The sequence below is a fragment of the Bacteroides sp. GM023 genome (assembly GCF_014750685.1).
Lineage (GTDB): Bacteria > Bacteroidota > Bacteroidia > Bacteroidales > Bacteroidaceae > Bacteroides.
On record NZ_JAAXGE010000006.1, the window covers coordinates 115,344 to 469,989 of the forward strand.

Annotated in this window: 266 protein-coding genes, 4 tRNA genes, 1 rRNA gene and 3 pseudogenes (1 of these 274 running past the window's edge); 120 read left to right on the forward strand and 154 right to left on the reverse strand. The window is 43.4% G+C overall.

The genetic code is table 11. From position 1 onward, the window contains the following. The 3 genes from HC965_RS14195 to HC965_RS14205 form a co-directional block, all read right to left on the reverse strand. On the reverse strand, positions 1 to 965 hold the 5' portion of the coding sequence (locus HC965_RS14195; RefSeq protein ID WP_191032082.1) for a pectinesterase family protein. Its footprint begins 775 nt before the window's first position; the window shows 965 of its 1,740 coding nt (coding positions 1-965); it begins with the start codon at positions 963 to 965; the stop codon falls past the left edge of the window. Between the two features lie 533 nt (positions 966 to 1,498). Then, positions 1,499 to 2,470 (reverse strand): pectinesterase family protein, encoded by a 972-nt coding sequence (locus tag HC965_RS14200; RefSeq protein ID WP_191032083.1) that lies wholly within the window; start codon positions 2,468 to 2,470, stop codon positions 1,499 to 1,501. A gap of 9 nt (positions 2,471 to 2,479) precedes the next feature. Beyond that, positions 2,480 to 3,679 carry a glycoside hydrolase family 88 protein gene (locus HC965_RS14205; RefSeq protein ID WP_191032084.1) on the reverse strand — a complete coding sequence of 400 codons (1,200 nt, stop codon included), beginning with the start codon at positions 3,677 to 3,679 and terminating at the stop codon, positions 2,480 to 2,482. A 302-nt stretch (positions 3,680 to 3,981) separates the two neighbouring features. On the opposite strand from HC965_RS14205, the gene HC965_RS14210 reads away from it, so the two are divergent. The 3 genes from HC965_RS14210 (at position 3,982) to HC965_RS14220 (ending at position 8,065) form a co-directional block, all read left to right on the forward strand. Beyond that, the gene (locus tag HC965_RS14210; protein WP_191032085.1) at positions 3,982 to 5,385 is read left to right on the forward strand and encodes a PTS galactitol transporter subunit IIC; all 1,404 of its coding nucleotides are present in this window, start codon (positions 3,982 to 3,984) and stop codon (positions 5,383 to 5,385) included. Between the two features lie 35 nt (positions 5,386 to 5,420). Beyond that, positions 5,421 to 6,341, forward strand: coding sequence for a 5-dehydro-4-deoxy-D-glucuronate isomerase (gene kduI, locus HC965_RS14215; RefSeq protein ID WP_191032086.1), 921 nt, complete (start codon positions 5,421 to 5,423; stop codon positions 6,339 to 6,341). A gap of 278 nt (positions 6,342 to 6,619) precedes the next feature. Continuing rightward, a complete protein-coding gene (locus tag HC965_RS14220; RefSeq protein ID WP_191032087.1) occupies positions 6,620 to 8,065 on the forward strand; it encodes an MFS transporter in 1,446 nt (481 codons plus the stop codon). A 399-nt stretch (positions 8,066 to 8,464) separates the two neighbouring features. Here the strand turns inward: HC965_RS14220 and HC965_RS26870 are convergent. From HC965_RS26870 to HC965_RS14245, 6 genes and pseudogenes are all read right to left on the reverse strand, one after another. Beyond that, a pseudogene (locus HC965_RS26870) lies at positions 8,465 to 9,076 on the reverse strand (DEAD/DEAH box helicase); the annotation flags it as partial. A gap of 101 nt (positions 9,077 to 9,177) precedes the next feature. Further along, a pseudogene (locus HC965_RS14225) lies at positions 9,178 to 12,037 on the reverse strand (AAA domain-containing protein); the annotation flags it as partial. Beyond that, complete coding sequence (gene tatC, locus HC965_RS14230) at positions 12,012 to 12,836, reverse strand: twin-arginine translocase subunit TatC (RefSeq protein WP_191032089.1); 825 nt, start codon at positions 12,834 to 12,836, stop codon at positions 12,012 to 12,014. The gene tatC and the pseudogene HC965_RS14225, both read right to left, overlap by 26 nt. 11 nt (positions 12,837 to 12,847) lie before the next feature. Then, positions 12,848 to 13,066: a twin-arginine translocase TatA/TatE family subunit gene (locus HC965_RS14235; RefSeq protein ID WP_007751163.1), complete on the reverse strand. Its 219-nt coding sequence runs from the start codon at positions 13,064 to 13,066 to the stop codon at positions 12,848 to 12,850. Between the two features lie 152 nt (positions 13,067 to 13,218). Beyond that, a complete protein-coding gene (locus HC965_RS14240) occupies positions 13,219 to 15,759 on the reverse strand; it encodes a bifunctional UDP-N-acetylmuramoyl-tripeptide:D-alanyl-D-alanine ligase/alanine racemase (RefSeq protein WP_191032090.1) in 2,541 nt (846 codons plus the stop codon). Next, the gene (locus tag HC965_RS14245; RefSeq protein WP_191032091.1) at positions 15,735 to 16,724 is read right to left on the reverse strand and encodes a GSCFA domain-containing protein; all 990 of its coding nucleotides are present in this window, start codon (positions 16,722 to 16,724) and stop codon (positions 15,735 to 15,737) included. Before HC965_RS14245 ends, HC965_RS14240 begins: the two co-directional genes overlap by 25 nt. Before the next feature lie 81 nt (positions 16,725 to 16,805). Here HC965_RS14245 and dxs point away from each other — a divergent pair, with 81 nt between their 5' ends. From dxs to HC965_RS14315, 14 genes are all read left to right on the forward strand, one after another. Continuing rightward, complete coding sequence (gene dxs / locus HC965_RS14250) at positions 16,806 to 18,710, forward strand: 1-deoxy-D-xylulose-5-phosphate synthase (RefSeq protein ID WP_191032092.1); 1,905 nt, start codon at positions 16,806 to 16,808, stop codon at positions 18,708 to 18,710. 1 nt (position 18,711) lies between these two features. Then, positions 18,712 to 20,052, forward strand: a complete 1,341-nt coding sequence (trkA, locus tag HC965_RS14255) for a Trk system potassium transporter TrkA (protein ID WP_167962435.1) — start codon at positions 18,712 to 18,714, stop codon at positions 20,050 to 20,052. A 23-nt stretch (positions 20,053 to 20,075) separates the two neighbouring features. Continuing rightward, complete coding sequence (locus HC965_RS14260) at positions 20,076 to 21,527, forward strand: TrkH family potassium uptake protein (RefSeq protein ID WP_191032093.1); 1,452 nt, start codon at positions 20,076 to 20,078, stop codon at positions 21,525 to 21,527. A gap of 110 nt (positions 21,528 to 21,637) precedes the next feature. Further along, a complete protein-coding gene (locus tag HC965_RS14265) occupies positions 21,638 to 22,015 on the forward strand; it encodes a hypothetical protein (protein ID WP_191032094.1) in 378 nt (125 codons plus the stop codon). A gap of 116 nt (positions 22,016 to 22,131) precedes the next feature. Continuing rightward, positions 22,132 to 22,482 carry an NADH-quinone oxidoreductase subunit A gene (locus tag HC965_RS14270; protein WP_191032095.1) on the forward strand — a complete coding sequence of 117 codons (351 nt, stop codon included), beginning with the start codon at positions 22,132 to 22,134 and terminating at the stop codon, positions 22,480 to 22,482. Continuing rightward, the gene (locus HC965_RS14275; protein WP_191032096.1) at positions 22,473 to 23,075 is read left to right on the forward strand and encodes an NADH-quinone oxidoreductase subunit B; all 603 of its coding nucleotides are present in this window, start codon (positions 22,473 to 22,475) and stop codon (positions 23,073 to 23,075) included. The genes HC965_RS14270 and HC965_RS14275 overlap by 10 nt, the downstream gene beginning before the upstream one ends. A 27-nt stretch (positions 23,076 to 23,102) precedes the next feature. Beyond that, positions 23,103 to 24,695, forward strand: a complete 1,593-nt coding sequence (locus HC965_RS14280) for an NADH-quinone oxidoreductase subunit D (RefSeq protein ID WP_191032097.1) — start codon at positions 23,103 to 23,105, stop codon at positions 24,693 to 24,695. Between the two features lie 26 nt (positions 24,696 to 24,721). Beyond that, complete coding sequence (gene nuoH, locus HC965_RS14285) at positions 24,722 to 25,798, forward strand: NADH-quinone oxidoreductase subunit NuoH (RefSeq protein ID WP_191032098.1); 1,077 nt, start codon at positions 24,722 to 24,724, stop codon at positions 25,796 to 25,798. Positions 25,799 to 25,810: 12 nt separating this feature from the next. Further along, entirely contained in the window at positions 25,811 to 26,299 is a 489-nt protein-coding gene (locus HC965_RS14290) for a 4Fe-4S binding protein (protein WP_191032099.1), read from the forward strand. Between the two features lie 2 nt (positions 26,300 to 26,301). After that, on the forward strand, positions 26,302 to 26,814 hold the full coding sequence (locus tag HC965_RS14295; RefSeq protein ID WP_024986401.1) for an NADH-quinone oxidoreductase subunit J: 513 nt from the start codon (positions 26,302 to 26,304) through the stop codon (positions 26,812 to 26,814). 36 nt (positions 26,815 to 26,850) lie between these two features. Further along, complete coding sequence (gene nuoK, locus HC965_RS14300; protein ID WP_007764713.1) at positions 26,851 to 27,159, forward strand: NADH-quinone oxidoreductase subunit NuoK; 309 nt, start codon at positions 26,851 to 26,853, stop codon at positions 27,157 to 27,159. Between the two features lie 101 nt (positions 27,160 to 27,260). Further along, entirely contained in the window at positions 27,261 to 29,150 is a 1,890-nt protein-coding gene (nuoL, locus tag HC965_RS14305; protein WP_191032100.1) for an NADH-quinone oxidoreductase subunit L, read from the forward strand. Positions 29,151 to 29,188: 38 nt separating this feature from the next. Further along, positions 29,189 to 30,673 carry a NuoM family protein gene (locus HC965_RS14310; RefSeq protein ID WP_191032101.1) on the forward strand — a complete coding sequence of 495 codons (1,485 nt, stop codon included), beginning with the start codon at positions 29,189 to 29,191 and terminating at the stop codon, positions 30,671 to 30,673. A gap of 37 nt (positions 30,674 to 30,710) precedes the next feature. Further along, positions 30,711 to 32,150: an NADH-quinone oxidoreductase subunit N gene (locus HC965_RS14315; RefSeq protein WP_191032102.1), complete on the forward strand. Its 1,440-nt coding sequence runs from the start codon at positions 30,711 to 30,713 to the stop codon at positions 32,148 to 32,150. 112 nt (positions 32,151 to 32,262) lie between these two features. On the opposite strand, the gene HC965_RS14320 is transcribed toward HC965_RS14315, so the two are convergent. The 15 genes from HC965_RS14320 to HC965_RS14390 form a co-directional block, all read right to left on the reverse strand. After that, positions 32,263 to 35,073, reverse strand: a complete 2,811-nt coding sequence (locus HC965_RS14320) for an ATP-binding protein (protein ID WP_191032103.1) — start codon at positions 35,071 to 35,073, stop codon at positions 32,263 to 32,265. Positions 35,074 to 35,262: 189 nt separating this feature from the next. Continuing rightward, positions 35,263 to 36,471 carry a hypothetical protein gene (locus HC965_RS14325; RefSeq protein ID WP_191032104.1) on the reverse strand — a complete coding sequence of 403 codons (1,209 nt, stop codon included), beginning with the start codon at positions 36,469 to 36,471 and terminating at the stop codon, positions 35,263 to 35,265. Between the two features lie 43 nt (positions 36,472 to 36,514). Continuing rightward, positions 36,515 to 39,226 carry a TonB-dependent receptor gene (locus HC965_RS14330; RefSeq protein ID WP_191032105.1) on the reverse strand — a complete coding sequence of 904 codons (2,712 nt, stop codon included), beginning with the start codon at positions 39,224 to 39,226 and terminating at the stop codon, positions 36,515 to 36,517. 337 nt (positions 39,227 to 39,563) lie between these two features. Then, positions 39,564 to 40,460, reverse strand: a complete 897-nt coding sequence (locus tag HC965_RS14335; RefSeq protein ID WP_191032106.1) for an AraC family transcriptional regulator — start codon at positions 40,458 to 40,460, stop codon at positions 39,564 to 39,566. A gap of 36 nt (positions 40,461 to 40,496) precedes the next feature. Next, positions 40,497 to 41,837, reverse strand: a complete 1,341-nt coding sequence (locus HC965_RS14340) for a mechanosensitive ion channel family protein (protein ID WP_191032107.1) — start codon at positions 41,835 to 41,837, stop codon at positions 40,497 to 40,499. Positions 41,838 to 41,867: 30 nt separating this feature from the next. Continuing rightward, entirely contained in the window at positions 41,868 to 42,869 is a 1,002-nt protein-coding gene (locus HC965_RS14345) for a DUF4435 domain-containing protein (protein ID WP_191032108.1), read from the reverse strand. A 55-nt stretch (positions 42,870 to 42,924) separates the two neighbouring features. Next, positions 42,925 to 43,776, reverse strand: a complete 852-nt coding sequence (locus HC965_RS14350; protein ID WP_191032109.1) for an AAA family ATPase — start codon at positions 43,774 to 43,776, stop codon at positions 42,925 to 42,927. Between the two features lie 201 nt (positions 43,777 to 43,977). Beyond that, positions 43,978 to 44,829: a hypothetical protein gene (locus HC965_RS14355; RefSeq protein ID WP_191032110.1), complete on the reverse strand. Its 852-nt coding sequence runs from the start codon at positions 44,827 to 44,829 to the stop codon at positions 43,978 to 43,980. A 40-nt stretch (positions 44,830 to 44,869) separates the two neighbouring features. Next, the gene (locus HC965_RS14360; RefSeq protein WP_223854897.1) at positions 44,870 to 46,243 is read right to left on the reverse strand and encodes a hypothetical protein; all 1,374 of its coding nucleotides are present in this window, start codon (positions 46,241 to 46,243) and stop codon (positions 44,870 to 44,872) included. A gap of 14 nt (positions 46,244 to 46,257) precedes the next feature. Beyond that, complete coding sequence (locus HC965_RS14365) at positions 46,258 to 47,259, reverse strand: hypothetical protein (protein ID WP_191032111.1); 1,002 nt, start codon at positions 47,257 to 47,259, stop codon at positions 46,258 to 46,260. Positions 47,260 to 47,284: 25 nt separating this feature from the next. Continuing rightward, positions 47,285 to 48,049: a hypothetical protein gene (locus HC965_RS14370; protein ID WP_191032112.1), complete on the reverse strand. Its 765-nt coding sequence runs from the start codon at positions 48,047 to 48,049 to the stop codon at positions 47,285 to 47,287. Further along, positions 48,046 to 49,050: a hypothetical protein gene (locus tag HC965_RS14375; RefSeq protein WP_191032113.1), complete on the reverse strand. Its 1,005-nt coding sequence runs from the start codon at positions 49,048 to 49,050 to the stop codon at positions 48,046 to 48,048. The genes HC965_RS14370 and HC965_RS14375 overlap by 4 nt, the downstream gene beginning before the upstream one ends. After that, positions 49,050 to 49,952, reverse strand: coding sequence for an Ig-like domain-containing protein (locus tag HC965_RS14380; protein WP_191032114.1), 903 nt, complete (start codon positions 49,950 to 49,952; stop codon positions 49,050 to 49,052). The genes HC965_RS14375 and HC965_RS14380 overlap by 1 nt, the downstream gene beginning before the upstream one ends. Positions 49,953 to 49,959: 7 nt before the next feature. Then, a complete protein-coding gene (locus HC965_RS14385; RefSeq protein ID WP_191032115.1) occupies positions 49,960 to 53,037 on the reverse strand; it encodes a tubulin-like doman-containing protein in 3,078 nt (1,025 codons plus the stop codon). A gap of 38 nt (positions 53,038 to 53,075) precedes the next feature. Then, on the reverse strand, positions 53,076 to 53,708 hold the full coding sequence (locus HC965_RS14390) for a hypothetical protein (protein ID WP_223854898.1): 633 nt from the start codon (positions 53,706 to 53,708) through the stop codon (positions 53,076 to 53,078). Between the two features lie 273 nt (positions 53,709 to 53,981). On the opposite strand from HC965_RS14390, the gene HC965_RS14395 reads away from it, so the two are divergent. Further along, complete coding sequence (locus HC965_RS14395; RefSeq protein ID WP_191032116.1) at positions 53,982 to 54,899, forward strand: DMT family transporter; 918 nt, start codon at positions 53,982 to 53,984, stop codon at positions 54,897 to 54,899. A 115-nt stretch (positions 54,900 to 55,014) separates the two neighbouring features. On the opposite strand, the gene HC965_RS14400 is transcribed toward HC965_RS14395, so the two are convergent. The 6 genes from HC965_RS14400 to HC965_RS14425 all read right to left on the reverse strand — a co-directional run bounded on the left by HC965_RS14400 (position 55,015) and on the right by HC965_RS14425 (position 68,569). Further along, positions 55,015 to 59,037 carry a glycoside hydrolase family 2 TIM barrel-domain containing protein gene (locus HC965_RS14400; protein ID WP_191032117.1) on the reverse strand — a complete coding sequence of 1,341 codons (4,023 nt, stop codon included), beginning with the start codon at positions 59,035 to 59,037 and terminating at the stop codon, positions 55,015 to 55,017. Positions 59,038 to 59,226: 189 nt separating this feature from the next. Then, on the reverse strand, positions 59,227 to 60,318 hold the full coding sequence (gene meaB, locus HC965_RS14405) for a methylmalonyl Co-A mutase-associated GTPase MeaB (protein WP_191032118.1): 1,092 nt from the start codon (positions 60,316 to 60,318) through the stop codon (positions 59,227 to 59,229). A 12-nt stretch (positions 60,319 to 60,330) separates the two neighbouring features. Then, positions 60,331 to 61,398: a DUF1573 domain-containing protein gene (locus HC965_RS14410; RefSeq protein WP_191032119.1), complete on the reverse strand. Its 1,068-nt coding sequence runs from the start codon at positions 61,396 to 61,398 to the stop codon at positions 60,331 to 60,333. A gap of 108 nt (positions 61,399 to 61,506) precedes the next feature. Next, positions 61,507 to 67,254, reverse strand: a complete 5,748-nt coding sequence (locus HC965_RS14415) for an alpha-2-macroglobulin (protein ID WP_191032120.1) — start codon at positions 67,252 to 67,254, stop codon at positions 61,507 to 61,509. Positions 67,255 to 67,583: 329 nt separating this feature from the next. Continuing rightward, positions 67,584 to 67,742 (reverse strand): hypothetical protein, encoded by a 159-nt coding sequence (locus tag HC965_RS14420; RefSeq protein ID WP_191032121.1) that lies wholly within the window; start codon positions 67,740 to 67,742, stop codon positions 67,584 to 67,586. Positions 67,743 to 68,350: 608 nt separating this feature from the next. Continuing rightward, positions 68,351 to 68,569, reverse strand: coding sequence for a hypothetical protein (locus tag HC965_RS14425; RefSeq protein ID WP_191032122.1), 219 nt, complete (start codon positions 68,567 to 68,569; stop codon positions 68,351 to 68,353). 148 nt (positions 68,570 to 68,717) lie between these two features. On the opposite strand from HC965_RS14425, the gene HC965_RS14430 reads away from it, so the two are divergent. Further along, the gene (locus HC965_RS14430; RefSeq protein WP_191032123.1) at positions 68,718 to 69,152 is read left to right on the forward strand and encodes a hypothetical protein; all 435 of its coding nucleotides are present in this window, start codon (positions 68,718 to 68,720) and stop codon (positions 69,150 to 69,152) included. Positions 69,153 to 69,826: 674 nt separating this feature from the next. Here HC965_RS14430 and HC965_RS14435 read toward each other — a convergent pair. The 3 genes from HC965_RS14435 to HC965_RS14445 all read right to left on the reverse strand — a co-directional run bounded on the left by HC965_RS14435 (position 69,827) and on the right by HC965_RS14445 (position 73,132). Next, positions 69,827 to 71,284 (reverse strand): aminoacyl-histidine dipeptidase, encoded by a 1,458-nt coding sequence (locus HC965_RS14435; RefSeq protein ID WP_191032124.1) that lies wholly within the window; start codon positions 71,282 to 71,284, stop codon positions 69,827 to 69,829. A 93-nt stretch (positions 71,285 to 71,377) separates the two neighbouring features. After that, entirely contained in the window at positions 71,378 to 72,040 is a 663-nt protein-coding gene (locus HC965_RS14440; protein WP_191032125.1) for a DUF1349 domain-containing protein, read from the reverse strand. A 105-nt stretch (positions 72,041 to 72,145) separates the two neighbouring features. After that, positions 72,146 to 73,132, reverse strand: a complete 987-nt coding sequence (locus HC965_RS14445) for a lysylphosphatidylglycerol synthase transmembrane domain-containing protein (protein WP_191032126.1) — start codon at positions 73,130 to 73,132, stop codon at positions 72,146 to 72,148. 115 nt (positions 73,133 to 73,247) lie between these two features. Between HC965_RS14445 and rsmA the strand changes: the two genes are divergently transcribed. From rsmA to HC965_RS14470, 5 genes are all read left to right on the forward strand, one after another. Then, complete coding sequence (gene rsmA / locus HC965_RS14450; protein WP_191032127.1) at positions 73,248 to 74,048, forward strand: 16S rRNA (adenine(1518)-N(6)/adenine(1519)-N(6))-dimethyltransferase RsmA; 801 nt, start codon at positions 73,248 to 73,250, stop codon at positions 74,046 to 74,048. 71 nt (positions 74,049 to 74,119) lie between these two features. Continuing rightward, positions 74,120 to 75,460 (forward strand): magnesium transporter, encoded by a 1,341-nt coding sequence (mgtE, locus tag HC965_RS14455; protein ID WP_191032128.1) that lies wholly within the window; start codon positions 74,120 to 74,122, stop codon positions 75,458 to 75,460. 85 nt (positions 75,461 to 75,545) lie between these two features. Continuing rightward, a complete protein-coding gene (locus HC965_RS14460) occupies positions 75,546 to 77,399 on the forward strand; it encodes a DUF349 domain-containing protein (protein WP_191032129.1) in 1,854 nt (617 codons plus the stop codon). 214 nt (positions 77,400 to 77,613) lie between these two features. Beyond that, positions 77,614 to 77,826: a type II toxin-antitoxin system HicA family toxin gene (locus HC965_RS14465; protein ID WP_191032130.1), complete on the forward strand. Its 213-nt coding sequence runs from the start codon at positions 77,614 to 77,616 to the stop codon at positions 77,824 to 77,826. 14 nt (positions 77,827 to 77,840) lie between these two features. Continuing rightward, on the forward strand, positions 77,841 to 78,239 hold the full coding sequence (locus HC965_RS14470; protein WP_191032131.1) for a type II toxin-antitoxin system HicB family antitoxin: 399 nt from the start codon (positions 77,841 to 77,843) through the stop codon (positions 78,237 to 78,239). A gap of 221 nt (positions 78,240 to 78,460) precedes the next feature. Here HC965_RS14470 and HC965_RS14475 read toward each other — a convergent pair. Further along, positions 78,461 to 78,531 (reverse strand) — tRNA-Gln (locus tag HC965_RS14475). A gap of 262 nt (positions 78,532 to 78,793) precedes the next feature. Here HC965_RS14475 and rsfS point away from each other — a divergent pair. From rsfS to HC965_RS14490, 3 genes are read left to right on the forward strand one after another with little or no spacing between them, the layout of a single operon-like run. Beyond that, the gene (rsfS, locus tag HC965_RS14480) at positions 78,794 to 79,153 is read left to right on the forward strand and encodes a ribosome silencing factor (RefSeq protein ID WP_167962365.1); all 360 of its coding nucleotides are present in this window, start codon (positions 78,794 to 78,796) and stop codon (positions 79,151 to 79,153) included. Between the two features lie 9 nt (positions 79,154 to 79,162). Continuing rightward, positions 79,163 to 81,298, forward strand: coding sequence for an ATP-dependent zinc metalloprotease FtsH (gene ftsH / locus HC965_RS14485; RefSeq protein WP_191032132.1), 2,136 nt, complete (start codon positions 79,163 to 79,165; stop codon positions 81,296 to 81,298). A 35-nt stretch (positions 81,299 to 81,333) separates the two neighbouring features. Beyond that, a complete protein-coding gene (locus HC965_RS14490; RefSeq protein ID WP_191032133.1) occupies positions 81,334 to 82,176 on the forward strand; it encodes a phosphatidate cytidylyltransferase in 843 nt (280 codons plus the stop codon). Positions 82,177 to 82,283: 107 nt separating this feature from the next. Here HC965_RS14490 and HC965_RS14495 read toward each other — a convergent pair whose 3' ends face one another. The 3 genes from HC965_RS14495 to surE all read right to left on the reverse strand — a co-directional run bounded on the left by HC965_RS14495 (position 82,284) and on the right by surE (position 85,116). After that, entirely contained in the window at positions 82,284 to 83,054 is a 771-nt protein-coding gene (locus tag HC965_RS14495; RefSeq protein ID WP_191032134.1) for a NigD-like protein, read from the reverse strand. Between the two features lie 93 nt (positions 83,055 to 83,147). Continuing rightward, positions 83,148 to 84,284 carry a lipid-A-disaccharide synthase gene (gene lpxB, locus HC965_RS14500; protein WP_191032135.1) on the reverse strand — a complete coding sequence of 379 codons (1,137 nt, stop codon included), beginning with the start codon at positions 84,282 to 84,284 and terminating at the stop codon, positions 83,148 to 83,150. Positions 84,285 to 84,336: 52 nt separating this feature from the next. Further along, on the reverse strand, positions 84,337 to 85,116 hold the full coding sequence (gene surE, locus HC965_RS14505) for a 5'/3'-nucleotidase SurE (RefSeq protein WP_191032136.1): 780 nt from the start codon (positions 85,114 to 85,116) through the stop codon (positions 84,337 to 84,339). A 354-nt stretch (positions 85,117 to 85,470) separates the two neighbouring features. Here surE and HC965_RS14510 point away from each other — a divergent pair, with 354 nt between their 5' ends. The 5 genes from HC965_RS14510 (at position 85,471) to HC965_RS14530 (ending at position 91,674) form a co-directional block, all read left to right on the forward strand. Continuing rightward, positions 85,471 to 86,235: a ParA family protein gene (locus HC965_RS14510; RefSeq protein ID WP_022138067.1), complete on the forward strand. Its 765-nt coding sequence runs from the start codon at positions 85,471 to 85,473 to the stop codon at positions 86,233 to 86,235. Positions 86,236 to 86,246: 11 nt separating this feature from the next. Next, positions 86,247 to 87,137 carry a ParB/RepB/Spo0J family partition protein gene (locus HC965_RS14515; RefSeq protein ID WP_167962353.1) on the forward strand — a complete coding sequence of 297 codons (891 nt, stop codon included), beginning with the start codon at positions 86,247 to 86,249 and terminating at the stop codon, positions 87,135 to 87,137. Further along, positions 87,138 to 88,025 (forward strand): DUF5683 domain-containing protein, encoded by an 888-nt coding sequence (locus tag HC965_RS14520; RefSeq protein WP_191032137.1) that lies wholly within the window; start codon positions 87,138 to 87,140, stop codon positions 88,023 to 88,025. Between the two features lie 34 nt (positions 88,026 to 88,059). After that, the gene (locus HC965_RS14525; protein ID WP_191032138.1) at positions 88,060 to 89,355 is read left to right on the forward strand and encodes a lytic transglycosylase domain-containing protein; all 1,296 of its coding nucleotides are present in this window, start codon (positions 88,060 to 88,062) and stop codon (positions 89,353 to 89,355) included. Positions 89,356 to 89,427: 72 nt separating this feature from the next. Continuing rightward, complete coding sequence (locus tag HC965_RS14530) at positions 89,428 to 91,674, forward strand: bifunctional (p)ppGpp synthetase/guanosine-3',5'-bis(diphosphate) 3'-pyrophosphohydrolase (RefSeq protein WP_191032139.1); 2,247 nt, start codon at positions 89,428 to 89,430, stop codon at positions 91,672 to 91,674. A gap of 89 nt (positions 91,675 to 91,763) precedes the next feature. On the opposite strand, the gene HC965_RS14535 is transcribed toward HC965_RS14530, so the two are convergent. Then, complete coding sequence (locus tag HC965_RS14535) at positions 91,764 to 92,108, reverse strand: MerR family transcriptional regulator (RefSeq protein ID WP_044657075.1); 345 nt, start codon at positions 92,106 to 92,108, stop codon at positions 91,764 to 91,766. Positions 92,109 to 92,131: 23 nt separating this feature from the next. Then, entirely contained in the window at positions 92,132 to 93,100 is a 969-nt protein-coding gene (locus HC965_RS14540) for a M23 family metallopeptidase (RefSeq protein WP_191032140.1), read from the reverse strand. 106 nt (positions 93,101 to 93,206) lie between these two features. On the opposite strand from HC965_RS14540, the gene alaS reads away from it, so the two are divergent. The 8 genes from alaS (at position 93,207) to HC965_RS14580 (ending at position 106,682) form a co-directional block, all read left to right on the forward strand. Next, positions 93,207 to 95,825, forward strand: coding sequence for an alanine--tRNA ligase (alaS, locus tag HC965_RS14545; RefSeq protein WP_191032141.1), 2,619 nt, complete (start codon positions 93,207 to 93,209; stop codon positions 95,823 to 95,825). A 174-nt stretch (positions 95,826 to 95,999) separates the two neighbouring features. Next, a complete protein-coding gene (locus HC965_RS14550) occupies positions 96,000 to 98,237 on the forward strand; it encodes a GH92 family glycosyl hydrolase (protein WP_191032313.1) in 2,238 nt (745 codons plus the stop codon). 29 nt (positions 98,238 to 98,266) lie between these two features. Continuing rightward, positions 98,267 to 98,824 (forward strand): RNA polymerase sigma-70 factor, encoded by a 558-nt coding sequence (locus tag HC965_RS14555; protein ID WP_191032142.1) that lies wholly within the window; start codon positions 98,267 to 98,269, stop codon positions 98,822 to 98,824. 34 nt (positions 98,825 to 98,858) lie between these two features. Next, complete coding sequence (locus tag HC965_RS14560) at positions 98,859 to 99,866, forward strand: FecR family protein (protein WP_191032143.1); 1,008 nt, start codon at positions 98,859 to 98,861, stop codon at positions 99,864 to 99,866. 42 nt (positions 99,867 to 99,908) lie between these two features. Beyond that, positions 99,909 to 102,188 (forward strand): GH92 family glycosyl hydrolase, encoded by a 2,280-nt coding sequence (locus HC965_RS14565; protein ID WP_191032144.1) that lies wholly within the window; start codon positions 99,909 to 99,911, stop codon positions 102,186 to 102,188. Beyond that, on the forward strand, positions 102,185 to 104,455 hold the full coding sequence (locus HC965_RS14570; RefSeq protein ID WP_191032145.1) for a GH92 family glycosyl hydrolase: 2,271 nt from the start codon (positions 102,185 to 102,187) through the stop codon (positions 104,453 to 104,455). The genes HC965_RS14565 and HC965_RS14570 overlap by 4 nt, the downstream gene beginning before the upstream one ends. A 188-nt stretch (positions 104,456 to 104,643) precedes the next feature. Further along, positions 104,644 to 106,221: an ATP-binding protein gene (locus tag HC965_RS14575; protein WP_191032314.1), complete on the forward strand. Its 1,578-nt coding sequence runs from the start codon at positions 104,644 to 104,646 to the stop codon at positions 106,219 to 106,221. 26 nt (positions 106,222 to 106,247) lie between these two features. Beyond that, complete coding sequence (locus HC965_RS14580) at positions 106,248 to 106,682, forward strand: DUF6078 family protein (RefSeq protein ID WP_191032146.1); 435 nt, start codon at positions 106,248 to 106,250, stop codon at positions 106,680 to 106,682. Positions 106,683 to 107,292: 610 nt separating this feature from the next. Here HC965_RS14580 and HC965_RS14585 read toward each other — a convergent pair. From HC965_RS14585 to HC965_RS14600, 4 genes are read right to left on the reverse strand one after another with little or no spacing between them, the layout of a single operon-like run. Next, positions 107,293 to 108,636 carry a DUF4989 domain-containing protein gene (locus HC965_RS14585; RefSeq protein WP_191032147.1) on the reverse strand — a complete coding sequence of 448 codons (1,344 nt, stop codon included), beginning with the start codon at positions 108,634 to 108,636 and terminating at the stop codon, positions 107,293 to 107,295. Positions 108,637 to 108,657: 21 nt separating this feature from the next. Beyond that, positions 108,658 to 110,088 (reverse strand): BT_3987 domain-containing protein, encoded by a 1,431-nt coding sequence (locus HC965_RS14590; protein WP_191032148.1) that lies wholly within the window; start codon positions 110,086 to 110,088, stop codon positions 108,658 to 108,660. A gap of 25 nt (positions 110,089 to 110,113) precedes the next feature. After that, a complete protein-coding gene (locus tag HC965_RS14595; protein WP_191032149.1) occupies positions 110,114 to 111,301 on the reverse strand; it encodes a DUF1735 and LamG domain-containing protein in 1,188 nt (395 codons plus the stop codon). 9 nt (positions 111,302 to 111,310) lie between these two features. Next, positions 111,311 to 112,315: a glycoside hydrolase family 18 gene (locus HC965_RS14600; protein WP_191032150.1), complete on the reverse strand. Its 1,005-nt coding sequence runs from the start codon at positions 112,313 to 112,315 to the stop codon at positions 111,311 to 111,313. A 350-nt stretch (positions 112,316 to 112,665) separates the two neighbouring features. On the opposite strand from HC965_RS14600, the gene HC965_RS14605 reads away from it, so the two are divergent. From HC965_RS14605 to HC965_RS14630, 6 genes are all read left to right on the forward strand, one after another. Beyond that, positions 112,666 to 116,058, forward strand: coding sequence for a TonB-dependent receptor (locus tag HC965_RS14605; protein WP_191032151.1), 3,393 nt, complete (start codon positions 112,666 to 112,668; stop codon positions 116,056 to 116,058). Positions 116,059 to 116,071: 13 nt separating this feature from the next. Further along, entirely contained in the window at positions 116,072 to 117,661 is a 1,590-nt protein-coding gene (locus tag HC965_RS14610; RefSeq protein WP_191032152.1) for a SusD/RagB family nutrient-binding outer membrane lipoprotein, read from the forward strand. A gap of 149 nt (positions 117,662 to 117,810) precedes the next feature. Further along, the gene (locus HC965_RS14615; RefSeq protein ID WP_191032153.1) at positions 117,811 to 118,935 is read left to right on the forward strand and encodes a glycoside hydrolase family 18; all 1,125 of its coding nucleotides are present in this window, start codon (positions 117,811 to 117,813) and stop codon (positions 118,933 to 118,935) included. Positions 118,936 to 118,944: 9 nt separating this feature from the next. Then, complete coding sequence (locus tag HC965_RS14620; RefSeq protein ID WP_191032154.1) at positions 118,945 to 120,117, forward strand: DUF1735 and LamG domain-containing protein; 1,173 nt, start codon at positions 118,945 to 118,947, stop codon at positions 120,115 to 120,117. Positions 120,118 to 120,160: 43 nt separating this feature from the next. Beyond that, positions 120,161 to 121,588, forward strand: a complete 1,428-nt coding sequence (locus HC965_RS14625; RefSeq protein ID WP_191032155.1) for a BT_3987 domain-containing protein — start codon at positions 120,161 to 120,163, stop codon at positions 121,586 to 121,588. 46 nt (positions 121,589 to 121,634) lie between these two features. Then, positions 121,635 to 123,128, forward strand: a complete 1,494-nt coding sequence (locus tag HC965_RS14630; protein ID WP_191032156.1) for a BACON domain-containing protein — start codon at positions 121,635 to 121,637, stop codon at positions 123,126 to 123,128. A gap of 163 nt (positions 123,129 to 123,291) precedes the next feature. Here HC965_RS14630 and HC965_RS26700 read toward each other — a convergent pair. Next, a pseudogene (locus HC965_RS26700) lies at positions 123,292 to 123,456 on the reverse strand (ATPase); the annotation flags it as partial. A gap of 132 nt (positions 123,457 to 123,588) precedes the next feature. Beyond that, entirely contained in the window at positions 123,589 to 125,007 is a 1,419-nt protein-coding gene (locus HC965_RS14635) for an ATP-dependent RecD-like DNA helicase (RefSeq protein WP_191032157.1), read from the reverse strand. 95 nt (positions 125,008 to 125,102) lie between these two features. Here HC965_RS14635 and HC965_RS14640 point away from each other — a divergent pair, with 95 nt between their 5' ends. Genes HC965_RS14640 through HC965_RS14650 form a run of 3 tightly spaced genes read left to right on the forward strand, consistent with a single transcriptional unit; the run spans position 125,103 to position 127,083 of the window. Next, on the forward strand, positions 125,103 to 125,789 hold the full coding sequence (locus HC965_RS14640) for a hypothetical protein (protein WP_191032158.1): 687 nt from the start codon (positions 125,103 to 125,105) through the stop codon (positions 125,787 to 125,789). Then, entirely contained in the window at positions 125,789 to 126,559 is a 771-nt protein-coding gene (locus tag HC965_RS14645) for a DUF3822 family protein (RefSeq protein WP_191032159.1), read from the forward strand. Before HC965_RS14640 ends, HC965_RS14645 begins: the two co-directional genes overlap by 1 nt. Continuing rightward, positions 126,550 to 127,083: an RsmD family RNA methyltransferase gene (locus tag HC965_RS14650; RefSeq protein ID WP_191032160.1), complete on the forward strand. Its 534-nt coding sequence runs from the start codon at positions 126,550 to 126,552 to the stop codon at positions 127,081 to 127,083. The genes HC965_RS14645 and HC965_RS14650 overlap by 10 nt, the downstream gene beginning before the upstream one ends. Positions 127,084 to 127,098: 15 nt before the next feature. Here the strand turns inward: HC965_RS14650 and cls are convergent, their stop codons facing one another. The 3 genes from cls to HC965_RS14665 form a co-directional block, all read right to left on the reverse strand. Further along, positions 127,099 to 128,538 carry a cardiolipin synthase gene (gene cls / locus HC965_RS14655; RefSeq protein WP_191032161.1) on the reverse strand — a complete coding sequence of 480 codons (1,440 nt, stop codon included), beginning with the start codon at positions 128,536 to 128,538 and terminating at the stop codon, positions 127,099 to 127,101. Positions 128,539 to 128,664: 126 nt separating this feature from the next. Beyond that, entirely contained in the window at positions 128,665 to 131,589 is a 2,925-nt protein-coding gene (locus tag HC965_RS14660; RefSeq protein ID WP_191032162.1) for a TonB-dependent receptor, read from the reverse strand. 83 nt (positions 131,590 to 131,672) lie between these two features. Next, positions 131,673 to 132,077: a hypothetical protein gene (locus HC965_RS14665; protein WP_191032163.1), complete on the reverse strand. Its 405-nt coding sequence runs from the start codon at positions 132,075 to 132,077 to the stop codon at positions 131,673 to 131,675. Between the two features lie 80 nt (positions 132,078 to 132,157). Here HC965_RS14665 and aroB point away from each other — a divergent pair, with 80 nt between their 5' ends. After that, positions 132,158 to 133,219 carry a 3-dehydroquinate synthase gene (aroB, locus tag HC965_RS14670; RefSeq protein ID WP_191032164.1) on the forward strand — a complete coding sequence of 354 codons (1,062 nt, stop codon included), beginning with the start codon at positions 132,158 to 132,160 and terminating at the stop codon, positions 133,217 to 133,219. A 119-nt stretch (positions 133,220 to 133,338) separates the two neighbouring features. Here the strand turns inward: aroB and HC965_RS14675 are convergent, their stop codons facing one another. Beyond that, on the reverse strand, positions 133,339 to 134,205 hold the full coding sequence (locus HC965_RS14675) for an AraC family transcriptional regulator (protein WP_191032165.1): 867 nt from the start codon (positions 134,203 to 134,205) through the stop codon (positions 133,339 to 133,341). 302 nt (positions 134,206 to 134,507) lie between these two features. On the opposite strand from HC965_RS14675, the gene HC965_RS14680 reads away from it, so the two are divergent. The 3 genes from HC965_RS14680 to HC965_RS14690 all read left to right on the forward strand — a co-directional run bounded on the left by HC965_RS14680 (position 134,508) and on the right by HC965_RS14690 (position 136,446). Then, a tRNA-Pro gene (locus HC965_RS14680) sits at positions 134,508 to 134,581 on the forward strand. Positions 134,582 to 134,681: 100 nt separating this feature from the next. After that, the gene (gene queA, locus HC965_RS14685; RefSeq protein ID WP_191032166.1) at positions 134,682 to 135,902 is read left to right on the forward strand and encodes a tRNA preQ1(34) S-adenosylmethionine ribosyltransferase-isomerase QueA; all 1,221 of its coding nucleotides are present in this window, start codon (positions 134,682 to 134,684) and stop codon (positions 135,900 to 135,902) included. A gap of 25 nt (positions 135,903 to 135,927) precedes the next feature. Then, positions 135,928 to 136,446 (forward strand): NUDIX domain-containing protein, encoded by a 519-nt coding sequence (locus tag HC965_RS14690; RefSeq protein WP_191032315.1) that lies wholly within the window; start codon positions 135,928 to 135,930, stop codon positions 136,444 to 136,446. Here HC965_RS14690 and HC965_RS14695 read toward each other — a convergent pair. After that, positions 136,424 to 136,966: a glutathione peroxidase gene (locus tag HC965_RS14695; protein WP_191032167.1), complete on the reverse strand. Its 543-nt coding sequence runs from the start codon at positions 136,964 to 136,966 to the stop codon at positions 136,424 to 136,426. The genes HC965_RS14690 and HC965_RS14695 overlap by 23 nt on opposite strands. Positions 136,967 to 137,177: 211 nt before the next feature. On the opposite strand from HC965_RS14695, the gene HC965_RS14700 reads away from it, so the two are divergent. Genes HC965_RS14700 through HC965_RS14715 form a run of 4 tightly spaced genes read left to right on the forward strand, consistent with a single transcriptional unit; the run spans position 137,178 to position 144,421 of the window. Next, entirely contained in the window at positions 137,178 to 141,551 is a 4,374-nt protein-coding gene (locus HC965_RS14700) for a CusA/CzcA family heavy metal efflux RND transporter (protein ID WP_191032168.1), read from the forward strand. Positions 141,552 to 141,565: 14 nt separating this feature from the next. Continuing rightward, positions 141,566 to 142,516 carry an efflux RND transporter periplasmic adaptor subunit gene (locus HC965_RS14705; protein ID WP_191032169.1) on the forward strand — a complete coding sequence of 317 codons (951 nt, stop codon included), beginning with the start codon at positions 141,566 to 141,568 and terminating at the stop codon, positions 142,514 to 142,516. A 21-nt stretch (positions 142,517 to 142,537) separates the two neighbouring features. Continuing rightward, entirely contained in the window at positions 142,538 to 143,605 is a 1,068-nt protein-coding gene (locus HC965_RS14710; protein ID WP_191032170.1) for a sensor histidine kinase, read from the forward strand. 18 nt (positions 143,606 to 143,623) lie between these two features. Next, the gene (locus HC965_RS14715) at positions 143,624 to 144,421 is read left to right on the forward strand and encodes a LytTR family DNA-binding domain-containing protein (RefSeq protein ID WP_191032171.1); all 798 of its coding nucleotides are present in this window, start codon (positions 143,624 to 143,626) and stop codon (positions 144,419 to 144,421) included. A 117-nt stretch (positions 144,422 to 144,538) separates the two neighbouring features. Here the strand turns inward: HC965_RS14715 and HC965_RS14720 are convergent, their stop codons facing one another. From HC965_RS14720 to HC965_RS14800, 17 genes are all read right to left on the reverse strand, one after another. Continuing rightward, positions 144,539 to 146,866, reverse strand: a complete 2,328-nt coding sequence (locus HC965_RS14720) for a GH92 family glycosyl hydrolase (RefSeq protein WP_191032172.1) — start codon at positions 146,864 to 146,866, stop codon at positions 144,539 to 144,541. Positions 146,867 to 146,880: 14 nt separating this feature from the next. Further along, on the reverse strand, positions 146,881 to 147,675 hold the full coding sequence (locus tag HC965_RS14725; RefSeq protein WP_191032173.1) for a basic secretory family protein: 795 nt from the start codon (positions 147,673 to 147,675) through the stop codon (positions 146,881 to 146,883). A gap of 9 nt (positions 147,676 to 147,684) precedes the next feature. After that, positions 147,685 to 150,033: a GH92 family glycosyl hydrolase gene (locus HC965_RS14730; protein WP_191032174.1), complete on the reverse strand. Its 2,349-nt coding sequence runs from the start codon at positions 150,031 to 150,033 to the stop codon at positions 147,685 to 147,687. Between the two features lie 6 nt (positions 150,034 to 150,039). Then, entirely contained in the window at positions 150,040 to 152,331 is a 2,292-nt protein-coding gene (locus tag HC965_RS14735) for a GH92 family glycosyl hydrolase (protein ID WP_191032175.1), read from the reverse strand. A 76-nt stretch (positions 152,332 to 152,407) separates the two neighbouring features. Further along, positions 152,408 to 153,646, reverse strand: a complete 1,239-nt coding sequence (locus tag HC965_RS14740) for a DUF4302 domain-containing protein (protein ID WP_191032176.1) — start codon at positions 153,644 to 153,646, stop codon at positions 152,408 to 152,410. Positions 153,647 to 153,687: 41 nt separating this feature from the next. Further along, complete coding sequence (locus HC965_RS14745) at positions 153,688 to 155,172, reverse strand: C2 family cysteine protease (RefSeq protein WP_191032177.1); 1,485 nt, start codon at positions 155,170 to 155,172, stop codon at positions 153,688 to 153,690. A gap of 36 nt (positions 155,173 to 155,208) precedes the next feature. Next, positions 155,209 to 157,170, reverse strand: a complete 1,962-nt coding sequence (locus tag HC965_RS14750; RefSeq protein ID WP_191032178.1) for a RagB/SusD family nutrient uptake outer membrane protein — start codon at positions 157,168 to 157,170, stop codon at positions 155,209 to 155,211. An 18-nt stretch (positions 157,171 to 157,188) separates the two neighbouring features. Further along, positions 157,189 to 160,377 carry a TonB-dependent receptor gene (locus HC965_RS14755; RefSeq protein ID WP_191032179.1) on the reverse strand — a complete coding sequence of 1,063 codons (3,189 nt, stop codon included), beginning with the start codon at positions 160,375 to 160,377 and terminating at the stop codon, positions 157,189 to 157,191. A gap of 241 nt (positions 160,378 to 160,618) precedes the next feature. Then, positions 160,619 to 164,578, reverse strand: coding sequence for a helix-turn-helix domain-containing protein (locus tag HC965_RS14760; RefSeq protein WP_191032180.1), 3,960 nt, complete (start codon positions 164,576 to 164,578; stop codon positions 160,619 to 160,621). A gap of 323 nt (positions 164,579 to 164,901) precedes the next feature. Further along, entirely contained in the window at positions 164,902 to 166,290 is a 1,389-nt protein-coding gene (gene glmM / locus HC965_RS14765) for a phosphoglucosamine mutase (protein WP_191032181.1), read from the reverse strand. Positions 166,291 to 166,329: 39 nt separating this feature from the next. Next, a complete protein-coding gene (locus tag HC965_RS14770; RefSeq protein ID WP_191032182.1) occupies positions 166,330 to 167,001 on the reverse strand; it encodes a DUF4827 domain-containing protein in 672 nt (223 codons plus the stop codon). A 118-nt stretch (positions 167,002 to 167,119) separates the two neighbouring features. Continuing rightward, complete coding sequence (locus HC965_RS14775; protein WP_191032183.1) at positions 167,120 to 168,157, reverse strand: bifunctional oligoribonuclease/PAP phosphatase NrnA; 1,038 nt, start codon at positions 168,155 to 168,157, stop codon at positions 167,120 to 167,122. Between the two features lie 46 nt (positions 168,158 to 168,203). Continuing rightward, entirely contained in the window at positions 168,204 to 170,327 is a 2,124-nt protein-coding gene (locus tag HC965_RS14780) for a ComEC/Rec2 family competence protein (protein ID WP_191032184.1), read from the reverse strand. Between the two features lie 135 nt (positions 170,328 to 170,462). After that, complete coding sequence (gene rpe, locus HC965_RS14785; RefSeq protein WP_191032185.1) at positions 170,463 to 171,113, reverse strand: ribulose-phosphate 3-epimerase; 651 nt, start codon at positions 171,111 to 171,113, stop codon at positions 170,463 to 170,465. A gap of 142 nt (positions 171,114 to 171,255) precedes the next feature. Then, positions 171,256 to 172,224 carry a methionyl-tRNA formyltransferase gene (fmt, locus tag HC965_RS14790; protein WP_191032186.1) on the reverse strand — a complete coding sequence of 323 codons (969 nt, stop codon included), beginning with the start codon at positions 172,222 to 172,224 and terminating at the stop codon, positions 171,256 to 171,258. Positions 172,225 to 172,271: 47 nt separating this feature from the next. After that, positions 172,272 to 174,065 (reverse strand): chloride channel protein, encoded by a 1,794-nt coding sequence (locus HC965_RS14795; RefSeq protein WP_191032187.1) that lies wholly within the window; start codon positions 174,063 to 174,065, stop codon positions 172,272 to 172,274. Beyond that, entirely contained in the window at positions 174,066 to 174,629 is a 564-nt protein-coding gene (locus HC965_RS14800; protein ID WP_191032188.1) for an L-threonylcarbamoyladenylate synthase, read from the reverse strand. A gap of 78 nt (positions 174,630 to 174,707) precedes the next feature. Here HC965_RS14800 and HC965_RS14805 point away from each other — a divergent pair, with 78 nt between their 5' ends. From HC965_RS14805 to HC965_RS14925, 25 genes are all read left to right on the forward strand, one after another. Beyond that, a complete protein-coding gene (locus tag HC965_RS14805; protein WP_191032189.1) occupies positions 174,708 to 175,139 on the forward strand; it encodes a thioesterase family protein in 432 nt (143 codons plus the stop codon). Positions 175,140 to 175,279: 140 nt separating this feature from the next. Continuing rightward, the gene (hutH, locus tag HC965_RS14810) at positions 175,280 to 176,803 is read left to right on the forward strand and encodes a histidine ammonia-lyase (protein WP_191032190.1); all 1,524 of its coding nucleotides are present in this window, start codon (positions 175,280 to 175,282) and stop codon (positions 176,801 to 176,803) included. 1 nt (position 176,804) lies between these two features. Continuing rightward, positions 176,805 to 177,533, forward strand: coding sequence for a 3-oxoacyl-ACP reductase FabG (gene fabG / locus HC965_RS14815; protein WP_191032191.1), 729 nt, complete (start codon positions 176,805 to 176,807; stop codon positions 177,531 to 177,533). Between the two features lie 25 nt (positions 177,534 to 177,558). Continuing rightward, positions 177,559 to 178,782 carry a beta-ketoacyl synthase gene (locus tag HC965_RS14820; protein ID WP_191032192.1) on the forward strand — a complete coding sequence of 408 codons (1,224 nt, stop codon included), beginning with the start codon at positions 177,559 to 177,561 and terminating at the stop codon, positions 178,780 to 178,782. Between the two features lie 19 nt (positions 178,783 to 178,801). After that, positions 178,802 to 179,053 carry an acyl carrier protein gene (locus HC965_RS14825; RefSeq protein WP_004305450.1) on the forward strand — a complete coding sequence of 84 codons (252 nt, stop codon included), beginning with the start codon at positions 178,802 to 178,804 and terminating at the stop codon, positions 179,051 to 179,053. Between the two features lie 2 nt (positions 179,054 to 179,055). Then, positions 179,056 to 179,991, forward strand: coding sequence for an acyltransferase (locus tag HC965_RS14830; protein WP_191032193.1), 936 nt, complete (start codon positions 179,056 to 179,058; stop codon positions 179,989 to 179,991). Then, the gene (locus tag HC965_RS14835) at positions 179,978 to 181,048 is read left to right on the forward strand and encodes a methyltransferase (protein WP_191032194.1); all 1,071 of its coding nucleotides are present in this window, start codon (positions 179,978 to 179,980) and stop codon (positions 181,046 to 181,048) included. The genes HC965_RS14830 and HC965_RS14835 overlap by 14 nt, the downstream gene beginning before the upstream one ends. Then, positions 181,045 to 181,479 (forward strand): hydroxymyristoyl-ACP dehydratase, encoded by a 435-nt coding sequence (locus HC965_RS14840; RefSeq protein ID WP_191032195.1) that lies wholly within the window; start codon positions 181,045 to 181,047, stop codon positions 181,477 to 181,479. The genes HC965_RS14835 and HC965_RS14840 overlap by 4 nt, the downstream gene beginning before the upstream one ends. Further along, entirely contained in the window at positions 181,476 to 181,919 is a 444-nt protein-coding gene (locus tag HC965_RS14845) for a thioesterase family protein (protein WP_191032196.1), read from the forward strand. The genes HC965_RS14840 and HC965_RS14845 overlap by 4 nt, the downstream gene beginning before the upstream one ends. Beyond that, entirely contained in the window at positions 181,904 to 183,676 is a 1,773-nt protein-coding gene (locus HC965_RS14850; RefSeq protein WP_191032197.1) for a beta-ketoacyl synthase N-terminal-like domain-containing protein, read from the forward strand. The genes HC965_RS14845 and HC965_RS14850 overlap by 16 nt, the downstream gene beginning before the upstream one ends. After that, positions 183,669 to 183,950 (forward strand): phosphopantetheine-binding protein, encoded by a 282-nt coding sequence (locus HC965_RS14855; RefSeq protein ID WP_191032198.1) that lies wholly within the window; start codon positions 183,669 to 183,671, stop codon positions 183,948 to 183,950. Before HC965_RS14850 ends, HC965_RS14855 begins: the two co-directional genes overlap by 8 nt. 3 nt (positions 183,951 to 183,953) lie before the next feature. Next, positions 183,954 to 185,180 carry a beta-ketoacyl synthase gene (locus HC965_RS14860; protein ID WP_191032199.1) on the forward strand — a complete coding sequence of 409 codons (1,227 nt, stop codon included), beginning with the start codon at positions 183,954 to 183,956 and terminating at the stop codon, positions 185,178 to 185,180. A gap of 12 nt (positions 185,181 to 185,192) precedes the next feature. After that, positions 185,193 to 186,143 (forward strand): beta-ketoacyl synthase chain length factor, encoded by a 951-nt coding sequence (locus HC965_RS14865; protein ID WP_191032200.1) that lies wholly within the window; start codon positions 185,193 to 185,195, stop codon positions 186,141 to 186,143. Then, the gene (locus HC965_RS14870) at positions 186,140 to 186,820 is read left to right on the forward strand and encodes a polysaccharide deacetylase family protein (RefSeq protein WP_191032201.1); all 681 of its coding nucleotides are present in this window, start codon (positions 186,140 to 186,142) and stop codon (positions 186,818 to 186,820) included. The genes HC965_RS14865 and HC965_RS14870 overlap by 4 nt, the downstream gene beginning before the upstream one ends. A gap of 11 nt (positions 186,821 to 186,831) precedes the next feature. Beyond that, positions 186,832 to 187,467: an outer membrane lipoprotein carrier protein LolA gene (locus tag HC965_RS14875; RefSeq protein WP_191032202.1), complete on the forward strand. Its 636-nt coding sequence runs from the start codon at positions 186,832 to 186,834 to the stop codon at positions 187,465 to 187,467. Then, positions 187,442 to 188,002: a hypothetical protein gene (locus HC965_RS14880; protein ID WP_191032203.1), complete on the forward strand. Its 561-nt coding sequence runs from the start codon at positions 187,442 to 187,444 to the stop codon at positions 188,000 to 188,002. Before HC965_RS14875 ends, HC965_RS14880 begins: the two co-directional genes overlap by 26 nt. 3 nt (positions 188,003 to 188,005) lie before the next feature. Continuing rightward, positions 188,006 to 188,380: a hydroxymyristoyl-ACP dehydratase gene (locus tag HC965_RS14885; protein ID WP_191032204.1), complete on the forward strand. Its 375-nt coding sequence runs from the start codon at positions 188,006 to 188,008 to the stop codon at positions 188,378 to 188,380. Continuing rightward, entirely contained in the window at positions 188,377 to 189,570 is a 1,194-nt protein-coding gene (locus tag HC965_RS14890; RefSeq protein WP_191032205.1) for a DUF2062 domain-containing protein, read from the forward strand. The genes HC965_RS14885 and HC965_RS14890 overlap by 4 nt, the downstream gene beginning before the upstream one ends. Then, a complete protein-coding gene (locus tag HC965_RS14895) occupies positions 189,567 to 193,424 on the forward strand; it encodes a 1-acyl-sn-glycerol-3-phosphate acyltransferase (RefSeq protein ID WP_191032206.1) in 3,858 nt (1,285 codons plus the stop codon). The genes HC965_RS14890 and HC965_RS14895 overlap by 4 nt, the downstream gene beginning before the upstream one ends. A gap of 1 nt (position 193,425) precedes the next feature. Beyond that, positions 193,426 to 194,916 carry an NAD(P)/FAD-dependent oxidoreductase gene (locus HC965_RS14900; protein ID WP_191032207.1) on the forward strand — a complete coding sequence of 497 codons (1,491 nt, stop codon included), beginning with the start codon at positions 193,426 to 193,428 and terminating at the stop codon, positions 194,914 to 194,916. Further along, on the forward strand, positions 194,909 to 196,606 hold the full coding sequence (locus HC965_RS14905; protein ID WP_191032208.1) for a C45 family peptidase: 1,698 nt from the start codon (positions 194,909 to 194,911) through the stop codon (positions 196,604 to 196,606). The genes HC965_RS14900 and HC965_RS14905 overlap by 8 nt, the downstream gene beginning before the upstream one ends. Next, complete coding sequence (locus HC965_RS14910) at positions 196,590 to 197,885, forward strand: phenylacetate--CoA ligase family protein (RefSeq protein ID WP_191032209.1); 1,296 nt, start codon at positions 196,590 to 196,592, stop codon at positions 197,883 to 197,885. Before HC965_RS14905 ends, HC965_RS14910 begins: the two co-directional genes overlap by 17 nt. A gap of 61 nt (positions 197,886 to 197,946) precedes the next feature. Further along, positions 197,947 to 198,516 carry a hypothetical protein gene (locus HC965_RS14915; protein ID WP_191032210.1) on the forward strand — a complete coding sequence of 190 codons (570 nt, stop codon included), beginning with the start codon at positions 197,947 to 197,949 and terminating at the stop codon, positions 198,514 to 198,516. Positions 198,517 to 198,534: 18 nt separating this feature from the next. Then, a complete protein-coding gene (locus HC965_RS14920; RefSeq protein WP_191032211.1) occupies positions 198,535 to 199,275 on the forward strand; it encodes a hypothetical protein in 741 nt (246 codons plus the stop codon). 45 nt (positions 199,276 to 199,320) lie between these two features. Further along, positions 199,321 to 199,932, forward strand: coding sequence for a hypothetical protein (locus tag HC965_RS14925; protein ID WP_191032212.1), 612 nt, complete (start codon positions 199,321 to 199,323; stop codon positions 199,930 to 199,932). Positions 199,933 to 200,052: 120 nt separating this feature from the next. On the opposite strand, the gene HC965_RS14930 is transcribed toward HC965_RS14925, so the two are convergent. The 8 genes from HC965_RS14930 to HC965_RS14965 form a co-directional block, all read right to left on the reverse strand. Continuing rightward, a complete protein-coding gene (locus HC965_RS14930) occupies positions 200,053 to 201,456 on the reverse strand; it encodes an alkaline phosphatase (RefSeq protein ID WP_223854900.1) in 1,404 nt (467 codons plus the stop codon). 70 nt (positions 201,457 to 201,526) lie between these two features. After that, on the reverse strand, positions 201,527 to 202,381 hold the full coding sequence (locus HC965_RS14935) for a phosphodiester glycosidase family protein (protein ID WP_191032317.1): 855 nt from the start codon (positions 202,379 to 202,381) through the stop codon (positions 201,527 to 201,529). Positions 202,382 to 202,433: 52 nt separating this feature from the next. Beyond that, positions 202,434 to 203,861 carry a BACON domain-containing protein gene (locus HC965_RS14940; RefSeq protein WP_191032213.1) on the reverse strand — a complete coding sequence of 476 codons (1,428 nt, stop codon included), beginning with the start codon at positions 203,859 to 203,861 and terminating at the stop codon, positions 202,434 to 202,436. A 27-nt stretch (positions 203,862 to 203,888) separates the two neighbouring features. Continuing rightward, positions 203,889 to 204,821, reverse strand: a complete 933-nt coding sequence (locus HC965_RS14945; protein ID WP_223854901.1) for a phosphodiester glycosidase family protein — start codon at positions 204,819 to 204,821, stop codon at positions 203,889 to 203,891. Between the two features lie 37 nt (positions 204,822 to 204,858). Further along, complete coding sequence (locus HC965_RS14950) at positions 204,859 to 206,127, reverse strand: RagB/SusD family nutrient uptake outer membrane protein (protein ID WP_191032215.1); 1,269 nt, start codon at positions 206,125 to 206,127, stop codon at positions 204,859 to 204,861. Positions 206,128 to 206,142: 15 nt separating this feature from the next. Further along, positions 206,143 to 209,355, reverse strand: coding sequence for a TonB-dependent receptor (locus HC965_RS14955; protein WP_191032318.1), 3,213 nt, complete (start codon positions 209,353 to 209,355; stop codon positions 206,143 to 206,145). 334 nt (positions 209,356 to 209,689) lie between these two features. Further along, positions 209,690 to 210,625, reverse strand: coding sequence for a FecR family protein (locus HC965_RS14960; RefSeq protein WP_191032216.1), 936 nt, complete (start codon positions 210,623 to 210,625; stop codon positions 209,690 to 209,692). A 201-nt stretch (positions 210,626 to 210,826) separates the two neighbouring features. After that, positions 210,827 to 211,390 (reverse strand): RNA polymerase sigma-70 factor, encoded by a 564-nt coding sequence (locus tag HC965_RS14965; RefSeq protein ID WP_223854903.1) that lies wholly within the window; start codon positions 211,388 to 211,390, stop codon positions 210,827 to 210,829. 281 nt (positions 211,391 to 211,671) lie between these two features. On the opposite strand from HC965_RS14965, the gene recJ reads away from it, so the two are divergent. The 8 genes from recJ to HC965_RS15005 all read left to right on the forward strand — a co-directional run bounded on the left by recJ (position 211,672) and on the right by HC965_RS15005 (position 222,055). Then, a complete protein-coding gene (gene recJ / locus HC965_RS14970) occupies positions 211,672 to 213,390 on the forward strand; it encodes a single-stranded-DNA-specific exonuclease RecJ (protein WP_191032217.1) in 1,719 nt (572 codons plus the stop codon). Then, on the forward strand, positions 213,383 to 215,290 hold the full coding sequence (locus HC965_RS14975) for an ATP-dependent DNA helicase RecQ (RefSeq protein WP_191032218.1): 1,908 nt from the start codon (positions 213,383 to 213,385) through the stop codon (positions 215,288 to 215,290). The genes recJ and HC965_RS14975 overlap by 8 nt, the downstream gene beginning before the upstream one ends. A gap of 38 nt (positions 215,291 to 215,328) precedes the next feature. Further along, a complete protein-coding gene (locus tag HC965_RS14980; protein ID WP_191032219.1) occupies positions 215,329 to 216,291 on the forward strand; it encodes a tetratricopeptide repeat protein in 963 nt (320 codons plus the stop codon). A 35-nt stretch (positions 216,292 to 216,326) separates the two neighbouring features. Next, positions 216,327 to 217,748: an alpha/beta fold hydrolase gene (locus HC965_RS14985; protein WP_191032220.1), complete on the forward strand. Its 1,422-nt coding sequence runs from the start codon at positions 216,327 to 216,329 to the stop codon at positions 217,746 to 217,748. A gap of 339 nt (positions 217,749 to 218,087) precedes the next feature. Beyond that, positions 218,088 to 218,936, forward strand: a complete 849-nt coding sequence (locus tag HC965_RS14990) for a prephenate dehydratase (protein ID WP_191032221.1) — start codon at positions 218,088 to 218,090, stop codon at positions 218,934 to 218,936. Further along, entirely contained in the window at positions 218,911 to 220,089 is a 1,179-nt protein-coding gene (locus tag HC965_RS14995; protein WP_191032222.1) for a pyridoxal phosphate-dependent aminotransferase, read from the forward strand. The genes HC965_RS14990 and HC965_RS14995 overlap by 26 nt, the downstream gene beginning before the upstream one ends. A 93-nt stretch (positions 220,090 to 220,182) precedes the next feature. Next, entirely contained in the window at positions 220,183 to 221,244 is a 1,062-nt protein-coding gene (locus HC965_RS15000) for a bifunctional 3-deoxy-7-phosphoheptulonate synthase/chorismate mutase type II (protein ID WP_191032223.1), read from the forward strand. A gap of 37 nt (positions 221,245 to 221,281) precedes the next feature. After that, on the forward strand, positions 221,282 to 222,055 hold the full coding sequence (locus HC965_RS15005; protein ID WP_073347560.1) for a prephenate dehydrogenase/arogenate dehydrogenase family protein: 774 nt from the start codon (positions 221,282 to 221,284) through the stop codon (positions 222,053 to 222,055). Between the two features lie 61 nt (positions 222,056 to 222,116). On the opposite strand, the gene HC965_RS15010 is transcribed toward HC965_RS15005, so the two are convergent. Beyond that, the gene (locus tag HC965_RS15010) at positions 222,117 to 223,925 is read right to left on the reverse strand and encodes a BACON domain-containing protein (RefSeq protein WP_191032224.1); all 1,809 of its coding nucleotides are present in this window, start codon (positions 223,923 to 223,925) and stop codon (positions 222,117 to 222,119) included. 185 nt (positions 223,926 to 224,110) lie between these two features. Here HC965_RS15010 and dnaG point away from each other — a divergent pair, with 185 nt between their 5' ends. After that, entirely contained in the window at positions 224,111 to 226,192 is a 2,082-nt protein-coding gene (gene dnaG, locus HC965_RS15015; protein WP_191032225.1) for a DNA primase, read from the forward strand. Between the two features lie 21 nt (positions 226,193 to 226,213). On the opposite strand, the gene folE is transcribed toward dnaG, so the two are convergent. The 14 genes from folE to HC965_RS15085 form a co-directional block, all read right to left on the reverse strand. Then, positions 226,214 to 226,804 (reverse strand): GTP cyclohydrolase I FolE, encoded by a 591-nt coding sequence (folE, locus tag HC965_RS15020; RefSeq protein ID WP_191032226.1) that lies wholly within the window; start codon positions 226,802 to 226,804, stop codon positions 226,214 to 226,216. Positions 226,805 to 226,811: 7 nt separating this feature from the next. Then, complete coding sequence (locus tag HC965_RS15025) at positions 226,812 to 227,261, reverse strand: SPOR domain-containing protein (protein ID WP_191032227.1); 450 nt, start codon at positions 227,259 to 227,261, stop codon at positions 226,812 to 226,814. Between the two features lie 102 nt (positions 227,262 to 227,363). Then, complete coding sequence (tpiA, locus tag HC965_RS15030) at positions 227,364 to 228,119, reverse strand: triose-phosphate isomerase (RefSeq protein ID WP_191032228.1); 756 nt, start codon at positions 228,117 to 228,119, stop codon at positions 227,364 to 227,366. 68 nt (positions 228,120 to 228,187) lie between these two features. Further along, entirely contained in the window at positions 228,188 to 229,591 is a 1,404-nt protein-coding gene (locus HC965_RS15035; RefSeq protein WP_191032229.1) for a BT_3928 family protein, read from the reverse strand. Beyond that, positions 229,581 to 230,123 (reverse strand): DUF1599 domain-containing protein, encoded by a 543-nt coding sequence (locus HC965_RS15040; protein WP_191032230.1) that lies wholly within the window; start codon positions 230,121 to 230,123, stop codon positions 229,581 to 229,583. Before HC965_RS15040 ends, HC965_RS15035 begins: the two co-directional genes overlap by 11 nt. A 123-nt stretch (positions 230,124 to 230,246) precedes the next feature. Further along, the gene (locus HC965_RS15045) at positions 230,247 to 231,119 is read right to left on the reverse strand and encodes a peptidoglycan DD-metalloendopeptidase family protein (protein WP_191032231.1); all 873 of its coding nucleotides are present in this window, start codon (positions 231,117 to 231,119) and stop codon (positions 230,247 to 230,249) included. A gap of 19 nt (positions 231,120 to 231,138) precedes the next feature. After that, a complete protein-coding gene (ndk, locus tag HC965_RS15050; protein ID WP_044653644.1) occupies positions 231,139 to 231,603 on the reverse strand; it encodes a nucleoside-diphosphate kinase in 465 nt (154 codons plus the stop codon). Positions 231,604 to 231,826: 223 nt separating this feature from the next. Next, positions 231,827 to 233,923, reverse strand: coding sequence for an ATP-dependent DNA helicase RecG (gene recG, locus HC965_RS15055; RefSeq protein WP_191032232.1), 2,097 nt, complete (start codon positions 233,921 to 233,923; stop codon positions 231,827 to 231,829). Then, on the reverse strand, positions 233,924 to 234,583 hold the full coding sequence (locus tag HC965_RS15060; protein ID WP_191032233.1) for a 2-C-methyl-D-erythritol 4-phosphate cytidylyltransferase: 660 nt from the start codon (positions 234,581 to 234,583) through the stop codon (positions 233,924 to 233,926). A gap of 7 nt (positions 234,584 to 234,590) precedes the next feature. Then, positions 234,591 to 235,142, reverse strand: a complete 552-nt coding sequence (locus HC965_RS15065) for a DJ-1 family glyoxalase III (protein ID WP_167962169.1) — start codon at positions 235,140 to 235,142, stop codon at positions 234,591 to 234,593. A 30-nt stretch (positions 235,143 to 235,172) separates the two neighbouring features. Continuing rightward, positions 235,173 to 236,045, reverse strand: coding sequence for a cell envelope integrity protein TolA (locus HC965_RS15070; RefSeq protein WP_191032234.1), 873 nt, complete (start codon positions 236,043 to 236,045; stop codon positions 235,173 to 235,175). A gap of 5 nt (positions 236,046 to 236,050) precedes the next feature. Continuing rightward, positions 236,051 to 236,467, reverse strand: coding sequence for a biopolymer transporter ExbD (locus tag HC965_RS15075; RefSeq protein ID WP_191032235.1), 417 nt, complete (start codon positions 236,465 to 236,467; stop codon positions 236,051 to 236,053). A gap of 78 nt (positions 236,468 to 236,545) precedes the next feature. After that, a complete protein-coding gene (locus HC965_RS15080) occupies positions 236,546 to 237,259 on the reverse strand; it encodes a MotA/TolQ/ExbB proton channel family protein (RefSeq protein ID WP_022137725.1) in 714 nt (237 codons plus the stop codon). Further along, a complete protein-coding gene (locus HC965_RS15085) occupies positions 237,259 to 237,972 on the reverse strand; it encodes a pyridoxine 5'-phosphate synthase (protein WP_191032236.1) in 714 nt (237 codons plus the stop codon). Before HC965_RS15085 ends, HC965_RS15080 begins: the two co-directional genes overlap by 1 nt. 248 nt (positions 237,973 to 238,220) lie before the next feature. Here HC965_RS15085 and HC965_RS15090 point away from each other — a divergent pair, with 248 nt between their 5' ends. Beyond that, positions 238,221 to 239,900, forward strand: coding sequence for a leucine-rich repeat domain-containing protein (locus tag HC965_RS15090; RefSeq protein WP_191032237.1), 1,680 nt, complete (start codon positions 238,221 to 238,223; stop codon positions 239,898 to 239,900). Positions 239,901 to 240,041: 141 nt separating this feature from the next. Next, complete coding sequence (locus HC965_RS15095; RefSeq protein ID WP_191032238.1) at positions 240,042 to 240,911, forward strand: NAD kinase; 870 nt, start codon at positions 240,042 to 240,044, stop codon at positions 240,909 to 240,911. A 129-nt stretch (positions 240,912 to 241,040) separates the two neighbouring features. Here the strand turns inward: HC965_RS15095 and HC965_RS15100 are convergent, their stop codons facing one another. The 3 genes from HC965_RS15100 to HC965_RS15110 all read right to left on the reverse strand — a co-directional run bounded on the left by HC965_RS15100 (position 241,041) and on the right by HC965_RS15110 (position 243,495). After that, on the reverse strand, positions 241,041 to 241,961 hold the full coding sequence (locus tag HC965_RS15100) for a hypothetical protein (RefSeq protein ID WP_191032239.1): 921 nt from the start codon (positions 241,959 to 241,961) through the stop codon (positions 241,041 to 241,043). Between the two features lie 14 nt (positions 241,962 to 241,975). Next, on the reverse strand, positions 241,976 to 242,533 hold the full coding sequence (locus HC965_RS15105) for a DUF5034 domain-containing protein (RefSeq protein ID WP_223854904.1): 558 nt from the start codon (positions 242,531 to 242,533) through the stop codon (positions 241,976 to 241,978). A gap of 89 nt (positions 242,534 to 242,622) precedes the next feature. Next, positions 242,623 to 243,495, reverse strand: a complete 873-nt coding sequence (locus HC965_RS15110; protein ID WP_191032240.1) for a hypothetical protein — start codon at positions 243,493 to 243,495, stop codon at positions 242,623 to 242,625. A 554-nt stretch (positions 243,496 to 244,049) separates the two neighbouring features. On the opposite strand from HC965_RS15110, the gene mdh reads away from it, so the two are divergent. From mdh to HC965_RS15135, 5 genes are all read left to right on the forward strand, one after another. Next, positions 244,050 to 244,991, forward strand: a complete 942-nt coding sequence (gene mdh, locus HC965_RS15115) for a malate dehydrogenase (protein ID WP_167962060.1) — start codon at positions 244,050 to 244,052, stop codon at positions 244,989 to 244,991. A 282-nt stretch (positions 244,992 to 245,273) separates the two neighbouring features. Beyond that, positions 245,274 to 246,728, forward strand: coding sequence for a TolC family protein (locus tag HC965_RS15120; RefSeq protein WP_191032241.1), 1,455 nt, complete (start codon positions 245,274 to 245,276; stop codon positions 246,726 to 246,728). An 11-nt stretch (positions 246,729 to 246,739) separates the two neighbouring features. Beyond that, a complete protein-coding gene (locus HC965_RS15125) occupies positions 246,740 to 247,732 on the forward strand; it encodes an HlyD family secretion protein (RefSeq protein ID WP_191032242.1) in 993 nt (330 codons plus the stop codon). A 2-nt stretch (positions 247,733 to 247,734) separates the two neighbouring features. Next, positions 247,735 to 248,916: an ABC transporter permease gene (locus HC965_RS15130; protein ID WP_022136492.1), complete on the forward strand. Its 1,182-nt coding sequence runs from the start codon at positions 247,735 to 247,737 to the stop codon at positions 248,914 to 248,916. Further along, on the forward strand, positions 248,917 to 250,176 hold the full coding sequence (locus tag HC965_RS15135; RefSeq protein ID WP_191032243.1) for an ABC transporter permease: 1,260 nt from the start codon (positions 248,917 to 248,919) through the stop codon (positions 250,174 to 250,176). Positions 250,177 to 250,333: 157 nt separating this feature from the next. Here the strand turns inward: HC965_RS15135 and HC965_RS15140 are convergent, their stop codons facing one another. After that, on the reverse strand, positions 250,334 to 250,921 hold the full coding sequence (locus HC965_RS15140) for a porin family protein (protein ID WP_191032244.1): 588 nt from the start codon (positions 250,919 to 250,921) through the stop codon (positions 250,334 to 250,336). 399 nt (positions 250,922 to 251,320) lie between these two features. Here HC965_RS15140 and HC965_RS15145 point away from each other — a divergent pair, with 399 nt between their 5' ends. The 3 genes from HC965_RS15145 (at position 251,321) to HC965_RS15155 (ending at position 255,607) form a co-directional block, all read left to right on the forward strand. Next, positions 251,321 to 251,686: a BlaI/MecI/CopY family transcriptional regulator gene (locus HC965_RS15145; protein WP_191032245.1), complete on the forward strand. Its 366-nt coding sequence runs from the start codon at positions 251,321 to 251,323 to the stop codon at positions 251,684 to 251,686. 18 nt (positions 251,687 to 251,704) lie between these two features. Continuing rightward, positions 251,705 to 253,525, forward strand: coding sequence for a M56 family metallopeptidase (locus tag HC965_RS15150; protein ID WP_191032246.1), 1,821 nt, complete (start codon positions 251,705 to 251,707; stop codon positions 253,523 to 253,525). A gap of 186 nt (positions 253,526 to 253,711) precedes the next feature. Then, on the forward strand, positions 253,712 to 255,607 hold the full coding sequence (locus HC965_RS15155) for a TlpA disulfide reductase family protein (RefSeq protein WP_191032247.1): 1,896 nt from the start codon (positions 253,712 to 253,714) through the stop codon (positions 255,605 to 255,607). 109 nt (positions 255,608 to 255,716) lie between these two features. On the opposite strand, the gene HC965_RS15160 is transcribed toward HC965_RS15155, so the two are convergent. From HC965_RS15160 to mnmA, 8 genes are all read right to left on the reverse strand, one after another. Continuing rightward, positions 255,717 to 256,817 (reverse strand): Mrp/NBP35 family ATP-binding protein, encoded by a 1,101-nt coding sequence (locus tag HC965_RS15160; RefSeq protein WP_022136498.1) that lies wholly within the window; start codon positions 256,815 to 256,817, stop codon positions 255,717 to 255,719. Positions 256,818 to 256,907: 90 nt separating this feature from the next. Beyond that, the gene (trmB, locus tag HC965_RS15165) at positions 256,908 to 257,666 is read right to left on the reverse strand and encodes a tRNA (guanosine(46)-N7)-methyltransferase TrmB (protein ID WP_191032248.1); all 759 of its coding nucleotides are present in this window, start codon (positions 257,664 to 257,666) and stop codon (positions 256,908 to 256,910) included. A 112-nt stretch (positions 257,667 to 257,778) separates the two neighbouring features. Beyond that, on the reverse strand, positions 257,779 to 258,402 hold the full coding sequence (locus tag HC965_RS15170) for a DUF975 family protein (RefSeq protein WP_191032249.1): 624 nt from the start codon (positions 258,400 to 258,402) through the stop codon (positions 257,779 to 257,781). Positions 258,403 to 258,447: 45 nt separating this feature from the next. Then, complete coding sequence (locus tag HC965_RS15175; RefSeq protein WP_370539984.1) at positions 258,448 to 259,479, reverse strand: branched-chain amino acid aminotransferase; 1,032 nt, start codon at positions 259,477 to 259,479, stop codon at positions 258,448 to 258,450. A gap of 41 nt (positions 259,480 to 259,520) precedes the next feature. Further along, on the reverse strand, positions 259,521 to 259,730 hold the full coding sequence (xseB, locus tag HC965_RS15180) for an exodeoxyribonuclease VII small subunit (RefSeq protein ID WP_191032251.1): 210 nt from the start codon (positions 259,728 to 259,730) through the stop codon (positions 259,521 to 259,523). Positions 259,731 to 259,793: 63 nt separating this feature from the next. Then, positions 259,794 to 261,080, reverse strand: a complete 1,287-nt coding sequence (xseA, locus tag HC965_RS15185; RefSeq protein WP_370539983.1) for an exodeoxyribonuclease VII large subunit — start codon at positions 261,078 to 261,080, stop codon at positions 259,794 to 259,796. Between the two features lie 12 nt (positions 261,081 to 261,092). Next, on the reverse strand, positions 261,093 to 262,460 hold the full coding sequence (locus HC965_RS15190) for a S8 family serine peptidase (RefSeq protein ID WP_191032253.1): 1,368 nt from the start codon (positions 262,458 to 262,460) through the stop codon (positions 261,093 to 261,095). Positions 262,461 to 262,484: 24 nt separating this feature from the next. Beyond that, entirely contained in the window at positions 262,485 to 263,570 is a 1,086-nt protein-coding gene (gene mnmA / locus HC965_RS15195; protein ID WP_191032254.1) for a tRNA 2-thiouridine(34) synthase MnmA, read from the reverse strand. 110 nt (positions 263,571 to 263,680) lie between these two features. On the opposite strand from mnmA, the gene HC965_RS15200 reads away from it, so the two are divergent. After that, a complete protein-coding gene (locus HC965_RS15200; protein WP_191032255.1) occupies positions 263,681 to 264,544 on the forward strand; it encodes a hypothetical protein in 864 nt (287 codons plus the stop codon). Here HC965_RS15200 and HC965_RS15205 read toward each other — a convergent pair. The 4 genes from HC965_RS15205 to HC965_RS15220 form a co-directional block, all read right to left on the reverse strand. Further along, complete coding sequence (locus HC965_RS15205; RefSeq protein WP_191032256.1) at positions 264,534 to 265,541, reverse strand: metallophosphoesterase family protein; 1,008 nt, start codon at positions 265,539 to 265,541, stop codon at positions 264,534 to 264,536. The two genes, HC965_RS15200 and HC965_RS15205, sit on opposite strands and share 11 nt — an antisense overlap. A gap of 19 nt (positions 265,542 to 265,560) precedes the next feature. Further along, positions 265,561 to 266,043: a 2-C-methyl-D-erythritol 2,4-cyclodiphosphate synthase gene (gene ispF, locus HC965_RS15210; RefSeq protein WP_191032257.1), complete on the reverse strand. Its 483-nt coding sequence runs from the start codon at positions 266,041 to 266,043 to the stop codon at positions 265,561 to 265,563. 66 nt (positions 266,044 to 266,109) lie between these two features. Beyond that, complete coding sequence (locus HC965_RS15215; protein WP_191032258.1) at positions 266,110 to 266,724, reverse strand: fumarylacetoacetate hydrolase family protein; 615 nt, start codon at positions 266,722 to 266,724, stop codon at positions 266,110 to 266,112. Continuing rightward, entirely contained in the window at positions 266,724 to 267,374 is a 651-nt protein-coding gene (locus HC965_RS15220; protein ID WP_191032259.1) for a redox-sensing transcriptional repressor Rex, read from the reverse strand. Before HC965_RS15220 ends, HC965_RS15215 begins: the two co-directional genes overlap by 1 nt. A gap of 165 nt (positions 267,375 to 267,539) precedes the next feature. Between HC965_RS15220 and HC965_RS15225 the strand changes: the two genes are divergently transcribed. After that, positions 267,540 to 267,890 (forward strand): translation initiation factor, encoded by a 351-nt coding sequence (locus HC965_RS15225; protein WP_191032260.1) that lies wholly within the window; start codon positions 267,540 to 267,542, stop codon positions 267,888 to 267,890. Positions 267,891 to 267,961: 71 nt separating this feature from the next. On the opposite strand, the gene tsf is transcribed toward HC965_RS15225, so the two are convergent. The 20 genes from tsf to HC965_RS15325 form a co-directional block, all read right to left on the reverse strand. Continuing rightward, complete coding sequence (gene tsf, locus HC965_RS15230; protein ID WP_191032261.1) at positions 267,962 to 268,954, reverse strand: translation elongation factor Ts; 993 nt, start codon at positions 268,952 to 268,954, stop codon at positions 267,962 to 267,964. Positions 268,955 to 269,077: 123 nt separating this feature from the next. Continuing rightward, a complete protein-coding gene (gene rpsB, locus HC965_RS15235; protein ID WP_044656424.1) occupies positions 269,078 to 269,914 on the reverse strand; it encodes a 30S ribosomal protein S2 in 837 nt (278 codons plus the stop codon). Between the two features lie 121 nt (positions 269,915 to 270,035). Beyond that, positions 270,036 to 270,422: a 30S ribosomal protein S9 gene (gene rpsI / locus HC965_RS15240; RefSeq protein WP_077155340.1), complete on the reverse strand. Its 387-nt coding sequence runs from the start codon at positions 270,420 to 270,422 to the stop codon at positions 270,036 to 270,038. Positions 270,423 to 270,428: 6 nt separating this feature from the next. Continuing rightward, the gene (gene rplM / locus HC965_RS15245) at positions 270,429 to 270,890 is read right to left on the reverse strand and encodes a 50S ribosomal protein L13 (protein ID WP_191032262.1); all 462 of its coding nucleotides are present in this window, start codon (positions 270,888 to 270,890) and stop codon (positions 270,429 to 270,431) included. A gap of 203 nt (positions 270,891 to 271,093) precedes the next feature. Continuing rightward, a complete protein-coding gene (locus tag HC965_RS15250; protein ID WP_191032263.1) occupies positions 271,094 to 272,788 on the reverse strand; it encodes a RagB/SusD family nutrient uptake outer membrane protein in 1,695 nt (564 codons plus the stop codon). A 20-nt stretch (positions 272,789 to 272,808) separates the two neighbouring features. Further along, positions 272,809 to 276,021 (reverse strand): TonB-dependent receptor, encoded by a 3,213-nt coding sequence (locus tag HC965_RS15255; protein WP_191032264.1) that lies wholly within the window; start codon positions 276,019 to 276,021, stop codon positions 272,809 to 272,811. Between the two features lie 47 nt (positions 276,022 to 276,068). Then, positions 276,069 to 278,618 carry a DUF4962 domain-containing protein gene (locus HC965_RS15260; RefSeq protein ID WP_191032265.1) on the reverse strand — a complete coding sequence of 850 codons (2,550 nt, stop codon included), beginning with the start codon at positions 278,616 to 278,618 and terminating at the stop codon, positions 276,069 to 276,071. A gap of 132 nt (positions 278,619 to 278,750) precedes the next feature. Beyond that, a complete protein-coding gene (locus tag HC965_RS15265) occupies positions 278,751 to 280,307 on the reverse strand; it encodes a hypothetical protein (protein ID WP_191032266.1) in 1,557 nt (518 codons plus the stop codon). A 47-nt stretch (positions 280,308 to 280,354) separates the two neighbouring features. Beyond that, on the reverse strand, positions 280,355 to 281,365 hold the full coding sequence (locus HC965_RS15270) for a DUF6562 domain-containing protein (RefSeq protein WP_191032267.1): 1,011 nt from the start codon (positions 281,363 to 281,365) through the stop codon (positions 280,355 to 280,357). 36 nt (positions 281,366 to 281,401) lie between these two features. Then, a complete protein-coding gene (locus HC965_RS15275) occupies positions 281,402 to 282,139 on the reverse strand; it encodes a DUF3575 domain-containing protein (RefSeq protein ID WP_191032268.1) in 738 nt (245 codons plus the stop codon). Between the two features lie 26 nt (positions 282,140 to 282,165). Next, complete coding sequence (locus tag HC965_RS15280) at positions 282,166 to 284,769, reverse strand: DUF4962 domain-containing protein (RefSeq protein WP_191032269.1); 2,604 nt, start codon at positions 284,767 to 284,769, stop codon at positions 282,166 to 282,168. Positions 284,770 to 285,193: 424 nt separating this feature from the next. Next, positions 285,194 to 289,297: a hybrid sensor histidine kinase/response regulator transcription factor gene (locus HC965_RS15285; protein WP_191032270.1), complete on the reverse strand. Its 4,104-nt coding sequence runs from the start codon at positions 289,295 to 289,297 to the stop codon at positions 285,194 to 285,196. Between the two features lie 111 nt (positions 289,298 to 289,408). After that, on the reverse strand, positions 289,409 to 290,611 hold the full coding sequence (locus HC965_RS15290) for a glycoside hydrolase family 88 protein (protein ID WP_191032271.1): 1,203 nt from the start codon (positions 290,609 to 290,611) through the stop codon (positions 289,409 to 289,411). A 241-nt stretch (positions 290,612 to 290,852) separates the two neighbouring features. Beyond that, entirely contained in the window at positions 290,853 to 291,344 is a 492-nt protein-coding gene (locus HC965_RS15295; protein ID WP_191032272.1) for a DUF4488 domain-containing protein, read from the reverse strand. 139 nt (positions 291,345 to 291,483) lie between these two features. Further along, the gene (asnS, locus tag HC965_RS15300; protein ID WP_191032273.1) at positions 291,484 to 292,887 is read right to left on the reverse strand and encodes an asparagine--tRNA ligase; all 1,404 of its coding nucleotides are present in this window, start codon (positions 292,885 to 292,887) and stop codon (positions 291,484 to 291,486) included. A gap of 105 nt (positions 292,888 to 292,992) precedes the next feature. After that, positions 292,993 to 294,477, reverse strand: coding sequence for a pseudouridine synthase (locus tag HC965_RS15305; RefSeq protein WP_191032274.1), 1,485 nt, complete (start codon positions 294,475 to 294,477; stop codon positions 292,993 to 292,995). Positions 294,478 to 294,552: 75 nt separating this feature from the next. Then, entirely contained in the window at positions 294,553 to 295,899 is a 1,347-nt protein-coding gene (gene purB, locus HC965_RS15310) for an adenylosuccinate lyase (protein WP_191032275.1), read from the reverse strand. A gap of 256 nt (positions 295,900 to 296,155) precedes the next feature. Continuing rightward, positions 296,156 to 296,965: a bifunctional 2-polyprenyl-6-hydroxyphenol methylase/3-demethylubiquinol 3-O-methyltransferase UbiG gene (locus HC965_RS15315; RefSeq protein WP_191032276.1), complete on the reverse strand. Its 810-nt coding sequence runs from the start codon at positions 296,963 to 296,965 to the stop codon at positions 296,156 to 296,158. A 174-nt stretch (positions 296,966 to 297,139) separates the two neighbouring features. After that, positions 297,140 to 297,214 (reverse strand) — tRNA-Val (locus tag HC965_RS15320). 35 nt (positions 297,215 to 297,249) lie between these two features. Next, positions 297,250 to 297,324, reverse strand: a tRNA-Val gene (locus HC965_RS15325). Between the two features lie 233 nt (positions 297,325 to 297,557). Between HC965_RS15325 and HC965_RS15330 the strand changes: the two genes are divergently transcribed. Next, complete coding sequence (locus HC965_RS15330) at positions 297,558 to 299,867, forward strand: outer membrane beta-barrel protein (RefSeq protein ID WP_191032277.1); 2,310 nt, start codon at positions 297,558 to 297,560, stop codon at positions 299,865 to 299,867. Between the two features lie 23 nt (positions 299,868 to 299,890). On the opposite strand, the gene HC965_RS15335 is transcribed toward HC965_RS15330, so the two are convergent. Further along, positions 299,891 to 300,445, reverse strand: a complete 555-nt coding sequence (locus HC965_RS15335; RefSeq protein WP_191032278.1) for a sugar O-acetyltransferase — start codon at positions 300,443 to 300,445, stop codon at positions 299,891 to 299,893. 3 nt (positions 300,446 to 300,448) lie between these two features. Further along, positions 300,449 to 301,222 (reverse strand): peroxide stress protein YaaA, encoded by a 774-nt coding sequence (yaaA, locus tag HC965_RS15340; RefSeq protein WP_191032279.1) that lies wholly within the window; start codon positions 301,220 to 301,222, stop codon positions 300,449 to 300,451. A 137-nt stretch (positions 301,223 to 301,359) separates the two neighbouring features. On the opposite strand from yaaA, the gene HC965_RS15345 reads away from it, so the two are divergent. Beyond that, positions 301,360 to 303,342, forward strand: a complete 1,983-nt coding sequence (locus tag HC965_RS15345) for a family 20 glycosylhydrolase (protein ID WP_191032280.1) — start codon at positions 301,360 to 301,362, stop codon at positions 303,340 to 303,342. 511 nt (positions 303,343 to 303,853) lie between these two features. Here HC965_RS15345 and carB read toward each other — a convergent pair. Next, positions 303,854 to 307,075, reverse strand: coding sequence for a carbamoyl-phosphate synthase (glutamine-hydrolyzing) large subunit (gene carB / locus HC965_RS15350; RefSeq protein WP_191032281.1), 3,222 nt, complete (start codon positions 307,073 to 307,075; stop codon positions 303,854 to 303,856). Between the two features lie 347 nt (positions 307,076 to 307,422). On the opposite strand from carB, the gene trpS reads away from it, so the two are divergent. From trpS to HC965_RS15370, 4 genes are all read left to right on the forward strand, one after another. Beyond that, entirely contained in the window at positions 307,423 to 308,517 is a 1,095-nt protein-coding gene (trpS, locus tag HC965_RS15355) for a tryptophan--tRNA ligase (RefSeq protein WP_191032282.1), read from the forward strand. A 258-nt stretch (positions 308,518 to 308,775) separates the two neighbouring features. Next, on the forward strand, positions 308,776 to 311,163 hold the full coding sequence (locus tag HC965_RS15360) for a TonB-dependent receptor (RefSeq protein ID WP_191032283.1): 2,388 nt from the start codon (positions 308,776 to 308,778) through the stop codon (positions 311,161 to 311,163). 25 nt (positions 311,164 to 311,188) lie between these two features. Continuing rightward, a complete protein-coding gene (locus HC965_RS15365) occupies positions 311,189 to 312,424 on the forward strand; it encodes a DUF4374 domain-containing protein (RefSeq protein ID WP_223854905.1) in 1,236 nt (411 codons plus the stop codon). A gap of 106 nt (positions 312,425 to 312,530) precedes the next feature. Beyond that, on the forward strand, positions 312,531 to 313,673 hold the full coding sequence (locus HC965_RS15370; protein ID WP_223854906.1) for a PepSY domain-containing protein: 1,143 nt from the start codon (positions 312,531 to 312,533) through the stop codon (positions 313,671 to 313,673). On the opposite strand, the gene HC965_RS15375 is transcribed toward HC965_RS15370, so the two are convergent. After that, positions 313,630 to 316,125, reverse strand: coding sequence for a DUF2339 domain-containing protein (locus tag HC965_RS15375; RefSeq protein ID WP_191032284.1), 2,496 nt, complete (start codon positions 316,123 to 316,125; stop codon positions 313,630 to 313,632). The two genes, HC965_RS15370 and HC965_RS15375, sit on opposite strands and share 44 nt — an antisense overlap. Before the next feature lie 281 nt (positions 316,126 to 316,406). Between HC965_RS15375 and HC965_RS15380 the strand changes: the two genes are divergently transcribed. Genes HC965_RS15380 through HC965_RS15390 form a run of 3 tightly spaced genes read left to right on the forward strand, consistent with a single transcriptional unit; the run spans position 316,407 to position 318,090 of the window. After that, a complete protein-coding gene (locus HC965_RS15380) occupies positions 316,407 to 317,486 on the forward strand; it encodes a hypothetical protein (protein WP_191032285.1) in 1,080 nt (359 codons plus the stop codon). A gap of 9 nt (positions 317,487 to 317,495) precedes the next feature. Then, positions 317,496 to 317,927 (forward strand): hypothetical protein, encoded by a 432-nt coding sequence (locus HC965_RS15385; protein ID WP_191032286.1) that lies wholly within the window; start codon positions 317,496 to 317,498, stop codon positions 317,925 to 317,927. 25 nt (positions 317,928 to 317,952) lie between these two features. Beyond that, positions 317,953 to 318,090: a hypothetical protein gene (locus HC965_RS15390; RefSeq protein ID WP_191032287.1), complete on the forward strand. Its 138-nt coding sequence runs from the start codon at positions 317,953 to 317,955 to the stop codon at positions 318,088 to 318,090. A 78-nt stretch (positions 318,091 to 318,168) separates the two neighbouring features. Here the strand turns inward: HC965_RS15390 and HC965_RS15395 are convergent, their stop codons facing one another. The 8 genes from HC965_RS15395 to guaB all read right to left on the reverse strand — a co-directional run bounded on the left by HC965_RS15395 (position 318,169) and on the right by guaB (position 328,900). Then, positions 318,169 to 319,353, reverse strand: a complete 1,185-nt coding sequence (locus HC965_RS15395) for an OmpA family protein (protein ID WP_191032288.1) — start codon at positions 319,351 to 319,353, stop codon at positions 318,169 to 318,171. A 103-nt stretch (positions 319,354 to 319,456) separates the two neighbouring features. Next, positions 319,457 to 321,358 carry a DNA mismatch repair endonuclease MutL gene (mutL, locus tag HC965_RS15400; RefSeq protein WP_191032289.1) on the reverse strand — a complete coding sequence of 634 codons (1,902 nt, stop codon included), beginning with the start codon at positions 321,356 to 321,358 and terminating at the stop codon, positions 319,457 to 319,459. A gap of 15 nt (positions 321,359 to 321,373) precedes the next feature. Further along, entirely contained in the window at positions 321,374 to 321,673 is a 300-nt protein-coding gene (locus tag HC965_RS15405; RefSeq protein ID WP_191032290.1) for a hypothetical protein, read from the reverse strand. Position 321,674: 1 nt separating this feature from the next. Further along, the gene (locus tag HC965_RS15410; RefSeq protein WP_191032291.1) at positions 321,675 to 323,459 is read right to left on the reverse strand and encodes an OstA-like protein; all 1,785 of its coding nucleotides are present in this window, start codon (positions 323,457 to 323,459) and stop codon (positions 321,675 to 321,677) included. A 21-nt stretch (positions 323,460 to 323,480) separates the two neighbouring features. Then, entirely contained in the window at positions 323,481 to 324,863 is a 1,383-nt protein-coding gene (locus HC965_RS15415) for a peptidylprolyl isomerase (protein WP_191032292.1), read from the reverse strand. Between the two features lie 9 nt (positions 324,864 to 324,872). Continuing rightward, positions 324,873 to 325,718 (reverse strand): peptidyl-prolyl cis-trans isomerase, encoded by an 846-nt coding sequence (locus HC965_RS15420; protein ID WP_191032293.1) that lies wholly within the window; start codon positions 325,716 to 325,718, stop codon positions 324,873 to 324,875. Between the two features lie 54 nt (positions 325,719 to 325,772). Then, on the reverse strand, positions 325,773 to 327,317 hold the full coding sequence (locus HC965_RS15425; protein WP_191032323.1) for a peptidylprolyl isomerase: 1,545 nt from the start codon (positions 327,315 to 327,317) through the stop codon (positions 325,773 to 325,775). A gap of 104 nt (positions 327,318 to 327,421) precedes the next feature. Next, on the reverse strand, positions 327,422 to 328,900 hold the full coding sequence (guaB, locus tag HC965_RS15430; protein WP_191032294.1) for an IMP dehydrogenase: 1,479 nt from the start codon (positions 328,898 to 328,900) through the stop codon (positions 327,422 to 327,424). 174 nt (positions 328,901 to 329,074) lie between these two features. Between guaB and HC965_RS15435 the strand changes: the two genes are divergently transcribed. Then, positions 329,075 to 330,865: a site-specific integrase gene (locus HC965_RS15435; protein WP_008764122.1), complete on the forward strand. Its 1,791-nt coding sequence runs from the start codon at positions 329,075 to 329,077 to the stop codon at positions 330,863 to 330,865. A gap of 449 nt (positions 330,866 to 331,314) precedes the next feature. Next, a complete protein-coding gene (locus tag HC965_RS15440) occupies positions 331,315 to 332,196 on the forward strand; it encodes a hypothetical protein (protein ID WP_191032295.1) in 882 nt (293 codons plus the stop codon). A gap of 79 nt (positions 332,197 to 332,275) precedes the next feature. On the opposite strand, the gene HC965_RS15445 is transcribed toward HC965_RS15440, so the two are convergent. Beyond that, positions 332,276 to 334,120 (reverse strand): DEAD/DEAH box helicase family protein, encoded by a 1,845-nt coding sequence (locus tag HC965_RS15445; protein ID WP_191032296.1) that lies wholly within the window; start codon positions 334,118 to 334,120, stop codon positions 332,276 to 332,278. Between the two features lie 920 nt (positions 334,121 to 335,040). Between HC965_RS15445 and HC965_RS15450 the strand changes: the two genes are divergently transcribed. The 4 genes from HC965_RS15450 to HC965_RS15465 all read left to right on the forward strand — a co-directional run bounded on the left by HC965_RS15450 (position 335,041) and on the right by HC965_RS15465 (position 338,272). Next, positions 335,041 to 336,057 (forward strand): DUF3871 family protein, encoded by a 1,017-nt coding sequence (locus tag HC965_RS15450; protein ID WP_005681910.1) that lies wholly within the window; start codon positions 335,041 to 335,043, stop codon positions 336,055 to 336,057. A gap of 244 nt (positions 336,058 to 336,301) precedes the next feature. Then, entirely contained in the window at positions 336,302 to 336,574 is a 273-nt protein-coding gene (locus HC965_RS15455; RefSeq protein ID WP_118407508.1) for a hypothetical protein, read from the forward strand. A gap of 157 nt (positions 336,575 to 336,731) precedes the next feature. Next, positions 336,732 to 337,319, forward strand: a complete 588-nt coding sequence (locus HC965_RS15460) for a tyrosine-type recombinase/integrase (protein WP_191032297.1) — start codon at positions 336,732 to 336,734, stop codon at positions 337,317 to 337,319. A gap of 593 nt (positions 337,320 to 337,912) precedes the next feature. Continuing rightward, complete coding sequence (locus tag HC965_RS15465) at positions 337,913 to 338,272, forward strand: lipocalin family protein (protein ID WP_009041075.1); 360 nt, start codon at positions 337,913 to 337,915, stop codon at positions 338,270 to 338,272. A gap of 76 nt (positions 338,273 to 338,348) precedes the next feature. Here the strand turns inward: HC965_RS15465 and HC965_RS15470 are convergent, their stop codons facing one another. The 7 genes from HC965_RS15470 to tig all read right to left on the reverse strand — a co-directional run bounded on the left by HC965_RS15470 (position 338,349) and on the right by tig (position 346,815). Beyond that, entirely contained in the window at positions 338,349 to 339,014 is a 666-nt protein-coding gene (locus HC965_RS15470; protein ID WP_147396446.1) for a hypothetical protein, read from the reverse strand. A gap of 26 nt (positions 339,015 to 339,040) precedes the next feature. Next, the gene (locus HC965_RS15475; protein ID WP_118408807.1) at positions 339,041 to 339,484 is read right to left on the reverse strand and encodes a DUF488 family protein; all 444 of its coding nucleotides are present in this window, start codon (positions 339,482 to 339,484) and stop codon (positions 339,041 to 339,043) included. Beyond that, positions 339,481 to 340,107: a DUF488 family protein gene (locus HC965_RS15480; protein ID WP_118408809.1), complete on the reverse strand. Its 627-nt coding sequence runs from the start codon at positions 340,105 to 340,107 to the stop codon at positions 339,481 to 339,483. Before HC965_RS15480 ends, HC965_RS15475 begins: the two co-directional genes overlap by 4 nt. Positions 340,108 to 341,058: 951 nt before the next feature. After that, on the reverse strand, positions 341,059 to 343,239 hold the full coding sequence (recQ, locus tag HC965_RS15485; RefSeq protein ID WP_191032298.1) for a DNA helicase RecQ: 2,181 nt from the start codon (positions 343,237 to 343,239) through the stop codon (positions 341,059 to 341,061). Positions 343,240 to 343,407: 168 nt separating this feature from the next. Then, on the reverse strand, positions 343,408 to 344,652 hold the full coding sequence (gene clpX, locus HC965_RS15490) for an ATP-dependent Clp protease ATP-binding subunit ClpX (RefSeq protein WP_191032299.1): 1,245 nt from the start codon (positions 344,650 to 344,652) through the stop codon (positions 343,408 to 343,410). A gap of 2 nt (positions 344,653 to 344,654) precedes the next feature. Further along, on the reverse strand, positions 344,655 to 345,317 hold the full coding sequence (clpP, locus tag HC965_RS15495) for an ATP-dependent Clp endopeptidase proteolytic subunit ClpP (protein ID WP_004297164.1): 663 nt from the start codon (positions 345,315 to 345,317) through the stop codon (positions 344,655 to 344,657). A gap of 142 nt (positions 345,318 to 345,459) precedes the next feature. Continuing rightward, positions 345,460 to 346,815, reverse strand: coding sequence for a trigger factor (gene tig, locus HC965_RS15500; RefSeq protein ID WP_191032300.1), 1,356 nt, complete (start codon positions 346,813 to 346,815; stop codon positions 345,460 to 345,462). A 397-nt stretch (positions 346,816 to 347,212) separates the two neighbouring features. Here tig and HC965_RS15505 point away from each other — a divergent pair, with 397 nt between their 5' ends. Further along, positions 347,213 to 347,458: an RNA-binding protein gene (locus HC965_RS15505; protein WP_004297160.1), complete on the forward strand. Its 246-nt coding sequence runs from the start codon at positions 347,213 to 347,215 to the stop codon at positions 347,456 to 347,458. A gap of 108 nt (positions 347,459 to 347,566) precedes the next feature. On the opposite strand, the gene HC965_RS15510 is transcribed toward HC965_RS15505, so the two are convergent. Further along, positions 347,567 to 348,337: an ABC transporter ATP-binding protein gene (locus HC965_RS15510; RefSeq protein WP_191032301.1), complete on the reverse strand. Its 771-nt coding sequence runs from the start codon at positions 348,335 to 348,337 to the stop codon at positions 347,567 to 347,569. Then, on the reverse strand, positions 348,334 to 349,077 hold the full coding sequence (locus tag HC965_RS15515; RefSeq protein ID WP_167961932.1) for an ABC transporter permease: 744 nt from the start codon (positions 349,075 to 349,077) through the stop codon (positions 348,334 to 348,336). Before HC965_RS15515 ends, HC965_RS15510 begins: the two co-directional genes overlap by 4 nt. Positions 349,078 to 349,152: 75 nt before the next feature. Between HC965_RS15515 and lptB the strand changes: the two genes are divergently transcribed. Continuing rightward, the gene (gene lptB / locus HC965_RS15520) at positions 349,153 to 349,914 is read left to right on the forward strand and encodes an LPS export ABC transporter ATP-binding protein (protein ID WP_191032302.1); all 762 of its coding nucleotides are present in this window, start codon (positions 349,153 to 349,155) and stop codon (positions 349,912 to 349,914) included. Positions 349,915 to 349,981: 67 nt separating this feature from the next. Here lptB and der read toward each other — a convergent pair whose 3' ends face one another. From der to rrf, 6 genes are all read right to left on the reverse strand, one after another. Beyond that, complete coding sequence (gene der, locus HC965_RS15525) at positions 349,982 to 351,295, reverse strand: ribosome biogenesis GTPase Der (RefSeq protein ID WP_191032303.1); 1,314 nt, start codon at positions 351,293 to 351,295, stop codon at positions 349,982 to 349,984. Positions 351,296 to 351,343: 48 nt separating this feature from the next. Continuing rightward, positions 351,344 to 352,225 carry a GTPase Era gene (era, locus tag HC965_RS15530; RefSeq protein ID WP_073347496.1) on the reverse strand — a complete coding sequence of 294 codons (882 nt, stop codon included), beginning with the start codon at positions 352,223 to 352,225 and terminating at the stop codon, positions 351,344 to 351,346. 86 nt (positions 352,226 to 352,311) lie between these two features. After that, positions 352,312 to 353,319, reverse strand: a complete 1,008-nt coding sequence (locus tag HC965_RS15535; protein WP_191032304.1) for a beta-ketoacyl-ACP synthase III — start codon at positions 353,317 to 353,319, stop codon at positions 352,312 to 352,314. Between the two features lie 86 nt (positions 353,320 to 353,405). Further along, on the reverse strand, positions 353,406 to 353,591 hold the full coding sequence (rpmF, locus tag HC965_RS15540) for a 50S ribosomal protein L32 (protein WP_004296852.1): 186 nt from the start codon (positions 353,589 to 353,591) through the stop codon (positions 353,406 to 353,408). A gap of 12 nt (positions 353,592 to 353,603) precedes the next feature. Continuing rightward, a complete protein-coding gene (locus HC965_RS15545) occupies positions 353,604 to 354,182 on the reverse strand; it encodes a DUF177 domain-containing protein (protein ID WP_191032305.1) in 579 nt (192 codons plus the stop codon). A 205-nt stretch (positions 354,183 to 354,387) separates the two neighbouring features. Next, a 5S ribosomal RNA gene (gene rrf / locus HC965_RS15550) occupies positions 354,388 to 354,498 on the reverse strand. Positions 354,499 to 354,646 lie beyond the last annotated feature (148 nt).

Sequence of the window (354,646 nt, forward strand, 5' to 3'; positions counted from 1 at the left end):
GGGATGATTATCTTTTCTTTGTAAGTGCCTTTGCGGACGAGAATTGTGGTACGGATATTTTTACGGAAGTCGGGAACGGCATTTATGGCTTCCTGCACGGTGAAGAAATCACCGCTACCGTCTTGCGCCACTACATAATCGGATTGACGGATATATTTTGCCAGTTCGGGGATTGCCTTGCCTATGACATCAACAGCCAGGCCTGCGATGGTTCGTGCTCCATAGATATTCAAGTGAGTGTTGTCTTCGCGACCTTTCGGAAAGGCCGGAACTTGATTGGGTTCGACAAACATAAAAAGTTTTTTCGATTCTACAGGGCCAAGTTCCTGCACCAGGTCATGAGTGATTTTATTCATGTCGATGAAAGTCACTCCCAGTTCTTTGGCTACATTGCGGGGAGAATCCAGGTAGGCTCCATGTGTATCGAATAAGACGGTTCCTTCTTTGGGTTGTCCTTTTTCTCCGGGTGTGCGGCGGACATCTTTGGTGATGGAAGCATCTTTCGGTTGAACGAAGTTGCGGCGGACGATGGAATTGAATAATACAGGGATGCCGCCTTTTGCACGGGTTTCGTTTACATAACGACGGAGATTCTCATCGAAAGTAGTTCCCGGGACTGTGTGACGGGTGGAGTCTGCTTTTTCATCATTATGACCGAACTGGATAAAGACATAGTCGCCTTTCTTCACTTTGGAGATGACTTTTTCCCAACGTCCTTCAGAAATAAAGCTTTTTGAGCTACGTCCATTGGCAGCATGATTGTCTATCTTTATGTCCTCAGAGAAGAAACCGGGAAGTACCATCCCCCATCCTCTTTCGGGATTTCCACCGTCGATTTTCTTGTTGGCCATAGTCGAATCGCCTATCATAAAGATAGTTATGACAGATTTGTCTGCACGGAATGCAGAGAAAAGAATCAGAGCTGCCGCTAGTAGCAACAACGTTTTATTTCTTTGTGTTTTCATATTCACTTACTTTTATTATACTACTCTCCTATATATAAAAAATCATTTTTATCTTTCACCTATCACCGCAGGTAGTCAAATCACTTATTCATAAGATGTTATGCGGTGAAGGATAGCAAAAAACAACCTATCACCCATCTATCACCTATCACCGTTGATAAACTCGGTATAAAACCGATATGAAACCGTTATAAACAAGGATAATAGGCTATATTCCTATTAGCAACAATATGTTTATCGGCTCTTCACCAAATGTATGCCTAGTCGGAACAGAGTGTTTACCTGCTTGAAACAAAGTGTTCAATTACGGGAAACAAAGTGTTTCAAGCCTTGGAACTAAAAGTTTCAAGCGGCTGAAACTAAAGTTTCCCACCGGGGAAACAACTGTTTCTCACCGGGGAAACAATAGTTTCACTACGGGGAAACTACAGTTTCAAGGCGGGAAACTAATCGTAACAAGCCGGCAAAGAATTATTCGCCTTATTTATCACGTTTATTCACCTTCCTTGTCGCATTTATTGCACCTGCTTATCTTACTTATAAGGATACCAGTTGCTACTTTCTTTGAAGATATTCTCCGGTGTATATTTTGTAACTTCTTTCTTTGTTAGCTGTTTTGCCCATGCTACACGTCCCGATGTATCAGCACCAGTGCCTATATTTCCAAATTCTGCATAACGGGCTGTCTTTTCATTCTCCGGATTCTTCCAATTATGCCATCCTTCGGGACGGATATGGTCGCCAAACTCACAATTAATAAAGACCGTAGCGGCGTAAGGACGCCAGGGACGCCCCAAATATACTTTTTTCACTCCCGGAGCAGCGGTCAGTTTGCAGTTCTTAAAGACATAGCCGAATTCTTCATTTTGTGGAGTTGAAGCGGCGGTGATGTATGAATCACGTTTGCTATGCAGTTCGCAGTATTCAAAAAGTGCGGTAGAAGGACCGAAAATAAAGTCGGTAGTACCTTCTATATAGCAGTTGGTGAATAAAAGGCGGGCGCCTTCCGAACCTGTATAGATAGTATCCTGATTGCCGAGAAAACGGCAGTTTACAAACATCAGGCGGTCGCCTTCGGTGTGAAGGGCTACTGCCTGTCCCAAAGGAGCGGCATTGTTCTCAATCGTCAGGTCTTTGAAAGTGATGTCATTGCCTTCCACCTTTACGGTATAGGTGCGGAATGTTCCCATTTTGTTGATATTGGCATGGTCATCGTAGGTGATAATCGTCTTTTCAGCATCTTCGCCCACCAACTGTACGTTCTTCACCCAAGAGGGAATCACCAGTTTTTCTTTGTACGTGCCATTCTTTATATAGATAGTCACCGTGTAGTCCATAAAAGCGCGGACAGCTTCCACTGCTTCCTGAATATTGCGATAATCTCCTGTCCCGTCTCGTGTGACGACTAACGTGTCTTTGCGTTGCTGTTGTTGCGAAAAGACCGATGTTCCTCCTGCACTCAACAGAAGAAACATCATCATTCCTTTAAAAATAGTCCTTTTCATCGGTAGAAATTACTTTTGTAAGCGTTCGTATTCCAAGCTCGCCATGATAAAAGGCCCCACTGCTTTGGGGTCATTATTACGAATCGTTTCGTTGATATAATAATCATAATCACCCGAACGGTAAACTTTTCCGCCCAGTCCGGCTACGGCACAGGCTTTAGTGATGGTAACCAATCCGTCTTTATCCACTTCGATAAAGTTCTCCAGGAAACCTTTGTACCCTTTCAGTGCCACATCGAGATACGATTTATCAATATATCCCAGGCGCACTGCCTTGAATAAGGAATAAATAAACATGGCAGAACAGGATGATTCGAGATAATTACCTTTCTCGCCACTCTTATCAAGCACCTGATACCATCCGCCCGTCTTCGGGTCTTGCAGTTTCTTCACCTGTACGGCTACATTGTCCAGGATAGCGAGCAGAGAATCTCTTCCGGTTTCATGCTTCGGAATAAATTCCAGTGCGTCTACCAATGCCATAGCATACCATCCCATAGCGCGTCCCCAACTGTGTTTGGACTGTCCGGTCACCGGGTCTGCCCAGCGTTCAGTGCGGCTCACGTCGGCTGCATGACGGTAAAGACCGTTTTTCGGGTCGTATGTATGACGGGCACTAGTGACAAACTGATTGATTACATCCGCATAGTCCTGCGGAAGATTATTGCGGAACGCATATTCCGCATAGAAAGGAGCACCCATATAAAGTCCGTCCAGCCACATCTGATGCGGATAAATCTTCTTGTGCCAGAAACCTCCGTCCTCATTGCGGGGCTGTCCTTCAAACTGGCTGTAAAGCAAATCAAGGGCTTTCTTATATTTAGGATTCTTCGTCTGCTCGTAGATACGGAAAAGAATCTTTCCCGAATTGATGCGGTCGAGACTGTAATCTGTTAATTTATAAGCGGTAATCGAACCGTCTTCGTGTACCATTGTATCTGCGTACGCGATGGCATAATCGCGAATTTTCTTGTCGCCATACGTATCATAAACGTCGAGCATGGCTCCCAGTTCCAGTCCGTGGCAATAATCCCACTTCAATTTCGGTTGAAAATCAAGTTGCCAGGATTCGGGATAGCGGTTCATTTCCGATTCGGTCATTCGTACAGACCAGGGCAGCTTACTGTTTACCTGCTGTGAGGATGCCGGAAGGGCGATTGTCACCAATAGAGCCAATATAAAAAAATCATAAAAGAGAGTTCGTCTCATGGTTTGTTATTTTAAGGATTAAACATACGAGTCTTTCACGGTACGAAAGTAGTGTTTTTCCTCCAAAGCCAGTGGGATTTTTTAATCAAGTAGGTGCATTTTTTGTTTTTCGTGCACGGAAACGACTAATTTTGTGCACGCAAACGTCAAAAATGTCCATTTTTGATGCAATATCTGATAAATTAATACTTTCGTCTTGGAAGAAAGCGGAAAAGGTCGTACTTTTGGCACGGTTTACAACTAATACCCTCTGGGGGAAACACAGTAACTTATCATTTAAAACAGAGAAAAAATAGAACAGAATGGAAGAAGTATTCAAGTACATTATCGGTCTTGGAGCGGCAGTGATGATGCCGGTCATTTTCACAATTTTAGGAGTATGTATCGGTATTAAATTTGCTAAAGCGCTGAAAAGCGGTTTATTAGTTGGTGTCGGTTTCGTCGGTTTATCGGTAGTCACAGCGTTGCTTACCAGTAGCCTGGGCCCTGCACTGAGTAAGATGGTAGAAATCTACGGATTGGAACTGGGTATTTTCGACATGGGTTGGCCTTCTGCGGCAGCGGTAGCCTACAACACATCGGTTGGTGCTTTTATCATCCCGGTTTGCCTGGGTGTCAACCTGATTATGTTGCTTACCAAGACTACGCGTACCGTTAATATCGACCTTTGGAACTACTGGCACTTCGCATTTATCGGAGCCATCGTTTACTTCGCTTCCGACAGTATCCTTTGGGGATTCTTCGCTGCTATCATCTGCTACATCATTACATTGGTAATGGCCGATATGACTGCTCCCGCTTTCCAAAAGTTCTATGATAAAATGGACGGTATCTCTATTCCTCAACCGTTCTGCCAAAGTTTTGTTCCGTTCGCTATTGTTATCAATAAATTGCTCGATATGATTCCGGGATTCGATAAGCTGAATATCGACTCTGAAGGTATGAAGAAGAAATTCGGTCTGATGGGTGAACCGTTGTTCCTGGGTATCGTGATTGGTTGCGGTATCGGAGCACTGGGTTGCGGCAGTTGGAAAGAAGTGGTAGACAGCATCCCGAGTATCTTGGGACTGGGTATCAAGATGGGTGCGGTTATGGAGTTGATTCCCCGTATCACCAGTCTTTTCATCGAAGGTTTGAAACCTATCTCTGACGCTACCCGCGAACTTATCGCTAAAAAATATAAGAACAACACAGGTTTGAGCATCGGTATGAGCCCCGCACTGGTAATCGGTCACCCGACTACGCTGGTAGTTTCCCTGCTTTTGATTCCTGTTACTATTTTCCTCGCAGTCATCCTTCCGGGCAACCGTTTCTTACCGCTGGCTTCTCTGGCAGGTATGTTCTACCTGTTCCCGATGATTCTGCCTATCACAAAAGGTAATGTAGTGAAATCATTCATCATCGGCCTGGTGGCATTAATCGTGGGTCTGTACTTCGTGACAGAGCTGGCAGGATTCTTCACCATGGCTGCGAAAGACGTATATGCCGCTACGGGCGACCCGACGGTGAACATTCCCGCAGGTTTCGAAGGTGGCGCGCTCGACTTTGCTTCCAGTCTTTTCTGCTGGGGTATCTTCCACCTGACTTACAGTGTGAAAATTATCGGCCCTGCCATCCTTGTAGTGCTCGCGCTCGGAATGGCTATCTACAACCGTATCCGCATGACTAGAAATGATGCCAAAGCTGCATTGAACGAAGAGAAATAATCAATAATAATATAAATCCAATAAATATTTGAAAGATGAAAAAATTAGCAATTGCAATGATGTTGGGTATCGCAGCTATGTCTGCATCGGCCCAGGTGAATTACAAGATGCAAGTGGCTTGCAGTCCGCAAGACGTGAAAACGTATGACACAAACCGCCTGCGTAGTAGCTTCCTGATGGAAAAAGTAATGGCTCCGAACGAGATTAACCTTACTTATTCTATGTATGACCGCCTAATCTTCGGTGGTGCTGTTCCCGCAACGAAGGAACTGGTACTGGAAACGATCGACCCGCTGAAGGCTAAGTTCTTCCTGGAACGTCGCGAACTGGGTGTTATCAACATTGGTGGCGAAGGTATCGTAACTGTTGACGGCAAAGAATACACACTGAAATTCAAAGATGCACTGTACGTAGGTAGAGGCAAGCAGAAAGTGACTTTCAAGAGCAAAGATTCAAGCAATCCTGCCAAATTCTATATCAACTCGGCTACTGCTCACAAGGAATACAAAACTCAGTTGATTACTATCGACGGACGCAAAGGTTCTCTGAAAGCTAACTCTTTCGCTGCCGGTAAGATGGAAGAAAGCAACGACCGCGTTATCAACCAGTTGATTGTGAACAACGTACTTGAAGAAGGTCCTTGCCAACTGCAGATGGGATTGACCGAACTGAAACCGGGTAGCGTATGGAACACAATGCCGGCTCATACTCACAGCCGCCGTGTGGAAGCTTATTTCTACTTCAACGTGCCGGAAGGCAACGCTATCTGCCACTTCATGGGTGAACCACAGGAAGAACGTATCGTTTGGATGCAGAACGAACAGGCTATCATGTCACCGGAATGGTCTATCCACGCCGCTGCCGGAACAAGCAACTATATGTTCATCTGGGGTATGGCTGGTGAAAACCTCGACTATGGAGATATGGACAAGCTCAAATATACAGAAATGCGCTAATCGTTGCGCAGCGCTGTATCACATATAAGAAATCCGAGAAACTTCACTCTTTCCCCCGACCGGGGGGAAGGGGTGAAGTTTTCCGGATTTTATTGCTTTTCAACACAACCCCCAACGTTACAGTCTATATGTGCCATGAGACGATTATTATACTTTTTGAAACAGACAGCATATATAATGTAACGAATAATACATGAATTCGACCAATTTTTACAAATAAAATCCAGTCGAAATCCCGACCTTTGTCAACGAATCAAAATCTATTTAAATCCATTATCATGAATGCATTTCAAAAAACAGGCGAGAAAATGACAAACTACAGATGGACCATCTGTGCTATGCTATTCTTTGCTACTACAGTTAACTACCTCGACCGCCAGGTTCTTTCCCTGACCTGGGACGAGTTTATCAAACCGGAATTTCACTGGAACGAAGTTCACTACGGTACGATTACTTCCGTATTTTCTATTGTATATGCAATATGTATGTTGTTCGCCGGTCGCTTTATCGACTGGATGGGCACAAAGAAGGGTTATCTCTGGGCAATCGGTGTATGGTCGGCAGGTGCTTGTATGCACGCACTTTGCGGTATCGTGACTGAACAGTATGTAGGTCTGCACAGCGCAGCCGAACTGATGGCTGCTACGGGTGACGTAGTAGTGGTGCTGGCTACCGTAAGTATGTACTGTTTCCTTGCCGCACGTTGTATCCTGGCTCTCGGTGAAGCGGGTAACTTCCCGGCTGCTATCAAAGTAACGGCTGAATACTTCCCCAAGAAAGACCGTGCTTACGCTACTTCTATCTTCAACGCCGGTGCTTCCATCGGTGCCTTGATTGCTCCGGTTTCTATTCCGTTGATTGCGAAAGCATGGGGATGGGAAATGGCATTTATCGTTATCGGTGCGCTCGGTTTTATCTGGATGGGCATGTGGGTGTTCATGTACGATGCTCCGTCGAAGAGCAAGCACGTCAACAAGGCCGAATTGGATTATATCGAACAAGATAAATATGAAGAAGGTGCTTCTCCTGTAGTTGAAGAGAAAGATGAAAAGAAAATGCCTTTCCTTCAATGTTTCACTTACAAGCAGACATGGGCTTTTGCCGCCGGTAAGTTTATGACTGACGGTGTATGGTGGTTCTTCCTGTTCTGGACTCCGTCTTACCTGAATACTCAATTTGACATCAAGACTTCCGACGGATTGGGTATGGCACTGATTTTCACGCTGTATGCTGTGACGATGCTGTCTATCTATGGTGGTAAACTTCCGACTATCTTTATCAATAAGACGGGTATGAACCCGTATGCTGCACGTATGAAGGCGATGTTGATTTTCGCGTTCTTCCCGTTGGTGGTGCTCTTGGCACAGCCGTTGGGTACGTTCTCTCCATGGTTCCCTGTTATCCTGATTGGTATCGGTGGTGCTGCCCACCAGTCATGGTCGGCCAATATCTTCTCTACCGTAGGTGATATGTTCCCGAAAAGCGCGATTGCAACTATTACAGGTATCGGCGGTATGGCCGGTGGTGTAGGCTCAATGTTGATGCAGTTTGGCGCAGGTCTTCTGTTTGTTCACGCTGACGAAACGCATATGACATTCATGGGATTTGAAGGCAAACCTGCCGGATATTTCATCATGTTCTGTATCTGCGCCGTGGCTTACTTGGTTGGTTGGGTTATCATGAAGGCATTGGTACCGAAGTACAGACCTATCGTACTGGATTAATCAATCCCGAACTATAATAAAAAAGAACAGGAAGATGTCCGATGACGGATTATCTTCCTGTTCTTTTTTACAACAAATCTTTTCAAATGAAAAGAAAGAAATAAAAAAGCCTCTTCTCACGAAGAAGGCTTTTTAGGTTTACTTATTCTGCATCATCATCCTGCAATATTTTTAACCGAAACACTAAAAAACAGTGTTCTTGCATTCCTATAATGAAGGATAGTAAACGTTAAGATGAAAAAAAGGGAAGTCTCACGACTTCCACAATTCTTCTAACCTTAAATCTAAATCTCTATGAAAAAAACGTGTTGCAAATATAGGCGTTTGTTCAACATATAGGTGTTAATGAATTGCATAAAGAGAGAATAAAAACTAACTTCTGCAAAATGATGCAATTTTTCAAGGACGTTCTATTAAATTTAATAAACTTTTGTAGATAGGATTTCGTTTTAAGAGTCCCGGAACACCAGTAATGAACATTTGTTTCCGTGCGCGTGTCAAGGCGACATTCAATTTTCTGTCAATCAAAACACCCGCTTCTTCTGTCAAATTCGACAGGAATTTTAATTGATAGGGATGGTTGACGCAGAAGGAGTAGATAATTACGTCGCGTTCGCTTCCCTGAAAACGTTCGACAGTATCAATCAGTATCCGGTTGAGTGCCGGAATACCTAATGTTTCTATTTCTTTTTTGATAAGGGCTATCTGGCTACGGTAAGGAGTTATGACTCCCAATGTACGGGATTCATCAAAATGCTTCTGATTACTTTCATAAATCCGGGCGGCCAGTTCGGCGACAATCCGGGCTTCCGAAGAGTTCACTTTTGCAGAGACTCCCACTCTCTCCGATATGGAAGGATAGAAAGCTACGCGGGAGATAAGTTCGGAATCTTCCAACTGGTGAGGTAATCCGACAGGAATCAGGCGTCCGCCATAGAAAGCACGATTGGCAAATAAGGCTACTTCGGGATGCATACGGCCTTGACGGCAGAGCATATCGTAAGAGCGATTAGCGGCAGATGATGTGTTATCAGCGATAACAGATGATGAACTGGCAACGATAGCAGACGATGAATTGACAGCGATAATAGATGATGAACTATCGGCAGAACAATTCCGGTAAAGACGTTCAAAGAGCGAGTCTTTCAGATTTGTCAGCCCAATAGAGAGCAACGCTTCATCATAAATAGCGGATTGCTCCGTGTTTTGCAACACGACGGCAGGGAGTTGTTTATGGTCGCCAATCAGAATAAATTTATCAATGGCATTTCTATCATCCTCGCCACGGGCACAAAGGATACCTAACAATTGCGGCTCGAGTATTTGCGTGGCCTCATCTATGATGGCTACATTGAAATGTTTCAGACGGAAAAGTTCCGGTTTTCCGGAAATCGCGGCAACTGTTCCTACAATGATACGGCAGTTTCGGATACGTTCGTATACTTCCGAACGACGATTGCAGGACGATAGTTCGTTTTCTATCAAATGGTCACGGTAACTCTCGTCACATGATAATTCACTTCCGACACGGATAAAATCAACAGCGGGACGAATGGAAGCCAGCGACTTACATATTTCATCAACTGCCCGATTAGTGTATGAAAGCAACAAAATCTGCGCTTCTTTATCAGCATGAAAAGTCTCTACCATCTTCTTCAGGGCACAGGAAGTCTTGCCCGTCCCCGGAGGGCCAACGAGAAGAAAATAATCTTGCGCGGCTTTCGCTTTCAGTGCAACACGGGCGAAGTCGTCTTCCGCTTGTGAAATAAGGGTATCTAATGATTCGTCAAATTTCGGCGGACGTTGTGACAGCAACAGGTCACGACGTTCCTGTGTGGCAGAAAGATAAGCGTACAATCCCTGATACATGGAACGGAATGTCGTGTCCATCGTATCGTGCTCTATGGCATAAAGGCTTTCGGTAGGAAGCACGGAAGGATTCTGCTGTGTAGAACGCAGACGGATACCAATTTCATTATCTGTCAGATGCTCGATATTCCCTTTGAATACCATTTTGTTGGTTACATTATCCGTCTCACTGTTGCGTTCATACAGGATAATAGCATCGCCCTGACGGAAATTGGGAAGTACATTTTGTATCCCATTGTCTATATTTTCTTCTTGCGGAGATTGTTGCGAAGATGCTTTCGAAGTTTCCTTCGGAGATACTTTTGAAAATACTTCCAGAGATACTTTCGGAAATGTCTTCAGAGATTCCAATCGAGACTCACATTCTTCAGAACGAACCAATAATAAATGAGCTTTATGTTCGTCGGCAGCATGGTTTTCCTTGATTCGTAAATCATAGATAATTTCTCCTGCTTCGCACTTTTCCGCCAGTGTGGAAAGCCATAAAGAAGCAGCCCCTGTACGCCCTTCATAGTCTACATCACCGGATTTAGAGGTATAGAGTTCCTTAGTCAGGAAATTATATACAGCATAGAAATATTTCTTTTCCAGTGGCGAAAGAGCTCTCAGTTTCTCTTGGAAGTTGTCGATAGACGGACGCAGATAGGTTTCCCAAAAGCGACCTTTCAGTCCACGTTCATTCAGGGTGGTAGCGTTTATTTCTGATAGTTTCTCTTCGGTATATTCCAGGCTGTTCCGTAATTGGATACCGTATTCATTGGCAACAATCCGGTTTCGCAAATCAATTACCCGACGTACCATTGCCCAGGAAGGACGAGACGGATACAAAAGCGGGTAACGGGTATAGAGCAGATAGGCTTTCACTTTCCGGTGGTCCATCCCCATTGAGTATTGGAGGACGGCTTGATAGAGAAGCATCTGCACTTTATTATTTTCCTTGGGTTCCACTTTGCCACGGATGGCGTATTCATCCGCTTTGCCGGATTTCATTTCTATAAAGGATGACATATCCCGCTGCATATAGTCGAGACGTCCTTGCAATCCAAGTGCTTCGCAGATATAAGAAGGTTCGAGCACAGCGTCTGTCTTGTCGAGTTTGTATCCGGCGGCATGAAAAGTATCATTCACAGTTTCACGGATATGCTCAAAGTGCAGTTTGCAGTCGTCGAAGAACTGGCGTTCTTTCTCCCTGTCCCGCAAATCGGGGCAGGCTGCCAATTCGATAGGATAACGCCGGAAGGCTTTTTGCATACAAGTCCGGTAGTCGATATCTTCTTCGTCCTGTGCATGAATCCATTCATCCAGGAAAAGGTTGGCTATATTTCCCAGTAACAAAGGGCGGGCGTTTTCAATCGGCTGGAGACGGGACAGGTAATAATTTGCCGGATGATGTCCGTAGTCGCGGAAACACTCGGCAAGGGAACTGATGTCAATCAGATAGTCCGGCTCGAGAACAATAAATGAAGGTGTCAACACTCCTTCATTATCAATAGCTACATCCAGGAGATTCACTTGGGCGTGACGCCAAAGTAGCTTGCACGTTTCTGCAAATTCTTCATTAATCTGAGGGATATTGTAGCGGACAAGCAGAGATTTCTCCGAGACTTCATCCAACGGGGTGACATACAGATATTGTTCGTCGGCATATTGAAAGCAAACACGCATCCGTTGTACCCGTTCACGGGCAGGTGGCGCAATTATGTAGGTAGCGTCCGCACGTGGCAGCAAGCGATAGAGTGTATCCGGTATATCTTCGTCCGAGAGTTTACGGACTAGGAAAGCCAGTGTTTTGGCATCCCGCAGCAGGTTCTCCCTGGTCGGTTCGAGACGACGGTTCAGTATTTGATTGGAAGTCAGGCGGAAAGTATGCAGCCTGTTCTGCTCGCCTGCCGAAAGGTCTATCTTTGCGGCGATAAAGCTGATACGGGCGGAAAGGTCAGTCATTTGCAGACTTTCGTTCTGCATTTGTGAACGGCAAATGCGTTCCAGCAAGTCACGCATTTGCTTGTATCCTACGGCAAGCCGGGCATCTTCCGCCCGGCAAACGGCTAAAAGTAATTCATAAGATTCTATCGCTTCACTCTTCTGACAAGGCAATTTCATCTTCTATTTCTTCTTCTGTTTTCTTCTTGTCCTTTATCATCAGGATACTCATTTCATAGAGTAGATAAAGTGGAATAGCTACGACGCTCAATGTGAACGGGTCGCCTGTCGGAGTGATGATGGCAGCAGCTATCACGATAACAACAACCGCATGGCGACGGTATTTCCGTAAGAAGGACTTGTTGACTACTCCCATCAATGAAAGCAACCATGTCACTAATGGTAATTCAAAAGCCAGTCCCATGCATAGAATCAGCATCATGAAATTGTCAATATAGGAATTGAGTGACAGGATGTTCTCCACTTCCGAACTTAACTGATAAGTGGACAGGAAACGGAGAGTCAACGGATAAACCATGAAATAACCCAGCAAGACACCGATAAAGAACATCACCGTCCCGATGGTTAATGCCTTGCGCACTCCTTTCCTTTCGCTGGGATAAAGGGCAGGGCCGATAAAACGCCATATTTCAAAGAAAATATAGGGCATGGCAGTCACTACCGACATCCAAAAGGCTGTCGACATATGGATAAAGAAGGGAGCGGCCAGGTTAATATTGACCAGCTTCACATAAAATTCTTGTGTGAAAAAGTCGTCGGTCAGGTCGAATGTCTGCCCGATATGACGTAATAAATCGTAGAATATGAAATCATTGTGGCAGGGTGCCAGGATCACATGATCGAAAAGATAGGGCATCGCAATAAAGTAACCTATCGCTAATACAAACCAAACTCCGATCACCCGAAAAAGTACCTTGCGCAGTTCATCCAAATGATCCCAAAAGGTCATTTCTGCCATCCGTACTTGTTTTACTTACTTGAGTCTGCCGGTTTGTCCAGGTCTTCTTTTGCCTTATTTATTTCTTCCTTTGCATCGTTCACTCCATCTTTGAAGCTCTTCACTCCCTTACCTAAGCCGCGCATCAGTTCAGGAATTTTCTTTCCACCAAAGAGCAGGAGAATAACTAAAGCTATAATAATCCATTCGGAACCACTAGGCAGGAAACCTAATAATAATAAGTTTGTCATAAGTTTATTTGATAAAGAGGTTTTTATTAGTTGGTGCAAATATAAAGAAAAACGGTAAACTATGAACGGTAACAGTGAATAAATTATGTAATTCCAACATCATTCATCGTTTGCAGTTCATGGTTTACCGTCTGCTTTCGGCTATCTATATCTTATTCCTGATAATATACCCGTTTCACCCGTGTCGAAATACTTGTAAGGACTTCGTAAGGAATGGTATCCAGTTTGTCGGACAGGACCGTTATCGGCAGGTCGTCACCGAAGATGATAGCCTGGTCGCCTTCACGACAGTCGATGTCCGTTACGTCTATCATGCAGACGTCCATACAGATATTGCCCACATAAAGCGCTTTCTTTCCGTTTACGAGGCAGTAGGCGTTTCCCCGTCCCAAATGGCGGTTCAGCCCGTCGGCATAACCGATAGGAATAGCGGCGATACGTGAAGGACGTACCAAATGTCCCATCCGGCTATACCCTACCGTATCTTCTTCGGGCACATCCCGAATCTGAAGTATCGTTGTCTTGAGGGTACTTACATTATGGATAATCGAATTATCTATCGGGCTGACTCCGTAAAGTCCGATTCCCAACCGCACCATATCAAACTGTGCTCCGGGGAAACGTTCGATTCCTGCTGTATTGCAGATATGACGCAAAATCTTGTGGGAGAAAGCAGCCTGTAATTCCTGCGAACCTTTTTCAAACAGGTCTATCTGCTGACGGGTAAAGGCGTCGAACTGGGGAGAATCGCTTCCCACAAAATGGGAGAATACCGAACGGGGAATAACCGCGCTCTGATTCTTCAGGCGACGGATAAGCAACGGTATATCTTCGATGGCAAAACCCAGGCGGTGCATACCAGTATCCAGTTTTACGTGAATCGGGAAGTTAGTGATTCCTTCTTTCTTGGCAGCTTTGATAAGTGCGTCGAGCAGATGGAAATTGTAGACTTCCGGTTCCAGTTTATAATCGAACATGGTTTTGAATGCCGTAAGTTCCGGGTCCATAATCATGATAGAGGAAGTGATGCCCGCTTTGCGTAGTTCGGAACCTTCGTCGGCAACGGCTACTGCGAGGTAATCAACATGATGTTCCTGTAAGGTCTTGGCTATCTCATACGAACCGGCTCCGTAGGCAGAAGCCTTCACCATACAAATCATTTTCGTTTCAGGATGGCGGAGCATGGAACGATAGTGGTTCAGGTTGTCTACCATAGCATGCAGGTTTACTTCCAGGATAGTTTCATGCACTTTCAATTCCAAGGCTTCGGATATCCTGTCGAAGTTGAACACACGCGAACCTTTTATCAGAATGACTTCCGAATGAAGGGATTTAAGTATGTTCGACGCGAGAAGAGCATCGGTATTGGGGAAGAAATAACGTTCAATGTCATCATCAAACCGGGCGGCACACGAAGAAATCTCCGGGCCTACGCCAATCAGTTTATTGATGCCCCGGCTTTGCACCAGTTGGGCTACACGGCGGTAGAGCGTGGCTGTACTTTGTCCGGTTTCCAGTATATCGGACAGGATAAGCGTCCGGTTCAGTCCTTTCTTTTCAGAACGGCGGACAAGAAAGTCAAGAGCTATATCCAGGGATGCCAAGTCCGAGTTATAGCTGTCGTTTATCAATATACTGTTGTTCTTTCCTTCTTTTACTTCCAGGCGCATGGCAATCGGTTCGAGGCGTGCCATCCGTTCGGTAATTTGGTCGGCGGGAGTCATCAGGTAGAGACAGGCTGCCAGGCAGTTCAACACGTTTTCTATGGAAGCATCGTCAATAAAAGGAATGCAGAAGTTATTATCCATATCCAGATAACGGTAGGAAATAACCGTGTGGTCTTCTTTCTTCGTTATGCGGCTGATATGCAGCGGACGTTCGATATCGGTACGGCTCCAGGCAATCTCACGGGCTGTCAGCATTGATTTTGCCACGCAATTGCTGATTAGTTCGTTATCGCCGTTGTAAATCACGACATCGCAGTCTTTGAAAAGAGTCAGTTTCTCCATGCACTTCTCCTGCAAGGAAAAGAAGTTTTCCTGGTGGGCGCCGCCGATATTGGTCAGGATACCGATGGTAGGCTTTATCATTCGTTTCAAAGCGCCCATCTCTCCCATTTCGGAGATACCGGCTTCGAAGATTCCCAGTTCGGCTTCTTCGTTGAGTTGCCACACTGATAGCGGAACGCCGATTTGAGAATTATAGCTGCGCGGAGAACGGACAATGCGACGGTCCGGACTAAGTAACTGGTGCAACCATTCTTTCACAATGGTCTTTCCGTTACTGCCGGTAATGCCGACAACAGGTATCTTAAAATTCTCACGGTGTACTTCAGCCAGTTTCTGCAAGGCTTTCAAGGGATTGGGGACGACGAGGAAGTTGAGAGTTGAGAGTTGAGAGTTGAGAGTTGGCTGCGCACCATCATGCTGCACAGATTTCTCAATTCTCAATTCTCCATTCTCAATTCGTTCAAAGTCCTCTTCGGAGACTACAAAATTGCGCACTCCCCGATCGTATAAATCGGGAATATAGCGTGCACCACTATTTCGTTTGGTAGCTAAAGCGAAAAAAAGAGTTTCTTCGGGAAAACTCAAGGAACGGCTGTCTGTTAACAGCCAATCAATAGTCGTTTCATATTCGCCCACACGGCGGGCACCAATACTTTTGGCTATGGATTCAATCGCATATGACATAGTTCTGTTTCTTTTTGAAAATCTAAGTACGGGTATTTTCCGATAAGTCGTTCTATTTTTAACACTATTTGTCCTAAAAAGCGTTGATACGCCTCTGAAGCGGGGTGAAAGGGCTTATGAGCCAAGTCCCGACGGATGTCTTCGACCTCTGTCATAACCTGCTTTGTGTCAGCGGAAAAGAAGGTCTCTGAGAAGCGTTCCCACAAGTAGCGGATAGCCAATGGGGACGGATGCAGCATATCGTCCGCATAAAAGCGATAATCACGCAATTCGTCCAGTACTATTTCATAAGAAGGAAAATAAAACAAGTGCTGCGGGAAGAGTTGTTGTAAACGGTCGATAGCTAGTAACAGAGTGGATTTGCTTAACTGGTTGGCATGCATCCCGTCGCGAATGTGGCGGATGGGGCTTACCGTAAACAGAATCTTCAGGTTCGGATTGCGGGCTGCCAGACTGGTAATCAGTGAGGTGTATTCGTCTACTATCTCATCTACCGGAAGAATTCTGCGGTTAAAGCTGTTCTCGGGTAGTTTATGGCAATTGGAAACAACCTTTCCCGTTTCTTTTTGTTCATAGACATAAGCTGTTCCGAAAGTCAGCATCAGCCAGTCCAGCTTCAGCAAAGTTTGATGGGCTTGCTGAAGTCGCTCGTTGATATGCTGCAAGGTTTCTTCCGGGGTGGATGCGGAAAAGAAGCCATGATGCATAGGGCTATGCCATAGCCCCCGATAAGCAAACAGGTCTTTCTCCATGTATTCTTTTTTCGTTGCAATCTCCCGCAAAGCGGATGAGATAGATAAAGGATTATAGAGAATACCGAAAGGATTCAGTTCCAACTGGAATTTGGCATCCGACAACAAGGCTCCTATATTTTCGGCGAAACAAGACCCCATCAAAAGTATATGGTCTGTATGGCGGATTGGCGGAAGCCCGGCGGGCAATTCCACAGATGTTTGAAAGTTCATATGATTTTCCATCACTTTATTACATTTCGTATGCAAAAGTATACTTTCTTTTCGTACTTTTGCACTAAATTTCCTAGAATCATGAATAGTGAACCGATATATAACTTGCTAAACTCCATTAATTACCCCGAAGACCTACGAAAGCTAAGCGTAGAACAACTGCCGGAAGTATGCGATGAACTAAGGCAAGACATTATTAAAGAACTCTGCTGCAACCCGGGGCATTTTGCCGCCAGTCTTGGGACAGTGGAACTGACTGTAGCCCTGCACTACATCTACAATACGCCTTATGACCGTATTGTATGGGATGTGGGACATCAGGCTTACGGCCATAAAATTCTGACAGGACGTCGTGAAGCTTTTTCTACCAACCGGAAGTTTGGTGGAATCCGCCCTTTCCCATCACCGGAAGAGAGCGAATATGATACTTTCACGTGCGGACACGCTTCAAACTCTATCTCCGCCGCTCTCGGTATGGCCGTTGCCGCCGCGCAAAAAGGAGATTCCAAACGCCATGTGGTAGCCATCATCGGTGATGGTTCTATGAGTGGCGGACTGGCTTTCGAAGGACTGAATAACGCATCCGTCACTCCGAACAACCTGCTTATTATCCTGAATGATAACGATATGGCCATCGACCGCAGTGTCGGCGGCATGAAGCAGTATCTTTTCAATCTGACGACTTCCAACCGTTACAACCAGCTACGTTTCAGAATGTCACGCGTGCTGTTCAAGCTCGGTATCCTGAACGAGGACCGCCGCAAGGCACTGATACGTTTCGGCAACAGTCTGAAGTCAATGGCTGCACAGCAACAGAATATTTTCGAGGGGATGAATATCCGTTATTTCGGTCCGATAGACGGGCACGATATAAGGAATCTCGCCCGGGTATTGCATGATATTAAAGATTTGCAGGGACCCAAAATCCTGCATTTGCACACTATAAAAGGAAAAGGATTCGCTCCGGCGGAAGAACATGCCACCGAATGGCATGCTCCGGGGAAGTTCGACCCCGTCACCGGTGAGCGTTTTATTGCCAACACGGAAGGAATGCCACCTCTTTTTCAGGATGTATTCGGAAATACATTGGTAGAGTTGGCTGAAGCCAATCCGAAGATTGTCGGTGTGACTCCTGCCATGCCCAGTGGCTGTTCGATGAATATACTGATGGAGAAAATGCCGAAACGGGCATTTGATGTCGGTATTGCCGAGGGGCATGCCGTTACTTTCTCCGGCGGTATGGCAAAGGACGGGTTGATACCGTTCTGCAATATTTATTCTTCTTTCTTGCAGCGGGCGCATGATAATATTATCCATGACGTAGCGATACAGAATCTTCCTGTGGTATTGTGTCTCGACCGTGCCGGACTGGTTGGCGAGGATGGCCCTACACATCACGGAGCTTTCGATATGGCTTGCCTGCGTCCGATACCCAATCTGACTATTTCTTCGCCAATGGACGAACACGAGTTACGTCGATTGATGTACACGGCACAGTTGCCGGATAAGGGTCCGTTCGTTATCCGTTATCCGAGGGGACGTGGAGTTCTGGTGGACTGGGAATGTCCGCTGGAAGAGATTCCGGTAGGGAAAGGAAGGAAGTTGAAGGATGGCGAAGACCTTGCGGTGATTACAATCGGCCCGATAGGAAATACGGCTGCCCGTGCCATTGCCAAGGCGGAAGCCGAGCTTGGCAAATCCATCGGCCATTACGATTTGCGTTTCCTGAAACCGCTGGATGAAGAGTTGCTGCACGAAGTAGCCCGCAAATTCGAGCGTATCCTTACCATTGAAGATGGTATCATCAGAGGGGGTATGGGTAGCGCTGTCCTTGAATTTATGGCGGACAATGAATACAAGCCGACCGTGAAGCGTATCGGCATCCCCAATATATTTGTGGAACATGGTTCGGTGAATGAGCTTTATCATGTCTGCGGCATGGACGAGGAAGGTATTCTGACTAAAATAAAAGAATTTATCAATTGACATGAAGATTATTATTGCCGGTGCCGGCAACGTAGGCACCCATTTGGCCAAACTGTTATCGCGCGAAAAGCAAGATATTATCCTGATGGATGATGACGAAGATAAACTGAGTGCCCTTAGCGCTAACTTCGACTTGCTGACAGTGACCGCCTCTCCTTCTTCTATCTCCGGTTTAAAAGAGGTAGGTGTCAAAGAAGCCGACTTGTTTATCGCAGTCACCCCGGACGAAAGCCGTAACATGACCGCCTGTATGCTGGCTACCAACCTCGGAGCTAAAAAGACGGTGGCACGTATCGACAACTACGAATATCTTCTGCCCAAGAATAAAGAGTTCTTCCAAAAGTTGGGAGTGGACTCACTGATTTATCCGGAAATGTTGGCTGCCAAAGAAATCGTATCTTCCATGCGCATGAGTTGGGTACGCCAATGGTGGGAATTCTGCGGCGGCGCTCTCGTACTGATTGGTACGAAGATGCGCGAAAAAGCAGAGATTCTGAATATCCCTCTTTATGAACTGGGTGCACCGGATATCCCTTATCACGTAGTAGCCATCAAACGCGGTACGGAAACGATTATCCCGCGTGGAGACGATGTGATTAAATTGCATGATATTGTTTACTTCACTACCACCCGTAAATATATTCCTTATATACGTAAGATTGCCGGCAAGGAAGATTATGCCGACGTGCGCAACGTGATGATTATGGGCGGAAGCCGCATCGCCGTCCGTACCGCACAATACGTGCCTGACTATATGCAGGTGAAAATCGTAGATAACGACATCAACCGCTGTAACCGCTTGACAGAATTATTGGATGACAAAACAATGATTATCAACGGTGACGGCCGCGACATGGACCTTCTTATCGAAGAAGGACTGAAGAATACCGAAGCCTTCGTTGCCCTGACCGGAAATTCCGAAACGAATATCCTGGCTTGTCTTGCCGCCAAACGCATGGGCGTGGAAAAGACAGTGGCGGAAGTGGAGAATATAGACTATATCGGCATGGCAGAAAGTCTTGACATCGGTACCGTTATCAATAAGAAGATGATTGCCGCCAGCCATATTTATCAAATGATGCTGGACGCTGACGTTTCCAATGTGAAATGTCTTACATTTGCCAATGCGGATGTTGCAGAGTTTACTGTGCCTGCCGGAGCAAAAATAACCAAACATCTAATCAAAGACCTGGGACTCCCGAAAGGAACTACCATCGGTGGTATGATTCGCAACGGAGAAGGAATACTGGTTACCGGTGATACGCTGATTCAGCCGGGCGACCATGTAGTGGTATTCTGCTTGAGTATGATGATTAAGAAAATCGAGAAATTCTTTAATTAGGTATTAAGTATCAGGTATTATTTATGATTAATTCAAAGATGATATTCCGGATTTTGGGCTTTCTGCTGCTCATAGAAACAGTTATGTTGCTATGTTGTAGCGTTGTCTCTCTTTTCTACAAAGAGGATGATTTGCAAAGCTTCCTGATTTCATCAGCTATCACAGCCAGTATCGGTTTTATATTGCTCGCCATCGGCAAAGGTGCGGTGAAATCACTTAACCGCCGTGACGGATATGTCATTGTCAGTGCAGCATGGGTTACGTTCTCCCTCTTCGGAATGTTACCTTATTATATAGGAGGATATATCCCAAGTGTCACCGACGCATTCTTTGAAACCATGTCCGGTTTCAGCAGTACGGGTGCCACTATCCTGAATAATATCGAATCAATGCCCCACGGAATACTCTTTTGGCGTGCCATGACACAATGGATAGGCGGTTTGGGTATTGTATTCTTTACCATTGCCGTTCTGCCTATCTTCGGTGTAGGCGGTATCCAGGTATTTGCCGCAGAAGCCAGTGGCCCTACTCACGACAAAGTACACCCCCGTATTGGCATTACCGCCAAATGGATTTGGGGAATCTATGCCGGCATGACGGGAACATTGATTGTACTGTTAGTATTCGGTGGTATGGGAATATTCGACAGTATATGCCACGCCTTCACAACGACCAGTACCGGCGGCTTCTCTACCAAACAGGCTAGTATTGAGTATTACCACTCTCCTTATATAGATTATGTTATCTCTATCTTCATGTTTCTGTCAGGTATCAACTTCACGCTGCTGCTGTTAATGTTTAATGGTAAGATAAAGAAGTTTATCCACGACGCGGAACTGAAGTTTTATTTTATTTGTGTTTCCTTCTTCACGATATTTATTGCTGCCTGGCTCCACCTGACTTCTACGATGGGTGTGGAAGAAGCATTCCGCAAATCACTCTTCCAAGTGATTTCATTGCAGACTTCCACGGGATTTGCCACAGCCGACTATATGCTTTGGCCTTCCATTCTTTGGGGCTGCCTTCTCATTGTAATGATTATCGGAGCTTGTGCAGGCAGTACAACAGGTGGTATCAAGTGTATCCGCATGGTTATCCTGTTCAAAGTAGTAAAAAATGAATTCAAACATATCCTGCATCCTAATGCCATACTTCCAGTACGGGTAAACAAGCAGGTTATCTCCCCTTCCATCCAATCGACAGTACTGGCCTTCACCTTTTTGTATACGGTCATTGCCCTTATCAGCATACTTGTCATGATGGGTCTTGGAGTCGGTTTCCTGGAATCAGTGGGGACAGTTATCTCAAGTATGGGTAATATGGGACCGGGACTTGGTACCTGCGGCCCTGCTTTTTCATGGAGTGAGTTACCCGACGCTGCCAAATGGCTGCTTTCTTTCTTGATGCTTTTAGGACGTTTGGAATTATTTACAGTGCTATTGCTCTTTACTTCTGACTTTTGGAAGAAAAACTAAGTAAAGAGTTGATATAAATCAAGTCGAGTGCTAAAAAACCTTTTTTGCCACCCGGACTTTGCAAAAAGTATAAATATAAGTCCTATATTTGCAGCCGTTAAAAGAGAAAGATGAAACAAAGCTTAAAATTCGGACTACTTTTAGTACTGACTTTGCTTATTCATTGTGCCACAGATGGAACAATGGAAAATATTTGCAAAGTTTCCTTGCCGACTTATCGGCAAGAGAAGTGCTATGTATCCCAGGACCATCCGGTACACAATGCTTTGGAACGTCTTTATAACTTCTATTCTACCCAATCCTGCGACATGAGTCATACGGAAGTTGCACATGTTCCGGCAGATAAGAGTATGCTATTGCTGATAGCTTATTTCTGCGAACATTACAAACTTCAAAGTCCGCCCGATTCTGCGTCGCCCCGAACTCCTACTTATTTCTACGATCCTATCTCCTATTATATATATGGGTTAAGAAAGATTGTGGTTTAGACAACAGTACAGTCGACTTTTTTGCTCGTCATTTATATTACAGTTGGTTTTCCCCCAGAGGGTGGATAAGCTAGTTGTTGATTTCTATAATATTCAATCTAAACAGCTATTGAATTATGAATTTTACATTTTTAGTTGTTGTTTTACTGACAGCACTTGCTTTTGTCGGTGTAGTGATAGCCCTTTCGCGTGCTATTTCACCCCGTTCGTACAATGTGCAAAAGTTTGAAGCTTACGAATGTGGTATCCCGACACGTGGTAAATCATGGATGCAGTTCCGTGTAGGTTACTACCTGTTTGCTATCCTGTTCCTGATGTTCGACGTTGAGACAGCTTTTCTGTTTCCGTGGGCGGTGGTCATGCGTGAAATGGGGCCGCAGGGACTTATCAGTGTTCTCTTCTTCTTTATTATTCTAGTTCTGGGCCTTGCTTATGCCTGGAGGAAAGGAGCTTTGGAATGGAAATAACCAAAAAGCCAAAAATAAAATCAATTCCGTATGAGGAGTTCATCGACAATGAATCATTGGAAAAGTTGGTCAGGGAACTCAATGCCGGAGGGGCAAACGTCGCTCTCGGAGTTCTCGATGACTTTATCAACTGGGGACGCAGCAATTCGCTGTGGCCGCTTACTTTCGCTACCAGTTGTTGCGGTATCGAATTTATGGCACTGGGTGCCGCGCGTTATGACATGGCCCGCTTTGGGTTTGAAGTAGCCCGTGCCAGTCCGCGCCAGGCCGATATGATTATGGTATGCGGAACAATCACTAACAAAATGGCTCCGGTATTGAAGCGGCTTTACGACCAAATGCCCGACCCGAAATATGTGGTTGCCGTAGGTGGATGCGCTGTCAGCGGTGGTCCTTTCAAGAAGTCCTACCACGTAGTGAACGGAGTGGACAAGATTCTTCCGGTAGATGTGTATATTCCCGGATGTCCGCCGCGTCCCGAGGCTTTCTATTATGGCATGATGCAGTTACAACGCAAAGTGAAGATAGAGAAGTTCTTTGGTGGAGTGAACAGAAAAGAGAAGAAACCGGATTATATAAAAGATGAAGAATGATTCTACATTCTTAATTAATAAGGATTTATGCAAGAAATACAATTTATAGCCCCTGCAGCATTACACGACGAGATGCTGCGCTTGCGAAATGAAAAGCAGATGGACTTTCTCGAAAGCCTCACCGGTATGGACTGGGGAGTGGCGGATGAGAAAGACGCTCCGGAGAAACTCCGCGGTTTAGGCGTAGTCTATCATCTGGAATCTACTATCACGGGCGAACGGATAGCACTGAAAACTGCGACAATCAACCGTGACCTGCCGGAAATACCGTCTGTCAGCGATATATGGAAGATAGCTGACTTCTACGAACGCGAAGTTTTCGATTATTATGGTATCACCTTTATCGGTCATCCCGATATGCGTCGTCTGTATTTGCGTAACGACTGGATAGGTTATCCGATGCGCAAAGACAACGACCCAGAGAAAGATAATCCGCTCTGCATGACCAATGAGGAAACATTCGATACAACTCAGGAAATTGAGTTGAACCCGGACGGAACAATCAAAAACAAAGAAACCAAACTCTTCGGAGAAGAAGAATATGTAGTCAATATCGGTCCGCAACACCCTGCAACTCACGGTGTAATGCGTTTCCGTGTTTCTCTTGAAGGTGAAATCATCCGTAAGATTGATGCGAACTGTGGATATATCCACCGTGGTATCGAGAAAATGAATGAAAGTCTTACCTATCCGCAGACACTGGCTCTGACAGACCGTCTTGATTATTTGGGTGCACATCAGAACCGTCATGCATTATGTATGTGTATCGAGAAGGCGATGGGTATCGAAGTCAGCGAACGCGTGCAGTATATCCGTACGATTATGGATGAATTGCAACGTATCGACTCTCACTTGTTGTTTTTCTCTGCTCTTGCCATGGACTTGGGGGCATTGACGGCTTTCTTCTACGGATTCCGTGACCGTGAGAAGATTCTCGATATTTTCGAAGAAACATGCGGTGGACGTTTGATTATGAACTACAACACGATTGGCGGCGTACAGGCTGACCTTCATCCTAACTTCGTCAAACGGGTAAAAGAGTTCATTCCGTATATGAGAGGAATTATCCACGAATATCACGATATATTTACAGGCAACGTCATTGCTCAAAGTCGTATGAAAGGTGTGGGTGTGCTAAGTCGTGAAGATGCCATCTCTTTCGGCTGTACCGGTGGTACAGGCCGTGCTTCGGGTTGGGCTTGCGACGTGCGCAAGCGAATCCCTTATGGTGTATATGACAAAGTGGATTTCAAAGAAATCGTTTATACGGAAGGTGACTGCTTTGCCCGTTACCTCGTGCGTATGGATGAAATCATGGAAAGTATGAACATCATTGAGCAATTAATAGACAATATCCCCGAAGGGCCGTATCAGGAGAAGATGAAGCCCATCATCCGTGTTCCCGAAGGCAGTTATTATGCTGCTGTGGAAGGAAGCCGTGGTGAGTTCGGTGTTTTCCTCGAAAGCCAGGGTGACAAGATGCCTTATCGTCTGCACTACCGCGCTACGGGATTGCCGCTTGTTGCCGCAGTCGACACCATCTGCCGCGGAGCGAAGATTGCCGACTTGATTGCTATCGGCGGAACACTGGACTATGTGGTTCCTGATATTGACAGATAAGTATTAATTATTAGGTCTTAAAATATATGTTCGACTTTAGTATAGTAACAAACTGGATACATGAGCTACTCCTCTCCGTTATGCCGGAAGGATTGGCCATCTTTATAGAATGTGTGGCTGTCGGCGTGTGCATCGTTGCATTGTATGCCATCCTCGCCATCATCTTAATCTACATGGAACGTAAGGTTTGCGGTTTCTTCCAGTGCCGTCTCGGCCCGAACCGTGTTGGTAAATGGGGTTCTATCCAAGTGGTATGCGACGTGCTCAAAATGATGACCAAGGAAATCTTCATGCCGAAAGGCGCTGACCGTTTCCTCTACAACCTGGCTCCGTTCATGGTGATTATCGCCTCGTTCCTCACGTTCGCTTGTATTCCTTTTAATAAGGGAGCGGCGATTTTGGATTTCAATGTAGGTGTATTCTTCCTACTGGCAGCTTCCAGCATCGGAGTGGTTGGTATTTTGCTTGCCGGTTGGGGTAGTAACAATAAGTTTTCTCTGATTGGTGCCATGCGAAGTGGTGCGCAGATTATCAGTTATGAGCTTTCTGTCGGTATGAGCATCATGACGATGGTGGTACTGATGGGAACCATGCAGTTCTCTGAAATCGTGGAAGGACAAGCCAATGGCTGGTTTATCTTCAAGGGACATATCCCTGCCGTGATTGCCTTCATCATCTACCTGATTGCCGGAAACGCTGAATGTAACCGTGGCCCGTTCGACCTTCCCGAAGCGGAAAGTGAGCTGACTGCCGGATACCACACCGAATATTCCGGTATGGGTTTCGGTTTCTTCTACCTGGCAGAATATCTGAACTTGTTTATCGTAGCGAGTGTTGCCGCTACTATCTTCCTGGGAGGATGGATGCCGCTGCACATCGTTGGCTTGGATGGATTCAATGCCGTAATGGATTATATCCCCGGCTTCATCTGGTTCTTCGGTAAAGCATTCTTTGTGGTATTCCTGCTGATGTGGATTAAATGGACTTTCCCACGCCTGCGTATCGACCAGATTCTGAACTTGGAATGGAAATACCTGGTTCCTATTTCTATGGTAAATCTATTATTAATGGCATGTTGCGTAGCCTTCGGCTTCCATTTTTGATAAATAAGGATTATGGAATATAAAGATAAAGAATATACATATTTAGGTGGGTTGGTTCATGCCATCAGCACCTTGGCGACGGGGATGAAAACCAGCATTAAGGTTTACTTCCGCAAGAAAGTGACCGAGCAATATCCCGAGAACCGGAAAGAACTGAAAATGTTCGACCGATTCCGCGGAACGCTGAATATGCCCCACAATGAGAATAATGAACATCGCTGCGTAGCCTGCGGATTGTGTCAGATAGCTTGTCCGAACGACACAATCACAGTGACCAGCGAAACTATCGAAACAGAAGACGGCAAGAAGAAGAAAATCCTGGCGACCTACGAATATGACTTGGGCGCCTGTATGTTCTGCCAGCTTTGTGTGAATGCTTGTCCGCACGATGCGATTACGTTCGACCAAAACTTCGAACATGCCGTATTCGACAGAACGAAGCTCGTCCTGAAACTGAATCACGACGGTAGTAAAGTAATAGAAAAGAAAAAAGAAGTTTAGATATGGGATCAACACTTGAAACAGTAGTATTCTACTTTTTGGCAGCATTTATTATTGCTATGTCCATCATGACGGTGACTACCCAACGCATTGTCCGCTCGGCTACCTACCTGCTCTTCGTGCTTTTCGGCACGGCCGGCATCTATTTCTTGCTGGGTTATACCTTTTTGGGTTCTGTCCAAATCATGGTTTACGCCGGTGGTATCGTCGTGCTTTATGTATTCTCCATCCTGCTGACCAGTGGAGAGGGCGACCGAGCCGAGAAACTAAAACGAAGCAGGTTCCTGGCAGGACTCTTTACGATGGTTGCCGGCTTGGCAATTATCCTGTTTATCACGCTGAAACATAACTTTATGCAGACAGCCAATCTTGCCCCGCAGGAGATAAACATCCATGCCATCGGACACGCCTTGCTTAGTAGTGACAAATACGGCTATGTATTACCTTTCGAAGCTGTCAGTATCTTATTGCTGGCTTGTATCATCGGTGGTATCATGATTGCCCGAAAGAGATAAGAACGAAAGTATTAACTATCAAACATTGAATTGAATATGATACACATGGAATATTACCTGGTAGTCTCTACCATCATGATGTTTGCAGGAATCTATGGATTCTTTACCCGCCGTAACACGCTGGCTATCCTGATTTCCGTAGAGTTAATGCTGAACGCCACGGACATCAACTTCGCCGTGTTCAACCGTTTTCTCTTCCCGGGAGGAATGGAAGGCTATTTCTTTGCCCTGTTTTCCATCGCCATCTCGGCTGCGGAAACTGCCATAGCCATCGCCATCATGATTAATATCTACCGTAATCTCCGAAGCATCCAGGTACGCAACCTCGACGACCTCAAATGGTAAAAGCGAGGCGGTGGCAAGGTGCCACTTCCAGGTTTCCATTCGGATGGACGGATTTATGATAAGTATAAGTAATAATAATATAAGTAATTAAAATAAACTGTATGGAACTAACAATTCTAATACTCCTTCTTCCTTTCTTCTCCTTCCTTATACTGGGAATAGGAGGAAAATGGATGTCGCATCGGACGGCGGGTATCATCGGTACTTTGGTGCTGGGAACAGTAGCGATGCTGTCCTATGTGACTGCTTTCCAATATTTCTCCGCCCCGCGGCTGGAAGACGGAACATTTGCCACACTGATACCTTATAATTTCACGTGGCTTCCTTTTACAGAGACATTACACTTCGACTTGGGCATCCTGCTCGACCCTATATCTGTGATGATGTTGATTGTCATCTCCACCGTGTCACTGATGGTACATATCTACTCCTTCGGCTACATGAAAGGCGAGACTGGTTTTCAACGTTATTATGCTTTCCTTTCCCTGTTTACAATGTCTATGCTGGGACTGGTAGTAGCTACAAATATCTTCCAGATGTATCTCTTCTGGGAGTTGGTGGGTGTAAGTTCTTATTTATTAATCGGATTCTACTATACAAAACCTGCGGCAGTATCCGCTTCCAAGAAAGCATTTATTGTCACTCGTTTTGCTGACTTAGGTTTCCTTATCGGTATCCTGATTTATGGATATTATGGCGGAACGTTCGGTTTCACTCCCGATACGGTATCACTGGTCAGCGGTGGAGCTGCCATGCTTCCATTAGCTCTCGGATTAATGTTCGTGGGTGGTGCCGGTAAGAGTGCGATGTTCCCGTTACACATTTGGTTGCCCGATGCAATGGAAGGTCCTACTCCGGTCAGTGCATTGATTCATGCGGCTACGATGGTAGTTGCCGGAGTTTATTTAGTGGCACGTATGTTCCCGCTTTTCATCGCTTATGCTCCGAATACATTGCATATGGTTGCTTGGGTAGGTGCATTTACGGCTTTCTATGCAGCAAGCGTAGCTTGTGTGCAATCGGACATCAAGCGTGTACTCGCTTTCTCCACTATTTCGCAGATTGGTTTTATGATGGTAGCTTTGGGCGTTTGTACTTCAATGAATCCACACGAAGGGGGATTGGGATATATGGCATCTATGTTCCACCTTTTCACACACGCCATGTTTAAAGCATTGCTCTTCCTGGGTGCAGGTAGCATTATCCATGCAGTACACTCCAATGAAATGTCGGCTATGGGCGGATTACGCAAATATATGCCTATCACTCACTGGACATTCCTGATTGCCTGTCTTGCCATTGCGGGTATTCCCCCATTCTCCGGTTTCTTCTCGAAAGATGAGATTTTGGCAGCTTGCTTCCAATACAGTCCTGTAATGGGTTGGGTGATGACGGTAATTGCTGCTATGACTGCTTTCTATATGTTCCGTCTTTATTATGGTATCTTTTGGGGCAAGGAAAACAAAGAGTTGCATGCACATCATACACCTCATGAGAGTCCGTTAGCTATGACTTTCCCGTTGATGTTCCTGGCAGCCGTTACTTGTGGAGCCGGATTTATTCCTTTCGGGCACTTTATCAGTTCGAATGGTGAATCTTATTCCATTCATCTCGACCCGTCAGTAGCTATCACAAGCGTTGTTATTGCCATTATTTCTATTGCGATCGCGACCTGGATGTATAAGAATGCCAAACAGCCTGTTGCCGATTCACTGGCTAAACAGTTCAAGGGATTGCACAAGGCTGCTTATAATCGTTTCTATATTGATGATATATACCAGTTCATTACGCATAAGATTATCTTCCGCTGCATCTCCACCCCTATCGCCTGGTGGGACCGTCATGTAGTAGATGGATTCTTCAACTTCCTGGCATGGGCTACCAATACTACAAGCGACGAAATCCGTGGTTTGCAGAGCGGTCAGGTACAGCAATATGCGTATGTGTTCCTCTGCGGTGCGTTGGCGCTTATCTTGCTGCTGATTCTCTAAATAGTAAATAGTAAATCTTTAAATAGTAAATAATAAAGATGAATTTCTTATCAATATTCGTACTTATCCCCTTATTGATGCTGGCCGGACTTTGGGCAGCACGAGGAATCAAAGCCATCCGGGGGGTTATGGTTACTGGCGCATCGGCACTTCTGATTGCCTCTGTCGTACTTACATTCATGTATTTGGGAGAGCGTAGTGCCGGCAACACAGCAGAAATGCTATTCCGTGCAGATACCCTTTGGTATGCACCTCTTCATATCTCATACTCGGTAGGCGTCGACGGAATCTCGGTAGCCATGCTATTACTGTCCGCCATCATCGTATTCACCGGAACATTTGCTTCCTGGCGTTTGCAACCGCTGACTAAAGAATATTTCCTTTGGTTCACCCTGTTGTCGATGGGAGTATTCGGGTTCTTTATCTCCGTGGACTTATTCACCATGTTTATGTTCTACGAAATAGCGCTGATACCTATGTACCTGCTGATCGGCGTATGGGGTTCGGGACGCAAAGAATATGCAGCCATGAAACTGACGCTAATGCTGATGGGCGGTTCCGCCTTTCTGCTGATCGGTATCCTCGGAATCTATTTCGGTTCGGGAGCTACCACCATGAACTTGCTTGAAATCGCGCAACTGCACAATATACCTTTTGCACAACAATGTATTTGGTTCCCGCTGACTTTCCTCGGCTTTGGTGTGTTGGGTGCTCTTTTCCCGTTCCATACCTGGAGTCCCGACGGTCACGCTTCCGCCCCGACAGCCGTATCCATGCTTCATGCCGGAGTATTGATGAAACTAGGTGGTTACGGATGTTTCCGTATCGCCATGTACCTGATGCCGGAAGCAGCTAACGAACTTTCCTGGATATTCCTGATACTGACAGGTATCTCTGTTGTCTACGGAGCTTTCTCCGCTTGCGTACAGACAGACTTGAAATACATCAACGCCTATTCTTCTGTATCCCACTGCGGACTGGTTCTTTTCGCTATCCTGATGCTCAATCAGACAGCAGCGACGGGAGCTATCCTTCAGATGCTTTCACACGGATTGATGACAGCCTTGTTCTTTGCCCTAATTGGTATGATTTACGGACGTACTCACACCCGTGACGTTCGCGAGCTTGCCGGTCTGATGAAAGTGATGCCATTCCTCAGCGTATGTTATGTCATTGCCGGTCTTGCCAACCTCGGTCTGCCGGGATTAAGCGGTTTCATTGCCGAGATGACTATCTTCGTCGGTTCTTTCCAGAACAACGATGTATTCCACCGTACACTGACCATCATCGCCTGCTCTTCGATTGTGATAACAGCAGTCTATATCCTGCGCCTGGTAGGTAAGATTCTATACGGAACCTGCACCAACAAGCACCACCTCACACTGACTGATGCAACCTGGGACGAACGTGTAGCTGTCATCTGCCTCATCGTTTGTGTAGCCGGACTGGGTATGGCTCCCTTCTGGGTCAGCCACATGATTGGTGAAAGTGTATTGCCGGTTGTCTCACAACTGATACCCTAAATAGTAAATTGTAAATCGTTAAATAGTAAATTACAATATGGATTATTCACAATTTCTACATATGCGAGAAGAGCTGTCGCTCGTAGTTGTTCTGCTGCTACTGTTCTTAGCTGACCTCTTCATGAGCCCGGATGCACACAAAAATGACGGGAAAGCACGACTGAACACAATGTTGCCCGTCATTCTAATGGCAATTCATACGGCTATCAACCTGGTTCCGGGCACTGCCTGCGACATATTCGGAGGTATGTACCACTATGTACCCATGCACACGGTTGTTAAATCAATCCTGAATGTAGGTACGTTGATTGTCTTCCTGATGGCACACGAATGGATGAAACGCGAAGATACTTCTTTCAAACAAGGAGAATTTTATGTACTTACACTCTCTACCCTGTTTGGTATGTATCTCATGATTTCCGCCGGACACTTCCTGATGTTCTTCATCGGACTGGAAACGGCATCTATCCCGATGGCTACCTTGATCGCCTTTGACAAATACCGCCACAACTCTGCTGAAGCAGGAGCTAAGTACATTCTTACCGCCCTCTTCTCCAGCGCACTGTTACTGTTCGGTCTGTCTATGATCTACGGCTCTGCCGGAACACTGTATTTCGAAGACCTCCCCGCCCATATCGACGGAAATCCGTTGCAGATTATGGCATTCGTATTCTTCTTCACGGGAATGGCATTCAAGTTGTCACTCGTTCCATTCCACCTATGGACGGCAGACGTTTACGAAGGCGCTCCGAGTGCAGTCACCGCTTATCTGAGCGTTGTGTCCAAAGGTTCGGCAGCTTTCGTTCTGATGGCTATCCTTATCAAAGTATTCGCGCCGATGATAAACGACTGGCAAGAAGTACTTTACTGGGTAACAATCGCGTCTATTACCATTGCCAATATATTCGCTATCCGCCAGCAGAACCTGAAACGCCTGATGGCCTTCTCCAGTATCTCACAAGCCGGATATATCATGCTCGGCGTGATTGGCGGTACGGCACAGGGAATGACAGCATTAGTATATTATATACTTGTATATGCGGCAGCCAATCTCGGAGTATTTGCCGTAATTACCATTGTAGCGCTACGCAGCCAGAAGTTCACACTCGAAGATTATGCAGGACTTTATAAGACGAATCCAAAACTTGCTTTCCTGATGACAATATCCTTGTTCTCACTGGCAGGTATCCCGCCGTTTGCCGGATTCTTCTCCAAGTTTTTTATCTTTATGGCTGCTTTCGATGCAGGTTTCCATCTGCTGGTATTCATTGCGTTGGTAAACACAGTGATTTCGCTGTACTACTATCTGCTGATTGTAAAAGCAATGTATATCACTCCTTCCGATAACCCGATTCCCGCTTTCCGCAGCGACCGCTGCACAAAATGGGGACTCGCACTTTGTACGCTGGGTATCATCGGACTGGGTATCGCAAGTATTGTATATCAGTCTATCGACAAATTATCATTCGGAATCTAAGCAGATACATCTGAAAGGTAGACACCTCTCAATAAAAAAAATGGTCTTGATTAACGTCGGTATAAACCGGCAATGAATCAAGACCATTTTTATTTTTATATATCCTCGTGCCTTACACAAGCGCTTCTTCCATCACAATCACACCGGGAATTGTAAACCAGAACCGGGAGCCTTTTCCCACTTCAGAGTCCACACCGATTTGTCCACCCAATTGTTCCACGATACTTTGGCAGATGGAAAGTCCCAATCCCGTGCCATGCACAAAAGAGTTGAGTTTCACAAAACGTTCAAAGATATGCGGCAATTGCTCTTTCTCTATTCCTATACCCGTGTCCTGAACATAAAATTCCAGTTCTTCCCCTTTCAGTCTATATCCCACACGGATACTTCCTTCGGAAGTGAACTTAATCGCATTATTGACAAAATTGGAAATGACCTGATGGATACGGTTACGGTCACTGATAATATGGCAAACCGGAAGATGCGGGTCGAGTACCAACTGCACATTCTCCTTCATCATCTTCATCTGCATGGAACGGACAATGTCTTCACACAACAGATTCACATCCACATCGCTATTCGTAAACTCGAACGTACCCGCTTCTATCTTGGACAAGTCGAGTATATCCGAAATCAACTGGAGCAACAAATCATTATTCTCCCGCACGATTTTAATATATTCCTGCCGTTCCTCTATATCCTCGGTTTCCACCAGCAAGTCGGAAAAGCCGACAATCGCATTCAGCGGAGTACGAATCTCATGGCTCATGTTGGCAAGGAAAGCACTTTTCAGACGGTCCATCATTTCCGCTTTATCGCGTGCCTGAATCAGTTCGGCTTCAGTCTCCTTCAGTTCCGTAATATCATAATTGATACCGATAATCTCTATTTCGTTGTTCTCCGGCTCATAAGCAGTAACCATCACATTGCTGCTTACCCACTTCCACTCATTCTTCGTGCCGGGACGGAGAATACGCATTTCCCCCTGGAAATGTCGCCTTTTCCCTTGTCTGACTCCGTCATAAAAGTCCAGCATACGCTGACGGTCATCAGGATGCATTTTGCCATACACTCCCACAACCTCGCTCAAAGGAATATCCTCTTCCTCTCCCAAGTTCTTATACCACTGCTTAATGGCATATCCTTTCCGGCTCAGAAGATTCAATTTGGCATAACCCACCTTCGCATAATCGGAAATCATCAGGAAGAAATTCTCAAAATCACGGATACGATTGATAGCGTCGAGACGTTCCGTATTATCAATGCTAATCAGGATATACCCGTTGAAGTTGCCTTCTTTATCATATAGTTTGGTGACCTTTGAGTACAGGTCAATAATATTGGCACGGTTCGTATGATAATACTTGCCCACATGTTCGAAACAATAATTGATACGGAAGTCGACCAAGTCCTCATTATGTACCCGGTCACGTATCTCCTGCGGAACATTCGGATTCTCAAAGAAATTGACTCCAATCACCTCCGATTTGTCAGCAACGCCAAATATCTCCAGGTCTTTATTATTCAAATCGAGCAAATAACCGTCCTTATCGTATATTTCTACTCCGGCCGGGATATTGGCAAAGATATTCTTAAAGAGTTTTTCACTGCGGTCTAATGCCATATTCGCCTTTACCGTTTCAGTAGAATCAAGGAAGAGCCCAATCACTTCATCCTCTTCCGGAGAATAAAGAATCCAGTGAGTATAAAGCCCCGTTCGGGGAAAGTATTCATCCTTTTCCAAGTATGAATGACTATTCAGAACATCCAGTAAGAAATCCAGTTTCTGGTCGTAATCAGTATGCAATTCAGAAGCCGGATGACCGATATATTGTTCAAGAGGATGACCGAAGAATCTGCTGCTGGCATTGTTGGCATCCGTCAACCGGTAATCATAAGGCTGTTGATTTTCATCACGAAGAATCGACAGACGTACATACCCCATCGGCATATAACTGAAAAGATTATTCATAAAGGCCTGCTCACGGATTACCTTATCCTTCGCTTTTCGCAGTTCGATGCAAATACTGATAATATTGGCCAGCGAAGAAAACCACTGGTAATCCTCATTGCTCCATTCATGGTAAGATTCCACCAAGTCTACACCCATATAGCCCCAAACGTGGTCGCCTGCCATCAAAGGAGTCACCATCAACGACTTGATTCCTTGTGCTGCAAGAATATCATATTCCTCCCCAGTCCCCTCGGGCAGCTGCTTCAACGAATCCAAGATGATAGGTTTGCCGGATAATATCTGCTGGCTCCACCATTTCGACTGATAAGTAGGAATATTCTGCAAACTCTCTTTTTCTTCTGATACTCCTTCAGAAGTAGCTTCATAGGTACAACTATGATGAGTACAAGTTTCATCATACTCAAAAATATAAACGCGTCCATTGCCGCGATACAGATTTAATATATCTTTCAGGATTTCCGTTATGCAGGACTCCACTTCCTCATCCCGCAGAAAACGGAGTAAAGACTGGGAAATATAGTTTTGGCGACGAAGCAGATTGTTTACACGTGTCAGTGCGTTCCTTTGCTCCACATCTTTGGGAGCCTCCACCCGCTGAATGATTCCAAAAGACTTGTCTCCGCCTCCACTTCCCGTACCTTTCTCACGAAAAGCCAGACGGGTGTGAAGCCAAACTTCACCATACTTGGAAGTAATAATAGGAAATGTCTGTTCATAAAAGTCCTTATGAATGGAAGAATTTGCCCAAAACTCCTGCGCAATTTGCTCCCGATAATCCTCACGTATCAAATTGAGAAAATCCAAAGAAGAAATGGTATCGCCTTCTAATCCCAAGAGGTCACAAAGATAATCCGAACATAGGTAGTATCCTGCTGTTATATCCGCTTCCCACCATCCGATTTGAGCCAGGGAAGACATTTTACGATATCGCTCGTAGTCTGTTTGCATATTTTTATCAGTGTACAATGTATAGGTCGACAAATATACTAAAAAGGAAAACACTGATACCATAAAGACATAAATATTACCTATAAAAAAGAACATAAAAGAATAAAAACAGAACATGAGGGAATCTACTTAGCGTAAATCCCCTCATAAATTTGAGCAAAATAACAAACCTCTAATCTATGCTCTATATCAGAAAGCTGATAAGCTATATCCTGTCCAGGAGAACAAAGAGGCATCCGCACCTGTATTTCCTGCCGCTTCTTCGAATATGTTCAGCGTACCGTTCAGCTTAGTTCTGAATTGCAATGAGTTGGTGATGCTGATACTGGAATTCGCATCTCCTACGCCTTTGCTGTCGTTCATATCAATCAGGTCGATTGTACCGCCATTGCCTTTGACCAATGCATTTTTGATAGTTGCTTTTGCACCGCGACGAATCTTAATCACGTCCTGCATACGGTCTACATTGTCCGTGGTATTGGCAGCGTTGTTCACAATCGTCATATTCTCGACTATAAAGTTAGACTGACGCAAGTGGTCGGGATAAAGACCGTCCAGGTTACCGTCGGCTTCGATGCCGCGAGGGTCTGCTTCCGTACTGGTGTAACCGCTTTCCCATACCCCATAGCAGTTCTTCAATGTACCTGAATATCCTTGTGTGAAGTCGAACATATCATCATCCGGGTTTACAGCCAGCAGATTGGTTACATTCACTGTTCCGCCGAAGAATTCGATAGCGTCGTCGGCACTTTCGAGCACGTAGATGTTTTCAATCTTTGTGCCGTTACCTACGCCGTTCAGTGTCAATCCGTTGTGTTCGATGTCTGCGGTAGAGCGGGCACCGGCATAGCAGATTTGTACGTAAGTCAATGAACCGGAATTGTCATTGTCTACACTTCCGCCGTATTTATAGTTGTTGTCTATTTCAGTCAGACCCGTATCGCTCTTGTCCGCACTCGCACCGGAGATAGGAGCTTTACCGTTGATAATGATTCCACCCCAGTAGCCGGATTTAGGACTTGTGGTATTGGCAGTAAAGACGACAGGTTTTTCAGCCGTTCCGTCGGCATAAAGCTTACCGCCTTGTGCCACCAGGAGATAGCTGCTGAAACCTTCGCGGGCTTTAATCGTAGTTCCGGCAGGGATATTCAGGCGACCGCCGTTTTCTATGATTACAGTCCCGTTCAGGATATATTCTTTAGATTCCAAGGTCTGTTCTCCGGTCAGTGTTCCCGACAGGATATTCTCCCCTACTACGATAGAACTACCTGTTCCGTTACCGTTTCCACCATTTCCATTTTCACCACCGTTGCCATCACTATCACTACTACATGCAGTCAGTGTAAGCGCAGTTGCCATTGCGGCACATGTCATAAAGTTCACAAACAATCTTTTCATTTTGCTTTCATAATTAGTTAATAATCTTATTTCTTTACCCGGTTCAGAATGTGCACGACACTCCCAGGCTTATATTTATTCCTTTTTTGTAGTCGCCCAGCGTTACTTTCTCTCCGCTCTCGTTGGCTTTGCGGCTCAACTTATACGAAGGATTCAGCAGGTTGCGGGCTTTCAGGTTGAGCGAGAGGAATTTGTTCAGTTTGGCTTGGGATACAAAGTCGAGGGTTACGATGCCCTGCTCCATGATGTCCTGATAGCCTTGCGTACCTATCGTATAGATTTTATCGCTCACGTAGTTGAGCACCAATGTGTTGATAAAGCTGCGTTCGCCTTTCGTGAACGTATGGGAGAGGTCGAAGTTAGCAATCCAGGGGGCGGCTCCTTCCAGTTGTGAACCGGTAGTCACCGTGGCCAAAGGCATTTTCGCATTCGTATAGATATAAGAGCCGTTCAGTCCGAAGGAAAGTTTATTCATGCCGTTCGCAGCATTGCTCAACGGGCGGACAAACAGATTCTTACGTATTTCCACTTCCACTCCGGCTACGGTTGCTTCGTCCGCTATATTCTCATAAGAGAGGTATCCGCCGGCGCTTGCCACTTCGATACGTGAAATTGGGTTCTTGATAAGTTTATAGAAAGCGGTCAGCGAAATCAATTCGGTCGGACTGGGGTTGAAGTCCCATTTCAAGTCGAGGTTGTAGTTATCCGAAGGTTTCAGATTGGGGTTACCCTGACTATTGAAGTTCACGCCGACATAGCGATAGGGAGAGATTTCCTTTGCCTGTGGCAGCGTATAAGTCTTGCTTGCTCCTAAACGCAGGGAGTGTTTATCGTTCAGATTGTATTTGAGATTCAAGCTGGGCAGGAAGTAGTCTTTCTGAATCTTGTTGCTTCCTTTAGAACCGCCCCGGTTTACATTATAGTCTACTTCCATGTCTACCTTGTCATATTTCATTCCCAGATTTACAATCCAGCGGGGATTTAATTGGTAGGTAGCTTCCGCATAGGCGGAATGGATATTCTTCGTTACTGTATATTCATCCAAGTTCTTCTGTATCTCGAACCAATCCGAAGAAAGATTCTCCTGATTGTAATAATCGTCGAGCGAGAAGTCGTCTAAAGAAGGGAAACTAGAAACGTGTCCTACGGTGAGGTTGTATTCCGTTGCTTTGAAGTTATCGTCTACGAACCGGCCTGTATAGCCAAGACGGATATTCGAGATTTCTTCTACATTATCTTTCAACCGGTAGACAAGTCCGGCTCTTACATTCAGGTCGTTTTCATCCAAAGCGGAGAAATATCGTTGTTGGGAGTTACCTCTGAGCAAGGTGTATCCGTTTTCTGCTTTTGTCAGGTTGTTGATGCGACGATCGGGTTCGTAGCCTTTCACTATATTATAGGAAGCGCCGGCATCCAGGCTGATTGATTTAGTCAGTCCCCAGTTGGTCATTAGCTGATTGACAATCAGCATATTGTCATTCGTTTGTTGGCGGCGGGTGAATCCCAGGTTCTCGTAGTCGTCACTGAAGATGGAGTTCTTACCGTTGTAGTCGCCTACCGACTGGGTATTGGCGTGTATCATCATAAAGTTATAGCTGACATGATGGCGGTTCTGCATATCGTAGTCCACATTGGCAAGTGCCAGTTGGCTGATATTCTCCGTTGATTTCTTTCCATTCATATCTTTGTAGATGGTGCCGCCGGTGGTCGTATTGCGTATGATTTCGTCGGTGTACTGATAATCCGTCGTATGTCCGGCAGTCAGGAAGAAAGAAAGCGGGTTCTTGTCCTTGCCCACATAGAAGCGTTTTCCACCGGAGATGCTGTAACTTCTGTTGATTTGAAGATGCTGCTCGGAAGGGTTCAGCTTGTTCTTGAAGCCCCATGAGGTTTCGTCGGCAGGTTCGGTGCGGTCGGCAAAACCCATGAAGTTGACCCCGTCCATTTTAAGGAAGTCGGATGATACGGTCTGCGTATTCAGTCCGCCGGAAAGACCGAAGCCGAAGTTTCCGCTGCCTATCAGTTCTTTGGATACGATGTCGATGGTCGCTCCGCCGACATCACTGCTGCCGCCTGCGCTGAATGCTTTATTCACGCCTACGGACTGGATAATATCCGTGCCGAAAAAGTCGAGGGAGATGTTCTTGTATTCCGGGTCTTCGGAAGGGAGTGCGAAACCGTTGAAGGTAGTCGCGTTGTAGCGGTCGCCCAGTCCACGGACAAAGACGTTCTTCACGCCGTCCTGTTTGGATACTCCGGAGACTTTTGTCACAGCACCTTCCGCGTCCGAGACACCTTTGCGGGAAAGTTCCTTGACACTGACGGATTGTACGGCAATGACCGCCTTCTGCTGCTCAAGCAAGAGCATATTTTCGTTCTCGCGGTTCTTCTTCGCTACGACTACTACGTCTGCCAGTTCTTGCGCGTCGGTTTCCAGTTCCAGGTTCAGCATCACCAGTTTCCCGTTTTCTACACGGACTTTGCGGCGTACTTCTTTATATCCTATATATTTGATTTCAACATCATAGATTCCTTCCAAAAGTCCGCGGTCGTTCAGTTCGAAATTACCGTCCATATCGGTCACTGCACCGGTTTGAGTTCCTATCAGTCGTATGGTAGCTCCTATCAGAGGCTCCTTGGACAGCTTGTCTTTCACAGCTCCTTTAATCTTGATATTGGCAGCCAATGCGGGAAGCACACACAACAGGCAAAAGAAGGCTGCCACTGTAAATCGGATTAGAAATAGTTTTTTCATCTAACTTTGCTATACGTTTTAATTACGTCGGCAAAGGTAGAGGACGGGGATTACAATGTTAAGACGAAGGAAATACAATCGATTGAAAGAATGGTTGCATTCTTGTTACGGACCAAAGCTTTATTTGTCCCATTCGGTTCCTTATTTGTTCCATTTAGTTTCAAGCCTTGGAACTATTTGTTTCATGCCTTGAAACAAAGTGTTTCACTACGGGAAACAAAGTGTTTCTCGGTGCGAAACAAAGTGTTTCAACGGTTGAAACAAACGTTGAAACTACAGGAACGGCAGGAAGCCCTTATGACACCTTATAAATATAGGAGCATGGTCCTGGATTTCACTAGATAAGTTTCTTTTTCTTCCGGTAGTTCTCGCGGAACTCTTTAGGAGAACAGGACTTCTTCTTTTTGAATATACGGTTGAAATTGGAAAGGTTGTTGAATCCGCACTCGTAACAGATTTCTGCAATGGACATCGTGGAGTCCACCAACAACCGGGAAGCAAACCCGAGACGAATGTCAATGATATAATCGGAAAGGTTCCTGCCTGTGCGCAACTTGAAGAACCGGCTGAACGATACATCTGTCATTCCGACCATATCTGCCAACTGCCCCAGGCGAATCTCTTCCTGATAATGCAGATTGATATATTCCTGTACTTTCTGCACCCGGCGGCTGTCCGAATGAACGTCTATCTTGGCAAAAGACGAACTGGACAAAGTACGGGCTTCTTCTTCGAAAAGAGAAAGCTCATAGAGAATCGTCATAAACTTGATGACTGCATAGAATCCCTGCTTCTCGGAAGCCAACGTATCCAGCAACGGATATATTTTGAGTATGGCGGACATTGGGAAAGCCAGTCCTTTCTGCGCCCTGTCCAGCATCCGGCGGATGGAGTCGAACTGGTTCTTATTGATAAAGCTCTTAAAGAAAAGGTCGGAAGAGAACTGAATCGTTATCTCCCGTATTTCCTTAGAGCGGCATTCGTTCTGTTCCCAGACGTGTTCCAAGTCCTTGCCCGTTATCAAAACCAAATCGTAGTCGCCTATCATTTCGGATGAATCTCCTACCACCCGCCTTACTCCTGCCGCCTTCTCCGTGAAGTTCAATTCAAACTCGGAATGGTTGTGGATGGGATAAGTGAATTCAGTCTTATAGCGTTCCGCAATGTAAAAACAATCTTTGTCGGACAAAGGAGTAATCTCGCGGATGATTTGGTTAGGTAACGGTGTATTCATAATATATCGGTAGTTTATGTGATTCTATTGTGTTGATTAGTTTTCTATTTTTACGCCAATCCGCTGTAAGTCCGCACCCGACAGGTTTTGGAATACGCGCAAGTCGAATTCAGGGATAATGGCAAGCACATGGTCGAAGACGTCTGCCTGTATGCCTTCATAGGCAACCCACGCTTTATTGGCGGAAAAGAAATAAAGTTCCAACGGGATACCGGTTTCGGTAGGCTGGAGCTGGCGTACCATACAAGTCAAATCCTGATTGACAGTAGGCAGGCTTTTCAGATAATTAGTCAGATAGGCGCGGAAAACTCCCAAGTTGGTTTGCCGGCGGCCGTTTACTAACACTGAGTTATCAATATCATGTTCTTTATTATAATCTTCCACCACTTTCTCCGTTTCGTCCACGTAGTCTTTCAAAATTCGTATCTTGCGGTACTTAGCCAGCATTTCAGGTGTGCAGAAATGCACGCTGGTCATGTCTATATTGATGGAACGTTTCACACGACGGCCACCGGATTCCTGCATCCCTTGCCAGTTTTGGAAAGAGTCGCTGACCAGCAGGTAAGGGGGAAGGGTGGTGATGGTATTGTCGAAGTTGCGCACTTTGACCGTATTCAATGAAACTTCTATCACTGTTCCGTCCGCACCATATTTCGGCATCGTAATCCAGTCTCCTACTTTCAACATATTATTGGCGGAAAGCTGGATGCCGGAAACAAAGCCCATGATACTGTCTTTGAAAACCAACATCAGGACGGCGGCGGAAGCACCAAGTCCGGTCAGCAATACCGCAGGATTCTGCTTTATCAGGATACTGATGATAATGATAGCTCCTACAAAGAAGAGAATGCCTTGCGCTGTTTGCAAAAGTCCTTTCAGAGGTTTGTCTCTATATTGCTCGCGGGCGCTGTACACCAGGTAGATGGCAGTAAACAGAGCACTCACAAAGCGCAGGAATACAGCAAGTATGTAAATCATACAGAGCCGGCGAAGGAAGTCGAGCAGGGCGGAATCCGCATGGTCGGGGAATGCAATAGGAATGGCAATGTAGATTAATATCGGTGCGACCATCCGGCTGACGTTCGCCATCACTTTGTCATTAAATACAATATCGTCCCAGGTGGCTTTCGTTTGTTTCACCAGCCGGGCTACCGTACGCAAGATAATCTTGCGGCAAATCAGGTTAGCCAACAGGGCTACACCGATGATAATCAGTAATATGATAAAATTATCAATCTTATCCGCCCAAACTTCATCCACTCCCATTGACAACAAGGCATGGTTCACTTCCTGCATCATTGCGTTACCCGCATCTTGCGTCTCACCATTTACCAATGTAACAGGCGCTACTTCAATCACTTCTTTTACTTCATCCATAAGCAGTTTCTCTCTTTTTCTTTTTAGTTTTTATTTCCCTTTTTCTAAATATTCATGTATATCTTGTCTCAGCCAGTCGTAGTGGAACAGCCGTTTGTAGGCTACATTCTTCTTCAGCATGATTTCCACATTCACCTGACTGTTCTGATAACAAGTTAATTCGTTCTTGAATTGTTCATTATGTTCGGCCAATCGTTTGATTTCCTGTTCACGCTCCCGGCGCAGCACTGTACAGACGGGAGTCAGAAGTTTCATTACCACGTTGTCCATGACGTGGTGTCCCTGCATATACAGGTAGGTGGTTTCGGGCATCAAGCCCAGTTCCTTCAGTTCAGTACGCAGGGCATTCACCTGGTTGATGCTGCGGGAGAAACGTTTTTTCAACTCCGACAGCTTTTCGTTGACGCGCTGTTGCAATGCTTCCAGACTCTTTTCCGGATGCTTGAGACTTATCTCACGCAGGGCGGTATAGGAGTGGAAGTCGTACATTGGGAAGGTGTATGTATCCCGTTGGCGGTAGAACCACACGTTCCACAGGAAAAGAGGATATACTATTTCGGAATACCGCTTCAGGTAGGCATTGAAATCAAGGATGAAGCGGTCGTTCAATGTGGCTTGTACACATACTTCATGCAGGCTTTCGGCAAAGCAATGGTAGTTTTCAATAGCATACGTGTAGGTTTGGAAGATGTATTTGTTCCGGTTGATTTTGCGGGAGGTGTTGGTTACTCCCTGCAACAGGAAATCATAGTCGCTGTCTACGCAGGCTATCAGGCTTCTTCCCAGTTCGGCTGTATTGAGGGTGTTCATAAGTACCATCTTTTTCCCTTTTGCGAGGGAGTTGGCCGAGGGAAGCATCACCTGGAAATAGTGTTCGTCATCTTCAAACTCTTCAAGCAGGGTACGCCAAAAAGCGATGTCGTCATAGCTTTCTACGTAAGCTATGATACGCCGCCGGGCTTTCTTCGAGTAGAGCTTGTGGGCTGCGTTGAAGTATGAAGAAGTCAGGTTATCTCGTAGTGAAGTTGCCATGCAGGTAGTGATTAACGGGTGAGTAGCTGGTGATTAACGGTTTAGTCATTAGTAGTTAATGAACGGGGGACACTTTAAATCCGTCCGCTTCCGTTGATATATCACTTACTTCCGTCACGGCATCCAGCCAGCCTTCCATGATGACGGCGGGCGAATGGGTGGTCAGTATAATCTGTACGTTCGGATTCAGTTCACGTATCATGGCAATCAGTTTCTGTTGCCATTCGATGTGCAGGGAGGCTTCCGGTTCGTCCATAAAGAGTACGCAGTGGTCATTGTCCTGCACGAGTACGGTGAGCAGGATGACGAGCATTTGCTTTTCGCCGGAAGAGAGTTTGTAGGGGAACAGCAGTTCACCGTCCTGATAGAAGGCAATGTCGTTGCGTTTGCGGTCTATCTTCTTGCGGGTGTAGCTGAAAAGTTCGTCAATCATATCCTGGAAACGACGTTTGGCTATGGACAGGGTGGCAGCTTTACGGCGTTCTTCTTCGTTAGTGCTGGAAAGCATTTCAATCATTTTGTTGCCGATGTTGACTTGATAGTCGAGGTAGCGGCGTTGCAGGAGATAGAGTTGCCAGTCCAGTTCGGACTTTACGTTCTTATCCGCCATGCGGGCGGTGAAGTCGCCCATAATCAGGGGGCGGTCGTAGCTCCGGATAACGTCGTAGCGGATATAGGTTGCTTCGGGATTGTCGAAGAAAAGGCACACGCCGTTCTTTTCGTCACTTTTCATTTCGCCGGAAAGTTCTTCGAGGTATCCTACCGAACGGTTCAGAATGGTGGTCTTCCCCACTCCGTTGATGCCGGAAAGGATGTTCACATCGGGACGTAAATCCCATCCTATATTAAAGCGTTCCCATAGTCCATGAATTTCGATACGACGGATATAATTAGCCTGTTGTTCCATAATATTCAGTATTAATCAAGGCAAATATAAATAAATCATATGACAATCAAGTCACATTTACAGCAGTTTTCAGTAAAGGTAACAAATAAAAAGAATGACGCACGTAATATGGATTTCTTATTTTATCCATATTACTGCGCCATTCGTATTGTTTTCGTTGTTCTTTATGAGAGGGTCATAAGAACAATTCTCCGGTTCGGATTAGCTCAATAAGTTCATTTCCTCTTCGTCTGACGGTTCGGCTTGTCCTTCCGGCAGGTCGGCAACTCCGAAGTTTTTATAGTCGGTCAGCTTGTTGCCGGCGTCTTTTTCTTCGTCTGTCTTTTCTACGACTTGGTTTTCTGTGCCTTCGGCGGCTTCCTGTATATCTTCGTTGACGAAGATATATTTGCCATACCATTTATCAAAGGTGCTGTTGTCGATACCCAGTTCAGCAATCAGATGTTCGCGGACAGCAACGTCCAGGTTTTCAGGCTGGATGGCTACTTTCTTCGCGTTGCCATACTTACGCATAGTGTTCTGACATTCTTTCTTGATAGCAGGAATTTCTTTCAGTCCCATACCAATCACGTGAGGACCCAAATCCTTCACGGGTTTGAAATATTTGATTGCTTTCAGTCCCAGGTTGGGGAGAGACAAAGCGGCAGTGGCTGTTTTCAGACTGAGGGTAGTAGCGTCAAGAACAATATTTGTTCCTGCCATAATACCTTGTGCTACTTGCCAGCGTCCCATACCGTAGCTCAGGAACTGATTGTTGACAGAGTCAACCATACATTTAAAGAGATAATTCTTGCCGTTTACGGTAAAAGCGGCTTCCTGATACTTGTAATGCGACAGACTGTCTTTGTAGGTCGTTATCTTGTGATACAAGGTATCGCAAGAGAGAAGATAGTTGTCTATGTTCTCATCACCTGAGGGTTCCGGCAGTTCCCATACAACTTCTTTCTTTTCCTTTTTCTTCTTCTCTTTTTTCTGAGCGCTTAATGAATTAGGAAATACAAAGGCCAATCCAAGGATAGCTACGAAAGCTAATAACAGATGTTTGTTTTTCATTGTAACAATGTTTTAAATGTTTAATTATAGAAGATTTTGATTAGAAATTGATTTCAGTTGTCGTGCTGTCTATTGCGTAAGACTTTTTGTCTCCATAGAAATAGAGATAAGGTGGCGGCGTGGTCTTGAATACCAAACGGAAGGTTCCATCACCACGCGTAGTTCCGAGGGGTTTATCGTCACTGTCTGTCTTCGGTTTGTCAGAGGTATAAGAAGCATAGATGGGTATTCCACCACCATTCGGGTGCTTTCCTGTGATTTCCTGATATTTCACGGCGACAGTCGTTACTTTATTGTTCATCGGGTGGTCTTTCAGTTTGGTTTCCAGTGCTTCTTCACGTTGTGCATATACGGTTGCGCCGGGAGCGTATTCGAGGACTTTCTTGTAGCTACGGATAGCGCCACGGTAGTAGATGAATACGCTGTCGGCCGTAAAACCTTCTTTGCGTTCCACTCTTGCACCTTGTCTTTCAAATTTCTCGGCGTAGTGCAGGAATCTGCGGGCGGAGTTCATTCTGCCCAGTTGGGATTCGAGTTCACTTCTACGGTCTACCGGACAGTCTATATGGCTGCGCGCATCCTGATAGGCATTGGCAGCTGCAAAGAAGTCGGATTCTTTCTCTTTGGCCTGCGCCCTGGCAAGCATATCTTCAAAGGAGGCTTCTTTTTCAACAACCTTTATATTGCTGACAACCGTATAGCTATATGACTTTTTATATTGCAAGTCTCCGCCAAGGTCGACTTCAATCTCATTGGTAAAGTTCGACTTGATTTTGAATACCGGATGTTTGATAAAGGTTGGTGTCTTCTTTTCTTCGTCCAGTGAAAATGCGATGCTGTATGCGTTCATCACGCCGCCTTCATTGCTCACTGCGGCAGTCATGTTGCATCCGTCTACGGGAACGGCTTTTCCTTCTACGAAACAGGGTTTGCCGTTACACTCGATAGTGAGTTTCTTCATATCCGACAGGAAGGTAACCTTTGCTGCTTTGGATTCGGGGAAAAGTCCGTCGTTGTTCTTTTCGGCTGTAATGGTGAAGTTTTCGTTGAAGGTTCCCAAGAAGCCTTTGCCTTTCCGCAAAATGAGCATGAACTCTTTCTGCCCGCCAGGTAATCTGACGAGAAAGGTGGATTTCATAAAATCTTCATCGTAATCTTCGGGGAAATTATAGTCGATGGTATAAGAGTAACTTCCGTCGTCATTGTTCGTTCTCACTCCTCTTTCTTCACCCATGTTGTGCGACATTTCCATCTTGTCGCTGTTGGAGTGAACGACTATTTTTACCCGGTTGGGGCTGACGGCGAGGGATGTGTCTTCTTTAGGCTCAACAAAAGATACTCTTTGTGCATTTGCCTTCACACCTATCACCAGTGCAAAGCCCAGCAATAATAAAAAACGATATAATTGTTTCATTTGTCTGATTAAGTTTATAAGTCAATTACAAAATCGCCGGGAGTGAAGATTTCTTCCTGAGCGATTTCTTCTGTGTGGTTCTCATTCATCCAACGAGGTTGCCAGGTACGTACATGAATCTGCACCTGATTCTTGTCGCGGAAATCCCACAACATGAACAGATAGCCGTCGTCGTTGTATCCGCTACTGTTGGCATAAAGTTGGTGTACGGTTACTCCATAGAAGCCTTCCATCTTCGGGTTAGGGTGTTTCACTACCTTCACATCGTCGAAACGGACGTTAATCCACTTGTTTGCGGCAAAGCTTTTCTTCAGGTTGTTGATGTATTCCTGCTTACCCTGCTTCTTGTAAGTCACTTTATTATAGGTAATTCCTGCGCCGTCGGTTTTCTTGACTTTGGTCACCGTTCCGGTGATAATCAATGCATCTTCGCTGAAGATGTTTTTCAAAAAGGTGGTATCCTTCTCGTTGTAAGCTGTACGGAACTGCTCTACGTAGGAAAGGATTTCCTGGCGGCGGGCGATCTCGGTCACTGTCTTTCCCTTCTTCATCACATTCTGATAGACCGTGGTGCTGAGGGTAAAGTTGAAGCGCGTGATACTTCCGTTAGCGTCGTAGTTAATCACTGCTTCCTGATATTCATCGTCCAGTGTATCGCCTATCGGCTTTATCATCAGAGGTATCTGACGAATCTGATAGCCGTTTCCGTTGCGGATACATGACTGCACCACTTCGGAATCATCGCAGTAAAAGTGTGTATTCTCCCACAAAGCACTCAGTCCCCGTTCGGCCGAATCGGTCAGTCCCAACGGTGCCAGGTTCAACGCTCTGTTTTCTTTGAATGCCTTGTTTATTTCTGTCAACAGCGCGCCGGTGTTTCTTTCCATCTTGGCTTTCAAACCGTCATTATACAAACCGTCGACAATTTCCAGGCTCACAGCATCCTGGGCTTGCACGGATAGTGTCGTCAGTGTACAAACCGCTACCAGTGCCCAACTCAAAATTATACTTTTCATCTTCTTCTCTTTCTACTTATGTTTGTTACTTTAGAATGAACCAGTAGGCTCCGCAACCGCTGAAAGTCACTATGTCCGTAGCTTCTTTCGTCTGAACATTGTTCAGCTCTTTGCCGTCTTTCTTCACCACTCCTTTCACTTCGCCCGTGCGGGTATAGAATAACAGATAGCATTGCTCGGCCACAGTGTCCGGAGCGTATACGCCATACGAGATTCTGTCCTGCTCTTTGAGCGACGCGAAAACCTGTTTCATATCCGTCATGTTTTGTGCTGCCAGTATTTGATTCAAGCTTTCCTGTTCGGGATTGATTTTCTCTACAGTCGAAACCATCTTTTCGTCTTTCGAGGATTTCTTCACAAGTTCTATTTTTATCGGTTCCGATATTTCAGACAAGGGTTGTAAATCGGCTCCTTTCTCTTCTTCACTCAGCATGATTTGACCTTCACCGTAGATGAGGACAATCTCATTCTTCTTCACGTATACGAATGCACGTGTTCTCACCCCGCGCTTCATATCCATCCGCTGGGTACATGTATTTATATCTTGTAAAACGACTTGTTTTACTTCGCCACCTTTTCGCTTGCCGGCTACCCAGTCGTTGATTTCACTCACCAGCAATTCTTTAGCCTGCTGGATGGCCTCGGCTTCGGTAGGCATGGTGGCCTCAGCGGAGAGGTACGACTGCGAGCGCTTTATCTTGTTGATTTGCGCTTTTGTTTCGGCTTCACTCTGTGCCATCAGGCTGCAATATGCTCCGCAAAACAATAACAAAGTAATTATCTTTCTCATTTTACTTTAATTTGCCTTTTTGGGGTAGTGTTTACCCAATTAAGTTCTTCAAATAGTGATGATATGTTATGCGTAGGGACAAATAGGGTGATGTCGCCCTCTATCTTTCCTTTTCCTTCGCTAAGAAGGGAATAGGGGATTTCCACGCTCATCACATGATTATACTTCAACACAGTATTCACCGCAAAGACGTAAGCCTTCACCACGTTGGTTTCCAAAGCTTCGATACCGACATAAAGAGCGCATCCCTGATTTCTCATATAAGCTATCAATGAATGAACGGGCAGTTCCGTCTGTTCTCTTTTCAGTCCGTACTGGCGCACGGTCAGGTTTACGGGGGCGTTGCAGGAAGTATCTTCACTCAGGAAAAGATTGAATACGCTTTCAGCCGGGTGATTCATGCTGAATACCGGACGCAGCGCGCGGTTCTTTTCTTCAAAGTAAAGGTTTCCGTTGATTTCCTCTATGTAATAGGTATCGCCTACTCTTACATAATAGTCTCCTGACAGCTTTTTCAGTTCCTTTCGGTCGGGTTGGGAAGCGGAGGGTTTGTAGCTATAAGAAGCCAGTCCTTTCACAAATCCGTCTTCCAGTTCTTTCAGGTTCTTTCCGGTCAGCAGTTGGCATGACGCAGGGAAAGAGAGCTCAATCAGAAGGAAGGATTCATTCGCCAACGACACGATATAACGGTTTTCTTTTTCGGAGAAGTTCATGGAGGTCTGTTCGTTGATGAGGTTCAGCAGGTCGAATCCGCCTTGCCGAATCTGCACATTGTCGCGCTCCATCTTCGATTTGCGCTCGGCAACGGACATTCCTTGCAATTCCGTCAGATAGCGTTCGGTGAAATCGTAAGCTGCCGTGGCAAAAGGAACATCGGAAGATATGGAAACTACCGTTTGGCGGAGTTTCCCGTTTCCCCATTTTCCAGTTTGCTGTCCCCACATGGTGAGTGGGAACAGCAAAAGAACTGCATAGACTATTTGAGTAGCCGGATTCCTCATTACGGGATGATTACTTCTTTGTTTCCATCGCTCTTATACCACGTACCGGTAGTGAGATGACCGTCTTCAAAGATACCAACCACTTTTTCACCTGCTTTTGCTTCACGCTTCTTCACGTCGCGCGGCTCTATGATATGGGTTGTTTTAAATGTCAGCACACCGCTTTCGTCGTTCATCAAGCCATTTTTCATACGGCCTTTGTAGACTGCATAACCCAGGTCTTTCGTTACGATGCCGCTGGTTGCGCTACCGTCTGTTACGGTGGTGGTGCCAGTGCTACCGCCGTCGGATACTGTCACTTCTATCTCGGCTTTCGTCTGTGAACGGTCTGCCACAGCTGTGATAGTAGCTTTACCTGCTGCAACGGCTGTCACGATACCATTTGGAGATACTGTTGCCACAGCTTCGTTTCCTGATTTCCAGGTAACGGTTTCATTTGCATTGCCGGGGTTACAGTCTATATTCAACTGTTTGGTTTCGCTTTTCTTCAGTTTCATGTCTTGTGCAGTTTCCATAAACGTCATGTCTGTCACGTTTACTTCTTCTACTTCCATGCCGTCATCGTCGGTTGCTCCATCTACTTGTTCAATGCCACCTGTTGTGTCGTCAACCTGTTGTTCTTCGGTTTTGTCACCGCCACTAAGGGCGATTCCGATACCCGCGCCACCAAGTACCACCACAGCAGCAATAATACCGCCAATCATTTTCATATTCGGGCCTTCCTTTGGTGGCGGAACCATACGCAGTGGCTCTTTACATTCGTCGCACACGAAATCTTGTCCACCTCTTACTTTTTGTACTTCTTTACTTTCACATTTAGGACAAGGGGCTCCTTCGCCGCCTTTGTCACGATTCGTGCAGATACCATATTTATATCTGTCGCGTTCACTTGCTCTTGCCATAATTATTTTATTTCTTATTGATTAATTCCAATGCTTTCTTTGCTTCAGCGCTATATTGCTGATATTTGGGTGATGTAGGGCTGGAGCACTCCTTACTAACGTAATCACGCATCACTACTTTCACTCCTTCTACCATAGCGGCACGGTCACTCATCTTCAAGTCAGGGTTCTTCAGCATGTCGTCCACCTTCTCTTTGATAGTATCCAGGACTTCTTCCGTCAGTTCTTCACTTGTCAGTATCTCGGTGAATTGAGGTGAAATAAGTGTTACCATTTCAGCTCCCCATTCATCGGCAGTCACCGTGCACCAGCCTTTTTCTTCGCGTTCGTTCTCGCGTACTGCAAGAATGTCATTAGCAGCAGCTACGAAGAAATAAGGGATGAAGTCTTTCGGTGCAATCTTCTTTTCACCCATCAAATCCGGTAGTTCTGTACCGTCTCCCTCGCAATGAAGCAGGATACGGGCTTCTTTAGCAGCCAGTTCGTTTTTGTTGTTCACCATATCATTGTATGCACGGTCATAAGACGGCAACCAGGCAATGGCGCGCATCGGGAAACAGTAGCGGATAGAAATCACAGTGATTTCATTCATGCGCTCATCCGAAGTGTTGAAGTTGATGGTACTTCCCGGCGTAGCATTTCCAAAAGCACCTTGCAAAGCAGCTTTCAGCTTATTGGAAAATGCTTTGAGAGAGTCGTTTCCTTCATCGGTAGGCATAGAAATCAAAATCGTCTTGCGATTGATTGATTCGGGATGAGACACCGGATTCTCATTGTTGTTCAATGCTTTCGAAAGCTGTCCGTCATCCAGTTTCAGGAACGTACCGCTCTGATTAATAACGGAAGAAGCGAAATTACGGATGTCAGTATCAGTCAACAACACCTTCTGTAATTGCTGAAGAACGTTCAAGCCCAAAATCTTATCGTTTTGGTAATCCTGGTCGTGTTTTTCACGTATCTTCGGACTCAGTTCAGCATCGAATACATCGAAGATAGTATCTTCGGAAGTCGTAGCGGCCAACTCATTGAAGTGGGCATAGGAACGATTTCCCGCAATAGCTTTACGGATATTTCCCGCCCAGGTTTCCTGTTGGTTCTTATCCAAAACCAATGTCTGCTCAAGTTTGAACATCTTATCATCTTCGCTGACTTCTACGATAGCGCTTGACAAGTCTGCAATACCTTTCGTATTCTTGTTACGGTCGGAAATACGTTTTTCAGCAGCATCCATCGACACCAGCAACACACCGATAAACTGGCTGACTTCCGCGCTGAACTGTTCGAATGCAGCACGTAGTTTACCCAACAGCTTGCCTTCAAATTCATAAGCTACACGCTGGGTACGCAGTGTATAAAGGTCCTTCATTATCATTTGATGGTCGGAATACAGGCGGGGCGAACGTCCGGTAGCACGTTGCAACAGTGACAAGTGGTTGTAGTCATAGTTGTTAGCATCGGCATCTTCCTCGTTTACCTTTATTTTATCATCTACTCCGGCAATGTCATTTTCTATTTTTTCCTTCCGGTTCTTGATGTAAGTCAGCACTGCGTCGCAGATATTCAGCAGGTCTTCCAGTGAAAGAGAACCTTCGTACCATTTGGTGTACAGATTCTTTTCTATACGTTCGATGATATATTGCGCCTGTTCTTTCAATAGCAGGTCATTGCCTTTGTCCTGATAGTAAGCCTCTACTCCCTGTTTATTACGGAAAGCACTCTTATACGTATCCGAGCAGATACTTTCGAGGAATCTCAATGGTTCCGGGTCTACTGCCTTGGCATCGTCATAAGAATAACTGTTCGTTATATCATTCCAAAAGTTCTCTATCTTACTGCAATATTTGTCCGTATCGAAAATCTTTTCTTCCAGCATCAGATGGCTATCATCCAACATCCAATCGCGCAGATTCTTATCATTGATATACAGTTCACGGTAGTCTTTACGAACAGATTCCTGTACGAATCCGAAATCATCCTTAAAGTTATTATATTGCATCTGCCACAGAATCTTCTCTCCTACAGTGTAAGTGATATGTTCCAAGATTCGTTTTTCAGGGTAGATGATACGTTTGATACCGAAGGTATTGATAGCCTTTGTGCGGGCACGTTCCTTATCTGTACCTTTTGATTTTTCGCTGTATTCCACACAGAAGTCATTAATATTCTCCAAGCTGAAAGAACGCAGAAGGTCATCGGTCGTACCATGCTTTTCTTCTAGGAAGAGACGGAAGTAAACCGTATCTGCCAATAGTTGAGGTAATTCTGTAAAGGAGTTGACTACTACCCCATTCTCATTCACATTAGAGTAAAGCATCAATCCGAACTGTTTGTTAGGAGTGACGTCCAACTCTATATGTTCGTCACCACGGATAACGTCCGATGGCAGGAAACGTCCGATATTCAGCGCACTTAGCTCTTTCAACGCCGCATACCCATTCTGATGATAGCGTCCCGCCTGACATCCTGAAGGAATATCCAATTCAGGAACCATGGCATATACCATGATATTAGCATGTTTGTAAGTCTCTTGTGCACGCGTCTGTGCAATCACGTCGATGATAGCTCCCGAACCCGTACCACCGGCCAAACCGGTAAAAATATGAATATTAACTTCGTCTTTGTTGGTAATGGACTTCACTTTATTGTATTGTCCCTTCAAAGCCGAAAGATACTTATTGCAATTAGCAGCAAAAAGGATACGGCCTGCACGACGCTTCTGTCCCGCAGCCTGCCCAACTTCACCCAACGTATTCTTCATGGAAGCACCATTCTTCACAATGCCTTTCAATCCGGGATAATTGGAAACATTATCGAGTATTTGCTTTAAATCTACAGATTTGATGTCCACAAACTCGCTTTCTGTGAACGAAGCGTCTTTTCCCATCACACGGAACGATGGGTCGCCCGGTGTCATCATCTCACGCGTAGAGTCTACATACACAAAACCGATAGACAAATTATCGCGTTCTTCATCATTTGGGAACTCCTGATAAAGACGTTTGCGAATGGCTTTCAGTACTTTGCCACCTGTACCGCCTATACCCACCAAGATGTGGTTAGGACTTTTCGGGTCTAATGTTTCCATAATATCATTTAGTATTTATAATTGTTTTTATTCTTCTCTTATCTCCTCCGCGGACGATGCGACCTACCCGCAGGAGCAGAGGTTCGGTTACGGACAGATGCGCGGCTTCGCCCTTGTTGTTGCCGGCTGCGTCCATTTCCAGTCATACCCGGCAAAGCAGCCACGACCAAACATACAACCACCCCGCCTAATGCCCAGGCTGCACGTCGCCACATAAATCCATTGATTATTTTATTAACGAGAGAAAGTGCCGAAGTCTTCTTGTCCGTCACTTCATCCAATTTCGTTCCTACTTTATCGAGATAAGGTTTTAAAACAGGATAATTGGTTTCAATAGTGCTCCAGTCCGCCTTGCCGCTAACGGTATTGCTCAACACCGTAATGTCTGCCATTACCCCTTTTACCTTTGCGGCACCAATAATTGCTGTAAACTGGAAAGAGAGAAAGAAGAGGAGAAAAGCGCCTATTATTCCTGTCAACCATTTGGGAGTGCCCATTAGTCCATTTATCAAATACATGACGAGTATAGCAACTATAATTCCCGCCAGTATTCCCCAAAAAAGCGTAGCAATGAAGCCCAGTATCCCCATAGGTGTTTTCCGGTTTATAAATTCCCCTGATTCAACCCTTACTATTAGATATAAGAAAAGCGTAGGAATCTGTTTTATCATTCATCTTTTCCCTTTGCCAAAAACTAATGAGAACCAAAAAAGTCAAAGACAACTGTTAAAAACGCTTTTCAAAAAACTCCGCCACCCCTTCTGTCAATGGCAATATGTTGCAAAAGTAATTATTTTATTAAAAGCATCAAATTTTCAAAGAGTTTTTTAATCATTTATCAAAAGCTTGTGAATTTTAGTACGAGAATAAAAGCTACCTTTGCAATCATTTTCTCATTTCGAATGTTATTCTTATAAGAAAATAATAAACTAATTACTATCAACATGGACAATAGCAAGAACCTGCACGGTCATCTATTTGCACTTACAGCTAACATTATGTGGGGATTGATGGCTCCTATAGGGAAATTAGCTCTCCAAGAGTTTTCCGCTCTTTCCGTTACAACATTTCGTATGGTGGGGGCAGCGGCCGCTTTTTGGATACTTTCTATGTTTTGCAAACAGGAATATGTGAATCACCGGGATATGCTGAAAATATTCTTCGCTTCATTATTCGCTTTAGTATTCAATCAGGGAGTATTTATTTTCGGACTGTCGATGACTTCACCTATCGACGCTTCGATTGTTACAACGACTTTACCGATTGTGACTATGATTGTAGCTGCCATCTATCTGAAAGAACCGGTTACGAATAAGAAAGTACTGGGGATTTTTGTAGGTGCTATGGGGGCACTCTTTCTTATCATAAGCAGCCAGGCGGGAAGTAATGGCAACGGAAGTCTGATTGGCGACTTGCTTTGCTTGGTTGCACAAATCAGTTTCTCTATTTACTTAACTGTATTTAAGGGATTATCCCAACAATATTCAGTGGTGACTATCAATAAGTGGATGTTCGTTTATGCTTCAATATGCTATATACCGTTCTCTTATTCCGATATTTCCACCATACAGTGGGCTTCTATTTCCACGACTGCCATTGTACAGGTGCTTTATGTGGTGTTGGGTGGTAGCTTCCTCGCATACCTCTGCATTATGACTGCACAGAAACTCCTTCGTCCTACTGTTGTCAGTATGTACAATTATATGCAGCCGATTGTAGCTACTATTGCTGCTATTATCATGGGAATCGGAAGTTTCGGTTGGCAGAAAGGAGTGGCTATCGCACTTGTATTCCTAGGAGTATATATTGTGACTAAAAGTAAGTCGAAAGCAGATTTCGAGAAATTAGGGAAAGAATTATAAAGTCTGAGAGCCCGTCAGAACTCTCTTTTTAATGAAATCACCCACGCTACATTTATCTTGAAAGTAGTGTGGGTGATTTTTATTTATAAGAGGATAAATGGCTGTGAATAGCCTTTTAGTTTGCCAAAATCGTAAGTTCTGCCCCCGATGCAAAGTCTTGCCCGTTCTGTGAACTTAACGCAGTGAAACGGATATAGCGTGCTTTGACAGGTTTGTCGAACAATACTCTCTTTTCTTTTGAGTTGTTGGCAAAGGCTCCTTTCTTAACGGGCGTTCCCCATTCTTTTCCGTCCATACTGACTTGAATGGAGTAGTCTTTAATATTACCGTTATTTCCGTTCTGACGTGGCAGGTAAGTGAATCCTTTGATTTCCTTCACCTCTCCTGCATCCAAATCTACCCAATGCGGATACTTGGCTACCGTAACAGAATACATGGTATGCCAAATGGTATTCGGATCATTGTCCGTCAGGTTGGAAGCATCACCATCACCCGATTCCTGACTGCTGGCATATATCACTTCCGTACGGATACTTTCTATCTTTTCGAATGTCATCGTAGCGTTCACTCTCGAGTCATGTTCATACCATGCCTTTACAGTACCCCCGTCACGCATCGGAATAGGAGTTGTGTACTTGTTCGCCTTCTTGTCTCCGTTCAGTGAATAAAGAATCACAGCATCCTTCTTTGCTGATTTCAATTCTACCCGACCGGCACGGTCACGTATTATGGAAAGAGGAATTTCACCGGCAGGAGCGACATTGGCAATGACAGTCAATTTCTCCTTATTCGCAGGACGGATAATGAAGCCCATATTATGCTGGTCTGCCAATACACGGTCATGTACGAGCGGGCCACCCTGACCGCAACTGTTTCCACCCAATCCGGTAACTGCACAATCCAAATGGAGATAAGTATCACTTGCTTTCGGTAGCTGATAAGGATGTGAAGCCAAAATCAGGTCGAGAGCAGAATACTGAAGGGCAGAAGCAGACAGACGGTCGGTAGCAATGAAGATAGCACCTTTACCGGCTTGATTGGTCAATGCACACCAACGGACATCTTCATGGTTACCCATATCTTGTGGTTTCGGGAAGTTCACAAACTCTCCGGCTACGGTATTGGTATATTGCTCGATGAGTTGTCCGGTCTTACGGTCGGCATAGTTATCTATCGGGCCACGGCCATAATACGTAAAGTCTGCATATTGCTGCGGCATTTTCACCACATATCCCAAACGGGGCAGAACGAGGCTCGAACGATTGGAAGTGATGCTTGCCTGCAACTCTATAGAACCATCCTGATAGACAGTCCATATCTGATTGGTAGTAAATTTAAAGTCGTTATTATCAAACTTGCGGTCTGTCAGTTCCTCTATGCTGTTTTTGCCGGAACTTGTGCCGCCTTTGATGCGTGCACCATTCGGAGCTTGAGATTCTACCGTATAGCTCACCATAAAGGTATTATCTTTTCCGACTACTGTCACCTCCTTCACTGTGTGAACCAAGTTGTGCAAGCCATGTTCAAACCAAGGCTGATAGAACCAGTTATCATTGTTTGTGAAAGCACGGAGAGCATCCAGTTTCGGACCATTTCCGTCTGTTATTACTTTTTCGCCGCCATAAGTCAGGTTATAGATGCTTCCTGTCTGCGAATCAAAATTCACTTCGAAGCCTGTTCCTGTTATCTGAACATTCCTAGTTTTAGGGTCAATAAGACTTTTCAGTTCTTCCGAACCAACAGCCACTTCGCTTATTAACGGACGGTCGGTAGCCGCTTTGACTTGAATCTGTTCTTCCGCCATCACAAAATCCTTAGCAGCCCAAGGCATCTTGTCCTTCAGGACAAACTGTACTTTTACAAAGTATTCGGCATCCTTTTTAAGAGTTTGGTTATAAGGCAACGTAACCTGCATACGTTGACGGGGTGCTACATTTATATCCATCGGCTGACTGGTTTGCACAGGTTTTCCATCCTCATATAATGCGTATATCAATTGATAATCATCCGCCAAGTTCTTGAAATAATACTTATTGAAGACTTCGAATACACCTTTTTCAAGGTTAACCGCTTTTACGTCTATATTCTGATATACTTTCTTCACCTCATAATATTGTGGCTTCGGTTCCAAATCACCGAATACAATTCCGTTCATTACAAACTGCCCGTCATTAGGAGTATCCCCAAAGTCACCGCCATAAGCCAAGTAACGAGTGCCCGTCTTCGGGTCATAATTATACATAGACTGGTCTACCCAGTCCCAAATAGCGCCACCACAGAAGAAATTGGTAGACTCCATCGCATCCCAGTAATCCACGAGATTACCGCAGGCATTACCCATCGAATGGGCATATTCCGAAATATGGAACGGATACTTGATATCATATTTTCCCTTCACCGCACCGCGTACCCAGCCGATAGACGGATACTGGTTAGAACCCATATCCACAATATCATTATTACGTTCATACTGCACAGGACGGGATAAATCAAACTTCTTCAACGCATCATAAGCAGCTACAAAGTTCTTACCCGGCCCGGCTTCGTTACCCAGCGACCAAATAACAATAGACGGATTATTCACATTAGCGTGTACCATCTCCATCACACGGGCTACGTGCGCCTTCTTCCATTCCACCGGATGAGAAAGGGAAGCAGCGCCATAATAATACTCATGTGATTCGATATTCGCCTCATCTTCCAGGTAAATACCGTACTTATTACACAAGAAATACCAGTAAGGGTCATCCGGATAATGTGAATTACGCACATGATTGATATTCGCACGCTTCATCAACATTATTTCATTCTCCATCATTTCACGGGTGATGGCATGTCCCACTGCCGGATTGGATTCATGACGGTTTACCCCTTTCAGCTTGACCGTTTTTCCATTGATATAGTAATAACGTCCCGCAAGTCCAAATTCATCTGCCGATGCGGGCGTATCTTTGATTTCCACCTTACGGAATCCCACAATCGTAGAAACCATCTCAATCGTCTTGTTCTTCTTATCCTTCAACTCGGCTACCAACGTATAGCGATACGGAAACTCTGCCGACCATTTATTCGGAGCCTTTACGTTAAAGACCGTCTGAATCCTACCCGTTTCGTTCGGTTCAATCTTCTCTATCACAGGAGACAAGACACCATCCACCAACGTATTCTCGTCAGAGTAGAGCTTATTGGCATACAAAGAATAATACACTTTATAATTCTTGGCCGCTTTCTTATCCAAGTTACGAATATCGGCATTGATAGTCAAAGAACCGTCCGTATAAGCCGCGTCCAAATCGGGAGTAGCCACCAGGTCACGGAAGTGAACCTTAGGAACCGAATACAGAGCTACCGTACGGAATATGCCCGGCAAACGGAACATATCCTGCGCTTCGAGGAACGAACCGTCCGAGCTGCGATATACTTCGGCAGCCACCGTGTTCTTACCCTTTTGCAGATACGGGGTGATATTAAAATTAGCAGTATTGCGTGAGTTCTTGGAGAAACCCACATACTTGCCGTTAATCCACAGATAGAAGAAAGAATCCACCCCATCGAAACTGATAAAGATTTCCCGTCCGTCCCAATCCTGCGGTATATCAAAATCGCGGCGGAACGAACCTACTTCGTTGCGGTCTTTGTAGGTAGTCCAGTTGGCAGGCGGCGTGCGCATCACTCCCCCACGCCAGTCGTCCACCTTCACACTATGCTGGAAGATAACCGGTTGATTGACATAAATAGGCGTTCCATACTTCTGGCTTCCGTCTTTCTGAATACCATAAATATTCCAACTGGACGGCACCGGGATTACATCCCACGACGTAACATCAAAATCAGTCTGATAAAAATCTTTCGGACGGGCATCGGGAGTGGGCGCCCAATGGAATTTCCAGTCACCATCCAGCGATTGCCAGAACTTACTGTTCTCGGGCAACACTTTACGCGCATTTTCCAAATTTTGGAATGAAAAGAAATAAGCATGCGGCTGTTCCTTATTCAATGCCAGATTTTCGGGAGATTCCCACTCATTTCCTGCCGGAGCACTCACCGAAGCATACGTGAAGCCCTCTAATGGTTGGCCTGCAAAACTTTGCGCTGTCAGGGTGCAGCACAAAAGACCGGTTAACAAGGTTTTGTTCATAAGGTATTTAAGTCGATAAAAATTATTCATGTCATGTACTTATATCTCTGCCTTTCGCTTTATAGTAAATACACGCAAAAAGCATAGAGTCCTACATGAGAATAAGATTTTTAACGTATTTTCTCTAGTTTAAAGATAAAAAGGTTTTTCCGGCAAGAGCTTTCAGGCACTAATTCGTACCAACCACTCTTACTTCAAATCTTCAAAATAAGTATCGAGCAAACTCTTGGCAGCGATAAACGAAGTCAAGTTACCACTCAACACCTGGCGTTCCTTTTCCTGAAGCATCGCTTCAATCTTCGGATTGTGATAGAAACTGTCGCGCAACCTCTCATTGATGCTTTCATACATCCAGTATTTGCTCTGCTCGTTACGACGATATTCAAAATAACCGTTCGCCTTCACGAAGTCCATATATGCGTAGACCATGTCCCACACTTCCTTGACACCTAAATTATAAAAGCCGGAATACGTCAGCACCTGCGGCGTCCATCCCGATTCGGGTGCAGGAAACAGATGCAGTGCACTGCGGAATTGCGTAGCCGCCAACTTGGCACGTTCCAAATTATCGCCATCCGCCTTGTTAATCACAATGCCATCCGCCATTTCCATAATACCGCGCTTGATACCCTGCAATTCATCCCCCGTTCCCGACAGTTGAATCAACAGGAAGAAATCGACCATAGAATGAACAGCCGTTTCGCTCTGTCCCACTCCGACGGTTTCCACAAAAATCTTATCGAATCCCGCAGCCTCACAAAGAATAATCGTCTCACGCGTCTTGCGTGCCACGCCGCCCAGCGAACCCGCCGACGGGCTAGGGCGTATAAATGACTTAGGATGTACAGAAAGCTGCTCCATGCGGGTCTTATCTCCCAGGATACTCCCTTTACTGCGCTCACTACTCGGGTCGATAGCCAATACAGCCAGCTTCCCCCCTTTTTCGAGCACATGCAAGCCGAACACATCAATCGAAGTACTCTTTCCCGCACCGGGAACACCACTGATACCCACCCGGATAGAATCTCCCGAATAAGGCAGGCACTTCTCTATCACTTCCTGGGCAACAGCCTGATGTTCAGGCTTCACGCTTTCTACCAATGTCACGGCCTGACTCAATATAGTGACATCGCCTTTTGTAATACCCTCTACAAACTCAGCTACCGAAAGTTGACGTTTCTTAGGTTTCCGTTTCAAGTAAGGATTCACAGACGAAGGTTGCTCGATGCCTTTGTTGACAACGAGACCTTTATATTCTCCACTATTTTCAGGATGTTCCATGACAAATAAGATTTAGCGTTTGATATTGATTTCGACTTTCGGGCGCATCGGGTCGTTCGTTATCATCAAAATACGTAAATGATGTTTCTTATTACCCACATCACGCTTGCGAATAGTCACTTTCAATTTCGTCATTCCATCCGGCGGAAGCACCGTTTTCTTCAGGCTTACCCCTACCGATGAATTGAATACCTGCAATTTGCTGATAACCAACGGAGTCTTGCCTGCGTTAGCAATCAATATTTCATAGCTTGCCTTATTCTTCTTGATTAACGGCACACTAAGGTCAATATCCGTTTCCGAGATACGTATGGCAGGAGCATTCAGCGAATCAGTAGCCGTCATACGTGAGAAATCGGGAAGAAGGATGGCCGAAACAGGGATTTCATTTTCTTCGCTCACCTTATCGCCTGAGAAGCGGGAAAGATAAACAGAAGTTTGCGTCAAACCGTAATCTTTCAACTGGCTGGCATCCAACGTCAGCTTGACAGTTCCCTTCTTGCCTTTCAGCAGGACTTTCGGTTCGGCTTCCATTTTAAGATAAGGGGGCAGATGCATCAATACCGGTTCATACGGACGGTCGGACAAGTTAGCTATATTGAAAGTGAATGAAGGCTGCTGGCCATGATATACATCAGGGAAAGCAAACTCGTCACGGTCCAGACGTATATTTCCGATAGTATAGGGAAGTATTTTTGTATAATCCTTAATTTCCTGCACTACCTCACCGGTAAACTTCAGATAAACCAGGTTTGGAGTAGCATTGCTGTATATGCCGACCGATTTTTCAAAACGTCCCAACGCCTTCGCGTCAAAGGAAGCTTTCACTGTTCCCTTCGCTCCCGGAGCAATCGGTTCCTTCGTCCAGTCGGCTACGGAGCAGGCACAGGAAGTAGTGACATTGGTAAGAACCAATGGCTGGTTACCCGTATTAGTGATTGTATATTCCACTGTCACCGGGCGTTTCCACTCTATTTGTCCAAAGTTATGCGTCTCTTTATTCGAAGAGATACGAGGTTGGGCAACGGCTGCCAAAGCGACAGAAAGCAGAAAAAATATAGATAGTAAACTACGTTTCATGCGATACATTTTATTTTGGTGCACAAATGTAGCTGTTTTAGATGAGATATCGTATGGATTGAAAGGATTATTAACGGTGAACGTTGACCGTTCACCGTTAATAAATAATTATTTCACTTCTACCGTCATCGAAGCAGAATGCGAAGCATATTCCGGTGCATAAGCACATTGCATGGTTGCCAGCCCTGTTTCGTAAGTACCTGAGCGGCTCACACGGTAGCTGTATTCCAACACATATACCCCTTTTACAAGATGGTCGAAGAAGAAATTGGTGGAAGCATCCTTGATATCCACATAGTAGCCGATACCGTTGTTCCAGCGATAGCCGGAGATGCTGCCGATAGGTTCGAAGCAAGCGCCGCGCTGGTCTTTCAACTGTACAAAGTCCATCGGACGGTCTGCACGGATACTCAAGCGTGAAACGACCTTATCGCCCACCTGAAGCACTGTCTTCGACGTAATCGGTTGCAGTTGCGGAGTATTATCGACCATGCGTTCCACATACAACTGTTTCTGTACATTCAACTCACCGCCTTGTTGTTTCACATCACGAATGGGCGATTCATATTCCGCATACACAGCTCCCCAGGCAATGCCCGGATTTCTCTTTTCCACTTCAATCTTGCGGGCATCCACCACATCTTTCTGCGTGAACGAACGCTTGATATATCCCAATCCCGGAACGGTAGTCTTGCTTGGCGTAACCGTTTCCAACACTTCATTGGCAATCACAATGCGTACATCGCCCTGATTATCGAGCAGATTGGTACCTTTCATCAGCAACGCATATACAGCGTCTGCCGTAGCTACCGGAGAATCCCATTGCTGCGTCTGCTTCTGCTTCAACAGCCAAAGTTTCATCTCTTCCACCGTATCGTTATTGCCGCCAATCAGTTCCAACGCTTCCATCACATCTACATGAGCCTGCATCTGCATTCCGCCCCATGCGTAAGGATTCGCGTTGAAAGCGAAGAACATACCTTGTTCATCCGTTTTCGTCAGATGTTCTTTCAGCGAAGCGACAAACTCTTGCGCTTCCTTCTTATGTCCCGCCTTATCAAGCACGATGGCCGCAATAGCCTTGGTATTCATCGAAGCCGACGGAAGCAACTCTTTCACCTTGGAGAGATAATAAGCATACGCTGCTTTATTGGCCGCAGGAACCTGCTCGCCTGAAATAGCGATGATATACAAATATTGCAGGATACTGCCCGATACTCCTGTGAACTTCGTCCCCTTTTTCAGCTCTTTCAGAATATTCTTATATTCTTCCAAAGCCGACTGATGCAGATAGGTCAACGCCTTCGTCTGCAAAGTGAGCGCAGTTCCGCTCAACTTCTCACCAGTCAACAGCGCAAGACGGGCATTCAATTCCGCGATATAAGCGGTAACATAATTACTACCGTTCATTCCCTTATACCATGACCACGCACCGCTTGAATTTTGCAATTCCTGCAATCTTGTCAAGGCAGCGATATTATTGCTGCGGATATTATTCAAATCGAACAACGTGGCAATCCGCTCTTTTTGCTGTTCTTCGGTCTGTGCTTCAAGCACCCACGGAGATTCGGACAACAAGATATTCTTTACTTCCTGATTCTTTTGCAAGTTGCTCAGGAACGTTTCCTTTGTACCACCCTGAAGTTTCCAGCTATCGAATACCGCCTTGATGCGTGGCTGACTGTTCATTATAAATGAAGCCAGTGTATTCGCATAATAAGCAGTAGCCCAGGAAATAGCATTATTATTCACCGGAAGGCTCAAAGAAGGTAATGCCTGAATAGCATACCAAGCAGGATTTCCGGTAAATTCAATCGTCAATTTACGGTCTGTTGCCGTTTTGCTATGTTGGTTGAACAGGCTGTCGAGGGAGAACGTACGGGTTTCTTCTCCACGTACAGGCATCGGAAGTGTCTCTACCAAATGCTCCTTATCACTCAGCACCGGAAGAAGCTGTTGTTCTCCGTCGCTGAACGTGCCGCTATCGGCTATCATCCGGCAACCCAGTACTTCGTATTTATCACTTACGGTAAACATGAAATTCACACCCACCGTCTTTCCGGCAGCTATCGAGAATTTCTGCTTTTGTGTGCTGATAACCTTTTCCGTTATCGGGTCGAACAGAGTCATGCTGACTGTTCCTGCTTGCGGCTTGCCTGTCATATTAGAGATAGAAGCAGCAATCGAAGTCTTATCACCCACACGTACGAAGCGCGGCAGATTAGGAGTCAACATAAATTCCTTGCTCGTAGTGGCTTCACCGTCCAATGTACCCATCAACATTCCCTTTGTATGAGAATATCCGCGGAAGTTCCAACGTGTCAGGCTTTCGGGCATGGTGAAGGAGAAGGAGATTTCTCCCTGCTCGTTCGTACGAAGCTGCGGATAGAAGAATGCTGTTTCGGCAAGATTCGTACGCAGGTCGGCAGGCGCTTCGGGAAGAATCTCTTCTTCTTCCACGTCTGCCTTTTCCTGTGATTTCCCTAGCATTCCAGTCTGTCCCCAACCGGCAGTAAACTCAACGTCATTCGCTGTATCGGCAGCCATAGCAGGTGCAAATTTTGCTTGCTTTGCACTCCGGCTAGCCATTCCACGTATCATTATTCCCGGAGCTGACGCACCATATATACCATTTATTGCCGATTCATCCATTACAGCAAGTATTTCATCTACATCAAAATTCGGTCCTATGACAAATCGGTCATACATCATCAGCGGCACTTTAAGCGCCTTATTATTCCACCAATAATTAAATGAATTATTTCCGGCATACCCGCTCATCCAATTGGAATAAGGAAGTATCTGATTATAATAAACCTGGAAATTCTGACGACGGTTCCATATCTTATCCAACGAAGCATCATACATCGTTGCCAACATTTCCGCATTGGCAACTTGTCCCTGCGGCGTCTTAATCGTCAATTTCCATTCTTCCTTCTGTCCCGGACGCAATTTATCACGGAACACTTCCCACTTCATCGCCAGCGTCTTGTCCGGCAACCGCTTCTTCACCTGAACTTGTTCCTGATAAACTTGTCCGTCTCTTACCATGCAGAAGTTCACAAAGATGCCGTCGCCATAACTTTCCTGATACGGATAGGTAAAGCGCATAATCGTATCAGACAAATTCAGTGCCTTGCTTTCCAACAGCTTATCACCGCAGAACACGTTCATCATCACATAAGCATCCTTTTCCGAAGTTCCGAAACAGAACACCGCCGGATGCGCAGCATCAAATTCTGTATTCGGTGCATAGAACCATACGGTAGACTGCACAGGCGGATGTTTATCTTCCCGTGAGAAAAGAACCGTGTTAGCCTCTGCCGTCACTTCCTTTCCCTGATTATCTTTCACCGATGCTTTCAGCACATAAGCTCCCGACGGAATATTCTTCCAGTCAAGCGTCATTTCCTCATTGGAAGTAAATGCTCCCGTAGCTACCGGAGTTTCACTCGATACCTTGAAATCCTTTTCATTCGCAGGATACAACGCATAGTTTCCTTTCACTTCCACAGGTTCTCCGTTCAGATTTTGCGCCTTAAACACAATACTGAACGGCTTATCCTTACAAGTTTTTTCCTTCAATTCCGTCTGCAAGACCAACGAACGACTGCCCGCCGAAATCACATCCGTAGACGATTGTGTCTCACCCGCCACATTGGTAACAGTGGCTTCAACGGAATAACGGTAATAGACTTTATCATTATTCTTATAAGCGTCGCTCTCTTCCAGGCGAACCGGAATTGTAAATTCCCCATTCTCGTCGGCAGTCACTTCACCGGAAGCAATCTGCGTAGATTCAGAGATTCGCCAAAAACTGTAAGTAGAACGCTTTACCGTATATTTCACCGGAAGGTCTTGAAGTAACACGCCGCTATAAGATTGTATCTTACCCTTCACCTGCACTTCATCTCCGAGTTTATAACTTTCCGTTTGTTTCTCAAAAGTGATGTCGAATGTCGGACGTTTATAATCTTCCACACGAATACTTGTCCTGCCCTCTCCCGCCGTCAAAGAAAACATACCGTTCAGGCAAGCCGAAGGCAATGCAAAATCAGCGGTAAATGAACCAAATTCATTGGTACGTACCGATTTTTGCCCCACTTCCTGATTGTTTGCATCCAACAAAACCACCGTGTAGTTCTTGTTCGGAAGCACATTGGCAGTATCCGATTTTTGCGTATAAGCAATACCTTTCACATATACTGTCTGACCGGGACGATACAAGGAACGGTCGGTCAGCAGTGTCATGCTTTCAGTCGCCTTATTTTCATCACCGTAATATCCGAAACTTCCGCCGTAAATGCCTTGTTTCGGCATAGCTGTATCCGTCCCTTTCGATGCTTTCAGAAAGCGGTATTCGGATTTCCAGGGGAATACGACTTTACCATTTTCTCCGGTCGTGAACTCCTGCAACACTTTTTCGTCATTACTATACAACGTAACTTTCGCATTCGGTATAGGATGCCCGGTCTGTCCGTCCAGCGTTGCCACTTCATATTGTTTTTCAGGCAGACGGCACGTCAGCACTTTGAAACGTGTCACGTCAAAGAAGCTCTCGCTATCCCTCTTGGCACGAATATCGGGCACGATGCGCATCACATAAGAGCCTAAGTCGGGAGATTTGAAAGTGAATACCGTATCTTGCGAGCGGTAGTCCTTCGGACGAAAAACCGAATAATGTTGTTCTTTGACCAGTTTTTTCGCCTGATACAACCGCACGGTGAAACCATCCAGATTCTTATGTGAAACATTCAACTTTATTTCTTCATTTGGGAAAGCCTGTCTTGCCGCCGCGACATTTAAGTAAGGTGCCAAAACATCCTCGCGAAGATTCTTCAGCGCATTTATCCTGCGATAATTCGGATAAAGGCGAATTGCTTCATCACAAAGTTGCAAGGCATTGACTTGCTGTTGTTTTTGAATGGCATAGCGGGCTTGCGCCAAATAGACTTCAGCAGTGACGGGTTCTGACGCAAACTTACTTTTCAGTGTATTCAACGCAGTCAGAAACGTATCTTCCGCCAATCCCAAAAGTCCTTCCTGTGCTTGGAAAGGTACGATACTTCTATCTGCATTGCGTCTCCATTCCAAATAATTGAGCGCAGTCAGTATATACCCTTCTTTCAGGTCGGCAACTTTATAAGCGGCAATCATGCTTCCGTAGATATTTATTATATCCTGCTTCACAGGGGAAGGCGTGGTAGCATTGAAACCGTTGTCGCGCGCCAGTCTTTCTATCTTATTCAGCGCCTTTATGGCACGGAAAGCCAGCAGATTATACATATCATGGTGATAGTATTCACTTGCTTCGCCCAGTTCTACAAAAGGAATATAAGTACGCGAGGAAGTTTTGAGCAGCAGTACCGAGTCCGCCAAGGCTTCTTTTACATTTGTCCGTACTTTCTCAACGAACATATTTGCTGTCCATTCACGCATATCGGCGGAAGGGTTTTCCCCTACGATTTCTGTTCTTTGCCGGAGTTGCCACTGATTTTGGGCAGCGTAGTCAGCATAGATTCCTGCTATCAAAGAGTGTAATATAGCACGGTCCATGGGTTTGTCCGTCTGCTTTGCCCATTGTTCCAAGCCTTTCAGACCGACATAAAAACTATCAGGTGTCAGTGCTTCCTGATTCTTCATCCGCCACATGTATGCTTTTAGCATCTGTGCGGAATTTTTCTCTTTCTCTCCCTTCTGATAAATCTCATCAGTCAGTTTTATTACCGTTTTAGGCAAGCTCTTCTTTTCCGCCTGCTCTACATCTTTCCATAATTTGTCGAAAGTTTGTGCTTGCGCTGCCGGAATCACTCCCAGCCATAACAGCACCATCATACAAATCTGTCTTACTTTCATAATCACTCTAGTTTAAGTTTGATAGTTGTCACATACTATAAACAACAAAGTAAGGAAATAAAGTTTAAAGATTTGTACTTTTTAGCTTAAAAAACTCTTTTCAGCATTTATTGATTCGACTCTGTATGATACAAAATCTGCTTCTTTTCAACTTACATAAGAATAAAATAAAAATAAAAAACTGTCACCTGTCACAGATTACCACTTAATGCGCTGGCTATAAAGCAGTAATGACGTGACAGCAAGGGGTGACAGCACTGTGACAACAAAAATGCCGTCACACTCTCTCTCCCACAAAAAAACAGAAGATAAGCAAAGTTAAAATTCTATCAATCGCCAATATATTTCCTGGCATCCCAAGTTACTAACTTTATATCTCCTGCATCTATGATTCGTTGCGTGCCTTGAAACAAATTGTCCCCCCACTTGGAACTACCAGTTCCATTACGCGAAACTCTAGTTTCACCGGTTTGAAACTGGAGTTTCATAGGCTTGAAACTTTAGTTTCATCAGCTTGGAACTATTTGTTTCAAGGCGTTGGAACTAGAGTTTCACACCGATGAAACTATGGTTCCAAGGAATGGAAGCAATATAGAGTGCCTGACTTGACTTCCTTAGGGGATATATTTAATATGACAGTAAGATATAGTGGTTTTCCGATAGCGAAATAGAAGGATATTGTACTAGCAAGGCATAACAGTATTGCAATAGCAAAAGATAGTGTCTTAAGATAGCAAAATATAATGCCATTAAGATAGCAGAACATAGTGTTGTTAGGATAGCAAAACATAGCGTTATTGTGACAGCAATCCTTCTGTCACAGTGCCGTCACCCCTTGCTGTCACGTCATTACTATTTTACAATCAGTGCATTAAGTGGTAATCTGTGACAGATGACAGCAAATTATCAAATATAAAACCTTGTGTAGTAAGTTTCGTCCAATATGAATTTATACAAAACTTCTTGCATTTCTTTCCTTATTTCCAATATATTTCAAATAAATCATTTATCTTTGTCATACGCTTTCCGCTCATCAGCGTGATGAATAGGCAGAAAGCGGTTTTTATTTCTTAATGAAGTAAAAGTGTATTATCCTTCATTCTCTAAAATAGCAAATCTTAGCAAAGAAGGATGATACGGCAGATACTTCACGTGAACGGCTGTATATCAACATATCCGTAAGAGATGTGTTATATATAAACGATTGACGTGAATGTCTGTCGATATCATTATCTTTTGCGAAGGTATTGCTAGCCTTGAGGATGGATAATGGTGCGACAGCATTCACGTCTTTCTTGTATCCGGTCGGTTTCATAAGCCGCAATATTCCCTAAATTGTCCCCACTCATCGGACGACAAGAAGTGTGAATGCTCGTTGTACTAATATAAATGAATAAAGCATTGATAGACAATTAGATGCATTATTCACCCTTATTGTATAACACATAAAAAAGCAAACATTTATGGCACAATGGATTACCATAGAAGAAACAGCCGAGAAGTACGGATTTGAAAAAGAATACGTTTGGATTCTGATAGAAATGAGAGAAATCACCGTATGCTACGAAAGACCCGGCGTCGACATCATAGACGACGGAAGTGTTCAGGACTTTATAAACCGGAACAAACACGGGCTTACATTAATGTATATTGAGAAGCTGGAGCGATTTTGTATAGACAAATCGAAACTTTGCTCCATATATATGTCACTTTTGGGCAAACAAGACAAGGAAATCGGAATGTATGAAGAAACAAAAAGTCAATGCGACGTACTACAAAAGAAATGCTTGGAACAGTACAAGTGGATACGTAAATTAGAACAAGAACTGTCACTGGAACAGACAAACTGCCGCAAGTGTTGGCTGCGAAGAATCTGTTTGAAGATTTGGAGATATTGAAATTGTTAGTCTACCAGAGATATGATAGATATAAAAAAAGTGGGGATATCGTTTTCAATAACGTATCCCCACTATAAACTTAGTTAATGCACTTTTTCTCATTTCTCAATTCTGTACCCCCATGCAAGCATTTCGTTACGACCTACTTCACTGAGGATTTTTCTTACTAAAGAACTCATTTTCTTTGCCATAATCTTTAAACCTTTAAAATTACTAATTCCTGAAAACTAAAAACTAAAACTTTTCTTCGGGGTTCGTATTAATAGTCGAATATCCCCAAACATGTACGTCGGCTTCGCCGAGCTTTCTAAACAATCTTTTTAACCTTTTCATGTTGTTATCCTTTCGTTTACATGTTATATAACACAAAAATAGGGCCTTTGTTTATAGGTTGTATCTAAAAAAGGCGGAATTTTATGTTTTATAGCATATTAATTGACTTGCATCAATTAATTTAATTATTAAGAAACTATTTCGTAACATAAGTGACAGTAAACCGACAACAAAGTGGCAGGGAATAAGATAACAAAGTGGCAGTAAATAAGACAAAAAGGCACGGAAGAAATATCATCCGTGCCTTTTTCTATACGATACCTATTATATAGATACCTATTATATAATAGAAAAGAATAAGCTATATAATAGGAAAGAATACGTTATATAATACGTTTTTTTTATTTCATTGGAGTCTGCTCCAAAGTAGCTACGAGGAAGTCATAGAACTTCTGTACGGTAGGAATCAACGCTCTTTCGTCCGGCGAGTGCGGAGAACGCAATGTCGGGCCGAAGGAAATCATATCCAATCCCGGAATGATAGCACCAATAATACCACATTCCAAACCTGCATGAATCACTTTCACTGCGGGTTCTACTCCAAACTGCTGTTTATAAGATGCTTTCATCGCATGCAGAATCGGTGAATTAACATCGGGCTGCCAACCGGAATAGCCGCCTGTCATCTCCACCTTCATTCCTGCCATAGAGAAGCAAGACTCAAGACTGGTAGTCAGATACTCCTTCATGCTATCAGAAGAGCTGCGAGCCAAAATCTTAATAGCCGCTTTGCCTTCACCAATCGTTATGATAGCAAGATTGGAAGAAGTTTCCACTGTATCAGGCACAGTAGGAATCATACGCGTCACGCCATTCTGACAAGCAAAGATAGCATCAATCAGATTATCCTGAATTTCTTCGGGCACTTGACCTGCCGGAAGTTCCACACGTTCTGCCGTAAAGCTAATCGGAGTTTCGATAGCCGAATATTCTTCATTGAACAGGTCTTCGCAGTATTTCACCAAGCCCAGCAATTCTTCTTCGTTCTCAGCAGGGATAGTAACGATGGCGTGCGCTTCACGTGGAATGGCATTTCGCATATTGCCACCTTCCCAGCTAGCCAAACGAGCTTCATAACTGGCAACGGCTTCACGGATAAAGCGAACCAGCAATTTATTGGCATTGGCACGGCCTTCATTGATTTCCAATCCGGAATGTCCGCCACGCAAGCCTTTCAGGGTTACTTGTACAGCGATGTCACCTGCTTCGGGAGCTACCTCCTTATATTCTAATGTAGCAGTGACGTCCATACCTCCGGCACAACCGATATACAATTCACCTTCGTCTTCCGAGTCAAGGTTCAGAAGAATTTCCCCATTCAATGTACCCGGCTTCAATCCAAAAGCACCGAACATTCCGGTTTCTTCGTCTTTGGTAATGAGGGCTTCCAATGGACCATGTTTCAGGTCTTTGGCTTCCAGTACGGCCATGATGGCAGCTACGCCAAGTCCGTTGTCAGCGCCCAGGGTAGTACCTTTCGCTTTCACCCAGTCGCCATCTATATACGTTTCAATCGGGTCTTTTTCAAAATCGTGCACGGTATCGTTGTTCTTTTGAGGAACCATATCCATATGCGCCTGAAGAATTACACCTTTCCGGTTTTCCATGCCCGGAGTTGCGGGTTTGCGGATAATCACGTTGCCTGCTTCGTCAACAAAAGATTCCAGTCCCAAGCCTTTTCCGAAATTAATCAGGAAGTCAGTCACTTTTTCCATGTGTCCTGACGGACGGGGAATTTGAGTCAACGAATAAAAATGCTTCCACACGTTCTGTGGAGCTAAAGAAAGAATTGTACTCATAACAAATATTTTAAAACTGTTTTAAATCTAATAATTAAACAGTGGCAAGTTATGGAAAAGTTTTCAGATGGCAAAGGACGTTAGCAAAAACATTCACTCCAAAGACAACATTCGCATATCGTCCAAGGCTTTCGGCTGATATTTTATCTCGCTGAATATTCCCGTAAAGCCGTCTCCGCGAGAGCCGTGTGCCGCAAAACCGACTTTGACTTTTCCTTTCGTCTCCAGATTGAAATTTCTCACCATCAACCAGTTTTTATTATCAGAGGAATAGAAGAATGAGTATTCCGAACCATGCTTCACCACCGCCATGTATGCGTAATCGCCTGTCGGCATGGAGTTGCAGTCATCGGAAAAAGTACGGGTGACGACGGAAACGATTGTCGGCTGGAGATTGACCGAGTTCTCATAGCATAACTTCGCCCAAACATCATCGTCCTGATAGATTACGAGGGCTGCCACGTCATAAATTGATTTCAACTTGCCCGCAACCCGTGCGCTCATGGTAAAATCAGCTTCCGGCTCAAAGAGGATAAGCGGGGCGTTCGTCACTTTCGATTTGCCGGAAGGGCTATTGAAAAGGTTCGTCTTTCCGGCGGCGGTGATACTGATACGGTCTTTTTCTATTTGATAATCGACGGGGCGGTTATGGATAATCAGGTTGTGCGGGATGGTGGAAATACGTTTGTCGATATTCTGCGCTAATGCAGGGATAGCCAAAAGAAAGGACAAAATAAGGTAGATGACTCTTTTCATAAATGTATCGTATTAGTTTCGGACAAAAATAGATACATTTGTCGGTTTTTCTTTGTAATATCGTACTAATTAAATAGAAAAGAATACACACTTTTAGCTAAAATATCATTCCCGATGTCTATTGGTAAACGGCAAAGCTGCAAAGCCATAGATGCCCAGTAAAACGACCAAAAGGGTTTGGATACCGTGTACAATCAAGGCAAAAATTCCGGCATCTGTCACGTTTACTCCATAAAGCATCATCATAGAAATGACGGCGAAGTGCCACGGCCCTGCTCCGTTGGGAGTAGGTACAATTACGGCGAATGTACCACCTACAAACATGACCAATGCTGCTAGTATGCCTAGGTGGGCGGTGAAAGCAAAGCAATAGAACGTAAAATAGAAATGGAAAAAGTAGCATGCCCAAATAGCTAGTGTATAGAATATAAAGAGGGGGATATTGCGCACGCTTTTCAACGACATGATGCCTTCCCAAATATTAAGTACAAAACCTTTCACTTTTTCATAGAAAAACAATGTCTTTCGCAAATAATAGAGGAGTACTCCCACTCCGATAAAACAAAACAGGACAATGTAGAACCAAACGGACGTCAGAAGATGCAGAAGGGAAGGTATCTTCGTTCCGGTCTGCTGAAGGAAAGTGACAAATACCGGCATTTGCAGCAATACGGTAACGCCTGTTATCAGAAGGATTGTCAATGTATCGACCAGTCGTTCGGTCACGACTGTGCCCAGTGATTTGGCAAATGATACATTGTCATATTTGGCTAATATACCACAGCGGCTCACTTCGCCGATTCTAGGGATAACCAGGCTGGCGGCATAGGAAACAAAGATAGCGTTCACACAATCGCTTCTTTTCGGAAAAGCGTCCAGCGGCTCCAGCGTCTGCCGCCATCGCCAGCCACGAAACACTTGGGCAAGGACTCCGAACAATAGTGAGAAAAGCATCCACCACCAGTTTGTGCCGTGCATCAATACATCGCCCACCTTTGTAAAATCAAAGTCGCGATATACCCAAAACAAGATAAAGCCGCCCAAAACAATCGGTAACACTAGTTTTAGCGTCTTTTTTAATAGTTTCTCCATTCTTTATTCTTCGATTAGCTGCGCTGGCACATCATTTATTTTTTTAAATAGTGGCACGTTCTTCATTTAAAAGAATTACCTTTGTCGGCTGCAAAAGTAATTATTTAGTTGGTAAATGAAATTAGTAAAGCCTAAAAAGTTTCTCGGACAGCACTTTCTGAAAGATTTGAAAGTTGCGCAGGATATTGCCGATACCGTCGACACTTTCCCCGAATTGCCTATTCTCGAAGTGGGGCCGGGCATGGGAGTATTGACCCAGTTTTTGGTAAAAAAAGACCGGTTGGTGAAAGTCGTAGAAGTTGATTATGAATCGGTTGCCTATCTCCGCGAAGCCTATCCGTCACTGGAAGACCATATCATTGAGGACGACTTTCTGAAGATGAATCTCAACCGGTTGTTTGACGGCAAGCCTTTCGTTCTGACCGGTAATTACCCGTATAATATCTCCAGCCAGATTTTTTTCAAGATGCTGGACAATAAGGATATTATACCCTGCTGCACAGGTATGATTCAGAAGGAAGTGGCCGAACGTATCGCAGCCGGACCGGGCAGCAAGACGTATGGCATCCTTAGCGTACTGATACAGGCATGGTACAAAGTGGAATATCTGTTCACGGTGAGCGAACATGTATTCAACCCGCCCCCCAAAGTGAAAAGCGCCGTTATCCGCATGACGCGCAACGAGACGAAAGAGCTGGGATGCGACCCGAAGCTATTCAAGCAAGTGGTGAAAACTACTTTCAACCAACGCCGCAAAACATTGCGCAACTCCATCAAGCCGATTTTAGGAAAAGACTGTCCGCTGACAGAGGACATATTATTCAATAAACGCCCGGAACAACTATCGGTAGAAGAATTTATCGACCTGACCAACAAAGTGGAACAAGCATTAAAGGCGGCCGGAAACAACGGATAGTTAGTTGGCAAGCGAAAGTGAGCAGAGAACTGGATTTTGTAATCGTAAATCGTAATTTGTAACAGACAACAATGAACGAGGAATACATTGACAACGTAAAGCATCTTATCGAACAGAAAGAGGGAGATAAGGTAAAAGAACTTCTCATCGACCTTCATCCGGCCGACATCGCTGAATTATGTAACGACCTGAACCCGGAAGAAGCCAAGGCAGTCTACCGTCTTCTCGATAACGAGGTAGCCGCCGACGTACTGGTCGAGATGGACGAGGACGCCCGTAAGGAACTTCTCGAAATGCTTCCTTCGGAGACTATCGCCAAGCGTTTCGTCGACTACATGGATACGGACGACGCCGTAGACCTGATGCGTGAACTTGACGAGGACAAACAGGAAGAGGTTCTTTCACACATTGAAGATATCGAACAGGCGGGAGATATTGTCGACTTGTTGAAGTATGACGAGAATACTGCCGGTGGTTTGATGGGTACGGAAATGGTACTTGTCAATGAGAACTGGAGTATGCCCGAATGTCTGAAAGAGATGCGCCAACAGGCGGAAGAACTGGACGAAATCTATTATGTGTATGTCATCGACGATGACGAACGTCTGCGGGGTATTTTTCCACTGAAGAAGATGATTACTTCTCCGTCTGTATCGAAAGTGAAACATGTGATGCAGAAAGACCCGACTTCCGTACATGTGGATACGCCTATCGACGAAGTGGTGCAGGCGATTGAGAAATATGACTTGGTGGCGATTCCCGTTGTCGACAGTATCGGCAGGCTTGTCGGGCAAATCACCGTCGACGACGTCATGGACGAGGTTCGTGAACAGTCGGAACGTGACTACCAGTTGGCTTCCGGTCTTTCGCAGGACGTAGAAACTGACGATAACGTGCTCAAACAGACAACGGCACGTCTTCCGTGGCTGCTTATCGGTATGATTGGCGGAATCGGGAACTCCATGATATTAGGTAATTTCGACTCTACTTTTGCGGCTCATCCCGAGATGGCATTGTATATCCCACTCATCGGCGGTACGGGTGGAAATGTCGGTACACAATCTTCGGCCATTATCGTGCAGGGATTGGCTAACAGTTCGCTGGACGCTAAAGACACTTTCAAACAAATCACAAAGGAAGCGGTGGTGGCTTTAATCAATGCCACTATTATTTCGCTGTTGGTATATACTTACAACTTTATCCGGTTCGGAGCGACGGCTACGGTCACTTATTCCGTATCTATCAGCTTGTTTGCCGTGGTGATGTTTGCTTCCATTTTCGGAACACTGGTACCGATGACGCTTGAGAAATTTAAAATCGACCCTGCCATCGCGACAGGCCCCTTTATAGCCATTACAAATGACATCATCGGTATGATGTTGTACATGGGAATTACGGTTTTATTGTCATAAAAACAAGATAAACAAAAAAAAATAAGCAAAATAGTATGAAGTAATCGTTTTATTTCATTAATTTGTGACCCAAAACTAATATACAATGATGGACGCTCATGACACTAATCAACCCTTGAACCAAGGGGAATTAGAAGAAGAAAAGAAAACAGCCGAGGTTTCTGAACCTATTACAGAGACTCCGACTGAAGAAGTTACTGCCGAAGTTCAACCTGAAGCAGCTCCTAAACCTGCCACGAAGGAAGATGTACTAAACCTGTTGAAAGAGCTTGCGCAAGATGCTGAGAATGCGAACAAGCAGGAAATTGACAATCTGAAACAATCATTCTACAAGTTACATAATGCCGAACTGGAAGCTGCCAAAAAGGAGTTTACAGACAACGGTGGCGCGGTTGAGGACTTTGTTCCGCAAGAAGACCCGACAGAAGAAGAGTTCAAGCGTCTGATGGGAGTCATCAAAGACAGGCGAAGCAAACTGGTTGCCGAGCAGGAACGACAGAAGGAGGAGAATCTGCAAGTTAAACTTTCCATTATCGAAGAACTGAAGGAGTTGGTGGAATCCGGAGACGATGCCAACAAGTCCTATACGGAATTCAAAAAGCTGCAACAGCAATGGAATGAGACGAAGTTGGTTCCGCAAGGCAAAGTGAATGAACTTTGGAAGAATTACCAATTATATGTAGAGAAGTTCTACGATTTGTTGAAACTGAATAACGAATTCCGTGAATATGACTTCAAGAAGAACCTGGAAATAAAGACGCATCTCTGCGAAGCTGCCGAAAAGCTGGCTGACGAGGAAGATGTGGTTTCTGCTTTCCACCAGCTTCAGAAGCTACATCAGGAATTCCGTGACACGGGTCCGGTAACGAAAGAGTTGCGCGATGAAATCTGGAACCGATTCAAGGCTGCGTCTACGGCTGTCAACCGCCGTCACCAACAGCACTTTGAGTCCTTGAAGGAAGTGGAGCAGCATAACTTAGACCAAAAGACCGTTATCTGCGAAATCGTAGAAGCGATAGAGTATGCCGATCTGAAAACATTCTCTGCCTGGGAAAACAAGACGCAGGAAGTGATTGCTTTGCAGAACAAATGGAAGACCATCGGTTTTGCTCCGCAAAAGATGAATGTGAAGATTTTCGAACGTTTCCGCCATGCCTGCGATGATTTCTTCAAGAAAAAGGGAGAATTCTTCAAGAGCCTGAAAGAGGGAATGAACGAGAACCTGGAAAAGAAGAAAGCGCTCTGCGAACAAGCGGAAGCCTTGAAAGACAGCACCGACTGGAAAACGACTGCCGACGCGTTGACCAAACTCCAAAGAGAATGGAAAACGATTGGTCCGGTATCCAAGAAACACTCGGACGCTGTTTGGAAACGTTTCATCTCTGCTTGCGACTATTTCTTTGAACAGAAAAACAAAGCTACTTCTTCCCAACGTTCTGTTGAGATAGAGAACATGGAGAAAAAGAAGGCATTGATTGAAAAGCTATCTGCCATCGACGAAAACATGGATACGGAAGAAGCCAACACACTCGTTCGGGATTTAATGAAAGAGTGGAATTCTATCGGTCATGTACCTTTCAAAGAAAAAGACAGACTGTACAAACAGTATCACACGGTCATCGACCAACTGTTTGACCGTTTCAACATCAACGCTTCCAACAAGAAGTTGAGCAACTTCCGTTCAAATATCAGCAACATACAAGGCAGCGGCTCACAATCCCTGTACAGAGAACGTGAAAAGTTAATGCGTGCCTATGAGAATATGAAGAATGAGCTTCAGACGTATGAAAACAATCTGGGCTTCCTTACTTCTACTTCTAAGAAAGGCAGCAGCCTGCTGACGGAATTGAACCGCAAGGTGGATAAGTTGAAAGCTGACTTGGAATTGGTACTGCAGAAAATCAAGGTGATTGATGAATCTATAAAGGCGGAAGAATAATCTTTCGGGCGATTTTAGAAAATATTAAAAACTAGTCTTACGTTCATTGAGCGATAAGACTAGTTTTTTATTATTATCAAATAAGAATCGCATTATACATCCATCACACATCTTTTTCTTCACAAGACAGAACAATAGAAATATTTCCATTGTTTTATTCCTATTAATAGAAATATTTCCTATCTTTGTACTCACCAAACGAATCAAACAGAAAATGAAATATACAGAATTTCATAGAAAAATAACAAAAAACAACTGGGTATTCAGCCATGCATCAGGTAGTCATTATTTCTATAAGAAGGAAATAAAAAACAAAGAAGGAAAGGTTATCGAAGTTATCTGTTCACCACCAGTACCTTATCACGGAGCAAAGGAAATGCCCGAGCCCTTGAAAAGAGCAATTACAAGAGATATGAATCTAGTTTAAGGAAAGGAATTTATATGGAAAAACTAATTATTAACATCGGAGCAAGCAAAGACCACTTTGGCGCATATGCCGAAAATGCAAGCGGCATCTATGCAGCCGGCAATACTGTAGCAGAAGCCAAGAAGGATGTATTGGAAGCTATACGGTTGATTAAAGAGAACCTTCCTGAATCTCAATGGCCGGATATTATCAAAGGAGAATACACTATTGAATGGAAGTACGACACACAATCTTTATTGCAGCATTACAGCGGTATCTTCACCAATGCAGCATTGGAAAGAATGACAGGAATTAACCAAAAGCAATTATGGAACTACGCCAACGGGATTTCAAAGCCCCGTGAAAATGTGCGTCGTAAAATAGAAAAAGCTTTGCATTCCTTAGGAGAAGAGTTACTGACTCTATCCCTTTAATTTGCAAGACGACTTTTCTACTAAAATTTCTATTGCCAAGGAAGACTTCACAGCAGTATAACATTCAGATAAATAACAACCAGAAAAGAATGATAGCTAATTTTCCAGTAAAGTCACCGAATTAGCGTCAAACTTTTTTCGGATGGCATTTGTCAAAGCACAAAAAACCCGCTAAAATTGCATTTTTAGCGGGTTTTTGTCAGTAAAAAGCTGGTGGTTTGTTGGGCTACCTGGATTCGAACCAGGAATGACAGGACCAGAATCTGTAGTGTTACCATTACACCATAGCCCAATGATTTTCGTTTGCGGGTGCAAAGATACAAATAATCTGGAAATTCAAAACATTTCTGCTGTTTTTTTTGCTAAAATCCTCAAATTAGCTTTCTATTGGCAAGTATCTCCACTAAAAAACACAAAAATTGGGGTATAACTTTCTTGTATCCAATAAATCAGCGTATATTTGTCAAAAATATCACGTTTATAATCAGAAACAAAGGACAGTCTTTTTTTGTTATAAACTAAAAGAACATGAATTATTAATTTCAATTGTAAGAATGAACGATACTAAAGTATTAATTGAAAAAATAAAAGAAGGAATTCAAGAGAAAAAAGGTAAAAACATAATTATTGCCGATTTAACCAGTATAGAAGATACCATCTGTAAATATTTCGTTATCTGTCAGGGAAACTCTCCCAGCCAAGTTAGTGCCATCGTAGATTCAATCAGAGAATTTACACGCAAAGGTGCTGACACCAAGCCTTTTGCGATTGACGGACTTCGGAATGCAGAATGGGTTGCCATGGACTATTCTGATGTATTGGTACATGTCTTTCTGCCGGAAGTCAGAGGTTTCTACAACCTTGAACACCTTTGGGCAGATGCCAAACTTACTCAAATCCCTGATTTAGACTAATTTACGATTATGGACAATAATAATAGCAATAATAACAATGGCAATAAACCTAACAATAAGGTTAATTTGCCGAAGTTCAATCTGAACTGGATGTATATGATTATTGCCCTGATGCTTCTCGGCCTCTGGTGGGGCAGTGATTCAAAGGGTGCTGGAAGCAAAGCTGTTACTTACAGCGAGTTACAGGATTACGTCAAAAATGGATATATCAGCAAGGTGTTGGGCTATGAAGATAAGTCCATCGAAGCGTATCTGAAACCTACCGCCGTAGGTGCCGTGTTCGGCGCAGACTCTACGAAGGTAGGACGCAACCCTATCATTACGAGTAGAGCGCCATCTACCGATAAGCTGGAAGAATTCTTGCAGGCTGAAAAAGAAGCCGGTCACTTTGACGGTACATCGGATTATCCGCCTAAGTCGGATATATTCCCTGCCATCCTGATTCAGATACTTCCTCTTGTATTGCTGGTTGCCTTATGGATATTCTTCATGCGCCGCATGAGTGGTGGTGGCAGCGGTGGCCCCGGCGGTGTGTTCAACGTAGGAAAATCAAAAGCACAACTTTTCGAAAAAGGTGGTTCTATCAAAATCACATTCAAGGATGTGGCAGGTTTGGCAGAAGCCAAGCAGGAAGTGGAAGAAATTGTAGAGTTCCTGAAAGAACCGCAGAAATATACAGACCTGGGTGGTAAAATCCCTAAGGGTGCATTGCTGGTAGGCCCTCCGGGAACCGGTAAAACGTTGCTTGCCAAGGCTGTTGCCGGTGAAGCGAATGTGCCTTTCTTCTCTTTGGCGGGTTCTGACTTCGTGGAAATGTTCGTGGGTGTAGGTGCATCCCGTGTCCGCGACTTGTTCAAGCAGGCAAAGGAAAAGGCTCCCTGTATCGTCTTTATTGACGAGATTGATGCCGTGGGACGTGCTCGTGGCAAGAATCCTGCAATGGGTGGAAATGATGAACGCGAGAACACGTTGAACCAGTTGCTGACAGAGATGGACGGTTTCGGTTCCAACAGTGGTGTTATCATCCTGGCAGCTACCAACCGTGTAGACGTATTGGATAAGGCGTTGCTTCGTGCCGGACGTTTCGACCGGCAGATACATGTAGACCTGCCCGACCTGAACGAACGTAAAGAAGTATTCGGCGTACATTTGCGCCCGATTAAGATAGATGATACAGTAGACGTAGATTTGCTGTCACGCCAAACTCCGGGATTCTCCGGTGCGGATATTGCCAATGTCTGCAATGAGGCGGCATTGATTGCAGCCCGTCACGGTAAGAAATTCGTAGGCAAACAGGATTTCCTTGATGCCGTAGACCGTATCATTGGTGGTTTGGAAAAGAAAACCAAAATTACGACGGAAGCAGAAAGACGTTCTATCGCGCTGCATGAAGCGGGTCACGCTTCTATCTCCTGGTTGTTGGAATATGCTAATCCGCTGATTAAGGTAACAATCGTTCCTCGCGGACGTGCGCTAGGCGCTGCCTGGTATCTTCCGGAAGAGCGTCAGATTACGACTAAGGAACAGATGCTTGACGAGATGTGTGCAACTCTTGGCGGACGCGCAGCCGAAGATTTATTTGTCGGCCGTATCTCTACGGGTGCCATGAACGACTTGGAGAGAGTAACGAAACAGGCCTATGGCATGATTGCTTATTTAGGTATGAGCGACAAGTTGCCGAACCTGTGTTATTATAATAATGAAGAATATTCTTTCAACCGTCCATATAGCGAAAAGACTGCCGAACTCATCGACGAAGAAGTCAAGAAGATGGTGAACGAGCAGTATGAACGTGCCAAGCAAATTTTGGCTGAACATAAAGAAGGTCACAACGAACTGACGCAGTTGTTGATTGACAAAGAAGTTATCTTTGCGGAAGACGTTGAACGCATCTTCGGAAAACGTCCGTGGGCGTCCCGCTCGGAAGAAATCATGGCTGCGAAAGAAAGTCAGGATGCTGCTAAGGCTGAAAGGGAGTTAGCTGAAAGGCTGAAAGGAGAAGAAAAAGAAATCAAAGAAGAGGAAGCTGAAAATACCGCAGAAGAAAAAGCTGCTACAACGGAAACGAAAGTAACCGCAGAAGGAACGAAAGTGACCGTAGAGAGAAATACATCTACGGAAGCAGAAACGAATGAGGAAAAATAAGCTGCCAAAATCCAACTAATTAAAACACGCTGATTTTGATTAACAATTTTATAAAACGAGCTATTACGGGTGTACTCTTCGTTGCCATCCTGGTGGGGTGCATCCTTTACGATTCATTCAGCTTTGGTATTCTGTTCACTATCATCAGTGCGCTGACTATTTATGAGTTCGGGCAGTTGGTTAATCTGAGGGCAGAAGGAGTTAAGATTAACAAGACAATCACAATGCTGGGCGGAGCCTATTTATTCCTTGCAATAATGGGATTCTGCATTGACGCAGCCGATTCGAAGATTTTCATTCCGTATGTACTATTACTACTCTATATGATGATTAGTGAATTGTATCTGAAGAAAGAGAATCCGGTACTCAACTGGGCTTTTTCTATGCTTAGTCAAATGTACATCGGTCTACCTTTTGCCATGTTGAATGTGTTGGCATTCAATTATGACCCGACATACAGCAGTGTTGCTTACAATCCGATTTTACCATTATCCATCTTCATATTCCTTTGGCTGAACGACACAGGTGCATATTGCATCGGTTCGCTTATCGGCAAACACAGACTGTTTGAACGTATTTCACCAAAGAAGTCTTGGGAAGGTTCTATCGGCGGCGGAGTGGTAGCTATCGGTGTTTCTTTTGTACTGGCTCACTATTTCCCGTTCATGTCCATGTGGGAATGGGCAGGATTGGCATTAGTAGTTGTCATATTCGGTACATGGGGTGACTTGACGGAATCACAGCTCAAACGCCAGCTTCACGTTAAGGATTCGGGAACAATTCTTCCTGGACATGGCGGAATGCTCGATCGGTTTGACAGCGCTTTGATGGCTATTCCGGCGGCAGTAGTTTACTTGTACGCATTGACTTGGATTTAATCCGGTTCTTCTTTAAGAAGAATAGAACTGCAATAAAAAAATAAAGGTCGGGAACTTCATTGGAAGTATCCCGACCTTTTTCACACACAGTAAATCATAGTCAGAGGTTATCGGATTGAAGAAGTAGAATGTACATCCTTCGCTTTTTCCGGTACACCCACCGGATGTTCGAAGTCAAGTACGATAACTTTCCCTTCTCCATTTTCTTTTGAGTTTATTGTAACCTTAAAGCCTTTCATCGGTGTTGTCTCACCTTCTTTCGGTGTCGGATAGAATTTCTCCAAATTATAGGAAACTCGTCCCCAACCCCAATAACCGGTCTTATCATCATACGTATTATAACGCAGTTCCAAGTGTACATAACCGTCTTCTGCCACTTTTAGTGGCGTCGGTTCTTCCACACCAATCAGGTTTTGTACAAGGCTGATACGATGTTTCTCAGAACGGGGAATATTCTGGCGGAAGATAACATTCAGGAACTTTCCACCCAACCACATATCGCCTTGATAAATCACGATAGGGTCATTCCCGAATTCTTCGGACTCTTCTTCAGTTTTCATCTCTTCCACTTCTTTGGTCAACACATCCTGAACGCCTTCCATCTTTACCTGTACACCACCTTCGACATCAACCAAAGGATTAAAGAACGCAACTACACGCTCACCATCCACAGGTTTATACCAGGGAATAGAAGTGCTGACCGGGTCAATTGTTCCCCAACGGTCACCTTCCAAATAATATCCGCCACCACCAGTTGTATGAACTGTCGCCCAGTCCCAACTGAAATCTCCTATCGAATAACCGTCATCATCACATGACTGCAACATCGGCACTAATGCCAGCAATAAAATACCTAAAAACCACTTAATTTTTTTCATATCGTTTTTCCTTTCTTTTTTAACCTTCTGTACTATAAATAAAAAAGCCGTGCAAATATTGCATCGGCTTTACGTTTATTCAGAAAAAGAAAGTTATTTTTTCAACAAGGCCAGCATTTCACGTGCTGCATGACGGGGAGCGCCGGCAGGTCCCAACCGCTCCGCCATATACTCGTATTCTTTAAGCATCTGCTTTCTATACTTCTCATTTTCAAGTATATTCTTCAATTCCTGCTGCATATTCTTCACGGTCATCGTATCCGCTACCAGCTCTTTCACTACTTCTCGGTCGGCAATCAGATTGACCAATGAGATAAATCTCACCGTCAGAATATGGCGCCGCAAGAATGAAATAACTTTCCCGATAGGAGTATGATAACAAACCACTTGGGGAACGCGAAACAAAGCCGTCTCAAGAGTAGCTGTACCCGAAGTGACCAAAGCCGCATCCGCGTGCTGCAAAAGCCGATATGTCTGGTCAAAAATGATTTTCACTTTCGCATCGCCCATGTATTGCTTATAGTATTCGGGAGCAATGGCAGGAGCTCCAGCCAAAACAAGTTGATAATCAGGAAAAGCGGATGCCGCCTTCAACATATCCGGCAGATTATCCTTTACCTCCTGCTTCCGGCTTCCTGCCAAAAGGGCGATTATCGGTTTATCTTCCAGTTGGTTCTCTGCTACAAATGCTTCAAAGTCTTTCGGATGTGCTTCCTGATAGGCAGTAACCTCATCTACCGTAGGATTGCCTACATAATGAATGGGGTACTGGTGTTTTCCTTCGAAAAATTCCACTTCGAAAGGAAGGATAGAGAAAAGCTCATCCACATCACGTTTTATATTCTTGATACGGTATTCTTTCCATGCCCATATCTTCGGAGAAATATAATAGTAAACCGGAATCTGCGTCTTGGCATGCACAAATTTGGCAATATCGAGGTTGAATCCCGGATAGTCCACCAGGATTACTACATCAGGATTCCAGGAAACGATATCTTCCTTGCAACGTTTCATGTTTGCAAAGATGGTGCGTAGATGGAGCAACACTGGAATAAATCCCATATAGGCCAGTTCCTTATAATGCTTTACCATCGTTCCGCCGACAGCAGCCATCAGGTCGCCCCCGAAAAAACGAAAATCAGCCTGCGGGTCTTCCGCTTTCAGGGCAGCCATCAGATGGGATGCGTGCAAGTCGCCGGATGCTTCGCCGACAATCAGATAATACTTCATATTTAATAGATTACTGATTATGAAGAATGAGGAATGAGGAAAAGAATGTCATTCATTTCCCATTATCATTTATCCATTTGTTCAATTCGCCGATAAAGTCATAAGCCGTCACATCAACGGTAGTCGGAGTGATAGCCACATAGCCATTTGCCAGCGCCCAGTGGTCGTTCTTCTCATTTTCAGGTTCGTGGTCTGTAAATTCACCCGCCAGCCAAAAATAATTCGGGTCGGTCAGACGGGGGCAGGCAGTCCATTCGTTGCTCCAGTGTCCTTTTGCTTGTTCACAGACCTTTATTCCTTTTATATCAGTTGTATTCGGGAAGTTCACATTAAGACAAGTCAGAGGGGGAAGTCCTTTCTCCAGTATCATCGCGGCAATGCTGCGGATATAAGGGCCGGCAGCATCAAAATCGGCATCCTGCGCATGATCGCACAAAGAGAAGCCTATGGAAGGAATTCCATTCAGACAGCCCTCAATCACCACTCCCATCGTACCGGAATAATGCACATTTGAAGCCGAATTATCTCCGTGGTTGATACCGCCGACTACCAAATCCGGCATTCTGTCGAGTACTGTGTTTCGTGCCAGTTTGATACAGTCGGTCGGTGTACCCGTACATTTATAGACCGTCAATCCTACTTCTTTCTTGACCAGTTGATAATGAACAGGCTGCGTCACCGTCAGCGCACAACCGCTACCCGAACGCGGGGAATCAGGCGCCATTACTACAATATCCCCCAAAGGGCGAAGAAACTTCACCAGTTCATTAATGCCTTTAGCCATCACGCCATCGTCATTCGATACGAGTATCAACGGCTTTTCATTTTCCATATATTCAATCCTTTCCTTTTTAATATTCGCACAAAAGTAGCAAAAAGAAGCCGTACCGCCAAACCCTCTTTCCATCATATGAAAAGTATCTTCCCACCCCCACTCTCACCCGTTTACAAATCTTAATCTTCTGCAAGCGAGCAAAAAAAGAAATAAATATCCAATATAAATATGTATATTTGCAAGCTCACAAAGAGAAAAGTAGATGGGGAACCTGTCTTGGTTTTGTAACCGTTTCGTCCGACAGTTATTAACAAAACAGGTGACTTATCAACAGAAATTGCAAAGTTTCTCTTTTTTCGTAGGCGCTCTAAGGATTTATCACTTATTTCGCTGCCAATAAATTTAGAGAATATGGGAAAAATTATTGCTTTGGCCAATCAAAAAGGCGGTGTAGGAAAGACTACGACTACGATTAACCTCGCAGCCTCACTTGCTACACTCGAAAAGAAGGTACTCGTGATAGATGCCGACCCGCAAGCGAATGCCTCTTCCGGACTGGGAGTAGACATCAAGCAGTCGGAATGCACTATCTATGAATGCATTATTGACAGAGCCAACGTACAGGACGCTATCCTCGACACAGAAATTGATTCTTTAAAAGTAATCTCTTCGCACATCAATCTTGTAGGAGCAGAGATTGAAATGCTGAACCTCCCAAACCGCGAAAAGATTCTGAAAGAAGTGCTCACACCCTTGAAGAAAGAATATGACTATATTCTGATAGACTGTTCTCCTTCATTAGGACTTATTACGATTAATGCCCTGACAGCGGCGGACTCGGTGATTATCCCCGTGCAAGCCGAATATTTCGCTCTCGAGGGTATCAGCAAACTGCTGAACACCATCAAAATCATCAAATCGAAACTGAATCCGGCTCTTGAAATCGAAGGATTCCTGCTCACGATGTACGACTCACGTCTGCGCCAGGCCAACCAAATCTACGATGAAGTGAAACGACACTTCCAGGAACTGGTATTCAACACGGTCGTTCAACGGAATGTCAAATTGAGCGAGGCTCCCAGCTACGGTATCCCGACCATCCTTTACGATGCGGACTCTACCGGCGCCAAGAACCACCTGGCTCTTGCTAAAGAGATTATCAACCGAAATAAATAAAAGAAGAAGATATGGCAACACCAAAAAGAAATGCATTAGGACGCGGACTTGACGCCTTGCTCTCAATGGATGACGTGAAAACCGAAGGCTCTTCTTCCATTAATGAAATAGAGTTGGCGAAGATTGCCGTCAATCCCAACCAGCCGCGCCGTGAGTTTGACGAAACGGCTTTGCAGGAACTGGCTGACTCGATTGCCGAAATCGGCATTATCCAACCTATCACTTTGCGTAAAGTCTCGGACGATGAATATCAGATTATCGCCGGGGAACGCCGTTACCGTGCTTCGCAAAAAGCGGGACTGAAAACAATCCCTGCTTACATCCGCACCGCCGACGACGAGAACATGATGGAAATGGCGCTGATTGAAAATATACAGCGTGAAGACCTGAATGCCGTAGAAATCGCACTTGCCTACCAGCATCTGCTTGACCAGTACGAACTGACACAGGAACGCTTGAGCGAGCGTATCGGCAAAAACCGCACGACAATCGCCAACTATCTGCGCCTGCTGAAACTGCCGGCTCCTATACAGATGGCATTGCAAAACAAACAGTTGGACATGGGACATGCACGTGCGCTCATTTCACTGGGCGACCCTAAACTACAAGTTAAAATATTCGAAGAGATACAAGAGCACGGATATTCCGTCCGTAAGGTAGAAGAAATTGTTAAATCATTAAGCGAAGGAGAAGCCGTGAAAAGCGGTACGCGGAAAATAACTCCGAAACGTGCCAAACTTCCGGAAGAATTCAACTTACTGAAGCAACAGCTCACAGGCTTTTTCAATACCAAGGTACAACTCACTTGCTCCGAAAAGGGGAAAGGAAAAATCAGTATTCCTTTCGGCAACGAAGAGGAACTGGAACGTATCATGGAAATCTTCGATACGTTAAAGAAGTAAATGACTAGAATAAGTAAGAAATATCAGTTACCCGTCATCGCCCTGCTTCTCTGTTTTCTACAGGTGGCAGGGATTGATGTGTATGCACAATCCACTGTCACTCCGGTGCAGAAAGACACAACTATCATGCAGCGGGAAGCGCCGAAAGCCCGTGCCAGAAGGCATCGTGAACCGACGGCACAGGATTCGCTGAAGAAAGATTCCATCCGGATTATACCGTCCAAGGAACTTCCTTCCGTTGATAGCCTGTCGGCTGCCAAGATACAGATAGCGGACAGCCTGGACGCAGTGAACAAGAAGGAGTTGAAAAAGATAGAACAGCCTGCATCTATCATTGTCAAGACAGACACAGTTCCGCCACCCACACAGGATATTAACAAGAAGATATTTATCCCAAACCCGACCAAAGCGACCTGGCTGGCAGTCGTATTTCCCGGTGGTGGACAGATTTACAACCGTAAATACTGGAAGTTACCTATTATATATGGTGGATTTGCCGGTTGTGCGTATGCATTGAGCTGGAATGGCAAGATGTATAAAGACTACTCACAAGCTTATCTGGACATCATGGACAGCAACCCGAACACCAAAAGTTACGAAGACTTGCTGCCGCCCAACGCTACTTACAACGAGGAGCAGTTGAAAAATACATTAAAACGAAGAAAAGATATGTTCCGGCGTTATCGGGACCTTAGTATATTTGCATTTATCGGAGTTTATCTTATCTCTATCATCGACGCATATGTGGATGCAGAGTTGTCCAACTTCGATATAACTCCCGACTTGAGTATGAAAGTAGAACCGGCTGTTATCGACAATAACAATCAGTTCCGCTCGAATAGTTTTAAGAACAAGTCGGTTGGCTTGCAATGCGTATTACGATTTTAAAAAACACAATTTAGATTGATCTTATTATTGAAGCATGAAGAAATTAGTAAACTATTGTTCGATTATTTTCCTTTTACTGGTAGCAACGTCTCAAGTAAAGGCGCAAAGTGTAGATGTAGTGATTCGTGAAAATGGAACTGAACGCAAAGAAAGCATCGACCTGCCTAAAAGTATGACATATCCTCTTGACAGTCTGTTGAATGACTGGAAAGCTAAGAACTATATTGATTTAGGCAAAGATTGCAGCACAGCGGATATCAATCCTCTGTTCAGTGATTCTGTGTACATCGACCGTTTGTCACGCATCCCGGCTGTCATGGAAATGCCTTACAATGATATTATTCGCAAATTCATTGATATGTATGCAGGGCGTCTGCGCAATCAGGTTTCGTTCATGTTGAGTGCCTGCAACTTCTATATGCCTATTTTTGAAGAAGCGTTGGACGCATACGGGCTTCCGTTGGAGCTGAGATACCTTCCTATTATCGAGTCTGCACTGAATCCTTCAGCCGTATCCCGTGCGGGAGCTTCCGGCTTATGGCAGTTTATGATTGGTACAGGAAAAATCTACGGGCTGGAATCCAACAGCCTGGTTGATGACCGCCGCGACCCGATTAAGGCGACTTGGGCTGCTGCCCGTTACCTCAAAGAGATGTATGCCATCTACGGAGACTGGAATCTTGTGATTGCTGCTTATAACTGCGGCCCGGGCACTATCAACAAAGCGATCCGCCGTGCCAACGGTGAAACAGATTATTGGAAAATCTACAATTATCTGCCTAAAGAAACACGTGGATACGTACCTGCCTTTATCGCAGCCAACTACGTGATGACTTACTATTGCGACCATAATATCTGCCCGATGGAAACAAACATCCCGGCAAGTACGGATACAGTGCAAATCAACAAGAACCTGCACTTCGAACAGATTGCCGACCTTTGCAATGTTCCGTTGGATCAGGTCAAGAGTTTGAATCCGCAATATAAGAAGTATATGATTCCGGGAGACAGCAAGCCTTACACACTCCGTTTGCCTATCGAAGCAATCAGCACTTTTATCGACCGACAGGATACGATTTATGCGCACCGTGCCGACGAGTTGTTCCGCAACCGTAAGACAGTGGCTGTGAAAGACATTACGCCTGCAACACGCAAAGCGACAACGGCTGTTGCCGGTAAAGGCAAACCGACCTATCATACAATAAAAAGTGGTGACACTTTGTCATCTATTGCCGGAAGATACGGTGTCAGTGTTAAGGATATACAGCGGTGGAACGGAATGTCCAATACAAAAATTTCCGCAGGAAAACGATTGAAAATATACAAATAACCGGTTTCCCGCTTGCACCGTTCGGAAATTTGCTTATTTTTGCAAAACTAAGCAAGTGAAAGGATAACAATTATGGATAATCTGCCCCCCAAAGAAATAGCTGACGAAGAGATGATCAATCAGGCGTTCCACGAACTACTGAATGATTATCTCAGCACAAAACATCGCAAGAAAGTCGAAATCATAACGAAGGCTTTCAACTTCGCCAATCAAGCGCATAAAGGTATCAAACGTCGTTCCGGCGAACCTTATATTATGCACCCGATTGCCGTCGCGAGTATCGTATGCAATGAAATCGGTCTTGGTTCCACTTCTATCTGTGCAGCTTTACTGCATGATGTAGTGGAAGACACTGACTATACGGTAGAAGACATCGAGAATATCTTTGGTCCGAAGATTGCCCAAATTGTAGACGGACTGACTAAAATATCCGGTGGTATCTTCGGCGACCGTGCTTCGGCACAGGCGGAGAACTTCAAGAAGTTACTGCTCACGATGTCCAACGACATCCGGGTAATCCTTATCAAGATAGCCGACCGTTTGCACAACATGCGCACCCTTGGTTCCATGTTGCCCAACAAACAATACAAGATTGCTGGAGAAACTCTTTATATCTATGCTCCATTGGCCAATCGCCTGGGACTCTACAAGATTAAGACTGAACTTGAGAACCTGAGTTTCAAATATGAACATCCCGAAGAATATGCGGAAATAGAAGAGAAACTGAATGCCACAGCCGCCGAACGCGACAAGGTTTTCAATGACTTCACAGCCCCTATCCGTACACAGCTCGATAAGATGGGATTGAAATACCGGATACTTGCCCGTGTAAAATCAATCTATTCCATTTGGAACAAGATGCAGACCAAGCATGTTCCTTTCGAAGAAATCTTTGACTTGCTGGCTGTCCGAATCATCTTCGAACCACGCAACGAAGAAGAAGAACTCAACGATTGTTTCGATATTTACGTTTCTATCTCCAAGATATACAAGCCTCATCCCGACCGTCTGCGCGACTGGGTCAGCCATCCAAAAGCAAATGGTTACCAGGCGTTGCACGTCACTTTGATGGGTAACAACGGACAATGGATTGAAGTCCAAATCCGTAGCGAACGGATGAACGACGTTGCCGAACAAGGCTTTGCCGCTCACTGGAAATATAAAGAAGGTGGCGGTAGCGAGGACGAAGGCGAACTGGAAAAATGGCTGAAAACAATCAAGGAAATATTGGATGACCCGCAACCGGATGCCATCGACTTCTTGGATACCATCAAGCTTAATTTATTTGCATCCGAAATATTTGTATTCACACCGAAAGGGGAATTGAAGACTATGCCGCAGAACTCTACGGCGCTCGACTTTGCTTTCTCCCTGCACACGGATATCGGCAGCCATTGTATTGGTGCCAAAGTGAATCATAAGTTAGTGCCACTAAGCCATAAGTTACAAAGTGGCGACCAAGTGGAAATATTGACTTCGAAATCGCAACGTGTGCAACCGCAATGGGAAGTATTTGCAACCACCGCCCGTGCCCGTGCCAAGATAGCGGCGATTCTCCGCAAAGAACGTAAGGCTAATCAGAAAATCGGAGAAGAGATTCTTAGCGAGTTCCTGAAGAAGGAAGAAATCCGTCCGGATGATTCCGTTACTGAAAAGTTACGCAAATTTCACAATGCAAAGAACGAAGAAGAATTGTTGGCTGCTATCGGCAGCAAAGCAATTGTTCTGGGCGAAGCGGATAAGAACGAACTGAAAGAAAAGCAAACCAGCAACTGGAAGAAATATCTTACTTTCTCCTTCGGCAACAGCAATAAAGAAAAGCCGCAGGAAGAGAAAGAGCCGCAGGAAAAAGAAAAAATCAACCCGAAGCAAGTGCTCAAGTTGACGGAAGAAAGCCTGCAAAAGAAATATATCATGGCAGAATGTTGCCACCCGATTCCCGGTGATGATGTACTGGGCTATGTGGATGAAAACGACCGGATTATTATTCACAAACGCCAATGTCCCGTCGCAGCCAAACTGAAGAGCAGTTATGGCAACCGTATATTGGCTACGGAATGGGATACGCACAAAGAGCTTTCTTTCCTCGTATATATATATATAAAAGGTATAGACAGCATGGGACTTCTGAACGAAGTGACCCAGGTCATTTCAAGGCAACTCAATGTAAATATCCGCAAGTTGACCATCGAAACCGAAGATGGTATCTTTGAAGGAAAAATACAGTTATGGGTGCATGATGTGGATGACGTGAAAACAATCTGCAATAATCTGAAAAAGATTCAGAATATCAAGCAGGTGAGTCGTGTAGAAGAATAAATATTAACGATAAAGATAAAAACGATGAACGGTGAACAAGTAGCGCATGATACTGCATACTTGTTCACCGTTCGTCGTTTTATCTTATATTATTCTCTTCCGTCCAATTCCCGTTTGATAGCTAAAAGTTCGTCTTTTATCGCTTTCAGTTTATTCACGATTTCATAATTACGAATTGTAGCTTCCTTATTATCTTTCAGACGCTGGCGGGCACCGGGCAGTGTCATTCCTTTTTCTTTCACCAAGTGATAGATAAGCCCGATTGTCTCCACATCTTCCTTGCGATACTGACGTATCCCTCTCCCAATCGTCCTGGGAGAGATTTGCGGAAACTCCTTTTCCCAAAAACGAAGCAAAGATGGATTGACTCCGAACATATCGGCCACCTCTCCAATCGAATAATATAGTTTCAGTTCTTTATCCGTATTAAGCATAGCGTCTCCTCTTTATTATAAGATTAATCGAATACCTTACCGTGGTTGGCAGCCAACTGAATCATCTTCTCGTAATCCTCCGCACTCAAATCCATGAAATAGTAATTGACCGGATTCACGACCTTTCCTTTCACATGAACTTCATAGTGGAGATGCGGTCCCGTACTCTTTCCCGTACTACCTACCTTCCCAATAATCTCACCACGCACCACTTTCTTTCCGACTTTTGTATTGAATCCCTGCAAGTGTGCATAACGAGTCATATAACCGAAGCCGTGGTCGATTTCAATCGTATTGCCATATCCGGTTTCCCATCCTACTTTGACTACCGTTCCATTTCCGGTAGCATAAACGTCTGTCCCCGGATGGGCAGAGAAGTCCATCCCCGCATGGAATTTCGTCGTACCGTAAATCGGGTCAATACGTGTACCATAACCGGATGCTGTCTGACGAAGGTCTTTATTTGAAATAGGCTGGATGGCCGGAATACATTTCAACATTTCATCGTGATTCTTACAAATATCTATCACGTCGTCGAAAGATTTGGACTGGATATACAAACGTTTTGAAAGCACGTCCAGCTTTTGAGTGGTATTCACAACCAGCTTCGAGTTCGCCAAATCCATAAGTTCCTCATAACGGTTCGTCCCCCCATAACCAGCCTGGCGGATAGCTGGAGAAACCGGGTCTGCCTGAAGAATAACCCGATATAAGTTATCATCACGTTGCTGGATATCCTGAAGCACTCCCATAGCATCGTCCAAGCGACGTGAAAGCACGTTATACTGTGCCAAAAGGCGGCTGTTCTCGATTCTTAATTCCTTCTCCGACGGAGAGCCGAAGATAAGGAGCAATATGATGAAACACCCCGCTCCCAGCCCCATACCATAGAAAAGCCGGCGCAGAATACTAAGCGCACGCTGCCGTACGGTAGGGTAAATTCGATCATATGTCTGGGTCTGTGGATTATAGATGTAGTATACTTTGCGCATCTTTTTGGAAATATTTCGCTTGTTAATACGGCAAAAGTAATAAAAACAAGCTATCTTTGCACAGTTTTTTGAGAATATTAACCTCAACGATAGATATATAGAAGATATGTTGACTGCAAAAGAAATCAGAGATTCATTCAAGAATTTCTTTGAGTCGAAAGGACACCACATCGTTCCATCGGCTCCAATGGTGATAAAAGACGACCCTACCCTGATGTTTACAAACGCGGGTATGAACCAGTTTAAAGATATTATTTTGGGTAACCACCCGGCGAAATACCAAAGAGTAGCGGACTCACAGAAATGTTTGCGCGTAAGCGGAAAGCACAATGACCTGGAAGAAGTAGGACACGACACATACCACCACACCATGTTCGAAATGCTCGGCAACTGGTCGTTTGGCGATTACTTCAAGAAAGAAGCAATCAATTGGGCATGGGAGTATCTCGTAGATGTACTGAAACTGAATCCGGAATACCTCTATGCAACCGTATTCGAAGGAAGTCCCGAAGAAGGATTGAGCCGTGACGACGAAGCTGCTTCTTATTGGGAACAGTTCCTTCCGAAAGACCATATCATCAATGGTAACAAGCACGATAACTTTTGGGAAATGGGCGATACGGGCCCTTGCGGACCTTGTTCCGAAATCCATATCGACCTTCGTCCGGCAGAAGAACGTGCGAAAATCTCCGGTCGTGACCTCGTAAACCATGACCATCCGCAGGTGATTGAAATTTGGAACCTTGTGTTCATGCAATACAACCGTAAAGCAGACGGTTCTCTCGAGCCGCTTCCTGCCAAAGTGATTGATACCGGTATGGGATTCGAACGTCTTTGCATGGCTTTGCAAGGCAAGATTTCCAATTACGATACAGACGTGTTCCAGCCGATGCTGAAAGCTATCGCAGCCATGTCGAACACGGAATACGGAAAAGACAAGCAGCAGGATATCGCCATGCGCGTTATTGCCGACCATATCCGTACGATTGCTTTCTCTATCACAGACGGTCAATTGCCGTCCAACGCTAAAGCGGGTTATGTAATCCGCCGTATCCTTCGCCGTGCCGTTCGTTACGGATATACGTTCCTTGGACAGAAACAGGCGTTCATGTACAAACTGCTTCCTGTGCTTATCGACAACATGGGAGATGCTTACCCTGAACTGATTGCACAAAAGACACTGATTGAAAAAGTAATCAAGGAAGAAGAAGAATCATTCCTTCGCACACTGGAGACAGGTATCCGCTTGTTGGACAAGACAATGGAAGATACGAAAGCAGCAGGAAAGACAGAAATCAGCGGTAAAGATGCCTTTACCTTATATGATACATTCGGTTTCCCGCTCGACCTGACAGAATTGATTCTCCGCGAAAACGAGATGACTGTCAATATCGAGGAATTCAACGAAGAAATGCAGCAGCAGAAACAGCGTGCCCGCAATGCTGCCGCTATCGAAACAGGCGACTGGATTGTTCTGAAAGAAGGAACAACCGAATTTGTTGGTTACGACTATACAGAATACGAGGCTTCCATCCTCCGCTATCGTCAAATCAAACAGAAGAATCAGACATTGTATCAGATTGTACTTGACTACACTCCGTTCTATGCGGAAAGTGGTGGTCAGGTAGGTGATACCGGTGTACTGGTAAGCGAGTTCGAGACGATTGACGTAATCGACACCAAGAAAGAAAACAACCTTCCGATACATATTACCAAAAAGTTACCCGAACATCCGGAAGCTCCGATGATGGCTTGTGTAGACACCGACAAACGTGCTGCCTGCGCAGCCAATCACTCGGCAACTCACTTGCTGGATGCTGCCCTGCGTGAAGTTTTGGGTGAACATATCGAGCAGAAAGGTTCGTTGGTTACACCGGATTCATTACGTTTCGACTTCTCTCACTTCCAAAAAGTGACTGACGAGGAGCTTCGTAAAGTAGAACATATCGTTAACGCAAGAATCCGTGCTAATATTCCTTTGAAAGAATATCGCAATATTCCTATCGAGGAAGCTAAAGAATTGGGTGCTATCGCTCTTTTCGGTGAAAAGTACGGTGACAAGGTACGCGTTATCCAGTTCGGTTCTTCTATCGAATTCTGTGGTGGTACGCACGTAGCTGCAACCGGAAATATCGGTATGGTGAAAATCATGTCGGAAAGTTCTGTCGCTGCCGGCGTTCGTCGTATCGAAGCATATACCGGAGCACGCGTAGAGGAATTGTTGGACACTATTCAGGATACACTTAGTGACTTGAAAGCTCTCTTCAACAATGCTCCCGACCTGAGTATTGCCATCCGCAAATATCTCGATGAAAATGCAGGCTTGAAGAAGCAGGTAGAAGACTTCATGAAAGAAAAAGAAGCCAGTCTGAAAGAAAGACTGTTGAAGAATATACAGGAAATTCATGGCGTCAAAGTTATCAAGTTCTGTTCTCCGCTACCGGCAGAAGTAGTGAAGAATATCGCTTTCCAACTTCGTGGCGAGATTACAGAAAACCTGTTCTTCGTGGCAGGAAGCACAGACAATGGCAAACCGATGCTGACAGTTATGCTGAGCGACAACTTAGTTGCAACCGGTCTGAAAGCAGGTAACCTGGTGAAAGAAGCCGCCAAACTGATTCAAGGTGGCGGCGGCGGCCAACCTCACTTCGCTACTGCCGGCGGCAAGAATGCTGACGGACTACCGGCAGCCGTTGAAAAAGTACTGGAACTCGCAGGAATCTAAGAGTAAATAAATAAAAGAATAGCGTGTCTTAAAGTCGAAAATACTTTAAGACACGCTTTTTTATATGCCAATCCAGGCAGTATGTCACATTTTTTTCTACCTTTGCAAACAGATTAATTATTTTTCTTATCCTTCAAATAAATAAAATAAGTAATCACTAATACCGAAAGAATGATGAGAACACCTGCTTATCTATGCCTGCTGTTAACCTGCATGCTGATTTCCTGTACCCCTACGCAAGAAAAACACGAAACAGATTACACATCGTATGTAAATCCATTTATCGGAACCGACTTCACCGGAAACACTTATCCCGGCGCCCAAGCTCCCTTCGGCATGGTGCAACTTAGTCCCGACAACGGGCTTCCCGGCTGGGACCGCATCTCCGGTTATTTCTATCCGGACAGTACGATTGCCGGATTCAGCCATACTCATCTCTCCGGTACCGGAGCAGGAGATTTGTACGACATTTCCTTTATGCCTGTCACTCTGCCTTATAAAGAAGCGGAAGCACCGCTGGGCATCCACTCCAAATTCTCCCACGAGGATGAAAGTGCTTTTGCCGGCTATTACCAGGTACGTCTGACAGATTACAATATCAACGTCGAATTGACTGCAACGGAGCGTTGCGGTATCCAACGCTACACTTTCCCGGAAGCACAAGCCGCCATCTTCTTAAACCTGAAGAAAGCCATGAACTGGGATTTCACCAATGACTCTTACATCGAAGCAATTGACTCCGTCACTATCCAGGGCTACCGTTTCTCTGACGGATGGGCACGCGACCAGCATATCTACTTCCGTACCCGCTTCTCCAAGCCTTTTGAGAAAATGGAATTGGATACTACTGCCATTATCAAAGACAATAAACGTATCGGTACAGCCGTTATCGCCCGCTTCGACTTCAACACCAAAGAAGGGGAACAAATACTTGTAAACACCGCCATCTCCGGTACAAGCATGGAAGGTGCAGGCAAGAACCTGCAAGCCGAAGTTCCCGAAAACGACTTCGACAAATACCTGGCTGAAACAAAAGCAAACTGGAACCGCCAACTCGGAAAAATCGAAATAAAAGGCGACAATGAGGATGATAAAGTCAACTTCTATACCGCTCTCTATCATTCCATGATTGCTCCTACCATTTACAGCGACGTAGACGGAGCTTACTACGGCCCCGACAAGAAAGTACATCAAGCTGACGGCTGGGTAAATTATAGTACTTTCTCCCTGTGGGATACATATCGTGCCGCCCATCCTCTCTTCACTTACACCGAACCGGAACGTGTCAACGACATGGTGAAATCCTTCATCGCCTTCTACGAACAGAACGGACGCCTGCCCGTATGGAATTTCTACGGAAGCGAAACTGACATGATGATTGGTTATCATGCCGTTCCTGTCATCGTAGACGCTTATCTGAAAGGCATCGGCGACTTTGACGCAGAAAAGGCATTAAACGCTTGTGTAGCCACTGCCAACCTGGATAATTATCGCGGCATCGGACTTTACAAGGAACTGGGCTATATCCCTTACAACGTGACAGACCACTACAACGCTGAGAACTGGTCATTATCCAAAACACTGGAATATGCCTTTGACGATTACTGCATTGCCGAAATGGCAAAGAAGATGGGCAAGCAAGACATCGCAGACGCGTTCTACAAACGTGCCCAAAACTATAAGAATGTCTATAACCCCGAAACTTCTTTCATGCAGCCACGGGATGACAAGGGAAACTTTATCAAAGATTTCAAGGCGGACGACTATACACCGCATATTTGTGAAAGCAACGGATGGCAGTATTTCTGGTCGGTGCAGCATGATGTTGACGGACTGATAGACCTTGTAGGCGGTAAAGACAGATTTGCCGAGAAGCTGGACAGCATGTTCACTTATCATCCGGCAGCAGACGCAGAACTTCCGCTTTTCAGTACGGGAATGATTGGCCAATACGCACATGGCAATGAACCGAGCCATCATGTTATCTATCTGTACAACTCGATAGGATTCAATGACCGGACTCAATATTACGTGGCAAAAGTAATGAACGAGCTTTATAAGAACGAGCCTGCTGGTCTTTGCGGAAACGAAGACTGCGGACAAATGTCGGCATGGTACGTATTCAGTGCAATGGGTTTCTATCCGGTTAATCCGGTCAGCGGAAAGTACGAAATAGGTACTCCCCTATTCCCCGAAATGCAGTTGCATCTGGCTAATGGCAAGACTTTCACCATACTCGCGCCTAATGTAAATAAGAAGAATATCTATATACAATCAATCAAAGTAAACGGTCAGCCATACGACAAAACGTATATCACCCATGAACAAATCATGAGTGGAGCTACCGTAGAATTTGAAATGGGCAATACCCCAAAAACAATCGGAGTCCTATTTGAGGAGAAGAAACCTTGAGTGAACCTGAACTAATATCGACTGAGAGAATGAATGAAAACTTCGATGTAACCTACAAAGCATTATTTCGCAAGTACTATCCCAGCTTGATTTTCTATGCTACCCGTCTGGTAGGAGAAGAAGAAGCGGAAGACGTGGTACAGGATGTTTTTGTGGAGCTATGGAGACGGAAGGACAATATAGAGATAGGCGACCAAATTCAAGCCTTCCTCTATCGTGCCGTCTACACCCGTGCCCTCAACGTTCTGAAACATCGCAATGTGGAAGACGGCTACTGTGCTGCCATGGAGGAAATCAACCAAAGGCGTGCAGAGTTCTACCAACCGGACAACAACGAAGTTATCCGGCGGATTGAAGACAGGGAACTCCGCAAAGAAATCTACGACGCGATTAATGAATTGCCGGATAAATGCAAAGAAGTATTCAAGCTAAGCTATCTGCACGAAATGAAAAACAAGGAGATAGCTGATGTCCTCGGTGTCTCGCTCCGTACGGTAGAAGCTCATATGTATAAGGCTCTGAAGTACTTGCGTAGTCGTCTCGACCCGCTTTGGATAATTCTTTTCTTATTTTTATGGAGGGATTGATAAGTGTTTTTGCGTTCTGAATTGTATTATTAATATGAAGGAAAAGAAAATGAGTAATCTGAGTGAAGATATAATCAACAAATATCTGACAGGACAATGTTCCGAAGAAGAACTTATCGAAGTAAATACTTGGATGAAGGAATCGGAAGAGAATGCCCGCCAGTTATTTCGTATGGAAGAAATTTATCATTTGGGTAAATTCGACCAATATGCCGACGGTCAACGGATGATTCGTGCGGAAAAACGGCTTTATAAGAAGCTGGACGAAGAGAAAGGAAAACAAAATAAGGTACTGCGTATGCATCGCTGGATGAGATATGCGGCTGCCATTGCCGTGATATTGGTGATTGGTGGCGGAGCCGGATACTGGTTCTACCACAATGGAAACGACCAGCAATTGATGGTTGCAGTTGCCAACGAAGGTATTGTGAAGGAAGTCGTTCTGCCGGACGGCACTAAAGTCTGGCTGAATAACTCGGCGACTTTAAAATATCCGCGTGAGTTTTCCGAGAAAGAACGCAATGTACACTTGGAAGGAGAAGCTTACTTTGAAGTAACGAAGAACCGGCACAAGCCGTTTACCGTGCAAAGTGACGCCATGCGCATACGCGTACTGGGAACGACATTCAATTTCAAGTGCGACAAACGTTGTCGGATAGCCGAAGCGACATTGATTGAAGGCGAAATCGAAGTGAAAGGCAACAAGGAAGAAGGACAAATCATCCTTGCTCCCGGACAACGTGCGGAGTTGAACAAGAACAACGGACGATTGACTGTGAAGCAAGTGGATGCCAAGATGGATGCCGTATGGCATAACAACCTGATTCCTTTCCAAAAAGCAGATATATTCACCATCACCAAAGCTCTGGAACGTTTCTATGACGTGAAGATTATCTTGTCTCCCGACATCCGGTCGGACAAGACTTACTCCGGCGTACTGAAACGGAAGTCGGACATCGAATCTGTGTTGAAATCATTGCAAAACTCTATACCTATTGATTATAAAATTGTCGGAAGTAACATCTTTATTTCTCCCAAATAAGAAATAAAAGACAATCCGGTGAAACTAAAAGCTATTAATACCATGAAATTGAAAACATTCCTAATAGTAGGATGTTTAGGAGGATTATTCACACTTAGCTCCTGCACAGCCCCCACTAATGTAAAAGACTATAGTGCTTACGTCAACCCCTTCATCGGAACCGGTGGACATGGACACACTTTTCCCGGAGCAGTAGTGCCTCACGGCATGATTCAGCCTAGTCCCGATACACGGATTGACGGTTGGGATGCCTGTTCAGGTTATTATTATGCAGACTCCACAATCAACGGTTTCTCCCATACACACGTCAGCGGCACAGGTTGTTGCGACTACGGGGATGTGCTGTTCATGCCCACTGTCGGTAAACAACAATATCTGACGACCGATCCGCAAAGTCAGACACTGGCCTATGCTTCTTCTTTCTCTCACGAAAATGAGACGGCAGAACCGGGGTATTATTCAGTTTTCCTGGATACTTATCAGGTAAAAGCTGAAATATCGGCTACGAAACGTGGGGCTATCCACCGTTATACTTTCCCCGAAAGTACCGAATCCGGTTTTGTCATTGATTTGGATTACAGTCTGCAACGACAGACTAATTCGGAGATGGAAATCGAAGTTATCAGTGACACGGAAATCTGCGGACATAAGAAAACTACGTATTGGGCTTTCGATCAATATATTAATTTCTACGCCAAATTCTCTAAACCGTTCTCTTATACATTGATTACGGATTCCATTACTATGGATGACGGCAAACGGCTTCCCGTTTGTAAAGCGCTATTGCATTTCAATACGAAGAAGGACGAACAAGTACTGGTCAAAGTAGGTGTTTCTGCCGTCGACATAGCGGGTGCACGCAAGAATGTCGAATCAGAAATCTCCGGATGGGATTTCGATAAAGTACGCAAAGACGCACGCCTGGCATGGAATCAATATCTGTCGAAAATTGATATTACGACTTCCGACAAGGAAGATAAAACCATCTTCTACTCCGCTCTCTATCACACGGGAATCAGCCCGAATCTGTTCAGCGATGCGGACGGACGTTATTTGGGAATGGATCTCGAAGTGCATCAGGGAGATACTGTCAATCCTATATATACGGTATTCTCATTGTGGGACACCTTCCGTGCATTACATCCGTTAATGACGATTATCGACCCCGATCTGAATAATCAATTTATCAATTCACTGATAAAGAAACACCAGGAAGGCGGAATATACCCGATGTGGGATTTGGCTTCCAACTATACCGGTACTATGATTGGTTATCATGCTGTCCCCGTCATAGTGGACGCTTATATGAAAGGATACCGCAACTTCGACGCTAAAGAAGCCTACAAAGGCTGTCTGCGCGCAGCCGAATATGATACTACCGGCATTAAATGCCCGGACTTGGTATTGCCTCATCTCATGCCGAAAGCAAAATACTACAAGAATGCCATCGGCTATATCCCTTGCGACCGTGAAAATGAATCGGTAGCCAAAGCCTTGGAGTATGCATATGACGACTGGTGTATCTCTATTTTCGCAGAGGCAATGAATGATTTTGAATCTAAGGCAAAGTACGAACGTTTTGCCAAAGCATATGAATTCTACTTCGACAAATCAACCCGTTTTATGCGTGGGCTTGACTCGAAAGGTGAATGGCGTACGCCGTTCAATCCACGTGCATCGACTCATCGCAGTGATGATTACTGCGAAGGAACGGCCTGGCAATGGACTTGGTTTGTACCTCACGATGTAGAAGGACTGGTCAATCTGATGGGTGGCGAAGACGCATTCGTTCAGAAACTCGATTCTTTATTTGAGGCTGATTCATCGCTCGAAGGTGAAACGACCTCATCGGATATCAGCGGGCTTATCGGTCAATATGCACATGGCAACGAGCCAAGCCATCATGTGATTCATCTGTACAACTACGTGAATCGTCCGTGGAGAACCCAAGAATTGGTAGACAGTGTTTACCGCAGTCAGTATGCCAACAGTGTGGACGGACTATCCGGCAACGAGGATTGTGGCCAGATGTCTGCATGGTACATACTCAACTCTATGGGATTCTATCAGGTATGTCCCGGAAAACCGGTATATTCTATCGGACGTCCCGCTTTCGACAAAGCTGTTATCAACCTCCCCGAAGGGAAGACATTCAGTATTGTAGTAAAGAATAACTCTAAAAAGAATAAATATATTGAAAGTATATCACTGAACGGCAAGTCTTTGGATACTCCATTCTTTAATCATCAAGACTTGGCGAACGGTGGAACAATGGAAATCAGAATGACCGACAAACCTAATTACAAAACACATAAACCATGAAAAGAATAGTATTAATAGCTTGTGTGCTTGGTTGCACACTCTTTGCCAAAGCCAAAGACTGGACACAATATGTCAACCCGCTAATGGGTTCGCAGTCTACCTTCGAGTTATCAACAGGTAATACTTATCCGGCTATCGCCCGCCCTTGGGGAATGAACTTCTGGACTCCCCAAACAGGAAAAATGGGAGACGGATGGCAATATACTTATACAGCCAATAAGATTCGTGGTTTCAAGCAAACGCATCAACCCAGTCCGTGGATTAATGATTACGGACAGTTCTCTATCATGCCGATAGTTGGCAAACCGGTATTTGATGAAGAAAAGCGTGCCAGTTGGTTTGCGCATAAAGGGGAGGTTGCCACTCCTTATTACTATAAAGTATATCTTGCCGAGCACGATGTAGTCACAGAAATGGCACCGACGGAACGTGCCGTTCTCTTCCGCTTCACTTTCCCCGAAAACGAACATTCTTATGTCGTGGTGGATGCTTTCGACAAAGGTTCGTATGTCAAAGTGATTCCCGAAGAAAATAAGATTATCGGTTATACCACCCGCAATAGCGGCGGAGTTCCCGAAAACTTCAAGAACTACTTCATCATTGAATTTGACAAACCCTTCACTTACAAAGCTACGGTAGCCAACGGCAACCTGCAAGAGAACGTTGCCGAACAGACTACCGACCATGCCGGAGCCATTATCGGTTTCCAGACACGCAAAGGCGAACAGGTACATGCCCGAATCGCTTCTTCTTTCATCAGCTTTGAACAAGCGGCTGTCAATATGAAAGAACTGGGTAAAGACAATATCGAGCAACTGGCTAAGAAGGGGAAAGAAGCCTGGAATCAGGTATTAGGAAAGATAGAAGTAGAAGGTGGCAATCTCGACCAATACCGTACATTCTATTCCTGTCTGTATCGTTCGTTGCTTTTCCCGCGCAAGTTCTACGAACTGGACGCTGCCGGGCAACCGGTTCATTACAGCCCGTACAACGGTCAGGTTCTGCCGGGATATATGTACACCGATACAGGTTTCTGGGATACTTTCCGTTGCCTGTTCCCGTTATTGAACCTGATGTACCCGTCGGTCAACAAGGAAATGCAGGAAGGACTTATCAATACATATAAAGAAAGCGGATTCTTCCCTGAATGGGCAAGTCCGGGACACAGAGGTTGCATGGTCGGCAATAACTCCGCTTCTATCCTGGTAGACGCTTATATGAAAGGCGTGAAAGTGGACGATGTAAAGACTTTGTATGAAGGATTGATTCACGGCACGGAGAATGTACACCCCGAAGTCTCTTCAACAGGACGCTTGGGACATGAATATTACAACAAACTGGGCTATGTCCCCTATGATGTAAAAATCAACGAGAACGCCGCCCGTACACTGGAATATGCATACAACGACTGGTGCATCTACAAACTCGCCAAAGAACTGAAACGCCCGAAAAAGGAAATCAACCTCTTTGCCAAACGTGCCATGAACTACAAGAATCTTTTCGACAAAGAATCCAAACTGATGCGCGGCCGCAACGAAGACGGTACTTTCCAGTCACCATTCTCTCCGTTGAAATGGGGGGACGCTTTCACGGAAGGAAACAGTTGGCACTACACCTGGTCTGTATTCCACGACCCGCAAGGGCTTATCGACCTGATGGGTGGGAAAGACATGTTCATCACAATGATGGACTCCGTATTTGCCGTACCGCCAGTTTTTGACGACAGCTACTACGGACAGGTGATTCACGAAATCCGTGAAATGACCGTTATGAACATGGGTAACTATGCACATGGCAACCAGCCTATCCAACACATGATTTACTTGTATGACTATGCCGGTCAGCCTTGGAAAGCCCAATACTGGCTGCGTCAGGTTATGGACAGAATGTACACTCCGGGGCCGGACGGTTATTGCGGCGACGAAGACAACGGACAGACTTCCGCCTGGTATGTATTTTCGGCACTGGGATTCTACCCTGTTTGCCCGGGAACGGATGAGTATATCGTAGGCGCCCCATTATTCAAGAAAGCAACTCTTCATTTTGAGAACAGCAACAGTTTAGTGATTGATGCTCCGAACAACAGCAAAAAGAACTTCTATGTCAACTCGTTGAATGTCAACGGAACTGATTACACCAAGAATTATCTTCGCCACGAAGACTTATTCAAAGGTGGCACTATCAAGGTAGATATGGGTAACCGACCGAATAAGGACAGAGGAACGAAAGAAGAGGATATGCCTTATTCTTTTTCCAAAGAGCAATAATCCTTTCTCAATAAATACATAGTTAAAACATTGCCGGAATCCATCTCATTTCTCGCTGAGGTGGTTTCCGGCAATTTCAGTCTACCTCCTGTTTATTGCGGACATCATCTACATAAAAATTCCTCAATTATCTTCTGTGACAGAATATTCTTCGTATCTTTGTTTTAGTTTCTATTATAAAAGCAGAGATTATGAGCAAACTTTATCCTATCGGTATCCAAAACTTTGAAAGCCTCCGAAAAGATGGCTACTACTATGTAGACAAAACGGAGATAATCTACAATCTAGCAAAAACCGGACGTTATTACTTCCTCAGCCGTCCCCGTCGTTTTGGCAAAAGCTTGTTAATTTCCACCCTCGAAGCTTACTTTCAAGGAAAAAAGGAACTCTTTACCGGACTGGCAATGGAGAAACTGGAAAAAGACTGGATTACCTATCCCATCCTGCATTTAGATTTAAACACCGAAAACTACAGTATCCCCCAAAACCTGGAACTGAAGTTAGAACGTGCCCTATCCGCTTGGGAACAGCTCTATGGAAGCGACCCCGCCGAAAAATCATTAGCGTCACGATTTGAAGGAATCATTCAACGGGCATACGAAAAGACGGGCCAACGTGTAGTTATCCTCGTTGACGAATATGACAAGCCCATGCTTCAGGCTATCGGCGACGAGGCGTTGCAAACGGCTTACCGCAATACGCTGAAAGGTTTCTACGGAGCACTGAAAAGCAAAGACGGCTGCATCCGTTTCGGGATATTGACGGGAGTGACCAAATTCAGCAAGGTCAGCGTATTCAGCGACCTGAACAATCTGGACGACATATCAATGTGGAACGAATATATCGAAATCTGCGGCATCAGTGATCGGGAACTGGAGATAAACTTCAAGGATGACCTGCACGAACTGGCGGATGCAAACGGAATGACCTACGAAGCTACCCGCGAGAAAGTAAAACAATATTATGACGGTTATCACTTCACGCACAACTCCATCGGCATGTACAACCCTTTCAGCCTGCTCCATACATTCAAGCGGAAAGAGTTCGGCAGCTACTGGTTTGCTACGGGTACGCCCACGTATCTCGTCACCCTGCTGCAAAATCACAACTACGACCTTACCCATATCACTCACGAAGAAACATCGGTCGATGTATTGGACGGAATAGACAGTGCGGATACCGATCCCATCCCAGTAATTTATCAAAGCGGTTATCTGACCATAAAGGGTTACGATGCCCGTTTCGGGACTTACCGTCTTGGTTTTCCGAACCGTGAAGTAGAGGAAGGGTTCGTCAGGTTCCTTCTCCCATTCTACGCGAATGTAAGGACAAGCAGGTCTGCATTCGAAATAGGAAAGTTCGTGAAAGAAATAGAGCAGGGAGACTACGACAGTTTCTTCCGCCGTTTGCAAAGTTTCTTTGCCGATACCCCTTATGAAACGATTACCGGTCACACCGACAATAAAGAACGTGAACTGGAGCTGCACTATCAGAATGTACTCTTCATCGTCTTCAAACTGATGGGATTCTACACAAAAGTGGAATATCACACAAACGAAGGGCGTATCGACCTCGTATTGCAAACAGACCAATATATCTACATTATGGAATTCAAGCTGAACGGCACTGCGGAAGAGGCTCTGCAACAAATTAAAGAAAAACATTATGCCCTCCCATTCGAAACTGATTCTCGAAAGTTACTTCGGATAGGAGTAAACTTCTCCAGCAAAACAAGAAATATTGAGAAGTGGCTGGCGGAAGAATAACATATTTAATTAAACAACCTATAATCATGGAAGAAAAAATAGACTTCGAAAAAGTCCCTTACCAGTATCCGATGTGTCTCAACCGACAATGCCTCAAAGCAAGCACCTGCCTGAGACAAATCACCGAACAAAGCGTACCGGAAAATATCAAACATTGGATTATCGTCAGTCCCAAACATTTGGCAAGCATAGAAGGGGATTGCCCTTATTATCGTTCCAACAAAAAAATACAATATGCCAAAGGATTCATCGGAATGCTGGAGAATCTTCCCTACAAACAGATGCAAACCGTCATCCTACATCTGATGAGTTATTTCGGCCGTAGAACCTATTACCGCTCACGCAAAGGCGAACGCCTTCTCTCCCTTTCCGAACAACAACACGTATTGAATATCCTCAAGAACTGCGGCGTCTCCACCCCGCAACAGTTTGATGCATACGTCGAAGACTACGACTGGTAACCGTATCTCCTGATTGACATAACCGTCACATCCTGGCGACACAACTGTTACATCCGAAGGAAACGATTGTCACATCCTATCGACACAAGTGTCACATAGGGATGAAACGACTGTGCCAACGGCTTGGCACAGTAATGACACCACGGTGGCACATTTGTGCCAAGCCGTTGGCACAAATGTTAGTCAAGGCAATAGTGTGCCACAAACTTATGCTTTATGCCTTTATCACGGCTAGCCAACAAACCATTTAATAGGAAATAAGGTTTATATTCAGAATTTATATATAAGTGGAGTATATCAGCACAATATACATATTACACTGATTACAAACACATTACTCACAAAAGGTAAAAATTCCGTATGAGAGTAAAAGTTACTATCAGGGAGTAACATGCCCCCGCTATCATAGCTAAAAGCACGACAAATAAAGAGACTCAGGCTGTTTATGAGAGTATGAGAGTAAAATCAATAAAAATATTCTCTGGTATCTATTCTTAATTTATAAGCCATCTGTTGATCCGCAATTCTGTAGAATTAACACAAATCCCACCATTGATAAAAAGTGTATCAATAGCGGGATTTGATTATCTAATGTTTATAGGATATTTGCCTATTTTACTGCAGGTGCTGTTTCGAAGAAGTGGAGTTCGTAAAGTTCTGCAGACTTCCACCTATCTTTTATCTCAAATTTCACATACCGCGTAGTTACCGGTTCATAGAATTTGATAAAATCTACATTTTCATCGTTGCTTGAAACCTGCCCCAAATAGCTCCAAGTTTCGCCGTCAGAAGAGACGGACAGTTGTATACTTTGGGGGCTACACCAATACTGATACCAAAGCCCTACTCCTGCAAGTGTTTTTTTCTCTTTCATATCAACGGTGAGTGAAAAATCTCCCTCCCCATATATACCATCATAATCTTCTCCATCCAAAAGGACTTCTGCTCCGTCAGAATCATCAACTTCGCCTGCCGTTTCTATAGTCCAGCCGTCTTTATTCCATTCCGTCCAACCTTTAGGGAAGACCATAAAATCCTCATAGTCCCAATCGTGAGGTATAATCTCAACTCCTTTCACAGTTTTTACCACTTTCAAGGAGAATGAGTTTCTAGTTTCGTCAGTTGAGACAACAGGATCTTCGCATTCGAAATCTGCAGTAACCGTAAATGTCGCATCTACATCTCTGTCTGTGCCGAGCAAGAAATCCTTGCCGATTTCCCAAGTAATATCTTGCGATATTTTTTGTCCGGCAGGAATAACGATTTCCGAAGGAGTGATAATGACATTATCCAATGCTTCCTCGTTCACACCTGTCACTACCGTATTAAATGTAACCTTCACGTCCTTCCGCGCCGGACGTTCCAACCGTACATTGAAAATGTATTTATTCTCTTCTGTTTCCAAGAAGTTTCCTGCGAATACAGTATGCACGAATTCAGTCTTGCTGTCAGCTTTTCCCTCCAGAAAACCGGCAGCTACATACGCCTCTTTCTTTACCAGAGCTTTTGCCTCCAAAGTAGTGGACGGCATTCTGTATCCTTCTACGGTAGCTTTCACGCCTAAATTACACACAGCTTCTTCATAATTAGCTTGAAAAGCTTCCATGTCTTTTATATCCAAAATCACACTAGCATCCGTATAACCTGCCGAAATTATCAATTTTGTATCGCTTAGCTCCACATTCTCTCCAATCGGTTCAAAAGTGACTATTGTTTCCTCTGGGGAAGCGTTAAAACGAAAAGTGAATGTTGCAGGCTTATCAAATTCTAATATACCATCATTATTATAAAAAGCATTCACCGTTATTTCCGAACCTTCCTCACCTTCCGCCGCAAGCGTAAAACTATTGTCAGGATAGGTAAGCAAATTCAAATCTTCCTCTTCCCGACATCCGGGAAGGGTTGTCAGCGAACTGATTGCCAACAATAATAAAAGTCTATAAAATATTCTCATTTCCAGGATTGTTTTTTAATTTTATTGTAATGCATCGGGATATTGGTAAGGTGTGGCATCATTCTCTTTGTAGAATACCGCAGGTGCTTTCAGTTTAGCGCCATACAATTCTTCTACCCCTCCATACAAACGATTGAATACACTTTCGAAGTTATCCACCTTCGGTGAAAATGCCATAAACCAGCCGGCATTGCTATCATTTATCTGCGCAGGATTCAAATTACCACCAGTTCCTCTTTCAAATTCTATAGATTGACCTGTACAATTAATGGATTCTACTCCTTTCACTGTTACTGCAGCAGCATTTAGACCATAATCAGCAAGTAGAATATCCACCCATTCACCCATAGGCGTCCCGTCAACTTTGGGAAGGTTGTAAGTCATGCTTCCAAGTACATATACCGCTACAAGTTTATCAGGCATCGCCTTTTTAGTTTCGTAGCAAAGACGGGCAGCGGCTTCCGCGCTACGATTTGCCAGTGCCGGATTGTTCACATCCGGTGCCTCTGTATATTCATCGTCAAAACATACTCCGTCCAAATTGTATACATAACAATATTGAGCCAGCTCGCGCGCAAAGTCTTTGGCACCTTGTTCGGAAAGTTGTGCCACCCCTGTCATATCCCTGCCACCGACTATAGACAATATGATTTTCATTCCACGCTTGCGCAGCGGCTGCAGGAAGGTTTCGTTGTTGTCCAGCAAGAACTGTATGTAGTCATTACATTTTAGGTATGGACGTTGCGCTACCGGATCCCAACCAGTGTTGGCAGCAAATGGAGATACTACGTCCCACAACATTTTTCCGTTCTCCAATTCAAAGGCCAAAGCGTTCAGAGGATTTGTACCGTCAAAGAAAACAAACGCTCTTACAGCGCCTTCTCCTTTGAACGCAAGATTATCCAATTTTCTCATGTCTTTTATCAGATAAATGCAATGGGCAGCTTCCTCATCCTTTACGGTAATGTCACTGCTTGTATTAGTGATGGCAACAGGCAGGATGTAGGTTTTGTTCTCCACTACGGTTTCGTCCGCCCGGATAGTAACGTCCGTATAGGCTGATTTTGACGGATGGTCTACCGTAAGCTTACCGTCGTTGACAAAGGAAACAAGACGTTCAGGGTACAATTCGAAATCCGTTCCATGTTCTTCATTATAAACGGTCAGATAGTCCGCATCAAAAGCCACTTGGGCGGAAGTATTAGAACCCGGTACCCGGCTGAATCCCATTTTGACAGAGGTAGTATAGGTATCTTTGTATAACTCCACTACATTGGAGACAAGGTTGGAGTTCCCGTCACGCAGGTATCCGTTGTTTTCATATATACCGCTATATGCCGACTCGTCAATTTCTGCATTCATATTCAAATCGTCCACACAGGAAGTCAGCAAAGTCAGGCTGCCCGTAAATGCGGCAACCACTAAGCCCGTTATCAGATATTTTTGTTTCATAATCGTATTCTTTTAATAAAAAGGATTAATTCTCTTCTGGGAGTTCTACAGAAACCCATACTAAATCTTTCGCTGCAGTAATGTCTTGTCCACTTGCGGAATAATCTTTAACCACTTTTCCTTCTCCTTCATTAAATTTCCAATAAGCGATAAGTCCCTCACTTGCAGGGTCTATTTTGTAAGGATTTTGAGCTATTTGTTTTTCAGTTCTTTCTATATTCCAGACACGTACTTCCGAAATGTCTCCTGGCAGCCAACGATCGTTGTCGAAAGATCTGCCGATATAACACGGTCCATTCGGATAAGAATTTCCTCGAACTAAATTAACTGCACCGCCTGTGTCACTGTCTTCGTAAACTTTCACCCCATTTTTATAGTAAATTCGTTTTTTAGTTTCCGAGTTATACACCACGGCGATGTGTACCCATTCGTTTACCGGTAATCCAATACCCGATACATAATTAGCAGGTGGAAATGGTGAGCCACCCGGTGCAACTACCTGAAGCTGATTGCGAGGACGGTCGGCATCACCGATACGTAACAGGAAATTGCCTTCAACACCGAAAATTATGCTTATCGCATTCGTTCGTTCGGCTTCCCAGTCGTTACTCCGCACCAACGCCTCTACCGTAATCACTTTCACATTCCTCATAGCATTGTCATCCTTCCATTTCACCGGAAGATAGTTTTCCCGAATATTTGCCACCACATTGATAAGGGCAGCACCTTTAATAATAAAATAGGTGGTACGAGCACTCTCGAGAACTCCGATACCTGCATCCGTAATGGAAACCGGCAATACATAACGACGATTTTCATCCAATCGGTTTAAGTTCTTAAAGTTCACCACAATGTCATCTCCTGAAATAGCACCCGCCTTAATTGTTACGTGCTTCTCCGAAATTTCATAATATTCTTCGGGTAATGCCGTGGCATCGTCAGCATAGCTCAAATTATAGGCTGCAGTCAGTGAGGGAACAGCTCTGAAACTGATCTGAATATCTTTCTCTACAGGAGCGGCAAGTCTGTAAGCAATCGTACGGCTTTCATTTATTATATCTTCTTTAATCAATAAGTTGTCAGTCACAGGAGCCGAATTTATATAGACCTTATTGTCATAATGATGTTCATCATTAATGTCCGCATTCTTACAGCTACTTACTACAAATGCAGTAAGCGCCACGGCAGCTAAGTGATAAATATACAATTTCATATTCTACTTTTATTTATTAGGATTCATTATCTGGATTACTTCACGCACAGATGCATAAGTATTATTGAAATAATCCTCTTGGATATTGTCGACAAAAATACCGCTGCGGGTAAACTCCGTAGATGCCTGAACAATCCATCGGGCTGTACCTTGTGCCGCCAAACTCCTCTCTCCCTTTGTATTCCAATAGCCGATCAACATACCCGCATCTGACTTTAGAGGAAGCTGCGTGGCAGCAATAAAACGATCAGTGGGAACAGGATTAGTATTTGTTCCCGCCGCTTCCTTACCGGCTTGGATAGCCGTCATGGCATTCATCGTAAGCGCAACCTGATTAGTGGAAGAAGTGGTTTTCAGAATTAAATAGTTGTATTTGTCCAGCATATCCATGCTTTCGGGATCCAGATATTGCACGTTTCCATAAAATACCATCATTTTGTCGATATGTCCGGCCTGCCAACTCATCACCTTGCTGAAAAAGTTTTGTTGGCGCTCCTTATATTGTTGCAATGGAATTTCCTTCATCCCCACCATCGAACGTCCTGTATAGCTTACAAGGATACCGTCGTATCCGTAACCGTCACACAAAGCCAATAAGGCATTCGTACGTTCATTCAGATATTTCCGGGCTTCTTCTTCCGTTAGTTCTGGATTCTTTTCCGCTTTCTTATTCCATTCATTTTCTAAGTCATCGTAATTAATACAAGCAAGCGTACGAATAGCTTTCTCACGAATTTTCACCATTTCCGCTTGTGTTTCCCCCGAAAGATTTTCGGGATTATTCAGACAGATGAAATCCACGCTGTCTGGCACAACGGTAAGGCGTTCGGACTGATGTCTCGGATTACCAGGATTATTAAAAGATACAAAGACCACTTTATGCCCTTCTGCTTTGTATAACTTCAAATCCTTCAGATAGTCAGCATACAGTTGCGGGTTCTGCTCTTCAAACGTGGGGTAATGGATATCAATACTTTCCGGGTCTGTCCAGTCCTCACATGAGGTAGATATCATCCCCCCGCCATCAATATTGCTGTAAACAAACAGTTTTTTACTATTCTTCTCATATATATTATCGTTTAAAGATTTTAGTCATTTTTTTGCTTAAGTTATCCAAGTACTTGGTAAAATGTAATCAATCCTATTCTTCAAGTTACAAGGAGGGACTATATAAAAGACACAGAAGCTATTGTTTGATTCAATGCATTTCACTACCAAGAACTAAAGATTTTTGAGCTTTTACGAAAAAAATTATAAATTCAGCTAAGTGTTTATTAATTTAGCGTTGTTTTATTAGCAAAGGGAAGGAAAGTCGACACCTTCCTTTGGAGTTCAATAAAATGTATAACCATTAAATAAAATGTATGGAAAGCAAACATTCGCTTCAAAAGTCGAAGCTATTTCGAGCTTTACTGATTCTCTTGTTGATAGCAGTTCCTGTACAATGGGCTGCGGCACAGTTGACCTTATCGACTCCCCGTACAACTTTGGGTAGTGTTATTAAACAAATTCAATCACAATCAAAGTATCAGTTTTTTTACAATGACAAGCTGTCAACAATTACCGTTGGGCCGTTAAAAGTAAAAGATGTCTCTTTAGAGGAAGTTTTAAACACACTTCTGAAAAATAAAGATATCTCTTATAAAATAGAAGAGAATATTGTTTATTTATCAGAAAAAGGAGTTCCTGCTCCAAACCAACAACCAACTGGAAAAGAACGTACTATTACAGGCCAAGTTTTGGATGCTAAAGGAGAACCTCTGATTGGTGTCAGCATCCTGATAAAGGGTACAACTGATGGGGCTATAACTGACTTGGATGGTAACTATAAAGTGGTTACGAAGAACGCTAACCCTATTCTTGTATATTCTTATATAGGCTATAAGACACAAGAAATTCCATTAAAAGGTCAAACGGCTATAAATATTACAATGCTGGATGACACACAAGTAATAGATGAAGTTGTTGTCACTGCATTGGGCATCAAACGTTCGGAAAAGGCATTAAGTTATAATGTACAACAAGTGAACACCAATGAGATTACATCAAACAAAGATGCGAACTTTGTCAATTCTTTAAGTGGAAAAGTAGCAGGTGTCAATATCAATGCTTCTTCCTCAGGGGTTGGTGGTGTATCAAAAGTAGTGATGCGTGGTACAAAATCAATTATGCAATCTTCCAATGCACTATACGTAATCGATGGTGTACCCATTTTTTCCGGACGTTCAACGAAGAGTGGAGGTACGGAATTTGACTCACGAGGTTCCAGTGAACCGATTGCCGATATCAATCCTGAAGATATTGAATCAATGTCTGTATTGACGGGTGCTGCCGCAGCAGCTCTGTATGGTTCGGAAGCCGCTAACGGTGCAATTGTAATCACGACTAAAAAAGGTAAAGAAGGACGGGTAAGTATTACAGTCAATTCAAATACTGAATTTACAACCCCGTTTGTTATGCCACGTTTTCAAACTCGTTATGGAACAGGTATGGAAGGTGTGCAAAATATATCCGGTGCCCGTAGTTGGGGACGTAAACTCACAGAAGCTAACTATTATGGTTATAGTCCTCAGGATGATTATTTCCAAACTGGCGTTATTGCTACAGAGAGTGTCTCATTTTCTACCGGAACCGAGAAAAACCAGACATACGCTTCAGCAGCTGCTGTAAATTCAAAGGGTATCGTTCCTAACAACAAATACAATCGTTATAACTTTACCGTCCGAAATACGACCTCTTTTTTGGACGATAAAATGACATTGGATTTTGGAGCAAGTTATATTCTACAAAATGATAGAAATATGACAAACCAAGGTACATACAACAACCCGTTAGTGGGGGCTTATTTATTTCCGCGTGGCAATGACTGGGAAGATATTAGTATGTATGAGCGTTATGACCCGGCTCGCAAAATTTATACTCAATATTGGCCGGTTGGTGATGAAGCCATGACTATGCAGAATCCATATTGGGTGAATTATCGCAATCTGCGTGAGAACAAGAAAGACCGTTATATGCTGAATGCTAATTTAAGTTATCAGATATTAGACTGGTTAAGTGTTTCCGGTCGTGTTCGCCTGGATAACTCTAATAATGATTATACAGAGAAGTTCTATGCTTCCACCAATACTCAGTTGACGGAAAAATCGTCTCGCGGCTTATATGGAATTACCCGAACTAATGATAAGCAATTGTACGCAGACTTCCTTGTGAATATCAATAAAATGTTTGGTGAAACCATTTCATTGCAGGCAAACGTTGGTGGTTCTTTCTCCGATATACGTTCTGATGCAATGAAAGTACGTGGTCCGATTGCTGACGGTACCGATCCTTTCAAAAGTGAGACTGTCGGATTAACCAATTTCTTTGCTATTCAGAATTTGAGTCCGAGTAAGACAGAACGTTTGCAAGAAGGATGGAGAGAACAAACTCAATCTATATTCGCTTCTGCCGAATTAGGATATAAAAGTACCTATTATATAACACTGACCGGACGTAATGACTGGCCTTCACAATTGGCTGGACCAAACTCAAAAAGCAAGTCTTTTTTCTACCCGTCAGTCGGTGCTTCCGTAGTTCTTTCCGAATTGATGCCGAATTTGAATAAAGACTATTTGTCTTATATGAAACTACGTGGTTCCTGGGCATCTGTAGGTAGTGCTTTCGAAAGATATTTGGCTAATCCTCGTTATGAATGGACTGCGAATTCCGCTCAGTGGAGTATCATGACCCAATATCCTTTATACAATCTGAAGCCGGAACGGACTCAGTCTCTTGAAGTCGGATTAACTATGCGTTTCTTAAAGAACTTTGATTTAGACATTACATATTATAATGCCAAAACTATGAATCAAACATTTAATCCGCAGTTGCCGGTCAGTGGTTGGTCGGCCATGTATATTCAAACAGGAGCAGTACGAAATCAAGGTCTTGAACTTTCCTTGGGATATAAAAATACATGGAACAAATTTACTTGGGATACCGGAATTACATTCTCTATGAATAAGAATAAAATCCTGACCTTGGCCAGCAATGCAATCAATCCTGTCACAGGAGAGAATTTCTCTATTGGTACACTTGACATGGGAGGGTTAGGCGAAGCCCACTTCTTGTTAAAAGAAGGTGGCAGCATGGGCGACTTGTATTCTTTTATTGATTTGAAACGAGATAGTAATAATAAAATATACATTGACCAAGACGGGAAGATGACTACTGAGACAATCAAGGATCCTAAAAAATATATAAAACTGGGAAGTGTATTACCAAAAGGTAATTTAGCTTGGCGTAATAACTTCAGTTGGAATAACTTTAATGCCGGCTTCCTTGTTTCCGCACGTTTAGGCGGTGTTGTATTCTCTCGTACACAAGCCATGCTTGATTATTATGGAGTTTCTGAGGCAACTGCTGAAGCAAGAGACCACGGATATGTGCCGGTCAACGGTAATGATCACGTTAATCCGGAGACATGGTATGGAATTATTGGTGGCGGTACTTCTGTGCCACAATATTACACCTATTCTGCAACCAACGTCCGTCTGCAAGAAGTATCTTTGGGATATACTTTCCCTCGGAAAATGTTACATAATATCTGCGATATCAAAATATCCATGATCGGACGTAATCTTTGGATGATTTACAACAAAGCACCGTTTGATCCGGAAAGCATTGCTTCTACGGACAACTTCTATCAAGGAATAGACTACTTTATGATGCCATCTTTACGCAATATAGGTTTCAGTCTGAGTTTCAAATTCTAAACAACGCATTAATATGAGAAATAATATAATAAATAAGCTGTTTTTGGGGGCGTTGACTGTATCTTTTATATCTTGCACCAGTCAATATATGGATATAAATTCCAATCCATATCAGCCGGGAAGTTTAGCAGATGATGATTACGCCCTAGGGTCTGCAATGAGTAATTTGGCCGGTTGTGTTGTATCTAGTGATGTTAATACGGCACAGTTTACCGATTGTTTATTGGGAGGTCCATGCGGAGGTTACTTTGCAGACTCCAAGAGTGCATGGGCGTTTACAATTTCCAATTTTAATCCGACAGACGACTGGACACGGGTATTTTTGAAAAGTGATAAAGTTATTCCGGTACTATATAGTAACTTGTCCACAGTGAAAAGTGTATCTGAAGCTACTAATAATCCGGTTCCTTATGCTATTGCTGAAATTATAAAAGTAGCGGCAATGAATCGTATTACCGATACGTATGGTCCTATACCTTATTCTAAAATTGGAGCAGACGGAAAAATAACAATTCCCTATGATTCTCAAGAAGATGTCTATAATAAATTCTTTGAAGAATTGAACCAGGCAATAGAAATTTTGACAGAAAATAGTGGCTCAGCTCTCGTAGCTACTGCTGACTATGTATATAGCGGAAATGTAGCCAAATGGATTAAGTTTGCCAATTCGCTAAAACTCCGCTTAGCTATTCGGGTTGCTTATGCTAATAAAACATTAGCCCAAGAAATGGCTGAAAGTGCAGTCAAACACGAATTTGGTGTAATAGAATCCAATGTGGATAACGCAAAGTGGAATTACTTCGGTACAATTCCCAATCCATTGTACACAGCTGTTAGATACAACGAAGAAACAAGCGGTGGCGACAGTCATGTGGCAGCTGATATAGTTTGCTATATGAATGGTTATTCAGATGGACGCCGTGCTGCTTATTTCGAGAAATCAGGATGGAAAGACCAGGAATATGTCGGCTTGCGTCGTGGCATCAATCTTGAAAAAGCTAAAGATTATTTTATAAACTATTCCAAGATAAAAATCTCGGCTTCCGATCCTATCTTTTGGATGAATGCTGCTGAAGTTGCCTTCTTAAGAGCAGAAGGAAAAGCTATTTTCAAGTTCGATATGGGAGGAGAAGCACGTGATTTCTATAATCAAGGAATTCGTCTTTCGTTTGAACAATGGAACGCCGGTAATCCAGAAGAATATCTAAATGATGAAAGCAAGATACCGACCACTTATACTGATCCTTCTGGACTTAACACATATAATTCTCCGATTTCAACAATAACGATTAAATGGGATGATTCTGCTAGCGACGAGGTGAAACAGGAAAGAATCATTACGCAGAAATGGATAGCCAATTGGATGTTAGGAAATGAAGCGTGGGCGGATTATCGCCGTACAGGTTATCCTAAATTAATTCCTGCTACAGACGAAGGTAATATGAGTGGTGGAACCGTGGATAACAAAAAGGGAGCACGTCGTATGCCTTATCCGTCTGCAGAATATACGGATAACACAGTAAATGTACAATATGCTGTTGATAACTATTTAAAGAATTCGGATAATATGGCTACTGATTTATGGTGGGCATGTAAACCTTAGTGATTAACCTCTTATTTTAATATGATATGAATAATATATTTGAAGAGACGTCATCAAAGATGCAAAATCCGGAATTACCAACCAAGTACTTTGAGAACTTAGTAGTAAGACAAACCCTATAAGCAAAAAACATTTTATACTATAATAATATGAAAAGATTATTCAAATATACACTTCCCGCACTCATCGCCTGCCTGATGATGCTGGCGGCATGTTCGGAATGGACGGAACCGGAAAGCATTACTCTCCGTTACCCTTCCATCGAAGAGCAGAATCCGGAACTATACGCTCAATACTTGGAATCACTCAATGCTTTCAAAGCCAGTGAACATTCCATTGTCATAGTTTCTATGAACAACCTTAGCACTGCCCCTGCCAATCAGAGCCAACACCTCACGGCACTGCCCGATAGCGTAGATTATATCTGCCTGAACAACATCTTCGACGTGAATGAGATGCATATCACTGAAATGGATGAAGTTCGTAAAAAAGGCACGAAAGTAGTAGGATTGGTAGACTTTGACGCCATCGAAAGCGCTTGGCAAGCCATTCTTAAAAAAGAGGCGGAAGATGCTGCCAATGCGGAAACTCCCGAGGAAGGAAGCGAACCGGAAAGTAATAACGAATCGGAGAGTGAAGACGAAACAACAGATGAAGATCTGGCTATTGTCAACGTACGGCGTTTCATCGAATACTGTAAAAAAGAAACAGCCCGACAATTGGATACTATCAATGCATTAGGAACAGATGGTATAGTGATGAACTTCACCGGCTTCGACCTCAACTCTCTGCTACAGGACGAAGAAAAGACCGCTGCCGAAACTGAACGACAAGGTGCATTCTTCAATCTGCTGGCAGAGTGGAAAGTCGCCCATGCGGACAAAGAACTCATCTTCAAGGGAAGTCCACAGAACGTTATCGACAAAGAGATATTGGTAGAAAGCAGGTATATCATTATCAATGCTCACAGCGCAAAAAATCTATACGAAATGTCTTATCTCGTACTGATGGCATGCGGCAAGGATGTACCGACCGACCGCTTCATTATGGGAGTAACCACTCCATACATCAGTAGCACGGGCGACCAATATGGATTAGTAGACGGTGCATCCGCCATTGTTGCCGCTGCCGAATGGACACTGCAAGAAGAAGTAGCTGATTATGTAAAAGCTGGAATCTCTATCGACGGAGTGGAGCAGGACTATTTCAACCCTGCAAAAATATACACCAATGTCAGAGAAGCAATTAATATCCTCAGTCCAACCGCTAAATAAAAACAACTTATGAAACTGAATAAACTAATAATGACGATGCTCGCCGCTTTCTCCATCACCTTGACCGGATGTCAGGATAATGAAGACGGACAGCATTACGACAATAAACTTTTCCTCTCCACAGCAGCCTTTACGCAGGAAGTCCTGTTCAAGGCCGGAGATATGAATGTGGAGAAAGGACTTTCTGTGGCAATTGCCAAACCAAAAGCTCATGATATCAAAGTGACTATGGCACCGGCTCCGGAATTACTGGACACTTACCGGAATGCATATTATGACGAAGCAGCCATATTGCTCCCCAAAGAACACTATGTAATGAATGAAAGAACGGTAATAATCAAAGCCGGCGCTGTATCCAGCAATGTATTATCTATTCAATTCGTCAATACAGGAGAACTGGACGCAGACGTCACTTATGTATTGCCCGTCACTATTCAGTCCGTTGAAGGAATCGAAGTACTACAAAGTGCCAAGAACTATTATTATGTATTCCGCGGAGCATCACTTATCAATGTGGTATGTAATTTGAGCGAGAATCGTGCTTATCCGGATTTCAATGATGATGCAAGATTTAATAATATGAAAGAGAATACACTGGAAATACTCTTTAACGCCTCTCAACTTAAAAGCGAGATAAGCACACTGATGGGGATCGAGGGTAAGTATCTACTTCGTATTGGTGACGCAGGAGTACCCTCCAATCAACTTCAACTCTCAACTTCCAACGGCAATCTAACCAACTCTGACCTACAGTTTGACAGTAATAAATGGTATCATGTAGCTGTCACCTTTAAAGAAGGAGAAACCAAAATATATATTGATGGAGTGGAAAAAGCCTCAAAGAAATATTCAAGCCTGAACACAGTCAGCTTAGGAACCAAGCATTCAGACGAAAGCGGCGGACAAGCCCGTTGTTTTTGGATTGGATACTCTTATAATGAGCAACGTTCCTTCAACGGTTCGGTAGCCGAAGCGCGCATTTGGAACCGTGCCCTTTCTGCCGAAGAAATACAAGCTGTCAATCATTTCTATACAGTGAACCCTACTTCAGAAGGCTTGATAGCTTATTGGAAATTCGATGAAGGTGAAGGCCAAACAGTGAAAGACTACAGCTCAAGCGGTTATAACCTGACTATAGAGAATCTTCCGAAATGGGAATTCGTTACCTTACCCGAAAAATAACCAGTTAATCTCATTGCAAATAATCTCTTAACAGAATATGAATATGATAAATTGCATTAAATATACTTTTCTGCCATTGGCAATGCTTACCGCAGGACTTTTTACATCCTGTGACGAGGAACTTGAATTTGCAGCAGACGAAAGTACTTACCTTTCTGCTACTCAAATCAACGGTATGCTGCTCGATGCAACCACCAACAAAAACAATTCGATAGTGGAACTACGCAGTAACGAGCAGTCTACCAATATTGTATTCCGCCTCTCCAAACAACCTAAAACGGGAGTGGACGTAACGATTGGCGTAGACGAATCCTACGTATCCACTTACAACTCTATCCACAATACGGACTTCGAAATGTTCCCCGCCGAAAATGTGGCAATCACCAATAACGGCGCCTGTGTGCTTGCACCGGACGACACTGCAACTCCCGGCTTGAAAGTAACACTGACTGCTTTTGATGGTATGGAAGAAGATAAAACGTACATCGTCCCGCTGACTGCGACCTCATCAGACGAAGGTATCTCATTTTCCGAAATGTCCAAGCATATGGTATTGTTAGTACAGGATTATCGTCATAAAGCTAATCATAACAAAGGAGAAGATGCTGTAAAAACCGTGATCTACTTTGAAGTGAATGACGCGAATCCACTCAATGCACTGGAATTTAAAACAGCTAGTGGCAAGTATTTCTTCGATGACGTAGTGCTTTTTGCAGCCAATATCAATTGGGATGCAAAAAAACAACGGGTATATGTATCCAACAACGATAATGTACAATTCCTACTTGACCACAATGACGAGTATCTCCAGCCACTCCGCAAAGCCGGTATGAAAGTAATCATTAGCATTTTGGGAAATCATGACCAAGCTGGCGTTGCTCAACTTTCGGAAATGGGAGCGAAAGAGTTTGCCCGTGAAATAGCCGCTTACTGCCGCGGATATAACTTAGATGGTGTAGCTTTTGATGACGAGTATTCAAATGATCCTGTACTTTCCAATCCTTGGCTGACGGAGCAATCTGTAGAAGCAGGCTCTCGCTTGATGTATGAATGTAAGAAAGCAATGCCGGAAAAGATTGTTTCTTTATATAGTTTGGGAAGTTTGTATGCCCAAAATCTAAAAATCATTGACGGTGTAGAACCGGGACAATATTGCGATTACTCTGTAGCGGATTATGGAAGAACAGAAAAGCCTGGCATTGGTATGACATTGAAACAATGTGCAGGTATGTCTATCGAACTCTTTCGGGATAGCGGAGATACAAGTACCAGTACCGCGCGTTCCAAGAAAAATGCAGGATACGGCTACTACATGTTCTTCTCTCCCACTCCTCCCAAATACATCTCGGACGAACGTAAACGAGACCAACTAACATATTGCGAGAATGTTTGTTTGGGATTGTATGACGAAGAATTAATCCGTCCGAGTTATTATTATCCTAAAAACAGTACCGTACGTACTGCACGTTAATGTGTTAATTCATTATTTATTTGACTCTTAAAGAAGATACGCAAATATGAAACTATTAAAGAAAATATCAATGATACTGTCGGCAACCCTACTTTTGTGGGGTTGCTCCGACAGCGATGAACCGGTGAATGAGATGAACGCTACACTTTCACTATCAACAAACGAGATAAAAGTAGATGGTCTGGGTGGTGTGGCAGTTGTGACTGTCACAAGTTCCGATGACTGGCGATTGGCAGGAATATGCGACTGGGCACACCCATCGGCCACGTCGGGTAAAAGCGGAGATGAAGTGACATTCACCATCGACCCAAATTCATTAGACAAAGTTCGGACCGCAACTTTCAAGTTCTTCGTCGGTACTACAGTACTCCCCTTGCAGATAGAGTGTTCACCGGTATATACAGTAGACTTGTTTACCGAAAGAGAAATAAATCTTCCCAAAGGAAAAAGCGATATATCTATCAAATTCGAAAGTAACATTCCCGACCTCGTCATTACTCACAGCGAGGAGAGTAAAGAATGGCTGACTTTAGAGAGAAAAAGCGAATTTATCGGAAAAACAACTCTCCTATTTTCAGTAGCCGAGAATAAGACTTACAAGGTCCGTACTGCCAACGTAACATTGGAGAGTTCGCTTCTTGACGAACCGGTAGTAGTGAATATCACACAAGCCTGTGTACCTTATTTTACAATCACCCCGTCCGAAAAATCTCAAAAGTATGATTTGTCGGAACAAACGATCTCTTTCACGATAGAAACCAATCTGGAATATACACCTTCAGTTGTTAGTGGAACGGAGTGGATAACCGGACAAACGATTTCCAAGCCGCAAATAGATGATAGAGGTATAGCAATTACCACATTGTCCTACAAGCTCCTGGCAGCTTCAAGTGCAAGAGTTGGTTCCATCCGTGTGGAAAACAGTTTGAAAGATGCAGAAATCAGTATTGTTCAAGTAGACCCGAATGCACCGACTGTGTCTATAGCCAATAAAACCATCGCTGAATATGCCGAGAAAAACGGATGGATCATAAGATTGGCAGGCAATGAGTGTGTAATTTCAGAAGAAGGAAGAAAAGCTACCGAATTTATTTGTACAGATAATATTGATAACTTTGATGGATTGGAAAACTTCCCTGAATTGACTACAATAAAGGTGAAAGCAAGCAGTAGTTTGAAGAAAGTCGACATTTCAAAATTACATAAAGTAACCTCATTGACGTTTACAAATACTAGTAGCACTGTGTATATTAAAGAATTTAATTTCGGGGATAATCCGATGACTGTCTTTAATTTGTCAGCCAGATATTTTGGTAGCAAATGTGAAGATGTAACGTTCATAGGGAGCAATATTCAAGAAATCAATATGGATGTCAGCCGTCCAGGAAACGATTACATAGAACGTATTGATCTGACTCAATGCCCTGTATTGCATACTTTCAAATTTAACGGAGAATATGTAGAGACTCTCTACCTAAAACCTGACCAAACTATCCCCAACTTGGAACTTGCTACCGAATACAAAATTGAACGTAAATGATTTAACCAATAGTTTTCAATAGGTAGAGTCATTAATAAGTGATTAAAATATCGCCAAGAGAGACATTATAAAAGTCTTTATGAATAGAAAAGAAAACAGCAATAGTAAAGTCCGAAACTTAATTATTGCTGTTTTCATATTTCAATTACTATGATGACAAATTCTATTTATACATATACTTCAAGCAATACTCAAATGTCGGGTCTTGATTTTCAATTACATTTCCAGGTAGTATATCAATTAAATCTTTCTCTAATGTTGCCTTACGTAAATTTTTGATATTGGCAGATGTCCCCAGTTTATATTTGTTCTGCACTTCTATAGAAGATATGCGACCATAAAAAAGGAATTTCCATATTCATCTGTCTTGATACAAAAATAGGAAGAAACAATGAAATCAGTTAATTTGAAATCAATTGATTTCAAATTAACTGATTTCATACTTATTTATCCAAGGCAACTACTCCACCTGTTCCTTCGGATAATTCACCAAATACAGAGTCTTTGTCGCACGTGTGAACGCTGTATACAACCACCGGAAATAATCAGGAGTCAAATATTCGTCCGTCATATACCCTTGATCCAAGAACACATTCTGCCACTGTCCACCCTGTGCTTTATGACAAGTAACCGCATACGCATACTTCACTTGCAATGCATTATAATGCGGATCAGCTTTCATCTTCTTCATCCGGTCACGCTTATTAGGAATATCTATATAGTCTTCCAATACCGTATAAAACAACCGGTCATTATCCGCCTTCGGCAATGCAGGTGCGTCTGAATGTAAAGTATCCAACAACAAATTAGCATCCAGTTCAAAATCATTCTGGTCGGGAAACCGAAGGGTGACTTCGGCAAAACGGAAACCGTACATCTCACGAGTACGACGAACACGACGGACAATAGCAATTTCACCATTGGCTATGAAGTCCATCTCTTTATACTTCTCCGTCCAGTAATAATTATTCTTGGCAACCATTAACATATCTCCTGTATTCAATTCATCTTCACGCCAAAGAATCTGCGCACGTATTCCGTTATTATAAAGGTTCGCGCGTTTATTAGAACGACAGATTACAATTGTTTCGTCCATTCCGTCATGGTCATAGCAATTGTTCAGTTCGTCAATTAATTCCGTGCCCGGTACTACTTTTATATCGGGGAACCCTGTTACCTTTATCTTAGGTAAAGAGTAACATTCATCTTCCGCAATCAACTGCCTCAATTGTGTAGCATTCCATAGAATACCGGACTCTTGTACTTGGCGGACTACCTGAGTCAAATCTACTTCACGCACTTCAAGACCATACCCCTTCAATGCATCACCAAAGAGTGCCGGACTCAACTCCTCTCCTACCGGAGGAAGCTGCGCTGTATCACCCATTAGTAAAAGACGACATCCCTGTCCCGAATATACGAATTGCACCAAATCATCCAACAAACGCCCCGTACCAAATACACTACCGGATAATCCTTCATTCGAAATCATGGAAGCCTCATCAACAATAAACAATGTATTTGTAGCAAGATTGTCATTGATTGAAAAATTACTCAGTTCGTTAGAGAAGGATTGTTGTCTATATATTTTCTTATGGATAGTAAAGGCGGAATGTCCGGCATATGCTGAAAAAACTTTCGCCGCACGACCAGTCGGAGCCAACAAAACAGATTTTTGCTGCAACTGATCCATGGTTTTCACTAATGCTCCTACTAGAGATGTTTTACCGGTACCGGCATAACCTCTGAGAATAAAAACCTCGTCCGCCAGAGTAGACAGAAGAAACTCAGAAAGAGATTTTACAGCAATTTCCTGCTCTAAAGTTGGTTGGTAAGGAAAATTTTCCTTAATTTGCCTTTCTAAATAGTTATTTATCATTTTTGTACGAGAAAAAAGTTCGATGAACTATCGTATTTAAATTAATTTATTCTATTTTTGCGATGCGAATATAACAACTAAAAACATAATTTATCATGAAAACAGTATTTAATATTGTATTGGTGCTCTGTGCTGCTGCACTTATTTACATTTGCTACAACAGCATCATGGGTCCTATCAATTTTGAAAACGCAAAAAAAGACAGGGAAAAAGCAGTCATTGCCCGCTTGATTGACATCCGTAAAGCACAGCAGGAATACCGCTCGTTGCACCATGGAATGTACACTGACAAATTCGACACTCTGATTGATTTCGTTAAAAATCAGAAGTTGCCGTTCGTTATGAAGATGGGTATGTTGACAGACAAACAACTGGAAGACGGATTAACTGAAAAGAAAGCTATGTCTATCATCGAAAAGGCGAAGAAGACAGGCAAGTATGACGAAGTTAAGAAGTGGGGACTTGAAAATTTCAAACGTGACACTATGTGGGTAGCCGTTATGGATACTATTTTCCCGAAAGGATTCAATGCAGACTCTATGAGATACATTCCTTACAGTGGTGGTGCACAGTTCGAAATGAATGTTAGAAATGATACTGCTAAATCAGGTGCTCCTGTATTCTTGTTCGAAGTAAAAGCTCCGTACGAAACTTATTTGGGCGGACTTGACAAACAGGAAATCATTAACTTAAAAGATGTTCAGAGCAAACTGGGTAGATACTGCGGTTTGATGGTAGGTTCTATCGACACTCCGAACAATGGTGCTGGTAACTGGGAATAATGATTGATTTTACTAAATCAAAACAATATACTTTATCCATCCGTCTTAGTACGGATGGATTTTCTTTTTCTATCTATAACCCGATTCACGACGACTCACTGTCGATCATTGAGAAAGAGATAGAGCCTTCTCTATCCCTCACTGCCAACCTAAAAACGGTTTTCCACGAATCGGACTTCTTAAGCCATTCTTACAAACGGGTGAATATCATGATGGCCAGCAAACGCTTTACGATTGTGCCACTGGAATTGTTTGAAGAGGAACAGGCTGAACTTTTATTTTATCACAATCATCAGAAACGGGAAAATGAAATGGTGGTTTACAATATTCTACAAAAGAATAATGTAGCTGTCATCTTTGGTATAGACAAAAGTGCCTACACTTTTCTGAAAGAACAGTATCCTGAAGCTCGCTTCTATTCGCAGTCCACCCCGCTCATTGACTATTTTTCTGTCAAGAGCAGACTAGGAAATAGCAAAAAGATGTATGCTTCCATACGTCAGGAAGGTATCGACATCTATTGTTTCGAACGGGGACATCTCCTTCTCGCCAATTCCTTTGAATGTACGCATACGGAAGACCGTATCTATTATCTGCTGTATGCCTGGAAGCAATTGGAATTTAATCAAGAACGAGATGAGCTTCACCTCACCGGAACACTCCCGGACAAAGAGATTCTGATGAACGAACTGAAAAAGTTTATCTTGCAGGTATTCATTATGAACCCTGCTACTAATATTGACATGCAAGCCTTATTAACATGCGAGTAATCAGCGGTATATACAAACGAAGAAGATTTGACGTGCCACGAACGTTTAAAGCACGCCCTACAACAGATTTCGCTAAAGAGAATCTGTTTAATGTACTCAATAACTATATTGATTTTGAGGAAGGAGTAACTGCACTTGATTTGTTTGCCGGAACCGGCAGCATCAGTATCGAATTAGTTTCCCGGGGGTGCGACCGCGTTATCAGCATTGAGAAAGAGCCTGCACATCATTCATTCATCATCAAAATAATGAAAGAGGTAAAGACAGACAAGTGTCTGCCGATACGAGGGGATGTATTCAAGTTCATCAAGAGTGCCCGCAAGCAGTTCGACTTTATCTTTGCCGATCCCCCTTATGCTTTAAAAGAGTTGGAAACAATACCTGAACTTATTTTTCAGAACAACCTTCTTAAAGAAGGAGGATTATTTGTACTGGAACATGGGAAAGATAATAACTTCGAAGAGAATCCACACTTCATTGAAAGAAGAGTTTATGGAAGTGTCAACTTCTCTCTCTTCCGCTAAATCGGTTAAAACCTATTAGAGTAGCGGGGCTAATAAACGTACAATAGACTCCGCTGCCTTTTGTCTCCACGAACGCCTTACCCAGTTCTTCAAGAATATCTGTGTACTCTCACGCTGATCCTGAAGGAATATTTCTTTCATTTCGAGTGCAGTGTTTACATCATACATAAAAGCATTCACCTCAAAATTGTGTTCAAAGCTACGAAAGTCTATATTAGTAGATCCGACGGTAGAAAGCAAATCATCCGAAACCATGAGTTTGGAATGCAAAAAACCTTTCTTATAGAAATAGACTTTCACACCAGCCTGCATCACATCTGCCAAGTAAGAGCGTGAGCCAAGATGCGTTATCCAGTTGTCGGCACGTTCCGGCAACATCAGACGTATATCCACACCGGACAAAGCTGCAGTCTGCATAGCAGCCAGTATTTGCTCTGTTGGCAAGAAATATGGGGTTTGCATATAGAAATATTTCTTAGCATTAGTAATCGCCATAGTCAACCCCTGCATTATTTCCTTCCAAGGACCGATAGGTTCACTGGTGACAATTTGTACTAAAGAACTACCATAAGAGTCTATTCTAGGAAAATAACGGGAAGCTGTAATCAGCGTACGGTCTACAAAGTACCAGTCAAGCAGGAAAGCAGTCTGTAAACCATGCACTGCTTTACCTTCAAGCATGATATGCGTATCACGCCAAATTCCCCAGGAAAAGCCACGCATATAACGTTCTGCGAGATTCATTCCACCCACAAATCCTACACACCCGTCAATAACAACAATCTTTCTATGGTTTCGGTAATTCACTCTACTGGTAAATAAGGGGAAGCGCACTTTCAGGAAGCTTCGTACCTCAATACCTGCATTGCGCATTTCTTCAAAAAAACGATTGGGAACATGCCAACAGCCTACATCGTCATAAATCACTCTTACTTCAATTCCCTGCGAAGCTTTTTCTATCAATACATCCCTGACCAAACGTCCGATAGCATCATCCTCAAAGATATAATATTCCATATGGATATGCTGCTTCGCTTTCTGAAGTTCGCGCAATAGTGATTGTAGTTTGGTATAACCCTCAGTATAGACAGCTACACGGTTTCCTTCGAAAGGAAATGCCTGGTTGGTATGCTGAAATAGTTGGATTAGGCGAGAATATTCATATTGGACTTCCGAACAATCCTGAGCCAGATATTCCGCCATCGGCTTCTTTAGTAGACGGTCGTAGCTTTTCTGACCGATAATACGTTCACGACGCTGGCTCCGCCCAAAGAAAAAGTAAAAAACAAGACCTACAATAGGAAGAAATAGTAATATTAGTATCCACGCCATAGTTTTAACCGGATTCCGGTTGTCAAGAATGATAATGACAATCGTACCGATGATGGCTCCGAAATAGAGAATATCAAAAGCCACCGTTGCTATCTGGCTAAGTACATAGTTCCAATCAATCATAGGAATCTCCTTTTAAACGGATACTAAACAACAAATATAGAGTAAATTATCGGATTAGCAAAAAGTCCCGGTGACAACTCTCAATTGTTGCACCGGGACTTCCTATCTTATAAGAACTTGCTTACTTTAAAAATGCATCATCCTCGTTGGACCGCCGCCACGTGGACCACGATGTCCACCACCGTCAAAACCACCCTGACGCATATTTCCACGGGCTTCCTTATTTCCAAAGATATTCAGACGATAAGAAAAGCGTAGCATACAATAGCTGTTGACTCCGTTGTATTCCGAAACAGAACGCATATCGGCAGTCAGTGAACGACTGATATTGGATTGCTGTTTCAAAATGTCATATACTTCAAAGCTGACTGTTGCAGCGTTACCTTTCAAGAAGTTTTGGGCAATCTGGGCATTCCAAATAAGTTCGTTCCTATTCATGCTAGCGTCACGGTAGCCACGACGTGAATTGTTCGTTATGTTGGTAGACACCGTCATGCTCCAAGGTAAAGAGACATTGGTACTTGCTCCATATCCGAAAGTGTATGGTTCCTGATTGGCATCCGGGTTCAATTTATTACGTTCAAAATTATAGTTAATTGAACCATTGATAGTAAACTCAAACCAATCATTACGGAATGTTCCGTTTAAGTTCTCCGCTAAAGTCAGCGATGTACTTGTATTCTTGTCATTCACTTTAGTGTCCCCATTGTAAAGGAAAGCCACATCATTCGTATAATTAGCCCGAGAGAAAGAATTGATTGTGAAGCGCTTATCTTTCAGAGCTGTATTGAACCCGAACATTCCCATTGCAGTCCAATAACCATCAATATTCTCCGGCTGCGAGATTGTTCCACCAGTCGTCTGATTATAGGTTGTAGCATTGACAATCTTGTTTTGAGTCATATTAAAGTTAGCATGTGCCATTATTCCACGCTGCTTATCACCGTTATAAGTATTATAGAACAACCTCATGGAATGAGTAAAGGATGGTTTCAGTCCCGGATTACCCTTAGTGATTCTCAACGGATTAGAATCATCAGTCACATCCAACAAGTTTTCCATGCTTGGCTGACCTGCACGACCACGATATGTAAAGCGCAATTGGCTTACTTTAGAGAACCGATAACGGAAATCAACGTTAGGAGCAAAATTAAACACATTCCTTTTTACTACAGTATCTATTTCCGCTTTCTTATAATCCAGTCGGGTATTCTGCGGCTGCAAGGACATTCCAAAGTTCAATCTGTACTTTTCGCGGATTATATTCATCCCGGCATTAATATCATGATTGTAATATTTATACTGAGCATATTTACTCAAGTTCATATCCTTATTAGCTTCGTAGCCTTCAGGCAATCCGTCACCAAAATTCCAAAACCAATCCTGATCTTTGTCTGTTTCAGGAATCAAGCTGTAAGTACTTCTGTCACTTTCACTATATTTATATTGGAACTTATAACGGAACTGCAAGAAAGTAGCTTTCGCAATCGGTTCATTATAAGTTAATTCTGCCGTATAGTCATAGCTCTTGGTCGGAGAAGTTATATACTGCTTGCGTTCATCATCTTTCTTATCTGCCTCATCATCAAAATAACGTGTCAACGACTCACTAAACTGTTTACTGTCATTATCTCCATAACCGAACGTACCACGGAATGTTATATTTCTTCCTTGATTATTCAATCTTCTGTTTACTTGTAAGGAAGCATTAGCAGACAGGCTATTACTTTCGGATGAAGACTCACTATTACTGGCATTGACACGAATAGGATCCAATGGATCATCCGTGCTTCCCCACAGAATTTTATTCAGATAATTGTTGGGATCAGCCACCAAATTAAAAGGGTCGTCATTAAAAGTACCCGATTCAGAAATAGAATACCCTTTAGACTTTCCGTAAGAAACATTCGGTCGGAAAATGATATTTGTCAATGTATCAGGTTTCCATTCCAAACGAAAATCAGCATTAAAGTTCGTATTCTTATTGCGGTTTTTACTATTTGAATTAGAGTAGGAGTTCCCTTCCTTCAAGAAACGTTCCGAATAGTTTGTAGAGATTGCATCCCGGTCGCTATAATTATAGCGAGCACTACCGCCTAGTTCGAGCTTTTCCGTTTGAGTGGCAAAGTTAGCTCCAAGCATCTTAGTAGCAGTCAGACCATTGCTATTCCTGAAACGAGGTCCGCCACCACCTCCGGAAAATCCCTGATCGTTCACGTTATTGGCCGAACCAATCAAAGAGAACTGGCTATTATCAACAAAGCGGTTCAACATCAAGTTACTTCCATAGCGGTCTTCCGTACCACCGGCAACACTAGCATTACCAAACCAACCTTGATTCATTCCTTTTTTCACTTTCAGGTCGAGAACTGTTTCCTCTTCCCCATCATCTATTCCAGTGACGCGAGCCAAGTCCGATTTCTTATCATACGTTTTCAGTTTGTCAATCATATTGACCGGCAAATTCTTCAATCCGGTTTTCACGTCACCGCCAAAGAACTCTTTACCGTCCACCATAATCTTCTTCACTTCCTTACCATTGATTTTGACATTACCGTCATCATCAATCTCCGCTCCCGGAAGTTTCTTTACTAGTTCTTCGAGCATGGCACCTTCGGGAGTACGATAAGCTGCCGAATTATATTCCAGCGTATCTTCCTTCACTACCACTTGAGGAGCCTCAGCAGTTATCACCGCTTCTTTCAGCATGACAGCGTCCGGTTCCAATGTGATCGTCCCCAATTTTTTATCGGGGGTATTGGCAGCCAGTTGAACCGGTACAAGTTTAGTGCGGAAGCCTATATAAGAAACCTTCAATACATATTTTCCAGCCTTCACTTTGGGGAGAGTAAACCAACCTTGATTACTACTGGCTATACCAGCAGCATATGCACTATCGGGCAACGACAATAATTGAACAGTAGCCTGTGCTGCCGGTTCCTTTGAGTCGGATTCCACAACACGTCCCGAAACGGTAATCACCTTATTCTGTGCTAAAATTGAGAAGGTGCATAGCAACATCAACACCAACCCTGCAGAAATTCTTTTCATTTACCTAATTTACGATTATATTAGTAGCAATAACAATGTCTTTTTGACAAATAGAACCGCAAAAGGTTTAATTGAAAAGAAAATTATCTTTTAAAGAATCGATCAACAAGCGCTTTTTTCAGACCAAACTCCAAACAAAGCACATTAAAGATCAAAAAAGTCAGAAAAGAAGAAGTATCTACATTAATCACATCTCCTTGCATAACACGCCACAGCATTCCCCCAAATACGAATAGGAATGTCAGGAAGATTGCATTGCGGACAGCCGAGTTACGGATTTGCTCCGTTTCGCGACTCTCATGTTTACTAAGAGCGAAGATTATCAACAAGCATCCTGCCATCATCAGCAACTTTGTACATTCTTTATAAAACAACAAGTTACTATCGGTCACCATGCCCCGCATTACCAGAAGAAAAGGTATGAACAGAGCTATCAACAAGACCACATATCCCAAAGGACGACAATATACAGGTAATAATGCTTTCATGATTGAACGTTTTAACGAGACAAAAGTAAGTATAAAAAAGATATTTTATATACATTTGCAGGGTAAAAAGCAAAAGAATCATGAGTAAACAAGAAGTTATTCTCTGTGAAAGCTTGGAAACGAGCCTGAGTCGTGCCATTGAACAGTGCCCGCATGACAAATTATTTGTCCTCACAGACGATCATACCCGGCATCTCTGTCTTCCTTCCTTAAAGGAAACCACCTTACTGAAAGATGCCATTGAAATCTGTATCGGAGCTGAAGACGTACATAAAACGCTGGAAACCCTTGCTTCTGTCTGGATGGCATTGAGCACGCAAGGGGCTACGCGCCACTCTTTACTTATCAACCTCGGTGGTGGAATGGTGACGGACTTAGGTGGTTTTGCCGCAGCTACATTCAAACGTGGCATCTCTTATATCAATATACCAACCACTCTGCTGGCTATGGTAGACGCTTCCGTCGGCGGAAAGACAGGAATCAACTTCAACGGACTGAAAAATGAAATCGGTGCATTCGCTCCGGCAAGCAGTGTGTTGATTGAAACAGAATTCCTGCGTACGTTGGACGCACACAATTTCTTTTCAGGATATGCAGAGATGCTCAAGCATGGTTTGATCAGTAACGTCGCACATTGGGCGGAGTTGCTAAACTTCAACACTTCCGACATTGATTATACTGCCCTCAAACGACTAGTTGGCGAATCGGTGCAAGTAAAAGAAGATATTGTGGAACAAGATCCTTTTGAACACGGTATTCGCAAAGCACTAAACCTGGGACACACCGTCGGACACGCATTTGAAAGCATGGCACTGGCGGAAAACCGTCCGGTATTGCACGGATACGCAGTAGCTTGGGGAATCGTATGCGAATTGTATCTGTCTCACACTAAAGTAGGCTTCCCCAAAGAAAAAATGAGACAGACTATCCAATTCATCAAAGATAATTACGGCGTGTTTACATTCGACTGCAAGAAGTACGAACAACTCTATGCGTACATGACGCATGATAAAAAGAACACTTCGGGGACAATTAACTTCACTTTACTGAAAGATATCGGAGATATTTGCATCAATCAGACTGCTGACAAAGATACCATTTTCGAAATGTTGGACTTCTACCGCGAATGTATGGGAATTTAACCCAACCTCAGACAAGAGATGTACAAATTATAAAAGGGAATGAAGCTGACTTCATTCCCTTCTTCTTTCCCAATCCCTATACTTATTGGCAAATATCATACAATTTGCCTGCGCTGTTTTTAATCTAAACTACTCATTCGATACTGAGACAGTGACATCCCCGTATGTTTTCTGAAAAAACGTCCGAGTGAAGACTGATTAGCAAAGTTGGTTTTAATTGCTATCTCCTGAATATTCAAGCTTGTGTTTTTCAACAAAGCCTTTATTTCCAGTATGATATATTCCACAATCCAGTCTTTGGCAGATTTTCCGCTTGTCTCTTTGATAACCATAGTCAGATACTTGGAAGTGATGCACAATTTATCCGCATAAAAAGCTACATCCTTATTTTCTTTGAAATGCTTCATGATAAGCCCGAAGAATTTATTAGCCAGTTCTTCTTTACGCGTATCTTTTCGCACGGTCATCAAAGCGGATTCTTTTTGATAAGCATTGAATAACTCCAAATACAGATATCTCAGCAAATGGGTTATCAACTCTCGCCTATATACATCCTGCGACTTAACTTTTTCTTTTACCATCCCCAGATAATTATATATTCGGGGTATATCACGCTCCATCTGCGGATACCAGAAATGGGTTCGCATATAGAAGAAGAAATGCGGGGAGAATCGTGGTACTCCACTCAACGCATCACTAAACAAGGAAGACGATATCACCATCGAAACGGTTGAGAAATCTTCACTAGGTTCACTAAACGAGACAAATTGTCCGGGTAATAATATAATAAGTTCCTCCGGCTGTACCCAATGTACATCCTCATGTACTGTGAGTTTTGCTCTTCCACTCAAACAATATACAATCAAAGCTGATTGAATATTTGAAGGGTAAGAAGTCAAAGGAAGGTATTTCAGATTCTGATAAAATTTAAAATCGTCGCCCAAGACGTATATCTCTAATGTCTCTCTATTTTTAATGTCTAACATTTAACACCTTTCTATCTAAACTAAGTCTTATTACTACAAATGTATAACATCCTAAAATACTTCACACCAAAAATGGAAATATAGTATCACACTAAGGAAGTCACACACTTCTTATTTGCATTAATTCATAAACAAACTCACTGATTGATAGTTCATTTGCCGATTTCCCATTTAGCTTTATTATATACTGCCGGATATTTTATAGTGTTTTTATGCAAAATGACTGTTTAATGCCTCCAAATGAAAAAAACCTCAAATTATTTGCTAATTAAAAATAAAGCTGTACTTTTGCATCCGCATTTCGGGATGTAGCTCAGCCCGGTAGAGTACGCGTCTGGGGGGCGTGTGGTCGCAAGTTCGAATCTTGTCATCCCGACATTTAAAACCAGCCATTTACAAATAAGTAAGTGGCTGTTTTATTTTTAGTGGAACACATTTGGAACATAAAATATTTATCAAGCAATATACCAAGAACAATGAAAGAAAGCCCGAAACATATCCACATCAGCGAATACAACTATCCACTGCCTGATGAACGTATCGCCAAATTCCCTTTACCCATTCGCGACCAGTCTAAGTTGTTGGTATATCGCCACGGTGAAGTGACTGAAGACACCTTTATTTCTTTACCTGATTACCTGTCTAAAGGAAGCCTGATGGTCTTCAATAACACGAAAGTCATTCAGGCACGTCTGCATTTTCGAAAGGAAACGGGTGCACAGATTGAAGTATTCTGCCTTGAACCGATTCAGCCCAATGATTATGTGCTGAATTTCCAGCAAACAGAACATGCTGCATGGTTGTGTATGATTGGCAATCTGAAGAAATGGAAAGACGGGGCGCTGAAACGTGAAATGACTGTGAAAGGATTTCCCATCACTTTGACCGCGACAAGAGGAGAATGTAGGGGAACCAGCCATTGGATAGATTTCTCATGGGATAATACGGAAGTGACTTTTGCCGATATCCTTGAAGTATTCGGAGAACTCCCCATTCCGCCCTATTTGAATCGGGATACGGAAGAGAGCGATAAGGAAACTTATCAGACTGTTTATTCAAAAATCAAAGGCTCGGTAGCTGCGCCTACTGCCGGACTACATTTTACTCCACAGGTATTGGATGCGCTGCAAGAGAAGGGAATCGAACTTGAAGAACTGACTCTACACGTAGGCGCAGGAACTTTCAAACCTGTAAAGAGTGAAGAAATTGAAGGTCACGAGATGCATACGGAATATATATCTGTCAACCGGAGTACTATCAAGAAACTGATCGACCATGACGGTTGTGCCGTTGCCGTAGGAACAACTTCAGTAAGAACACTTGAAAGTCTTTACCATATCGGAGTTACTCTCGCTGACAATCCGGACGCTACGGAAGAAGAACTACACGTCAGACAATGGCAACCTTATGAGAAGTACGACCAGATACCTTCGGTAGTTGCCCTGCAGAAAATATTAGGCTATCTTGACCGTCATGGTATGGAAGCACTTCACGCCAGAACTCAGATTATCATAGCGCCGGGATACGATTATAAAATCGTAAAAGCAATGGTTACCAATTTCCATCAGCCACAAAGCACTCTGCTGCTTTTAGTTTCTGCTTTTGTAAAAGGCAACTGGCGAACTATCTATGACTATGCTTTGAGCCACGATTTTCGTTTCCTTAGTTATGGAGACTCTTCTTTATTAATACCATAAATATTCCCCGAATCTAGAAACAATGATGCTAAGCGATAATAACCAGGAAATGTTCCCCATCGTAGATGAACAGGGAAATATCACCGGAGCCGCCACCCGTGGGGAGTGCCATAGCGGCAGCAAACTACTCCATCCGGTCATCCATCTTCATATTTTCAATACCAATGGAGACTTGTATTTACAGAAGCGTCCCGAATGGAAAGACATCCAGCCGGGAAAATGGGATACAGCCGTAGGTGGACATATCGATTTGGGTGAAAGCGTAGAAATCGCCCTCAAACGGGAAGCAAAGGAAGAATTAGGCATCACAGACTTCACTCCCGAATTACTAACGAATTACGTGTTTGAGTCCGAACGTGAAAAAGAACTTGTCTTTGTTCACAAGACCGTCTATGACGGAGAACTTCATCCCAGTGACGAACTGGATGGCGGACGATTCTGGACAGTTGAAGAAATAAAAGAGAATCTGGGCAAAGGGATTTTCACGCCCAACTTCGAAGGAGAATTGCAGAAAGTCTCCCTTATTCCTTCTCTATCCAAGTAATTATTTCCTCGGATAAAGGGCTGTTTTTGGAAGAGACAACTCCCGCCCAACTACCGTCCCTATCAATCATAAACTTCTGAAAATTCCATTGAACGGATGCATCCTGCTTTCCGTTCAGTTTCTTTTCCGTCAGCCATTGGTAAAGGGGCGCCTTATCCTTGCCTTTAACAGAAATCTTCGCCATCATCGGAAAAGTGACACCATATTTTAAAGAACAGAACTGAGCTATCTCCTCATTTGTTCCCGGTTCCTGCCACAGGAAATTATTTGCCGGAAAACCGATAATTACAAAATCCTTCTCTTTATATTTCTCATACAACTCTTCCAATTGCGCATATTGTGGAGTGAAACCACATTTGGAAGCCACGTTAACCACCAGCACTTTCTTTCCTTTCAAAGAAGACAGAGGAAAGTCTTTACCATCAATCGTTTTCACCGTAAAATCGTAGAATGACTTATTCTGCGCTTCCAAAGAGACTACACACATCATAGTTATTACCATTAAAATGAATGACTTCATACCCAATATACATTTAAGTTCTTTCTATTATAAACAAGCAGAACGGATGAAATGTTTGGTTAAGAACGAAACAAAAAACGAACGATTCATATATTTCAAATCACCATTTCGTCATTTCACCCTGCAATCTTTCCGCTTCAAACGTTCCCGACTATCACGAACAGGGATAGTCCGTAGTTTTGTAACATGAAATAATAACACAAAGAGAATCATGTTTACAGCTATTGTACGTTTTTCCATCAAGAAGAAGCTGTTTGTAGGACTTACTACCCTCTTCCTCTTTATCGGCGGCATCTATGCGATGCTGACACTGCCTATCGACGCCGTACCCGATATTACCAACAATCAAGTGCAGATTGTGACCGTATCCCCCACTCTCGCACCGCAAGAGGTAGAACAGCTCATCACCATGCCTATCGAACTAGCGATGAGCAACATTATGAATGTAGAAGATATCCGTTCTGTCAGCCGCTTCGGACTATCAGTAGTGACCGTTGTATTCAAAGAAAGCGTCCCTACCCTCGATGCCCGGCAACTGATTAACGAACAGATACAAACCGTAGCCGGAGAGATTCCTCCCGAACTCGGAACGCCGGAAATGATGCCTATTACCACCGGACTGGGGGAAATCTATCAATACATACTGAAAGTAGCCCCCGGTTACGAAGAAAAATATGATGCGATGGAACTCCGCACCATTCAGGACTGGATGGTGAAACGCCAGTTATCCGGCATACCGGGTATTGTAGAAATCAACAGCTTCGGCGGCTATCTGAAACAATATGAAGTAGCTGTCGACCCGGATGCACTATTTTCCCTTAATATCACCATCGGAGAAGTATTTGAAGCCCTTAGCAGCAACAACCAAAATACAGGCGGAAGCTACATTGAAAAGGCAAAGAGCGCCTACTATATCCGTTCGGAAGGTATGATTACCCGTCCCAAAGACATCGAACGTATCGTCGTAGCCAACCGTAACGGTATTCCGGTGCATATCAGCGATGTAGGAGTAGTCCGGTTCGGTTCACCCAAACGTTTCGGCGCCATGACAATGGATGGTGAAGGCGAATGTGTAGGCGGAATCGCCATGATGCTGAAAGGGGCAAACGCTAATGTAGTAACCCAGGAATTGGAAAAACGAGTAGAAAAGATACAGCATCTCCTACCCGAAGGAGTCAGCATCGAACCCTATCTGAATCGCTCGGAGTTAGTGAACCGGAATATCTCGACCGTTGTCAACAACCTGATTGAAGGAGCAATCATCGTCTTCCTGGTACTTATCATCTTCCTCGGCAATGTCCGTGCCGGACTGATTGTCGCGTCAGTCATCCCGCTGGCTATGCTCTTCGCCTTTATCATGATGCGTCTCTTCAATGTCACCGCCAACCTGATGAGCCTCGGCGCCATTGACTTCGGTATCGTTGTAGATGGTTCCATCGTCATACTGGAAGGTATCCTCGCCCACATCTACGGCAAGCAATTCCGGGGACAGACACTTACCCGTGAAGAGATGGACAAAGAAGTGGAAAAAGGAGCATCCGGCGTAGTCCGCTCGGCAACTTTCGCCGTACTGATTATCCTGATTGTATTCTTCCCTATCCTCACACTCAACGGAATCGAAGGAAAATACTTCACCCCGATGGCGAAGACGCTTGTATTCTGTATCATCGGAGCCTTGATTCTTTCACTGACTTATGTTCCCATGATGGCCTCGCTCTTCCTGAAACATACCATCGTAGTGAAACCGACACTTGCTGACCGTTTCTTTGAAAAACTAAACAAGGGATACCAACGCTGCCTGCGTTTCTGCCTGCATTACAAATGGCGCACTGTCATCGTAGCCTTCGCCGCCCTGCTCGGTTCACTCTTCCTTTTCACCCGGTTGGGAGCAGAATTTATCCCGACGCTGGATGAAGGTGACTTTGCCATGCAAATGACACTGCCTGCCGGAAGTTCGCTGACCGAAAGTATCGAAGTCTCCCGCCTGGCAGAAAAGACATTGATGGACAAATTCCCTGAAATCAAACACGTAGTTGCCAAAATCGGAACAGCGGAAGTCCCCACCGACCCGATGGCTGTGGAAGATGCCGATGTGATGATTATCATGAAACCTTTCAAAGAATGGACAAGCGCGGGAAGCCGTGCAGAAATGGTAGACAAGATGAAAGAAGCGCTCGAACCGCTATCCGAACGTGCCGAATTTAATTTCTCGCAACCGATACAGCTCCGTTTTAACGAACTAATGACCGGAGCGAAAGCCGATATTGCTGTCAAACTATACGGAGAAGACACCCACGAACTTTACGAAAAAGCCAAGGAAGCAGCCGCCTATGTAGAGAAAGTGCCGGGAGCAGCGGATGTCATCGTAGAGCAGACCATGGGATTGCCCCAGCTCGTTGTGAAATACAACCGTAGCAAGATAGCCCGCTACGGCATTAATATAGAAGAACTCAACACGATTATCCGAACCGCCTATGCCGGAGAATCCAGCGGAGTAGTGTTTGAAAACGAACGGAGATTCGATCTCGTCGTCCGTCTAGACCAGGAAAAAGTGGCTGACTTGAACCTCGACAAACTATTCGTCCGTACATCGGAAGGAATACAGATTCCGGTTGGTGAAGTAGCCAGCATCGACCTCGTCAGCGGCCCGCTCCAAATCAACCGGGACGCGACAAAACGACGCATCGTTATCGGAGTGAATGTACGCGATGCTGATATCCAGCAAGTCGTAGCCAATATTCAAAAGACACTGGATAAGAATATCAAGCTGAAACCGGGATATTACTTTGAATACGGCGGCCAGTTTGAAAACTTACAGAATGCGATTAATACGCTACTGATTGTTATTCCGGTAGCATTGATGCTCATCCTGCTGATTCTATTCTTTGCTTTCAAAAATATCACGTATACGCTGATGGTGTTCTCAACCGTTCCATTATCACTTATCGGCGGTATCGTCGCCCTTTGGTTGCGCGGACTCCCGTTCAGTATATCAGCCGGTGTGGGATTCATCGCCTTGTTCGGTGTGGCAGTGCTGAACGGTATTCTCATGGTGAACCACTTCAACGACCTTCGTAAACAAAACACCCATCCTATGACTACAAACCGAATCATAGCCAAAGGGACTCCGCATTTGCTTCGTCCCGTATTCCTGACAGGATTGGTCGCATCGCTTGGATTCGTCCCGATGGCCATCGCCACTTCTGCCGGTGCCGAAGTACAACGCCCGTTGGCAACTGTTGTTATCGGTGGATTGATTATTTCCACTATATTGACGTTGCTTATCATCCCGGTATTCTACAGGATTGTAAATTCATTTGCTACCTGGAAACGTCCGGGAGCCAAATTTCATCTACCGTTCTTTGCCTTTCTTCCCCTGTTCCTGCTGATTCCTTCTTTCGTTTCCGCACAACAGGCATTACCCGCCAGCTTGAAACAGGCATTACCCGCCAGCTTGGAACAAGGGTCGACCGTAAGCTTGGAACAGGCTATCGAAATAGCGAAACAGAATCATCCCCGCCTGAAGATGGCGACTAATGCCATTCAACAGGCCAAGGCTAGCCGCGGGGAGATTGTGGAAGCTACTCCTACCTCATTCAGTTATTCCTGGGGGCAACTCAATGGAGAGAATAAAAAAGACAAGGAACTGGCCTTCGAACAAAGTCTGGGTTCCCTGCTGACTCCGTTCTACAAGAACGCATTAGTCAACCGACAGATAAAAACAAGTACATTTTACCGTCAAATGGTGGAGAAAGAAGTCACAGCAGAAGTAAAAAGGGCATGGGCTTATTACCAATATGCCACCAACCTCTGCAAGATGTATCGCGACCAAGATAAGATGGCAGAGAAGTTACAGCACATCGGAGAACTGCGTTACCAGCAAGGAGAAATCACCTTGCTTGAAAAGAATATGATGACAACCACCGCAGCCGACCTGCACAACCGTTGGTTTCAGGCACAGGAAGAAGAGAAAATGGCTTTGGCACGCTTTCAGTGGAGTTGTTATTCAGACCAGCCGATTATTCCGGCGGACTCTACTTTATCACTGTTCTATACCGCCCTTTCAGACGGTACTCTGTCAGGAGCACATACTGCTTACTTCCAAAGTCAAGCGGACGAAGCGAAAGCAATGCTTCATGTAGAACGAAGCCATTTTTTCCCGGAAATCAGCGTAGGATACACCCGCCAGGACATTCTTCCGCTGAAGAATCTGAATGCATGGATGGTAGGCGTTTCCTTCCCTATCTACTTCCTGCCCCAAAAGAGCAAGGTAAGACAAGCAAAGTTATCCGCCACTTCAGCACAGATTCAGGCGGACGCGAATATCCGCGAAATGAGGAACAAGGTACTTGAGTTGGAAGCCTCTCTCCGCAGGTATAACGAGAGTTTGCACTACTACACCTCTTCTGCCTTGAAAGAAGCGGATGAACTGACGAAAGCCGCCAATTTCCAATTGCAGCAAAGCGAAACGGGCATTGCCGAATATATACAGTCGATAACCACTGCCAGAGAGATTCGCCGCGGCTACATCGAGACTGTCTATCAATACAATATTGCAGCCTTGGAATATGAACTATTCAGATAATAAAAAAACAGCATATGAAGAAGATATTTTATCCCATCCTTTTACTCGCTTTAACAGCTTGTAAGGGAAACCAGCAAACTACGGATAACGAACCCTCTACGGTTTCCGTAACCCCAAGTGCATCAGTTGCCCCAAACACTTCTGTAACAGCAGTTACGGAAGATACGGCAGATACAGCAGGCACTGTCAAACAACCCGAAGTAGATGCCATCACTTCCGCCACCTCTAAACCTAATCAGGTTTCATTCAACGGTCGGATAGTCCTCCCTCCCCAACGCCAAGCAACCGTAGCATTGACAATGGGTGGAGTAGTCAAAAACACCTCTCTACTTCCGGGACAATATATAGCTAAAAACTCCCTCATCGCCACTTTAGAAAATCCGGAGTTCATTACCTTGCAACAGACTTACCTGGACAGTCATGCACAGACAGAATATCTGCTAGCGGAATATGAACGTCAAAAGACTCTTTCTGCCGAACAAGCTGCCTCACAAAAAAAGTTCCAGCAAAGCAAAGCTGACTATCTTTCCATGAAAAGCCGCCAGGATGCTGCTGCCGCACAACTCTCACTTCTAGGCGTCACCCCGGAGACATTGCTGAAGAACGGCATCCGCCCATTGTTGGAAGTGAAAGCCCCTATCAGCGGTTATGCAGCCAATGTAGCTATGAATGTAGGGAAATATATCAATCCGGGAGAAGCACTTTGTGAGATTATCGACAAGAGCACGCCGATGCTCTGCCTGACTACTTACGAAAAAGACCTTGCAGACATACAAGTGGGCAGCCCCGTACAATTCCGTGTCAACGGAATCGGAACGCAAACATTTAACGGTACCGTAGTCTCCATCGGACAAAAAGTAGACGAAACCAACCGTTCACTCGAAGTTTATTCTTCCATCAAGGAGACGAATGCACAATTCCGACCGGGAATGTATGTCACAGCGCATATTCTGAAAAACAATTAAAATTTCTCCTATCTTTGCACTATGATAGTAAAAGCAATAAAGAAAGATAAATATGTACTTTCCACAGTCATCATCTCTTTGGCGGTGGCTGTGCTTATCCATTTCCCGGAATCCGTCTCTCTGTTTGACCGCTTCGAGAGTCATTCCCTATTCCCCGGAATGAAGTTTATGGATGTAGCAAATGAAATACTTTTTACTTTCCTGTCCTTACTCCTGCTCTTTGCCATCAATACACGCCTGTTCCATTTCAATCAATCCTCTATCAAGATTACGGGAACAAAGATTCTGCTCTCTTTCGTACTGACATGGATATTGAGTAATCTGTTGGGACAAGTCTTTGTCTTCCTGCACAAAACATTTGACATTCCTGCCATTGACGCGATGGTACACCACTATCTGCACCCGTTGAGGGATTTTATCATGGCGTGTCTTGTCACCAGCAGTTGCTATATCATCCACCTGATATACCGCCAACAGCAGGTACTCATCGAAAATGAACAACTTCAGGCAGAAAATATCCGTAACCAATATGAGGTGTTGAAGAATCAGCTCAACCCGCATATGCTATTCAACTCATTGAATACCTTGCGTTCATTAGTACGTGAGAATCAAGACAAAGCCCAGGATTATATACAGGAGCTTTCCCGCGTACTACGATATACCCTGCAAAGCAACGAATCACAAAGTGTCAGTCTCCGGGAAGAGATGGAATTTGCTTCCGCTTATATCTTCCTCTTAAAGATGCGTTTTGAAAACAACTTGCAGTTCGATATGCAGATAGATAAGGCGTACGAAGACTACCACCTTCCGCCGATGGCTGTGCAAGTCTTGATTGAGAATGCCGTAAAGCACAACGAAATCAGCAACCGGAAACCTCTGACTATCCACATCATGACAGATGAAAATGGTTACTTATCTATCAGCAACGATATTCAACCCAAATGGACTGCCACCCCCGGAACAGGTATCGGACTGGCAAATCTAGCCAAGAGATACCGGCTCCTGTTCAAGCAAGAGATACAAATCACGGAGGATAAAGAGTTTACCGTTTGTATTCCCCTGATTGATGAAGCACAACAAAAACAGTGATTTATAGATAAAAGCACCATGAAGACTGTCATTATAGAAGACGAAAAAGCAGCAGTACGCAATCTTACCTCATTACTCAATGAAGTAAAACCGGACGCGGAAATCGCGACCGTGCTGGATAGCATCAGCTCCACTATCGAATGGTTCGGTTCTCATCCGATGCCGGATTTAATATTTATGGATATTCACCTGGCAGACGGTTCGGCCTTCGAGATATTCAATCATATCAGTATCACTTGTCCTATTATCTTTACCACCGCCTATGACGAGTATGCCTTACGGGCTTTCAAAGTGAACAGCATCGACTATCTGCTGAAACCTATCGGCAAGGAAGATATAGAACACGCTTTCGCCAAACTGGGAAACTTACAAGACACCGTTGACCTCAACAATCAACACTCCCGCAACTCATCACGTCAGGAAGAAGAATTACTCCAACTTTTCCATTCCCTCAAAAGACAGGAGAACTATAAGACACACTTTCTCATCCCAATGAAAGGAGACAAGCTACTGCCTGTCTCCGTAGATATGATACAATTATTTTATATCAAAGATTGCCAGGTTAAAGCTGTCTTAACCGACGGCACAGAATATAACTTTACCCAAACACTGGACGAACTCACCGACTGTCTCAACCCCAGCCTCTTCTTCCGTGCCAACCGCCAATATCTAGTATCGCGGGAAGCCATCAAAGACATTGATTTATGGTTCAACAGCCGGTTATCCATCAATGTGCACTATTCAGGAATCAAGGAAAAGATTCTGGTCAGCAAGGCACGGGTGGCGGAGTTCAAAGAGTGGTTTTCCGGGAAATAGTAACTAGCCCACCGACCCGTTATTTGTTTCCCGGTGTGAAACAAAGTGTTCGACACCGAGAAACAAAGTGTTTCTCACCGAGGAACAGAGTGTTTCAAGGCATGAAACAAATTCCAGTCAATGGTACTTCATCGTTTTCCCCGGAAGAGACAGTGAAGGAGCTACTGAATCATCAGATATGGCACGCTTATAATTCGGCTTATTACTCATCACAAAACGTAACTTCACGCCATCACGGACATCTTCGTATTTCAGATAGGATTTGTCATACTTCTTACCATTGACATACAATTCCTTCACATAAACATTCTTCGGCGACCAGTTATCGGCTGTCATTTCAATCAATTTACCATTGCTCATCCGGACAGAAATTGCTTTCACACAAGGAGAACCGATATTATACATATTGCTGGAAGGAGCAATCGGATAAAAACCGATACAGTTGAACATATACCATGCCGACATCTGCCCGCAATCATCATTCCCGCTCAATGCATCCGGCGTATCACCATAGAAGCGCTCTACAATAGTACGCACCCACTTCTGACATTTCCAGGGTTCTTTCAAATAATTATAAAGATAAGCTACGTGATGACATGGCTCATTCCCATGCCAATAAGCACCGATACGTCCCTGAATATCATGTGCTCCCGGAATATCATCCGGCAATTCCACAGTGAACAGTTCATCCAACCGGGTACGGAACCAGTCTTCACCGGCTTCATTGATATACCCCTGCACATCCTGCGGTACGGTCCATGTATATTGCACGGTAAATCCTTCCGTTATATCCCCCCATCCATGTACGGAACCAGGGCCCTGATAGGCTACCGGGGTAAACGGTGTTCGCCAGTTTCCTTTGCTGTCACGACCACGCATGTACTTTGTTTCAGGGTCAATCAATGTCTGATAAGAAAGGGCACGATTCAGGAAATAACCGTAATCGTCGTCTTTACCCAAAGCCTTGGCAGCCTGCGCGATACAATAATCATCATACGCATATTCCAATGTTTTCGACACCGATTCCGCTTCTTTATCAAAAGGAACATACCCCATAGCACGGTATTCCGGCAAACAGTCATAGTTCGGATTCATCGCCGTGGTCTTCATAGCTTCGTATGCACGCTCATAGTCAAAACCTTTCACTCCTTTTACTATCATATCCGCCAACACGGAAACAGCATGGTATCCAATCATACACCAAGTTTCATTCCCGTAAAACGACCAGATAGGGAGCATTTTCTCTACGCTCTTATCATAATGCGCCAGCATTGAATTGGCAATATTCGCATTTACTTCCTGCTGAACCAGATTGAACCAGGGATGTAAGGCACGATACGTATCCCAAAGGGAAAATACCGTATAGTTAGTGAAGCCTTCAGCCTTCTCTATATTCTTATCCAATCCACGAAACTGTCCGTCTGCATCTTGAAAAATGAAAGGATGCAATGCGGCATGATAGGCCGATGTGTAAAACGTTCTCTTCGTTTTGTTATCAGCGGTCAGAGTATATTTGCCAAGTTCCTTTTCCCAAAGTTCTTCACCTTTTGCTTTCAAGTCGTCGAAAGACAGGCCATCCAACTCTTTTATATTATTCTTTGCGCCGTTTGTGCTGACTGCCGAGATTGCAGTTTTTACAATTACTTCCTCACCTGCCTTAGTATCAAAAGAGATACAAGCCATCAGATTCTTCCCCCAAGCCTCGTAGCAACTACGGAAACGAGATGTATTATAAATCACCGGTTTCTTGTCCTGTGTGAAACGCAGTCCGGTCAACTTTTTAGAGAAAGTAGCCGTAAAATACACATGACGTTCCGGTCCCCAACCTTTTACCAATTTATACCCGGTGATAGTAGAGTCATTTTCCATACGTAGATTGGCCCATTCGCAAGTTTGCCACAATGTATGGTTCATATCAATCATGATAAATGCTTTTTTCGACTCCGGATAAGTAAAGCGAAACATACCGCTGCGCACTCCCGAAGCCATTTCAGCTTTCACTCCATAATCCGCCAATTCTACCGCATAATAGTTGGGGGAAGCCCACTCTTTCTCATGCGAATAACGCGAACTATATCCCTTGTCCGGTTCCTCATGTGTACCCGGTTCCAGTTTCATTTCTCCCGTTCCCGGGATAAACAGGAAGTCACCCAAATCAGGGATACCTGTTCCGCTTAAATGCGTCAGGCTGAATCCCAACAGTGTGGGATGTTTATATTTATAGCCTGATGCGGCATCATAGTACTTACTATCCGTATCCGGACTCATCTGGATACCTCCGAAAGGAATCTGTGCGCCCGGATAGACATTTCCATACCCGTCCGTTCCCACAAATGGATTCACATAATCAATCAGTCTTTCAGTTTGAGCCATGCCCGGCAAAATCATACTTACCAGACACGACCAAACCAAAAACAATCTCTTCTTACCCATTACACTCACCATATTTATCTACATTATTAAGCTTGTATATCCCCTACTGCAACCTGATACTCATGCCACAATTCATCAATACTGCATTCCTTTCCCAAGATATGTTTGATAGCCCCGTCAAACGACCACGGAACAACTTCCAATGTACTCCGGTTGAATTTACGCAAGAACTCCGAATCCTTATTATCACGCAGCCAAACAAAGAAATAACCTGCCGTACGGTATCCGTCCATATAATTTCCACCTTTCGGACGGGCATTCGGGCCCTCGAAACCACCGTTGGCCACACGCACGGCATCTGCCATACCTTCAATAAATGCCCAAAACACACGGTTAGTACCGTAAGAGCCAACGCCCTGAGGTTCCAGTTGGTACGCATGTGTCAATTCATGCAACAGTACACCCCGCGTTTCAAAGAACAGCTTCGCAGTATCATTCGCGGCAAACGATTTCTCAATATGACGGGTGCTATAGAAAATAGTAACATCGCCGTCACCACCGCCTTTGGCAGAGACACCCTCGATATCCTCCAGCGTATAATGAATCTTGTTTACAGCAGGTATACTATCTTCCGGCGAATCGTAAAGGGTAGCCAGCACCACACGGGCCTGCTCCTTTATATAAGATTCAGCATCGGGAATAATCCGGTGATAAATATCCGAGCCTTCCGTTTGGGGAGCTTTGTCTTCAAACAGGATAGTTCCCACGTTATACTTCCCCCAGGCGTCGGCAGCAACTTCCGTCCGGCTCTTCTGGGTGGCCGAGCAGGCTCCCATGCCTGCCAACAGGCAGGCAGCATATAGTAAATGTCTCTTTTTCATATGTTCCTTCTATTTTTGATTAATACCGTTTGTCAATGAATAAGGCTTGTCTTCAGCAGCCAGCCCGCGCCGTTTATCCGGTGAGGACGACATCTTAAATTCCAGGACTCCGCCGTTCAGGATATCTTTATGCGTGATATACAGTTTCTCATACGTTTTCCCATTCAGTTTCAGCGACTGCACATAGCGTTTTTTATCGCTCACGCCCGGAGCTTTTATTTCCAGGGTATTGCCATTGGGAAGTTTTAGCTTCAGGTAAGGCAGATACGGTGCTCCCAGCACATACTGGTCGGTGCCCGGGCAGACAGGGTAAAAGCCCATCACGGAGAAAAGATACCATGCGGACATCTGTCCGCAATCATCATTACCACCCAGCCCGTTTATATCGTTCCGGTACATCTTGTTTAAGATTTCGCGCAACCAGTATTGGGTTTTCCAGGGCTGGGAAGTCCATGCATAAAGATAAGGGATGTGATGACTCGGTTCGTTGCCATGTACATAGCCACCGACCAGACATTCGTCTGTTATATCCTCATTATGCTCATAATATTCTTCCGGCAGGTGCATGGAAAACAGTTTGTCCAGTTTGTCCACAAACACTTTGTCACCGCCCATCAGGTCCATCATACCAAAGACATCATGCGGTACATGGAAAGAGAAGTTCCAAGAGTTACCTTCAATAAAGCCTTCGCCATAAGTCTGCAACACATCAAACTCTTTCTTAAACGAGCCGTCACTGTAACGGGGACGGGCAAAGCCAATCGCAGTATCATAGATATTGCGGTAGTTAAGGGCACGTTTCCGATAGGTTTCCGCTATTTCCATTTTGCCGGAGTTCAAGGCCGTCTGATAAATCGTCCAGTCATCATACGCATATTCCAGTGTGGAGGAAGCGGCCGTGCCGCTTTTATCCAACGGAATATAACCCAGTTTCATATAGTCCGCCAACCCTTCATAATAAGGGACGGTAGAGGTGCTGACCATCGCGGCCAGGGCTTCGTCCGTATTTGAAAAGACTCCCTTGGCAATGGCGTCCGCCAATACCGACACGGAGTGATAGCCGCTCATACACCAGTTCTCATTTCCCATCATGCTCCACACGGGCAACATTCCGTGTACGCTCTGTTGTTCATGCTTAATCATTGATTCAACCATGTCGGCGTTACGCTCCGGTTTTATCAGGTTCAGGAACGGGTGTTCCGCACGGTATGTATCCCAAAGGGAGAAGATTGTGTAATTGGTGAATCCTTCCGCCTGATGGATATTGTGGTCCAGCCCACGATATTGTCCGTCCACGTCCATATATACAGACGGGTTAATCATCGTATGATAGAGCGAGGTATAAAGCATGGCTTTCTGGTCGGCGGTGCCTTCCACTTCAAAATGGTCCAGTTCTGTATTCCAGTCCGTACGGGCGGCGTCCGCCAGTTGTTCAAAGCTCTTGCCCGATGCTTCCGCGCGCAGATTTTTGACGGCACCTTCCGTGCTGACAGCCGAAAGAGCCACTTTCACAACCAGTTCGGGTTCTTCAGCCGTATCGAAATGGAAGTAGGCTACAATCTTGCGCCCTGTGATTTCGGGGAAGTTCTTCTCCATGTTGAAACGACGCCAGAAACCGTTGTACAGGACCTTTTCCTTATCCTTATAGCCATACTCCCTGATTGGTTGTGACAGGGAAATAGCAAAGTAAGTATAGTTGGTTCTGGCCCATCCGTTGGTTATCCGGTAGCCTGTCAGCAAAGTATCGTTCTCTACCCGCAGGTTTGCCCATAGTACCTTACCGTCGTAATTGTAGATGCCATGTGCCAGGTCCAGAATCAGATGTCCGTCTTTTCCTTTCGGGAAAGAATATTTATGTATGCCCGTTCGCTGGGTGGCGGTTAGTTGGGCCTTAATCCCGTAATCGTCCAGCATCACTTCATAATAGCCGGGAGCGGCTTTTTCCGTAGCATGGCTGAAACGGGAGCGATACCCTTCATCCGGGTGTTCAGCCCTACCGGGATTCAGCTTCAGTTCGCCTATGGCAGGCATCAGCATTATATCTCCCAAATCCGAGTGTCCCGTACCGCTAAGATGCGTATGGCTGAAACCAACAATCGTCTTATCCCGATACTGATAGCCGGCACAATATTCGTAGGCATTCTTCTGATAGGTTCCGTTTATATTATGGGGGATTGTGTCTGTATCAGGGCTCAGTTGCACCCATCCGAAAGGCGTGCAGGCACCGGGAAAAGTATGCCCCATCCCATTCGTACCGATAATCGGATTAACGTAGTCCACCGGTTGTTGGGCCATAGCGGACGACAGTGCAACCACCGCCATAACTATCCATCCTATTGTCTTCTTGATGTTATCCATATCTGTTTATTTTTGGTCGCGGGAGAAAGAATACGGATAATCGGATTCATTGACACCTCTCCTTTCATTGGGCTGGCTGTCCATATCAAATACCAGTCGTCCGCCTTTCAATAATTCAAAATGATTCAGATAATTCTTTGTATAGTTCTTGCCATTATAATTCAATGAACGGATATAGCGGTTATCATCGCTGTTTTTAGGAGCGGAGATTTCCAGCTTCTTGCCATTCTCCAGTGTGATGGTCGCTTTCCTGAAGTAAGGGGCACCCACCACATATTCGTTGCTGCCCGGACATACAGGATAGAAGCCCAGTGCGGTAAACACATACCAGGCGGAAGTCTGTCCGTTATCTTCATCACCGCAATAACCATCCGGTGTGGCAAAGTACAGGCGGGTCATCACTTCGCGCAGCCAGTATTGTGCTTTCCAGGGTTCGCCGGCGTAATTATACAGATAAATCATGTGCTGGATAGGCTGGTTACCATGCGCATAGTTGCCCATATTGGCTATTTCCATCTCACGGATTTCATGGATCACCCCACCATAGTAGCTGTCGTCAAATACAGGCGGAAGACTAAACACGGAATCGAGCATACTGACAAACATTTTTCTGCCGCCCATCAGGTCAACCAATCCCTGCACGTCATGGAATACCGACCAGGTATAATGCCAGCTGTTCCCTTCGGTAAAGGCGTCTCCCCATTTAAATGGATTGAAGGGTGCCTGGAAAGTACCGTCGGCATTCTTGCCGCGCATCAACTTCGTTTCCGGGTCAAACAGATTCCGGTAGTTCTGACTTCTCTTCTTATAAAGTTCCAGCTCTTCTGCCGGACGTCCAAGTTTTTCACCCATACGGTAGATGCACCAGTCGTCATAAGCATATTCCAGTGTACGTGCCGCATTCTCATTGATTTTCACATCATAAGGCACATATCCAAGTTTATTATAATATTCGTATCCGCGACGACCGGTAGTAGAAACTCTCGGATGTACGCTATTGGCACCTACCAGCAGGCCTTCATACATCGCCATCGCATCCGCCTTAGTGACATTCTTCATAAAAGCATCTGCCACCACCGAGGCTGAGTTATTGCCGACCATGCATCCTCTGTGTCCCGGACTAGCCCATTCGGGGAAGAAACCACTCTCTTGATATGTATTCAGCAAGCCCTCTTGCATCTTCTCACCCATAGAAGGATATACAAGATTGACAAATGGGAAAAGACAACGGAACGTATCCCAAAATCCAGTATCAGTAAACATGTATCCCGGACGAACTTCGCCATTGTAAGGACTATAATGGACTGTTTCACCTTTGGCGTTTACCTCATAGAACATACGGGGGAAAAGTACGGAACGATATAGGCAGGAATAGAATGTGCGCATACGGTTTTCGTCGCTGTCTTCTATTTTGATGCGCCCGAGTACATCATTCCAGGACTTGCGTCCGGCTTCTTTAGTTTGTTCAAATGTCTTTTTACCAATTTCCTTCAGGTTCAGTTCAGCCTGTTCGGGACTGATAAAGGAAGAAGCAACTCTGGCATGTACCTGTTCGCCTTTCTTCGTCGCAAAACCGATAGCCGCCCCTACATGATTGGATTGTAATTCCAAATGTTTCTCTACTAGGTGATAGTCAGCCCATACTTTATTGAACGTGAAAGACTTGTCGAACTCTATCACGAAATAGTTTCTGAAATTCTGAGGAACGCCACCACTGTTGCGGGTCGTATATCCGACTATCTTATTTTCTTCGGGAATCACCTTCACATACGAGCCTCGGTCGAAAGCATCTATCACAACATAGGCATCCTTTGTTTCGGGGAAAGTAAAACGGAAATAAGCACAACGTTCCGTAGGGGTGATTTCCGTTGTCATGTTATATTCTGACAGGTAAACACTGTAATAATAAGGGGTTGCCTTTTCTGACTTATGAGAAAACCAGCTGGCACGTTGTTCTTGGTCTATCTTCAATTTACCGGTTACTGGCATAATTGAAAACTGTCCGTAATCGTTAATCCATGGACTGGGCTGGTGGGTTTGCTTGAAACCACGGATTTTATCCGAAGCATAAGTGTATGCCCAACCATCTCCCATTTTTCCAGTCTGTGGCATCCAAAAGTTCATGCCCCATGGCAATGCGATGGCAGGATAGGTATTCCCGTTCGATAATGATATTTTGGAATCTGTGCCCATCAAGGGATTGACGTAGTCAACAGGCTGCTTCTGTGTCTGTGCAAAGAGAAAAGAGGTTCCCAGCAATAAGGCAGTTCCAAGGGATAATAGTTTCTGTTTATTCATGGCTTAAAAGTTAAAATTATAAAGCAAGAAAGAGATTCTTCCGTTCTCTTTCCTGCTTTACTCAATCAAGAATTAATTATTGTTTCATTCTGAACCATTGTTCACCTGTAGCACTGAGAACATACACCATTTTGTTGTCATCATCATAAGTCCAATAGAGGCCTTCATTTGAGCTACAGAACGACAAAAATTTCTCATAATCCCGTTCTACAATAGCATAGTCAGCCGGATTGTTGTTCCATCCGAGCAGGTCATAGATTTCTCCCCACTGAATGAAGATACGACCGGTCTCATCATTTGCCGTCACAGAGGGTTTGATACCAATATATGAACCCATGCCGTTCCATGGACATGCTACCAGGTTTCTCGGAGTACGATCATCAAATTCCACACCGGCATGAAAGACTCCTTTGAAATCTCCATGGATTTCATTCTGATCGACAACATGCGTTTTCCAACTGCCAGCAGTATACCATGCTACAATATCAGATGCCTTCCGGGTATCACATACCACACTGGCGTTGTTTGTTCTGATTTCACCACTCAGGTAGTTGTAATAGAACTTATTTAAAGTTATTCCGTCTATCGTCACATTATTACTGAATGTCAACACAGCATCCTCATCGCCAGTAGTATCAATTGTCATCGGATATTCCATATGTTTCACCACACCGCCGACAATGGCAGATACTTTCACGTTCCAATGATCTTCCTCATCACAAACAATCAGATAATGCGCCATGAAAGCGGATGATTCTTTGCGGAACACACCATTGTTCAACTCACTTTTGAGTAAGTCCAAAGCTTGTTCTTTCCGATAGGCAATGATAGCCAGTCGTTTATTTTCTTTGGCCTGTTGTAGCTCTGCGGTAGTAACGGGAAGTAGAATCATCGTTTTTCCATACGTCTTCCCCGTTGCAGTAATCTTCGAATCCGAATAATCTGTAATGACAAAGGTGTTTTCCTGATTCTGTTTCAGATATTTCATCATACCTTCATTAGACATCTTCAGCAGCACGACTTTCTCTCCATTGAAATCAAAATAATAATCAGCTTCCGTTGCAGACTCCAATATACTCTCATCCGAGTCGGAAGCTACAGCTCCATCCTTAGTAAACTGAAAGTAAAAAGTAGTATTCTCGTAAGTCATTTTCCAACCGTCAGCCGAGCATAGCAATTCTTTCACTTCCGAAGGGCGCAATCGTTCCTCATTCATCATCCCTTCATTCTCCCAGTCTTTCCAAACATCCGTCATGCCACAGCCGGTTAAAGCTACCATACACAACGACATTAGTATATAAGTTAAGTTTTTCATACTTTCATCTTTCTTTTTTAATATACAATGCGATTACTTTCTCAATACACAGGAGGGATATATGGTTGCAATGAACTCATACCTGATTCGGAGGCTATTCCCGGTTCGATAATACGAAGGTCGATTGTCGGTGGTATAACGCCATCGTTAGGTATATTCAGTACCCCATCTTCCTTTCTACCCTCACTGTTGTTTCCCCATGGATTACGCATTGAGAACAAAGCCGAAGCATCCGTAGAGTACATCATAGTAAAGGCATGCCCCGTCACCGTTGCCAAGGTGCCTACCGGCAGATCGTTTATATTAAATCCACCTACCACGATTTTACCTCGATTCATAGAGACTTCCACTGCGCGTGTCATTTCTTTAGCGGTCAGTTTGCCTGGTGAGAAAGCAAAGCTCTCACCATTACCGGTGAAAAGAGGAGCCACATGCTCACTGCCAATTCCACCGATGTCCGGGTTCACCTTATAAATGTAGTTCCATTTCATTATTGCCTTTTCGAGGATAGTAGCCCAGGTAATCTGATTGTTCTTACCCGTTACGGCTCCAATGTTTCCATTATTATCGGCAAGTAACTTAGAAGAGACAGTGACTTTCACCTCTTTTCCCTGCGGGTCGAACATAGACACCGTGTAAGTCTGGTTATTATTATCCTTAATGAGTGACTTCACGAAATCAGGATATATATAAGCCATAGAAGCAAATACAGCCAATGCGGAACAGTCACCGATACCATGTTGATTGACATCTGCTGGCAATGGCGTCCCGTAAGGATAAAGATTCTCTACCGTGAAGTTTGTCCACTTCAGTCCGGCTGCAGAACTCAGAGTATTCGGTTCATTCGTAGCGTCCTTGAGCCATTCCTTATCATCATCGGTCGTGATATGTTTGTTCGCATAATGGTTTCCCATCGGTGTGGTTGCATCAAATGTACTTCCACTCGACAAATCCATTAAATCATCAATATTGTCATATACAATACCTTTCAGCACCCATTCTGCTATTTGGGTAGAAGTTCCCCCACCATTGGCTTCTACTGACAAGCGGTAGTAGCGGTAAGTGCCGCTATTTTCAAATTCATATTCCTTTGTTTGCTGCCTTTCCGCAAAAGTCTGGTTCACCTGTTTATCCAACTGAACCCATTTTTTATTGTCTTCTGAAGCATATAGTGTCCAAGACTTCGGATCTTTCTCCTGAGTATCCGAACCTGATGTCAGAGAGTAATAATTGACAGCAAGGCTTTTGTTTCCATTCCAAGTTAGATAGAACTGACTGTGATACGTTATATAACTTGTACTTTTGTCATTATCCACCAACTTACATACATCGGCGCCTACCGGAGAATCCTTATATTGTGAAAGTACCACTCCGGAAGAAGGCATATTTTGATTGCCTTCCTCAAGTACCCAATAGGGAAAAGTATCCGGACCTGTCTCATCATCATCCGAACAGCCGGAAAACAATCCGAGTGGAAGTATCAAGGCAGAATAAACTGCTATTTTCTTTATATCTATAGATTTCATTATTCTTTCTATTTAAGAGTTAATCAAAACAGGATATCATTTTTCCGGTTCGGCAGCCGCCCAACCATAATTCTGTACCATCTTCGGATTACGACGGATTTCATTATCCGGAATCGGGAAAAGATAATGACGTTTAGCAAATACCCGGGTTCCAGTCACCACTTTTTCAAAGAACTGGGGTGGGTCGGCTTTCGCATTCATTCCGTGGATTTCACCACCTTCACCACCTTTATGGTAAGCCGGATAAATCCAGTCGTCACCTACTGCCATATCTGCCACTTTCCAACGACGAACATCGAAATAACGGTTCCATTCGTAAGACAATTCAATCAGACGTTCACGGCGGATACGTTTATCCACATCATTACGGTTTTCCGGATAAGTAATATAATTCAGTCCGTTAACATCTTTACCACCTGCGTTGCCATATCCCGGCACACCGGCACGGGCACGCACTTCATTTATCATTTTCATCGCTTCTCCATACTGTCCGCAAGCACTCAATGTTTCAGCATATCCCAAATACATATCAGCCAGACGAAGCAAATTAGCACAATGTTTTCCTGCATTCCTATCCATAGGAGCCATCTTACGTACACCGTATCCTTCCAGCGGGGAGTCATGGCCGGCTTTGTTATAACCCGAATTTCCATTTACATTCAATTCTGTCGTAATCTTACCGGCATTGGTAGCAGCATTTATCCAAGTAGAACCATTGAACGTGACACAAACATAGAAACGAGCTTCGCGATTAGCCCACTGTTTCAAAGTTTTGTTAGAATTGTTCAGGAAATAGTTAGTACTGCTATTCTGTGGATTATTGTAATCACTTCCACCGAAGAATTCGGAAGTAGGTATCCCTGTATATTCTTTGTAATCAGTGTCATCTACAGTACGAAGTCCTTTATCTGTATAGAACAAGTCCACCATTTCCTGAGTTGTTCCGAATCCCAAACCACCCCTTACTGAACTATCATCCAATTGTCCGTGATAAGGAGTCAGCTCATAGGTATGATCACCGTGATCGGCTAGGCGAATAAAAATCTGTTCATCATTGCTCGCATAGTTCACTCCCGAAGTCACCTGACGGTAAGACTCATAGAAATCCACTTCACCGTTGTTCATTACTTTATGTAAACTGTAAGAACTTGGAACAAACGTATTGAAGAATTCTTCGTAAGCCTTGCGGGCATTGTCCCATTTCTCCTGTTCTTTCGACGTATCCTGCGGGAAAAGCTGTTTTCCATCTGTATTCACAATTTCAGCATAGTCTTTATTGCAGTTGAACAACGGACTGGCTGCGTAAAGCAGAAGCTTTGCCCTGAATGCCTTACATGCTCCCCGGTCAAAACGGCCAAGGTTTGTGCCGTCATACTTCACCGGAAGGTCTGCCGCTGCCTTGTCGAACTCATTAGCAATATAGTCCACACATTCATCTACTGAATTACGTTCTTTCAGCAATTCGTCCAACGGAGTATCCAGTTCCAGTGCATCTTCGCCAAGAATTACAACCGGCCCGTAAGAACGGAATAACAAGAAATAATAATAAGCTCTCAAAGCTCTGGCTTGCGCTTTCCACACTAAACGGTCGGTAGCGGTAGCTTCCGCACATCGGTCTACATTGGCAATAAACGTACTGGCCTTGGAAATGCCTCTGTAATATTGGATATACCAATAATTTATCCAACTGGAAGAAGCATACACAGTACCTGCCCCCCACTCGTTACTAATATGCCATGACCACGTAACATCCGTTTCTAGCGAACCTGCACTCCATATGCCGCCCATGTTGTTGCCATTGTTCGGCCAGCGTTCACGTGTCTCGTCAGGAACATAGCTATATACATTGTTCAAATACTGTTCAGTCTTCTGTTTATTGACAAAAGTTCCATCCAAGTCATATTGTTCCCCGGGAATGGAGTCGAAAAAGTCGTTGCATGAACAGAGCCCGCCTATCATCGACAGTGCCAAAGCTCCTATTTTAAATATATTTTTCATCTGATGTCTGGTTATAAATTAAAAGCTAACATTCACTCCTACGGAATAAGTACGGGAGTTAGGGTATTTCGCACCATTATTCGTATTCAACTCAGGATCCCAAAGTTTGAATTTGGAGAATGTGAGAAGGTTGGTACCCATCACATATACACGTGCACTCTTCAGGAATGTTTTACTAATCAACTGTTTAGGGAAGTTATAAGATATCGTCAACTGTTTCAGACGTAAGAAACTCATATCTTTCTGCCACCAGGTACTTGTCTTCGTATTGTTTGTATTGGCTGAAGAACCGTAGTGTAGACGCGGATAGAAAACATTCTCGTTTGTAGGATCGTCAGCAGACCAACGGTCATCGATATTACTATATAAGTTAGAGATACCGGAAGCATCGGAGAATGGCATGATAGCGTCTCCACTCAAACAGCGGTCAGCCTTCGCCGTACCTGAGAAAATAGCACCGATAGAGAAATTACCAACCTGTAAGTCAGCACCGAAACCGTAGTAAATCTTAGGAACGTCTCCCTGACCAATCAGACATTTATCATAATCATCAACCACACCGTCACCATTCAAGTCTTTGTATTTAATATCACCCACTTGTGAAACCTGCCCTGGATAGTCTTCACCAAACTGTTTCGCATGGTCTATAATTTCATTCTCACTTGTGAAAAGTCCTTCGGCAACCCATCCCCAACGACCATTTACATTGGTTCCTCTTTTTTCCAACCAAGGATAGGCAACAGTTGGATCATCATTTTCGATAATCTTATCTTCGTTCCATGCAAAGTTACCACGAACCGTAAGGAAGGTTTTCTTTCCTAACTGCTGGGTATATTCCAAAGTAGCTTCAATACCTTTATTATCTACTACACCCAAGTTACCATAAGGCATTTCAATGAATCCTGCATAATCGGGAATAGTAGCACGGCTCAAGAAGATGTCCTTACGATGTTCCTTGAACAAGTCAACAGTGACAGAAAGGTTATCTTTCAAGAATTTCAGGTCGATACCCAAGTCCTGTTTTCTTGAAACAGACCATCCTACATTAGCACCATATTTGGCAAATCCCCAACCGGAAGTTGAATTATTCTCCGTACCAAAACGGTAACCATCCTGACTGGACATCTGATCCAAATACATGAAACGACGACCGGTCACCGCATCCGTACCTACCAAACCATCTGTGTAGCGTACTTTGAAGTAAGATACATATTTCTGCACCGGTTTCCAGAATTCTTCATTAGATACAGCCCATCCCACACCGATAGCTGGGAATACACCAAAACGTTTCCCGGGGCTGAAGTTCTCGGAACCATTATATCCCAAGTTGCCTTCGAGGAAGTAACGGTCATTCCATGAATAAGTAAGACGTGCTGCAAGTCCCTGTTGTTTATAAGGAAGTGAGTTTACAATTCTATCAGTAGCCGATTTGTCTCTTTCTTTTTGATTATCTTCCGTATAGCGACGTATTTTCTGATTATAAAGCACCAAACCACCCACACGATGTAATCCGAAAGCGCGTTCGTAATTCAATGAAGCTTCAAAGTAAGTGCTTCTTTCATTCACAGATTCAGTCTTATAAGAAAGTTCTTTGCTTCCTTGATACGTACGGCTCAGGCGGTAGGCACCGTTTTCATCAAATACATCGTCGTTCCATAGTCCGGACACGGCATCTTTCGTACCTGAATAGTAGTATGTGTCTTCACGTTTTTCGTAGTATAAGTTACGTTCATTCGTCACGTCAAAAGCAAGCATTGCCGATGCAGTCAGCCCTTTGCTCCATTTCCAGAAGCCCAGGTCTTGTGTCACACGGATATTTGAATTTAACTGGTTATTTGATTCGTTGGTATATCCGCGGCGTGTCAAGTCTGCGTACGGGTTACGGAAGTCTCCATTAGATGAAATACCCGGAATAGAACCATCTTCCATCATTAACGGCATATAAACCGGATTGATACTCATGGCTGCCTTGAACAAATCTTCAGATTTCTGCTGCGGGTAGTTACCCATCGACAAGTAACCTGAAAAGCCCAAGTCGATAGTTGTCGTTTCAGTCGGCTTTAAGTTCAGGTTGGCTGTATAGTTATAACGGTCATAGCGCATATTGGCATCATAATTTTCCATACGTGCCGTACGGGTCAAACCTCTTTCGTTGTAATAACTCAATGATACATAGTAAGTAGCATTGGGCACACCACCACGCACACTCATGTTTACACGGCGATTGTGTCCTAAATCATTAAACAACTCATCCATCCAGTTAATAGCCGGATAAAGATATGGATTATACATTCTTGAATTGTCATTCGGCAACAAGCCGTTTGCTTTCTTCGTTGCTGCCATATACTGATTGGTATACAGTAGTTTATTGTTTGTGTTCAGATTAGCCTCATTGGCAGCATCCATATAGGTATAAGCATCTGCCAGTTCGGGACGTTTGGTTAGCGTTACGAATCCTTCATAATAGTCAGCCGTAAATTGCGGTTTTCCTACTTTACCCGGTTTGGTTTTGATAATGATTACACCATTCGCACCACGTACACCATAAACGGCAGTGGCAGAGGCATCCTTCAGAATAGTAAATGATTCAATATCTTCAGGATCTATATTATTAAAGCCACGTTCTACTCCGTCCACCAATACCAAAGGCTTGGAGTTCTGTCCTGTGAAAGTGGAAATACCACGAATCCATATATCCGAATCATCATGTCCCGGTTCACCTGTACGCTGAACGGCTACCACACCTGCCAGACGACCTGCTATAACAGACGACAAATTTGCAGTCGGCATCTTGATTTCATCCATCTTCATTGAGGATTGTGCCCCGACTACCGATACTTTACGTTGGTGTCCGTATGCAACGACCACCACTTCATCCAGTGCCGAAACATCCTCTGCAAGGATAATATCGACTACTTTCTGTTTTCCAACTTTTACTTCTTGTGATTTATATCCTATATAAGAAACAATAAGAACCGGATTACTACTTGTCAGTTTAAGGTTATACTGACCATTTGTATCCGTAATGGTACCATTCGTTGTACCCTTTTCCTGAACGCTCACTCCTATGAGCAGTTCTCCTTTTTCGTCAGAGACACGTCCTGTGACCGGAGTGCCCTGTGCACACACTGTTGTACTGAATGCAATCAAAATTGCCAGCAGCCACAACGACCTTGTGTGATGTTTTTCCATTCCAAACAAATTCATGTTACTTGTTTTTTTTTATTAATACTAAGGTTATCAAACATGTTTAATTTCTTGTTAACGGAAACAAATTAAGACCTTTTTTACTTATTCCAAATCCTCTGGCGTGACAAAATGCAGGCAAAATATTTTTGGTAGGAAAGCACACAATGAGTACAATGAGAGCACAAGTTATTCTTCTCATTTACAACATCTTGCCACACTCTCAGTACAATGAGCGCACAATACAAAGTACAAGTGGAAATTAGAGATTCTTCTGCTGTTCGCGATAATCTTTGGGAGTCATGCCAAATTTTCGGGCAAATTCTTTATAGAAATAAGAACGGCTGGATATCCCTACATCGGAAATAACATCCTGAATTGAGAGATCTTCTTCCCTCAATAAACGTGCAGCTTTCTCCATCCGATAGTTTTTAATCAGGTCGCCGGGAGCTATTGGAGAGATTTCCTTGAACTTGCGATAAAACTGACGCGGGCTCATTGCCATGCGATCAGCTATCAGTGTAGAACCCAAGTCTTCCTGTTCGAGGTTCTGTTCTATCACTTGCAGCAGTTTGCGGACGAAGTCTACCTGTTCGGTTGTAGTACAGACGATTTGTCCTGCCAATTCACCTAAATCTTCCAGATAAATCTGTTTGGCTTCCCTCTTGCCATAAATAGATTTATGAATATCTTCTTTCAGGAAAAGAATATCATAAGGTAAAACAATATAAGAGTCAGACCATTTAATCAGCTCCCGCTGGATAGCGGAGCTGGCCTTCCATGTCAGCATCGGAATAAAAGCAGTCTTTGACAACACAGAGCGATTCTTGCCGATATACTCCATAAAAGTACTTTCGGCTTCTGCATACATTGCCATATCAACCAAAAATACTGCCGGAACCGAACGGCGGATTTCTTCCAATGCTATCTGCACACTCTTCACTGGGCGTATCGAATATTCTTCGGACAGCAATCCTGTTATCAGCCAAATCATTTCTTCACTATCTTCCAACAGCAGGATCGTCTTTTTCTCATCCGATTGAGACTCGTTTAGTATCGCAGGCTCAAAAGTAAGCATTAGTTTATGCTGGCCTGTTTCAGACACTCCATAATGGACAACAGTATGAAGCTGTTCCAAAGCAGACTGTACAAAACAGAGCATCAACTGAATACCGAAGGATTGGTCGACATCTTTCTTATCTGACACAGGACAAGGTGTTCCTTGCAATTGGTTACACAACTCTTCGATCCTGCCGTCATCAGCGGATATTACCAACAACATTTTATCTTCCTTCTCCTGCACACTCACCGTAATTCTGACGGATGAAGACTTCTGACAAACGAAATGATAACAATAGTAAAGAATACAGCGAAGAGCATTCTTATATACTGGGAAAGTGTAATTTTCGGGAATAGAGGATTGCACCGGAGAAATATCAAGACCTTCCGTCTTCAATGCACGAAGTACTTCCAAAGATACTTCCTGTATGCACATACGTGCGGACAGGACGAAAGTAGTAGGATAAAAATGTTTGAGCTTCTCAGAATACAAAGTCTCCGGATGAAAAAGGACATTCATCGCAGTTTCACGTATCAGCTCCACCTGTTCACGACGTTGTTCATAAGACGTGTTCTCTGCACGCAACTGGTCACAAGCATGATAAATAAGGGTAAAGCTATCAAGTAACCCACGACCATAACTACCGCTTACTGCTGTCTCTTTCTGACTTTCCGTATTGAGCAATCGTTTCAGTATCTGTTCATGAAGAATATATTTGCGGAGCAAATGAAGCAGATAGCCCACAAAGAGTACCAACAGCAGAACATAAAAAACATATGCCCATACCGACTGATACCATGGTGGAAGAATATGTATAGGAATGGAAAAGAATTTATACTCCGTATCAAATACATCTTTCTTATAGCGGACTTTAAAAGTGTAATTGCCCGAAGGAACTTCGGCATAAGATGCTTCATTGATGCTACTAAAGGAAGTCCATTGTTTATCGTATCCTTCCAGAATGAAAGAATATTCCACTTCTTCACCAGTCAGATAATCGGGTACGGCAAAAGAGAGTGAAAAGGAGACTTCTGCCCCTTTCAGTTGCAAGCTTTTCTCGTCAGACGCATAATGATCGCCCAAACTAACTTCTGTTCGTCCAATCCATAAACGACGCAGCAGGATATCCGGATAAAATTCAGGAGCGGCAGCTACCTTACGATCCAGATAGAGCAATCCATCGATTCCACCAAAGAAAAGATTACCTGTATAGGGACATTGATAATAGGCATCATCACTAAACTCTCCAATCTGCACACCCGCAGTATAATAATAATCATGTGAAGAGCCGTTTTTCGGATTATATTTGATAAGTCCACGGTTGGTTCCCAACCACAAGAAACCGTTATCATCTTCGAGCACACCATGTATCATGTCATTGAGCAATCCTTGTTCCCTACCGATATAGGATGCTTCTATTTTCTTTCCATGAAAGGTGAGACATACCAGTCCGGAAGTAGTTCCTACATATATTTTACCGTCATGGGCACGATGCAGACTCAATACATCATCCACCGATTTACGGAGCATCTCTTTCAGAGATATAACCTGATATTCTTCTGTCCGTTTATCAAAACGGATCAGTCCTTTTTCCCTGCTTCCCAGCCATAAAATAGAGTCTCCTTCCGCCAACATAGGATAGAACATTGTAATCTCCCGCTGCTCGTGAAAAAAATGATAGCGTTTCTGATGACGGACACTAATCGTTCCCGCTCTCTTATCAAGTACCATTTTATAAAAACCGACTCCTGCTGTAACAGTATAAAGCACGCTATCGCTTTCTTCATAAATATCATGTATCTCAATAGCCGGCTGCCCGGAAGAATTTTCCACCGGACGTAAAGCATCATCCTTGAAGGAGTAATAAAACAAACCCGGATTTCCCGCCCCAATCCAAAATCCATCCATGTAACGACTCTGAACTAATTTATAGGCATGGAACTCATGGTCCCATTTGACATATGAGGATACTTGTTGCTTTTTTCCCGGATAATATACAGTGGCACCCAGAGCCTCATTACCTGACGAATTTCGGAAATCGGGCAAATGCAAGACTCCATCTCCTTTCGTCCCGAACCAGAGTCCGCCATATTTGTCTGTCATCACTGAACGTACCTGCCTGCTCAATCCTGTCGATATACGGTTCAGCATCAGGTTGGTAGCGATAGAATATTTCTTGGCATATACAACAGCCCCTTGTCCGTCAGACGCAATCCAGAGCATTCCTTGCCGTGGTTCGCGGTAAAGTCCGTAAATACGCACATTACGATTGACTATTTCTTCTTCATACTTGCGTGACGTGCGCAGGCGAATCAGTCCGTTGGCACGGAAAGCTATAATAATATCCTCGTAGAAAGGAACGATTCCTTTTATCACTCCGTATTTCTGTACCAATGATGAAAGATTACGAATATAGATTTTAGATTTGCGGGAGATGTCATACATATACAAATCCCTGTCACAATCTATAAAACAGAAGATGCCACTCTGATAGAAAATATCCTCAATGGCTTTCGAATGGAATTTAGTAGTCGACACGGACAGTTTAGTCGATAAACTATCTGCATCGAAAGCATTCAGTGAGTAATGTTGAATTTGACCAGTGTGAAGGGGGAACAACCAGAGAACTCCATCATCCGTTACAAATGCACGCTGTTCCATACTGTCCATTGGCAAGGCCGGAGTTTGTGCCGAAATAAAACATTGATGATTGGTGTTATAATAATAAATTCCGTCACCGGCCAGTATCCATGTATTTCCCTGACTATTGGAATGTACATAATAATCTCCCGGAAAATCGTAATTTCCCACAACCTGTTTTGTCTTTTGCGAGAAACGGTTCACTCCCAAATGAGTGGAAATCCACAAGCAACTGCTATCCGCCTGTGAAATAGAGTGTATTACGTTATTGCTTAATGTCTTATTTGCCGAGAAGTCCGAGCGATACACTTCCATTGATTTTCCATCCCAACAGTTCACACCATCATATGTACCAAACCACATAAGCCCTACATTGTCTTGAAAAAGACAAAGTACTGCGCTATTAGACAGTCCTTGCTGATAGTCCACCTTCGAAAAAAAATAGGTATCCTTCTCATTATCGGCAATTGCAGTCAATGAACTGGTTAATGTGATAAGAAATATAATTAAACGTGTTTTCATCGTATTTCCTAAATTATCTTATATTTGTTTCAAATGAACAAATATCCATTTATCAAGTAATAGGAGACAAATATAGTAAATTAATAGCAATTACACTTCAATGATATATAAAAGTGACTTTTGGAATTTTCTCAACTATTCTCATGCCTATGAGAAAAAATACTCATTGTAATGAGAATAAATACTCACGACTATGAGAATTTATTCTCACCCCGGTGAGAATAATCCCTTGCCAGCACATCGTGTAAGATAATAAAAAATAAAAAGGGAAAGCTGTTTTATTAGCTTTCCCTTTTCTTATTTCCAATACGAATGAATGGTTATTATTTTGCTAACTCATTAATTACATCCATTATTTTCTGACCGATTTCTTCAGCAGCTTCCATTGTAGATGCTTCGCTATATACACGGATGATTGCTTCAGTGTTACTCTTACGCAAGTGTACCCATTTGTCAGCAAAGTCAATCTTCACACCGTCAATGTCGTTGATTTCTTCGTTCTTATAGATTTCCTTCACTTTAGCAAGGATGGCATCTACGTCGATTTCCGGAGTCAGGTCTACACGGTTTTTAGCGATGAAGTAAGGTGGGTAAGTAGCGCGGAGTTCGCTTACTTTCTTTCCTTCGTGAGCCAGGTGGCTGAGGAATAAAGCAATACCTACCAAAGCGTCACGTCCGTAGTGGCTGGCAGGGTAGATTACTCCACCGTTTCCTTCACCACCGATAACGGCGTTGGTTGCTTTCATTTTCGTTACTACGTTCACTTCGCCTACGGCAGAAGCACTGTATTCCATGCCGTACTTACGGGTTACGTCACGCAGGGCACGAGTAGAACTCAAGTTGGATACAGTATTGCCCGGAGTATGTTTCAGTACATAGTCGGCAACAGTTACCAATGTATATTCTTCACCGTACATCACACCATTTTCGCAAATCATTGCCAAGCGGTCAACGTCGGGGTCTACAACAAATGCTACGTCTGCTTTTCCACCTTTCATCAGGTTCATGATGTCACCGAGGTTCTTCTCTAGCGGTTCCGGATTGTGTTGGAAGTCTCCGGTAGGTTCGCAGTAGAGTTTTTCCACGTGTTTCACACCCAAGCGTTCCAGAAGTTCAGGAAGGATGATACCACCTACTGAGTTTACACAGTCGATAGCTACACGGAAGTCTGCTTTCTTGATAGCTTCAACGTCTACCAGGTCAAGAGCTAATACGCTGTCGATATGTTTCTGATTGTAAGTCAGGTCTTTGCGGTAAGAACCCAAATGGTCTACATCGGCATAGTCGAATTCTTCGGCTTCGGCAATACGAAGAACTTCATTTCCTTCGGCTGCATTCAGGAATTCGCCATATTCATTCAGTAGTTTCAGTGCATTCCACTGTTTTGGGTTATGTGAAGCTGTCAGGATGATACCGCCACAAGCGCCTTCCATCGTTACAGCCAATTCTGTAGTCGGAGTAGAAGCCAGGTCGATGTCTACCACATCCCAGCCCATTCCCATCAGGGTGCCAACGACTACGTTTTTTACCATTTCACCTGAGATACGTGCATCACGTCCCACAACAATCTTGTTGCTCTGCGCTTTGCAGGTCTTACGAATCAAAGTAGCATAAGCTGAGGTAAATTTTACAATGTCAAGCGGGTTCAGTCCTTCACCCGCGCCTCCGCCGATGGTTCCGCGGATGCCAGAGATAGATTTGATTAGAGTCATAGGTTCTTTTACTAAAAGATTTATTTAAATGTTAGTGTCTTAGCTTAATGCTTTACGGAACTCGGTGATATCATAGAAGAAAGGAGTTACGTATTGCTGTGCGGACTGGTGCCCCATCTTTGAAGGAACAATCAGACGCACATGAGCATTGTCACGCAAATAAGGTAATGATAAAAGCCATCCTTGCGGTACGGCGGTACTGCCGTACAAGGATCCCCACACAAAGCCCATGTCAAGGAATGTACCGGCCGAGTAGGTTTCTTTTTTCACATAAACGAATACAGCAGGATCAGCCCATAAATATCCGGCATCCATATATTCCTCTACAGGAATATTGAAAGCTGCAAGTTCTCGTGTATCGACATTTATCTCCTTATACCTAGTGCAGATATTGTCACGATCCTCAAATTTATACGCATTTTTATCATCTGCATTGTAATCTCCACGGTTTATAATCTGCATATATACTCCTTCACTGGAGAAAAAGACGAATTCATCATAGGCATCTCCGTTCGCTTTTGCTTTCGTCACGGTATCATTCCGTTCGAAATCTTCCACAGAAATCACATGAATCGCACTATCCTTGATGAACCTCTCCACTGCATTTTTCTCGTCTTCCAGCATTTCTGCATATGTCTTTGAGTTGTCGCATGCCTGGAACAAACTTCCGGCGGTTAACAAAGAGAGAAATAAAAATAAAAGTTTCTTCATTATCTGTTGTTTATAGCTATATTCCGCAAATGTATCGCAAAATCATTAAAAGCTGTAAGGAGATAGTTGAAAGTTCGTATCTTTTAACCTTTCCATATTCACTTTTAACCTTCCATTTTTAGCTTTTGGCTGTTAGTAGAGGTTTATATTTCTCAAGCGCTTTTTCGAAGAGTGCTTTGGCCTCTTCCATCGTTCCGAAAAATTCACCGCCGGATGCGTTCAGATGTCCGCCGCCGTTAAAAAATTCGGCAGCCAACTGATTGCATGGGAAAGTTCCCACCGAACGAAACGAAATCTTAATCATCGGCTTCTCGGTATCTTCCCGCAGAAAACAGGAGAAACAGACGTTTTTGATGGTAAGAGGGATGTTGACAAAGCCTTCGCTATCTCCTTTTATGTAGTTGAATTTGCTTTGCTCGGCTTTTGTTAGCGTTATCAACGCGGAGTTATAGTCCGAGTAAACCGTCATGTTAGACAATACGTATCCCATCAGTCGCAAACGGCTCTCGGAGTAGGTATTGTACACTTTACGGTAGATTTCATCTTTATCAATTCCTTTGGAAAGGAGTTCGCTTATGATGTAATAAATTTCACGATTGTTCGAGTTGTAGGTAAAGCCACCGGTATCTGTCATCATACCTGTATAGATGCATTCGGCACCTTCCTTGGATATATCACCGAAATAGCCCATCCGGCAAATCAGACGGAATATAAGTTCGGAAGTGGAGGATATTTTGGGATAAGACATCGTTATCCTACAGAAATCTTCGGGATACAAATGGTGGTCAATCATTATTTTGCGGGCAGGAGAAGCCGCTACGGCATCTGCCATATCGTCAATACGTTTCAATGCGTTGAAGTCCAGACAACAGATTACATCTGCTTCGGCAATCAGCTTGTCCGCAAACTCTTTATAACGGTCATACAAAAGAATGTCCTTACTGCCCGGCATCCATCTGAGGAAATCGGGGAAAGCGTTAGGTACGATTACGTTTACTGTTTTTTCCTGTGAATCAAGGAAGTGATATAAACCCAGTGAGGAACCAATGGCATCGCCGTCAGGAGATACATGAGATACAATTACTATTTTATCAGCTCGTTCAAACCATTTGGTAAAATGGTCTATTTTGGCTTGTTCTATTACTTTCGTCAACATATTCTTTTACTTTATCAGGGTGCAAATGTACGATAAATCTTTGTACTTAGAGCAAAAAGCAAACAGAACCTTCTTCGGATAAAGAGATAAAACGCAAACCGGATTGTTTGCATTCGTCTTCAAGACGGTTCCTGCGGTATTCTGAAAGAGAGGCATCCAATATGATACAGCCGGGAACAAAGAGTCGGGTCAGTTCTTCCAGATGTCCGTCATAACCTTTGCATAAGTAAAGATAATCAATAGTATATAACACAGAAACAGTCGATTTGTTCCTCCAGCGATTGTCGGTCACCATGCAGATACAGCATCCTTGCCAGGATAGCATTTGTTGTTGGCGGGAGAATGCGGTGGTCTCATAATCGGTAGTTATTTCTTTCGGCGGTAGAAGATGACGGTGGTTCCAATAGTTGGTTGCTGCCCGCTTCAGGAGTTGCTTGTCCGGAAGTGTATCGACATAGTTTATCCAAGAATGCCCGTCGCTTTCGATACAATGAACTGCCGGACAACCACGCACATTATAAAAAACCAGACTGGATTGCGGGCGGTCTATCCACAACATCGTCACATGACAAGTAGCCAATAGAAGGATAAAAGAAAGACAAGTTATCAGGTTTTTATATCGCCGGTTCATGTAGTAATAGAACAACAGAAACAAAGAGATGTAGATGCCGAAAACTTCCAACTGATATAGCCAAATTCCGTCTATGGATGAATAAGGGAGTTGCTCTATCCATCGAACAAAAAGATTCAGGGTTTCCAATAGTTTCTTAACTCCTTCTGCTACATAGGTTTGAATCCATGAAATTGGAGTGAGCAACAGCATGAATACAGCAATATATAGAATAATGGTAACCAATGGAATAACGGCCAAATTTGTTAACAGAAAATGTGTAGAGAAGCGGGAGAAGTAAAATAGAACCAGTGGTGCAGTGCCTAATTGCGCGGCAATGGACACACTCATCAATCCCCAAACGTATTTGCCTATTCTGCTTTTTATTGTAAACAAGTGGTAGATAGGTTGTTGAATGAGTAAAATAAAGGTAACCGCTACGAAAGAGAGTTGAAAACCCACATCAAACAACCATGCCGGATTACAAAGCAACATAAACCATGCGGTAGCTGCCAGTGTATTCAAAGAAAAAGACTGGCGACCAAACACATCTGCAAGAGCCAGAATAGAAAACATGGTGACCGAACGGACTACTGATGGTGAGAATCCGGTAAAGAAGGCAAAAGCCCATAATAAGACTATGAGAAAAAGGGAACGTAGACATCTACCTGCATTCCCTCTTTTGGCAACAGGTTGCAAAATAAAGAAAAGTAAAGCATATAAAAGTCCGATATGCAGACCGGACAGAGCAAGGATATGACTTGCGCCTGCTACTGAATAGCTCTCACGGATAGATTCACTCAGCTCTGTTTTGTCTCCTATGGTCAATGCGGAAAGTACAGCCAGTTCGTCACCATTAAATCCGAGTTCACGATAAAGAGAGATTATCTGTTCCCGATAAGAGTTGGCTATATTTCTAAGGTAAAGCATACTTGTTCTTAGGTAATGATTGTTCGTTGCATCCGGTCGCAAAGATAGATACAGGGGGTGTCCGCCTGAAGATAAGATAGACCATTTTCCGGATGCGACATAGCCTGTCCCACAGATTCCTTTCCTTATCAGATAGCGGGCATAATCAAATTCATCAAAGTTCTTATTATTTGCAGGCGGAGAGATACGGGTGGAGACTAACAGTTCATCACCAGTCCTTAATTGTGCAGCTGCCGAATCTCGTTTCAGATAAAGAATTGCGTTCCGGTCTATGGGATGGATACCGATAGAATCGCAATGTTCTTTCAAAAGTGTCCGGCAGAGGTAAGTATGCTCCTTTGCTTGGGGTGTATCCGTTATTAAAACCCGATAAATAGCTTCTTCTTGTGGAAAAGTGTAAATTGTTTGTTGGAATTGCTTGGTTATCCCAAGCCATCCACCTGTAAAACAGAGGGCTGTAATAGTAACTCCAAAACACCATCGTAGCGAATAACGTTTCAAGAAATAAAGGGAAAAGGCCAAAGCAAATAAGAGAATAAAGGCTAGAATACCCCAAATAAGCTCCGTCGAGCAACTGAAAAAGCGTTCTCCACAAAAAACGCCTGCTATCCAGGGGATAATCAGGCGCATATAAGTATATTTATGAATAAAGTTATTCACTCATTAATATTAATTATGTCGTCTATATGTGTTTATATACATGAAGCCCCCTCTCCTTCCAAAGAAGAAGAAAGTATTATACAAGGCATACTAAAGTTCTATGAATTACAGTTCATGGAGTTGACGAATCATAGCTTCAGGATCCGGCGCTCCAAAAACAGCATTACCGGCCACTAATGCATCGGCTCCTGCCTCAACCAAGCGGGCACCTGTTTCTAGATTCACGCCACCATCCACTTCAATCAAAGCTTTCGAGCCCGTACGTTCAATCAAAGCGCGCAGTTCACGAACTTTCTCTACTGAATGTTCTATGAATTTCTGTCCGCCAAATCCCGGATTCACGCTCATGATAAGCACCATATATACATCCCGGATTATATCCTGAAGCAGAGCAACCGGAGTTGCCGGATTGATTGTTACGGCAGGTTGCATTCCTGCTTCCTTGATTTGCTGAATCACCCGATGCAAGTGCGGGCAGGCTTCATAATGTACGTTCATTGTATGAGCTCCCAACGCTTTCACCTCAGGGATAAATTTCTCCGGGCTAACAATCATCAAATGCACATCCAATGGTTTCTTGCTTAACTTTGCCACGTATTTCAATACCGGAAAGCCAAATGATATATTGGGGACAAATACCCCGTCCATAATATCAATATGTACCCACTCCGCTTCACTGCGGTTTACCATTTCAATATCTTTTGCCAAATATCCGAAATCGGCAGAAAGAATGGAAGGAGCGATAATCGGTTTCATAATTCATCTATTTTAGGTTAGAAACAGTAATCTTCTTTTATTTTATATCTTACTCAAGCCTCTTACTTACATCAATTATTGATAAAGTCTTCAGCTGTTCAATCGCCTCGAATTCGAGACATTTTAATTCAGAGTTATGGAATTACTTCATCTGACATCCATCTGACAGACGGTATCCACGAAGTAACTCGTCCGTTTTCAGACGTTTCTTACCAGGAAGCTGCAAGGAAAGAATGGATACGAATCCATCCGGTACGGCTACCTTTATATATTTCTTTCCATCTGTCACAACAGTTCCGACAGAGAGTTGATGTGATTCGTAAATCTTTTCACTTTCAAAGACTTTCACTACTATGACTTCTCCTTCATTAGTGATTAATTCACTCCAGGCAGCAGGATAAGGTGATAACCCACGAATAAAGTCATATATCTTCTTTACCGGTCGATTCCAGTCAATCCGGCAAGTATCTTTGAATATCTTCGGAGCCGGACGGAGTTCACCGACAACAGCCATTTCTTCCTGAGGAATCGGTTTTACCTCACCGTTCAAGATGGCATTTACCGTTTCAACAACCAGTTTCCCACCCAATACCATTAATTTATCATGCACTACTTCCACATTATCCGTATCCGCGATAGGTACACGGACTTGCTGGATGACTTCTCCGGTATCTATCTCATGTTTCAGGAAGAAAGTAGTGATACCAGTCTCCGTGTCACCATTAATGACCGCCCAATTGATAGGAGCAGCTCCACGATATTGAGGAAGCAGAGATGCATGGAGATTGAATGTACCCAGTCGAGGCATATTCCACACCACTTCCGGCAACATACGGAAGGCAACCACAATCTGTAAATCTGCTTTCCACTCACGCAATGCTTCCACGAAAGCCTCATCCTTCAGCTTTTCCGGTTGAAGCAGTGGCAAGTTCTGTTCAAGTGCATATTGTTTAACGGGAGAATATTGAATCTTATGTCCGCGTCCGGCAGGCTTATCGGGCATTGTTATCACGCCCACAACGTTATAACCACCTTCTACCAACTGACGCAAGGCCTCCACCGCAAAATCGGGAGTACCCATATATACTATTTTTAAATCTTCTTTCTTCATAATCACCTTATTATCTGCATAGATACCTGGCTCCGGCACCTTGCCGGTTAGTCTTCTGAAAAATGTACCAGTACTTGCCGGTATGAGTTAAATATCTTCGATTTAGAGACAAAGCCTTCGTAGCGTCCTTCCTCGTCAACGACCGGAAGATTCCAGGCTTTGGTGTCATCAAACGTTTGCATTACCTGTTCCATCCCGTCCGTATCTATTATCTTAGCCGGGGCGGACACCATTAATTTATTAACAGTGAAACGATGATAAAGTTCTTGACGAAACATGATGTTACGGATATCGTCAAGCAAGACAAGTCCCAACAATACGCCTGTTTTCTTATCTGCCACCGGAAAGACATTACGATGGGAAGCTGCAATTGCTTTCACCAATTCTCCCAAATCCATCTCCGGATGTACAACAACGAAATCTTTTTCCACCACATTCTCCATTTTCATCAGTGTCAACACAGCCTTATCCTTGTGATGTGTAAGTAATTGTCCTTTCTTTGCCAGACGCATAGAGTAGATACTGTGAGGTTCGAAGGCAATAATCGTCAGGTATGAACTTACGGAAACAATCATTAATGGGAGGAACAAGTCATATCCGCCGGTCAACTCGGCTATCAGGAAGACACCCGTCAACGGAGCGTGCATTACTCCACTCATCACTCCTGCCATCCCCATCAGAGCAAAGTTGTTTTCCGGCAGGTAGGCAGAGAATGCAAAATCATTACTAAAATGAGAAAAGACAAATCCGGCAATACATCCCAGATAAAGCGAAGGAGCAAAAATACCACCGCAACCGCCACCACCGTTTGTCGCACTGGAAGCAAAGACTTTCAGCAGAATAATCAGTACCAGGTAGACTAAAAGCAAATTACCATAGCCGTAGAACATCGAATTATTCATAACCGTATCCCACTCTGCCGCAGATGAACCATTCAGCAAAAGATTTATCGTGTCATAACCTTCACCGTATAGAGGAGGGAAAAGGAAAATCAGTATGCTCAACATCACACCGCCGAAAGCCAGTTTCTTATAGGGATTCTTGAGTTTACCGAAAACCCCTTCCACCACATTCATGGCACGTGTAAAGTAGAGAGAAATCAATCCGCAAAAGATACCCAGCAGAATAACGTAAGGAATACGTGACAGTTCAAAGGCCTGGTCGAGATGGAACTTAAACATGGCTTCCGTACCGGTAGTTATATAGGAAACTGTGGCCGCTGTCACTGCTGAAATCAGCAGAGGAAGCAGAGAAGACATGGTTAAGTCAATCATTAGGACTTCCAGTGTAAACACCAGCCCGGCGATTGGTGCCTTAAAGATGCCGGCAATGGCACCCGCCGCTCCACAGCCAACGAGTAGCATCAATGTGCGGTGTTCCATCTTGAATACACTTCCCAAGTTGGAACCGATGGCCGAGCCCGTCAAAACGATAGGTGCCTCTGCTCCGACCGAACCACCAAATCCGATGGTTATCGCACTGGCAATGGTAGACGACCAGATATTATGTCGTTTGATACGTCCCTGTCTGCGGGAAATGGCATATAGAATTTTAGTAACCCCATGACTGATGTCGTCTTTGACAATATTGCGTACAAACCAACCTGCCAAAAAGATTCCGACTACCGGATATACCAAATACAAGTAGTTGGCCTCCGTCGCATTGAAGTTATCCGTTAAGAAATTTTGTATCTGATGAATAAAGAACTTCAATATCAAAGCGGCAATCGCCGTGAAGATTCCGACCAGAAAGCTTAATATTAGGATGAATTGTTTCTCCTTTATGTTGGCTTCCCGCCATTTGATGCAACGCTGCAATAAACTTAGTTTTTCCCCTTTCATTTATTCGCGAATTATCTTAATCACTCCACCTTTGTCCAACTTAATAATACTTGAGGGTTTCGGCCGGCTCATATCATCCTGACGAAAACTGACGATATAGTCTACTGCCGATTTTATTTCTTCACTGATTTCGCAGAAGTTCGCAGCACCGGGTTGTCCACTGACATTTGCCGATGTAGAAACAATCGCTTTGCGGAATTGCTGGCAAAGGCGTCTTGAGAAGTCCTCGTTGGTGACACGTATGCCCACACTTCCGTCTTCTGCCAACAGATTCGGAGCCAAATTGCGTGCACCGGAATATATAATCGTCAACGGCTTGTCGGCAACTTCAATCAAGTCCCACGCCACATCCGGCACATCTTGTACATAAAAATCCACCTTCACAGAAGTATCTACCAGTACCAGCATAGCCTTGCTATCGGCACGTTTCTTTATTTCATATACACGGCGTACAGCCTCTTCGTTAGTCGCGTCGCAGCCTATACCCCAAACGGTATCGGTGGGATAGAGAATCACTCCTCCTTCATTCATCACCTGACAGGCTTTTTTAATATCTTCTATCATTTCTTGATTAATTTCTGTTGAGAATAACACGCAAAAGTAGTACTTTTGCGCCGAATTCAAAAAGATTAAGTGAAAACTATGGAAGAAATTGTATTTCACCACACTTTGCCTATTCAGTTGCGCTTCAATGACGTAGACAAATTCGGTCACGTCAATAACACTGTTTACTTTTCTTTTTACGACTTGGGAAAGACTGAATACTTCGCTTCAGTATGCCCGGGAGTAGATTGGGAAAAGATTGGCATCGTTGTCGTTCATATCGAAGCAGATTTCGTAAAGCAGATTTTTGCGTCAGACCACATTGCCGTGCAGACCGCCGTCTCTAAGATAGGCACTAAAAGTTTTCATCTGATTCAACGGGTAATCGATACGGAAACAAACGAGATTAAATGTATCTGCAAGTCTATCATGGTGACTTTCGACCTCGAGAGACACGAGTCCATGCCGTTGACGGAGGAGTGGATAGAGGCGATATGCAAGTATGAAGGGCGGAATTTGATGAAAGCGTAAATTACCGCCCCAGATGAAGGATAAAACGGGTAAAACCGGCTTTCCTGAAAAAGTTTTATTTTGATTCATGTCCGCTATATAATAGAAATTGCCTATTTTTGCACCTTATTATTTAAGGTATAAAATATCTAGTACAGAAAATGATAGCTGACAGAATTATAAATTTAGATACCCTCTATAAAGTCTTGTTTGAAAATGAGAAGCTGGAACTTTCCGAAGAATGCGTTCGAAAAGTAGAGGAAAGTTTCAATTTCCTGCAATCCTTCTCCAGCGATAAGATTATATATGGTATCAATACCGGGTTCGGCCCGATGGCACAATACAGAATAGAAGACCAATCATTGATTGAGCTTCAATACAATATTATTCGAAGCCACTCTACCGGTGCCGGCAAACCGCTTCCCGAACTATATGTAAAAGCAGCTATGATTGCCCGCCTGTACACCTTTCTGCAAGGGAAATCGGGAGTACATATGGAACTGGTATCGCTCCTTTGTGAATTTATTAATCGTGGGATTTACCCTTTCATACCTGAGCATGGAAGCGTGGGTGCCAGCGGTGACCTTGTACAGCTAGCCCACATCGCCCTGACATTGATAGGTGAAGGAGAAGTTTTTTATCAAGGAAAACTATGTGATACCGCCACCGTGCTTCGGGAAAATAATCTGAAACCTTTCTCTATGCGTATCCGTGAAGGATTATCCGTAACAAACGGCACTTCTGTAATGACGGGGATAGGCATCGTCAACCTGGTTTATGCCAAACAATTACTTCGCTGGTCGGTGGCCGCTTCTGTCATGATGAATGAAATAGCAGCTTCTTATGATGATTTCATGGCTCAGGCATTGAACGAAGCCAAGCATCACAAAGGACAACAAGAAATTGCCGCAATGATGAGAGAATGGGTGGCAGGTAGCCAGTGCGTGCTCCAAAGAGAGAATGAACTGTATAATCAAGTACACAAAGAAAAAATCTTCGAACATAAGGTACAACCCTATTATTCCCTGCGATGTGTTCCGCAAATACTAGGTCCCATATATGATGAATTGGAGAATGCGGAAGAAGTGCTGATGAATGAAATAAATTCCGCCTGCGACAATCCGATCGTAGACCCTGAAACGCAGAATATTTATCATGGCGGTAACTTCCACGGCGACTACATCTCTTTTGAGATGGATAAACTAAAAATCGCCGTAACCAAGCTGACCATGCTTTGTGAAAGACAAATCAACTATTTGTTCCATGACCGTATCAACGGTATCTTACCGCCCTTTGTCAATTTGGGAGTACTGGGATTGAATTATGGATTGCAGGCATCCCAATTTACTGCAACATCCACTACTGCAGAGTGTCAGACATTATCGAATCCGATGTATGTTCATAGTATTCCAAACAACAATGACAATCAAGATATTGTCAGTATGGGTACCAACTCCGCCTTATTAGCAAAAACAGTCATTGAAAACTCTTATCAGGTGATGGCTATTCAGTTCATGGGAATTGTACAGGCTATCGACTATTTGAAGATACAGGAGAAATTAAGCCCTAAAAGTCGGCTGGTCTACGAAGAAATCCGTAGTTTCTTTCCTGTATTTACCAGTGACACACCTAAATATAAAGAGATAGAAGCCATGATAGGCTATCTCAAAAAAGAAAATAAATAATATGAAATATGCATTAGTAACCGGTGGAAGCCGGGGTATCGGACGTGCAGTCAGTTGTAAACTGGCGGAAATGGGCTACTTCATACTCATCAACTACCAGAGCAACGACACGGAAGCAGCACACACATTGCAACTAGTACAAGAGAAAGGAAGCGATGGAGAGTTGATGAAGTTCGATGTTACCAATCCTGTCGCAATTGCGGCAGCTTTAGATAACTGGGCTTCACAGCATCCCGACGCATACATTGAAGTACTGGTTAATAATGCCGGTATACGCAAAGACAATCTAATGCTATGGATGACAGGAGAAGAATGGAGCAAAGTGCTCGACATCAGTCTGAACGGATTCTTCCATGTGACACAACCTTTGCTGAAAAATATGCTGGTCAAACGCTATGGACGTATCATTAATATAGTATCACTGTCGGGTATCCAGGGAATGCCGGGACAAGCTAACTACTCAGCAGCCAAAGGTGGCGTGATCGCCGCAACAAAAGCATTGGCACAAGAAGTCGCAAAGAAAAAAGTAACGGTAAACGCAGTAGCTCCGGGCTTCATCCGCACGGACATGACAGAAGGCATTGATGAGAACGAATGGAAGAAACATATCCCGGCAGGACGCTTCGGCACTCCGGAAGAGGTTGCCGACCTGGTCGGTTTCCTGGCATCTCCGGCTTCATCTTACATCACGGGAGAAGTGATTTCCATCAACGGCGGACTATATACTTAAACTAAAGCATAGAATAGACAAAAGAATGAAAAGAGTTGTTATCACGGGAATGGGGATTTATTCTTGCATCGGCAAGAATCTTGATGAAGTAAAAGACTCACTATACAATGGGAAATCGGGTATCGGTATAGATCCGGTACGAAAAGAGCTAGGCTATTTTTCTGCGCTGACGGGCATTCTGGAACGTCCCGACCTGAAGAAATTGCTGGACCGACGCAAACGTCTTTGCTTGCCGGAACAGGGAGAATATGCCTATCTTGCCACATTAGAAGCTTTCCGCAATGCAGGCATTGACGAGACCTTCCTTGAAAACAACGAAGTCGGTATCTTATATGGCAATGACAGTAGCGCTTCTCCTGTCATCAATGCAGTAGACATTATCCGCGAAAAAAAGAACACGGCACTGGTCGGTTCCGGTTCTATCTTCCAGTCAATGAATTCTACCGTAACAATGAATCTGTCTGTCATCTTTAAGTTGAGAGGAGTAAACTTTACTATTGCAGGGGCTTGTGCCAGCGGTTCACATGCTATCGGCATGGGATACCTGCTCATTAAATCGGGATTACAGGACTGTATTTTATGTGGTGGCGCACAGGAAGTGAATCCTTATGCCGTTGGCAGTTTTGACGGATTAAGCGCATTTTCCACTCAGGAAGCAGAGCCGGGAAAAGCTTCGAAGCCTTTCGACAAGCGACGTGACGGACTGATTCCGAGTGGCGGAGCTGCCAGCCTGGTACTCGAAAGCTACGAATCGGCAGTTAAAAGAGGGGCTCCTATTTTGGCCGAGGTGATCGGTTACGGTTTTTCATCCAATGGGGAGCATATCTCCGTGCCGAATGTAGACGGGCCTAAGCGTTCTCTTCAAATGGCAATCAGGGACGCGGGTGTCGCACTCGACAGGATTAAATATATTAATGCACACGCCACTTCAACTCCCGTAGGCGATTTGAATGAAGCGAAAGCCATAGCGGAAGTATTCGAAGGACACCACCCATATGTAACTTCTACAAAGTCCATGACAGGGCATGAAATGTGGATGGCAGGTGCCAGTGAAGTAATCTACTCCACACTGATGATGAACAACGGCTTCATTGCTCCTAACCTCAACTTCGAAGAACCGGACGAGGCATCGGCACAATTGAATATTCCGGCACAACGGGTAGATTTGGAATTTGACACATTCCTGTCCAACTCATTCGGATTCGGTGGTACCAACTCCACCCTGATATTGCGTAAATTTAATAAATAATCGATTAAAAGAGAAATATATGACAAATGAAGAAATCATCGAAAAGATAAGGACAACTTTGGCAGAAGAGTTTGAAGTAGATATTGACGTCATCCAGCCGGATGCGCCGTTGATGGAAACTCTCGAACTGGATAGCCTGGATCTGGTAGATATGGTTGTACTGGTAGAAAAGAACTTCGGTTTCAACGTGACCGGACAAGATTTTGCAGGTATCAAGACCTTCCAGGACTTCTACGACCTCGTTATTACTCGTATGCAGGAAGCAAAGTAAGCATGTCGACGTGGAAAGGTAAAACCCGGGGAGGAACATTCGGATACTTATTCTTTATTTATCTGATTAAGTATCTGGGCATCACTGCCGCTTATATTTTCCTGAGCCTGGTGGTTCTTTACTTTATACCGTTTGCCCCGAAGGCGACGAAAAGTACCTGGTTTTATGCCCGCCACATTCTGAAATACAGTCGGATACGTTCTTTGAAAATGTTGCTGGACAACTATTACCGATTGGGACAGATTCTGATCGATAAGGTAGCCATCGGCAATGGAAAAGTTACCCAATACCGGTTCGAGTTCGAACGGTATCCGGAATTTCTGCAATTACTGAATAGCGAACAAGGAGTGATTATGATTGGCGCCCATGTGGGGAATTGGGAAATAGGCGTTCCTTTCTTCGATGATTATGGAAAGAAAATCAATATCGTGATGTATGATGCCGAGCATCGTAAAATCAAAGAGATGTTGGAGAAAAACGGGAAGGATAAGGAGTATAAGATTATTCCGGTCAATGAAGACAACCTGACACACGTTTTCCGCATTACCGAAGCTTTGAATAAAAAAGAATATGTATGTTTCCAGGGTGACCGCTATCTGAATAAGGAAAAGTTACTGACGGGCACGCTATTAGGGCAAAAAGCCCCCTTCCCTGCCGGACCTTTCCTGCTGGCTTCGCGAATGAAAGTTCCCGTCGTGTTTTATTTCGCGATGAGGGAACCGGGAAGAACCTACCGTTTTCATTTCATTGTAGCAGAGCCGGTGGTACGGAGTAAAGATAAAAAAGCAGAGGTTGCTCTGCTTGAACAATATACTGTTGCTCTGGAACAGATACTCAAACGTTACCCTGAACAATGGTTTAATTATTACCCATTTTGGGAGTCTGCCGGAAAGCAGTCACCGAATCCAAAAGAGATACAAAAAGATGCAACAGAATAAATGTGACAAAGAACCGCTGACAGCGGTAGAAGCCCAACGACTGGCACAGGAAATAGCCTTTGGCCCCATTGTTTTTCAGGTATCACGCCTTATGCTCAAGTTCGGCATTTTCCAGTTACTCGCCGACCAACGTGGCGGTTTGACGCAAGTGGAAATCAGCAAGGCTTGCGGATTATCTTCTTATGCCACGCAGGTACTGCTGGAAGCATCGTTGACAATCGGCACTGTGTTGCTGCGCGAGGAGCGATATTCATTAGCTAAAACAGGTTGGTTCCTGCTCAATGACAAAATGGTGCGTGTCAATATGGATTTCAACCATGATGTCAATTATCTGGGAATGTTCCACCTGGAGGAAGCACTGACTAACGGACGTCCCGAAGGATTGAAAGTATTCGGTGAATGGGGCACCATTTATGAAGGACTGTCCAGTCTACCCTCACAGGTACAGAAAAGTTGGTTTGGTTTCGACCACTATTACTCGGATTGTTCGTTCGACGAAGCACTGGCAATCGTTTTTGCCCGTCATCCCAAGACTTTGCTGGATGTGGGAGGCAATACCGGTCGGTGGGCTACGAAATGCGTGAGTTACGATGCAGCAGTGGAAGTAACCATCATGGACCTTCCGCAACAGTTGGAAATGATGCGCCGACAGACCGAAGGGTTGCCCGGAGCATCACGTATCCACGGGCACGGCGCTAACCTGCTCGATCCGGTAGTTCCTTTCCCTACGGAATTTGATGCCATTTGGATGAGCCAATTCCTCGATTGTTTTTCAGAAGAAGAGGTGACCAGTATATTGACACGCGCGGCTTGTTCCATGAACAAGGAAAGCCGGCTTTATATCATGGAGACTTTTTGGAATCGTCAGAAGTTTGATACAGCCGCCTATTGCCTGACACAAATCAGCCTTTATTTCACAGCGATGGCAAACGGTAACAGTAAGATGTATCATTCTGATGATATGAAACGATGTATTGAAGCGGCGGGACTGGAAGTCGAAGAGATTCACGACCATTTAGGAATGGGACACAGTATCGTACAATGTAGGCTAAAATGAACAGGGAACCTATCATACATGGAGAAGGAATACTCAATCTGATTCCACAACGTCCGCCAATTGTCATGGTGGATAGTTTCTTCGGCATCGAAGAGAAGCATTCGTATTCCGGACTGACTGTCACTGATGATAATATCTTTTACGAAGAAGGGAAACTGCAGGAAGCGGGAATTATTGAACATATCGCCCAATCGGCTGCCGCACGTATCGGATTTATTTATACCCGGCAAGGTGAGAAAGTTCCGTTAGGTTTTATTGGTTCGGTGGATAAACTAAGAATCTACGACTTGCCCAAAAACGGGATGAAATTATCAACGGAGATTACCGTCGTGCAGGAAGTATTCGACATTACGTTGATTTCCGCACAAGTGAAAGTCGAAGAAGAACCGATAGCCGAATGTAGAATGAAAATATTTATCAGGAAAGAATGAAACGGAAAACAAGCCAACATATAGCAGCTTTGACCAACCGAACTACATTTAAGGTACGGTTCAGTGAAATAGACTCCATGCAGATTGTGTGGCACGGTGAGTATGTGCGCTATTTTGAAGATGGCAGAGAAGCCTTTGGCAAGCAGTACGGACTGGACTATATGAGTATTTACCGGGAAGGGTTTATGGTTCCTATTGTTGATTTGACCTGTCAGTTCAAGCAATCGCTGTCCTTCGGAGAAGAAGCGATTATCGAAACACGCTATATTGCATGCGAAGCAGCCAAAATAAGATTCGAATATGTTATCTACCGGGCTACCGACCAAAGCGTGGTTGCTACCGGAAGCACGATACAGGTATTTCTCAATCTTAATAAGGAACTGGAGCTTGTCAATCCCCCGTTTTATATGGAATGGAAAAAGAAATGGAACATCCTTTAAACATATATATCACAGCTCATACGCTGATTAGTTCACTGGGTTTCGGCATGCAGGAAAACATAGAAGCAATTCATGCCTACCGGAGCGGAATCCGTATGCAAGAAGCCGGCCGTATTTCCGATACTCCGATTTTAGCGGGAATGATTGATTCTGCCGAATTGAAAAAACGGGCGGAACAGATGCAGATTACGGGCTATACCCGCATGGAACAACTATTCATGTTGTCTATCCAAGAGGTGATTGCACAATCGGGTGTCAATCTTCGAGAACCGGAATGTGCTTTATTACTCTCTACCACCAAAGGGAATGTCGAATTATTAAGTGAATTGGTTTGTTCGGATGAGTCTGAAAATCTTCCCCAAATCCCAGCTGACAGTCCGGCATTTCTTTGGAAAATGGCGGAACGAATCGGAGAGTTTTTTGAAGCAGACAATCAGGTAGAAGTTATTTCCAATGCTTGCATATCAGGTGTCTCAGCACTCATCGTCGCAAAGAGATGGATAGAATCGGGACGTTACAAACGGGTTATTGTGGCCGGTGGAGATATTCTTTCTCATTTTATCACCAGCGGATTCCTGTCCTTCAGGTCTGTCAGCGCACAACGATGCCGGCCTTACGATATCCAACGGGACGGATTAAGCTTGGGAGAAGCCTGTGGAGCTGTTTTATTAGAAACTCAGGGGAGCGGGAACGATATTATTCTCTCCGGTGGAGCTATCAGCAATGATGCCAATCACATATCCGGCCCTTCCCGGACGGGAGACGGATTGGTACTCGCCATCAACCAGGCAATGGAAGAAGCCGGGGTGGTTTCCGAAAACATCAGTTTTATCAATGCACACGGGACAGCTACGGTCTACAATGATGAAATGGAATCCAAAGCAATACACCTGGCCGGATTATCCACAGTTCCTGTGAATAGTTTAAAACCTTACTTCGGGCATACATTAGGAGCTTCGGGTATCATCGAAACCATCTTTTGCATAGAGCAACTAAAAGAAAATATATTCTACGGGACTTTAGGGTACGAAACACTCGGTGTCCCTATGCCTGTCACTGTCTACGGCACACACCAACCAATGAAAATGGAATGTTGTATCAAGACCGCTTCCGGTTTCGGCGGATGTAATGCCGCACTCGTTTTATCCCGTTCGGTTAGCCATCGGAAGCAGACATCCTTCGATAAAGCACTTTCCGAATCGGCAAACAGAATCGTTATCAGGCCGGGAGTAGTAGAATTCAACGGAACAACGATATTCAGTTCTTCGGAGACAGCCTTTGCACCGTTCATCCGGGAAGCATATAAGAACCTCGGAGAAAACAATATGAAGTTCTACAAGATGGATAATCTTTGTAAACTGGGATATGTAGCTGCGGGATACTTGCTGAAAGATGTCAATTATCAACCGGAGGAGATTGGAATCATCCTGGCCAACGCTTCTTCATCATTGGATACAGATTGCAAACATCAGGCTATCATCAGCAAAGAAGGTGATAAAGATGCCAGCCCCGCTGTTTTTGTATACACTCTTCCTAATGTAGTGCTGGGCGAAATCTGCATCCGGCACAAGATAAAGGGAGAAAACACTTTTTTTGTATGTCCGCATTACGACTCTGACTTATTGGAAGATTACGCACGTATCGTAATGTCCAAAGGCAAGTTACGCACATGTGTCATAGGCTGGTGCGAATTGATGGACGGACAGTATCAGGCAGAATTTAAACAACTTAATAATAGAACAACGATTTATGGATAATTTGAATCAAGCGCAAAGAGAACTGATGGACGAAGTGAAAGGTAAACTTATTGAAGAGTTGAACCTGGAAGAAATCACTCCGAAGGATATTGACGATGAAGCTCCCCTGTTCGGAGACGAAGGTCTCGGACTCGATTCCATCGACGCACTCGAAATCATTCTGATTCTTGAACGTGAATACGGAATTAAAATAGAGAACCCGGGCGAAGGAAAGCAAATCTTCTACTCTGTACGTACATTGACTGATTTTATTATAGCCAATCGCAAAGCCTAACTCATGAAGATTTACGTCACCGGATTGGGAGTTGTTTCAGGCATCGGCATCGGGGTTTCCGAAAATATAGAGGCTTTGAGACAAGGCAAACATGGCATCGGCAAAGTTACTCTTTTTCCGACCGCTCTTGACGTACCCGTATCCGAAGTGAAACGTAGCAATGAGGAACTTAAACAACTGTTATCCATCCCCTCACAGCAGACCATCTCACGCACAGCATTATTGGGAATGGTAGCAGCGAAAGAAGCATTGGAAGATTCCAGGCTCAATTTGTTGTTATCCCGACCGTCCCAACAACCATTGCGTATCGGTTTTATTTCCGCAACTTCCGTTGGCGGCATGGATTTAAGCGAACATTTCTACGAATCTTTTAAAGAAAACCCGGCACGGGGACGATTGCGGGAAGTCATCTCACATGATTGTGGCGCAAGTACGGAACAGATTGCTTCCTACTTGGGAATCAGTGACTTCATAACAACTATCAGCACAGCCTGTTCGTCAGCAGCCAATGCCATCATGTTGGGAGCAAGGATGATAAAGCACGGACTACTGGATGCCGCAATTGTCGGAGGAACAGATGCACTTTGCCGGTTCACCCTGAATGGCTTCAACTCTCTGATGATTTTAGATAAAGCACACTGCCGTCCTTTTGACCGGTCACGAACCGGACTTAATCTCGGAGAAGGTGCAGGATACTTAGTACTTCAATCGGAAAGTTCTCTCCAAAGAACACCTTATTGCGAACTTAGCGGATACGCCAATACAAACGAAGCCTATCACCAAACGGGAAGTTCGCCCGAAGGAGACGGCGCTTTTTTGTCAATGAGCGAAGCTATCGCCTCAAGCGGTATTGCTCCCGAAGAAATAGACTATATCAACGTGCATGGCACGGGGACTCCCGGCAACGATGCATCGGAAGGTATGGCATTGCGGAGAATCTTTGGAAAACACGTACCACCGTTTAGTTCGCTAAAAGCTTTTATCGGACATACCTTAGGAGCTTCTGAAGGAATTGAAGCGGTATACTCTGTCCTTTCCATATATAAAGGTATGATTTATCCGAACCTGAACTTCACGGACGCTATGCCGGAGACGGAATTGATTCCGGAAACGTCTTTCCGGGAAGGAGTCCCTGTTCGCCACGTATTATCCAATTCTTTCGGTTTCGGCGGGAATGACTCATCGCTTCTCTTTTCCGCTACGAATATGCGCCAACAAACGAATCTTTAAGTATTTATGCCTATGCAGCCAGTCTATATCCAACGTATCGCTTCCATTCATCCACAAGGATATGCGGAAAACCATCCTTATCTTCAGGCTTGCGAACCCGACTATAAGGATATAATTACCAATGCAACCTTGCGCAGACGTATGAGCCGTATCGTGAAAATGGGTGTAGCCTGTGGATTGGAATGTATGGGCGAACTATCTCCCGAAAAGATAAAGGGAATCATTACGGCAACCGGACTTGGTTGTCTGGTAGATACAGAGAAATTCCTGAATACGCTGATAGATAATGAAGAACGGATGCTAAACCCTACCCCCTTCATCCAGTCAACGTTCAATACCATTGGTGCACAAATTGCCTTAATTCGCCAGGTTCACGCCTACAACATGACTTATGTTCATCGTGGATTGAGCTTTGAGAGTGCCTTATTGGATGCCATGATGAAAATTTGGGAAGGAGACGGGCAGATACTCGTAGGGGCTATGGATGAAATGACAAATACCAGTTATACCATTCAGAAACGGCTGGGAATACTAAAAGGGATAGAAGCTGGAGAAGGCGCCCAATTTTTCCTGCTTAGCCGGGAAGCCGGAGAACATCCACTGGCTGAAATAAGCGGACTCGAAACTTTCACCGGGCAGCAAACGGCAGAAGAAATCAAAAGCCGGACAATCCGCTTTCTACAAAGAAACGGCTTGGATAGCCGGGATATTCAGTGGCTGGTAACCGGAAAGAACCGTACTGAGAAAGATTGTATTTATGAAGAGCTTGAAACAAACCTCTTCCCGGAAAGTATTCATCTCAGTTTTAAAGACGAATGCGGCGAATATCCCACCGCCTCATCGTACGCAGTATGGAAAGTAGTGAAAGAAGCGGAGAACTGCACCGTTTCTACAAACATATTGATTTATAATCATCACCACTCCATCAATCATTCTTTGATTCTAATCCGGAAAAACGTATGATTATCATCTGCCTTGTTCTTGCCTCACTGCTGATACTTTCTTTTCTCGTTTATGCTTCCTATAGCATTCAGTCGGGGATTTATCTCCGTTCGTTTTGCAGAAAGCGTACTACTGAAAAGATTGTAGCGCTGACTTTTGACGACGGCCCCGATCCTATACAGACTCCGAAGGTATTGCGAATATTACAGGAATATCAAACAACTGCCTGTTTCTTCTGTATCGGACACAAGATAAAAGGAAATGAAATGCTGCTTCAACAAATGATAGCAGAAGGACATATGATTGGAAATCATTCTTATAGTCACTCCGGTTTATTCCCGCTATACAGTCTCTCTAAGATGAAAAAAGACCTGCAAACTTGTCAGTGTGAACTAGAACGAGTAACTTCGCAGCCGATGACTTTGTTTCGTCCGCCTTTCGGTGTCACCAATCCTACGATTGCAAAAGCCGTCCGGCAGCTGGGATATACCTCTATTGGATGGAATATCCGTAGCCTGGATACGCAACAGCCGGCATCGGATAAGATACTTGACAGAATCCGGAAGGGACTTAAACCCGGTTCCATAATTTTGCTGCACGACCGAATGCCCGGCAGCGAGCTATTAGTGAAGCAAATTCTGGATGTATTGAAAGAACAAGGATACACCGTAGTCCGGCTAGACAAACTATTGGCATAAAATAAAAACGTATGAGAACTTCAATAACCTATTTATTACTTTTCTTTCTATCCATTACCTCTGTCCACGCACAGGGTATGAAGAAGATGGTGCAACTCCAGGAATTTGAAACCCGTCTGGCAAAGGAAGCGCAAACCGTAGAATCCATTGAAAGTGATTTCACACAAGTGAAATACCTGGATGTATTTGACGAGAAAGTCACTTCCAAAGGGAAGTTCTACTACCGGAAGAGCAATAAAATCTGTATGGAATATTTTCGTCCGATGGATTATCTCATTGTGATAAATGGCAGTAAGCTAAAAATAGTATCGGATGGCAAGAAAAGCATCATGAACCTGAGTTCCAATAAGATGATGGGACAAATGCAGGATATGTTAACCGCATGCATGATAGGCGACCTGTCCAAAATGTCATCCAACTACCAACTGGAATATTTTGAAGATGCCCGTTACTATCTGGTTAAAATAAAACCGATAAACAAAGCCGTCCAAGCCTATATTGCCGGAATAGAAATCTACCTGGACAAGAAGGATATGTCGGTACACAAACTCCGTTTGTCCGAAACCGCAACGAATTATACTGAATACGAATTCTATAACAAAAAGTTCAACTCCCTGAATAATGAGACGAAGTTTGCGATTCGTTAGTCCGGCAGTCCTGTTTCTCTTATTGATACAGTTCTCTACTTCCTGTTCTCCACGGATAAATGGAGAAGGTAGTACAGTGCCGCCCGCTATTGAACTGACAAAAGGGGAAGACTCGCAAAAATATAATATCCAACTGGATTTCATGAAACATCACATGAGCGGCATGCTGATTGTACGCCGTATGCCTGACAATGAAATCCGGATAGTAGCGTCTACCTATTTCGGACTAAGTCTTTTTGACTTCTCTCTCCGTGGTGACAACTTTAATGTAAACAGTTGCATTGAGCCCATGAAAAAAGAAAAGGTGTTGAAACTTCTGGAGATGGATTTCAAACGTCTGTTCCTTAGTGAGAAAGGCATTTGCGCGAAAGCCACCAAAAATGAACTTACAGAGAAAAGGGTCAGTGGAAAAGGCTTTGGAAAGTCTGTCCTTTACATCACGGGCAACATTCCGGGTGACCCCGCACAAATAAAAATAAAACATCCGTGGATACGATTAACAATCCGCCTGGATAAACTATCTAAAGAGATTTAATATATGCTACTCGACAACTTCTATACACTACTCTCTTCCGAAGTATCGGACTCGCTCACACGGACCATTCAGATTGAATTGAATCCGAAACACGCTATTTATCAGGGACACTTCCCGGAGCATCCGGTAGTTCCTGGAGTCTGTATGCTGCAAATTATCAAGGAGTGTATAGAAACTTTCCGCCAACAGAAGTTGCAATATGCACAAATGTCGTCTTGTAAGTTCCTTTCAGCTATCAATCCCTTAGAGACACCGCACTTATCAATAGCGCTGACTCTCAAAGATACGGAAGAAGACAAACTTCAGTTACTAGCGGAAGGAACCGTAGAAAACGAATGTTTCATCAAGCTGAAAGCTGTACTTATCCCTAAAGCATGAAGGAAGAACAAACAAGTACAGTCTATTGGCATGAGAAGTTGAAACAGTTGGGGATTATCGTTGTTATCCCAAGTTACAACAATGACAAAACAGTAGCCGACGTCATAGAGAATGTCCGTTTCTATTCGCCGGACATCCTTGTTATCAATGACGGTTCAACGGATGAAACAGCCGGAATACTTAGCCGGGAGAAAAATCTGCATATCATCACTCACCCCGCCAACCAGGGAAAAGGGGTAGCTTTGAAACATGGGCTTTGTTATGCTAAAGAGCAAGGATTCCGATATGCAATCACCATTGATTCGGATGGGCAACATTTTGCTTCGGACATCCCCTCTTTCATTGAAGCCATAGAAAAGGAACCGGACACTCTACTGGTAGGTGCGCGCAACCTTGCCTCGGACAATATGCCGGGAAAGAATACATTTGCCAACAAGTTCTCCAACTTCTGGTTTTCTCTTGAGACGGGAATCAAGCTACAAGATACGCAATCCGGATACCGACTATATCCGTTGCAACGAATGAATGTCGACAAGTGGTATTATACCGCCAAATATGAATTTGAACTGGAAGCTATTGTTTTTGCTGCATGGAGTGGTATTACCGTTAAAAACATTCCGGTACATGTCTATTATCCACCACAAGAAGAACGGGTTTCTCATTTCCGCCCGTTCCGGGACTTTACCCGTATCAGCATCCTGAACACGGTATTGGTGCTTATCACTTTCTTGTGGATTATCCCCCGCAACTTTTTCCGGAAACTGACCTGGAAGAACTGCAAGCGGTTCTTCTCCGAGCATGTCACCCATTCGCCGGAATCTAACCTGAGGATCACGGCTGCTATTATACTCGGAGTATTCATGGGCATCGTTCCCGTATGGGGGTACCAAATGCTGATAACCCTGTTTCTTGCACATTTGCTCAAGTTAAACAAAGTCATAGCTATTGTAGCGGCCAATATCAGTATTCCCCCTATGATTCCATTTTTACTATATGGAAGTTACGCGACCGGATGCAAAGTGCTGGGCGAACCCATCAACCTTCGTATAAATGAGCTTTCTTTTGAAAATGTGAAATCAGTCATAGAACAATATTTGATAGGAAGTATTATCTTTGCAATCATTTGCAGTTTAGTAGCAGGAATCATTTCGTTTGTCCTGCTCACGACTTGTAGGAGAAAAAAGATATGACCCAGTTTTTCATCGGACTATATGAATATTTTGAGAGACACAAGATTCTGTTCTACCTGTCGCTCATTTGTTGTGTCCTGCTTATGGGGTTCTTTGCCTTTCAAGTGAAGTTTGAAGAGAATATTACGCAATTCTTCCCCGACACCAAAGATTCACAGAATACAATCAAAGTTTTCGATAATCTTAAGATTAAGGACAAGATCATCGTCATGTTGTCTTCTGCGGATACGTGTAATGCCGTAGAACCTGATTCTCTGATTGAGATAGCCGGACAAATCCAACAAACACTGACCGCAAGAGCCGGAGGGACATTGATAAAGGACATCTTCTCACAGGTAGACCAAAATCTCATAGGCGGAGCTACTGATTTTGTGTACGAGCATCTCCCACTCTTTCTTACAGATACTGATTATCAACGATTCGATTCCCTGCTAACCAAAGAAGGGATACAAGCCAGCATGAAGAAGAATTATACCAATCTCCTTTCTCCTGCCGGAATTGCATTAAGAAGTTATATCCTCAGAGACCCACTCGGATTAGGTAGTGAAGTACTGAAGCATTTACAAGATTTCCAGTTAGAAGCTAATTACGAAATCTATGACGAACATATTTTTTCCAAAGACGGTTCTACCCTTTTGATGTTTATCACTCCGGTGTTCAGTACAGGAAGTACCGGAAAAAATGACGAACTGGTCAGGATACTGGAGGAAGAACTTCAGCACGTACAAGAAAGATCTTCCATGATTCGGGCGGAATATTTCGGAGGTCCGTCAGTGGGAGTCTACAATGCCCGACAAATTAAGAAAGACACCATTCTGACTTCATCTATCGCGCTGCTTATCATCATTGTATTTATCTCATTCGCTTTCAAACGGAAAAGGTCGATACCACTGATTATTACTCCGGTGTTATTCGGCGGAATGTTTGCCTTGTGCATGATTTTCTTTATCAAAGGAAGTATTTCGGCCATTGCCGTGGGAGCCGGTTCGGCTGTGATGGGTATTGCACTTAGCTATTCCATCCACATGCTGGCGCATCAGAATCATGTTTCTACTGTACAGCAATTGATTAAAGAAATCGCCTACCCACTTACGGTAGGTAGTTTCACTACTATCGGCGCATTTATGGGACTGATATTCACCAGTTCCGATTTATTACGGGACTTTGGGCTCTTCGCTTCTTTAGCACTGGTAGGCACTACCCTTTTCTGCCTGATTTATCTTCCTCATTTCCTGAAAGGACAGGCAGACGTAAAACAAGGACGTGTATTGCGTATCATTGAGAGAATAAACGCTTATTCTTTCGAAAAGAACAAATGGTTGGTGGGTGGTATTCTCATCATTACCGTTATCTGCCTATTTACCTCGCAGAAAGTCGGTTTCAATAATGATATGATGAGCCTCAACTATGAGCCCCGGCATCTCAAGCAATCGGAAGAGAAACTAATGCAACTCTTCGACAGCCACGAAAAGACAGTCCTCTTTGTCAGTGTAGGCAAGGATATGAACCAAGCTACTGAAATATATGCAGCAACCAATCAGAAATTATCATCACTGAAAGAACAAGGGCTGATTAAAGAGTATGCTTCTGCTTCACAGTTTCTTATTTCTCCGCAAGAACAACAAAAACGTCTGAAGAAATGGGAAGATTACTGGACGAATGATAAAAAGGAACTGATACGTGAGAACCTGGAAACATCCGCTACCGAATATCGTTTCCGTCCCGGAAGTTTCGATGGCTTTTATCAATGGATGAATCAGCCTTTCGGTGAATATCATTATACTTCCCAAGAAGATGATTTATCCGGCAAGTTATTGAATGAATGGCAAACATCGGCTGATTCCATCACGATGCTTATCAGCCAGATACGGATTAACGAGACTAATAAAGAAGCGGTATATGAGAGTTTCAACAAAGCACAGGATGTTGTCATCTTCGACCGCTCTTTCTTTGCCAACAAATGGGTGTCTGCCATCAATGATGATTTTTACCTGATTCTGTATATTTCCTCCTTTCTGATATTCTTCGCCTTATGGTTCTCATACGGCCGCATCGAGCTTACTTTAATGAGCTTTCTCCCGATGCTGGTCAGTTGGGTCATCATACTGGGGTTGATGGGAATCTTGGGGATTGAGTTCAATATCATCAATATCATTCTGTCCACCTTTATATTCGGTATCGGCGATGATTTCAGTATTTTCATTATGGACGGATTACAGAGTAAGTATCGTACAGGTCAAAAGGTATTGAACTCACACAAAACGGCTATCTTCTTTTCTGCCTTCACTACGGTGGTGGGAATGGGAGCGCTTGTTTTTGCCAAACATCCGGCATTACAATCTATTTCACTGATTTCCATTCTCGGAATGATAGCAGTCGTACTGGTGGCCTATACCATTCAGCCGCTTATCTTCCGGTTCTTCATTGCCGGGCCTGCTTCCAAAGGATTGCCTCCTTATACGCTCATCGGGCTGATACGAACCGTTCTGCTCTTTTTGCTTTTCTTTATCGGGTGTATCCTTCTGCGAATATTGATAGTTGTACTCTATCTGGTACCGGTACGCAAAAGTAGTAAACAGCATTTCGTTTGCCGCCTGATACAAATTACCTGCAAAGGGATTCTGCTATTGGCTACCGCTGTCAAAAAAGAACATATCAACAAAGCCAACGAACAATTTAACCGTCCGGCAATTATCATTGCCAATCATCAGTCTTTTATAGATATACTGGTGTTACTATCTCTTTCATCCAAAATATTGATGGTGACCAATCACTGGGTATGGCACTCTCCTTTTTTCGGAGCTATTATCCGTTATGCTGATTTCTACTATATAGGCGAAGGATACGAGCAATACATAGAACGTATGCGGAAAAAAGTGGAAGAAGGATACTCTATTGCTATCTTTCCCGAAGGAACACGTACGTACAACGGAAAAATGAAACGCTTCCATAAAGGTGCTTTTTATCTTGCCGAAACAATCCGGTTGGATATTCTTCCGATTCTACTATACGGCAATAATAAGATTATTGCCAAAGCCCAACCGTTCAATATCCGCAAAGGAATAATCTATACGGAAATACTTCCCCGTATTCCCGTGGACGACCAGTCTTTCGGGACAACCTATCAGGAACGTACCAAACGCATATCGGCTTATATGAAGCAGGAATATGCACGCATCTGTCAGGAAAAGAATACGACGGACAATCCCGCTTTCTATGAGGCACTTATCCAAAACTATATCTATAAAGGGCCTGTAATAGAGTGGTATATCCGTATTAAAGTGAAAATGGAAGGAAATTACCGGCTGTTCAACCAACTCATTCCTGCGCAAGGACAAATCACGGACATTGGTTGCGGATACGGTCCGTTATGTTATATGCTTTCCCTGCTGTCCGAAGACCGTGATATTTTAGGTATCGATTATGATGAAGACAAGATAGCCGTAGCGCAACACGGATGGTTGCGTAGTGACCGTCTGCAATTCAGGCATGGCGGTGCACTTGAATATCCTTTACCGGAAAGTGATGTGTTTATCCTGAACGATATGCTACATTATATGAGTTACGAACATCAACGGTCATTGCTGTTGAAATGTGCAGCCCTGCTGCGCCCGCAAGGAATGATGATTATTCGTGACGGAAATTCCGCCGATACTTCCAGACACCGGTTGACCCGGTTCACAGAAATCCTGTCTACCCGTATCTTCAATTTCAACCGGACAACAGAAGAGTTGCATTTCACCACAGAAACACAACTACGGAAGATAGCGGAAACTTGTGGGATGAACATCGAAATCATACCCAACGATAAATACACATCGAACACCATTTATATATTCAGAAAACCGGACTAGCATGAGTAAATATGACATCATCATCATCGGAAGCGGCCTTGGCGGACTGGAATGCGGAGCTATTCTAAGTAAAGAAGGATTCAACGTATGCGTAATAGAGAAAAATACGCAATTCGGAGGATGCTTCCAAACGTATCAACGAAAAGGACATTTGTTTGATACGGGCATTCATTACGTAGGAAGCCTGGATGAAGGTCAAGTGATGAATCAGTATTTCCGCTATTTCGGTATCATGGATAAGTTGAAAGTGAAGCGCTTGGACGCGGCAGCTTTCGATACGATTTTCTACAAAGGAGAGGCGTATAATTACGCGATGGAATACCCGCAGTTTATCGAAACGCTCTGTCAGTCTTTTCCGCATGAGAAGGAGAACCTGAAACGCTACACCGAACAGCTCCAGGCGGTTGGGAATCTGATTAGTGTAGACCATCTGAAACAAGGAACTATCGCACTGGAAGGAATGAAATATTTCTGTACCTCTGCTGCCAGACTGATTGCCGACATTACCCCCAACCCTACTCTGCAAAATGTATTGGCTGGTTCCGCATTACTCTACGGCGGTCTGAAAGATGTTTCCACTTTCTACCAGCATGCCATGATTAATCATTCCTACATTGAAGGAGCCTATCGCTTTGTGGACGGAAGTATGCAAGTCAGCCTGGAACTGATTCATGTTATCCGTGCCAATGGCGGAACTATTCTCAATAATAGCGAAGCAACCCGTATCATTGTTGAAAACGAGAAAGTGCAAGGAGTTATTATCAACGGCGAAGAACGGCTGGAAAGTGATTACGTCATATCCAATATGCATCCCAAACGAACATTAGAGATACTAGACAAGAACCGCAGTATCAAGAATGCCTACATTTCCCGAATCCGCTCGCTCGAAAATACGTATGGCATCTTCACGCTCTATTTGGTAATGAAGAAGAAAAGCACTCCTTACCAGAATCGTAACCTTTACCTTCATGGAGATAATGAGGTATGGTATGACAGACAACTGTATCCGGGAAGCACCACCAATTGCATGATTTCGATGCAAGCATCTTCAGAAGACAGTCGATATGCCAGCGTTGTCTCTATCCTGACACCAATGTATATGGATGAATTGTCTGCATGGAAAGACACAACTCCCGAACATAGAGGAGAGAGTTATCGAATCTTCAAACAGGAAAAAGCGCAGCAGATACTCCATTTTATCCGTAGACATGGCATTGATTTTTCTGATAACATAGCAGAAATACACACAACAACTCCATTGAGTTATCGTGATTATACAGGTACTGAAGACGGTTCCGCATATGGGATTATCAAAAACTATAAATGTCCGCAAATCGGTTTTGTGTCTACACGAAGCCGGTTAGGAAATCTCTTTTTCACAGGTCAGAACCTGAATGTGCATGGCGCACTGGGCGTAACACTAACAGCTATGCTTACTTGCACCGAATTTGTAGGACAAGAATATTTAGCTAAAAAGGTAGGAAATGCATAAAGCAATCAAGAAAACAATCAAATATACGAGTTATGTTCTATTGTCGCTCATAGTCGTATTCATAGTCGGAATCAGTTATCTCTATTTTTCTGCGGATATGCAGACACCCAAATGCGAACCGACTATGACCATAGACAAGGTGATGTATGCGGATAGTCTCAATCTCCGGTATTATGCAGGTAACTATCTGCGTCACAGCGACAGCGGACTGTGGGAATTGTTTGTGAAAGGGCCGGCTTTTCGAAGAGGAGAAGCCATCGGCAAGCTATCGTCCGACTTGCTTTATCACCAAGAGAAAGTGTTCGTTGACCAAATCCGTGAAATCGTTCCTTCGGAGAGTTATCTTAAATTCCTACGGTTCTTTATCGTACTATTCAACCGCGAACTGGGCAAGAATGTACCGGAAGAATTCAGAGATGAAATTTACGGCATCTCGTTGTCGTGTACACACGAATATGACTTTATCGGCAGTCCTTACGAACGCCAGTTGAATTACCATTCGGCACATGACTTGGGACATGCCATGCAAGATTATATGTTAGTGGGATGTAGTTCATTCGCTACTTGGGGAACACAAAGTGCAGATTCATCCCTGCTTATCGGACGTAATTTCGATTTCTATGTCGGAGAGGCCTTTGCTGAAAACAAGTTGGTTTCTTTTTACGCCCCGGAGAAAGGATATGGATTCGCTTCTGTCGGATGGCCTGGCATGATAGGAGTATTATCCGGTATGAACGAAACAGGACTCACCGTTACGATTAACGCCGCCAAATCTGCCGTTCCAACAGGTTCCGCCACCCCTATCTCCATCCTAACCAGAGAAATTCTCCAATATGCATCGACCATTGACGAAGCCTATGCAATCGCCCGGAAGCGGAAAACATTTGTTTCCGAATCGATCTTAATCGGGTCTGCCAAAGACGGCAAAGCTGCCATCATAGAGAAATCGCCTGAGAAAACCGCGCTTTTCACCGGAAATGAACCGGACAGGCTTATTTGCACCAATCATTATCAATCAGAAGCATTTAGCAAAGACGAGCGGAATTTGGAAAATATCCGTACTTCCGACAGTCCCTACCGCTTTGCCCGCTTAGAAGAATTGCTCAATGAGAATCTTCCGATAGATGCTCCCAAAGCTGCCTCTATCCTTCGCAACCATCAAGGTCTGCAAAACGCGGATTTAGGTTTAGCCAATGAAATGGCTATCAATCAATTCATTGCGCACCATTCTGTTATCTTCCAACCGGAAAAACGGTTAATGTGGGTATCAACTTCACCGTGGCAGTGTGGGAAGTACGTAGCATACGACCTGAATAAAATATTCAGAGATACCCTTAACTTCCGCCACGAAATATACATCCCGGAACAAACAATTCCTGCCGATGACTTTATAGAAAAGCCGGAGTTCCAACAACTTCTTACGTACAAGAAACTGACTCCCACCCTACTAAAAAAAATAAAGAATAAGGAAAAGGCCGAAGAGAGCCTGTTGATGCAATATGAAGCTTCTAATCCCTCCTTCTATTATGTATATGAAGTGTTGGGAGACTATTACAAAGCTATGCAACAGCCTCAACAAGCCATTGCCTATTGGCAAAAAGCGCTTAGTAAACCGATTCCCAAATTGCAAGAGAAAGACCGTATCCAACAGAAAATCCAAAAACAATCCAAAGATGGAAAAGAATCCTGAAATTCAGTTCCGCTCACCGGAAGAAATAAAGCGCTATCAGGAAGAACAGCTGACCGAAGCGTTAGCCTACCTGCAAGCACATTCTAAGTTCTATCAACAGATGTTCGAAGAACATCACATTGATATCAATCAGATAAAAAAGATAGAAGACCTGCAACAAATCCCCGTCACCACCAAGACTGATTTGCAGCTTCATAATGATGATTTTATTTGTGTAGGCAAAGAAGAAATTATCGACTATGTGACGACTTCCGGCACTCTGGGCGACCCGGTGACTTTTGTCCTCACTTCCGAGGATTTGGACAGATTATCCTATAACGAGTATTTATCTTTCACCACTACCGGATGTACCAAGCAAGACATCCTGCAACTGATGACTACTATCGACCGTCGCTTCATGGCCGGACTTGCTTACTATATGGGAGCTCGAGAACTGGGCATGGGAGTGATCCGTGTAGGTAATGGCATCCCCGAACTGCAATGGGACACGATTCGCCGTATACAACCTACTTGCGGAATGGTAGTTCCCTCTTTTCTTATCAAGCTGATAGAGTTTGCCGAGAAGAACCATATTGACCATAATGCATGTTCCATGCAGAAATGCATCTGTATTGGCGAAGCTTTGCGTAACCAGGAATTTCTGTTAAACACACTCGGACAAAAGATTCACGATAAATGGCCTGCCTTGCAATTGTATTCTACGTATGCTTCTACTGAAATGCAATCATCTTTCACCGAATGCAACGAGTTCCACGGCGGACACTTACAACCGGAACTTATCATCGTTGAGTTTTTAGATGACAACAACCGTCCGGTTGCAGAAGGTGAAGCAGGCGAAGTAACTATCACAACACTGGGAGTCAAAGGTATGCCCCTACTTCGTTTCAAGACAGGCGATGTTTGTTATCACCACACCGCCCCTTGTGCTTGCGGACGAAATACCATCCGTCTCAGCTCTATCCTCGGACGGAAAGGACAAATGATAAAATACAAAGGGACTACTTTATATCCACCCGCACTATTTGATATTTTAGACAATATACCTCTGGTAAAGAACTATATTATAGAAGTTTACACCAACGAATTGGGCACTGATGAGATTCTGATTCGTATAGGAAGCGAAAATCGTAGTGAGAATTTTGCCAAAGAGATTAAAGACCTATTCCGTTCAAAAGTAAGAGTGGCACCAAGCATCAATTTCGAGTCGGCAGAGTATATTGCCAAAATACAAATGCCTCCTATGAGTCGAAAAGCGATTAAATTCATTGATTTACGATAATTATTTCCTACTTTTGGAAGATTAATAACAATACACACATATCATTTAAACTATCACGTATATGAAAAAACTTATTCTATTCTTGTTCTTAAGCACTAGCCTGTTCTGTTTCGGACAAGGCAAGAGTGCATTGAAAGATGTGCAGTCTATCAAATTCTATGGCGTAGACTACTCTCAAGTCAAAGTTTTCGGAGCGGATGAATCACCGCTACAATTCAAAGATGCTTTCAGACGCATCAATGAACTGTTTATCACGGAAGCTAAAAAATACAATGTTGGCAAACAGCTTAGAAAAGAGGTAACTGAAATCTCACTGGATGCTGTTAATCAAGTAAACGATGGTATTAACTTGTCTGAATTAATGACTTCTAAAACAGAGTATAGTCTTGACAAGGAACAAATCAGTGCAGCCATCAAAGCGCTGCCTATTCAGAAAATACCAGGTGTAGGCATGGTATTTATCGCACAATTTCTGGATAAATCAAAGAACAGAGGTACTTATGAAGTAGTATTCTTCGATACCGAAACTAAGGAAATCATCGAAGAATGGATTACAGAAGGAAAAGCCGGTGGGTTCGGATTACGTAACTACTGGGCAGGTTCCATTTATAAAGCACTCAAACAATTATAAACCAATAGATATAGATTCATGAGAAAATTACTATTATTACTGACTCTATTACTGAGTATCAGTACTTATGTCGCAGCACAAAACTACACAGAAGTTGTGTATCTGAAAAACGGAAGTGTTATCAAAGGAGTTATCATTGAACAAGTGCCCAATGTCTCTCTAAAAATTAAAACAAGTGATGGCAGCCTCATTATCTGTCAAATGAATGATGTAGAGAAAATCACCAAAGAAGAACGATACACAAGAGATTATCGCAAAGATGTTGACAATCGCAAAGCAGCTAGAAATACATTAAAAGGTTATAAAGGTTTTGTTGACGCTGCATATATCGAAGATGTCAGTGACTACAATGCCTCCAAAGTAGAATTATCAACGACCCACGGTTATCAATTCAACAACTACTTCTTCGTAGGTGCCGGTGTTGCCCTTAATTACTATACGGATGCGGATATTATCGCAGTACCCATCTATGCCAACTTCAGAGCTAACTTCATTAATAAAAGAATTACTCCGTTTGCCGACGTAAAAAGCGGATATTCCACAGGGGATGTAGAAGGTGTATATGCTTCTATAGGAGTAGGTGTGCGCTTCTCTTTAAAAGGGAAAAAAGCCTTGAATTTAGCCTTAGTGTACAACTACCAAGATTACGATACGACAGTTGATTATAGTTATAGTTACGGAGGTTATTACCGCCATGATTCTTGGGATGAAACACTGGGATTGCAAGGAGTAGGACTAAGATTCGGATTTGAATTCTAAATCATACGTTTCGAACAACCAACAAACAGATAATCAAACAGAAGCATGAAAAAGACAATCACAACACTTCTACTATTATGCTGTATTACTACATTCTCATTTGCACAGAGCATAGTTCTGACTTCCGGTTCTATTGATTTTATTAAAGACCAGAAGATTATTGATTTTTCTTTCTCTTATGAAGAAATGCTAGTAGGTAAACTTACCGAAAACGAATATGTAAATAAGAAAATCTCGGACTATAATAAGAAAGAGGAAGGCAAAGGAGAGCAATGGAAAGAAGCTTGGTATGGCGACCGTAAAGAACGGTTTGAGCCCAAATTCCTGGAACTTTTCGACAAGTATATGAGTGAGGTAGATGTTGAAGCAGGTACAGAAGGGGCGCAATATCGGATTGAAATCAACACTGATTTCACCGAACCCGGCTGGAATGTAGGTGTCATGCGTCAAAATGCATCAATCGATCTGAGTTGTAAAGTGAAGAATATTGAAACAGGCGAGCAAGTGGCCTCCATCAAAATTCGTAATGCCTCTGCCAATAATTTCTGGGGGACTGACTTTACTTCTGGATACCGCGTTCAGGAAACGTATGCCAAGGCAGGAAGAGAACTCGCCAAATTCTTTATCAAGAAAGCGAAGTTGCGTACAGTAAAATAATACTAGCAAATATCCCTAAAACTGAAAAAGATAAGGCAACTAATTCATTGCGAGTTAGTTGCCTTTTTTGTAGGGATATTCAGTAAATATCCCTATTTATTCGCTCAATAATCTCCCATTTTACTTGATAGTAAACAACTTCCTCAAAATATTAGCCATATCCGTATTATCCCTTCTACCCGAATACAGATGAGCCTGTTTTCCTATAGCATACAAAGGTACAGGAGCACCGGTATGAGTTTTGGTTGTCCATCCGATAGAAGCTTTTTTATCCAGTAAGGCTATGGCAGCCACCGCCAAAGGTTCATCTTTGGCATAAAGGCTCACTACATCTTTCGATTTCTTCTTTAAGAAAGATTCTTCATAGCATACTAATAATTCCAGTTCTTCACGCGGGGCAATAGTAATCTGTCCCCAAAAGCCCAGGTTCTTTTTCAAGAATGCTTTCATATCTTCCCAAGAAGGAATCATCTCACCGCTTTTCATCTCACGCATGGTCTTCGTCAGAGCTTCCTGTGAACATTGCTGATGCTTCAAGAGTTCAATATTCAGATTCATATTGGAGTTTCCTAATCCTAGCCCGCCGGTTTCATGGTCGGCAGTGACAAGTATCAGTGTTTCGTTCGGATGTTTCTTGTAGAATTCATAAGCCATACGGATACATTGGTCAAAGTCAATCGTTTCTGTTACAACCGTTGCCGCATCGTGGGCATGGGCAGCCCAGTCTATCTTGCCGCCTTCCACCATCATGAAGAATCCTTTCTTGGCTGTTTCTTCGAAATTATCCAAACAGGCTTTTGTCAAGTCAGGCAATCCCAGTTCCTTATCCGAACGGTCTAATGCATACTCCAGGCTCCCCCGAATTGTATCGACAGGAAATAAAAGTACTTTATCTTTTGCATGATTACGATTATACGCTTCCATTCCACGATACATCGAATATCCTTTCTGATTAAACAGGTCATAAAGACAAGGTGCTGAAGGGTTACGCTTGTTGCGAGGTTCAAGTAATCCTGCTCCACCGAAAAAGTCGAAGCCTGAGTTGGCAGCATCCACTCCGATTTCATAATACATGGAACGGTCGGGTTGGGATGCATAAAATCCACCGGGAGTGGCATGGTCAATAGAAGCAGAAGTGATTATTCCTATTTTATAACCTTTATCTTTCAGTTGGCATGCCAAAGACTTCAAGCCATGCTTCTTTTCTGCATCCATTCCTATCACGTAGTTAGTTGTTTTTTCTCCTGTTGCCAAGGCAGTGGCGGCGGCAGAAGAACAAGTAATCAGATGAGAAGCCGAACGGGTACAAACTTGCGTCATGACGGGAAAAGTAGGAAACAACAATGAACGTTCACCGGTATCCGTGCCAACTTTCTCCGCATATATTTGGGTAGCTTCCACATGATTGAAGCCCATACCGTCGCCGATAAATAAAAAGATGTATTTGGGTGTTTGCGCTCCATACATCAGGGAACTGCCTAATAGCAGTAGTCCGAACAAAGTAAATCTAAAAAGTTTCGTCATCTCGTTTTTCGTTTTATACATATTGTTGATAATGTACATCATTCATAAATGTACGCCATTCATAAAAAGGTTATTGATGAACATAAAGGATATTGGGTACTTTACGCTCTCCGACATGGTCAAATCGTTTATTATCACAAGGATAATTGACAATTCCATTATCTGCCGCACCGGACAACCAAAGAGTGGTGGAACCTCCTCCATCCAGGTTTAAGGCATCCTTTCCTCCTAAAATCCGAATCAGATGTGCCAGTTCCGGGATATTCACTCCACCGGCATATTCCGGGAAACGCCCGTCTACCGTTATAAACAGTATCTTTCCATCTTTAGTAATGGATACAGCACTACGGGGATGTTTATTCCGGATGAAATTCACTTCACATGAACTCCAGTCACAAATCTGACCGTCCTTTAACATTAACGGGCCGGAGGCTAGTATTGTACTCACTTTTCCTCTGTTTTTTTTCTCTATTTGCCTGTTCCATGGTATTAACTTCATCTTTCCCTTGCGTATAGAAATGGCTCCGGTGACACGTAGTTTAAACTCACCCAAAGTAGTCGTATCAACTACTTGGCGACCTACTTTCAGAAAGCAGACCGAGTTTCCCCGTTTCATATCAAAATAGGAGCCATTAATTGCTGCAACGGCATTATGTTCTGAAGCTATCCGACTTGTTTCTTTCATCTTGTCCGAAACGGCAATATCGACTTTCAAACCTGCACCGGGATCAATTTCTATCAGACTGACAGATTGAATCCCTTGATATAATTGGGGGATGGAAGCATACTTATGAACAATTCCCTTTTGAGGATTTTCTATCTTCCAGGATGCAGATACGATTGCCAGTGAATCCGATGCCGTTTGCCCTTTTACTATTCCGACAGAACATAAAGCCAGGACAATGATTAACAAGTTTCTTTTCATCATAAGAACAGACCAATAAATGGTGTTAAGTTAATAAATCAATTAAGTTCTTTTATTCAGTCAGGTTATTGCCTTGCAATATCCAGGTAGTTTTCCGGGTTGCATATTGTGACCATGCCTTGATATCCGACGGTATCTGTCCGCTCAATTGGTTATCATTCACCCTGAATATACCACTCGAACCGCTCCTTTCAATCGCAACTCCATATCCGTAAGGAATACTTCCACTGAATCCATTTGTATAAATCATGAATTCCTTCAGGTTTTTCCATGTAGTCGGCAGATTATTTCCATCCAATGGAATCACCGGTAGCGGGCCACTCATGTTGTTACAATATGCCTTAATCGTCACAATACCCGGAATCTTTATCAATGCGTCCAGATTTCCGCTGAAGGTATTTTTAAATCCGGCAGGAGTGGAAGTCGGATGATTTGAGATGTTAAAGCTAGTCAATAATTGGCATTCACCCAAGGATTCGGGTAAGTTTCCACCGGCAGCGGATTCAATAATCCATAAAGTGGTCAGTTGAGACAATTGTCCTATCTCTTCCGGAATACCTGTTATCTTCTGATGTTTCAGCTTCAGGCTTCTCAATTCCGATAATTCACACAACGGAGTTATATCGCCTTCAATACCATTCGGAGACTGTATGTCAATCTCGACAACCCTCTTATTCTCAACTTTCAATCCCGGCCAATTGGTAGCATTCGTTTCCAAAGGAGCGTCAAAGTTCCACTTCTTCACCCAGTTTTCGCCGTTTGCGCTTTCATAGAACATTCTCAGGTAATCAATATCTCCCAATGGTTTCTTGTCCTGAGTAACAGTCAGCATATCAGTTACGCCATTCGAACCTTTCAAATATAAATAAGCGGTACGACCATCTTCCACATCCATATAAGGGTCGATTTTGAGTTTTAATTCAGACTCATTGACGATGCCGGGAGTGATTGGAGAGCCGTCAGTAATATGTATCCAGTCGCAATCGTCCGACAGATCATAAGTATAAGTAACCATAGTAGAAAAAGGTATAACCTCTTCCAAGCTACCTTCGGCACCCACCTTCAATGTACGCTTTTTCAACGCAATGCCAATTCCTTCCTGAACGACCTTCAATTTCGTTTCAGCCCCTTCAATAATCCAGGCGGCAATTTCAGCTTCACGCGAAGCGACATTCGTATTCCGCGTGACCGATATTTTAAAGCTGCCCGTTCCCATACCATTGGAAGTCAACAAATCAATCCATGCCGCGGAAGTCTTTACCCGCCAGGGAAGATTCGATTCAACATCCACCTCATATTCTTTCTCATCCAACGGGAGTTTCAATGTTCCGTCCGCAAACTTCAAGTCAGGTTCCGGCATGGTCTTCCCTGTATCATCCGTAAAATCCTGGCAACCCGCCAAACCCAACAGCAAAAACAAAAGACCGATCATTCCGATATGACTTTGCTTGCAGAACTGTATTATTCTATTTCGTATCATATATTCAGCTATTTACTAATCAAACAATCAATTATCAGTCACAATCAACAGCCCGTTCGCTACGGCTCTTTCTACGCCACCGTTATCATACGGCCAGTTACGGATGTCAAAACGCCCATCCTCGAATCCGGCAATCTTGCGAATGATGAAAGTGGAAGAACCGCCACCATCCAGGTTGATAGCATTCTTAGCTCCCAATGCTTTCAGCACCGCTCCCATTTCCGCATACCGCATTCCATTGGAATACCAGAAGTTACGGCCGTCGGCCACCAAGATATAAACAACATTGTTGTCCGACACCCCAATTGCAGTTCTCGGCTCCAGTGCTGTAACCGTTTGGGGAAGAACATTCCCGTTAGTCATGAGACGCACACGTCCGCCCACTGCTTCCTGAATATCATCTTTATACGTATCATAGTCGTCATACGAACCTATGATAGCTTTCTTATCCTTTGTAATGGCAAAGAACGTACACACATTATCGTTCATCGTGCTTTTCAGGCAGACTCCATTCCGGTAGTAAATACCTTGCGGTGTTCCGTCTGTTGCGAAAAAGTCACCATTTACAGCGGCAAGCACCCGGCTGCCGACTTTATCATGCGCCAATGCCTGTAATGTCATTTGCTGTTTCGTTTTCAACTTGCCTTCATCTTTGGGAGAAGAAGCTTTCATGGTCAGATGCGTATCTTTCAGGTCAACTTCCAATACAAACATTTTCACGGCGAGTCCCGTTGTAGAAAGGATTTCCATTTCAAGAGCCTGCACTCCCGGAGCCAGCGTATAAGTAGTATCCGAGAAATATTGTCCGACATATCCATTGCTTCCGGCTATTATTCTCTGTCCCAGTTCCGTTTTCGCGCCTTCCGTAGAGTAGACGGTGAAATCTTCATCATTATTGCAAGCCGTCCACAAGAGACAACCCAATAGCAGAAGGGCAGAATTATATATCAGTTTTTTCATCATTTTATCTCTTTAAGTAAGTATAAACTAATCAGTATCAATATCCCGGATTCGGTTCCAGATTCGGATTGGAAATCATTTCTTTCCCCGGTATGGGTAATACGTGCTGATAATCCTTCAGTCCGAGCATAGTCTTTGCCATATCCGTACGTATGAGGTCATAGTAGCGAAGACCTTCAGCCAGGAATTCTTTCCTTCGTTCGTCCAGTATATATTGCAGGTATTCATCTTTATCTTTGGGGTTGACACTTTCCAGTCCGCGTTCTTTCCGAAGTTCGTTCAGACGTCCCAGGCCTTTCGAGAGTCCCTGTGCTTCGGCACTAATCAGGTACATTTCCGCCAGGCGGCTCATCACTACGGGGTCAGTGCCCGTCTGTCCGCTCGGATATTTGTTGATGCAAGGTTCGGCGCCCACATTGATAATGGAAACTTCCTTGCGCTTGTCCTTGTCATCATACATATTCATCACTTCATTGGTAGGCCGATATACATAGCTACCATGATTGGGATGCGCATAGGTATAAAACAAGGTGGAAATAGTGATATTCGATTCTTCAGCCAGACATTGGAAAGAGAAGATTACTTCCGAATTAGCCTGTCCGCGGAATATCTTATCGAAGCTGTCCAGTTTGTACTTGCCATTTGTTATCAGACTCTCGGCCAAAGTAGCTGCTTCCGTCAACTTTCCACGTTCCAGCATAACACGGGCTTTCAGAGCTACGGCAGCATCACGGGACACATAATAATAACTTGAAGATGTGCCCAGGAAAGCAAGTGCCGTTTCCAGTTCTTCTTCAATGAATAGCCATACGGCTTCTTCCGAATCACGGGAAGGCTTTTCCATCGTATTCACTTTCTGAATAGGGACACCGCCCCAACGGGTCACCAACGAGTGGTAAATGTATGCCCTGAAATAATGCGCTTCTCCGATAATCAGATTCCGCAGGTCGGATTCGGGAAGGTCTTCCACGATGGATATAACATTATTCACCTGATATAGAGCATTGTAATATCCATTCCAACTATTAGCGACTATTGAATTCAAAGAAGAAAGCACCGAGTTTATCAAGTCTCTTGCATTTCCCGTACTTTGAGTCAAGTCGCCGCCTAAGATATCGAAGGTGATGTATGATTCGCGTGCCGGAGAGTTCTGCACTTTATTGTACATTCCCATTCGCAGGGCGGACAGGTCTTTTGGAGTCACGCTTCCTGGCGATACGGCAGAATGAGATTCAATATCCAGCATACCGCTGCATGAAGTCCACAACAGGCATCCGAGAAATATATAAATAATCTTTTTCATCATTGTGAGCGTTTATGATTAGAAACTAAGGTTTATACCGAAATTGACCGAACGTGAAGGCGGTACTCCGTACAAGTCGACTCCAAAGAATTGCGGATCCATATTCTTACTCACTTCCGGATCCCAACCGGAGTATTTGGAGAACAACAGCAGGTTATCCCCCTGAACGTACATACGAAGCCCTTTCAGGCGAATCTTCTGTAACATTACTTGCGGGAATGTATAACTGAATGTCAGAGAACGCAGCCGGATAAAAGAACCGTCTTCCAGAAAACGGGTGGAGTTCTTGCTATTGTGCCCGCACAAGGTATTGACCGCACGCGGATATTTATCCGAACTTCCCGGAGCTGTCCAGCGGTTCTTCGCGACATCTTCCGTGATAGCCATCCGGTAACCCGGACGGGTAGCTGTCACCGCCCATTCGGCATATACATCGTTTCCATACATATAAGTGAAGAATACATCCAACTGGAATCCTTTATACTTGAAAGTATTGTTCCATCCACCGAAGAAATCGGGATTGGAAGAGCCTGTCAGCACACGGTCGTTATCATTGATAATACCATTATTATCACCGTCGTGATATTTCACGTCGCCGGCACGGACTCCCAAGTCATACAATGGTTGCGGTACTTCGCCGTCATACTGGTAAATACCGTCCATCTGGAACAAATAGAACGCTCCCAGTTCCTTACCCACTTTCAAAGCACGGTTGCCGCCTATCGGAAGTAAATCATCTCCCAACAGTTTAGTAAGTTTATTCTTATTGTGGGATATATTGAAAGAAGAAGTCCAGTTCACCTTTCCGATATTCATATGCCCGTTTATTGAGAATTCGACACCATAATTCCGCATGGAACCGATATTACTGGTGATACTGGTAAATCCACTTGTACCGTGCAAGGGCATTAAGTAAAGAAGGTTGTTCGTATTCTTCAGATAAATATCCGCAATCATATTCAGTTTTCCGTTCCAAAAACCGAGGTCGAAACCAAAGTCATACTGGTCGGCAGTTTCCCACGTCAGTTTGTTATTTCCCATGCTGGTGACTGCCATACCACTATTATTGCCGTAATTGATGCCACCGGACATTAACGGTTGCCAGGCATAGTTACCGATACCATCCTGATTACCCGTTTTTCCATAGCTCAAACGGAACTTCAAGTCTGTCTGCGGGAACTTCCAGAAAGATTCTTTTGAAACATTCCATCCCAAAGACACGGAAGGGAAATATCCGTAACGGTCGGAAGGAGCGAAACGGGAAGAACCGTCCGAACGCATTGTCACATTCAGGATATAGCGGTCCAGATAGGACAGGTTGATACGTCCGAAATAAGATTCCATCGCAAATTCAGACAATCCGCCCGAAGCGTTATAAATCTCGGAAGCCGTGCCTACCGTATCAAATACCGGAGAAGGGAAACCACGTCCGTCAATGGAAGAAGTACGGGTGGACATCTTTTGGAAAGAGTGTCCCAACATCAGGCCGGCTTCAAAATTTCCGAACTTATCATTGTAATTAAAGACGTTCTCTATCAATATATTCTTCACCAAACGGTTATATTCCACGATTCGTCCCCCTCCTGCTCCGTAAGGATGGTTCTCATTATAATACACATAGTCATACGTATGTCCGATATCGGTACTGAGGGAGTTTTTCAGACTGAATTTCTTGTATTTCAAGTCGGCATTGAACGTACCCAGATAACGATAGGTATCAATATAGGAAACTTCTTCGTTCAGAATCTGAAGCGGATTGTGACGTGCCAGTTCGTCGGTTCCTCCCAAGTAATAGTCACCGTTCGGTTTGTACGGACGGTCGAAAGGACGTTGCTCTACGGCACGGGCTACGATGGTAGAACCGATATTGGCTCCCGGCACACGGTTGTTCTTCAGATAATTACCGCTTACATTAGCACCGACTTCCAGCCAGGAAGTCATTTCATGGCTAATCTTGGCTTTCAGATTGATTTTGGTTATATCATTGGTCTTGATTATACCTTCCTGATAATTGTAGTTGGCTCCCACATAGAATTTCGTCTTCTTGCTTCCACCGGAAAAAGACAAATCCACATTGTAGGAATGTCCTACTTGAGTTATCAAATCCAGCCAGTCCGTATCGGGCAATCCCTGGAAAGGGTTGGAGATAGGAACCACATAGCCTGCTGAACCTACGTTATAGCCGTTCTGACGATTATAACGTTCGACTCCATCGTTGTAGGTTTCTACATACAAGTCGGAATCCGCATATTTGATGCGTCCCTTATTGGCGAATTTGGAGATTCCCGTGCTGACATTCAAACGAATATCCGAACGTCCCTCTTTACCGGATTTTGTGGTAATCACTACAACGCCATTGGTGGCGCGAGAACCGTAGATAGCTGCCGAAGCCGCATCTTTCAAGACTTCGATAGATTCAATATCCGTCAGGTTCAATACCGCCATCGAGCTCAAATCTTCTCCCATATTAAATAAGGAAGCGTTACTGTTGAGGATGGGTATTCCGTCTACCACATAAAGCGGTTCATTGCTGGCGCTCAAAGAGGCGGCACCACGAATGCTCATTCGTTCGGAACTTCCCAGGTTGCCTGAGCCGGTCGATACCGTGACACCCGCTACACGTCCCTGTAGCAATTCACTCGGCGTCAACACCGGACGCATATTCGATTCTGTCGGTTTGAAAGAGCTGATGGCATTCGTCACCAACGCTTTCCGTTGTGTTCCGTATCCCACTACAACCACTTCATTCAATGCTTTCGAATCTTCATCCAAAGTCACATTGATGGTCTGCTGCGCTCTCACCGGATATTCCATGCTCTTATATCCCAGGAATGAAAAAACCAAGGTTGCATTATCAGGAACTTCGAGGCTATACTTGCCATTTATATCGGTGATTGTACCGATGGTGGTGCCTTTGACCGACACATTACACCCAACGATAACCTCGCCCGAATATTCCTTCACTTGTCCGGTGACTCTTCTCCTGTTCTGCACAGGACTTTGCACTACTGCTTGTTTTTTCGTAAGGATGATGTGTTTCCCTTCCATCGTGTAGGAGAATTCCGTACCGTGCAACGCATCCAGCAGCAGACTTGCCACTGTCCCATCTTGAGTGGAAATGGAAACTTTCCGTTTCAGACTAACTTCCCGTTCATTGTAAATAAACAAATAGTCTGTTTGCTTTTCAATCTGCCTGATGATTTCAGCCAATGTTGCGGTTCCTTTATTCATCGAAACTTTCTGATTCTGCGAATAGCCGTTCAAGGCATAGGTCTCAAAAAGAATGAATAACAGGAAAAAGACAGTTAACCTCATAATTCTTAAAATTTGAGTACAGTGTGTTTTTCTATGGACAATACGCCCACACCAAAGATTATTTTTCATATCTTTGCCTAGAGTTATTAAGTTAATACATAAAGATTTGTAACAGATGTCGAGTCTTTTTTATTGACTTCTCACATATCGGTAAGTGTTGCAGCATTTACCGATATTTCTGTTTTGATGGGGCTGGTTCTCTTGCTCTCATTCCGGGTGTTTCTTTTTTAGATTAAGTACTAGGGTTCATTTAATAGATAATTATCTGATTTTTCTCATCGTCTTGTATATAGTTGAATTTGACGTACTTCTGCAATACCTTCATCACGTGTTCGATTCCTTCTTTCTGACGGAATTTACCGGTACACGGACGGGAAGCGATTTCCTCGTTCTTATTAATAATCTTCACTTCATAATATTGCTCCAATTTCCTGAAGACAGTTTCCAGCGGTTCATCCTTGAAGGAATAGATACCCATTCTCCACAAGAAATCATTGTCCGATGAGAAAGTCTCCTTATAGAGTTTTCCATCTTTGGCTTCTACCTTTTCATGAGGTTTCAAGGTCACTTCATGTTGTGTATCGGGCTGATATACGGTAACTTTCCCTTCAATCAAAGATGTCTCGAACAAACCGGAGTTCGGGTAGGCAGAGACATTGAAGGTGGTTCCCAATACTCTGATATCGTATTTCTCTGTTTCTACAATAAAAGGATGCTTCTCGTTATGCGCCACTTCAAAATATCCCTCTCCTTCCAGAATCACTTTCCTTTCTTTGGAACGAAATCCGGTTGCCGGATATTTCAAGGTAGAGTTGGAGTTCAGCCAAACGGTTGTTCCGTCAGCCAAGACCAGACTGGCCCTTTGTCCTGCCGGGACGGTCATAATTTGCATTTCGGCAGAATGTTCTATCCGGTACTCCTGATATTCCTTATGGATAATAAAAGCAATCATGGCAACGACCGCCGCTATCTTCATAGCTGACCAAAGGTAACGCGTCACAGGTTTCTTCTTCTCCGTTTTTTCTGCCTGTAAGTTTCCATTCCATATAGTGGCATTATAGATGCGGTGCAGTTGCATCAACTGCTCCCGATTTTCTTCGCTCTCCTTCATCCAGCGTATCACTTCCTTTTTTTCTTCGGGAAGTGCGTCACCTGCAATATATTTATTCAATAGTTTCGCGTCCATACCTTTTGTCAGGTTTATATATAAGCTCTTTGTGGGCTTACGTATATAAGACACGCCACTTGCAAAGTTCACTAGTGGGAAAAATAAAAAAAGTGCGTTTTTAACCGTTTATTTGTTCCCCGGTGCCGAAGGGTGTGTTCCCCGGTGCCGAAGGGTGCCTTCCCCGGTGCCGGAGGAGTGCTTCCCCGGTGGGCAACTTTATTAGAAAAATAATAAGGTATAAAGATAGTCTTTCAGGTTCTTCCTCAATTGTTGCAGTGCTTTGCTGATATGATAATCGGCTCCTTTCACTGAGACATCCAACGCTTCGGCAATCTCCTTCACCGATTTGTTCTCATAGCGGCTCATCATAAATGCTTTTCTTGTCTTTTCCGGCAATCCGTTCAAAGTACGGTTCACAATATCGGTTATTTCTTCAGAGAAAAGTTGGTTCGGGTCCGAAGAGCCCAAAGAAGCGATGCGGAAATCAAGTTCGTAGAGTTCATCGGCCAATATACTTTCACGGGCTTCCATTTGCAGATGTTCATTTCGCAGATGATTCAATGCCTGATTCTTCACTACGGTCATCAGGAAAGCACGGATGTTTTTCACCTCTCCGGTTTTCATTGTAGTCCATAAAGTTATCATGGCTTCGGAAGCTATGTCTTTGGACAACATTTCGTCATGGAGATAAGACTTGGCAAACAAGAAGCAGCGTTGATAATACTCCATATAGATATTATCAAATGTCATTCCAATGTTTCTAGTATCATCCGGTCTTCCCATTTTTGTGGACTGCTCTCCTTATTTTCATATTGGTTAGTGAAGCAAAGATAACCAAAAGAAGTTAGCTGCCAAAAAGCAGTATGGAAAAGTAAAACCATACAGAAAAAAAAGTCCGGTTGCCACTACATTTCCATTGCAAAAAAGCCCTCATCCATACTTCACTGAAATATTTTCGTAGTATCTGCCTTTCACTTCCGCTTTTTTTCGTACTTTTACCCCTTGTTGGAAAGAAGTGCCTTTCTCAACCCTTGAGAGCAGAAAAAGAAAAAACAATATATAAAATGGATCACAAATGGAATTATCAACCCATTACACCCGAACAGACAGAGACAAGCCAGACATTGGCCCAGGAATTAGGGATTAGCCCGATACTTGGACAACTTTTGGTGCGGCGGGGAATTACAGAGGCGGCAGAGGCCAAGAAATTTTTCCGTCCGCAATTGCCCGACCTGCATGATCCGTTCCTGATGAAGGACATGGATATTGCCGTAGAACGTCTGAACAAGGCGATGGGAAAGAAAGAACGTATTCTAATTTATGGAGATTATGATGTAGACGGTACTACCGCCGTGGCACTGGTCTACAAGTTTATTCAACAGTTCTATTCGAACCTTGATTATTACATACCCGACCGCTACAACGAAGGGTATGGCATTTCGAAAAAAGGAATAGACTATGCCGCTGAAACCGGTGTAGGACTGATTATCGTACTCGATTGCGGTATAAAAGCAGTAGAGGAAATCACGTATGCCAAAGAGAAAGGCATTGATTTCATCATCTGCGACCATCATGTGCCGGATGATATCCTGCCACCTGCCGTAGCTATTCTGAATGCAAAGCGCTTGGATAACACATATCCCTACACTCACCTTTCCGGTTGTGGTGTGGGCTTCAAGTTTATGCAGGCATTCGCTATCAATAACGGCATTGAGTTTCACCATTTGATTCCGCTGCTCGACATCGTAGCGGTAAGTATCGCATCGGACATTGTGCCGATTATGGGCGAAAACCGTATTCTTGCCTTTCATGGTTTGAAGCAATTGAACAGCAATCCGAGTATTGGGATGAAAGCCATTATCGACGTATGCGGACTTTCTGAAAAGGAAATCACCGTCAGCGATATTGTGTTCAAAATCGGGCCGCGCATCAATGCGTCGGGACGTATCCAAAACGGAAAAGAAGCGGTGGACTTACTGACGGAAAAAGACTTCTCGGCTGCGCTTGAGAAGGCCGGGCAAATCAATCAGTATAACGAGACGCGGAAAGACCTCGACAAGAGCATGACGGAAGAGGCAAACAACATCGTTGCCAACCTGGAAGGGCTGGCCGACCGCCGTTCTATCGTGCTCTACAATGAGGAATGGCATAAAGGCGTGATTGGTATCGTAGCTTCCCGGTTGACGGAAGTGTATTATCGCCCTGCCGTGGTTCTGACCCGGACGGATGATATGGCAACCGGTTCCGCACGTTCCGTTTCCGGCTTTGATGTATACAAGGCGATTGAGAATTGCCGGGACTTACTGGAGAATTTTGGCGGGCATACGTATGCCGCCGGACTGTCTATGAAAGTAGAGAATGTGGATGCTTTCACCAAGCGGTTTGAGGAATATGTCTCACAACATATCCTGCCGGAACAGACTAGTGCCGTTATTGATATTGATGCCGAGATCGACTTTAGGGATATTTCTCCCAAGTTCTTCAATGACCTAAAGAAGTTTAATCCTTTCGGCCCCGATAATTTGAAACCCATCTTCTGTACGCATCATGTCTACGATTATGGAACGAGCAAAGTGGTGGGACGCGATCAGGAGCATATCAAACTGGAACTGGTTGACAATAAATCAAACAATGTAATGAACGGTATCGCATTCGGGCAAAGCTCACACGTGCGTTATATCAAGACCAAACGTTCGTTCGACATCTGCTACACCATCGAAGAGAATACTCATAAACGTGGTGAAGTCCAACTTCAAATCGAGGATATAAGACCGATTGAATAAGTATCAGGAGATATTAAAACAATACTGGGGATATGACTCTTTCCGCGACCTGCAGGAAGAGATCATTACCAGTATCGGCGAAGGCAAAGATACACTGGGACTGATGCCGACCGGTGGCGGCAAGTCCATCACATTTCAAGTACCTGCCCTCGCCCAGGAAGGGCTTTGCATCGTCATTACCCCGCTTATCGCCTTGATGAAGGATCAGGTGCACAACCTGCGAAAACGGGGTATCAAAGCGCTTGCCGTATATTCCGGCATGACGCGACAAGAGATTCTCACTGCGCTTGAGAACTGCATCTTCGGCGATTACAAATTCCTCTACATCTCTCCGGAGCGTCTGGATACGGAAATATTCCGTACCAAACTGCGCTCTATGAAAGTATCCATGATTACCGTAGACGAGAGCCACTGTATCTCGCAATGGGGATACGACTTTCGCCCCGCTTATCTGAAGATAGCGGAAATACGGGAGTTATTGCCGGGAGTTCCGGTACTTGCACTTACCGCTACCGCAACCCCGGAAGTAGTGGAAGATATTCAAGCCCGCCTGAATTTCCATGAAGGAAATGTTTTCCGTATGAGTTTCGAACGGAAGAACCTGGCATATATTGTCCGCAAGACGGATAATAAGACAAGCGAATTATTACATATCTTACGAAGAATACCGGGCAGTGCCATTATTTATGCCCGCAACAGACGACGGACAAAAGAAATCACCGAACTGCTGGTGAACGAAGATATTACCGCCGATTTCTATCATGCCGGACTCGATAATGCCGTGAAAGACCTCCGGCAGAAACGCTGGCAAAATGGGGAGGTTCGCGTAATGGTGGCGACAAACGCTTTCGGAATGGGTATTGACAAGCCGGATGTCCGCATTGTGCTGCATCTCGATCTTCCCGATTCTCCCGAAGCTTATTTTCAGGAAGCCGGACGTGCGGGAAGAGACGGGGAAAAGGCTTACGCTGTCATCTTACATTCCAAATCAGATAAAACGACGCTGCATAAACGGATAGTGGATACTTTTCCCGACAAAGAATATATCCTTAATGTCTACGAACATTTGCAGTATTATTATCAGATGGCGATGGGAGACGGATTCCAGTGTGTCCGCGAGTTCAATATCGAAGAGTTTTGCCGGAAGTTCAAATACTTCCCGGTGCCGGTAGACAGTGCACTGAAAATACTGTCCCAAGCCGGTTATCTGGAATATACGGACGAACAGGACAATGCTTCGCGTATCCTGTTTACGCTTCGGCGGGATGAGTTGTACAAGTTGCGCGAAATGGGTACGGAAGCGGAAGCACTGATACAGACCATTCTACGCTCATATACAGGCGTGTTCACCGATTATGCCTATATCAGCGAAGCAACCCTGTCCATACGCACCGGACTGACACGTGAACAAATCTACAATATACTCGTGACGCTGACAAAACGCCGCATCGTGGATTATATTCCCCGCAAAAAGACACCTTATATTATATACACGCGCGAACGTCAGGAACTTCGTTTCGTACATATTCCGCCTTCTGTCTATGAAGAACGCAAAGTCCGCTATGAAGCGCGCATCAAAGCGATGGAAGAATATGTCACTTCGGAAGATGTATGCCGCAGCCGGATGCTGCTCCGCTACTTCGGAGAGAAAAACGAACATAACTGCGGACAATGCGATGTCTGTATCAGCCATCGTGCAACGGATGCTACCCTATCCGAAGACTCTTTTGAAGAACTGAAACGGCAAATTACAGAATTACTGGCGCAGAAACCGCTGACTCCTGTAGAGATAGCCCATAAAATGGAAGCGGAAAAAGAGAGGGTCGCGGAAGTCATCCATCATTTATTGGAAGAAGGCGCATTGAAGCTGCAGGATGGAATGATACATATTCCAAAATAAGTTATTACATTTGCAGATAAACTTAAAAACAATATATCATGCCGAACTTTTTTAAATCTTTCTTCTCCGGTAAGTCTGAAACTCCGGAAAATGAAAAGCAGAAAAACGATCAGAAAAGATTCGATATTTTCAAATATGACGGTCTGCGTGCACAACGCATGGGACGTCCTGATTATGCCGTAAAATGTTTCACTGAAGCTCTTGCCATTGAGGAGGAGTTTGAAACAATGGGGTATCTTAGCCAACTCTACATCCAAATGGGAGATGCGGCAAAAGCCCGCAAATTGTTGGAGAAAATGGCTGTAATGGAACCTCATATCACGAATACTTTCCTGACATTAGCCAATGTATGTTTCATCCAGGAAGATTATCAGGCGATGGAAGAAGCTGCCAACAAGGCTATTGCCATCGAAGAGGGGGATGCCATGGCGCATTACCTCTTGGGAAAAGCCCGCAAAGGACAGGACGACGACCTGATGACCATTGCTCATCTCACGAAAGCTATCACTTTGAAGGATGATTTTATCGAAGCCCGCCTGCTACGCGCAGAAGCTCTACTGAACTTGAAACAGTACAACGAGATGATGGAAGACATAGACGCCGTACTTGCCCAAAATCCGGAAGAGGAAACAGCCATGCTCCTGCGTGGAAAAGTGAAAGAAGCGAACGGACAGGCTGAAGAAGCGGAAGCGGATTATCGGCTTATTACGGAAATAAATCCTTTCAACGAACAGGCATACCTTTATTTAGGCCAACTTTATATCAACCAAAAGAAACTGACGGAAGCCATCGCTCTGTTTGATGAGGCCATCGAACTGAACCCGAATTTCGCGGAAGCTTACAAGGAGCGCGGACGTGCCAAACTATTGAATGGAGACAAGGACGGTTCTGTGGAAGATATGAAGAAATCACTGGAGTTGAATCCGAAAGATGAAGCCAGCCTAAACGGTGAATTCAAGAACCTGGGACCAAAGCCGGAAGCGCTTCCCGGCATCTTTTAAAACAGTCAAATACAGCCTACTAATAATTTAATACGATGAAACGCATTCTATTATCACTCTTAATTGTTTTTCTGCTAACGCTTCACTGCATAGCGCAACAATCGGAAGAATTGTTCTGGAAAGGAGTGTACGTCTATCAAGAAGACGTAGCTCCGCAAATCATAGAATTGACTATCAATGAGAGTGCTAACAAGGCTAGTTTGTCTATCGTAGGGGCTCCTGTCGAAGAACTTCCTTTAAGAATGTACCATTTCTCTACAGATTCCGTTTATTTCTCCGTACCTGTATTGAATGCAACATTCAAAGGCAAACGAAAAGATGGCAATGTTATAGGAACCTGGCTGCAAGCCGGTTTCAACACTCCCTTGACTTTCACCCCAAGTAAGAAAGAGGTCTTCACCCGCCCGCAACCCCCGAAGCCCCCTTATCCATACAAGGAAGAAAATGTAATCTACTACAATCAAGATAAATCTATCCAATACGGAGCAACGCTGACATATCCCAAAGATATGACCGCTTTCGCTACAGTCATCCTCATCACCGGAAGCGGACAGCAAGACAGGGATGAAACAATCTTCAAACATAAACCATTTCATGTAATAGCAGACCAATTCTCACGCAATGACATAGCTGTCTTACGAGTGGATGACCGCTGTGTCGGGCAAACTACAGGAGATGTACAGAATGCAACTTCCGAAGACTTCTCCAAAGACGTGCTGGCAGGAGTTCAATATCTGAAACAACGCAAAGACATAGACCTGCAAAAAATCGGATTAGTGGGACACAGTGAAGGTTGTAACATAGCCTTGTTGGCTGCCCGCAAAAATTCGGATATAGCTTTTATCATTTCATTGGGAGGACCGGGAGTTGCCGGTACCGAGATAGCTATCAGCCAATACAAGCATGAAATAAAAAAAGCATATCCGCAGTTATCTCCTCAAAATTTAGAGAAACTCGTTAAACTGCAACATCAATTGTTCAATATTGCTATAAAGCCTACGGATAAAGATACAGCCGTAAGAGAAATGTTAAGAGCAAAAGATATGTGGCGAAATTCACAAGACAGCCTGACATCCGTTATAGGCGGATTCACATACAAGATGGATATGTGGGTGCAAAGTAGTACTCATTTAAACCATTACTTGACACCTTGGATGAGGTACGCACTCGCTTTTCGTCCCGATGTAGTAATGCAACAAATAGATTGCCCTATCCTGTTTTTGAATGGAGAAAAAGACCGGATAATATTCTGCGACCTGAATATGCAGGGCTTTCAAAAAATCATCCGGAAGTTGCAGAAAAAGAATATGTCCTTCAAGCAATACCCCCATCTGAACCACTTCTTCCAGCATTGCCAAACAGGGGAACTGGAAGAAGTCCGTACGATTGAAGAGACTTTCGCTCCAGGAGTTATAACGGATATGATTGAATGGATAAAAACGGTCACAAGAAAATAGAAATGTAATCAATCAAACGATTTGAACGACATATTTCTGTCTATTCTGGGCAAAAAAGACAAAGAATAGGTAAAATCATCAAAGAAAAAACGTTTTTTTATTTGCACAATAAGATAAAAGCGTTACTTTTGCCCCATAATTAAAAAAACAAAGACTCGTATGAGATCATTTACTTATGCATATTACTTCTTTTTTTACTTTTACTTTAGCAACAAAGTAGAGCGGGAGTTTGTATGTATCAAGTGACAGTGATGCTTAAGGACTGAATAAGAGAAATCAATCATATGAATCCCGCTCCAATCATGGATGCGGGATTTTTTTATATAATACATTAGAACAATGAAAAAGATAGCAATTCAAGGAACACTCGGCTCATATCATGATATCGCCGCACACAAGTACTTCGAGGGAGAAGAAATAGAGTTAATCTGTTGTGCCAACTTCGAGGACGTGTTTAGTTCGATACGAAAAGACAGCCAGGTTATCGGAATGCTAGCCATCGAAAATACGATTGCGGGGAGCTTGCTGCACAACAATGAGTTGTTGAGACAAAGCGGCACGCAGATTATCGGTGAATACAAACTGCGTATTTCTCACAGCTTCGTCTGCCTGCCCGACGAAAGTTGGGAAGACCTGACGGAAGTCAACTCCCACCCTATCGCCCTGATGCAATGCCGTGATTTTCTGAATCAGCATCCGCAACTGAAAGTGGTAGAAGGTGAAGATACCGCCCGCAGCGCTGAAATCATCAAAAAGGACAATCTGAAAGGCCATGCAGCCATCTGCTCTAAGACAGCGGCAGAACGCTACGGAATGAAAGTCCTTCAGGAAGGTATCGAAACAAACAAACATAATTTCACCCGTTTCCTGGTTGTTTCCGATCCCTGGCAGGTAGACGAACTTCGCCAACATCACGCCAACACAACCAATAAGGCAAGTATGGTATTCACTCTACCGCATACGGAAGGCAGTTTGTCACAAGTATTATCTATTCTATCTTTTTACAATATTAATCTGACCAAGATACAATCGTTGCCGATTATCGGACGTGAATGGGAATATCAATTTTACGTAGATGTAGCTTTCAATGATTATCTAAGATATAAGCAATCTATTGCAGCAATCACTCCATTAACTAAAGAACTCAAAACATTAGGCGAATATGCAGAAGGAAAGTCAAATGTATAAAATCGCTCCTGCCGACAGACTGGCAAGTGTAAGCGAATACTACTTCTCCAAGAAACTGAAAGAGGTAGCACAGATGAATGCAGAAGGAAAAGACGTTATCAGCCTGGGTATCGGAAGCCCTGATATGCCGCCTTCGGCAAAGACTATCGAGACATTGTGCAACAATGCTCATGATCCCAACGGACACGGTTATCAGCCGTATGTAGGTATCCCCGAACTTCGCAAAGGTTTTGCTAATTGGTATCAACGCTGGTATGGAGTGGAACTGAACCCGAATACGGAAATACAACCATTGATTGGTTCGAAAGAGGGTATTCTTCATGTCACACTGGCGTTCGTCAATCCGGGCGAGCAAGTGCTGGTTCCAAATCCGGGATACCCTACTTATACCTCTCTGAGTAAGATACTCGGTGCGGAAGTTATCAACTATGACCTGAAAGAAGAGGATGGTTGGATGCCCGACTTCGAGGCTTTGGAAAAGATGGACTTGAGCCGTGTGAAGCTAATGTGGACTAACTACCCGAATATGCCGACAGGCGCCAATGCAACTCCCGAACTGTATGAACGTCTCGTAGACTTCGCCCGTCGCAAGAATATTGTGATCGTGAACGATAATCCGTACAGCTTCATTCTGAATGAAAAGCCTATCAGTATTCTGAGTGTGCCGGGAGCCAAAGAGTGTTGCATTGAGTTCAACTCCATGAGCAAAAGTCACAATATGCCGGGGTGGCGTATCGGTATGCTGGCATCAAACGCAGAATTTGTGCAATGGATATTGAAAGTGAAAAGCAATATCGACAGCGGAATGTTCCGCGCCATGCAGCTGGCGGCAGCAACAGCTCTGGAAGCTGAAGCAGACTGGTACGAAGGTAACAATGAGAATTATCGCAACCGCCGCCATCTTGCCGGTGAGATTATGAAAACATTAGGTTGTACCTACGATGAAAAGCAAGTGGGAATGTTCCTTTGGGGAAAGATTCCGGCTTCTTGCAAAGACGTGGAAGAACTGACGGAAAAGGTGCTACACGAAGCAAGGGTGTTTATCACACCGGGATTTATCTTTGGCAGTAACGGAGCAAGATATATTCGTATCTCCCTTTGTTGCAAGGATGCAAAATTAGCGGAAGCATTGGAAAGAATCAAAAGACTCTAACCGTTCTTAAGCAAAGGGGATTACTGATAATCAAACTATATCCCGCCGGAGTCGTTACAATAAACAAGAATAAAAGTAAAAACAAATAAGAATATGGAACTCGAATCAATTTTATTGCCGGGCATTGAAGCTAAAAGACCGATTGTCATTGCCGGCCCATGTAGTGCAGAGACTGAAGAACAAGTGATGGATACAGCCAAGCAATTGGCAGCTAAAGGTCAGAAGATATACCGTGCCGGAATTTGGAAACCGCGTACCAAACCGGGTGGTTTCGAAGGTATCGGCGTGGAAGGTCTTGCCTGGCTGAAAGAAGTAAAGAAGGAAACAGGTATGTATGTTTCTACCGAAGTAGCTACTGCCAAGCACGTTTATGAATGTCTGAAAGCCGGAATTGATATCCTTTGGGTAGGTGCACGTACTACTGCGAATCCTTTCGCCGTGCAGGAAATCGCTGACGCTCTGAAAGGGGTAGATATCCCTGTACTTGTCAAGAACCCTGTGAATCCTGACCTTGAATTATGGATTGGAGCTTTGGAACGTATCAACAACGCAGGTCTGAAACGTTTGGGTGCTATCCATCGTGGTTTCAGCAGCTATGATAAGAAGATTTACCGTAATCTTCCTCAATGGCACATTCCTATCGAACTGCGTCGCCGCATTCCTAATCTCCCGATTTTCTGTGACCCGAGCCACATCGGTGGAAAACGTGAACTGGTAGCTCCGCTTTGCCAGCAAGCAATGGACTTGAACTTCGACGGTCTGATTGTAGAAAGTCACTGCAACCCGGATTGTGCATGGAGCGATGCTTCGCAACAGGTTACTCCTGATGTACTTGATTATATCCTCAACCTGCTGGTTATCCGTACCGAAACCCAATCTACGGAAAGCCTGAGTCTATTGCGCAAACAGATTGACGAATGTGATGATAACATTATCCAGGAACTTGCAAAGAGAATGCGTGTTGCCCGTGAAATTGGTACATACAAGAAAGAACATAGTATCACTGTACTCCAAACCGGACGTTATAATGAGATTCTCGAAAAGCGCGGTACACAAGGAGAGCAATGTGGTATGGATGCCGAATTTATGAAGAAAATCTTCGAAGCCATCCACGAGGAATCTGTTCGTCAGCAGATGGAAATTATCAATAAGTAGTCAGGTATTGACTACTTACTATTAAATAAATAAGAATATGAGAATATTAATCCTTGGAGCCGGAAAAATGGGCTCCTTCTTTACTGATATTTTGAGCTTTCAACACGAGACGGCCGTGTATGACGTCAACCCGCACCAGTTGCGTTTTGTCTATAACACGTATCGTTTCACTACATTAGAGGAGATTAAGGAATTCGAACCGGAACTGGTCATTAATGCCGTCACCGTAAAGTACACGCTGGATGCTTTTCGCAAAGTATTGCCCGTACTTCCCAAAGACTGTATCATTAGTGACATTGCCTCTGTAAAAACAGGACTAAAGAAGTTTTATGAAGAAAGTGGTTTCCGTTACGTTTCCAGTCACCCGATGTTTGGCCCTACTTTCGCCAGCCTTAGTAACCTAAGCAGCGAAAATGCGATTATCATCAGTGAAGGGGATCATTTGGGAAAGATATTCTTCAAAGACCTCTACCAAACGTTACGGCTTAATATTTTCGAATACACATTCGACGAGCATGACGAGACAGTAGCCTACTCGCTTTCTATCCCGTTCGTCTCGACTTTCGTATTCGCAGCCGTAATGAAACACCAGGAAGCTCCGGGAACTACGTTCAAGAAACATATGGCTATCGCCAAGGGGCTATTGAGCGAGGATGATTATCTGCTTCAGGAAATCCTATTCAATCCACGTACTCCGGGACAAGTGACCAATATCCGCACCGAGTTGAAAAACCTTCTCGAAATCATCGAAAACAAGGATGCGGAAGGGATGAAAAAGTATCTGACGAAGATTCGGGAGAAGATTAAATAAATTTCCATTTCCAAGTACTAATACCATATAATGAAGGTATTAGTACTTGGAAACAATACACTTACCATTGAAGGCGGTATAGGTTTCCTTTCTTCAAACTAATTTCTTCTCCTTCTTTCTTTTCGATAAGCTTCCCTTTTTTATCATATAAAGCCATTTTCAAAGTAATCGTTTGAGGGTATATCAGAAAATTGCAAGAACGTGTACCGTCAGGAATATTCACCTTCACATTGTTTTGCTTATCAACAAAAACAGCTTTGACTGGTTCATAAGTTGGATCCCAATATGGAGCATTATTATAAATTAAATAGGTAGCCTTACCTGATAATATAGAATTATTCCCTCCTTCCACAACAACGTAGCCTAAATTATCCACAGACTCATTCAGGAAGTTTAGATTCACAGAAGCCGAACAAATATTTAATTGTACCTCAGCCGGATTAGGAATTTCACTTACCATATAGGGTGTCGCTAATGCACCATAATAAGGAGTTTGTTGTTTTCCTGAAAGCTCTGAAAAAAACTCGACTGTACATGAATAAATATCATCACAAGGAGAGACAAGGCCAATCGGATAACAAACACTATAAGAATCTGCCTTTGGCAAATCTACATAAAGATTTTTAGATATCTCATCATACTCCACTTTATACTTTACTCCATTTACCAATACTTTTTCATCCGCCTTCAATTCATTACTACTTTCAAGCACATCACCAACTCCTCGTATACCAGGAATTTTGAGATATAGACGTTGACTAATAGAAGTTTGTTTTATTTTCTTAGTCTCCAATATATTACCGGACAGATCTTTAAAAAGAATATTTCCTTCTCTCATCTTTCCATTGTTTGCTTCAACCTGATAATTTACTTCATAAATATCACTGAACAGCTTTTTCTTATCCACTTTCATCCAAGAACAATCAGACACAGCAGTAAAGCCAGTGGAAGATATCACCTTATACTCACCTGAAAATCCTTCCACGGGTCCATCTTGGGAGGGAATAATTCCATCTTCCAGAATTCTAAATGCAATATCCTCTCCTATTTGTCCGTCACCATCCAAATCTAAAAAATGATAAAAAGGTGGGATTTTATAATCGTCAATGCGTTTCTCTTCATAAAAGTCAAATAGTCCTTTTACTATGAACGGTAAATTAATATATTTCTCGTTCAGATGAATTTTCTCTTTTAAAGACGAAGATAATGTACCATCTGCTTCAAGTGCTGAAGCAATATCTGATATTAATACCGACAGCTCACCTGTAGTACGGCTTTGTTGCAACAAACAAGACATTGCCAATAAGATAGCATCTGCTTTACGTTCACCGGATATATCCATTTCGGAAAACTCTATTCCCGATATATCTCCTACAGGCATTCCCAAAGCCTTCAATACTTCCGTCTCTGCTTTTCTCACAGAAGCATCGAAATCCATTCCGTTAGCTACTAATCTTTTAATCCGCAGAAAAGACAATGTAGTCAGCAAATTCACATTTACTTTTTTCTTATCTACCGATGCCACAGCTTGCAAACTAAGTGGTGCTTCTGACACAGAACTACTATTTTCATTATAGTAATAACCATTCACTCGTAGCTCTACATAATTCGTTTTTATCAAACTGTTGATTGAGAAATTGCCCGAATCGTCAGCAATCTGCTCAGGATAACTCTCACCAGTAGCCGACAAATCATCATTTAACGCAAATATCGTTATCTGAGAATTTTTGATGAAAGGACCTTTCTGAACTGCTCCAGTAATCTTGTATTTAACCTCTCCATCTGTTTTCTCATCTGTATCATGGTCGCTACAAGAAAGAAAGGTAGCAACAAGCATAACTAATAAACAAACACCACTCTTTATATTCATTTCTTTTATTTTTTGTGAATAAGCCCCTTATTTGGCTACAAAGATAATGAAAAGGCAGACGGCTTAATCGAACCCTATGATTTTTATCTGTAAATACCTCAATTTACCTCTTTTTATCTATAGAACTAAGACAAATCTGACTAGTAAACATTATCTTTGCAGCGAAAAAAAACGTTTAAGGAAGAATGATAGATCAAGTTACCATAGACCGGATATTGGACGCGGCACAGATTATGGATGTCGTTTCAGATTTTGTCACCCTGCGCAAGCGTGGTGTCAATTACGTCGGTTTGTGCCCGTTTCATAGTGACAAGACACCTTCTTTTTACGTTTCTCCCGCCAAAGGGCTTTGCAAATGCTTTGCCTGTGGCAAAGGTGGAAACGCGGTGCACTTCATCATGGAGCACGAGCAGATGTCTTATCCGGAAGCTCTGAAATACCTTGCCAAGAAATATAATATTGAGATTAAGGAACGGGAGTTGAGTGATGAAGAGAAGTTTGTGCAAAGCGAACGCGAAAGTCTGTTTATTGTTAATAACTTCGCACGCGACTACTTTCAGAATATACTGAAGAACCATATAGACGGTCGTAGCATCGGTATGGCTTATTTCCGTAACCGTGGTTTCCGGGATGACATTATCGAGAAGTTCCAATTGGGATATTGCATTGACAGTCACGACGCTTTCTCTAAAGAAGCATTACAGAAAGGATATAAGAAGGAATATCTCGTAAAGACAGGGCTTTGTTATGAGACAGACGATCATCGTTTGCGGGATCGTTTTTGGGGACGTGTCATTTTCCCTGTTCATACCCTCTCCGGTAAAGTAGTGGCCTTTGGCGGACGTGTGCTCGCAAATGCGACAAAGGGTATCAAAGTCAAATACGTCAACTCACCCGAATCGGAAATTTATCATAAGAGTAACGAATTATACGGTATCTATTTTGCCAAACAGGCAATTGTAAAGCAAGACCGTTGTTTCCTGGTCGAAGGTTACACGGATGTTATTTCTATGCACCAATCCGGTATAGAGAATGTAGTCGCTTCTTCGGGAACGGCTCTCACACCGGGACAAATCCGTATGATTCATCGCTTCACCAATAACATGACTGTGCTTTATGACGGTGACGCGGCAGGTATCAAGGCTTCTATCCGAGGAATTGATATGCTACTTGAAGAGGGGATGAACATCAAAGTTTGCCTGCTGCCCGACGGTGACGACCCTGACTCTTTTGCCCGCAAGCATAACTCAACGGAATTTCAAGCTTTCATATCAGAACATGAAACGGACTTTATCCGTTTCAAGACTAACTTATTGCTGGAAGACGCAGGAAAAGATCCCATCAAGCGGGCGGAACTTATCGGTAATTTGGTGCAGAGTATCTCCATTATACCGGAAGCAATTGTACGGGATGTATATATCAAAGAATGCGCACAGTTGCTACATGTAGAAGATAAACTGCTGGTATCGGAAGTTGCCAAAAGACGGGAAACACAAGCGGAGAAACGCGCCGAACAGACTGAACGTGATCGCCGTATTGCCGCAAGGACAGCCGCGATGTCTCAAGGTGAGCCTGCCGGAAATGCACCCATGCCGGATGGTGATGTTCCGTTACCACCGGAAGTTGCCGATGCCGGATATACAGAAGCCCCTTTCCCGCCACAAGAAGATAACTATGCCTCTTTTATTCCACAGGAAGGAAAAGAAGGACAGGAGTTCTATAAATTCGAGCGACTGATATTGCAGGCGGTAGTCCGCTATGGAGAGAGAGTCATGTGTAATCTGACGGATGAAGAAGGAAACGAAATTCCGGTGACCGTTATAGAGTACGTCATCAATGACTTGAAAGAAGATGATTTAGCTTTTCATAATCCGTTACACCGCCAAATGTTGTCGGAAGCTGCCACACATATGCACGATTCAGGTTTCGTAGCGGAACGCTATTTCTTGGCTCATCCCGATCAGGTTATCAGTAAATTGAGTGTGGACTTGATTAATGTGCGTTATCAGCTTAGTAAATATCACTCTAAGTCACAGAAAATCGTGACGGATGAGGAACGTCTTTATGAACTGGTTCCAATGCTGATGATTAACTTCAAATATGCAATTGTAACTGAGGAATTAAAGCATATGCTTTATGCTTTGCAAGACCCTGCACTTGCGCACGATAATGAAAAGTGCGATTCGTTGATGCAACGCTATAATGAACTAAGAACAGTCCAAAGCATTATGGCTAAACGTCTGGGAGACCGCGTCGTTTTACGCTAATCTCCTAAGGCGGGAAACTGTTTATACCCGTCCGTGTTGAATGAGATTCATAAACTCTTCGCGAGTCTTTGCCTGGTTGAAGGCACCTGTAAAATCTGAGGTAGTAGTAATAGAGTTCTGCTTTTCCACACCACGCATTTGCATACACATGTGTTTTGCTTCCACTACAACCATCACTCCCAATGGATTCAATGTTTCCTGGATACACTCTTTGATTTGCAGCGTCATGCGTTCCTGCACTTGCAGGCGATGAGAGAAAATATCGACTACACGGGCAATCTTGCTCAACCCGGTGATATAGCCGTTAGGGATATAAGCCACGTGCGCCTTTCCGTAGAACGGCAACATATGATGTTCGCAGAGAGAGAAGAAATCAATGTCCTTTACAATCACCATCTGACTATATTCTTCCTGAAATTTAGCGGAGCGAAGTACTTCGTGAGGATCCATATGATACCCCTTTGTCAAACTTAACATCGCTTTAGCCACCCGTTCCGGAGTTTTCAACAATCCTTCCCGTTCGGCATCTTCGCCCAACAAAGTTATAATACTGTGATAATGACTTTTCAATTCCTCCAGATTCGGAGAGACAATTTCTTCTTTTCCTAACATGATAGATTTATAAAGGGATATTTATCTGATCTCTTACAATAGAGACCTCTTTGAACACACCGGTAGCTTTCAACCGACGCATCATCGCGTCCGCCTCTTCAATACTCCTGAAGTCACCCACACGGCAAAGCCAACGGGGCGGAGTGAATGAAGTATAAATCGGCAATTCCGGGAAATACTCTTTGATACGTGATGCTACATGATAAGCATCATTCTTTGCCTGACGGGTATTATTACCGGCATATGCCTGTATTCTGAAACCGGAAGTCTTTATTACCTTCTGCTCACCTGTCGAAGGACGTTCCACACCAATCAGAGCTCCAATACGGGGATCTTGATGAATAGTCACTTTTCCCTGTCCCGGTACGGTACGTTCCAGGCTTTTGACAATGCCCTGTGCTTGTATGCCGGCACCTGTCAAGACCAACAATAAAGTAAGTAAAGCTAGCTTTTTCATTTTATAAATAATAGTAGGCACGGATTACGCGAATTACACGGTTTCTGATTTCATACACTAAACCGTGTAGTCCGTGAAATCCGTGCCTGAAATAAGTTTTAATTATGCGTTAAATGCATCAATGATACCTTTGAAATCAGATACTTTCAAAGCAGCACCACCAATCAAACCACCATCAACGTCCGGGTTAGAGAACAGTTCTTTAGCGTTAGAAGGTTTGCAGCTACCACCGTAAAGGATAGAAGTATTGTCTGCGATTTCCTTGCCATACTTGTCAGCTACGATTGAACGGATGAAAGCGTGGATTTCCTGTGCTTGTTCAGGAGTAGCAGTTTTACCTGTACCGATAGCCCAAACCGGTTCGTAAGCCAATACAATCTTAGAGAAGTCTTCAGGAGACAGAGAGAATACAGATTCCATCTGAGCAGCTACTACTTCATTCTGCTTGTTAGCTTCGCGTTCTTCCAATACTTCACCGATACAGAAAATCGGAGTCAGACCATTAGCCAAAGCCAATTTTACTTTTTCTTCAAGGATAGCAACTGTTTCACCGTAGTAAGCACGACGTTCTGAGTGACCTAGGATTACATATTTAGCACCAGTAGAAGCAACCATTTCAGCAGAAACTTCACCTGTGTATGCACCTGACGCTTTGTCTGCACAGTTTTCAGCACCAACACCGATCTTAGCAGCGTCTACCAACGGAGTAACAGAAGCCAAGTGGATAAACGGAGTACAGATAACTACATCACAATTCGGTTTTTCAGCCAATGCTTCGTTCAGTTCTTTTGCCAAAGCGATACCCTCTTGAAGGGTTTTGTTCATTTTCCAGTTTCCTGCAACAATGTTCTTTCTCATTTTGTTTTCTTTATTTAAAGGGTTAATAAATTTACTATTCTCTTATTTACGATTTACTATTTAATGGTCTATGGCTTCACCTCGCTGGAGTTATCCGTTGACATTGGCGCGTTGTCCGTCGGCTTTTGGGCACTGCCCGTCAGTTCTTGGGTTTCAGCTGCTTTCAGAGCCTCTTCCTGCTGTTTCCGCTTGGCGAATTTCCGTTCTCTGCGACGAACCACCAACACATCTACTCCCAATACCAGTAACAATGGAATGATGAACCATAAGAATACATATCCCACTGTGTGAGCATCACTTTCCATCTTTTGTTGTCCCAACGACAAATCTTCCAGTTTGTCGGTCAGCACATATTCATCCGGTATATCCTCATCGCTCCATTTATTCAGAATCGTTCCGTTCTTTATCAACATCAATCCCGGATTGGAGCGAACCATCGTCTTCAGGGTTATATCATCCATCTGACAGAAAGGATATTCCGCTCCGGTCTTATCCTTCCACAATTCTATCTGTTCTTCCGGTGAAGAAGTCAGGCAATAGAACTTATAGCCATGTTCCACCGAGTAGTCATATATTTCGTTAATCAAGTCAATGTTACTGTCATCCGCTTCTTCAATCCGATGGGCAACCAACAGGAAAGTGTATCCCATATCAGTCAAGACATCTTGTGTGATATCATCTCCTGTGCTCAAGTCCATCATGGAGAAATCGTGGATAGCCGGTTCATATCCTTTTTCTTTGAGTACAGTGCGTGTATCTACAAATGTCCATGTACTGTCCGGATAGTTATCCAGCGTAAATTCTTTCTTTTCTCCGTTCTTCTCCAGGATAAAGACACTTTCATATACACTAGGTTTTGCTCCTTCGGGCATTGTCATTCCCTCCATGATATTCTTCCCTATCTTATAGGGGCGAAAATCTAAAACAGGCAGACGGTCCAAACAATAGAATGACAGGGTAAATACAAAAAACAGGGTATATAAAGAAACCAGCCATTCCATTTTCACACTAATAAAGCGGGTCAGCATCGTCCTGTATCGGAATGCTGCAATTGCCGCAAGTAGCAATATGACATTCTTTCCAAATGTTTCCCAATTTGTCAACACCCATGCATCACCAAAACAACCGCAATCTGAAACCGGGTCGAAGAGGGCAAGATACAAAGTCAGTGGTGTCATGACAATCATTAGCATCAGTGCCAACGAAGAAGCAAGTGTTCTCCGCGTACCGAAAAACAGGGAGATACCGACAAAAAACTCAATGGCAGACAGTGTAATACCACCCAGCAAAGGGAAAAATGAAGGGAACCAGGAAACCATGCCGAATGCAGTCAGATAATCCTGTATCTTATACTGGAAACCCAGCGGATCAACTGCCTTGACAAATCCGGAAAAGATGAACGAAGCCGCCAAAAGAAAGCGACCGGTATTCGCTATGACTTTCTGAATAATATGTAAGTTCTTATCCTTCAAATTCTATCTTTATCAGTCCGAAAACAGAGTAATTTATCATATCCATGTAATTGGCGTCAATTCCCTCGGACACCAACGTATTGCCGGATAGAGTTTCAATCTGCTTGGTACGGTATATCTTCATCAGAATCAAGTCTGTGTAAGAGCTGACACGCATACTACGCCAAGCTTCATCATAGTCATGATTCTTGGCAAGCATCAGTTCCAATGCCTCTTTGGCATATTTATCGTATAAAGCCATCGCTTCTTCATTGCTGATGTCGGCAGATTCGGCATATCCCAGTTCCAACTGGATAAGTCCGATGATGCCATAATTGACAATCGCAATAAACTCGGCACGGATTCCTTCATCGATCAAGGTCACCCCCTTAGTTTCAATACTACGAATCCGGTTGGCTTTGATAAAAATCTGATCGGTTACTGAAGCCGGACGCAGAATACGCCACGCAGGCCCGTAATCGTGCAGCTTCTTGGAAAATAAGTCACGGCACAAAGCGATGACATGTTCAAATTGTTGCTTGGTATCTTTCATTTTCTTCCAAATAGTGCGCAAAGGTAACAATAATTAAGTAAAAACAGAAAGAGGGCACTCTAAATTATATTAAAGTGCCCTCTTCAAAAGCTATTGTATTACTGTTTTATAAGCAAGTGTCTTTTATGAACAACGCAAAACCTGATTCGGACGTAAGATAGTCTTAGTTGTAATACGGTTCAACTTACAAAGTGTAGAAATAGTAACGCCTGTTTTCTTTGCAATGCGTGAAAGAGAGTCGCCACTTTTAACCTTATAATAGCGCACTGCGCCGTCAGCCACCTGAGTATCATGTGAGCCTGCGCGTTTCACGCCTTGTGTCTTCCTGAACGTATAAGTATCGGCAACGATATCTTGCTTCGGGAAGTCAAACATATAAATCGGGTTGATTGCAATTCCCAGGAAACGGGTTTCAAAATGAAGATGTGAACCAGTAGAACGTCCTGTATTACCACCCAAACCGATCGGTTCGCCGGCTTTCACCAACTGGTCGTTTTCAACTAACTGTTTTGACAAGTGTCCGTAGACAGTTTCCAATCCATTGTCGTGACGAATTACGACATACTTTCCATATCCTCTGCGTTCATATTTCACAACGCGTACTTTACCGTCGAATGCGGCAACGATAGTATCGCCGATGTTCACTTTCAAGTCCAGACCATTATGCATTCTTCTCCAACGAGGGCCGAAAGGCGAAGTAATTCTCGTACTCGGAGTCGGCATATGGAAGCCTGTCAGGTCGATAGTGTAAGTTTCGGGGATAATAGCATTTCCGTAAGCGTGTACATACTGGTTGTTCCAGTTAGGATAAAGACTTAGGGCGGGATATTCGGACTGTTCGGCGCGGATTTGCTTTTGCAAGGCCAAAGAGTCTACAGATTTTAATTTCTTGTCTATCGGTGCTTGGCGAGCAATCAGGTCTTGAGAGAAAGAGCTCAGACTAACCATAGCCGCTACGGCTACCAATCCAGTTTTAATAATGCAATTGAAATTCATTCGTTCTTTGTCAATTCATTTAATATTCGTCGTTTGCATACAGGTAGTCAAAAGTCGCCTGTTTGTACTCGAATATTTCTTCCGGTTTAAAAAATCTCATTAATTCAATAGCTGCGGTTTCCGGAGAATCAGAAGCATGAACTATATTTTCTTGAAAGCTCATACTGTAATCCCCACGAATGGTTCCCGGAGCAGCCAGACGTCCATTAGTCGGTCCCGCCAACGTACGGACTGTTTGAATAGCATCCACACCCTCAAAACAACAAACGATAACAGGAGCTGTCATCATGGAATCTTTCACACGTTGAAAGAATTCTTTGCCACTGAGATGGGCATAATGTTCGCTTAGTAATTCATCAGTCAGTTGCATCATCTTCATGCCGGCCAACCGTAATCCTTTACGTTCGAAACGATGAGTTATCTCACCAATCAATCCCCGTTGAAGGGTACATGGTTTTAAAATGACCAGCGTTTTTTCAAGCATAATACTCGACTTTTCAATTGGTTAAACGATACATTTACTAAAAAAATTCCCCCAAAGGTAGTATTTTCCTTTGAAACAGCAAGAGAGTTATTAACTATTTTTCAGATGGTTAGCGACAAAAGGGAGAAGAAATCAGCCCTTAATCCCCTATAAATAGGAGAGATAGAGACCAAATATGTTATGCAACACATTTACGCAAATAAACCGTATGTTTAACCGTTTTTCAACTAATGGCAGCCCAGTTAACATTCGTTTTCCGCAGGGATTTGAGTTGCCGCCACAGAATTTCGTTCTCCGGATTCTGTGCTGTGGGGTCTTGTTCCACAATTCCTTCGGCTATGGTACGGACATATTGCAGCAGTTGTCCGTCACGGGCTATATCGGCAATCTTCAAATCGAAAGCGACACCGCTTTGCTGTGTCCCCTCAAGGTCACCGGGGCCACGAAGTTTTAAATCCGCTTCGGCTATTTCAAAGCCGTCATTGGTGCGCACCATAATTTCCAGTCGTTTCCGGGTGTCCTCGGTCAGTTTATAATTGGTCACCAGGATACAATAAGACTGGTCGGCGCCACGCCCTACCCGACCGCGCAACTGATGCAACTGCGACAGTCCGAAACGTTCGGCATTTTCTATAATCATCACCGAAGCATTCGGTACGTTCACTCCTACTTCAATTACCGTGGTAGCTACCATTATCTGCGCTTTTCCCGAAATGAAAAGTTGCATCTGCTCGTCTTTCTCAGCAGATTTCATTTTGCCATGTACTTTGCACACCGTACATTTGGGAAATTCTTCCAGGATATGCTGATAACCTTCTTCAAGGTTCTTTAAATCAATCTTTTCGCTCTCCTTTATTAAAGGATAAACGATGTAAACCTGGCGTCCTTCGTCTATTTGTTTCTGCACGGAGCGATACATACTTTCCCGACGATTATCAAACTGGTGAACAGTAGTAATTGGTTTTCGCCCGGGAGGAAGTTCGTCTATTACGGATACATCCAGGTCACCGTATAGTGTCATTGCCAATGTACGGGGAATGGGAGTCGCGGTCATCACAAGCATGTGTGGAGGTTGATTATTCTTACTCCAAAGACGGGCGCGTTGAGCCACGCCGAAACGGTGTTGCTCGTCTATAACGACAAAGCCCAGCGAGGAGAAGTTGACAGTATCTTCAATAACGGCGTGCGTTCCTATCAGGATATTCACGTCTCCGTTCAGTAGTCCGGTAAGGATGGCTTCTCGTTTTTTTCCTTTGATGGAACCGGTCAGCAGCTCGACACGGATGTCCATCCCGAAAAGCAGTTCTTTGATGGTCTCATAGTGCTGATTTGCCAGGATTTCGGTAGGAGCCATCATACATGCCTGATAGCCATTATCCAAAGCAAGCAACATACTCATCAAGGCGACCAGTGTTTTTCCACTTCCTACATCTCCCTGCAAAAGACGGTTCATCTGCCGCCCGCTGCCTACGTCATTACGTATCTCTTTCAAGACTCGTTTCTGCGCACCTGTAAGTTGGAAAGGAAGGTTCTTTGTATAAAATGTATTGAACACATCGCCCACCTTTTCGAAGATATAGCCACGATATCTCCTTTGTCTGTCTTTGGCATATCGAAGGATATTGAGTTGCACATAAAACAGTTCCTCGAATTTAAGGCGATACTGTGCCCGGCGAAGCAAGTCGGGATTGGTCGGGAAGTGAATATTCCGGAGGGCTTCCGTCAACGGCATCAGATGATGCTCTGCCAATAACTTGGGAGAGAGCGTTTCGGGCAAAGGTTCTTGTAGCTGCTGAATCACAGTTGCCATCATCTTCTCTATTGCATGAGAATTGAGGAAACTGCGTTTCATTTTCTCCGTCGTATTATAATAAGGTTGCAGACCTACGGAAGAAAGTTTCAGTTCATCCGCCTTGTCTATATCAGGATGGGCTACATTGATGCGTCCGTTGAAAACAGTCGGTTTGCCGAAGATGATATATTCTTCGTGAAGTTTATATTTACCTAAGATATACTTGATTCCTTGAAACCACACTAAATCCACAACTCCTGTTCCATCCGAGAAATGGGCAGTCAGGCGTCGTTGACGTCCTTCGCCAATGGTTTCGAAACCCAGTATTTCTCCTTTCAACTGGATATACGGCATATTGCCATCTATTTCGTGAATGTAATAGATGCGGCTCCGGTCAACGTATTTGTAAGGGAAGTAATAAATTAAATCATGCAAAGAGTAGATTTCCAACTCCTTATTTAATACAGCAGCCTTCTGCGGCCCTACACCGGAGATAAATTTTATGTCGCGTGTGACTAAATCGAACATTTACAACAGAGCACTCCCTACTTTCAGGTCGAAAGGAGTTGTTATTTTTATATTTTCACGGTTACCTTCTGCAAGATATACAGGTACACCCATTGCTTCTACCACTGAAGCATCGTCTGTAAAGAACGGAGTAAACTCCTGCGCATAAGCCTGTTTCAGCAGTTCTACATCAAAGACTTGCGGGGTTTGCACCAATTTATAGTCATTACGGCTGACTGTTTCACTTCCGCTATCCGTCAAATGGCGCAATGTCTCTACTACGTCAATCACCGGAATCACCGCTTTCTGCTCTTTTGCCAAATCATAGCAACGGCTTATCACGTCTACCGAGACAAACGGACGGACACCATCATGCACTCCCACCAGTCCGGGAGCCTGCACCAATGCCAGCCCATTCTTTACGGAATGGAAACGTGTTTCACCGCCATTGGCAATGAGGTGTTTCACGGCAAAACCATGTTCCTTGCAGAGTTGTTTCCAAAAGTCCTGTTGCTCTTTTGGAAGCACTAGTATAATCTGAAGTGTAGCGTCATATTTCCGGAAAACTTCCAGCGTATGCATCAACACAGGTTTATCACCGATAGGAAGGAATTGTTTCGGAAGCTCACTTCCCATTCGCAAGCCCTTTCCACCGGCGACAATAATGACAGATTTCTTCATGGACAGTTTAGCGTTTAACGCACATCGCTTCTACCAGCTCGTCTACTTTTTCTTTACCTGCCAGCAGGTCAACAATAGTCAAAGCAAATTCCATGGCAGCGCCCGGTCCCATACCTGTGATGATATTTCCGTCACGCACTACGTGTTCATTCACACATTCAGCGCCATCCAGATATTGCTCGAAGCTAGGATAGCAGGTAGCTTTCTTGCCTTTCAGCAGTCCCAGTTTACCCAGCACCATCGGAGCTGCGCAAATGGCAGCGATAGGCTTGCCCTTTTCCGCAAAGTTAAGGATTAACTTACGCAACCCTTCGTGCTTATCGAGCGTAGCGGCTCCCGGCATTCCACCCGGCAAGAACAAAAGTTCAGCATCAAAGAAATCGCAATTATCAAAGTTGATGTCACAAAGGATGGACACGTCATGTGCTCCGACTACAATTTCATCCGGTGTAACGGATACGATTTCTACATTCATTCCGGCACGTCTCAACGTGTCAATAGTAGTAAAGGCTTCGATTTCTTCAAAACCATCTGCAAAAAAAGCGTATACAGTTCCCATAATGCTATCTATTTTTTGGTTAATGATACTCTATCTCAAATTAAAATAATAAGTGATTGTTCCCGTTTGGTTTGTCACTCCTTCCACTGTATTAAAGCGAGCTTTCTTCGCCGCATCTTCGGCGGCTTTCCGCAATGCTGAACTTACAGTATTTGTCTGGGGATTAATGCCGGTCGAGATTACCTGTCCCGCAGGATTTACGGTAATATTCACTACGACACGTCCCTCTTCCTGTACATTATATGCAGGTTTTGGCAAACTGCCCGTACCTAAAGAACGTCCGCCGAGGTCAAATGTTCCATAGCCACCCGTTCCAGTTTTGGCTCCGGTAGAAGAATTGCCTTCTTTACTACCTTCGGTTCCGGTACCACTGGCCGATGTTCCTTTGTTTCCTTCCATTTGTGCTCCCTTTCCAAAAGCACCGGAAACTCTCTTTCTGGCAGCTTCTTCGGCAGCCTTGCGCTCACGTTCCGCCTTCTCTTCGGCGAGCCGTTTGGCTTCGGCAGCTTTCTCTGCTTCTGTTTTTTCAGGCTTTTTCACCGGTTCTTTCGGTTTGGTCACTTCTTTCGGTTTCACCGTTTCTTTTTTTGGTTCTTCCGTTTTCGGTTTCAAAGTGACCGTTTCTTCTTCGGTCTGTGTCAGCAAATCTTGTTCGGAAGGAAGTTCGGGCACTGTCTCCGCGGGAGCTGCCGCATCTTCATCCAGTACATCTACATCTACCAGTGAAGGGTCGTCAAAGCCGCGTGCCGATTCCACATTTCCCATCATCACAGGCACTCCGCCTGCGTCTTCGTCCGGCTGGGGGACAGTAAAGCTCACCAGAATCAAAAGAGCAATCACTGCCACGTGCACCAACAGTGCACCCAGCGCTCCTATATATTCACCCTTTTTTCTTCTGTCCATTGTTCCTATTTATTTTCAGGCGGGCGTGTAGCCAGCACCATCTTAAAATGATTCTCGTTTGCGATGTTCAATATGCGTACTATCTCACGGTAAGGTACCGATTCATCCGCATACAAAGCCACATACATTTCAGGTTCCTTCTCTGCACAACTCTGCAAGAATGGAGTCAGTTCGTTCAACGCCAATGGTTGCTCCTTCTCATTGCCGAAAGCGGCATAGAAATTCAGGTCTTTATCGATAACGACTCTTGTCAGCGGTTTGGCCGAAGTCTGCTGCTTGCCTTGCGGCAACAGCACTTTTATGGCATTGGGCGACACCACAGTAGAGGTTATCATAAAGAATATCAGCAACAGGAATATGACGTCCGTCATGGAAGCCATACTGAAATTGGGCGATACTCTATTTCTTCTTTTTAATCCCACTTTGTTAGTGATTAGCGGTTAGTGATTAGTGATTAAAGTCAGCTGATGGTAGCTGGTAATTAGCTGTTTGCAATTACTTTATGTGGGCTCGTTCAACAAGTCCATGAATTCCATCGTGCGAGATTCCATCTTGTTCACCACGCGGTCTACCAACATCACCAGATAGTTGTAGGCAAACATGGCAATGATACCGACAATCAAACCACCGACTGTAGTAATCATGGCTTCGTAGATACCGCCGGAAAGCAGTGTAATATCTATATTTCCGCTACCCGCATTCGCCATTTCGTAGAATGCACGTACCATACCTGTCACCGTACCGAGGAATCCGAGCATCGGAGCACCACCGGAGATGGTTGCCATCACAGTCAGTCCTTTTTCCAGTTTCGCCACTTCGATGTTACCGACATTCTCGATGGCGGCCTGCACATCATTAATAGGACGTCCCAGGCGGCTGATACCTTTTTCTATCATACGAGCCGAAGGCGTGTTCATTGTACGGCAGTAGTTGATGGCCGCTTTGATTTCACCACTATGAATATAATCCTTGATGCGTTCCATAAACATGGGGTCTTCTTTTCCTGCCTTACGAATCATATAGTTACGTTCGAAAAGGATATAGAAGCAGACTACGGACAGCACACCCAGCACAATCATAATCCAACCACCCTTGATAGCCATATCAAGCATGTTCATTTCAGGAGCGTTCACCTCTGTCAGAACAGGATTGGCAGTAGCCAGCGAGTCGGCCATATTCATAGCCCCTTGGGCTAACAAAATCATTGCATTCATCAGCGTAGACAGTTTTTATATTCCTGAATGGTACGTTCCAGTCCTAAATACAGCGCATCGCTAATCAATGCATGACCGATAGAAACTTCGTCCACCCAAGGAATGTTTTTATAGAAATAGCTTAAATTTACAAGGCTCAAGTCATGTCCGGCATTCAAGCCGATACCCAGTTTGCGAGCCGTTTTGGCTGCTTCGATAAAAGGAGCGATGGCCGCTTCCGGATTCTTCGGATAGTCCGTTGCATAGGGTTCCGTGTACAGTTCCACACGGTCGGCACCTGCTTTCGCTGCATATTCCACCATTTCAGGGTCGGCAGCTACGAAAACAGAAGTACGGATACCTGCACTGTTGAACTGGTCGAGAACTTCGGTCAGAAATTCCAGATTCGCTTTGGTATCCCAGCCGGAATTGGAAGTTATCTGTGAAGGATCATCGGGTACTAAAGTTACCTGATGCGGTTTTACTTTCAATACCAAGTCTATAAAATCCGGCGACGGATAACCTTCGATATTAAATTCTGTCCGCAACAAAGGACGCAAATCATATACATCCGAACGACGAATGTGGCGTTCGTCGGGACGAGGATGAACAGTAATACCGTCCGCTCCAAAAGATTCACAATCAAGCGCTACCTTTACAACATCGGGTACATTTCCACCGCGTGCGTTTCTCAGCGTAGCTATCTTGTTTATGTTTACACTTAATTTAGTCATGGTTCTACGTAATATTTGCCGCAAAAATACAAATATTATTATTAGTTGCCTAATAATACGAAACGCATTATAGGTTCTTTTTTGGTTATTTAAAGTAGAATTGGAAAAGTTTTTCTGCTTTTCCACTCATAAATTAAGGTAAAGCATACTTGGGGAAATGATATTAAAGTCATCAAAAGACTTATTTTATCATAGAAAAAGTATACATTTGTATACTTTCATTTTGTTAGTTCTAAATTTAAAAGCGTATGGATCAAGGCAATGGCAATATCAAGGTCAAAATAGACAATATGGTAAACTGTATTATCTTGCAAGTGATTATAAACAGTGGTTCACAATCACTTTTATATGAAAAAGAAGAGACGAAGCTTTCGATTGCCGATATAGACAAGATTCTACGTGAGAACCTGTCAGCCATTAGCGTGGACGATAGCCAATTACCCTTTCCCGATTACGACAATAATGGTTTATCATTCTCTCCTGCCAATGATTGCCTGAAAGCATTTCAGTACTTCAAAGAAGAGGCTATTCAAATGTATAAAAACAAAGCATGCCTCATTAATGAATTTCATGCTGCATGCGAAAGCTATTTCCGTGACCAATACAAAAAGAAAGGAATCCACAGGTTTTGCAAGGATTATAAGATGAAATATATCATCAATAGACGTAATGAAATTGATAATTGGCTGTTTGCGCAATGGGCTAATGAAAAGCATCCTTTAGAAAGCATCCGGCTGCTCGTTGAGCGCCTTAGTTTATATTGCAAAAACAAAGTGCAGGAAATCTATGCCTATAGTTGCGAAACACAAAAAAGGATGGAAGAAAACACAATGCCTGAAATCGAAGCATTGACACAACAATGGAAAAACCTGAATATCATCACCCGCTCCTTCAAAGGGAAAAAGATTTTCGATACATATGCTTCCACTTTATCCGACTATTATCTACAACAGTTACAAATAAAATCAAACGATTGCCTTTCTTACTTTTTTTCTATTGTCAAAAAGATGGAACTAGAGAAACTGCAAATTACGGTCAATTCTATTTATGATATTCTGAATGAAAAAGATAAGCAGTTCACTCATTTATTTTTAGGAAAAGATATTTTTTCGGAACTCGTCCCAATAATAGAAAAAGCACATTTATCGCTGTCTGACATAGGGATGAATACTATGACAGAAGTCTTGGACTCACTCCAACAAGCTTCATATCCGGAAGGCAATGAACGTATGCAGAATTTGAGAGAAGAATTATCACGCATATTGATAGATAGGTATTTATATCAATTAATGACAGAATACGAACTGACCTTCGATGTAGTAACCGATGATTCGGGCGTAGAATACACTCCTGATAGAAGGATACTGCTTAAAGCACCCAAAAAACTCAATAGCTATTACGTTCCCGATGGCGTAGCAACGATTTTAGATTCAGCTTTCGCTGATGTCACCAGTCTTGAATATATAAAAATACCGGAAGGGGTATGTTCCATTGGAAAATCGGCCTTTCAGGGATGTAGCAACTTGAAAGAGATTATTTTGCCCAAATCGGTTATCCAAATCGGAGATCATGCCTTCCGTGGATGCACACAACTAGAAGATGTCGTCTTTCTTTATCGAAACATTTCACTAAATGATGAGTTGTTCGAAGATTGTCCGGCACTAAAAAAAGAACGAATCATGACCTATAATAGTGTAATCGCCGGATGGACATTCGACATTGAAAAGAGTGCAGGTATTCATAAGGAAACAGGAATAGAGCTTCGGTACTGTTTTGACAATGAAGACGGCACTATAAAAACTGAACTTGTCAACTTCATGGCTCATATGAAAGCCCTTCGTACACAAGGTTACTCTCAAGAAGAGGTAGATGCTACTTTTAGGAGAGTAGGACGCGAGTTTGTGATACTATGCAAATCATTATATTAGAATTATAGCCTATTATATTAAGAGAATGTACACCCTAGTTTTCGTCCACTTTCATTCTACTATCAAACCGAATATTGACAAACCGATTGGCTATCTCGGAAAAAAATGCCAAATTTGCAACCTGAACTAACAATATCACTTATGAAATTTGCCATTTTCGGAAATACTTATCAGGCTAAAAAGTCCTCTCATGCCGCTAACCTGTTCCGGTTATTAAAAAAACAAGGAGCAGAAGTCTGTGTATGCAGGGAGTTCTATCAATTCCTGATTTCAGAACATATGGAAATCGAAGCCGACCAATTATTTGATGGTGATGATTTTACAGCCGACATGGTAATCAGTATCGGTGGGGATGGAACTTTTCTGAAAGCTGCCCGCCGGGTAGGCAGAAAGGGGATTCCTATTCTTGGCATTAACACAGGACGTTTGGGATTTCTTGCCGATATCTCTCCCGAAGAAATGGAAGAAACATTCAACGAAATCAAAGCGGGAAGATATAGTGTAGAAGAGCGGAGTGTACTTCAACTGATCTGCGACGATACTCATCTGCAAGCATCCCCATACGCCTTAAATGAGATTGCCGTTCTCAAACGGGACAGTTCTTCCATGATTAGTATCCGAACCGCTATCAATGGGGCTTTCCTGAACACGTACCAAGCCGACGGACTGGTGATTGCTACGCCAACCGGTTCAACCGCTTACTCCCTAAGCGTGGGTGGCCCAATTATCGTCCCTCATTCCAATACCATCGCCATCACTCCCGTAGCTCCGCATAGCCTCAACGTTCGCCCTATCGTAATACGCGATGATTGGGAAATCACATTAGATGTAGAAAGCCGTAGCCATAACTTCCTGGTTGCCATTGACGGCAGCAGCGAAACCTGCAAGGAAACGACTCAACTCACTATACGCCGGGCTGACTATAGTGTGCAAGTGGTAAAACGTTTCAATCACATCTTTTTCGATACGCTTCGCAGTAAAATGATGTGGGGAGCAGACGGCAGGAGGTAGTTCTTCTTTTTGCCGCAACTTTGCCACCGTATTGGCACAGCAGTGCCATGCCTATGGCACAGTTATGCCATCACGTTGGCACGGTCGTGCCACCACGGTGGCACAAATCTTATACTTAGCCTCTGAATCCTATCTTCGGATAATCTTCTTTTTTGTTGTAGGGAATAGCCCATAGGACTCGCGTTTCTGTTCCATGATTCCCCGCATTCTCTCTTTTCTTGTAGTTCCACCCTTCCCCGTTTTGATTCCTCTTCCAAAATAAATAGGAATTCCTACGCCAAGGCTAATATTTATATCACGTCCAAGTGTATTGGCTTTATAAAGTCGACGTTCTACTATTTCGTTTGTATAAAGATCTTTCTTTTGATATTCAATTGAGGATCGCTTCCCTATTGGTTGCGCAAAAGCGGCATTGAAGACCAGGTAACAGTATTTGGCCAATTTATAATTCACACTCATTCCTACTGAAAGGATAAAGACATCCATGTTGCTTTCTCCATAATCATTATCGGCATCGTACCTGATTGTATACAATTCATTGCCTCCCTTTTTCTTCAAATCAAGATAAACAGATTGGTAACTAACATTATTTACACCAATCCCCAGTCGAGGATAGATGGCCCAACGTGAATTTTCAATCCGGTAAGCAACTCCCGTCGCCATACAAGGACTCACTCCCGGTCTTTCTCTCTCAAATGCAAAATTATCCACATAATAATCCGCTTCCAATGATTTTGCCAATTCCGAACCATAATTTCTGCTATATCTCAAAGGGATTCCTAACTTTATATCAGCAAACCACCCCCATCTTTTAGAAAAGAAATGCTCCAAACGGAAATCAATAACAGGAAATCCAGTCTTTCTGTCTGCCAAAGCAGTAAGTGCATTCTCTCCTCCGGTATGTAAAAAATCAAAGTTCATTCCCACTCCTGTACTTATTAGAATCAGGTTACTTCGTTCTTTGGTATGATGTAATAATCGCCTTTCCTGTGCTTCGGTCACAGAACAGATACAAAGGAATAACAATATGGGCAAATAGAAATTCTTCATAGCCGTTCTCCTATTTAATACAAAGTAACCGGTTCACTCACCTGTTCAATAGTCTCCCCGCTTTCCAAAGTCAACACTACACGAAAACGATATTCTCCAGGTTGTGGAGTTGTCAACAATGCTTTATGTATTCTTTCATACAGTATGTCCTCTCCATGAGCAGTGTCGTCAGTCTTCTGATAACCCGCCATAGCTTTTGGATAATCAGAAAAGCAAGAAGTAACCTCAGCACCTGCCGGATACTTTTCATTAAAATCTATGTCTGTGAAGATACTAACCTTTTTAATGTTGTCAGATAACACATTAAAAGCATAGAAATTGTCTCTGTTAGAGTTTGATTCATCATCTGCGATTTCTGCCCAGACGCAGACGTCCAGAATATAAGCCTCTTTGGGTATTTTTGCTTCAATAGCCTCTACGGGAAATTCGCCTGCATTGTTCCAATGATGAAGTGTAATGTCTTTTGCAACACACTGAATCGCTATGGATTCGTAGTCCTCGTCATCGCAAGTCATAGCTGTAGCTACCCAAAATAGCAACGACACTAATAGTAGTAAATTGTGTTTTTTCATATATATGCCGTTTTAGATCAACAAAGTTAATCTTTTCTTTCAACAAAAAGCATATAAAAGCATATTACTATGCTCTACAGAGCAACTTTTTAATCCAAGGTAAACGACTGCGAGCCAATCAGATTACCACCTTCAAAGATATCAACCCTGTAGTTTCCGGCATACAGAAACTCTTCCACATCCCAAAATACATTCACATTCTGTTCTTCACCATTGTATTCGATATACTTCTTGATAGAATAGGTCAGTGTACGGTTCTCATAAGGGAAAGTATTGGAGGCACTCTTAGTCAATGCATCGTTATCCGGTTTGGTGATACGTATATAGATGGTGCGTTCACCGTTTTCAGCAGTTATATTCTTTACGACTGTAAAGCTGATAGCCAGTTTCACTACATCTTTCACCTTCTTCGCTACTTTACCACGCTTGTTGCGGGGTTCGATACGGATATTGGTTGCATCGAGTTGGGCTGCTAGTGTCACTTTCTGATTCAGATTCTTCTTTTCTTCGGAAAGATTGCTGATTTGTTGTGAAGCCTGGTTATATTTTTGCGTTACTTCCGCGATTTGTTGTTTCTGCTGGGCAGTCAGTTTATTCAATGAATCAATCTGATTGATATACCCAATCATAACTTTACGCAGAGTAGCCAGTTCCTTCTTCAAGCGACGGATTTCCGTAGCATTCGAGCTTTTCACCGTGCGGAGTTCTTCCAGCAAGCGCTGTGTTTTCAATTGTTCCTGATCCAGCAGTTGGGATAAAGAGTCGTTAGATATCGTCATCTTCAACTCATCATATTGCTGTGCAAAACGAGTATATTCAGTTTCCAGTTCTTCCTTGTCCAGTTGAAATTCCTGTACTAACTCCTTGTTAGCTTGTTTTTCTGTAAACAGTAAATAGGTAATGCCAATAATCGCTATTACCAAAATAGCTACGGCTGCAATAAGAAGACTTTTTTTACTCATAGTTTCAGTTGTGAATTGATAACGTGCGCAAAAGTAATCATTTCACAACAGAAGTCAAGCAGAAAAGTCGAGAGTTTTAGAAAAACTCTCGACCAAACCATACAATTTTAATTTATTAACCAGTTTATCAGGGCAAGTCAATAGACTTCACTCCTACCAGGCGACATCAGGTTTATGTACTACAATCAATTTGATTTAATGCGGCACTTAACATCTTTCAGTGCACAAATTAATTCGTCGGACTATAGTCCTACGAAAGATTGGCTATAGTGTTTCTTTCGAAGAACTATAGTCCTTCGAAAGAACGAGTATAGTCCGACGAACTAATTCATGCATACTTGAATCTTATTTTCTTCAGAGATAGAACTTATTATATTCATCCGGTGAAGTAATGCTTATTCCGGCCGGAATTCGTTATCTTATCTGTAGATTCTGATTACTTCGACCTTTAACTAAAATTATTACGGAAAAATTTCTTTAATTAGGATTATCGTTGTAATTTTGTCGCGCAAAATAGATGAAACAAATTATCAACTTTTTAAATATATAGTATTATGTCAAAAGTAACCGTAGTAGGCGCAGGTAACGTAGGTGCTACATGTGCAAATGTACTTGCTTTTAATGAAGTAGCAGACGAAGTAGTAATGCTGGACGTTAAAGAAGGCGTATCAGAAGGTAAAGCAATGGATATGATGCAGACAGCTCAATTGCTGGGTTTCGACACTACAATAGTAGGCTGCACGAACGACTATGCTCAGACTGCTGACTCTGACGTTGTTGTGATTACTTCAGGTATTCCTCGCAAGCCGGGTATGACTCGTGAAGAACTGATCGGTGTAAACGCTGGTATCGTTAAATCGGTAGCACAGAACATCTTGAAATATTCTCCTAACGCTATCCTTGTTGTAATTTCTAACCCGATGGATACAATGACTTACCTGTCATTGAAATCTTTGGGCTTGCCGAAAAACCGTATCATCGGTATGGGTGGCGCTTTGGATAGCTCTCGCTTCAAATATTTCTTGTCTCAAGCTTTGGGATGCAACGCTAACGAGGTAGAAGGTATGGTTATCGGTGGTCACGGTGATACTACCATGATTCCGTTGACTCGCTTCGCTACTTACAAAGGTATGCCTGTAACTAACTTTATCTCTGCTGAGAAGTTGGAAGAAGTTGCTGCTGCTACTATGGTAGGTGGTGCTACTCTGACTAAATTGCTGGGTACTTCTGCATGGTATGCACCGGGTGCAGCAGGAGCATTCGTTGTTGAATCTATCCTTCACGACCAAAAGAAGATGATTCCTTGTTCAGTATTCCTGGAAGGCGAATACGGCGAATCTGACCTTTGCATCGGTGTTCCTGTAATCCTTGGCAAGAACGGTATCGAAAAGATCGTTGAACTTGACCTGAACGAAGACGAAAAAGCTAAGTTCGCAGCTAGCGCAAAAGCTGTACACGGAACTAACGCTGCTTTGAAAGAAGTTGGTGCTCTGTAATTAAAACAGCAAATCCCCTTACATTTATATATTAGGAAAGGCTGTCCTTCATCATGAAAGGACAGCCTTCTTTCTTTTCATCTCCCCCGCTTATCTTGTTATATTTTTAAAAAAAGCTAATTCTTTTTGCATTTTCACAGAAAGCGTATACATTTGCATCGTTGTTTATGCAATTATTGTTTAAGCTAACAAGTACAAAAAAACAGACTACTTCAATAAACAAATTACATAAGAACAGGGTTATTTAAATAGAAGTATCACCTTATTAATATGCAAGATGCGATGAAAAAACTATTTCTCCTGACAATTCTGTTAAACCTGACTTTTATAGTAAAAGCGCAAACTATACTGAGCTTGGATAGTTGCCGCGCTTTAGCCCTTGCCAACAATAAAGACCTGTTGATAAGCAATGAAAAGATAAATGCTGCCCATTATCAGCGAAAAGCCGCATTTACCAATTACTTGCCCAGCTTCTCGGCAACTGGAGCTTACATGAGAAATCAAAAAGAGTTTTCTTTATTGAATGCCGATCAGAAAGCTGCACTTTCGGGATTGGGGACCAGTCTGGCAGGCCCATTGGAGCAAGCCGGCGGAATCATTGCGCAGTTACATCCGGATCTTGCTTCTAAAATCCCTGAATTAGGAGCGAGCCTGACTTCTGCCTTTAACAATGCCGGAAGTTCCCTGGTAGATGCACTCCGCACGGACACAAGAAACGTGTACGCCGGAGCTGTCACACTGACACAACCACTCTATATGGGTGGAAAAATCCGCGCTTACAACAAGATAACGCAATACGCCGAAGAACTGGCACGCCAGCAACATCAAGGCGGCATGCAGGAAGTTATCATGAGCACCGACCAGGCTTATTGGCAAGTTATTTCATTAGTCAATAAGAAAAAGTTGGCCGAAGGATATTTGAAACTTCTGCAACAGTTGGACAGCGATGTGGAAAAGATGATTGCCGAAGGAGTAGCTACTAAAGCAGACGGTTTATCCGTGCGCGTCAAGGTGAATGAAGCGGAAATGACACTGACAAAAGTAGAGGACGGATTAAGCCTTGCCCGAATGTTGTTGTGTCAACTATGTGGGCTTGATCTTAGCTCTCCCGTCACTCTGACAGACGAGAATATGGATGACATTCCCTTATTAGCACCGGAGACTCATTTCGATATGTCAACCGCCTATGCCAATCGGCCGGAGATACGCAGTCTGGAACTGGCTACGCAAATCTACAAACAGAAAGTGAATGTCACCCGTTCCGAACATCTTCCTTCTATTGCATTAATGGGAAATTATATGGTCACGAATCCTTCTGTCTTCAACAGTTTCGAAAATAAGTTCAAAGGAATGTGGAATGTCGGAGTAATGGTACAAATACCTATCTGGCATTGGGGCGAAGGTATTTACAAAACAAGGTCTGCCAAAGCTGAAGCAAAAATCGCGCAATATCAACTGGAAGATGCCAGAGAAAAAATCGAATTGCAGGTTAATCAGGCAGCGTTCAAGGTGAACGAAGCCGGTAAAAAGCTGGTGATGGCTTCCAAGAATATGGAGAAGGCGGAAGAGAACCTTCGCTATGCGACATTGGGCTTTAAAGAGGGCGTAATTGCCACCAGTAATGTTCTCGAAGCGCAAACAGCCTGGCTATCTGCTCAATCGGAGAAGATTGATGCTCAAATAGACGTGAAGTTGACAGAAATTTATCTAAAGAAATCATTAGGAACTTTGAAATAATTCATAATCATATGGCACCTACTAAATCACAAAACAGCAATATGCTGCTGGCATTTCTTACTTTACTCGGAGTTATTGCAATCGTTGCAGTCGTTGGTTTTTTCATGCTTCGCAAAGGACCTGAAATCATTCAGGGACAGGCAGAAGTTACCGAATATCGTGTCTCAAGTAAAGTTCCGGGACGTATTCTGGAATTTCGCGTGAAAGAAGGACAGCAGGTCAATGCCGGCGATACACTGGCTATCCTGGAAGCGCCGGATGTAGTGGCAAAGATGGAACAGGCACGTGCCGCCGAAGCTGCCGCACAGGCACAAAACGAAAAAGCTATCAAAGGGGCACGCCAGGAACAGATTCAGGCCGCTTATGAAATGTGGCAGAAAGCACAAGCCGGAGTCACCATTGCTGAGAAGTCATACAAAAGAGTGAAAAACTTGTATGAACAGGGAGTGATGCCTGCACAAAAGCTGGACGAAGTAACTGCACAACGGGATGCCGCTATCGCTACCGAGAAAGCAGCAAAAGCGCAATATACAATGGCAAAGAACGGAGCTGAACGTGAAGACAAAATGGCTGCAGAAGCCCTTGTCAACCGTGCGAAAGGAGCCGTGGCCGAGGTCGAATCTTACATCAAAGAGACTTATCTTATCGCTCCGGCAGCCGGAGAGGTTTCAGAGATTTTCCCAAAGGTTGGTGAATTGGTAGGTACCGGTGCACCTATCATGAATATTGCCGAACTGAATGATATGTGGATAACATTCAATGTACGCGAAGACCTGCTTAAAAACCTGACTATGGGGACTGAATTTGAAGCAATCGTTCCAGCTTTGGATAATAAAACGGTCAAACTCAAAGTGTATTATATGAAGGACTTGGGTAGTTACGCAGCTTGGAAGGCTACTAAGACGACCGGTCAGTTTGATCTGAAAACATTCGAAGTGAAAGCATCTCCGATGGAAAAAGTAGAGAATCTTCGTCCGGGTATGTCAGTTGTCATCGATAAGTAATCATGAAAGAGAGAGAAAAGAAATATATAGCATTGTGGCAGGTCATGCAACGAGAATGTCGGCGGTTGGTATCACGACCGCTCTACCTCTTCTGCATGGTCATAGCCCCACTTTTCTGCTATATCTTCTTCACTACTTTAATGGATTCGGGACTGCCGAAGGATCTTCCTGCCGGTGTGGTAGATATGGATGATTCGTCTACATCCCGCAATATCGTGCGCAACCTGGATGCTTTTTCGCAGACGGGTGTCGTTGCCCATTACAGTAATGTTACGGATGCACGCATCGCCGTACAGGAAGGAAAAATCTACGGGTTCTTTTATATTCCCAAAGGCTTATCTGCGGAAGCACAAAGCCAGCGGCAGCCTAAGATTTCTTTCTATACCAACTATTCATATCTGATTGCGGGTTCCCTGCTTTTCAGGGATATGAAAATGATGGGGGAACTGACAGCCGGCTCTGCCACACGTACCACGTTATATGCCAAAGGAGCCACGGAAGATCAGGCGATGGGATTTCTGCAACCTATCGTGATAGATACGCATCCATTGAATAATCCTTGGCTGAACTATTCGGTATATCTATGCAATACGCTGATACCGGGAGTACTCATGCTGCTTATATTCATGGTCACCGTTTATTCTATCGGCGTAGAAATCAAAGATCGCACTGCCCGTGAATGGTTGCGCATGAGTAATAATTCTATTTATATAGCATTGGCAGGGAAGTTACTTCCGCACACGGTAATCTTTTTCATTATGGGTATATTTTATAATGTATACTTATATGGTTTCCTACATTTTCCGTGCAATAGCGGTATCTTTCCCATGATATTCGCCACGCTCTGCCTTGTACTGGCATCACAGTGTTGCGGAATTCTCATGATAGGGACTCTGCCCACCCTGCGGCTCGGACTAAGCTTTGCTTCGTTATGGGGTGTCATATCGTTTTCTATCTCCGGTTTCTCGTTTCCGGTGATGGCGATGCATCCTGTTTTGCAGGCTTTGAGCAATCTGTTTCCGCTGCGTCATTATTTCCTGATTTATGTAGATCAGGCGCTCAACGGATATAGCATGGCTTACTCATGGAGTAACTATATGGCCTTATTAATATTCATGATGCTTCCTTTCTTTGTGGTTCACCGCCTGAAAGAAGCATTGGTTTACTATAAATACATACCCTAAATGAAAGATATAAAATTAAAAGATAAGATAGCCCAAGGCATCAATGACCTGTTTTATATCTGGAAGCGGGAGTTTCAGACAACTTTCCGCGACCAGGGGGTACTGATATTCTTCATACTCGTCCCGCTAGGTTATCCATTGCTATACAGCTTTATCTATGACAACGAAGTGGTGCGAGAAGTTCCCGCCGTTGTTGTGGATGATTCTCATTCCTCTTTGAGTCGTGAATATCTTCGGAAAGTAGATGCTACGCCCGATATTCAAATCGTATCTTATTGTGCCGATATGGAAGAAGCCAAGCAAATGCTGAAGAACAGACGTGCGTACGGCATCATTTACATTCCTTCGGATTTCAGTGATAATATCGCAAAAGGAAAGCAGACACAAGTCAGCATCTATTGTGATATGAGCGGATTACTTTATTATAAGTCCATGCTGATAGCCAACACAGCCGTTTCATTGAATATGAATCAGGATATTAAGATTGCCCGTAGCGGTAATACGACTGACCGGCAGGATGAGATAACTGCTTATCCGATAGAATATGAGGAGATTTCAATATTCAATCCTACTGCCGGATTCGCCGCTTTCCTGATTCCTGCGGTACTGGTATTAATCATTCAGCAGACATTACTGCTCGGCATCGGTCTTGCTGCCGGAACAGCCCGTGAAAATAACCGGTTCAAAGACCTCGTACCCATCAACCGGCATTATAACGGTACATTGCGTATCGTACTCGGAAAAGGACTGAGTTATTTTATGGTTTATGTATTAGTGGCTTTCTATGTGCTATATATCGTACCACGACTATTCAGTCTCAACCAAATCGGACAACCCGGTTCATTAGTATTATTCGTTGTTCCTTATTTGGCGGCTTGTATTTTCTTTGCCATGACAACGTCCATTGCCATTCGTAATCGGGAAACGTGTATGCTGATTTTTGTATTCACATCCGTTCCTTTGCTATTTATATCAGGAATTTCCTGGCCAGGGGCCGCAATTCCTCCGTTTTGGAAGTATGTATCTTACATATTCCCGTCTACTTTCGGCATCAATGGTTTTGTAAAAATCAATAATATGGGAGCAACTTTGAGTGAAGTGGCTTTTGAATATAAAGCTTTGTGGTTACAGGCGGGTGTCTATTTCCTTACTACCTGCTGGGTATATCGCTGGCAAATACTTATGAGTCGCAAACATGCCATAGAGAGATATAAAGAACTAAAAGAGAAAGAAAACTTATCAAAGCAGGTAAGTGATTGACAGATATAACACAAGAGAGAGAAGCGAACGGTATATTCTTATTATTAAGGTATGCCGTTTTTTCTTTTTCGGAAAGAAGGATAAAAAAATCCCCCGTCCAAAGAGAGTATAGGACGAGGGATTTTTAAAGAGATATTATAAAGAGAGTATAATTCTATTAGAATTTGTAACCTACACCGATAGAGAAGTTCATGTTTTTCGGAGCACCGTCACCATCATAAATTTTAGCTAAACCAAATTCTCCAGTCAGATCAATAAAGAATTTGTTGATTTCATAGGCAACACCTACGCCAAGACCAGCATCAAATTTCTTTGCTCCTTCCATCAAGACTTCGCCATCTTCATCTTTAAGATCTTTGAAGAAATCAGTCTTTTCATTGCCAATTTTATACTTACCAGCAATACCAAATCCGAAATAAGGACCTGCTTTTACCACAATATTCTGATTATCAGCAATTGCAAATCTTGCAGCAGCCATTACAGGGATTTCCAAATACATAGGATTGGCTTTCAAATCATCCATTTTAGCTCCTTTTTGAGTAAACATCAAAGATGGTTGAATAGACCACATATCGGTGAACTGATATTCCATACCAACACCGACATTAAATCCAATTCTCATGTCAGTATCAGCATCACCGGTAAAGTTACTCATATTCATACCTACTTTGGCATTCCAAGAAATCTGAGAATAAGAAACGATAGAAACAAGTGCGAATAGCACAAAAATCAAACCTTTTTTCATATCATTAATTTTTTAATTTGCCTCCCTCTTCCCTTCGGTCAGCATTGTTAATTAAATAGTTCCATTGTCTAGTGCGGGGAATTTTCCGAACTTTACCAGCGTATCGGAACACACTGTTCATATTTAACGTCTGTTTCGTGTCCGCAAATATATTTCATTTATTTTATATAAAAAAGTCCTTGATAGTCTATTTTTAGCATAAATGTTATTAAACAGTGACTATTTAGGCAAAAATTGTGCCCATCCATTCGTTTTTTATGCTCAACTATTTTCAGGACAGATAGACAATTAAAATATTCTTGCAAATATTATGCATTTACATTTATTAACCGACTAGCTATTGCTTGTTTACGAAATATTCGTAGATTTGCGAAGTATTCGTAATTAAACAATATCTCCATGGAAAAGTTAACAATACAAGAAGAAGAAGTAATGATCTACATTTGGGAGTTACAAAACTGTTTCGTAAAGGACATCGTAGCGAAATATACGCAACCTGCTCCGCCGTACACCACAGTAGCATCCATCGTGAAGAACCTCGAACGGAAGGGATACGTCACATCGAAACGTGTGGGTAATACTTACCAGTACACTCCCGCAATTCGCGAAAATGAGTATAAACGCCATTTTATGAGCGGCGTAGTTCGTAACTATTTTGAGAACTCTTACAAAGAAATGGTTTCTTTCTTTGCAAAAGACCAAAAGATTTCGACCGATGATCTCAAAGATATCATCGACCTGATTGAAAAAGGAAAAGAAGATTAATAGAAAATATTCATTACTATGACTCCGGAATTAGCCTATTTTCTAAAGATAAATGTAGCAATAGTCCTATTCTACGCATTCTATCGGTTGTTTTTCTATAAAGACACCTTCTTCCATTGGCGTCGGACAGCTTTGCTATGCTTTTTTGCCATCTCCTTGCTTTATCCTTTGTTGAACATTCAAGGATGGATAAAAGCCCATGAACCAATGGTGGCAATGGCAGATCTTTATGCAACAATTATACTTCCGGAGCAGACCATCACTCCACTGCAAGAGCCAACGATGAACTGGCAAGAGCTAATCATACTCTTTATGAAAATCATCTATTGGAGTGGAGTATTGTTATTAGCGACACGTTTCCTTGTGCAATTAGGCAGTATTATACGGCTACATATCCAGTGCCCAAAAAGCACTATGCAAGGAGTACGCGTACATCTTTTAAAGAAAGAAAACGGCCCGTTCTCTTTCTTCCATTGGATATTCATTCATCCACAGTCACATACAGAGTCCGAAATCGGTGAAATCATTACTCACGAAGAAACACATGCCCGTCAACATCATTCGGTAGATGTGTTAATCAGTGAACTAATGTGCACATTCTGCTGGTTCAACCCTTTTATTTGGCTGATGAAACGGGAAGTCAGAGGAAATCTCGAATACATGGCGGATCACCGGGTATTGGAGACGGGACATGACAGTAAATCATACCAGTACCATTTGTTGGGACTGGCACATCACAAGGCTGCAGCAAATTTATCAAATAGTTTCAATGTTTTACCACTCAAAAATCGTATTAAAATGATGAATAAACGAAGAACAAAAGAAATAGGGAGAACAAAGTATCTTATGTTTCTCCCCTTGGCTGCCCTGTTGATGATTGTCAGCAACATCGAAATGGTAGCACGTACCACAGAGAAATTCGCCAAAGAAGTAATGGGACAGACAACGACACAAGTCGTAGCTCCGGAACTTGAGATTGCAACCCTCCCCGAACTGCCTGCTGAAGAGATTCAAAAGATAACTGTCCCACAGGATAAGAAAGTAAAAGAAGCATCCGAAACTCACAGCAAAAGTGTGCCCGATTCTATCGTATTTGAAGTAGTAGAAGAAATGCCGGATTTCCCGGGCGGAGTTCAAGGACTCATGGAATACCTTTCGAAGAATGTCAAATACCCGGCTGAAGCACACAAAGCTGGCATACAAGGACGTGTAATCGTTAGTTTCACGGTTAAGAAAGACGGAAGTATCGCTGATACAAAAGTAGCCCGAAGCGTAGCTCCTTCTCTTGATAAAGAAGCAGAACGTGTAATCTCTACAATGCCCAAATGGAAGCCGGGTAAACAAAGAGGAGAAGCAGTAAATGTCAGATTTACAGTTCCTGTTATGTTCAGACTAACCGGGCCTGAAACTCCGAAAGCTGAAGAAATAAAACAATCTGATTTGGAAGAAGTTGTCGTAGTGGGTTATGGTCCTAAAGAAGATTCAACTCCCGATGCAGTAGGCGTAAAAACAGATAATGAAGAGACAACTTTTAAGGTAGTGGAAACGATGCCTAAATTCCCCGGCGGAACAAGAGGCCTAATGCAATATCTTGCCAGAAGTATCAAATATCCTGTTATTGCACAAGAGAAAAAGCAACAAGGCAGAGTCATCATTCAGATGGTCATCGGGCAAGACGGCAGCATTTCTAATGCAAAAGTATTGCGCAGTGTATCTCCGTCACTCGATACAGAAGCCATGCGCGTAGTAAGTAATATGCCGAAATGGGAACCGGGACTGCAACGAGGACAAGCTGTTGCCGTAGAATACACCCTTCCTATTACATTCCGACTACAATAATTTATTTCCCCGGTGCCGCGCCCTCTCCTCATCGGTGGGGAACGGGGCGTTCATCGGTGCCGGACACCAGCCTCATCGGTGGGGAACACTAACCTCATCAATTCCAAAAAGAATTTCTTTTTTCTACTTCTATAAGGCTAGTTACAAAAATATCCTTATATTTGTTAGAAATAAAACGCTATTTATATGAAAAGATTCGCATGGGTTATCGGTTTGATACTCTGCACAGTTTGCACTGTACAAGCCAAAGACAGAGTTATCGAGCGTCCTCCTTTTCTAGCCTGGAGCTCCAATAGTATCGAAGTTGAGAAAATTGTCATGAGTGACACAGTGACCACTGTATATGTGAAAGCCTACTATCGGCCTAAGTACTGGATAAAAGTAGCAACCGGAAGTTTTCTGAAAGATAATAACGGGGCACTTTATCCTATCCGGAAGGGAGTTGGAATAACACTGGACAAAGAATTTTGGATGCCAGAATCCGGAGAAGCGGAATTTCAGCTACTCTTTCCTCCTATACCGGAAAATGTTACCAGCCTGGATTTCTCTGAAGGAGACTTTGACGGAGCATACAAGATATGGGGAATACAGCTCAATGAGAAGAATTTCCGCAAAACTCCGTTGCCTAAAGACGCGATAATCCATAAGATTAATAAGAAAGCCCAATTAGCTACACCGGAACTCGCATATGGTAAAGCCACACTAACAGGTAGAGTGCTCGACTTTAAGAAAGATATGCCGGCATCAGGTAAACTGCATCTGAATGATCCGGTCAAGTGGCTGAACTTTGCCGAAGAAGTGAGTATAAATGAAGACGGAACTTTCCAGGTTCAAACAAATGTCATTACGGTAACTCCGGCGACACTTGTTTTCCCATTTGCTCAAATTTCTTGCTTATTAGCTCCGGGAAAAGAAAGTTCTATTATTATTAATACGGCCGAATGTACACGCCAACAATCACACTTGCAAAAGGACGATAAGCCCTATGGAAAGAAAGCTTATTACGGTGGTTATTTGGCTGAATTACAACAAGAGCTGGCGGATAATACCATTCAGTGTAATCTGGTCAGCAATCCGGGGAAAATGGTAGACGAAGTTATCGGAAAAGATATAGATGGAGTGAAAAACTATTTCATAGAGAAACGGAGTAACATCCATAAACAGATAGAAGAAGCCCCTCTCAGTTCAGCCGCAAAAGAAGTTTTGAAAGCCAATACAGATATAACCACAGCTATTGGACTTTTTATGGGCAAAGATATTCTAATGCGTGCATATGTTGTTGGTCAAAAGCTGAACAGAGAGCAGGCTAAGGAATATTACACAAACACTAAGATTGAATTCCCTGATAATTATTTTGATATATTCAAGGAATTGGCTCTCAACACACCAGCAGATTTATATGCACCGGAATATGCATACGGAACAGGAGTATTCAGTTCCCGAAAAGATCTTTTGGAAAAACATTTGGGAACAAGCCAGGGAATCCTATTCCAAATGATGGAAGCATCCAAATGTTATCGCTCTATTGAAGATTTTAACCCGCTGACTGCCGAGCAGATAACCGCGCTTGAAGCACTTCCTTCGCCTGCCTACAAAAATATGCTGACAGCGCTCAATGGAGAATTACTCAAGAAGATGGAGTTAAACAGACAGAAAACCGGATACAAAATCAATGAAGTAGGCGAAGTAGAAAATGAAGAACTTTTCTCTGCTATCATTTCCAAATTTAAAGGGCATGTTCTATTAGTAGACTTTTGGGCTACTTGGTGCGGTCCTTGCCGAATGGCCAACAAAGCCATGATTCCGATGAAAGAAGAATTGAAAGATAAGGATATCCTTTATTTATATGTCGCAGGAGAAAATTCCCCCAAAGGAACTTGGGAAAATATGATACCCGATGTTCACGGAGAGCATTTCCGTGTGACTAATGACCAATGGAGATATCTTATGGATAAATTCAATATTCAGGGAGTACCGACTTATTTTGTTATCGACCGCAATGGTAATACCGTTTATCAGCAGACCGGTTTCCCTGGAGCTGACACCATGAAAAAGAAACTGACAGAAGCATTGAATAAATAATAGATACTACCATATAAGAAAGAACCTTCATAGTCTTTACAAAAACTATGAAGGTTCTTTTTATATCTTACGAACAGCTTATATAAAAGCTATCTTGTCCAGATTCCGGTTATTTATGCATTTCTACAATTTGGGTCGGAGCCATCTCAACATTCCTACGATCCACTTGGCGGACAACACTCGCAGCTAATGATAAGAAAGCACGTCCGGTGATGGTATTTTCATCCAACGCCACTGGTGTACCATTGTCTCCACCCTCACAAATACTCTGCACAATAGGAATCTGCCCCAACAAAGGAACATTCATCTCTTCGGCCAATTTCTTTGCACCTTCTTTACCGAAAATATAATATTTGTTTTCCGGAAGTTCGGCAGGAGTAAACCATGCCATATTCTCAACCAAGCCAAGGATAGGTACATTTACCTTATCGTTAGTGAACATATTGATTCCTTTACGGGCATCTGCCAAAGCCACTGCCTGCGGAGTGCTGACAACAATCGCCCCTGTCATAGCCAATGTCTGGACAACAGTCAGGTGAATGTCACTTGTTCCCGGAGGAAGGTCAATCAGAAAATAATCCAAATCACCCCAGGATGCATCGCCAATCAATTGTTTCAGTGCATTGCTTGCCATTCCGCCACGCCACAAAGTAGCCTGATCCGGATCAACAAAGAAACCAATAGACAATAATTTCACTCCATATTTTTCTACAGGGATAATCAGGTCGCGACCATCTATGCGTTCAGCATATGGACGCGCATCTTCCACCTGAAACATCTTCGGCATGGAAGGCCCGAAAATATCCGCATCAAGCAAACCTACTTTATAGCCTAATTTAGCCAAAGCAACTGCCAGGTTCGCAGATACAGTAGACTTACCTACTCCACCTTTGCCCGAAGAGATACCAATAATATTCTTCACCTGCGGAAGCATCTTGCCAACTTCCGGACGAGCAGCTTGCTTACTTTCCGTTGCTATCGTAACCTGTACATCCGGAGATACATAGGTATGAATAGCTGTCTCAGCAGCCTTCAACATTGATTTCATAAACGGATCAGTCGGTTTTTCAAATATCAATGAAAAGCTGACAGTCATACCGTCAATACGAAGATTATCGGCAACCATCTCCGCTTCCACCAAATTCTTTCCCGAACCGGGATAACGCACCGTTGCCAATGCATCCAATATCAATTTAGGATAAAGAGTCATTTTATTTACTATTTGACGATTTACAATTTACTATTTAAATTCACTATTCAGGTGGTTGCCGGTTCACTTTATGGTGATTGTTCCGGCAAGCTATTTGCTTGTACTCAGCCCGCTGCGTTTACTACGATTGTAGCTACGATAAGGATCAAGCTCAATTTCTACATCCGGTTCCTGCAATTCACCTTCTTGCGGAAGCAGGAATTTGATATACTTTATATTTAAACCACGATCAAGCCATTGTTGTTCATAATAAGTCTTGATACCAAGAATATCATCCACCAGGTCGGAGTGATATAAATCTTCCGTCATAAACTCCACCGGAAGTTTATTGGCTTCTATCATGTATTTGGTATAAGTAAACATGAAGTTACTGTCTGTCTTCAGGTGGACAATTCCATTCGGTTGCAGGAACTTGCGGTATCTTTCCATGAAATAAGTGGAGGTCAGTCGTTTGGTTGCTTTCTTCATCTGCGGGTCGGAGAAAGTCAGCCATATTTCGCTTACTTCGCCTTCGGCAAAGAAACGTTCGATGATTTCAATATTCGTACGCAGAAAAGATACATTCTTCATTCCTGCCTGCAACGATTCCGTTGCCCCCGTCCACATGCGGGAACCTTTTATATCAACTGCTATAAAGTTCTTTTCGGGAAACATCTTACCCAGTCCGACGGTATATTCACCGCGTCCACAGCCCAGTTCGAGCACTATCGGATGGTCATTTTTAAAGAACTCCTTGTGCCATTTTCCCTTCATGTCGAAAGGCACGTTATCTACTGCCGAATAAGGATATTCGAACACATGCGGATAACTCGCCATATCAGCAAACTTTTCTAATTTATTCTTACCCATATCAATCCTGATTAGGCCGCAAAGGTACTGATTTTGACGCAACCGGCAAAAAGAAATGGAGTACAGATTTCTCCGTACCCCATTCTTCTATATAGCTGAATGTATTCGTCTATTAAATAGTAACGTTCACTTCAACGTCTACTTCAATATTTCCGCCTTGCTGTGCTTTCAAGTCTTCATAGAAAGCTGCACGAGAAACTTGCATATAAGGTTGCAAGAATAAGAATCCGATACCGAAAGTAACGATAGCAAGAAGAGCCCAACCAATGAAGCTCAAATCAAGTAAGAACAGTTTCATCTTGTTGTTTTCCATCATTGCCATACTCTTTTCGATAGCCGCATTGTTTTTCATTTCCGGTTCGTCTTTCAAAATAAAGTCTGTCATTGCATAAGAATAAGACTTAATAATGCCCGGTATAACCAACAATAATGACCACAACAGAGTATAGATAGCCTGAAGCAACTTAGTTACAAAAATACGGCTATAATCCTGAAAGCCTTCAAACAAAACTCCAAAATCAATATCTTTCCCTCTGTACACACCCAGCATCACGATAGCAATACCGTAGGCAATCGGCAGTCCGATAAATAATGAGCACAATCCACCAATAAAAGGGATAGCTGATAAACCACCGGCAATAACTGAGTAAATAAGCGCAGCAACGGCTGCCATAGGCCACTTACCTTGAAGTGCCTGACGTGCTTCTGCACGTAATTGTGAATTCTCTTTTAACATGATATAATTAATTAAATAAATAAATGTGTTCTGATTAGATTCCTGTTACTCTACTATAGTTACCCAGCCATGTGTATCCGGCTCATCACCGTACTGAATGCCACGCAATTTGTTGTACAACTTCGTACAGATCGGTCCCGGTTTACCGTCTTTAGAGATTACATAAGATTTTCCGTTTTCCAAATCATCAATGCGCTGGATCGGGCTGATTACTGCTGCTGTTCCGCATGCACCAGCCTCTTCGAATGTTTCCAGTTCTTCTTCCGGCACCGGACGACGTTCGACCTTGATACCCATATCTTCTGCCAACTGCATCAAGCTCTTGTTGGTGATAGACGGTAAGATAGAAGATGATTTCGGAGTGATATACGTATTATCTTTAATACCGAAGAAGTTGGCAGCACCACATTCGTCGATATATTTCTTTTCTTTAGCATCGAGATAAAACTCGCAGGAATAGCCCAAATCATGTGCTTTCTTGTTGGCACGAAGGCTAGCTGCATAGTTACCGCCAACTTTATAGATACCTGTACCATAAGGAGCGGCACGGTCAAATTCACGGATGATAACGTACGGATTGGTAGAGAAACCACCTTTGAAGTACGGGCCTACCGGAGTTACGAATACGACAAACATATATTCATCTGCCGGATGTACACCTACCTGCGCACTTGTACCGATCAACAAAGGACGAATGTAGAGAGAAGCGCCCGTCTCATAAGGCGGAATGAAACGTTCGTTCAGTTTCACGACTTTCAGGATAGCTTCTTTGAAACGTTCGGTAGGAAGTTCAGCCATCAAAATTCCCTGGCAAGTAGATTGCAGGCGGGCCGCATTTTCTTCCAAACGGAAGATACGTACTTTACCATCTTTTCCACGGAATGCTTTCAATCCTTCGAATGCTTCCTGTCCATAATGCAAACACGTAGCTGCCATATGCAGATTCAGATGTTCGTCACTACTAACTTCCAGTTCTCCCCATGCTCCATTGCGGAAATTGATTCGCACATTGTAGTCTGTCTTCATATATCCAAACGACAGATTCGCCCAGTCTATTTCTTTCATATTGTAATGTATTAGTTTATTTTTTCTTAAGCTTTGATTCGCAAAAATAACTTTTATTCTTCAGATTGCCGCTTTTCTCTCAATAATTTTTCTACTTCTTCGTCTGCTTTCGTCAGTTTTTCGGTACAGAAGGCAATTATTTCATTGGCTTCTTTGATTTTCTCACTCAAAACGTCGATATCCAGTTCATTATTGTCTATCTGACGAACGATCTTTTCAAGACGTTCCATCGCCTGAAGATATGTTTCCTTTTTAGCTGCCACGATGATTGATTATTAATAGTTAATGATGAATGTTTCTTTTATAATTTCTATTCCGACTGTCTGCTATTCCACCACAGAACGGGCTTCTCCTTTCGAAAACCGGGTGACTAACCTGTCCCCCTGCTTTAGTGAAGATGCATCTGTCACTGCTTTTCCGTCCTTTAGCGTAATACTGTATCCCCGGCTCAATAATTTATCGGGCGAAGCATCCGCAATACGCTGTTTCAGGAGTTCCAACCGATGTCGTTGGCGGGCTAACAATGCCATCGTCACTTGTGACAAGTCTTTCTTGGCTGCCAGTAATGCAAAACGGGCATCGGTGAGCTTCCGGTGAACAAGATTCGGGATACGGGTCTGAAGAATTTCCAGTCTTCGCCATTCCTGTTCAAGAATCGCATAGGCTCCTTGTTGGACACGGGCAGATAGTTCCTCTAAATGGTCGGCTACTTCCGTGATTCGATGAATCAGAAGTTCGGCAGCAGCCGTCGGGGTTTTCACACGTGTATGCGCTACTGAATCAAGGACTGTATCATCTCTTTCATGCCCAATTCCGGTGATGACAGGCAACGGAAATTGCGCACAGGCAGCCGCCAGCAGATATGTATCAAAACCGGATAAATCGGAAGTCGCCCCGCCACCACGAATGATAACGACTACATCAAATTCGTTCACACGGACATTGATACGGTCTAAAGCTGCCAATACAGATTCTTCAACCTGATTTCCCTGCATCAATGCCGGGAAAAGCTCCGTATAGAAAAAGAATCCTCCGGGATTATGTTGCAACTGATGGCAGAAATCGCCGTATCCGGCTGCGGTAGCGGAAGATATGACAGCAATACGCTGCGGAAGAATCGGCATTTCCAGTTCTTTGTTCAACGTCAGTACTCCTTCTTCTTCCAACTGCAATAATATTTCCCGGCGACGGCGCGCCATATCCCCTAATGTATATGTAGGGTCGATGTCAAGCACAGTCAGGCTGTAACCGTAAAGTTCGTGAAACTGAACCGTCACTTTCACCAGAACTTTTATGCCGGAAGTAAATAGCTGTCCGGTAGTTTCTTCGAAATAGGGCTTCAACAAGCGATAGATATTGTTCCATATCATGCCGCGCGCCTTCGCTATAAGGCTGTTACTACGAGGATCTTTCTGCACAAATTCCAGATAGCAGTGCCCGGTCGTATTGGAACGGACATCACTCAGTTCTGCCTGTATCCAATATTCATCAGGCAGGCATTGTTCCAGGCTACGGCGGACAAGCGCATTCAGTTCTAAAAGGGAAAGCCTCTCCCCACCCTCTCCCGAGGAGAGGGAGTCAGATTGCTTCGACTTATTCATAGCGTTTATCATACGATAATTATATTATTTCTTTTCCTTGGAAGAGGTGTCGAGATAGGCTTTCCATAAGTCAGGAATACCATATCCATATATATTGTTCGGGAAATCCGATCTGTCACCCGAACGGCGAACCAGTTCGATAACCTCTTTTGCCGTCAGTTTCGGACAAGCCTGCCACAAACAAGCTACCATTCCGCACATGATCGGAGAAGAGAAAGAAGTACCATTGGCATGACGAAGATTACCGTCTGTTCCCATAACATCCGAACCATACCCAACTGCTACGACATCCGGCTTCACACGTCCGTCCGATGTGTTTCCTACAGAAGAAAATGCAGCAAGCTCTCCTTTTTTATTGATGGCTCCTACGGTGATTACATTCTCCGCATCTCCCGGAGGGGTAATCTTCTTCCAAGAGCCTGCACCGGAGTTTCCGGCACTACAAACAACTACCATTCCTTTATCAGCAGCCCGTGAAGCTTCACGTGACATCAGCGCATAACGTCCGTTCAAATCACGGTATCTATAATTCTTCATAGGGTCGTCAAATGAATAATATCCGAGAGAAGTGTTCACCACGTCCACTCCTACACTATCGGCAAATTCGATAGCGGCCGACCAGTAATCCTGTTCTACCAAATGCTCCGAATATTCATCTTCACTACGCAACAACCAGTAAGAAGCCTCCGGAGCCGTACCAATCATCACATTCGGCTGATTCATTGCCATGCAGGAAAGAACGGACATACCATGGCTGCTTTCCGCATAAATATCAGCTTCAGGATTTACAAAGTCACGTACTCCCAGGATATGGATATTCTTCATTGCTTCAATCTTATCCACATTATGGAATCCTGCATCAATAACAGCGATTGTCATCCCTTGTCCCTTAAAACCTGCATCATGGAGAAGATTTGCCCGGCTCATTCTTATTTGTGTAATAGCAGGGCCATAAAGGCTATCGGTACGTAACGGATTATTTATCAATGAATCCCTTTTGATAGATTTCTCCACTTTACCCTTCCAAACCCTTTCGGTAGACAGTACAAAAGGCAACTCGGCTATTTCCTTTATCAGCGTGCTATCATTGCAAGAGACAGTAACGAAGTTTTCCCATTTTCCGGTCACAAGTACATGTGCTCCTTTTTCGCGTATGGCATCCACGTATTTCTTGCACACCGGCAAATCAGTCGAATCAATCGCCAATCCCTGTTTTTTTCTCCGTTCAATGGATTTCTTAGACAGATATTTTTCCGGCTTCTGCAAAGAGTAGTCGGTAGCAGCCTTGTCTTTCAGGCTAATACGGTATTTCAGCGTATCTCCGGGAGTAAATTGGGCGAATCCGCCCAAACACATATTTAAGGCAAGAATCAATAGTATAAACTTCTTCATTAGTTATCTTTGTTTTTTTATCAATCAAAATCCTTCGTTTTCTATAATCACCAGTCCTATTCCTCGTTGGGAAGCTATGAAAGCCCCGCCCAGCACTCGTCTTCCATCGTAAAACACAGCCGATTGTCCGGGAGCAATAGCCGAAGCCGTCTCAAGAAAACGTACTAACAGACGGCCGTCTTCCAAACGTTTCACCCGGCAGGGTATCGGACGGCTCCGATAACGAATCCGAACGGTCAGATTCTCACATCCGAACAATTCTTTCTCATCTACAATCTTATCCTGCTCTATCAGCATATAATCCGTCTTCAACTGCTCGGCATCGCCAAGCATTACCGTATTTTTCTGCGGATTGATTTTCAGAACATAGGCCGGCTTTCCCAAGGCTATTTCGAGTCCTTTTCGCTGACCGATGGTATAATAAGGTGAGCCTTTGTGCTGCCCTAGCTTTACGCCTTCGGAATTGACAAACCATCCCGACCCTATTTCGCTATCAAGTTCGGGACATTGTTCACGAAGAAAGTCCCGGTAATCCCCTTTGATAAAGCATACTTCCATGCTTTCTCCTTCTTTCGACTTAGCTTCGTAGCCCTTTTCTGCAAGATATTCGCGAACTTTCACTTTCGTATAATCTCCTAATGGAAATATGCAACGCTTCAGGATATCCTGTCCCAATCTCCAAAGGAAATAAGACTGGTCTTTCTTATCATCATCTCCGGCTACTATATAAATGTGTCCGTTCTTCTCTTCCAGCCGTGAATAATGGCCGGTAGCCACCCAAGCACAATCCAGTTTATCCGCCCACTCCGTCAGAATACGAAACTTAAACAGCGGATTACACATCACGCACGGATTCGGCGTACGTCCCTGCTTATATTCATCTATGAAGTTTTTTACAATAGTCTCCTTAAAAGGAATACGCTCATCTGCCACATAATGTTCAATGCCCATCCGTGCAGCCAACTCTTTGGCATCCTGTGGTTCATCCCCCCATACACGCATGGTGACTCCCACTATTTCGTATCCTTGCTCTTGCAGCATCAAGCAGGTAGCGGTGCTATCTATACCACCACTCATTCCTACCAATACTCTCTTACTTCGTTCTTTCATCTGAATTTTGAAAAGTTACATGGATACAAATGTACGAGATTTCAAAGAGAAAAGTTGCTTTTCTGAAAGAAAATCCTTATATTTGAGATATACAAAAAGCGAGAACAATTATGGCTAACCCTAGATTACCGGGCATTCCCGAAAATGAGCAAGCCTTATTGTATGGTAAATTGAATGAATACAACCGAGGCAGAGCCTCTTTTAAAGAGGCAGGAGTTTACTTGGTGGCATTACCCCGGCCGGGTAAACCCAATTATTCCTTATGGCTTTATTCCCCCCTACTTGAAAAGCAATATATTCTTTACATACATGACCTGTCACCGGACATTAATGAGTCTCTTCGGATGGCAAGTACGATGTTTTATTACTCAAGGCGCTGTCTTATCCTTGTGGATTATAATGAGAAAAGAATGCAGAGTAATGGTGATGACCTTATCTTCTTCGGGAAATACCGGGGACACTTCCTACATGAGATATTGAAAGTAGATCCGGCTTATCTGAGTTGGATAGCTTATAAGTTCACTCCGAAGATACCGAAGCAAGAACGTTTCGTCAAGATAGCGCAGGCTTATCATTCCGTACATTTGGATGTGATGATGAGGAAGTCTAAAGAAAGGCGTACTTCGAGCCGATATTTAGGGGAGTCAGGAGAGAAACTTACAGATTTAAGACTCAAGGTTATTCGCGTACGGCTGGAAGATGATCCGTATAAGACAAGAGTGAACGGTAATACTCCGCAGTTCTTTGTCAAACAAGTACTGACATTGACCGATGCCAGTGGAAACTTGGTTGTAATGAGTGTTCCATCAAAAAATCCCAGTGCGGTTTCATGTACCCTATCCGGGATAGAACATGAATACCGACTGGGAGATATTATCTACGTTGCATCAGCACGAGTGTCACGCCAATACGAAAGTTATAGTTCAAAATATACACGTATCAGCCATGTGAAGCTTGCTGTTGTCAGCGTTTAGTCCAATCGTCTTTAACAAAGCTTGATGGATAAGAAGTTTTATCTACAACACCGTCTTTCTGACGAATCCAGGTAGTGAATGTACGGGTACCTTCATCCAATACGATGATACGGGCGCCGTTCGGCAAGTGGTTATACACAGTATTTCCACCCGTATAACGTCCATAAGCCAAAAGAATATTTTTCCACATGACTGCATAATCATTATCATGGTCGTGTCCTACAAATACTCCCATCACATCTCCTGCTTCTTTCATGGCAGCAAACATTCCCGTGTTTATTCTAGGCGCACAGGCTTCTTCCATCCGGGTTCCGCGGAAAGCTGCATTTTCATCACGAACAGCTTCATGATACTCGGGCAGAGGGATATGGAAAAAGGCAAGGGCAGGTATCGGTTGTCCACCATTCTGTGCTTTATAAGCGGCACTTTGCTGACGATACCAGTTAATCTGATCGAATGTAAGCCAATCATAGCCCTTCACATCATCCAAAGCTGAATAAGAATGAGTATCCATACAATAAAGCAAAGCTGCATCCTTTTTAGAATCAGAAGAAGACTTTACCGTCAATACATAGTCAGGAGACAAGGTAGTGCCACGGTCAGGCAACAAATTGCCCGGTACTGTACGAATAATATCATACAATTGTTCACGCGTCATTCCCTGTTCATTGTCATGGTTTCCAAAAGTTACGACGAAAGGAAGCTTACGTTTAGATACCTGTTCCAGTACTTTGCGCATACCGGAATCCGCAGGTGCCGCATAAACTACATCTCCGGTAAAGACAACCAGATCCGGTTGCTCAGCGTCAAGCACTTGATTGATGCGTTCCAATGCAACATCGGAAGCCGGATTACCATACTTAAAATGCACATCGGTAAATTGCACAATCTTGAATTTACCATCTTTGCTAAATTTCAGTTCACTCTTTTGAGCCATACAAAAAGTAGTTGCCAACAGTAAGATTAGTGTTAAGTGAAATTTCAAGAGTCGAATCATAATTATATATTTTAGGGGGTTAATTATTTTTCTCAATCAGTACGGTAGCATAAGCTGAAATTCCTTCTTCACGACCTGTAAACCCAAGTTTTTCGGAAGTGGTCGCTTTAATGGAAATATCATCCACATCAATTCCCATGACACTTGCCATTGTTTCCTGCATCAAAGGAATATGCGCTTTGAGCTTCGGACGCTCGGCACAGATGGTAGCATCAATGTTGCCGACTTTATATCCTTTAGTAGCAAGCAATTCAACTGTCTTTTTCAGTAGAATCTTGCTGTCGATATTTTTATATTCTCCTGCTGTATCCGGGAAGTGATAGCCAATGTCACGCATATTTGCCGCCCCCAACAAGGCGTCACAAACGGCGTGCAATAATACATCAGCGTCCGAGTGTCCCAACAATCCTTTCGTGTGTTCCAAAAGGATACCGCCGAGCCACAGTTCGCGCCCTTCGACTAACTGATGTACGTCGAAGCCAAAACCTACTCTTATCTTCATAATTTGTTTAATAAATGAGTACTAGTGATTGGTGATAATGGTTAATGATGAATGTTCGAAGGTCAATCAACGAATATAGAAATCCAAAAGCTTTTCCCCTTCCAGATAACCTTGCAAGCGCTGTCCTATACTGACAGGCCCTACACCGACAGGAGTGCCCGTAAACAGCAAATCTCCGATTTTCAGTGTTACAAAACGACTGACATACGCTATGATATCATCTATTTTAAAGAGCATATCTGCCGTACACCCCTGCTGCACTTCCTTACCGTCAATCAGAAGGTTAAAGTTCAGATTCTGAATATCCTTATAGCGGTCTACGGGAACAAAATCGCCGATAGCTGCTGACGAGTCGAAACCTTTACACAGTTCCCAGGGATTTCCCTGTTCACGAAACTTTCTCTGAAGGTCACGAGCCGTGAAGTCAATACCGACTGTCACTGCATCATAATATCGGTTAGAAAAACGGGGAGCGATATTCTTCCCCAATCGGTTGATTCGGACTACCAGTTCCGTTTCATAATGTATCTCGTTAGAAAAGTCGGGAATGAAAAACGGTTTACCATCTTTTAGAATCGCAGAATCAGGCTTCATAAAAATTACCGGTTCCGTATTTACTTGTGTATGCCCCAGTTCTTTGTTATGCTGGGCGTAGTTCATTCCTACTGCAATAATCTTCATTATTTCTCGTTAAAATTCAATCGGTTAAACATAACAGCCAAGTGAGCATACAGGGAAGTGTTTTGCACGACAATATTCTCCGGTACGCGAATACGAAAAGGAGTAAAGTTCCATACTGCCTTTATCCCGCCGTCTACCATTTTATTTGTAATTTCCTGAGCTATATTAATAGGTACTGTCAGCACACCGATATTCACATCGTATTCTTTCATCTTTGCTTCAAAATCACCGGAATGGAAAATAGGGATTCCGTCCAAGTCCTTCCCTACCAATTCAGGGTTGACATCAAAAGCAGCAACAATCTCCAGTCCGAAATGCTGCAAACCGGAGTCACGAAGCAAAGCTCCACCCAAGCTACCTACACCAAACAAAAAGGCTTTGTGCATATTGGTAAATCCAAGAAAGCTTTCCAACACCTCTATCAACGCGTCGATATTATAACCAACTCTCGTACGTCCTGAAATATCAACATACGACAAGTCCTTGGCGATTTGGGAAGCGTCAATATTTATTTCCTTAGAGATTTGTGTAGAAGAGACATATTGCTCTCCTTTTTCTTTCATTAGTTTTATATTAGACAGATACCAGGGAAGTCTGCGCAAGGTAGGCTCCGGCACTTTATCCGCCTCTTTTCGTATATAAGTGCTCATTCTTCTTACAAAATTTGGTATTTTGCAAAAGTACATTATTTTTTGAGACTGACAACCCAATAATGGAAAACCTTAATAGAGATTAAACAAAACAATGAAAAGTGGTACAAATTTTGCTCTTTTCCATAAGTTTGATACTTTTGAGAAGAAATAAATATGACGAGTATGAAAAATAATGATTGGAAAGATAGATTAAACGTCGTGTATTCCACAAACCCTGACTTCGGTTATGAGATGGACAACGACGAAGAACAGGTAACCCTTGATAAAAGCAAACAAAACCTTCGGGTTTCTATTGACAAAAAGAACCGTGGCGGCAAAGTGGTGACATTAATTGCCGGATTCGTTGGTACGGAAAATGACTTGAAAGAGCTTGGTAAGTTACTGAAAAGCAAATGCGGAGTAGGCGGTTCGGCAAAAGACGGAGAGATCATCATACAAGGAGATTTCAAGACTAAGATTATGGAGCTGCTTGTCAAAGAGGGATATTCCAAGACCAAAGGCATAGGCGGTTAATTCACATAAAAAAAGACGGTCACTACGAATATTCGTATGACCGTCTTTTATATTCTATTTTCAGAAGAAAATTATTCAGCTTTCAAAGTGAAACGCTTGAAGTCAACAATCTTCAGTTCAGGATCAGCTGCTGCCAATACTTCTCTTACAGTCTTCTTACCTTCCATGATATCTTCCTGGTTCAGCAAGCAAACTTCTTTCAAGAATTTAGCCAGACGGCCTTTAGCAATGTTCTGAATCATTTGTTCGGGCAGGTGTGCAGCCTTCTCAACAGAAACAGTAGCAATGATTTCTTTTGCTTTCGCTACATCTTCAGCTGTAATCCAACCTTTAGCCATGTTGCTGTCCATGTGTTCTTCGCTGTCCACATGAGCCGGATTGATGTTAGCTTTCTTCAAAGCAGCCTCTACAGCCTTCTGTACTTGTTCAGCTTTTGTTTTTTCGATAGCAACTTCGATTTCTTTTTGTTTCACTTCTTCAGAAACTCCATCCTCGTCGATAGCAATCGGGTTCATAGCTGCAATCTGCATAGCTACTTGCTTAGCCAGTTGTTCGTCAACTACCTTGTTGAAAGCAACAATGCTGCAAAGACCATTTCTATTCATGTGGTTGTAAACAGCAGTGCATACGCCTTCTACAGTCATATAACCATCAAGTTCCATCTTCTCACCTGTGATACCGCTACGGTCAGTCACTGCATCCTGTACAGTACCGTTACCCATCGGCAATGCTTTTACTTCATCCAAAGTCGCACATTTGTTAGCCACAGCAAGATCAAGAATATCCTGAGTCAATTTAACGAAATCAGCATTCTGAGCCACGAAGTCAGTTTCGCACTTCAAAGCAACGATAACAGCACGGTCACCGGTAGTTTTAGCCAAAACGCAACCTTCAGAAGCTTCACGTTCTGAACGCTTAGCAGCAACAGCTTGTCCTTTCTTACGGATAATCTCCATTGCCTTGTCGAAATCGCCTTCAGCTTCAGTCAACGCATTTTTGCAATCCATCATACCAGCTCCGGTCATTTTGCGCAGCTTGGTAATATCAGCCATACTTACAGCCATAATAATTTCCTTTATTTAAATGAATAATAATTTCCAAAACAAAAAAAATGTGCCAATCTGCCAATCAAGATGCAAGCGTATAACAATACTCTTGCACATTAGCAAATTGGCACATTTTATATATTAAGCCTCTTCGTCTTCCTTGATGAAAGCAGCAGCCTTAGCTGCGTTGATAGCTTCTTCGTCAGACTTGTCGAGTCTAGCTTTTACTGATTTCTTCTTGCCTTTGTTAGCAGGAGCTTCACCAGCAGCTTCCATATCGATCTTTTCAGCTTTTCTTTCTTCCAATCCTTCGATCATTGCAGCGCAACAAGCATCCAGAATAACTTCTACTGATTTAGTAGCGTCATCGTTAGCAGGAATTACGAAATCCACGTTTGAAGGGTCAGAGTTAGTATCAACGATACCAAATACCGGTATACCCAGACGGTTAGCTTCGCGAACTGCGATATTTTCTTTCATTACGTCGATAACGAACAATGCAGACGGCAGACGAGTCAGGTCAGCGATAGAGCCTAAAGTCTTGTCCAATTTTGCACGTTGACGAGAAATCTGAAGAACTTCTCTTTTAGAAAGGTTAGAATAAGTACCATCGCTAGTCAATTTATCGATAGTAGCCATCTTCTTCACAGCCTTACGGATAGTCGGGAAGTTGGTCAACATACCACCCGGCCAACGCTCGATTACATAAGGCATATTAACAGATTGAGCTTTCTCAGCTACAACTTGTTTAGCTTGTTTTTTAGTAGCAACAAAAAGAACTTTCTTGCCTGATTTGGCAATCTGTTTCAAAGCTTCAGCAGCTTCATCTACTTTTGCAACTGTTTTATGGAGGTCAATGATATGAATACCATTGCGTTCCATGAAAATATAAGGGGCCATTGCAGGATTCCACTTTCTCTTAAGGTGTCCGAAGTGGCAACCAGCCTCCAATAATGTATCAAAATTTGTTCTTGACATCTTTGTTTTTCTTTAAATCGTTTACTTTCTTTTTTGTTTTTTCTAAACCAACCGCCGGGTAGTCTGCGAGCAGAGTCCCAGTAGTTTAGATACTAAACATATTCCTCTGTCAGGCAGCACATTAACGCTTGCTGAACTGGAATCTTCTACGAGCTTTCGGCTGTCCCGGTTTCTTACGCTCAACAGAACGTGGGTCACGAGTCATGAAGCCTTCAGCACGAAGAGCAGCTTTATCTTCAGCGTTCATCTTAACCAGTGCACGGGCGATTGCCAAACGCAAAGCCTGAGACTGACCTGTGAAACCACCACCACACAAGTTTACCTTGATGTCATACTTCTCAGCAGCATCCAGCTTGTTCAATGGTTGTTTTACAACATACTGAAGAATAGTTGATGGAAAGTACTCTGCAAGGTCTCTCTTGTTAATAGTAATCTTTCCTGTACCTTCGCTTACGAATATGCGTGCGATAGCACGTTTACGTCTGCCTAATGCATTTACTACTTCCATTATATCTTATTTATATGAATTAATATCAATCATTTTCGGGTTCTGTGCAGCCTGTTTGTGTTCGCCACCAGCGTAAACATACAAGTTTTCCAGCAATCTAGCTCCCAGAATGTTCTTAGGAAGCATACCCTTCACTACTTTTTTCAGTAATCTCTCTTCTCCGTTCGGTTTAGCAATCAAACGGGCAGGAGTCATTTCTCTCTGACCACCAGGGTAGCCTGTATATGACAAATACACTCTGTCATTCCATTTGTTACCAGTCAGTTTTACTTTGTCTGCATTGATGATGATAACGTTATCACCGCAGTCTACGTGAGGAGTAAAGTTTGGTTTGTACTTTCCTCTCAGCAATTTTGCAACTTTTGCTCCCAGACGACCTAAAGTCTGGTCTGTAGCGTCAACAATAACCCATTCTTTGGTTACGGTTGCCTTGTTTGCAGAAATGGTCTTGTAACTTAAAGTATCCACTCTTAAATTTGTTTTTTAAATGTTACTACTAAAATTGTCTTCACCACTCATTAGCCTTCCCCGGACAAAGGACGACTAACTTGCTATGAATTAATCTCTTATCATTTTGTGATAATAATCGGCTTGCAAAAGTACGGCTTTTCTTTGAATTGGCAAACTATTTTTATATATTTTTCCGGTTACCTATTCTATTGAAGGTCTTACTAATACCCGTTATTATTCATTCCATTAAGTTTCGGATTACTTTGTATCTCTTTCAGAGGGATAGGAAAGAGCTCATGTTTGCCTTCTGTAAAATTAAGGTAAGCAGGATAAGGCTTGTTCTCTTTCTGGTTCACGGAACTGACCGCACCAAACAGTTTCAGCGCCTTGCCCAACACGCCCCAACGTATCAGATCGTACTTGCGCTGTCCTTCAAAAGCCAGTTCAAGACCACGTTCCCAGTAAAGAACCGTGCGGAATTTTCCTTCGGGGGTAGAGTCGTCAATGAAAGTCAGGTTATGCTTTTCTTTTCGTGCGCTCATTATTTCTTCATAATTCGCTTCTGTGATAGGGGTAGCTTCGGCACGGGTACGAACGCTATTCAATAAATTCCATGCTTTCTGACGGTCGGTTCCTGTTTCATTATATGCTTCGGCCGTCATTAATACGACATCGGCATAGCGTAAAGGACAATAATTCACATCAGCATAATTGATATTCTTATTCCATGATTCTTTCGGCATCCATTCCCTGCGCCATTTTCCGACATACCAACTTCCGGCACTTCTTTCTTCTTTTACGTGCTCCTTTTTAGTGCCGTTCCATATATAGCGGTAAGTGCAAATCGCTACATCACGACGCTTATCCTTTTCTTCGAAAAAGCCACGCCATTCGGGGACAACGATAAAAAAGCCATTGGCACGTCCCATATACAGATTCGCTTCGGATGCAGAGATTCCGGTAGGTTCCGCTACCTGAGGCCCGTTATAAATTCCCCACGCTCCACCGTTACGACGCCCCTGGGAATGATAGAAAGCAATCTCCCAGAGACTTTCTTTCGTATTCAACACGCCTTGCGAAAAACTTTTGAAAAGTGCTTCATATCCACCGTCACAAAAGTCATGGTATCCTTTATCTTCAAAAGCTTCCCATTCTTTTATCACTGCATCGAAATATTCTTTCCGCTTGCTGTCGTCCGGTCGTTCCAACTGCCCGTTTGAGTGAAGGCTATATCCGGCACGTTGCAGATATACACGCATCAGCAATGCACGGGCTGCCCCCTGTGTCACCCGTTCGGGACTGGAAGAAGCTGTAGCCCAATCCAGATTGTTCTTTGCGAAAGTTAGATCGGTTATAATTTCATCGTAAATCGTTTCACGGTCTACACGTTCACCGAAGGCGGATTCATAGGATGAGGAATAAGAAGTTTTGAAGGGAACATCTCCCCAGCCTTTCACCAAGTCGAATGCAAGGAAGGCACGCAGGAAACGGGCTTCGGCTTCCAGTGCTTTCAGGCGGATATTTTCGTTGTATCCCGTCATGCCGCTGATACCGTCAATAGTCAGGTTGGCACGGTCGATACCTTCATATTTCAGTTTCCATATGCTTTCAATCCACGTGTTCGTGGAGTTGAGCTGATAATGTGCGATGTCGTGAACCTGATTATCTGATTGTGTACGGGCTGTATAATATGTATCGTCCGATGCCGGAACAGCCATTTCATACCAACCATAATGATTGAAATCCGACAAGGAATTGTATATACCCATGATAGCCATTTCCGCTTTTTCTTCCGAATCGAAGTAGCGGTCGCGGTCATATTTAGAATTGGGTTCTTCCGTCAGTAAATCCTCGCAAGAAGTAAGCCCTGTCAGTAATAGGGCCAATGTGGTATATAATAGATGTATCTTTTTCATGATTACTATGATTTAAAGAATTAAAAAGCTACGTTAAGACCAAAGATAAAAGAACGGCTGAGCGGATACGCTCCAAAGTCAACACCGGGTGTCAGTCCGCTTTTCATTGTAGAGACTTCCGGGTCGAAACCGGTATATTTTGTCCAAGTCAACAGGTTATTACCCGTAGCATACAGACGCAGATTCTTCAATCCCACTCTCGCAATCAGGTGTTTCGGGAATGTATATCCTAAAGTCACATTACTTAGTTTTAAATAGGAAGCATCTTCTACTGCCCAAGAGTGGATATAATTGTCTCCTTGCTGAGCGTCATGATAGGCGGCTACCGCTTTACCTGCATTCAAAGCTGCCAGTTCTGTGGGGTCTGTTACTTTCTGTCCTGCGGAGTTGATGGTCATCCAACGGTTGTTACTGTTCATCACATCTAATGCATTATAGTTCTGGCTACCTATTTTACTGGTAACCAGTTTTGTAGCATTCAGTACCTCGTTGCCATAGCTGAAAGTAAGGAATATACTCAAATCAAATCCTTTATAAGTAAAGGAGTTGTTCAGACCACCATAGAATTTCGGTTGAGCGTTGCCGATGATAGTTTTATCATTCTCATCAATAATATCATCGCCTTCGGTCAAGTTTCTGAACTTCCACATTCCCGGCTGAATCCGACCTTTATCACCATGATAAGGTACACCGTCTTTCAGAGTATAAGTTCGGGTAGAAGCATCGTAATTAAAATCATCTACTTGATACAGACCATCGGTGATGTACCCATAGAATTGCCCTAACGGTTCTCCGACAGCAATGCGGTGCGTATTTTGGTTAAAGCCGAATTTTGCTTCATAGAGTTGTACCGCCTCACCAGTCAATGCTCTCACAGAATTCTTGTTATGCGACAGTGTCAGAGTAGTATTCCAGCTAAACTTCTTTGTAGAAAAGTTCACTGTATTCACTGTCAATTCCACACCTACATTCTTCGTTTCGCCGGCGTTAATCAACATAGTCTGATAACCGGAAGAATAAGGTAACTGGGCATTCAGCAGCAAATTGCTACTCCTATTAATATAGAATTCCGGGGAAACAGTGATACGTTGATTCAGGAAGCCTAAATCTATGCCCATGTTAAATGTCTTGTTCGCTTCCCATTTCAAATCGGGATTCGGTATCTGCTTGGAAGCATAGCCGGGAGTTAATTTATCCCCCATAGCTGTGGCAATAGAAGACATCAGAGCAAGGCTGTTATAGCTACCAATGCGGTTGTTACCTGCCAAACCGTATCCGATACGGAATTTCAAGTCGGAAAAGAGGTTCAGTCTCTTTATAAAATCTTCTTCACTTACACGCCAAGCAGCTGATACGGCAGGAAAGTATCCCCATTTGTTGTTCTTACCGAATTTGGAAGAACCGTCCGCACGGAAAGTGGCGGAGAACAAATATTTATCAGTGAAATCATAGTTGAGACGGGCAAAGAAAGAAAGCAGGTTGTCGTCATAGTTTTCATCAGACGAGGCAACAGACGGAGTACCCAAACTCATATCTCCCAAAATGAATTCATCAGTAGGAAGTCCGCTGACGCCGGACTCGAGAACACGTGTCCAACGTTTCACAAACTCTTGTCCCAATTGCACTACTACTTTATGTTTCTTCTGGAAACGTTTGTCGTAAGTCAGGACGTTAGAGGTCTGGAAACTTCCGGTTTCCGTATTTCGGATAGAGCCGTAAATACCGCTGCGCCTTCCCATAATGGACTGATCGCCATAGAAAAGTTCCCGGCGGTATAGCTGGTAACGCATACCTGTATTATTGCGGAATGTCAGTCCTTTCATTATTTTAAAGGTCAGCCCGCCGTTAGCTTGTAAGGTACGTGTTTCCTTATTGTCTTTTTCTTCGGCAGCGGCTATCAACGGATTCTGCATCACGTTTCCGTCCGCATCGTTCAATACAGGATCTTCTCCTGCCAACAGTTCATCATCATTTCCACGAATACCGATTGTAGGACGGTATTGCAGTATCTGCACCATTTTGTTAAACTTAGCGTCTACATTGCTACCGCCATCGTTCGTTCCATTTCCGGCAACACCCGCACCATATACTTTCAGGTAATCGAAGTTGATACGTCCTGTGACGGAGAGACGCTTGTTTACCTCACTCTTTACACTAAGCGCAATATTGTGTTTGTCACTTCCACTATATACCATAGCACCTTCATCTTTAAAGTAGCCGTAAGACATATTATAGTTCAGTTTATCATTACCGCCGTTCACACCTACCCGGTAGTTTTGTGTAACAGTGGTGCGTCCCATAGTACTGTCTAACCAGTCGATACCCTCACGGTTGGCATAGTTTTCGTGCAAATCGACAAAGCCGCCGTAACGGTTTTGCCATGCCCGCATACTTTCTTCGGGGTCGGTAGCGTCACCTAATGTTCTTTCATAATCCGCCAATACAAATTCCTCTACGCTCAGCACATTCAGACGTTTGGCAAGGGTACGTACTCCCACATAAGAATCAAAAGTAAGGGTCGCCTTTCCTTCATTTTTCGCACCGCTTTTGGTAGTGATTACCACTACCCCGTTTGCTCCACGGGCACCATAGATAGCTGTTGCCGAAGCGTCTTTCAACACATCGATGCTTTCAATATCGGCAGGGTCGAGACTGGCCATTCCGTCTTCCGTAGGAAATCCGTCGATAATGTAAAGCGGTTCGTTACTCTGCGTGATGGAGATACCGCCACGCACACGCACTGACATGGCAGCACCGGGTTGTCCGTCCGTCTGTATAATCTGTACACCTGCCATACGTCCCGCAAGAGCTTGAGTTACGTCGGACGAAGGTACTTTGAGCAAATCATCACTTCTGACGGAAGCTACAGAACCGGTCAAGTCTTTACGTTTCACTGTGGCATAGCCGATAGCTACCACTTCGTCCAGCAATACCGAAGCAGCTTTCATAGTCACGTCAATCTGCTTCCTTCCTTTCACGGGCACTTCCATATTTTCCAGACCGATAAAAGAGAAGACCAGTACATCTTTAGACGGGTCGCTGACAGTTATGGTGTATTTACCGTTGATGTCGGTGATAGTACCTGTGTTTTGTTTGCCTTTCACAGTTACATTTCCCCCAATCACTTCCAGTCCTTCGTTGTCCACCACCTTACCGGTGACAGTCAGACTTTGGGCGTGAATGCCGGATATACCGACAAGCAGAAATAAAATACTAATAACTTTACTTTTCATGATATTCTATTCTTTATTTATATCCATTATAGTTCATTGTTTTGTCACTATGTTATCGCCCGGGTAGATACCGGTGTCCGGTCAGTCATTTCTGTCACTTGCCAAGTTCCGTCCATTTCATCAAAAAGGATTGAAGAACCAATGTACTGACGGGAATAAGAGATTCCGTTCAACGTAGGATTGTCTGTTCCATAACTGAATACAACCGGTTCCGTACAGTGGGTTATCGTGAGCTTCGGGGCTTTGGAAGCATCAAGAACAGCTTCAATCGTCCAGTCGCCTACACTGAAAGTATCTCCGTCACGATGAATGACAGGTATAGCCCCTTTCGTATCGGCCACCTGAATAACAGCCAGAAAGCGAGTGGCGGAACTGCCATCCACCCGTGCAGTGAGATGCCATTGATTGGGATACTCTGCTCCTGAAATAGCGGGTGGAACTACAAAGCGGTTTGTTTGGGACAAGGAGAAAACGTGCCCGCCAAAAAGTTGAGTTACGGCAACAAAACCTTTAGCATTGTTATTGGTAGACAATGTTTTTTTCACAGCATCGATTCCAAATTCCGTAGGGCTATGCAATAACCATTCCCAACGTACAGTTTCCGAGGCTTCCAGTTCGTCATACACTAGTACAGTGGAAGGATGAAGCATTAATATATGCCGGCGATATTTAGTCAGTGGTGTAGTACCGAAACCATTATCAGGCGTCTGTGTAATACCTGCCTGTTTGAAGTAATCTATCCACATCGGGTCATTACTAATACTTCTATAAGCATACGAAGCGTCGCCCAGACAATAGCTGATATGCTGTCCGCTCATAGCACGCATCACATTACCGTAGCCTTCGGTGGAATAAGGCTGTCCTATACCGTTCACCAACAGGGTATTGTGTGCCCGGGTATGCCGATAAGACATCAGGTTATGTGCATCACTGAAATTCTGATAATAACCTGTGCTACGATAAACGTCAGTTCCTTTGTATAACAAGTTAAAAGCATTTTGGCTGGCAGTGGTGTGACTACCCGAACCGAATGTACTGGAACGGAACGAGAGTGCAAAATCTTTTTCCAGCTCTTCCGGATGGCTGTGCATAGCCACTTCACCTGCATCTTTATACCATACCATTTTTGCTGCATCCGCAGGGAAAGATGTATTATAATCCTGAGCGGTACACATGCGATAAAGACGTAGCTCATAGTCACGACGCAAGAGTTCCCGGCATTCTCCGGCATACCATGCGGCATAAGAGTCACCTGTCTCGCAAGCCAAATAGTCAGCAAAAGCGGCAATCAGACGGTTGGGTTCAGTGCCTTTTTCACTGTTGTCACCAAAGCCATTGTTTTTTGAGCCCGGCGGACAAGTGTAGACCATCGAACGTCCCGCGTTTTGATACCACGGATGCAGCAGGAAATTCTGACGGGTGATGTACGAAAACAAAGCAGGCACATAGGCTAAAGTCAAGATATTGGCACTAAAATAACCTGTGCCATTGTGCCACATACCGTCACGATTGAAGCCGGAAGCAGGAGCACGGGCTGTCCACAGTTCATAATAATATTCCAGCATCGGCAGCACTTCGGAAGAATAAGCAGGTTTGTCATAGAGCGACAAAGCTACTTGAAAAAGGATACGCATATTCTGCTGCCAAAAATGATTGTCGAAGAGGTGATTTTCCTGAAAACCGCAATTCACCTTATAATAATAGCGTGCCACACGCATCATCAGTTCTTCGGCTGAGATACGGTCGGAAGCTGATAAGTTATCATAAAGCAGGTCATAAGTTGCAACAAGACACCAGGCGATATTACTGGCGGTAAAATTGGATGCGAAAAGCTGTTTGTCGGCAGGCGGAGCAGTAATCAAAGCTTCGAGTAGCTGACGCAACTTTTCAGCATAAATTTCTTTTTGAGTCAGGTGATAAGCCTGATAGAGATAAGTGGCGTGCTGCCGGAGTTCTTCGGCACGATTATACAAATCGGTCATTGTCGTATAATCGACATTTAATGCGAGAGTTGCACGACTTAGCAATTCTTTGTATTCAGGATGTGAAGCTACACGAGTACGAGCTTCTTCGATACGTTCATCAAGAAAACAGTAAATACGGGGATGCAGCCGGGGAGCGTTTTCTAAGAATGTCTTAAAAGCGGGAGTTACAAATTCCGGAGTATCATTCTTTACTTCAAAACGATAGACCTGACTCCATTCATCGGGCATATCTCCATTAGCATTAGTAGAGCGAAAGCGCCAAAACCATGTGCCGGTATCCAGTCGGCGATGAGGATTATACATACACCATTCCTGCGGTTCGGTAACCAATGTTTCGGAGCTGCTGAAATCTTCGGTACGCGAGAGGGAGAATTGTAATCTTTCGCCTGTCTTCATAGCTTGAGGAACAATAAGAGGAGCAGGATTCAGATACAGTTCATTATCTGCTTTAGGATAAGGCTGTGTCCGTATCTTATCCTGATAAGCATCAGGAATTTCGGTGGGCGTCTCGGGCTGCATTACGTCCAGTTCGGACAACGGGTCGGATGAACAGCCGATGAGCAACTGTACAACTAACAAAAGGTAAACCGATAGCTGAAATAAGGTGTGCATATTATCTTCTTTTCGAGGTATAAGATTAGGGCTCTATTTTCAAAAGTTTCAATGGAGAAGAAAGTAAGAAAGTGGAATGGGGGTATCCCACTTTCTTAACACTTCTATTGAGTAAGGTCGAGTGTTCTAAGACTATTTGAAGATGGTAATCATGGGGCGGCAAAGAGCTGACTGAGCAGAAGCTCCCGTAACACTAATACCTGCTGCTTGCGCATTAGTTACAACGCTATTACTAACATTAATACGTACCCCCGAAATATTACCTTGATTATTAATAGTACTAGAAGCATAGTTCACCGTAGCAACAGGGTCTCTATCAAACATTTTGCCAATCACAAATTCAAATTCAGGCAAGTTTCTAAAATCCTCGCTACCGGTAGCTGAGATTTCTCCCATTGTAAACAATGTATTCATAAATGCACTCAATTGTGCCAATGTTGGAATATACCATGTGCTCAAATTGTCACTACTAAGAGCGTGTTCTCCTGTCCATGTTTCATAAGTAGTCTTGAATGCAGCCTCTCCAATTCCTGTTAAGAACGTCTCCGTTGTTTGCGTTCCGTTAGTCACACTCGCCGCTGTTTCAACCAAATTTGTCAATGCACCATTAGGATTAAGAACCTGACGACCTGCAGCTACATTTTCAATCGCTACCGCATATCCGGCAATCGTCTTTCCCTGAAGTGCGGCAGGATAATTAGCCGGAACATCGCTGCCGATAGCCTCCATCGCAAAAACGATACCAACAGCATCCGCTGCATCACGCACAACTTTACCTTCTGCATCAATATAACTGCCGACTTTCATTTCCAATGCTTCATAATCAGGGTCTACCTCTACATCCACTTCATAGTTGCCATCACCAATTTCAAATTTCGCCGAAATTTGCATATTGACATCTAAAGGCAATGCGTTAGCACGTATTGTTATCGTTTTTTCATATCCGCCACTCAACGCCATACTAACTTCTCCGGCAAAATTCGTCACATCCGTAGGAGCAAAAAAGAAATTAGAGAACCAAGCTCCACTTGCTGAATTAAAACTTGCATTCGTATAAGTCACAGGAGCAGTAGTGCTACATTTACCTTCCAAAATATCATATCCGCTCAAAGCATCGTATTTCACTTCCAGTTTAGTTGCATCTGCTGCCACTGCCGGATTCTTCGGCTGTACACTAATATTAGCAAACGGACGTTTCAATGTCACGCTGGTATTACCGATAGTTTCCAACTTTCCGCAGAAAGCGTCGCAAGCTGCCATTAACGCAGCATTTGTCAAATCGAATGACGCTGCGTTGTATCCTACGGCTCTCAAGTCAGCAGTATCATATACTTTACCGGCAGCACCCGCTGTCGGAACATATTCAGCCCAAAACAACGCTTTCGCTACATTCTTTTGTTCATCTACTGAAATTGTGAAGGATACCTTGCCGTCCGTCACCGGCTTAATATCCTGCACACCTACCATATTGCCTTCCGCATCCAGCAATTGCATGATGCACTGCATCGTATAGCCCTCAGGTATAGTGACACCCGCACGGCTGAGAGGATTATTGACAGGAGCCTGTACAGAGATAGTAACAGGAGCTTTGATTTCATTTCCATTGTCCGAAACGATTTCTTCTTGTCCGCATGATGTGAAAAGCACTGCGCACAAAGTCATTAGCGAATAAAATAAGTTCTTTTTCATGATTGTAATTTTTATGGTTAAGCAATTCTTAATTCATTTGTTCTTAATTATAATTCTCCAAGGTCTACTTCCAAATCACCGTCGTAACCGGGGTCAATACCTATTCCGCCATTTACATCGGAAGTAAGAAAGTTACCACGTACAGTTGTGTTTTTGTTCCGTTCACAAGGCATACTCAATATTGTACGTGCCAGTACTTCATTCTTCTCATTCAGGATTTCCAGCTCCACCGGAATAGAAGCTGTTTCTCCGGCCCCGACCCATACATAGTCAAATCCCAGTTTCAGTTCTTGTGTACCGTCGGCAGGACGTTCAAAGGCGACCTTATATTCCATGTACATCAGCGAGTTCTTGGGCACATCGTCCCATAAGTTATATCCCGTAGGCAGATAATCGCTGTACTTCACACGAGCCGTAAAGCTATCACCTTTCAGACTGCCGGTAGAGAGTTTATAGAGAAACGTCTCCACATCTTTCGCAATCAATTCATAGCGCGCCACGGGGCGGTATAATGTTACATCAAGTCCGGTTTCGGCTCCCCAGTCATTACGGTAGGAAGTAAGGTCTACTGTCGTAGAAGCGGCAAACACATCTTTGTAACGGCTATTTCCTATATATTTTCCAGCAGGAAGAATGAAAGCCAGGTTCTCCGCATCATAGATAAGCCCCTGTTCCGGTGTTTCCGAATTCACATAGTCAGCCCACACCAAGATGCGATAGTTACGGGCATGCAACTTCATGCTGACGGGCAGAGTAGAACGGCTGAAATCTTCTTCATACACCGTCTGTCGTGCAACCACTTGTCTATCCAAGTAAGCCTCAACGATAAAACGTCGCAGATATTTGGTTTCCGACGCACGGCTAATCGTCATCGGTGCCCGTTCCTCCAAACTAAGACTCATTGTCAGATTGAGATTCAGCGTCACTGCTGTAGGGTCTACCCCCAATTCTCCGTCAGGAGTCATTTCCGGTTCTTCGTGCAGGCTGCATCCATTCACTAAAAAAGCAAAGAATAACAGAAAAGTGCAATGTGCCAGTATATATAAACTTTTTCTCATATTGTTATCGTATTTACAGGTATATTCCTATTGAGTTCAGAAGCGATATACCAGTGACGCTCCTACGCGGGTTACTCCCCAATAGTGGCGGACACGTGTATCCAGCAATGCACCGTTGGCTATATTATAATAGGTATTATACTTCATATTGGCATATCCCAATCCCAGAGTAAACTCCGCTCCCCAATGTTCGGACAAAGGCAGTTTGTAGCCATAACTTAGTCCGGCTCCCAGCAAAGGGCGGTCAACGTCCTGATAACGGTTGTCGTTCCATTTCACGTTGAACCATGCCACGTGAGCGTGTAGTCCGACAAAGTGTCCCCGCCCTGCTTCGTTTCCTATCCACCAACGGGCTTCCGGCTGCAATGCCACGGTACGTACTCCGTGCTCACTCCCCAAGTCCCACAAGCTGCAAGTCAAAGGCAGTTCCACAGTTATTTTTTTGTGTACCTGCATTTCCACAGCAAGGTTCAAGAGAGCACAAGCGTCATACAGCACGTTAGTTTTCAGTGCCAGATAGCCTTTGCCGTCTAAAGCAGCCGCCTTCCCCGCACCCACTTTGCCGGAGGCTTCCTTTTTGCTCTCTCCATTTTTGGCAGGAACGCCAATTACTGTTACCGGCTTCTTTCCGTCAGGTTTGTAGACTGTCGTTTCTTCCGGAGCAGCGGAAGTCTGCACACGGGGCTTAGCCGGAGTCTGGGCTGACAAAACAGCTATACCCGATAATGCAGCCAACAGGCACACAGTTCTCATATTAAATTTCGAATGTCTCATAGTTACGTATCTTTCATGTTTGTTTATCAGATTTCCAGTTCGGGCAATGTATCCCTCATTACTGTTTCATATCCGTCTTCATTGACGATGGTAGCTTCTCCTTTGTATGTGATATTCACTTTCTCCCTGGTGCTGCGAATGAAGAAAGAAGGTGCACCATTCGGTTTCAGGTTCACACTGATAAGCCAGCCGCCCACTTTGATACGTCCATCAGACAGAATTTCCGGATCTTTGGCGGGATATTTCAGAGCATGCGTATTGATGATAGTGGCAAAGCGATATACTTGTCCCTTTTCCGATGTAGCGGTAAAATGCCAGTGATTCGGATATTTCTTGAAGTTGCCCTTATCATCGGCACGCAGCCAATTTTCTGCCGGATAAAAGAAACTACTGGTTGTGTCAGTCTGTAACACTCCGCTTGAGAAGAGATAAGCGTCCGACGCTCCGCCACGGTTAGTAGCCTGAACGTGTACAAAACGGTTATCCGCCTTATTCACTGTCATGGGATTTTCCGTAGTGTGCAACAGGTAATTCCAGTTCACCGGTTCGTCTGCCTCCAGTTCATCATAAACAAAAATCAATCCACTCTTTCCCAAGTTTACAATATGACGACGGAAAGTCTTCACATGATTCTCATCCCAACCATTTTCGGGCGTATAATGTACTTCGGACTGTTCACCCCGTGTCAACCAAAGCGGTGAAATCACTTCTCCATAAGCATTGGAAGCATCTCCCAGTACATAGCCTATCTTTTCGCTGGCGTAATAACGGGGAATCCAACCATATCCCTCCGTTCCTATACGCTGTCCCATGCCATTTACCAAGATAGTATTGTGAGCCCGTGTGGCACGATGGCACAACATACTGTGTACATCGGTAAACTCGATATGGTGACCGCTACTATAAAACAATGGTTTTCCACCATAGAAAGTGTTGAACGCATTCTGATTGGCGAGCGCATGAGAAGTAGAACCATAAGGACTGGAACGAAAGCTCCACATAGCGTTACCACCTACTCTATCCCAATTGGTTTGGAAAGAAGCCAGTCCCGTTGCGGGAAATACGTAACCTGCAGGAAGTGCCGTCAATCCTTCGCCTTCCGGCAATGGCTTGTCGCATTGAAGACGGAACCATGCAAGGTCACCCGGCTTGCTCAACAACGCTTTTTTCATATATTCCGGCTCCACTTTCAAGGTGCGGCGTACAAAGTCGGCTGCATACGTGTTTCCAGTAAGGCGTGCCAACGCATCCAAATATCCGATACGGATACTGTTAGGACGTGCCACATTCTGATGCGAACTTCCGTTTCCACCGGATTTGGAAAAGGGGGGTTGCTGGAAGATAGTGTACATGATATTTCCCTGATACCACGGGTCGGAGAAGAAATCATATCCGCTCAGTTTACTATAATAATAAGGTACTTCTATCAAAGTACGGGTATTGACTGTGAAGTAAGAGTCACCGTTGTGCCAACCACCGTCTTTGTTCAATCCGGGAAAACGTGCCAGCCAAACATTGTAGCAATAATCTACCCATGTGTCTGCTTCGGGCAAATCACCATACACGCTGAACGCCGCCATTGTCAGGATACGGAGTGTCATCTGCCATACATGATTGTCGGCTATATGATTCTCCATACGGTTGTTGAAGTTATTGTACATCTCGCCACCTTTCACCTTGATGGCTTCAAGCAAAGTTTTCTTTTGCGCCACATTTAGCCGGTCATAGAACGAATCATAAGCCATAGAGCAAAGTGACAACAGAGAAGAAGCATTGAAATCACCTTTCACATTCTTATCCTTGTCCCACTCCGCCATAATAAATACTCGTTTGATGGCTTCGTCAGCATATTTAGTATCCTGCGTCAACAACCACGCACGTATCAAAGCCTCAGCGTTTCCTTCTTCCGCATCAATAATGCGGCGGCTTTCACGGGTAAGGTACGAATTAATCTGCATTTCATTTTTCAGATTCTTCACCTGAGAAGTATTAATATCTTTCACCGATTTCATCGGAGTCTGAAGCACACTTTCGGCACGTTCAAGATACCACTGCCTTTCCATCTTTTCCTTGCTACGGTTCATAAAGTCCTTCCATTCGTCCTTCATCATCCATACGCGCGGATGGCCTGCCGGCAATTTTGCCAACAGTGTTTTCAATGAAGGCGGACAGAATTTTCCCGGACGGTCTTCCACAGTGACTTGTTGCACACTTCCCCACACTACTTGCCCTTCTTCTACATATCCGAACTGCCAGTACCATACACCGGGGGCAAGCGGCTTCTCCGGATTGTAAAACGGCCAACGGGTATCCACCTGAGTAATGCCCGACTTAAAGCCAGAGTCCTGAGAATAGCGTAAACGATAGGTAACTTTCGTTTTATCGACTTTCTTTACTTTGTGTTCGAATCCGTCCAACGGACTGTCCTGCGAGTTCATATCCGAACGGAGCGGCCATTGGAAAGAAACCGCACGGTCATTTACTATAGCCTTATCTGGCGGACAAGGAGTAGCACGCATCTCATGCATTAACGTTGTCTCCGTCAACTTGATGACTGCTTGCTTTTGTGCATAAGTCATCTGTGCAGCCGCAGACAAGATTACGAATGAAATCAATAATACTTTTTTCATGATATCAAATGATTGGTTTTTCTGTAGGCAAATGTAGGTAAACCACCCGAAACGGGACTTTCAAATCAGTTCTTCCTTCTCTGATAGTGTCTAATGCGACTTTGATTTCGTGCATTTCAACTTAAAAATCGTCCAAGATAGGAGCTACAGGTAGCTACAGGGAATATAAAAGAATAAAAAAGGTATTCACATACTATTAAATCAGAACATCCGAAACTCTAAAAACCGAACCGAATAAAACTATCTCCGGTGATGTACTATTTTATTCGTCTGACTATAGTTGAACTTTCGTCTAACTATAGTCAGACGAAAGAAGCACTATAGTCAGACGAAAGTTCAACTATAGTCAGACGAATAAAATCATATATAATAAAGACTAGTTCTTTGTATCTAAAGAATTAGTCTTTATGCAAGTTCGATATTATTATTTAGTGTGCTGCTTTACATATTCCGAGGGCAAGCAGCCAACATACTTCTTAAAACTGGTAGAGAAATAAGAAGAAGAGCCAAAACCTACCATCCCGCTGATTTCAGAAATGGAATAGCGCCCCTCCAGCAATAACTTGCAGGCTTTATTAAAACGGATACGCCGGATAAAGTTAGCAGGCGGTTCGCCGGATACGGAATTCATCTTGAGATAAAGTGACGAGCGGCTCATGCAAAGTTTGCTTGCCAGTTCGTCGGATGTAAAACCCTCGTTGCTAATATTCTCTTCTACCACCTGAATCGCTTTGCTCATGAATTCCTCATCCAGATTGTTGGACGTCATTTTAGCAGTATCAATATCAATCGTATTAGAATAATAATGCTTCAAACGTTGGCGTGCTTTCAGCTGATTGGCGATTTTGCCTTTCAGTAATTGAATAGAAAATGGCTTTGTAATGTAATCATCCGCTCCTGCCTGAATACCCTCCGTCTGTGCATCGACACTTCCTTTGGCAGACAGCAGAATCACCGGTATATGGCAGGTTTGCAGATTTCTCTTGATTAACTGGCAAAATTTAATCCCGTCAATTCCCGGCATCATCACATCGGAAAGAACGATATCCACCCGGTGTTCCTTCATGATAGCCAACGCCTCCTCTCCGTTTCCGGCAGTAAGTGTCACATAATTCCGACGGAAATTCTCTTTCAGATAATCCACCATTTCCTTATTATCATCCACCAGTAAGATAGTGGAGCATTCCCCCTCACCAGCAGCCTCTATCCGACTGTCGTCTTCAAGCGCTTCCTCGGCAACCACAGCCGATATATCGCCGGCGAAATATTCGTCAACCACCGGAAGTTCCCGGAAGGAAACGGATGCTTCGGCTCCATGTTCCGGTGTTTCCCGTTCTTTCTCTGTGAAAGCATTTATATCGGCAGGCAAAGTGACTTTAAATTCTGTATATTGATTAGGCTCACTTGTCACGGTTATAGTTCCGTGATGTTTCTCCACCAGCATTTTCACTAATGACAATCCTATGCCTGTTCCTTTCCGTTGACCGTCTATCTGATAGAAACGTTCGAAAATACGGGTAAGCTGTTCCGCAGACATACCGATACCACTATCTCTTACAGTGAAGCTGTACGTTTCTCCTTCCGCACTTAGAGAAAGCGATATATTGCCCCCATCCGGCGTAAACTTAAAAGCATTTGAAAGCAAATTCATCAGAATAGTCTCCAAATACGTCTTGTCTGCCGGAAGCAGACGCCCTGCCAGATCAGACTTCATGCTAACAGTTATATTACGCTTTTGTGTATTTTCATTAAACAAGGCAAGAATGTCCTGCGACAATCCTTCAACATTTGTCAGTGCGACATGAATAGGCAATGCGCCTGCCTCGGCTTTACGGAAATCAAGTAACTGGTTGACAATGTGCAACAACTTCCGCCCATTTCTATAAACATAATCCAGCTTCTGTCGCACAAGAGTATCCAACAGGCTTTTCTGCCCCAAAAGTTCCTCTAAAGGAGCGAGTATCAGACTCAACGGAGTACGCAGTTCATGAGACATATTCATATAGAAACGCACTTTTTCCTGGCTGATTTCTTCTACCTTGTTTCGCTCTATCTGCTCGATTCGCACCTGCATCTTCATCTTGGCACGAGCAATGAAGAAATATATAATAAAGATAAGAAGCCCTACGGAAAAGAGTACGAAAAGCATCTTTGCCCACCAAGTCTGATACCACATCGGGATGATGTGCACAAAATATTCGGTAGTAGCTTCGCTCCACTTTCCATTATTGTTACACGCTTTCACCTTGAATACATATTCTCCGGGCGGAAGATTGGAATAACTCGCCCGCGCAAACGAGACATGACGGGAATAATTCCACTCCGTCTCAAATCCTTCCAACTTGTAAATGAATTGATTCCGTTTACCCGCCAAATAATTAATAACAGCGAAACGGATATTAAACAGTTTTTGGTCGGAAGGAAATGACATACCTAACATTCGTCCCTGCTCGTCCTGATAATAACGCACCCGTTCACTCTTCACATCCGTAATCACTTGATTGAAGACTACCGCCCCTGTAACCACCGCATTCGGAGAATACGGATTATCCCCCAGTTCATAAGGTTTGAAATAGGCGACACCTCCCAAAGAGCCCAAAAAGAATGTTCCGTCCTGTGTCTTGCAAGCTCCGTAATAATTGAACTGGTCATGAAGCAGTCCATCCTGTTTCGTATAATTGAGGAAAGTACCTTCTTCCCTATTAAAACAAGCCAGTCCCTTATTGGTCGTCAGCCACAAACGCCCCCGTTCATCTTCCAATATACAATAAATAAAGTCATTCGGCAACCCATCTTTCATCGTATAGTGCCCCCAAGCGGTTGATGCACCTTCTTTATAACAGTATAACCCTGTAGAAGTACCTATCCAAATGCCGTGATGACTGTCTTCTAACACACTAAAGGCTTGTATCAATCCATGCAGATGCCCCGAAGAGGAAAGATGCAATTCTTCCAATTTTCCGCCTGCATACAAAAACAGGCTCTCTTCTGTTCCAATCCATATCCTTCCTTTCGAATCACGAAATAATGTATATATCAGCACATTCTCCAGTTGGTTATGTTTTTTAGCTAACGGATGCATGGAAAGCTCCCCTGTCCGTTTATCTAAAAGATAAAGCCCGTTCATACCGCCTACCCAAAGCGTTCCATCCGTTCCATCCAATAAAGAATAGCAACTGTTGTTCAGAGAAACCGAATGCGGAAAATCATATGTCTCTATTCTCCCACTTTTTCGATTCAGACGGCTCAATCCCCCACCATGCGTACCGATATAGACACTACCATCTTTATCCGTCCATATACATTTTATATTATCAGACTTCAGAGAATTGGTAGAAGTGCCTGCCCGAAAGAATGAGAAGACTCCGGTTTTTCGGTTATAATAATTTAACCCACCATCGTTCGTACCGATCCATAGGTTCTCACTGTCCGGTTCTTCGGCTATACAACTCACGGTATTGTCACTCAGAGAGTTCCGCCAGGTCGAATGCTGCAAGCGTCCGAAAACCGGAGCTAAAGGATGATAATAATTAAGTCCGCCATAAAACGTGCCAACCCACATACCACCCTGAGTATCTTTCAAGATAGAGCGGACGGAGTTGTGCCCCAATGAAGTAGGGTCTTCGGAAGAGAAACGGCTAATTTGAAAAGTCTCCGTTTCCGGTTCAAGAATAAGCAAGCCTTCCATCGTCCCTATCCAAATTCTTCCTTTATCATCCTGACACAATGTCCTGACTGAGTTTGTAAGAAAGTAGGCAGGAGTATTCTGTTTGTTATAATGCCGTTTTATCTGAAAATTATTATCCACGCAATACACGCCGTTAGTTAATGAAGCCAGCCAGCAATTTCCGGTTCTGTCATCATAAAATATATCGGCTATGGCTTCCCCCTTCAGTTGCAACAGCAGTCGCGTCACGTTTTCATTCCGTTCATAGTAGAAATAGACACCTTCCGAAGTCCCAAGCAAGAAGCCGTCATTCATCCGGCAAACAGAATAGATTGTTTTTCCAGCAAGCTCTGGTTGTACTTTCATCCGTCCCGTCTTTTTATTGAAAATCATCAAGCCTATATTAGTGGCAAGTAAAAGGTAATCATCTTCTTCCGGTTCTCCGATAACCAACACTTGCATCGGTTGGTTGTCCGGCGAGGAATAGTTGGTGAAGTTATTCCCTACAATATTATAACGGGACAAGCCGACTTGAGTACCTATCCATATTGCACCTTCCCGGTCAGTGTGAAGTGAATAAATATGATTATTCGCCAAACTTGTTGTATCGTCCGGTACTTTATAGTAAGAAGCAAAACGGGAACCTTCATACCAGTTCAAGCCGTCTATCGTGCCTACCCAAATCTTATTATTATGGTCTTGAGTCAGGGCAAGTACAGTATTTTGCGACAATCCGTCGTCTACGGACAAACGCTTAAAATGAATTGGGCTGTCGCCAGCCAGCACTATATATAAAGGAAGAAACAGAAAGCAAACGGATAATCCGAATATATACTTAAATAGCAAATGCCGGTCTTTCATGAGCTAAATATTGAAGTTTTCATTGTAAAGATAGGAATTTTCAGTTCAATCTTATAAAAGAATCTTGTTTTTAACGCATATAAAGGACCGGAATCTACTAAAACACGAATACTATAAATTATCCGGTTTCTCTTTCAAGTCTTTATAACGTTTCATTGCTTCCAAATAGTAATAATCAGCATAATTCAACGGAGTGTCAATCTCACTATCGTGCGGGAAACTGCCGACAGAGTGCAACAGGATGAAACCATGATTTTTTCCTTCTTCCGCCAAATATTCCCCTGATGACAATTGCTTCAGTATATTTTCCGCATAATGAAAATATTCTTCTCCTTGTTTCTTGTCACCATATCCGCTCAGTTCCAGTAATGCGGAAGCCGTTACAGCAGCCGCAGAAGCATCTCTCGGCTCATTGGGAATATTAGGAGCATCATAATCCCAGTAAGGAATGTAATCATTCTCCGCCGGACGATGGTCGATGATAAACCGGGCTATTTTATGAGCAGCGTCCAAATAACTCTGCTGCTTGGTGAAACGATAGCACATGGTGTAACCATACACTCCCCACGCCTGCCCGCGAGCCCAGGCAGAGGAATCAGCATATCCTTGGAATGTCCCTTTAGACTCCACTTCTCCACTATCCTCCCAATAGCTTACCACATGATAGGAAGTCATGTCCGCCCGGAAATGATTCTTCAATGTTTTGTCAGCATGAGAAATAGCTATATCACGATATTTTGGATTATTAGTTTGTTCCGAAGCCCAAAATAACATTTCAAGATTCATCATATTATCAATAATCACCGGATAACTCCAGTCGCCAAAATCCCATGAACGAATCAATCCTACTTTCGAACTAAAACGGGAGCTAAGGCTTTCGGAAGAATGAACAAGAATCAGACTGTCCGTGGGCTCCGGTTTCAAGCGCAGACCTTGTCCATAACTGCAAAACATCATAAAGCCCAAATCGTGGTTACCTGTATAATATTGCATATCCTGCAGACGGTTCGTATATTTACGCGCTTCCTTTGCCAACGCCTCATCCCCAGTTAGTTCATATGCCAACCACATCGAACCGGAATAGAAACCACTTGTCCAGTCCGTAGGATGTTCCAACCGATACTTGCCCTCTTTTATAGAACGCGGGAAACAAGCCGTGTCCGGCTCTTCTTTTAATTGTTCCGCCATATAAAGCAATTGATGTCCGGATGTTTTCACTGCATGGTCGAACCATTCCATCTCATTTCCTTTCGGAGTATTACAGGCAGTCAGGAAAGCAATACTCCCTACTACCATAAAAAGTCTGTTTTTCATTGTTATAATTCTACTATTGTTGATGTAGGCAAAGTTAAAGCAATGCAGAAAAACGGAGTTTATATATCTTCCTTTTTATTTCCGTTTCTATTTCAACCGACTTTGATTTCGTCCAAAACCTCTTTGTTTTTATCTTTTATACAAAAAACAGGCACGGATTCCGCGAAATACACTGCTGATAAATAGTATATCAACAGTACGGCATTTCGTAAAATCCGTGCCCAATAAAAACACAAAATTCTTATCTCACAATATCTTCCGGAAACTTCGCCGGCATCTCCATCCGTTTCCAGGTTTCGTAATACCAGGCATTCAACTCATTCCCGTTCAAGTCATTCTTTATAAAATACTTCAGATGCAGATAATCATTGTCCTTGATTTCAAATTCAAGAATATTATCCTGGTTATCCAGCATCGGAAGATGGATATTCTTTTCAATGCTTTCCTTATAAGAGTCGTCCGTCAGTTGCTTCCATGTTCCATAGCCGGTGATGATGGCATCCGAACCGGGAATGATGGTGAAATTCACGATTCGTCCGTCATCACTCAGGACTTTGAATGTATTACTGGGTTTCAACGCTCCCGGAACATCGGGAGATTCGGACACATAATGGCAGAGCTGCCAAATACCTTTCAATTCGGCCGCCTTGAATTTTGTTTTCTTTTGGGCCATCGCACCTGTTACCGCCAACAACATTATTGAAAGCATGGTAAAGAAATAGAGCTTTTTCATTGTCGTATTATTTTAGTTAACACTCTCAAATGCATATGTCCAAATATAAAGATTTATTTTGAGAAAAGAACAATCAATTGCATAAAAAAACTCGCATAACCAAAAGATTATGCGAGTTTTACATAAATATACCGAAATATTAGAAATCAGCATTTCTCGGTGTACGCGGGAACGGTATCACGTCACGGATGTTTGACATACCTGTTACGAAAAGTAACAGACGTTCGAAACCAAGTCCGAAGCCGGAGTGAGGACAAGTACCGAACTTACGGGTATCCAGATACCACCACATATCCTTCATCGGGATATGCATTTCTCCAATACGAGTCATCAGTTTGTCATAATCCGATTCACGTTCGGAACCGCCAATGATTTCACCGATTTTCGGGAATAGAACATCCATCGCACGTACTGTCTTGCCATCCTCATTCTGCTTCATATAGAAAGCCTTGATTTCCTTCGGATAGTCAGTCAGGATTACCGGACGTTTGAAGTGTTCTTCCACCAGATAACGTTCGTGCTCAGAAGCCAAGTCTACGCCCCAGTATACCGGGAATTCGAACTTATGGCCTTTTGCTACGGCATCTTCCAAAATCTTGATACCGTCTGTATAAGGCAGACGAACGAAATCATCCTTCAATACACCTTGCAGACGTTCAATCAATCCCTTATCGAACATGTCGTTGAGGAACTTCACGTCGTCCGCACAGTTTTCCAACGCCCATTTCACACAATACTTGATGAACTCTTCTGCCAAGTCCATATTGTCGATAATGTCGTTGAAGGCAACTTCCGGCTCAATCATCCAAAACTCTGCCAGGTGGCGGGGGGTATTGGAGTTTTCAGCACGGAACGTAGGGCCGAATGTGTAGATAGAGCCCATAGCAGTAGCAGCCAATTCACCTTCCAACTGACCGGAAACGGTCAGGCTGGCTTGTTTGCCGAAGAAGTCGTCCTCATAAGAGATGGAACCTCTTTCGTCTTTCTTCAAGTCATACAGGTTCATGGTAGTTACCTGGAACATTTGTCCGGCACCCTCACAGTCAGAAGCTGTAATGATCGGTGTATGGAAATAGAAGAAGCCCTTTTCATGGAAAAACTTGTGAATAGCAATCGCCATGTTGTGACGAATACGGAACACTGCACCAAATGTATTGGTACGCGGACGCAAGTGAGCAATCTCGCGCAAGAATTCCATAGAATGACCTTTCTTCTGCAATGGATATGTATTATCGCAAGTACCCAGCACTTCGATTTCACGAGCCTGTACTTCCACTTTCTGGCCGGAACCAACTGATTCTACCATTTCTCCGTTCACGCTGATACAAGCGCCGGTGGTAATCAGTTTCAGCATCTCTTCATCGAAATTAGCCAAATCTACTACGACCTGCAAATTATTTATTGTAGAACCGTCATTCAGTGCGATAAAGTTTACTTGTTTGCTACCTCTGCGGGTGCGAACCCATCCTTTCACATTGACCATAGCGCCAATATCTGTGCGCTTTAACAAATCAACAATTTTTGTTCTACCAATCTTTTCCATTTAACTTTTTCTTTTTAGATACAAGAAGACGAGGTTTCAATTGCAAGATTCATTCTTTCCTGCTCTCTTTCCTCGTCCTCTGTCAAGTTGTTATTTATTAACTTATTACTCGAATGAACCCATGCGGAGGTAGTTTACTTCTGCTTCCGACAGGTAACGCCAGTCTCCGCGACGCAGACCTTTCTTGGTCAGTCCGGCGAAGAATACACGGTCGAGTTTTATTACTTTATAACCCAGTGATTCGAAAATACGGCGAACGACACGGTTCTTGCCGGAGTGAATTTCGATACCCACCTGGTCTTTTCTGAAATCATCTGTATAGCTGATAGCATCTGCATGGATTTCACCGTCTTCCAACTGGATACCGGCTGCAATCTGTTCCATATCCGCTTTTGCCAGATTCTTGTCCAACTGAACGTGATAGATTTTCTTCTTCAGGAATTTCGGGTGTGTCAGCTTGGAAGCCAGGTCACCGTCATTCGTCAGTAACAGTACACCGGTTGTGTTACGGTCAAGACGTCCTACCGGGTAAATACGTTCGTTACAAGCGCCTTTCACCAAATCCATTACTGTGCGGCGTTCCTGAGGATCATCCGATGTAGTAACGGTATCTTTCGGCTTATTCAGCAATACATATGCTTTACGTTCGATGCTTACCGGTTCGTCGTGGAACTTAACCACATCCGAACGTTTGATTTTTGTACCCAATTCAGTAACTACTTCATCGTTTACAGAAACCACACCTGCTGTGATAAATTCGTCAGCCTCACGACGTGAGCAAACACCTGCATTAGCCAGGAACTTATTCAGACGAATCGGTTCGTTAGGGTCAACAAACTGTTCCTTGTACTCGATTTGTTTCTTTATGCTGTATTTGGCATTCGGATCATAATCGCCGGTACGAGGACGAGGACGGTATCCGCCCTGACGGTCGTTGTTGTATCTCGGACGATAGCCTCCGCCACCACCACCGTTGTTGCTGCGATAGCCGCCGCCACCTTCGCCGTTATTGAAACGGGGACGATACGGACGGTCACCACCATCACGGTTGTAAGGACGCTGCGGACGGTCGCCGCCACCTTCGCTATTGAAGCGAGGACGGTACGGACGGTCACCACCATCACGATTGTAAGAAGGACGCTGCGGACGGTCGCCACCACCTTCGCTATTGAAGCGGGGACGTTGCGGACGGTCGCCATATGAGCCACCTTCACGGTTGTAAGAAGGACGTTGGGGACGGTCACCGTAAGAGCCACCTTCGCGGTTGTAAGGACGCTGGGGACGGTCGCCACCTTCATTGTTATTGAAGCGAGGACGATACGGACGATCGCCACCTTCACGATTGTAGGAAGGACGTTGAGGACGGTCGCCATAAGAGCGGTCGCCATAAGAACGCTGCGGGCGTTCTCCACCTTCATTATTGGTATTAAATCGCGGGCGATACGGACGATCCCCGCCTTCACGGTTGTAAGAAGGACGATACGGACGTTCTCCACCTTCTCTGTTGTAAGACCTGTTACCATCACGGCCGGCACCTGTATTCTCCTCATTGAAAGAATTTTCGCGCCATTCTTCGTTTTCTGTGCTCATTTTTTTATTCGAATAAAATTAGACTTTGGCCTCACGGCCTATTTAAAAAACACGTTTATTATATTAAGTAAACAATTACAATCCTGTATAGGTATGAGGGGTAATTGCCCTTAATTCACTTTTAATTTCTTCGCTTACATTCAATTCTTCGATAAACTCTTTAATAGAACTTTCTGTAATCGCCTGATTCGTCCGGGTCAAAGCTTTCAAGGCTTCATACGGATGCGGATAAGCCTCACGGCGCAGGATTGTCTGAATAGCTTCCGCCACTACGCTCCAACAGTTATCCAAATCACGATACATAGCCGGTTCGTTCAGCAACAGCTTGCGCAATCCTTTCAAGGAACTCTGAATCGCAATCACGATATGACCGAAGGGTACGCCTACGTTACGCAGAACAGTAGAGTCGGTCAGATCACGCTGCAAACGTGAAACCGGAAGTTTCACAGCCAGGTGTTCCAGGATAGAAGTCGCGATACCCAGGTTACCTTCCGCATTTTCGAAGTCGATCGGGTTCACTTTGTGCGGCATAGCGCTCGAGCCCACTTCTCCGGCTTTGATTTTCTGCTTGAAGTATTCCATGGAGATATACTGCCAAAAGTCACGGTTCATATCTATCATGATGGTATTGATACGCTTCATTGCATCAAAAACAGCAGAGAGGTTATCATAGTTCGAAATCTGCGTTGTATATTCTTCGCGTTCCAATCCTAGTTTTTCTGCAACAAATAGATTGCCGAATTGTTTCCAGTCATACTGAGGATATGCTACATGATGTGCGTTATAATTTCCGGTAGCACCGCCGAACTTGGCAGTAAGCGGACAAGCCTTCAACATTGCTAACTGGCGTTCCATACGGTAAACGAATACCATCACTTCTTTTCCCAAACGGGTAGGAGAAGCCGGCTGACCGTGAGTCTTGGCAAGCATCGGGATATTAGCCCATTCTGTCGCATATGTTTTCAACTGTGCAATCAGTTCTTCAATCAACGGGTAGTAGACCTGTTCCAGTGCTTCCTTGATAGAAAGGGGAACGGAGGTATTGTTAATATCCTGCGAAGTCAGTCCGAAGTGAATGAACTCCTTGTAGTCATCCATTCCGCCCATCTTGTCAAATTCTTCTTTAAGGAAGTATTCTACGGCCTTCACGTCATGATTCGTCACACTTTCGATATCTTTAATGCGCTGTGCGTCTGCTTCAGAGAAGTTACGGTAGATATTCCGTAAAGTTTCAAACACGCTGCTATCGACTCCTTTTAGTTGCGGCAAAGGGAGTTCGCACAAGGTGATAAAGTACTCCACCTCTACCTGTACACGGTATTTTATCAGTGCAAATTCAGAGAAATAGGCTGCCAAAGCTTTAGTTTTGCCTCTATATCGACCATCAATCGGAGATATGGCCGTTAATACATCAAGTTCCATACGTTTTCTTAAGATAATTATCAGACTGCAAAATTAACTCTTTTTCCTGAGTTATAGGGCAAAAGGATAGAGAAAGTTTGTATAAAAGCGGTAAGAAATAAAAAAAGTCTCACGAATTGCTTCGCAAAGCCATTCATCGGCATCATGATACCACTTCAGCACATGTGGTTTATTTAACCACAACTGCATCTGTTCTATATCACTATCTTCTATCGGTCTTATATAAGTTTTATCATTGACTAAAGCTGTTAGTTTTTTATTTTCCGGCAACTATAAACATTTCATTATTCGACGTAAAATTATTATCTGAAAGAATATTCTTATGGATAGCAACCTGTCTGAATCCGGTATCTTTCAATATATCCGTTATCTCTTTTTCAGCATAGTATCTATCCCAAACAATAAAATGCTTACTCTCATTGTCTGTCAACAAATTATATTGATAAGCGAAAGCCTTATTTTCCGGATAATGAAATGTCTGACTCAACAATAAATATTCATTCTCATCCCAAAAGCCGCCGGATGGAGCGTATTCCCAATTTTTAGTTTCCTGTTTATCACAAACTATTCTTTCAGTAAAGACATCGAAGATAAGCACTCCGCCATCATTCAGTGATGAATAGATATTTTTCAGAAGTTTATCCCGGTCATCATCAGAATGAGTCCCCATATCACAATAAATCATGATGATAGCATCATATTTGCCTTGAGGATATTCCTGTATATAGTCTCCAAGTATGTACTTTATATCATGCCTTCTTTCAACAGCGTATCTTATGGATGCTTTGTTGAAGTCGACGCCTGTTACCTCATACCCCCTGTCTTTAAAAATAGAAGTATATAATCCCGGGCCACAACCCAAATCCAGTAATCCGCCCGTTGGCTTGATGTATTTCAAGATAAAATCCACTGTTTTCCGAACAGATTCTTGTTGCCGGCTAGCTCCGTCAAAGTCCGGATTCAAATGCATTTTCAACATTTGTAATCCGATATACGGGTCTGTCCATATATTACAGTCTGTTTTCTCAAACAAAGCAGGTCTTTTATCGATGATAGTTTTACTCATATATAGTTTCGAGGAAGGATATAGTATACAAATTACAGGTATAAAGGAAATTCAGATAGCATTGTTCCTTTAGTTTGCATCCCGGCTTACATCACCACACAAACTAATGTGCCAACCAACCGTTTATGCATAAAAAAAATCAGATAGCTAAAAATAACTATCTGACTTTCGGTGTGGGCGCTGAGGGATTCGAACCCCCGACCCTCTGGGTGTAAACCAGATGCTCTGAACCAGCTGAGCTAAGCGCCCTTATAATGAGCCGGAAGTGTTTCGTTTTTTTAGTGTGGGCGCTGAGGGATTCGAACCCCCGACCCTCTGGGTGTAAACCAGATGCTCTGAACCAGCTGAGCTAAGCGCCCGTACACTTCCGTTTCAAAAGCGATGCAAAGGTACGGCTTTTTTTGAATCCTCCAAATATTTCTCCTATTATTTTTCAAGAAAGTTTTTATCCTTTTGACAAAACTACTGATTATCAGCAAATAATAAAAAAAGTTTTTTTTCATGCAACTTTCAGTTTTCTGAGTCCGTCTAATAAACAGAACAAGAAAAAGAAAGTCGCGACTCTTTCTCTGCCCTTATAATTAATAAAGATATGAAACGAATTACTACAACCGCAGCATTTTTATGTCTGTGCACGTTGATTATTGCGCAAAATTTGCAGTTAAGAGGAAGAATCGTATCCGGTAAAGAGCCGGTGGAGTTCGCCAATGTCATCTTACAGACCAAAGATTCCACTTTTATCTCCGGCGGTGTCACCGACCAACGGGGAAGGTTCAGCATGAACAACCTGCAAAAAGGAAATTATCAGCTACAAATATCCGGTTTAGGATATGAGACACGACAAGTCAGTTTACAGGATTTCACCTCAACACTCGATTTAGGCACTATCGCCATCGACTCCGCCGCCATCGCGTTGAAGGAAGTCACCGTCACGGCTGCTTCGGTCATCAACCAGTCCGACCGTAAACTGGTCTTCCCCACTGCCCACCAGCTGAAAGCATCGACGGACGGACTTACGTTATTGCAACGACTGCAACTCAACCGGATACAGGTAGACCCGATACGGCAGACGATTACTTCTTCCAACCAGGGAGATGTGCAACTGCGCATCAACGGGGCAAAAGTGGAAATACAGGAGATTCTCTCCCTGCGTCCCGAAGACGTGATTCGTATTGAATATCACGACGAGCCCAGCCTGCGTTATGGGGATAATGCGGCAGCCGTCCTCGATTATATCGTCCGCCGCCATCAGACAGGCGGTTATATAGGAATCAATACGAATATTCCAATCAGCGCTATTTGGAGTAACAACAATGTGACAGCCAAAATCAATCATAAGAACTCGGAATGGGGAATTACCTACTATGGCGGCTACCGTTCATTCAATAATTATTGGAGGGAAAACTCAGAGACATTCAATTTTGCGAGCCAGCCTTCTTTCACACGGTTGGAAGATGGTATCCCTGACAAGGTGAAGATGCATTGGGATTATCTGACCATGACTTACAGCTATCAGGAATCAGAGAAATGGTTTATCAATGTGGCGCTTCGGGGTGGTTTCCGCGGAAACAAGCAGAATACCCAAAGTACATTATATCCTATCAACAATCCCGACAACAGCGTGGCTATGAAAGATTATACGAGTTCGGACAGCAAATCACCGTCCCTTGACATCTACCTGCAACGCAACCTCAAAAACAACCAGGCGATTATTGTGAATGCAGTAGGCACATATATACGTACCTATGACGACCGGACTTACGAGGAAAAGAAACACTCCGATATCGTAACCGATATTTATTCGGCTACCCGTGGAAAGAAATATTCATTTATCGGTGAAGGTATTTATGAGAAAAGATTCACTAACAGTAAGTTCAGCACGGGTATCCGCCATCAGCAGTCGCTGACTGAAAACAAATATGCGGGTACTTCTTCGGCAGAGACGCAGATGCAAGAAGCCTATACCGCCGCCTATGTGGAGTTCGGCAGTAAAGTGAAAAAGTTCAATTACTCGCTGGGGTTACAAGGAAGCCGTTCGTGGTTCAATCAGGAAGGCGAAGGATATCAGCAGTATTCTTTCCTGCCGCGTCTCCGGGTCGGTTACAGTTTCTCCGACCATGCTTCCATCCGTTATCAGGGAGATATTTCGAGAGGTACGCCCGCTTTGTCCGACCTGAACAATGTAGAACAGCTAATCGACTCCTTACAAATACGGCGGGGAAATCCGGGGTTAAAAATGTCGACTGTTTATAACAACACGTTGAATGTCGATTATCGCAAAGGGTTGTTCAGCGGTAGCCTTTACCTTTTATACCAATATCAGCATAAGCCCAATATGGAAGAGACAATCAGGGAGAACGACCTGTTCATCCGTACCATCGCCAACCAACGAAGTTGGCAGAAACTCAATCCAGAGATAGAAGTAAAGGTAGGTCCTATCAAAAATATACTAAGCCTGTCCGTAGCAACGGGTATCAATTACTTCGACAGCCGCGGGCACAATTACCACCATACTTATACAAATTGGTATTACCGTGCCAGCGCCATGGCTTCTTATAAGAACTGGAGTTCGTTCTTTGAAATACAGAGCCACCGTAATAACTTTTATGGCGAAACACTGCAATATGGAGAAAACTATCATATCCTCGGAGTCAATTATCGCTACAAGCAATTAACCGCAGGAGTTATGGTGCTTAACCCTTTCAGCGACAACTACAAGGTGGGAAGCGAGAACTTCAGTTCATACGCTCCCTCAAAGAACTGGATGTATATCAAAGAAAGTTCCAGGATGTTCGCCATCAGCCTGTCGTGGAATTTCAGCTTCGGACGCAAATACGAATCTGCCGAAAAACGGCTTCACAACGAGGACAGCAACGCAGGAACACTCAAATCCGGGAAATAACTTTCCCGGACGGACGTCAAGCATCAAACAGGTTGCTTACGGACTACACGTGCCGGATTCCCGACTGCAATACTGTCGTCGGGAATATCTTTTGTAACGACACTCCCCGCCCCTATCACACAACGATTACCGATAGTCACGCCGGGACAGATGATAGCTCCGCCGCCAATCCAACAATCTTCGCCAATCGTCACAGGATAGGCATATTCTTTCGGACTTCTTCTTTCCAAATAATCCATCGGATGATGCGGAGTATAAATCTGCACGCAAGGCCCAATCAGCGTATGAGCGCCAATCGTGATATATCCTCCGTCAAGGAATGTACAATTGGCATTGATAAACACATGTTCGCCCACCCTGATTCCATCTCCATGGTCACAATGGAAAGGCGGACATATAACCGACGTTTCAGGAATACCCGGCACCAGTTCTTCCAGCAACTCCCTGTATCCTTCATCATACGTACTCAATCCCCGCATACGCGCCAACAACTTCTTGGCATGTTCAAAACGCACCTGCAACTCCGGCACAGACATATCAGCCAACTGGCTGCTGCGCATCTTTTCTACTTCCGTCATACTTTATACCTCTTTACCATTCGTGAATACAAACTTCTTTTCGTCCGAAAGGGACTCGTTAAACTCGAATCCTTCCCATGAGAAACTCTTCAGTTTTTCCGGTTTTTCTATCTTATTCTTCAGGATGAAACGTGTCATTTCGCCACGGGACATCTTTATATAAATCACTATCGAAGCCAATTTCCCATTCTTCCACACTTGAAATTCGGGGGTAATGACACGCACCTCTTTCTCCACCCGTTTCCAGTCGAACAGGCTTTTCATCTCGTCACTTGCCAGGTTGCAGAGTATTCCGCCCGCTTTCTTTATATCTTCTATGAACACGTCCGTCAGGCGGGATTGCCAATAAGAGAACAGAGTCTGATTTCCCAACTCCGGCAGCACCACATCGCCCTCTAAGCGATAGGAACGAATGGTATCCAACGGCCTCAACAGACCATAACAGAAAGAAGTCAGCCGCAGATGTTCCTGCGCATATTCCAATTCTTTTTTGGAGAAATCCTTTGCGTTCAGACGTTTGAACACAATTCCGGTATACGCCAGCAAAGCGGGAAGTTCCGGTGTTCCTTCCGCATGAAAGGCTTGATAACGCTTATAATTCTCTACGGCTATCTTCGAATTCACACGCAACAGGCGTTCCAGTTCGTCCACCGAAAACTGGGACATCTGCAAAGCAATCCCGGACGCTTCTTTTTGAAAACGCGGAACTGTGTTCAAAGGCACTTTCACCTTTGAAGTCTCACTCATAGTCTTGGCACAGGATAGAAGTACTAACATGTTTAAATCTGATTTTATCTTTTTAAAAAACAAAAATAAAAAATAATTCGCTTCTCTTACCGATGGATAGCCAAATTATCCTTACTTTCACCCGATAATTAACGTTAATCATTTATTAATAACAAAAAATCCCCCTTATGAGACACACACTAATCCCCCTGAAAGTGCTATGCTTATTGACTATCTTTTGTTTGACCGGGAATTTATCCCGCGCTGCTGTTAATCCAAAACCATTCGTCGTCCCCGAACTGAAACAATGGACGGGAAAAGACGGTAACTTTATCCCGGGAACGGACGCGAAAATCGTCTGCACTTCTTCCAATCCCGAACTGTTGAGAGTAGCTCAAATGTTCGCCGACGATTATCAACAAATGTTCGGACAGGCATTGAGCGTGACGGAAGGCAAGGCGAAAGCCGGAGATTTCGTCCTATCGTTATCAACAGACAAGAAATTGGGACAAGAAGGCTATGACATCAAGATAGCCGACCGCGTGACGCTCTCCGCCCCGACCCTTACCGGACTTTACTGGAGCACACGCACCCTCCTGCAAATAGCGGAACAAACCGCCGACCACCAACTACCCAAAGGGACTATCCGCGATTATCCCGACTATCCTATCCGTGGATTTATGATAGACTGCGGACGTAAATTTATCCCGATGTCTTATCTGCAAGACTTGGTGAAAATCATGGCTTACTACAAGATGAACACCTTGCAAGTCCATCTGAACGACAACGGATTCAAGCAATATTTCGAACACAACTGGGACAAGACGTATGCCGCTTTCCGCCTGGAATCGGATACGTATCCGGGACTGACCGCCCGCGACGGTTCTTATTCCAAAAAGGAATTTATTGATTTCCAAAAGCAGGCAGCCGCCAACTTTATAGAAATCATACCGGAAATAGATATTCCCGCCCATTCACTTGCATTCGCCCATTACAAACCGGAAATCGGGAGCAAAGAATATGGAATGGATCATCTCGACCTCTTCAAACCGGAAACGTATGAATTTGTAGATGCTTTGTTCAAAGAATACCTGGAAGGAGACAATCCCGTATTTGTAGGCAAGCGCGTACACATCGGCACTGACGAATACTCGAACGCGAAAAAGGAAGTAGTAGAAAAATTCCGTGCATTCACCGACCACTATATCCGCCTGGTAGAAGGATTCGGCAAGCAGGCAGTAGTATGGGGTGCGCTCACTCATGCCAAAGGTGACACTCCGGTCAAATCAAAGGACGTTCTTATGAATGCCTGGTACAACGGATATGCTGACCCGGCAACCATGATAAAGGATGGTTATCAGCTAATCAGCCTTCCGGACGGAATGGTTTATATTGTTCCGATAGCAGGATACTATCAGGACTATCTCAACGAATCATTCTTATACAACAAATGGACACCGGCGCATATCGGCAAAGCTGTATTCGAAGAAAAGCATCCTGCTATCCTCGGTGGTATGTTTGCCATTTGGAATGACCATGTAGGCAATGGAATTTCCGTGAAAGATATTCATCACCGTGTATTCCCCGCCCTGCAAACTCTTGCCGTGAAAATGTGGACAGGTAAAGATACGAGCCTGCCTTTCGAAGCATACAAGGAGAAACGTGCCGCTATCAGTGAAGCTCCCGGAGTCAATCAGATGGGAAGAATCGGCAAAAGTCCCGCATTAGTCTATGAACGTTCCACAGTTGCTCCCGGCAGTACGTCCGATTATCCTGAAATCGGCTATAACTATACAGTCAGTTTTGACATCACCGGAGCACCGGAGAAAAGCGGAACAGAACTATTCCGTTCACCGAACGCCGTCTTCTACCTGACAGACCCGATTCGCGGCATGATGGGTTTTGCACGCGACGGTTATTTGAATACTTTCCCATATAAGGTAAATCCGGGAGAGAAGGCTACGATTCAGATTGAAGGTGACAACCGTGGAACTACACTGAGAGTGAACGGAAAGGTAATTGAAGAAATGAATATGCAGAAACTTTACTTCAATGCGGGAAAAGACTCCATGAACTATATCCGCACATTGGTTTTCCCACTGGAAAAAGCGGGAGATTTCAATAGCCGGATAGAAAATCTAAAGGTATATAATTACTGTGTAAGCAAATAATAATAAGTAAGCCTACACATATAATTTCCCACTTTTCTCTTTCAACCTATCACCGTCCTTCCAAGATGCTTTATTCATCGCACTTTCAGGGATGGTGATAGGTTGCTTTCATCTATCACCTTATCTATCACCTATCACCTTATCTATCACCTTCGACAAAAGGATTATCAATAGAAGAAAAGTCACGGCTGCTATGGACAGCTATTTTCTATTAAACTTGAAATTTCATTCTGCATAGGGATAACTTCAGCAAGCTATACTTCTAAAAATCAAACCCTTATAGTTTCCTACAATTTCCTGCAATGGAAACTCTAGTTTCTCACCGAGGAAACGCCAGTTTCCTTACGGGGACACTGGCGTTCCCCAGTATGGAAACTCGCGTTTCTCTATAGGGAAACGGCTCTATCATTAAGGCTCCCGAAATTTAGTCTTACTGCAAAAGAAAAGCTCCCCCTTTGGACCGGCCAAAGAGGGAGCTTTTGTTATTTGAATAAACAGCTAAAGCAGTTTTTTATTTGTATTCCTGCCAGCTCTTAATCTGAATATCGCTCAGTTTCAGTTCACAGAATGCTTCGATAAAGGCACTTGCCAGGCGAGCATTGGTAATCAACGGAATGTTATGGTCGATTGCGCCACGACGGATACGGTAACCGTTTGTCAATTCGCGTTTGCTATGATTCTTCGGAATGTTAACAATCAAATCGAACTTGTGGTCGGCAATCATCTTCATCACGTTGTTTTCCGCACCCGGCTTTTCGTCCGGCCAGTAAACCGGAGTAGTATCCACACCGTGAGCGTTCAGGAAGGCAGCAGTTCCGGCAGTAGCGTAAATCTGATAACCTTTAGCGAACAGCATACGGCTGGCATCCAGCAAATCAACTTTTGATTTCATAGCACCTGAAGAGAACATTACTGCTTTTTCAGGAATCTTGAAGCCGGTAGCAATCATTGCGTTCAGCAATGCTTCAGAGAAGTCGTCACCGATACATCCCACTTCACCTGTAGAAGACATATCTACGCCCAATACCGGGTCAGCCTTGTGCAGACGGGAGAAGGAGAATTGAGAAGCTTTTACGCCAATCCAGTCAATATCGAATGCGGACTTATCCGGACGTGAGTATGGAGCATCCAGCATGATGCGGGTAGCGGTTTCGATAAAGTTACGTTTCAGTACTTTAGAAACAAACGGGAAGCTACGAGAAGCACGCAGGTTACATTCGATTACTTTCACCTCGTTGTTGCGGGCAAGGAACTGAATGTTGAACGGACCGGAGATATTAAGTTCTTTTGCAATCTCACGGCTGATTTTCTTGATGCGGCGTGCAGTCGCGAAGTAAATCTTCTGAGCCGGGAATACCAACGTAGCGTCACCAGAGTGAACACCTGCAAATTCCACGTGTTCGGAGATTGCGTACTCTACCACTTCACCATTCTGTGCAACAGCGTCAAATTCAATTTCTTTTGTATTTTCGAGGAATTGAGAAACAACTACCGGAAATTCCTTAGAAACTTCGGCAGCCATCTTCAGGAAGTTCTCCAGTTCTTCATCATCGTAGCAAACATTCATTGCAGCTCCCGAAAGAACGTAAGAAGGACGAACCAATACCGGATAACCCACTTTTTCTACGAAACCTTTCACTTCTTCAAGACTGGTAAGTTCCATCCAAGCCGGTTGGTCTATACCCAGTTGGTCGAGCATAGCAGAGAACTTGTTACGGTTTTCGGCACGGTCGATGGAAATCGGAGAAGTACCCAGTACAGGAACTGACTGACGATACAGTTTCATAGCCAGGTTGTTCGGAATCTGTCCACCTACGGAAACGATGACGCCGCGAGGTTGTTCAAGGTCGATTACGTCAAGTACACGTTCGAAAGAAAGTTCGTCGAAATACAGACGGTCGCACATATCATAGTCGGTAGAAACCGTTTCGGGGTTGTAGTTAATCATGATAGACTTGTAACCCAGTTTGCGGGCAGTCTGAACAGCGTTCACCGAGCACCAGTCAAATTCTACCGAGCTACCGATACGGTAAGCACCCGAACCCAGTACGACTACTGATTTCTCATTCTTATAATAGTTTACATCATAACCTTCTGTTGCATAGGTCATATACAGGTAGTTGGTCAGTTCCGAGTGTTCGGAAGCGATGGTATTGATGCGTTTTACAGCCGGAAGGATGCCCAAAGATTTACGATAAGCACGTACGGCAAGGTTTTCTTTCTCCATGTTTCCAACCGGATTCAGAACGAAACGGGCGATTTGGAAGTCAGAGAAACCTAATACTTTTGCTTCACGCATTACGTCAGCCGGGATATCTTCCACCTTATTATAAGCGGACAATTTAGCTTTGTAATCAACGATATTTTTCAGTTTGCCGAGGAACCAGGGGTCAATCTTTGTCAGGTCGTGGATACGTTCGATGCTGTATCCTTCTTCCATAGCTTGTGCGATAGAGAAGATACGCAAGTCAGTCGGACGTGAAAGTTCCTTGTCGAGGTCGTCGAAGTGAAGTTCGTCGTTACCAACGAAACCGTGCATACCCTGACCAATCATACGAAGACCTTTCTGGATAATTTCTTCGAAAGAGCGGCCGATAGACATGATTTCGCCTACTGACTTCATGCTTGAACCGATTTCGCGGGATACACCGGCGAATTTCGTCAAGTCCCAACGAGGGATTTTACAGATATAGTAGTCGAGTTGCGGAGCAGCATAAGCTGAGTTCGGAGTTCCCATCTCGCCGATTTGGTCGAGTGAGTACCCCAAAGCAATCTTAGCGGCAACGAATGCCAACGGATAACCGGTAGCCTTGGAAGCCAAAGCGGAAGAACGGCTCAGACGGGCGTTTACTTCAATCACACGGTAGTCGTCCGTATCAGAGTTGAAAGCGTACTGGATGTTACATTCACCTACGATGCCGAGGTGGCGGATACATTTCGTAGAAAGTTCCTGCAACATTTTCAGTTCCTTGTCGTCCAGTGAGCAAGTAGGAGCAACAACGATAGATTCACCTGTGTGGATACCCAGCGGGTCGAAGTTTTCCATGCTGGCAACTGTGAAGCAGTGGTCGTTAGCATCGCGGATTACTTCAAATTCGATTTCTTTCCAGCCTTTCAGAGATTCTTCTACAAGGATTTGTTTAGAGAAGGCGAATGAGCTTTCTGCCAGTTTCAGGAATTCTTCCTCGTCAGCGCAGATACCACTACCAAGACCACCCAATGCGTAAGCCGAGCGTACCATCACCGGATAACCGATTTTGCGGGCTGCGGCAATCGCGTCTTCCATGCTTTCTACAGCCTGGCTCACCGGAGTCTTCATGTCGATTTCGTCCAGTTTCTTAACGAACAAGTCGCGGTCTTCTGTGTACATGATGGCTTCTACCGATGTACCAAGCACTTTCACTCCGTACTTATCAAGAATACCTTGTGTGTAGAGTTCCGCGCCGCAGTTCAGTGCAGTCTGTCCGCCGAATGCCAGCAGGATGCCGTCGGGATTCTCTTTCTTGATAATTTCTTCTACAAAATAAGTATTTACGGGAAGGAAATACACTTTATCGGCGATACCTTCAGAAGTCTGAATGGTTGCGATGTTCGGGTTTACCAATACTGAGCTGATACCTTCTTCTTTCAAAGCTTTCAGTGCTTGTGAGCCTGAGTAGTCGAACTCTCCGGCTTGTCCGATTTTGAGTGCTCCAGAGCCCAAAACGAGAACTTTCTTGATTTCCTTTTCCATTTCTTTTGTTGTTATAATAAGTTGTTGTTTCTAAGTTCGTTCATAAAAAAAATGCGTTACCCTCAAAAAAGGATTAACGCATTACCAAAGAACTAAAATATCGTTTTTGGAGAAAAGAGAAGAAGCCCGTCGTTTCCGGGTGAAAAACATCCGAATGTAGATAATACTTACTTCTGATTTCTTGTTGATTCATTGTCGATTTCAAAATTTGTGCAAAGTAACGACATATTTTGCAAATGGCAAAAAGAAACGCCTACTTTTTTACAGTGAAGTAAGTGCATTTTAGTGCTCCTTTCAGTTTTTATCTGTATCTTTGCCGCTAAATCTATATTAATAAGGTAATAACAATGGGAAAAGAAAAAATCATATTGACGGGAGACCGCCCTACCGGCAGACTTCATATCGGACATTATGTAGGTTCGTTGAAACGCAGAGTTGACTTGCAGAACGCAGGTGATTACAGCAAGATGTTTATCTTCATCGCCGATTCGCAGGCGTTGACCGACAATATAGACAATCCTGAAAAGGTACGTCAGAATGTAATCGAGGTTGCTCTTGATTATTTGGCTTGCGGCATCGACCCGTCCAAAGCTACCATCTTCATCCAGTCGCAAATCCCGGAACTGTGCGAACTCAGTTTCTACTTTATGGACCTTGTCAGCGTATCACGCCTGCAACGTAACCCGACTGTGAAAGCGGAAATCCAAATGCGCAACTTTGAAGCGAGTATCCCCGTAGGTTTTTTCACTTATCCTATCAGCCAGGCTGCGGACATCACGGCTTTCCGTGCAACGACTGTCCCCGTCGGTGAAGACCAGGAGCCGATGCTCGAACAGGCACGCGAAATCGTCCGTCGATTCAACTATATATATGGTGAAACTTTGGTAGAGCCGGAAATCCTGTTGCCGGACAATGCGGCTTGCCTGCGTCTGCCGGGAACTGACGGTAAGGCGAAGATGAGCAAATCACTCGGCAACTGTATCTATCTGTCGGAAGAACCGGAAGAGATTCAGAAGAAAATCATGAGTATGTATACTGACCCGGGACATCTCCGCGTGCAGGACCCGGGAAAGATTGAAGGTAATACGGTATTTACTTATCTCGACGCTTTCTGCCGTCCCGAACATTTCGAACGCTTCTTACCGGATTATCCGAATCTGGCAGAATTGAAAGCGCATTACCAACGTGGCGGACTGGGTGACGTGAAAGTAAAACGTTTCCTGAATTCTATCATGCAGGAGACTTTGGAGCCGATTCGCAATCGCCGCAAGGAGTTCAGCAAGGATATTCCTGCTATCTACGAGATGCTTCAGAAAGGCTGCGAAGTGGCAAGGGCTGCGGCTGCCGAGACTTTGGCTGACGTGAAGAAGGCGATGAAGATTAATTATTTCGATGATAAGAAATTAATCGAAGAGCAGGTGAAACGTTTCTCGCAAGAGTAAATATTAATATATTGAATAAGGAAAGAAATCGTCTGATTATTCCTTTATCTACTACTTAAAAAGTCCGGGGTGAACTACTCCGGACTTTTTTGTTTCTAATCAATTATAATTAACCCGCCATTCCCAAAATACCAATATATAATGATTGCACAAATCCGGGAATAAACATAAGACTGAGAAATACCAAAAAATAGTGATTGCCGGGTATATCCCGTTTATCTACTTTTGCACCGCAAATTATTCAGGATAAAGATTGAAATGAAGAGAAAGAACAAAAGAGTTTTCGGGTGGTATTTAGCGGCTGTAATTATTCTTATTAATCTACCACTATTCTCTCAAGCCCAAAACATAGTTTCAGGGCGTATTATTGATACTCAAAACACCCCGGTGTCCTTTATCGCGGTGTTAGTGAAAGGAACGACTATCGGAGCATATACCGATGATGACGGCAAGTACAGGCTGACGGACGTTCCAAGTGGGAAACAAACGTTAGTGGTATCCGGTGCCGGTATTCAGAAGGTGAGTCAGGATATTAATGTAATTCCGGGAAAGGCAACTTCGGTGCCGGATATTCAGGTTACCAATTATGTAGAGCTTGACGAGGTAGTTGTTGTGGGCAAGAGCGAAGCCCGCCGGCAACAGGAGCAGGCTTTTGCCATTTCCGTGGCCGACTTGAGTAAGAATTATAATACTTCTGTCGATATAGGTACCATCACCAACCGTATGGCGGGAGTCAAACTCCGTGTGAACGGCGGGGTGGGTTCCGACTATAATTTCACATTGAACGGATTTTCGGGACGACAGGTGAAGTTCTTTATGGACGGACTGGCAATGGATAATTTCGGCGATGCTTTCAGTATCAACAATCTTCCCGCCAATATGGTAGAGCGGGTGGAAGTGTATAAAGGGGTGCTTCCGGTTGGCTTGGGAGCCGACGCACTGGGTGGCGCTGTCAACGTGATTACCCGCAAGACCGCCAATTACCTGGATGTTTCTTATTCCTTCGGCTCGTTCAATACGCATAAGGCTTCCATCAACGGGGCATATACCAACGAAAAGACCGGATTCACCGCGCGTCTTACTTCTTTCCTTAATTATTCGGATAATAATTATAAGGTATATGTACCTGTTATTGACCTGGAAAGCGGGCAGAAATTGGGCAATCAATGGGTGAAACGCTTTCACGACGGATATAAGTCATTGGGAGTGCGCCTGGAAACCGGTTTTGTCAATCGTTCGTTTGCCGACTACTTACTGGCGGGTGTTATTGTAGCGGGAAATGATAAGGATATTCAGAATGGGGTTGTCATGGACCTTGTGTATGGAGCAAGGACAACGGACAGTCGTTCAGTCATCCCGATGCTACGGTATAAGAAATCGGACTTGTTCGTCGAGGGGTTGGGACTCTCTTTTTATGGTTCTTACAGTGATGTGGACAATAACAGCACAGACACCGTCCCCAGGCGTTACAACTGGTTGGGTGAATGGGTGCCTAATGCTTCGGCAAGTTCGGGAGAAAGAACGCGTTCACAACTTCGTATCAACAACAGGGAGTGGAGAACGAACACAAGCCTGGATTACACATTGAATCAATATCATACTTTATCGCTGAATCATGTCTACTCCGGTCTGACGCGCAAGGTTTCCGATGTGGAAGACCCGGCAAACGACTACAACAAGATTCCCCAAAGTATCGACAAGCATATCCTCGGACTGGGATGGATGGCTAAATATACTCGTTGGAATGCTACCGTATTCGGTAAATTGTACGAGATGAAGGGGAAAACGTATGTTACGAATACGCATACTTCCGGGCTCGAAAATATAACGAACCATTACACGGAATATGGTTACGGCGGGGCATTTACCTATTTTCTGCTGCCCAAACTGCAAGCCAAAGTTTCATACGAACATACCTACCGCCTGCCGGAAGCATTCGAAATGTTTGGTGACAACCAGGAGAACAGCCGCAATGCGGACTTGAAGCCGGAAAGCAGCGACAATGTGAACGTCGGGTTGATGTACGAAGTTGATTTTCTAAGAAAGAACACTTTGCAGTTCGAGCTGGGATTGCTTTACAGAAATTCCAAGGACTTTATTCACCGGGAACTGAAACAGCCCAGCATGATGTATATCAACCTGGGAAAAGTGCTGACCAAAGGGGTGGAATTCAATACGCAATATACGTGGAACAGCCTCATCCATGCAAGCATGAACGTGACATACCAGCATATCACCGACAACCGCAAAACGACTCCTTCACAAACCATCGGAGGGACGGAAAACGAGAATTTCAACTATAAGGAGAAGCTTCCGAATATTCCTTATTTGTTTGGTAACGGAAATATCGGGCTGAATAAAAAAGACCTTTTCATAAAGGGTTCCGAACTTACGGTTGATTATTTCCTCAACTACGTGAAGGAGTATTATCTGTCATGGCCGGGATTGGGTTCCAAGGATAGCAAGGACCAAATCCCTAAGCAGTTATCACATGATGTGTCTGTCGGTTATTCGTTGTGCAACGGACGTTACAACTTTGCTTTGAGTTGTGACAATATTACGGATGAGATGCTTTACGACAACTTCAAGCTCCAAAAACCGGGACGCTCGTTTACAGTGAAATTCAGATATTATCTAAATAAATAAACCATTAATTAATAGAATTATCAATATGAAAAAGTTTAAAGTATTCGCAAGTTATTTAGTATGTGCTGCCTTTTTATTAGGGGTTGCTTCCTGCGACAATGATACTGATTTCGACGGTGGTGACACTCCCGCCGATGCTCCTTATGTTGTTTGTCTCGGCATTACGTCAAACAGTGCCACGAGTTATTATGTCGTTCCCGTATCGGACTTTATGAATGGGACAATCTCCGCTTCCGGCAATCAGGGAATCGAGCAGAACGGTTATCGCTCGTTTCAATTAGGCAACAGTTCTATTTTCAGTATTGGCGGTTTGGGACTGACGGACGCCAATATCATCACCAAAGGTGCGGATGGAAAGCTGCAACAGAAAAGTTCGTTTGTCTTTGAGCAGTCTTTGTCCGGCATTGAGCAGGCGGATTCGGAAAATATGGTAGCAGTGGATATCCCGACAGCTCCGACAGGCGGCGACCAGTTCAAAATGTATCTGCTGAATATCAATAGCGGAGCTATCACGAAGAAGGTGACAAAACCTGTGAGCGAACTGTCAACACTGGATTGGCCGCGTCTTACCGGTATGACGGTCAGTGATAACAAAATCTATATAACGTATTATTTGACGGACGAAACTCAGAAGCCGAGTGTGACACGCCACATCGACAAGGCGTATGTAGCTGTATATTCTTACCCTGAACTGGAGCATATCACTACAATGGAAGATGAACGTGCCGCCATAGCCGGTTCATGGAATGCTTACAATGGTATATTCAAAACGGAGTCGGGCGATATGTACACGTTCTCAAATACATCTATCGCCAATGGTTTCTCACAGAATAGCAGCAAGAAAGCCGCTTTCCTGCATATCGCGAAAGGTACGACTCAGTTTGATGACTATTATTTTGATGTTGAAACCGAAGCGGGTGGTTTGAAGCCTGTGCATCTGCAATATTTGGGTAACGGTAAATTCTTTGCTCAGGTAAGTACTTTGCAACCGGATGAAATGACCAGATGGGCGGATAAGTCACTGAAAACCTGCATCATCGACGTAAAAGAAAAGACGGTGAAGGATATTCCGCAGATTCCGGTTCACGACGGTGACGGCGGACAGCGTATGAGCGGAGTGGTTGATAACGGTTATTTCTATATTCCGCTTGCCACGGACGGCGCACTTTATTTCTATAAGGTGGATATAAACAACGCGACCGCAGAGCGTGGTGCGAAGGTAGCAAGTAACTTCGTTTCCGCTACTTTCAAAATAGACTAATATTTTGATGAGGGTGTGTGGAGAAGACAAGTTATCAGGGCTTCCCGCACGCCCTCTCTTGAATTATTGACAGTAAAAGAATCTCATCCATATGAATTTCATCCATATGAATTTCAGAAAGTTCTGTTTGCAACTTCATCTGTGGTTAGGCTTAATCTCGGGGATTGTTGTATTTATCGTTTGCATCACCGGTTGTCTTTATGCTTTTAAAGATGAAATCAAGGATGCGAAGCAGCCCTGGAGATTTGTAGCGCCGGAATCTGTGCCGATGCTGCTGCCGGAAGAGATTCTGAAAATTGCCAATAATCATACCGGAAGAACGGTTCCCACTGCCATCACCTATGGTGAAGCGACGGATGCCGTATTCGTGGACTACATGGATTTTAAAACTGCATCTTGTACTGTTTATATCAATCCTTACACCGGAGAGGTTATTCACAGTATTCAGAAAGAACCCGGAGAGTCGGATTTCTTTTCTTTTGTTCTGAAAGGGCACAGAACGTTGTGGATACCCGGAAAGGCGGGTAAGATGATTGTGGGGTACAGTATTCTGATATTTGTCGTTACGTTACTAACTGGGCTTGTGCTATGGTATCCCAGGAAGTGGAATAAAAAAGCTGCCCTTCGTAATTTCACTCTTAAAATAAAAGCTCCTTTTGCCCGGGTTAATTATGATTTGCACAATGTGTTAGGCGGATATGCTGCCATTGTGCTAATCATTCTTTCATTGACGGGACTGGTGTGGAGTTTCAGCTGGTTCAGTAAAGCAACGTATTATGTTACTTCCGGCGGGAAGGAACTCAAGCCTTATGTTCTCCCTAAATCAGACACACTGCATATAGCGGAAGGAAAAGTCGGTCTGAATGTTCTGTTCGGTCAGTTGAAAAAGGAATCTCCCGATGCCACGACATTCTACTTTGCCCTGCCACAGAAAAAAGAGTCTGTGATACGTGTAAGCGTAGTGCACGAAAGGGGCTCTTATTACAAAACTGATAATTTATTCTTCGACCAATACACGCTTGCTCCGCTGCAAGGTTCAGGAGCCTATGCAGGAAAATATACGGAAGCATCGGCTGCCGACAAACTAAGACGTATGAATCTCGAGATTCACGACGGAAGGATTCTCGGTATCTTTGGGAAAATCCTTGTTTTCATATGTGCGCTAATCGGTGCTTCGCTGCCGGTCACCGGTTTTATTATTTGGTTCAGGAAGAGGCAGAATCATTTGTCGCGTCCTCGTCGTTCTTGAACAATACATCTTTCAATTTCTGATAGAGGAATGAAAGTATCAACAATATCAGTCCTAAAATGATGAATACGATAATCTTACCGATGGTTGGCATAGCCCATAAATCGTCAAAGACGAGTTTGAGCAGGACTATTCCGAAAGTCGCAAGGCTCACCATGCGGAGTACTTTCTGATGCAGGCGCATTCCTAATCCCATTTGAACGAAACCGGCGATACTTAATGAAAGCGATAGTCCGGCACTAAATTCGTCTACTCCCACTTGCCAGAGGAAAGAACGTACCATTGTCACCCAAATGAGTGTGGCAAGGATGTTGATGTATACGGTAAATCGGGGCTTAATGCCGATGGTTGTATAATATCGGTGCGCTACATAACAGATGTTGGCTATTACAAAAGCTACAGTCAGCCAACGTAGTACGGCAGGGGTAAAAGCCATGTTTTCCCATTGGTCGCCCCATATGTTCAGGATATATACAAGTGTATTCGCTCCGATAGCCAGTGTATAGGAAGTGAGGTGTTTGGTAATCGGGAACCGTTTTCTGAAAGCATAGCAAACACTCGAAATGGATACGGCGGTAAATAAGAACATCGCTCCGCTTCGCGTCGCTCCTTCAAAATACAGATTGAATTCCATCATAAATGTATAATACAGGATGGCTACGGAAATGATAAGCATTAAGGGATTCCAAAAACCGTATTTCAATCGGCGGGCTGTGGAGAAGAACTGATGATAGTACTCCATCAATAGGGCAAATGCTCCCGTTGCCAAGCCTACGAACAAGGAGGTTGCAAATGAACTGTTCAGAAAGATAGTACTCAAGGAGTGATGCCCGTACACTACGCCATACACGTCCATCAGATAGGAAATAAAGGTAAGTCCCACCAGTATTTTAGCCGCATATTCATAGACTCTAATCTTCGATTGAACATAAAGCCATAGCAGTAATACCATTTCCGATGCCCAAAGTAACGTGATATAGTTTCCATCCAGTTGAATCGGAATGGTGATGGAGACAAAGGTCAATACAAGCCCCAGGGTAGTATGTACCAGGAATTTATAATCTTTCCTGCTTTTCCACAGCCAAAGAACCAATCCCAAATTAACAAGAGCGATAAACAGGCTTAACAACCCGCTTGCTTTGAAAGACAGCCCCATGTTTCGCAGGAACAGGATTCCTGAAAGTAAGTAGACGAAATTATTCGTGATGATGACAAATACCAGTCCACGGCTCATCGTCTGTATCTTCTCTCCACGAAGGATGGAGAATACCGGAAGCAAAAAGATAAAATAGAACAGGGTGGCAAACATCAACAAATGCTTCGAAATAATTGTGGAATCGGAGGAGTAGCTCAACAATAAGAAACTAGCCATGATAAGGCAAGTAAAGACGAATGAAATAATCGGAAGCTCACTCCACTTTTTATAGATGGAAAGTCCGAACATTCCCAAATTCAAAATGCTCACATAAGTAAATAGTACCAAATAACTTCCTTCACCGCTACTTACAATAAAAGGTGCCAGGAATCCCCCGACAAGTGCAATTATGGCTAATTCACGCCTGTTATATATTACCGACAGGACGGACATAAATACAGTGACAGCTATCAAAATGATGAACGCCACGGTCTGCGAGAAGATATGATAATAATGGAACGCAATAGCAACTGTGAGATAGAACACGGCAAAAGCACCGCCTGCAAGCAGCGAACTGAATGTACGGTATTTCTTCTGTAAACGTTCGGCAACAAACAGTAGTGCTGCCCCCGTCAGGAAACCAAGTACGGTACGGAAAGTCTCATTAATCCAGTTCTTATCAATAGCATATTTTACAAAGAAGCCCACTCCTATCACAAATATAAGAATACCAATCTTTCCAAAAAGGTTTTCGCCGATAAACTTTTCGTAGTTTACTTGTTTCTTCGGTTGGGGTTTCGGTTGCGGAGTGCCTGAAGTACTTGAAGTGCTGCCTGGAGTACCTGAGGTGACCGGAGTAACTGAAGTAACTGGAGTGACCGGAGTAACCGAAGCTACAGCAACCAAAGGTATATCAACCTCTTTCTCTGTACTCTCATTCTTTTGTACATTTTCCTCTTTCCGTATATCCCCGACCAAACTCTTTTCAATAATCTTTTCCTGAATATCTTGCGGGTGTTCGGTAGCCACTGTCTCCATGACAATACTTTGTTTTGGAACGACCGGTTCTTCTTCAACCAATTTTTCTTTCCGCAGGACTTCTGCTGCAACTTCTTCAGTCACTTTTTCAGATACTTTCCCACTTGATTTCAGATTACCGGAAGCTAGTTTTGCCTGTCCTTTCAGAAGGTCGTCCATCTGTTTCTTTATCGCATTAAGCTCTTTCTCTACTTTCGTAAACCGACCATCAAACCTACATAACAAAACTATAAGTATCACTATGCCAAGCAGCATATATACACTATTAAAATCATCCATAGTATTTGGAATTTGAGTCAATGTCACAAATATAGAAAATATATACTAACGGCATGGGATAATTCCAATAAAAAGTTTCATCCTTACTCTTTAATACAGACTACAAATATCAATCATGGACAAAAGATAAGAAACACAGTGTATCATTCTTTTTTATTCTCAATAATTCTTTGATGGTTGGATTTATAACTGTAGTTTTGTATTAAACAGTATTTCTTACTGGTACGTTCCGTTATTAATTTCACCTCAGAAGGACACAATATTAAGAAACAAAAGATATAATGGCAAAGAAAAGAAAAACACTACCGACAGACTTTGAACAAATAGCAGCAAATAGCAATCTTGCCGAACTACAAGCTGTTTTTGACAAATGCGACATCAATGCTTATGGCGGTTATTGGAAAGGCAATGCACTCACTTTTCAGGGAATCAGTGAGGAGTTTATCCGTTGGGCTGTTGCTACGGGAATAGATGTCAATGCCGGAGATACATGGGGGTATACCCCTGTTTTATATCAATCTCAAAATGAAAGTAATAACCTCAAGGTGCTCTTGGAACTCGGTGCTGATATAGAGAAAAGAGATAAATATAATTGTACTCCTCTATGTAATGCCGTCACCCGTCTAAGTGCAACGCACTTACTCATACACTCAATCAAATCTTTGATAGAGAATGGTGCAGATGTCAATTCACTGAATGGCAGTTATGATTCAGTAATGACACCTCTTGAGAAAGGACTTAGACAGTGTCAAGGTGCACAAATTTACGCAATGGCACAAATCGCAGACATTCTGCTTGACGCAGGAGCAAAAAAGACTCCGGCTATGAAAGAGTATGTACAGAATATAGGAAAAGATTTCGAGTTTTATCGTGCAGATTTCAACAAAGATTATCTTCCCAAGACAGAACAGGGACTTGAACATTTATACGAATTGTTTGATGTGAACCCTGTTGCAAGAAGAAAGATACATGATGGCAGTTCCGCTATCGAAGTGAAATCAACAACATGGCGGGAACAGTTCGATGAACTTTGGAAATTGCTCGTACCCGGTAGTGGACACGCAGCAACCATACAAGGGGAAGTCATACGAGTAACAGGAAAGGTTTCTCGCGAAATATGGGATAATGGTGCTTGTAACTGGAATAAGGGTTACAAAAAATTACCACAAGCATTACCCGCTTATTTTGCTATGGGAAATCCACTTGCTCCACAGGATTACGAAGAAGCCGAAAAGATTGCTAAAAGTATCTCGGCAAATAGCGAAATAGAGACACTAGACTGTCTTTGTGAGTTTGCCGTCAAGTGGGTGTTACTAAATCCGGTTCCTATTGCTTTACAGGCAGTTGATTATGAATGGTAAAGCAACGCGATGGAAACAATAAAAGTATTTATAGACATCTTTATGGTGATCTTTATTCATCTGATTCTTCCGGTTGCAGGCATCATTGTCTATATCCGGTTACTTCGCAAGATGCGTAAGGAACAGATTCCCAACATACCTAAAGGTGCTTTATTCTTACTTTTCTTTGTATATGGCGGCATATTAATGGAAATATTAACAGGATTGTTTTGGCTTCAATCAGGAATGTCAAGCCTTGGACTTGTATTCCTGATATTCATAGCACCTGTCATTTGCGGTATCGTAGCTTGGCAACAACGGAATAACATCGGAGTATCGAAATATCATCGCGTCATACAGCGTATGGCGTTAGGATATTTATTGGGAGAAACTGTTTTAATCGGCGTAGTAATAATGGTCTTTATAGGGAATATAATCTATACTGCCTTCACAAGTCAGTAATAAATAGTAATGAACAAATAATGCTATGGAAAAAAATATCGAAAAGAATATTGAATACATTAGTGGAAGCGGACTTTTTATTGAAGGGCTGACTTGTAAAAAGATAAAAGAGATAGATAAATATAAGAAGGTAATAAAAAAGGCGGCTGAAAGCGAACCTTGAAATGAGGTTCTTGCTTTCAGCCGCTTTTCTTTTTCAGTGGGCGATTACAGAGAATCGCTGAATGCTGAATTTACTTTATTACTGTGCTGATTCTACCAATACTACACGGTTCAGAATCGGTTGTCCGAATTTGTCGACACCACCACCGGCAGCAACTGACAATCTATCAGCAGAGATACCGTATTTCTTAATCAACAGGTCTTTAACAACTTGTGCACGTTCCAAGCTCAACTTCTGATTGAAAGAAGAAGTACCGGTTGCAGAGTCTGCATATCCGTTGATTGTGTACTTGGCATTCGGGAATTCTTTCATCTTAGCTGCAAGATATGACAAGTTCATTTCTTCTTGCGGAGACAATTTATCAGAACCAATCTTGAAGAATACAGTACGCGGAGCGATGTTGGTATCAGTGATAACTACTTCTTCAGTATCTACTTCAACCGGTTGTTGTGCATTAGCCAACTGCTGTTGCAACTGCATATTAGCGGCTGCCATGGCATTCATTTGGTTACGCATCTGATTCAGTTCGAGTTCAGAGATAATCTGTGGAACAGGACGTTGGAATCCACGAGTCGGGAAATAATAAGTTACACCGACAGTAGCACCGAGGATACCGTCATAATCAGGTTTACCACCATGTTCACCGTCAAATTTGCCTTCAAGACCTGTTGCACTCAATTCAATGTTCAAGTCAACAGCACTGGACAGGCGGAAACGGTTGATGATACCTGCGTTGAAAGTAGCGGCATTAGTGTGAGGTTTTGAGTAAGAATGAGCCCAGCCTGCACCGATATAAGGGATAATTTCATATACACGATTCGGGTTGTATCCACCGAAAAGTGCATTCAGGTTAATCATCAAATCACCGTGAAGGTTCATGTAATCCCATCTCTGTTTGTAAGAACCGTCTGCTCTCGGACCACCGACTACATAATTAGCAGTTTCATTCATTGTGAATCCTTTAGCTTGCAGTCCGCTGTATTGCAAACGCAGTCCGAAGCCCGGAGTTACCCATTTGCCGACAGACACGTTGAATGTAGGAGCAACGCGGTCTCTGAATTTGCCGATATGGTCATTATTACCATACAGTACCTGAGCACCGCCTCCTACTGAGAAGAACCAGTTGCTCCAGAATGGGTTCGTTATTACTTGATATTTATCTTGTACCTGAATCACTTCGTATTCAGTTACCGTCATAGTCTGCTGCGCAGAAGCGACAGACGCAACGCCGGCAAAAGCCAGCAACATCAGAATCTTTTTCATATACCTAATAGTTAAGTGGTTATTTAAATCTTTTTCTTTGTTGAACTAATTAAATAACACGAACTGAACTAAAAGGTTTTAGAAATAGATGAAATTATTTGCTTTATTTGAATAAACGTTCGATATCTTCTTCCTTGATTGTCGTCAAAACAGTCTTCCCATCCGGAGTGTAATTCGGTGAGGGACAGGCAAAAAGATTATCCACCAGGCTGACCATTTCTTCGTTGCTCAACACTTGTCCGTAAACGATTGCTGCCGCACGTGCCAATGTCAAAGCCAGTATATTTTGGATTTCTTCCTTCACATCGTTCCCTTTTTCCATCGCCGTATGTAGCATATTGCGCACCAATTCGACCGGATTCAGCCCTTCGATACCCGACGGAATTCCGTTAATGGCATAGCTTCCGCCACCCAAATTACTCAAATCGAAACCTACTGCCGACAAATCATCCATAATACTTTGCAATACAGCAGCTTCCGAAGCTGGCAATTGCAATATTTCGGGAAAAAGAACACCTTGCGCTACTCCCTGCTTCTGCTGAATTTGAACCATATACCGGTCGAAAAGCACCCGGATATGCGCCCGATGCTGGTCGATAAGCATCAAACCTGATTTTACGGAAGTCAGAATAAACCGCCCCTTGAATTGCAAATGCTGGTTTCCTTTTTCTATCACAGGCTCGCTGGCATATAGAGTGGAAGAAGCCATAGAGGTCACTGTCTCCACCTTTTCTTCTATAACAGGCGTTTCTTCGCTGACAGCAGAGTCTTCCCATTCCATTTCAGGCTCCGGCATCGGATTATTCATCTTGCTGGCTTTCGTCAGACCACCGTATAAATCTTCCCATTCCACTTTTGAACGACTATACGAACCGCCGCCACTACCGCCTGCGGATACTTTGAATGGATTATAATCCGAATTATAATGTACCTTGGGCGGCTCGGAAGTTGTCTTTTGTTCGAATACAGGAATATCAGGCATATCTTCCGTATCGAAATCAATGGAAGGAATAGCGCTGAACTTACCCAACGACTCTTTGACCGATGCTGAAAGTATCTGCCAAATGGCCTGTTCATTCTCAAACTTGATTTCAGTCTTGGTCGGATGGATATTCACATCAATATTAGCCGGGTCTACTTCGAAATAGATAAAGTAAGAAATTTGTTCGCCGGCAGGAATCAACTGCTCATAAGCCTCCATCACTGCCCTATGGAAGTAAGGATGGCGCATATAGCGTCCATTGACGAAGAAGTATTGATGAGCGCCTTTCTTGCGGGCTGTCTCCGGTTTGGCTACGTAGCCGGAGATTTTCACCATGGTGGTATTCACCTCTATATTAAGTAACTGCTGATTCAGCTTTTTACCGAAGATGGCCATAATACGCTGACGCAACGGAGATACCGGGAGATTGAAAAGTTCGGAATCATTGCTATACAGTGAAAAGGCAACATCAGGATGAACCAGAGCAATCCGTTCGAATTCGGCAAGGATATTACTCAACTCTGTTGAGTTTGCTTTCAGGAATTTACGGCGTGCAGGGACGTTAAAGAACAGGTTCTTGATGGAGAAATTACTCCCTTTAGAGCAGGAGACAGCTTCCTGACTCTCTACCGTAGAGCCTGCTATCACCAGTTTCGTTCCCAGTTCTTCCGATTCGGGGCGTGTCTTCAGTTCCACCTGTGCCACTGCTGCGATGGAAGCCAAGGCTTCTCCGCGAAATCCCATCGTACGCAAAGCAAACAAATCAGCCGCTTCACGTATCTTGGAAGTAGCATGACGCTCGAAGGAAAGACGGGCATCCGTTTCGGACATTCCCTTTCCATCGTCAATGACCTGTATGCTGGTCTTCCCCGCATCAGTCACCAATACATGTATATTTTGCGCATCTGCATCAATCGCATTCTCCACCAGCTCCTTGATAACAGATGCCGGGCGTTGTATCACCTCACCGGCAGCAATCTGGTTAGCTACCGAATCAGGTAACAAATGAATAATATCGCTCATAGTTCAAGTTAAAAATTAAAACGACCAGCTTCCTGTCGCCAAATAATGCCATATAAATAGAAGGAAAGCAATGATAACCAATATGACTCCGAAAGAGACCGGTTTACGGCCGCTTGCCTTTCTTCTTTTCAGATGGGTTGTTCCCTCGACAAACTTGCCACGGATATCTTCCGGATCAAATTCTTTCTCCGGCAGCATGCCAAGGTCGCGTTTTGCGTTCTCTTCCATCTTGTCGAGCTTTTCCTTGCGCTCGTTTACGTAAATGTATTGATGATTAAAACCACGAGGTTTCCTCATCGAATTAAACATTCCCATACTACTTCATATTAATTAAGTTTCGCTTTTCTGTTTTCGGTCGCCGGTCGGTTGTAGGTTTCAGTGTTTCTCCCTCCCGCTTGCTTCTCCAGTTGAAAATATCGTCTTTATTCAGCGGACGGACATAGTCGAACCAGGCAAAAGTAGGAAGGCGCAGTTTGTCGGGCGGTATTTGATCCATCGGATACATCGTTCCGTTGGACTTGCCGATAAACAGTCCTTTTTCCATTCTCTTATCTTTCATATAAAGATGAAGCACACTACCTTCCAGGCAATTGAATCCGGTCATTGTACTGTCTTTTTCTTCGGGATAGAAAGCGGTCAGTACATTACCGATTACTTCGATATGCCGCATATCTCCATTTTCAAAATAGGCTTTCATCTCCTTGCCGGACACTTGATTATAGTGGATGGAGTCTTTCATCTCCACCGTCAGTGCCTGGTTGATGATATGCGCCCAGTCAATGGTGCTGTCATTCATATAAATCTTAATCTGCTCGCCAAGTAGCTGCTGACCGTCATTCCATAGAATCGGGTCGGTGTACATCGTCATGCAGGAATCTTTCGAGTTATAAACCAGTGAGTCACAGACTCCCTGCACATCGGTGCGGTACATACGTACTTTATGGTAAGCCTTCATCAGGCGGAACAAAGAATCGGTATTCAGATTATAAGATACCATCTGCAAAGTATCGCCATGCATAAAGAGACTATCACCCTGTGAATAATCAATGGCAACAGCCCGTTTGGTAGCAAAGGCGGAGTCCGTCAACTCATTATAGAAACAGTAATCGCCTGTCAGCATATTCTTGTTGATGGTATCCGTCATCTTCACATTATCGAAGGCTTCGCCATAACCGATGACGCGGTCATAGAACAAACTGTCACCTACCAGTTTCTTTCCCTGATTGGTCAGGACGGAACGGTCGAGCAGTTCGGCTTGCTCGGTCAATGTGTTATAGAATCCGCGTTCGGAGTAGATGTGATTATTATCACTCACGATATTGGAAGGACCGAGGATAACAGCAATTTTATCATTCGTATTGTACCGCAGTGTATCGGAAGTCAATACGAACTTAGGATTCACGAGTTTCACGTCATGGTTGAATACAGATTGCTTTGTCGCAGGGCTGTATTCCCCCCAGTCGGAAGTCAGCACGTTTTCTTCATCCATCAAAGTTCCGCCTTCGAAGTAATATCCGAGGTCGTAGAGACGGTCATAGTTCAGACTATCCGTCAGCAGGGTGGTGTTGCGGTTAATCATCTTCACGTTTTCACGGAGTTGGGCAATCTGCGTCATTCCGTCATAGTAAAGGTAATCACCGTATATAAATAAGGTGTCTCCCTGCTCCATACGCACATTGCTAAAGGCTTCCACCGAATTCGTTTTCTCGAAAATCAATGCACTGTCACAGTACATATACATACTGTCATGACGCATTTTCACGTTGCCGATCAACACTTGCACATCCGGACGAGCCAGCTTATCCGCCTGTCCTTCGTCAGCATGGAGCAAATAAACTTTCGTCTTTTTGTTCTCCGGCTGTTTCTTATTGTCCGATGGTTTCTTATTGCCCGGCTGCGCTTTATTCTCCGACTGCTTCTGTGCTGTCCGGGCTGTTTTAGACGTATCCGTAGCCGACTTCGTTGAAGTCCCCGTAGTTGCAGGTTTCTGTCCGGTAGGCCTTACTTGCGCCACAAGACATACACCAAACAGGCATAGAAAGCCTATAAGGAGCCATCTATGCCTGTCTTGTTGTTTATCTTTCTTATTTTGTTTCAGCATATAAAATCAAGCTGTTAAACATCAATCGTTCTTCACCCAACCCGGGTATTTGAAGTCACACTTCTGCCAGTTTTCGTTGATACGTACATAAGTATGTTTCTGTTTGTTAAGAATCCACTTATGCAACATCTCTTCGCGGCGTTTCTCCATCACAATTTCTTTCAAGTCCTGATAGTCTTCTGCGATAGTAGCCTTATGACCGTTGATTTTCGCTTTCAACTTCACGATAGCACATACTTCTTTTCCGTCCTTCTCGTTTATCATTGTAAAGGCTTTTGAAATCTCGCCCACATTCATCTTATCTACTACCTTAGCTACATCCTGTGGAAGATCCTGCATCTGGAACTTAGAAGTAGTAACACCTGAGTTCTCGTTGATGTTCACCATGATACCATGATTGTTGCGGGTATCCTTATCTTGTGAGATAACGGCAGCCGCTTCGTCGAACGTAAATTTGCTGGCGCGGATATCATCCGCAATAGAGTCCAGACGTGCACAAGCCTCGGTCAGTTCTTTTTCAGATACTTTCGGACGCAACAAGATGTGACGGGTATTCACACGGTCACCACGTTTCTCAATCAACTGGATGATGTGAAAGCCGAATTCCGATTCTACAATCTTGGAAACTTTCTTCGGGTCTTGCAAGCTGAATGCCACATTCGCGTAAGACGGGTCCATCATACCACGTCCCATGAATCCGCACTCACCACCTTTGATAGCAGATGCCTTATCTTCGGAATACAGACGCGCTAATGTAGAGAAGTCGATTTCTCCTTTAGTCACACGGTCGGTATAATCACGCAAAGTCTTTTTTACTTCTTCGATTTCGGAGATAGGAATCTTCGGTTGCAAGGTGATAATCTGTACTTCCACCTGTGTCGGGATATACGGAATACTGTCCTGCGGAAGGTCTTTGAAGTAACGGCGTACCTCTGCCGGAGTCACCTTGATTTCTCCTACCAGTTTCTGCTGCATCTTCTGTACCGTCAAACCGTCACGCGCATTGTCGCGCAATGTCTCACGAATCTGTGTCGCGCTTTTATTGAAGTACTCCTCCATTTTTTCTTTAGAACCAATCTGCTGGATATACATATTGGTCATCATATCTACACGTTGTATGATTTCCGCTTCGGAAACTTCGATACTATCCAACTTTGCCTGGTGCAAGAACAGCTTCTGCACTGCAATTTCTTCAGGGATTACACAATAAGGGTCGCCTTCGAATCTGCGCCCATTATACAGGGCATCCATACGTGCCTCTTCTACATCTGATTTTAAAATAGCTTCGTCACCTACTACCCAAACTACTTCATCAACCACATTGTCCTGCGCATAAGTTGCCACATTAGCAAATACTGCCAGGACAAGGGTAACAACAAATCTAAAGTTCACAAACTTCTTCATTCTTTGTATTTAATAATTATATATAATCTTCTTCTTGCTTGCTGCTTGTTGGTACAGGTCGCTTTTTACTTGTTCCATAAAACTCACCCGTTTCTGATTGACCAGTAAGTCCTTCACTTCCGGGCGGGCAAACTCATACGGTTTTTCCTCTCCTACTCCACGATAGTCGCTCACATTGAGGAAATAATAGTATGCCGTATCTTTCAATTCTATCTGTCGATGTTTATTCACATATTCTTCGGGTGCTTCGTCCTTCAGCGGAATCAAATCCAGCACATCTGTCACCGGCACCCATTTGTCATAGAAGTACTCGTATTTCACAGCATTCTGCAAACTATATTTTTCGAGACTCTCTACTGCATCCTGTTTATCCGACTTATACCATCTGCGGACATTATTCAACTGCGGGGCCGTTAGCGGCACTTTAATGAACAATCCTTTTATCAGCGGACTTTCCAGCTTAAAGAGTTCCTTGTTTTTCCCATAATACTCCGCAATCTCCTGTTCGGGAATATCGTTCGTCAGTTTCTGATTAATCAGTTCCTGCTGATAAGTGTGCATAATCAACGCTTTCCGATAATTCTCCACCAGCTTCTCTACATCCACATTGTCAGGAATATTGTTTGCTGCTTTTTCATACAACAAAATCTCTTCCGCCCAGCTACGAATATAATGCTCGGCGAAGAGAATGCTATCATCTTTTGACAATCCGACAGGGAGTACAGACATCAAATCTTCCTTATATAAAAAGTTACCGTCCACCTCTACCAAAGGAGTCTTTCCTTTGTGGTCGCGCTGTTCCTTGCACGCTCCACAAGTAAGAAGGGTAATCAGTAAGAGGACTAATATTCGCATTGTCAACTGAAATCTACTTATTTAAGGTACGAAGATAGTGAATAATCGGTTACATCAGTTATTATTAACTGTTTTTAAAACCTCTTGGTTTATTTCAACCTTACCGGACTCCCTCAATTCCCGCGTCCAGTACGTGTCAAGATAGGTTCGATAATCCCTTCGCACCTGGTCTATTACTTCCCGATAATCATCCGGGCCCTTCTGTTTTTCGCCAACAGCAATGGTAAAAGGATAAGACATCAAGGGTTCAAATCCGCCCTTCTTGAAAACCAGTTTATCTATATATTTATTGTCTCCGTCGGCAAAAATCCCTTGTTCAATTTGTATCTTTTCTGCTCCGGATGTATTAAATGTTTGCCGAAGTTTATCCGTCCATTCATTTTGCGGCAGTTTCTTCAGCATTTTTTTTGCCTGTTTGGCGGTCTTTTTGTCTGCACAATGCAGAATGGCTCCCTTATATCGGGGACTATCCCAACGATAATCCGACGAATGAAACTTAAAATAAGTCGCCAATCCGGCACGGTCATTCATTGCAGGCCAGTCAACCTTCTGTCGTGTCACCTCTTTTATGAGATAATCTTCATTGGATTTCTGTAGGGCATAACGAATTTCGGGATGCCTTTTATCCATATTCCTGCTTTCATAATCCAATAACGACTTGGCTGTAAATTCATCAAGCTGCCGTTTTACGGCCTGCGGATGCGAAGCGGCAAAGCGTTTAAACATCGTTCCCGTATAGTTTTGCCCATCAATGGTGAACAGAGTTTGTTCTGTTCCGCCTTTCACTAACAGTTCATCTATACCTGTCTGATTGGGAGAATATTTCCAGTCTTTTTTCAACCGTTCCACTACTTTCGTTGTGGCTTTATCCAATATCTCCCTGCGTCGCATACGTTCTGTCAGTTTATCGACAACTTCCTCATAGACAGATAATTCTTTCCGGTCTGTCACTTTCAGGATATGGATTCCCGCAGGAGTAAAGAAAGGTTGCGATACTTCTCCTTTCGACAGAGTGAAAGCCGCATTTTCAAATTCAGTGGTTGCCTGCAAACATTCTATCCAACGGATCTGCTTATCATCCGAATATTTTTCCACCAAACTGGAAAACTCCAGCCCGGGTTGATTTTGTATAACCCGGTAGATAGAGTCCATGCGGGTCTTTTGTTCTTCCAGGTGACGGGAACTAATCGTTTGCGGCAGATATTTAAAAATCTGCATGACCTGTACTTGCCCGCTACGTGCTTTTAGTCCCATCTTCTGATAGAGGACACGGGCACAACTATCCAACGTCGGTTTATCTATCAAATAAGATTCCGTCAGTTTAGTCCGGTTTGTCTCCTGTTGTTTACGAAAAGCATAAGTCGTGTCGAGCCCGGCTGCTTTGGCAGCTTCCACCTTTTGCATGGATTGGGCAAAGAGTTTCGCATACTCCTTCGGAGAAAGATTAGTACCCGCATCGGCAGCATTGCGACGATATGAATATTCAAACTCCGAACGGGGTATCTCTCTCCCGTTGATACGCATCAACACAGGGTCTTGCTGGGCAAAGACCAAGACTGCAAAGAGACATACACACCCTGACAACAGACTTCTTTTCATCATCAATTCTTATTTTATAAACAACGAACGGTGAGCAGCAAACATACGCTGATTGACACAGCTTGTTCACCGTTCACCGTTAGTTAACAGTTCACCGTTTTATGTTATTCCGGACGGCTATAATTAGGCGATTCACTGGTAATCGTCACGTCGTGCGGATGGCTTTCCATTACACCTGCATTGGTAATACGCGTAAACTTCGCATCGTGAAGTTTCTCAATACTAGCAGCGCCACAGTATCCCATACCTGCCCGCAGACCGCCTGTCAACTGATAAACCACTTCGAAAAGCGTGCCTTTATAAGGAACACGGGCAGCGATTCCTTCCGGAACGAGCTTCTTCACATCGGCAGTTCCACTTTGGAAATAGCGGTCTTTCGAACCGTTTTCCATTGCTTCCAAAGAACCCATACCGCGGTAAGATTTGAATTTACGACCATTGAAGATGATAGTATCACCCGGAGATTCTTCAGTTCCTGCAACCAGTGAACCAATCATCACGCAGTATCCACCAGCAGCCAATGCTTTCACAACATCACCCGAATAACGCAAACCACCATCAGCGATTAAAGGAATGCCTGTACCTTTCAATGCTTTCGCTACATCGTACACAGCTGACAACTGAGGAACACCCACACCTGCAACCACACGAGTCGTACAGATAGAACCCGGACCGATACCAACTTTCACAGCATCCGCACCAGCATCCGCCAAAGCCTTCGCAGCAGCTCCGGTAGCAATGTTACCTACCACAATGTCAATGCTTGGGAAACGTTTTTTCGCTTCTTTCAGCTTTTCAATAACGAACATAGAATGTCCGTGAGCCGTATCGATAACGATGGCATCTGCACCCGCATCTACTAAAGCCTGCATACGGTCCAGTGTATCGGCAGTCACACCTACACCGGCAGCTACACGCAAGCGACCTTTGGCATCTTTACAAGCCATCGGTTTATCTTTTGCTTTTGTAATATCCTTATAAGTAACAAGACCGATCAACTTTCCATCCAATCCAACAATCGGAAGTTTCTCAATTTTATGTTTCTGAAGAATCTGTGCGGCAGATTCCAGGTCGGTAGACTGGTTCGTAGTCACCAATCTCTCTTTCGGAGTCATCACCAAGTCGATACGTTTGTCCATGTCTCTTTCGAAACGCAAATCTCTGTTGGTAACAATACCTACCAAATAACCTTCATCATCCACAACAGGGATACCACCGATTTTGTATTCGGCCATAATACCTAAAGCATCGCTGACAGTAGAACCTCTCTTAATAGTTACAGGGTCATAAATCATACCATTTTCGGCACGTTTTACAATGGCAACTTGTCTTGCCTGTTCTTCGATAGACATATTTTTGTGAATCACGCCAATACCACCTTCACGAGCAATGGCAATAGCCATTTTCGCTTCGGTAACCGTATCCATGGCAGCCGTCACAAACGGAATTTTCAACTCAATGTTTTTAGAAAACTTTGTCGAGAGGTCGACAGTGCGCGGTAAAACTTCAGAATAAGCGGGGATCAACAGTACGTCGTCGTAAGTCAACCCATCCATTACAATCTTATCAGCAATAAATGACATAGGGCTATGCGTTTAAAAATTATTGCGTGCAAATATACGGTTTTTATTCAAAATGCGCAAACTGTGCGCCAGAATATTTAATGAGGGGAGCTAATTAATACTTATCAGAAAGAATTGCCTTAAAAGAACACATTCAAAGAACCGAATTAAAGAACAACTTTAAAGAACAAGATTATGGAAAGGCAGATTTTTATTAATGAGATGCAAGCTCGTTTCAATTTAAGAAAACCACGTAGCGAGAAACCAACCAATCTCTATTTAGTATGCAGAATAAACAACAAACAAGTTAAACTATCTACAGGGGTAAAGATATATCCAGACCACTGGAATGAAAAAAGACAAGAAGCATATATCAGCGTACGCCTATCAGAGATAGATAATATAAATAACACTATAGTGAACAAGAAAATCACAAAACTAAAAGAATATTTCATCGAATTTAAGCATTATCTTTGTATGCATCCAGACGAGATTGGAGAAAGTATGAAACTATTAAAACAACACATATATAAAGATAGGATGAAGAAAGAATTACAGAAACCCGCAACTTTTATAATGAAACAAATTATAGAAGCAAAGACTTGTGCAGAAAGCAGTAAGAAACAATATCGTTCTAACATAGACAAGTTTGAGCGTTTTCTCAAAGAGAATGAAATTCCCAATACATGGGAGAGCATGAATTTAGATACTATCAATCGCTACCAAAAACAAATCATAAAAGAAAACCCATTGCATCCTCATAACACTTTACGTAACATAATTAAAGGAACTATATTTAATTTACTAGGGATAGCAGATAAAAGACTGGATATTCCTTTCAAATGGTCTGACAGCAATTTAAACAGTTTTGAGTTCGTGAAAGATAAGTCCAACAAAGAATTAGCAGACAACAAAAAAGTTTCATTAACAGAAGAGCAACTGAATAAATTCTACAAGCATATCATCACAGGAACAGAAAGACAAATAAAGAAATACACAGAAATCAGAGACTTATTCATACTACAATGTTTAGTTGGGCAACGAATTGGCGATATGCAAAAATTCTTTAATGGAGATAATGAAATGGACGAAGAAGCAGGAACCATCTCCATTATACAACAAAAGACAAAAGCCAGAGCTATAATTCCACTATTGCCATTAGCCAAAGAAATTATATCCAAATATGAGAATAAAGAATTATTATATTATAAAGAAAGAAAGTCCATTGTCAATGAAGCCTTAAAAGAAGTAGCAGAACAAGCAGGATTAGACGAGCCTATCACTTATGAAGAAAACGGGATTAAACAAACCCAACCTCTTTATAAATTACTGCATACACATACAGCAAGGCATACTTTTATCACAATATTGTGTAGAAAAGGCATCCCAAAGGAAACTGTTATTATAGCGACAGGACATGAAGATACAAAAATGATAGACAAAGTTTATTCTCATTTAAACAGTAAAGATAAAGCAAAGAAAGTCTCTAATGCTTTCAAAAGTTTAAATAATGGCATTTTCAATATGGGCAAGGTGGAGACAAATTCTCTCAATGAAGTAAAGCCTACGAACGATGCAACTAATAATATAACCTTCGATACTCTGTTGGACACTCAATTTTTTGCATCTAAAATCAATAAAGCCAGTGACATGTTTGAACGTATGGGATATGTGAAGAACGGCAAACTATATGATTACAATAGCGAGATAAGTGGTATTGTGAAAGAAATAGAGGCTTATATGCAATCTCCCGCCTCCGGCCTTGAAGTAGCCCATAAATATGTGGAACGGCTGTCTGTTGGTAATCTGTCCAATTTGAGGGACGAGCTTAAGCTGTTAATTGTCAAATGTATAAAGATAGAGGTAAATGTGGAAACTGTCATGCAGATTGTTGATAAGGCTTTCAAAATGGGGATTCTGGATAATGACAGCCTTAATGACATGAAAGAAATTGTAGCGGGAATATTGAAGGCTAAAGACAAGTAAAGTGATTCTACTACCCAAACCGCCATATTCTCCCCAAACAGATACGGCTGTAAGGAGGTATGATAAAATCTCATTAACTGACGTTAACTGATAGTTTGGATTAATGTAGCTAATCCGGACGAAATCAAGCATTTACGAGAAATAATAACCGTAGAATTTGGATGTTATCAGTAAAATGGTTTATCTTTGCAGCAGTTAAATGATTAACTCATGTTGTTGATGAGTAAGCATTGAACAACTCGTTCTTTGACATCATGTACAATCCGACCCCAGCACCTCGGTGCTTTAAGCTATCGCTTTTTGCTTGGAAGTGATAAGCTGTGGCAATTAGTTCATAATTGTTAATATTATTAATTAGGCAATTCTCGGATTGCCGGGTATATATGAAGGTGTAAGTATGCCCGCTCTTATATACCGCCCGCTTAATAATTTTAACAAAATTGAAGTTTATGAAGCTTTTAAATTTAGGGAGCGCAGAAGCTCCCAAGTGGTACTTTGTTACCACAGTGAATTTTAATGGCGAAGAACAGGAAATCATTCTTGCCTTCACCGATTATTCTATCAAACGTAAAAACTTTGAGAAGAATAAAACCTATGAATCTATAGATAAGAGTAAGCTCTTGCCGACTCTGGTTTGCTTATGTGACGCAAAACCATTCTACACAGAGAATGTTCCTCTATACGATTACGTTGGTAGTAAAATAGAGAATCTTCCCGATAATGCTCCGGCTGTAATGGTCTATCTGGATAAAGCCGACAATGTTAACTTGCTCGGTTTGACGGATGAGCCACTGCAAGCTGAATTAGTGGAATGTGATAGTGTTGCCGACGCTTACCGCAGAGTAGCAACAACTGCATATTTCTCTCAATGTCCTTCAAAGGATGAGTGGATAGGATATGCCGGAATTGTAACGGGAGATGAATTATTACTGAATATCCGCAGCTTCGGTGAGAAGTACTCTATTTCCGGTACTGCCGTACAGGGATATTTTGGTATAAGCACTACTGTTTCTTTATTACAAAGCAAAGCCCTTGCTATGAGTTCTTCTCTTTTTAAAGAAGAATATAGAACTTATGCGCAGGCGGAGCAATTGATGAAGGCAACAGTACAAGCCTTTGGCGTGAAAGCTGCAAAACAAACCAGATATATTAAGGCCATTAATTATTGCATCTCGCAATATGACTTTGATACAGTCTGTAATGTGTTAAACAGCATTGAAGCAACAGAGAAGTTGCGGATTGAAGCAGCTAAGTGCGAAGATAAAATTAGCTGTATTCAGCACTTAATCATCGAGCGAGTTATTGAGATGCGTAACGCTCAACAGCAATAAGAATAACCGGATTGTACATGATACATAAAAATAAGAGGCTGTCTCAAATTGATTTTGAGTTCAGCCTCTTTCTGTTTGTTTACAATATTCCTCGAATCTCAAAGCCATTCTTCCGGCCGTTGGCGGTCGGTATCTTGACGGGATGAATCTCAAAGAATTCATTGAGGTCGGTCGCCTTCAGTGACTTGTCAATGCCTAGCCTGTCATATACATCATGTAAGGTTTGCTGAATATCAGTAGTTAATATTCTGTCTCCGATATGAATAATGCCGTGTAATTCATGACGAATCTTATTTTTGGTTTTCATGATATGGATTTCATTGAGCAGTTTCTTCTCTTTATAATTCAAAGCTTTAATCCTGTCAGCCCCCAAAGCCTCATAATAATACCTAAGTTCTGGATATTTGCTTTCCAGTGTTGACATTGCGAGATTGACAATCAGCCCTTGCTTGGCACGATATTCACAGTATGCCTGCATCCTGTCTACAAATGGCTCCTTTTTGATTAGATGTTTCAACTGTTCTTGGTAAACGGCATAAGTTTGATTCTCACTGACATCGAAACTACTATCTTGGAGCAGTTTCTTTACAATTACCCCATTCTGATAATTGAACTTCTGGACATCAAAGCAGTATTGCTCGTTTACATAGGCTAAACGGTTGAAAACAAATTCTCCTTTCAGTTCATCGTACATTGTATATGAATCCTGATATTTTACATTGTCGGGGATTCTCCTAAAATCCTTGATACGTTTGGCTCTCAATGCTTCACCGGCATTGTTGTTGTCTCTAATCTCGTCAAGTGTCACATTGACCTTCCGGCACAGATGCTCATTGAATGCCTCTTGCTCTACCTCCTCTGCATTGACATTGTAAACGAAGGTGAGGAACTGCCTGAAGGGGTTGCATGCCAGACGCTGCCTGCCTGCAATCTGTACCAGTTCCGTTGCTATATCAACCGCAGTGTTCGGGCGATTGCAATCACTAATGACAAAAGTTGCGGCATTGGTAGAGTAGAAATCACAGCCCGCATAAGCGGTGGAAGTACAGAAGGTGAATTTCTTGTGCGTCTCCCCCTTCAAGGGAATTCTTCCCCGTTTGAATCCTTCCCCAATCCTTGCAATCTGTCTGTCGTTATCGTCAGAATTACCTACAATGATATTTACTTCTTCCGGATTGAGTTCTGTTTGTTTAATAATGTTCACAATATTATTTACACTATTGAGAAATATAACACATTCTTTGGAGTAAATCCTTTCCCCATTAACATACACAGAAGGATAATTGCCATTCTGATAGTAGCGAACTATTTCCAATGCTGCATTGATAGGATTCTTTGTGCGTTCTCTATATACTCTGACAATATCCTTTTCTTCCCAGTCAAGCTGATAGTAATTCATATCCTTGAAGTGGTCAATCTGTTCCAGATATTTGTCAAGAATTGGAGTTGCCGATAAGAATGTAACATACGGGAATGACCTTGAATTATCCAAAAAGTGCAATTCTATTTCAGACTTGAAACTACTATCTGCCAACAGGCATTGGAATTCATCCACTACTACACGCCAATCTGATTTATATTTAATACAGCCAATCAATTTATACACGGAATCGTAGGAGACCAGAATCTTGGGAAGCTCCGCAGTCTGCAAATATGCCTCAATCTCTTTGGTGTCTACTCCGCCAATTACAAGCAAGGTATCAGGGTATTGTTCATGTTTGTTTTTCAACAGTTCATTGCGAGGGCTGCATATAATAGTTTTATGTTCATCTGTCAGTGCGACTGTAGTTGCTCCACAGCCGGGTATCTCTTTATTCAAAATACCATTAGGAAGTTCAAACGGTTTCCCGAATTCTTCTATGAACTTCTCCCGTTCGGTTAAATACTTGATATTTGCCGGAATTTTAATCATTTCTTTCTTCATAAGTTAAGTTAAAAGTTAATTTGACTGGAATAATCTAATCTAGTGTTGTCCACTTTATAGAGGATTTTTATCTTTAGTATAAGGGAGTCATGGTAGAAATATTGGACAGTCACAAGAATAATAAAACCTGATACGCATCAGATCGAATTATACCCGTTTAGGGTATCTCTAACATGAAATCGGAATAATTTTGAGGATTATATTTGGGGTGTTTCTCATTGTCCTGATATTGCAAAGGTAATTAATATTCCGACAGTAAAATCATGAATTGTGGACAATCTGCAAACTTTATACTGATACTGGCATAAGTCCGTTATTCTATAGGGGAGTATATCCTAAAGGCCACTAATGGCATTTGAGAGTGATATATATTACTGGTAAAGTTCCTTTTGATACCCAACTCAAAAAATATAGGTACTTAAAATCATACCCCCGCCCTTTAGATTTAGGTAGTGTTTCTATTTAGACTTTATACAGCTATAAGGTGAAATATTTGATTTGTCAGTGAGCGTATCAGATGTATATCGTGCATAATCCCCTTCTATTACCCAAAACACCCCATACCAATCATTAGGAAAAATGAAAGGATTACATGAATTGCCATTCAGCCCACAAACCTTTTGAACTTCTGAAATGTGCGGACTTATCAATGATTTGTATATGTCTACATATAAAGATGCACAAAGGAAAGTGATAAGAAAGAACTTCATGTCAAGCCCTCATTTTGTCCTTAAATACACTATTTACTAATCTATTATTATGCGTATGGAGAATTTAAAGATTTTATTGACGTTTGGGATAATTCTAATTGTGCCAGTAGTCTTAATGCCACAGTTCTTTATTGGATTATTAATACTGATTGTGGCTTGCTTAGCTTTCAGACAGAGGAATTTCTAATATTAACTTAATAATTACAGATTATGGAATCAACATTACAGATTATGCCAGTACAAAGAACTAGTAGAAACTTTGGTGAATTTGCAGAAGAAGCGGTAATAATTGAAGAGCCAATTATTAAGCAGAAACGACCTCTATTCATTGAAGCCAATACGATTGAAGCCAGTTTGGAGCATCTAAGGAATGATTGTATTATACCCGTATTCGCAAAGGACAACGAAGCTACATTATCTCATGTGGCTTTCATTGAAGCGGTACAGGATGCAACCAATACATTCTTTAGCGGTGAACAAATTGAATCGCCAGATATTCGTGTTTCTCATGTAATCAAAGGTAGGATTCCCGAAGCAATACACAAACCAGCCAATCAGTTATTAGAAAGTGATAAGACTATCTACTACGAAAGGTGCGCTTTTGTTATTGAAGTTCCTACTATCTATGAGACAGTACACGGTAACAGGCTAACCCTTACTATTGGTGGTGTAAGAGCTTATAACCACACCAATCTTTATTCAAAGAAGGGTGCGGAGCGGTTTAAAGTGTTTATTGGCTTTACTTGTAAGGTTTGCACAAATCTATGTGTATCTACAGACGGTTATCTTAGTTGCTTGGAAGTTACCAATACAAGGGATTTATATCAAGCGGTATTGGAAATGTTCCACAAATACGATGCAGCCAAACACATACATTTGATGCAGTCTTTAGGCAATACCAGTATGACGGAGCATCAGTTTTGCCAACTACTTGGAAGAATGAGACTTTATCAGTCATTACCGCAAGGCTATCAGAAAGATATACCTAAAATGTTGCTTACTGATACACAGGTTAACAATGTGGCTAAAGCGTATATCAATGACGAGAACTTTGGCAGCTTGGGGAATGATTTGTCTATGTGGAAGTTCTACAACTTGCTCACAGGTGCAAATAAGAGCAGCTATATAGATTCATTCTTGGATAGAGCCTATAATGCTACAGAACTTGCAACGGGTATATGTTCCGCTTTACACGGTGATGACAAATACCAATGGTTTCTTAGTTAGTGGTATTTGAGAATACACAGGATTGTCAAATACTCAATATCTGAAACTATGAGGAGTTTGTTTTATCTACTTGCTGTGATTGCTACGTTCTTTGTAAGTGTGCTATTATATCCAGTTATGATAATTGGATATATTCTATTGATTGGCTATTGTCTTACTAAGAGATGATAGTACTACTGAAAGGGTATCTATATACTATATATAGGTACTCTTTCTATTTATAAACCTCTTAAATATTATAAATATGGTAATAGAAGGCAGTCGCGAATACAAGGCAGCGCAAGAACTTGAAAGAGCCTTGAACGATTATAGTTGGAATCCTAAAAGGTTTGCTGAAAGTACAAGGTATTACCACCGTACACTACAGCAGGAATTAATGAAAACCATAGTGGAGATTATCCGCATGGTTGGTAATAAGGACTATGGCACAGACCTTAGAAATCAGGCATCGCATGAACTTTGCAAACGGATAGTTGACAGTGGCGTGTTGGATGAAGCTCACTTACCTTTTATATAGGTTGAATGAAGTAAGGACATTATTTACTTAGTGTCCTTGCTTTATAAAAATGTTCACTTTCTCTATTAGTGAATGTTTTGCTAATAATCAGCAGGTTAGATATTCCAGTTTAAAATTAATATTCACTTATATTAGTTTCACTATAAAACAGAACGTTATGTCACTTAAATATTCAAGTACAACAGCAGATTATCTGCAATGGAGCGAAGCAATGAACTTAATAAGAAAATTGGCAAGGGATAATAATTATAAGATGTCACTTCTTATTGCTTTAGGTTGCTTCACAGGTCTAAGAATTTCTGATATTCTCGCCTTAAGGTGGAATCAGATATTAGATGCAGAAGAATTTACCATTATAGAGATTAAGACAGGGAAGCAAAGGACAATTAGGATTAATATGCAGCTACAGCAACATATCAGAGATTGTTATGAGCATATAAATCCAGTTGGCATAAATGTACCTGTATTGATAAGTCAGAAGGGGACAGTGTACACAGTTCAGAGAATCAATGTCATGTTGAAGGAGATTAAGAAGAAGTACAAGTTGCATATAGGCAATTTTAGTTGTCATTCTCTTAGAAAGACCTTTGGCAGACAGGTTTATAATATGAACAGTGATAATTCGGAGCTTGCACTTGTCAAGCTCATGGAGCTATTCAATCATTCCAGTGTATCAATCACTAAAAGATACTTGGGATTAAGGCAAGAGGAACTACTTAATACCTATGATTGTCTTAGCTTCTGATAATTGGGTTGGTATGAAAGTTCAGAATTTCTACTTATATGGGGATTTGGCAAGTTTCATACCAACCTTGAATTATTGAGTAGAGACAGCTCTCAACTTTTAATAAACAATAGTTCTTGCAAATTAAACAGCTTTTAGTAACTTTGTAGCAATTTCAGACTTTTATGGAGATAGTTCTGAAAGGACATAGTTAACGAAGAGCGTTTAAGATATTATCCTTAATCTGAAATCTGGACAATTTCAAAACACAAGGATAATAAGCAAGAACGCTCACGTCAATGTTATATACCTATCTTGTTAAGATAGTCTATATATCGTTTGGCGTGGGCTATTGTTTATTACTTGTGTTTGGGCAGTCCAGAGCCTCGGATTAGGTAATATTCAATAGTTCCCACGCTTCTTGCATGTAGTAGCCAACTATAGGGAACAGGTTGGCATAAATACAGGTATATAAGAAACAGACAGTCTATTTTACTACTCAACAGTTCTTTATCAAAGAAGTGTGCAACTCCGTGTTGTGTTCCTCACACTTATATCTCAATTATTAACGCTCTCTATTAGGAACGTAGAAGCACAAACAGATTATATAACAAATGAAGACATTAAGATTTATTGGTATGGCTTTAGTAGCCATTATTATGAGTGTAAATTTCGTTGCTTGTAGCGATGACGATGATGACAATCCTATTGTTGGTACATGGCGAGGTGAAGTCGTTGATGACGGTAAAGGCTATAGTGATTCATATACATTCAATGCAGACGGAAGCGGTATATGGCAAGAGTTTAAAGATGGTAAACAAATTGATTCAGAATCATTTAAGTACTCTTTAGACGGCGATAAGATTACATTTACATGGTCAGACGGTGAAACATATACGTCTACCTTCTCTATTTCGGGTAATCGTCTAACGATTAAAGATAATTCTGATTCTGTAACTTATACCAAGCAATAGATACAGGGTTGAAACAAAAAGCAAGGCAGCATTTGAAGTAACATTCACTTGCTGCCTTTTTTTATTTATATACGATTTAATCTTCTATTTTCATATCTATAATGCCTGCAATGAGTTTATAATGCCATTCGTCAAGTTCTTCTCCTAAAGATATTATGAAATACAACTCTCCTGTTTTACGTGCAACACATAATGAAGGTGTATGTTTTAACAAATCAATATAATATGGGTCTGTTATAGGAAAATCGTATTCTATATTTTCATAGGTAAATTTCGCTCTATACTTATTTGTGTCTGAATCATAATATATTTGAGGAGAATCAGGTTTTATAAGCATTAAAGAATATTTTCCTTCTTGAAAAACATTAGTAGGTACAGCTTTTCCACAGTTATAGAAAATCTTCTTATGAATATTATCACATAAATTATCCATTGCATCAACTTGCTTACTACATCTTGTTTTTCTTACTAGATTAGAATAATGAATATTTTCGCTATGTGCATACTTTGGACAAGTCTCCGTAATATCGACTTCTATAATATCAAGGATATTGATATGCCTTGTTTCTGAAGCAGGAAGTTGCCCATGCTCTTCAAAAGAGATTGGACGAATCCATTTAGGAGTTCCATTTTCATTACGAACTATTGTATACTTATTATCCTTCATTTCTATTTCAATCCCTCCCAAACAGCGACCTGCATATTTGAAGGAATTTGCTAAACAAATAAAGTGTTTTTTCATAGTGGAACGCTAGAATTTTTATCGTGTTATTTAATATGGACAATATTAATGTTAGTTGGATAAAGCTCTTTAAAGTATTCAACCAACAATCTTCTATGACATTGTTCTGGTGTCTCTTCGCTACATAAAAAACATGCACCATCAAAATTTTCAATATTATATTTTTGCGCTATTTTCCGGTTTTCAATTAATTTCCTATATATTTGTTGGTATCCTTTCCAATCAATATTTTTCTTTTGATAATCAGATAGCAACTCTTTTGTTGGTGCAAAGTCGATTATGTGAGTATATTCTATTCCACAGATTTGTTGAGCAAAATAAGATAAATCTACTCCCTTTGCAAATCCCGCCAGTTGACTAGTATTATTGATGCGAATATCAATAATCTTCTTTACATGATATTTCTTTAATAATTCAAAAAAATGTTCTGCACTTTTCTTTGTAAAACCAATTGTAAATAATGTAATCATATAACCTCCTTTTCTACATGATAAGCAATCTCTTCGTTTTTTTTTCGGTAAGCATCTATTATTTGACAACGTTCATCATAATTTTCCATTGTCGCAAAAATATCATTTATATCACGTATTTTTTTTTCTTTCACATATATATCAACCATTTCTTTCTGTAATATAGCATTATCAACTATACTTTTGTCTTTGAGTATATGTTTTACATTAAATCCACGCTCATAAAAATATCTAGAAACAAGAGCAAATCTATGACATTCTATAGGAGCGGCTTCTGAACACATCAAGGCAATTCTAAAACCTTTATTTAATCCGGTGATTAAACGCTGAACTCCATATTTAAATGCTGTTGTATCTATTGCTTTTTCAAAATTAACATATCCATTATCATCCAAACAATCATTACGCCTAGCTCCAAACTCTTTACCGAAATGTAAATAAACAATATTATATTGTCTTAAATAATATTTCAGATTATCTTGATTAAATTGTGGTGTATATGCACTTGCTGGAACGCTCCGAACATCTACAATACAATTAATATCAAATGTTTGTATTAAACTACGGAACTCTTCAATTTCCTGATTGGAATGTCCAACTGTATATATGAGTTTATTTTCCATAAAAATAATAGCCAAATCAGTTTATTACAAAGATAATAAAATATAAAATACAAAGATTGCTTTTTCATCATTTTACATACAATATTTTGCAATAATTTAACGATGTTTCTTATTCGGTTTATCGACTTGATTACATATATTATTTTATATTTAGAATAAAAATGTTTGATAGCATATTTTACTAAAATTCCACAAAATAAATCCTTGTATTTATAGACAGGGAAACATAAATGACTAATTAGAAATTTTGCCTTCTCTTCTTGATTAGTTTATGCTTATTCTTCTTAGCTGAATTAGAGAAAAGCATTTCTAGCATTTCCCTTGTAATAGGTAAATATGTAACCTCTGTTAATCTAGTTTCTCTAATCTCTTGTGGTAAATAATGAATTGTGTTATTCCTCTTTGGTGTTACTTGCATATTTTTGTAGAAATAAATAGATTGGTAATTGATTTATCTATAGCAAAGGTACTGATAAGAATCTGTCCAATCTAATGTAAAAGATACATTCTGGATTATTGAGGTATGTGTTTGTATTGGAAGAAAATGTCAAGGTGGTAGATAGCGGCAAAATGGAATTAATTGCTTCTAATGGATAATGATGTACATAAACAAAAGGAAGTCCCGAAGCTAAGAATTATGCAGAGAACTTTGCCGAGTATTATGAAGATATACTAAGCAAATAAATGATTAAAAATTAAAAGCCAGTTATCGAGATGATAGCTGGCTTTTTATCTAAATATGAATTGTCACATCTAAATGCAGACTAAAATTCTAATCTCAAAATTATGCCTTATACATAATTAATCCTATCTTTGTGTCGTTCAAACAAGGCAAGATAAGTACAAATTTGAGGAACTAACTTTGTAAGTTACTGACAAACAGTACCCAATCTAAACATACGGTTTTTATTCAAAACAGCATACCTGCACGCCTATTTTTTTCGCTTTTTTTTAATTAGCCATTTCAGAGATGAACTTGATACGTACCAAGCGAACTTCTTCTTCCGTGAAGTCGTCGCCCAATTCATCAAGCGCATCGTCAATCTTATCTGTAGTAGATTCCTTGAAATAATCGTAGATATCGAGCATATGGTCTTCGTCCATGATTTCTTCCAGGAAATAATCGATATTCAGTTTCGTTCCCGAATAAACAATCGCTTCCACTTCGTCCAGCAATTCGCCGAACTCGATTCCTTTGGAAAGAGCGATATCGTCCAATGCCACCTTGCGGTCAATAGCCTGAATGATAGCCACCTTCATCTTCGACTTATTGGCAACGGTACGTACGCGCAAGTCTTCAGGGCGCTCTATCTCATTCTCTTCGCAGTGGCGCTTAATCAGTTTACAGAACTCTTCGCCGTAGCGTTTTGCTTTTCCGGCACCTACGCCGGGGATATTTTGCAGTTCATCCAGTGTCACCGGATAAATAGTAGCCATCGCTTCCAAAGACGGATCCTGGAAAATTACATAAGGCGGAACTTCCAGTTTCTTCGAGAGCTTCTTCCGCAAGTCCTTCAACATTGAATAAAGAGCCGGGTCTACCGCACAAGAGCCACCGCCGCGTGCTGGTACTTCTTCTTCTGTCTCTTCAAAGTCATTGTCTTCGGTAATCTTGAATGATTTCGGCTTCTTCAGGAACTTGTGTCCTTCTTCCGTCACTTTCAGTAGTCCGTAGTGTTCCACATCTTTGCTCAAGTAACCCGCTATCAGAGCCTGACGAATCACAGCATTCCACGTCTTGTCTTCTTCGCCCATACCTGAGCCGAAAACTTCGAGGTCTTCATGCAAATGAGCCTGTACTTCTGAAGTTTCTTTACCTTGTAGTATGTCTATTATATAATCTGCTTTAAAATTTTCTTTCACCGCGATTATCGCTTCAATCACGGCACACAATAATTCTTGAGCCTCCACTTGTTTTTTAGGGTTTAAACAGTTGTCACAATTTCCACAATTTTCTTCCGTGTATTCTTCACCGAAATAATGTAGCAACGTCTTGCGCCGGCATACGGAAGATTCGGCATAAGCAGCGGTTTCCAACAGAAGCTGCTTGCCAATTTCCTGTTCTGCCACAGGTTTTCCCTGCATGAACTTCTCGAGCTTCTGCAGGTCTTTGTTTGTATAAAAGGTTATGCACTGACCTTCACCGCCGTCTCGTCCGGCGCGTCCTGTCTCCTGGTAATATCCTTCCAAACTCTTCGGAATATCGTAGTGAATCACAAACCGCACGTCGGGCTTGTCTATTCCCATACCGAAAGCGATAGTAGCCACAATGACGTCCACCTTTTCCATCAGGAAGTCATCCTGATTCTTCGTCCTCGTCAACGAATCCATTCCCGCATGATACGGGCGTGCATTTACACCATTCGCCTGAAGGATTTGAGCAAGTTCTTCCACTCTTTTCCGGCTCAGGCAATAGATGATGCCCGATTTCTCCGGATTGTTCTTGATAAACTTGATTATATCCCGGTCAATATTGGCTGTCTTCGCGCGTACTTCATAATATAGGTTCGGGCGGTTGAACGAGGATTTGAACACTTGGGCGTCTACCATTCCCAGATTCTTCTGGATATCATGCTGTACCTTTGGCGTTGCCGTCGCAGTAAGTGCGATCAGCGGTGCCTTTCCTATTTCATTGATAATAGGCCGGATCCGGCGGTATTCGGGCCGGAAGTCGTGTCCCCATTCAGAAATACAGTGAGCTTCATCTACCGCGTAGAACGAAATCTTCACTGAGCGCAAAAATTCTACGTTTTCTTCCTTCGTCAGAGACTCCGGTGCCACATATAGCAATTTTGTCTTTCCGGCAAGGATATCCGATTTCACTTGGTCTATCGCACCTTTATTCAATGAAGAATTGATAAAATGGGCAATGCCATCTTCTTCACTGAAATTACGCATGGCATCCACCTGATTCTTCATCAACGCAATAAGCGGAGAAATTACAATAGCCGTACCTTCCATCAAGAGTGAAGGTAACTGATAGCATAAAGATTTCCCGCCACCGGTAGGCATCAGCACAAAGGTATCTTTACCACTGAGCAAATTCTGAATGATTGTCTCCTGGGTTCCTTTGAACTTATTAAATCCGAAATACTTCTTCAGTTCATTTGTTAAATTAATCTTCCCTGCCATCTTAACTTAGGTTGTTTTATTCAGTTCATGGTTTAACTTTAAGTAAGCCCTCTTTTTCAAGAGAGCCAAACAAAGTTATAAACAACTTCGTAATTACCAAGCAAAATGTGACTAATATTTTCAAGAAAATACAGTAACAATCATTTTTAGTCGCCTTACGCTTTGATTTTAAGCGGTTTGTAGTCGTGCCATGTTCGCTTTTTCCAGTTGATGTTTCGCATAATCCAGCGTCACCTCATACTCTTTTTTACTCTCCGAGGGGATTTCAAACATGACATCCATCATGATTGTTTCCACAATAGAGCGCAATCCACGGGCACCGAGCTTGTATTCCACCGCCTTGTCTACGATGTACTCGAAGACAGAATCCTGGAATGTCAGCTTGATGTTATCCATTTCAAACAGTTTGATATACTGCTTGATGATAGAGTTTTTCGGTTCGGTAAGGATAGCACGGAGCGCTTCACGATCCAGCGGATTGAGGTAAGTCAGCACCGGAAGACGTCCGATAATTTCGGGAATCAGTCCGAATGACTTCAAATCCTGGGGAGCAATGTACTGCATCATGTTATTCTTATCTACCGTCGCTGTTTTCTGCGAAGCCGTATAACCTACGACGTGGGTATTCAACCGTTGTGCGATTTTCTTCTCGATGCCGTCGAAAGCACCGCCACAAATAAAGAGGATATTCTTGGTATTCACCGGAATCATCTTTTGGTCGGGGTGCTTGCGTCCGCCCTGGGGAGGAACATTCACCACGGAACCTTCGAGCAATTTCAGCAATCCCTGTTGCACACCTTCACCGCTCACGTCGCGAGTGATGGAAGGATTATCACCTTTACGGGCAATCTTGTCGATTTCGTCGATAAACACAATACCCTGTTCTGCTTCCGCCACGTTATAATCGGCTACCTGAAGCAGTCGGGTAAGAATACTTTCAATATCTTCGCCCACATAACCGGCTTCCGTCAACACCGTAGCGTCTACAATCGTAAACGGTACGTGCAATAACTTGGCAATAGTACGCGCCAGCAATGTCTTTCCCGTTCCGGTGCTACCTACCATAATGATATTAGACTTTTCAATCTCCACATCATCACTGTTGTCTTTTTGCAACAAGCGTTTATAATGGTTGTAGACCGATACGGAAAGGAAGCGTTTCGCGTCATCCTGTCCGATAACATACTGGTCGATGAATTTCTTGATTTCTACCGGTTTGGGCAGTTCTTTTAAATTGAGTTTGGTAGCTTCGCCGCTTTTCTTGCCCTCGCCCAGTGCTTCCTGAGTAATCTCATAAGCCTGGGTAGCGCAACTGTCGCAGATGTAGCCGTTCATTCCCGTAATCAGGAATCCGACTTCATTCTCCGGCCTGCCGCAGAAGCTACACTTTTTCTTTGTTCTTGAATCAGCCATTTTTATTTCTTAATCAATACCTCATCAATCATACCGTATTCCTTCGCTTCCTGCGCTGTCATCCAGTAGTCGCGGTCTGAATCCGCCCATACCTTATCAAAGTCAGTATGCGAGTGGTCGGCGATGATTGTATAAAGTTCTTTCTTCAATTTCTGAATCTCACGAGCCGTGATTTCAATGTCCGAAGCCTGTCCCTGCGCACCGCCCATCGGTTGGTGAATCATCACGCGTGAGTGGGGCAACGCAGAACGTTTGCCTTCGGCACCGGCTACCAGCAATACAGCCGCCATCGAAGCTGCCATACCTGTACAGATGGTAGCAACATCACTGGAGATAAACTGCATCGTGTCGTAAATGCCCAGTCCGGCATATACACTTCCGCCCGGAGAGTTGATATAAATAGAAATGTCCTTACCCGGATCCACAGAATCCAGATACAGCAACTGTGCCTGAAGCGTATTTGCCGTATAGTCATCTACCTGAGTACCCAGGAAAATGATGCGGTCCATCATCAAGCGTGAGAAAACGTCGAGTTGAGTAACGTTCAACTGTCTTTCTTCCAAAATATAGGGATTCAAATACCCGGCCTGCGATTTAATCACATCATCCAATACCATGCCATTCATTCCTAAATGCTTGGTTGCGTATTTTCTAAAATCATCCATGTTAATTGTTCCTTTCTTAAAATTTAAAATAAACGTAAGTACAAAGAAACGAAAAAGAATACAGAGACACAAAAAAACACAGAGTTATAATTTTATAAAAACTCTGTGTTTCTGTGACTTTATATTCTATTCAACCGAACGATTATTCAAACATCTTATTGAATTCTTCGATAGAAACGTTCTTGTTTTCCAAAGTTACCTGTGCTTTCAGGGCAGCAGCCAACTTCACTTCTACAACACGGCTCACCAAGTTGTTGATAGTTTCTTTCTTCTTCAACATCTCCTGTGCATAGTTGTCAAGCACATCTTCGGGAACAGACAGCATGCCGTATTGAGCAAACTGCGCCTTCGTTGTGTCTTTTGCCATCTTCAGAACATCTTCCTGTTCCACCTTGATGTCGTTGGATTCTACCAACTGTTCCTTAATCAGGTGCCAAGTCAGTTCTTCGATGCTCTTATCATAGTTTTCAGCTACATATTCTTCGCCCTTTTCTTCGTTATTCATCAACATGATGCGTTTCAGCAGTGCGTCAGAGAATTCCAACTTGCCTACTTTATCCATCACTACTTTACGAATATCGATCAAGAACTTATAATCGCTGTCGGCAACGAATCTTGCTGCAATATCTTCTTTGATTTTAGTGCGGAATTCTTCTTCAGTCTTCACTACACCTTCACCGAATGCCTGGTCGAACACTTCCTGAGTCAGTTCACCCGGAACAAAACGAGTAACTTCTTCTACCTGAAAGCTGAAATCAGACTTCACGTCTTTCGCGATTTCCTTGTCAATCTTCAACAAAGAACCCAGTTCAGCAGCGTTTCCGTCATAAGCAACGTTCGGGTTGAATACCAATACATCGTTCACCTTTGCATTAGCGAAGATAGCTTTCTGATCGTCGTTCTTCATATAAGAAGGCATCATTACCGCACCTTCTACCTGAATACCGCCTTCTTTCGTGTTACCTTCTTCGTCCAACTGTGCCAACAGACCTTTCAGCATGTCGTTATCTTCGTAAGCATCTACTTTATCATACTTGCCAGTGCGTTGAGTGTACATCTTCACCTGGTTGTCGATCATTTCTTCAGATACTTCGATTGAATAATAATCTACTTTATCCTTAGCGCTTACTTCAGCCTTGAATTCAGGTGCCAAAGCGATGTCGAATACGAAATCGAATTCATCCATTGTATCGAAATCAATATTCTGTTGCTTTTCTTCGTTAGGCAACGGCTCGCCCAACATATTCACCTTATTTTCTTTAATATAATTGTAAACAGCTTCTTGCAGTGCTTTATTCACTACTTCTGCAATAACAGACTTACCATACATTTTTTTAATAAGGCTCGTCGGAACCATACCTTTACGGAATCCCGGGATTTGCGCCTTCTGACGGAGTGATTTCAACTCTTTGTCTACTTTCTCCTGATAATCGGCTTTCTCAAGCTTCACAGTAAGCTCTGCGCTTACTTTGTCAATGTTTTGTAATGAAACGTTCATTCTGACAATTATTTATTTGATTTATACTTTGTTCTATACTCAAACGAGGGTGCAAAATTAGTGCTAATCTTTTAAATTTCAAAAGACATTGCAGATTTATTTCGTATCTATTTAGAATACATAACTAACAAATCGCTGATAAACAATACTTCATTGTAACAATCGCTCTCTTTTTTTACAATTTTCTACAAATAAAATCTTCAAAAAGATGGTCAATCCAAAAATTATTCTTTTCTTTGCTGCGGATTGATGGACCATTAGTTTCTCGATTTGATTACAAGGTTTTTACTTCCGTTCTAAAAACGCTTTTGTAAACTCTCTGTCGTTTTAATCCTTTTATTAGTAACCATCTATCCAGAGAGTTTTATTCATTTATTTATTTTTTATCATTTTCATTATGAACATTTATGTTGGAAACCTTAACTACCGTGTTAAGGAAGGAGATCTGCAACAAGTGATGGAAGATTACGGCGCAGTATCATCAGTTAAAGTTGTTATGGACCGTGAAACCGGCAAATCAAAAGGATTCGCTTTCATCGAAATGGAAGACGATGCTGCAGCTGCCAAAGCTATCGCAGAATTGAACGGTGCTGAGTACATGGGCCGCACTATGGTAGTTAAAGAAGCTAGACCTAGAGCTTAATTGCCGACGCTACATAGCTAAGAAAAAAAAGAAACTTCTGCCACCTGATGACAGAAGTTTTTTTTATTGTCCTATTTTAAGCTCCTACTTCTTTTAAGTCCCTACTTCTTAGCCTTCCATGCTTTGCACTTCGAGGTCTTTCACCTTGCGAAGCAAGTCCGAAGCAAAGATAAAGTTGTTCAGGCGTTCGTTGGTAGAAGTGAAGATATCGTCTTTCGTTCCTTCCCACTCTTTATGTCCCTCATAAATATAAATCACCTTTTCGCCGATTCCCAATACCGAGTTCATATCATGCGTATTGATAATCGTAGTCATATTATATTCCCGGGTAATATCGTGAATCAAATCATCAATCACCAATGAAGTCTTTGGGTCCAGTCCCGAGTTCGGCTCGTCGCAAAACAGGTATTGCGGATTCAGCGAAATAGCGCGCGCGATAGCTACACGCTTCTGCATACCTCCACTGATTTCTCCGGGAAACTTATCTTTCGCTTCAGTCAGATTGACACGCTCCAGGCAGAACATGGCACGTTTAGTGCGCTCGCGCAATGTATCATTGCTGAACATATTCAAAGGAAACATCACATTGTCCAGCACCGACATGGAGTCGAAAAGAGCGGCACTCTGGAAAATCATTCCCATTTCCTTGCGGAGCATCTTCTTCTCCTTCTTCCCCATCATCACGAGATTTCGTCCGTCATACAAGACCTCACCTTTCTCGGGAGTAAGCAACCCTACGATACATTTCATCAGCACCGTTTTACCGGAACCACTCTGACCGATAATCAGGTTTGTCTTTCCATTCTCAAAGGTCGCATTGATATCGTCCAACACCGTCTTATCGTCAAACGATTTATAAAGTCCCTTAACATCAATCATCCCATCAAAAGTTTAGTTATTATCAAATCCGCAAACAGAATCAAGACGCTGCTCGATACTACGGAATCCGTAGAAGCCTTTCCCACAGCAATCGAACCACCTTCCACCGTATATCCGAAGAAAGCGGACACACTTGCAATAATAAAGGCGAAGAAGAGAGATTTGATGATACCTGCCCATATAAACCATTCATTAAACATATACTGCAAACCATATTCGAGGTCGACAGCATTCATCACTCCGGCAAACCAGCAGGTACAAAAGGCCCCTATGATACCGGCGAAGATACTGAATGTCACCAATATAGGAATAACGGTCACCATAGCCGAAATCTTAGGCAGAATCAGATAGTTGGCGGAATTGACACCCATAATCTCGAGTGCGTCAATCTGTTGCGTCACGCGCATTGTTCCCAACTCCGAAGCAATGTTCGACCCTACTTTACCCGCAAGAATCAGGCACATGATGGAAGAAGAAAACTCCAGCAACATAATTTCACGGGTCACGTATCCTACCGTCCAGCGGGGCATCCACGGACTTTCGATATTCAACTTAATCTGAATGGTAATCACCGCGCCGATGAAAAACGAAATCAACAGCACGATTCCGATGGAGTTCACGCCTAGCTGCTCCAACTCGTTAAGGTATTGCCGGAAAAACATACGCATACGTTCAGGACGGGAAAAAGTCCGTCCCATCAGCATGAAATATCTTCCGACGGTTCTCAATGCTTTTATCATAACTCACACTATTTGTCTGCAAATGTACATTATTTCGGCTTATTTTTACTACATTTGCCGCAAAATAACTAGAATATGGAAGAAAGCAAGATGGTGCTCCGCACGGAAGACCTGGTGAAAAAGTACGGTAAACGAACCGTTGTAAGCCACGTTTCCATCAATGTGAAGCAAGGTGAGATTGTGGGTTTGCTGGGTCCGAACGGTGCCGGCAAGACGACTTCATTCTATATGACCGTAGGATTGATTACCCCGAATGAAGGGCGCATCTTCCTCGACGACCTGGAGATTACCAAATATCCGGTTTATAAACGGGCGCAAACGGGAATCGGCTACCTTGCCCAGGAAGCATCCGTATTCCGCCAGATGAGCGTGGAAGACAATATTGCCGCTGTGCTCGAAATGACTAACAAGTCCAAAGAATATCAAAAGGATAAACTCGAAAGCCTGATAGCGGAATTCCGCCTGCAAAAGGTACGCAAGAACAACGGTAACCAGTTGTCCGGTGGTGAGCGCCGCCGTACGGAGATTGCACGCTGCCTTGCCATCGACCCGAAATTCATCATGCTCGACGAACCTTTCGCCGGTGTCGACCCGATTGCCGTAGAAGATATTCAGCAAATCGTGTGGAAACTGAAAGATAAGAATATCGGCATCCTGATTACCGACCACAACGTACAGGAAACGCTTAGTATCACCGACCGCGCCTATCTGCTTTTCGAAGGAAAGATTCTTTTCCAGGGTACGCCCGAAGAATTGTCCGAGAATCAGATTGTACGCGAAAAGTATCTGAGTAACAGTTTCGTACTACGCCGCAAGGATTTCCAGTTGGAGAAATAAAAACTACTCGATAATAAAAACGCCCGGAAGCATTACGTTTCCGGGCGTTTTTTATTGGAGATATATCTTACTTCTGACGGATATAAATATTAATCGGCGTACCTGTAAGGTTCCACTTCTCACGCATCTTGTTTTCAAGGAAGCGTTTATACGGTTCCTTCACATACTGCGGCAGATTGGCAAAATAGACAAATGAAGGCACTTGTGTATTCGGCAACTGCGTGATATATTTAATCTTGATATACTTGCCTTTGTTTGAAGGGGGCGGATATGCCTCGATCAGCGGAAGCATTTCTTCATTCAAACGGGCAGTCGCAATCTTCGTTGTCCGGTTCTCATATACATTGCGCGCTTCTTCCAGCACTTTCAGGATACGTTGCTTAGTCAACGCGGACGCAAAGATAATAGGGAAATCCACAAACGGAGCAAAACGTGAACGCACAGCTGTTTCAAATTCTTTCTGCACTTTCACCGATTTGTCTTCCACCAAGTCCCATTTATTGATAACGACCACCAATCCCTTCTGATTCTTCTGAATCAGAGAGAAGATATTCAAGTCTTGGCTTTCGACTCCTCTCGTAGCATCCAACATCAGAATACAAACATCCGAACCTTCGATAGAACGAATCGAACGAATCACTGAATAATATTCCAAGTCTTCATTCACTTTGTTCTTCTTACGGATACCGGCTGTATCTACCAGATAGAAATCAAATCCGAATTTATTGTAACGGGTATAGATAGAATCGCGGGTTGTTCCGGCAATCTCGGTAACAATGTTGCGTTCTTCACCGATAAATGCGTTTACGATAGAAGATTTTCCGGCATTCGGACGGCCTACTACAGCAAAACGAGGAATCTCGTCATCCAAAATTTCAGAAGCCTCTTTCTTGAATTTGCTAACAATCAAGTCCATCAAATCACCCGTACCGCTTCCTGTCATAGCAGAAATACAATAAGGGTCACCCAATCCCAATTTATAGAATTCGGGGGCATTGTATTGCAAGTCATGGTTATCCGTCTTGTTGGCAACCATAATCACCGGGCTGTTGGCACGACGCAGGATAGTCGCTACCTGCATATCCAAGTCAGTCACTCCGTTCATCACATCCACTACGAACAAGATCACGTCCGCTTCATCCACTGCCAGCAATACCTGCTTGCGAATTTCCTCTTCGAAAATATCGTCCGAGTTTACTACCCATCCGCCGGTATCTACCACGGAAAACTCACGGCCCAGCCACTCTGACTTGCCATATTGTCTGTCTCGGGTTGTACCCGCTTCTTCATTCACAATAGCCTGACGAGTTTTCGTCAGACGGTTAAATAAGGTAGACTTGCCCACATTGGGGCGTCCTACAATTGCAACTAAATTACTCATAGTTCAATACCTTGTTTTTTCACGACTATCCCAGTCGCATGAATACTCTTAATCTAACTGATAACCGAAATTACGCAGTTCCTTATCCGAACTACGCCAATCTTTATCAACTTTCACATACGTTTCCAGGTAAATAGTCTTTCCAAAGAAACGTTCCAGTTCACGGCGGGCTTCAGTAGCAACCTTCTTCAGCGCCTTTCCCTGTTTACCGATAATGATTCCCTTCTGCGAATCACGCTCCACATAAATTATCGCCCGAATTTGAATCTTCTTCGGCTCTTCCTTAAACTCTTCCACGACCACTTCCACCGAATAGGGAATCTCTTTGTCGTAATAGAGCAAAATCTTTTCACGGATAATCTCATTCACGAAGAAACGCGCAGGCTTGTCCGTCCATTGGTCTTTCCCAAAATAAGGGGGAGAGTCGGGCAGCAATTCCTTGATCCGCTTCATCACATAATCCACATTGAACTTGGATGCGGCAGAAATCGGAATAATCTCGGCCTGCGGAAGCAGTTCCTTCCATTCTTCCACCAGCTTGACCAGCTTTTCCTGGTCGGTAAGGTCAATCTTGTTAATGAGCAATAAGACAGGCACCGTCATTTCACGTACCTTTGCCATAAACTCATTATTCTTATCCGGTGTCTCTACCACGTCAGTCACATAAAGCAAAACATCCGCATCCGCCAGTGCCGAAGTAGAAAAGTTCAGCATAGACTCCTGTAGCTTGTAGTTAGGTTTCAATACTCCCGGAGTATCAGAAAAAACAATCTGCATTTCATCCGTATTATAGATTCCCATAATGCGATGACGAGTAGTCTGCGCCTTGAAGGTGGCAATCGAGATACGTTCGCCCACCAAAGCGTTCATTAATGTCGATTTTCCGACATTCGGATTTCCTACGATGTTTACAAAACCTGCTTTATGCATTTCTCTTCATTTTATTGGTTGAGACAAAAAAACGCATCGAACCGAAATAAGATGCGTTTTTGAGTGTTATAGTTTAGTAACGAGTGTTACTGTTCCTTCTTTCCGTCATAACCCCACTTCACGTAAACCGCACCCCAAGTAAATCCGGCGCCGAATGCAGTGAAAATGATGTTATCACCTTTCTTGAGTTTATCTTCATAATCCCAGATACACAAAGGAAGCGTAGCAGCACTTGTGTTACCGTAATGTTCAATATTCACCAGCACTTTGTCCATCGGCAATTCCATACGATGAGCTACCGCTTCGATAATACGGACATTTGCCTGATGCGGCACAACCCAGTTGATTGTTTCTTTTGTCAGTCCATTCTTTTCTGCGATAGCAGCAGAAACGTCCGACATACTGGAAACAGCATATTTAAATACTGTTCTTCCTTCCTGGTGCAGATAATGCATTTTGTTGTCAACTGTGAAATAAGACGGCGGACAAACCGAGCCACCGGCTTTCATATGAAGGAAAGGCAAGCCCTTACCATCCGTTCTCAGTATCGAATCCATAATTCCGTAATCTTCCGTAGTAGGCTCCAGCATAAAAGCAGCAGCACCGTCACCAAAGATAGGACAAGTAGCACGATCTGTATAGTTAACCATTGACGACATCTTATCGGCACCGACAATGATAATTTTCTTATATCTTCCCGAACGGATAAAATTCGCACCCGTCTCCATCAAATACAGGAAACCGCTACAAGCAGCCTGCAAATCGAAAGCGAATGCATTCTTCAGTCCGAGTTTGTCGCAAAGAATAGAAGCTGTAGAAGGGAAGTGATAGTCAGGAGTACTCGTAGCAACAATAACCAAATCAATATCGTCCGGATTAGCACCAGTCTTTTTCATCAACTGTTTGGCAGCTTTGCGTGCCATGTATGAACTACCTAATCCTTCCTCATTCAGAATATGTCTTTCTTTTACTCCGATACGAGTCATAATCCATTCATCGTTGGTATCCACCATCTTTGATATCTCGTCGTTAGTCAAGATATAATCGGGAACATATCCACCGACTCCTGTGATTACTGCATTTATTTTTTCCATCAAACCTATTTTAAATTAGCAATACTATAATACTTAAAGCAGCCGGAGAGAGTTACCCTCAGGCTGTTTCAGTATGACTGTACTAATTATACAGCTGCTTCTTTCTCAATAGCGAGCTTACCTCTGTAGTAACCGCAAGCGCCACATACAGTGTGGTATACATGCCATTCGCCGCAATTCGGACAAATAGCCAAAGTAGGAGCTACTGCCTTATCATGAGTTCTTCTCTTTGCTTGTCTCGTACTTGATTGTCTTCTCTTAGGATGTGCCATTTTCTTAAAACTTTAATTATTATCTAATATTTTTTTTAATTCATTCCAGCGAGGGTCAATTTGTTCCTCCGCTTCTTCCTCTATTACGATGTCCTCTCCACCAGTGTCGAAATTATCATCGCTATCATCATTCGCATTTGTTTTCAAATGCTTGTTCAGCTTACTTGTTACCGCCTTATTACACTTACCGGGAGCGTGTACATGCTTCATCGGGATAGATAGTGCAATAAACTCATACATGAACCATGCAACGTTGATTTCCCCTTCTTCCTCGGGAATCACAATAAGGTTGTCTCCTTCTTCTGCATAGCCATTTCCAAACTTCACCATCAGTTTATCAGAAGAACTGATTGTTAGCTCCATATCATCCAGGCAACGGTCGCATGGTACCCATACTATTCCGTCTGTCTGAAAACTCATCTCGAAAGCGCGAGAGGTTCTTTTCACGGTCAATGTAACATTAACCTTTCCTTTCTGAACTTCAGGTCCGTCAATGTGAGCGAAGTAAAGGTTATCCAATACAAACTCATACTTAGCAGAGTCTGTTTGCATACCTTTCAAGTCAATTTTGTATTTATCAAATTTTCCCAAAGCTTCTCTCTTTTTTAAATCGTTAGCTTACAATTCGGGCGACAAAGATACAAATAAATATCCTCATAACATACAAATTACCAGTAAATATTCACTTTTTTAATACGTATTATGAGGTTTGCGACTGTTAAAAAGAGTCGTATAAATGCCGGAGCACAAAAAAAAGAAAGCCTCGCCCGTCAGATAGACAAGCGAGGCTTCTTCAAAATGGCGGCTACCTACTCTCCCACTGTTACGCAGTACCATCGGCGTGACGAGGCTTAACTTCTCTGTTCGGAATGGGAAGAGGTGGAACCCTCGTGCTATAACCACCTAAATAAGGTTATGACATGATGAAAAGTAAAATTATTAGTGGTTGTACTTATTGTTTCTGTTTCTTATGTTTCCGTTTCAGTAGTACTTCGCTAAACGTATATATCGCGCCCCGTACAAGTTCGAAAGAAAGTGAACGGGCAATTAGTAAT

Excerpts from the sequence above, each read along its gene's own strand:
- HC965_RS14200 (WP_191032083.1), bottom strand. The coding sequence starts at position 2,470 with ATGAAAAGGACTATTTTTAAAGGAATGATGATGTTTCTTCTGTTGAGT.
- HC965_RS14205 (WP_191032084.1), bottom strand. The coding sequence starts at position 3,679 with ATGAGACGAACTCTCTTTTATGATTTTTTTATATTGGCTCTATTGGTG.
- HC965_RS14210 (WP_191032085.1), top strand. The coding sequence starts at position 3,982 with ATGGAAGAAGTATTCAAGTACATTATCGGTCTTGGAGCGGCAGTGATG.
- kduI (WP_191032086.1), top strand. The coding sequence starts at position 5,421 with ATGAAAAAATTAGCAATTGCAATGATGTTGGGTATCGCAGCTATGTCT.
- HC965_RS14220 (WP_191032087.1), top strand. The coding sequence starts at position 6,620 with ATGAATGCATTTCAAAAAACAGGCGAGAAAATGACAAACTACAGATGG.
- tatC (WP_191032089.1), bottom strand. The coding sequence starts at position 12,836 with ATGGCAGAAATGACCTTTTGGGATCATTTGGATGAACTGCGCAAGGTA.
- HC965_RS14235 (WP_007751163.1), bottom strand. The coding sequence starts at position 13,066 with ATGACAAACTTATTATTATTAGGTTTCCTGCCTAGTGGTTCCGAATGG.
- HC965_RS14240 (WP_191032090.1), bottom strand. The coding sequence starts at position 15,759 with ATGTCATATGCGATTGAATCCATAGCCAAAAGTATTGGTGCCCGCCGT.
- HC965_RS14245 (WP_191032091.1), bottom strand. The coding sequence starts at position 16,724 with ATGAACTTTCAAACATCTGTGGAATTGCCCGCCGGGCTTCCGCCAATC.
- dxs (WP_191032092.1), top strand. The coding sequence starts at position 16,806 with ATGAATAGTGAACCGATATATAACTTGCTAAACTCCATTAATTACCCC.
- trkA (WP_167962435.1), top strand. The coding sequence starts at position 18,712 with ATGAAGATTATTATTGCCGGTGCCGGCAACGTAGGCACCCATTTGGCC.
- HC965_RS14260 (WP_191032093.1), top strand. The coding sequence starts at position 20,076 with ATGATTAATTCAAAGATGATATTCCGGATTTTGGGCTTTCTGCTGCTC.
- HC965_RS14265 (WP_191032094.1), top strand. The coding sequence starts at position 21,638 with ATGAAACAAAGCTTAAAATTCGGACTACTTTTAGTACTGACTTTGCTT.
- HC965_RS14270 (WP_191032095.1), top strand. The coding sequence starts at position 22,132 with ATGAATTTTACATTTTTAGTTGTTGTTTTACTGACAGCACTTGCTTTT.
- HC965_RS14275 (WP_191032096.1), top strand. The coding sequence starts at position 22,473 with ATGGAAATAACCAAAAAGCCAAAAATAAAATCAATTCCGTATGAGGAG.
- HC965_RS14280 (WP_191032097.1), top strand. The coding sequence starts at position 23,103 with ATGCAAGAAATACAATTTATAGCCCCTGCAGCATTACACGACGAGATG.
- nuoH (WP_191032098.1), top strand. The coding sequence starts at position 24,722 with ATGTTCGACTTTAGTATAGTAACAAACTGGATACATGAGCTACTCCTC.
- HC965_RS14290 (WP_191032099.1), top strand. The coding sequence starts at position 25,811 with ATGGAATATAAAGATAAAGAATATACATATTTAGGTGGGTTGGTTCAT.
- HC965_RS14295 (WP_024986401.1), top strand. The coding sequence starts at position 26,302 with ATGGGATCAACACTTGAAACAGTAGTATTCTACTTTTTGGCAGCATTT.
- nuoK (WP_007764713.1), top strand. The coding sequence starts at position 26,851 with ATGATACACATGGAATATTACCTGGTAGTCTCTACCATCATGATGTTT.
- nuoL (WP_191032100.1), top strand. The coding sequence starts at position 27,261 with ATGGAACTAACAATTCTAATACTCCTTCTTCCTTTCTTCTCCTTCCTT.
- HC965_RS14310 (WP_191032101.1), top strand. The coding sequence starts at position 29,189 with ATGAATTTCTTATCAATATTCGTACTTATCCCCTTATTGATGCTGGCC.
- HC965_RS14315 (WP_191032102.1), top strand. The coding sequence starts at position 30,711 with ATGGATTATTCACAATTTCTACATATGCGAGAAGAGCTGTCGCTCGTA.
- HC965_RS14320 (WP_191032103.1), bottom strand. The coding sequence starts at position 35,073 with ATGCAAACAGACTACGAGCGATATCGTAAAATGTCTTCCCTGGCTCAA.
- HC965_RS14325 (WP_191032104.1), bottom strand. The coding sequence starts at position 36,471 with ATGAAAAGATTGTTTGTGAACTTTATGACATGTGCCGCAATGGCAACT.
- HC965_RS14330 (WP_191032105.1), bottom strand. The coding sequence starts at position 39,226 with ATGAAAAAACTATTTCTAATCCGATTTACAGTGGCAGCCTTCTTTTGC.
- HC965_RS14335 (WP_191032106.1), bottom strand. The coding sequence starts at position 40,460 with ATGAATACACCGTTACCTAACCAAATCATCCGCGAGATTACTCCTTTG.
- HC965_RS14340 (WP_191032107.1), bottom strand. The coding sequence starts at position 41,837 with ATGGATGAAGTAAAAGAAGTGATTGAAGTAGCGCCTGTTACATTGGTA.
- HC965_RS14345 (WP_191032108.1), bottom strand. The coding sequence starts at position 42,869 with ATGGCAACTTCACTACGAGATAACCTGACTTCTTCATACTTCAACGCA.
- HC965_RS14350 (WP_191032109.1), bottom strand. The coding sequence starts at position 43,776 with ATGGAACAACAGGCTAATTATATCCGTCGTATCGAAATTCATGGACTA.
- HC965_RS14355 (WP_191032110.1), bottom strand. The coding sequence starts at position 44,829 with ATGAAAAACAAACATCTGTTATTAGCTTTCGTAGCTATCCTTGGATTG.
- HC965_RS14360 (WP_223854897.1), bottom strand. The coding sequence starts at position 46,243 with ATGAAACAATTATATCGTTTTTTATTATTGCTGGGCTTTGCACTGGTG.
- HC965_RS14365 (WP_191032111.1), bottom strand. The coding sequence starts at position 47,259 with ATGAAAAGTATAATTTTGAGTTGGGCACTGGTAGCGGTTTGTACACTG.
- HC965_RS14370 (WP_191032112.1), bottom strand. The coding sequence starts at position 48,049 with ATGAGAAAGATAATTACTTTGTTATTGTTTTGCGGAGCATATTGCAGC.
- HC965_RS14375 (WP_191032113.1), bottom strand. The coding sequence starts at position 49,050 with ATGAGGAATCCGGCTACTCAAATAGTCTATGCAGTTCTTTTGCTGTTC.
- HC965_RS14380 (WP_191032114.1), bottom strand. The coding sequence starts at position 49,952 with ATGGCAAGAGCAAGTGAACGCGACAGATATAAATATGGTATCTGCACG.
- HC965_RS14385 (WP_191032115.1), bottom strand. The coding sequence starts at position 53,037 with ATGGAAACATTAGACCCGAAAAGTCCTAACCACATCTTGGTGGGTATA.
- HC965_RS14390 (WP_223854898.1), bottom strand. The coding sequence starts at position 53,708 with ATGATAAAACAGATTCCTACGCTTTTCTTATATCTAATAGTAAGGGTT.
- HC965_RS14395 (WP_191032116.1), top strand. The coding sequence starts at position 53,982 with ATGGACAATAGCAAGAACCTGCACGGTCATCTATTTGCACTTACAGCT.
- HC965_RS14400 (WP_191032117.1), bottom strand. The coding sequence starts at position 59,037 with ATGAACAAAACCTTGTTAACCGGTCTTTTGTGCTGCACCCTGACAGCG.
- meaB (WP_191032118.1), bottom strand. The coding sequence starts at position 60,318 with ATGGAACATCCTGAAAATAGTGGAGAATATAAAGGTCTCGTTGTCAAC.
- HC965_RS14410 (WP_191032119.1), bottom strand. The coding sequence starts at position 61,398 with ATGAAACGTAGTTTACTATCTATATTTTTTCTGCTTTCTGTCGCTTTG.
- HC965_RS14415 (WP_191032120.1), bottom strand. The coding sequence starts at position 67,254 with ATGAAAGTAAGACAGATTTGTATGATGGTGCTGTTATGGCTGGGAGTG.
- HC965_RS14420 (WP_191032121.1), bottom strand. The coding sequence starts at position 67,742 with ATGAAACTCCAGTTTCAAACCGGTGAAACTAGAGTTTCGCGTAATGGA.
- HC965_RS14425 (WP_191032122.1), bottom strand. The coding sequence starts at position 68,569 with ATGAAACCGACCGGATACAAGAAAGACGTGAATGCTGTCGCACCATTA.
- HC965_RS14430 (WP_191032123.1), top strand. The coding sequence starts at position 68,718 with ATGGCACAATGGATTACCATAGAAGAAACAGCCGAGAAGTACGGATTT.
- HC965_RS14435 (WP_191032124.1), bottom strand. The coding sequence starts at position 71,284 with ATGAGTACAATTCTTTCTTTAGCTCCACAGAACGTGTGGAAGCATTTT.
- HC965_RS14440 (WP_191032125.1), bottom strand. The coding sequence starts at position 72,040 with ATGAAAAGAGTCATCTACCTTATTTTGTCCTTTCTTTTGGCTATCCCT.
- HC965_RS14445 (WP_191032126.1), bottom strand. The coding sequence starts at position 73,132 with ATGGAGAAACTATTAAAAAAGACGCTAAAACTAGTGTTACCGATTGTT.
- rsmA (WP_191032127.1), top strand. The coding sequence starts at position 73,248 with ATGAAATTAGTAAAGCCTAAAAAGTTTCTCGGACAGCACTTTCTGAAA.
- mgtE (WP_191032128.1), top strand. The coding sequence starts at position 74,120 with ATGAACGAGGAATACATTGACAACGTAAAGCATCTTATCGAACAGAAA.
- HC965_RS14460 (WP_191032129.1), top strand. The coding sequence starts at position 75,546 with ATGATGGACGCTCATGACACTAATCAACCCTTGAACCAAGGGGAATTA.
- HC965_RS14465 (WP_191032130.1), top strand. The coding sequence starts at position 77,614 with ATGAAATATACAGAATTTCATAGAAAAATAACAAAAAACAACTGGGTA.
- HC965_RS14470 (WP_191032131.1), top strand. The coding sequence starts at position 77,841 with ATGGAAAAACTAATTATTAACATCGGAGCAAGCAAAGACCACTTTGGC.
- rsfS (WP_167962365.1), top strand. The coding sequence starts at position 78,794 with ATGAACGATACTAAAGTATTAATTGAAAAAATAAAAGAAGGAATTCAA.
- ftsH (WP_191032132.1), top strand. The coding sequence starts at position 79,163 with ATGGACAATAATAATAGCAATAATAACAATGGCAATAAACCTAACAAT.
- HC965_RS14495 (WP_191032134.1), bottom strand. The coding sequence starts at position 83,054 with ATGAAAAAAATTAAGTGGTTTTTAGGTATTTTATTGCTGGCATTAGTG.
- lpxB (WP_191032135.1), bottom strand. The coding sequence starts at position 84,284 with ATGAAGTATTATCTGATTGTCGGCGAAGCATCCGGCGACTTGCACGCA.
- surE (WP_191032136.1), bottom strand. The coding sequence starts at position 85,116 with ATGGAAAATGAAAAGCCGTTGATACTCGTATCGAATGACGATGGCGTG.
- HC965_RS14510 (WP_022138067.1), top strand. The coding sequence starts at position 85,471 with ATGGGAAAAATTATTGCTTTGGCCAATCAAAAAGGCGGTGTAGGAAAG.
- HC965_RS14515 (WP_167962353.1), top strand. The coding sequence starts at position 86,247 with ATGGCAACACCAAAAAGAAATGCATTAGGACGCGGACTTGACGCCTTG.
- HC965_RS14520 (WP_191032137.1), top strand. The coding sequence starts at position 87,138 with ATGACTAGAATAAGTAAGAAATATCAGTTACCCGTCATCGCCCTGCTT.
- HC965_RS14525 (WP_191032138.1), top strand. The coding sequence starts at position 88,060 with ATGAAGAAATTAGTAAACTATTGTTCGATTATTTTCCTTTTACTGGTA.
- HC965_RS14530 (WP_191032139.1), top strand. The coding sequence starts at position 89,428 with ATGGATAATCTGCCCCCCAAAGAAATAGCTGACGAAGAGATGATCAAT.
- HC965_RS14535 (WP_044657075.1), bottom strand. The coding sequence starts at position 92,108 with ATGCTTAATACGGATAAAGAACTGAAACTATATTATTCGATTGGAGAG.
- HC965_RS14540 (WP_191032140.1), bottom strand. The coding sequence starts at position 93,100 with ATGCGCAAAGTATACTACATCTATAATCCACAGACCCAGACATATGAT.
- alaS (WP_191032141.1), top strand. The coding sequence starts at position 93,207 with ATGTTGACTGCAAAAGAAATCAGAGATTCATTCAAGAATTTCTTTGAG.
- HC965_RS14550 (WP_191032313.1), top strand. The coding sequence starts at position 96,000 with ATGAGAACACCTGCTTATCTATGCCTGCTGTTAACCTGCATGCTGATT.
- HC965_RS14555 (WP_191032142.1), top strand. The coding sequence starts at position 98,267 with ATGAATGAAAACTTCGATGTAACCTACAAAGCATTATTTCGCAAGTAC.
- HC965_RS14560 (WP_191032143.1), top strand. The coding sequence starts at position 98,859 with ATGAAGGAAAAGAAAATGAGTAATCTGAGTGAAGATATAATCAACAAA.
- HC965_RS14565 (WP_191032144.1), top strand. The coding sequence starts at position 99,909 with ATGAAATTGAAAACATTCCTAATAGTAGGATGTTTAGGAGGATTATTC.
- HC965_RS14570 (WP_191032145.1), top strand. The coding sequence starts at position 102,185 with ATGAAAAGAATAGTATTAATAGCTTGTGTGCTTGGTTGCACACTCTTT.
- HC965_RS14580 (WP_191032146.1), top strand. The coding sequence starts at position 106,248 with ATGGAAGAAAAAATAGACTTCGAAAAAGTCCCTTACCAGTATCCGATG.
- HC965_RS14585 (WP_191032147.1), bottom strand. The coding sequence starts at position 108,636 with ATGAGAATATTTTATAGACTTTTATTATTGTTGGCAATCAGTTCGCTG.
- HC965_RS14590 (WP_191032148.1), bottom strand. The coding sequence starts at position 110,088 with ATGAAACAAAAATATCTGATAACGGGCTTAGTGGTTGCCGCATTTACG.
- HC965_RS14595 (WP_191032149.1), bottom strand. The coding sequence starts at position 111,301 with ATGAAATTGTATATTTATCACTTAGCTGCCGTGGCGCTTACTGCATTT.
- HC965_RS14600 (WP_191032150.1), bottom strand. The coding sequence starts at position 112,315 with ATGATATCTACCTCATGTGAGGACTGGACAGACCCGGAAAGTATTGAT.
- HC965_RS14605 (WP_191032151.1), top strand. The coding sequence starts at position 112,666 with ATGGAAAGCAAACATTCGCTTCAAAAGTCGAAGCTATTTCGAGCTTTA.
- HC965_RS14610 (WP_191032152.1), top strand. The coding sequence starts at position 116,072 with ATGAGAAATAATATAATAAATAAGCTGTTTTTGGGGGCGTTGACTGTA.
- HC965_RS14615 (WP_191032153.1), top strand. The coding sequence starts at position 117,811 with ATGAAAAGATTATTCAAATATACACTTCCCGCACTCATCGCCTGCCTG.
- HC965_RS14620 (WP_191032154.1), top strand. The coding sequence starts at position 118,945 with ATGAAACTGAATAAACTAATAATGACGATGCTCGCCGCTTTCTCCATC.
- HC965_RS14625 (WP_191032155.1), top strand. The coding sequence starts at position 120,161 with ATGATAAATTGCATTAAATATACTTTTCTGCCATTGGCAATGCTTACC.
- HC965_RS14630 (WP_191032156.1), top strand. The coding sequence starts at position 121,635 with ATGAAACTATTAAAGAAAATATCAATGATACTGTCGGCAACCCTACTT.
- HC965_RS14635 (WP_191032157.1), bottom strand. The coding sequence starts at position 125,007 with ATGATAAATAACTATTTAGAAAGGCAAATTAAGGAAAATTTTCCTTAC.
- HC965_RS14640 (WP_191032158.1), top strand. The coding sequence starts at position 125,103 with ATGAAAACAGTATTTAATATTGTATTGGTGCTCTGTGCTGCTGCACTT.
- HC965_RS14645 (WP_191032159.1), top strand. The coding sequence starts at position 125,789 with ATGATTGATTTTACTAAATCAAAACAATATACTTTATCCATCCGTCTT.
- HC965_RS14650 (WP_191032160.1), top strand. The coding sequence starts at position 126,550 with ATGCGAGTAATCAGCGGTATATACAAACGAAGAAGATTTGACGTGCCA.
- cls (WP_191032161.1), bottom strand. The coding sequence starts at position 128,538 with ATGATTGATTGGAACTATGTACTTAGCCAGATAGCAACGGTGGCTTTT.
- HC965_RS14660 (WP_191032162.1), bottom strand. The coding sequence starts at position 131,589 with ATGAAAAGAATTTCTGCAGGGTTGGTGTTGATGTTGCTATGCACCTTC.
- HC965_RS14665 (WP_191032163.1), bottom strand. The coding sequence starts at position 132,077 with ATGAAAGCATTATTACCTGTATATTGTCGTCCTTTGGGATATGTGGTC.
- aroB (WP_191032164.1), top strand. The coding sequence starts at position 132,158 with ATGAGTAAACAAGAAGTTATTCTCTGTGAAAGCTTGGAAACGAGCCTG.
- HC965_RS14675 (WP_191032165.1), bottom strand. The coding sequence starts at position 134,205 with ATGTTAGACATTAAAAATAGAGAGACATTAGAGATATACGTCTTGGGC.
- queA (WP_191032166.1), top strand. The coding sequence starts at position 134,682 with ATGAAAGAAAGCCCGAAACATATCCACATCAGCGAATACAACTATCCA.
- HC965_RS14690 (WP_191032315.1), top strand. The coding sequence starts at position 135,928 with ATGCTAAGCGATAATAACCAGGAAATGTTCCCCATCGTAGATGAACAG.
- HC965_RS14695 (WP_191032167.1), bottom strand. The coding sequence starts at position 136,966 with ATGAAGTCATTCATTTTAATGGTAATAACTATGATGTGTGTAGTCTCT.
- HC965_RS14700 (WP_191032168.1), top strand. The coding sequence starts at position 137,178 with ATGTTTACAGCTATTGTACGTTTTTCCATCAAGAAGAAGCTGTTTGTA.
- HC965_RS14705 (WP_191032169.1), top strand. The coding sequence starts at position 141,566 with ATGAAGAAGATATTTTATCCCATCCTTTTACTCGCTTTAACAGCTTGT.
- HC965_RS14710 (WP_191032170.1), top strand. The coding sequence starts at position 142,538 with ATGATAGTAAAAGCAATAAAGAAAGATAAATATGTACTTTCCACAGTC.
- HC965_RS14715 (WP_191032171.1), top strand. The coding sequence starts at position 143,624 with ATGAAGACTGTCATTATAGAAGACGAAAAAGCAGCAGTACGCAATCTT.
- HC965_RS14720 (WP_191032172.1), bottom strand. The coding sequence starts at position 146,866 with ATGGTGAGTGTAATGGGTAAGAAGAGATTGTTTTTGGTTTGGTCGTGT.
- HC965_RS14725 (WP_191032173.1), bottom strand. The coding sequence starts at position 147,675 with ATGAAAAAGAGACATTTACTATATGCTGCCTGCCTGTTGGCAGGCATG.
- HC965_RS14730 (WP_191032174.1), bottom strand. The coding sequence starts at position 150,033 with ATGGATAACATCAAGAAGACAATAGGATGGATAGTTATGGCGGTGGTT.
- HC965_RS14735 (WP_191032175.1), bottom strand. The coding sequence starts at position 152,331 with ATGAATAAACAGAAACTATTATCCCTTGGAACTGCCTTATTGCTGGGA.
- HC965_RS14740 (WP_191032176.1), bottom strand. The coding sequence starts at position 153,646 with ATGAAAAACTTAACTTATATACTAATGTCGTTGTGTATGGTAGCTTTA.
- HC965_RS14745 (WP_191032177.1), bottom strand. The coding sequence starts at position 155,172 with ATGAAATCTATAGATATAAAGAAAATAGCAGTTTATTCTGCCTTGATA.
- HC965_RS14750 (WP_191032178.1), bottom strand. The coding sequence starts at position 157,170 with ATGAAAAATATATTTAAAATAGGAGCTTTGGCACTGTCGATGATAGGC.
- HC965_RS14755 (WP_191032179.1), bottom strand. The coding sequence starts at position 160,377 with ATGAATTTGTTTGGAATGGAAAAACATCACACAAGGTCGTTGTGGCTG.
- HC965_RS14760 (WP_191032180.1), bottom strand. The coding sequence starts at position 164,578 with ATGAAAACACGTTTAATTATATTTCTTATCACATTAACCAGTTCATTG.
- glmM (WP_191032181.1), bottom strand. The coding sequence starts at position 166,290 with ATGACTCTAATCAAATCTATCTCTGGCATCCGCGGAACCATCGGCGGA.
- HC965_RS14770 (WP_191032182.1), bottom strand. The coding sequence starts at position 167,001 with ATGAAGAAACTTTTATTTTTATTTCTCTCTTTGTTAACCGCCGGAAGT.
- HC965_RS14775 (WP_191032183.1), bottom strand. The coding sequence starts at position 168,157 with ATGTTGACGAAAGTAATAGAACAAGCCAAAATAGACCATTTTACCAAA.
- HC965_RS14780 (WP_191032184.1), bottom strand. The coding sequence starts at position 170,327 with ATGCGCCTGATTATCCCCTGGATAGCAGGCGTTTTTTGTGGAGAACGC.
- rpe (WP_191032185.1), bottom strand. The coding sequence starts at position 171,113 with ATGAAACCGATTATCGCTCCTTCCATTCTTTCTGCCGATTTCGGATAT.
- fmt (WP_191032186.1), bottom strand. The coding sequence starts at position 172,224 with ATGAAGAAAGAAGATTTAAAAATAGTATATATGGGTACTCCCGATTTT.
- HC965_RS14795 (WP_191032187.1), bottom strand. The coding sequence starts at position 174,065 with ATGAAAGGGGAAAAACTAAGTTTATTGCAGCGTTGCATCAAATGGCGG.
- HC965_RS14800 (WP_191032188.1), bottom strand. The coding sequence starts at position 174,629 with ATGATAGAAGATATTAAAAAAGCCTGTCAGGTGATGAATGAAGGAGGA.
- HC965_RS14805 (WP_191032189.1), top strand. The coding sequence starts at position 174,708 with ATGGAAGAAATTGTATTTCACCACACTTTGCCTATTCAGTTGCGCTTC.
- hutH (WP_191032190.1), top strand. The coding sequence starts at position 175,280 with ATGATAGCTGACAGAATTATAAATTTAGATACCCTCTATAAAGTCTTG.
- fabG (WP_191032191.1), top strand. The coding sequence starts at position 176,805 with ATGAAATATGCATTAGTAACCGGTGGAAGCCGGGGTATCGGACGTGCA.
- HC965_RS14820 (WP_191032192.1), top strand. The coding sequence starts at position 177,559 with ATGAAAAGAGTTGTTATCACGGGAATGGGGATTTATTCTTGCATCGGC.
- HC965_RS14825 (WP_004305450.1), top strand. The coding sequence starts at position 178,802 with ATGACAAATGAAGAAATCATCGAAAAGATAAGGACAACTTTGGCAGAA.
- HC965_RS14830 (WP_191032193.1), top strand. The coding sequence starts at position 179,056 with ATGTCGACGTGGAAAGGTAAAACCCGGGGAGGAACATTCGGATACTTA.
- HC965_RS14835 (WP_191032194.1), top strand. The coding sequence starts at position 179,978 with ATGCAACAGAATAAATGTGACAAAGAACCGCTGACAGCGGTAGAAGCC.
- HC965_RS14840 (WP_191032195.1), top strand. The coding sequence starts at position 181,045 with ATGAACAGGGAACCTATCATACATGGAGAAGGAATACTCAATCTGATT.
- HC965_RS14845 (WP_191032196.1), top strand. The coding sequence starts at position 181,476 with ATGAAACGGAAAACAAGCCAACATATAGCAGCTTTGACCAACCGAACT.
- HC965_RS14850 (WP_191032197.1), top strand. The coding sequence starts at position 181,904 with ATGGAACATCCTTTAAACATATATATCACAGCTCATACGCTGATTAGT.
- HC965_RS14855 (WP_191032198.1), top strand. The coding sequence starts at position 183,669 with ATGGATAATTTGAATCAAGCGCAAAGAGAACTGATGGACGAAGTGAAA.
- HC965_RS14860 (WP_191032199.1), top strand. The coding sequence starts at position 183,954 with ATGAAGATTTACGTCACCGGATTGGGAGTTGTTTCAGGCATCGGCATC.
- HC965_RS14865 (WP_191032200.1), top strand. The coding sequence starts at position 185,193 with ATGCAGCCAGTCTATATCCAACGTATCGCTTCCATTCATCCACAAGGA.
- HC965_RS14870 (WP_191032201.1), top strand. The coding sequence starts at position 186,140 with ATGATTATCATCTGCCTTGTTCTTGCCTCACTGCTGATACTTTCTTTT.
- HC965_RS14875 (WP_191032202.1), top strand. The coding sequence starts at position 186,832 with ATGAGAACTTCAATAACCTATTTATTACTTTTCTTTCTATCCATTACC.
- HC965_RS14880 (WP_191032203.1), top strand. The coding sequence starts at position 187,442 with ATGAGACGAAGTTTGCGATTCGTTAGTCCGGCAGTCCTGTTTCTCTTA.
- HC965_RS14885 (WP_191032204.1), top strand. The coding sequence starts at position 188,006 with ATGCTACTCGACAACTTCTATACACTACTCTCTTCCGAAGTATCGGAC.
- HC965_RS14890 (WP_191032205.1), top strand. The coding sequence starts at position 188,377 with ATGAAGGAAGAACAAACAAGTACAGTCTATTGGCATGAGAAGTTGAAA.
- HC965_RS14895 (WP_191032206.1), top strand. The coding sequence starts at position 189,567 with ATGACCCAGTTTTTCATCGGACTATATGAATATTTTGAGAGACACAAG.
- HC965_RS14900 (WP_191032207.1), top strand. The coding sequence starts at position 193,426 with ATGAGTAAATATGACATCATCATCATCGGAAGCGGCCTTGGCGGACTG.
- HC965_RS14905 (WP_191032208.1), top strand. The coding sequence starts at position 194,909 with ATGCATAAAGCAATCAAGAAAACAATCAAATATACGAGTTATGTTCTA.
- HC965_RS14910 (WP_191032209.1), top strand. The coding sequence starts at position 196,590 with ATGGAAAAGAATCCTGAAATTCAGTTCCGCTCACCGGAAGAAATAAAG.
- HC965_RS14915 (WP_191032210.1), top strand. The coding sequence starts at position 197,947 with ATGAAAAAACTTATTCTATTCTTGTTCTTAAGCACTAGCCTGTTCTGT.
- HC965_RS14920 (WP_191032211.1), top strand. The coding sequence starts at position 198,535 with ATGAGAAAATTACTATTATTACTGACTCTATTACTGAGTATCAGTACT.
- HC965_RS14925 (WP_191032212.1), top strand. The coding sequence starts at position 199,321 with ATGAAAAAGACAATCACAACACTTCTACTATTATGCTGTATTACTACA.
- HC965_RS14930 (WP_223854900.1), bottom strand. The coding sequence starts at position 201,456 with ATGACGAAACTTTTTAGATTTACTTTGTTCGGACTACTGCTATTAGGC.
- HC965_RS14935 (WP_191032317.1), bottom strand. The coding sequence starts at position 202,381 with ATGAAAAGAAACTTGTTAATCATTGTCCTGGCTTTATGTTCTGTCGGA.
- HC965_RS14940 (WP_191032213.1), bottom strand. The coding sequence starts at position 203,861 with ATGATACGAAATAGAATAATACAGTTCTGCAAGCAAAGTCATATCGGA.
- HC965_RS14945 (WP_223854901.1), bottom strand. The coding sequence starts at position 204,821 with ATGAAAAAACTGATATATAATTCTGCCCTTCTGCTATTGGGTTGTCTC.
- HC965_RS14950 (WP_191032215.1), bottom strand. The coding sequence starts at position 206,127 with ATGATGAAAAAGATTATTTATATATTTCTCGGATGCCTGTTGTGGACT.
- HC965_RS14955 (WP_191032318.1), bottom strand. The coding sequence starts at position 209,355 with ATGAATAAAGGAACCGCAACATTGGCTGAAATCATCAGGCAGATTGAA.
- HC965_RS14960 (WP_191032216.1), bottom strand. The coding sequence starts at position 210,625 with ATGGACGCGAAACTATTGAATAAATATATTGCAGGTGACGCACTTCCC.
- HC965_RS14965 (WP_223854903.1), bottom strand. The coding sequence starts at position 211,390 with ATGGGAAGACCGGATGATACTAGAAACATTGGAATGACATTTGATAAT.
- recJ (WP_191032217.1), top strand. The coding sequence starts at position 211,672 with ATGGATCACAAATGGAATTATCAACCCATTACACCCGAACAGACAGAG.
- HC965_RS14980 (WP_191032219.1), top strand. The coding sequence starts at position 215,329 with ATGCCGAACTTTTTTAAATCTTTCTTCTCCGGTAAGTCTGAAACTCCG.
- HC965_RS14985 (WP_191032220.1), top strand. The coding sequence starts at position 216,327 with ATGAAACGCATTCTATTATCACTCTTAATTGTTTTTCTGCTAACGCTT.
- HC965_RS14990 (WP_191032221.1), top strand. The coding sequence starts at position 218,088 with ATGAAAAAGATAGCAATTCAAGGAACACTCGGCTCATATCATGATATC.
- HC965_RS14995 (WP_191032222.1), top strand. The coding sequence starts at position 218,911 with ATGCAGAAGGAAAGTCAAATGTATAAAATCGCTCCTGCCGACAGACTG.
- HC965_RS15000 (WP_191032223.1), top strand. The coding sequence starts at position 220,183 with ATGGAACTCGAATCAATTTTATTGCCGGGCATTGAAGCTAAAAGACCG.
- HC965_RS15005 (WP_073347560.1), top strand. The coding sequence starts at position 221,282 with ATGAGAATATTAATCCTTGGAGCCGGAAAAATGGGCTCCTTCTTTACT.
- HC965_RS15010 (WP_191032224.1), bottom strand. The coding sequence starts at position 223,925 with ATGAATATAAAGAGTGGTGTTTGTTTATTAGTTATGCTTGTTGCTACC.
- dnaG (WP_191032225.1), top strand. The coding sequence starts at position 224,111 with ATGATAGATCAAGTTACCATAGACCGGATATTGGACGCGGCACAGATT.
- folE (WP_191032226.1), bottom strand. The coding sequence starts at position 226,804 with ATGTTAGGAAAAGAAGAAATTGTCTCTCCGAATCTGGAGGAATTGAAA.
- HC965_RS15025 (WP_191032227.1), bottom strand. The coding sequence starts at position 227,261 with ATGAAAAAGCTAGCTTTACTTACTTTATTGTTGGTCTTGACAGGTGCC.
- tpiA (WP_191032228.1), bottom strand. The coding sequence starts at position 228,119 with ATGAGAAAGAACATTGTTGCAGGAAACTGGAAAATGAACAAAACCCTT.
- HC965_RS15040 (WP_191032230.1), bottom strand. The coding sequence starts at position 230,123 with ATGAAAGATACCAAGCAACAATTTGAACATGTCATCGCTTTGTGCCGT.
- HC965_RS15045 (WP_191032231.1), bottom strand. The coding sequence starts at position 231,119 with ATGAATTTCAATTGCATTATTAAAACTGGATTGGTAGCCGTAGCGGCT.
- ndk (WP_044653644.1), bottom strand. The coding sequence starts at position 231,603 with ATGCTTGAAAAAACGCTGGTCATTTTAAAACCATGTACCCTTCAACGG.
- recG (WP_191032232.1), bottom strand. The coding sequence starts at position 233,923 with ATGTTCGATTTAGTCACACGCGACATAAAATTTATCTCCGGTGTAGGG.
- HC965_RS15060 (WP_191032233.1), bottom strand. The coding sequence starts at position 234,583 with ATGAAGAAATCTGTCATTATTGTCGCCGGTGGAAAGGGCTTGCGAATG.
- HC965_RS15065 (WP_167962169.1), bottom strand. The coding sequence starts at position 235,142 with ATGGGAACTGTATACGCTTTTTTTGCAGATGGTTTTGAAGAAATCGAA.
- HC965_RS15070 (WP_191032234.1), bottom strand. The coding sequence starts at position 236,045 with ATGGACAGAAGAAAAAAGGGTGAATATATAGGAGCGCTGGGTGCACTG.
- HC965_RS15080 (WP_022137725.1), bottom strand. The coding sequence starts at position 237,259 with ATGAATGCAATGATTTTGTTAGCCCAAGGGGCTATGAATATGGCCGAC.
- HC965_RS15085 (WP_191032236.1), bottom strand. The coding sequence starts at position 237,972 with ATGACTAAATTAAGTGTAAACATAAACAAGATAGCTACGCTGAGAAAC.
- HC965_RS15090 (WP_191032237.1), top strand. The coding sequence starts at position 238,221 with ATGGATCAAGGCAATGGCAATATCAAGGTCAAAATAGACAATATGGTA.
- HC965_RS15095 (WP_191032238.1), top strand. The coding sequence starts at position 240,042 with ATGAAATTTGCCATTTTCGGAAATACTTATCAGGCTAAAAAGTCCTCT.
- HC965_RS15100 (WP_191032239.1), bottom strand. The coding sequence starts at position 241,961 with ATGAAGAATTTCTATTTGCCCATATTGTTATTCCTTTGTATCTGTTCT.
- HC965_RS15105 (WP_223854904.1), bottom strand. The coding sequence starts at position 242,533 with ATGAAAAAACACAATTTACTACTATTAGTGTCGTTGCTATTTTGGGTA.
- HC965_RS15110 (WP_191032240.1), bottom strand. The coding sequence starts at position 243,495 with ATGAGTAAAAAAAGTCTTCTTATTGCAGCCGTAGCTATTTTGGTAATA.
- mdh (WP_167962060.1), top strand. The coding sequence starts at position 244,050 with ATGTCAAAAGTAACCGTAGTAGGCGCAGGTAACGTAGGTGCTACATGT.
- HC965_RS15120 (WP_191032241.1), top strand. The coding sequence starts at position 245,274 with ATGAAAAAACTATTTCTCCTGACAATTCTGTTAAACCTGACTTTTATA.
- HC965_RS15125 (WP_191032242.1), top strand. The coding sequence starts at position 246,740 with ATGGCACCTACTAAATCACAAAACAGCAATATGCTGCTGGCATTTCTT.
- HC965_RS15130 (WP_022136492.1), top strand. The coding sequence starts at position 247,735 with ATGAAAGAGAGAGAAAAGAAATATATAGCATTGTGGCAGGTCATGCAA.
- HC965_RS15135 (WP_191032243.1), top strand. The coding sequence starts at position 248,917 with ATGAAAGATATAAAATTAAAAGATAAGATAGCCCAAGGCATCAATGAC.
- HC965_RS15140 (WP_191032244.1), bottom strand. The coding sequence starts at position 250,921 with ATGAAAAAAGGTTTGATTTTTGTGCTATTCGCACTTGTTTCTATCGTT.
- HC965_RS15145 (WP_191032245.1), top strand. The coding sequence starts at position 251,321 with ATGGAAAAGTTAACAATACAAGAAGAAGAAGTAATGATCTACATTTGG.
- HC965_RS15150 (WP_191032246.1), top strand. The coding sequence starts at position 251,705 with ATGACTCCGGAATTAGCCTATTTTCTAAAGATAAATGTAGCAATAGTC.
- HC965_RS15155 (WP_191032247.1), top strand. The coding sequence starts at position 253,712 with ATGAAAAGATTCGCATGGGTTATCGGTTTGATACTCTGCACAGTTTGC.
- HC965_RS15160 (WP_022136498.1), bottom strand. The coding sequence starts at position 256,817 with ATGACTCTTTATCCTAAATTGATATTGGATGCATTGGCAACGGTGCGT.
- trmB (WP_191032248.1), bottom strand. The coding sequence starts at position 257,666 with ATGGGTAAGAATAAATTAGAAAAGTTTGCTGATATGGCGAGTTATCCG.
- HC965_RS15170 (WP_191032249.1), bottom strand. The coding sequence starts at position 258,402 with ATGTTAAAAGAGAATTCACAATTACGTGCAGAAGCACGTCAGGCACTT.
- xseA (WP_370539983.1), bottom strand. The coding sequence starts at position 261,080 with ATGATAAACGCTATGAATAAGTCGAAGCAATCTGACTCCCTCTCCTCG.
- HC965_RS15190 (WP_191032253.1), bottom strand. The coding sequence starts at position 262,460 with ATGAAGAAGTTTATACTATTGATTCTTGCCTTAAATATGTGTTTGGGC.
- mnmA (WP_191032254.1), bottom strand. The coding sequence starts at position 263,570 with ATGAAAGAACGAAGTAAGAGAGTATTGGTAGGAATGAGTGGTGGTATA.
- HC965_RS15200 (WP_191032255.1), top strand. The coding sequence starts at position 263,681 with ATGGCTAACCCTAGATTACCGGGCATTCCCGAAAATGAGCAAGCCTTA.
- HC965_RS15205 (WP_191032256.1), bottom strand. The coding sequence starts at position 265,541 with ATGATTCGACTCTTGAAATTTCACTTAACACTAATCTTACTGTTGGCA.
- ispF (WP_191032257.1), bottom strand. The coding sequence starts at position 266,043 with ATGAAGATAAGAGTAGGTTTTGGCTTCGACGTACATCAGTTAGTCGAA.
- HC965_RS15215 (WP_191032258.1), bottom strand. The coding sequence starts at position 266,724 with ATGAAGATTATTGCAGTAGGAATGAACTACGCCCAGCATAACAAAGAA.
- HC965_RS15220 (WP_191032259.1), bottom strand. The coding sequence starts at position 267,374 with ATGAGCACTTATATACGAAAAGAGGCGGATAAAGTGCCGGAGCCTACC.
- HC965_RS15225 (WP_191032260.1), top strand. The coding sequence starts at position 267,540 with ATGAAAAATAATGATTGGAAAGATAGATTAAACGTCGTGTATTCCACA.
- tsf (WP_191032261.1), bottom strand. The coding sequence starts at position 268,954 with ATGGCTGTAAGTATGGCTGATATTACCAAGCTGCGCAAAATGACCGGA.
- rpsB (WP_044656424.1), bottom strand. The coding sequence starts at position 269,914 with ATGTCAAGAACAAATTTTGATACATTATTGGAGGCTGGTTGCCACTTC.
- rpsI (WP_077155340.1), bottom strand. The coding sequence starts at position 270,422 with ATGGAAGTAGTAAATGCATTAGGCAGACGTAAACGTGCTATCGCACGC.
- HC965_RS15250 (WP_191032263.1), bottom strand. The coding sequence starts at position 272,788 with ATGAAAAAGATACATCTATTATATACCACATTGGCCCTATTACTGACA.
- HC965_RS15255 (WP_191032264.1), bottom strand. The coding sequence starts at position 276,021 with ATGAAAAGTAAAGTTATTAGTATTTTATTTCTGCTTGTCGGTATATCC.
- HC965_RS15260 (WP_191032265.1), bottom strand. The coding sequence starts at position 278,618 with ATGCACACCTTATTTCAGCTATCGGTTTACCTTTTGTTAGTTGTACAG.
- HC965_RS15265 (WP_191032266.1), bottom strand. The coding sequence starts at position 280,307 with ATGAAAAAGAACTTATTTTATTCGCTAATGACTTTGTGCGCAGTGCTT.
- HC965_RS15270 (WP_191032267.1), bottom strand. The coding sequence starts at position 281,365 with ATGAGAAAAAGTTTATATATACTGGCACATTGCACTTTTCTGTTATTC.
- HC965_RS15275 (WP_191032268.1), bottom strand. The coding sequence starts at position 282,139 with ATGAGACATTCGAAATTTAATATGAGAACTGTGTGCCTGTTGGCTGCA.
- HC965_RS15280 (WP_191032269.1), bottom strand. The coding sequence starts at position 284,769 with ATGAAAAAAGTATTATTGATTTCATTCGTAATCTTGTCTGCGGCTGCA.
- HC965_RS15285 (WP_191032270.1), bottom strand. The coding sequence starts at position 289,297 with ATGAAAGACCGGCATTTGCTATTTAAGTATATATTCGGATTATCCGTT.
- HC965_RS15290 (WP_191032271.1), bottom strand. The coding sequence starts at position 290,611 with ATGAAAAACAGACTTTTTATGGTAGTAGGGAGTATTGCTTTCCTGACT.
- HC965_RS15295 (WP_191032272.1), bottom strand. The coding sequence starts at position 291,344 with ATGAAAAAGCTCTATTTCTTTACCATGCTTTCAATAATGTTGTTGGCG.
- asnS (WP_191032273.1), bottom strand. The coding sequence starts at position 292,887 with ATGGAAAAGATTGGTAGAACAAAAATTGTTGATTTGTTAAAGCGCACA.
- HC965_RS15305 (WP_191032274.1), bottom strand. The coding sequence starts at position 294,477 with ATGAGCACAGAAAACGAAGAATGGCGCGAAAATTCTTTCAATGAGGAG.
- purB (WP_191032275.1), bottom strand. The coding sequence starts at position 295,899 with ATGGAACTTGATGTATTAACGGCCATATCTCCGATTGATGGTCGATAT.
- HC965_RS15315 (WP_191032276.1), bottom strand. The coding sequence starts at position 296,965 with ATGAGTAAAACTATCATCGATAAAAGACCTGCTTTGTTTGAGAAAACA.
- HC965_RS15330 (WP_191032277.1), top strand. The coding sequence starts at position 297,558 with ATGAAACGAATTACTACAACCGCAGCATTTTTATGTCTGTGCACGTTG.
- HC965_RS15335 (WP_191032278.1), bottom strand. The coding sequence starts at position 300,445 with ATGACGGAAGTAGAAAAGATGCGCAGCAGCCAGTTGGCTGATATGTCT.
- yaaA (WP_191032279.1), bottom strand. The coding sequence starts at position 301,222 with ATGTTAGTACTTCTATCCTGTGCCAAGACTATGAGTGAGACTTCAAAG.
- HC965_RS15345 (WP_191032280.1), top strand. The coding sequence starts at position 301,360 with ATGAGACACACACTAATCCCCCTGAAAGTGCTATGCTTATTGACTATC.
- carB (WP_191032281.1), bottom strand. The coding sequence starts at position 307,075 with ATGGAAAAGGAAATCAAGAAAGTTCTCGTTTTGGGCTCTGGAGCACTC.
- trpS (WP_191032282.1), top strand. The coding sequence starts at position 307,423 with ATGGGAAAAGAAAAAATCATATTGACGGGAGACCGCCCTACCGGCAGA.
- HC965_RS15360 (WP_191032283.1), top strand. The coding sequence starts at position 308,776 with ATGAAGAGAAAGAACAAAAGAGTTTTCGGGTGGTATTTAGCGGCTGTA.
- HC965_RS15365 (WP_223854905.1), top strand. The coding sequence starts at position 311,189 with ATGAAAAAGTTTAAAGTATTCGCAAGTTATTTAGTATGTGCTGCCTTT.
- HC965_RS15370 (WP_223854906.1), top strand. The coding sequence starts at position 312,531 with ATGAATTTCAGAAAGTTCTGTTTGCAACTTCATCTGTGGTTAGGCTTA.
- HC965_RS15375 (WP_191032284.1), bottom strand. The coding sequence starts at position 316,125 with ATGGATGATTTTAATAGTGTATATATGCTGCTTGGCATAGTGATACTT.
- HC965_RS15380 (WP_191032285.1), top strand. The coding sequence starts at position 316,407 with ATGGCAAAGAAAAGAAAAACACTACCGACAGACTTTGAACAAATAGCA.
- HC965_RS15385 (WP_191032286.1), top strand. The coding sequence starts at position 317,496 with ATGGAAACAATAAAAGTATTTATAGACATCTTTATGGTGATCTTTATT.
- HC965_RS15390 (WP_191032287.1), top strand. The coding sequence starts at position 317,953 with ATGGAAAAAAATATCGAAAAGAATATTGAATACATTAGTGGAAGCGGA.
- HC965_RS15395 (WP_191032288.1), bottom strand. The coding sequence starts at position 319,353 with ATGAAAAAGATTCTGATGTTGCTGGCTTTTGCCGGCGTTGCGTCTGTC.
- mutL (WP_191032289.1), bottom strand. The coding sequence starts at position 321,358 with ATGAGCGATATTATTCATTTGTTACCTGATTCGGTAGCTAACCAGATT.
- HC965_RS15405 (WP_191032290.1), bottom strand. The coding sequence starts at position 321,673 with ATGGGAATGTTTAATTCGATGAGGAAACCTCGTGGTTTTAATCATCAA.
- HC965_RS15410 (WP_191032291.1), bottom strand. The coding sequence starts at position 323,459 with ATGCTGAAACAAAATAAGAAAGATAAACAACAAGACAGGCATAGATGG.
- HC965_RS15415 (WP_191032292.1), bottom strand. The coding sequence starts at position 324,863 with ATGAAGAAGTTTGTGAACTTTAGATTTGTTGTTACCCTTGTCCTGGCA.
- HC965_RS15420 (WP_191032293.1), bottom strand. The coding sequence starts at position 325,718 with ATGCGAATATTAGTCCTCTTACTGATTACCCTTCTTACTTGTGGAGCG.
- HC965_RS15425 (WP_191032323.1), bottom strand. The coding sequence starts at position 327,317 with ATGAAAAGAAGTCTGTTGTCAGGGTGTGTATGTCTCTTTGCAGTCTTG.
- guaB (WP_191032294.1), bottom strand. The coding sequence starts at position 328,900 with ATGTCATTTATTGCTGATAAGATTGTAATGGATGGGTTGACTTACGAC.
- HC965_RS15435 (WP_008764122.1), top strand. The coding sequence starts at position 329,075 with ATGGAAAGGCAGATTTTTATTAATGAGATGCAAGCTCGTTTCAATTTA.
- HC965_RS15440 (WP_191032295.1), top strand. The coding sequence starts at position 331,315 with ATGAAGCTTTTAAATTTAGGGAGCGCAGAAGCTCCCAAGTGGTACTTT.
- HC965_RS15445 (WP_191032296.1), bottom strand. The coding sequence starts at position 334,120 with ATGAAGAAAGAAATGATTAAAATTCCGGCAAATATCAAGTATTTAACC.
- HC965_RS15450 (WP_005681910.1), top strand. The coding sequence starts at position 335,041 with ATGGAATCAACATTACAGATTATGCCAGTACAAAGAACTAGTAGAAAC.
- HC965_RS15455 (WP_118407508.1), top strand. The coding sequence starts at position 336,302 with ATGGTAATAGAAGGCAGTCGCGAATACAAGGCAGCGCAAGAACTTGAA.
- HC965_RS15460 (WP_191032297.1), top strand. The coding sequence starts at position 336,732 with ATGTCACTTAAATATTCAAGTACAACAGCAGATTATCTGCAATGGAGC.
- HC965_RS15465 (WP_009041075.1), top strand. The coding sequence starts at position 337,913 with ATGAAGACATTAAGATTTATTGGTATGGCTTTAGTAGCCATTATTATG.
- HC965_RS15470 (WP_147396446.1), bottom strand. The coding sequence starts at position 339,014 with ATGAAAAAACACTTTATTTGTTTAGCAAATTCCTTCAAATATGCAGGT.
- HC965_RS15475 (WP_118408807.1), bottom strand. The coding sequence starts at position 339,484 with ATGATTACATTATTTACAATTGGTTTTACAAAGAAAAGTGCAGAACAT.
- HC965_RS15480 (WP_118408809.1), bottom strand. The coding sequence starts at position 340,107 with ATGGAAAATAAACTCATATATACAGTTGGACATTCCAATCAGGAAATT.
- recQ (WP_191032298.1), bottom strand. The coding sequence starts at position 343,239 with ATGGCAGGGAAGATTAATTTAACAAATGAACTGAAGAAGTATTTCGGA.
- clpX (WP_191032299.1), bottom strand. The coding sequence starts at position 344,652 with ATGGCTGATTCAAGAACAAAGAAAAAGTGTAGCTTCTGCGGCAGGCCG.
- clpP (WP_004297164.1), bottom strand. The coding sequence starts at position 345,317 with ATGGATGATTTTAGAAAATACGCAACCAAGCATTTAGGAATGAATGGC.
- tig (WP_191032300.1), bottom strand. The coding sequence starts at position 346,815 with ATGAACGTTTCATTACAAAACATTGACAAAGTAAGCGCAGAGCTTACT.
- HC965_RS15505 (WP_004297160.1), top strand. The coding sequence starts at position 347,213 with ATGAACATTTATGTTGGAAACCTTAACTACCGTGTTAAGGAAGGAGAT.
- HC965_RS15510 (WP_191032301.1), bottom strand. The coding sequence starts at position 348,337 with ATGATTGATGTTAAGGGACTTTATAAATCGTTTGACGATAAGACGGTG.
- HC965_RS15515 (WP_167961932.1), bottom strand. The coding sequence starts at position 349,077 with ATGATAAAAGCATTGAGAACCGTCGGAAGATATTTCATGCTGATGGGA.
- lptB (WP_191032302.1), top strand. The coding sequence starts at position 349,153 with ATGGAAGAAAGCAAGATGGTGCTCCGCACGGAAGACCTGGTGAAAAAG.
- der (WP_191032303.1), bottom strand. The coding sequence starts at position 351,295 with ATGAGTAATTTAGTTGCAATTGTAGGACGCCCCAATGTGGGCAAGTCT.
- era (WP_073347496.1), bottom strand. The coding sequence starts at position 352,225 with ATGCATAAAGCAGGTTTTGTAAACATCGTAGGAAATCCGAATGTCGGA.
- HC965_RS15535 (WP_191032304.1), bottom strand. The coding sequence starts at position 353,319 with ATGGAAAAAATAAATGCAGTAATCACAGGAGTCGGTGGATATGTTCCC.
- rpmF (WP_004296852.1), bottom strand. The coding sequence starts at position 353,591 with ATGGCACATCCTAAGAGAAGACAATCAAGTACGAGACAAGCAAAGAGA.